Raw genomic sequence first — 459,696 nt, forward strand, 5'->3', positions numbered from 1 at the left:
GAGCGCGCGATTCTCGGCGGCTCGGGGCTCGGCGTCGCGCGCAGCGCATTCGATATCGCGACGGCGCACGCGCAAACGCGCAAATCCTTCGGTCAACCGCTCGGCTGCAAGCAACTCATCTGGGACAAGATCGCGCAGATGAGCTGGCGCATCGACGCATCGGAGCTGATCACCTATCGCGCGACCAAGATGTACGACGCAGGCGCCGACGGCAAGATGCTGATGAAGGAAGCCGCGATGGCCAAGCTCGTCGCGACCGAAACCGCGAACTATTGCGCCGACGAAACCGTGCAGATTCTCGGCGGCGACGGCCTCACGAAGGAATACGGCCGCGCCGAGCAGCTCTATCGCGATGCGCGGGCGCTCACCATCGTCGGCGGCACGTCAGAAGTCGCCAAGTATCTGATCGCGGGTCGCGATCTTCCCGACATCCGGATCACTCTCTAGAGAGCAACACGCATCATGCTCACGATCACGTCGCTTTTCGAAAACACGGTCGCCAAATATCCGGACCGTCCCGCGCTGACCTGCGGCGCCGTTTCACTCACGTATGCGCAATGGAATGCGCGCGTGCGCCGTCTCGCGCAGGCGCTCTTCGATCTGGGCGTGCGCCAGATGGACCGCGTCGCGATTCTGCAAAAGACCTCCGACGCGACGCCCACTGCGTACATGGCGTGCCAGTTGCTCGGCGCGATCGCGGTGCCGATGAACTTCCGTCTCTCCGCCAACGAAGCCGCGTTCATTCTGCGCGATGCGGGCGCGCGGGCTCTGATCTATGACGACTCGATGTTGCCGGTGGTCGCGAAGATCGAGCAGTCGCTGCCGGATCTGCGCACCTATGTGTGCGTGAACAATGGCGCCGACATGCCCGTGCATCATCACGCGTTCGAAGCGTTGATCGCGCGCGTGGAGCAATTCGACGCGCCGCTGCCGCGCCTCAAGCCCGACGATATCTCCGCGCTCGTCTACACGTCCGGCACCACGGGGCGTCCGAAGGGCGCGATCCACACGCACGGCAACGACGTTTCCATCGCGACGAACTGCGTGATGGAGTACAGCCTCACGAGCACGGATGCGGCCCTGCATATCGCGCCGCTCTATCACGTCGGCGGCATGCAGGCGTATTTCGTGCCGCATCTGATGGTCGGCGCGCATAACGTGATCCTGCCGCGTTACGAGCCGTTCGCGACGCTGCAAGCCATCGCGCATTACGGCATCACGACGCTCTTCGCCGTGCCGACGCAGATACAGGACATGCTGTTTCATCCGGACTTCGCATCGATCGATACGCACAGCCTGCGCATGATCACGACCGGCGGCGCGGCGATTCCCGCGAAAACGATGCAGCGCGTGATCGACGAGTTCTGCCCGAGCATCTTCAACGGCTATGGCATGACCGAAGCAAGCCTCACGCTGCTGCTGCATCCGCGCGATGCGCTCACGTATCTCGGCTCGTGCGGCAAGCCCACGCTCATCAGCACATGTCGCGTGATACGCAATGATCCGGAGCGTGTCGTCACGCCGAGCGAAACCGTCGAGGCGGGCGAAGTCGGCCAGTTGATCGTCAAGGGACCGCAGCTCGCATCGGGCTACTGGAATAACCCGGTCGAGACCGACAAGAAATTCAAGTCGGGCTGGCTCTATACAGGCGATCTTTTCAGCATCGACGAAGCCGGTTACTTCCACTTTCAGGGCCGCGCCGACGACATGATCGTGTCGGGCGGCGAGAACATCTATCCGCGCGAGATCGAGGAAGTGCTGTATCACTGCCCCGGCGTACAGGAAGCCGCGGTGATCGGCGTGCCCGACGAAAAGTGGGGGCAAGCGGTGACCGCCTTTATCGTGCGCAGCGTATCGACGCTGACCGAAGACGATGTCGTCGCGTTCTGCAAAACCGGCGACGATCTCGCGCCCTACAAGCGTCCCAAGAAGGTGTTCTTCGTCGATAAGCTGCCGCTGAATCCGAGCGGCAAGGTGCTGCGTCACGAACTCGCCGGACCCGTTTATCAAAGCATGCTTTCAGGAGCCTCGCAATGAGCGAACCCGTACTGTACGAACAGGACGGCCACGTCGTCACGATGACGCTGAACCGCCCCGAAACGCGCAACGCCATCACCGAACAAGAAGTCGTCGATGCAATCATCGCGTGTCTGGAGCGCGCGCAAGGCGACATGTCCGTGCGCGCGATCGTGCTGACGGGTTCGGGTCCGGCGTTCTCGTCGGGCGGCAACATCAAGCATATGCGCGATGAAGTCGGCACGTTTTCGGGAACGTCGGCGCATATTCGTGAGAACTATCGGCGCGGCATTCAGCGCATTCCGCGTGCGTTTCATGAACTCGACGTGCCGTGCATCGCCGCCGTCAACGGTCCCGCGCACGGCGCTGGCTGCGATCTCGCGCTGATGTGCGATATCCGCATCGCGGGCGAAAGCGCGTTGTTCGCCGAGAGCTTCGCGAAGGTCGGCATCATTCCCGGCGATGGCGGCGCGTGGCTGTTGCCGCGTGCGGTCGGACTGTCGCGCGCCAATGAAATGATCTTCACCGGCAAGGCGATCGACGCGAAATGCGCCGAGGCATGGGGACTTGTGTCGCGCGTCGTGCCCGATGCGGAACTGATGGAAACGGCGCTCACGCTCGCACGCGAGATCGCGAGCAATGCGCCCGATATCCTGCGCATGTCGAAGCGCCTCGTGCGCGAAGGTCAACGCATGGACCTGCCGAGCCTGCTGGAAATGTCGGCGGCGTTTCAGGGCATCGCGCATCGCACGGCGGATCATCGCGAGGCGATCGCCGCCACGTTCGAGCGCCGCGCGCCCTCCTATACCGGAGACTGATGGATGGGCACATCCGCCATCGCGGTCATTCATGAACTGACGTTCGATGTCTTGCCTGAACGCGTCATCGAACAGGCAAAACTATGCGTTCTCGATTTGCTCGGCGTCGCGCTTGCCGGCCGAAAGACCGAGTTGTCGCGTATCGCGAGCGATCACGCCTTCGAGTTCTTCGCGCCCGGCGCGCTGCGCTCGCGCATGCTGTTCGATGGCCGCGCCGCCAGCCCGATCGGCGCGGGTCTTGCGGGCGCGATGACCATCGATAGCTGCGACGGGCACGACGGCCACGCGCAGACGAAAGGCCATGTCGGCGTGACCGTGCTGCCCGCGCTGCTCGCGCTCGCGGACATGCGGCCCGGCATGAGCGGCCGCGAGTTTCTCGCATGCGTCGTGCTCGGCTATGAGCTCGGCACGCGCGCGGGCATTGCGCTGCACGCGAGCGCCTGCGATTATCATACGTCGGGTGCATGGAATGCCCTGGCTGCGGCGGCGCTCGCCGCGCGCGTGCTGCCGCTCGACATGCGGCAAACGCGCGAGGCGCTCGGCATCGCGGAGTATCACGGGCCGCGCAGTCAGATGATGCGCTGCATCGATCACCCGACGATGGTGAAGGACGGTTCCGGCTGGGGCTGCATGGCGGGTCTTTCCGCCGCGTTTCTCGCGCAGCGCGGCTTTACCGGCGCGCCGGCGATCACCATCGAGCAGGACGAAACGCGCGGTATATGGAGCGATCTGGGCGAACGCTGGCGCATCATGGAGCAATATTTCAAACCGCAACCCGTCTGCCGATGGGCGCATCCCGCTATCGATGCGGCGCTCGCGCTCAAGTCGGCGCACGGCTTCACGAGCGAGCAGATTCGCGCGGTGAACGTGCGCACGTTCCATCATGCGACGCGGCTCGCGCACGCCGCGCCGGCATCGACTGAAGAGGCGCAGTACAGTCTGCTCTTTCCCGTCGCGGTCGCGTTGAAACATGGCGCAGTGCGCTTCGACGCGCTTCACGGTAATGCCCTTCGCGATCAGCAGGTTCTTCGTCTGAGCCATCTCATTCGCGTCGAGGAAGGCGCGGAGTACACGTCGCGTTTTCCGGCCGAGCGCTTTGCCGAAGTGAGCATCGAACTATTCGATGGCAGGCGTTTCGATTCCGGTGCGACGCAAGCGCTGGGCGATCCCGACTTGCCGCTCGACGCGCACGCGATCCGCGCCAAGTTCCGCGCGTTCGCCGAGCCCGCATGCGGTGCGAACATGGCGCGCGAACTGGAACGCAACGTCGAGGCGCTCGACTCGCATGACTCGCACGATGTGTCGCCCCTTCTCGATCTCGTGCTCGGATCGATTCGCGTCTAGCGCATGAACGCGAACGACATCCCGCCGACCACACGCTCGATCAGGGCCGTGCGCGCGCCTGCGTCCATCGCCGATGGAGAGACGAAAACCCAGCGCATGGGCTTCTTTCTCGTGCCGCACTTCTCGATGATGGCGCTCAGCTCCGTCACCGAGCCATTGCGCGCGGCCAATCGCGTGAGCGGCAAGGCGCTCTATAGCTGGCACCTGATCAGCGCGGACGGCGAGCCGGTCTCATCGAGCTCGGGCTTCGCGCTGCTGCCCGACTTCGCCATCACGTCGTCGCCGGAATTGAGTCATGTGTTCGTCGTCGCGAGTATCGGCGTGTCGAACTATCGCAATGCACAGGTCTTCGATTTCTTGCGCCGCTATGCGGCAAAGGGATCGACGCTCGGCGGCATCAGTCTCGGCACGATGATCCTCGCGCGCGCGGGATTGCTCGACAAGCGCCGTTGCACGATTCACTGGGAAGCACTGAAGGAACTCGCCGACGAATTTCCGACGCTCGACGTGAGCCGCGATCTCTATTGCATCGAAGGCGATCGCATGACATGCAGCGGCGGGACCGCCGCCATCGACATGATGCTCGATCTGATCGCGCGTCAGCATGGGCATCAGCTCGCGGCGGAAGTCGCCGATCAGTTCATCCACACGCGCATGCGCACCGCGCAGGAAAGCCAGAAGATGGCGATTCAATGGCGCTACGGCGTGGAAGATCGCCGCATCGTGCATGCGGTCACGCTGATGGAGCAGAACATCGAGCGTCCCATTCCGATGAAGACGATCGCATCGCTCGCCGGCATCTCGCCGCGCACGTTCGAGCGCATGTGGATCAAGCATTTCAACGTGCGGCCGTCGCAGTTTTATCTGGAGCTTCGGCTCAAGGCCGCGCAAAAGCTGATCCGCGAATCGTCGCTTTCCTTACTCGATGTCGCGATGCAGTGCGGCTTCGCGAGCGCGTCGCATCTCGGGCGCTGCTACAAGCAATGCTTTGCAAAAACGCCTGGACAGGAGCGCGCCGCGAGCTAGACGCGTTGAAAGTTATCGCGAGGTTATCCGGCATCGCCCGCGCTGATCGCCGATTGCATGCTCTTCAATAGCTTCGCGAGATAGCGAAGCAAGCCGACCGTATCGCCGAATTCGATAAAACCGGGCTCGACGCCATCGCTGAAGAGCAGCGTTCCATCGAGCGCGTGATCGACGATCAGGCCGGCATACGCGGCGTGCGGCCTGTATTCGTCGGCGGCGAGGCTGAACGTGTTGCCGTTCGCGACGGCATCGCGCAGACGCATGAGGAATTGCACTTCCGGCGCGCGCGATGCCGACAACCGATGAATATCGAAGTATTCGGCGACCGCGAGAATCGCATTCGTGCACGGCACGGTCAGCGCGAAAGCGACGCGCTTCTCGGCAGTGTCGAACGACGGCCACGACGGCGCGTTTTCCGGCGGCGAGCTTTTCATCGGCGTGCCGTCTTCGCTGTGCGTATGCGCTTCAGGGTGCGAATGTTTGCGCGCGAGTAACGGCTGCGCTTTCGCGAAGTCAGGCGGCGGCGCGCCGCGCTCGATCCAGTCGGACAGCAGGCTCGCATAGGCATGGAGCGTCGTCAGTTGCGCTTCGATGAAAGCGACGCCGATTCTGCAAGCGTCTGGATGGCGGTTTTCCGGCATGGAATCTCCTTTGCGTTTTTTCTTTATATGCAATGACTGCGCCCGATCAAAGTACGCGTCGAGAATTGACAGTTAGTTGCGCGGCGTGTGACCGTAATGTGGGAGAAATGCTACAAATAACGTAACGGAAATTTACCAATCCCTGACGACGCGCTATATTCCCATCGCTATAACGTGAAGCGGCGCTCCGTCGGCTTCATCGCGGTGGGACCTCTTGCCACTTCTCTCGCAAGAAGTGGCTTCAATAACATCACGCACGACTCGACCTTCGCGCGATTACTCGCGAAGCCGGGATGGTCGCGTTCGCGCTTTTAAAGGCGCTGCGCCGTCCCTCGATCGGGCCGCGTCGAGCGGCATCCGCGTCATGCGGACAACACCTGGGAAAAGAAAAATGAAGAAGCACATCGTAGCGGCTGCGGCACTCGGCATGTTCGCCATCGCGGCGCACGCGCAAAGCAGCGTCACGCTGTACGGGATCATCGACGCCGGTATCACGTACGCGAACAAGGTCGCGGTGCCCGGCGGCCACGACAGCCTCGTGAAGTACGGCGACGGCGTCGCGCAAGGCAGCCGCTGGGGCCTGCGCGGCACGGAAGATCTGGGCGGCGGTCTCAAGGCGATCTTCGTGCTCGAAAGCGGCTTCAACAGCGGCGACGGCACGCTCGGCCAGGGCGGCGCGCTGTTCGGCCGTCAGGCGTATGTCGGTCTCGCAAAGAACGAATACGGTTCGCTCACGTTCGGACGTCAATACTCGTTCTCCACCGATTATCTCGGCGGCAGCTACACGATGGGCAGCCAGACGCCCGCCGGCAACTACGCGTATCACATCAACGATCTGGACCAGTTGACGTCGAGCCGCATCAACAACGCGGTCAAGTTCAGCAGCGCCAATTTCTACGGCCTGACGTTCGGCGCGATGTACGGCTTCTCGAACTCGACGAACTTCGCGGGCTCGCCCACGACCGGAACCGGCGCGACCGCGGTGCAAGGCTCGTCGAGCGCGTATAGCTTCGGTTTGAACTACGCGCAAGGGCCGCTCGGCATCGGCGCGGCGTACACCAAGCTGCGCTATCCGAACGCCGCGACGCCGGCGTTCAGCGTGAGCATCGCCAACGTGAACACGCTCGGCCTGCACGACCTCGAAACTTATGGCGTCGGCGCGCGTTACTCGATCGCCGCCGCCGTGATCTGGGCAAACTGGACGCACACGATGTTCCATCAGATCACGACCGGATCGTCGACGCTGAACAACTATGAAATCGGCGGCAAGTACACGTTCACGCCGGCATTGAGCGCGGGCGTCGGCTACACGTTCTCGGACCTGAGCGGCAACTTCGACGGCAAGTGGCATCAGATCAACGGCGTGGTGGATTACGCGCTGTCGAAGCGCACCGATGTCTATGTGATCGGCGCGTATCAGAAGGCGTCGGGCAGCAACCGCGGCGTGCCGGTGCAGGCGGAGATCGGCTCGTCGTCGTCGTTCATCGGCAATGCGGGCGCGAACACGCAGCTCGTGACGCGCGTCGGTCTGCGTCACAAGTTCTGATCGAAGGCTAGTTCGATGAAAGCGCGATGCCGCATCGGCATCGCGCTTTTTTTTCATCCATTCGATAGGCACCGTAGGCGCGCCGGCATTGCCTGACATGCGCCAGTCAGAACGAGTGCCTCACGCCGACGATCGCGCCCAGTTGTCCCATGCCCGCGCCGGGTGTCGTGCCGCCGCCGCCCGCGCTCACCGAATAGCGCGCCTTCGCGCTGTTCCACAAGTAAGCGACGTTGCCGTAGACGGCCGTTCGCTTCGACAGGAAATAGGTGGCGCGCAGGCTTGCCATCGTCGCGCGCGTGTCGTGTTGCTGGACGATCACGCGATAGCCTTCGCCATCGAGCGCGACCGCCGGCGTCACATAGTATTGCGCGCCGAGATAGAAGAGATTGGAACGCACGCTGCCACCGGGCCCGTCCGATTCCACGCGACGCCCGACCCAGCCGCCGCCGAGCTTCACGCCCATCACGTCCACGTAACCGTTCGCCTGCAGGCGCGCGTCCTTGTCGCCGCTCGATACGATCGGAAAGGGCGCCACGCCATCGAAAAAATTCGCTGCGGCATTCGTGCCGCCATGCTGCTCGTCGTAAGCGGTGGCGACGCCGAAGTACGTGCCGTCGTACTTCAACATCGCGCTCCATTCGCGGCATTGGCTCGCATCGCCCGGCACGGGTCCGAAGCATGTGCCCTGCCCCGGCGAGTTGCCCGTGCCCGCGCTGTCGCGACCGAACGAGTACGACGCGCCCACCGTCACGCCGTGGAACTTGCCCTTATAGGCGACGGTGTTGTCGCTACGTCCGTTCGGGATGAACGCATCCAGCGCGCCGATGCCGTAGATGTCCGGCCCGAGGATGTCCGCGTCGAGCATGGCCCAGTAGGTCATCGTGTATTGCCGCCCGAACGACAGCGTGCCCCACGGACCTTCCAGCCCGACGAACGCCTGCCTGCCGAAGAGCCGCCCGCCCTGCCCTGAATCGCCCGCGCGCACGTTGAAACCGCTTTCGAGCACGAATACGGCCTTGAGCTCCGCGCCGAGGTCTTCCACGCCGCGCATCCCCCAGCGCGATGGCACTTCGCCAGTGATGCCCGGCATGCGCACGACATGATCGCCCGTGGCGTTTGCGTGCGACACGTACTCGACGCCCGTGTCCATCACGCCATACAACGTGACGCTGCTTTGCGCGAACGCAGACACACTGAATAACATTGCGATCGATACCGCGATTCGGCCAAATCTCATGAACTCTCCCATGTCTCCATATATTCGTTCGGATGACGAATCTTATGCCGATGAATGAAACCATCGCGGCGAGCTTAGGGATTGAGGCTGATATCGGCAACGGGGCGGACGACGGAAGCGCCGGCGTCGAAAAGTGAAGCGAAGCGTTTTGTTTCTATGAAGCGCTCGACTGCACGCATTCTCTTTTCTTCTGCGACTCGAATCGCAAGAAAAATTGCAGGAATGGCGCTGCGTTCATGGGGATGAAATATGTTCAAGCCCTTCTTGAACGAGACGGATCGATACCGTGTTCATATCGGCGTCGCGCGAGTTGCATGGCATTCATGTTTCACTTGCAACTACTTCGCTTCTGGCGCGCAAGTCGATATGGCATCTTTGACTTCACCTATCGATCTTCAATCAAGCGAAGGAAACGAACCCATGTCCCCGAAGCAAACCAGCAAGGAAGAACTCGTCGCGCGATGCCTGCCCTTTCTCGAAGAGGTCAGAAACATGACGACGGACCCGAACGTCGAGCAATGGCTCAATACGAAATACGGCGTGGATAGCGCGCTCTACAAGGATCTGGCGCGGCTGATCAGGCTCGGCGTCGAAGAAGGATGGGCGGCGGATGTCGAAATCTCCGGACCGCGATATCGACGCGCACGTCTTGTCGCGCCGTGTCCGGAGACGTTCTTTTTCAGCATCACGGCTGTGTTGATGGACAGCACCGGCAACGAGCAGAACAATCCGGAAGACAGCTTCCGTGGCGACTATCACGCGCACCCGTATGGCGAGTTCAACATGGTCGTGCCGCTCGACGAAGGCGCGGCCCTCGCTGGTCCCAACGGATGGTGTCATGGCGGATGGACAGCGCCCGCGCCGGGCAGCCATCACTATCCGGAAGCGAAGGGCGGCGCGGTGATCGCGCTGTTCTTTCTGCCTGCGGGCCGAATCGCTTACGACATCCAAGCGCCCGCGCATTGAAGCACTTGGACATCAAAACGCGCGGTGAGTCGCGTTATTCGGCGGCTTCCGCGGCCTTCGGAGCCGGAGCCGGAGCCGGAGCCGATCGCGCCAGGCGATTCGTCTCCAGATATACGGCGCGTTCCGCATCCGCTGTCGACACTTCACCTGCCTTTTCGCCCGCGAGATCGATTCGCGACGCGCCCTGCACGAGGCAGGTCCAGTAGCGGTTGCCGCGGCACCATACCTTGATCGCGCTGCGCAGTTCCTTCTCGTTGAGCTTGAGCTCCTCCGCGTGCTTCATCAGATCCTCAAAAATACCGACCTTCAAGGGAACCTTGGGCGCGGGATTCTTCGGAAATGCGAGAGGAAAACGCTTTTGCAGCTTTCCGATCGTATGCACGACGGGATCCACCGGTTTCGATGGAACCGCGGGTTTGGCGGATTTGGCCGGTTTGGCCGATTTAGCAGGTTCAGCCGGCTTCGACGCGGCCACCGGCGCGGGACGCCGCACGCGCGGCGCCTTTTTCTTCGCTGCGTTGCTTGCAGCCTGTTTTGCGAGTTGCTCTTTCAGTCCGGCGAGTTGTTCGAAGCCCATCACATCGTGCCCGTAGAAAACGTATCCGGATTTTAACAGCCTCCGGTGACGACCTCGTTGCGGGCGGCGGCGGCCTCATCGGACAGGCATCCAAAACCGAAAAGACCGCCTTGCCGGCGTTGCGCTTACTGTCCGCCCGAATAGATGTTGCAGAAGGGTCGCGGAGCGCAGTTGTTCGACATGCTCCCGGCCCAGTTCGACGTTCTCCCGCTCGCGCTCTGGCCCATTGCCGCGCCGCCATAAGCGGTGTCGCCGGAAGGTGGCGCAGTCTGGGCCTCTTGTTGACGGGGTGCGGGGATGGACTGCAGGGTATCGGTGGGTTCCTGTGCCTGAGTCAGGTTTCCGAGTGAAAACGCGGCCACTAGCGTGGTCGTAACGAGGAAGGTCTTCATGATGTTCTCCTTCAACGAAGACTTACCGCTGCCTGACGAACCAACCGCCAGGTGAACCAGGTGCGCAAGAATCTGCGCACATATCAAACATATACCCAAGCCGACGCGAAGTTAAATCCGATGCTCGTCGCGTCGCATGAACGTTCGGCCGAATCTTGATTCGCGCACTAATGTGCGACCGGCTGCCCATCCGCGACGTCCGCCACGATACGCGGGCTCGCCATCTGCTTGAGCAACAACGCGACGCACGATGCCGCGCCCGCCATCGCCACCACGGTGAAGATGCCCGGCAAGCTCATCCGCTGTCGCGACAGCTCCGCGACGAGAAAGGACCCCGCAATGCCGCCGAAGCGCCCGACGCCGAGCATCCACGCGACACCGGTGCCGCGTCCCGCTGTCGGATAGAACGCGGCGGCGAGTGCGGGCATCGACGCCTGCGCCGTATTCACGAGCAGGCCCGCGACGAAGACCGCGCACACCAGCAGGCCGACATTGCCGATCGCCTGTCCGATCGCAATCACGCTCACCGCGCCGAGCGCGTACGCGGCCGCCACGACGCCGTTCGGATTGAAGCGATCCATCAGCATGCCGCACAGCACCGTGCCCGCGCCGCCGAGCGGAAAGAGCGCGGAAATCAGCGCCGCGCGTTGCGGGCTCAGGCCCGCGTCCTTCAGCAGCACCGGCATCCAGTTGATCAGGCCGTAGAAGATGACGAGGCCCATGAAGTAGCACAGCCACAGCATCAGCGAACCGAAGACATAGCCGCGCGACAGCACGATGCGCGCGCCGCCGCCGTCCGTATCGCGCACGGTGGCTTCGCGCATCACGAACGATTCCGCCGATGCCGCTTCCGGCGCGATGCGCGCCATCACCCTTCGAATGCGCTCGACAGGCTTCTTCTTCGACACCATGTACTGAACCGATTCCGGCAACGCGATCACGAGCACTGCGGTCAACAACAACGGCACCGCGCCGCCGAAGTGCAGCACGCCGCGCCAGCCGAACTGCGGAATCATCCATGCCGCGAGGAATCCGCCGAACGCGGCGCCCAGCGGAAAGCCGCAAAACATCAGATTGACGATGGTCGCGCGGCGGCTGTTCGGAGAGAACTCGCTCATCAACGTGACGGCGTTGGGCATCGCCGCGCCCAGACCGACGCCGGTGACGAAGCGCAGCGCGGTCAGCTCCGTGAGGTTGCTCGCGAAGCCCGAAGCCAGGCACGCGAGGCCGAATATCAGCACGGCCGCGATCAGCACGCCGCGCCTGCCCCAGCGATCCGCCAGCGGCCCCGACGACAGCGCGCCGCATGCGAGCCCGAAGAGCGCGGCGCTCAGCACCGGCGCGAGGGCCGCTCTGCTCAAGTGCCATTCGCCGACGAGCGATGGCGCGATGAACCCGATCGCGGCCGTGTCGAAGCCATCCATCAGTACGATCACGAAGCACATCGCGAACACGAGCCATTGATAGCGTGAAAACGGGTGCGCGTTGACGAGCGCCTGTACATCGATAACCTTTGTCTCTTCCATTGCATCCTCTCTGATCGACGGGCGCCCAGATTAAGAGCGCGCATGCGGGCAAACAACCCGGTGAGTTACGAACGCGGGGCGCGCATCGGCCGCGACTGTCTTTCGACGTCGCGCGCGATGTCACCTTTTCTATTGAAAAAGCCCTTGTTTCAGGGACTTTCGACGATGTTCACGCGTTCGCCTTCAGCGCTGCGAACGCAGTGAATCTTCTGCATGACGAGCTTGAATGCCGCGCATCAGCGGCATCGCACCTGCCGGGATACGTCGATGAGTTGCTGTCTGAGCCATTGCAGCCCAGGATCGAGATCGTTGCGTTCGTGCCAGACGGCGCGCACGGTGACGTCGGGACATGCATAGGGCGTCGGACGCATCGTCAGTTCGCCGTCGCGCGAGAGTTCACGTCCAAGCGACGACGGCACCAGCGCGAGCATGTCGCTATGACGCAGGAGCGCGGGAATCGCGAGCGAGTGCGCCACGGCCATGCGTACGCGCGGCGCCTCGTCGCTGCCGGCGAAACCGCGATCGAGCGCCTCGCGATCGAACATCTCCGATTGCCGCGCAAGCCCGCGCTCGACGATGAAGCCGCTCACCGCGCCCTCTTCCTCACCGCCCTGCGAGACCGCGACGAGCGGATAGTTCAGCAAATCCTCGCGCGCAAGCGGCCGGTCGGTGAGCGGATGCTCGCGATGCAACAGCAACACGTCCGTTTGCTCCCAGAGACTCACCGCGTGAAAGCGGCGCGGCACATCCGCGAAAATGCCGATCGCGACATCGATACGGCCGACATCGATCTGCCCCGCGAGATCGAGCCGTGTCGACGGTCTCACGACGATATCCACGAGCGGCGCTTCCGCGCGCAGGCGCTGACTGAGCCGGCCGAGCAGCAGCGCCGTGATGTAATCGTTCGCGGCCAGCACGAAGGTGCGTCGCGCGATGGCCGGATCGAACTTGTCGACGCCCAGCGCCGCCTTGATCTGCGCGAGCGCGCCGCGCACCTGCGTCGCCATCGCGAGTGCGCGCACGGTCGGTTCCATGCCACGACCGGTGCGCACGAAGAGATCGTCGCCGAGCACGTCGCGCATGCGTCCGAGCGCATGGCTGATCGCCGATTGACTGAGATTCAGGCGCTTGCCCGCGAGCGCAAGATTGCGGTCCTCGAAAATCGCGTCGAATACGCGCAGCAGGTTGAGGTCAATGCGGTCGGCCGACATGACATCAACCTTCGTCGCGCGTCGCGTAGCGCCTGCAACTCGCGCCGAACGATTCGAACAGCGCACGCGAAAGCGCGTCGCTCGTGACCATCGCTTCGGGATGCCATTGCACGCCGAGCGCGAACGGATGTTGATCGAGACGAATCGCTTCGACGAGACCATCCGGCGCGCGCGCCTCGACGGCAAGACGCGACGCAAGCCGCGCCACGCCCTGACGATGCAGCGAGTTCACAAGCACACGCGGCACGCCGCCCGCGAGCGTCGATAACATGCCGCCGTCGGTCAGCGCGATTTCATGTCGATAGCGATAGCGCGCAAGCAGATCCTCGCTCAGGTCCTCGAGATGATCTTCCGAATGCCCCGACGCATGGATATCGGCGTGCAGGGTTCCGCCGAACGCGACGTTCATCTCCTGAAAGCCGCGGCAAATGCCGAGAAACGGCATGCCGCGCGCCGCCGCACCGCGCATCAGCGCGAGCGCGACATGATCACGGTCGGGATCGACGAGCATCGCGGCATCGCTCACACCGCCGTACAGGCGCGATTCGACATTCGATGCGCCGCCGGGAAACAACAATCCGCTCACGCCATCGAGATAGTCCGCGACCGATTCGACATCGCGCGACGCCGGAATCAGCACCGGGCTCACCTGCGCGCACGTCATCAACGCGCGGACATAGCTTTGCTTCGCACTATGCAGATCGTGATCGCCGACGAAAAACCGGTCGCACACGACACCGACGAGCGGCCTCATTGCACCGCTCCTTTCAGATCGAACGCAGGGTCTTCCGCATCGCGCGCCGACAGATGCACGCCGTTCGCGAGCAGCTTGCGCGCAAGCATGTGTTCTTGCGGACGATTGATGCTATCGACCGCGATCAATGCATCGTCCCGGAAGTAGAAGAGGGAGAATTTCCTTTCGTCCACGGCACCGCGCAACGCATGATGCGTGAATCCCGAATGAATGCCCGCCATCTGCAGCTTGAGATCGTATTGATCGGACCAGAACCACGGCACCGTCCGATACGGCTGCGGCCGGCCCGCAATCGCGAGCGCCGCGACTTTCGCCATATCGTTCGCGTTCTGCACCGACTCGATGCGGCACGCGCGTGAATCGCTCGGCGCCCAATGAGGCACGAACGCGGCGCAATCGCCCGCGGCGACGATCGCCGGATCGCTCGTGCGCGCGCATTCATCGACGACGATGCCGCCCGCCACCGTCAGTCCGCATTCCGCCGCCAACTCCGTATTGGGTATCACGCCGATGCCGACCACGACGAGATCGCACGACAGATGGGTGTCATCGTCGAGCACGACGGACACCGCATCCCCGGTTTGCTTCAACTCGATCACCTTGCGCCCGAACTCGAAGGCGACGCCGTTCTGTGCGTGGGCATCCTGCATGAATGCCGACATCCACGGCGATGCGACGCGCGCAAGCAGGCGCGGCTCCGTTTCGACGACCGTTACATCGATGCCCTTTTGACGCAGCGAAGCCGCCGCTTCGAGACCGATATATCCGCCGCCGATCACGACCGCGCGCCGCGCCGTGCTCGCCGTTTGCGCGAGACGCCGCGCGTCGCGCAGATCGCGCAGATAATGCACGGCATCGAGCGTCGCGCCGGGGCAATCGAGTTTGCGCACGCGCGCGCCCGTCGTCAGCGCGAGATGGTCGTATGCGATGCGCGAGCCGTCCTGCAACTCGACTTCACGACGCGCCCGATCGATATGCGTTGCGCGCATCGAGGGCAGCCATTCGATCTTCTCTTCGTCGAAGAAGGCTTGCGAGCGCAACGGCAGGCGCGCTTCGCTGAAGCTTCCGGTGAGAAATCCCTTCGATAGCGGCGGACGCTGATAAGGCGCATCGGCTTCGTCGCCGATGAGCGCGATGCGTCCTTCGAAGCCGGTTTCACGCGCAGCCGCCGCGAGCTGAACACCCGCGTACGAAGCGCCGACGATCACGAGCGTGCTATGCATGGTCTTATCCCTGTGCTTGCGGAATCTGCACGACGAGGCCGTTCATCGCGGCGCTCATCACGAGCTGGCAACTGAGCCGGCTTTCGGGACGCCGCTCCGCTGCGACGCCGTCGAGCAGTTCCAGTTCCGATTCGTCGGGCGATGGAAGATCAGCCGTCGACGATGCATCGATATAAACATGACACGTCGCGCATGACAAGCAGCCGCCGCATTCGGCGTCGATGCCGCGCACGTTGTTGTGGATCGCGGCTTCCATCACGCTCGTGCCGTCGGGCACGTCGATGTCGCGGCGCGCGCCGTCGCGCAGGATATAGGTAACCATAGGCATGACATTTCTCCTCTGTGAGCGCGCCGTCAGAACGCTTCGAAATATTCGCGGTGTTCCCACTCGGTGACTTCGAGATTGAAGCGGTCGATCTCCGCCTGCTTCAGCTTGCAGAAGTAATCGACGAACGCGCTGCCGAAGCCTTCGCGCAGGCATTCGTCGGTGCGCAGCGCATCGAGTGCATCGCTCAAGCTGCGCGGCAGTGCTTCCGCCTGCGTTTCATAAGGCGTATCGGCGGAAGGCGGGAGTTCGAGCTTGCGACGGATGCCGTCGAGACCCGAGATCACCTGCGAGCCGAAATACAGATACGGATTCGCGGTCGGCTCGCCCACGCGATTCTCGATGCGGCTCGCGGGATCGTTCACGCCGCCGAGCACGCGCAGCATCACGCCGCGATTGTCGCGGCCCCAGATCGCGCGATCGGGCGCATTCGAATACGGCCGATAGCGTCGATAACCGTTGATCGTCGGCGTCGACAACGAAGTCGCGCCCTTCGCGTGCGCGAGCAGGCCCGCGAGATAGCGTTGACCGGTGATCGACAAAGGCTCGGATGCATCGGAGGGCATGAAGGCGTTCGTGCCCTCGCCCGCATGCACAAGCGATTGATGCAGATGCCATCCGCTCGACACGACGTTCGGAATGCGCGGGCGGCACATGAACGTCGCGTGATAACCATTGCGCTGACAGATCTGCTTCACCGCGCTGCGAAAGAGGATCATGTCGTCGGCGCTCTTGATGCCTTTTGTCGGCGCGAACGTGAACTCGAACTGGCTCGGGCCGTATTCGACTTCGAGCGAACGCACGTCGAGATCAAGCCCTTCGATATTGCGCCGAAGCATTTCCATCACGTCATCGACGGCGTCGTAGCGCAACTCCGTCAGATACTGATAACCATGCGACAGCAACTCGACATCGGGCGGCAAGCCGGGTTGTCCCGAATGCTCGGGCTTCATGTGAGGGTCCGTCACCTTGAAGACATGAAACTCCACTTCGAGGCCCGACACGAATTCATAACCGTGATTCGACAGTTGATTCAGCGCGCGGCGAAACAGATGCCGCGTGGCGAAGGGCACCGGCGCGCCGTTGGCGAAGTGCACATCGCACAGCACCCATCCCGTATGCGGCGCCCACGGCAGCACGCGAAAGGTTTCGGGATCGGCGATCATCAGCGTGTCGCATGCGCCCTGCATCTCGGGCATGTCGAAGCCGCCGCCCGCCGTGAACACGGGAAACACCGTGCGATGCGATGTGTCTTTGGCGAAGAGCGTCGTCGTCAGCGTGACGCCGCTTTTCATCGCCTTGATCGCTTCATCGACGACGAGCGTCTTGCCACGCAGCAAGCCATGCTGATCGGGAAACGAAAAGCGCACGACCTTCACATTGCTTTGCTTCATCCGCTCGACGAGTTCGGCATACGCAGCGTGCTGCGCGTCCGTCCACAAACCATGAGTCTCTACAAAAGACATGTGCGTTCCGCGCGGCAGCATCATGCGCCGCGCGCTCCATTCAGGTTGCGGGTCGGTGTTTTCAGGCTTTGGGCGCGGGCCACGGCGCGCTTACACGGCGCTTCACGTCGGACTCTTTCCAGTACTCGTCCCAGCGGTCCGCCGGTCCGATTCCGTCGATCGATGCGGGGCCTGTGAAGTTCGCGGCTTCGCTCTCGTCGATCAGCATCAGCGTCTTATCGCCCGCCTGCGTCTTCTCGATCGCATCGACGAGCAAGCGGCGATACGCGATGATGCCCTTGTCGGTCGTGCCAAGATGCTCGCGCGTGCGGTCCTGTATCGCGCCCTGCGATTCCACCGCCCATTGATCGTGCACGTTGATGTCGAAGCCCATGCCCGTGTAGGTTTCGCTCAATTGCTCACGCGGATCGAAGCCGTAGTTGTTGCGCTTGTTCTTGCGTGACGTGTAATCGGGCAGTTCGTACAGTTCGAGCCGCTGCTCGCGCATCTGCGCCTTGTCGGTCGGCGCGCCGAAACTCGTGAAAATCGCATACCAGTAGCAGTTTTCATCATCGACGGGCACGTGCCATTGCGTGATCGTCATCTCCGAGCTCATCGGAATCACGAAGGCTTGCGGGAACACGACATTGGTCACACGCACATGTGTATGCGCGTCGTCGAGCGCGCGTTTCGCAATGAGACGCAGGCCGTAATCCGCCGGGCTCACGAGAATTTCCGGCGATTCGAATTCGCGCAGCACTTTCGTGATCGGCATGTTCGAATCCGCCGACGCGCCGCGAAACTGCTTGCCATAGCTTTCGCTCACGTCCTCATCTTCGAAAAAGCGATGCAGAAACGACGCATGCGCCGGATCGATACCGACTTCGAGCGCCTGTAGCCAGTTGCATTCGAAGAGTCCCTTGAATGCGAACGTGTAGGCATCGGGCGCGGCGAAGCAATCGAAGTTGGGAACGCGGGCGGCTCGTCCTTGCCGATATAGCCGAACAGAACGCCGGCCTTCTCGATGATGGGATACGCCGACTGGCGCACTTTGTTGCAGAGCGTGCTGCCGACGGGTTCGCCCGGGGTCGAGAGGCAACGTCCGCTGGCGTCGAAGAGCCAGCCGTGGAAGGCGCAACGCAGTCCGCCGCCTTCGAGACGCCCGGCCGCGAGATCGGCGCCACGATGCGGGCAATCGCGATCCAGCATGCCGTAGCGGCCTTGCTCGTCCTTGAACACGACGAAGTCCTGCCCCATCAGGCGCACCGCCTTGACGGGGCGTTCGGCGGGCAACTCCTCGACGAGCGCGACGGGCTGCCAGTACCGGCGCAGCAACTGGCCGGCAGGCGTGCCCTTGCCGACGCGGGTAATGGTGTCGTTTTGCTGCGAACTCATCATGGCGGTGTCTCCGGTTCGTTGAATTCAGACGTCGGCCGATTGCATGCAGCGCGACGTGTTCTTGAGACGGAGAATAGCCTTTCGAACTCAAATGTACAAACGATGTATGCAGCACGCTTGTGCGGATCCATTCGCCTGCAATTTGTTAAGCCCGTTTATCTTACTGTTATATATACGTTTTTCTGAATTTATGAGGATTTACCCTTATCGATCCTATTCAGCTATTTTTAGCCTTGTTGCATACATCGAAAAACATCCTACGAAGCGATGTCCGATTTTCGAGCACAGCAAGCAGCCGTTGGCCTAGAATCGCCCACAACGGCAAGCGGAGAAAAACCATGGAATCCCAGCAAGAACGCGTGTTGGTCTATCTACGCGATCTGATCCTGAAAGGCGAATTCGCGCCGGGCGAGCGCCTGGGCGAAGTCGCGCTCGCGGAGCGGCTAAAGGCGTCGCGCACGCCGGTCCGGCTCGCGCTCACGACGCTCGAACAGGAAGGTCTCGTCGAGCCGTCGCCGGCGGGCGGATATGTGATGCGGCGCATCACGGCTGCCGAAATCGCCGATGCCATCGCGGTGCGCGGTCATCTCGAAGGCATGGCCGCGCGTCTCGTCGCGGAGCATGGCGTGCCGCGCCAGTTGTCGAATGCGCTCGCCGAGTGTTTGCGCGCGGGCGACCGTCTGCTCGCGAAGTCCGAGCTCGATCTCGACGACTACGCCGCCTACACCGACATGAACAATCGTTTCCACAAGCTGATCGTCGACGGGTCGGGCAATGCGGCGCTGATGCGCGCCATCGACATGAATAATCGGTTGCCGTTCGCCGCCGCGAGCGCGATGCTGCCGATGCAATCGGCCATCGATGAGGGACGGCAATGGCTCTTCATCGCGCATCAGCAGCATCACAGTCTCGTGGATGCGCTGGAACGCGGCGAAGGCACGCGCGCGCAGGCGCTCGCGACCGAGCACGTGCAGATCGCGCAGAGGAATCTGGCTTATGCGCTGGAGCGCCCCGAGGATTGCGTGAAGCTCGCGCCGGCGTTGCAGCTCGTCGCGGAAGCCGTTCTATGAGCGCTTAGGCGCGACGCGTTCATAGCGCGCGAGGAACATGTCGGCGGCCGCTTCCGCTACTTTTTTCTGTTCGTTCTTCGAAAGCGGCGGCTGGCCCATCGTGACCTGAGGCCAGAACGCGAAACCCTTCACGATGCCATGCAGTTGCTGCCCGGCGAAGACCGGGTCGGCGACTGCGAGACGGCCATCGGCGGCGGCCTTTCTGATCCACGCCGTCACGTCTTCCTCACGCTCGCCGATGCGCGCCACCATGTCCCGCGCGCGATCCGGCGAATGAATGCCCGCCGCGATCGCCACGCGCGCGAGCGATAGAAATGCCTCGTCCGTCATGAGCCGCAGCTTGCGCGTGAGCAGCGCGAGCAGTTGCGCGCGCAGCGGTTCATCGGCGCTATAGACAGGTGCGTCGCCGGTTTCGCTCGCATCCCACAAGCGATGCAGGATCGCGGCAAAAAGCGCTTCCTTGCTCTCGAAGTGGTTATAGACCGTGCGCTTGGACACGCCCGCGCGCGCGGCGATGCGGTCCATGCTGGTCGCGTCGTAGCCCGCCGCAATAAACTCCGCCACCGCTGCATCCACGATCGCGGCGCGCTTGCGGTCGGTCAGCCGCTGGGGAAGGTCGTTCATATCGCTCGAATCCATCCCTATATTTTACACCGTCCGGTTTACTTTTTTCTCAAAATTAAACTACACTGTACAGTCTACTTTCCGCTTCGGGCTCGCGACCCGTCACGCCCTATGACTTCGTTCACCGATCGCATCAGCCGTGCCCTGGGTTTTGCCGCCGCGGAACGCGGCCGCGCGTTGTCGAACGCGTCGCCGCAACATGACGGCGCGCGCTTTCGCAATGTGAAGCCACGTCCGGAAGAAGGACTCGGCAAGACCTTGCGCATCATCTGGAACGTGCTGTTCAACAAGCCGCGCAATACCGTGCCGACGCAGCCGCCCCTCGTCGATACGCTCACGCGCGCGCAACTCGACGCCGCGCCCGATCGCAGTCTCTATCGGCTCGGCCACTCGACGATTCTCTTCAAGCTGCGCGGCGAATACTGGCTGACGGACCCGGTCTTTGGCGAGCGCGCGTCGCCGTTCAGGCGTTTGGGACCGAAGCGTTTTCACGCGCCGCCCATCGCACTCGCCGATCTTCCGCCGTTGCGCGGCGTGATCCTGTCGCACGATCACTACGATCATCTCGACCGCGATACCGTGCTCGCGCTCGCCGCGACGACCGAAGTCTTTCTCACGCCGCTCGGCGTCGGCGACAGGCTGATCGAATGGGGCATCGATGCATCGAAGGTCCGTCAGCTCGACTGGTGGCAAAGCGCGCGAGTCGGCGAGCTTCTCTTTACCGCGACGCCCGCACAGCATTTCTCCGGCCGCAGCCTCTTCGATGGCAACAGCACGTTGTGGGCTTCATGGGTGATCGTCGACGATGAGCTGCGCGTGTTCTTCAGCGGCGACACGGGTTATTTCGACGGCTTCAGGACGATCGGCGAGCGCCTCGGCCCATTCGACGTCACGCTGATCGAAACCGGCGCATACGATGCGCAATGGCCGTATGTCCACATGCAGCCCGAGGAAACGGTGCAGGCGCATATCGATCTGCGCGGACGCTGGCTCGCGCCGATTCACAACGGCACGTTCGATCTCGCGATGCATCCGTGGCAGGAGCCGTTCGAACGCGTGACGGGGCTGGCGCTCGCGCGCGGCGTTGCAGTCGCGACACCGCGTATGGGCGAGCGGCTGGATCTCGAAGCGCCGCAGCGCGGCGAGCGCTGGTGGCGCGAAGTGGCCGATGCACCGAAGGCGGCTTCATCGTGGCGCATGTGCGCATCGCGAGCCGAGAGCGTGGAATAACGCTCCGCTGCGCGATCAAACCTTTCCCTCCTTGAGCCGCGCCCGGTGCGCGGCCACCTTCGCGCGATTCCCGCAGATCGCCATGCTGCACCAGCGCCGCGCATGTCCGCGCGTGTGATCCGCGAAAAGCAGCGTGCATTTCGGGCCTTCGCACGCCTTCACGTAAGTAAAGTCCTCTTCGCAGACGAGCTTCGCGAGCGCCTCGACAATCGGCATCAACAGCGATTCGGCGTTCGGCCAGCGTCGCTGCATGGCGAACGCAAGACCGCTCGCGGCATTCGCATCGGCGACGATCACCGCATGCTGCTCGTCGCGCTGCAACACGCCATTCAGCGGTTCGAGCTCGGCCAGATCCTTCGCCGATAACGGCCGTCCCTTCCTCTTCCGCACGAACGCACGAAACCATTCGCGCAGTCCGCGCGCCTTCGCCGCGACCTCGTCCAGTTCGGCAGGCGCGGTTTGCGAACGCATGTGCGCCAGCACGTCGGCGGGCACCAGTTGCGCCTGTTCCAGCCATGACAGCAAGCCTTCGCCATCGCCGATCCAGTCGACGGGTTCATCGACCGGCGTCGCGATCGAGTTGAGGAAATCGAGGCCGGGCGCGTCGGCCACGAAGATCGCCGGTATCGGGCGGTAGTCCATTTTGCAATCCAGACGTGTTTCTACGATGGCTTCATCGTAACCGCTAAAAAACATCTTGACAAGTTACACGGTCAGTTTGTAACCTGCCTCACATGCTTTTAACGGTTACACAGATTTCCCCCTCAACCAGCGGAGAAACGCCCATGTCCACCATTGCGCATCGTCATATCGACGTCGACGGCTTCAATGTGTTCTATCGCGAAGCCGGTCCGGCCGACGGCCCCAAGCTTCTGTTGCTGCATGGCTTTCCGAGTTCGAGCCACATGTTCCGCGATCTGATTCCGCTGCTCTCCGGGCGATTTCATATCGTCGCGCCCGATCTTCCCGGCTTCGGCCTGTCCGATATGCCGAGCCGCGATGCGTTCTCGTCCACGTTCGAGAACATCGCGAACGTGATCGATCGCTTTACCGAAGTGATCGGCTTCGATCGCTATGCGGTCTATGTCTTCGACTACGGCGCGCCGACCGGCTTTCGACTGGCGCTCAGGCATCCCGAGCGCATCACGGCGATCGTTTCGCAAAACGGCAACGCGTATGAAGAGGGATTGAGCGACGGCTGGAATCCGATCCGCGCGTACTGGCAAGCGCCCACGCAAGCGAACCGCGATGCATTGCGCGCGATGCTCACGAAGGACACGACGAAGTGGCAATACACGCACGGCGTGCCCGACGCATCCGCGATTTCGCCCGATGGCTATACGCTCGACGACTACTACCTGAATCGCCCCGGCGCGCATGACGTGCAGCTCGATCTCTTCGGCGACTACCGCAACAACGTCGCGCTGTACCCGGCGTTTCAGGCGTACTTCCGCGAGCATCAGCCGAAGTTCCTCGCCGTGTGGGGCAAGAACGATCCGTTCTTCCTTCCGCCGGGCGCGGAAGCATTCAAACGCGATATCCCGCATGCGGACGTGCGCTTCTTCGATACAGGCCACTTCGCACTCGAAACGCACGCGACGCAGATCGCGGCGGCCATCACCGAATTCCTCGCTCAATAAAACGCGGACCATCACCGCGCTCATCTATCACAGGAGAAACATCATGCGTGCAATCGTGCTCGACAAGTTCGGCGGTATCGACAGCCTCGTCTATACCGAGATTCCGGAGCCGGAACCGCTGGAGGGACATGTCGTCATCGAGATCAAGGCGTTCGGCATCAACCATGCGGAGATGCATATGCGGCGAGGCGAATGGGCCGAAGCCGCGCGTGTGAGCGGCATCGAATGCGTGGGCATCGTGAAGTCGTGTCCGGGCGGAGAGTTTCCAGGCGGCGCGAAAGTGGCTGCATTGATGGGCGGGCTCGGGCGCACGATCAACGGTAGTTATGCGCAATTCACGCGCGCGCCGGTGTCGAATGTTGCGCTGATCGAATCCGATCTGTCGTGGGCCGAACTGGCGGCCATTCCCGAAACCTATGCGACGGCCTGGACGTGCCTCTTCCGCAATCTCGAGATCGAAGCAGGACAGACGGTCGTCATTCGCGGCGCGACGTCGTCGTTCGGACAGGCAGCGGTGAATCTCGCGGTGAACGCGGGCGCGAAGGTCATCGCGACGACGCGCAATCGCGATCGCTTCGCGAAGCTCGAAGCGTTGGGCGTGTCGCGTGTCGAAGTCGAAGGACCGGACTTGGGCAAGCGCATCGCTGAAGCGAAAGAGATCGATGCGGTGCTCGATCTTGTCGGCAACAGCACGATCCTCGATTCGCTCGCGATGCTGCGTCGCGGCGGCCGCGCGTGTCTCGCGGGCTGGCTCGGCGGCCTCGCCCCGATCGCTGATTTCAATCCCCTGCTGCAGATGCCGAGCGGCGTGAATCTGACCTTCTTCGGCAGCTTCGTTTTCGGCACGTCCGGCTTTCCGCTGTCCGATGTGCCGCTGCAAGCAATCGCCGCCGATATCGCCGCGGGACGTTTCAACGCGAAGCCTTCCCGCGTGTTTTCGTTCGACGACATTCACGAAGCGCATCGCGTGATGGAAGCGAATGAAGCCAACGGAAAGATGGTCGTCGTTCATTGAAACGGGAGACATGACATGTCCACGAAAGTAGCGATCGTCACGGGCGCGAGCCAGGGCATCGGACGTTCCACCGCAATCCGCCTCGCACGCGATTTCGATTCGATCGTGCTCGTTGCACGCAATCGCGCGAATCTCGAAGAAACTGCATCGATGGTCGAGCAAGCCGGCGCAAAAACGCTGACGCTCGATGTCGATCTCTCGCAACCCGACGCCGCGCAAGAGGTCGTCGATGGCGCGCTTGCAGCATTCGGCCGCATCGACGCATTGTTGAATATCGCGGGCGCGGTGCCGCAAATCGATCTGTTCGACATGACCGACGAACAATGGGACGCGGGCCTCGCGCTGAAGCTTCACGGTGCGCGCCGCCTGACGGTCGCAGCGTGGCCTTCGCTCAAAGCGGCATCGGGATCGGTCGTGCTGATGTCGGGCAATTCGGCGCTGTTCCCCAAAGCACCCTACGCGGCGGTCGGCACGATCAACGCTGCGATTGTCGCCCTGGCGAAGGCATTTTCCGATCGCGGCATCGCGGATGGCGTGCAGGTCAACAGCGTGTTGCCCGGTCCTGTGATGACGGGCCGACGGCGCTCGTATCTGGAGCACTGGGCGCCGTTGCACGATATGACCGTGGAGGAAGCGACCGCGCGTTTCCCTGTCGAAGCGGGAATCGCGCGTTACGGCACGCCGGAAGAGATCGCCGAGTTGATGGCGTTCCTCGTGTCGCCCGCCGCCAAATGGATGACGGGCAGCACGCTGAGAATGGATGGAGGCGAAGTCAAGTCGATATGACTTGCCGCGAGCGCAGTCAGTGCCTGTAAAGTATGCTGTGTCCATCGAATGGATCGTCCTGCATGGACTTTCGTGAGGCCACAGATGAAACTCGCATTCAAGGCACTGCTGCTCGTTTCGATCGCAAGTCCCCTCTATTGCGCGGCTCAATCGAAGGGATGCGATGCGAAGCGCAGTTCGATCGAACAGGAAATCGCGTATGCGCGCGCGCATGGCAACGCAAATCGCGTCGATGGACTGGAAACCGCGCTCGCCCGACTGAACGCGAACTGCACGGATGCATCGCTGCGAAGCGAGAGCCAGCGCAAGGTCACGGCGGCGCAAAAGAAGCTTGCCGAGCGCGAGCACGACTTGCAGAAAGCGAAGGACGAAGGCAAGAGCGCGAAGAAGATCGCGGAGCGCCAGCACAAGGTCGATGAAGCCCATGCCGAGCTCGAACGTGCGCAAACGGAAGCGAACGAGTAAGGTGCTGTTTCCCGCTCATTCAAGACACTCCGCACGATGCAGCCAACCGATCCCGACTTCTTCACGCTTCTTGGCGAAAGTTATGCGCGCCTGCTGGGCAAGCCGCTGGTTCCCGATGAAGAACTGCCGCCCGCCGAAGCCGCGCGCTGGCTTTACGAAGACGCGCCCTTCGGCATCCTCGCGCACGATACCCAGGCTGATCCCGTGTTCGTCTACGGCAACCTGCGCGCGCAACGTCTCTTCGGCTATACATGGAACGAGCTGACCGCGTTGCCGTCGCGTTTGTCGGCTGAAGCGCCCGAGCGCAGCGAACGTCAGGCGTTTCTCGAACAGGTGACGCGCGATGGTTATGTCGACGGCTATCGCGGCGTTCGTGTCACGAAATCGGGCGAGCGCTTCTGGATCGAACGCGCGACCGTGTGGCAAATGTTCGATCGGGACGGCGTCTATCGCGGCCAAGCGGCGATGATTCCGGACGTCAGCAACATCGCCTGAAACGTTTCGCTCAACGCGCGACGAGCTTGCGGATCACATCGACGAGCGGCGTCGTGCCTTTGACGATATGTTCGCGTTGCCCTTCGAAGTCGATCCAGCCTTCGTTGAAACCGTCGAGCATTTGAATGCGCGGCGTCGGATGCTTCATGGCCTGACTCACGAACAGCGCTTCCCATGTGTTGCGCGGGACGGCCTGCGCACGCACCGGCTTGCCGAGCACTTGTGCGAATGCGGCGGCAATATCGTCCGGGCTCGTGCGCCGTGGCCCTTCCAGTTCGACGATGCGCACGCCCGGCCAGCGCTCCTGCATGAGCTTCGCCGCGAGTTCACCGATGTCATCGGTGGCGATCATCGGAATCGCGCGATCGAGCGGTTGCAGAAACGATCGCACGATGCCTTCGTTGCGCGCCGAATCGACATCCCATGCGCAATTCTCCATGAACCAGCCCGGACGCAGAAACGTGACCGGGATCGCTTGCTTGCGAAGCGCTTCCTCCAGCAGCGAGCGCTGCGTCAGAAGATTGGTCTGCGTGGCCTGCGCGCCGATTGTCGACAGGCACACGATCCTGCGCGGCTTCGAACGCGCCACGGCCGCGACGATCGTATCGATGACCTCGCGCGCCTCCGGAAAGCCAGGCGCGGGATCGAATTCCGGCGGCGGAAGAATGAAAACGGCTTCGGCGCCTTCGAAAGCGTGCGCGAGCGCATCGGCATCGGTCATGGTGGCGAGGGCGATCTCGCAACCGCGTGCCGCCCACTCCGCGCCCTTCTTCCCGTCACGCACGACGGCGCGAACGGGCTTCCCCGCGTTCAACAGCGCGTTTGCGAGCGCCCCGCCGACTTGTCCTGTGATTCCAGTGATGACATACATGGTCCGACTCCTTGTGCAATTCGTCTGCCTGCGATGGATTGCATGTTAGGGCGCGGACTGTCCGCGACAAATGACTCGCGGGTTATCGGATTGATGACCCGGCGTCATTGATCGCGTCGCACGGGGCGCAATAGGTTCGCCCTATGCCCGGCACATGAAACTGGTATTTCCACTCCACGGAACATTTCCTTAAAGTCTTCCTTATCCAACCAGGATTCGCTGGCCGGTCCAGCAACGGAGACGACACCATGCAAACGGAAAGCGCCGCCGATATCGTCGCGCCCACCTCCGTCGCGGCGCTCGCCGCCACGCTCGATTACGATGCCGCGCCGAACGAAGGCGACGCGCTTCCGCCCTTGTGGCACTGGATATTCTTCAGGCCGATCGCGAGGCAGTCGCTCATCGCGGCGGACGGGCATCCGCAGAAAGGCAGCTTTCTGCCCGACCTCGGCCTGCCGCGACGCATGTGGGCCGGCGGGCGTTTGCGCTTTCCGGCGCCGGTGATCGTCGGTGAACGCATCACGCGCGAATCGACCATTCTCGATGTCAGCGAAAAGCAAGGCCGCACGGGCAAGCTCGGTTTCGTGACGGTCGGGCATCGCATTTGCTGCGGCGATGTCACCGCGATCGAGGAGGAGCACGACATCGTGTATCGCGAACCGGCCGCGCCCGGCGCACCCGCACCGGCCCCGACTCCCGCGCCCCGGGACGCGCAATGGCAACGCGATATCGTGCCCGACGAAACGCTGCTGCTGCGCTATTCGGCGCTGACCTTCAACGCGCATCGCATCCACTACGACAAGCCTTACGTGACGCAGGTCGAAGGCTATCCGGGCCTCGTCGTGCATGGGCCGCTCATCGCGACGCTGCTGATGGATCTGCTGCGCCGCCAGTTGCCCGATGCGACTGTCATCGACTTCTCTTTCAAGGCGCAGCGTCCGTGTTTCGCCGGCAATACGCTGCATCTGTGCGGCCAGCCATCGGCGGACGGCAAGACCGTCGAGCTGTGGTCGAAAGATCACGAAGGCTGGCTCGGCATGACCGCGCGCGCCACGCTCGCCTGACACGTTTGACTCGTTTGACGATACGAACCCAATAGCCAAGCACATCATGATCGAATCCACTCCCGACGCTTATCAGGACATCCGCGAAGCCGTGCGTGATCTTTGCGGCCAGTTCTCCGGTGAATACTTTCGCAAGATCGACGAAGCGCGCGGCTATCCCGAAGCATTCGTCGATGCGCTCACGAAAGCGGGCTGGCTCGCCGCGCTGATTCCGCAAGAGTACGGCGGCTCGGGTCTCGGGCTGACCGAAGCGTCGGTCATCATGGAAGAGATCAATCGCTCGGGCGGCAACTCGGGCGCGTGTCACGGCCAGATGTACAACATGGGCACGCTGCTGCGTCATGGCTCGGCGGAACAGAAGAAGCGCTATCTGCCGAAGATCGCATCGGGCGAATTGCGTCTGCAATCGATGGGCGTGACCGAGCCGACCACCGGCACCGATACGACAAAAATCAAGACGACCGCCGAAAAGAAGGGCGATCGTTATGTGATCAACGGTCAGAAGGTATGGATCTCGCGCGTGCAGCATTCCGACCTCATGATCCTGCTCGCGCGCACCACGCCTGTCGCGGATGTGAAGAAGAAGAGCGAAGGCATGTCGATCTTCATCGTCGATCTGCGCGAAGCGATCGGCCACGGCCTCACCGTGCAGCCGATCCTCAACATGGTGAATCACGAGACCAACGAGTTGTTCTTCGACAACCTCGAGATTCCCGCCGAGAATCTGATCGGCGAGGAAGGCAAGGGCTTCAAGTACATCCTCGACGGCCTGAACGCGGAGCGCACGCTGATCGCGGCAGAGTGCATCGGCGACGGCTACTGGTTCATCGACAAGGTTTCACAGTATGTGAAGGATCGCGTCGTGTTCGGGCGTCCCATCGGCCAGAATCAGGGCGTGCAGTTTCCGATTGCGCGCGCCTATGTCAATGTCGAAGCGGCGAACCTGATGCGCTTCAAGGCGTGCGAGCTCTTCGACGCGCAGAAGCATTGCGGCGCGCAGGCCAACATGGCGAAGCTCCTCGCCGCCGATGCTTCATGGGAAGCGGCCAACGCATGTCTGCAATTTCACGGCGGATTCGGCTTTGCGGCGGAATACGATGTCGAACGCAAGTTCCGCGAGACGCGTCTCTATCAGGTCGCGCCGATCTCGACCAATCTGATTCTCTCGTACGTCGCCGAGCATATCCTCGGCCTGCCGCGCTCGTTCTGAAGGAGGCCGATCATGCGTCCACTGCAAGGCATCAAGGTCGTCACGTTCGAGCATGCGATAGCCGCGCCCTTCTGCACGCGTCAGCTCGCCGATCTGGGCGCGCGCGTGATCAAGATCGAGCGGCCCGGAACAGGCGATTTCGCTCGCAACTATGATGAACGCGTGTCCGGGCTCGCATCGCATTTCGTGTGGACGAACCGTTCGAAGGAAAGCGTGACGCTCGACGTCAAGCATCCTGAAGCGCTCGATGTCGTGCACAAGCTGCTCTCCGATGCCGATGTATTCGTGCAGAATCTCGCACCCGGCGCGACGCAACGGCTCGGGCTCGACTACGACACGTTGAAGGTGCGTTATCCGCGCCTCATCGTGTGCGATATCTCGGGCTACGGTTCGGACGGCCCGATGCGCGACAAGAAAGCCTACGACCTGCTGATTCAAAGCGAATCCGGCTTTCTCAGCATCACGGGCTCGGAAGGCGAACCCGCGAAGGCAGGCTGCTCGATCGCCGATATTGCCGCCGGCACGTACGGCTACACCAACATCCTCGCGGCGCTCATCGAGCGCGGGCAGACGGGGCGCGGCAAGCGAATCGACATCTCCATGCTCGAAAGCATGGTCGAATGGATGAGCTATCCGCTCTACTACGCGATCGACGGGCAGACGCCGCCGCCTCAGGCGGGCGCATCGCACGCGACGATCTTTCCTTATGGCCCGTTCCAGGCAGGAGACGGCAAGACCGTCATGCTCGGTCTGCAAAACGAGCGCGAATGGAAGAAGTTCTGCGAGATCGTGATTCGCCAGCCCGCGCTTCAGGACGACGAACGCTTCTGCGCGAACAGCCGTCGCACGCAGCATCGCGAAGCGTTGACGCACATCATCGTCGATGCGTTCGCTTCGCTGACCGCCGCACAAGTCATCGAGCGGCTGGAGGAAGCGGGCATTGCCAATGCGCGTATGAACGACATGCACGATGTGTGGAAGCACGATCAGCTCGAAGCGCGGCATCGCTGGACACGCGTCGAAACGCCGGCCGGTGCGATTCCCGCGCTCTATCCGCCGGGACTCGGCAGCGCCGATGAACCGCGCATGGACGCCGTGCCCGCGCTCGGCCAGCACACCGTTGCGGTCTTGCGCGAGCTCGGCCTCGACGATAAAGCCATCGAGCGCTTGCGCGCGGCGAACGCGATCTAGGCTTGCGGTCCCCGCTTGCGCATCGTCACGCCTTGCCAGCTATCGTGTTCGATATGCTCCGCGATCAACTCGATAAGCGTCTCGCGCACCGCGACCGTCGCCGAATTCATCGGCGCGCCATTGGGCCAGCAGATGCTGGCTGGCCGCCTGATCGTCGGCTCGACGATTCTTCGCATCTTCGGCAAGAGCGCCTCGTTCCATTGCGCGATTGCCGATGAAGGAAGAATCGTGCAGGCACGGCCCGAATTCGCGATCAGCAAGAGCGCGGGCAACGAGTCGATATCCGCGACGATATTCAATTCGACCTTCTCGCTCGCGAACGTGCGCTCGATCAAAAGACGCAAGCCGTTCGACGCGCCGGGCGCGACGAGCTTGACGCCCGCAAGCTTGGCGAGCGGGCATGTCGATGCGCGCGGCGAGATATCGCCGCCCGGATCGCCCAACAGATAAAGCGTTTCATCGAGCACGGGCAAGGCCGTGATGCCGGGTGTATCCGATTCGCGAAACAGGATGCCGAGATCGAGCCGGCCATTGGCGAGCAGCTCGTTCAGATAGCCGCTCATGCTTTCGAAGAATTGCAGGCGAATGCCGGGGTATTGATCCTGGATGCGCTCGAATAGCGGAACCGCGAGCACGGAGGCCATCGTCGTCGGCAAGCCGACCGCCACCGTGCCGGATTCGGCGCCCGCGCCCTTGGTCACTTCCTGCTTGAGTTGTTCCATCTGGCGCAGCACGAGACGCGCATGGCGATAGAGGGCATCGCCTTCGGCGGTCGGCGTGACGCCATGATTGCTGCGCAGAAGGAGCGTGACGCCGAGTTCTTCTTCGAGCCGCGCCATCTGCTGGCTGAGCGAAGGCTGTGCGACGAATAGCTTTTCCGCCGCCTTGCCGAGACTGCCGTAATCGACGATGCTGACGAAGTAGCGAAGCTGGCGGACGTCCATGTGGAATGGCGAGAGTCGATGACAGGCGCGCGCGTGAATGTCCGGCGCCGGTCGCCTATTCTATAACTCGCGGGTCCACATGAACTATGCGCGTGCGCCTTCGAGTATTGTTTGCGCGCGAAGCACGACTGGCCGGTCCACCATTTTTCCATCGACGGCGATGGCCGCGCCGTTCGCATTCGAGAACGCATCGAGTATGCGCTTTGCCCACGCGAGTTCGGACTCGCTCGGCGCATAACATGCGTTGATCGTTCGAACCTGCTTCGGATGGATGCACAGCTTCCCCGCGAAGCCACGGCGCTTTCCATTGAGCGTTTCGTGCTTCAACGCGTGTTCGTCGTCGATAGCGGGCGTCACGCCGTCGATCGGTGCGCCGATGCCCGCGACCCTCGATATCATCGCGAGATTCGCGCGGAATGGATCGAGAACATCGTCATCGGTGGCCATGTTCATGTCGGCGCAGAAATCGAGCGTGCCGAACATCAACTGATGCACGTACGGTGCTTTCGCGATCTCTAGCGCGTTGAACATGCCCTTCGCGCTTTCGATCAGCGGAAACACGGGCATTCTGCTCTTCGTGCGCGAGACGAGCGCGATGATATCCGCGGCGCTTTCCGCCTTCGGCAACACGATGCCCGCCACGCCGCGCAGCTTGCCCAGTTGCGCATCGCGATCGAACCACGGCGTATCGCGCGCATTCACGCGAATCAGCACGGGACGCTCGGGCGAGAGCCATGCGGCCACGGCATCGCGCGCCTCGTCCTTGCTCGCGGGCGCGACGGCATCTTCCAGATCGATGATGATCGCGTCGGCGCCGCTTTCCAGCGCCTTCGCGAAACGCTCGGGGCGATTGCCCGGCACGAACAGGAACGAACGATATCGATCGGCATGCGACTTGGCGGGCGTTTGCATCACAGTTCGTTGACCAGTTCGGGGACCATCGTGAACAGATCGCCGACGAGACCGTAATCGGCCACGCTGAAGATCGGCGCTTCCGGATCCTTGTTGATCGCGACGATGACCTTCGAGTCCTTCATGCCCGCGAGATGCTGAATCGCGCCCGAGATGCCGACCGCCACGTACAGTTGCGGCGCGACGATCTTGCCGGTTTGACCGACCTGATAGTCGTTCGGGACATAGCCAGCATCGACTGCCGCGCGCGATGCGCCCAGCGCCGCGTTGAGTTTGTCCGCGAGCGGTTCGAGCGTCTTCGTATAGTTCTCGCCGCTGCCGAGGCCACGTCCGCCCGACACGATGATATTTGCGCTCGTCAGCTCCGGACGATCCAGCTTCGTCACTTCACGGCTCACGAACTGCGAGATGCCTGCGTCGGCTGCGGCTTCGATCTTTTCGATCTGAGCGTTACCGCCTTCGGCCGCAACCGGATCGAAACCCGTCGCGCGAACGGTGACGACCTTGATCGGATCGCTCGATTGAACTGTTGCGATGGCGTTGCCCGCGTAGATCGGACGCTCGAACGTGTCTGCGCTATCGACGGCGGTGATATCGCTGATCTGCGCGACATCCAGATGCGCTGCGATGCGTGGCGCGATGTTCTTACCGTAGGCCGTAGCCGGCGCGAAGATATGCGTATAGTCCTTCGCGATGTTCAGCACAATGCCTTCGATGTTTTCAGCCAGGCCGTCGGCGAGTTGAGGCGCATCGGCGAGCAGCACCTTTGCGACGCCCGCGATCTTCGCCGCCGCATCCGCCGCGCCCTGCGCATTCGAACCGGCGATCAGCACATGCACATCGCCACCGATCTTCAACGCAGCCGCAATCGTATTCAACGTCGCTGCCTTGATCGATGCGTTGTCGTGTTCCGCAATAACGAGAGTCGTCATCAGATTACCTTCGCTTCGTTCTTCAGTTTCTCGACCAGCGTCTTCACGTCCGGCACCGTAATGCCCGCGCTGCGCTTCGGTGGCTCGACAACCTTCAGCGTCTTCAGACGCGGCGTAACATCGACGCCCAGATCGGCGGGCTTCACCGTCGTCAGCGTCTTCTTCTTCGCCTTCATGATGTTCGGCAGCGTCACGTAGCGCGGCTCGTTCAGGCGCAGATCAGTGGTGACCACTGCGGGAAGCTTCAAAGAAAGCGTCTCCGCGCCGCCATCGACTTCACGCGAAACAGTCGCCTTGCCATCCGCGACCACGACTTTCGATGCGAACGTCGCCTGCGGCAGGCCTGCCAGCGCCGCAAGCATCTGACCAGTCTGATTCGAATCGTCGTCGATAGCCTGTTTGCCGAGGATGATCAAATCAGCTTTCTCCTGGTCGACCAGCGCCTTCAACAACTTCGCGACGGCCAGAGGCTGCAAGTCCTCCGACGTTTCCACCAGCACAGCGCGATCCGCGCCGATGGCCAGCGCGGTACGCAACGTCTCCTGACACTGCGTCACGCCGCACGACACGGCGATAACTTCCGTTGCAACGCCCGCTTCCCTCAACCGCACCGCTTCTTCGACGGCGATCTCATCGAACGGATTCATCGACATCTTCACGTTGGCGATATCGACGCCCGTGTTATCCGACTTCACTCGGACCTTCACGTTGTAATCGACCACGCGCTTGACTGGGACAAGAATCTTCACTTGCGTCTCCGAATAATGACAAGCTCTCAGAAAGAGGCTTGACCTAACCTCTATTTGAATGCCTGTCCGGAAAGCGCGCAAATATCAGATAACTTTGCCGGTCATAGGCTCAACCTAGGGCCGCTCAATGCCCCGGTCCGTTTTGTTCGACGCAGCTCAGCACGAGCGTGCTGTTCGTGCCCGCTTCGGGGCTGAGCATCGCGGTATGGAATTCGCTGTCCGTGCAGCGCCAGTCGGCCTGAAGATCCTTGCTGCAAGCGCGCGTCGCATCGCCGATGCGCTTTCTGTCCGGCACGTACTGACACGTATCGAGCCCATCGCACTGAAGCGTCAGATCGTGCGTCGCGTTGCCGTTCGCGGCGCCGCAATTCGCGCCATAAGTTCCGGATATGACCTTGATCGTCCTTGCCTCAGCGCCCGAAATGCCCGCTAGCATGACGATTCCCGCTATTGCGCAAGCAGCCGCCCTGTTTATTGTCATCAAACGCCGCCATCGCGTAGTTTCGATAGCACCCGCTCGACAATCCGATCGCACCGCGCGCCGCCGAATTCGAACACGTCGCGTTCGGCGAGATCGAACGACTGCGCCAGCGATTCACGCAACATGCCGCGTGCGCGAAAATGCCGGCTGCGCACCGTCGCCTCGGGAATGTTCAGACACTGCGCCGTCTCTTCGACCGTCATCTCCTCGATCGAACGCAGCACGAACACAATGCGAAATAGCTCCGGCAATGCGTCGAGCTTGCGTTCGAGCAGTGCCCGAACCTGCGAACGCGCGAGCGCATCGTCGGGCGCGGAATTTTCGTGCGAGGTCATTGCTTCAGCCTGTTCGACCCAATCGGGCGCATCCACGATCGGAATCACATTCTGACGCCGCGCCGAACGCCGGATGCGCGCGAAACACTCGTTGAGCACGAGTCGCGATAACCACGTGGAAAGTTGCGCGTCGCCGCGAAACTGGCTCATCGACCGATACGCGTGCAAATAAGCGTCCTGCAATGCGTCCTCGGCTTCGGCATCGTTGCGCAAGGTCGCGCGCGCGAGGCGATACAGACGCCGGTTATGCCGACGCATCAGCAAATCGAACGCCGCGCGATCGCCCGCGACGATGCGCCGTGCAATGCTCAGATCGTCGTCGGCAACGAGGGTTTGTGCGGTGTCGCTCATCGTCGTCTCTATCGAACGTTCAGTGTCGCGTGCATCGTCGGATGCAGCCTGCACGAATACGCATAGCTTCCCGCCTCGCGCGCGACATAACTCCACGACGCATCGGGCGAAATATCGTGCGAATCGAAGACCGCTTTATCGGCGGTCGCGGTGTGCGGAAACAAATCCTTGTTCACCCACACGATGCGATCGCCGGGCGCAACGGTCAACACAGGCGGCTCGAAACGCATTTGCTCGATCACGACGACATACGTCGCGGCGCTCGCCTCGCCACACAAAACGAGCGCGCCTACGCAAAGAAGCCAGCGCATCTCACGCTCCGCTCTTTTTCAGTTCCGCCTGCACATGTCGCGCGTGTTCGAGATGTGCGACGAATGCGGGCCGCACATTGACGAGCAGCGCCTTCAGTTCTTCGTTTTGCGCGCCTGGAATCAAGGTCTTGTCGAGCGCATCGAGCACGCTTTCATGATAGGCGACCTCGTGATCGATGTACGACCGGTCGAAACTTCCGCCCGAAAGCGCTTTGAGCTTCGCGAGATTCGCGTCGCCGCCTTGCTTCAGGCTCTGGCTCGTCGGGTTGTCCTCGGGCGTGACGTTGAGCTTTTTCACGAGATCGGTCGCGGCCTTGTTGACGCCGCTATGGTCCGTGACCATTTGCTGCGCGAACGCCTTCACGTCGTTTGATTTCGTCTTCGATTCAGCGAGCTTGCCCGCGTCGATATCGACCTGATTGGCCGTCACGACGATAGCCGCGATCTGCGGATCGGTCGGTCCGGCATTTTGCGCATGAGCCGCGATGCCTGCGAATGCGACTATCGCGCTCAATGCGGCGTGGATGAGTTTCATGTGACGTCTCCCGGCATTCCGTTGTGGATACCGGCTTGGATGTCACGTCGAAAGACGGCGTTCCCGGATCGCGAAAGACGCGTCAGCCCGGCGAGCGCTTGAGCCGCATCGACACGCAGAAGCGCTCCGCCGGATGCACCGTGACCGACACTTCGAACGTCGCGCCGCTCGCATCGAGATAGCGGCGCACGATCTCCAGCGCCGCCGTGCCCGCCTCCACGCGCAGACGCCTCGCCATTTCCGCCGACACGTTGATGGCCCGCACGTCCTGCTGAATCTCGTCGATACAGCGCCCATAGCGCGCTTCGATCAGCGAGCTGATGAGCGTATCCGGATTCTCCTTCGCGGCTTCGGCGACGTCGTCGTATGCCGGATCGATATACACGTCCGTCCAGCCGACGGGCGGGCTGTCCTTGTCGCCATCAATACGCAGGCTCGATACGCGCAGCCACGGCGTGCCCTGCGCGCAACGCAAGGTCTTCGCGAGTTTCGCCGAGGCCTCGACGTGCTGCGTCGATTGCACGAGACGCAAGTGCTCGGAGCCGAACTGCACAAGATCGTCGACGGACGCGAGCGACGGACGGAAGTCGTTGCGCGGCTGCATCGACTCGACACGCGTGCCCGCATTCTTGCGCCGCGACACGAGGCCCAGTTGCTGCAACTCGTGCAGCGCGGCGCGCACGGTATGCCGGCTCGTCTGATAGTGGTCGCGAAGTTCCAGTTCGGTCGGCAGATAGGAGCCGACAGGAAAGCGGCCCGACGCGATGCCTTCGGTCAACTCGCGCGCGATATCGGCGAAATGCGGTCTGTTCATTGCTGCTTTGGCGGTGATTTTTCGGTGGTCAGGGTAAATCATAGCTTGCCCGATATGTTCGAACATATTAGTCTGAATATGTCCGGACATATAAGTCCGTCCTGCCCCGATCAATTCCGCTTCCGCATGAGGTCAACATGACGAGTTCCGTTTCTCCCCTGGCCAGCACCGTGTTCGATTCCGTGCTGTTTCGCGACGCGTTCGGCACCGCGAAAATGCGCGCGCTGTTCTCGGATCACGCGCTGGTGCAGCGCTATATCGATGTCGAAGTGGCGCTCGCGAAAGCCGAGGCGCGCGCGGGCGTGATTCCGGCCGAAGCCGCCGAAGTGATCGCGCGTGAATCGAAGATCGAGCGCATCGACTTCGATCACATGCGCGAGGAAACGGACATCGTCGGCTATCCGATCCTGCCGCTCGTGCATCAGATGGTCGCCATGTGCGGCGACGCCGGACGTTACGTGCATTGGGGCGCGACGACTCAGGACATCATGGATACCGCCGTCGCGCTGCAAGTGCGCGATGCGCTCGAATCGATCGACGGCGACATACGCGAATTGCGGGCGATTCTCGCGGACCTGGCGAAGAAGCACCGCGATACGCCGATGGCCGGCCGCACGCATTTGCAGCAGGCGCTGCCCGTGACGTTCGGCTACAAGGTCGCGATCTGGCTCGCGATGTTCGATCGCCATCAGGAACGCATCGCGCAGATGCGCGAGCGCGTGGCCGTCGTCGAGTTCGCGGGCGCGGCGGGCACGCTGGCATCGCTCGGCGACAAGGGCTTCGCGGTGCAGAAGGCGCTCGCCGAAGAACTGAAGCTCGGCTTGCCGGCAACCACCTGGCATGTCGCGCGCGACGGCTTCGCCGAAGCGGTCAACCTGCTCGCGCTCGTCACGGGCTCGCTGGGCAAGATCGCAATCGACATCATGATCATGGCGTCGACGGAATTCGCGGAAGTGTACGAGCCCTTCGTGAAAGGACGCGGCGCGAGCAGCACCATGCCGCAAAAGCGCAATCCGATTTCGAGCGAGCTCATGCTGGCCGCGGCAAAAGCAGTGCGGCAGCACGCGGGCCTGATGGTCGACGCGATGATCCAGGACTTCGAGCGCGCCACCGGCCCGTGGCATGCGGAATGGATCGCGATTCCCGAGAGCTTCATTCTCACGTCGGGTGCCCTGCATCAGGCGAAGTTCATGCTCGGCGGCCTGATCGTCGATGAAGCGCGCATGAAGCACAACCTCGGCATCAGCCGCGGCCTGATCGTGGCGGAAGCCGTGATGATGGGCATGGCCCCTTACACCGGACGTCAGCAGGCGCACGACATCGTGTACGACGCATGCCGCACGGTGAACGAACAAGGCGGCACGCTCGCGGAAGCGCTCGCGGCGTTGCCGGAAGTGACGAAGCACTTCGACCGCGCGGCGATCGAGCGCATGACCGATCCCGCGAACTATCTCGGTCTCGCGCCGCAGATGGTGGATCGCGCCATCGCGCTGTCGAGCGAAGTCTGAACGTAAAGAACATGGAGGAGCATGCGATGCATAACGAACCCGCATCACACGACGACACGACCGTCGCACCGCCGAAGAAGCTGCCGTGGTATCGCAAGCTCGGCATGCAGGTGCTTTTGTCGCTCGCGATCGGCATTGCGGTCGGTTTTGTCTTTCCGAAGTTCGGCGCGCAACTGAAGGTGCTCGGCGATATCTTTCTCGCGCTCATCAAGGCCGGCGTCGCGCCGCTCGTGTTTCTCACGATCGTGCATGGCATCGCGTCGGCGGGCGATGTGAAGAGCGCGGGGCGCGTCGGCTGGAGAGCGATCGTCTACTTCGAAGTCGTATCGACGATCGCACTCGCGGTCGGCCTGCTCGCGGGCAATCTGCTGCAAACGGGCAAGGCGATGACTTCCGTCGCTGTCGGCGCCGTGCCCGCGACGGCCGCAAAGGCTGCGCCACAAGGCTTCACCGAGTTCGTGATGCATGTGGTGCCGGACAACTTCATCGGCGCGTTCGCGAAAGGCGAGCTGTTGCAGGTGGTCGTGCTCGCGGTGATGGTCGGCATCGGCATTCTCGCTATTCCCGAGCGCCGCCGCGTGCGCATCAACGAAGGGCTCGATCTCGTTTCCGAGGTGCTGTTCTCGTTCATCAACCTCGTGATGAAGCTCGCGCCGCTCGGCACGTTGGGCGCGGTCGCGTATTCGGTGGGCAGCAACGGCACGGCGGTGCTGGTCGCGCTCGCACAACTCGTGGTGAGCTTCTATGCGGTGGTGGCGCTGTTCATCGTCGTGGTGATGGGCATCATAGCGAAGCTCGCGGGCTTCAGCCTGTGGCGCTTTCTGCGCTATATCAAGGACGAAATCTTCATCGTGCTCGGCACGGCGTCTTCGGAAAGCGCATTGCCGCGTCTCCTGATCAAGCTCGAACGGCTCGGCTGCGCGAAGCAGACCGTCGGGCTCGTGCTGCCTACGGGCTATGCGTTCAATCTCGACGGCACGTCGATCTTCATGTCGATGGGCGTGATGTTCATCGCGCATGCGTACGGCGTGCCGATCACGCTGGACCATCAGATCGGCATTCTGTTGCTGATGCTGCTGACGTCGAAGGGCGCGGCCACGGTCTCGGGCGGATCGTTCGTGGTGTTCGCCGCGACCGTCACATCGACGGGCATCCTTCCGGTCGAAGGCCTCGCGCTGATCTTCGGCGTGTACCGCTTCATGTCGATGGCGATCGCGACCTGCAACACCATCGGCAACAGCCTCGCGACCGTCGTGATCGCCAAATGGTCGCGCACCTTCGATGCCGCCGTCAGCGAACGGCATCTCTATCCGGAGCGTTATCCGGAGATCGCGGAAGCGGACCGGCGGCTCGCGGACGGCAATCTCCTACCAGAAGACATGAACGACGCGAATCCTCATCCGGACGGAATCTCGCTGAGAAGCGCGGGAACGCGATGAAACGGGATCGATGAGTTTTTGCTGCGCGGCAATCGCCGCGCTTTTTTTCACTTCGCTTATCATCGGAAAGCCGCGCATCGAACATATTGGATGGTCATCCGGACCGGAGGTCGCATGCCACCGCTACGCGCAATCCATCTGCTGCAAACCAGGGAAGGCTCTCGCCTGCATGGCGCCGAACTCGACCGGTGGCGACGCTGGGGACCGTATCTGAGCGAGCGTCAATGGGGCACGGTCCGCGAGGATTACAGCGAATGCGGAACCGCCTGGGATTACTTTCCGCACGACCATGCGCGCAGCCGCATGTATCGCTGGGGCGAGGACGGTATCGCCGGATTCGGCAACGACCCGCTCGACTGGTGCGTGTCGCTCGCGCTGTGGAACGGGCGCGATCCGATCATCAAGGAACGGCTCTTCGGCCTCACGAACGAGCAAGGCAATCACGGCGAGGATGTGAAGGAGCTGTACTTCTATCTCGACGGCACGCCGACGCATTCGTACATGAAGATGCTGTACAAGTATCCGCACGACGCGTATCCGTATCAGCAGCTCATCGACGAAAACAGGCGGCGCGGCCCCGAGCTTCCCGAATACGAAGTGCTCGATACCGGCGTGTTCGACAACGATCGATACTTCGATGTCTGCATCGAATATGCGAAGCACACGCCCGATGATGTCGTGATGCGCGTGACCGTCGAAAATCGCGCGGACGAGGCCGCGACGCTTCATGTGCTGCCGCAGTTCTGGGCGCGCAACCGCTGGTCGTGGTCGAGCAAATGGGGCAAGCCTTCGCTGACCCTGGAGCAGGATGCGCGGGAAGGCGCGCGCGTCGTCGCGCACAATCCGTCGCAGGGCGCGATGCTGGTGACGGCCTCGGCAGAGACCCCAATCGAATGGCTCTTCTGCGAGAACGAAACGAACGTTCGTCGCATCTTCGGCATCGAGGGCGCGGGCCCCTTCAAGGACGGCTTCAACGACTATCTCGTCGAAGGCGACGATCACGCTATCCGGCGCGATCATGGCACGCGCAGCGCCGCGCATGCGTGTCTGCAACTCGGACCGCATGAACGCTCCGTGATGTATCTGCGCTGGCGTCCGGCATCGGTTTCGGATGATCCGCCGCTCGACATGGCGCAGCTTTTCGCGCAACGCCTGGCGGAAGCCGACGAGTTCTACGCGACGCTGCAACACGATATCGATGAAGCCGATGCGCGTCTCGTGCAGCGTCAGGCGCTCGCGGGCATGTTATGGACGAAGCAGTATTACCAGTTCGACGTCACGCGCTGGCACGACGGCGATCCGGGCCAGCCCATCCCGCCGAAAGGACGCCGACAGGGCCGCAATGCGGACTGGCGGCATATGTGCAACGGGGACATCGTATCGATGCCCGACAAATGGGAGTACCCGTGGTACGCGTCGTGGGATCTCGCGTTCCATGCGGTCGCGTTCGCGACGATCGATCCGGACTTCGCGAAGAAGCAGTTATCGCTGCTCGTGAAAGAACGCTACATGCATCCGAACGGGCAATTGCCCGCCTACGAATGGGCCTTCGGCGACGCGAATCCGCCCGTTCACGCGTGGGCGACATGGCGAGTGTTCGAACTCGATCGCGAGATGACCGGCATCGGCGATCACGCTTTCCTCGAAGTGATGTTCCACAAGCTGCTGCTCAACTTCGCCTGGTGGGTCAACCGCAAGGACGCCGACGACCGCAACATCTTTCAGGGCGGTTTTCTCGGGCTCGACAACATCGGCATCTTCGACCGCTCGCAGCCGCTGCCGACGGGCGGACGCATCGATCAGGCCGACGGCACCGCGTGGATGGCCTCGTATGCGCTCGACCTCATGCAGATCGGTCTCGAACTCGCGATGGCCAACGAGTCGTATGTCGAGATCGCGGTGAAGTTCTTCGAGCACTTCCTGTATATCGCGGAAGCGGTGAGTTGCGGCGAAGGCTGCAACACGGGCTTGTGGGACCGCAGCGACGAATTCTTCTATGACGTGCTGCATCTGCCGGACGGCACGCGCGTGCCCATGCGCATTCGATCCATCGTCGGGCTGATACCGCTCTTCGCGGTGCATGTGCTCGAAGAGCGCGTGTACGGCGATTTGCCGGGACTGCGCGAAAGGCTCGCGTGGTTTCTCGATCATCGGCCGAATCTCGCGAAGCTCGTCTCGCGCTGGACCGAGCCGGGCAAGGGCAACACCACACTGCTTTCGCTATTGCGCGGACATCGCATGAAAGCGCTCCTGCGGCGCACGCTCGATCAGTGCGAATTCCTTTCCGACTATGGCGTGCGCGCATTGTCTCGCGTGCATTGCGAGAAACCTTATATCTTCGATCACGATGGCGTGAAGGTCTGCATCAGGTACCTACCCGCGGAATCGGATTCGCGTGTATTCGGCGGCAATTCCAATTGGCGTGGACCGATCTGGATGCCGGTCAACTATTTGCTGATCGAATCGCTGTACGAGTTTCATCGCTACTATGGCGATGAATTTCGCGTCGAACATCCGACGGGCTCGGGCAAGATGCATTCGCTGAGCGAGATTGCCGACGACCTCTCGCGGCGCGTCAGCACGCTCTTCCTGAAAGACGCCGAGGGCAAGCGTCCCGTGATGGCCGCGTATCCGATGCTGCAAGCCGATCCGCGCTCGCAGGATCTCATCCTCTTTCACGAGTACTTTCATGGCGACAGCGGGCGCGGTGTCGGCGCTTCGCATCAGACGGGTTGGAGCGGTCTCGTGGCGTTGCTGCTGCAGCCGCGTCTGATGAAGCTGTCGCACGTGGGGCCCGAAGCGCCTGTCATGTCCGTGCGTCTGGACGAGGAGGCTATCGCGGCGATGGGTCGCTAGAACTCGCCTATACTGGAATCGTCGGTTCGACTCTCTCTTTCGTGTCCCCAGAGAACCGGAGGACGTCATCATGTTCAACCATTTGCTGGTTCCCACGGACGGGTCCGCGCTATCGGAGGCGGCGGTGCGCATGGCCGTTGCGCTCGCCAAGGAGAACAGCGCGCGCATCACCGGTCTTTATATGATGCGGCCGTTTCATATGACCGTTTATAGCGCCGAGATGGCGGGCGCGAATCAGGACGAGGTTCAGGCCGCCGATCAGGCGCGCGCTCGCGTCTACCTCGAAAATCTCCGCAATATCGCGGTACAGGCAGGCGTGGAGTGCGATACCGAGGCGCCCACGGGATCGCATCCCTATGAAGTGATCCTCGATACGGCGAAGTCGCGGCACTGCGATCTCATCGTGATGGCCTCGCACGGCCACGGCGGAATTCGCGGCCTATTGCTCGGAAGCGAGACGCAGAAGGTGCTGACGCATAGTCATCTGCCGATTCTGGTGGTGAGGCCGCCGGAGTGATGGCGCAATTCATTCGGCCGACGCCTTTTCATCCGCCACTGCCGACCGCACGCGTGGACGCAACACGTTCACAAAGGTATTCGTGCGCTCCGCTAACCACGCGAAGGCCGCCTTACGCACCTCGGCCTGCTTCAACGGTCCGAATTCGCGACGGTCTCTGATGTAAAGCCGGGAATCCTTGTCGACAATCTCGGCGCTTCCGCCCAACTCGGCCCTCACAGAATCCCAGTCTTCGATGATGGTCTGCGCCGCGCGCTCACCGATGGTATTCCGGCTGAAAGAAAGAAATACGCCGACCGTATGCCGATGCAGATCGCGATACACAGTGATCCACGCGCTTCCATCAGGCACCGGCAGCGTGAAGCCGATATGACCTTGCCGCGCGGGTTTCGGTATCTGCTGCTCAGGATCGTCGAGCTTCAGGACGCCAAGAAACTCCGTCCAGAAGCTCTGCTGTTCTTCCGAAAGTGCCGACCGATCAACGTTGCCCTCGTCCTCGCCCTCCGCGATATCGTCAAGTGTGTGACCTTCAGGCACCATCACGACGGTCCGCGTAATCAAAGTGGTGCGAGCGAGGACACGCGGCACGATCAGCCGTCCGCCGTCAGGCATGACGTAGATGGGCATCTCGACCAGACCAAGCGAAAAATGTAGCCCGGCGTGCGCCTGCAGATACTCTGCGATTGCCTCAACGCCCTCGCGTATGCCGTCGCCGACGATCAAAAGCAGGAACCGTCCACGGCGAAGGTTCCGGGTGAGCGCATCATTGAATTTGATCTCATCGACTTCCGGGTCGACGGTGCGCACCATCTCCAGCAGTGGGTTTCCGTCACGTTTCAGGCACTGCTTTACCGCTCGCTGCAAGTCAGACGAGGACCAGCGGCTGAGCTCTTTCGCGTAATCGAGGATCTGGCCTACGACTTCACGCCGCGCTTCGGGATTGCGCCATAGCTTGCATTCGACCAGCACGGGCAATCCAGAAGGCGTGACCATGAAGACGTCGATGGGTCCGGCGTTCGTATATAGCTCGCGACATATGGACACGGCACCGGAGAAGATCGCGTCGATTTCCTCGATGGGAAGGCAGGCGGGATGCGCGTGCACATACGCCTGGATATCGGCCTCGCTGATTTCTGTCGCGCCTTTGTGCAGAGCGTCGGCCTGCAAGTGGATTGCGGTATTCGAGTTGTGAGGAATCAAAAGAGGAGCAGTGGTCTGTCTGGACATTCTTTTTGCTTTCTTGACTGCGCCACTGCTCGGTTTGAACGGTCGACGCCGGGAGCGGCGATTATAAAGGCCTGCCCAGTCGACACGTCGCGCACGCAGGCGGGCTGAGACCTCAAGGCTCCAGATTCCCAAAACAAACATACTTCGCCTCCAGATACTCCTCCACACCCGACGACGCCCCTTCGCGCCCCATCCCCGATTCCTTGATGCCGCCGAACGGCGCGACCTCGTTGAACACGAGACTGTCGTTCACGCCGACGACACCGCATTCGAGCGCCTCCATCACGCGGAACGCGCGGCTGATATCCGCCGTGTAGAAGTAAGACGCGAGCCCGGTGCGCGTATCGTTCGCGAGCGTGATGACGTCGTCCTCGTCCCGAAACTGGAGCACGCTCGCTATCGGCCCGAGAACTTCGTCGCCGCACACGCCCATCGACGGATCGACGCCCGTCAGAACCGTCGGCCTGAAGAAGTTCGATCCGGGCGCGACACGCGATCCGCCCGCCGCGATCTTCGCGCCGAGCCTCACCGCTTCATCGACGAGACTTTCGATGCGCACCACCGCCGCGTCGTCGATGAGCGGACCGATCTGCGCGCCTTCGTCCAGTCCGTCGCTCACCTTGAGCAACGCGACCTTCGAAACGAGCTTCGCGACGAAGGTCTCGTACACGTCTTCATGCACGAAAAAGCGGTTCGCGCACATCGCCGCCTGACCCGAGTGACGGAAACGCGCATCGAGCGCGCCTTTCACGGCAAGGTCGATGTCGGCGTCGTCGAACACGATGAAAGGGCAGTTTGCGCCCAGTTCGAGCGACATCTTCTTCACGGTGGATGCGCACAAGGTCATCAGCCGCTTGCCTTCGTCGATGGAACCGGTGAAGGACACTTTCCGCACACCGGGGCTCGCGAGCAGCGTGCTTCTTATCGGCTCGCCCTCGCCCGTCAGCACGGACAGCACGCCGCGCGGCAAGCCCGCGTTCTCGCCGAGCGCGCATAGCGCGAGCGCGGAGTACGGCGTCTGCGGATCAGGATGATGAATGACCGTGCAGCCCGCCGCGAGCGCGGCGCCGACGCGTCGTGCGACCATCGACGAGGGAAACGTCCATGACGTGATCGCGCCGCACACGCCTACCGGCTGATGCAGCACGCGGATACGCTGATTGCGGCGCGGCGCGGGAATGTTGTCGCCGTAGATGCGGCGCGCTTCTTCGGCGAACCAGTCGAGATAGTTCGCGGCCTGCGTGATTTCGGAACGCGCTTCGTGCAGCGGCTTGCCTTGCTCGGTGGACAGGATGATGGCGAGATCGTCGCGATGATGTTCGACGAGCCGCGCCCATTCCCTCAGCACCGACGCGCGCTCGCGGCTGCTCCAGTTGCGCCAGTCCTGCAAGGCCGCGTTCGCGCAGTCGATGGCTTCGGTCACCTGCTCCGCCGTGACTTGCGGCACGGTGCCGATGATCTCGCCCGTGGAAGGATTGGTGACGGGCACGCGCGGCAGCGAAGTACTGTCGACCCACGCGCCGCCGATATATGCCGATTGCTCGAAAAGACTGGGGCACTGCAATTCCATGGCTCGCTCCAATGCGTAAGAAGCTTCGTGCATTCAGTTGCATCGAGCTTAACGCATTTTTTACTCGCCATTCGCGACGCGCCCGGCATCTCCGGTATACGAATCGCGCCGGCGGCGGCGCATCGGAGAACGCGCCGCCGTCAGGACTTCAGTGGCTCGCGCCCTCCACCGCGCCGATGCCCGTCTCCGAGCGAACCGTCTGTGCTTCGAAGCCGGCCTTGTCGATGCGCGAACGCGCGGATTTGTCGGTCACCGAGAAGAGCCAGATGCCGATGAAGCCGATCGCCATCGAGAACAGCGCGGGCGATGCATACGGGAACGGCGCGCTCGCGTAGTGGAACACATCGACCCACACGGCCTTCGAGAGCACCGTCATCGCGACCGCCGAGAACAGACCGAGGAAGCCGCCGATCGCCGCGCCGCGCGTCGTGCAGCCGCGCCACAGGACCGACATGAACAGCACCGGGAAGTTGGCCGACGCCGCCACCGCGAACGCGAGCGACACCATGAACGCGATGTTCTGCTTCTCGAACACGATGCCGAGCACCACCGCGACGATGCCGAGCACGATCGTCGTGATACGCGACACCTTCAGTTCGCTCTTGCTCGACGCCTGGCCCTTCTTGAACACGGTTGCATAGAGATCATGCGACACCGCCGACGCGCCCGCGAGCGTCAGCCCCGCGACGACCGCGAGAATGGTTGCAAACGCCACTGCCGAGATGAAGCCGAGGAACACGTTGCCGCCGACCGCGTTCGCCAGATGCACCGCCGCCATGTTCGTGCCGCCGAGCAGCTTGCCGCCCGCATCCTTGAACATCGGATTGGTGCTCACCAGCACGATCGCGCCGAAGCCGATGATGAACGTGAGAATGTAGAAATAGCCGATCCACGTCGTCGCCCAGAACACCGACTTGCGCGCTTCCTTCGCGTTGGGCACGGTGAAGAAGCGCATCAGGATGTGCGGCAGACCGGCCGTGCCGAACATCAGCGCAATGCCGAAGGAGATCGCCGAGATCGGGTCCTTGATGAAGTTGCCCGGACCCATGATCGATTCCTTCTTCTCGTGCACCTCGACTGCCTTCGCAAAGAGCGCCTCGGGGCTGAAGTGGAATTGCCACAGCACCATGAACGCCATGAACGAAGCGCCCGCGAGCAGCAGACACGCCTTGATGATCTGCACCCACGTCGTCGCCGTCATGCCGCCGAAGAGCACGTACACCATCATCAGCGCGCCGACGATCACCACCGCGATCCAGTATTCGAGGCCGAACAACAGCTTGATGAGTTGTCCCGCGCCGACCATCTGCGCGATCAGATAGAACGCCACGACGACGAGCGTGCCCGACGCGGCGAACGCGCGAATCGGCGTCTGCTTGAAGCGGTATGCGGCGACATCGGCGAAGGTGAAGCGGCCGAGATTGCGCAGGCGCTCGGCCATCAGGAACGTGATGATCGGCCAGCCGACGAGAAAGCCGATCGAATAGATGAGGCCGTCGTAACCATTGCTGTAGACCGCCGCCGAAATGCCAAGAAACGAGGCCGCCGACATGAAATCGCCTGCGATCGCAAGCCCGTTCTGAAAGCCCGTGATGCCGCCGCCCGCGGTATAGAACTCGGCGGCCGAGCGCGTCTTCTTCGCGGCCCATTTGGTGATGAAGAGCGTCGCGATCACGAACGCGATGAACATGCAGATCGCGGTCCAGTTGGTCGCCTGCTTCACCGCCTGACCGAGATCGCCGCCTGCGGCGAAGGCGCTGGAGGAAGCCGCGACGAGCGCGCCCGATGCGAAGATATGTTGCGGCTTCATGCGGCCTCCCGCTTGATCTTGTCCGTGAGTTCGTCGTACGTGCTGTTGGCATGGCGCACGTAGAGACCCGTTATCACGACCGTGAAGACGATCACGAACAGGCCGATAGGCATGCCCCAGGTCATCACGCCCGCGCCCATCTTCGCGGCGAGCAGATCCTTGTCGAACGCGATCAGCAACACGTAGCCGTAGTACACGACCAGCACGAGCGCGGTCAGCGTCCAGCCGAGCTTCGAGCGTTTTCGCACCAGTTCGCCGTATGCGGCGCTCGACTTGATTTTTTCTACGATCTTGAGATCCATTTCCGTCTCCTGCATGAATGTCTCTTTTCTGCGTGCGAAAACGCCCGCGTTCGGCGCGGCGCGCGAACGGTCAGCGATGCGTATGAATAAGAACATCCCCGGACGGGGACGTCATGCAATGCCCTCGCGCATACTTTTCAGGCGAGTTTTTGCTTTCGATGCGCTGGAGACTAAGGTAAAAGCGTCCGCTTACCCGTTTCTTACGCGAGGCACTTTCTTTCGACGGGGTTTACGCGAAGCATCGGGTGCGCAGTCATGCGCGCGACAGGCGATCGATCGTTCGCCCGGGCAGCGTTATCGCGCTGTCGTCCTTCAGAAGAACGCCCGTCAGCTTGCGCGAGCGCGCCTCGTTCAGGAGCCACGCGAGCTTGAACGCGGCTGCATCGTAGGGCAGTCCTTCAGGGCGGACGTTCGATATGCAGTTGCGCTCCGCATCGCTGCGACTCGGACGCGGATCGTACGTCACATACACGCCGAGACTCGCCGGAGAACTGAGCCCCGGTCTTTCGCCGATCAGCACGGCAACGATGCGCGCCTTCAGGATCGACCCGATGCAATCGCCGAGCGCCACGCGCGCCTGCGTCGCGATGACGACAGGACCGATGCGCCAGCCGTCGAGCCGCGCGACGGTTCTTTCGATGAGCGCGATCGCGTGCGTCGATGCCGCGTTCGATGAAAGTCCATCGGCGATGACGAACACGAGGTCCGTGTCCTTCGTGTGCGATTCGAGTTGTGTCGCGCTCGTCTCGTTCAGGCGGCGTCCGAGATCGGGACGCCGCAAGTAGACATCGCGCGAGGGCGCGGCGCTGCAAACCGTGGCGCTCTCGAATCCCTTCGACGTCAGTTCGTCCTGCAATGCCGGGACATCGAGCGGCCGATGCACCGCGTCGCGCGCCTGCGCGTGCGCGAGATTGAACGCGAGCAGCGGCGCGGTCGGCACGCTGCTGCCCGCGCGTCCGAGCGCAATGCGCGCATCGGTGAAGCGGCGCAACGCTTCCCACGGATTCGCGCTGACTTTCATCACGCCCTCATCCAGTCGATCAGCGCGGGCCATTGCGTCTGTTCCCTCAGCATGCCGCGCGCATTCGTGATCTGGATCGCCTGCAGCCACGCTTCGAACTCGGGCGCGCGTTTCAGGCCGAGCACATCGCGCACATAGAGCGCGTCATGAAACGAGGTGCTCTGATAGTTCAGCATCACGTCGTCGGCGCCGGGCACGCCCATGATGAAGTTCACGTTGGCCGCGCCGAGCAGCGTGAGCAGCGTGTCCATGTCGTCCTGATCGGCTTCCGCGTGATTCGTGTAGCAGACGTCGCAACCCATCGGCACGCCAAGCAGCTTCGCGCAGAAATGATCTTCGAGGCCCGCGCGAATGATCTGCTTGCCGTCGTAGAGATACTCCGGACCGATGAAGCCCACCACTGTATTCACGAGAAACGGATTGAACCTGCGCGCCACCGCATAGGCGCGCGCTTCGCACGTCTGCTGATCCACGCCGTGATGCGCGTTCGCGGACAGCGCGCTGCCCTGCCCCGTCTCGAAGTACATGAGATTCTCGCCGACGGTCCCGCGCTTCAACGACAATCCCGCTTCATACGCTTCCTGCAGCAACGCGATGGAGATGCCGAACGATGCGTTCGCCTTCTGCGTGCCCGCGATCGACTGAAACACGAGATCGACCGGCGCGCCCTGCTCCATCGCCGCGAGCGTGTTGGTCACGTGGGTCAGCACGCAGGTCTGCGTCGGCACGTCGTAGCGTTCGCGAAACGCGTCCATCATCGCGAGCAGCTTGCCGATCGCCTGCGGCGAATCCGATGCGGGATTGATGCCGATCATCGCGTCGCCGCAGCCGTACATGAGGCCGTCGATCATCGATGCGGCGATGCCCTGCACATCGTCGGTCGGATGATTCGGCTGAAGGCGCACCGACATGTGTCCGGGCAAGCCGACCGTGTTCCTGAAGCGCGTGACGACCGGGCGCTTCTTCGCGGCGAGGATGAGGTCCTGATTGCGCATCAGCTTCGATACCGCCGCGACCATCTCCGGCGTGAGCCCCTGCGACACCGCGACGAGCGCGGCGGTATCGGTCGAATCGGCCAGCAGCCATTCGCGGAACTCGCCGACCGTGAGATGCGACACGGCGGCGAATGCTTCCTTCGAATGTTCGTCGATGATGAGGCGCGTGACTTCGTCGTCTTCGTACGGGATCAACGCTTCTTCGATGAACGCGCGCAGCGGCACCGCCGACAAGGCCAGCTTCGCCGCCGCGCGCTCTTCTTCCGTCGCCGCGGCGATGCCCGCGAGTTCATCGCCGGAACGTCGCGGACTCGCCTTCGCGAGCAGCGTCGCGAGATCGTCGAAACGATACGTGCGAACGCCTACGGTTTCGCTGAAGCTCATACGCCGCTTCCGCCGACTGTCTTCAAACTCTTCCATTGCCCCTGCTCGACCTGAAAGAGCGTATAGGGCGGCTTGATCAGATCGCCGTACGGATCGAACGATATCTTGCCGGTCACGCCCGTCACGTTGACCTTCGCGAGCGCCTCGACGATCTTGCCGCGATCGAGCGAATTCGCATCGTGGATGGCCTTGATCATCGCGAGCGCGGCATCGTAGGCGAAAGGCGCATACAACTCGACATCCTGATTGAAGCGCGCCTTGTAGCGCTTGCCGAACTCCTGCGCGGAAGGCAGCTTGTCGAGCGCGGGACCGGGTTCGAGATCCTGCGTGCCGTTGCCCGACGTGCCCGCTATCTGAAGGAACGCATTGCTCTTCAGCGCGCCCGCGCCGAAGAGTTGCGTCGTCATGCCGAGCGAGCGCATCTGCTTGACGAGCATCGCGCCCTGTTCATCGAGACCGCCGAAGAAGATCAGATCGACGTTCTGGCTCTTCATAGTCGTGAGAATGGCGCGGAAGTCCACGGCCTTGTCGTTGGTGTATTCACGCGCGACGACCTTGCCGTTCGCCTCCTTCACGCCCTTCTCGAACGAATCGGTGAGACCTTGCCCGAACGCGGTGCGATCGTCGATGATGCCGATGCGCTTCGGCTTCATCTGCTCCACGACGAAGCGCCCCGCCACCACGCCGCCCACGCCGTCATGGCCCATCGTGCGAAACACGTTCTTGAAGCCCTGCTTCGTGAGTTGCGGGTTCGTCGAGCCGGGCGTGATCATCGCGACATTCGCCTGATGATAGACCGTCGAGGCCGGAATGCTGCAACCGGAGTTGTAATGCCCGATCACGCCGACGATGCCGCTATCCACCGCTTTCTGCGCGACCTGAATCGCGACGCGCGGATCGGCCTGATCGTCGTACACCTCCAGTTCGAACTTGACGGGCTTGCCGCCGACGGTCGGATGCTTCGCGTTCTCTTCATCGATCGCGAGTTGCGCACCGTACTGCAAATCCTTGCCGACGCGCGCGACCGGCCCCGTCAACGGCCCGACGAAGCCGATCTTCACGACTTCGGGATCGGCGGCCCACGACATCGGCATATGCGCGGCAAGCACGCCTGCGGCAAGGCTCGAAAGCAAAAAGCGGCGGTTCATGTTCGTGCTCCACATGGTTGGACGTCGCGCCAGTTTTCATACGGCCCGCTCGCGGCGCGACACCGCGAACAGGTCTCATGCGAATGCGTGCCGCGCTCAGTGAAAGCGCGACGCGCGATAGCTCGCGAGATCGAGCGGCGGTGCGCGCCGCGCGATCAGATCGGCGACGATGCGTCCGCTCACGCCCGCGAGCGTCAACCCGAGATGCTGATGCCCGAACGCATACACAACACGCTCGCTCGCCTTCGACGCGCCGATCACCGGCACACCATCAGGCAATGTGGGACGAAAGCCGAGCCATTCGCGGTCCGGCGCGCCGAGCGCGGGCAACGCGCGCTTCGACGACACGGTCACGAGATCGAGCAGCGCGCGGTTGCGCGTTTCGCTGAAGCCCGCGAGCTCGACCGTGCCCGCGACGCGGATGCCATCGCTCATCGGCGTCATGTAGAAGCCGCGCTCCGCCCAGCCGCACGGCCGCGATATCAGGTTCGACGCCGATGCATAACGAACGTGATAACCGCGCTCGGTATCGAGCGGAACGTCGTCGCCGCATTGATGCGCGAACTCGCGCGAGCGCGCGCCCGTCGCGACGACGACATGATCGAAGCGGCGCGCATCGCCGTTCACGCGCAATGAAACGCCCTGCGCGTCCGGTTCTATCGCGTCCACCTTCGCGCGCTCAAGTTGCGCACCGCGCGCCGCAAGCCGTTCATACAAGGCCTCCAGAAAACCGGCGGGATCGGTGAAATGCCAGCTATCGCGAAACAGCACGCCGCGCGCGAAGATCGGCGCGAGCTGCGGTTCGAGTTCGCGGATCGCGCCGCTTTCGAGCACGTCGAAGCTCACGCCGAGCCGTTCGCGAAGGCTGAGCGAATCGCGCGATGCATCGAACGATGCGGCGCTCGAATAGAGATACAGACACTCGCGCGGCTTCACGAAACGCGCGAGACCGTCTTCTTCGAGCAAGGGCGCATAGCCTTCCTGCGCACGCGAGAGCAGCGCCGACAACGCCTGCGCGCTCGCTTCGAAGTTCGCGCGCCGCGAGCTCATCAGAAAGCGCGCGAGCCACGGCGCGAGTTGCGGCAGATAGCTCCAGCGCAATCTGAACGGGCTGTCGTTCGATAACAGAAAGCGCGGGATATCGCGGAACACGGACGGATTGTTCACCGGCACGCATCCGTACGGCGCGAAGGTGCCCGCGTTGCCGAACGACGCGCCCTGCGCCACGCCCGACGGATCGAACAGCGTGACGCCGTGACCGTCGCGCATGAGCCAGGCCGCGCTCGCCATGCCGATGAACCCCGCGCCGATGATCGCCACATTCGACATCAGTCACGCCCCTTCCATGCAAGCTCGCCTTCATGCGACAGAAAACCCGTCGCCGATTCGCTCTCTTCCTGACGACGATGATGCTTCGCCGCGAACAGGTACGCCGCCGATGCCACCGCGAGACTTGCGAGGCTCGCCATCAGTTGCGGACGCAGTTCGCGGTCCGCGCCCATCGCCGCGAGCACGCCCACGATCGCGATGACCACCGCATACGATAGCCACGGAAAGAGCCACATCTTGAGCGTGAGACGCTCGGGCGCTTCTTTCTGGATGCGTCGGCGGATGCGGATCTGCGCGAGCGCCGTCGCGAGATAGACGAACAGCATCACCGCGCCCGATGCGTTCACGAGGAACAGGAACACGCCCTGCGGCGACACGATCGCCGCGACAATCGCGACATAGCCGACCACGCTCGACAGCAGCACCGCGAGACGCGGCACCTTCTGCGGCGTGAGCCCGAGCAGCGACTTCGGCGCATCGCCGCGTTCGGCGAGACGGAACAGAATGCGCGACGACACATACAGGCCCGAGTTCAGCGCGGACAACACGGCGACGAGCACGATCGCGTTCATGATGTCGGCGGCGTAGGGAATGCGCATCGTCTCCAGTGCGGCAACGAACGGCGAATGCCCCGTCACGATGCTGCCCCACGGCACGATGCACGCGATCAGGAACAGCGAGCCGACATAGAACGTGATGACGCGCAGGATCACCGAGCGCGTCATGGCGGCGACGCTCTTCGCGGGATCGTCGGATTCGGCAGCGGCGATGGTCGCGATTTCCGCGCCGCCGACCGCGAAGATCACGGTCGGCACGGCGGCGAACACGGACATCGCGCCGAACGGGAGAAAGCCGCGATTGCCGGTGAGATGCGTAACCGCGCTGCCCGTGTGCCCGAAGCCGAGCAGATAGCCCGCGCCGATCGCGATGAACACGATGATCGCCGCGACCTTGATCGACGCGAACCAGAACTCGAATTCGCCGTACGACTTGACCGAGAGCAGGTTGATCACGGTCATCACGGACAAGAGCACGAGGCCGATGACCCAGACCGGCGCCGGTATCCAGCGCTGCAATATCGCGGCGCCCGCAACGGCCTCCACCGCGACCACGATCACCCAGAAGTACCAGTAGAGCCAGCCGCTCGTGAAGCCGGCCCAGTTGCCGAGGCCGATGCGCGCGTATTCGGTGAACGAGCCGACGCCGGGCACGGCGAGCGCCATTTCGCCGAGCATGCGCATGACCATCAGCACGACGATGCCGGCGACGAGATACGACACGCACGCCGCCGGGCCGACTGTCGCGAGCGTCGCGCTGCTGCCGACGAACAGCCCGGCGCCGATGATGCCGCCGAGCGCGATCATCGTGACGTGACGCTGGCGCAACGCCGCGCCGAGCTTGGGTTGAGAGGTTTGAGGCAAGGACATCGGGGAAATCTCCTGCGGACAAAGATCGGATGAATCGGACGCGCGGCTGATGCAAAAACCCAGCGCACACCAGACAAACTCTGATACTAGAATCACACAAGATTTTTTTGTGTGCAATTAAAAACGCTATTGTGTGGTGATGGGATTTTCCCTGAGTGCGGCTGGAGCGGGTCTTGCAGAAGCGCTCCAACGCGCGTTGGCGCTTACGCGGGCATTGCATCGCGGCCACTCTGGGTTAGAATCGCCTGACTTCCGCACAAATCGCGGACAAAGCATCGTTTGTATGGAGACAGAGATTCATGGCTTCCGACAAGGATCAGACGCTGACCGCGAACGGCGAAGGCGACGGCGCGACCAAGCGATCGACCTATATCGAGGTATCCAGCTCCATCGAGAAGGAAATCCGCAGCGGCGTCTATCCGCCCGGCAGCCGTCTGCCGCCGCAACGGCAACTGGCGAGCGACCTGGGCATCAATGTGTCCACGGTGTCGCGCGCGTACAAGGAATTGCAGTTGCGCGGCCTCGTGATCGGCAGCAAGCGGCGCGGCTCGCTCGTGACCGGCGGCGCGATGCCGAGCGTCGAGACGCCGCCCGCGAGTTCGGGCAGCGCGGTCATCGACCTGACGGTGAACCGGCCCGCGACCGGCGAATTCCTCGCCTGCCTCGCGCGCACGCTGGGCGAGTTGCCGCGCGATCCGCGCTTCGCGCAGTTGCAGGAATATCAGCCGCCGCAGGGCCCTTCATGGGCGCGCGCCGCCGGCGCGCGCTGGATGAGCGCGCCGGGCTTCGCGCCCACCGCGGATCAGGTCGTCGTCACGAGCGGCGCGCAGCACGGCCTGTACGCGGTGCTCAACAGCCTGATCGGCACGGATGGCGTGATCCTCGCGGATCAGCTCACGTATTACGGGCTGAAAGCGCTCGCGCCGGTGTTCCAGTTCGAGATCGTGGGCATTCCGAGCGACCGCGACGGCCTGCTCATCGACGAGGTCGAGCGCGTGTGCAGGCGCATGCCGGTGAAGGCGATCTTCACGGTGCCGAATCTGCAGAATCCCACCGTCACGACGATGAGCCTCGAACGGCGCATGGCGCTCGTCGATGTCGCGCGGCGGCATGGCGTGGCGATCATCGAGGACGATGTGTACGGCCCGCTCGTCGCGCAACGCCTGCCGACGCTCGCGAGCCTGTGCCCCGAGCTGACGTTCCACATCTCGGCGACCTCGAAGATACTCGCGCCCGGCTTGCGGCTCGGCTATCTGCTGAGCCCGCAGGACAATTCGGCGCTTTGTGCGGAGGCCGTGCGCACGACGGCATGGATGCCCGCTCCGCTATCGATGCTGATTGCCGCCGTCTGGATGGAGGATGGCACCGCGCAGCACATCATGAACGCGCAGCTCGCCGAGATTCGCGCGCGGCATGATCTCGCGCGCGAGTTGCTGCCGCAGGATCTCCTTCAGTCCGATCCGGCCTGCATGTTCGTCTGGCTGAAGCTGCCGCTGCCGTGGCGCGCCGACGATTTCGCGGCGAACGCGAAGGCGCGCGGCGTGGTGGTGATGCCGTCGTCGGCGTTCGCGGTGGACCGCTCGGAGATCGAGCATGGCGTGCGCATCAATCTCGCGTGCGCCGAAAGCCGCGATCAGCTCGTCAGCGGCCTGAGAATGCTCGCGGGTACGTTGAGGGACCGGCCGCGGGCGCTGTTCGGGCACCTGTGACAAGCAGCACGCCGGCCAAATTCCGGCACGCCCGTTCGACAGACTGCCAAGCAATCCATAGCTTCCCGCCGCAGCCGGCGATCCCGTCGGCCTGCAAACCAAAGCCAGCAGTAATTGCTGCGCGTCCCGATCCGCCGCCTCAGTCGAAATGGCATTAAACGCTATAGCGTTTTCATCCGTATTCGGCTATTAGTAGACACGTCACGCAACACAGTGGCGAAACAATGAGCATCTCTGGCTATAACTCGACCGCCAAAACCGGAGGCAGCTACGACACATCAAAAGCATCAGGCTCGCGCTCGCTGACGTCGCCAAAGATTCCTGTCCCGCGATTTCATCGCACGGCGAAGGCACGCCTTCGCTGAAACGCAACCGCGAGCATGTCGTGGCGAGGCGCCTTCCCGGGCGCGCTCGCTCATCAACGATCGGCCATCCCAAGAGGGAGGCGCCTATGGCGTTCGTGTCGGAACAGATGCTGGACTGCTGCTCGTTCGCTCAACCGTCGCGCCCGATGCGCGCGTTGCGTCTCGTCGCTGTCGCCACGATGGCGTCGCTTGCGCTCGTGGCGTGCAAGAAGCCGCCGCCCGAAGCGCAGAAGCCCGCCGTCGATGTCACTGTCGTGACCGTCGCCGCGCAGTCGACGCCCGTCGAATTCGAATTCACCGCGCAGACGCAGAGTTCGCGCGAGGTCGAGATACGCGCACGCGTCGACGGCTTCCTGGAAAAGCGCATGTACACGGAAGGCTCGCTCGTCCAGGCCGGGCAGGTGATGTTCCTCATGGACAAACGCCCCTTCGAAGCCGCGCTGCAGACCGCGAAGGGTTCGCTCGCGCAGCAGGATGCGCGCCTCCTCGTCACACAGCAGAATCTCTCGCGCGTGAAGCCGCTCGCCGCGATGAACGCGTTGAGCAAGAAAGATCTCGACGACGCAGTCGGCAACGAGAAGAGCGCGCAGGCCGCCGTCATCGCCGCGAAAGGCGAGGTGCAGACCGCGGAGCTCAATCTGAGCTACACGACGATCCGCTCGCCGCTCAAGGGCCTGTCCAGCTTCGCGCACGTGCAGGAAGGCAGCTACGTGACGCCGACGCAATCGGGCCTGCTCACCTCCGTCTATCAGCTCGACCCGATGTGGGTGAACTTCAGCATCTCGGAGAACGAGTTGCTGAAGTATCGCGAGCAGATCAAGACGGGCCAGTTGCACTTTCCGCCTGACAACAAGTTCGATGTGGTCGTCATTCAGGCCGATGGCTCGGTCTTTCCGCAGACCGGCCGCATCGACTTCACGAATCCGGCGTTCAGCACGGAGACGGGCACGTTCCTCGTGCGCGCGGTGTTCGCCAATCCGCAGGGCACGCTGCGGCCCGGGCAGTTCGTGAAGGCGCGCGTTGTGGGCGCGGTGCGGCCCAACGCCATTCTCCTGCCGCAGCGCGCCGTGCTGCAGGGCGCGAAGAGCCACTTCGTGTGGGTGCTCGACGAGCAATCGAAGCCGCACCAGCGTGTGGTCGAAGTCGGCGAATGGCACGGCGACGACTGGTTCATCACGAGCGGCCTGAAGGCGGGCGAGCGCGTCATCGTCGATGGCGCGATCCGGGTCAGCGCGGATTCGCAGATTCGCGTTTCGGCCGCACCCGCGGCGCCGGCGTCGGGCGCGCAGGAGGCGTCGGCCGGGCAAACGAAGAGCGCAGGCGAAAAGTGATTTGATCTGACGTCTATCGGAAGCATGTCGCGCGGAAGAGGCCAATGAACATTTCACATTTCTGCATTGACCGTCCGATTTTCGCGTCGGTCATATCGATCGTCATCACGCTGGGCGGCGCGCTGTGCATGCTTGCGCTGCCCACCGCGCAGTATCCCGACATCACGCCGCCGCAGATCACGATCTCCGCGACCTATCCGGGCGCGAGCGCGGACGTGGTCGCGAACAACGTCGCCGCGCCGATCGAGCAGCAGGTCAACGGCGCGGACAACATGATCTACATGAGCTCGTCGAGTTCGTCGACGGGCAATCTGACGATCAACGCCTACTTCCAGATCGGCACCAACCCGGAGCTCGCGCAGGTCGACGTGCAGAACCGCGTGAATCTCGCGCTGCCGCAACTGCCGCAATCGGTGACCGCGCAGGGCGTGCAGGTGCAGAAGAAGTCGCAGGCTTTCATGATGGTCATCGCCATCTATTCGCCCGACGAACGCTATGACGCGACGTATATCGCGAACTACGCGAACGTGTATGTCCTCGACGCGCTCAAGCGCATTCCCGGCGCGAACCAGACGAGTATCTTCGGCACGCCCGATTACGCGATGCGCATCTGGCTCAAACCCGATCGCATGGCGCAGCTCGGCATCACCGCCGCGGACGTGCAGCGCGCGGTGGCGAACCAGAACCAGCAGTTCGCCGTGGGCCGTCTCGGACAATCGCCGACGGGCGCGGCCGTCGAGCAGTCCTTCGCGGTGACGACGACCGGGCGGCTCACCGAGCCCTCCGAGTTCGAGAACATCATCATCCGTGCGCAATCGGGCGGCGCCGCGATCGTGCGCCTGAAGGACGTGGGCCGCGCCGAGCTCGGGCAGAAAGATTATTCGATCCGCAGCCGCTTCCAGGGCAAATCGGCGACGGTGCTCGCCGTGTATCAGCAGCCGGGCGCGAACGCGCTCGACGTGGCGAAGCAGGTGCGCGCGTCGCTCGCCGAGATGAAGAAGACGTTCCCGCAGGGCATCGACTACGAAGTCGCGATGGACACGACGGAGTTCACGCGCGCGTCCATCTCCGACGTGGTGCATACGTTCTTCGAAGCGGTCGTGCTGGTCGTGATCGTCGTGTTCGTGTTCCTGCAAAGCCTGCGCGCCACGCTGATTCCGGTGATCGCGGTGCCGGTGTCGATCGTCGGCACGTTCATGGGCATGGAGGCGCTCGGCTTCTCCATCAACATGCTGACCTTGTTCGGCATGGTGCTCGCGATCGGGATTGTCGTGGACGATGCGATCGTGGTGATCGAGAACGTCGAGCGCAACATGACCGTGCACAAGCTCGATCCGAAGACCGCCGCCAAGAAAGCGATGGACGAAGTGGCGGGGCCGGTCGTCGCCATCGTGCTCGTGCTGTGCGCGGTGTTCGTGCCGGTGGCGTTCCTCTCCGGCATCACGGGGCAGATGTACAAGCAGTTCGCCATCACGATAGCGATCTCGGTGGTGATCTCGGGCATCGTCGCGCTGACCTTGTCGCCCGCGCTCGCCGCGCTGCTGCTCAAACCCGGGCATCACGAGAAAAAAGGCTTTTTCCGCTGGTTCGATGCCCAGTTCCTGCGCATGACGCACGGCTACACGAGCGTCGTGCGGCTCATCATCAAGCGTTTCGCGATTGCGCTGCTGCTCTTCATCGGCATGATCGCGCTCGCCGTCGTCATGATGCGCGACATACCGACCGCGTTCCTGCCGCCGGAAGATCAGGGCTATCTGCTCGGCGCGGTGATCATGCCCGATGCCGCGTCGCTCGACCGCACCGGCGCGGTGTCCGACCGCGTGACCGAGTACTTCATGAAGCAGCCGGCGGTCGGCAGCATTACGACCGTCGATGGCTTCAGCATTCTCGATAGCCAGAACAAGAACAACTCGTCGACGTTCTTCGTCGGCTTCAAGAGTTTCGAGGAACGCTATAAGTCGGCCAATATCCGTACGCAGAACGCGCGCGCGGTGCTCGTCGATGCGTACAAGCACTTGTCGCAGATCAGGGAAGGCATCGTCGTGCCGCTGAATCCGCCGTCGATTCCGGGTCTCGGCACGACCGGCGGCACCGAGATGTGGATTCAGAGCAAGGGCGATGCGACCATCGGGCAGTTCGCCGCCATCGTGGACGATTTCGTCGCCAAGGCCAAGGCGCGCCCGGAACTGACGGGCGTCACCTCGACCTTCAACGCGTCGTCGCAGCAGATGCTCGCCAATGTCGATCGCGACAAGGCCGAAACGCTCGGCGTACCCGTCGAGGACGTCTATAGCGCGATGCAGACGATGTTCGGCTCGCTCTACGTGTCGCAGTTCAACCGGTCGAGCCGGCTCTGGCAGGTGATCTTGCAGGCGGAGCCGCAGTACCGGCTGAAGCCGGACGATCTCACGCAGATTTTCGTGAAGAGCAAGTCCGGCGAGATGGTGCCGCTCAAGGCGATGGTCACGACGCGCTATGTGACGGGCCCCGATCTCATCACGCGTTTCAACAACTTCCCCGCGGTGAAGATCACGGCGAACGCCGCGCCAGGGTACGCGTCCGGACAGGTCATAGACGCGCTGGAAGATATCGCAAGGGGCTTGCCAACGGACTACGGCGTCGGGTGGAGCGGCGAGGCCTACGAAGCGAAGCAGTCGGGCAGTTCGTCGGCGCTCGTCTTCGTGTTCGGCCTGATCATGGTGTTCCTGATCCTCGCGGCGCAATACGAGAAGTGGAGCCTGCCGTTCGGCGTGCTGATGGCGGTGCCGTTCGCGATCTTCGGCGCGCTGCTCGCGATTCTCCTGCGCGGCCTCAACAACGACGTGTATTTCCAGATCGGGCTGACGATGCTCGTCGCGCTCGCGGCGAAGAACGCGATTCTCATCTTCGAGTTCGCCGTGCTGAACCGCGAGGCGGGCGCGTCCGTCTACGACGCGGCGATGACCGCCGCCGAAGAGCGCCTGCGCCCGATCGTGATGACCTCGCTCGCGTTCATTCTCGGCTGCGTGCCGCTCGCGATCGCGACGGGCGCATCCGCGAACAGCCGGCATTCCATCGGCACGGGCGTGATCGGCGGGATGCTCGGCGCGACCGTCATCGCCGTGTTCTTCATCCCGATGTTCTTCTGGGGACTGGAAACGATGTCCTCGCGCTCGAAGAAAAAGAAAGCCGACGAAGCGCCCGCCGCCACCGATGCGAAGCCGTCCCAGAACGCATCGGGAAGCGGTTCGAATGCCTCGCCGTCCGCCCCGGACAAGGGAGACTGACATGCGGCGCACTTTCGCCAGCTTCGCCGCCGCGCTAGCGCTCTCCGGCTGCCTGCTCGGTCCGAATTATTCGCGTCAGCCGGTCGATACGCCGGCGACGTTTCGCTTCGCCACGGCCGAAGTCGCCGATACCGCGAACACCGAATGGTGGCAGGAGTTCCAGGACCCGGTGCTCAACGAGCTGATCTCGACGGCGCTCGCGAACAACAAGGACGTGAAGATCGCGGCGGCGCGCGTCGATCAGTTCATGGGCCAGTTCGTGACGACCCGCGCCGCGCTGTTCCCGCAGATATCGGCGGGGGCGTCGGCGGCGAGGCAGCGCGCGTCGGCGGCGGGGCCGCAGCCGCTCAACGGCTTCGGGCCGGTCTACAACGACTTCCAGGCGTCGGTGTCGGCGTCGTGGGAACTCGATCTCTTCGGCCGCAACCGGCGGCTTACCGAGGCCGCGCGCGCCAACCTGCTGTCGAGCGAGGAAGGACGGCGCGCGACCATCCTGTCGCTGGTGGCGTCGGTGGCGTCGGCGTATCTGAATCTGCGCAGCTTCGACAAGCAGCTCGAAATCGCCAAGGCGACGACGCAGAGCCGCGCCGAGTCGGTTCATGTGTTCACGTTGCGCTTCGAAGGCGGCGAAGTTTCGCAGATGGAACTCGCGCAAAGCCAGTCCGAATACGAAGCCTCGCTCGCGGTGATTCCGCAACTCGAAACCCAGATCGCGCAGCAGGAAGACGCGCTCTCGGTGCTGCTCGGCGCGAATCCGGGGCCGATCGTGCGCGGCCGGACGCTCAACGAACTCGCGACCCCGGTGATCCCGGCGGGCCTGCCGTCGGACCTGCTGGAGCGGCGTCCCGACCTGCGTCAGGCGGAACAGGATCTGGTCGCGGCCAACGCGCTCATCGGCGCGGCGCGCGCGCTCTACTTCCCGCAGATTTCGCTGACCGGCCTCTTCGGCACCGCGAGCGGCCAGTTCTCGTCGCTCTTCACGGGGCCGGCGCGCGTGTGGGCGTTCGCGGGGCAGATCACGCAGCCGATCTTCACGGCGGGCAATATCTCCGGCCAGGTGCAGTCGGCCGAAGCGCAGCAGCAGGCGGCGTTGCTCACGTATCAGAAGTCGATCCAGGTCGCGTTCCAGGAAGTCGATGACGCGCTGATCGCGTCGCAGAAACTGCACGAGCAGCTCGAAGTGCAGGGCCGCCAGGTCACCGCGCTCGCCACGTATTCGCGGCTTGCGCGGGCGCGCTACGAAGGCGGCTACACGAGCTATATCGAAGTGCTCGACGCCGAGCGCAGCCTCTTCAACGCCGAGCTTTCGCAGGCGCAGACGCAGGCCGCCGCGCTCGTGTCGTTCGTCACGCTCTACAAGGTGATGGGCGGCGGCTGGGTCGTCGCGGCCGACAAGATGACGACGCAGCAACAATCCGCGACGCCATCCGCCGATACGGCCAAGCCGGACCAGCCCGCTTCCCAGACAGTGCAATGAACACGGTCACATCCGACGATCGCGCAGCGCGGCCGCTCATTGCGTGCCACGAATGCGATCTGATGCAGCGCGAAGGCGTCGTGCCGCCCGGCGGCACGCTGCGCTGCTGCCGTTGCCGCGCCGTGCTCTATCGCCGCCGCGGACGCGGCTTCGACCGCGCGCTCGCCTTCGCGCTCGCCGCCTTCGTGCTGTGGCTGATCTCGAACGCGTTTCCGATCGTCGGCCTCGCGGTGAACGGCGATGTCGTCGAGACGACGCTGATCGGCGCGGTGCGCGTGCTCTATCGCGACGGCATGTGGCCGCTCGCCGGCCTCATCTTCATCACGACGATCCTGATGCCCGCGCTGCAGGCGCTCGGCATGGTGTGGCTGCTGCTGCCGCTGTATCTGAACCGCAGGCCGTGGCACGCCGACGCCGTCTTCCGTCTGCTGCGCGTCGCGCGCAACTGGGGCATGACCGAAGTGCTGATGCTCGGCCTGCTGGTCGCGGTCGTGAAGCTCGCGCATATCGCGTCGGTGGTCACGGGGCCGGCGCTGTGGTCGCTCGCGGCGCTGATGCTGCTGCTCGTCGCGGCGACGTCCGCCTTCGACGAGCGCGCGATGTGGATGCGCATCGAAGGCGCGCCGCCCGGCATGCCCGCCGACACGCCGCTTCACGGGCGCACGGCGGCGGCGAGCGGCATCTGCGTCTGTCACGATTGCGGGCTCTCCACGCGCGGCACGCTGCGTCATGACCATCTGTGCTGCCCGCGCTGCGGCGCGCACCTGCATCTGCGCAAGCCCGCGAGCCTGTCGCGCACGTGGGCGTACCTGATTTCCGCGGCGATCCTCTACATCCCCGCGAACCTGCTGCCGGTGATGAACACGAGCTCGCTCTTCGGCGCGCAGAAGGACACGATCATGAGCGGCGTCGCGTATCTGTGGCATTCGGGATCGTGGCCGCTCGCGATCATCGTGTTCATCGCGAGCATCGCCGTGCCGATGCTCAAGATTCTCGCGATCGGCTATCTCGCCGCGACCGCGAATCTGCGCATGTCGCAGCAAGGCCTGCGGCGCGCGCGCATCTACCGCATCGTCGAGCTGGTGGGCCGCTGGTCGATGCTCGATATCTACGTGATCGCCGTGCTCGTCGCGCTCGTGCAGTTCAGCGCGATGGCGACGATCGAGGCCGGTCCGGCGGCGATCGCGTTCGGCGCGGTCGTCGTGCTGACGATGTTCGCGGCGATGTCGTTCGATCCGCGCCTCATCTGGGACTTCGCGCCGCCTCGGGATGAACGACGATGAACACGCCCGGCGATATCCCCGATGCGGAAGTCGCGCCGAAAAAGCGCTGGCGCATTCCCTGGGTATGGGTCGTGCCGGCCATCGCGGTGGTGATCGGCGTCTGGCTCGCCGCGAAAGCCGTGCTCGAACAGGGCCCGACTGTCACGATCACCTTCAAGACGGGCGAAGGCATCGAAGCCGGCAAGACCAAGATCAAGTTCAAGGATGTGGACATCGGCCTCGTGAAATCGGTCGCGCTCTCGAAGGATTACAAGCATGTGGTCGCCACGGCGGAGCTGACGCGCGACGCGACCAACATGCTCGTCGACGACACGCGCTTCTGGGTCGTCCGGCCGCGCGTGGCGGGCGGCTCGGTGTCGGGCATCGGCACGCTGCTGTCGGGCGCGTATATCGGCATGGATATCGGGCACGCGAAGCAGGACCGGCGCGATTACACCGGCCTCGAAACGCCGCCGGTGTTCGCGAGCGATGTGCCCGGACGGCAGTTCGTCCTGAAGGCGACGGACTTAGGCTCGGTCGATGTCGGCACGCCGGTGTATTTCCGCCGCCTGCAGGTCGGCCAGGTGACGGCCTTCGAACTCGACAAGGACGGCAGCGGCGTCACGCTGCATATATTCGTCAATGCGCCCTACGACCGCTACGTGAACGCGGACTCGCGCTTCTGGCAGGCGGGCGGCATCGACGTGACGCTCGGCACCGACGGGCTCAAGGTCAACACGCAATCGCTCGTGTCGATCCTGATCGGCGGGCTCGCGTTCGAGACGCCGGCCGTGTCGCTCAGCTGGTCCGAGGCGCCGCCCGACACGACCTTCAACCTGTTCCCGACGCGCGCCGAAGCGCTGCGCGTGCAGGAGCGCATCGTCGACACCTACGTGTTCAACTTCGAAGGCTCGGTGCGCGGGCTCGCCGTGGGCGCGCCGGTGGAATTCCGCGGCATCCAGATCGGCGAGGTGGCGGCCATCAACACGCGCTTCGATCCGGTCACGAAGCGCATCAGCATACCGGTCGAAATCAGGCTCTATCCGGAGCGCTTCACGTCGCGCTTCGCGGTCGAGCCGAAGAGCGGACGCGTCGTGTCCGACCGGCGCGCGCTCGCGGACGTGCTCGTGTCGCGCGGCCTGCGCGGGCAGTTGCGCACGGGCAGCCTGCTCACCGGCCAGTTGTATGTTTCGCTCGATTTCTTCCCGACCGCGAAGAAGGCGAGCATCGACTGGAACCGCACGCCGCCCGAATTGCCGACGACCCCGAGCGGCCTCGAATCGCTGCAGGATTCGATGAACCGCATCATGACGCGCATCGACAAGCTGCCGATCGAGGAACTCACCGCGAGCGCACGGCAGACGCTCAACAGCACGACCGCGCTGATGCAGGGCCTCAACACGCAAGTCGTGCCGCAAGCCGCGACCACGCTCGCCGCCGCGCGCGCCGCGCTCGATGCGGCGCATTCGACGCTCATGCCGGATTCGGGCCTGCAGCAGGACACGGCCGAAGCGGTTCGCGAACTGACGCGCACGGCGGCCTCGTTCCGCAGTCTCGCGGACTATCTGCAGCAGCATCCGGAAGCATTGCTGCGCGGCAAGCCGGAGGACAAAAAGTGATGCGGCCCGCTCTGCTCTCTCTCTTTCTTACGGCTCTGCTCGCGGCATGCGCTTCGCCGCAAGCGAGCTTCTACCGGCTGAGCGCCGATCCCTCGCTCGCCGCGACGGCCGCGCGCACGAACTCGCGGCCCGTGATCGTCGGGCCGGTGACGGTGCCCGACCTCGTCGACCGGCCGCAGATCGTCACGCGCAACACGAACAACGAAGTCGCGTTCAACGAATACGCGCGCTGGGGTGCGCCGCTCAACAGCGGCATCGCGGATGCCATCGCCGGCGATCTCACGTTGCTGCTCGGCTCCGATCGCGTGGCGCCGGCTTCGCGTGCGCTCGCGGACCCGCAGGCCTTGCGCGTGCGCGTCGATATCCAGCAGTTCGAGTCCGTTCCCGGCGATGCCGTCACGGTCGACGCGCACTGGTCCGTGCGCCGCTTCGGCGACGACAACGCGCTGACCGGCCGCTCGCTCGTGCGCGAGCCCGTCACAGGCGGCGACTGGAATGCGCTCGTGGCCGCGCATAGCCGCGCGCTCGCGAGCGTGAGCCGCGACATCGCGAAGGCGATTCAGGGCGGCATGCCTCAGTAAAGCCGGGGTGTCACAGCACGAAACGCGCGGCCTCGTCGAACGCGGCGCCGGCGGGCGGCACATCGCGCCGCGCGATGCGCACGATCTCGACCGCGCGCGTCTGCGGCGGCTGCGTCGGCAGGCGCGCGAGCATGATCGCGATATCCGCATGAGGTTCGTCGCAGCGCGCGTCCATCAGCAGATTCATCTGGTTCAGGCACAGCTCGCGGTGCGCGATGGAGATGAGCGCAGCCGGATCGGCGAGCAGATCGACGATCGTCTGAAGCTGCGTCTCGATGGAATCGGCGGGCGAGCCCAGCGCGGAGAGTGCGGCTTCGTTTTCCTCGAAATCGCGCTGGAGCCGTGAGGCGTCGCCCGCAACATCGGCGGCGGCGGTCAGGCGGCTCATGCCCGCGCCGCGCCGGCCGAGCATGTGCATGCGCGCGCTCAGCAGCGCGCGATGTTCCTGCAGCGCGTCGCGCCGCGCTTCCTGACCGGCGACGCGCGACATCGCTTCGAGCGCGAACTGCTCGACGATCCGCTGCACGAGTTCCTGCCTGAGCGCTTCGTCGGTGTCGCTGCAAAAGCGCATGCGCTTGTCTTCGAAGCCTACCGCCGTGCGCGCGACGTCCGAGCGCATCGCGCCGTTCTCGACGGCCGAGACGAGCACGCTTCGCTCGACGAGCGTCGCGCCCAGCACCGCGAAGGCGTAGTCGGCGGCGATGTTGCCGTCGAACCAGTCGCGCACGTCGCGGGACTCACCGATGACTTTAGTGATGTCGTCGGGCGTCGCGAACTTCGCGCGCAGATAAGGATCGTCCGCCCATGCGCCGGGCGTCGCATCGCGCGGCGCGGGCAGCGCGCCGACGAGTTCATGCGCATGGTCGAGCGTCTTGCCGATGACCGATTTGATCCGCGACTCGTAGCGATTCGCGAGCTTCACCTGAGGCGCGACCGCGACGATGCGATCGAGCGCCTGCCGGACGTCCTCGCGCGATGTGGTGTCCTCGCGCCTGAACAGCCAGTTGAACATGCTTCATCCCATGATGTGCACGCCGCCGTCCACATAGAGCGTTTCGCCCGACATCCGCCTCGCGAAAGGCGTCGCGAGAAACGCGCAGGTGAAGCCGACGTCCATGATGTCCACCAGTTCGCCGAGCGGCGCGCGCTCCGCGGCTTCGGTCAGCAGCAGGTCGAAGTCCTTCAACCCCGACGCCGCGCGCGTCTTGAGCGGGCCCGGCGAGATCGCATGCACGCGAATGCCCTGCGGACCGAGCTCGTAGGCGAGATAGCGCGCGCACGCTTCGAGCGCGGCCTTCACCGGGCCCATCACGTTGTAATTGGGCACGACCTTGTTCGCGCCGTGATAGCTCATCGTGAACATCGCGCCGCCGTTTTTCATGAGCGGCGCCGCGAGCCGCGCCATGCGCACGAACGAATGGCAGGAGATGTCCATCGCCTTCGCGAAGCCGTCCGCCGAGCAGTTCAGCAAGCCGCCTTGCAAATCGTCCTTCGGCGCCCACGCGATCGAATGCACGAGGATATCGAGCGTGCCCCACTCGCTCGCGATGCGCTCGAACACCGCGTCGAGTTCGGCCTCGCTCGATGCGTTGAGCGGCATGAAGATCGGCGCTTCGAGATCCTTCGCGAGCGGCTCGACATACGGCCGCGCCTTGTCGTCGGCGTAGGTGATGGCGAGATCGGCGCCCAGTTCGCGGAACGCCTTCGCGCAGCCATACGCGATGGAATGCTCGTTGGCGATTCCGGTGACGAGCGCCTTCGCGCCCTTCAGCACGGGCTGTGGCACGGTGAGCGTCATGCGGATGCTCCTTCGATCAACGTCAATGCGTGACGCGCGATCATCAGTTCCTCGTTGGTCGGAATCACCCACGCGCTCACCTTGCTCGACGCCGTGCTGATGCGCGGGCCGCCGCTCTCGTTGGCTTTAGCATCGAGCTCGATGCCCCACCATGCCGCCTGCTCGCACACACGTTGACGTATCTCTTTCGAATGCTCGCCGATGCCCGCCGTGAACACGATGGCATCGAGCCCTTGCAGCGCGGCGCTCATCGAGCCGATCTCGCGAGCGATGCGATACACGTAGAGATCGACGGCGAAACGCGCGCGTTCGTCGCTGCTCGCGAGAAGCGCGCGCATGTCGCCAGAGATGCCCGATACGCCCAGCAAGCCCGAGCGTCGATACAGCAGGTCTTCGATCTCGCGTGCGTTCATGCCGAGCTCGTCGAGCAGATACAGGATCACGCCCGGATCGAGATTGCCGCAGCGCGTGCCCATCATGAGACCGTCGACGGCGGTGAAACCCATCGTGCTCGCGACGCTCTTGCCCGCGTGCATCGCGCACAGGCTCGCGCCGTTGCCCAGATGCGCGACGACCGTGCGTCCGCTCGCCGCCTCGGGCGCGATATCCGGAAGCGCGTTCGCGATGTATTCGTACGAGAGGCCATGAAAGCCATAGCGCCGCACGCCGTTCTTCGTGATCGATTCGGGCAGCGCGAACGCCTGCGCGAGCGGCGCCTGCGTAGCGTGAAACGCCGTATCGAAGCAGGCGACTTGCGGCAGGCCCGGATTGCGCTCGGCGATGATGCGAATCGGCTTGATATTGTGCGGCTGATGCAGCGGCGCGAGCGGCGTGAGCTTGTCGAGTTCGTCGAGCACTTCGGGGCTCGTCAGCACAGGCTTCGTGAAATGCGCGCCGCCATGCACGACGCGATGCCCCACGCCGATCAGATGATGCCCTGCGCCATGCCCGCGCAGGAACGCGCCGAGATGCGCGATGGCTTCGGCATGTTCGAGCCTGACGCCTTCGCCCCATGCATGCTCGCCGGTCTTTTCGCCGTTCGCATCGAACGCGACGAAATGCGGCGAGCTGAAGAGCCCTTCCACTTGTCCGTGCATGACGAGTTCGAGCGCCTTGCCTTCGACATCGAACGCGCTGAACTTGATGCTCGATGAACCCGCGTTGAGAACCAGAATGACGTCGGCCATGATTTACCCCGCCACTTGCGCTTCTTCGCGGCGTTTCGACGCCACGAGCGAGGCGATGGCGCACGACGCGAGCCGCGATTGCAGCGAGTCGGCGCGGCTCGTCAGGATGATCGGCACGCGCGCGCCGAGCACGATGCCCGCCGCATCCGCGCCCGCGAGAAACGAGAGGCTCTTCGCGAGCATGTTGCCCGCTTCGAGATCCGGCACGATCAGCACGTTCGCGCGCCCCGCGACGGGCGAATCGATCTTCTTCGTCTTCGCCGCTTCGAGATCGATCGCGTTGTCGAGCGCGAGCGGACCATCGACGAGCGCGCCGGTGATCTGATGGCGATCCACCATCTTGCAGAGCGCGGCTGCCTCCAGCGTCGACGGCACTTTCGGGTTCACCGTTTCCATCGCCGAGAGGATCGCGACCCGGACCTCTTCGAGACGCAGCGCGTGGCCGAGATCGATCGCGTTCTGCACGATATCGACCTTGTCGGCGAGCGTCGGCGCGATATTGATCGCGGCGTCGCTGATGATGAGCACGTTCTCGTGGCCCGGCACATCCATGATGAAGCAGTGCGACACGCGACGCTGCGTGCGCAGGCCGCCTTCGCGTTTCACGACGGCGGCCATGACTTCGTCGGTGTGCAGGCTGCCTTTCATGAGCGCTTCTGCTTTCGCCTCGCGCACGAGTTCCACCGCCTTTTCCGCGGACGCGTGACTGTGCGGCGCATCGACGATCGGCAAGCCCGCGATGTTCAGCCCGCATTCCTCCGCGACCTCGCGGATGCGCTCGCGCGGTCCGACGAGAAGCGGCGAGATCAGGCCCATCTCGTGCGCCTTGACCGCGCTTTCCAGCGATGTCCGGTCGCACGGATGCACAACCGCCACCACGAGCGGCGGCAGCGTCCTGCAAACCTCGATGAGCCGTTCATACTTCTCGTGCGTATGATTCATACCGCCTCCGTGTGAACGTGCGATGCGCCGGCCAAGCCTCAGTGCGCGGGCGCGGAACGTCTCGGCGCGCGCGCGGCCTTGACGGGCAGCGCCGCGCGAATGCGCGCGAGCATCTCGTGCTGCGCCGCCGTCGGCTCGAAGCCTTGCACGCGGCTATCCGCGTGCAGCTTGTCGAACAGGGTGAGGAGTTTCTTGCGGTCGTCGTTATCGTCGAGCAGATCGGGCAAGGTCGAGAGCGCCTGCTCCGGCTCGTAGCGCACGACGATTTCCTGTTCGCCGCGAATTCGCCGCCATTCATCGCGCGGCATCTGCGGCAGATATTCCGCGTAGTCGGCCGCGAGCGTCTGACGCAGGACCATGCGCGTGAGCGGCAGCGGCTCGTCATGCCGCATCAGCAGACACGCGACGCGCGCGACGGCCTCCGCATATCCGCCGTGCCCGATCGATGCGAGCGCTTCCTGGACGAATGGCAGTTCGCGCGGATCGTCGACATGCTCGCGGGGCTCGTGCTGTTGCGCGGGATGCGCCGAGAACATGTTGCCGTAGACGGAGAAGAACATCGCTTCGGTCGCCGCATCGCGCATCGCCCGATAGAAGTCGAGGCCCGCACTGATCATGTCGGAGCCGCAATGCTCCGCACGGCGCAGCGGTTCGTCTGCGGCGGCGGGCTTGCGCACGGCCCTGACCGCATCCGCCGCGGGGCCGAGCCATGCGAGCCACGGGTTGTAATCCGAGAACATCCAGCGTTGCGCGCGCAATGGATGAAACGCGCGCAGCATGCTCGCGGTGGTGTCGTTGGCCATCGCCTGCACGAAGGGCTGCGCGAACAGTTCATAGGCGCGCTGATTGAAATCCGATACCTGCTTCACCGCTTCGAACGGCAACTCGTCCACGCGCTCGAAGCGGTTGAAGCGCGCCGTCAGGTCTTCCAGGCGGCGCTCGTGAAAGCTCACGTCGTATTCGGTCTTGCCGCCCTCGCCCTTGCGTTCCGCGATCTCCATGCCGTACAGACCCGGCGGAAACGACTCGATCGCCTCCAGCACCGATGCGATCTGCGTGTATTCCTTCTTCGCGACCTTGCCGCTCACGAAGATGCCCAAGTGCCCGATGCTCTTGTGCATCAGCCCGACGATCACCTGTCCGCGCGCCTTGATCTCGTCCGTGCTGCCGTAGATATCCGCGACCCAGTTGAACGCCTGTTGCGGCGGCGTGATGTTGTCGCCCATCGAAGCGAAGAGAATGATCGGCGACTTGATCGCGCGCAAATCGAACGACGCGCCCGACACGCCGCTCACTTCACCCGACCATAGCTTGTTGCCGACGAAGAGATTGCGCGTGATCCATTCGATCTCTTCGCGGTTCATCAGGTAATAGCCGCCCCACCAGCGTTCGAAGTCGAGAAAGCGCGGAGGCTCGGTGTCGATGTTGGCGAACAGCGTGTAGTACTTGTCCCAGAAGCTGTTCGCGGGATTGAGGTTCTCGAAGTTCTCGACGAGATAGGCGCCGTCGAACTTGCCGTTGCCGAGGTCCGCCGTCAGCGACGCGAGCCAGGTGCCGCCCAGCATGCCGCCCGAATAGCGCATCGGGTTGTCGCCCTCGCCTTCGCTCCATGCGCCGCTCCAGTACGACATCGGCGCGCCGTTGATGACGAGCGGGCCGGTATCGTCGGGCTGCGAGCTTGCAAGCATCATCGCGGCCCAGCCGCCCTGACAGTTGCCGACGATAGCGGGCTTCGCGCTGTCGGGATGCAGCTCGCGCACGTGCCTGACGAACTGCTGCTCGGCCGCGCACACGTCGAGCAGCGTCTGGCCGGGCTGCGGGTCGCGGAAGAACGTGACGAAGTACACCGGATGACCCGCGCGCAATGCGACGCCCACCTGCGAATCGTCCTTGAAGCCGCCGATGCCGGGACCGTGCCCCGCGCGCGGATCGATGATGAGATAGGGACGCTTCAGCGGATCGATGATCACGCCCTCGGGCGGCACGATGCGCAAGAGCGCATAGTTCACGGGCCGCGCGAAGGTGCGGCCATCGATCAGCATTTCATGCGCGAAATGCAGCACCGGTTCGAGACCGCGCTTCGTCTGCTCGATGAAATTGTTGCCGCGCTGACGCAGCGTGTCCCAGAAGAGAATCGAGCGCTGCATGAGATCGAGCGCGTAGCCGTAGCCGTTGAAATGATCCGCGTTGCCGTTGCCGACAAGACGCGTGCCGGCATCGTGTGCGCGCTCGCTGAACTGCTGTTGCGCCAGTTCAGCGCGCTTCTGGAACACGCGCGCGACTTTATCCGCGATTTCCTGGCTGCGCGCCAGTTGATCTGCATACGGCATGACGTGACCTCCGCGAAGAGAACGTGCAAGGGATGGCGCTGAAAGCGGATGCATCGGCCGGCAAGATGAAAGCATGGACCGAAGACTTGAATACCATCATTAAAATATATGCGCAATGTGCGACAGGGAAGTGGCAAATAGGGGCGACTCAACGTCGCGCGCCGGCGTTGCCATCGGATGAAGCAATCTCCTGATACTTCATCACGACATGTTCGAGGTTGTAGAACATGCGTGTTTCGCCGAGCCGTTCACCGAGCGGCGAGCGCCGCACCGCCGCGAGCACGCCCGGATTCAGGCCCGCGAGCCACAGCGTGGTGCCGCTCGCGGCGAGGCGCTCGTCCGCTTCGATCATCATCTTGAGCGCGGTGTATTCGACATCGAAGACACGGCTCAGGTCCAGCACGACGATTTTCGCGCCGGACTCGCGCACGAGCGGCCGGATCTTTTCGGCGACGCGTTGCGCATTGGCGAAGAATATCCGTCCCTCGGGACGCAGCAGCAACATGCCGGGAAACGCTTCGTCGTCGGGATGTTTCGACGAATCGCGGCGGAACACGTTCGTGCCCGGCATCCGCCTGAGCGCATACACCGGCGGATTCGACACCTGATGCGCGAGCGCGAAGAGCGACACGACGATCGCGACCACGATGCCTTCCAGCGTGCCCAGCAGCACGACGCCCGCGCATGCCGTCAGCGCCCAGACGAACTCGGTGCGGCGAATCTTCAGGATCGCGCGGAACTCGGCGGGGCTGAAGAGCCCGATGGAATAGAACACGACGACGGCGGCGAGCGTCGCGTGCGGCATCAACGCCATCAGCGGCGCGAACAGCAGCATCACCGCGAGCGCGATCAGCGCCGTCACGAGTCCCGCGAGCTGCGTGCGCGCGCCCGCCTGCCGGTTCACGGCCGTCTGGCTCGTGCCGCCGCCCGCGACCATCGCGCCGAGCAATGCGCCGCCCGCGTTCGCGAGGCCGGTCGCGAGCAGTTCGCGGTTGGCGTCGGGCACCGGCTCGTCGTTGCGCGCGAATGCGCGCGCCGCCGCGATGCTCTCGGTGAAGCTCATCAGCGCGATGCCGAGCGCGTCCGGCCACAGCTTCAGCGCAAGCGCCAGATCCGGCTTTGTCCACGACGGCAAACCCGCGGGCACCGCGCCGACCGTTTCGACGCCATGCGCGCGCAGATCGAGGACGGCCACCGCGATGATCGCCGCCGCAACGACGAACAACGGCGCCGGCGCGCGCGGCACGAAGCGTTCGAGCAGCACCAGCGCGGCGAGCGTCAGCACCGCGAGCGCGAGCGTGCTCGCCGAGAAATGCGGCAGACTCGCGACGAACGCACCCGCGTTATGAAAGAACGAGCCTTTCGGATAGTGGATGCCGAACAGCTTCGGCAACTGATCCATGACAATGACGATCGCCACGCCCGCCTTGAAGCCGACGAGCACCGGCTCGGAAATGAAGTTCGCGACGAAGCCGAGGCGCAGGCACGCCGCCGCGACGAGCATCGCGCCGACGAGCATCGTGAGGGTGGCGCTGGCGACGGCGAGCGCGTGCGCGTCGTCGCTCCCGAGCGTCGTGCTCAGCGCGTTCGCGGCGAGAATCGCGAGCGTGGTCGTCGTGCTGACGGAAAGCGCGCGCGACGATCCGGTGAACGCGTAGACGATCATCGGCACGCATGCCGTATAGAGACCGACCTGAACCGGGAGGCCGGCGATCGTCGCGTAGGCGAGCGCCTTCGGGATGACGACGGCCGCCGCCGTCAGGCCCGCGAGCGTATCGGCGCGCGCCCATCGTTTCTCGTAGTGAAACAGCCATTCCGGAACGATGGACGCGCGTGGCGGCATGTCGATATCCGTGCGCCGGTATCGCGCTCAGAAGCGCTCGGGCACGTAACGCAGCGGCCGGTCGCTCTCGCGATAGCCTTCCGCCTTCTGGCGCTTGGGCAGCTTCACCTTTTCCCGCGGCACCGCCGTGTAGGGAATGCTCGCCAGCAAATGGCTGATCAGATTGAGGCGCGCACGGCGCTTGTCGTCGGAACGCACGACGTACCACGGCGCGAGATCGGTGTCGGTGGCCTCGAACATGTCGTCGCGGGCGCGCGAATAGTCGTACCAGCGGCTGTACGAACGCAGGTCCATCGGCGAAAGCTTCCAGATCTTGCGCTCGTCGTGGATGCGCTCTTCGAGACGCCGCGTCTGTTCGTCCTGGCCGACTTCGAGCCAGTATTTGAGCAGGATGATGCCCGAGTCGATGATCGCGCGCTCCACGAGCGGCACGCCTTTCAGGAAGGTGGTCGCCTGCTCGTCGGTGCAGAAGCCCATCACGCGTTCGACGCCCGCGCGGTTGTACCAGCTCCGGTCGAACAGCGTGATTTCGCCCGCGGCGGGCAGATGCGGCAGATAGCGCTGCACGTACATCTGCGACTTCTCGCGCTCGGTGGGCGCGGGCAGCGCGATCACGCGGAAGATGCGCGGACTCACGCGCTCGGTGATTGCCTTGATCGTGCCGCCTTTGCCCGCGCCGTCGCGCCCTTCGAACACGATACAGACCTTAGCGCCCGTATAGACGGCCCATTCCTGCAGCTTGACGAGCTCGGCGTGCAGACGCGCAAGCTCCTTCTCGTACTGTTTCCGGCTCAGGCGCTCATGCACGCTCGCGCCTTCGCGCACGCCCCGCGTTTCGCTGACAGCCTTGTCTTCTTTCAATGCCGGCTCCCCATGTGGTCCATCAGGTTTCGTTGCGCTCGGGCACGACCTGCACCATGAGCGTGCGATTTTTCCAGAACATGTTGTGGATGCGCGGCTGAAACGTGCGCAGCACGTGCGGCTCGACCTTATCGAAAGTCACGACCGCGGCCGGATGTTCCCCGGTGCCGGGCACGCGCTGAATCGAATCGTACGGAGGAAAGCCGTAATTGCAGAGAAACTGCCGAATTTCGTCGTCGGTCGTGGACTCGTCTACATTGCCTATCCAGAGGTCACCCATTGCAAAGTTCTCCGTTGAGTTCTGTGATGCTTCTATAGCCTAGTACACGAACGGCCGATCAGGTCGATCGATCGCGCTTTCCTGATCTGCGCTGCGCGAGCGGATTCAGCGCGACCACGAAGATCACAATGCCGATGCCGAGCGCCCACATGCCGTAGCGGAATTCGGGCTTGATGTCATACAGCACGCCGTGCATCGTGAAGTAAAGGCCGGCGAGCCAGATGAACACGCCGATCGAGGCAACCACCATGCGCGGCTCGTTCAGTCTCATCGATGTCTCCCGATACATTGCGCGGAATGATTTCAGTTTAGGACGTATGTACGCACGCGTATGCATCGGGCTTGGCGCGCGGCCATCGTTAGACTACATTCTCTGCTTGTGACCGTGGGATCGGTCAACGGCTCCGCGCATGCAATGACGCATCGGCGGAGCGGCCGAATGCAACGTACGACCAACCAGCCGTTCAACGTCCGGGCGCTGCGCACATGCGAAAGCCGATCCTGTCTTCGAGCCGGTTGCGCAACTTTTTGGCGCTCGTCCTGCTCGCCGTCGCGCCTGCCATCGCGCACGCGCAGGCCGCGCCGGAGAGGGCCGTCGTCGGCACCAACGTCAAGAACTACGCGAACGCCGTGCTCGCGATCATGTCGTACACCGCGGTGCCGGACGTCACGACGAGTTCGCTCTCCATCAACAGCGGCGCGAGCGGCAATCCGGGCTTCGGCCAGACGCAGCTCGGCGGCGGCTTTACCCTCAGCCGGTCGTTTCCGCTCTATCTCGAAGGCACCGTCGCGTACAGCCGCTACGATCCGACCTTCATCGCGACCGACGGCAATCAGCAACGCCCGGTGCCGGCGAAATGGAACACGCTGAGCACGACCGTCGGCATCGGCTGGGATTTCCCGATCACCGACGAGCTGCGCCTGCGGCCGATCCTCAACGGCATGGTCGGCCGCGTGGCAAGCGATCTGCGTGTCGCGCAGACCGTGTTCAATCATGTCGCCAACACCAATCTCCAGTTCCTCGAAGACGGCGCGCTCAACGCGTACGGCCTCGGCGGCTCGCTCATGCTCGATCTGGAGCATTACCGCGAGCACTACGAGATCGATGTCGAACTCCGCGCAACCGATATCTATCTGCGCAGTTTCGGCAGCTCGTCCGACGCGGTGCAGGGGTCGGCGACCGCGCAGCAATTCAGCCTGTGGGCGCGCTGGCGTGCGCCCACAGGCTTTGCCGCGCTCGACCGGCCGGTGCGCTACGTGCTCGAAACCGCGTACTCGCATTACTTCGGCGACAGTGCCGGCGTGCTCGGCTTCAACGATCTGACGTCGCTCGGCGTGGGCCTCGAACTCGACAGCAGCAGATATCCCGTCGTCATCACGCGCACACGGGCGATGGTGCGCTACGTGTTCGGCCACAACGTGCACGGCGTGTCGTTCGGCTTCGCCGTCAGCTTCTAGCGCGCCGCGTCACAGCACGTTGCGCTGGCTCGGATCGTATTTCGGGTCCGGCTGCTTCTGCGTCTGCCTGAGGACGCCCTGAGCGTCGAAATAAAAATGAAACAGCATGTGGTCGATGTTGTTCTGCGTGTACCGATACGACCACACCTCCCGATCCATGCGCTTGAAGTACGCCGTCTCGAACGGACGGCCGAATGCGATCAGCACGTCGTTGCGCGTCCATTTGTTGACTTCGGCCCGGTAGAACTCGTTTTCCTGAAGCACTTGCCGAACACTGACCGTATTGCCGGCCGCATCGAGATCCACGGCGGTGGTCGTCGATCCCATCGGCTGCGTGGGCCACATGAGGCGCTTGCCGCCGTTGGGCAGGTCGTAGGTTTCCTTGGGCGGTCCGAGCTTCGCGACGATCGCCTGCTGGTCCATGCCGGGCTGCACGCGCTGTTCGGGCTGCGCGCAGCCGGCGAGCGCGACGGCGACGATGCACACGCCCTGCGTCAACGTAAATGCGACGCGCCTTTTCATTGGGTCTCTCCCGCGTTTGCGCTTATTTCGTCGTGGCGGGCTCCACGGAGATCGCGAGCGCTTCCGTATAGACCGCCTTCACCTGATCGCCCTTTTTCACGCGCTTCAGGCGTTCCGGGTCCTGCACGTGCAAGTCCACGATTTGGCCGCGCGGCCCGCGCAACGTGACGATCTTCGCTTGACGATCGACGGCGATCACATCCGCGATGACCGTCACCTCGCGGCCTAGCTCGCCGCCCGGCTTCGCACCGCGCGGCGCGCGTTCGGCGGTGTCGTTCTCCGAGCGCGACGGCTGTGTTTTCTTGTCGACGAGACTCAGCGTCAGGGATTCGCGATACTGCGTCGTCACGACATCGCCGAGCGCGAGCTGATCGAAGTTGCGCGCCTCGTTCGTCACTTCGAGCTCGATCACCTTGCCCGCCTGCGTTTTCAGCGTGACGGTGCGCGTCGCCGGATCGATGCCGACGATCGTCGCCGTGACCTTCACGACGCCCTGCACCGTCGCGCTGTTCGCATCGCGCGTGACGCTCACGTCGTTTTCGGGCTCGGCGGATAGCGCGCTTGCGGAGATCGCAAGGCACGACAAGACAACGAAGCTCATGCGCTTCATGATCGCGCTCCTTGTTCTAGTTGCGCCGCACGACGTTACTGGATCGAGTAACCGCGTCCCTGCATGCACGCCGCCCACGCACGATAGTACGTGGACATCGCGCCCTGGCTCTGCGCTTGCGCATTCGACTGCTGCGCGCGTTTCTCCTGTCGCGCACGCGCGCCGCCCGCCATCGTGCCCGTCACCGCGCCGATGGCCGCGCCCTTGCCCGCATCGCCCGCGATCGCGCCGATCGCCGCACCGCCCGCCGCACCGCGCGCCGCGCCGCCCACGCGCTGGCCGCCACCCACGGCGGCGCCGCCTTGCGGTGGCGGCGCCGCCGATGCGGTCGCCGGGTCGATGCCGGTGTTGCTCTTCGCCCAGCTATAGCACGCGCCGTCGTCGTTTTGCTGTTGCTGCGCGCTCTGACCTTTGGACGGGTAAGCGATCGGCTTGCTCTGCGCAACGGCGTCGAGCGCCATCACGGCGATCACGATGGCGCAACCCGCACGCAATCTGTTTGCATTCATGGCGACTCCTTGCTTTGGTTCGGGCGATTCGAGAGCATGCGTCGGATCGGATTCGCGAGCGGTTGCGCGGACGCACCGCAATTCTTTTGATACACGACACCGTGGTTGTTCGCAATGAATGTCATCGCGAAAGCGGCTCTCGCATGCTTTCCGTGTTTCGTGAGGATGTGAAATACGCCTGTCGACAGGCTGTGCTGCGGTGTGAATGACTTCGGGATTCGGTGGCGGCGATTCCGGCCTTGGGAACCAATTGACTTCTCGAAGATATGCGAACCTTTCATCGATTGCAAGAATGGTGGCGTAGGTGTTTATTTCGATCATTCGTCGCACACTTCGCGCTATTAACTACCCGCCTAAAGCGATGATCGCCATCGTCAGGAGCACGCCCAGCGCCATCATCGAAAGCCCTGCTTTCCAGCCCTTCCAGCCCGCATAGCCGCCCAGCGCGAAGCCGCAGAAGAACAGCATCGCGAGCGTCAGCACGCGCGATATCAGTAGTGCCGTGGGCACATGCCTGACGAGCACAAAAGGCGCGGCGACAGGAAAAGTCGACAGCACGATGATGATGAAAATGCCCAGCGCCGCGAGAAAGTCTTGGCGCACGAAACGCGCATGCTCGGGCAGGCTGCCGCTTGCGGCGATGCGCTTGCGGATGGATTCGAGATCGGCGTCGGAGACGAACGGGTCGAGCGCCGCGGACAGGCGCTCGCGCAACGCGCGCACGCCCGCCGCCGCATCGGGCTCGCGATGTATGGCGAGCGCGAGCGCATGCCTGCGCGCGCAGTTCGCGATCGTGCGCACGAGATACATGACGGCATCGGCGAGACCCCACGCGAGATTGCAGCCGATGGCCGTGTACAGCATTTTGTGCCCCGCGGCCTCGCCGCCCGTCGCCGCCGATACCGTGCCGACGAACGTCAACGCCATGAACAAGCCGAAGCATAGTTCCGACACGCGATCGACGGTGTCGAGCACGGGCTCGCGCGCGCGTTCTTTCGGCGAATCTCCGGTGGTCATCGGCACGCGCCGCTATTTGACCTTCACCTCGTTTTCCAGAGGCGCGTTCTTTTCGAAAGCCGTAATGCTCTGCAGTGTGGTTTCGCAGATCGTCGTCAATGCTTCGCGGGTCAGGTAAGCCTGATGTCCCGTCACGATGACATTCGGGAACGAGACGAGCCGCTGGAAAATGTCGTCGGTGATGATTTCGCTCGACAGATCGCGGAAGAAGAGATCCGCTTCCTGTTCATAGACATCGATCGCGAGACCGCCGAGCTGGCCGGTCTTCAGCGCCTCGATGACGGCTTCCGTGTCGATCAGCGCGCCGCGGCTCGTGTTGACGAGCAGCGCGCCGCGCTTTGCACGCCTGAGCGACTCGGAATTGATGATGTGATGCGTCTGCGGCGTCAGCGGACAGAACAGCGCGACGATATCCGCGCGCTCGCCGATCTCGCCGGGCGTCGCATAGTGCAGCCCCAGCGCCTCGAATTGCTTCGACGGATACGGATCGTAGCCGATCACATTGCAGCCGAAGCCCTGCATGATCTTCGCGAAGACGCAGCCGATCTTGCCCGTGCCCACGACAGCCACCGTCTTGCCGTACAGATCGAAGCCGATGAGGCCGTCGAGCGAGAAGTTCGAATCGCGCGTGCGGTTGTATGCGCGATGCACCTTGCGATTGATCGCGAGCAAGAGCGCAACCGCGTGCTCCGCCACCGAGTTCGGCGAATAATTGACGACGCGAACGACCCTGATGCCGAGCTTCGCGGCGGCCGCGAGATCGACATTGTTGAAGCCCGTGCAGCGTAGCGCGACCAGACGCGTGCCGCCCTTGTGCAGCGCTTCGAGCACCTCGGCGTCCGCCTTGTCATTGACAAAGATGCAGACGGCGCCATAGCCCGCCGCGAGTTCGACCGTGTCCATATCGAGCGACATGTCGTGGTATCTGAGCTTATGCTTCTCGATCTTGTTTGCTTCGTCGAGATACTCACGCTCGTAGGGCGTCGAGCTGTAGATCGCCACTTCCATGATGCGCTCCTTCAGATTTTGATGGCATGGTGACGCAAGGTCTAACCCGCGGCAAGCGATATGGCAATCTGCACGAAAAGCACTTTGACGATGGTCATCGACGGGAAAATCATCGCGTACATGATGTCGGGCTGATCCGTCGGCGCGACGCGATTGGCGAACGCGAGGATCGCCGGATTGCCGGTCGCGCCGCAGATCACGCCGATCGACGTATCGAAGGGCAGCTTGAAGATCCACAGGCAGCACACCGCCGTGACGCTCACGAGAACCAGCAGCGTGATCACACCGTAGACCAGCAGGATCGGCCCGGCCGTGGCCACGGTCGCGACGAACTTCGGCCCGCAGGAAATGCCCACTTGCGCGAGGAAGATCGTGAGACCGAGGTTGCGCAGCACGAGATTCGCCGACAGCGGCATCACCCAGACGAACGGCCCGTTGCGCCGCGCCTTGCCGAGACACAGCGCGACCAGCAGCAACGCGGCGAGCCCGAGGCTGAACGCGCCGATGCCGGGAACCGGCAGCGGAATCGCGCCGACGAGCAGGCCCAGCGCCGCGCCGATCCCGAGGCAGATGAAGCTCAGATCGGCCGTGCCCTTGATCGAATCGCCGAAGAACGTGCGCATCGTCGCCTGATGCGCACGATTGACGAGCAGGCCGACCCGGTCGCCCGCTTCGAGGATCAGATCGGGCGTCGAGACCATGTCGGCGTCGCCGCGGCGCACGTGCGCGACCGCGCAGTTCACGCCGTCGGGGAAGCGGATATCGCCGAGCGCCATGCCGACGACCGCCGGATTCGACGCGAACACGCGCATGTAGTCGAGGTCTTCGCGATGGCTCGCCATGCGTCCCGGCTGCAATTCGCCGCACAGCGCGGTGGCTTCGTCGAGCAGACGCCGGTCGGTGGCGGTGGCGAGGAGCACGTCGTCGGCGCGCAGCGTGAAGTCGGCCGTGGGCAACTGATTGTGATGCGCGCGCCGCACCGCGGCGATCACCACGCCAGAAGGCAGGCGGCTCGCAAGCTCGGAAAGTTTCAGACCGAAGAGGCTCGCGTTTCTCAGCGCGATCTCCGCCGTTTCGATCAGCTTCGCCGGCGGCTTCTGGATTTTCACCTTCAGCGTGACGTTGAGCAGGTAAATGAAGAGGATCGGACCGGCGACGCCGAACGGATACGAGATGCTGTAGGCCACGGCGGCATCGTTACTTTTCATCGATGCGATCGCAACCTGCAAACTCGCCGTGCTGGTGCCGCTGCCGGCGAACATGCCGAGCGCATCGGCGAGCGAGATGCCGAAGTGAATGAGGCCGCAGGCGACGAGGCCCGAAACGACCACGCCGATGCATGCGGCCAGGTTCGCCTTCACGCCATCGCGGCTGGTGAGCCCGCGAAAGAACTGCGCGCCGTATTGAATGCCGATGCCATAGAGAAACAGCAGCAGCCCGAGTGTGCCGAGCAAGGGCGGCGGCGCGGACTTCGGCGCAAATGCGCCGATCGCGAGCCCCACGAACAGCACCGCGCCGGAACCGAGCGCCACGCCCTTGATATTGATCTCGCCGATCAGATACCCCAGCGCGATCGTCAGGAACAGCGCGAACAGCGACTGATTCTCGAGAAAGGCCCTGACTGCATCCATGCCGCCTCCTGTGGGTGGACAAAGCAACTCAGCAGTACACGAACATTAAAGGCGCTTTACTCCGCGCAGTCCAGCAACACCTTACATCAACGCGATTCGAGCACGACGACGCTGCGCGCGCCGACACGGCATGCACCGCGTTCGATCGATGCCCTTTCGACATCGGCAACGATATCCCCCGGTGCTTGCGCCGCCGTGTCCACGATACGCCGCCAGCTTCCGCTATCGACCACAGGAAGAGCAATATCACGTGCGTCGTCGTTCATGTTGAAGACGATGTGCAGCATCGGCTCGGCCGCCGTCTGACCCGCGAGCGTGAAAGCCACGAGGCGCGCGCCGGGATCGTGCCACGCGGGCGCATCGAGCCGTTCCCCATGCCATGCTACATCGGCGTGCGCCTGCCCGTTCGACGGCTGCCCCGTCAGAAAGCGCCGGCGGCGCAGACTCGCGTGACGCTTGCGCAGCGCGATCATCTCGCGCACGAAGCGCAGCATGTCGAGGGCGTCGCCGGAGACTTGCCAGTCGATCCACGAGAGCGCGTTGTCCTGACAGAAAGCGTTGTTGTTGCCGCGCTGGCTGCGCAGGATTTCGTCGCCAGCGAGCAGCATCGGCACGCCCTGGCTCAGGAGCAGAATCGCCATGAAGTTGCGCGCCTGTCGAAGCCGCATGCCGATGATCGCCGGATCGTCGGTCTCGCCTTCCGCACCGCAATTCCACGACAGATTGTCGTTGCTGCCGTCGCGGTTATCCTCGCCATTCGCCTCGTTATGCTTCGCCTCGTAGCTGACGAGATCGCTCAGCGTGAAGCCATCGTGACAGGTCACGAAGTTGATGCTGTTCGCAGGCAGCCGGCCATCGTTCTGATATAGATCCGCGCTGCCCGCGATGCACGTGCACACCTCGCCCACGATGCCCGGATCGCCGCGCACGAAACGCCGGATCACATCGCGGTAACGCCCGTTCCATTCGGCCCACGTCATGCCCGGAAACGAACCGACGTGATAGAGGCCGCCCGCGTCCCATGCTTCCGCGATCAACGGCACCCGTGCGAGCACCGGCGATGCCTCCATCGCCCACGGCAAAGGTGGCGTGCGCAACAATTCGCCGTGCTCGCCGCGCACGAATACGCTCGCGAGATCGAAGCGGAATCCATCGACATCGAGCTCGCGAACCCAGTATTCGAGGCAGCGCATGATGAACGCCGACACCAGCGGATGATTGCAGTTGAGCGTATTGCCGCAGCCGGTGTAGTCGCGATAAAGCCGCGCATCGTTCGAATCGATCTGATAGAACGCCTCGTTGGCGAAGACCTTGAAATGGATCACCGGTCCGTTCTTGCCCGCCTCGGACGTGTGATTGAACACGACATCGAGCAATACGCGAATGCCCGCCGCGTGCAAGGCATCGACGAATTCGCGGAACTCCTGCGGCGCTCGCGCGGGCTCCACGCAATAGCGCGGATGCGGACTGTAAAAGCTGTGCGTGCTGTAGCCCCAGTAGTTGCTGAGGCCACGGGCCGCGGCGAACGGCGGAATGTCCTGTTCGTCGAAGGCCATCACCGGCAACAGTTCGACGTGCGTGACGCCGAGCGCCTTCAGATAAGGGATTTTCTCGATGAGACCCGCGAACGTGCCGGGATGGCGCACGCCGCTCGACGGATGCCGTGTGAAGCCGCCCACATGCAGCTCGTAGATGATCGCGTCGTCGAGCGTGCGGATTTCGATGTCGTCGTCGGCGCGGTCGAGCGGCGCCGTGACGATGCCCCTGAGCGATGCATGACCGGCCGCGTGCGCATCGGCGGCATGCTGACGGCGATAGAAGCGGTCGCTCACGCCGCGCGCGTGCGGATCGAGCAGTTCCTTGCGGCTCGCGTGCTCGTCGCTCATCTGCGGCACGCCGAGCGGGCCATATGCGCGCCACGTATAGCAGCAGCGCAACGGAAGATCCTCGACGAACACATGCCAGAAGAGATACGTGCGGTTCGCCTCGCTCGTCAGCGCGACGACCTGAAACGGCTCGGCGCTCTCCTCCGATGCGTACAGCAGCAGTTCCACACGCGTCGCGCGCCGGCAGAACGCGCAGAAGTTCACGCCGCCCGGCACGACCGTGGCGCCGAGCGGAAAACGCGAGCCCGGCTGCGTGCGATAGCTTTTCCGGGCGTGCGCGTCAGGACTGAGCAAGATCGATCCTCACGGGACGCGTCTTCCAGATGCGCTCGCAATACTCGCCGATCGCGCGGTCCGACGAGAACTTGCCCGAGCGCGCCGTATTCATGATCGACATGCGCGTCCATTGCCGCGCGTCGCGCCATGCTTCGCTCACGCGGTCCTGACACGCGACGTAATCGGCAAAATCGGGGAGCACGAGGAAAGGATCGTGTTGCAGCAGGTTATCGAGCAGCGGACGGAACATTTCCCTATCGCCGCGCGAGAAGCGGCCTTGCGCGATCTGATCGAGCGCATCGCGCAAGTCGTCGTTCTGTTGCGCGTAATCCGCGGGGCGATATCCGGTGCGCTTCAACTCGTCCACTTGTTGCGCGGTGAGGCCGAAGAGGAAGAAGTTCTCCGCGCCCGCTTCCTCGCGAATCTCGACGTTCGCGCCGTCGAGCGTGCCGATCGTCAGCGCGCCGTTGATCATGAACTTCATGTTGCCGGTGCCCGATGCTTCCTTGCCCGCCGTCGATATCTGCTCGGAGAGGTCCGCGGCGGGATAGATCCAGTGCCCGTTCTTCACGTTGAAGTCGGGATAGAAGACCACTTTCATGCGGCCTTTGATGCTCGCATCGTTGTTCACGACTTCCGCGATGCCGTTGATCAGGCGGATGATGAGTTTCGCCATCGCATAGCCCGGCGCGGCCTTTCCGCCGAAGATGAAGCAGCGCGAGGCCGCATCGGAATCGGGATCACGGCACAGGCGCCTATACAGCGTGATGATGTAAAGCGCATTCAGATGCTGACGCTTGTATTCGTGGATGCGTTTCACCTGGATATCGAAAAGCGCAGCCGGATCGACGTCGATTCCGGTCGAGGTCCGGATGCGCGCCGCGAGCGCGGTCTTGTTGTCGCGCCGTATCGCGCGCCATGCTTCCTGGAAGGCGGCATCGTCGGCGTGGGCCGCGAGCGCATCGAGACGTGCGAGATCGCTGCGCCAGCCATCGCCGATGGTCTTGTCGAGCAGGCGCGCGAGTCCCGAATTGCTCAGCATCAGAAAGCGGCGCGGCGTGACGCCGTTCGTCACGTTAAGGAAATGCTCCGGGAACATGTCGGCGAAATCACGCAGCACGGTTTGCTTCAGCAGGTCCGAATGCAGCGCCGCGACACCGTTGACCGCATGACTGCCGACCGTCGCGAGATTCGCCATGCGCACTTTCTTGTCGCCGGTTTCGTCGATCAGCGACATGCGCTTGACACGCGCATCGTCACCGGGATACTTGCGGCGCACATCGTCGAGAAAGCGGCGATTGATTTCGTAGATGATTTCGAGCGGGCGCGGCAACAGGCTCTGAAAGAGCGGCAAGCCCCATGTTTCGAGCGCTTCGGGCAGGAGCGTGTGATTCGTATAAGCAAGCGTGCGCCGCGTGATGTCCCACGCGGCATCCCATGAAAGTCCACGCTCGTCGATGAGCAGACGCATCAGCTCCGCCACCGCGACGGACGGATGCGTATCGTTGAGTTGCGCGGCGAAAAGGTCCGCGAAGCGGTCGATCGACGTGCCCTTCGCATCCATCATGCGCAGCATGTCCTGAAGCGAGCATGAGACGAAGAAATACTGCTGGGCGAGACGCAGGCGCTTGCCGGCTTCGGGCTCATCGTTCGGATAAAGCACTTTCGAGAGCGTCTCCGAGATGACCTTTTCCTCCACGGCCTCGTAGTATTCGCCCGCGTTGAAGTCCTGAAAGTCGAAGGACTCGACCGCCTCGCTCTTCCACAGGCGCAGGATGTTGCAGGTATCGACGCGATAACCCTGCATCGGCATGTCGCACGCGACGCCCTTTACCTGCCGCCTCGGAATCCAGCGCACGCGCAGCCGGCCATCGGCATCCGTTTCGCTTTCCGTGTGTCCGGCGAAGGAAACGTAGTAGCTGACATCGGGGCGCACGATTTCCCACGGATTGCCCTTTTGCAGCCACTTGTCGGTGGTCTCGGCCTGCCAGCCGTCGCGGATCTCCTGATCGAAGATGCCGAACTCGTAGCGTATGCCGTAGCCGATTGCGGGAATCTGCAGCGTCGCGAGCGAGTCCAGATAGCACGCGGCGAGCCGTCCGAGGCCGCCGTTGCCGAGCCCCGGCTCTTCTTCGATGGCGAGCAGGCTGTCGAGATCGTGGCCGAGCGCGTGCATCGCTTCGCGCGCTTCGGCTTCCATGTCGAGATTGAGCAGGTTATTGCCGAGCTGCGGGCCGATCAGGAATTCCGCCGAAAGATAGCAGGCGACCTTGATGTCCTTCGCCGCATAGGTCTTCATCGATGCGGCCCAGCGCGCGAGCATCCGGTCCCGCACGCTGTAGGCGAGCGCCATGTACCAGTCCTGCTGCGTCGCGATGTCCGGATAGCGCGCCTGACGGCAGATGAGATTCCTCACGACGTCATGCTGGAACGCATAGCCGGGAACGTCGCTCGCGGCGGCTCTGACGTTCGCGCCTGCATCGAATGCGGGTACATCGCTCATGGTCGCTCCCCGGTTCGGGTCATCACACTGAGCAAGAATATGTTAGGCGGCGGGGATTACAAGCGGCGCACGTCCGTTGCATCCACAGGCGTCGAACGTCTCATTGTTTCCATTTGCGCAATCGACGCGCCGCGCAAGCGCTACTGCACGCCTTCGAGCAGCCCGAGCGCGAGCGCGCGACGCACCGCATGCTTGCGCGAACTCGCGTCGAGCTTGCCGAAGAGGTTCTTCAGATGCCACTTGACCGTGCCTTCGCCGACCGCCGCCGCGAGCGCGATTTCCTTGTTGCTCAGGTTGCGCGCGAGCAGTTCGAGAATCTCGCGCTCCTTCGGCGTGAGGATCACGCTCGGCAACGCGCGCGGGCCGCCCTCGCCGGAGCGCGGCGGCACGCGCACGACATGCGGCGGCACGACCGGCCGCTCGCCCGGATTCATGTCGCCGGCTTCGCTCAGGCGGCGCGCCCAGTCGGCGAGCGCCGGGTGCGCGTCGATCAGCACCCGCCCGAGGTGATACGTGCGCGCGAGGTTCAACGCTTCGAGAAAAGGCGCGTGTCCGTCGCCGGTCGCGCGTTCCTGCGCGAACGCGCGCAACGCCATCAGTTCGATGCGCTGGCGGCCGAGCTTCATCGTCGCGGCGATCTGCTCGGCCTGCGCGAGCGGTTCGATCGCGGCCTGCCAGTCCTGACGCGCGAGCGCCGCGCCGCCGTGCGCCATCGACTGGAGCATGTGCATCGAGCGGCGCCAGATCGGTCCGCGCGCGGGCGCATGTTCATCGACGATCGCATCGATGCGCTCGACCAGCGCGTCGCAGGTCTGTGCGCGGTAGCGGCCCGCATGCGCGCTCACCTGCTCGGCAAGGCTCGTCGCGCACAGACGCGGCAGGTTGCGCGCGACGCCCATCGCGTGAAGCATTTCGAGCAGATCGAGCGCGCGATGCTCGTCGCCGCGCAAGGCCGCGATGCGCGCCGCCGTGCGATACGCGAGCATCACCGTCTCCGGCATCGCCGCGTGTTCGAGCACGTCGAGGCGATTGGCGAGCAGCGCGCCGGCCTCGTCGATGCGATCGTCCTCGTAGGCGATCGACGCGCACGTCGCCGCGAACATGCACGTCAGCGGATGACGCCGGCCGAGATCCTCTTCGGCGCTCGCAAGCGCGGGCAGCAGCACGCTTTCGGCGAGCTTCACCTGCCCTTCCTGCAGCCACGTCAGGCCGACCATGTGATCGCCCCAGCGCACGACATAGCCGAGTCCCTTGCCGATCTGCGCGCGCGTCACGGCCTGCTGGAGCCTGCGCGCCTGCGCGGGTTCGCCGAGCAGCATCGCGCGCGCGGCGAGTCGGTTCGCGTGCGCCTGCGAGAGCCACGAATCCTTGGCGGGCGGCCTTTGCGCCCACGGCTCGAAGATCGCCACGAAACGGTCGGGATCGTCGGCGTACCAGGCGGCCGCGCTCGTGATCAGCGCGCATTCGTAGCGCAGGGCATCGTCGGCGCCGGGCGATGCGAGCACGCGCTGCACCTGCCGCTCCGCCTCGCGATGACGTTCGCCCAGCGCGAGCGCCCACGCGACGGCGAGGCACAGGCGCGGGCGCTGTTCCAGCTCGTCTTCCGGCAGGCGCTCCAGCCAGTCGAGCACGGTGCCGAGCTGGCCCTGCTTCACGGCATCGTGCAGCGAGCGCTCCGCGAGTTCGTAGGCGTGCTCGCGCTCGCCCGCCGCATGCGCGTGACGCGCCGCCTGTTCGAGCATGCCGCGCGCGCCGAGCCAGCGCGCCGCGCGCCGGTGCAGCGCCGCGCGCTCGTCGTCCGCGAGCGCGCCGAGCCGTGTCTGAAGCACATCGCGCGCGAGCGGATGCAGACGGCACCAGTCGCTTTCCTCCGCCGTGACGAAGACGGGCGTATCGCGCACGAGGCGCGCGAGGCGCTGCGGCGCATCGGCGGCGTCGGTCAGTTCGGCGCACAGCTCGGGATGCAGCACGTCCACGACGCTGATCTCGACCAGAAAGCGTTCGTCGTCCGATGACAGTTCGCTGAGCAGCGCCGCGACGAGCGGCTCGCGCAGGCCGCGCGGCCCCGCCGCGAGGTTATCGAGCGCCGCGCGCGGGTCCTGCGCGCGCGCCATCGCGGTGAGCGCGAGTTGCAGGCCGAGCGGCCAGCCATCGGTGATTTCGAAGAGGCGCGCGCAGGCATCGGCATCCACGCGCGCGCCGAAACGCTGCGTGACGAGCGCGATGGTGTCGTCGACACGAAAGCGCAGCGCCTCCGGACCGATGAGTTCCGCCTGCCCGTATGCAAGCAATTCCGCCGCCGGTTTGTCGAGCCCCTGCCGCCCCGCCGCCACGATGCGCAGATTCTGCGGCGCGTTGTGCATCACGTAATCGAGCATGCGCGCGCCCGAGGCGGGCAGCCGGTCCGCTTCATCGACGATCAGCACGACATCGAGCGACAACTGCGCGAGCTCGGCGAGCCAGGCGGTCGCGAGATCGAACGGACCGGGCGCACCCGCGCCTTCGGCGATGAGCCGCCCGAAACCGGGACGCGCGCAGCCCGTGCGGATCGCGTGGACGAGCGCGCGCAGAAAGCGTTCGGCGTCGTCGCGATCGTCGGCGAGCAGCCACGCGACGGCCGCGCCGCGCGCCAGAAACTCGCGTCGCCATTGCGCGAGCAGCGAGGTTTTGCCGTACCCCGCGCCCGCCTGCACGAGCACGATCTGGCTGCGGGCGCTTTCCGCGTTCAGGCGCGCGCGCGCGAGCAGGCCCGACGGCGCGCGCGGCGCCATGGTCTTCAATACGAGTTCGGTGGATGGGGAGTCGGTGGGCATCGGATAATTTTTGTGATCAGCCTAGCATGGTTCGGATGGCGCACACGCGTCAAGCCCCCTCCCGACACGGGAGGGGCGCGCGAGCGATGCCCGCACTACGATGCATTCATCAGTGCAACCGCAAGCCGAAGGATTCACCATGTACCGACATCTGCTCGTGCCCATCGAACGCAGCGACGCGTGCGTCGAGGCGATCGGCCATGCGGCCGAGCTCGCGCGATCGCTCGGCGCCCGCATCACGTTCTTTTGCCCGCAGGCGGGCGCAAACGACGATGCGGCGCAGCATCGGCAAGCCGCTTCGCTGCTGGCCCGCGCCGAAGCAGCGGCCCGCGCGCAGGGCGTGCCGGCGTCGGTGCTGGCGGCGCTCGGCGGCGCGACGTCCGAAGGCGGCGGCGGGCAATCTGCACGCGAATACGACCTCGTGTGTATCGCGCACGGCGGCGCGGTACCGCCCGTGCCCGGCGTCGCCGTGCTCGTGTGCCCGCGCGACGCGCGCCCGATGGTCGCGAAAGCGCTCGGCGCATTGCTCGACGTGCATCGCACGCGCTCGGATGCTTACGACGATGCGCTGCGCACGGCGCGGCCCGATGCACGCACCATCGAACGTCTTCGCGAAGCACATGGCGAAGAGCACGCGCTCACGATGGCATTGCGCGAGCGGACATCGTCGCTCGATGCCGAACTGGACGAACTCACACGCCTCGCCGGGCGCGAAGCCGACATGCTCGCGCGCGTCGCGAAATCGGTGATGAACGACGAGCCCGTCGACCACACCCTGCATGCGTGCGCGCAGTTCGCGTGGGAACGCATGGGACGCATCGAAGGCGTCGTGCTGCCCGCTGCGCGCCGTTATCTGCGCGACGAAGACTGGAGCGCGCTCGCAGAAAACGCGCGCTGAAACGCAGCACCACTTTCGTGACCGACAAGGATATTCATCGCATGAACGCATCACCGAACGCGCCGACGATTCTCATGGTTCCTGGCCTGCGCGATCACGTCGAGGATCACTGGCAGACGCATTTCGCGAAGGCGCATCCGAACGTGCGCACCGTGCCGCCGCTGCAACGCGACAAGCTCGATCGCAGCGCGCGCGTCGCCGCGCTCGACGCGGAGCTGTCGCATATCACGGGGCCGGTCGTGCTCGTCGCGCATAGCGCGGGCGTGATGATCACGGTGCACTGGGCGCAGCGCCAGCGCCGCGAGATTCAGGGCGCGCTGCTCGTCACGCCGCCCGATTTCGATGCGCCGCTGCACGAAGGCTATCCGACGCTCGATGAGCTTCGTGCGAACGGATGGCTTCCGAGTCCGCGCGAGCGCCTGCCGTTTCCGTGCGTCGTCGCGGCGAGCCAGGACGATCCTCTTGCGCGTTTCGAGCGCGTCGAGGGCATGGCGCGCGACTGGGGCGCGCGGCTCGTCGATCTCGGCAAGGTCGGGCACATGAACCCGGCGTCGGGATTCGGCGTATGGCGCGATGCCGAGCGGTTCATCGCGGAGATCGGCTGAGGAGGTCCCGCAGAATATCCGCCGCCGCTCTCGCCGCCACTTCGCAGCCGAGCACGATATGCGCCTCGGCCGTATCTTCGATGAAGTCGTGACTGACGCCGCCGATGCTCGGCACGAACAGCATGCACGCCGGCACATGATGCGCGATGACCTGCGCATCGTGTGACGCGCCGCTCGGCATGCGCTCCCACTGGCCCGGCGCGAGCGCTTCGGCCGCGTTCGCGAGATGCGTCTGCAATGCGGTGTCCATCGTCACGGGTTCTTCGGGCGGCTCGCTGTCCGTCATGACGACGCTCGCCCGGCCTTCGGCGTTGAAGTCGCGGATCAGCGCGGCGAGCGCGGCTTCCATCGCGTGCAGACGCGCGGCGCTGGCGTCGCGGAATTGCAGATAGAGATCCGCCGCGCCGGGCACCACGCTGAACGAGCCCGGATCGAGCTCGATGCGCCCGACCGTCCACACGGTATCGGCATCGGCGAGCTGGCGGAACGCTTCGTCCATGCGTGCGATGAACGCGACGAGCGCCGCGCCCGCATCGCGGCGAATCGACATCGGCGTCGTGCCGGCATGATTGCGCTGGCCGGTGAAATGTAGCTTCAGCTCACGTATGCCGACGATCGTCGTCACCACGCCGATCGACTTGCCGTGCGCCTCCAGCCGCCCGCCCTGCTCGATGTGCGGCTCCAGATACGCCTTGTGCCGCGTTTTGTCGATGCGCACGCGCGCGGCTTGCGCGAGTCCCGCCTGCTCGAGCGCATCGCCGAGCAGCAGGCCATCGCGATTGCGCGCGCCGCGCACGGCTTCATCGACGTTTTCGCCGACGAAACTGCGGCTGCCGAGAAAGCCCGAGAACGTGCCTTCCTCGTCGATCCACGATGCGACGTCCACCGCGAAATGGCGCGTCTCGTCACATTCGGCGAGCGCGCGTGCGATCTCCAGACCGTAGACGACGCCGAGCGCGCCGTCGAGCCAGCCGCCCGTCGGCTGCGTGTCGGTGTGCGAGCCGATCAGCAGCGACGGACCCGCGTTGCGCGAGCGGCCGAACACGGTGCCGACGCCATCGATCGATGCGTTGAGGCCCGCGTCGCTCATGCGAGCAGCGAGCCAGCGGCGCGCGGCCATATCGACCGGCGACAGCGACAGGCGCACGACGCCCGGCCCCGTCGCGCCGAACGTGCGCAGATGTTTGAGGTCGCCTAGCAGGCGCTCGGGGTCGATCTTCAACACGGCTTGTCCTCGACGTTGTAGTGCATGAATAAGCGGCGCATCAGCCCTCCGTCCGCGCCTCGCGCCGCACTTCCTGCGGCGGCACGCCGAAGCCGCGCATGAAGGCCTCGCGCATGTGCCGCCGGTCCCTGAAACCCGTTTCCTGCGCGATCGTTTCGAGCGAATGGCGGCTTTTTTCGATCAGAAGGCGCGCCGCTTCCAGCCGCAAGCCCTCGACCGCCTTCGCCGGCGACTGCCCCGTCTCCAGCGCGAACACGCGGCTGAACTGACGCGGGCTCAGATGCGCCTCGCCCGCGAGTTCCTCGACCGTCAATGGCCGGTTGAGGTTCTTGCGGGCGAAGTTCAGCGCGTTCTGGATGCGATCCGACTTCGGCGCGAGATCCAGCATCTCCGAATGCTGCGACTGGCCACCCGCGCGCCGCTGATGCATCACGAGCTTGTGCGCGACCGAGCGCGCGATCTCCGCGCCGAGATCCTTTTCGACCATCGCGAGCGCGAGATCGAGGCCGGCCGTCATGCCCGCCGAGGTCCAGACCGGACCATCGACGATGAAAATGCGGTCTTCTTCCACGCGCACATCCGGAAAACGCTGCTGCATCTCGCGCGCGTAGGCCCAGTGCGTGGTCGCGCGCCGGTTTGCGAGCAGGCCCGCTTCGGCCAGCACGAAGCCGCCCGTACAGATGCCCGCGATGCGCCGCGCGCGCCCGGCCGACCGTCGCAGGAACGCGAGCATGTCGGCGGGCGTCGGCGTGTCGAGCGGATCGTTGACGCCCGCCGCGATCCACGTGTCCACGGCGATGCGCGGGCTGACCGGCCGCGTGTCGATCTTCATGCCGAGCGACGAGCGCACTTCGCCGCCTGTGGTCGAATGATTTTCGATGCGGTAGAACGCTTCGCCCGCGGTGATGTTCGCGTACTCGAACACCGATTGCGACGCGAGCGCCATCACCTGAAAGCCTTCGCTCAACAAATAGCCGACGCGATGCATGTCCGTTTGTCCGTCCGATGTCCTGAATCCGTACCTTATACGTCATTTGCGCCACCGTCAAACAGGCTCAGAATTCACTCACGCAATCTCAACCAGTTTTCTGACGGAGTGAAATCATGACGCAGACACACCTCGGCACGGCGCTCGTCACGGGCGCGTCTTCCGGCATCGGCGCGGTTTATGCGGAGCGCCTCGCGAGGCGCGGCTACGACCTGATTCTGGTCGCCCGCAATCGCGATCGCCTCGCGACGCTCGCCGGGCGAATCACGAACGAGACGCGCCGCAGCGTCGAAATTCTCGATGCCGACCTGAACGACCGCGACGCCCTCGCCGCCGTCGAAGCGAAGCTGAAGGAAGACGCGAGCATCACGCTGCTCGTGAACAACGCGGGCATCGGCACGCATACGCCCTTGCTCGACAGCGACGTCGATGCGATGACGCGCATGATCGATCTGAACGTGACCGCGCTCACGCGCCTCACTTATGCGGCGGTGCCCGGCTTCGTTGCGCGGGGCAAGGGCGCGGTCATCAATATCGCGTCGATCGTCAGCATCGCGCCGGAGATACTCAACGGCGTGTATGGCGGCACCAAGGCGTTCGTGCTCGCGTTCAGCCAGTCGCTGAAGCGCGAACTGGCGGACAAGGGCGTGCATGTTCAGGCGGTGCTGCCGGGCGCGACGGCCACCGACTTCTGGGAAACGGGCGGCCTGCCGCTGGAGAATCTCGACAAGGCGATCGTCATGTCCGCGGGCGATATGGTCGATGCGGCGCTCGTCGGCTTCGATCGCGGCGAGTTCGTGACGATTCCATCGCTGCACGACGGCGCGAAGTGGGATGCATACGAAGCCGCGCGGCAGGCGATGGCGCCCGAGTTGTCCACGGACACGCCGGCTGCGCGTTACGCGGCCTGACGCGTCATTCGGAGCGCGGCGCGAGCACGCACATGACGAGCGGTATCACGGCGATGGCCGCGCCTGCGAAGAACGTCGCCGGCGCGCCGCTGCGATCTCAGAGCCAGCCTGCGACCGCGCTCGACAGCAGCATGCAGACGCCGCTCGCGAGATTGAACACGCCGAATGCGGTGCCGCGCAGCGACGGCGGCGCGGATTCGGCGACCATCGCCGCGAGAATGCCCTGCGTGAAGCCCATGTGAAGCCCCCAGACGGCGACGCCGGCGAACAGCATGAGCATCGATGAGCCCGCGCCGAGCAGCACGTCGGCTGCGATCAGGAGAACGAGGCCGAAGGCGAGCAGCGCGCGCCGGTCCCAGCGGTCCGACAACACGCCGGCGGGATATGCGCTCAGCGAATACGTGAGGCTCATCACCACCATCACACCGGGAATCCAGGCGATGTCGAGTCCGGTTTGCTGGGCGCGCAGCACCAGAAACGCCTCGCTGAACCGCGCGAGCGTGAACGTCGCGCCGATGCCGACGACATACCAGTAGCGCCCGGAAAATTCGCGCATCGACCGCCAGTGCAGCGGCGTGCGGAATGCGCCTTTCACGGGAGTACGTTCGGGCTCCCGAACACCGAACAGAATGATGACGATGGCGATGAACGCCGGCACCGTCGCGAACCACAGCACCGTGCGGATGTGATCGGAGAACGCCAGCATCAGCACGATCGCGGCGAGCGGTCCGGCGAACGCGCCGATGGTGTCCATCGATTGCCGCAGGCCGAAGCACGCGCCGCGAATGGCAGGCGGCGCGATATCCGCGACGAGCGCATCGCGCGGCGCGCCACGGATGCCCTTGCCGAAGCGGTCGATGAGACGCGCCGTCACGACCATCGCGGGGGTATCGGCGAGCGGGAACAGCGGCTTCGTCAATGCGGCGAGACCGTAGCCGAAAAGCAGCAGTTCCTTGCGGCGTCCGAGCCAGTCGCTCAACGATCCGGAAAAGACTTTCACGATCATTGCGGTCGCTTCGGCTGCGCCTTCGAGCGCGCCGAGCGCGGCGACGCTCATCCCCATGCTGGTGACGAGGTAGATCGGCAGCAAAGCGTGCACAAGTTCGGACGACAGATCCATGAACAGGCTGACGAAGCCCAGCGCCCAGATGGTGCGAGGGATGGGGGATGGTCGGGACGAGGTGGGGCGGGATGTCATTGGCTGGATCGGCTCCATCGTGCCATGCGGCGAGATGCATCCTGATTCACGGACAGAGGGAAGCGGCGCAACACTGAATTTCGGATGCATTGCGGCTGTTTACCACACTTACTTCGTGAATATTGCCTAAAATTCGCGGTACCCGGCGCGCGATGTCGCGACTCCAGATCACCCCCGCGACTTGTCAATGTATGAGCGTTCTAGATCGTTTCAATGAACATAGTCGTATGCACTACACACGCTCCGTCGAGGCATACCAGAAGCAAGCGTGGGATTCTGCGATGGCGCACGTGGATGCGTGCCTTTCGCACTGCATCGAAATTGAAGAGCGCAGTCAGGCCTTATTGCTCAAGGGAATCATCGCGCGGGAGATGAAGCGCAACGCGGAAGCGGCGGCATGCTTCGAGGAAGCCACGCAGATCCTCCCAAGTCCCACGTCTTATTCACTCTTGTCCGAAGCACTCAGACGCTGTGGCGAATTCGAACGCGCCGCGACGCAGGCGCGTGCGGGACTCGCATTGTCGACCGGGCAGATATCCCCTGCGGAAGCAACATTGCTGTTCAATAACCTGGGCGATGCGCTGCGACACGATCGAAAATATGAAGAAGCGGCCGAGGCGTATCGGAAGGTGATCAGCTTGATGCCCGGGCATAGCGCCGCGCACCACAACCTTGGATACATCCTGCACTTTCACGATCAGATTGACGCGGCAATCGAACACTATGAGCAAGCGCTGAACCTTAATCCAAATGATCTCATGAAGCGGTCGAATCTGGCCTATGCGTTATTGTCGGCAAGTCGATTCGTAGAAGCGTGGCCTCATTTCGAGCATCGTTGGGTAAGCTTGCTATCCACGTCAAGGCAGCGCATGACATCAAGACCGGCTTTGCCAATTCGACGGTGGGAGGGAACGTTCGACAATACCAGCGATCAGCACTTGCTCGTGGTTGCCGAGCAAGGTCTCGGCGACACATTGCAGTTTTGTCGCTACCTTCCAATGGTATTGGAACGGTTCGCCAAGGTAGGCTTCGTATGCCCGAAGCCATTGCGGCGGTTGCTCGCACACTCGCTGGGTAGACACTGGCCTAACCTGGTCTTGCTCGACGACGAACCGAAGGAATTCTGGGAGTGGGATTCGTATATTCTGCTGATGTCGATGCCCATGGCGTTCCGGACCAACCTGGAAACCATACCCGCGACGCTTCCCTATTTGTCGGCGGAGCCACGCGCCACGCAGCGATTCATACCTCGTTTGAAAAAGCTCGGATGCCCATCGTTGCCTCGGATCGGACTGGTATGGGCGGGCGGACACGCGGGCCTGGGTGTCGATCAATGGAGAAGCATTCCCCCGGACCAACTGAATCCGCTCATCGACTGGCCTCATGCGTGCTGGGTGAGCCTGCAAAAGCCGGAGAACGACGAGAAGCGTCTCAAGCCTGAGCAACGCGCAAAGGTCATCGACTGGATGGACGAGATGAAGGACTTCGCCGACACGGCCGCGCTCATCGCAAGTCTCGATCTCGTCATCTCGGTCGATACCTCCGTCGCTCATCTCGCCGCTGCGATGGGCAAACCGGTGTGGCTGCTAAATCGCTTCGCCGGCTGCTGGCGATGGCTGCGCAACCGCGACGACAGTCCGTGGTATCCGACGATGCGTATTTTCACGCAAAAGGAACGCGGGAACTGGAGTGAGGTGCTTGAGCAAGTCTTAAATGAGTTGAAGCGCCGCGATTTTCGGGGAGATCTCAACCGTTAAATAATAGGAGGTCTCAGCAAGTCGGGCAGTACTTTCTTTCGCCGCGATTCCCCGCCAGATGACGCGGAACCGCGACGAACGGATTTAAAACCGCTGAACTTCTACGTGGAATCCAAAGCGCCGAGGACAGTTCGGACGAGGTGGGGCGGGATGTCATTGGCTGGATCGGCTCCATCGTGCCATGCGGCGAGCTGCATCTTGGTTCACAGACAGGAGGAAGCGGCGCAACACTGAATTTCGGCTGCATTGCGGCTGTTTACCACACTTACTTCGTGAATATTGCCTAAAATTCGCGGTATCCGGCGCGCGATGTCGCGACTCCATATCACCCCCGCGACCTGTCAATGTATGAGCGTTTTAGATTGTTTCAGTGAAGATAGTCGCGACCACTACATGCGGTCTGTTGACGCGGTTCAGAAGAAATCGTGGCAAGTGGCAATGGCGCACATCGACTTGTGCGTCGCACAGTGCATCGGTATCGAGGAGCGCGGCCTCGCACTACTGCTTAAAGGGATGATCGCGCACGAGTTGAAGCGCGACGGAGAAGCCAAGACATGTTTTGAGGAACTCACGCACATCCTCCCCAGTCCCGAGTCTTATATGGCCCTGTCTTTCGCACTCTTAAGCTGCGGCGAATTCGAACGCGCCGCAACGGAGGCGCGCGCGGGGTTTGCTTTGTCGACCGAAGAAACGACGCCGATGACAGTATCGGCGCTGTTCGATTGTCTGGGACAAGCGCTGCAGCACACTGAAGACTACGAAGAAGCGGCGGAAGCGTTTCGGAACGTAATCAGCCTGACGCCCGATCATGGCGCCGCGCACCACAACCTCGGATGCATCCTGCGAAGTCTGGATCAGGTCGACGCGGCAATCGAACATCTTGAACATGCTGTAAGGCTCGATCCAAATATTCCCGCAAGGGGCGCGGTTCTGAGCCTCGCCTTGCTATCTGCGGGCCGCTTAGAAGAGGCGTGGCCTCACTTCGAGCATCGCTGGGCAATCACGGTGTTTCCGTCGGGGGAGTACATGACCTCGAAACCGGCGATACCCATTCGAGAGTGGGAAGGAGCGTTCGAGAATAGCAGCGGTCAGCATCTGCTCGTGACTGCCGAGCAAGGGTTAGGCGACACATTGCAGTTCTGTCGCTACCTTCCGATGGTCCTGGAGCGGTTCGCCAGAGTCGGACTCGTCTGTCCTCGGCCGTTACACCGGTTGATCGCTCAGTCGCTGGGTACGCGCTGGTCAAATCTGGTTCTGTTCGAAGAGGTACCGAAGGACTTCTGGGAATGGGATTGGCACATCCCCCTCATGTCGATGCCGATGGCCTTCCGGACCGCTCTCGAAACGATACCCGCCGTGATTCCCTATTCGTGGGCCGATCGCCGCGCCACGCAGCGATTCGCATCTCGCCTGAAACAGCTCGGAGGCCCATCGTTGCCTCGCATCGGACTCGTATGGGCGGGCGGACACTCGGATTTGCCTTCCGATCGTATGAGAACTATCTTCCCGGACCAACTGAATCCACTCATCGACTGGCCTCATGCGTGCTGGGTGAGCCTGCAAAAGCCGGAGAACGACGAGAAGCGTCTCAAGCCTGAGCAACGCGCAAAGGTCATCGACTGGATGGACGAGATGAAGGACTTTGCCGACACGGCCGCGCTCATCGCAAGTCTCGATCTCGTCATCTCGGTCGACACATCCGTCGTTCATCTCGCCGCTGCGATGGGCAAGCCGGTGTGGCTTCTGAATCGCTTCGCCGGCTGCTGGCGATGGCTGCGCAACCGCGACGACAGTCCGTGGTATCCGAGCGTGCGCATCTTCACGCAGAAGGAACGCGGGAACTGGAATGAGGTTCTTGAGCGCGTTGTAAACGAGCTGGAGCGCATGCGGTGAATCGGCCTCGACGGCACGCCAGGCCGACCATCGCTGCGACGCGTGCTCCGATGATCACGTCACCGGCGCCGGATTGAACAACACGAGCGCGTTATGCAGCTTGAGCGCCTCGGCCTTCGTCTGCTTCTTCCCGCTCGCGACATCCAGCATCAACCGGAACAACTCCCAGCCCACATCGGCGATGGTCGCTTCGCCCGTCGCGATGGTGCCCGCGTTCACGTCCATCAGATCGTGCCAGCGGCGCGCGAGATCCGAACGCGTCGCGACCTTGAGCACCGGCACTTCCGCGAGGCTATAAGGCGTGCCGCGCCCCGTCGTGAACACATGCAGATTGATGCCCGACGCCAGTTGCAGCGTGCCGCAGATGAAATCGCTCGCGGGCGTCGACGCGTAAATCAAACCCTTCTGCTTCACCTTCTCGCCCGGCGACAGCACGCCTGAAATCGCCGAACTGCCCGACTTGACGATCGACCCCATCGCCTTCTCGACGATGTTCGACAGCCCGCCCTTCTTGTTGCCCGGCGTCGTGTTCGCGCTGCGGTCCGCGCCGCCGCGCTTCAGATAATCGTCGTACCACTGCATCTCGCGAATGATCGCCTGCGCCACTTCGCCGTTCGCCGCGCGCGCCGTGAGTTGCGCGACGCCGTCGCGCACTTCCGTGACTTCCGAGAACATCACCGTCCCGCCCGCGCGCACGATGAGGTCCGTCGCGAAGCCGACCGCCGGGTTCGCCGTCAGACCGGAGAATGCATCGCTGCCGCCGCATTGCACGCCGACGACGAGATCCGCCGCCGGACACGTCTCGCGACGGCGATTGTTCAGCCGCCTCAGATGCGTATCGGCCATGCGCATGATGGAATCGATCATCGATCCGAAGCCGACGTGCGCCTCGTCCTGCAGCACGACCGCGCCGCCGTTGTCGTCATGCGTGTTGTCGCCGATATCGGCCACGTCTTCAATCTGCGCCGATGCTGCCGCGATCGGAATGGTGCCCGGCGGCATCAGGCGCTCGGGCTGCAGCTTCTCGCAGCCGAGACTCACCATCATCACTTCGCCGCCGAAGTTCGGATTCAGCGCGATGTTGCGCACGGTGCGGATCGGCACCATCGCGTCGGGGGCGTCGATCGCCACGCCGCAGCCGTACGTGTGGCCGAGGCTCACGACGTCATCGACATTCGGATATTGCGGCAGCAATTCGGCCTTGATGCGCGTGACCGCATGCTGCACGACATCGGCGACGCACTGCACAGTCGTCGTGATCGCGAGAATATTGCGCGTGCCGACCGAGCCGTCCGCGTTGCGATAACCCTCGAACGTGAAGCCTTCCAGCGGCGACTCGTCAGGCGCCTTGATCGTCGCGATGGGCAGGTCGTGCAGTTCGGGCGACGCCGGCATGCGCGTCACGTGCTCGTTCACCCAGCTTCCCTTCGGTAGCGCTTTGGTCGCGTAGCCGATCACCACGTTGTAGCGCATCACCGCGTCGCCTTCCGCGAGATCCTTCAGCGCGACCTTGTGGCCCTGCGGCACGCGCTCGCGCAGCACGAGGCCATCGGAGAAGGCGGCGCCTTCGCCGAGCCCGCCGTCATTGACGACGATCGCGACGTTGTCGTCCGGGTGGACGCGAATATAGAGAGGGGACTGGTTCATTCTGACGAATCCTTGAGCGAACGCACCGCGCGGCTGCGGCTGGAGTTATGTCATCCTACAACATAGCCGGTCACATTTGGCTAGTATTTACCCGTATCCGTTGATTCTATTGGTTTAAAACAGTTGTCCGATGTCATCTCATGTTGTACGATGACCTATAAGCTCGGCAATCGCCGGTCGCTGACCAACGAGACACTCACATCATGACGACACCGCAAGAACTGAAGCAAATCGTTTCCGAAGGCCTGCTCTCCTTCCCCGTGACGGACTTCGACCAGCAAGGCAACTTCCGCGCGGACACCTACGCGGAACGCCTCGAATGGCTCGCTCCGTACGGTGCTTCAGCGTTGTTCGTCGCGGGCGGCACGGGCGAGTTCTTCTCGCTGACGCAACCCGAATATTCGCAGATCGTGAAGACGGCCACCGAAGTGTGCCGCGGCAAGGTGCCGATCCTCGCGGGCGCGGGCGGCCCGACCCGCACGGCCATCGCGTTCGCGCAGGAAGCCGAGAAGCAAGGCGCGCAAGGCGTGCTGCTGATGCCGCACTATCTGACCGAAGCGTCGCAGGACGGCATCCGCGCCCACGCCGAGGAAGTGTGCAAGGCCGTGCCGAACATGGGCGTGATCATCTACAACCGCGCAAACTCGAAGCTCAACGCCGACATGCTGGAGCAACTGGCGGATAGCTGCCCGAACCTGATCGGCTTCAAGGACGGCGTCGGCGAAATCGAAAACATGGTGACGATCCGCCGCCGTCTCGGCGAGCGTTTCTCGTACCTCGGCGGCCTGCCGACGGCCGAAGTCTACGCAGCCGCCTACAAGGCGCTGGGCGTGCCGGTGTACTCGTCGGCGGTGTTCAACTTCATCCCGAAGACGGCGATGGAGTTCTACCGCGCGATCGCCGCCGAAGACCATGCGACCACCGGCCGCCTGATCGACGATTTCTTCCTGCCGTACCTGAAGATCCGTAACCGCAAGGCGGGTTATGCCGTGTCGATCGTCAAGGCGGGCGCGAAGCTCGTCGGCCACGACGCGGGTCCGGTGCGCGCGCCGCTGACCGATCTGACCGAAGAAGAGCTCGAACAGCTCGACGCGCTGATCAAGAAGCTCGGCGCGCAGTAAGCGGCACGCAGGAGACAAGCGAAGCGCGGAAACCGCTTCGCACATGAGGGCCGCACATGCGGCCCTCCGTGCATCGGCACGATCGAAATGAAGGGGAAGTCCATGTCGCTGAGCCGCACCGCGAATCCCGCGGACGTCATGAAGCGCACCCGCGTGCGCTATCTCATTCTGTTGCTGATCTTCGTGATCACGACGTTCAACTACGCGGACCGCGCGACGCTGTCCGTGACCGGCTCGGCGATGCGCGCCGAATTCGGTTTCGATGCGATCCGCATGGGTTACATCTTCTCGGCCTTCAGCTGGGCGTATGTGCTCTCGCAAATGCCCGCGGGCTGGCTGCTCGATCGCTTCGGCGCGCGGCGCGTGTACGCGGCGAGCATCTTCCTGTGGTCGCTTTTCACGTTGCTGCAAAGCTCCATCGGCCTGCTCGGCAGCGCGGCGACCGCCGTGACGGCGCTGTTCGTGCTGCGTTTCGCGATGGGCGCGGCGGAAGCGCCCGCGTTCCCGGCCAATGCGAAGGTCGTCGCGAGCTGGTTCCCGACGAAGGAACGCGGCACGGCATCGGCGATCTTCAATTCCGCGCAGTATTTCGCGGCGGTCATCTTCACGCCGCTGATGGCGTGGCTCACGCACGCGTTCGGCTGGCATCAGGTGTATATCGTGATGGGCATCGCGGGTCTGGTGCTCGCGCTCACGTGGCTCTCCGTGATGAAGAACCCGGCGGACCATCCGCGCGTGAACAGGCAGGAACTGGAGTACATCGAGGAAGGCGGCGGTCTCGTGCGCGGTCACCGGCGCGCGGGCGGTGCATCGACGGCGGCATCGAACAGCGTGGGCTGGCCGGTCGTGAAGCAGTTGCTCACGAACCGCATGCTGCTCGGCGTGTATCTCGCGCAGTACTGCATCAACGTGCTCACGTACTTCTTCCTGACGTGGTTCCCGATCTATCTCGTGCAGGCGCGCCACATGACGATCCTGCAGGCGGGCTTCGTCGCCTCGCTGCCGGCCATCTGCGGTTTCACGGGCGGCGTGCTCGGCGGCGTCATCTCCGATGGCCTCATCCGGCGCGGATGCTCGCTCACGCTGGCGCGCAAGGCGCCGATCGTCGGCGGCATGCTGCTGTCGTCGTGCATCATCGGCTGCAATTATGTCGATACGGACTGGGTCGTGGTCGCGTTGATGTCGCTCGCGTTCTTCGGCAAGGGCATCGGCGCGCTGGGCTGGGCGGTGGTCGCGGATACGTCGCCGAAGGAAGCCATCGGGCTTTCGGGATCGATCTTCAATATGTTCGGCAATGTCGCGGGCATCGTGACGCCGATCGTGATCGGCTATCTCGTCGCGCAGTCGGGTTCGTTCAACGGCGCGCTGGCGTTCGTCGGCATCAATGCGCTGATCACGGTGTTCAGTTATCTCGTGATCGTGAAGGACATCAAGCGCGTCGAGTTGCGCGTCTGATTCGCGTGACGGCCCGTTCCGTCGATGGCGGAACGGGCCTGATTTTTACTTCGCCAGAATCACGTCGATACGCAGCGCTTCGCCGCCATCGGCGACCGCGAGCAGGCGATCGACATTCGGATGCGCGCCCGGACGATTGCGCGCATCGGCGGTATGTTCGGCGAACACGGCGAGACCGTGCTCCGCGGCCTTCGCGTCGAGCGTGCCGAACGTCTGCTTCAGATAGTTGTAGACCGCGAGCGAGCCCTGCTTGCCCGGCTTGTTTTCGATGCTCGCGACCACTTCGCCCTTGCCGTCGACCAGATCGATACGCTCGATGCCATCGATGGCGGGCATCTGGGCCAGGTTGTCCTTGAATACGCTGCTCGGCTGGATCACGGAAAGCACTCCACGTTATGAATTGATGATGCGGGGCGCAGTATCTTAGCCGATCGATCGCAGTCGTCGTCAGTCGGGAATCTCGGGCTCGACGAGCCTTGCCAGTTGCACCAGCGACTCCTGCCAGCCGAGATAGCACATCTCCACCGGAATGACTTCGGGCACGCCCTCCTGCACGATGCTCAGTTCCGTTCCGCACGACACCTGCCGCAACGAGACGGTGACCTGCATCTCTCCGGGCAGGTTCGGGTCATCGAAGCGGTCCGTGTAGCGGATCCTTTCGAAGGGCACCAGTTCGAGATACTCGCCGCCGAACGAATGAGCGTTGCCCGTGCCGAAATTGCGAAACGACATCTTGTGAGTTCCGCCCTGGCGTGCATCCATATGATGGACCTGACAGGTGAAGCCATACGGCGGAAGCCACCTTGCGATCGCATCGGGTTCCAGGAACGCGCGATAGAGGCGTTCGGGCGTCGTGCGCAAGACACGGTGAAGTCGGATGGTGCCGGTAGTCATGTTGGGTTCTCCTTTGACGTGGGAAACTGGATACATCTCTACGACGATGCATCGCAGTGTTAATCGACACGCGCGTGCATCGGGGAAAACCCTCGATGCCTGTCGTCGCGCGGAATGATACTTGCTCGCGGATCACATCTTCCGCTCCGGCGGACTGCCCGCACAAGGAGATATATCCCATGCCCATCATCGATCGCCGTGGCTTTCTCGTGACGAGCGCCGCGGGCGCATTCGCGTCGGCGGCGGCCGGCAACTCTGCGTTTGCGCAGGCGAGCAACGCAGCCGCCTCGCCCGCATCCGGCGGCGGCGCGAACGCGCGGCCACCCAGAGTCACGCGCATCCTCGCGGAATTCATCGTTAAAACCGGTTATCGGGATCTGCCCGCGCCGGTGCGCAAGGAAGGCGTGCGGACCTTGATGAACTGGGTCGGCGTCGCTGTCGGCGGATCGCACGACGAAACCGTGAATCGCGCGGTCGCCGCGCTCACGCCGTTCTCCGGGCCGCCGCAAGCGAATCTGCTGGGCCGCACCGAGCGCTTCGACATCATGAACGCGGCGTTCATCAACGGCGTGAGCAGTCATATCTTCGACTACGACGACACGCATCTGAAGACCATCATTCATCCGGCGGGGCCGGTCGCGTCGGCGATTCTGGCGTACTCGCAATATCGTCCGGTCACGGGAAAGGACTTTCTCAACGCGCTCGTGCTGGGCGTCGAAACGGAACTGCGCATCGGCAACGCGGTGTATCCGAATCATTACGATGTCGGCTGGCATATCACCGGCACATGCGGCGTGTTCGGCTCCGCTGCCGCGACGGGCAAACTGATGGGACTGAGCGTCGAACAGATGGTGTGGGCGCTCGGTCTCGCCGCGTCGCAGCCGGTGGGCCTGCGCGAGTCCTTCGGTTCGATGAACAAGAGCTTCAATCCGGGGCGCGCCGCCGCGAACGGCATCTTCGCGGCGCTGCTCGCAGCCCAGAACTACACGAGCTCGGACGGCATGATCGAAGCGAAACGCGGCTGGGCCAACACGATCAGCACGAAACAGGACTACCGCGAGATCACGGAGGCGCTCGGCTCGCACTGGGAATCGACGCTGAACACGTACAAGCCCTTCGCGTGCGGCATCGTCATTCATCCGTCGATCGATGCGGCGATCCAGCTACGCAATCAGGAGCATCTGAGCGCGGATCAGATCGAGCGCATCGATCTTCGCGTGCATCCGCTCGTCATCGAGTTGACGGGCAAGAAGACGCCGCAGATCGGGCTCGAAGGCAAATTCAGCATCTATCACGCGGTGGCGATCGCCATCATCGACGGCGCCGCCGGCGAGAAGCAGTTCAGCGACGCCAAGGTGCGCGACCCGAAGACCGTCGAACTGCGCGACAAGGTGAATGCGATCGTCGATCCGAACATCAAGCCGGAACAGGTCGACATGACCATCACGTTGAAGGACGGACGCAAGCTGCATAAATACATCGAGCATGCGATCGGCAGCACACAGGTTCCGATGACCGATCAGCAGCTCGAAACGAAGTTCTCGGATCTGGCGGACGGCATTCTCACGCAGCAGCAGACGCGCGCGTTGATCGACAAGTGCTGGCATGTCGAGCAACTGGACAGCGCGAGCGAGATCGCGACAGCCGCGCTGCCGAATCGCTGATTCACACGCTCCGGCTAGAGCGGCCGGTAAGCCGGCGCATACGCGGCCGACTTGATATGCGCGGCGAGATCGGCGGGCCGCTCGACACGCGCGAAGCCGTGATCGAAGATGTACGCCGCCACCGATGCCGCGACGTGCATCGACGCCTCCAGGATGCGGCTTTGCGGCGGATAGATCAGGCCTTTGTCGAGGCTCTCGTCGCTGACCTGCTCGGCCACCGCCTTCGCCGCGACGATGAACATGTCCTCCGTCACGCGCGTGGCCTCCGTGGCGAAGACCGCCATGCCCATCGCGGGAAAGATATAGACGTTGTTGCCCTGCCCCGGCACGAACTGCTGGCCTTCTATCTGCACGGGTTCGAACGGGCTGCCGCTCGCGAAGATCGCGCGGCCGTTGGACCATCGGTACGCCTCTTCCGCCGTGCACTCGGAACGCGATGTCGGATTGGAATAGGGAAAGATGATCGGGCGCTCGTTGATTTCGCTCATCGCTTCGATCACCGCCTGACTGAAGAGCTTCGGCACCGTGCTCACGCCGATGATGCCCGTCGGCTTCAGCGTCCGGACCGCATCGACGAAGCTGTCGATCGGCGCGTGATCGATCGCGAAGACCTTCTGAAAATCGGCGAGGTCGGTGCGTGACTGCACCATCAGCCCGTTGATGTCGAAGAGACTGTTGCGCTTGCGGGCCGAGTCGATATCCTGACCCTCCAGCGCCATGGCCGCGCTGATCAGTTCGGCGATACCCGTCGCCGCCGATCCTCCGCCGAGAAACAGGAAGCGCTGGTCGGTCAGCTTCTGCTTCGAGATGCGCAGCGCGCCGTAAATGCCCGCGAGCGCCACGGCGGCGGTGCCCTGAATATCATCGTTATAGGTGCACACCTTGTCCTTGAAGCGCGCGAGCAGAGGCACCGCGTTGAAGTTGGCGAAGTCTTCCCACTGGATGCAGCACTTCGGATAAAGCGCCTGCACCGCCTCCACGAATTCATCGACGAAAGCGGTGTAGTCGTCGCCGCGCACGCGTTCGTGCCGCAGGCCGAGATAGAGCGGATCGTCGAGCAGGGACGCGTTGTTCGTGCCGACATCCAGCGTGACGGGCAGGCACACCGATGGCGGCACGCCCGCGCAGGCGGTGTACAGCGCGAGTTTGCCGATCGGAATGCCCATGCCGCCGACGCCGAGATCGCCCAGTCCGAGAATGCGCTCGCCGTCCGTCACGACGATGAACCGGACATCCTGTTCCGGCCAGTTGCGCAACAATTCCTTCACGCGGCCGCGCGCGTCGATGGGAACATAAAGACCGCGCGTCGCCCTGAACACATGATCGAACTTCTGGCACGCTTCGCCGACCGTCGGCGTATAGACGATTGGCATGAAAGCCGCCGGGTCGGACATGAGCAGCGCATAGAAGAGCGTCTCGTTGCGCGCCTGCAGGTCGGACAGGAACAGGTATCGTTGCAGGTCGTTGTCGAGATTCGACAGTTGCGCATGCGTGCGCGCGATCTGAATCTCCAGCGAAGTCACGCCGGGCGGCAGCAATCCTTCCAGGCGGTATTTCCGGCGCTCCTCCTGCGAAAATGCGGAACCCTGATTGAGCCGGGGATTGTGCAGAATATCGTAGCCAAAAGCCTGCGTGGACATGATCGTTTCCTTCTTGACGTGAGCTGGGAATGCCACGAAAACGTCGGGAGAGATGCATCGCTAAGCATAGTCGTTCGCGCCGATACCGCAACACGATCCCGGATCTGGGACGTATCGATGATCCGTCGGAAGAAACGGCATGACCGGGAGATGTCGATGATGATTCCGTCCGCACGTTACGCGCTCGCGTTCGTCGTGAACGTGGCATTGCCGGCGCTCGCCTACCGGATCACGATCGGCCGTTACGGCGTGGTGGACGCGCTCATCGCCTCGGCTGTGCCGCTCGTCGTGTGGATGATCATCGACGTCGTGCGCTACCGGCACTTCGATGCGCTGAGCGCTTTGGTGCTGGCGGGCGTCGCCATGTCGCTGATGGTGCTGCTGTCCGGCGCGTCGCGCTGGATGGGCGAAGCGCGCGACCCCGCCGTGAGCGGGATCATCGGCGTGCTGTTTCTGCTTTCGCTCTTTCTGGAGCGGCCGCTCGTGTTCTATCTCGCGCGCTCGACGATGTCGCGCGAAAAGCAGGGCGGCGAGGCGGAATTCGACGCGCGATGGCAATCGCGCCCGGCGCTCGCCAGATCCATCCGGCTGATGACCGTCGTGTGGGGCATCGGGCTCGTCGGGGAGAATCTGGCCCGTCTGTGGATCACGCTCGCGCTGACCGAGCCGGACGCGGGCCGGCTCTCCACCTGGGTCCGGTACGTCGTGTATGGCGGACTGACGGTCTGGACGATCGTCTACCGACGCATATACATCAAACGTCAGCAGCAGTAGACGCCCGCGTATCAGTACGCTTCAGAACACGAGCATGAATATCGCCAGTTCGATGATATAGAGCGCGAGCATGGTGCAGGCGCCGAGCGCTTCGCGACGCCAGCGCCGCGCAGGCGACGGGCGCAGCCACCAGCCCATGCAAAGGACTGCGATCTTCATGAGCGGCCACGACACGAGCGACACGCTGATCGCATTGGCGATGAACGTGGCGATCGCCACATGCCGCCCCGCGAGCAGCGGGCTCAGGAACTTGAGTTCGAGCATCACGACCGGAAACAGCACGAGCAGCACGAGCGCCGACTGTTTCCAGGCCGCCGGCGACCGCTTGCCCGTCTCCGGAAACCAGCCAGCGAAAGGGCTTGCCATCCGGTAGCTTTTCCACTTGGCAATATGCGGTTCGACCTGTTCGAGCAACTGCTTGCGGGCGGGACAGCCGAGCCACGCATCGAGTTGCGCGGGCGTGGAGAAGCGCACGAGCGTCGTCCAGTACTGCATCTCGTCCGATACCGGCGCCTGAACCAGCGTTCCCATGTAGCCGGGGAAGGTCGACTGGTTCGCCTGGATGGTTTCCGCCCACGCCCGAAAAACCCCTTCCTTGCCCGGTTCCACGACGGTCATGATGACTTCCGTGACGCAGGAGAGCGGATCGAGCGAGTGCACGGTTTCGTCGTCGAATGCGGCGGCTGCGGGATCGCGCATCGGTGCGAGCTCGGCAAACAGATGCGCGCGCAGCACGGACGTGCGCCACGCTTCGAGCGCCTCGGGCGAGCGGAATCGCTGGATGATCCGCCAGTCGTATGAACCCGCGAAGGCAGGCGCGATGTCGAGCGCGAGAAATCCCGCTGCCTGCGTGGCCGTATGCGTGAAACGGGATTGCCAGGCGGCGAACGGCTCTTCCATGCCCGCGCGCAACGTGATGTTCGTCGTGATCGCGGTCGCCGGCGGGCGGGTCGAATCGTTCATCGCGTTTTTTTCCATCGAGGGTGACGACTCGTTCGAACGCATGTGCCGCTTTCATGCATCGGCGTGAGGATTTCGCTCACGCGATGCGGCGCTGTTTTCGGACTCGCCCAGGCGGTCCTGACCGAAGGCGCTGGTGACCTTATCCGACGGTCGGGTGAATTGCAAGCGTTGCCGACGCGGCAACTACCCATTCAAGTTCCCCGTGTTTCTGCCGAAATAATCACGGAGGAATCGTCATTCGATGAAGCCTGCATCGACGTAAAACATCGCCCCTGCCCGCTCGTTCACTGCTCATGTCACTCTCCATCCGGCAGAACTTTCTAGCGAATCTCTTTCGCGGAACCAGCGGGCGCGATCCGCACATGCCTCGTCCGACACCGGCTCCCGCTCCGTCGACGAGCACGCTGCGCACGTTCGCCGATCCCGTCGTGCTCGGCATACTCTGCTATCTGCTCGCGCGGCCCGTCGCGCATCTGGAAAGCGCGGGCACGCTCGCCGCGATCGCGTGGCCCGCGCCGGCCATCGCCATCGCGATACTCTGGCCGATGACTCCGCGACGCTGGCCCATCCATCTGCTCGCGGTGTTCATCGCGATCGCTGCGACGGGCGATTTCAGCAGCACGTCATGGCGCAGCGATCTCGGCTTCTGCGTGCTGAACGTGCTCGAAGTGGCGCTGTGCGCGTGGCTCGGCCGGCGTTATGTCGATACCGGCGGCACGATCGTCACCACCACGAGCCTGATGCGCTTCCTGCTGCTGCTTCCGCTCGCGGGCATCGGCGTCACGTCGATGCTCGGCGCGACGCTCGCCAGCGACCTCGGTCACGACGGCTGGTGGCGCGAATGGCGCACGCTCTTCGTCGGCAACGGCGTCGCGGTGCTGGTGCTCGTGCCGGCGGTGCTCGCGTGGCGCGCGCGCTCGCCGGCGGACACGGGCAACGCGCGTCATGCCGAACCGCTCTTCGCGTTCGCGTGCAGCGTCGCGGTCGTCGCGTTGCTGCTCGGCGCGGCGGCGCTGCATGTGTCGGAACAGGTGCAGCGCGCGGTCGTTTCGCTGCTGCTCGCCGGCACCGCCCTCTACGGCGGACTGGCCGCCGCCGCGACGACGCTCGGCACGGCCGCGGTGCTCGGCGTCGGCCTGACGCTGATGAAGCTCGGCCCGTATCACTACGAGAACGCCGAAAGCGCGTGGAATCTGCAGATCGACATGGCCGGGCTCGCGATCCTCACGTTCTTCGTGGCCGTCACCGTGCGCGAACGCAGGCAGCTTGCGCTTCGGCTGGAGCGCGGACGACGGATGGAATCGCTCGGGCTGCTCGCGGGCGGCGTCGCGCACGACTTCAAGAACATCCTCGCGGCCGTCGACGGATACGCGGAAATCGCCCGCGACCGTCTCGCGCACGACTCCGCTGCGCGCAAGCCGCTGCGCGAGGTGCAGGCCGCATCGGCACGCGGCTACGAACTCACCGAGGAAATCCTGCTGGCGGCGCGGCGCGGGGATCGCGTGCGCGAATCGCTCGATCTGATGACGATCGTGCGTGAAAGCGTCACGCTTGCGCGGCCGCTGTGCCGCAACGGTGTCGTCATCGAGTTCGAGGGCGCCGATTCGCGCCTGTTCGTCGCGGCGCACGGCGGCCAGCTCGTGCGCGCCGTGCTGAACCTCGCGAGCAACGCCAGCCTCGCGGCGCGCTCGCGCGTGGTGCTGCGCGTAGGCAGCGCGCTCGCGATGGACGAGCCGCTCGCCATCGGCGATGCGCCGCCGGGCGCGATCGCATGGGTGGACGTCGCAGACGACGGCCCCGGCATTCCCGCCGAACATCTCCAGCATCTCTTCGAACCGTTCTTTTCGGTGCGCGCGAAAGGCGGCGGCTCGGGCCTCGGCCTCGCGATCGTCGCGGGCGTCGCGTGCGAGCATCAGGGCGGCGTCGCCATCGCGACGGGACCGGACGGCACGCGCTTTCGGCTCGTGCTGCCGCTGTTGACGAAAGCGCCCGTGCCCTCGTCCCCGCACGAACGTCACGAAACCCCCGAACCGCTCGGCAATGGCGAACGCGTCATGCTGATCGACGCCGATCCCGGCTCGCGCGAACGCTGCGAGGACTGGCTCGCCGAAATGGGCTTCGAGCCGATCGGTTACGCCGACGCACAGGAAGCGTTCGACGCATCCGCCCACGCCGACGACGACCTCGCGCTCGTGATCGCCGCCGCCGACAGCCTGCCCGCGAACGACATAGCATTCGCCGCGCGTGTCGTCGTCCTGAGCCGGCCCATCGACCGCGACTCGCTCGCACGCGCCGCCGCATCAGCCCTGAAGGACTTCTCATGACTCTGCAGCCGCAACACAGCATCCTCGTCGTCGACGACGATCATTCGATGCGTATCCTGCTGATCGAATATCTCTCCGGACACGGCTACAAGGCCGACGGCGCCGCGAGCGCGCAGGAGGCGATCGGCATGTACGCCGCGAAGCGCTACGACCTCGTGCTGCTCGATCTCGGCCTGCCCGATGGCGACGGCACCGACCTCGCGCGCCGCTGGCGCGAGCAGATGCAAACGCAGGGGCAGGTGCCGATCATGTACATCACGGGCCGCAAGGACGAAGCCGATCTCGTGATGGGACTCGAACTCGGCGCGGACGACTACATCGTGAAGCCGTTTTCGCTGCGCGAAGTGCTCGCACGCATGCGCGCGGTGATGCGTCGCGCGGGCGCGACGACCGCCGCGCCGCTCACGCGCGGCAAGCTGCCGAACGCGTATCGCTTCGCGGGATGGACGCTGAATCTGAACACGCGCCGCCTGAGCGCCTCGGATCAATCGACGGTGCCGCTCACCAATTCCGAGTTCAATCTGCTGGTCACGTTTCTGAACGCGCCGGGCCGCATCATCACGCGCGAAAAGCTGCTCGAAAGCACGCGCGCCTTCGATGACATCTATGATCGCGCCATCGACGTGCAGATTCTGCGGCTGCGGCGCAAGATCGAGACCGATCCGAAGAAGCCGGCGCTGTTGCGCACCGAGCGCGGCGCGGGCTATATCTTCGATACCGATATCGAACATCTGTGGACCTGAGCGCGTCCCTTCAATCTCATCAGCCTGCAAAGAACGCCGTGACCGACTTCAAGAGCCTTGGCTTGCAACCCATCAGCGACGCGCAGCCCTGCGGCGTCGACGTGCGCGACGATCCCGACTTCGATCTGCTGCAAAACGAAATCGCGAAACTGACCAATCCGGCCGCGAGCGGCGCGCCGGACTGGGAACAGGTGGTGAAGTTGTCGTCGGCGCTGCTGGCGGGCAAGGGCAAGGACATTCTCGTCGCGAGCTATCTGACGGGCGCGCTCCTGATCACGCGCGGCTTGCCCGGACTGAACGACGGCGCGCAGATGCTCGAAGCACTGCTCGCCACGCATTGGGAGCAGCTCTATCCGCCGGTCGCGCGGCTGCGCGCGCGGCGCAACGCGATTCAATGGCTGATCGACCGCGTACGCGCGCATGGCGAGGAGCATGACTGGTCGACCTGGCCGCCGCAGGATGCCGCGCTCGTCGATGCTCTGCGCGCGGCGCTCGCGGGCATCGACAGCGTGCTCGCCGACAAGGACGCCGACGCGCCTTCGATGCAGCCGCTGCGGGCGCTGCTCGGCACCGTGCAGGTTGCTGAGCCGGAGCCTGTGGCTGTCGTCGAGCCTGTGGTCGAGCCGGAGCCTGTCGTTGCGGCTTCTGCTCCTGCTCCTGCGCCCCGGCCAGCGCCCGCCGCCGCGCCCGCGATCCAGGCCGATCCGCTCGCGCCGCTCGCCGTCGATTCATCCGACAGCGCCGTCCACGCCACCGACGAAACGCTCGAGCGGCTCGCGGCCATCGGCAACTGGTACGCGCAGAACGAGCCGTCGAGCGCGCTCGGCTTCAGGTTGCGGCGCGTGGGCGTGTGGGCCGGCGTCGAGCACGCGCCGAACGCCCAGGGCTCGGAGACGCGGCTTCCCGGCCCGATCGCACCGTTGCAGGATGCCTTGCGCAATTTGCAGTCGCGTGCGGCGCACATGGATATCGTCGGTTTTGCCGAAACGCAGGTGCTGACGTATCCGTTCTGGCTCGATCTGAACCATGCCGCCGCGATGGCCCTCGCCCAGCTCGGCGATGCGTGGAGTGCCGCGCGCCGCGAAGTCTGCAACGAGACTGCAAAATTCGTCTCGCGGATGGAAGGCATCGAGCGTCTGAAATTCGCCAACGGCGTGCCGTTCGCGAACGCCGACACGGTGCAATGGCTCGGCTCGCTGGCGTCGTCGGGTGGCGATGCGGGCGCGGCCGCCGCGCCGGATCCGCTCGTCGCGGTGCTCTCGCGTGCGCGTGCGCTCGCCGCGGACAATGATCTCGGCGCCGCCGCGCAATGTCTGCAGGACGCCATCGACAAAACCGCCGCGGTCGGCACGCGCCTGCGTCTGCGCACGGTCTTGTGCGATCTGCTGCTGGAGCATCGCCCGGGCGCGCGCCTCGATGCATTCGCGCGCGCGCTCGTGGCGGAAGTGGATCGATACGGCGTCGCGTCGTGGGATCCGGAACTCACCGCCGACGCATTGCGCGCCGCCTTCGCGATCCTGAGCCGCAACGATCAGAACGAAGCGGAGACGGCGGCGCTGCTCGCGCGTATCGCACCGCTGGATGTGGCTATCGCGGTGCGGTTGATTACGTGATCCGCCCCGCGCGCCGCCCTCAAAGCCCCGTCATCATCATCGACGGCGTCTGACCGCGCCAGCACGCGCCGATCGTCGCCGGCAAGCCCAGTTCGGCCAGCGTCACCGGCGTGCTCGCCACCGTCGGCACGATGGCCGGCAGCGGCGGCATGCCGGGACTCATCACCGCGAGCTGATCGACGATGTTCATCTGCTGGCGCTGCGTCTGCGCGTCCTGGATCTGCTGCTTCTGTTGCGCCGTGGTCTTCTGCAAGGTCTCGTAGAGCTCGATCCTGTGCGCGGCATCGGTCACCTGATCGCCGCCCGTCACCGAGAAGCTCACCGTCAACGACTGCACGTTGAGCGCTTTGAGCGCCGACTCGCTCGCCGGAAAATCGGCGGGCGTGAACTGACGCTGGCCATCCGCGAAATCCTTCAGGAACGCCGCGACGCCCAGCGGCCCCGCATAGTTGCGATTCAAGGTCAGATTGCCGATCTTGATCTGCAGACGCGCATCGCCGCATTGTCCCGCCGTCCACGCAAAGCTCGTGCTGACCGGAAAGTTGTAGTTGTTCAGCGTCTGCACGCCCGCCGCGCATTGCACGGTGAGAATCGTCGCGTAGGGCTTCGCCTGCGCATCGGCGTTGACGTTGGTCGGCTGCGCCGTGAGCGTGAGCGGCACCGACAGCGCGCGGGCCGCATCGGCCTGCTGCTTCGCCGTCGCGAGCGTGCGGTCGAGCTGATCGAGCGCCTGTTGCGCGTCCAGTTGCGCCTTCTGCGCCTGAAGCTGCTGCGCCTGCTTGTCGGCAGCGCTGCGCGCGGCGGATTGCTGTTGCGCGAGCTGACGTCCGAACGCGCCATTGAGCATCGGCACGAAGCCCGACGTGAACGGCACGCTGAAACCCTGCGTCTCGACGATGCCGTAGCGGCTCGCATTGCGCGTCAGAAACGGCTTGGCCGCGCCGTCCGCGAACGCCCAGACCGCGCCCTTCGCGCCGAAGAGCTGATCGATCGCGGCGCTCTTGTCGGTCGCGCCCTGCAACGGAAACACCACGCCCGATTCCCAGCCGCGCTGCAATTCGCACGACGCCTGCTGCTCGATATACGCCGCGAGAAAATCGAACGGACCGCGGATCAGACGCCACGTCAGCATGTCTGAGCCATCGCCGGTGCCGATGAGCGTGCGCAACTGCGTGAGCGGCTGCAGCGCGTTCATCATCTCGGACGGCTGCGGCTGTGCGCTCGTCGCCAGTTGAGCGAAGTCCGCCGCGAGCTGATAGCTCTTGCCGCTGCCCGCGCTGCTGTCGATCGCGAGCTTGTTCAGTCCCGACAGATACTGCGTCAGCGCATCGACCGCGCCGAGGTTGTTGGCAACCGCCTGGCTGCCGCGTTGCGGCGCGCCCGCGAGCACGTCATTGATCGCCGATGCCCCGACCGCGTTGATCGCGCCCGCCATCCTGACCGCCTGATTCGCCGCGCCCGTGCGGGTCGCCTGTTCGCGCAACTGCTGGAATTGCCGCGCGAGGACGATCCAGCCGGGCAGCGGCGCATCGGCGCGCTCGCCGTCGAATTCCTCGTTGAGACGCGCGACGAGGCGGAAGTACGGACTCGCCGGACCGCTCACGATGCCGAGCGCGGAGCGCCAGCCCGCTTCGCCGGAATACGGCGTCGCGTTGCTCGTGAATGCCTCGACGAAGTTCTGCCATGCCATCACGCGCTGGGTGCGATACCAGTCGTCGAACGCCGCGCGCTGCCGGTCGAATTGCGCGGGATCGACGAGCGCCGCGCGAATCTGCTTCGCGAGATCGTCGAGCGATTTGCGGCCCGCGACGGTGTACACGGCGGGCACGGTCGCGCCGGTCATGTTCGTGGCGCTCGCACCCGCGCTGGCACCCATCACGCTGCCGTTCGCCGTTTGCATGCTCGTGGTCGCGGATTGCGCGCTGCCGCCCCAGAAATCGGCGGCACGCACGGACGCGACATCGCCGCCGTCCGGCACGAGACCGACGAGCCAGGACATCTGCGGATCGGCGGCGATGGCCTGATCGAGCAGCGCGCGTTGGTCCTTCAGCCGATCGCGCAGATAGCCCGCATCCTTCGGCGACCAGACGAGATACGAGATCGTGAGCGGATTGAGCTGCGCCTTCAGTTGCGCCGGATAGAGCGGCGAGGCGACCGGCTGCGGCATCGCTTCGAGCGTCGCGCGATCCGCGCCGTCGAGCCGCGCGCGCAACAGCGCGATCGAGCGCGCCAGATTCAGCACCTGCCGCGCCGCTTCGACCGGCTGCCCCGCCTGGCCTCCCGATGACGCAAGCGAGGTCTGCTGGCTCTGGTCGGCCGCGGGCTGGATCGCCTGCCGATATTGCTGCACGAACACGTCGTGCAGACGCGCTTCGAGCGCGGCGAGCCCCGCGCCGTTGCCGAGCAGGCCCGACATCCAGCGCCGGTCGTTCTGCGCAACTTGCGTCAGCACGTCGTTGGAATAGGTGAGCGCGGCGGCGTCGTGGAACAGGTTGCCATTGAGCGAAACCTTGTCGGGCCGCGCGCTCTGCACGAGTGAAAGCGTCTGCCTGTTGCCGGCGAAGGACACCGACAGCAGAATGCCGAACATCGCGAGCAAGAGCACCCACGCGACGACGCCCACGCTCTGCGTGACGCGCCGCCAGTGATGCACGAGCAAGGTCGGCTTCGCGGCGTTGCGATCCTGCGGCAGGATGCGGCCGAAGAAGTCGTGCAGGAACACGCCCGCCGTGTCGCCCGCATGCGACGGCGACGCCGGCAACAGCGAGCCCATCAGCGCCGACATCGCGCCGCCTTCCTGCTGGCCGCTGCTGAAGAAGATGCCGCGCAACAGCGGCCGTTCGAGATACGGGCTATCGGCGAGGCAGGTGCCGAGGAACATCGTGAGGCCGTTTCGCAACTGCGCGAGTTCGTTCGGGAACATCAGCAGTTCGGGCGACGCCTGCGCTTCGCGCGATACCAGCGCGAGACGCAGCGCCTGCAGCCGCGCGCCGATCGAATCGAACGCCCGCGCGACGAACGCGCTTTCACCCGATGCGCCCGCCACGCCCGCCTCGCTCTCTTCCGCGAGATAGCCCATCGCCTGATCGAGGGCATCGGCGGGCAGCGTCTTCGCCCATTCCTCGAAGCCGTAGAGACGGTCGCACTTGGTGACCAGCACATACACCGGAAAGCGCTTGCCGAACATGCGTATCAACTGCTCGATGCGCGCCCGCACGATGCGTCCTTCATCGGCGAAGGTATCGGCGTCGGGCGCCATCAGCCGGTCCGCGCTGACCGCGAGCACGAGCCCGTCGAGGCCTTCGCGCGGCCGGTAGCGTCCGAGCAGATCGAGACCGACTTCCCATTCGCGCCGATCCTGCTCGACGTCCTCCGCCTGCACATAACGGCCCGCGCAATCGATCACGACAGCGCGATCGAAATACCACCAGTCGCAATTGGCCGTCTGGCCGATGTTCGCCTGCTGGCTGATCTTCTGGATCGGCGACGAAAGCCGCGCGCGCGTGAGCGCGGTGGTCTTGCCGGTGCCCGATTGCCCCACGACCATGAACCACGGCAGCGCATAGAGCGGATCGCCCTTGCTGCGCAAATTCGACTGACGCAGCGTGGCGACGGCCGTCTTCCACTTGCGCCGCAAGAGCGTTTCCGGCGACGCGGCCGGCGCTTCGACATGGATGGCGGCGCTCTGAGCCGCGAGCCGGCTGCGCGAACGCATCATCACGATCATGCGGCGCGCGAACGCGATGAAGAAGTACAGCGCGAACACGCCGACGAAGATGGCGAGCGCGACCCACAGCGGCCAGCCGAAATAGAGGACGACGCCCCAGCCGACCAGCGCCACGACGATCAGCGTCAACAGCCACAGCAATGCGATGCCCAGCGTTTTCATAGATGGATCTGCGCGAGAAGCGTATCGACGGACTGCGCGACGACGGTGTGATACACGCCATACAGCAGCGCCAGCAGGAAGAGCGGTAACAGGACGGCGGTCACCTTGCCGCGCGTGAGGCGCGTGGCGAAACGCGCGCGCGCGGGCAGCTTGCGCGCCGCGGCGTCATCGCCCGCGACGTGATAGCCGTCCGGAAACAGGAACGCGCGCGCCGATGCGCCGAGCTGTTCGGCGTCGGGCAGCAGCATCGCGAGATTGGTGCGGCGGATATCGGTGAGCGTCTTCTGGTTGCGGTCGTACGCATAGCGCCCGCCGAAGCCGAGCGCGAGACACAGATAGAACACTTCGCGCACCGCCAACTGCGAAGGCGTGAGTTGCGCGAGGCGCTCGTAGAACACCACGCCTGCGTTGCTCACATTCGAGTAACGGCGTTGCAGCAGATGACGCTGCCACTGCGCCGCGCCGTCCCAGCGCGTGGTGAGCAGCAGTTCGTCGGCCCACGCATTGAAGGCGAACAGCGCCTCGTCGATGTCGGCCTGCGGGAAGCCCGCGTCATGCGCGCGCAATCGCGCGGCCGCGATCGCGCCGTCGAGTTGCGCGGTCAGGCTCGCGGCATCGCCGATCGGCGAGCGCGAGAACGCGCGGACCTGCGCGAAAAGGGGAATGAGGGTATCGGCGAGCGTCATGCTATCTCCGCAGCACGACGATTTCGGCGCGCAGATCCTGCGGCGCGTCCGGCCATTGCAGCGCGATGTTCTCGTCGCGCTCGACGGCGTCCCAAAGTTCGCTCACCTGCTCGATCCGGAAGTAGTTCGACGACGCGCGCCGCGGCATGCCCTGCGGCGCGTTCGGCAGATGGATCAGCTCCAGCCCCGGCAGCGCGTGCGCGACGAGCCGCGTGACATCGGCGGCATTGGCGAGACGCGCATCGTAGAGCGCGCCATCGACGACCTGCGCCGCCGCCTGCTCCGTGCGCAGCACGAGATAGAAGCGGTTGCGCCGATCGAAGAACGCGCGCGGCAAATCGCCCGCGAACATGCCGTCGCGATAGTCGAGCACCGCGAGATGCTCCGGTCCGATCGCGATCTCGCCGAGCAGAAAGCCGATCAGCGCCTGCGCGCGCGAGAAGCAGTTGTAGAGATCGGCGTGATCGTAGGCGGGCAGGCCCGGCGTGCCGTCCTGCGCCTCGCCGAGCATGTCGAAGCGCTCGGAAAACGCGCTCAACTCGCCGACGAGATTGCGCAGCTCGCCGTACAGATGCCACGGATGCAGCGTCGGCGTCTGCGTCAGATGCACGAGGTTCGGCGCGGCGCGCGACAGCGTGCGCATCGCGAGCAGCAGCATCATGTAGCCGGGATCGAACTCGGCTTTCTGCAACTCGCGCGGATTCTTGAATTCCTGAAGATGATGCGCGCGGCCGACGACATCGTCGCGAATCTCGCGCACGATGCGCAGCAGCGCGTCGGAGCCGGCAAGCGCGTAGGCGGGCGGGATGAAGCGCTCCGACAGCGTCACCGTATCGCCGATGCGTGCGAGCTGCGCGATCGGAATCAGGTCGTACTGGCCGAGATTGGCGGTCTCGCCCTCGAAGAACACCTTCAGCACGTGCAGCAGCGTATGCACCGGCGCGGCCGGTCCGTTCGAATGCAGGTCGGGCACGTCGGCGGGGCGTTCGAGGCTCGCATAGCGGGTCGGCGCGGCGGCGGCGTCATCGGGCGATGCGCACATCGTCACGTTGTTGCCTTCGGCGGCGAACTTGCGCACGCCGAGATAGACCGTCAGCGCGCGTCCCTCGCCGATCGTGCTCGCGTCGAACGAACGCGGCGCGAGCACCGCGTTGCCGGGAAACTCGACATACGTGCGATCCGGAAAGATCAGCCTGGCCGCCCGCACTTCGATGGTCTGGCTCGCGATAGCGCCCGTCGCGATATCGAGCGCGCCCGCGCCCCAGAAATGCGGCAGACCCGTCTCGACGACCGGCTTGTTGCGGAACTGCTCGTGCAGCGACGCCAGCTGAAAGTGCTGGGGCTGCATGAACATGCCCTGATGCCAGTAGATGCCCTTGTTATGGTCCATGCGATGGGTTCGATGTCTAGTTGCTGAGCTTGCGCAAGGGCGTGTCCTGCGAACTCGCCGCGCCCACGACGCCGGTCGTGGCGCCGGAGCCGTCCTGGCCCGCCGGTTTGTCGCTCAAACGGATTTCCTTGCCGCCGCCTTCGAGCTGCTGCGCGCGCTGAAGCGTCGCGGCATCCGGGCCGCCGGGCTGCACTTCGGCGTTGAGAATGCCTTGCGCGCCGAGATTGAGGCGCACGACGAGCGGCCCCGGCAGCTTGGTATGCGTGCGGAAGATGAAGCCCGAGGTCTTCGTGACAACGGGAACGTCGAACTGGCGCGCCGCGTTGGTCACGCCGAACTGCGCGTAGCCCGCAACGAGGCCGATCGAGCGCGTGCTCTGCGCGCGGTCGAGAATCAGATACGAATGCTGGCCCGGCGCGACCACATAGCGCGAGAACTGCGAGAAGGTCTGCGGCACCTTGCCCGTCGCCATGGTTTCGGCGAGCGCGTTCGGGTCGGCGGAGAGATTGCGGAACGCCTGCGCATCGCCGGTCTCGTAGACGCCCAGCAAGAGCGTGTGCGACTGGCCGTCGTACTGGTTGAGGCCCGGATCGGCGGTGATCTCGAACATCACCGCGTCGGTCGCGTAACTCCAGGTGACGTCGGCGAGCGGGTCTTTCGGCGGCGCGCTGCCGCATCCCGTCAGCGCGAGCACGGCCGCCGCGCATGCCAGCGACGCCATCCGCCGCATTGCGCGCCCGCGATTCCTGCCGCGCGTCGCGGCATCGTTTGTCATTACAGCCACAGCCATTGCCGGTGCCTCTTTCATGTGCCGTCGAGCATTACCCACTGCCACCCATTCTCCGGATATTGCGTCGCGCTCATGCGGCGAAAAAAGGCGGTTTTCCGGCCTTATTCGAAGGCTGCCGGGAAAACGGCGTCAGACGAGCGGCAGGATCGTCGCGCTGACTTCGCTGTCTTCGGTGTACGGCATGAAGAGGATCGATTCGGGCGTGCCCTTCACGCGGGCGTAATAGACATCGTCTGCGCCGAGGCGGTTGCGCACCGCCCACGCCGTGAATTCGCGCTCGCCGACCTGCAGCGTCAGCCCTTCCTGCGCGAACTCCAGCACGGTTTTCTCCGGCAGCTTGCCGCGCGGGCCGACCGCCTGAAAATCGATCGTCGCGCCGCCGCCATGAACGCCGAACACGACGCCCTGCCATTCGCCCTCGCGCGGCCCGATGGCGAACCATTGCCCGAGTTGCTCCTCGCCGACCACCTCGAAGCGGTGATCCTGCGGCTCGCCCGCCTTCGCGAGGTTCGCGCGCGCGACGATCTTCGCCGGCCATGACGGATGGTTCTCGACCAGCACGGTCGCGCCGCCGAGCAGCGCCGGCATGCTCTCGATGCCCGCCGCGCCCGACAGCACCATCGGAAAGCCAGGCCCGCGCGCTTCGCGCAGACTCGCGGCGAACACCGACAGGCCGTAGCGGATCGACGGCTTCGCGAGCACGGCATCGTCGGCGAGGATCAGCCAGAGATCGGCGCGTGCGGCGTTCAGCGCGTCGAGGCCGGCGCGCCATGCGAGCTTCGCGGGTTCATCGACCCAGAAGTGGCCTTGCGTCGCGAGGCCGTAACGTTTGAGCAACTGCGACACGGCAGCGACGCGCGCGGCGTCCTTTTCCTTGTCGAACGCGGTGATCCAGACGGTTTTCATGATGGTTTTTTTCCTCTCGTTCAACTCATGACCATCACGACGGACTGGCTCGGCGCGAGCACCGCGCCGACCATGTTGCCTTCGTTGTGCTGGGTCGGATCGCTGAGCCGCACGGCGGGCGAGCCTTCGAATTTCACCGTGACACTGCCCATCATGAACTGGACCTTGCCCATCATCTTGCCCGACACGACGCCGCCCGCGACGCCCGCCTCGTCGCCCGAGCTCAGCGGAATCTCCGACGACTTGGTGAGCGCCGGCATGCCGCCGACGAGCACCTTGACGGTCGCCGGATTGCCCATCGGCGGCATGCCGATGTTCGGATACGGAATCGGGATCGGCGGCGCGGGAGGCGCGGGCGTCTTGCATACATCGGGCATCGCCATGCACTGGCCGCCCGCTTTGGTGACTGCGAACATGTCGGCTCCTATCCGAGATCGATCTTGTCGGCGTCGATCTTCACCTGGCCTTCGGCCAGAATCGTCGCGTGGCGGGCGGAAACGTGCATGCGCTCCTCGACGTGCATGCGCACGCGGCCGGCGTGCGTCTCGTCGGCGTTGTCGATCCGGCGAACGCTGTCGCGCGCGCGCTGGATCAGGCGTCCGACCGTGCTCGTGATCTGCTGCGCGACCGTGCTTACCGCGCCGAAGCGGCCCTGCAACTGCTGGATCGCCGCCTCCATGCGATGGAACGTGATCTCGCCGCGCACGCCCGTCATCGCGATCTCGGGCGCCTGCATCGTCAGGCTGCGCGCGGCTTTCATGTCGACGCTGTCGGCTTCCACGCGCAGCGCGCCGCGATCCGTGTGCAGCGCGACATCGCCGGGCAGCACGAGCGCCGCGCACGATGGCTGCGCCCGCGCGAGCACCGCGAGCACGTACGAAATCGCGTTCGCGCCGCTCGCGGCGACGAGCACGGTGTCGCCGCACTCCGGTTCGACGAGACAGCTTTCCGCGCGCAACGCGCGCAGCGGCGCGCGCCCGGCGGCGTCGAACAGAAACCAGCGGTCGGCGCGGCCGGTCACGGTCGCGTAGGTGAGCTGGACGGCGGGATCGTCGCCGGGCCGGGCGATCGTGACGAGCGTACGGTTCATGGCCGTGTTTCCTTGAATGAGGTTCATGTCAGACGCGCGGCTGCCATTGCTCGGCGCGCGCGAGCGCGGGATCGGTGCGGCGCGCGCCGTCGAACGACGCGCCGCTCAGTTGCGCGCCCTGATCGACGAGCGCATGCAGATTGGCGCCGCCGAAGTCCGCGCGCGTGCAATCCGCGCCGGACAGGTCCGCGTGCGAGAGATCGCAGTACGCAAAGCGCGCGGCTTTCAGCGATGCCCGCTGCCACACGCTCGCGCTCAGCACCGACTGATTCCAGCGCGAGGCATCGGCGCGCGCGGCGGCGAAGTTCGCCTCGCTCGCGTTGACCATCTCGCAGACCGCGTCGGTGAGATCGGCGCGTTCGAAAACGGCGTTCAGCAGCGCCGCGAAGCTCGCGCGCACGCCGCGTAGCGTCGCGTCCTGCAACTGCGCGCCGACGAAGCTCGTGCGATCGAGCGCGATGCCGGACAGGTCGGCTTTTCGCAGCGACGCGCCGTCGAGGATCGTCATCGTCAGATCGCAGTTGCGCAAATCCTGGCCGCTCAGGTCGGCACCGCGCAGATACGCTTGCGCAAGCGATGCGCCGGTCAGACGCGCGCTCGTGAGGTCCGCGTCCATCGCGGTGAAGCGATGCAGGTTCGCGCCGGTGAAGTCGGTTTGGGCGTAGCGGCAGCCGTGCGCATCGGCGCGCACGAAGCTCGCGCCCGCGAACGATGCGCCGCCGAAGTCGCAGCGGTCGAACGCGGCGAACGCGCAATCCGCGTCGCGCACGCTCGCGCCGCTGAAGTCGGCGTTCTCGAAGCGCGTCTGCTGCGCGCGCAGGCCGTCGAGCCTTGCGCGCGCGAACGACACGTCCTGGAAATCGGCATCGGCGAACACGGCGTTCGTCAGATTGGCTTCCGCGAACGCGACGTTTTGCAGCCTGCATCCGGACAGATCGATGCCCGAAAGATCGGCGCCGGACAGATCGGCGTCGGCGAGCAGACGCTGCGCGGCGAGCGTCGCGCGGGCTTCGTCGGCGCTCATGCGCGCGCGGGTGGCGGGAGTCGTCGTGCTCATATGACAGGCGGCCTGAATTGAAGAATGGTGCGATCGATGTTCGAGCCTTCGAGGCTCGCGAGAGTCGGCTGCGCGCCGTCGAAGTCCACGCCGTACAAATTCGCGTGGCGCAGCAGCGTGCCCTTGAGGTTCGATTTGCGCAGCGAGCCGCCGAACAGGTTGACGGCATCGAGATCGGCACCGCTCAGGTCGGCCTTGTCGAAGCGCGCGCCCTTCGCCGACGACGCGCCGAAGCGTGCCGCCTGCGCCTGCGCACTGCCGAGATCGGCGTGATCGATGACGGCGCGCTCGAAGCTCGCGCGGCGAAGCTGCACGCCGTCCCATGCGGCGCGGATAAGGCGCGTGCGCGTGAAGCGTGCGTCGTCGAAACAGGTCTTCGCGTCGGCGCGCGACTGGCTCAGGTCGGCATCGGTGAAGACGGCTTGCTGCGCCTGCGCGCCGTAGAACTCCGCCTGACGGCACGCCGATGCCGAGAAATCGCAGCCCGCAAGACGGCTGCCGCTGAAGCTTGCCGCGACGAGATCGGCGCCGATGAACTTCGCGCCGCTCAGGTCGGCATCGGTGAAGCTCGCGTGCTGCGCGCGGCACGCCGACAGATCGGTCCCGGCAAGCTTCGATAGATCGAAGATCGCGCCGCGCAGATCGGCTTGGTTCAACTTCGACGCGGAGCAATCCGCGCCCGTGAAATCGGCGTCGGCGAGTTGCGCGCCGCGCAGGTCCGCTTTGGCGAACGTGCTCGCCGCCGCGCTCGATTGCGTGAATCGCGCGCGTTGCAGATCGGTTTCGCTCAGGTCGGCGCCGTGCAGCAGCGCCTGCGTGAAATCGGCGTCGGCGAGACGGCTGCCCGCGAACGAGGTCTTGTCGAGCACCGCGCCGGAGAAATCCGCGCCGGACAGATCGAGCTTCGAGAGATCGACGCCGCTCAGGTCGTAATTCGCGAGGCTCGCGCGCGCAGCGTGCCGCGCGATCACGTCTTCGCGCGTCAATCGGACGACGGCGGGCGCTTCGGCCTCGGGCATGTCGATGGCGGGCATGTCGATGGCGGGCGCGGGCGGCTTCGCGGCCAGCGCGGCGAGCGCGGCGAAATCGGCTGCCGACACGACGCCCGGCGGCGCGAGATGCGGCAGCGTTTCGGCCAGTTCGGGACGGCTCGCCAGTTGACGACGCACATCCGCCTCCGACAACCCGGCGTCGCGCAGGCGCTGCTGCGTTTCAGCCTGAAGCCGCGCGAGCAGGCCGGGCAGATCGGCAGCGCTGGCGTTGGCTTCCGGCTGGTTCAGATAGCGCGCCGCGTCGGTATCTTTCACGCCGTACTTCTGCATCAGCGCGCGGGTTTCCGCGTTCAGTTCGGCGACGCTCGCCTTGACTTCGGCCAGCGTCGGCACGCGTTCCGGCGCGGCGTCCTTCAGATACGGCGCGATATCGGCGTCGGTCTTGCCGAACTTCGCCATCAGCGCGCGGCTCTCGTTGTTCAATGCCGCGGTCTGCGTCTGTACGGCCGACAGCCCGGAGGTGTCGAACGAAATCGCCGCCGCCTGCGGTGCGGCCGCGACGGGCATCGCGACGGGCGCGGCAGCCTCGGCCGGTTCGACGGCAGCCGCCGCGCGCGCGGGAACCGCCACGGCGATCCGCTCGCGGAACACATCGCGGTAATGCTCGAACGGCAGCGGCGCATCGCCCTGACGCTCCCATTCGGCCATCACGTGCGTCACCTGGCTCGCGTCGGTATCGGCGATATTGGCGAGCGCGCGATACAGCACCACGCCGCATTCCAGCTCGGGAAAGAGCCAGAGCGTCTCCGCATGGGCGGCCACTTCGGTCAGCGTATCGTTCGCGTTGACGAAGCAGCGCGCCCGCAAGCGCGGCAGCACGCCCTGAAGCACGCTCGCACGCGGATGCATGTTGACGATCTCGAAACGCTCGTCGCCGGTGAAATAGCCGGGCCGACGCTGATCGGACGGCGCGCTCAGAAAGAACTCGGGCCGTGTGTCCGACGGCAGATGCGGCCACTCACTCTTGAGCCAGCGCTCGTCGCACGCGCCCAGATGCTGCCGGCGCAACGGCGCGTCGCTGCCGAATCCCCAGAAGCCCGCCGGCGCCGCGCGATCGCCACGGCTCGCGATGCGCCGCGTTTCGCTCTCGACGTTCGGCAGCGGCCAGACGCGCGTGCCGTCTGCGTTGTCGATTTCCGCGTAACCCTTGCCGGCCGGATTGTCGGCGCAGCCCGTGCCGCCGAATGCGGTCGCGGGTTCGATCGGCATGCGCGCGTAAGGCGTGGTCGCCGAGATCAGGCCGAGCGCGTTGAACCGGCGCTCGCCGCTGACCACGAGCGACTTGCCGAGCGCGCCGATCCGCGCGCTGACCCGCTGCTGCACGACCTGCGTGCCCGCCGGCGCATGCGCCGCGCCGTGGATGAGATATTCGCCAACGGGCTTCGGATAGCCTTCGTCGAGGATCGCGTTCTTGCCGAGCGCGCCGGCGACAGCGGCCCACATGTCGGGTTCGGGCATCAGTCCATCGAGACCGGCGTCGTCGAAGCGAAAGCCGGCAATCATGCCGATGGAGAGCACGTCGCGCCGCGCGAGCCGCAGGCCGCGATAGACGAGCGCGAGATTGTCGGGCTTGAGGATCTTCATGCCGTCATCCCAACTGGATCAGCGCGCTGTTGAACTTCACCGTCGAGCCGTTGAACTTCACCTGCGAGGCCGTCACGCTGAATGCGTTGGCGGCTTCCACGTTCACGTTCGTGGAGATGGCCGCGACCTTGTCCAGTCCGTCGATGGTCACCTGCGCGCCCTTGATCGATACGTTGCCGGCCGCCTGCGCCGAGAGCGCGCCGGTCGCCTTCAGGCCGAGGTCCGCGCCGGCAGTGGCCGTCAGGTTCGACACCGCCGTCATCTTGATGGTCGCGGCGCGCGTGCCGGCGCCGTCGCCATCGACCCAAGTCGTATTGGCGCCGCCGGCCTTGAGCACCACTTGCAGGCTGTCGACCTCTACGCTCGACGACACGCCCGGCCCGCTCGCCACGGACAGCTCGCTGCCGAACTGCGACATGTTCAGCGTCGAGCCGATGCCGGGCAACGGCAATACAGTCGCCTTGATGCCCGAAATGCCGAGCTCGATGTTGCTGGCGTAGAGCGGCTTGGCCTCGCTCGCGGCGGCGATCGCCTTCGCGCCGTCGAACAGCACCTTGTGCGCGAGGATCGACGTGAGCGCGCCGCCCAATGCGGTCTGCGCCGCCGTGACGCCGTAGCTGCCCGGCGTCCACGGCGCGACCTTGCCCGAGCCGCCGCCGGCGTCGTCGGCCGCGCTGATCGCGAGGCCCGCTTCCGCCGCGATCACCGCGTTCACCGCGAGACTCAGCGCGACGGCTCCCTTGATCGAATCCTTCACGCCATCGACCGTCGTCTTGATGATCGGGTCCTGGCCGCCCGAGATCAGCACCGTTTCCGCGCCCTGCAGCTTGCCGGAGGTCTTGAGCGAAACCGTGTCGGAATCGTCCACGGTGATGCTCTTGCCCTTGTTCCAGCTCACGTTGGTGCTGAGACCGAACGACACGTTCGCGCCGAACGACGCCTTCGTGGTCATCGACGCCGACAGCGAGCCTTCGTAGGACAACGTGAGCGAATTCTTCGTCCCCGCGAACAGCGAGTTGCTGACGCCGACCGTCACGCTTTCCGAGCTGCCCGCCGTGCTGGTCCACAGGCTGCCGCCGCCGTTCACGTCGGTCGAGCCGATGCCGATCGTGCTGTTGTGAAACGGCGAATGCAGCCACACGGCTTCCTTGCCCTTGCTGTCGGTCATGTGCAACTGATTGCCGCCCGCCGTCGCGATGCGGTTCGCCTGCGCGTTCTGCTGCGTGACGACGTTGCTGTTCTCCGAATTCGCCAGGCTACCGACGATCACCGGCTGATCCGGATCGCCGTCGATGAAGGACAGCAGCACTTCCGCATCCTTGTGCAGCGGGAAATGCATGCCGTGGTCCGTGCCCGCGTACGGCGACGCCATGCGCAGCCGCGCGGAACTCTTGTTGGCGTTCTTGTCGGTCTTGTCGAACGGCAGTTGCACCTTGTACTGGCCGTACTCGTCGAGCTCGGCGTACTCGCCGCTGCCTTCGCTGTCGATGGTCGCGTTCATCGTGCCGGCCACGCGCGGCTTGGCCGTCGTGCGCTCGGGGCGGAACTGCGTCGCGGCCGGGATCGCACGGAAGCTGTTGCGGTAGACGATCTCGCCGCCGCGCGCGCCCTCGCTGTACGGGCTCGTCACGCCGTTGAGCAGCGCGCCCGCCTGCGAGCCCTGATGATGCACTTCGGTGACGAGATAGCGGCCGTTGAAGTCGTCGCGATAGTGAAACCCGAGCGTGAAGAAGAAGCCGCTGCGCAAGCCGAGCGCGGTGCCTTCGCCCGAATACACCTTGCCGCCGCAGACGAGCTCCTGCGCGCGCAGCTTCGCGTAGCGGTCGCCTTCCTGCTGGTCGCGGAAGTTCTCGCCGTACAGCATGACTTCGCCGATACCCGCATCCGACACGGTCGCGCGAGCCTTCAACTGCACCGTGGCCTTGCGATAGTTGTAGTCCTGCAAAACCACTTCATGCGGCAGCGGTTTTTGCCGGCACACGAAGTCGCGCACCGAATCGGCGGCGAGGCCGGTGTCGAGCGAATCATCCGGACGATACGCAACGGCGAGCGTGTCCGCCGCGTGCATGATCTTGTCGTCGATCACGACGAGCTTGTCCGCGCCGCCTGCATGGTCGAAGTAGTAGTACACGCCCTCCTTCTCCAGCCAGCGCGACACGAAGTCGAGATACGTCTCCTGATACTGGCAGACGAAGGTGCGCGGCCGGTAGTCGCCGGTGAGCCGGAATTCATAATCGGCGGAATTCAGGCGGCCGGTTTCGAGCACGCCGCGCACGGTATCGGTGATCGGGCGTTCGTCGAGATACACCTCGGAGATGCGAAAGAGCGACAGCCGCCACAGGCGCGGCACCAGCACGGCGCGATAGAACACATAACCGTCCGCGCGATGCAGTTGCTCGAACTCGGCGAGGATGCCGTGATACGGCGCGCGGATGCCGCCTTCCGGGCCGTAGATCACGAACGACGCGCGATGGCTCAGCATCGTGTCGAAATCGATCGATGCATCGTCCGATACCAGCGTGAGGACAAAGCGGAAAGGCTGCGAGATCGCCTCGAAGCCTTCCATTTCGACGACCGCGAACTTGTCCGCGCCGAACGCTTCGGACGTGAAATCGAAGCGCTTGTTGGCGAGAATCCGGTCGGACAGTGCGTTCATGTTTGAATCTCCGTACAGGTGATGCTCGTTATTCTTGCGGCGCTCGGTCACCGCATGATTTCAGCCGCGTTACGTTTGAAACTTCAGGCCGGCGCGCCGGGAAACGTCACGGCGAAATCGCCGCTCTCGTTCACGTCGAGCGCCACTTCCGGCAGCGCGACGCCCTCGCCCATGCGCGTGAGAATTTCCTGCGACATCAGCGGCAGCACCGTGCCGCGCAGAATGAAATCGATGTTGCGCGCGCCCGTTTCGACTTCCGTGCAGCGCGCCGCGATCTGCGCGACCACCGCATCGGTATAGGTGAAACGCATCTTGTTGTTATGCGCGACGCGACGCACGATCTTGCCGAGCTTCAGGCGCACGATGCCCGCGAGTGCGTCGGTGGCGAGCGCGAAGTACGGAATCACGGTCATGCGCGCGAGCAGCGCGGGCTTGAAGTGATTCGACAGGATCGGCCGCACCGCGGAAAGCAGCGTCGCCGCGTCGGGCTTGTCATCGCCCGCGGTCATTTCGGTGATGACATCGGTCGCGAGATTCGACGTGAGGAAGATCACCGTGTTCGAAAAGTCGATCTCCTTGCCCTCGCCGTCCGACAGCATGCCCTTGTCGAACACCTGATAGAACAGGTTCATCACGTCGAGATGCGCCTTTTCCACTTCGTCGAGCAGCACGACCGAATACGGGCGCTGGCGCACCGCTTCGGTCAGCACGCCGCCCTCGCCGTAACCGACATATCCCGGCGGCGAGCCGATCAGCCGGCTCACGTTGTGCTTCTCCTGGAACTCGCTCATGTTGATGACGGTGGTCGATTTTTCGTCGCCGAACATGATGTCCGCCACCGACAGCGCCGTCTCCGTCTTGCCGACTCCCGACGGACCCGCGAGCAGGAACACGCCCATCGGCTGATCCGGGTCCTTCAGGCCCGACTTGGCGGTCTTCAGCACTTCGGCGATCTGCTCCATCGCGTGATCCTGGCCGCGGATGCGCGCCTTCAGCGTGTCGGCCATGCGCATCACGCTCTGCGCCTGATCGCGCAGCATCTTGCCCGCCGGAATGCCGGTCCAGTCCGAGATCACGCGCGCGACCACGTCCGGATCGACGTCGATATGAACCAGCGGCTGATCGCCCTGCGCCGCCTTGAACGCGTCGGCGGCCGAAGCGATGTCGCGCGACAGCGCCTCCAGCGTGTCGGCGGGCGCGCCGGCAGCCTTCGCGTCGTGACGCGCCGCGCGCGCATCGAGCAGCGCGCGGGCGGCGTCGCGTTGGCGTTGCCAGAAGGCGCGGAGTTCTTCGGCTTGCGCGCCGAGCTTCGGCAATTCCTCGTCGATCTCGCGAAGACGCGCGAGGTCGACGGGCTGCTGGTTGTCCGCATCGCGCTCGAGTCCGTTCTTCTCGCGCTGCAATGCCTGGATGCGGCGCTCCATGTTCTCCAGCACGTCGGGCTTCGCGCTTTGCAGCACCTTCACGCGCGCGCAGGCGGTGTCGAGCAGATCGACGGCCTTGTCCGGCAACTGGCGGCCCATGATGTAGCGGCTCGACAACTCGGCCGCCGCGACGATCGCATCGTCGCGCAGCACGACCTTGTGCACGTCCTCGTACTTCTCCTTCAGGCCGCGCAGGATCAGCACGGCGGTATCGAGATCGGGTTCGTCGAGCTTGACGAGCTGGAAGCGCCGCGCGAGCGCCGCGTCCTTTTCGAAGTACTTCTTGTATTCGGCCCACGTCGTCGCGGCGATCGTGCGCAGCTCGCCGCGCGCGAGCGCCGGTTTCAGCAGATTGGCCGCGTCCGAAGTGCCCGCCTGACCGCCCGCGCCGATCAGCGTGTGCGCTTCGTCGATGAAGAGAATGATCGGTTTCGCCGACGCCTTCACTTCGGTGATGACACCCTTCAGGCGATTCTCGAACTCGCCCTTCACGCTCGCGCCCGCTTGCAGCAGGCCCATGTCGAGACCGAGGATCGTCACGTCCTTCAGCGAATCGGGCACGTCGCCTTCGACCACGCGCAGCGCCAGCCCTTCGACGACCGCCGTCTTGCCGACGCCCGGATCGCCGACGCAAATCGGGTTGTTCTTGCGGCGTCGCGCGAGGATATCGACCATCTGGCGAATCTCGGCATCGCGGCCGAACACCGGATCGAGCTTGCCCGCGCGCGCCTTCTCGGTGAAGTTTTCGCAGAAGCGCGCGATCGCGCTGCCGTCGCCGCCGGCGGGCGCGGACGCATCGCTCGCGCTGTCACCGAGCGCCTCGCGCGTGCCCGCTTCGACGGAACCGCCGCACACCGCATCGAACGAACGGATCAGCGTTTCGCGATTCAGCGCGCGCAACGGCGGAGCATAGTCGCCGGTCGCGTAATAGGTCGGGCGCGCGAGGAACGCGAGCAGCACCGCGCCCGAGCGGATGCGCGGCTCCTGCAGGTCCACCGATGCGATCAGCCACGCGTCCTGAAGCAATTCGAGCAGCAGCGGCGAGAACGCGGGACGCCCCGCGTTGCCCGTCCTCATCTGTTCGAGCGACAGGTTGATCGAGCGTTGCACCAGCGCCGCCTCGACGTCGTGCTGGCGCAGCAGGAGCGCGATATCGGCCTGTTGATCGTCGAACAGTTTGACGAGCAGATGCTCGACCGTGATCTCGTAATGACCGCGCGACACGCACAGCCCGACGCCATCTTCGAGCGCCTGTTTGCAAAAGCCGTTGAGGCGGCCCACCAGGGGCTTCAGTTCGACCAGCAGCATGTTAGTTTTCCTCTTAGTCTTTCCAGCAACGGCCAGCAGTGGGTTTAAAGAGCGTAATGAACCCGCGTCGGCAGCTTCGCCTCGCCGGGGTTGAGCCATGTATCGAAACCGAGCCGCGACCACGCGCCGCGACCCGTGCGCGCCGCGCCTGCTTCGTCATGGCGCAGTTGCAGCCCGACTTCGACGTCGAGCGGATCGGTCAGATAGAAACGCGTAAAAAAGCGCAGGCGCGCATGGGCGGTCCCGCCCGGCAGCATCTGTTGGAAAAGCGCTTGCGGCACGTTCGCGAATTCGATGCGGATCGCGCTTTCGTAATCGTCGATCTCCGAGCCGAGCCATGCGTCCTCGCCCAGACAGCTTTGCTGCCGTCCGAGTTGCCAGCGCTGATCGGCGGGAATCGGCACCACGCGCAGCACGCCGCACACCACGTTCACATCGGCGGGGGCGAAGGCATCGGCGAGCAGGGTTTTCAGGCCGAGCGCCGAGCGCGGCCGCTGGTTGAACAGGCCCGCGTAACGCAGCAGTTCGGCGCTGCCCGGCAACAGATCGACGCGCAGATCGGGATCGTGCAGACCGACGAACGCGTACAACTGATTGAGCGACGCCTCGTGCCGATCCTCGACGATGCGCTGCTCGACGCGATACTTCGCCCATCCGTCGAAGAGCAGCGGATACAACGCGTGATGCACGATATCGAGGAAATCGCGCGTGACGTGATGCCCTTCGCGCTCTTCTTCGAAGAGGTCTTCGGTGTAATACGTCGGCAGCGGCGATGCCACGCCGTACAAGCCGAAGAAGTTCGCCGTGATGCGATAGCCGCCTTCGGGCATCGCCTCGATGCGGTCGATATCGTTCTCGGGAAAGCCGAGCCCGAGGCGCGGCCGCACCCGCAGGTTCTCCTGATTCAGGCCCGTGTGACGGTCGTAGAGCCGCAGCAGCCGGATCGCCTGGAAGTAGGAATACTTCTCGCCGTTGGTGAGAAGCAGCGCCTTCACAGCATCGGTTGTTGTCCGAGTCTCGGCGGCCATTTGAAAACTTTCCCTGAGAGCGTGTCTTCGAGCTCGACGCGCGTATAGGAATTGATGCCGGCGTAGTCGCCGAGAAATCGCTCGAGCATGCAACCGAACAGATACAGATCGCCGATCCCGGCGTAATGGTCCTCACGGCAACGGATGCGGATCAACTGGCCGCGCTGCATGCCGCCACGGCCGACGAGCCGCGTCTCGCGCGTGACCGTCACATCGACGATGCCTTCGATGCGACGCCGGTTCGACAGCTCCTGGCCCTGCCGCCCGGCGAACACGTAAAGGCCGAGCAGCTTGCGCAGGTTGTCGGCGCTGGCGAGCGACAGCAGATTCAGCGACACGTGCGACAGCAGGCACCACAGCAGTTCCTCGCCCGCGGGCGGGTCCTGCGCGGGCGTGATCGCGCGGATATTGGTGAAGCTCATCTGATCGGGCGACGAGCTGGTCGGCACGTTGATATCGCCCGGCTTCAGGCCTTCCGGCAACGCGCGGTTCGTGCAGGTGACGCGGATCGACAGCGTCTCCGGCAGCGGCGTCTCCGACGGCGGATAGTTGAGCGACAGATACACGTCGCTGCCGCGCTCGACGTTCGCGCTTTTCAGCGTCGTGCGGTAGCTCAATTGCGCGCCGCGCCCGTCGTGACGAAACATGCTGAACGGCTGATACACGCGCTCCTGCGCGCGGCCCTGCTGATAGCCCAGCACCTGATCGACCGAATACACCTGATAGTGACGGCGATCGCGGCCTTCGGGAATCACGCGATATTCCGTCGCCCGGTGATCGTGCGTGATCGGGTCCGCGACATGCGCGAACACGTTGATCGCCGGGACCACGTTGAGCATGAAGCTTTCGGCGTCGATCTCGGGCATCCAGTCGTGCAGTGCATCGAGCGTCATCACGATGCTGAAGCTCGTGCCGTTCGCGTTCGCGGTCCAGCGCCTGATGCCCGTGATGTCGATGAAGAGAAACTTTTCCGGCTGCGCGAAGAATTCCTGGATCGTGCGATAGCCGCTCGACGCGTGGCCCGGATAAGTCAGCAAGCCCGCGTCGAAGCCGCTCGTGCGCAGGCTTTTCGCGCCGAGCGAAAGGCGCTCGCCGCCGCTTGCGATGCGCACGTCCGTGACGTGGTTCATCAACAGCAAGAGCAGCTTCGAAGCATCGACATGGCCGCCGTTCAGGAAGAGACGAATCGAATCGCCGTTCCATTGCGCGATGCTCGCGCCGCCGTCCATTTCGAAGTCGATCATCAGCACGGGCGCCGCGCCCGCGTGGCTCAGCAGATTGACTTCTGCGATGCGCAACGGCTCGACATCGAGATCCCAGGCGGTGCGAAAGCGGCACGACGTGCCATCCACCGGGACGGACGCGAGCTCGGTGCCCGCTGCCACGCGCGACGCCTGCGTGCGCGGACCTTTGGCCGCAAAGCCGATCAGCGTCGAGGCCGGAACGGGCCGCAGATAATGCGGAAACAGCAGATTGGTGAGTTCCTGAACGAACTCGGGAAACTGGTCGTCGAGCTTCTGGCGCGTGAGGCCCGTGAGAAACGCGACGCCTTCGAGCAGGCGCTCGACATCCGGATCGGCGGACGTGCCCGAGAGCATCGGCGCGATCGCCGGATTCGCGCGGGCGAATTCGGCGGCCAGGCCTTTCAGCTTGTTCAGCTCATCCTGATAGTATCGATTGAACATGCGTGACCGACTCGGCTGAATCCGGATAAGAAAGAGAGTGACGGCGTGAAATCAGTCGATGCTGACGCGCCCATTCGCGCCCACGGTCGTCGAGATGCGCAGCGGAATCTCGCGGTCGTCCACTTCGAGCGAACCTTCGAGCGCGAAGCGGATCGACAGCACATCGGTTTCCTCGCGATTGAGCGTGACGCGCGGCGACTTGATGCGGGGCTCGTAGCGCAGGACCATGCGGCGAATCTCCTCTTCGATCTCGCGCGTGGAGCCCATCGCGGTGGTGCCGGCAAGGTTCGTGAAATCGGGAACGCCGAATTGCGGATCGATCTGCACGCTGCCTTGCCGCGTGTTGAGCAGCCGGCTCAGATGGCCCATCACGGAATCGACAAGCACATCCACCTGGGTCTCGTTGGTGCGCGCTTCACCCGCGCTCCAGCTCGCGATCCGTTCCAGCAGCCGGCGCTCTCTCACCATTGCCCCCGCTCAGAGGCGAATCAGGACTTCGGCGCGAGCCACGAATCTTCGGCTTCGATGCCGTCCGGATCGAAGGTCCACGTGATCTTCTCGTACGTGAACGAGATATCTTCCATGTGACCCATCTGCTTGTTTTCCGGCGACAGGCAGTTCGGCGTCCACGACTTCATGTTCGTCAGAATCGCGTTCGACAGCTTCACGGTGTAGTACTTCTCTTCCGTGCCCTTCGGCGAGATGCGGTAGAACTCCAGCGTGACGTTCTTCATCTGCTCGCCCGAGGTCAGCGCCTGGAACAGCTTCGGCGACGACTTGTCGATTTCCTTCGTGAGCGTCATCGGCAGATGGACGCGCTTGCCGGTCGGCAGGCCCGTTTGCGGGCTCTTCGGAATTTCGATGGTGTGATCGACAGCCTGGACGAGAATCTTTCCTTCATGACCCTGAACCTTGGTCGAGCCTTCGATCTTGCCCTGGTTCTGGCCTTCGAGAGTGAGGTAGCACGGCATCGGCATGATAATTCCCCTGTTGGGTAGCAAACTGTGTTTGGGTTTCGGTTGTTTCGCCGGGCCCTCGCGGCCCCGGCGTTTCGCTCAGCTCTTGTGTGCTGCGCATGTTTCACATGTTGCAGGAGGCCCGTTACCGGTCGGTTTCAGTTCTCCCGCGTTGCGTTACAGATGAAACACGGCGCGCTTTCCGGCGATGCGCCGCTTACTTCTTGTCCAGCTTGCCGACCAGGGACAACGTGAACGACGCGCCCATGTACTTGAAGTGCGGACGCACTTTCAAATCCACGCGATACCAGCCCGGATCGCCTTCGACATCGGCCACGACGATTTCCGCCTGACGCAGCGGACGACGGCTGCGCACGCCTTCGGCGGGGTTGTCCATGTCCGCGACGTACTGGCGAATCCATGTGTTGAGTTCGCTTTCCAGATCGACGCGCTCTTTCCATGTGCCGATGTTCTCGCGCTGGATCACCTTGATGTAATGCGCAAGGCGGCTCACGACGAACATGTACGGCAGTTGCGTGCTCAACTTGTAGTTGAGCTCGGCTTCCTTGCCTTCCTTGGTGTTGCCGAAGAACTTCGGCTTTTGCGCCGAGTTCGCCGAGAAGAACGCGGCGTTGTCGCTGTTCTTGCGCATCGTCAGCGCGATGAAGCCCTGCTCCGCAAGCTCGAACTCGCGGCGCTCGGAGATGAGCACCTCGGTCGGAATCTTGTTCTGCAGCTCGCCCATCGACTCGTACGTGTACACCGGCAGGTCGCCCACCGTGCCGCCGCCCTGCGGTCCGATCACGTTGGCGCACCAGCGGTAATCGGCGAAGCTCGACGTCAGGCGCGAAGCGAATGCGAACGCCGCGTTGCCCCACAGGAACTGGCTGTTGCCGCCCGACACGTCTTCCTTGTAGTTGAACTTCTTGGCCGGCACGGTATCCGCGCCGTACGGCACGCGCAGCAGGAAGTGCGGCAGCGTGAGACCGACGTAACGCGCGTCTTCCGATTCGCGGAACGCGTTCCACTTGACGAATTGCGGGCCTTCGAAAATCGACGAAAGGTCCTTCAGGTTCGGCAACTGATCGTAGGTATCGACGCCGAAGAAATGCGGACCCGCTGCGGCGATGAACGGCGCATGGCTCATCGCCGATACGCTCGCCACGTTCTGCAGCAGCTTCACGTCCTGCGTGCCCGGACCGAACTCGTAGTTCGCGACGATCGCGCCGAACGGCTGGCCGCCGAACTGGCCGTATTCAGCCGTGTAGAGATTCTTGTAGAGACCCGACTTGGTGATGTCCGCCGCGTCCTCGAAGTCTTCGAGCAGCTTGCCCTTGCTTACGCTCAGCAACTGAATCTTGACGTTCTCGCGGAAATTCGTGCGGTCCACGAGGAACTTGAGCGAGCGCCATGCCGATTCCATCTTCTGGAAGTCGGCGTGATGCAGGATCGCATCGACCTGCGCGCACAGCTTCTGGTCGAGGTCGGCGATCATGCTGTCGACCGTCGCCTGCGTGATGCGCTCGACTGCGTTCTGCGGCTCCAGCAACTGCGAGATGAACGCCTGGATGCCCTGACGCGTGATCGAATAGGCTTCGTCGCCCGGCTTGATGCGCGCCGACTCGATCAGCGAGTCGAGCAGCGAGAGACTCGCGTCGGATTCGGGTGCGGCTGTCGCTGTCTGTTGCTTTTCCATGTCGCTCATGTCACTTTTCCTCGATGCCGAGTTCGCTCATCAGACGCGCGCGCACGCCTTCGTCTTCGATCAGTTCCTGAACGCGCTTGCGGAAATCCGGAATGTTGCCGAGCGGGCCCTTCAGCGCCTTGAGCGCGTCGCGCAAGGCGATCATCTGGCGCAACTCGGGGACTTTCTCGACGATCGCATCCGGCGAGAAATCGTCGACGGACTCGAACTTCAGGTTCATCGCGATCTGCGCTTCCGGATCGGCGTTCGCGTCGAGGCGGTTCGGCACCGCGAGATCGAGCGAGAGCTTTTGCCCCTTGAGCACTTCGTTGAAGTTGTCCTTGTCGACGTTGACCGGCTTCATGTCTTCGATCGGCGTGTCGTCGTCGCGCAAAGTGAAGTCGCCGAGCACGAGCAATTTCAGCGGCAGCTCGACTTCCGCCTTGGCATCTCCGGTGGCCGGACGATACACAATATTGACCCGCTCCTTAGGAGCGACTGAACCGTCAGATGCCATGCCTACCCCCTAACCCAATACCAAAAGTGTTGATGAAATATTCAAGCCGCTTTGAACAGCGTCAGCACGATCGTGCGCGAATGCCGTCGCCGCTCATTCATTGCATGCTGCTGGCGACATGGAACGATCTCACGGCGTATAGCGGGTCATTGCCGCAAAGAGAACCGGATTCCGGGCTCTTTTCGCGCATTGGGCGCATGGCCTGCGTGCTACGCTGAACTTCCTGTCGCTCAGGGCATTAACGACCGCGCTTTCGGATTCTTGAAGCTGTTTTTAGTGCGGCCGGAATGCGGCAATGCGCTTCACCGATCCATAAGGTTCTTTTGATTTCTGCCGTTAATGCTTCGAGAACTCCTGAAGCCAGGCGGACAGCGGCATCGCCATTGCGTGAGAGACCATTGTGGCAAACCAGTATGAAGTCCAGGGCGACGTGCTCATCGTGAGCCTCGAAGGCGCGCTGAACAGCACGAACTCGGCGCAGGTCGAGGCCGAAATCCAGCGCCGTCTCGATCAGGGCACCAATCAGGTCTTGTTCGATCTGAGCGCGCTCGGCTATATCTCCAGCGCGGGATTGCGCGTCGTGCTCATCGCCGCGAAGCGCCTCAAACAATCCGCGGGACGGCTCGTCCTGTGCGGCATGCACGACCAGATCCGCGAAGTGTTCGAAGTCAGCGGATTTCTCAACATTCTCAACGTCACCGACACCCGCGCGTCCGCGCTCGGGCGCTTCAACGAGGTGGCGTGAGCCTCATGTTTCGTTTGTAACCTGAGCCCGTTTTTCTGAAACGCGGCCGTAACGGCGCGCGCCGAGAATTCATCCCATGCGCAGAACGAACTGCGCCAAACAACCGGAGAAAAAAATCATGCCGATGCCGTGCTACCTCTCACTCGAAGGCCAGAATCAAGGGAAGATCGAAGGCTCGACCAAGGTTCAGGGTCACGAAGGAAAGATCCTCGTTCAGGCTGTCGATCACACCATCGAAATTCCGAAGAGCCCGCAAACGGGCCTGCCGACCGGCAAGCGCGTGCACCAGGCGATGACGCTCACGAAGGAAATCGACAAGTCCTCGCCGAAGCTGTATCAGGCGCTGACTTCCGGCGAGCAGATGAAGGACGTGTCGCTGGAGTTCTATCGCATTTCGCCGAAGGGCACGGAAGAGAAGTACTACACCGTGAAGCTGTCGAATGCGATTCTGACGAACATGAAGTCGTGGACGCCGAACTGCCTGTCGCCGGACAACAAGCAGATGGGCCACATGGAAGACGTGTCGTTCACGTACGAGAAGATCACGTGGACGTATGAGCCGGACGGCATCGAAGCCGAAGACTCCTGGCTCGCGCCGAAGTCCTGACGCGTTGCGGCGCTCGTCGGCTTATCAAGGAATGAGGCTCCGGATGTAGTTTATCGGCGCATGGTCGGCGAGATCCCTGATCATGACGTTGCCCTTCTTCCACGCATACTCGCGAAGATAAGCGATGCGCGCCGCCTCGCGGTCGGCCTGCACGAACGACGGCTCGGGCGAAGCGTGCAGCGTGCCGTCGGCGTCGATGAACGTCATGGGTCCCGCATGAATGTATCCGCCCAGTTCGGGAGGCAATTCGGTGACGAGGTCGCAGCAATCGACGAATCGCGTGATGGCGGCCTCGGCCAGCGTCGCGGCGAAGTCCGCATTCCCGACTCGCGGCGATCCGAACGTAATGAGTTCATCCGGGCGGCATACGCTCGCGGCCAGCGTCGCAATCGCGGCGCCGAGACTATGGCCCGTGAGCACGAGCCGCTTTCTCGCGTTCTTCGTCTCATCCAGCCATTGCAGCACGGCGGGAAGAATACTTCTCGTCGCGGCAGCGAAGCCATCGTGAACCCGCCCTGCGGTTTCGTTCCAGGGCGTCAGGCTCGCTACGAGATCGACCGCGATATCCGTGAGTTCCGCGGGCTCCGTTCCGCGAAACGACACGACGGCCAGACCGTCTGCTTCGCGGAGCGCTCCGAAACCCTGTGTGTCGGTATCCGGGTTATCGAACAGCTTGGGTTCGCCGAATCGCACCTTCGAGAGTGCCTGCCGTAGCCGGTCGAGTTGAGGTTGGGCGTCTTCGGCGTGCACATAGGCGAGTCGTGCGAATTCCGCGGCGAGCGCCGAAACCTTGTACTCGGCACGATCATCGAAGACCGTGTCATCGTCTTGCGGCGAGTACAGGGCAACACGTCTTGCATCGTAGGCAATCGTCGGCATGTGCATCTCCCGCGGCTTCGGAACGCTTCAGAATAGGTGGCGCTCACACGATACGAAACCAGAACCGGCGAGGTTGTGTGGCATAGCAGACAGAGATCACCGATTGTTTCGGATAGCTTATCGCAATGCAACACCGAATCATCACGCCGCCAGCGCGGCCATCGCGGCGGCGCGATCCGGAAGAATGCGAAACAGCGAATCGAAGCCGATCACCTGAAACACTTCATGAACCTGCGGTAAAAGTCCCGTCAGCACCAGATCATGCCCCGTGCTGCGCGCGCTCTTCGCGGCCTTCAGCAGCACACGCAGGCCGGCCGAACTGACGTATTGCACGTCGCTCATATCGAGCAGCACGCGCGGCGTCGCCTGCACACGTTCGGGCAGCACGTCTTCGAGTTGCCGGGAGGTCGTGCTGTCGATGCGTCCATCCACGGCGATGACCAGTACTTCGCCTTCATGCGTTTCGTTGATATTCATCGGTTTCCTCGGTAGATCCTCAAGCGTCCGGCTTCGCGGCGATGCGCTTGTGAAAGCTCAGGCAGTTCAATTCTTCACGACGCTCATAAGCCACGCGATCCATCATCTTGCGCACGAGATAGACGCCGAGCCCGCCGATCGCGCGATCGTCGAGTTCGCTCGTCACATCGGGATCGGGCAGCTTCAACGGATCGAAGGCCACGCCGTCGTCGATGACTTCGGCATGCACTTCGTCCGCGCCGATCGTCACGTGAACGCGGATCGCGCCGTGCGCCGAACCGTATGCCGCGATGTTCGAGATGACTTCGTCGAAGGCCATCGCGAAGCTCTGAAAGAGCGCGGGCGGCAGGCCGCGCGCATCGAAGAGCGTCTGCAAGCGATTCACCAGCGCATCGATGTCGGGCGCTTTCGGATCCAGTTGCGTGTCGAGCGTGTCGGTCGCGTTCATGCTGTCTTCGACCCGGAAGCCCCGTAGTGAACCGCAAGGCAGGTGATGTCGTCGGATTGCGGCGCGCCATCGGCGAACTGATTGACGCTGTCGAAGAGACGCTTGAGCAGCACTTCGACATCCGCACCGTTGGACCCGGCGAGATGCCGCGCGAGGCGCAGTTCGCCGTATTCCTCGTCGGCGGGATTGAACGCCTCGGTGACGCCGTCGGTATAGAGCAGCAGCGTCGAACCGGCTTCGAGATGCGCGCGCCCTTCCTTGAACGGCGTGCCTTCGATGACGCCCAGCGCCATGCCGCCCGTGCCCGGCAATTGCGACACCTCGCCGTCCGGACCGATCAGATAAGGCGGGTTATGTCCGCCGTTCGCGTATTCGAGTTCGCCTGTCGCCGTATCGAGGATGCCGTAGAAGAGCGTCACGAACATCGTGGCTTCATTGTCCTGCGCTAGCAGATCGTTGGCGAGCGCGAGACACGCGCCCGGGCTCGCGGCGCTCGGCGCGATCGCGCGCAGCAGCGTGCGCGCCACCGCCATGAACAATGCGGCGGGCACGCCCTTGCCCGACACATCGGCGATCACCATGCCGATCTTCTGATCGGACAGCCAGAAGTAATCGTAGAAGTCGCCGCCGACTTCCCGCGCGGGAATCATGCGCGCGAACATCTGCAAGTCGGGCCGCGATGGAAAGCGCGTCGGCACGATCGACTGCTGCATGCGGCGCGCGACGTCGAGTTCCTGCTGGATCGATACGAGCTTCGTATGCGCGTTGAACACGTTCTGGATCGTGAGGAACCACGGACGCCATGCCTGCGGAATATCCGGAATCGACTTGACGGAGCCGCGGTCTTCGTCCTGGATATAACGCACCAGCTTCTGCGCGGGCACGATCGCATCCCGGTACGTCATCCGGCTCGCGATCATGAGCATCAGCGTCAGGCTCAGCACGAGCACCAGCACGCTCGGCACGCCGGTCTCCAGCGCCACGCGCTGAAGGTTCCAGCGCGGCAGCAGCAGCACGAGTCGAAACGGCGCATGTCGGATGCCGACCGCTTCGATGTAATAGCCGTCGCGAATCGAAAGACGCCCGTCCGCATCGTTCAGCACGCTTTGCAGGTCGCTACGCAATGAGGGCGGGAAGGCTTCGTTAGCCGATCGCACCTGCTGTGCGCCGTCGCGCACCAGTTCCGGGTCCGCGAGCAACTGCCCGCGATCATTGACGATGAACATGCGGCCCAGTCCCGGCGGCCAGGTGCGCACGAACTGGTTGAGCCAGCCGAGCGTCAGGTCGAGCGACACCGAGCCGCGAAACTGGCCCGCATCGGACACGCCCGCCGATGCGGTGACCATCACGCCCTTGCCCGCTTCATCGACATAAACGGGCGTCCACACGACGGCGCGATCGGGATCGGCGGCCGTTTGCACTTCCGTGAAAAATTCCTTTTGCTTGAGCGAGTCCGCGTAGAAGAAGTCTTTCGACGCGACCCACGGATAGATATTGATGAAGCGTCGCGCGGACGTGTAGTAGACCCACGTCGCGCCCGGCAGGTTGGCCATGATCGTCTTGAACGTGCCGTTCAGGCTCAGCGCCATCTCGAGCTCGCGATCGAGCGCGGGCGTGCGCGGACCGACGAGGCCCGTGAGATTGCCGGCATCGGCGGCGGTCCACGGTGCAGGCAACGCGTCGAGCTGGATGCTGTCCGGCTCCTTGCCGGGCCGCAGCGCGGCGAGCAACGGCGAATCGGCCGCGCCTTGCGGATGCAGGCGCAACCATGTCTCGCCCTGAATGCGCATCGAGTTGACGGCGTCGGTGCTGCTTCGCACGAGCGCATCGAGCGCGATCGCCTGTTCCTGCATGCGCTGACTGACGCTCGACGTTTGCGCCGCGAGCGTCATCGTGTATTGCAGATAAACGAGCGCGCACGCGACGATGAGCACGCCCACGAACGCGATGCGCATCACACGGTTGTAGCGGGCGAACAGGGCCGCCGTCAGATCGGACATACGCTCTTTCGTTTAACGTTGATGCGGATTGTGGTCATGTCGAATCACCCGCTCAGGCCGCGACGCTGCCCGCGCGTGCCTCGCGCGTGCCGGCGTAGCCGAGCTGTTCAAGGCGCTTTTGCAGCACGCCGGAACTCGTCAACTGAAGGATTTCGGAGAAGACCATGCGGGTCATCGATTTCGGATCGACGATGCGCGCGCCCTGCTCCGCCTTCAATACGCCGATGACCTCGCGGTAATCCTCGATGCCCGCGACCATGATGTCGAACCAGCTCAGCCACGCGGCGGAGATCGTCGGGTTCTGCTGCAGCTCCTTGCACAGCCGTCCGATGCGCGTCGCCTGATCGAGCAGGATCACGTCGATCTCGTGCTCGTCCGAACCGAGGCGTTCACGCAAATCGACGTCCCAGCGAATGCTGATCTCGGGAAGAAAGATATAGCGCAGCCCCTGCACGATGCCGATCCGGCTGTGCACCGACGGGATCATCGTGAAGCCGTCGATAGCCCAGCCTTCGCCGGGAAACTCGACGATCTGGCGCACCAGTTCGACCGTATCCGCGATGCGCCGCGGCTCGCGGAACATCACGGTGAGACCGGGCCGCGCGTTGTCGGTCCATTCGCCGGGCGGCAGCAGGCGGCCGACGAAGGCATCGGTCTGCGCGGCGGCATCGGCGAGCGAAAACACGGCGGCGGCGAGCGCGGCCGCATCGAAGCCGACCGACGCCTTCACTTCGAGACCGACCGACAGTTCCTGGCTCGATCCATAACGCCCGAGCACGGGACGCAGCACGATGTCCCGCACGCGCTCGTCGTCGCTCAGCAACGTCACGAGCGGATGCACGAACGCCTTGAAGCGCGCACCGACCGGATACACGCCCGATGCCGGAATCGTCGTCGCGCCATGACCGCGCAGACGCGCAAGCCCGCCGGCCGAGGCCTGCTCCGTGAGGCCCACGAAGTAATGATCCACAGCGTCGGCCATCGCCGTTCCTTGTTTTTGCTTTGAGTTCGAAATTACGTCGGAAAGTGTATCGATGGCCGGCGCGGACAAAAGCCCGAGAAGAACGCCAAAGAGGCGACTATTCGTGGCTTTGCCGCGACCAACGCGAGCGTGGCCGATCAGCCTTGCAAATGGCCAGCTTTTCGAGGGATCTGGAACGCTGCTGAAATCTCGCGGGAAGGCGCGGGAAAGGTCGGCACGCGATTGCGCGCGACGCATGCATTCGGAAGCTGGGCGGTCGCAGCCCCGTTCAATCCGCGCGTGCTGATTCGTTCTTCCGGATGAGTCTGTCGTTCCGGGTGAGCGCGATGGGTCACGATCTTTACATGAACATCCTGACGGGCATGTTCCTTTTCTGGAACGGCGCTCGCGTGCTGACCTACGTTCCCACGATCGTCAGACTCGTCTGCGCGCCGACCGACGCGCGAAGTCATAGCCTTCTGACCTGGCTATGCTGGGTGCTGAGCAACGGGACATTCGCGCTGATGCTGCTCGAACGAAACGACGGCGTACCTGAAGCGATGTTCTGGCTCAACGCGCTTTTCTACATGTAAACCCTCTCGCACATCACCCCGTGCACGAGTGATTCGATGCGCCCGGCGAGTCGAAGAGCATTGACGGCGCGTTAATGCGCCCGAATACTGCCGACTGGAGGGCGTCGCTTGCAGCGATGCGTATTCGTCAGGAGACTTTAACGCACCCGGTCTTCATCAAACCCACCCGATACAAGGAACGTAGAATGAAGAATGCCTTGTCCGTACGCTTCGTCATGAAGGCTGCCGCCGCCGTGTCCGCGGTCACGTTCGCCATGTCCGCGCATTCCGCGGACCCGCTCAAGATCACGCTGACCAACTGGGCCGATACCCAGGCGGTCGTCTACACCGCGAAGTACGTTCTGGAAACCAAGCTGCAACAGCCCGTTACGCTGGTCAACGCGGATATCGGCATTCAGTTTCAGGGCCTCGCCCGCGGCGATGTGGATCTGATGCTGGGCGCCTGGCTGCCAGTCACGCACGCGGCTTACTTCGCTCGCTACAAGAACGACATCGAGGATCTGGGCACCATCTACTCGGGGGCGAAGATCGGATGGGCGGTTCCCGACTACGTGCCCGAGAGCGAGGTGGCCTCGATCGCCGATCTCAACAAGCCCGACGTCAAGACGAAGCTGAACAGCACGATTCAGGGCATCGAGCCGGGTGCGGGCGAGATGGTCGCCTCGGAGAAAGCGCTCAAGGAGTACGACCTCGCCGGTTATAACCTGGTCAGGGCGAGCGAGGCCGGCATGCTGACGGCTGTGTCGCGTGCTTATCCGGCGAAGAACTGGATCGTCGCGACGGTCTGGAGCCCGCACTGGCTGTGGCAGAAGTACAAGATGCGCTATCTGAAGGATCCCAAAGGCGTACTCGGCGGCGACGAGCAGATTCACGGTTTCGGGTCGAAGCAGTTCGCGCAGAAATTCCCTCGCGCCAACGTCTTCGTCCGGCACTTCAAGCTGACGCTCGCGGACGTCGAAGCGATCGAACTCGACGGCAATGCTACGAACGACTGGAACGTGGCGGCGAAGAAGTTCGTCGATGCGCATCCCGAGAAAGTGCAGGCGTGGCTCCAGCAGTGAACCGTCTGGCCGCGCCGACGATGGCGCGGCTGACCGATTACCTAGGTAATTGACACGTATGGACCTAAGTAATTTGAGCGCTTACGCTCTTTTTCAACTCGGAAGGAATCCGACAAGAGAAAGGGGTCAAGCGCCATGCCGAATCAAGCAGCCCAAGAGGTCGATACCAGAACGCTCAGACGCGTCATAGCCGCGGCTTCCATCGGCAACTTCGTCGAATGGTTCGACTTCGCCGCGTATGGATTTCTCGCGACCATCCTGACTCGCGAGTTCTTTCCGAGCGGCGACCCGACGGTCGGGCTTCTGAAGACGTTCGCGGTGTTTGCGGTTGCCTTCGCGTTCCGGCCGCTGGGCGGCCTCTTCTTCGGCGTCGTCGGGGACCGGATCGGCCGCAAGCGAACCCTCGCTTTCACCATCCTGATGATGGCGGGCGCCACGACGCTGATCGGGCTGCTGCCGACTTACGCGAGCATCGGCTACTGGGCGCCGCTGCTGCTCACGATCATCCGCTGCGTGCAAGGCTTCTCCGCCGGCGGCGAGTATGCGGGCGCGTGCGCCTATGTGATGGAACATGCGCCGCGCCGCCGGCGCGCGTTCTTCGGCAGCTTCGTTCCGGTTTCGACGTTCTCGTCGTTCGCGTGCGCGGCGGTCGTCGCTTATGCGCTCGAATCTTCGCTGTCGCCCGCGGCGATGGTCGACTGGGGCTGGCGCATCCCGTTTCTGATCGCGGCTCCGGTCGGTCTCATCGGCGTCTATCTGCGCGTGAATCTGCATGAGACGCCCGCATTCAAGGCGCTCGAAGGCAACAAGGAAGTCGCTCATGCGCCCTTGATGGAAACGCTGCATTCGCAGTCCGGGAACATCCTGAGACTCGGCGCGTTCGTCTCGGTGACGGCGCTGTCCTTCTATACGTTCACCACGTATTTCGCGACCTATATGCAGGTGGCGGGGCACTTGTCTCGCGGAACCTCGCTGCTCGTGACCGTGCTCGCACTCTTCTTCGCCGCCGCTCTGTGCCCGCTGGCCGGTCTTTTCTCCGACCGCGTCGGCCGCCGCGCGACCATCGCGAGCACCTGCGTCTTCATCATCGTCTCGGTCTATCCCGCCTTCACGCTCGGCGGATCGGGCGAACTGTCGCGCTCACTCGTCGGCGTCGCGCTGCTCGCCGTGGGCGCCGTGCTCTCGGGCGTCGTGACGGCCCCGCTGCTGTCGGAAGTATTCGCCACCAAGACTCGATACACCGCATCGGCCATCACCTACAACCTCGCGTACACGATCTTCGGCGGCACCGCGCCGCTCGTCGCGACGTGGCTGATCTCCGCGACGGGAACGAACCTCTCGCCGGCGTATTACCTGATCGCCGTGTCGATCTTCGCGATGATCGGCGGCCTCTCGTTGCGCGAGACATCGAAGACCGCGCTCGAGGAAGCAGGCCATGCAAGCGCAGGCGCAAGCACTGCGGCACGCTCAACCACGATACCGAAAGGATCGACGCAATGAGTAGCCTTCACGATTCGAGCATCATCATCGACGGACTGAACATCTCGAAGTTCGAGCGCTCCGTATTCGAGGACATGAGAAAGGGCGGCGTCACGGCGGTCAACTGCACCGTGTCGGTGTGGGACGACTTTCAGAAGACCATCGATAACATCGCGGAAATGAAGCAGCAGATCCGCGAGTACAGCGAGATTCTGACGCTCGTGCGCACGACCGACGACATCCTGCGCGCAAAGAAAGAGAACAAGACCGGCATCATCTTCGGCTTTCAGAACTCGTATGCGTTCGAGGATAACCTGGGTTATATCGAGGTATTCAAGGAACTCGGCGTCAACGTGGTTCAGCTTTGCTACAACACGCAGAATCTCGTGGGCACTGGCTCTTATGAACCCGATGGCGGCTTGTCGGGATATGGCCGCGAAGTGATTCAGGAGATGAATCGCGTCGGCATCATGGTGGATCTTTCGCATGTCGGCGCGAAGACTTCCTCCGATGCGATCGCCTGCTCGAAGAAGCCTGTCACTTACTCGCACTGCTGCCCTTCAGGTTTGAAAGAGCATCCGCGCAACAAGACGGACGAGCAATTGAAAGAGATTGCCGATGCGAACGGCTTCGTCGGCGTGACGATGTTCATGCCGTTCCTGAGAAGAGGCGCGGACGCCACCGTCGAGGATTATCTCGAAGCGATCGAGTACACGATCGATCTGATCGGCGAAGACAAGGTCGGCATCGGCACGGACTTCACGCAAGGCTATAGCACCGAATTCTTCGACTGGATCACGCACGACAAGGGCCGCTATCGCCGTCTGACGGACTTCGGCAAGGTCGTGAATCCGGAAGGCATCCGCACGATCGGCGAATTCCCGAATCTCACCGCCGCGATGGAGAAGGCGGGCTGGAGCGAATCGCGCATCAGGAAGGTGATGGGCGAAAACTGGCTGCGCGTATTCGGCGAAGTGTGGAACGTCTGATTCGCGTCGGCGTCGACAGTGCGAAAAGTTATCGGACCTCAGTGTTACGATAACTTTTCGCCAGACGCGGCAAGCTTCCCGACATGACCGACTCGACGCCAAAACTCGACTACGAGGATTTGTTCAGGCATTTGCCCGTTGCCGTCATCGTTGCGAGAGAGCGGGTCATGGTGGATTGCAATTCGAGAGCGCTGGAGCTCTTCAGGGCGACACGCGACGACATCATCGATCAATCGTTCTCGAAGCTCTATCCGCAGCGCAAGGACTTTTCCACCACCGGCCGCCGTCTCGCGCCGCTGCTCGCCAAGCACGAGTTCTTCAGCGACGACCGCATCATGCGGCGCATCGACGGCACGCATTTCTGGGTCACCGTCTGCGGCTTCGGATATAACCCCAAGCGGCCTTTCGAACTGGCGGTCTGGACTTTCACGGACTTGTCGCAGGGCACGAAGCAATCCGATAACGCAAGCATGTTGACCGAACGCGAGCGCGACGTCGCCGCACTGCTCGTTCACGGCATGACGAGCAAGGAGATCGGCAAGGAGCTGAACATCAGTCCGCGCACGGTCGATATCCATCGCGCGAGCCTGCTGCGCAAATACGGCGCGCGAGCGACGCAAGACCTGATCGCGCGGCTGCTGGCGTAAATGGATGGCCTGGTCGAAAGATCGTTTCTTGGCCCTTCAGCCTGGGTCATCGCGCGGATATCGTAGGTGTCATGCAACGTGGAGAACACGCATGGACACCTCGCTCGCCTTTCGGCATCTCGACACGCCCGACGACTGGACGCGCGCCTTCGACGTCATGAAGGAACTGCGCCCGCATCTCACCGACGCGCACGCGTTCGCCGCGCAAATGCGCCGTCAACGCGAGGAAAGTTATCGCCTGCTCGCCGCGTGCGACGAAGATGGCACGATCCTCGGTCTCGCGGGCTATCGAACGCAAACGAACACGCTGTATGGGCGTTTCGTCTATCTCGACGATCTCGTCGTCACGGCGCGGCTGCAACGCAGCGGCATCGGCGAGCAATTGCTCGGCAAAGTGCGCGAGATCGCGCTTCATTCGCGCTGCGCGCATTTCGTGCTCGATACCGGCCTGCACATGGCGCTCGCGCAGCGCTTCTACTATCGCAACGGCCTGCTCGCGAAGGGCATGCATTTCGTCGAGACGCTCGCCGGCAATGCCAAGGAGGCCGCGCGATGAAAGTGCTATTCGTCAACGCAAGCCCGCACAGCGATGCGAGCAACGGCTACCGGCTCGCGCTGGAGATGATCGAGATGTTGCAGAAGACCGCGCGGCTGGAAGTCGTCGAACGCGATCTCGCCGCGAAGCCGTTGCCACCCATCACGCGGGACTATGCGCGCGCGGTCACGTCGCGTCATCCGGATACGAGCGCGTTCGACATATCCGAGCAACTGGTCCGCGAGATCGAAACCACGGATGCCCTCATCATCAACACGCCGATGCACAACTTCACCGTGCCCGCCGCGCTGAAGCTGTGGATCGACTACGTGCTGCGCATTCACCGCACATTCGCGGCCACGCCCGAAGGCAAGGTCGGCCTGATGCGCGACCGGCCCGCGTTCGTGATCGTCGGATCGGGCGGCTTTCATAGCGGCGAGCACGCGCGCCAGCCGGATTTCCTCACGCCGTATCTGCGTTACGCGCTCGGCTCGATCGGCTTGCGAAGCCTGCACTTTCTCCTGCTGCAAGGACTCGTGCGCGGCGATGAAGCCGTGGCCGAAGCGCTGCAATGCGCGCGCGATGAGATCGCGCGGCACGCGCTTTTTGCTTCTGACGGCGCCATCACGCTCTAACCGTCGTAGGCCCGTCGAAGCATGCGCGCGAGCCGCGTTGCTTCGGCGGCATCGGCGACATTCGCAAAGCCGACGACGATCCCGCGCAACGTATGCTTCGTGCGCCCGTTCAGATACCACGCCGACAGCGCCAGCACCGCGAGTCCGGCTTCGCGCGCGCGTGCGGCCATCGCCAAGTCGTCGATGGGACCAGCGCGACCCTTGCGGAAGAGCGCGACGAGATGCATGCCGCCGGTCGGCAGGTCGATGGTCACGTCATCGCCGAACGCCTTCAGAATCGCATTCGCGAGCAGCATGCGCCGCTCGGCGTACAGCGCGCGCATGCGCTTCAGATGCCGCGCGAAATGCCCTTGCGCGATGAAGTCCGCCACCGCCGCCTGCAACAGATAAGGCGATCCCGCATTCATGCTCTTCGTGAGCTGCCCGAAGCGCGCGACGGCCCGCTCGGGCGCCACCACATAAGAGAGACGCAGGCCCGGAAACAGCACCTTGCTGAACGTGCCGCAATAGATCACGCGATCGTCGCGATCGAGGCTTTTCAGCGCGGGCAGCGGACGGCCGACATAGCGAAACTCGCTGTCGTAATCGTCCTCGACGATCCAGCTTCCCGCACGGCTCGCCCAGTCGAGCAGCTTCATGCGTCGGGAAAGGGCCAGCGTGACCCCGAGCGGACTGTGATGCGATGGCGTGACGAACGCGAAGCGCGCATCGGCATCGAGCGCGATGCCTGCATCGACGTCGAGCCCTTCGTGATCGATCGGCACCGGCACGAGCCGCACGCCCGCTTCGACGAGGAAGTTACGCGCGAGCAGATAGCCCGGCTCTTCGAACCACGCGCGGTCCTCGGGCTTCGCGAGACTGCGCAGAATGAGTTCGAGCGTCGAGCGATAGCCGTTCGTCACGAACACCTGCTCCGGCACGCACTCCACGCCGCGCGACAGGCCGAGATACGTCGCGATGCGCTCGCGCAACGGGCGATAACCGGAAGGGTCGGGATACGTGAGTGCGGCGAGATCCCCGCTGCGCGCCCGGTACGCGACGAGCCGGCTCCATACCTTGCGCGGAAACGCATCGAGCGCGGGCAGGCCGGGGCGCAAGGGCTTCGCATCGTTGCCGATGTCGGCGGCGGGCTCGACGCGTCTCGCGCGCGGCGCATCCGCGCGATCGCGGCTCTTGCGCGTGGCGGACCGCGTAACCGCGCCCGGCAGTGACGACGACACGAACGTGCCCGCCGCGCCGCGCATCTGCAAGTAGCCTTCATCGACGAGAATGTTATAGGCCATCTCGATCGTGCCGCGCGCCGTATTCAGTTGCGTCGCGAGGCCGCGCAACGCGGGCACCCGATCTCCCGGCTTCAGATGACCCGCCGCGATAGCGGCCTTGAAGCGCTCGCAAATCTGCAGATAAATCGGCGATGCTTCCTGCCGGTCGATTGCTATCGTCAGTGCATTTCTGGTTTGCGGCATGGACTAGTCCAATCGATGATTCTTGTCCCTTTCTGCTAAGCCATCATTGTCACACAATGACTTCACTTTCACTTGACCGAGAGGTGCATCATGAAGATCGTCGTCATTGGCGGTTCGGGTTTGATCGGCGCGAAAACCGTCGCGATTCTGCGTGCGAAGGGTCACGAGGCGATCGCCGCGTCGCCGCGCAACGGCGTGGATTCGGTGACCGGCGCAGGATTGAATGAAGCGCTTCGCGGCGCGCAAGTCGTGATCGATGTATCCAACGCGCCTTCATGGGCGCCCGACGACGTGATGGCGTTCTTCCGCACGTCCACCACGAATCTCGTGAAGGCCGAAGCCGCAGCGGGCGTGCAGCATCATGTCGCGCTGTCGGTCGTCGGCACGGACCGCATGCCGGACAACGGCTATTTCCGCGCGAAGGTCGCACAGGAGCAGTTGATCGCGGAATCGGGCGTGCCGTATTCCATCATTCGCGCGACGCAGTTCATGGAGTTCCTCGGCGGCATCGCCGATGCGGGCACGCAGGACGGCCGCGTGCATCTCTCGACAGGACAGTTCCAGCCGATCGCGGCGGATGACGTCGCGGCCGTCGTCGCCGATGTCGCGCTCGCTGCGCCGTCGAATGGCATCGTCGATATCGCGGGGCCGGAGCGTGCGCCGCTGCATCGGATCGTCGGCCAGTATCTGAAGGCGCGGGGCGATGCGCGCGAGATCGTCGTCGATCCGAAAGCGACGTACTTCGGCGGCACGATCGTCGAGGACTCGCTCGTGCCGACCGGCGTTGCGCGCCGTGGCAGCATCGCGCTCGCGGACTGGCTGAAGCAGGCGCGGGCGTAATCGGCGCAATGTGCTTCAAAAGACGTGCATCATCCCGATGTACGCGCCTGTCTGCGACTCGCCTGCTATCGGACTCGTACTGGGTTCGGCGTCGCGCGGCGTCGCGAAGACCGAGAACGTGCCGTTCGCGCTGTTGCGCACGTATGCCACCGTGCCGTACAGGAAGGTGCGCTTGCTGAAGTTGTAGGTCGTGCCGAGCGCGTAGAGCATCGCGTGGCTCGCGGGATCGTGCGCCGCATCGCCCGCGCCCTGCCCCACGTGAATATAGAAGCCCGCCGCGGTGACGGCCCAGGCGGGCGTGGCCTGATACGTCGCGCCGAGCCAGTAGTGATCGGCGCTGTCGGCCACGCCCGCGGGAGAATCCGGCGCGGCGTAATGCGTGTAGGCGGCCTGCACCTTCCACTTGTCCACCTTCAGGTTCGCGCCGACGAAGTACTCGCGCGACGCCTGAAAAATGTTGTCGAGCTTGCCGTCCTGGCTGCGCAGTTCGTCGTAGATGCCGCGCACGTCGAGCACCGGCGAATGATAAGTCAGCATGATGCCTTCTGAGCGGCCGAACTCGCCCTGCGCGCCCGAATTGAACGCGCCCGCCTGATTGCCGAACGCATATTGACCCTGCACGTCGAAGCCATGAAACACGGGGCTGTGGTACTCGACGTTATTGCTCGTCTGCTGCCAGTTGCGCCCGCGCACGAGCGACGCCGACGACACCGCCTGCTGCACGAAGGGATCGAATTCCCACACGCCGTCGCTGTCGATGAAGAGGTTGCGGCCCGCCTGCAACTGGCCCCACGTCTTCGAGTTCAGTCCGACATAGGCGCGGCGCGACCACAGGCGTCCGCCGCCGGTGGTGCCGTTCATGATCTGGATGGCCGTTTCGAGATCGAAGACCGCGCTCAGGCCCGCGCCGAGATCTTCGTTGCCCTTGAGGCCCCACATGCTGGTGCCCCAGTCGCCGCCCTCGGCGCTCCATCGCGAGGCGCTGCCGCCCGTGCCGTTCGCGATGTGATTCAGATATTCGATGCCGCCATCGATGCGCCCGTACATCGTGACGGTCGTTTGCGCCCATGCGCCCGAGGTGACGAGAAGAAGGCCTGCCGCTTTCCAGAGACGAACTTTCATGGCCGACTGAACTCCATGTTGGCCCTGCCCGGTTGAGAGAAAACGATTGGCTGCACCTTAGCACCATCCGATGAAGTCGGCAAAAATCAGTGCCGCATCGGTTGTCGAAATGGCTTAAGGGCGAACACCAAGTATCGGCATTTTCATTCGGATGCCTAATATTCGAACGATGTCATACGACATCGATGATTCGATCGCTTTCAAGAGGCTGACTAATTGAACAAGAACCCCGCTCTTTCCGCGCTGGCCCGGGCCGGCGTCGCCTGGCTCACCGCCGCTTCGATCGCGTTGACGCTCAACGCTTGCGGCGACGGCACCGATGCATCACCCGCCTCGGTACAGAAGTCCGAAGCGCCCTCGGGATTTCCGGTCGGTACGACGACCTACGATCCCGCGTTGCCGCCCGAACCTGCGCTGCCGCTCGCGCCGCAGATCTGCGCGACCTTGCCCGCCGCGCTGACCGCGCAGGCGAACGGCCTTCTGCCCGATAGCGCCGACGCCGCCGACACGGCCCCGGACACCGCGCGCATCCAGACGGCGCTCGACGCGTGCAGGAACCCATCGAGCACCGGTCTCGCGACCAACAAGGCCGTGCGGCTCGTGACCGGCCCGAACGGCGCGAACGCGTTCATCGCCGGAGCGCTGAATCTGCCCGGCGGCGTGACGCTCTGGATCGACACGGGCGTCACGCTGTTCGCCTCGCGCGATCCGCGCCAGTACGACAAGGTCAAGGGCACCGCGAGTTGCGGCATCATCACGCTGAGCGACAACGGCTGTCTCGCGCTCATCAACGCAAGCAAGATCGCGAACGGCGCGGTGGTCGGCGATGGCGTCATCGATGGACGCGGCGGCAGTCCGCTGATCAGCAGCGTCGCCAACGATCCGAATCTGATGAAGCGCCCCGACGGCAACGGCACGATGAGCTGGTGGGATATCGGCTGGATGGCGAACAAGGTGCTGAACCAGGCGCAGAACAATCCGCGCCTCATCCAGATCAGCAATGGCCGCAATTTCACGCTGTATCGCGTGACGCTGCAGAACGCGCCCAAGTTTCACGTCGTGCCGAGCGGCGTCGAAGGTTTCACGGCGTGGGGCGTCAAGATCTACACGCCGACCGCCGCCTATGAAGCGATGACAAACTATCTCGGCATGCCCTATAGCCCGGAGACGGCGAAGAACACCGACGGCATCGATCCCGGCAGCTCCGGCCCGATCACGAGCAATCCCGGCAATCCGGGCAAGCTGACGGGCGATGCGAGCAACATGCTGATCGCGTACACGTCTATCCGCACCGGCGACGACAACATGGCGATCAAGGGCGGCACCGGCACGACAAACGGCCGCACGTACGACATCACCGTCGCGCATAGCCGCTTCTATTCCGGGCACGGCATGTCGATCGGCAGCGAGACGGCGGGCACGGACAACGGCGCGGCGAATCCGGACGTCACGCCGGTGAACGGCGTCCTGCCGAGCCTGAGCAATGTCAACGTCTACGATCTCGTGATCGATGGCGCCGACAACGGTCTTCGCATCAAGTCGGACTGGAGCCGCGGCGGGCTGGTGTCGAACATCCGTTATTCGAACGTGTGCATCCGCATGCCGCAGTCGTCGTCGGACGGTGCGCCGCAAGCGCTGATCTTCTCGCCGTACTACAGCGCGACGAAGAACGGCGCGCTTTATCCGAGCTTCCAGAATATCGCGCTCGATGGCGTGCGCATCGTCGATGCGTCCGGTTATACGTTTCAGGGCTTCAATTCCGCGAGTCCGGTTTTGCAGGGTGCGGCCGGCGGGCCGAATCCGCCCGTCGTCAATCCGTTGACGATCTCGCTGAATAACGTCGTCGCCGATGTCGCGCCGTCGAGCTTCACGGTCGCGGATGCGCTCGTCAGCATCGGCGATGGCGGCACGTCGCTGCCCTTCGCGCCGGGCGGCGGCGTGAGCGTCACGCGCGCCGCCGCGGGCCCGGCGAGCGCCGCGCCGGTCGATTGCGGCCGGGCGTTCGCGCCGTTCCCCGGACAACAGGTCAGCGGTTCGAGGCCTTCCTCCAGCGAGTCTTGAACGCTCCCCGTAAAGAAACGTTTACCCGTGCCGATAACCTGTAACAGAAGGTGCCGGACGATCGTTCGGGCCTTTCGACATTTAAGACGAGTATCCCGCAGCCGCACTGCGCGGGCCGACAACATCGGGCAGAGAGAGAATGGTCTTCAGCTACAGGGACATGATGGTCACGCCGGCAGCGGTTCGGCAGGGCAATGTGTTTGCCGCGACGGCGCGCATCCAGGATTTGAACGGAATGGAGCGTTCCGTGCGCCTGCCGGGCGAGTTTCCCAACGTGGAAGAAGCGATCCGCTTCGCGATCGCGGCGGGCTTCGAATATATCGACTGCGATCAGCGCTGCTGATTTCACGCGAAGCGCGCGCCCGCGCGCTTTCGCTCGGCCAAAACGACGCCGCGATCACCGATCGCGGCGTTTGCTTTTTATCAGCTCAGCTTGATCGACGCCGGATCGGCGGTCAGATAACCGACCGCCGCGCCGAAGCGATCCTTGTAGTTCGCGCGGATAAGCGGATCGAGCGTCGCCTGAACCTTGCCGTGCAGCGCCGCTTCCCAGTCGCCCGCATGCTGGAAGTTGCTCATGATGTAGGTCCAGCCGTTGATCTCGTCGACCGCGTGCAGGCCCGTCGATTCCGCTCCCGAAGGCGCGGACAGAATCCGCGACAGCGTTTTCGTATCGACGTTGTACGCCCATAGGAAATTGTTGACGTGCGCGCCGCTGTCTTCGCCGATGAAAAGCGTGCGCAGCTTCTCCGAGAACTTGACGTTGTCCGGATTCGCGACGCGCTCCGGGTTCGCGAGATTGCCGAGCGTATCGGACGAAATATCCTCGCCGACGAGCGCAGCGGGCGCGGCCATATCGACCGGCACCCATTCGCTGTCGATGGCGGCGCCGCCGAGATCGCGCTGGGCGCCCTTCAGGTTGAACGCGTAGACGGCGCCGGCGGTGATGGCGCGATCGACGGCGATGTCCGTCGAATGTGCGTCGCCCTTCACCATCGACTTGACGATCTGCGACATCGCCGAATAGACGATCTTGTCCTTCGCGTTGACCGTCGTGCCTTCGAGCTTCGTGAAGCACATGCTCGCGCCGCGCAGCGCGGCGTAGCGGTGCGTCTCCAGGAACGCGGCCGCCTTTTCCATGCCAGGCTTGATGCGAATCCAGTTGAACTTGCCGCCGAAGTGGATGCGCGTGTAGCTCGCGTCCAGCGTCGGGCCGACCTTTTCGTCGTTGACGACGTCCATGATGTCGGTGATGGTCAGCGTGTTGGCGAGATTCTCGATCTCGTCGCTCGTTGCGTGACCGAGGTTGAGCCAGGTGAGCGTGGCCGAACCCGCGCCCGCCGACGACGTCTGCGCGCACTTCGCGACGTACAGCGTGCCCGCGGAAAGATCGGCCTCCTTGTCGGCGACGAACATGAAGACGCCGCCGTTGGTGGCGTCGTCGCCCATCATCACGGTGCGCTTGTCGGGGAGCACCTGAATCAGTTCGTGCGAGATGCGGCCGAGGCAATAGTGCTTCCTGATCGTGCCGGTGCCGTCGGGATGCACGGTCACTTCCGGCACATGGCCGTAGTGATACGGACGCGCTTTCGTTTCGTCGCCGTAGAGGTTCTTGCTATAGGCCTTGAGCTGCGCATCCGTCGATGAAATCGCCGCATCCGGCTCGTACTCTTCGCTCGACAGATGCGTGTTCCACGGCGACAGGCTCGCGCCGCACGTGATCCACAGGCCGTTCGCCTTCGACGTATCGACGTTCGCGTAGCTCACGAGCGAGAGCTTGCCGGTTGCCGGCTCCTGATCGAGCGTGAGCACGGCGATCGGCGACGGCAGGCGGCCGTACATGCTGGCCGCGCTCTGATCGCGCGTCGTGTATTCGAACTGCACGACCGCGAACACGGCGTTGCCCTTCACGCCCTTCACCGTCGGATTGTCGATTTTGATGAGCGACGTGCCGTCCGGGCAATCCGAGAAGAACTGGCGTTCCTTGCCCGGCGTCGAGCGGTCGATGATCGGCTGATTGGCGATATCGAAGTAGCCGCCCGCGACGATCGTCCCGCCGGTCGTGTTCGGCACGACATCGCCCGTCATGAAGAACGGCTGATACGCGAGCTTGTACGCGCGGTTGCTGCCGTCGCTGAAGTTCACGGTCATCGTCGAGGCAACCGTGGTCTTTGCCATCGCGCTGGGATCGGCGAGCGTCGGCGCGGCCATGCCGGTGAACGTCGCCGTGGTGAAGGCGGCTGTCGGCGCGGGTGCGGTCGCGGGCGTGGCTGCGTTGCTGTCGCTGCCGCCGCATGCGGTGGCGAGCAGCGAAGCGGTGGCCGCGCCGCCGAGCGGCAGCATCGGCGCGCCGGCGAGAATCTTGAGGGCTTTGCGGCGGGAAAGGTCGAGTCGCTGCGCCATGGGTGGTTTCAAGTCCTTGATTGTGGGTTGTGTACCGGCGATGAAAGTCCCTGCTTCAGGCCATTGCGGCCTGATGCGCCGGTTGACGCGCTACTTTAGGAAATGAATGTGAAATGCGTTTGACAGGCTGATGTAATTGTTTGGTTTATTGCCTGAAAGCGTGAGAGGGTTCGATTCGAGGTCGCGGCGGGCGCGCCGCGCCCGCCCGCACAGTCAGAAGCGCGCCGCCGCGCTCACATCCGGTCGGCTTCGATCACCGCATCCGCGAAAGCCTTGGGCGCTTCCTGCGGCAGATTGTGGCCGATGCCGCCCGCGACATTCCGATGCTTGTACTTGCCGGTGAACTTCTTCGCATACGCCGACGGATCGGGATGCGGTGCGCCGTTGGCGTCGCCTTCCATCGTGATCGTCGGCACGCCGATGGTCGGCGCGGTCGCGAGACGCTGCTCCAGCGCGTCGTATTGCGCCTCGCCCTGCACGAGCCCGAGACGCCAGCGATAGTTGTGAATCACCACCGCGACGTGATCGGGATTCTCGAACGATTTCGCCGAGCGGTCATAGGTCGCGTCATCGAATTTCCATTTCGGCGATGCGAGTTGCCAGATGAGCTTGTTGAAATCGTGACGGTTCGCTTCGTAACCCGCCTGGCCGCGCTCCGTCGCGAAGTAGAACTGATACCACCACGCGAACTCGGCCTTCGGCGGCAGCGGCGCGCGATTCGCCTGCTGACTGCCGATCAGATAACCGCTCACGGAGACCATCGCCTTGACGCGCTCGGGCCACAGCGCCGCGATGATATTCGCGGTGCGCGCGCCCCAGTCGAACGCGCCGAACGTCGCCTGCTGGATCTTCAGCGCGTCCATCAGCGCAATGATGTCCACCGCGATCACCGCTTGCTGGCCGTTGCGCGGCGTGTCGGCGGAGAGAAAACGCGTCGATCCGTAGCCGCGCAGATACGGCACGATCACGCGATAACCCTGCGCGGCGAGCAACTGCGTGACGTCGGCGAAGCTGTAGGTGTCGTACGGCCAGCCGTGCACGAGGATCACCACGGGACCGTTCGCCGGGCCCGCTTCCGCATAGCCGACGTTGAGCGCGCCCGCATCGATCTGGCGGATCTGGGCAAAGCCGGCAGCCGGCTTCGCGGGTGCGGCGGTCTGGGCATGAACGAGGTCGCTCAACCCGAGCTGCATGACGCCGACGCTCGCGATCGTCGTGCCGAGAAAACGGCGGCGCCATGTGTTGATCTGATCATCCGGCATGATGGGATTCTCCTTTCTTCGACGTACTCAATGAGCGGAAATGAGCGCGATCGATCATGCGGCCGATGCGCGCAACGCGGCAAGCGTCGGTCCGAGCGGGCGCACGCGCATGCGCGCATCGAGATTGCGCCACGGCAGATCGGCGGGATCGGCGGCCATCGGACCGGGCGACTTCGCGACGAGTATGCGCGCCGCGATCGGTTCGAAATCGGCGCGAAAATGCACCGAGCTCTTGTTCACCAGAATCTTCATGCGTTCCGGCTCGATGCCCGCGACGCGAAAGAGATTGCGGTCGAACACCTGCATCTTGATGCTGCTCACCGCGATGCGCACGCCGCCGATGCGCAGGCACGCGGTCGGGCCGAGTTCGCCCGACATGCCGTTGAGCATCGGGCCATCGAAGCGAAAGCGCCCATCCGACAGATACTCGACTTCGAACTCGCCTTCAAGCGGCGCGTCGCCCGGCACGTTCGAGCCGCCGCCGAGCGCGAGCGCGATACGCGCGCCGACGCCCGCGCGATGCGCAGCCCGTGCGGCGTGCTCGTCCCAGATCACGCCAACAGCCGCGTCGCGCGCGTCGTTGCGCAACAGCGCGCGGACCATGCCCATCGTGTTCGAGTCGCCGCCGACGCCGGGGTTGTCCTGCGTATCCGCGATGATCACGGGCTTCGTCGCGTCGCGGCTCGCATCGATCGCTTCGCGCGCGGCTTCGTCGGGCGAAAGAAACGGCACGTCCCAGCGGGCTTCGTCGTTCACGAGCGTCGTGTAGAGCGTATCGACGGCTGCGTCGGCGGCTTGCTGATCGAGCGCGTAGCCCCAGAACACCGGGCCGCATTCGTCGAAGTCCGACGCGGGAAAGCCCGGCGCGAACGAGAGCGACACGACATCATCCTTTTCGAGCGATTCGAGCGTGCCGTACATGCCGCGCGCCGGCTCGACGAGCGTGCACATGCCGTTCACCGGAATCAGAAACGGGACGCGACGCATCGCGCGCTTGAACGGCCCGGCATGTCCGATTCGCTTTGCCAGGAGATGCGCCGCGCGCAGGCCGGTTTCCGCCATATCGACGTGCGGATACGTGCGATACGCGACGAGCGCATCCGCGAGTTCGACCATGCGCGCGGTGACGTTCGCATGAAGATCGAGCGACACGACGAGCGGCATGTCATCGCCGACGATGCCGCGCACGCGCGCCAGCAACTCGCCTTCGCCGTCGTCGAGATGCTCGGTGACCATCGCGCCGTGCAGATCGAGATAGATCGCATCGAAGCCGCCCGCGCGAATACGATCGACGATCGCGCCCGCGATGCGCTCGTACGCATCTTCCGTCACATGCGCCGATGCGCTCGCGCCCGCCCAGATCACCGGAATCAGTTCGTGCCCCTCTGCCTCGGCCCACTGAATGAAACCGCCGATCGGCACGTTCACGTCGCGCAGCTTCAGTACATCGTCGCCGTGGGCCATCGGCGGAAATCCTTCACCTTGGATGAAGCTCTGATAGCTCGCCTTCGTCGGCGCAAAGGTGTTCGTTTCGTGCTGGAATCCTGCGATCAAAATCTTCATGATCGTTGTCCTTGAGAGTGTCGGTTGATGTTCAGGCGGTGCGCGCCTCGGCCGCTGCGACCGTGCGCCTGTTCGAGAGAATCAGCACGCATGAGAGCGCCGCCATGCACGCCATCACGACGAGGCCGCCGTTCGTGCTGCCGGTCGCCGACTTCACCCAGCCGATCATCGCCGGGCCCCAGAAGCCGCCCGACAGGCCGATCGTGTTGATGAGCGCGATGCCGCCCGCCGCGGCCGGGCCGGAAATCGTTTCGGACGGAATCGCCCAGAAGACCGTGTAGGCCATCCACATACAGGCCGTGGCGAGCGTGAGCAGCGTGAGCGTGACCACAAGATTGCCCGATGCATACGGCGTCATCACCAGCAGCGCGGCGGCGGCGAGCGCGGGCAGCGCGCTGTGATAGCGGCGCTCGCCGACCTTGTCGGAGCGTCGTGCTGCCGCATACATCGCGATCGCGGCGGCGACATAGGGAATCGCGGCATACCAGCCGAGATGCATCGTGTCGCTCACGCCTTGCTCCTTGATGAGCGTCGGCAGCCAGAAGCTGATCGCGTAGATCGGGAAGATGATGCAGAAGTACGCGATCGCCAGCAGATAGATGCGCGGATTCTTCGCGATTTCCCTGAACGAATCGATACGATGCGACGCGCCGCCATGACCGCCGACTTCCGCCTCGACGAGACGCCGCTCGTCTTGCGTGAGCCAGCGCGCATCGGCGGGACGATTGGCGAGCACGCGCCACACGAGCGCACCCAGCGCGATGCACGGCAGGCCTTCGACGAGAAACATCCACTGCCAGCCGGCCAGTCCGCCGACGCCCGCCAGCGACGAGATCAGCCACGCCGAGAGCGGCCCGCCGACGACGCCGCCGAGCGGCCCCGCGACGAACACGAGCGCGATCGCGCGCGCCATGCGCTTCGGTCCGTACCAGCACGAGAGGTAATAGATCATGCCCGGCGCGAAGCCCGCTTCGAAGACGCCGAGCAGGAAGCGCATCGCGTAGAACGCGGGCACGTTGCGCACGAAGAGCATGCACGCCGAGGTGATGCCCCACAGCACGAGAATGCGGCTGAACGTGCGGCGCGCGCCGATCTTCGGCAGCATCAGGTTGCTCGGAATTTCGAACAGCACGTAGCCGATGAAAAAGATCCCGGCGCCGACGCCGTACGCTGCATCGGAGAAGCCGAGATCGCTTTGCATCTGAAGTTTCGCGAAGCCCACGTTCACGCGGTCCAGATACGCGAACATGTAGCACGCGATGAGCAGCGGCAGGAGCCGCCAGTTGATTCTGCTGTAGAGCGCCGAAACGGCATCGCCGCCTCGCAGGGTCTGTATCGTCGACATCCGCGTCTCCTGGTTTGTCTCCCCCATCGGGTAAGGCGATGTTGAGCGCGTGCGACTGTGCTGGCAAGAGCAACTAAGTTCACGTATCGTTGCTCTGTGAGCAACACGGAGCCGATGACGATGCGCGAGATCAATCAACAGCGCCTGCGTTACTTTCATGAAGTGCTGTCGCACGGCACGATTCGCGGGGCGGCGGATCATCTGAATACGTCGCCGTCGGTGATCGCGCGGCAAATCAAATTGCTCGAAGACGAACTCGAAACGAGGCTCTTCGAGCGCGAGCCGCGCGGCGTGCGGCCGACCGAGGCGGCGTTTCATCTGCTCGAATTCTGGCGTGGCTATCGCTCGCAGCAGGAGAAGCTCGAAGACCAGTTGCACGCGTTGAAGGGATTGCAGCAAGGCCAGATCCGGCTCGCGGTGAGCGAGGGTTATGTCGATACGCTCGTCGACGACGTGCTCGCGCCGTTCTGCGCGCGTTATCCGCGCCTCGAAATCGACATGCAGATGCTCGCCGTCGACGATCTGCTGGAGGAAGTCGTGCAAAGCCGCGCGCATATCGGCCTGGCGTACAATCCGCCGCCGCACGAGCGCATCGAGAGTCGCGCGAGCTCGCCGCAGCCGGTCGTGCTGCTCGCGCGCCGCGATCATCCGCTCGCGCAGCGCGGCGGCGTCGCGCGCATTCGCGATCTGCTCGACTATCCGCTCGCGCTGATGCCGCCCAGTTTCGGCATCGGCCATGTCGTGAAGATGCTGGAGACGACCGACAACCTCGCGATCCGCCCGACGCTCACGACGAACTCGCTCGGCGCGCTGAAGCGCTTCGTCGCCGCGGAGAATTTCATGACGCTGATCGGCGAGTTCGCCGCGTATCGGGAACTGGCGAGCGGCGAGCTGACGACGATCCCGATCGCGCATCCGCTATTCGAAAGCGCGCAGGCGAAGCTGCTCGTGAAGACCGGCCGTCCGCTCGCGGCGGGACCGCAGGAACTGCTCGACTGGATTCTCAGGCGGATGCCGATGTTCGCTCATCCGCCCACGGCGGGCGTCAGACGAGCGCGCCCTCGGGCACTTCGGAAAGACGCGCCGCCGGCGAAACCGCGATGATCCACGCCTGCACGACGAAGCCCGCCGCCGCCGCGACGAGGCACGGCCCCATGCCGAAGCGCGCGCTGATCGCCGCGCCGAGCAGCGCGCCCAGCGGACGCGCGCCGTAAGTCGCCGTGCTGTTGAGCGCCGAGACGCGGCCCATCATGTTCGCGGGCGTGATGGCCTGGCGCAGCGTCGTCGAGCCGACCGTCCACAAAATCGGCCCCGCGCCCAGCAGGAAGAAGCTCGATGCCGCGAGCCAGAACGACGGCACCGCGAGCGTTCCGACCATCACGAGCGATGCGGCCAGCCCGCAAAACGGCCCGACGAGCAGCATGCGCCCGAACGCAATGCGCCGCGCCACGGCCGGCGCCGCGAGCGCGCCGCACACCATGCCGACGCCATACGCGCCGAGCGTCACGCCCACCGCCGACGCGCTCAGGCCGAGCCGCTGCACCGCATACGGCACATAAACCGATTGCAACGTGAAGAAGCCGATGTTGAAGAACACGGCGGTGGCGAGCATCGGGCGCAGCAGCGCATCGCGGCCGACGAAACGCGCGCCTTCGCGCAATTCGATCAGGAAATGACGCGCGGCGGCGTTGTGGCGCGGCGGTTCGCGCAATCCCGCGAGCAGCATCGCCGCCGCCGCCGACAAGCCCGCCGCGCAACCATAGGCCCAGCCCGCGCCGACCCATCCGACGATCAGCCCGCCCAGCGCCGGCCCCGCCGAATACGCGACGCTGCGCGCCAGCTCGATACGCCCGTTCGCGGCGGGCAGCGCGGCGCGCTCGACCAGCGCCGGTACGAGCGCGGGCGCGGCGACGTTGTAGGCGACCGTGCCCGTCGCGCCGAGAAAGCCCAGCAGCGCGAGCAGCGGCAGCGTCAATGCGTGCGTGAACACGAGCAGCAGCACGCACGCCATCGCGAGCGCGCGGGCGCATTCGGCCGTCGCCATCAACGTGCGGCGCGAGCGGCGATCCGCGATCACGCCGAGTGGAATCGACAGCAGCAGAAACGGCAGCGTCTGCGCACTCTGCAACAGACCGATATCGACCGCCGACGCGCCGAGCGCGAACACGGCGGCGAGCGGCGCGGCGGCAAGGCCGATCTGCTCCGCCGATTGCGCGAGCAGGTTCGACCAGGCGAGGCGTTGGAAGGAAGCGGGGAAGCGCATCGACGTGGCTCCGTGACGGGATGAGATAGCTCATCGTCACGGATGCGGCGCGCGCCGGCACTCCAGTTCTTGCGCTGTGATTCGCGTTACTGCGGCGTGGCGTCGAGCTTCGCCTTCTCCGTCGCGATCTGATCCGCGATCTTTGCCGCGAGATCGTCGAGCGAGGAGATGGATTCGGCCGTGTTGATCACGAAGCGCGCCGCCGCGCCGTAGGGCTTGGGCGCCGCCGCCGATTTCTGCCCCTTCAGCTCGCTGCTCGTATCGATCTGCGTGAGCGGCGCATCCGGGCTCGCGGCGAGATTGGCGAGCTGCACGGTGACATGCGTGTTGGGCTTCTTGTCCGACGAACCCATCGACGGCAGCGCGGAGCCGAATCCAGACGTCAGCGTTTCGTCGAATTCGCCGGTCACGAGCCAGCCCGAAGTCGGCGGCGGCGAATCCGCCGTCATGTGACACGCGCCGATGCCCTTCGCGGCGAGCTTGCTGACGATGCCTTCGGCCAGCGCCGATGCGTTCTGATCCACCTTCATCGTGTTGCGCGCGGAACGCAGCCGCGAGCCGAGAAAACGCGACGAGCCGCCTTCCTTGCTGACCGGCGTGAAATCGCGAACCTGAACCAGCTTGCCTGCGTTCGCGTCGTTCGCGCCCGGACACGGCGGCGCGGCATCGGCGAGCGCGAGCGTGCTGATCGAAAAGCCGAGCACGGCCAGCGAAACGCGTAAGGATGAAGTGTTCATCGGTGGTCTCCGGCTCGCATGCGCGAGTGTCGCGATGATAACGCCGGTGTCAGCGCAGCGCCGCGGCTTCTTCCGCGCCGGCCTGCGCCATCAGATTCGCGAGCGGCACGGGACGGCTGAGCAGGAAGCCCTGCACCTTGTCGCAGTTCATTTCGCGCAGCGTATCGAGTTGCTCCTGTGTCTCGACGCCTTCCGCGACCACCGTCACGCCGAGCTTGTGCGCGAGATCGATCACGCCTTCGACGACCGTGCGCACCATCGCGTCCGTCGCGATGTTGTCGACGAAGGATTTGTCGAGCTTCAGCACGTCCGGCCGGAAGCGCGCGAAGTAGCTGAGGCTCGAATAGCCCGTGCCGAAATCGTCGATGGCGATGCGCACGCCCATCGCGCGCACGTTCGAAAGCACTTCCTGCGCGTCGTCCACGTTGTCGATCAGCGCGGATTCGGTGATCTCCAGCGTGATGCGGTTCGAATCGATGCAGCCGCGCCGGATCGCGTGCCTGAGCACGGAGACGAGGCGCGGATCGCGGAACTGTTTCGGCGACACGTTGAGCGCCACCGAACACGCTTGCGGCAGCGCGAGCGCGAGTTGCGACGCGGCCAGCACGGCCTCGCGGATGACCCAGTGCCCCGCTTCGACGATGAGCGCGCTCTCTTCCAGCACCGGCACGAACGCGCCGGGCGCGAGCAGCCCGAGTTGCGGATGATCCCAGCGCAAGAGCGCCTCGACCCCGACGAGCTCGCCCGAATCCACGCGATACTGCGGCTGATAATGCAGCACGAACTGATTTTCGCGGATCGCGCCGTGCAGTTCGGCTTCGAGATGCGCGCGCGCGAGATCGTCCTTCTCGCGATCGCCGAACACGCGGAACGTGTTGCGGCCCGCGCGCTTCGCGGCGTACATCGCCATGTCGGCGCTGATGAAGAGCGCTTCGGGCGTGCGTCCGTGCTCCGGATAGAGCGCGACGCCGATCGAGCAGGTCATCGTCAGGCTCTTGCATTCGATCTTGATCGGACGATGGCAGGCGAGCGAGAGCTTGCGGCACGCGCGCGCGATGCTTTCCTGTTCGAAGACGCCCGGCAGGATCACCGTGAACTCGTCGCCGCCCGGTCGCGCGGCCACGGCGCCCTCGGGCAGCGTCTCCTGGATGCGCCGCGCGATCGTGCGCAACACGGCATCGCCGGCGATATGGCCCGCCGTGTCGTTGATCGACTTGAAGCGATCGATATCGATGAAGAGATACGCGAACGGCGCGCCCGCTTCGCAGCGTTTCAGGAGCGCGTCCATCATCGCGTTGCGGTTGGCGAGGCCGGTGAGGCTGTCGGTGTTCGCGAGCCGATGCAGTTCCTGCAGACGCTGGCGCTCGTCGGTGGCATCGACGCACACGCTCACGACGCGCGACACCACGCCGTCCTCGGTCACCGGATAGATATCCGCGCGAACCCAGCGCGTGCGGTCGTGCGGCAGGCACAGACGGAAATAGCTCTGCGTCGCGGCGCCCGTGTTCAGCGCCGTGCGCATTTCGTCGCGCAGCGCGGGCAGATCGTCGGGATGCACGCGCTGCGACCACGCGGTCTGATCGGCTTCGAGCGCGGACATCGGCATTTCCCACATGCGTTCGAACGCGGAACTCACGTGCAGCAGCTCGCGGAAATCGCGCGTCGCGGTCCAGAAGACGGCATCGACGTGATCTTCCATGTCCTTCTGCACCCGCGCGTTGCCGCGCAGTTCGTCGATGAGATTCACTTCCGCGGTGATGTCGCGCGATTTGCACAGCACGGCCGTGACCTTGCCATGCTCGCCGTAGACCGGCGCAAACGTCGATGTCCACCATTTCAGCTTGCCGGTCATCGTGCGGCAGGTGCCGGAAAACGACGTCGATTCACCCGCTTTCGCGCGCTCGAAGGCCTGCCGCGCATCGGGACCGTCCCAGAGCGCGAGCCAGTCGATGCCGACGAGCTCTTCGGCGCAATCCGCTTCGATGAGACGCCTGCCGACATCGGAAATGCACATGATGCGGCCTTCGAGCGAGAGCAGCTTGAGGCAGTCCTCGGCGATGGAAAGCAGCCCATGCGCGACTTGCCGCGCGACGAAGATCTGACGATTCGTCGCCTGCATGCGATGCACGATGATCGTCGCGGCGAAGACGAGCGCGGCGAGCAGCACGTTCCACGGCAGCGGCACGAAGAACGTGCCGCATGCCGCGATGAGCACGCCGAGCGGAGCGAGACCGAGCCCATCGAAACGGCGTGCATGTTCGATGTACGGCAGGTTCCTGGCGACGTTCTCGCCGATGGTCCCGAGGAAATCGTTGGCGCCTCTCTGCACCTTTCTGGCCCTGTTCTGATGATGGCTTTGATCGGTGTTTATCGGCGTGAGGGAGGAAGTCTTTAGTAAGGAACGCGGCGGCGGAGATCGCCGCGCCGTGTCGCAACATCGGACGAAAGCCGTGTTCAGCCGCGCTTCGGTTTGCGCACGGCCCGCACCTTGCCCGTGCGCCCGCCGCCGCAGAAAAAGCGCTCATGTCCGTCCGATTCCAGCCCGGACACGCCCATGCCTTCGGGCATCTCCAGCCGCTCGATGACCTCGCCCGATTGCGGATCGATATGGCGCAGCTCGCTCTCGTCGCCTTCCCAGGTAGCGTGCCAGAGTTCGCCGTCGATCCACGTCACGCCCGTCACGAAGCGATTCGACTCGATGGTGCGCAGGATCGCGCCGTTGTCCGGATCGATCTGATGGATCTTGCGTTCGTTGTATTGCCCGACCCAGAGCGTGCCCTCGGCCCACGCGAGGCCGGAGTCCGCGCCGCCGCCCGGCGCGGGAATCGTCGACAGTACGCGTCCTGTCTTCGGATCGATCTTCTGGATGCGGTCCTCGGCGATCTGAAACAGATGCTCGCCATCGAAGGCCGTGCCCGCATGCGCCGCGATGTTCAGCGAGCGCTCTTTCCTGCCGCTGTCCGGATCGAAGGCATTGAGCGTGTCGCCCGCCGCGAACCACACGCGCTCGCCGTCCCAGGTGACGCCGTGCACCCCTTCGACATCCGGAAAAGGCCCGTATTCGCGGATGATTTCAGCCTTTGCGCGTTTCATTTCGCCGTCCTCCTGATGATTGATCGTGCGTTCATGCTAATCACTCGCGAGCCCGACGGGGAGTAACAAGGTCGTCGTGAATCCGGGCATCGGCGGCGTGGTCCAGCGGCGCGCGCGACCGCGTCCGAACGATTGCACCTTGCCGCTCGCGGCGAGCGCATCGAGCGAGCGCTGCACCGTGCGCTGGCTCGCACCGAGCGCGATCGCGAGCGCCGAGCTCGACCACGATTCGCCATCGGCGAGAAACGCGAGCAGCGGCGCGTACTCGTCCTCGACGGGCAGCGCGAGCACGGCCACCTCGCGCGCTTGACGCGGCTTCAGCAAGAAGCCGCGCGAAGTGGCATCGATGCCCGCGTGCGCGCGCAGCATCGTGCGCAGCCTGCCCATCTCGACGCGCAACCGCGCGCGATGCGTCTCGTCCGCTTCCCTGATGCGAAACGCCCGCAGAATCAGCGCATCGCGCGGCGCGTCGTGGGGCCATGCCTGCGCGAGCATGCGCGCCAGCGTGAAAAGCACGGGACGCGTCGCGAGCGATATCGACGTGTTGTTCTCGCGCACGCACAGACGGCATGCATCGACGACGAAGGTATTCGATGCAAACAGCGCCTCGACCTCTTCGAGCCGGAGCAGCCGCTCGTTTTCGTGTGCGATGAGACGCGCGACCGGCGTGCTGAGGATGCGCCAGGCGCTCTCGACTTCGGCGGCGAGTGCCGGAATGCCCGCTTGCCGCGTGGCTTGTGTCGCGCGTTCGAGCGCGGCGTGCGCCGCTTGCGTGTGAAGACGCCGCATCGCGATGCCCGCCGCGATAAGCTCATGCGCGGCCCGCGACGCGGCCGGAAGCGATGCGGGATTCAACCCGGCGAGCATGCGCTCGGCATCATCGGTCCGTCCGATGAGCAGCGCGCGGCGCACTTCCAGATAGCGCGCATGGGCGGCGTTCACGTGGTCGCCGTGCGCCTCGAGAATCGCGCGGGCGTGATCGAGCGTCTTGGCGGGCCACGTGAGATCGCGCGATGCCAACGCGATTTCCGCTTCCGCGACGATGCAGCGCGAACGCGCCAGCGCCTCTTTCGTACCGAACGCACGCGCCGCGCTTTTCACGAGCGCGCGCGCGCGCACGAAGTCGCCGAGCTGCGCCATCGCGATGCCGCGCAACGCGAGCGCACTCGCATCCTCGCGCAGCGCGATCCGGTTCAGCGCGCCGAGCGGATCACCCGCCGCGAGCGCGCGCGCCGCCGCCGTGATCAGTGAATCCATGCGAATCCCGACACACTTGTCACTCCTTTGCCGTGCATGCCCGCGACTAATCTAACACCGTACTCGACGCGCACCGGACGAACGCAAGGGGATGACATCATGAACGTGCTGACCGCGATCATCGAACGAGAGAGCATGTGCGTTTCGCGCCGCCGGATTGTGGTCGTGGCCGCGCTGGTCTTGCTGGCGGGCGTGATCGTGACCTGCGCGATGCACGCGCCGATATCATCGATGAGCGAGTTGCCGATGCCCGGCGGCTCGATGCTCTTGCCTGCGTTCGCGCCGATGTGCGGGCGCACGTGGCTGCGCGCGGCGGCGGGGTTCGTCGGCATGTGGATCGCGACGATGCTGCCGTCGTTCGCAATAAGCAACTATCAACGCGACAAGCGCCGCGCCACGGCATGTGCGCCGAACACGCACACAATGCCGATCACGCCGCCCGCGAGCACGTGCGTGAGCCGCTCGAACGCATCGGCGGCGGACTGGTTCGCCAGCATGATCGCGAGCGCCACGAACACGCATCGGAAGAAATATCCGACGACGTAGCGCTGAAACGCGACGAGCGTGAGGAAGGCCGCGAGCGTCGCGAGCGTGACGGCGATGTCCGAATGCGGTACGACGAACCGTCCGAGCACGATGCCGATCGGCACGCCCACGATCACGCCGAACGCGCGGTTCGCGAGCTTCGTGCGCGCCGTATCGACCGAACCCGTCACGATGCTGGCCGCGCCCCAGATCACCCATTGCGCACGGTCCATGTGCCAGAGCACCACCATCACCGCCGCAATGCCCACGCTCGCGAGCATAGCCCCGAGATCTTCGCCGAAGGGCGCGCGCTCGCCGAAATCGTCGAGATTGGACCAGCGCGCGGCGGGCTTGCCGCGCGAGCGGATATGCGCCGACACCAGCGCCGGAACGAGCGCGACGAGCAGATAAGGCAATGAGGCGGGCACTTCGCGCAACAGCGCATCGATGCTGCGGCCGCCCTGAAGTTCGTTCGCGAGAATGAGCACGGGAACGAAGGTCCAGTTGCCGAGCGCGCGCAATTCCTTGCCGCGCGACACGAGCAGGATCACGCCCGCCGCGAGCAACATGCACGCGACGACGAAGAACACCGGAACCCGTTCGGCAAGCAGCAGAAGATACGTTCCGGCGATGATCGCGAGCCCATGCGCGAGGACACCGAGCGGCCTCAGCGCGAGCCTGTCCTCCCCGATCACGGTGCCGATCGCGAGCAGCGAGGCCTTCATCCACAAGTCGTTGCCGGTTGCGAGCGCGAGCACGACGAACGGCAACAGCGCGATGGTCGCGCGCAGGAGCGGCCAGACCTTGATTTCGTCGGCGAGACGAAGATGCGGTGCGTCGGCGGACATGCTCGGCGATTCCCCTCGTGAGCCCGCATGAAGTTTAGGACGGTTTTCGGGCGGCGGTTGCCTCGCGGTTACCTAAGCGCGCACTAAGTATCGGCGCACACAGTTCGCGATGACGACGCGCGGTGTTCGCGCGCTCGCACCGACACGAGGAGGCGACACATGCCCGCGATGCTCAACAAGGTACCCGAAGTCACGCTCGCATTCTGGATCATCAAGATCATGTCGACGACGGTCGGCGAAACGGGTGCCGACTATCTCGCGGTGAACGCGGGACTCGGCGTCATCGTGACCGATGCGATCACGGCCGCGCTGCTCGCCACAGTCCTATTCATGCAGATGCGCACGCGTCGCATGGTGCCGTGGCTCTACTGGCTCACAGTGGTGCTGATCAGCATCGCGGGAACGCAGATCACCGATGCGCTGACCGACAGCGCGGGCGTGAGTCTCTACGCGAGCACCGCGTGCTTCGCCGTGCTGCTCGCCTTCATCTTCGCGATCTGGCATCGCACCGAGCATTCGCTCTCCATACGTTCGATCGACACGCGGCGGCGCGAACTCTTCTACTGGTGCGCGATTCTCTGCACCTTCGCTCTCGGCACCGCGGCAGGCGATCTCGCCACCGAAGCGCTCGGTCTCGGCTTCCCGCTCGGCGTGCTGATCTTCGCCGCACTCATTGCGATCACGGGCGCGGCGGCGTTTCTCGGCATGAATCGCGTCGCCGCGTTCTGGATCGCGTACATCCTGACGCGCCCGCTCGGCGCATCGCTCGGCGATCTCATGTCGCAGCCGCGTACTTACGGCGGCATGGGATTCGGCACGATCTACACCAGCGCCCTCTTTCTCGCGATCATCGTCGCGCTCGTCGCCTATGTGACCTATCTCGATCACACGAGCCAGGCACGGCGCCGGCGCGGCGGTTCGCATCCTGCCTGACCTCATCCAAGGAGAAGACCATGAAATCCCGTCATATCGCGGGCGCGGCGCTTTGCGCGGCCGTCGCCATCAGCGCCTTCACAGGCTCGATCACGTCGGCCGGATTCGAACCGATCGGCACGGCGCACGCTGCATCGAAGCTCGGGGACCTGAGGCCGTTTCGCACGATCGCCGCCGATACCGCGACGCTCGTCGACAAGGGCGATCTCGCCGGCGCGAAGGCGCGCATCAAGGACCTCGAAGTCTCGTGGGACGAAGCGGAGCCGTCGCTCAAGCCGCGTGCCGCGAGCGACTGGCATGTCGTAGACAAGGCGATCGATCGTGCGCTGGAAGCGCTGCGCGCGAAGACGCCGCAGCAAGCAGCCTGTAAACAATCACTCGCCGATTTGCTGACGACATTCGACCGGATCGGCGGCAAACCCTGACCCACAGCGAAAAGGCCCTGTAAACAGGGCTTTTTCTGCGTAAGCGTTTTGAAAAACGTTTTACTTGCTCACTAAATGCTCACTAAAGGACCTTGTCCTGCTGTCGTTATACAGGCCAGCCGATGGATTCCAGCGGCCGCGCAGCAGGCGAAGCATCGCCGCCCGCACGCTTGCGCCTTCGCGATGCAGCCACCTTGAGAGAGCTATGTTTTCGACAATCAAAGGCCGACTGGCCTTGGCCATGACGCTTCTGAGCGCGCTGCTGATCGCGATCGGCATGGTCGGAGTGATCGGCATGAGCCGGTCCAACGCGGTCACGTATGACCTCTTCACGAATGAAATGCCGAGCGCGGTGTCGGTCGGCGAGGCGGAAATGTTCATGGCGCGCGAGCGCCTCTCGTTCGATCGCGCGGCGCTGAATGTCGGCACGCCCGCTGCGGAAGATGCGATCGGACGCGGTTCGCTGATGCGCAAAACCTCCGACGACGCATGGACGAAGTATTCCGGCCTGCCGCAAGGCCCCGAAGAAAAGGCGCTCGCCGACAAGTTCAACGAGCAGCGTCTCGCGCTGCAAAAGCTGATCGACGCGGGCTATGCCGATGTCCGCGCGAAAGATCAGGCGAAGATCGTCGACGACGCGAGCGCGATGCAGGCCGCCTTCACCGAATTCGCGAAGACGGGCGTGCTGCTGCGCAAGCTGCAATTCGAACAGGCGAAGGCTTCGTATGATCACGGCCAGGAAGTCTTCGGCACGTTTCGCCTCGGCTGCATCGTTGCGATTCTGCTCGGCGTCGCCGCGGCCTTCTATACATGGATCTCGCTGCGCCGCCGTATTTCGCGTCCGCTCGATGCCGCACTCGCGCAATTCGATGCGATCGCAACCGGCGATCTGCGCCGCAGCGTGACGGTGACATCGAACGACGAAATGGGCCAGTTGTTGCGCGGACTTGCGACGATGCAGTCGAGCCTCATCGATACGGTTCGCACGGTGCGCGGCGGCAGCGAATCGATTGCATCCGCGACCAAACAGATCGCGGCGGGCAACGTGGATCTTTCCTCGCGCACGGAACAGCAGGCGTCGGCGCTTCAGGAAACGGCGTCGAGCATGGATGAGCTGACGGGCACGGTCAAGCAGAACGCCGACAACGCGCGTCAGGCGAGCGTGCTCGCGGCGAACGCGTCGGAGATCGCGGGCAAGGGCAGCCATGTCGTGTCGCAGGTCGTGACGACGATGGGCGAGATCAACCAGAGCTCCTCGAAGATCGCGGACATCATCACGATCATCGAAGGCATTGCGTTCCAGACGAACATTCTTGCGTTGAACGCGGCTGTCGAAGCGGCGCGCGCCGGCGAGGAAGGACGCGGCTTCGCGGTCGTGGCGGGCGAAGTGCGCTCGCTCGCGCAGCGTTCGTCGGCGGCGGCAAAGGAGATCAAGGAACTGATCGACAACTCGGTCGAGCGCGTGCAATCGGGCACTGCGCTCGTCGACGAAGCGGGCCGCACGATGACCGAGATCAGCACGGCGGTGCAGCGCGTGACGGACATCATGGGCGAGATCGCGGCGGCTTCGGAAGAGCAAAGCAGCGGTATCGAGCAGGTGGCGCGCGCCGTCACGCAGATGGACGAGGTGACGCAACAGAACGCGGCGCTCGTCGAGGAAGCGGCGGCGGCGGCGCAGTCGCTGGAAGATCAGGCGGGCGCGTTGCGCACGGCGGTGGAGACCTTCCGTCTTCACGACGAAGGCATGCGCGCGGCGGCCTGAAGCAGCTTCGCGGTTGGACGATGCGCGGCTCGCGATCCTTCGGGACGCGAGCCGCGTGCTTTTGCGCGAGCCATAACCGCCGGTAATCACCTCATGAGGCGAATTCAATAGACGGCTATCGCTGTTTTCGCGAGACTGCGATGCGTCGGATCGACATGCGGTCCGTCCTCGAACAAGAGCGCAACAAGCCTCGGAGGAGACACAAGAGATGCTGCATCGCCCCAGAGTCACACGTTCCGTTCTCGCGCTGATGTGCGCGATGTCGTTCATCATGTATCTCGATCGCGTCAACCTGTCCGCTGCGGCGGGCCTGATACGCGACGATCTTCATCTCACCAATACCGACATCGGTCTCGTGTTCGGCGCTTTCGCTTACACGTATGCGATCTGCCAGGTCATCGGCGGATGGTTCAGCGATCGCTTCGGCGCGAAGACGACGCTCGTGCTGTGCGCATCCATCTGGATCGTCGCGACGATCGCAACGGGATTCGCGGGCGGCGTCGTGTCGCTGTTCTGTGCGCGCATGTTGCTCGGTGTCGGCGAAGGCGCGGCGCTGCCTGCGCAGGCGCGCGCGCTCGTCAACTGGTATCCGGCGAGCAAACGCGGCTTCGTGCAAGGTCTCACGCATTCGTTCTCGCGACTCGGCAATGCACTCACGCCGCCTTTGATCGCGTTGCTCGTCGCGTTCGCTTCGTGGCGTGCGTCGTTCGTGCTGGTCGGCGCGCTGACGGCCGTGTGGGTGGTCGTTTATGCGTGGTACTTCGCGGATAACCCGCGCAAGCATCGGCATATGACGGCCGAGGAAGAGGCCGAGTTGCCGCCTGAAGACAAGGTCGCCGTCGACAAGACGCGCGAGCCGACGCCCTGGGGCCGCCTGCTCAAGCGGATTTCGCCGACGATGATCGTCTACTTCTGCTATGGCTGGACGGGCTGGCTGTTCTTCACGTGGCTGCCGACGTTCTTCATGCACGGACGCGGGCTCGATCTGAAGAGTTCGGCGCTCTTTTCGGCGGGTGTGTTTCTGTCGGGCGTCGTGGGCAATACGGCGGGCGGGGTGATTTCGGATCGCATTCTGAAGCGTACCGGCAGTGTGGTTTCGGCGCGTCGCAATATGATCATCGTCGCGTTTCTCGGTGCGCTCGTGTTTCTCGCGCCGGTGATGGTGGTGAAGTCGCTGCCGGTCATGGCGGCGTCGTTGAGCTTGTCGTTCTTCTTTCTGGAGATGACGATCGGGCCGATCTGGGCCGTGCCGATGGACATTACGCCGAAGCACGTCGGGATCGCGAGTGGGCTCGTGAATGCGGGATCTGCTATCGCAGGGATTTTTTCGCCGATCGTGTTCGGGTTTGTCGTCGATCGGACGGGGAGTTGGACGTTGCCTTTTGCCGGGTCGCTTGGGTTGCTCGCTGTCGGGATCGTGATGACGTTTTTTATGCGGCCGGATATCGCGTTGGATCGGGGGGTGGGTTCTGCTTCGGATGATGATGCTGCGCGGGAGGAGTTGGAGTTTGGGAGGTAGGGGTTCTTCGCGTTGGGTGCCGGATCCCGGGTTCGTGTCGGTTTATTGGCACTGCCCCTCCCCGGGGCGGGGGTCACTTTCTTTGCTGCTGCAAAGAAAGTAACCAAAGAAAGCAGCTTCTCATCGCCCGCGGTCACACGCACGTTAGCCATGCTTGCCAGCCGTCGATGGCACTCGCCTAAGTGTCGTCCTCGAAGGACTTACCGGGCTTGGCTCGCGCACGGTCTGACGCGCTAGCCGTTATAGCGCGCTGGTTCAGCACGAAAAAGCTTCGGCACAGCGCTACGCGCTGCCGCTGGGTATGCGAGAGACACCTTCGAAGAAGGAGCGCGCGCAAACCCGATTGACCCATCGGCCGCGAAGCGGGCCGGAGCTATTGGTGCTGAACCAGTCTGTTATGTGGTGCGATGGGTCGGACCGTGCGCGGTCCAAGCCCTTATCTGCTTGCGGGGGCACTCGCTACTGCCGGGCCATTAGGCCAATCGTCTGTGCCGCGGCCGGTGTGAAGTGCTTAGGCTGGGGATAGCTGTTTCTTTGGTTACTTTCTTTGCAGCAGCAAAGAAAGTGACTGCCGCCCCGCACAGGGGCAGTGCTAATAAACCGACACGAAATCAGGATTCCACAAAAACAAAAAAACAAAACCACCCATCAAGCCCTCCGAATCGCCTCAATCACCAACTGCGTCGCCGGACTAATCCGCCTGTTCTTCCTGAGAATCAACCCATATGGCGCGAGCCGCCCCCTCAACCCCGTAGGCAATGAAGCAATCGTATCCAAAGCGGAATAATAGTCCGCGACTGAACTCGGCAGCACCGCCAGCATGTCCGAGTCCCGCAACAACGACAAGGTAGTAAGAATCGAAGAAGTCTCGACGGTGCTAACCGGCGGCGCAACCCGCGATTCGCGAAACGTCTGATCGATGATCTGCCGCATCGGACTCGGATGAGGCTGCACGATCCACGGATACTTCGCCAGATCGGCGAGCTTCGGCTTCGCCGCCATCCCGACAGCCGGATGCTCCGGCCGCGCGACGATCGTCAGCGCCTCCTCCGACAAGGTCTCGAACGTCAAATCGAGCGCGGAGAAGCCGTAAGGAATGCGCCCCACCACAACATCAAGCTGATCCTGCTGCAAAGCCTGCACGAGCACATCGCTGGTATCGATCTGCACGCTGATCTGCAAGCGCGGATGCGCTTCCTTAAGCTGCACGATCACCTTCGTCAGCAGATCGGGCGCCGGCGCCATCACCGCGCCGATGCGCACCTTGCCAATATCGCCCGCCTCGATCGCCGCCAGTTCCTCGCGCAATTCGTCGAGATCCTCGAAGACGACCCGCGCGTATCGCATCACCGCTTCGCCGTAAATCGTCGGCTCCATGCCCCGCGCATGGCGCACGAACAGCGTCGCGCCGATCGTGTCCTCCAGTTCCTTCAGCGCCTTGGTCGCGGCGGGCTGCGTCATCGCGAGTTCGTCGGCGGCGCTTCTGAGCGATTCGGTCTCCGAGAGCGCCATCATCAATTGCAGATGACGCAGACGCAGGCGTTTGCGTATGGTCGTGGCGGGCGCGATCATGCGAGCGATAACTCCAGGAAATAGCCTGATGCAAATAATTCAATGGTCAGTTATCGCGGAGTTTCGCACACTAGCGCTACCCGATACAGCCGCGCAAACCCTCGTTTCAGCGGCCCCACCCGAATAGACCGGAGACACCGAAGATGAAGATCAAGCATGTCCGCGCACGCGTTTTCGAATGGAAAGGCAAGGTCGTGCCGCCGCAATCGCACTTCTGCACGAACGCCGTCGATGTTCTCTACGAACGCGGCGACGCAATGGGCTCGTTCCGCTTTCACGGCTGGCTCGTGGTGGAGATCGAATGCGACGACGGCACCGTCGGCATCGGCAATTGCGCGCTCGCGCCGCGCGTCGCGAAACAGATCGTCGATGAATATCTCGCGCCGATCGCTATCGGCGAAGATCCGTTCGATCACGAATACATCTGGCAGAAGATGTATCGGCGCACGCTCGCATGGGGCCGCAAGGGCATCGGCATGGCGGCTATCTCCGCCGTGGATATCGCGCTGTGGGACATCATGGGCAAAGCCGTGAAAAAGCCCGTCTTCAAGCTGCTCGGCGGCCGCACGAAAGAGAAGATCTGGTGCTATGCGTCGAAGCTCTATAACAACGACGACCGCGATGCATTCCTCGCGGAAGCGCAAGGCTATCTCGATCAGGGCTTCACCGCGATGAAGATGCGCTTCGGCTATGGGCCGAAAGACGGCCCGAAAGGTATGGCCAAGAATCTGGAACAGGTGCGCCTGTTGCGCGAACTCGCAGGCGACGATGTCGACATCATGCTCGAATGCTATATGGGCTGGACGCTGGAATACGCGCGCCGCATGCTGCCACGTCTCGCCGAATTCAATCCGCGCTGGCTCGAAGAGCCCGTGATCGGCGACGACGTCGAAGGTTATCAGGAGCTTAAAAAGATGAACATCGTGCCGATATCCGGCGGCGAGCACGAGTTCACGAGCTATGGCTTCAAGGACCTGCTGGAACGTCGCGCCGTCGATGTCATTCAGTACGACACGAATCGCGTGGGCGGCATCACCGCCGCGCGCAAGATCAACGCAATGGCCGAAGCGTGGTCCGTTCCCGTGATTCCGCACGCGGGCCAGATGCACAACTATCACCTGACGATGTCGAGCACCGCGAGCCCGATGTCCGAGTTCTTCCCCGTGTTCGACGTCGAAGTGGGCAACGAGCTCTTCTACTACATCTTCGACGGCGAGCCGCAGCCGGAGAACGGCTATCTGCAACTCTCCGATGAAACGCCGGGCCTCGGCATCACGCTGTCCGACAAGCATCTGAGCGACTTCAACATCATCGAATGACGCAATGATGCAGGGCCAATGAAGCCCGACACTATCCGGAGACAGACATGGAGAGCAGGATCGAATCACACGCGGCGCGCGACGCCGCCTCGTCCGAACACGCGACGAGCGTACGCTGGCGCATCTTCGGCGTGGTATTTCTCATCACGCTGATCAACCTCGTGGACCGCATCTCTCTTTCCATCGCGATGCCCACCATCGCGAAAGAATTCGCGCTCTCGCCCGCGATGCAGGGGCTCGTGCTGTCGAGCTTCTTCTGGTCGTATGCGCTCCTGCAGATTCCGGGCGGCTGGCTCATCGACAAACTGGGGCCGCGCAAGGTCGTGGCAGGCGCGACTGTCTTGTGGGGAATCTTTCAGACGTTGATGGGCGCAGCCACCGGCGGCCTGTCGATGCTGTTTCTGCGCGTCGGTCTCGGCGGCGCGGAAGCCCCGCTCTTTCCCGCGGGCAGCAAGCTCAACGCGCTCTGGCTGTCGCGCACCGAACGCGCGCGCGGCGCGGTGCTGATGGATGCGGGTTCACCGCTCGGCGCGGCGATCGGCGGCCTCGCGATCTCCAATCTGATCCTCGTGTTCGGCTCGTGGCGCACAGCGTTCGTCGTCGCGGGACTTGCGACCATCGCATGCGGCTGGCTCGCATGGCGCTATCTGCGCGACGATCCCGCGAAACATCCGGGCGTGAACGGCGCGGAACTCGCGCATATCCGCGACGGCGCGCCAGCCGTGTCCAGCGCGGGGCGCGCAAGCCAGGACGATGCGCCGCTGCCGCTGCGCTCGACCATCGCGATGTGCGTCGGCCGCATGAGCTGGGCGATGATCTTCTTCGGCCTGCTCACGTGGGGCCCGAGCTATCTCACACAGGCGCGCGGTTTGAGCCTGTCGCAGATCGGCGCGGCGACCTTCTTCATCTTCCTCGCAGGCGCACTCGGCTCGCTGTCGGGCGGCTTTCTGTGCGATGCGCTGTGCGCGATGAATTTCTCGCGCGGCAAGGTCGTGAAGAGCATGATCGCCGTGTCGGGGCTCGTCACGCTCGCCGTGTTCGCCTCGTTGCCGACCATCACGTCGCCCGTCGTCGCGGTCGCGGTGCTGTGCGGCGCATCGTTCCTGCTGATGTGGGGCAGCCTCTACTGGAGCCTGCCCTCGTTGCTCGCAAGCCCCGGACGCGTCGGCCTGCTCGGCGCGTGCATGAACTGCGCGGGCAGCGTCGGCGGGATTTCGATTCCGCTCATCACGGGCTTCATTCTTCAGCGCACCGGTTCCTTCGATGCGGTGCTGCATTTTTACGGCGCGTGCGCGCTGGTGTATATCTTCGGTTCGATCGCCATCGATCTGCGCCGCACCCGCTAACAACGATCACGAGACCCTACACACATGAAACCTCTCATCGCAGTGCTTCTCGGCGACCCCGCCGGCATCGGTCCCGAACTGATCGCGCGCCTCGTCGCGAAGCCGGAGAATCGCGCACGCGCCGATCTCGTCATCATCGGCGACAAGCGCGAACTGGATCACGGCATGGAGATCGCGCAGCAACGTTTCGACTATCAATTGGTCGATAGCGTAGATGCCGCCGCGCGCGATACCGACGTGCCCTCGCTCATCGACTTCCGCCTGCCCGACGACGCGCCCTACGAGCGCGCCGTATCGACCGAACGCGGCGGCCGCTACAGCCTCGAAGCCTTCAAACAGGCGCTCGCGGTGACGCGCGCAAACCGCACGCAGGCGATGCTCTTCGCGCCCGTCAACAAGACCTCGCTGCACATGGCCGGCATGGAGACGAACGACGAAATGGAATGGTTCGCGCGCCAGCTCGATTTCAGCGGCGCATTCTGCGAGTTCAACGTGCTCGACGAGCTGTGGACCTCGCGCGTGACCTCGCATATCGCGCTGAAGGACGTGAGCGCGAAGCTCACGCAGGAGCGCATCGTCGGCGCGGTGCAACTGATTCACGATGGCCTCAAGCGCGCGGGCATCGAAGAGCCGCGCATCGCGGTCTGCGGCTTCAATCCGCATAACGGCGATAACGGCGCGTTCGGCCGCGAGGAAATCGACGTGATCGCGCCCGCCGTCGAACACGCGCGCGCGCAAGGTTACGACGCGCAAGGCCCCTTCCCCGCCGACACCATCTTCGTGCGCGCACGCGATCAGAGAGTCTTCGACGGCGTCGTCACGATGTACCACGACCAAGGTCAGATCGCGATGAAGCTGATGGGCTTCTGGCGCGGCGTCACCGTGCACGGCGGCCTGCCCGTGCCGATCGCGACGCCCGCGCACGGCACCGCGTTCGATATCCACGGCCAGGGCCGTGCCGATGTCGGCGCAACGCAAAAAGCGTTCGACATCATCGTGCGCATGGCGCAAGACCGTGTGAGCTGACGCCATGATGCAAGAGCGCATCGAAGCCTTGCGCGAGCGCTTCCTGGAAAGCGGCGACGACGCGGACCTGCCCATCGTCGACGCACATCATCACTTCTGGGACGTGGCGCGCAACTATCATCCGTGGCTGCGCGATCTGCCGCGCATTCCGTTTCGCTATGGCGATTACGTCGCGATCTGCAGGAACTTCCTGCCCGACGATTACTTCGCGCAGGCGGGCAATCATCGCATCGTGAAGACGGTGATGATGGAAGGCGAATGGGACCCGCGCGACGTGCTCGGCGAAGCGCGCTGGGCCACCGCATTGCACGAGCGCACCGGCTTGCCGAACGCGATGGCCGCGCAAATCTGGCTCGATCGCGACGATGCCGCCGATGTGATCGCCGCCTATCGCGAGATGCCGCTCGTGCGCAGCGTGCGTCACAAGCCGAAGACCGTTCCGCGCGCGGAGCATCGCGCGGATTTTGCTGCGCCCGGCTCGATGCGTTGCGCGCGCTGGCGACGCGGTTATGCATTGCTCGCGCAAAGCGGCCTGATGTTCGGATTGCAGGCGCCGTGGTGGCATTTCAACGAAGCGGCGGAACTGGCGCGCGATTTTCCGCACATGAAAATCATCGTGAACCATACGGGGCTGCCCGCGGATCGCAGCGAAGAAGCGCTCGCCGCGTGGCGCGCCGCGCTCGATGCGCTCGCGCAGTGGCCGAACGTATGGCTCAAGATATCGGGCATCGGCGAAGCTGGCGTAAGCTGGAGCGTCGGGCGCAACGGACGCATCGTGCGCGATGCGATCGAAAGCTTCGGCGTCGGCCGCTGCATGTTCGCGAGTAACTTTCCGGTCGACAGTCTCGTCGTCACGCTCGATGATCTTTTCGCGGGCTTCAAGACCATCGTCGCGGATCGCACGCGGGAAGAACGCCTCGCGCTATTCTTCGACAATGCGAGCGCGCTGTATCGCATCTAGACCCATCACAGGAGACACACTTCAATGGCTGCACCTGCTTATCGCGGCGTATTTCCCGTCGCCCCGACCATCTTCGACGATCAGGGCCGTCTCGATCTCGAAGGCCAGAAGCGCGCGATCGATTTCATGATCGACGCCGGTTCGAACGGCGTCTGCATACTCGCGAACTTCTCCGAGCAGTTCGCGCTGTCCGATGCCGAGCGCGATACCGTTCAGCGCACCGTGCTCGAACATGTCGCGGGCCGCGTGCCCGTGATCGTCACGACGACGCATTTCAGTTCGCGCGTCTGTGCCGAGCGCAGCCGCGCCGCGCAGGACGCGGGCGCCGCGATGGTCATGATCATGCCGCCGTATCACGGCGCGACGATCCGCGTCGGCGAGCGCGGCATTCACGAGTTCTATCGCGAAGTGTCGAATGCGATCGACATTCCGATCATGATTCAGGACGCGCCCGTGGCGGGCACGCCCCTTTCCGCATCGTTCCTTGCGAAGCTCGCGCGCGATGTCGAGCATGTGTCGTACTTCAAGATCGAAACGGCGCAGGCCGCATCGAAGCTGCGCGAACTGATCGAGCTCGGCGGCGATGCGATCGTCGGTCCGTGGGACGGCGAAGAAGCCATCACGCTGATCCCCGACTTCGACGCGGGCGCGACCGGCGCGATGACGGGCGGCGGCTATCCGGACGGCATTCGCAAGATCGTCGACGCCTACTTCGCCGGCGACATCGACAAAGCCGCCGATCTGTATCAGCAATGGCTTCCGCTCATCAACTACGAAAACCGGCAATGCGGTCTCGCCGCGTGCAAGACCTTGATGAAGGAAGGCGGCGTGATTCGCTCCGATGCGGTGCGTCATCCGCTCGCGCCGATGTCGCCCGCCGTGCGCGAAGGGTTGCTCAAGGTCGCGCGCAAGCTCGATCCGCTCGTGCTGCGCTGGGGGCATTGACTAGCGGCGGCGCTTCCTTTTCGTATCGGCCATCATCGCGGGAACGCCGACACGTTCCCGCAAATACTCCACGGTCCGCGCGCAACGCGCGGGCAGCGGCCATTCCGCGCGACGAATGAGCCACAGCGTATCGACGACAGGCGCGCCGCACTCCACGACGCCTATCGCTTCCGGCTTGCCGAACGCGATGCGCGCATAACGCGGTATCACCGTGAAGCCGAGCCCGCGCGCGACGAACTCCAGGATGAGGCTGATCTGATTGCAGAAGCCTTGCCTTCGCAGACTGCCGACGCCCGGATTGCCCGGAAAGCGCCGGCTCAGCAAGCGGCTCGCCATCATATGCCCGTCCGGATAATCGATGAAACCGAGCCTTTCCAGATCGCTCCATTCATGCACATCCGCATTCACGGGCACGACGAGTTCGAGCGGCTCTTCGATGAACTTGCTCGCGGCAAGGCGAGGATCGTCGGGCTTCAACGTGACGATGCCCAGATCGTAGCGGCTCTGCAATACGGCTTCGAGCACTTCCGAATCCGGCCCGAAGCGATGACGCATCTTCCATTCGGGACGCTGCTGCTGCAAATCCAGCAGTAGCGGAAACAAAACGAGCCCGATGCTGCCCGGCGTGATGAGGCCGATCTCGCCGGCTTCGTCTTCGCTATCCGAAAGACGCGACGCGAGACGCTTGCCCGCCAGTTCCATCTCTTCGCAATAGTCGATCAACGCCCTGCCCGCCGGCGTCAGTTCGATGCCGCGCGGACGGCGTATCACGAGCAGGCCGAGCGCGTCTTCGAGATGACGAAGGTGCTGGCTCACGGCCGCCTGCGTCAAATCGAGCCGTTCGGCGGCGCGCGTGAAGTTGCCGAGATCGACGAGCGCAAGAAAGGTGCGCAGCCATTGCGGATTGAGTATCACAAAATTTTATCGAATCGATAATCCCCAGATAGTTTTCATTATGGCACTGAGCGGTTAAATTGCAGGCCTCAACTCAATTCGAGAAAACCCGCATGTCAGCACTTTTCACTCCGTTCAAACTGAAAGACGTCACGTTGCGCAACCGCATCGCCATTCCGCCGATGTGTCAGTACAGCGCCATCGACGGCTTCGTCAACGACTGGCACGTCAGCCATTACGCGAGCCTCGCGCGCGGCGGCGCGGGCCTCGTGATCGTCGAAGCGACGGGCGTGTCGCCGGAAGGCCGCATCACGCCCGGCTGCACGGGCCTCTGGGACGATGCGCACATCGAAGGCATGAAGAAGATCGCCACGGCGATCAAGGCGGCGGGCGCGGTGCCCGGCATCCAGATCGCGCACGCGGGCCGCAAGGCGAGCGCGAACCGTCCGTGGGAAGGCGACGATCACATTTCCCCCGACGACGCACGCGGCTGGGACACGCTCGCGCCTTCGGCCGTCGCGTTCGGCGCGGGGCTGCCGAAGATGCCCAAGGCCATGACGCTCGAAGACATCGAACGCGTGAAGGCGGACTTCGCGGCGGCCACGCGTCGTGCGCGCGAAGCGGGCTTCGAATGGCTGGAACTGCACTTCGCGCACGGTTATCTTGCGCAGAGCTTCTTCTCGGTGGATGCGAATCAGCGCGACGATCAGTACGGCGGCGATCTCGCGGGGCGCAGCCGTTTCATCGTCGAGACCTTCGATGCGGTGCGTGAAGTGTGGCCGGAGAATTTGCCGCTGACGGCGCGCTTCGGTGTCATCGAATACGATGGCCGCGATGAAGTCACGCTGAACGAATCCATCGAACTGACGAAGACGCTGCGTCGCAAGGGACTCGATCTGATGAGCGTGAGCGTCGGCTTCTCGACGCCCGATGTGCGCATTCCGTGGGGACCGGCGTTCCTCGGCCCGATCGCGGAGCGTGTGCGCCGGGAAGCGGAGATTCCGGTTGCATCGGCATGGGGATTCGATTCGCCGCCGAACGCGGAACGCGCCGTCGAGTCGGGTCAGCTCGATCTCGTGATGGTCGGCCGCGCGCATCTTTCGAATCCGCACTGGCCGTATCACGCCGCGAAGCAGTTGAAGGTGGAGAAGCCGTCGTGGGCGTTGCCCGCGCCGTATGCGCACTGGCTCGAACGTTATGCCGTGGCCGAATGATGGCTCGATGTGACTAGCAAGGCTCCATGCCGTGGCGCACTTTGGCGCCGTCGGCATCGGGCGAAGCGAGAAACGCAAGGAACACGCGCGCGAGTTGCGGCGCGTTCGCGTTCGCACAGATCGCGCCCTCGAACACCGTCAGCGTTTGAATCCGCGGCGGCAACATGCCGAGCACATCGATGCCTTCGACGCCGATCATCTCGCTCATCTGCTGGAAGCCCAGTTCCACTTCGCCACGCGCGATGAGCGTGCCCACCGCGACACCCGGCGGCGCCTGCACGATGCGCGAAGCGATGCGTTCCGCGATGCCCCAGCGCTCGAACAGACGCGTCAGATAAACACCGCTCGGTCCCGTCGAATAACCGATGCTGCGTGCCGCGAGCACGGCCTCGCGCACGGCGGCTTCATCGTCGATGGCGGGACGCGGTGCGCCCTTCGCCACCGCGATCGCCACGCCCGAGCGCGCGATCCGCACGCGGCTCGCTGCATCGATGCGCGCCGACGCCGCAAGCCGGTCGATCGCGTCCGAAGCGAGCACGACGATATCGAACTCCTCGCCTTCTTCGATCCGCTTCAGCGCCGCGACGCCGCCCACCGATTCGATCGCGACACGCTCGCCCGACTTCGCTTCGAAAGCGGACGCGAGATCGTTGAGCACCTGGCGCGTGGCCATCGAAGAAATGCCGTTCATGCTCATGCGCATCAGTCGATATAACGCAAGCCCGCTTTTTCCAGCGGCTCGCGCATCTTGTACATGTCGAGGCCGAGCACGCCGCTTGCGAGCTTCGCGCGCTTCTCTTCTTCGAACGCTTCGCGCGCCACGGCCTTGTCGAGCACCTGTTGCGCCGATGCGGACGGCACGACGACGACGCCATCGTCATCCGCGACGATCACATCGCCGGGCGTGACCCATGCGCCCGCGCACACGACGGGAATGTTCACCGAACCGAGCGTCGCCTTCACCGTGCCTTTCGCCGAAATCGCGCGGCTCCAGACCGGGAAATTCATCTCCGTCAATATGCGCACATCGCGCACGCCGCCATCGATGATGAGCGCCCGCGCGCCGCGCGCCTTGAAGCTCGTCGCGAGAAGATCGCCGAAGAAGCCATCGGTGTTGTCGGTCGTGCACGCGGCCACGACGATATCGCCCGGACGAATCTGCTCGGCCGCGACGTGCATCATCCAGTTGTCGCCCGGTTGCAGCAGCACGGTGACAGCCGTGCCGCTCGCCTGCGCGCCCGTGTAGATCGGCCGCATGTAGTTCTTCATCAGGCCGACACGGCCCATCGCTTCGTGCACGGTCGCCGAGCCGAGCGCGCCGAGCTTGTCGGCCGCATCCGCGTTCGCGCGATCGATGTTGCGATACACCACTCCCAGTTCGTACATATCAACGTCCCTTTGCTTTGAGCGCCGCATCGAGGCGCGGATACACGCGGCGCGCGTTGCCTTCGTAAATCTTGTAGCGCGCTTCGGGCTCGATCTGCGCGGCCTCGACATAGCGCTTCGTGTCGTCGAAATAATGCCCGGTTTCAGGATCGATGCCGCGCACCGCGCCGATCATCTCGCTTGCGAACAGAATGTTGTCGACGGGAATCACGCGCGTCAGCAAGTCGATGCCCGGCTGGTGATAGACGCAGGTATCGAAGAACACGTTGTTGAGCAAATGATCCTTCAGCAAGGGCTTTTTCAGCTCCTGCGCGAGACCGCGAAAGCGTCCCCAGTGATAGGGCACCGCGCCGCCGCCGTGCGGAATCACGAACTTGAGCGTCGGAAAATCACGGAACAGATCGGACGTGAGGCACTGCATGAAGGCGGTCGTGTCCGCGTTGAGATAGTGCGCGCCCGTCGTATGGAAGCACGCATTGCAGCTCGTGCTTACGTGGATCATCGCGGGGAGATCGTACTCGACCATCTTCTCGTAGATCGGATACCAGTAGCGGTCCGAGAGCGGCGGGCTCGTCCAGTGCCCGCCTGAAGGGTCCGGATTCAGGTTGATCGCGACATTGCCGTATTGCTCGACGCACTTCACGAGCTCGGGAATGCACGTCGAGACATCGACGCCCGGACTCTGCGGCAGCATCGCCGCGGGAATGAAGCTGTCGGGAAAGAGCTCGCTCACGCGATAACACAGCTCGTTGCAGATCGCGGCCCACGTGCTCGACACTTCGAAGTCGCCGATGTGATGCGCCATGAAGCTCGCGCGCGGGCTGAACACGGTGAGATCGAGGCCGCGCTCGCGCATCAGTCGAAGCTGGTTCGCTTCGATCGACTCGCGCAGTTCATCGTCGCCGATATGCAGCTCCGATGCGCTCGGCATCTCCGATGGATTCTTGATGGCGGCGATCTGCCGGTTGCGCCACGCTTCCAGCGCCTTCGGCGCGGTCGTGTAGTGGCCGTGAATGTCGATGATCATCCTTTACTCCAGGTACTAATGTGCTGCGGTCGTTTGTGCGTGCGCTTCGTCGGCACGCGTGCGTTGCGCGACGAGAATCGAGATCGCGGCGAGCGTTGCGGGCACGGCGAGCATCGCAAGGATCGCGCCGAACTCCCAGCCGAGACCGAGCAGCGCGCCGCCGAACGCGGAACCGAAAATGCTGCCGAAGCGGCCCATGCCGAGCATCCAGCTCACGCCGGTTGCACGCGCGACCGTCGGGTAGCGGCTCGGTGCGAACGCGTTGAGGCCCGTTTGCGCGCCGCTCATGCAGAAGCCCGCTGCGAACACGAGCACGGCAAGCGACGACGACAACGCGCCGATCCACGCCAGCCCGAGCACGCAGACCGCGCCGCCGAGATACGCCGCGCTGATGACGGGCGCCGGGCGCACCTTGTCCATGATCCAGCCGACGATGATCGCGCCGATCGTGCCGCCGATCTGGAACATCGCCGTGATGTTCGCCGCCGACGACACCGTGAGACCCGCGTCCTTCATCAGCGTCGGCAGCCAGCCGGTGAGCAGATAAATCACGAGCAGGCCCATGAAATACGTGATCCACAGCGCCGCCGTCATCAGGCCGTAGCCCTGCGAGAACAATACGCCGATGGGCTTTTTCGTGGGCAGCGGCGGCTCGTTCGATACGAACGTTTCATTGCCGTCGAAGCGCGCGCCGCACACGCGGCCAAGCACCTTGCCGATCCGCGCCGAGGTCGCGCCGCGCACCGCGAGCAGACGCGCCGATTCGGGCAGCAGCCAGATTTGCAGCGGAATCAGCAGGAGCGGCAGCGCGCCGCCGCAGATCAATACAGAGCGCCAGCCGTGCACCGGAATCAAACCGCCCGCGAGGAAGCCGATCAGCGCCGAGCCGAGATTGAAGCCCGTGAACATGATCGTGATGAGCAGCGCGCGCTTGCGTTGCGGCGCGTATTCGGAGAGGAGCGTCGTCGTATTGGGCATGGCCGCGCCGAGACCGATGCCGGTCAGCACGCGCAGCAATGCCATGCTCGAAGGCGAATTCGTGAACGCGGTCGCGATCGTGAACACGCCGAAGAGAAACACCGAGGTAATCAGCACCCACTTGCGTCCGATGCGATCCGATGCCGGTCCCGCCGCAAGCGCGCCGATCACGAGACCGATCGGGGCGGCGCTCATCACGAGGCCGAACGCGGGGCGCGAGATATGCCAGTCCGCGATGATCGAAGGCGCGATGAAGCCCATGATCGCGACGTCCATGCCGTCGGCCGTCACGATCAGAAAGCACAGCGCCACCAGCAACCACTGGTAGGCGGAAATCGGGCGTTCGTCGATGAAGCCCTTGATGTCGATGGTTTTACCGATAGCCATGTTTGTCTCCTGTCTCCTCTTTTATTCAGTTCTTCGCCTTGTCCCAGTCGAGCTTGCCCGCGCCCTTGCCCGCGACCGAGTACAGCGCGCCGGGCGCGTTGCGTGTCTTCTGAAATTCTTCGAGCGTTTCACCGCGCATCGCGGCGTAGATATGCAGGTTCGATACGCCCGTCACCGCGCCGAGCTTCTCCAGCATGAAGAAGATCACGCCGTAATGAAGCAGGCCGCGCCAGTCGCGTCGGCGAATGAGATCGCGCTCCTGTTCTGAGAGACCGGCCGACTCGAAGCTCGCTTCCTCGTTCTCCTTGAACGCCTCGCGATGCGCAGGCTCGACCATGCGATGCAGATACTCGTTGATGCGATACGCGCGCACGGCGGTTTCGATGGAGAACGGATAGGTGCCTTCCAGCTTCTCGACATCGGTGAGCTGCACGGCCATCTTCTGACGATGACGCTCGACGATCGCCGGCTTCGTCTCGCTGTCCTCGCCTTCGTAGATCGCGGTCGCGATGCCCGCCATCGACGGCAGGTAATAGCTGCGATGCTTGCACACGACATTCGACGACAACGCGCCGCGCATCGTGAGCCACATGATCACTTCCGCGCCTTCGTAGCCGCCGAGCGCCGCATATTCGGCGATGGTCATATCCGCGAGCTGTTCAGGATCGCGCTCGAAGAGATCGAGGAAACGCGCATCCCATTCCGTGTTGTTGAAGCCCGCGCGTTCGCCATGTACCTGATGCGAGAGACCGCCCGTGGCGAGAATCGCGACCTTGATGTCCTCCGGATAGCTTTCGATCGCGCGGCGCAGCGCCTGACCCAGCTTGTAGAAACGGCGCGCGCTCGGCACGGGCAACTGCAGCACGCCCATTTGCAGCGGCACGAGCTTGACCGGCCATTCGGGCTTGTGCGGGCAGAGCATCGAGAGCGGCGAGAAGCAGCCGTGATCGAGCGCCTTGTTCTGGAAGAACGACATGTCGAATTCGTCGGACATCAGCGACGTGCCGATGTGCGCGGCAAACGCCGGATGACCCTTGATCGGCGGCAGATCGCGCGCGCCGCCGCCTTCGTCCGCGACGCGCCATTCCGGGCCTACGCCGAGCGAGAACGCGGAATAGTGATCGAAGAAGAACGACGTGACGTGATCGTTGTAGATCGTGACGATCACATCGGGCTGCTTTTCCGCGAGCCAGTTCGCGAGCGGCGCGAAATTCTCGAAGATCGGCGCCCAGACGGGATCGTCGCGCTTGTTCTTGTCGAACGCGAAACCGATAGTCGGTGTGTGCGAGGCGGCAATGCCTCCGATGATCCGTGCCATGTGCGCTACTCCTTCTGAATGCGTGGCCGAGCGGGCTTGCTTTAGTGAAACTGAAGCCCGAAGGGTAGCGAGGAAGGCAGCGGCGCTGGTACTACGCGTTAACCAGTAATTTGCTTATGTGCATGGGGTTTCGGCGTGCGGGAAGCCCGCCGGGACGGGCGCGGCGAGGTGTGCGCCGGGTTCGCGCCATCGATATGCCGATAAGCAAAACTGATGGCGCGTGAAGCAGGACGCAAGAATGGCCGTTTTGCCGGCCTGCGCGGTCAGGCCAGCTTGCCGCGAACGAACTGCAGCGAGCGGCGAGCGCGCTCGTCCATCTGCTCATCCGTCGCACCATTCGACATGTCGCGCCAGACACCGACGGCCCGGCTTACGGAGCCGCCCTTGCGCATAAAGGGTTCCATCACGATGGTCCCGTCGTAGTCGATTTCCTTCAGTGCGCCGAAGATTTCGTCCCACGGGAGACGGCCCTCTCCGGGCGGCAGCCGGTTCGCTTCGCCGAGATGGAAGTGTCCGAGCTTGCCTTTGCACGCGAGGATCGCATCGCGGAAGGAATGCTCCTCGATGTTCATGTGGAAGGTGTCGAGCTGCACCTTGCAAGCCGGGCTGTCCACTGCGTCGACGAAGGCAAGTGCTTCCTTGGCGTCGTTGCATAGCCATTGCTCGAAGCGGTTCACCACTTCCAGCGCATAGATGATGCCGTAATCTTCGGCGACCTCGATGACGCGGCGCACGCTGTCGATCGCATGGTCGACGTAAGGCCGCTTGTCCTTCATGCCGGGCGGCGGCGACTGCGGCCACGCGCAGAACGTGAGGCCGGCGAACACCGGTGCGCCGAGCATGTGGCAATCGTCGAGCAGACGCTTCACATATTCGGTGCCGGCGTCGCGCACGCTCTGCTCCGGCGATGCGAAGTCGTACTCGGGCTTCAGCCCGATGCAGCACATCACCGTGAGGCCCAGATCGTCGGCGACCGCTTTCAGCTCGCGCTTCTTCGCATCCGGAAGGTTGTGGAATTCGCCGAGCGAGATTTCCATCATGTCGAAGCCGAGCCCGGCGATGCGCTTTGCCGTCGCGGGAAAATCGACCATCCACTCGGTCGACCAGTAGGTGTAGAACATGCCAACCTTGTTCACGGCGAAACTCCTCTATGAGAGCGTCTCGAAGTCAGCTCAGGAAACGAATCCGGTCGGCTTGACCTCCGGATGCGCGGGATCGGCGTGTTCGAGCGCGGCCAGGGACATGATCCGTTCCTCCGACGCTTCATCGAAGCCGACTTCGCCCACCAGTTGCCCCGCACGCATGACCAGAATACGGTCCGAGATGGTGAGAATCTCGGGCAGGTCGCTCGAAATCACGAGAATCGCCAGGCCTTCGTGAGCGAGCTCCCGCATCAGCGCATAGATTTCCGCTTTCGTCGTGACATCGACGCCTCGCGTCGGCTCATCCACGATGAGCACGCGCGGTCTCGATGCCAGCCACTTCGCCAGCACGACCTTTTGCTGGTTGCCGCCGCTCAGGAGCCGCACCAGTTGCTCGACCGTCGGCGTCTTGATCTTGAATCGTCCGACGTAGGTGTCGATCAGCCGCGCCTCCTGCATGGGCCGCACGACCGGTCCTTTCGACAGCCGGCCGAGTCCGAGCGCAGCGAGCGAAAGATTGCTTCCGACCGACATGCCCAGAACCAGTCCCTGATCCTTGCGGTCTTCGGGGGCGAGCGCAATGCCGAGCCGCATCGCATCGCGCGGCCGGGAAATCCTGACTGGCTTGCCCGCGATGGAGACGGTCCCGTGTTTCGGCGGAGGCGCGCCGAAGATCCCCATCGCCACTTCCGAGCGACCCGCGCCGATCAGACCCGCAAGGCCGACGATTTCGCCCTGTCGAAGCGAGAACGAGACGTCGCGATAACGATGGTCATCGCCCAGGCCTTCCACCGAAAGCACCACAGGCTTGCCGGCGTGCTCCGGTCGAACGCGCTTCACCTCTGCAAGGTCGCGGCCGACCATGAGGCGGACCACCTCGTCCGGCGAGGTATCGGCAAGCCGCGCGGTGCGCACGTGCTTGCCGTCGCGCAAGACGGTTACGGCGTCGCAGTTGTCGAACACCTCGCGCATCCGATGGGAGATGTACAAGATGGTCACGCCCCGGTCCCGCAACTCGTGAACGACCTTGAAGAGCGTGAGCGAATCGGCTTCGGACAAGCTCGATGTCGGCTCGTCGAGGATGAGCAGGCGCGGCTCGTGAATCAACGCCTTGCAGATTTCGATGAGCTGTTGCTGGGCGATGGTCAGATCGCCCAGACGCGTGTGGGGATCGAGCGAGATGCCCAGACGCAGCATGGCGGCCTTCGCCTTTTCCAGCAGCGTGCCGCGGTCGACCAGCACGCGCGCCATGCGCGGCTCCGTGCCGAGGAATATGTTCTCGGCGATCGTCATGTTCGGAGCCAGCATGAGCTCCTGGAACACGATGGAAATGCCCTTCTTCGCCGCGTCGCGCGTGCCGGTGAACTCGACTTCCTGTCCGTCGAATATGAGCCTCCCGGAAGTCGGCGAATGCGCCCCGGCGATGACCTGCATCAACGTCGACTTGCCTGCGCCGTTCTCGCCCATGATCGCGTGCACGGTCGCCGCCTCGACGCTGAAGGAGACCTCTTGCAGCGCCTTGACACCCGGATAGGTCTTGGTGATCTGCTCAACGCTCAATAGAACGGTCATGGCGGGACTCTTCGCAAGGAAAGCATGGGACCGTCGGCATCCCGGTCCCGGGCGGATGGATTACTTGCCGCCGACGAACTTGTCCACGTTGGACGAATTCACGATGTCGACACCGGTATCCGTGATCGGCGGAATCTTGCCGCCCTTGGACAGTTCATTGAGCTGTTTCACCGACTCGATGCCCATCGCGAGCGGTCGCTGGCCGATCAGCGTGGTCGCGTAGCCTTCCTTGAGCAGCTTGACTTGCGACGGCAACGTGTCGAACGAGACGATCACGAACTTGCCGGACTTGATGTCGGCTGCCTTGTTCTTGACCGCGCGGATGTAGGCCTCAGGCGCGAACATCGGCCAGCCGCCTGCGAAGAAGATGCCGTCGAGATTCGGATTCTTGGCGAGAATGTCCTGAATCAGTTGCACCGCCGTGCTGGAGTCGTCGTTGCACGCAAAGGGCGAACCCGACACTTCCTTGAAGCTGCCGCCGAGCTTGGACTTGAAGCCCTTGATCCGCTCGTTCAGATTCGCCGCCGACAAGCCGCCCGTCAGAATCGCGTACGTGCCGCCCTTCGGAAGCGCTTTCGCGAACGCTTCCCCGGCGGCCTCGCCGCCAGCCTCGTTGTTCGTGCCGATGAACGCGGCCCGCTTGGACTTCGGCGCATCGGAGTCGAACGTGACGATCGGGATATTCTTCGCGACAGCCGCACTGATGACGTTACCGATGGAGTCGGCGTTATTCGGCGCAATCGCGATACCGGCGACCTTCTTCGTGATCAGATCCCTGACGATGCGGCCCTGCTCGGCGTCATCGAGTTGCGCCGGGCCCGTGAACAGGCACTCGGCGCCGAGTTTCGCCGCCTCTTCCTTGCAGCCTTTCTCCGCATCGGCGTAGAACGCGACGCCGAGCGCCTTCGGCACGACGGCGAAAACCTTCTTGTCGGCTGCGTGCGATTGCGCGACGCCGAGCCCGAACAGGACGGCGGCTGCTACTGCGCTGATCATGGTGCGTGTCATGTCTTCTCCAAGGGTTGTTATGGTTACAGCGCTCATCGACGTCGCCAGACGCCTTTTCTGAGTTGGTCGATAAAGACGGCAAGCACGATGACGGAACCAACGAACACCCCTTGCCAATAAGCGTCCGTTCCGAGCAAGACGAGACCATTGCGCAGCACTTCGAGGATGACCGTGCCGACGAACACGCCGATCACGGTGCCTTCGCCGCCGGACAGGGCCGTGCCGCCGATGACCGCCGCTGCGATGACGCTCAGTTCCTTGCCGAGGCCCTGATTCGAAATCGCGGACGAAAGGTAGCTCACTTCGATGATGCCCGCGACACCCGCCAGAACAGAGGACATGATGTAGACGCTCATCTTGAGCCGGTCCACATTCAGGCCGGTGAGCATCGCCGCGCGTTCGTTGCCGCCGACCGCATACAACTGGCGGCCGTAGACCGTTCTCTTGAGCACGATCGCGGAGATGATCGCCAGCACCACGAAAATGATGAAGGGAACCGGCAGGTCGAGGAAGTCGCCGCCACCGAGCGAGAAGAACGCGTCGCCGTCGGGCCGGAAGCCGTCGATTGCCTTGCCGCGTGTGATGATGAGCGCGAGCGCACGCGCGATGCTCATGGTGGCGAGCGTCGGCACGAACGGCAGCATGCGCAGCTTCGTCACGCAGAAGCCATTGAAGAAGCCGACGGCGGCGCAGATGAGAAGCGTGAGCGCACACGCCGGAACGACACCCATGCCCGACTGCATCATCGCGGCGGACGCCACCGCCGCAAGGCCCCACACGCTGCCGACCGAAAGGTCGATGCCGCCGGTGATCATCACCGCAGCCTGACCGAGCACCACGATGCCGATGAACGACAGATTGCGCGCGTCGTTGAGCAGATTGCCCTTGCTGGCGAAGTCAGGCGCGAAAATCGATAGCAGCACGATCATGATGGCCAGCGCACCCACGATGCCGGTCTCGCGCGAGTGCATTATTTGAGACGCGAAACCCTTGCGAGGCTTAGGCTGCTCGTTGTTGACCGGGGTCACCTTGCTCATATGTCGCCTCCAGTACGCCTCGGCGCTCGCCATGGAATGGCGAGCCGCTTTTACCGTGAAAAATTCTAGTTTCGAGTCGAAAGCCCAACAAAGCGGGTTTTCCCTGCACAGGTAAGAAAGACGCCTTACTTTCTACAGGCGGCCGCATACATGCCGATGACTTCCCGGACCTTACCGAAGATCAGGCTCATCGGCGAACCGTCGATCAGACCGCGCCGGCGTGGCCAGTACTGGTTCGGGAGGTATCGGCTGATAAGGTTTTCGCTTATGTCGACGCGTTCCAGATTGGACACCAGCTTTCGCGTTGCGGCGCCGACCGCCGGATCGGCCCAGTAGTAGCGAATCCGGTCGCTGTAGCTGAACGTGCGCAAGAGGCGCTTTTCCTGTTCGCTGCCGTGGTAGTACTTCTCCCAATTCGTGGGTTTCTCCAGCATCACGCGCTCGACCACGGCTCGCAGATCGGAGCGCGCATCCGCTGCGACCAGTTCGTCTTCGATGTCCGCGAGCGCATAGAGCGCTTCCCGCAACGCGAAGGTCGCGCCGGGCCCGACTTTCAGAATGGCGAAGCCATCGCGAACCAGCGCCGAAAGCGCTTCGGGCTTCTGATAGTCCGTGGAATGGGCTTCGAAGACCATGTCAGGCAGGTCTTCGAGGATATGCGACAGTTCGCGAGCGGACGACGCGTCGTAGTCCACGACCTTCGTATGGTCGAATTCCACGCCCGGCTGAACGACCAGACCCACGACGCGCTGCCACGCCGCGTCCAGGCCACATGCTTGCCATGCCGCACGATGCACCGCGACGGTATCGAGCGCCGCACGCGGACTCGTCGCCTCGACCGCAGAGAGCGCTTCGGATGCGCCCCCGGGCACGGGCACTTCCGTACCGACGATGTAGACCGGGCGTTCGCGCAGTCCCGCGCGCCCGGCTGCCTGCTCCGCGACCGCGCACAATCGAGCCGCACGCCGGGCGACGATTTCGTCGGAAAGACGCGGCGGGTCATCGGCGCAACGCATGCTCGTGTCGAGGTGAAGCTTTCGAAATCCTGCCGTGGCGTACGCATCGATCAGGGCGTCCGCGCGTGCCATCGCTTCATCGGCCGGACGATTGCTCCAGGCATTCGGGCCGAGATGGTCGCCGCCGAGAAGCAAGCTTGCCCGAGGAAAACCGACGCTGTCGGCGATGCCGTGCACGAATCGCACGAAGTCGGCCGGCTGCATACCGGTGTAGCCGCCATACTGGTTCACCTGATTCGAGGTCGACTCGAGCAGCAACGGCGTGCCGTCATCGAGCGCCTGCCTCATGCTCGCCTCGATCACCCACGGATGAGCCGAGCAGACCGAGTAGATCCCCCTCAGCCGGGACGCAAATCGTGCGTCGCCCGTGAGTCGCGTGACGATTTCAGTCATGGCTCGCCTCGGATCTCTCCTGGATGAACGCATCCAGTTCTGCGAGCGTTGCGGTGCCTTCCATGGGTCCGCGATACGTCACGGCGCGCGCGCCCGCGGCGCTGGCGTACGTCAACGCGCGTTCGACAGCAAATCCCTGTGCGCGACAGGCGATATACGTACCGCCGAAGCAATCCCCGGCGCCCGTCGGATCGACTTCGGTCACCGGCAACGCCCGCACGTGCCGCTCGTCTTTTCCGTCGTAATAGCTGCAACCATCCTTGCCGCGTTTCACCACGACCTCGCGCACGCCTCTGCCCAGCAGTTCATCGATCGCCGCCTTCTCGGTGCTCGCGCTCGCGAGCAACATCACTTCATGGCCGCTCGGAAGGAACACGTCGGTGTAGTCGAGGATGAAGTCGAGCGCCTCGCGCATTTCCGGAATGCGCAACATCTCCTTGCGGATGTTCGGGTCGAAACTGACCGTGCCACCGTTAGCCTTCACCGTTTCGATGACGCTCTTCATCGCCTCGATGATGCGGAACGAGAAGAGCGAGGAGCCCATCACATGGAAATGCCTGCAATCCTTCAGCAAGTGTTCGCGAATCTCGCTGACAGAGAGATGTCCCGACGCGCTGTTGACGATGTTGTAGATGAAGTCTCTGTCGCCGTCCTTGCGATAGGTGACGAACGCGCTGCCGGTCGTCGCGGCCTTGATGACGGATATGCCGGAGACATCGACGCCGTCCTCGCGCAGGCGTTCGACATTGAGCACGCCGAAATCGTCATCGCCGACACATCCGATGATCGCGCACGGACTACCGCATTTCGCGACCTGATCGATAAAAATTGCCGGAGCGCCGCTCGCGAACGGTCCGATCAGCGTTCCTGCCCGCCGGAACGACTGCCCGATTTCCGTAGCGAGAATCTCGACGAGAATCTCGCCCATCGTGAGGATGCAGCCGGGACGAGCGTCCGGTTTCGCTTCAGATTTCGCCATGTCGGTTTTCATTAGGATAACGATGCACGAGGCGCCAGAAAGCGCGCGCACTTCGGTTCTTCTACTTCTCAATACGTCCTGTCAGGAAGCGCGAAACTCCAGAATTCCAGTGTCTCGCCTTTGTAGCTGAAGACCTTTGCGCATGACCGTCTCCATCGTCGGCGGGTCGATTCCATCGTCGATAAGAAGCGTGTCGATCTCTTGCGCGCTTGCAAACACTTCGCCGCTGCGTTCGTCGAGCGCCGGCTGAAACGCGACGACGATCGTGCGCCTGGCAGCCCGGCGCGCTGCCTGCGCCACACGCGCCAGGGCCAGGTTCGCCGTCAGCAGGTTGCCGTCACGATCGACACCGGATGCTTGCAGGACGCACAGATCGATCGCGCGCCGCCCGACGGAAGCTTCGGCGTCAGGGCCGGTCATCACGGTCGAGCCGTGTTCCAGTTGCCCGCCAGTCAAAAGCACCTCGCAGTGCAGAAACCGCTGAACCGTCTGCGCAACCGTAACGTCCTGCACCAGCAACGAAAGGTTTGCACGGTCTGCGAGGAATGGAATCATCTTATGAACGATCTCGCCCGCGCCCAACATGACCGCTTCGCTATCCGCGACCCGCTCTGCCGCGAATCGGGCAAGAAGCGTTTCGGAGGCCTTGCGTGCAGCGGCGTCGGACGCTGGCACGAGTATGTCGTCTCCGGCCTTCTGCGCGACATAGCGGGCTTTGCCAAACGAGCGCAGCAGATAGCGCTGCTGCTCCAGGTAAGTCAGATCACTGCGGATGGTGACGCTCGAAACTTCGAAAGCCTGACTGAGCTCATCGACGGAAACCTCGCCTCGCTTGCGAACGAGCTCGACGATTTGAAGGCGTCGCTTCAATGAACTCTTGTTGGTGAGCATCGGGCCGCTTTCATCCGCTCTTTCGTCACGGAAGAGTCTAGTTTCGAAACGAAAGAAGTTCAAAGCGAATCTCGTCATGGTTTTCCCGTGAGAGAACGCTGGATGAGCAAGGGAACTGGAGCGCGTCGCGCTGTGAGAGGATGCACGGATCGTCGACTCTTGCAGAGCGTATCCGATGCTTTCAGAAATTTATCGCGGCTATATTGCCTGTCTGAACGCACAAGACTGGTTAAATCTCGGCACGTTCGTTCATGACGCGCTGCACTACAACGGCCGCGCGCTGACGCTCGACGATTATCGCGAGATGCTGATAAAGGACTTTCGCGAGATACCCGATCTCTTTTTCGACATTCAAATGCTGATCGAGGAACCGCCGCGCATCGCGTGCCGATTGCGGTTCGAGTGCGCGCCGAAAGGGGTTTTCATGGGACTGCGCGTGGACGGAAAACGCGTCGTGTTCTGCGAGAACGTGTTCTATGAGTTCCGCGAAGGGAAGATCGACAACGTCTGGTCCGTCATCGACAAAGCCGCGATCGAGGCGCAGCTTTAGGCGGCTTCCGTGAAGAACGTATCGACGATATCGTCCCGCAAGCGCGCGACTTCGCGATGTCCCACCTTGCGCGGCCTCGGCAAACTGACGTCGATCACTTCGCCAATCCGCCCGGGCCGCGCCTGCATCACCACGATCCGGTCCGAAAGCAGCACGGCCTCTTCCACATCGTGCGTGACGAGCACCATCGTGATCCGCTCGCGCTCCCATATACGCTGCAATTCGAGTTGCAAACGACTGCGCGTAAGCGCGTCGAGCGCGCCGAACGGCTCGTCGAGCAGCAGCAACCGCGGCCGATTGACGAGCCCGCGCGCGATCGCCACGCGCTGCGCCATCCCGCCCGACAACTGATGCGGATAATGCCGCTCGTATCCCGTAAGCCCGACAAGCTCGATATGCTCCGCCACCGCCCGCGCCTTTGCCGCTTTCGAGAGCGGCGCATTGCGTAACGCGACGGCCACGTTCTGCTCGACATCGAGCCACGGAAACAGCCGATGATCCTGGAACACGATGCCGCGCGACAGATCGGTCGTCACGATACGCTTGCCGTCGAACTCGATCTCGCCTTCGTGATTGCCATCGAGTCCCGCCACGAGCCGCAGCAACGTCGACTTGCCGCATCCGCTCGCCCCGACGATGCTCACGAACTCGCCACTCGTAATCGACAAGTCGATGCGATCCAGTACCGGAGGCGCCGCATCGTCGTTGAAGCGCTTGCTCACATGCCGCAGCGTCAGACCGCTGTCTTGCTCGATTACAGTCGTCATTCCTGGATTCTCCTCAAGCCGCGCGCGACGTATCGAACCAGCGCCGCTGCACGCCGCGCGCGAGGGCATTCAGCGCCCACCCCGTCAAACCGACCACGATCACGCCGAACACGACGAGATCCATGCGAAACTGCTCGCTGCCATCCACGAGCGTATTGCCGATCCCGCTGCCCGCGACGAGCAGATACTCCGCCCCGAGCGTCGCGAGCCACGAATAGATGAGCGCGAGATACACGCCCGTGAAGATCGACGGCAACGCCGCAGGCAGCACCACATACGCCAGCGTCTGCAACTTGCCATAGCGATAGGCGCGCGCCACATCGAGCAAGTCGGCGGGCACGGCGCGAATGCCGTCGTTCGTGTGCATCACGACGGGCACGAGCGCCGCGAGCGACAGGAACACGACCTTCGCGACATCGCCCAGACCGAACCAGACGGAAATCAGCGGAATCCACGCGAACAGCGACACTTGCTTGAACGTGTTGAAGCTCGGCGCGATCGCACGATTCGCCAGCTTCGAGATGCCGAGCAACGCGCCGAGCGCGAGGCCGAGGCTCGTGCCGATCGCAAATCCCGTCAGTTCGCGCGCAAGCGATGCGGAAAGCGCACGCACGAGCGCGCCGCTTCGAACCTGCTCCACGGCGGTGGCCCAGACCTGCGCAGGCGATACCATCACGCCGTGCCCGAGTTGCGCGCCGCGCGACACGAACCACCACACCCCGAGCGCGGCGATCGGCAGCACGAGGCCGCGCCACGATCCTTTGACCGATCCTGCTTCCCAATCCAGAGTCGACATCTGTTGATCCTCAAACGGAACGGCCGCGCTGAAGCTTGCGCTCGAAAACATTGAGCAGACGATCGGCCACATAACCGATAGCCCCGACGATCAGCACCGCAGCCAGCACGAGATCGAGTTGAAAGAGTTGCCGTCCATACACGATCAGATACCCCAGCCCTTCCGACGACGCGACGAGTTCGACGACCACCAGCGTGAGCCACGCCTTCGTGAACGCGAGCCGCACGCCGGTGCCGATGACGGGAATCGCCGAAGGCAAAGTCACGCGGGTAATCACCTGCCAGCGCGAATAGCGATACACCGCCGCGACTTCCTGCAATGCGCGCGGCGTGCCGCGAAAGCCCTGCAACGTCGAAAGCGTCACGGGAACGAGCGCCGCATGTCCGATCAGCAGATACTTCAACGGCTCACCGATACCGACGACGATCATCAGAAACGGCAGCCAGCCGAGCACGGGCACCTGCACGATCGCATTGAAGCTCGGCAGTACGTAGGCCTCCAGCGTGCGTGACAGGCCCAGCAAACCGCCCAGCACGATACCGAGCGCCACGCCGCCGCCGAAGCCCACGGCAGCACGCGTCATGCTCGCGGAGACATGCATCCACAACTCGCCGCTTTTCAGGAGCGCGCCGAGCGTTTCGAACACGAGCGCGGGCGGCGGCAGCACCTGCGCGGAGATCCAGCCGTATCGCGAACCGAGCATCCACAGCAAGGCCATAGCGATGGGCACGAGCCACGGCAACGCGGTCCAGCCGATCGTGCGCAACGTATCGCTCGACCACGTCCCGCGCGCGCGATACGCGGGCAGAAATACACGCGTCAGGGCATTGGCCATCTATCGATTCTCCGCGAGACGTTCGCCGACGGCCTTGCCCGATGCATCGAAACGCGGCCAGTACGCCTCGAGCTTCAGCGACTTCAAAGCCTGATCGAGATACTTCGGCTCGAACCATCCGTTCACGCTGACGGGCTGGCGGATCAGGTTCAGGCGCAGAGCGTCATCGGCGACGGCCTGATAGCGCGCGACGAGAAACGGATCGATGAGCGGCGAATTGCGATCCTTCAACGGCTGGTTCGCATACTCCGAGGCCCACGATTCGGTCGGAACGCCGCTCTTCGACCACAGCGTGAAGAGCGCGTTGCGGTTCGCTTCATCGGACGACCAGTACGCCGCCTGAACGACCGCGGTCACGACCTTCTGCACGGTATCGGGATGCGCGCTTTCGAAGTCGTCGAGCGCGAGCAGATGCGCCTGTCGCGTGAGCTGCAAGCCGTCGTCGCGCGATGCATAGACGATCTTCGCGAGCCCCTGACGCTGCAGCTTGAAGAGCGAGTAGTCGAGGAACACAGCATCGACGCCCTTCGATGCAAGTGCGGCCTGTGCAGCGGCGGTATCGAGATTGATCACGCGCAGATCGCGCTCGGTGAGGCCGTTTTGCTTGAGCACGTTATCGGCGACGAGTTGCAGATTCGTCCCGCGAAAGATGCCCACGCGCTTGCCCTTGAGATCCTTCACGCTCTTGATATCGGAGTCGGGCGGCACGGCGACATAGACGCCCGCGCGCACGTTCGACGCCACCAGCAAATGCGTCTTCAACCCGTTCGCGCGGCCGATCACGGCAGGCAGATCGCCCTGATACGCGAAATCGATCTGCTTGTTGGCGAGCGCTTCGTTCACGGCCGGGCCCGCGCCCTTGAAGAAGATCCATTCGACCTTGACCTGCGCGGGCCGTAATGCATCCTCGACACGATGCTGCAACTGCGCGGTCGCGGCCGGCGAGCCGCCGAACGTCGGCGGATCGCCGCTGCCCTGCTGCGCGACGCCGATGCGCACCACGGCCGGATCGGCGGCATGCGCGGGACCGATGAGCGCGGCGAACAACGTCGCGGCGCCGACGAGGAGCTTGAATCGTAGTGTCATCGTGCAATCGAGAAAGAGTGAAGAGCAAAAGCGAAGCGTGTCAGGCGCTGCGCGTTTCCTGCCTGACGATGCGGCTCCTGCGTCCGTCGATGCCCGTGGGCACGTCGCCATGCACGGTCGCGCGGCGCACGACGCGATGCGCGTCGCCGTAATCGGCCACGGCGTAGTGCTGGGTCGCGCGGTTGTCCCAGATCGCGACGTCGCCTTGCGTCCAGCGCCAGCGCACTGTGTTCTCCAGCCGCGTGACATGGTCGTGGAAGAGTTCGATCAGGCGATCCGAATCGCGCTGCGACAAGCCGATGAAGCGCTGCACGAAGTGCCCGAGCACGAGCGTGCGCTCACCCGTTTCCGGATGCACGCGCACGACCGGATGCTCCGTTTCGTAGAGCGTCGAGGTGAACTGCTTGCGATACTCGCGCTCGGTTTCGGTGTCGGGCGCATGACGTGTCGCTGCATAGTCGTAGGTGTTCGAATGCAGCGCCCACAGCTTGTCGGCGAGATCGCGCAGGGCGTCGGGCAGATTCGCGTATGCGGCGGCGGTGTTGGCCCACACCGTGTCGCCGCCTGCGGGCGGAATCACCACGCCGCGCAGAATCGATATCTTCGGATAGGCATCGACGAACGTGACGTCCGTATGCCAGGAGTTCGCACGCGTGCCGTGCTTCGAATCGAGTTCGAGCAGGCGGCTTCCGCTCGACAGCGACGGCACCGTCGGATGCGCGACGGTCTCGCCGAAGCGCGCGGCGAAGGCTTCCTGCGCGGCGTCGTCGAGATGCGACTGGCCACGGAAGAACAGCACTTTATGTTCGAGCAGCGCCTGATTGATCGCGGCGATCGCGGCGTCGTCGAGATCGGCGGAAAGCGTCACGCCGCGCACTTCCGCACCGATGCGACCGCCTATCGGGCGCACCTGGAACGGTTCGTTCGACGTGACGGGGGCAAGCGTGGAATCGGCGGCGAGCGTGGGGATATCGGACATCGAAAATCTCCGTTGGTATGCGTTTGTCGGATGCAGGCCGCAGTGAATGCGACGGAATCATTGAAGCATCGACAGGACGCCCGACCAACGAAGCGTTTCGACTAAGCTTTATAGCGATCAGCGAGATATGTATTGCTGCAGGCCCGCGATGCTTTGCTGCAGTTCCGCTTCCAGCCGCGCCATCAGCTCGGCTGCGGGCAATTCGCGCACGAGCGCGGCCGCCTGTCCTGCCCATTGCGCGCCGTAACCGAATTCGCCTTTCGCTTTGGCGGCGGCATGCAGCGACTTGCCCGCATCGTAGGTGATGGGATAGGCGGGAATCGCGGGCGCCTCTCCGCCACGCCCCAGTTCGGTGAACTTGTTGACGAGGCCGCGCGCGCTGCGGCCCGAGATTGCCGCGGTGAATGTGGTGTGGTTCGCCGCGTCGCCGAGAATGGCGCGACGATATCCTTCGTCGATCGAAGTCTCCGTGCACGGCACGAACGCCGTGCCGAGTTGCGCGGCCTGCGCGCCGAGCGCCAGCGCCGCCGCGATGCCCGCGCCGTCCATGATGCCGCCCGCCGCGATCACCGGCACATCGAATTTGCTTGCAAGCAGGCGCGTGAGCGCGAAGGTGCCGAGGTTGTCATCGTCGGCTTGCGGGTCGAAGATGCCGCGATGCCCGCCCGCTTCGATGCCCTGCGCGACGATCGCATCCATGCCCGCCGCCACGAGTTGCTCCGCCTCACGCACGTTAGTTGCAGATGCAATCAGCTTGATGCCGGCCCCACGCAACGCATCGATATATTCCTTCGACGGCAGGCCGAAGTGAAAGCTCACGATGGCCGGCTTCTCGTCGATGAACACGTCGAGCATGGCCTTATCGACGACGAAGCTCGTGTAAATCTCGCTCAGTTTCGCGGGCGGCGTCGCGCCGTATTGCGCGAATACGGGCGCGAGCCATTCGGTCCACGCCTTCTCGATGGTAGCGTCGGCGCTGGCGGGCGCATGACAGAACACGTTGATGTTGAACGGCTTGCCGGTGAGCTCGCGCGTCTCGCGGATCACCTTGCGCGCGCCCTGCGCGTTCATCGCGCCGACGCCGAGCGAGCCGAGGCCGCCCGCATTCGATACGGCCGCCGCGAGCGCGGGCGTGCTCACGCCGGCCATCGGCGCCTGAATGATCGGCGTCTCGATGCCGAGTAACGAGGTCAATGCGTTCTTGCTCATGGATATGCATCCTTTAAACATTGCGTGATTCAACGCTTCGCGAGCTTCTCGACGACGAAGTCGACGAAAGCCCGCACGCGCGACGACAAATGCCTGCCATGCGGATACAGCAGGATGAACGGTCTGCTGCAGCCGCCGAACTCGCGCAGCACTTCGGTGAGCGTGCCCGCGCGCAATTCGTTTTCGACGGTGAATCGATAGGTCTGAAAAAGGCCCGCGCCGTGACACGCGAGCGGAATGCCCGCGAGCGCATCGCCGGACGTGCCGTAGCCGCCTTGCGTGGTGATCTCCACAGGCTCGCCGTTCTGCATGAACAGCCACGGCACGGGGCGTCCGGTGCTCGGCATCTCGAACTGAATACACTCGTGTTCGAGCAGGTCTTCGATGCTTTTCGGCGTGCCCGCGCGCTTCAGATACGCCGGTGTGCCCACGACGACCAGCTCCGCGTCCTCCAGCTTGCGCGCGATCAGTCCGGAATCGCGCGGCGCGCGGCCGCGTATCGCCAGATCGAATCCTTCATCGGCGAAGTCGATGTTGCGGTTGCTCAGATGCGCTTCGACGGTCACATCGGGATAACGCGTTCGGAACTCCGCGAGGATCGGCAACATGCGATAGTGGCCGTAAGGCGTCGGCATGCTGATGCGCAGCACGCCCTTCGGCGTCGTCTGCTGGCCGGTGGCTTCGCGTTCCGCTTCCGCAAGACGATTGAGCGCGTCGCGGCATTGCTCGAAGTAGCGGCGGCCCGCATCGGTCAGTCGAATCTGGCGCGTCGTGCGCACGAAAAGCCGCACGTCCAGGCGTTTTTCGAGCCGCGCGACGGAGCGGCTCACCGCCGCAGGCGTGACGCTCGCCGCGGTTGCCGCCAGCGTGAAGCTGCCCAGCTCCGCCGCGAGGCAAAAGAGTTCGATGCTGCCGAGAAGAAGATCGTCGAATTGCCGCTGCATGTCGAATGGCTTCGCGTCGTTTTCGGTGCATCTTCCGCGCTTGCGGACGCACGGTCAACCGACGCCATTTCATTTGAGTTGTGACGCACGGGAACAGATCGATCGCGATGGCCCCAAAAACAATCGCCCGCTTCTTCCACACGGGAAAAAGCGGGCGATATTCATGCGCTTGTGTATGCCTTACTTCGCGGTCGGCATCGCGAATTCCGCGCCCTTCTCCGTGCTTTCGGGCCAGCGCTGCATGATCGACTTCTGCTTCGTGTAGAAGCGCACGCCTTCCTCGCCGTATGCATGCATGTCGCCGAAGAGACTGCGCTTCCAGCCGCCGAAGCCGTGCCATGCCATCGGCACCGGGATCGGCACGTTGATGCCGACCATGCCCACTTCGATGCGTCGGCCGAATTCGCGGGCGATGTGACCATCGCTCGTATAGCAGGCGACGCCGTTGCCGAACTCGTGTTCGTTGACGAGCTCGACCGCTTCGCCGAAGTCCTTCACGCGCACGCACGCGAGCACCGGGCCGAAGATCTCTTCCTTGTAGATGCGCATTTCCGGCGTGACGTGATCGAACAGCGTGCCGCCCGTGAAGAAGCCGTCTTCATGGCCCGGCACCTTGTAGCCGCGTCCATCGACGACGAGCTTCGCGCCTTCGTCGACACCCAGCGCGATGTAGCCTTCGATGCGCTCCAGAGCCTGGCGCGTGACGATCGGACCCATCTCCGCGTCGGACTCCATGCCGTTCCTGATCTTCAGCTGCTGCGCACGCTCGGCGAGCATCGGCACGATCTTGTCGGCGACATCGCCCACGAGCACCGCAACCGAGATCGCCATGCAGCGCTCGCCCGCCGAACCGTAGCCCGCGCCGATCAAGGCATCGACGGCCTGCTCGATATCCGCGTCGGGCATCACGACCATGTGATTCTTCGCGCCGCCGAGCGCCTGCACGCGCTTGCCGTGCTTCGCGCCCGTCTCGTAGATGTAGTTCGCGATCGGCGTCGAGCCGACGAAGCTGATCGCCTTCACTTGCGGATGCGTGAGCAGCGCATCGACGACGACCTTGTCGCCCTGCACGACGTTGAAGATGCCATCGGGCAGACCGGCCTGCTTCAGCAGATCGGCCATGAACAACGACGCCGACGGATCGCGCTCGCTCGGCTTCAGGATGAACGCGTTGCCCGCCGCGATCGCGACCGGGAACATCCAGCACGGCACCATGCACGGGAAGTTGAACGGCGTGATGCCCGCGACGATGCCGAGCGGCTGGCGCGTCGTCCAGTTGTCCATGCCGGTCGAAACCTGTTCGGTGTAATCGCCCTTCAGCAGTTGCGGAATGCCGCACGCGAATTCGATCACGTCGATGCCGCGCGACACCTCGCCCTGCGCATCGGAAAACACCTTGCCGTGCTCGGCTGTGATGATCGCGGCGAGTTCGTCGCGATGCTTGTTCATGAGTTCGAGGAACTTGAGCATGACGCGCGCGCGGCGGATCGGCGGCATGTCGCGCCAGGCCGGGAACGCGGCTTTCGCGCTCGCGACGGCTGCATCGACATCGGCGGCTTCGCCCAGCACGAGCTTGCGCGGACGCTCGCCCGTCGCCGGATTGAACACCGGCTGCGTGCGCGTGGCCGAACCGTGCGTGCGCTCACCGTGAATGTAATGAACCACGTCGGCCGTATCGTTGAACGCTTGCATCTCGACTCCTCTCACTGATTGTTTGGCGATGGACACAGTGTAGGAACGGTCGCGCTCCGTGCAAAGGCGCTATGATTGAACTCATTGTTTATATCGGCAAACAATCGGCTGATGGACGAGCAAAAGATCGAAGGTCTCTGGACCCATTTGCACTGGCTGACCGTGCTCGCCGAGCAAGGCAGCTACACGGCGGCGGCGGCGCGCCTGAACGTATCGAAAGCGGCGATGAGCCAGCGCATCGCGGAGCTGGAGCGCGCGGCGGGCGTGCCGCTCGTCACGCGCACGACGCGCAGCGTGCGTTTCACGGAGGCGGGCCGCAGGCTCGTCGACGATACGCGCGGGCAGTACGAGCGCATCGCGTCGAGTTTCCTGAGCGTGAAGGAAATGGCGGGCGTGGCGCGCGGTTTGATCCGCGTGACCGCGCCGATGGCCTTTTCGCGGCAGCAACTCGTGCCGCGCATGTCGGGATTCCTGCATGCGCATCCCGATGTGCGGGTGCAACTGGAGGCGTCGGACAAACTGAGTTCGATCGCGACGGAAGGCTTCGATCTCGCGGTTCGGCACAGCGCGCAAGTGCCGGATACGCATGTCGCGTGGAAGTTGTGCGATACCTATTCGGTGATCGTCGCGACGCGCGCGTATCTGAAGCGGCGCGGCACGCCCGCGACGCCCAACGATCTCGCCACGCACGATTGCCTCGTCTATCCGCGCCCGCAGGCGTCGAGCATCTGGTCGTTTCAGCGAAAGGGCGGGCGCAAGAGTTCCACCGGGCCTTATACGCTCGCGGTGAACGGGCCGTTCGCGGCGAACAACAGCGAGGTCTTGCGCGATGCCGCGCTCGACGATCTCGGCATCGCGCTGCTGCCTGATTTCACTGCGCAGGCCGCCGTGCAGGCGGGCAAGCTCGTCGTGCTGTTGCCGGACTGGCGTCCGGTCGGCGCATTCGCCGATCAGCTATTCGTGGTGCGGCCTTATGCGCCGCATGTGCCGCGTGCGGTCGCGCTTTTCATCGGATATTTGCGCGAGACCTTTGCGGGCGGGTTTCCGCTTTAGAGCGGACTTCCGTAAACGGCAAAACGCGCCCGCTTGCATGCGGGCGCGTTCCGTTAGACCCCTTGCTACTTAGTGATGCGCGAACGTCGGGAACACGTCGGCTTGAATCGGATTCACGCGCGCGCCCGATTGCGCCGAACCTTCCGTCGCGCCGCCGAACGCGGTTTGTGTCGCGCCGTTTTGCGCTGCGACGCGTGCTTCGGCGGCCTGGATGTCGGACGGATACTTCGAGTCGCTGATCACGCCGGGGTTATAGCCGGCCTTTTCCAGTTGCACGATTTGCTCGCGAACTTCCGCGCGCGTCAAAGGTTGATTCGATTGCGCGAAAGATGCGACCGGAGCGGCAAAAGCGAGAGCGACCGCTGCGATACCGATGAGCTTGTTCATGATGCTTTCCTCCGTACAGAAGTTTTTGAATTGCCGCTTACGTTGCTGTGTTTTGCTCGTTCGCGACCGTTGAAGAGAGTTTAGGTATCGCACGATCTAGGGTAAATACCTAAACGGCGAAATCACTTTTGGCGAAAAGTGGACTAATCCGGGCGAATACGATGGGAACCAATGCCTTGCGAATCGCCTATAACCAAGAACAGAGCGGCCGCTTTAACCGACTCATAGCACGAACGATCGTTTATTCAGGGGAATGACCTTGAACCAGATCCTTGTGATCGGCGCAGGCTTCGCCGGTCTGTGGAGCGCGCTGTCGGCGGCGCGCAAGCTCGACGAGCTCGGTCGCACCGATGAAGCCGAAGTCGCCATCGTCAATCCGGTGCCCTTTCACAGCGTCCGTGTGCGCAATTACGAGCAGCCGCTCGACCCGACGCTCGTGCAGCTCGACACCGTGCTCGGGCCGGCGGGCGTGCGGCTGATCCAGGCGAAGGCGACCGATATCGACAGCGCGAAACGTCGCGTGACGATCGAGCGCGACGGCGCGTCCGAATCGCTCGATTACGACCGGCTGATTCTCGCGGCGGGCAGCGTGCTCGTGCGCCCGCCGATTCCCGGCCTCGACCACTTCTCGTTCGATGTCGATACCTACGCGGGCGCGTGCAAGCTGCAGGCGCATCTGCTGACGCTACCCGCGCTGCCCGATACGCCGGGCCGCTATACGGCGGTCGTCGTCGGCGCGGGGTTGACGGGCATCGAACTCGCGGCGGAACTGCCCGCGCGGCTGCGCGAGATCGTCGCGGAAGGCGATCGCGGCAAGGTGCGCGTCGTGCTCGCGGATCGTTCGGCGAAGATCGGGCAATCGATGGGCGGCGCGCAGCATGTCATCGAAGGCGCGTTGCAGACGCTCGATGTCGAGACGCGGGCCGGCGTATCGCTGGAATCGCTCGACGGCCAGGGCGTGACGCTCCACGACGGCGCGACGAGCGAGCGCATCGAAGCCGCGACGGTCGTCTGGTGCGGCGGCATGCATGCGAACGCGCTCGCGGCGCAATTGCCGGTCACGCTCGATCCGCTCGGACGCGTGCCGGTCGATGCGTTCCTGCGCGCGGAAGGCGTGCCGGGCGTGTTCGCGGCGGGCGATTGCGCGCGCGTGCTGATCGACGGCACGCGGCCATCGGTGATGTCGTGCCAGCATGGCCGGCCGATGGGACGTTACGCGGGCAACAACGCCGTCTGCGATCTCTTCGGAATGGAGATGCTGCCGCTATCGATCGACTGGTACACGACCATCTGCGATCTCGGGCCGTGGGGCGCGGTGTACACGGAAGGATGGGACAGGAAGCTCGTCGCCGAAGGCGAGACGGCGAAGGCGACGAAGCGCACGATCAACGGCGAGCGCATCTATCCGCCGAAAAGCGGCACGCGCGAGGATCTCTTTCGGGCGGCGGCGCCTGTCGTGCAGACGCCGCCGCCAACCGAACGCGGATAAGCGCCGAAGAATCAGGCCTTCTTGACGGACGCGTTGTAGATTTCGTCGATCGACTGTTCGAGCGTCTTGTCGAACTCGCTGTCGCTCATCGACTTCTTCAGCTCGTTGATGAGCGCGCGCGAGAAGCTCGCGATCATGCCGTGGTTCTGCTCCAGCTTCTTGCACGCGTCGCTGCGCGTATAGCCGCCCGACAGCGCGACGACACGCACGACACGCGGATGCTCGATCAGCGGACGATAGAAATCCGCCTCGTCGGGGATGGTCAGCTTGATCATCACCTTGCTCGATTCCGGCAGCGCGTCGAGGCCCTTGAGCAATTCGTCGCGCAGAATTTTTTCCGCACCCTTCTTGTCCGGGCTCTTGATCGAGACTTCGGGTTCGAGAATCGGCACGAGGCCATGCTTGATGATCTGCGCGCCCACTTCGAACTGCTGCTTCGCCACCGCCGCGATGCCCTTTTCATCGGCCTGATGAATCACCGAGCGCATCTTCGTGCCGAACACGCCGAGCTTCACGGCGCGCGCGAGCAGATCGTCGAGGCCGGAGATCGGCTTCATCACCTGCACGCCGTCGGCTTCCGTTTCGAGGCCCTTGTCGACCTTCAGGAACGGCACGATGCCACGGTCTTCCCACAGGAACGTGGGGACCGGTTTGCCTTCCGCTTCGCCGTCCATAGTGCGCTCGAATAGAATTGCACCGATCACCTTGTCTCCCGTGAACGAAGGCGCGGTCATGATGCGCACGCGCATTTCATGCATCAGCTTGAACATTTCGGCGTCGCCGTTGTAGGCGTCATCCGGAATTCCGTATTGCCTTAGCGCGCCGGGCGTCGAACCACCGCTCTGATCCAGAGCAGCAATGAAACCATCCTTCTCAGCCATTTGCGCGAGCATCTTTTCGTTAGCCACGAACATTTCCTCCTCGAAGTTCAAACTCCGGACCTGCGCGCATGCATAGTCCGGGCTTATGGTTCAGCTTCCTCAAGTGTAATGGTTTTGGCGGGCGCTCAAGTCGTGCAAATCCGCCATTCGTGCGCAAAGGGGGCGCGAATGAGTTCGGGCCGTGCGTTGACGCACGGCCTGCGATAGAAAAGCTCAGGAAGCGGCGGAATTGAGATCGCCCGCGTTGCCGGATCGCCAGATGAAGTTCAGGGCGCGACGAAGAACCGATGGCGCGCGTGCGAAGTCTTCGGGCTGCGGCATTTGCGCATGATCGTTCGATGATTCCGCTATCGCTTCGCCGACCGGCGAAGGTTCCGCTTCGATCACTTCAGGCTCGGGAAGCGGAGCGTGCTTTTCGAGCTTTTCACGCGCATCGGCACAACGCTGATTGAGCACGCGGCGCATCTCGGGGTCGTCGATGAGCGCTTGCGCGGTCGCCATGCCGCGCTCGAACTGCAACGCATAAGCGATGTCGGTGAAGTCCTCATGGCGGCCGCTATCGGCCAGTTCGAACGCCAGCTCAAGCGTGCGCCGGCGTTTCCATGCATCGAGATCGTCTTGGCCCATGCTCACGGATGTCCTCTTCTTCGCGATGAGGTGCCGAAGATGTTAGCCCGCGCCAAACGTTTTTCCGTTGTCGCGTCACAACAAGCAGATCAAAAGCGCGCATGAAATCGTACAAAAAGCGCTTGCCTAAAGCACTGGATTCGCGATAGTCCTCGCTTGACAAGGCCCACGCAAGGTATTTAATTCACTCAGCCGCCGCTTTGAAGAATGGTGGACGGCCGCCGACATCTCCTGTCTGCGCTGTGAAGCAGTCCCGACGTATTGGATGTTCGCTCCAGGTGGAGCGCGATGTGCCTTTATCGGAGCCGCGTCATGTACCCGCTTTCAGGAAGTCCGGCACGCGTTGCCGCTCTCGCGCTCTCGTGCGCGCTCGCCGCATCCGTCGCCGCGTGCGGCGGGTCGGATTCTAACAATACGTCCGTCCCCGACGCCATCACCCAGATCATGAAGAAGCCCATGTATCAGGGCTCGACGTGGGCGCTGCGCGTCGTCGACCTGAACTCGGGCGATCTCATCTACGACATGAATTCGAACGCACAGGTGTATGTCGCATCGGTGCGCAAGGTGTTTTCGCTCGGCGCGGCACTCGATCAATACGGCGCGGATCATCAGTTCCAGACGCCGGTTTATCGACTCGGCACCGTGGATGCGACCGGCACGCTCAACGGCAATCTCGTGCTCGTCGCGAGCGGCGATCTCGCGATGGGCGGCCGCACGAATCCCGACGGCACGCTTGCCTGGACGAACTTCGATCACAACGAGGCAAACAGTCTGGGCAACGCGCAGATCACCGCGCCCGATCCGCTCGCGGGCTACAACTCGCTCGCGGCGCAGGTGGCGGCGTCGGGCATCAAGAAGATCAACGGCGAGGTCGTGATCGACGATCGCCTTTTCGATCCCTTCGATTTCCGCGACGAGTTCGACCTGCGGCCGATCTTCGTGAACGACGATGTGGTCGACACGATCATCGGTCAGGGCAGCGCGGGTTCGGCGTCGCCGGTGGATTACCGGCCGAAGTCATCGGCGTTCACCGTTCAGTCCACGCTGACGACGGGCGCGGCGGGCACGCCCGCGACGATCACCGTCACGCCCACGGACCCGACCTGCTTCGGCACGTTGCCCTGCGGCGGCGTGCTGAGCGGCTCGATTCCAGCGGATTACGTGCCGCCGATCGTCCCCAGCTTCCCGGTGATCCGCACGTTTCGCATCACGCAGCCGTCGAACTATGCGCGCACGGTGCTCATCGAGGCGCTCGCGCGCGCGGGCGTCACGGTGACGGCAACAGCCGTCGAGAGCAACCCGGTGCAACTGCTGCCCGCGAAGAACTCGTATTCCGCCGATACGCGCGTCGCGCAACTCACGTCGCAACCGTACGGCGAATATTCGAAGTGGATTTTGAAGGTCAGCTACAACATCGGCGCGGACACGAGCCTGATGCTCTTCGGCGTCGCGAACAACGGTTCGACCACGCTGAACGCGGCGCTCGCCGCGGAGAGCGCGAAGCTGTCGGCCGCGCCGTTCAGTGTGCCGATGACCCAGACGCATTTCATCGACGGCAGCGGCGGCGGCGAAACCACGGCGACGCCGCTCGCGGTCATCGCGATGCTGCGCGCGATGAATGGCCGTCCGGCCTTCCCGGCGTATGTGGATTCGATGCCGTTCCTCGGCGTCGACGGCTCGCTCGCGAGCACGACCGACTTCGAAAACGATCCGACGCTCGCGGGCGCGAAAGGCAAGGTCTACGCGAAAACGGGCACTTACGCGACCGGCACCGAGCTGCCGAACGGTCAGGTGCAGACGACGCTCAAGGGACAGGCGCTCGCGGGCTATATCGACGCGAAGAGCGGACGGCGCCTCGCGTTTGCGCTGATGGTGAACAACGTGCCGATCGCCAACGTGCCCGACATCCTCAACGTGTTCAACGACCAGGGCACGATCGCGGCGAATATCTGGAAGCTGCAATAAACCGCGTTCGCTTCACCACGCGCCGGCGAACGCCAGCACCGCGCGATTGAACGCGCCGGGGCTGGCAGCGTTCATCCCGTGCGATGCGCCCGCGATCGTCTGACGCTCGGCGAACTCGATCCACTCCTCCAGCTTCTCGACGTTGTTGCGGAACATGCGCGGACTCTTCTGCCCGTCGATGAGCAGCGTGCGGCACTTGATGTCGCGCGCCGCCTCGCGCGTGTAGGCGGGCAAGGGATCGCGGAATTGCCTGGGCAGCGTGAGCGCGTTGTCGAGCGCCATGCGCCGGAAGCTTTCCGTGCTCTTCTTCCAGAAGCCCGGCATGCTGACCGAATCCACGAACAGTTCCAGCCCACGATCGAACTCGCCCTCTTCGATCAGTTCGGCCACGCGTGCGCGCAACGCGTTGGTCGCGGGCGGCAGCGTGGCGGGCACGGGCTGCGGCGTCGTTTGCAGCGGGCCGCCCGGATCGGCGAGCGTGAGCGTCTTCACGAGCCGCGGATACTCGCGCGCCAGATGAAACGCGATACAGCCGCCGCGCGAATGCCCGACGAGATGCACCGGCGCGAGATCGAGCGATACGATGAACTCGGCCATTTCCGCGACGTGCGTTTCCCAGCCGAATTCGCCTTGCACGAAGGCATCGACGGCGGGCCAGTAATGCGACAGGCTCGGCGCGATGCAACGAAACTGCTTCGCAAGCGGCAGAATCTGCGCGTTCCAGTAGCGGTAGTCGCAGAGCGATCCATGCACGAACACGAGCGGCTCGCCCTCGCCGCACTCGATATACGGCACCGAAACCCCCGACGCCGTCGTGGCGAACGACGGTTCGGGCAGGCCTTGCACGGCGGTGAGGACGGAAAGATCGGTTCGCGCGTTCATGAATAAGCTCCTTGGATGCGACTATGCGCCGCGCCGAAGCAAAAGAAAAACGCATAATTTTGATAGAATCGTTCAGATTTTCTGATACCAAACGGTCGTTCACCCATGAAAGCGCTGGATCTGGATGTCCTTTCGATGATCGTCGCCGTCGCGGATACGGGCAACATCAGCCGCGCGGCGGAGCTGGTGCATCGCTCGCAATCGGCGGTGAGCATGCAGATCAAGACGCTGGAAACCGCGCTCGGCAAGCCGCTTTTCGTGCGCAAGCCGCGCAGCGTGGTGCCGACGCAGGACGGTGAGGTGCTGCTCACCTACGCGCGCCGCATGATCGCGCTGCGCGACGAGGCGTGGGCGGCGGTCGTGCGGCCGGATGTGACGGGGCGCGTGGTGATCGGCGTGCCGGACGATTACGCGTCGTCGCTGTTTCCGCCGATCCTCAAGAAATTCTCGGCGACGTATCCGAAGGTCGAGATTCAGGTGGTCGGTCTGCCGAGCCTTGCGCTCGCGCCGATGGTGAAGGACGGCTCGGTCGATCTCGTCTGCGCGACGCGCGTGAAGGGCTTATCGGGCGAATTTCTGCGTCACGAGCCGATGGTCTGGGCCGCCGCGCCCGGCGAAACCGAAATCTGGAAGGAGCGGCCCTTGCCGATCGCGGTGTTTCTGCCGGGCAGCGTCGCCCGCGAGAACGCGATCCGCAGTCTCGAACGCGCGCGTATCGGCTATCGCACGTCGTATGAAAGCCCGAGCCTGCTCGGTCTCTTGACGATGGCCGAAGCGGGCCTCGCTGTGACGCCGCTCGCGAAATGCGCGGTGCCCTCCCACTTCACGCTGCTCGGGCCGGCGCAAGGTCTGCCGGATATCGGCACGCTCGAAGTGGTGCTCGCGCGCAGCGCGGCGTCGAAACGGCCGCCTTGCGACTTTCTCGCCGAGCGCATCATGGCCGAATTGCGGCGCTGATTTCCGCCTCGATCGCGCGGATGCCTCGCGAGGTCCACGCGCGCAGCATGCCGTTCGACGCGACCATCGGCAACGATGCGGCGATGATCCGATACACGTCGTTGCGCCGGACCTTCGAGATTTTGTCGGGATCGAGCCATGCATCGTTACGCGCGAGCAGCACGAGCGTGTCGAGGCCGATCATGATCGGCCAGAGACAGGCGAGTCGCAGACGGATGGCGCCCGATGGAATCGCGAGCGTGTAATCGACCGCATCCCGAAACAGCGCGAGCGACGTGCGCAGCAATTCGAAGAGCACGGGCCGCGCGCGCGCCGACGATTCCGGCCGCAATAAATCCTGCGGCGTGAGACCGTGACGCCCGAGTATCGATTCGGGCAGATAGCAGCGGCCGATGCGCAAATCGCGCGCGCAATCGCGCAGCACGTTGGTCATCTGCAGCGCCTTGCCGAAGCGCACGCCGAGCGCGAGCATCGTATCGGGCGCGGCCTTTAGCGTGCCGGGCATATGCGCGTACGTCATCTTCGTCCAGAACTCGCCGACGCAGCCCGCGACGAGATACGTGTAGCGATCGAGCTCGTCGAATTCCTTCAGTGCGACGATCTCGCCCGATGTCTCGTCGGGGAACGTGCGCAGATCGAACTCCATGCCGGTGCTGAGCGTCGTGACGATATCGCGAACCGCGGCCTGATCCTGCGCGCCCAGTTGCGGCAGGATCGCGAGCGCGTCGCGCAGGCTTTCGAGCAACGCGCGCTCGTCGGGCTGCGCCTGCTGCCCCGCGACTTCACCCGCGATGCGCGCGAGCGCGCCGTCATCGGGTGCGCCGTTGATTTGCGCACGCAGCGAAAGCAATAGTTCCAGACGACGTTGCGGTGAGATCAGCGATGTATCCGCGATCGTATCGGCCGCGCGCGCCAGCAGATACGCGAGCCCGATGGGATCGCGCATGCCCGTCGGCAGAATGCGCAGCGTGAGGTAGAACGACCGCGACACGCGCTTGAGAAGCGGGCCCAGCAAAAAGGCCCGGGGCGAATTGTTCATGACTTGGCGGATGGCTTCGGCTTGAGGCGCGATGATCGCGCGCCGCAGCATTGTATCCGTCCAGCGTCAATGACGATGCGTGTGCTTCTTGTGGTGTCGCGGATGAGGCGCGATGCGCAGCATGATGCGTTCGGGCGCGCGTGACGTCGACGCGAGCGCGATGGGTCGATCGACCGGTTCGAGGATCACCTGGGCGCTTCCCGATCGTTGCAGACCGAGCTCGACAGCCGCCGCGAACGACACATCGATCATGCGGCCCTTCGTGAACGGACCGCGATCGTTGATGCGCACGACGACCGACCTCGTCTTCGCGAGATTGCTGACCCGCACATACGAGCCGAGCGGCAACGTGCGATGCGCCGCCGTGAACGCGTGCATGTCGTAGCGTTCACCGCTGGCTGTTTTGCGCCCCTGAAATTTCTTGCTGTAATACGACGCCCAGCCGATCTTCGGAACGGTCTTCATCGTGGCGTCGCGGTAGTCGAGCGGCTGGGCATCGAGGGAGCGACTTTCGTGAGTGCGCATCGAATCGGCGATGTGCGCGCCTTCGGTCAGCACCGATGGCGTACCCGCCTCCTTCGGCGCGTCGTGCGGATGAACGGCGCATCCGCCGAGCGTCGCGCACGCGCCGGAAGCCGCGATGGCGGCCACGCCGGCCGCCTGCCACTGGATGATGGGTCCGTTGTCCTGCATAAGCGAGTCTCTCCATGAAATGCCGACGCATTCCATCGACTCGCACACAACGTCTGCCTCGGTTCGAAGTTGACCTGTGCGGCGAAGATATGACTCATCTTTACAGACGAGACGTGCATTACGGAGGTTTCGGTTCGTAAGCCTTCGCGATTACCTTACCGTGTGGAGCGTTGACATGTGCGTTGCTCGAATCCCGGGACGATACATCACGCGATCACATGCGGAGCGCCATGTCCCGTCTTCCGGTTCAAGCTTCGCGCGTCTCCGACGACTACTACTTCAACCCGCAGGCCGGTCATTTGTTGCGGCATGCGTATCGGCGTCATATCGCGATCTTCCGGCACGCGATTACCGATTTTCAGCTGACCACCGCGCAGTTCGTCACGCTCTGCGCGGTGCGCGATCAGCAGGACGCGTCGATCAATGACAGCGCAAAGATCACGGCGAACAATCAGCAACAGTAGGCAGCGTGATCGAGCGTTTGCAAATGCGCGGTTTCATCGTCGTGGCACGCGATGCGAACGATGACGGCCAAGTCACGGTGACGGACGACGAAGGAAGGCAACGCGCATGTCGAGCGTACGGTGCCGTTCGCGCACGACATCGCGAAGCCGACCTTCGGACCGTTGAACCCGGTCAAGCATGTCGCGAAAAGTGTCTGCTCATGAAAACGATCGACGCATTCTAAGCCACGCGGTCGTCGTCATGCTGTGGGCGATGCGCTCAGCTTGCGCAACGGCATGAGCGCCGCGACGCGCTCGACTTCGTTCGGATCGGTCATCGAGGATGGGCTGATGCGCATGCTCGCGCTCAAGACGGCGTATGGCACAGCCATGAGTTGCGGATCACCGATGGTCCGGCTGAAGATGTCTCCGAGGTTGACGAGGGATCGTGATCGATGCCTTCGACACGGCATGGACAGTCTGACGCGAATGATCAATGCAACACACGCTCCGCGCTTGGGACGCCAGGTATCTGAAACCTGAAAACCTTAGCGAACGGATCGGCGTGGGTCTTTAGCCGCTCGAACTGAGACAGGTCATGCCCGAACCAAATCTTCTTCTCGCCCTAGGGCGATCGTGAGCGCGGTGGGCCTTTTCCAAGATCTCCTACTCCTACTCGCTCAAGCCACTTGCGCACAATCCGCGAACTTTCTTACGAGGCCGCTGGTTGCCAAGCAGCGCCTACGCGGCATCCGACAACTGCACGCCCGTCTAAGTCGCTGCCGGGCTTCAGCACGATCGCAACTTGACCGACCATGCGCGCTTTGCTTCGCCTGACTTGCCGCGGACAATGCCTCGGACGTGACGCTCGCGGCCTGCGCAGGCGCGACTGCAACCGAAGCGCGCTGCTCTCGTCGCCTGCCGTCTGCACCGACCATTCAACCTTGTGCACGTAGCTCGAAGCCACCCACGGATCGTGGTTTGTCGGTGCCGAACGTCACGATAGCAGCCCCCAGGGCATCCTCGACCTTGTAGCTCGATGGCCCCATGCCAGGTCCTGCAAATGTGAAGCGGTTCGAGCGTGCCGTCGCGCGGCTTCGGACTATCGGGAAACACCGCCGCCTGGGCTCATCAAGAGTGCTGAACGTCAACCCCGCCGCGTGCACCGTGTGAAGCGCCTAAGCTCCCGTACGTGATATCGCGCCCGTGTATTGCATGATGCTGCAACCGCCGCTGAGGATCAGCTTTTTCTAGGCGAAGCTGCTGATCCACTTAGCCACCAGATGACTTAACGTATCCCCAGTGACGCGAATGATCCGGCATTCTTGAATTTGTTTTATATTAATTAGCACTGGCCCGATCGAACGAACAATGAGCGCCGCACTTACGCATATGGTGTGCAGATTTGAATAAATCAAACATGATCTTGAAAATACTATCGCCCCTCGTTCAGCATTAACTTCAAATTCGCTGGTCCGTCACACATATCGCCATCGCTATTTGGCGAACTAATCAAATCCCTGCATTTTAGATGGAACGACTTTGTCTTTTCGTTTGATTCAAAGTTATATCTATTTCGCATTACTATATCGCGAAGCGAACGATTTGTCGCATCACGGAATTTCCAATTGATTTCATATCCATTTGCGTCCCGTTTTACTGTAGGCCAAGGCTTGACGAATGGTCCTGGTATCGAGTTATCTCCAGTAGCGGAAAACCACAAAGCCAAAATCGTCGCCGTTTTCACGTCGTACAGATAGTATTCTTCGGATGTTGAATTTTTTCCGGAAGGATCGGTAAAAGGCTGACAATATTTTACAAATACCGCACTCGATGACGATGCGGTAAGAACTTGTATTCCATAGTTTGGACACAATTCCTGCTTTGCCCAGATATCGGACGCCCGTGCAGGCGCGGCAATCGCGAATGCCTGATGCAATCCGCCTTTTTTGAAATGAAGCAATCCGGCCCTTGGCTCCAGCCGCATTGAAAAGCCTTCAGATTTCACCAAACTGAGGCTTAGATCTTTCGGACCTCTGCTGTCACTGAATAGAATAAAAGATTTCCACCGATCCTCGTCACTGCCATTTTTTCGCACGCTGTCGGCTATTTTTCTCCCATCTCGTTCGGCGGTCGCGCCCTCTGTCTTGGATTCGTCCAATGCAACGCGATTACATTCGAAGTCTTGACACTCAGCTGATTGGACAGACCTGATCGTTGCGGCCCTCGCGACCGTCATTACTCCGCTATGAAGCAAGAACGTCGCGGCGCCTGCAGCCACGAACATTTTTTCTATGGTTAGGCGAAGATTCATCTGAGTAGAAATTTATCGATTTACGCAATTAACTATGAACGGCAAAGGATCCACCCGATTGGCCAGACCCGTGCATCTTTTTTTTGCATCTTGCCGGACTTCAAAGTGGAGGTGTGCTCCAAGAGGAATATTGTTCATACCCTTCGCATTGCCTGTACACCCAGTTTTTCCAATGAAATCTCCGGCGTGAACAGTTACAGGTAAAACATTTCCCTTAGAATCCTTCCGAATAGGAAACTGGTATTCACTAAGATGCGCATAGAAAAATCCAATCGTTTCACGTCCCGGATTGACCTTTCTGAATCTCGCTGCCTGTAATGGCGGCAGATCGTTTATCCCGACCTCTAAAACAAGAGTATTTCCGTATGCGTAATCGGAATGTGCGGCAACGGGAGCCATATAGATAATTCCATTTGCGACTGCCCGAATAGGTGTCCCAGGTTCCGCGGCCAGATCGATCCCCTGATGGGCTCGTTTGCCCTGGTTGCGGGTCATACCGAATTCCGCGGCAACCTTGCTCGCCAAATGCGCAGTGCGGAGCGTACAGATCTCAAGTGGGTCAAACCAAGAGGAGCTGTTAGCTGTCGCCGCCCGGGTTGGCGTGATCGAACTGTTCGCCGATTGATCATTGTGGGTCGCGGGTTCCGGTCGTGACTGCGGGAGCGCAACTCGAGTTCTTCCGCTAAGGCCCGCGACAATTTCCGCCATGGTCCGCGGCGGATTCGCGAAATGTTGCTCATCTTTAATGGTATAAAAATTGACGTCGATCTTCTTGTCGACATAGCCAAAGAACCAGCTCTTATAGGCTTCCACAGCACTTCCGTGATGCTGTGCTACGAGTTGATTTGCTTTCTCGGCGGAGTTAAGTTGCTTCGTCAAGCGATTGGTTGCTCCCTCGGCCGTATAGGAATCGGGGATTCCGAGCAACAATCTCGTCGCACCCGTTGCCCCTTCGTGATGCAACATATAGGCAAGCTTAGCCTTTTCCTCTGGGGCCAGGCTGCCCACATTCCAACCGCTTACAGAGGCAAAATTTCGCAGATTGGATGCAGCGTACGCTGCCGCGCCATCGACTGCATACTTTGCTTCAAGGCGTTTGCTCATCCATTGCGCCCTACTCATTGACTTACAGTCTTGACACAGGAGCGAAGTCGGGTAATTGAAGACCTCGGTCCACGCGTCAGGGAAAAACTGTGCAAGACCTTGCGCCTTGTCCGGATGGTCGACATTTGAATCCGCCCGCCACATACCCTCCCGATTAGCTGATGCCTCGGCACCAATCAGCGCTGCAATGGATTGCGGGGTAAGGTTGTATTTCGGAGCGGCAGCGATAATCATCGCTCGATAATTCTCATTACCTGGCGCCAGACGCAGATTGCCCTCTGTGTAGATCGTCGCTACCGCATGAACGGGCTCACCGTTCTCAATGCGCGCCTGCTGCTGCGCGGTATTTCCGCCCGCACGCTGGGCTTGCGCAGTCGTTTCCTTTCGCACGTTTTCGTTTGTGGTTTGTGCCACACCTTTTTCACGCAAGAGATTACCCTTGAGCCTGACCTTTCGTGAATCAATAGGAACATTCCACTTTCCAATCGGCAAATGTGAGCACTCGAAGGTCTTGACCATTTTCTTTTCCAGATTTTCAATCCAGACTTTTAGGCCAAGTGAGTGATCGTGAATGCTCAAGGGCAGTGTTTTATCTCCGGCCATCTCATAGGTATGCGCCTTTCCGTCGTGCTCTACCTTGATTTTCTGAGGAGTAAATATACGGAAATCCAGACCACGAAATATCAAGGTAAGAAGACTATCCGGATCGGCTCGACTCGACCCGGGGAGCTTTAGCTTCTGACCGATCCTGAGCGCGTGGATACTCCTTCCCTTGAGGCCATTTAAATGCACTAGCGTTTCGACAGTCGTCGATTTATTTTTGGCGATCTTCCACAAGCTGTCGCCTTCTTTCACTATGTATTCCCGCAAAATTCCTTCCCTTTACAAAATCTCAAGATTCCGGTCTTCGTCGAGTTCGCCAGGATCGAACGTGTCACCCGCGTCTTCGTCTTTTACCTCTTCGAAATGTCCGCTCCAACCTTCGTATCCGATCAGGGCGTCATAGCGTCGATTACTTTCGCTTCGAACCGCTGTGGTACTTCCGTCGCTGTCTAGCACGGTGTGTAGTACGCGTTTTGCTTCTTTCGCATCGAACAGCGACAGCGAAGCGCCCGCGAGCCCCCTCCCCTCTGCAGCCAATGCAAGAAAAGTAATTGCGTGTTGGCCATCCTGTTGAACATCCGTGACCGGAATTGAAGCTGCAATGCATTTTGGCCCGACCAAACTCCTTCCGGCCGAGTGGACGGTCCATGTGCCAGCCGTGCCTATCTCGACGCCGGAACTGTTGTACCTCGTATAACTTCCACCACCGTTGATGAGCAGTTCCTCTTTTGCGGTGATCGTTATACGGTTGGCTGTTTGAGTAATGTTTAGCTTCGCGAGGATGTTGACGCTATCTTGCAACGCCTGCAGATCGATATCGCCGCCGGCGGCAATCAGCTTCATTCCAGCTTTCTGGCAAAACAGTCGGACACCGCTCTTGACGCTGGCCAGCAGGCGACCGCCAGTCGACAGACTCAAATGCTGGCCACTTGTCAAAGCGATGTGTTCATCACTCGCTACGTGCGTGGATCTCGCGGAGGTGGTCTCAAGTCCAGAAGAACTCGAGAGAATCAAATGCGGCTCGCTCAGTTCAGGGAAAGTGCCGCCCGCGCTCTTTCCGGCCAGTCCACGGACTTCCTCGTTTTGGGCCTTGATGGCTTTGGTCACATCGCGTTGGTCAGCGCCGTGATCCTGCGCCTGATTCACTTGCGCGAGTTCAGCAAGGTTTTCGTGCAGTTCGAGCGCTTGCGTAAGGCGCTGGGTCGTCTCGCCCATTTCTTTCGCAGGTGAGTTCGCACCACTGCGCGTCTCGGTCGTAATAAGCATGCCCCGATTCGCCCGAAGCACACCCCACGCGTCCGTCGCGAGTTCCCACCCCAGCCCACGCGCCTGCTGACGACCCGCGCGATACTCGATCCGCGTGTTGTACCCCAGCACCAGCCGCGAATTGGCCTGGTCGCTCGCCACCTGAACCTGCTGCTGGCCGGGCGTGTCATCGGTGACCACATAGTTGTGGCCTTGCCCTTCCAATGCGTGACTCACCAGCCCCGTGAGCGCCATGTTCCTCGGCAACTCGAACGGCGGCGGATTGAACTGATTGACCTTGCTGGCCATGATGAACGGCTTGTCCGGATCGCCCTCGTGATAGCCGATCGTCACCTCGTCCCCGATGCGCGGCACCGCGATGAAGCTGTGCGGCCCGCCATGCCACGGTTGCGACACCCGTACCCAGCAACTCGAATTCTGGTCAAGCTTGCCCAGCCTGTCCCATTTGAATTGAACCCGCGTGCGCGCGTAGCCATCGAGCCAGATCGGCTGGTTCTCCGGCCCCACCACCACCGCGGTCTCCGGATGCGCACGCGGCTTCTCCCGAGGCATCGTCTTGAAGAACGTATCGTCCGGCTGCAGCACGAAATCTGTCTTGCAGTGATACTGCGCGTCGCTGCCTGCCGTGACGGTCAGTTCGTCCGGATTGCTCACATCGATCGTGGTCGAGACCACCAGATATCGCGTGTTGAGCTCTTTCTGCGGATGGCCTTCGAGACGAAACTTCCTGCCCGTGGTCAGCCCGCGCAGGTTGCCTGTGCCGTGCAGACGCAAGCCCTCGCAGCGCAGTGCCTCCACGCGCACGCGCGCCAGATAATCGCCCTCATTACGCAGATCGTTGGGCTTGCCGTCCAGCCCCATCGCACCCGCCATCGGCTGCGTGTAATTGCCCCAGTGATACTGCGCGGCGTTGTCGAAGGACGCCTCGCTGTAACGGCTCTGATTCATATCGAAGCGGCCGTTCGAGCGCGTGTAGTCGTAGTCGTTGAGCGTGATCTCGCCCGCGGTGATCTTGCGCGAGACACTCAGCGCGTAAATATGCTCCTCGTCGATGCGCTTGCCTTCGGGCGCGTGATACAGCACGGTATCGTAGGCATTGGCGTGCTTTTTGTGCGAGCCGGGCGAGTCGCACAGCACCAGCGTCATGCCATCGAAGTGATAATAGATGCCCCACTCGCTCCAGATCTGGCTCAGAAATTCAAAGTCGCTCTGCCAGAACTGCCGGATGAAGTCGCGCGGCGGAAAGACGTTGTTGTACAGCGAGACCGCCGCCAGGCGCATCTGCCACGGGAACTTGTAGTTTCCGCTCTTGAGCACCGCCTCGGTGACTTGCAGGACATTCATATCCTGGAACACCCGGCTATCTCGATTCTTCGAAGCAAGCCAGAGCCAAGGTCTCACCGTGAACTGGTAATACGCGCGCCGCTCGTCGCTGCCGGTCTGCCGGACTTCGGTGATGATGCCGTTGATGGTGCGCACGCCCGCACCGACATTGCCCGCTCCCAGATTGCCAGGCAGTCCTGGAATGAAGGCACCCTTGCCCTCGAATTCAATCGAAATTTCGATCGTTTTGCCGATCAATTCATCGGGCTTGATCAGCTCGCGCGCCTTGTAGATGCGAAACGTGGGACTGTCCAGCGTGGCAAACTCCACCGTGTATTTGAAGAGTTTGCCGAGCGCCTCGACGCCGCTCACGCGCTGCGCGATCAGCACATCCGCGCCGCCCCAAGTGGGCAACGCCTTGCACGCCACGTTCAGTGTGCGGCTTTGCAGCGGATTGAACATCTGATTCTTCTTCCTGATTTTTTGTTTGAATTCACGATGTGGGCGGAAGGATTTGAGCCGTCGCGTCAAATCGCTCCACGCGCGCCCGCTCGGGGCGGCCATTCGGCGATCCGGCCGCGCCGGGTCGACTGCAGCAGCGTCCTGGTGTACGAGTGGCCGGACACATGCCGGGCCAGGTAATGCTCCAGTACCAGCCCCAGCGCATAAGGGCTCACGCCGTCGAAGCCGTCTTCGTCGAAGGTGAGCGCACATTCGAGCGCGCGTACCACGGGCGGCACGCTGCCTGCCATCACGCAATTGAGCGGCGTAAGCGTGGCAGCCGTCAGGCTTTCGACTTGACGCGCGAGGGCAGCCCGATCCTCGGGCGCGTAAAGCCGCAGCAAGCTGCGCAAGCCCTCGCCCGGATTCGGCTCGTCGTAGGGATCGTCGAAGTGCGCATATTCGATGTTCAACTGGGCATACATCTGCCACGCCTTGCGCCCCGCGGCGAGCGGCGGCATCGATCGACTGGGAACACGCACCAATCCCACGCTGGAGAACGGCGCCGATTCCGGCAGACTCAGATCGTTCACGCCGTTGCACTGCAGGCGCCCCGGAAGATCCCGGTTGGTCAGCCACGCATCGAGCGACAGATAGTTGATCCGGCCATCCTCGCCGTTATGGCTGGATGCATCCGGCGCGTAGGGCAGTCCGTCACGGCCGACCAGCGACAGGTACGAATCGGTGCTGATGTACGGCGCGCGCGTATCGTAGGAACGCCCCTTTGCCGTGCTGAGGTGCTGCTCGCGACGCACCGTGAAATAGCGCCCATGCCCTGCTTCGTCGCGCAACTGCGCATCATGAAGCGGATAGAAGGGCAGTTCCTCCGAGTCCTCTTCGATATCAGCCTGACCAATGGCCACTTCCACCGAATGAACTTCGTAATCCAGCGGCTTGTTCTCGACCGGCACGAGCCGCACTTGGCCGTCACCCTGCTTAAGCTTCGCGGGCGCGGTGCGGACCTTGAACAGATTCACCACAGGAACGCAGAACAAGGCGAACGTCGAGGCATCCACGTACGGCGCCAGTTCACTCGTGGCGCGGTCCAGCAGCACGATGATCTCGGCCTCGTCCCCGTCAATGCGCGCGAGTCCGGCTTCGAGCCCCGTCAGCGTGAAAAAGTAGAATCTGGCCGGACAGGCGAAGTATTCCTGCACGAGGTTATGTCCCAGGAACTTGCGCGCCACCAGCGGCAACACGGCCTGATCTGGCCCAAGCCCGTCCTGGACGACCGCGCCCGCTTTCACGACGTGCGGCGTATAGCCGGCTTCGCTGAAGCGCCCCGGCTCGCCGATCACCGACACCACCGCGCCGGTGTGAATCAGTTCATGCAGATGCGAGGCGATGCGCTCATCGCCCGCCAGATAGACCTGCAGTCGATCCAGCCCGCGCAGCGCCGAGAACGGTACGCGCTCGATCGTGCGCAAGCGCAGCCGCAAAGCACCGCGTACCTGCCGATCAGGCGGCACGTAACGGCTCTGCCCCTGGAGGTCGGGCGGGACATGCGTGAGGCGTCCATCGTGCATGACGACCGGATAAAACGAGACATCCTGCGTCGTACGAAATGTGCACGCTGTCGTTTCACCACTGGGCAGATTCAGGGAACTCAACTCGGTGCCGCGTTCGAGCCTATAGCCTGTCGCGAAGCCGCCCGCCTTGCCTCCCGGATAAAGCCTCGCGATGGCGATCGAAGGCGTGGAAGACAGATAACCCGGATACGCTGACGACAGCAGCGCTTGTGTAAATAGCGTGAATTCGTCATCGAAACGCAATTGCATGCGCGCGTTGACGAAGGCGGACGATTCGAGCAGACGATTGACGTAGGGATCGCCGATGCTTCCCGCGACCATGCCCAGGCGCGCCGCGATCTTGGGATGATCGCGGGCAAACTCCTCGGCCAGCGCTTGGTTGAAACGCAGTTCGCTGAGGTAAGCGTCGAGCAGGCGCGGGTCCATCAGACTGCCCCGCGCTTATAGCAGCCACTAGCGCGTCGGAAGTCGACATCATCAACGTCATCTGATTCGCATAACTCAATGATCATGACCGGCAATGAATGAAGACATGGCTCTGTCACGTCTGAAAATGTCGTACGTAACGACGACGGACAGGCTGATCGTTACCCAAAGGACTCTAACCTCTCCCTGATTATCAAATGTTTGCTAACGTTTAGATAGACAAGAGAATTCTGAAAATCTGGTAGCGAAGCTCATCGGGTCGTGACGGCGCTTCACTTCAACATAAGAAGATATCGATAGACGAGCAATCACCCGCCGGCGGCACGTTCGATGCCTATCTTGGATGTCGTGATGCCTCTCCTACTCTTGCTGTGGTGAAGTGAATGAATTGCGAGGCGACCGGAATCTCGTTGCGGCTGCTGTCCTGCGCGAATCGGACCGTCACCGGCGGCAGGGCTGTCAGTCAAACGCATAATGCTTTCTTCGCGTTCATCGGCTTACCAGATCACGGACTTCGCGTCGGCCACATTCGTCGCCTTGACAACTTGGCGATCTTCCAGCGATGAGCCTTTGCTCGCGCTTCTCCTGACCGGCGCGATGCCTGCCGAGGCACGCGTCTTTGAGATGGGCGATCGCAGGGCCCCGTGCCGTACACCTTTTCGCATACTCGCCTCGTGTGCGACGACCTCGCGCCGCTGGGGCGTTCGTAGTGGCTGCGTGGCGTGTCCGCGCCGCCGGACTCGTTCACGCAAGATGCGTTCATCGACGAGCTTGCCGTCGACGCGCGCGGGCCCGCTCGAATTCCGGCTGCGTCATCTCGCCGATGGCCGCGTGAGGGCTTTGTTGCAGGCCACGGCCGCGCGCGAAGGATAACAGCCGCGCGACGAGCCGCCCCGTCTGGAACAGGCGCATAAGCGGCGCGAACGCGGCATCGCGCGAATGCCCTCTACGTGTACATCCGCTTTCCGGGTACGGCTCGGCGTGGGCGGCATGGATCGCCGATCTGAAGTGGACCGCGTGACGGACGAGCTTCGCATCGAGCGCGTGGCGGCCGGGCAGGACGCCAGCACGATGGTCAATCCCGATGGCGTGCGCCACCCAAATTCACAGCGATGTCGTGCAAACCGTGAGCCGCACGCTGAAGAAAGGCGTGCGGATCGGCGACGGCCTGGCCGCGTCGCGCGATTGAGGCAGTTAGCCAATGATCATGTGCGTGGAACTGCCCGCCACCGACGGCCTCGGTGCCGGAGTCCAGTGGCAATCGCAAGCGTGCCGTTCGATGCGACCGTGATGCCCTTCCTTGCACCACCTTTCACGCCGGATGAAGTGCGCACCCGGCTCGAAGCACACGCGAAACACGCGACGGCATAGCGCTGACTTCACCTAACCCCTCGGCCCGTAATCCAGCTTCGGATACCAGTCCGTCCCCCGCCCTTCGGGCGTCATGTCGAGCACGGTCCAGAGCGGCATCAGATCGGGCGCGCCGCGCGGGTCTTCACCGGGATCGGCGGTACCGAAATCCATCTCGCCGCTCCAGAAATGCCGGATCACGCCGTCGCGCCGGGTGAAAACGTTGAGCGCGGGATCGTCGCCGCCTTCCTTCGATATCGCGTGATAGTCGCGGCTGAACGCGCCGTTCGTATCGGAAAAGAGCCTGAGATCGCGCCAGCCTCGCTCCGTCTTGAATGCCAGAAGCTTCGCGAGCGGCGAGCGCGCGATCACCGCGAGCGCCACGCGCTGCTCGATGTCGCGCGCCTCGCCTTCCCACGCCGACAAAAGCGACGTGCACATCGGGCACGGCCGTTCGCGCTGCGGCCCGAACATGTAGCTATAGGTGACGAGCGTGTCCCTGTCGCCGAAAAGACCCGCGAAATCGACCGCGCCGCGCTCGCCTTCGAATCGATAATCGCCCTTCACTTCGCCGCCGGGCGGCAGCGCGCGACGCATCTGCGCGACGCGCTCGATATGCCGGCGCAATTCGATTTCCTCCGCGAGCAACGCGGTGCGCGCCTGCCGATATTCGGCGCTTTCGTTGGGAAACCTCATCGTCGCGCGCTTCGCGAGTTCATCGGCGGGAACGTAGTTCGTGGTCGTGCTCATATCCGATCTCCTTTGGCTCAGGTAGCTCAATCGCGGTCCGGCGCGCCGAGCGGAAACAGCGCCCGATATGGCCGCGCCTCATCGACCGCGCGTGCGAACGACGGCCGCGCGAGCAGGCGCTTGCGATACGCGATCACGTTCGGATACGCGTCACCGATTCGATGACACCAGTCCGCATAGAACAGGAACGGCGCGGCGCCACAATCGGCAAGGCTGAAGGTGTCGCCCGCCGCCCATTCGCGCGTGGCCATCTTGCGATCGAGAAAGGCGTAGGACGTGTCGAGCATCGCGCGGGCATCGGCGACGCCGCGCGCATCGCGTTCGTTCGGATCGCGCATCGCGTCGAACACGATCTTCTGCTGCGGCGTCGACAGATAGTTGTCGAAGAATCGATCCATCCAGCGCGTTTCGAGCGCGGCGCGCGGATCGTCGGGAACGAGGCGCACCGGGCCAGGATGAAACAGCCCCAGATGTTCGATGATCACCGTCGATTCGATCACCGGCCGGCCGTCATCGACGAGCACGGGAAAGCGCTTCATCGGCCAGATTTCGGTGAGTTCGGCCATCGATTGCGGCGTTTCGGGCGTGAGCGCGCGCCATTCGAAAGGCGTGCCGTTCTCGTACAGCGCGACCAAAACCTTCTGGCAATACGAGGAAAACGGGTGTGCGTAGAGTTGCAAGCTCATCTGACAGCCTCCAGGTCGTCGAGCAGTTCAGAATGCGGCGCGATGCGCAGACGACGATTGCAGCGCCGGATACCTGAACGACGAGCGAGGACGCGGCCAATCGACAACGAATCGATATATTTTGTTGTGCGGCGCAGCGTGACAGTGACGATTTGCTAACGTGCGCGGCTCCAAGCAACCGAAGCACGGCCAACGGATCCATTGTCCGTCGAGCCGGCCGAAGAGAATGAAGCGCAAAGACAAAATTAGTATCGTCGTTGCAGACGATCGCCCCGTCGTTCTATATGGGCTGCAAAGCTGGTTCGAGGCACACGAACGGTTTCGGGTGACGGCATGCGTCAGAAACGCCGATCAACTGCTCGCGAGGCTCACGGCCGCCAGCTACGACGTGATCGTTCTGGGCTGCGGTCTGGAAGGTTCCCGTGCGGACGATTTCGCGCTTCTGCGCGAATTGCGCCGGTCGTTTCCGGAGACGCCCGTGGTCGTCTTCACCGACGAAACCGACTCGCACACGCTCTTCGACATGCAGCATGCGGGCGCGTCGGGCCTCGTGAGTCCGCGCGAAGAAGCGCGCGCGTTCGAACGCGTGTGCGAGCGCGTGCTTTCCGGCGCGGAGAAGATCGTCTCGCCGCGTATCGCGAACTGCTGCAATGCCGCCGCTTCCACGGTTTCCTTCGATGCATCGCCCGATTATGACCGCATGCGCGTGAGCGTCCGGCAGTTCATTGCGGTCCCCTGAACGGGCGAAAATCCGATCCCGCTTTCACACCAGCGACATCCGCCGGTGAGATGCTTTTCGGTTTATGTCCAGAAAAGGCATCGCCTTTAGCCGATGAGCGTCGATTTCGCCTTGCGTCTCTTCGCCGCGTTCGCGTGCGGCGTCGCCATTGGTCTCGAACGGCAGTTGCGCCAGCGCACGGCGGGATTGCGCACGATCACGCTCGTCGCGAGCGGCGCGTGCCTCTTCGTCACGCTCGGCATGCTGACGGGTAACGGCGTCGCGGGCGTTACGCAGATCGCCGCGTATGTCGTGTCCGGCGTCGGCTTCCTGGGCGGCGGCGTGATCATGCGCGACAAGGGCTCGATTCAGGGCATCAACACGGCGGCGACGCTGTGGTGCTCGGCGGCCGTCGGCGTGCTGTGCGGCACCGGGCATTACGGCCCGGCGATCGCGGGCACGGGCGTCGTGCTCGCGACCAACACGCTCCTGCGCGAAGTGAGCCGCGCGATCAACGCGACGCCCGTATCGAGCGCGGACATCGTGCGTGAATACGTGCTGACCGTGATCGGACGGCAGGAGGACGAGATTCACATCCGCACGCTGCTTTCGAACGCGATGGACGCGCAGCCGCTTTCGTTTCAGAGCCTCACGAGCGAGGACGTCGACAGCGAGCCGCCGCGCATCAAGGTCACGGCGACCGTGCGCATGCATCCGAAAGATCAGGCGAAGCTCGAACGCATGGCGAGCCGCATGAGCATGGAGCGCGGCGTGTCGAGCATCAGCTGGGCGGGCAAGGATGTGGAGACGGCGCCGGAGTGAGACTCACGGCGCCGCGCTTTGTCCCATGCGCTCGCGCATCGCGCCGCAATGCGCGACCAGATTGCCCTGCGTGGCCACGAAGCGTTTGAGCGGCGTATCGATGTCGTAAAACCAGATACTCGCGACGAACCCGTACAACGCGCAATCGATGCTCGCGGGCGCATCGCCGAACATGAACGGCTTGTCGCCCAGCAGATTCGCCAGCGCCTGAAGACTCGCGATGCCGCGCGCATACGCGGCGTCCGGCTCGTATCGTCCGATACCCTGATACCGATAGCGCTCGAAGTTGTATTGTCGCGCGCCTTCCAGCGCTTCCCCGCCGATATCCGGATGCTGCCGCATGAGCGCGTCGCGGAACTGCGGCCAGTAGCGGTCGTCGCGCCAGCGCGAATACGACATCACCCAGTAGAGATCGTCGAGCGTGCGGCGGATCAGCAGATCGAGATCGCGTTGCGCGCCGGCGAGCGCGTCGTCGAGCGTCAGCGCGTATTTGCGTTTCAGATGCGCGATGATCGCATCGCTGTCGCCGATGGTTTCATCGTCATCGACGAGATACGGAAGCTGGCCGCGCGGCGCAGCGCTCGTGTCGAGCACATGGCGATGCTCGAACGGCAGACCCGTTAGCTTTAGAAACGCGAACACTTTCAATCCGAACGGATTGTTGTCTTCGAGGCCGAACAACTGAGGATACGAATAGAGCGTGATCATCGACGTCTCCGGGCGTCGCCCTGCAAGGACGCGCCAACTTCGCTACGATTCCCGATTGGCCTTGCACCTTCCCGTCACGCGACGCGCATTCCGGCATTCGCCCGGCACGCGCCGCCACACACGAAAAATACTATGCCCACGCCGCCTCATGCCATCGGTTTTACGCTCGATCCGCTCGATCGCGTGTCGGAAAAGCGCGACGACGATGCGTTCGTCGCCAGCCTGCGCGACGATCCGTCCACGCGTTTTCTGCTGTTCGTGAACAATGTGCCGCTGTTCAAGCGCGCCGACGGTCACGATCCGCTGTTCAGCAGGCACGAAGCGGCGGCGCACGGCGCGCCCTTGCAAACGGTGTTTCTCGGCCGCGACGCCGACGAGCGCGCGCTCTTCGCATCCTCTTTCGACGACAACCCGGAAAGCCTTCGCGAAGTGGAAGCGATCGAACTTCGCCCCATCGCGATGCAAGGGCTCGTCGCGCCGCCGCTCGTCAGCGCGCTCGGCGAAGCGCGCTCGATGCTCGACTGGCATCGCCGTCACCGCTTCTGCGCGAACTGCGGCCAGCCGACCGATTCCGCCGGCGCGGGCTGGCGGCGCATCTGCCCGAATTGCAAGGCGCAGCATTTTCCGCGCGTCGATCCGGTCGTGATCATGCTCGTCACCGATGGCGAGCGGTGTCTGCTCGGCCGTCAGCCGCAATTCGTGCCGGGCATGTATTCGGCGCTGGCGGGCTTCATCGAGCCGGGCGAGACTTTCGAGCACGCGGTGTATCGCGAGGTGCTGGAGGAAGCGGGCATCCGCTGCACGGACGTGCGCTATTACGCGTCGCAGCCGTGGCCGTTTCCGTCGTCGCTGATGATCGGCTGTTTCGCGCGCGCGGCCACGACCGAACTCACCGTCGACAAGAACGAACTCGAAGACGCGCGGTGGTTCACGCGCCGCGAAGTCGCCGCGATGCTCGACGGCACGCACGAACAGGAACTGTCGGCGCCGAAGCCGTTCGCGATCGCGCATCATCTGCTGAAGGCGTTCGCGACCGGCGAACTGGACTGAACGGCAGCTTCCTGGCGCGACTTCGGCGATCGGCGCAAAATTCGAGGCTCTGACACGCGGGCGCGCAACCGCATTCCTCAGACACCGGGTGAACGACATGAACATGAAAGGCGGCGTCCATATCTGGCTGATCCGGCATGGCGAAACCGAATGGAGCAAGTCGGGCCAGCACACCGGCACGACCGACATCCCGCTCACCGACGAAGGCCGCAAGCAGGCAACCGCGCTCGCGCCGGTTCTCGCGTCCCAGTCTTTCGATCTCGTGCTGACGAGCCCGATGAACCGCGCGATCGAAACCTGCCGCCTCGCGGGTCTCTCCGAACACGCGCAGGTCGAGCCGGAACTGCACGAGTGGAATTACGGCATCTACGAAGGCCGCAAAACGCAGGATATCCGCGAGGAAGTGCCGGACTGGTCGGTATGGACGTCGCCGATTCCCGAAGGCGAGAATCTCGCCGATGTCGGCAGGCGCGCGCAGGCGCTCATCGACAAGCTGCTCGCCACGAACGCGACGCACATCGCGCTCTTTTCGCACGCGCATTTCTCGCGCGTGTTCGGCGCGCAATGGGCGACGGGCTCGCCGTCGCTCGGCGCGCATCTCGCGATGGACACCGCCGCGATGAGCGTGCTCGGCTTCGAGCGCGACGTGCGCGCGATCATCAAGTGGAATCTTCTGCCGTAATCAAAGCGTCTCGCGCTCGACCATTTCGAAGCCCACATCGACGAGCGTTTTCTCCGTCGCGCCGCCGAGCCTGTCGATGAGGCAGCGCGCCGCCGTCGCGCCGATGCGCTTGCCGTCCACGCGCACGGTCGTGAGCGCGGGGATCGCGTCGGCGGTGAATTCGAGATCGCCGAAGCCGCACACGGCGATGCGCCCGGGAATGTCGATCGCGAGCCGGCGCGCCTCGGACACGACGCCGAGCGCGAGCAGATCGGAACTGCAGAAGATCGCATCGACGCCCGCGCGCATGTCGAGCACGCGCCGCAAGCCTTCCTTGCCGAGCGCGATCGAACTGGGCGGCGGCATCAGCATTTCGGTGACATCGTTCACGCCGTGCTTCGCGAGCGTCTCCACGAAGCCTCGCCGCCGCGCGAGCGCACGCTGGTCGTTCGCGGATACGAGCGCAGGGCGGCGCGTGCCGCGCGCGAGAAAGCGCTCGGCCACCATCACGCCGATGCGGTAATGCGAGAAGCCGACGAGCATGTCGATGGGATCGTCGCTCATGTCCCACGTCTCGACGATCGGAATGCCGATCTTGCGCAGGCGCTCTCGCAGCGTCGGCGTGTGCGCGACGCCGGTGAGGAATACGCCTTCGGGTCGGCGGCTCAGCACGGCGTCGAGCAACGGGGCTTCGTCTTCGTCGCTGTAACCGGACAGGCCGAGCAGCACCTGATAGCCGGCGCGCGACATCGTATCGCTGAAAACCTGCACGGTTTCGGAGAAGAGCGAATGTGCGACGGTCGGCACGATCGCCGCGATCAGACGCGACTTCGCCGACGACAACCCGCCCGCCAGCCGGTTCGGCACGTAGCCCAGTTCCGCGACAGCATGGCGCACGCGGGCGAGCGTTTCGGGCGCGACGGTGTCGGGCGCGTTGAACACGCGCGAGACCGTGATGGGCGAGACGCCTGCGATGGCCGCGACGTCGGTGATTCGCACGCCTTTGGCGCCCGAGCGCGCGCGGCGCGTGGGTGCCGGATCGACGGATTTCGAGGCCGCCATGATGCTAGGCCCGGGACTCGAGCGCCGCGACATCGGCTCGCGCAGCCGCCTCGCGCCGCATCAGAATCATCGTCACGACGGCAAAGATCAGCAGGCAGGCGGCGGGAATGAGCATCGGCGCCTTGACGGAACCGCTCGTCTGTCGAACCCAGGGCACGAGATTCTGCGCGATGAATCCGCCGACATTACCGAGCGAATTGATCGCCGCAATGCCCGCCGCCGCGCGCGCGCCGGTGAGAAACTTCGGCGGTATCGTCCAGAAGCACGGCAACAGCAGATACATGCACGGCGCGCCCAGACACAGCGCAACGAAGCGCAACGTATTGGTCGGCAAAAACACGCTGCCGAGAAAGAACACGACGCCGATCAGCGCGGCCGCCAGCATCGCGGCCGTCGTGCGATCGCCCTTGCGCAGCTTCGACGGAAGCCAGGCGAGCACGATCGTCGCGGCGAGCCACGGCACGATGTTCAGCAGGCCGTTGACCGTGTTCGTCACGCCGAAGCCCTTCACGAGCGTCGGCAGCCAGTAGCTCACGCCGTAGACCGACATCGACAGCATCATGTAGTAAAGCGCCATGCCGATCACGCGCGGTTCCGCGAGCACGCGCAGCACATGCGAGCCGCTCTTCTCGACTTTCGCGGCCTGAAGGCGCTCGGTTTCGAGCGTATCGCCGAGCCACTTTTTTTCGTCATCGGAAAGGAACGCGGCCTTCAGCGGCGATGCCGGCAGCCATAAAAGCACGACCACGGTCAGCAGGACCGAAGGCAGGCCCGTCACGATGAACACGAGCTGCCAGCCCTGAAGATCGAACCAGTTCTTGTCGAGCAGATAGCCGCAGATCGGCGCGCCGACCATGTTGCCGATGCTGCTGCCGAGCGTGAAGTACCCGAGCATGCGCACGCGATGCCGCTGCGGAAACCACAGCGTCAGGTAATAGATCACGCCGGGATAAAGCCCCGCCTCGGACGCGCCGAGCAGAAAACGCAGCACGTAGAACATCGTCGCGTTCTTCGTGAATGCGAGAAGAATGGTGACGATGCCCCACGTCAGCATGATGCGCGCGATCCAGCGCGGCGCGCCGTACTTGTGCAGCATCACGTTGCTCGGAATCTCGAAGATCAGATAGCCGATGAAAAACAGCGACGCGCCGAGCCCATACGCGACTTCGGACATGCCGAGACTGCCGAGCATCTGCAGCTTGGCGAAGCCGATATTCGAGCGGTCGATATACGCGACGAGATACAGCAAGCCGACGAGCGGCATCAGCCGCCATGCGAGGCGGTTGATGAGGCGTTGCTCATCGACATTGGCGTGCGTTGGGGAATGCGTATTCACGGCGTCTCCTCGCTCAGCGCTGCTTGCGCCATTCCTTGTACGCCGCGAGCGTTTCCTCGTTCGGCGGATACGTGCCGCGCAGCATCGCGCCGCCTTCCACGCGCGACGACAGAAATTCCTCCATGACTTCCTGCTCGGTCGCGTCCTGCGCGACTTCGCTGGCCATGTAACGCGGCACGATCACGACGCCATCCACATCGCCGACGACGATATCGCCGGGATACACCGCCACGCCGCCGCATGCGATCGGCACGTTCATATCGACCGCGTGATGCTTCGCGAGATTGAGCGGCGCGCTCGCGCCCGCGCAGAAAAGCGGCAGGCCGATATCGCCGATCGTGCCCGAATCGCGCACGCAGCCGTCCGACACCATGCCCGCGACGCCGCGAATCTTGAGACGCGTCGTGAGGATCGAACCCGTCGACGCGACGCTGCGATCGCCGCGGCAATCCTGCACGAGCACGCTGCCCGGCGGCGCGCTTTCGACGGCCTTGCGCTGCGGATGATCCGGGTTCTGAAACACGCCGACGTGATCGATATCCTCGCGCGCCGGAATATTGCGCAGCGTGAACGCCGGTCCGACCATGTTCGGCGCGCCTTTCACGGGCTTCACGAGCGGCGCGACGCCTTGCAGGAACACGTTGCGCAGGCCGCGCTTGAAGAGTTGCGTCGTGAGCGTCGCGGTGCTGACGTGGCGCAGCAGCTCGATCGTTTCGTCGGAAATGGCGATGTCTTGTGTCGTCATGATCTTGCGCGTCTCAGTGAATGTCAGGCTCGCCGCCGGTCGCGGTCTTTTCTTCGAGGAAATCGAAATCGCAGCCCTTGTCGGCCTGCGTCACGTGCAGTTGATGCATCACGCCGAAGCCGCGCTCGAACGGACGCTTCGGCGGTTTCCATGCGGCCTTGCGCGCGGCGAGCTCGTCATCGGTGATGTCGAGATGCAGGCGGCGCGCGGGCACGTCCAGCTCGACGATATCGCCGTCCTTCACCAACGCGAGCGGCCCGCCGACGAACGATTCCGGCGCCACATGCAGCACGCACGCGCCGTAGCTCGTGCCGCTCATGCGCGCATCGGAGATGCGGACCATGTCGCGCACGCCCTCTTTCAAAAGCTTCTGCGGAATCGGCAACTGGCCCCACTCCGGCATGCCCGGCGCGCCGACCGGGCCCGCGTGCTGAAGCACGATCACCGAATCGGCGGTGACGTCGAGCGCTTCGTCGTCGATGCGCGCGGCCATGTCGGCGTAATCGCTGAACACGACCGCCGGCCCGCGATGCCTGAGCAGATGCGCTTCCATCGCCGCCGGCTTGATCACGGCGCCGTCCGGCGCGAGGTTGCCCGTCAGCACGGCGAGGCCGTCGTTCGGCACCAGCGGATTGGCGCGGCGGCGAATCACGTCGTCGTTGAAAATTTCCGCGCCCGCGATGTTCTCGCCAAGCGTCGCGCCATTGACGGTCAATTGCGAGCCATCAATCAGATCGCCCAACTCCGCGAGCAGCGCGCGCAAACCGCCCGCGTAGAAAAAGTCTTCCATCAGATACTTGCCCGCCGGACGGATGTTGCCGAGCACCGGTGTCACGCGCGCGAGCGCATCGAATCGCGCGGTGGTGATCGGCACGCCCGCGCGCCGCGCGACCGCCACGAGATGCACGATCGCGTTGGTCGAGCCGGACAGCGCGAGCACTGTCGTCACCGCGTTGTCGAAGGATTTCGGCGTGAGAATGTCGGATGGCTTCAGGTCCGTCCACACCATTTCGACGATGCGCTGTCCCGTCAGCGACGCGTGCTGCGCGTGCCGCGAATCCACCGCGGGAATCGACGCGAAGCCCGGCAGCGTCATGCCGAGCGCTTCGGCGGCGCTCGTCATCGTCGATGCGGTGCCCATCGTCATGCAATGGCCCGGCGAGCGCGCGATGCCGCTTTCCACGCCCTTCCACTCGGCCTCGGTGATCTTGCCCGCGCGCAGTTCCGCCCAGTACTTCCACGTATCGGAGCCGCTGCCGAGCGTGCGGCCGTTCCAGTCGCCGCGCAGCATCGGGCCGGCGGGCAGATAGATCGCGGGCAGGTTCATGCTGATCGCGCCCATCAGAAGGCCGGGCGTGGTCTTGTCGCAACCGCCCATCAGCACGCAGCCATCGAACGGATACGAGCGCAGCACTTCCTCGACTTCCATCGCGAGGAAATTGCGGTAGAGCATGGTCGTCGGCTTCTGAAACGGCTCGGCGAGCGTCATCACCGGCATTTCGACGGGAAAGCCGCCCGCCTGCCAGATGCCGCGCTTCACTTCCTCGACGCGCTGCTTGAAGTGCGTGTGGCACGAATTGATTTCGCTCCACGTGTTGAGCACGGCGATGACCGGCTTGCCCATGTAATCGGACGCGTGGTAGCCCATCTGCGCCGTGCGCGAGCGATGGCCGAACGAGCGCAGATCGTTCACGCCGTACCAGCGGTGACTGCGCAGTTCTTCCGGCTTCTTGCGAATCAGAGTCAAGCAGCGTCTCCTTGATGGTAGCGTTACCATTCGATGCCGACAGATGGTAGCGCTGTCATCCGCGAGCGTCGCTTGGGGTTTGTCCGGGGAATTGCGCTACTTGATGGTGAGATGAATCGACGCGATCAGCTCGGACAGCCCGAGCCAGAGTATCTCCACGCCGATGCAGAAGATGACGAAGGCGAAGAGTCGCATCGCGACCTGCGTGCCGGCGGTGCCGAGCAGGCGTTCGAGATGCCCGGCGAAGCGCACGCACACATAGATGCTCGCGCACAGAATCGCCAGCGCGACGGCCACGCCCGCGAGATGCACCGGCTGCAGGCCATGACGCGGCGAGCCGGTGCCGAGCGCGATGGCGACCGCGATCGCGCCCGGCCCGACGGTGATCGGCAGCGTCAGCGGATAGAAGGCCTTCGCGCGCAGTGATGCGCCGCTTCGCGGTTTGGGCGCGGTTTCGGTGGCGTCGTCGTCATCGGGCGCCTGGAGCAGATTCCAGCCCGCCATCGCGACGACCAGGCCGCCCGCCACGCGCAACACCGGAATCGAAATGCCGAAGAACGTCAGCACGTAAGCGCCGATCGAAAGCGACGCCAGCAGGATCGCGAAACTGTTGATGCAGATGCGCCGCGCGAGTTCGGCGCGATCGTCGTCGCCGATATGCGGCAGCATGCTCAGCACGACGAGCGCGGTCGCCGGCGGATTGATGATGGGAAACAACCCGGCGACGATCACGAGAACCGTCTTGGCGAATTCGTTGAGCATGCGCGTCGTTGTCCGTTCGTCTTGGGCGTGCTGCAAGCCCGGACATTGTGCACGCGAAGTCGAAGCGCGTGCGCGGCAATCGACGGTTCAGGCGAATGGCGCGGCGAGAATCAGCGCGCATTCGGTGATGAACGACCCGAGCCCGACGCCGATCAACACGCGCGCGATGACGGTCCACACGCGGCGATCGACATTGCCCGCGCAGCGCCACGCAAGCGTGCACCACAGCAGGTACAGCACCGAGCAGATGGCGAATACGCCCAGCATGCCGGGCCAGAACCAGACGGTGAGCAGCAGAAATGATTCGGGAGCGACGCCGCTCGTCCAGAGGTCGAGATAGACGAACCACCATGCAAGGTGAATCGGCACGCCCAACAGCCACCAGACTTTCCAGAAGCGTTCTTCTCCGCGCCAGGCCTTGCGAAACATGCGTCGTCGTGCAGTGGAAGGAGGCACGCATTCTACTCCACGCGTGTCCCGCATCGGCGCGCGGCTCACGCCGACAGGCTGCGGCGCTTCGCCTCCATGCGCGTGATGAGCCGCTGTAGCACGTTCTCCGCCGCGCCCGAAAGCTGCACGAAGCGGAACCCGACGACATTGCGCACATCGCCGCGCGGCGTGGTCACGGTGCGCGGCGACACGAGTTCGAGATCGACGGGCAACGCCGCGCCCGGGCCGAGATGCAGCACGACATCGTGAAACACGGTGCCGAGCTCCGTTTCCGCGAGACGCGACGTGTCCATGCGCAGCGCGATGCCGCCGAGCGACAGGTCATGCACTTCGTAGCGGAACGCATCGCCGTCGGCGAAAGCGCCCTTCGCGTAGAACGGATCGAGAATCGGCGTCGGCACGCGGAAATATTCGCGGCGCTGGAATTGATACAGCTTCTCGGGAAAGGAGACCTCGAATGCCTGGCGTCCCTCGTGGGTCACGGCACGTGCGGCCAGCGTCGTGAATTCGACGCGCACGCCGTCCGGCGCGCCCTTGAAATACAGCTGACGCGCCTCGAGCAGCGCGCGGTTATCCGACTCCACGCCGCCCCAGTCGAACACGATGCGCGCGCCGCGCACGTCGACTTCCAGCAATTGCGTGACGATCTGCCCTTTGCCGCTCGTGACCGTCAGCATGTCGCGGCGCTGCACGAGATTGCGCAGAACGATGGATATTTCGGATGGCGTGTGTCGCGCGAAGCGCTCGTGGTCTTCCGCGAATTTTTCGATGTCGGATGTGTGCGGCAAGGGTTCGGCGAGCATGATGGTCCAATCTAGTTATCAGTTTGGGACAGCGAACGACGACTACCTGATTTCTCATATGTTGCCCGAAAAGCAAGCACTTCAGTACGTCAGTAACGACTAGGTTTTCACGCCAATTCAGCGTTTTGCAAAGCAGCAAACGCTTTTTGCTTACGAATCGCCTTCAAAAACGACAGAGGCCGGGCGCTGCCGCCCGGCCTCTCGTGCTTCAGACTGAACGCGTCAAGCGAGCGCGTCGAACTCGCTTGTGAGCGCGCGGCGTCGCATCGGCGCGAGCGCGGCTCCGAGGCGCTCGCCCTGCGCCTCGCTGATCAGACTCGTCAGGATCTCGCCGAAGCGCGCTTCATCGACGCCCGAGATGATGTACTGCCAGCGGTACGCATCGATCAGCCCCGCATGCACGCGCGCCTCTTCCTCTTCTGACAGCGCGCGGTCCAGCAGCGTGACGAAATAGTGAGCATCGGCGGCGGCTTGGGCCTGCATCATGCCGTCGATCGCAGCGACCAGATCGATCAGATCGATGATCGCGGCATCGCGCGCGTCGTCGTCGATACGCGCGTCCTCGCGCATCCATTCCAGTTCGTCGATGATCGCGTGCTGCGACTCCTCCTTCCAGTGAAACAGGAAGATGTCCTTGAATAGCGGCGAGAGCGTCGCGTCGCTTTCCATGCTCTGCCGGTAATGCACCTGCGTGACGATTTCGACGCAACACGTCAGCGCGAGAATCGACCACGTGGACTTGCCGAGCACGAACGCGGCGACTTCGTCGGCTTGCGGCACGAAGCGGTAGCCGGAAGGAAGCGCTTCGGCCGCCAGCGCCTCGACGCGGCGAAACAGTTCCTGATGCTTCAGCTCTTCATCCGTGAAACGAACGATCGCTTCGAGCGCGGTCTGATCGCCGAGCGCGTGATCGCGGCCGACTTCCAGCATCTTCGCGCCGACGAAACGCTCGATCATGCCGAACATGTTGGCGTAAGTGCGGCCCTGAATCTGCGACATGAGCCGGCGTTCGCGCGTGTCCAGAAACGGCAGGCGGTTCACCTGGGTGAGCCCGTCGGGCATGAACTTGTGCGCGGGATCGAAATGGCGTCCGCGCAATACGTCGCGGTCGATATCCCAGCGGATGCGGCGGGACACTTCGATGCACTTCGCATAGCGTTGTTGCGTGCTGATCTTGCTGGACTGTTGCTGAACGGCTCTCATGTAGAAACTCCGGGATGACTCTGCGTCGGTGACTGCGATGAAATGTGCGCCGCACGGGCGGCGCTGCGTCGAACAGGTCGGCGCAGGTTGATTCGTCGCGTCACCGTTCTGCGAGCCATTCTCGGGAGAGCCGCGCTTTCGCACATGAGGCGCATGTCCCGGTCGCGAACCGGGACATCGTGTTTTGGCGGCAAAGAAGGGGGACGTGTGTCCCGAAGGGATCAGGCGGGCGCGTCGAAGCCCGCGCGACGCGCAAGCACGATCGCCTGCGCGCGATTTTCGACTTCGAGCTTCGCGAAGATGCTGGTGATGTGATTGCGCACGGTCTTCTCGCTCAGCGCGAGGCGCGCGGCGATCTGCGCGTTGTCGCGGCCGCCCGCGATCAATTCGACGATATCGCGCTCACGCGGCGTCAGCGCGGAAAACGCGGGATCGGCCACGTGCGCCGACGGCAGGAACGCCCGCACTTCCTCGCGCCAGCGTTGCCAGGCGGCGTCGAATTCGAGCGTGAGATGGTTCTCGCTTTCGAGCGGCACGAAGCGCGCGCCGGGAATCTGCCCGGCGAGCAGGCGGCTTTCGTCGAAGGGCACGCGCGCGTCGCCGCTCGCGTGCAGCACGAGTGTCGGGCATTGCACGCGCGGCAGCAGATCGACCACGTCGATTTCGTTGAAGACGCGCATGATGCGCGCGGCATTGCCCGGCGTGGTCGTGAGGCGTTCGAGCTCGTTGAACCAGTGATGCTGCTCGGGCGTGCCGCCGGGGATGAATTGCGTCGTGAAGAACTGCCGGAACGCCGGATTCTGCTTGCCCCAGCCGAGTTCGGCGAGCTTCACGAGCATTTCGGCTTCCTCGCGCATCGCCGGATCGCAGGTGCGCTTGAGCCGGCCGCGCGCGTAGCCGCCGTGCAGCACGAGATGCGTGACGCGCTCCGGATGCGCGACCGCATACGCGATGGCGATCGACGCGCCCTGCGATATCCCGAGCAGCGGAAAGCGTTCGAGGCCGCTCGCATCGACGACGGTTTCGAGATCGCGCAGCCAGGCGTCGAAGGAAATGTCGGCGACATCGTGGTCGGAGAGGCCGCAGCCGCGCTGATCGTAGCGAATCAGCGTGTGGCGGCCGCACAACTCGAGCATCAGATGGCTCCAGACCGGGCTCGTGAAGTCCAGTTCCAGATGACTGAGCCAGTTCGCCGCCTTGATGAGTGGCGGCCCGGAGCCGCAAGTCGCGTACGCGATGCGCACGCCGTCGCTCGCCGGACAAAGGCGGATCTGTTGCCGTGGCATGGACGGGCGCGGCATCATCGGCGTGAGATGTAAGTATGTACTACGTACAAAGGCGATGCCCGCGCGGCAGCCCCGCGCGATTGCTCATGCTCGCGCGTAATGGATTAGAAAGTCAAGGACGGCGCGCGCCGCGCATCTGGCTCGTTACGTCGCCGTGACGCACCGCGAGCGCGCGCAACGGCGGCCACATATGTGGGCCGAGATCGTTTCACGCAGCGCGCCTCGATCGCGCGTTCAGCGTTTCGCGCGCAGCGGCAGCGTGTCGATGAACTGATCGATCGCCGCGAAGAGCGCCGCGCGGCGCACGCCGTCCTGCGCCTGAATCGACAAACCCGCGAACAGCGTCATGCACAACGCGGCGAGCGCCTGAACATCGGTGCGCGCGTCGAGCTCGCCATTTTCGACGCCTTGCGCGAGCCGTTGCGCGACGATCGACGCCACCTTGCGCCTGCGCTTCTGCATCTCGCTGCGCAACTGCGCGTGCTCCGCGCCGACGGACATCGCGCCCAAAAAGATCATGCAGCCGCGTGGATTCTGCGTGCCGGTAAAAAGCTCGATGCTCGCGCGAAACATCGCGCGCAGGCCATCGCACACGGATTCGTGCGCCTGCAACTGCCTGAGCGCCACGCCGCCTTCCGCATCCGTATAGAGCGCGATCGCCTCACGGTACAAGTCTTCCTTGCTGCCGAACGCGGCGTAGAGGCTCGGTGAGTTGATGCCCATTGCCTCGACGAGATCGGCCATCGAGCAGTTGTCGAAGCCCTTGGCCCAGAACACTTCCATCGCGCATCGCAAGGCCGCTTCGCGATCGAATGCGCGCGGCCGCCCGCGCGTCTTGTGCTGCGTCTCCCGCACTTCCGGCGACATGTCTCGCTCCTTGCGCGTGCCAGCGATTGTCATGCGCATTGAAATTCTGAATTATGTGCCGATCGTAACAAAATAACTGGACGCCGTCATCCGGCGATGTTTAAATATCTGTATCGATCGTTACATAAATATCGGAACCTTCTTGGGAGTGTCGTCATGAAATCGACTTTGTCCGCGCTTGCCGCTGCTTTGCTGTTGATGAGCCCGCTGATGTCGTTCGCGCAAACCACGGCGACGGCGGCATCGCCCGCGCCGTATTCGGTGTTCGTCGATCAGCCTACCGGCTTCACGTTCGTGAAGATGCCGTCGGGATGGAAGTTCGTCGGCGCGGTGTCGAAGGAAGAGGCGCAGCATGTGCCGGCCAGCGTGCTGACGTCGGTGTTGCCTGGTGACTCGGCGCGTGCAATCGATACCGCGTCGGTCAAGTAAGCGTCACGCTTCGATGGGCCGCTAATGCCGTCGATAGGCATCGAGCAGCCCTTGCACGATGTCCGCCGAAACGTAATGCGGCCCATCGAAGAGATAGGTTTTGTAACCCCGGTATGCATCGATCTGCGGCTTTAGTTCGTCCACGGTCGCCGATCGAAATCCGCCGCCCACTTGCGGCCGGAACGCTTCCGCGATGATCCGCACGCGACGCCGCCCGAGCTTCGCCGCAATCTGGTCCGCATACTCCCGCGCGACGCGTGGCTCGCGCGCATACACGCCGCAGCCGTCCTGCAGCAACACGCCCACATCGCGCGGCAGCCACTGATCGAGCCATTCCGCGAGCGCCGCGCCACCCACGTTCGCGCGATCATAAACGCTGATCCACAACGGTCGCGGCAACGCATCGAGCATCGTGCGCAACGCGCCCGCGTTCTGCCAGGTCGGATCGATCTCGACGGGAAAGTAGTAGCCCGTCACATGCACGGGCGGATGCGCCTCCGCGAGCCGCATCGATTCGACGACCAGTTGCGCCACGTTCGCGCGCGCCGCCGCTTCGTCGAAACGGCCCGCGAGTCCGACGATCACGTTGCGCGCCCACGGCTCCTGCCCGATGCGATCCCAGTCCGGCATCTTCGGCGCCGCGCTCAACCCGGCGCCGGGCACGAACGCGATGCCATCCACCGCCGTCCATTGCACGATGAGTTCATGCGCGCCGAGCCGGTCCCAGTCGCCGCGCGGATCGGCGTGCGCATTGTCGGGCTGCCAGACGATGCCGTCGACGAGACGCATGCGCGCGGCATCGGCATGAGCGGAAGCCGGACCGAGCGCGAGGCAGCACGCAATGACGAGGACGGAGAATAGGGAGGGCATCAGTACGAGAATACCGCGCCGAAAAACACGCCTTTCGCGCGATCGTCGCCCGCAACGCGGAAGCGATACTGCACCGCCACATCCACGAACGAGCGTGGCGCGTCATACGGCCCGCCACGGAACCAGTAGCGCGCCGCCACGCCCGCGCCGATGCCCACCGGCACGCTGTGATCGATCGCCGAATCGTAGTCCATGCCGACGACCGCATGCGGAAACACCGTGAGGCGCGGGCTCACCGAATCGACGCGATACGTGCGGCCGAGACGCGCGTTCGCGGTCGCGTAGGTCGAATCGTTCTGGATGTAATGGCCCGCCTCGCCGTAGACCGTGCCCGTCCACCAGCTTGGCACGTCGAGCCTGCGCGTGTCGCCGAAACCGTTCGAATACGCGGCGCGCGCGAGCCAGTCGGAGCGCACGTCCGAGCCGATCGGCAGAATCTTCTCGATCGCGAAAATCGCATTCGCCGATGCGAACGGCTTCACGCGCACGCCGACCGCCGCCTGCAACGTCGATGCCCCCGACGGACCGCCGCCCTTCACGCCGAAGTTCTCGTAGCCGCGCGCGTACACCTCGAACATGCGGTCGCCGAGACTGCCGAACGGACGCCAGTACGCCTCCGCGCCCGCCTGCCAGTTGTTCGACACGCCCGGCGTCGGTGCGAACGCGAAACCTTGCTGCGCACCGCTGCCGCGATAGTTCACCGACGCGCTGAAGCCCCAGTTGCGCGTCGCTTCGGCGTGCGCCGCGCGCGCGTCGTTCAGCGCTTCGGGCGTGAGCGCCTCGCCGGCGGGCGCATCCGCGCTATGGTCGATCGCGCGTTCCAGATACCTCACGCCTTCCTCGTTGCGACGCAGGTTGAGCGCCGCGTAGCCGGCGTCCGCTTCCGCCGATGCGGGCAGCTTGCCCTCACGATCGGCACGCGCGAAGTAATCCAGTGCGAGCGCGCTGTCGCCCGCGCGCTGCGCGATGAACGCGGCCTGCGTGTCGGTCATGGAATCGAGCAGGTTCGCATCGATCAGGGCCCGCGCTTCGTTCGAAGCCTCGCGCGTGCGGCCCGTCGCCGCGAGCGCATCGATCAGCGCAATGCGCGGCTGCGGATCGTCGGGCACTTCGGCAATCGCCGTGCGCCAGAAACCGATGGCCGCGCCGCGATCGCCGCGACGTTCGGCAAGACGCGCTCCGCGTGTCGCGGCGAGCGCGGGATCGTGCGCGTAGACATCGCACGATGCGCCGAACTGGTCTTCGCGGCACTCGAATGTCGGACGCGCGCGCGGATCGATTTGCGCTGTCTGCGTCGCGGCCAACCGCAACATCGTTTGCGCGCGATGGCGGCGCAACGTGATCGCGGCGTCGGCGTCGTCGGGCGTTTGGGTCGCGACCGGCGGCAGCGCATCGAGCGCCGCCTGCGCGTTGCCTTGCGCGAGCCGCACGTCCGCGACGATCGTGCGCGCGACGCGGACATCGCGGTTCTTTCGCCCGTCGTTCGCCTCGATCGAAAGCGCGTGCGCGAAGTCGGCGTCCGCATCGCCGCCACGCGCCGCGCGGGCATAACCGTGCAGCGCCCAGGCAAGCGCATCGTCACGATCGATCGCGATTGCATCGCTCGTCGCAGCCTCCACGCCCGCGAGATCGCCGCGCGCGAACAATATCTCGATGAGCTGCATGCGGAAATCCATCCGCGCGGGCGCATACATGACCGCCTTGCGCGCGAATCCTCGCGCCGCGTCGAGATCGCCGCGCCCGCGCGCCGCATACGCGGACTTCGATGCATCCGGCGCGAGCCGGTCGCCGATGAAGCGCCGCCGCTCGCGCAACGCGTCGCTGTCGCCGAAGCGCGTCGATGCATCGACGGCGGCGTCGTAGGCGGCGGCATCGTCGCCGGATGCGGCGAGCGAGTCGATCAGCAGATAGCGCAGACGCTCGGCCTGCGGCGCGAGGCGCACGGCTTCGCGGCTTTCGGCCGCCGCCGACGCGTAATCCTTCTTCGCATAATCGCGATACGCCGCGCGCGCCGCCTTCAGCGCCGGCTCCGGCAAATCGCTAGGCACGCCGCCCGCACCGCCCGACGCAATCAGAATATCGATCTGTCTGCGCCGCGCGCTCAGCGAAGGCGACGGACCGAGCTGCGCGATGGCTTCGCTGAGCACACGGCTCGCCTCTTTCAGACGCCCGCGCGCCGCGAGCGAATTCGCAAGCAGCAGACGCAGTTCCGCGACATCGGGCCGCTGGCGAATCGCCTCGCGCGCCCCGGCGATGGCATCGGCGTAACGATGCTCGCCGTACGCCGCGAACGCCTCGCGCGCCACGCGATACGCCGCGCCGCTCAAAGGCAGCGGCAAGGTTTCGTCCGCACGCGACGCAGCCGCGGCGCACAACGCGAGCGCGGCGCACAACGCAACGCGAACACGCGAGCTCATCGAATGCCGGCCCGCGCGAGATAGCGGCGGCGCTGCTCCGCGACCGCGGCGGTGAGCGCATCGGAGGTGATGATCCGCTCCGCCACCATGTAATCGCCGATGCGTCCGTGCCGCTCCGGCCGATAGTCCCGCAACGCGGCCTCGAACGCGCTGCGCGTGACGAGCCCCATTTCGATCATGATGTCGCCGAGCAAAGGCACGCCGCTCGCGGCCGTGGCATCAGAAAGCGCGGGCGACGCATCGTCTTCGGCATCGCCCGTATGGACCGGCATGCCGACCGCGCGCAGCATCCGCAGCCCCGCCGCGATCTCGCTCTCGCGCACGATATGCAGCGCGACCGGGCAGCCCGCCGTCGCGCGCAATTCGGCGAGCGACTCATCGTCGAGCAGGCTCGCGCAGACGAACACGGCGTGCCCGTTCGCATCGATGTCCTGCGGCAGCGCGCGCAGCCGCACGAGCGTCTCGGGCGTCGCGATGCGCGTCAGGTCCATGCGCGCCGCATCGAACCGGCCGCGCGGCAGGTCCGCCTGGAACGCGATCGCTTCCGCGAGGGTTTCCTCGTCGAGCCAGCCGCGCGTGATGAGCACACGGCCGATCGGCGCTTCGCGCGCGTGATCGGTCTGCCGCGCTTCTTCGAGCCGTTCGGGCGCGATCGCCTGCCACGAAACGAGCAGTTCGCCCAGATCCTGCCGCGTGTCGCGCAGGCCCTCGTTGCTGGGGAAATCGTGCATCGTCTTGTCCCACGCGAGCCGCCGCCCCGTCACCATATGCACGATGAAAAGCCGCCACGCGCGCGCCACCGCCATGAAATTGATGATGTTGCTGATGACCATGCGCGGCACCGACAGCACACCGTGCTCCCAGCCGTAGAGCCGCGTCGTGAAGATGATGCGCTGCGTGACGCGCAACACGAGCGCGACGGAGTTCGCGGCGAGCAGCGCCTGCAGCCAGACCGAATCGATGAACGGCGACGGGAAAAAATCGCGCGCGAGACCGAAATACGAAGCCGTGGCGAACAGCATGAACTGTACGGCGAGCAGATACGCGAACATGCCGACGAACGCCGTCACCACGCCCTTGCGGTCGCGCATCAGCAGATAGCGGTTCGCGAGCGATCCGCTCCAGCCCGTCAGCGCCCAGCCCTGCAAGCCGATGCCGAGCGTCCAGCGCGCGCGCTGCCGGTAGGCGGTGCGAAACGTGTCGGGGAAAAATTCGCGCACGCACAGCGGCATCGTCAGTCTGATTTCGCGCTCGGGGCCGAGGCCGAACCAGCCCTTGCGCCGCGTCGTGAACTCGACGGGAAAGAGCGGAAAGATCGACTGCATGCCGAGCCGCGTGATGCGCGTGCCGATGTCGTAATCTTCGGTGAGGCTTTCGGTGTTGAACGGCTGCTGCTCCGTCTCTTCGACGAGCGTAAGAATCGCGCGGCGCGAGAAACACGTGCCTACGCCCGCCGACGGCACCGCGCCCGCAAGGCTCTCGCGCACGACGAGATCCTTCGCGTGCCATTCCGCGAACTCGTCCATGTACGTGCCCGCGACCAGTTCGAACCAGTGCCGTTCGAGCGACGCCACCGGCAACTGGATCATGTCCTTGCGCGGCAGGAGATAGTTGAAGAACTTCAGTTCGACGGGATGCAGCACGTCTTCGCTGTCGTGCATCACGATGCCCGCGAACTCCATCCCCGCTTCGAACTCGTGATGTAGGATCGCCTGCACGAGCCAGTTGAGGCAGTCGGCCTTGCACGTCGGGCCGTCGTGCGGCACTTCCACGCGATGCAGATGCTTGTAGCGATGCCGCATGCGCTCCACTTCGGCGATCGTCGCGGCATCGTTCTGATACGTGCCGACGAACACCGTGTACGCGCGATAGTCGAGCACGCGCACGAGATCCTCGATCATCGCGGCGATCACGTCGTCCTCTTGCCACGCGGGCACCATGATCGCGATGGGCTGCTCCTCGCGCGCGTAGAGCTGCTCGACGGTGAGCGGCGCATAGCGGCGCTCGACCGTCACGCGCCGCCAGAGCTTGCGCGTCCAGTACCAGATGTCGATGAAGAGATCGTCCAGGCTCGAAAGCAGGATGATCGCCGCGACCGTCGCGGCCACGTATTCGAGTCCCTGGTAGTACTCGGCGAGCAGGAGCTCGCCGTACCACCTGAGCGCCTCCAGCATCACGCGCGATCCTCGTCGTCGCCGGCGCGCGCGTTGCGATGTCTGCGGCGCGCGTGGCCCGCGAGCGCGATCAGTGCGAGCAGCAGCACCACGAGCACGGCCGGAATGCCCCAGCGCGCCCAATGCCGCGTGACCCAGTCGGCGCTCGACGCGGGCTCGTCGGTCATCTCTTCCGGATTGACCGTGTCGAACTGTTTGAGCACGCCGCTGCCGTCGACCACGGCGATATTGCCGCGCGAAAGCTGCAGCTTGTCGGTCAGCACCGGCGCCGCGCCCGCCGATCGATACACGAGGCCGCTCTCGCCGCCCGCGCTCGCGACGCTCACCACCGCGACGCGCGAGAGCCCGGACATGTCGAGCAGCGTGTCGCCCGCGGGCGATGTCAGCGAAAGACGCTCGGCCGAATAGACGGCGGGATTCTTCTCGTCGGCGAGTTTGACGTCGGCGGCGAGGAACGGGCCGTCGGGCTGCGCCGCCGCGTCTCCCGCGCTTACCGCGAATTTCGCCGAGACCGGCGCGATGCCCGCCGCGCCGGTCAGCACGGCGAGGCGCGGCACGCTGTTCAGGGCATCGTCGAGATAGGCGCGCGGCACGTACACCGTCGCCGACGACGCATAGCGCGCCGCCATGCCCGCGAAGGTGTTGTCGGGCGTCCCTTTCGCGAGACGCAGATGGCTCGACGGCAGCACGGCGACGGGATACGTCTGGCGCGCCTGGCAGCCGCCGTCGGGCTGGCGGCGGAAGGTCACGCGCAGATCGTTGGTGCGCGCGAGCGCGTAACGCGGAATCGGCGCGACGAGACGCTGACGCGCGCCATCGACGTTGATGAGTTTCGCGCCGATCATCACGTCGTTGAAGTACACGGTCGCGGTCGCGCCGCCGTTCGAAAGCGTCGGCGACGCCGCGAGATCGAGCACGACCTGCTCCGGCAAGCGGCCGTTGCCGGACGCCGCGGCGAGATCGAAGCGCGCATCCCAGGACGCGGCCGTCTGCACGTCGACGCTGCGCGGATCGCCGCCGAGATCGGACAGCGCGATGGTGTCGCCGCGCGTTTGCTGCGCCACGTCGATGCGATGCACGACCACGCGATTCGATACGTCGATGGGACGCCAGCCGTGCGCGAGCGCGCCGATGCCGCGCGTGTCGCCGACGACGATCATCGCGCGGCCGCCCACATGCGCGACGCGCACTTCGCCCGGCGCGAGCGGCGACGTCAATTGGGACGCGGTCTGCCTGCGCCATGCGTCGAAGGCGGCGAGCGCATCGCCCGATGTGCTCGCGACCTGCGCGCGCAATGCGTCGAGCGCGCGGTCGATGGCTTTGCGCATCGTTTCGTCGGTGACGACCACGTCCGGGCCGAACGCCGAGCGCGCGCCGAGCGCGACGAGCGCGCCGAGTTCCGCGTCGTCGGCGATCGCGTGCTTGCCGCCCGCCGCCAGCGCAGCGAACGCGGCAACACTACGCAGCGGCGCGGGCACGTCGAGGCCGGTGAGATCGACCATATCGCCCACGGATGGAAGCGCCTGCATCACGGGGCGTTTTCCATCGCGTTGCAGCAGCGCATCGGTGCGCCAGGCGGTGTCGAATGCGTTCGTCGAAAGCTTGCGCCCCGAGACCGCGAGCACCGGCGCATACGGCAGCGCGCTCCATGCGGTGCGCAGGTCCTGCACGTCGGCGGGATTGAAGCGGAACGTGAGACGCGTCGTAGGATCGACACGCAGCACGTTGCCGATAGCCGTTTGATCCGCGCACTCGCCCTGACTGACCACCGACGCGAAGCCGAGGCCCATGCGCACGAAACCGGTGGAACGCGCCGCGCCATCGACGCCGAGATTGACCGACACGCCGCCCGCATCCTGCGTGAACGCGCGCGCGAGCACGGGCGAGCCATCGAGCGAAACGAGCATCGTCACGCGACCGCCGTCGCCGCGCACATAGCCGCCGTCGAATTGCAGTGCGGCATCGGTGATCGGCACGCCGGCGGGCACCGGCAGGAAGAACTCGCGGCGCGTGTCGGGCGCGTTGAGCGTCACGCTTTCGATGAGGCCGAGCTGTCGCAAGGTCACGGTGCGCGTTTCCGGCACGTCGGCGCCGAGCCGTCCGAGCGCGCCGGCGATGCCGGTGTCCGTCGTGGCCGCGCCGAAGGCTGCGTGCTGCAGACCCGCAAACAGCGCGATTGAAGCCAGAACGGCACGCAGGCCGCGCCGCTTGAAGATGTGGTTGACCAAGTTGATGACTCGAAGTTGACGCAACGTGCCGGGATGGCCGCGAAGGCACATGCACGTCGCGCGACAGGCTATGCGTGTGCAGCCGAAGGACTACGCGAATGCCTCGCGCGTGACACGCACCGCGTCTTTCGTTGCGCGCGGCGTGACGGGTCGGAATTCCTCGAAGGGGCGGCCCGCGAGCGCCGCGACGATGCGCGCCGAGGCTCGTCCATCGCCGTACGGATTGACGTTGCGGGAGAACGCCGCGCGGGCGTCCGTATCGTCGAGAAGCAGATGCACCGTCGCGGCGATGGCGTCGCTGTCCGTGCCGACGAGCACGGCGGTGCCCGCGTCGATGGCCTCGGGACGCTCGGTGACCTCGCGCATCACGAGCACGGGCTTGCCGAGCGCGGGCGCTTCTTCCTGCACGCCGCCGGAATCGGTCAGCACGAGCGTCGCGCGCTGCAGGAGCCGCACGAAGCCGAGATAGTCCTGAGGCTCGATGAGATGCACATTGGGCGCGCCGCCGAGCGCGCTGATCACCGTTGCACGTACGTTCGGATTCAGATGGACCGGATAGACGATCTGCACGTCGCGACGCTTCGCGAGGCGCACCAGCGCCGCGCAGATATCGCGCAGGCCGCGGCCGAAACTCTCGCGCCGATGACCGGTGACGAGAATCAGATGCTTCGATGGATCGAGAAACGGAAAGCGCGCATCGAGCGAGCGGCGCAATGCGTCCTGCGAATCGATGCGCTTCGTGACGGAGTGCAGCGCATCGATCACCGTGTTGCCGGTGACGAACGCGCGCCCGTGCAGCGTTTCCTTCACGAGATTCGCATGCGAACGCGACGTCGGGACGAACATCATGTCGCTCACGACATCGACGAAGCGCCGGTTCATTTCTTCCGGCCACGGGCTGCTCATGTCGCCGGTGCGCAAGCCCGCTTCGACGTGCGCGACAGGCACCTGCCGGTGAAACGCGGCGAGCGCGCCCGCCGTCGCGGTGGTCGTGTCGCCATGCACGAGCACGCGATCCGGCCGCTCCTTCGTGATGACGTCATCGATCGACGCAATGAGGCGCGAAGCCAGCCCGTTCAGGGTCTGGTTCTCCGACATGACCGCGAGATCGTGATGCGGCGTGATGTCGAACAGATCCAGCACTTGCTTCAGCATCGAGCGATGCTGGCCGGTCACACACACGACGGAACGAATACCGGGTTCCGCTTCCAGCGCCTTTACGAGGGGCGCCATCTTGATGGCTTCGGGCCGCGTTCCAAAAATGGAAAGTATCGTTTTTCGCTTCGTGTTCATTAGGTCCCGGCGATTGCACAATCTTTAACAATTTCGATTGTATTCAGGCGCTTAGAACCTAAAGACAACTAAAATGTAAAAAAGTCTAACGAGAACGTCATGCTAGCAGTTGGCGAGTTTTTGTCCATAGTTGAACGGCGTTTTTTACCTAAACAGTTAGCTTTCCCAACATCTGAAGTAGCGGCAGGTCGTGTATTTCTTCCTACGAAATATCGCCTGCTTTCGTATCGATTTCGATATCGAGTAGCGCCGAACTCATCGACTTGCCGTGCGCGTCGAGCGCGAGCGAACGCGTGACGCCGCCGCCGAGCGCATGACCGAGCACGAAGTTGAACGCGCCGAGATGCGGCAGTTCGTGGCGCACGACATCGCCTTTCACGACATCGGCGAGATGGGCCTTCACGCGCTCGGGCGTGAGTGCTGCGCGCAGATGCGCGTAGTGCTTCGCGTCGAAGCAGATCACCGACACGTTCAGCGTGTTGCCTTTATCGCCGGTGCGGCCGTGCGCCAGTTCACGCAGTTTCATCGCTTGCCTCCACGAATTCGAAAACGGGTTTCACATGCTCGCGCGCGAGCAGCACGGACTGCACGGCGATGACTTCGCGCGTCGCCTTCGTCACGCCGCCGCCGCCCGCCGGGCCGTTGGTGTAGAGCGTTTCGACCTCGTTGCCGATGCGCGCCGCTTCCTTCGCGTTCGATGCGCGGCCCGCGACGCGCGCACGCACTTCGTACGGTTCGTCGTGCTGAGAAGCGAGCGTGTCGCCATACAGCGCGTTCACGCCGATCAGGTCGAAGCGAAGCTCGCTCGTATCGACGCCCGTGATCGCGAGCCGCTCGCGCACGATATCGAGCGCGAGCCGCGCGCGTGTCACCGCGCCCGGACCGCCGTAGGAAATCTGGCCTTCGCCGATGTAGCCGTCGGCATAGGCGACGGAGACCTTGAGCGTATCGGTGCGCGGCTTTCCGCATCCCCCCGTCACACGCACACGGTCGTGCGATTCCTGCATCACGCGAACTTGCGTGAAATCCGCGACCACGTCCGGCTGAAAGTAACGGCCCGGATCGTGAATCTCATAGAGCAGTTGCTCCTTGCACGTCGCATCGGTCACACAGCCGCCCGCGTGCGGCACTTTCGTCACGACAACCGCGCCGTCCGCGCTCACTTCGCCGATCGGAAAGCCGAGACGCGCCAGATTGCCGACGTCCTTGTAGCCGGGATCGGCAAAGTAGCCGCCCGTCACCTGCCCCGCGCATTCGAGCAAATGACCGACGACGGTCGCCTGCCCGAGCGTGTTCCAGTCGTCCATCGACCAGCCGAACGCGTGGATGAGCGGCGCCGTGAACAGCGATGGATCGGCGACACGTCCCGTCAGCACGATATCCGCGCCCGCTGCGAGCGCATCGACGATCGGCGCCGCGCCGAGATACGCGTTCGCCGAGACAATGCGGTCGGCATACGCGCTCACATCGTCGCCGGATTCCTCGAAACGCAGCCGCGATTCGAGGACGGCATCGAGGACGTCGTCGCCGGTCACCGCGGCGATCTTCAGTCCATGCAAGCCGAGCTCGCGCGCGATCTGCGCGGTCTTTCTCGCCGCCGCGTGCGGATTGGCCGCGCCCATGTTCGAGACGATGCGCACGCCGTTCTTCACCGCGACCGGCAGCACCGCGCGCATACGCGCTTCGAGCAGCGGGTCGTAGCCGAGTTCGGGATCGTTGCGGCGCGCCTGCTGCGCGATCGCGATCGTGCGTTCGGCGAGGCACTCGAACACGAGATAGTCGAGCGCGCCGTGCTCCGCGAGTTCGACGGCGGGCTCGATGCGGTCGCCCGAATAGCCCGCGCCCGCGCCTATTCTGATGGTGTCTTTCATGACGTCGTCCGGTATGGATTAAAGCGGAAACACGCCCAGCACGACGCACGCGATCGTCATGACGATCGACGCGCCGAACAGCAGCGGGAACGTGAACTTCTGATGATCCGCGAGATCGATGCCGCACAAGCCGACGACCAGAAACGTCGCGGGCGTGAGCGGACTCACGGGGAAGCCGGTCGTCATCTGGCCGAGCAGCGCGGCCTGGCCGACATGCACGGCCGGCACGCCGAGTTGCGACGCCACTTCGGCGATCACCGGCAGCACGCCGAAATAGAACGAATCGGGATCGAAGAGCATCGAGAGCGGCATCGACAAGAGGCCGAGCACGACCGGAATGTGTCCGGCCATCGCGGGCGGCACGAAGCCGACAGCCGCCTGCGCCATCGCCTTCAGCATGCCGCTGCCCTGCATGATGCCGGTGAACACGCCCGCCGCGAGCAGAATGCCCGCCATCATCAGCGCGGCGCGCGCGTGGGCATCGACGCGCTTTCTTTGCATGTCGACGTTCGGGTAATTCACCATCAGCGCGATGCACAGCCCGACCATGAACATGATCGCGGGCGGAATCTTCTCGCCCATCACGACCATCGTGCCGAGCACGACGATCGTCAGAACGATGTTGAACCAGAAATTCTTCGGGCGGCGCAGCGCCTGTTCCTCGGGCGTGAGTTCGCGCTTCGGCAGCGGGATCGAACCGCTGGCGCTCGAATAACCAAGGCGCTTTTCCTCGCGGCGTCCGAGCCACCGCGCCATGCCGAACACGAACACGAGACCGATGATCTGCACCGGAATCAGCGGATTGAACAGTGCGGAAATCGGCAGATGCAGCGAGGCGGACGCGCGGATCATCGGCCCGGTCCACGGCAGGAAGTTGATGCCCGCCGCCATCGATACGGCCGCCGCCAGCACGCGCTTGTCCATGTTCAGGCGCTCGTAGAGCGGCAGCATCGCGGGAATGGTGACGAGAAAGCACACGGCGCCGGAGCCGTCGAGATGGATCAGGAGCGCGAGCAGCGTCGTGCCCATCACGATGCGCGTCGGTTTCGTGCCGACCGCGCGCAGGATGCGGTCGATGATCGGATCGAGCGTGCCCGCGTCCGTGATCGTGCCGAAGTAGAGAATCGCGAACACGAACATGCCGACGACGGGCGCGAGGCTCTTCAGTCCGTCGATGACGAACTTGCTCGTCGATAGGCCGAAGCCGCCGATCAGCGAAGCCGCGATCGGCACGATGATGAGCGCGACGAGCGGCGACATGCGCTTCGAGAGAATCGCCCCGAGCAGGACGACGATGGTGGCGAGGCCGAGCAACGGCAGCATGAACTTGTCTCCGAATATTGTCTTTTGATGGAGTCGAGAGTAAGTTCGAAGCGGCGATAACACAATTGAAATGATTTGATCGCAGCTATCAAAAACCATAATGGATCTGAATCTTCGCGATATCCGCGCGCTCGTCGCCGTGGCCGAGGCGGGCAGCTTCACGCGGGCAGCGGAACGGCTGCATCTGTCGCAGCCCGCGCTCACCGTGCAGATACGCCGGCTGGAAGACGCGGTCGGCGCGCGGCTCTTCGATCGCAATAGCCGCAATGTCGCGCTGACGCCGACCGGGCGCGAGCTGCTGCCGCTCCTGCGCAAGTCGTTACGCGACATGGAGAACGTGTTGCGCGATGCGCGCGCGATGGGCGAGGGAGAAAGCGGCACGATCCGCATCGCGTGCCTGCCTACCTTTGCGGCGAGCGTGTTGCCGGAACTGATCATCGGCATGAAGCGCGAAGTGCCGCGCGTCGTGTTTCAGATTCGCGATGTGGTGGCGAGCACCGTGAATGCGCTCGTGCGCAACGAGGAGGCGGATATCGGGCTGACCGGCGGCGATGTGCTCGACCCGATGCTCGAAGTGCTGCACGCGGGCGTGGATCGGCTCGTCGTGGTGTGTCCGAAGGCGCATGCGCTCGCGAAGAAGCGGCGCATCGGCCTCGCCGATCTCACCGGCTCCGCGCTCGTGCTCACCGCGCCGGGCACGAGCGTGCGCGCGGTCGTCGATGCGGCGCTCAGCGAAACGCGCGAAGCGCTCGATATCGCGTGCGAGCCGACCTACATGATGACCGCCGTCGCGATGGTGCGCGGCGGTCTGGGTGTGACGATCCTGCCGGAAACCGCGCGCGAGGTGCGCGCCGAGCCGGGGCTCGTGGTGAAGGCGATCGACCATCCGGCGTTCGTGCGGCCGATCGCCATCGTGAAGAAGCGCGGCAGGACCTTGCCCGCCGTGACGGAGCGCTTCGTCGAACGCATGCGCGCGACGATGAACGCGCCCCGCTGAACCGCGCGCTTACTTTTCCATCGTCGCCATATCGATCACGAAGCGGTACTTCACATCGCTCTTCAACATGCGCTCGTACGCCTTGTTGATCTCGTCCATGCGAATCATCTCGATGTCCGACGTGATGCCGTGCTTGCCGCAGAAATCGAGCATCTCCTGCGTCTCCGCGATGCCGCCGATGAGCGAGCCCGCGAGCGAGCGGCGCTTGAAAATCATGTTCATCACCGAAGGCGACGGATGCGGATGCTCCGGCGCGCCGACGAGCGTCATCGTGCCGTCGCGCTTGAGCAGCGCCATGAACTGATCGAGATCGTGCGAAGCGGCCACCGTGTTCAGAATGAAGTCGAAGCTGTTCGCGTGCGCCGCCATCTGATCCGCGTCTTTCGAGATCACGACTTCATGCGCGCCCAGACGCTTCGCGTCCTCGATCTTGCCCGGCGATGTGGTGAAGAGCACGACATGCGCGCCCATCGCGGCGGCGATCTTCACGCCCATGTGACCGAGGCCGCCGAGACCCACGATACCGACTTTCTGCCCCTTCTGAACGTTCCAGTGGCGCAGCGGCGAGTAGGTCGTGATGCCCGCGCACAGCAACGGTGCGACGGCCGCGAGTTCGAGGTTTTCGGGGATGCTCAGCGTGAACGCCTCGTCGACCACGATGCTCGTCGAATAGCCGCCCGCCGTGAAGCCGCCCGACTTCTTGTCCGGCGAGTTATAGGTTTGCGTGAAGCTATCGGGGCCGTCGCAGAACTGCTCCAGTCCTTCCTGGCAGGACGCGCACACGCGACATGAATCCACCATGCAGCCGACGCCGGCGAGATCGCCGACCTTAAACTTCGACACATCCGAACCGACTTGCGCGACGCGTCCGACGATTTCATGTCCCGGCACGACCGGATAGTTCGAGCCGCCCCATTCGTTTCTCACCATGTGCAGATCGGAGTGACACACGCCGCAGAACAGAATGTCGATGCGCACGTCGTTCGGACCGACATCGCGACGTTGAATTTCGAGCGGGCCGAGTGGCTTGTCGGCTGCGGCGGCTGCATAGGAATACGCTTTCAGCATGATTGTGCTTCCCTCTTTGGTTTGAATCTTTCGTGAACGAGCCGGCCCCGGCGCGATGCAAAAAGGCCGGCTGATGAGACGTGTCAGGAGATCGTTTTGTGCGGCAGCGAACAGTCGCCGTCATGCACCGCACGCGTTGCGGGCGACTTGCCGATTGCGCCGATATTTCGGCGGCGAAACGCAACGCCGATACTGTATGCCTATAAGAAGATCTCTGCCGAAATGGCCGCGCGATTATGCCTTTCGAAAGGACTGCGCAATTGCGTTGCTGGAGAATTTGACAATCGTGCGCCCTTCTTTCGACTCCCTGCTTAATGGGGCTAGCCGATCGGAGATGAGCGTCATAAGGTTATCCCGCGCTTGAAGACGATAAAACCTTGCGCGCGGCGCCGGAACTTTGAGAGAGCGAGACCATGAAGGTGAAGGCAATCACGGCAAGCATCGGCATGCCGGGCGGCGCGGTCAGCGCCGAGTTTCATATCGATACGGGGCGCCTCAGGATCTTCGAACGCGGCATGTTGCGCGTCGAATTGTTTCCGCCGCAGTCATGGTTCACGGTGGCGTCGGTAGCGGGAAACAGCCGCTGGGGTACGCGGCCGCGCGAAGCAGATATCCGGCTGGTCGTCGAGAGTTTCATCCTTCAGCGCTTCGGCATGACGGCCTACCGGAGCGAGCTTTCCTGCGTGCAGTGATGCGCGCTGTCAGCGCGCACGCGCGCGCCGCGTGCGCTGATAGAAACTGTCCGGCTTGGTCTTCACCCATTCGACGAAGCTATGCACCGCTTCGTGCGCGAGCAGTGCATCGACGGTCGAATAGCGCTGCGCCAGTTCCTTTTCGGTGAAGAGCGCATGCAATTGCCGATGACAGATGCGATGCAGCACCGCCGTCTGCCTGCCGCCTTGCGACTTCGGCACGAGATGATGCAGATCGCGTTCCGATGGCGGCACCGCGCGCCCGCACAGCGCGCAGATTTCCTCCTGCGGCGGGTGATACCACGGCTCCGGTGTGCGCTTCGCCATCGCGGTCCTCGTTCGTTCTTTTCGAGTGTACAACTCGTCTTTCGACGGCGCATCGGACCGCTTGTCTGCTCAACAATCCTCAACGTCTTCATCGAAAGCACGCCGCGACGATAGAATGTCTGCGTGAACGCGCGCATCGGAGACACGCCATGACAGGTCCGGCGAGCAACCTCTACGAGAACTGGCAGGAGCAGATCCAGCAGGATCTGAATACGCGCGTGAGGGCACATCAGCACGAAGTGCGGCAGGCGAAAGCGCTGCAAGCGCGTCAGGCCGGCGCGCCCGCGCCGCTCAATCTCATCGGCGACGGCGATTCCTGGTTCGACTATCCGCTGCCGGACCCGCTTCACGCCACGGATGTGTTGCAAGCGCTCAAGGACACCGGCAATCCCGCGCCAATGATCCTCAAGCTCGCGCACTACAGCGACGCGACCACCACACTCCTCGGCGTGAACAAGCGCAACCGCCTCATCGCCCAGTTGCAGGACAAGGCCAATGGACATATCGATGCGCTGCTTTTTTCCGGCGGCGGCAACGATGTCGTCGGCGACCAGTTCCGCTTCTGGCTCCACGATGCGAGCGCGGTCGGCAACGATCCCGCGCGAGGCGTCGATAACCAGCGGCTCGCGGATATCTTCGGCGTGGTCGAGAGCGCCTATCTCGATCTGATCCGCACCCGCGACCGGTTCGCGCCGCACGCGCCCATCTTCGTGCACGCCTACGACTTCGCGATTCCCAACGGCATCTCGGCCTGCCATCTCGCCGGACCGTGGCTTCGTCCATCGCTTGTGGATCGCGGCTGGCCGGACCTCGCGCCCGGCACGCTGATCGTGAGGACGATCCTCGTCCAGTTCCGCGCGATGCTTCAGCGGCTCGCCAGCGATCCCGCCAACGACATGGTGCTGGTCGAGACGCAAGGCACGCTCGCGCCCGATGACTGGGCCAACGAACTGCATCCCACCGGCGCGGGTTTCGGCAAGATCGCCGCCCGTTTCAGGGCCGCGCTCGCCGCGCGCTTTGCGAATCGCATATGAGAGCCGCGCGCGACGGCGGCCACACACGGAAACCGACATGACCGATGAACGGCTCGACGAGCGCGTCCGCGCGCTCGCAAGCGACGCGGACTTCTACTCCGTGCGCTTCGTCGATGAACGCACGGACGATCATCAGGTGCGCAACGACGTGGCCCAGCCTTTGCGCCGCGTGCGCGACCGAGGTGCGATGCTCACCGCATGGCGCGGCGCGGGCGCGGGGTATGCGGCGACGCCGGACTTGTCCGCGACGGGCTTGCAGGCGGCCCTCGACATCGCCACACGCCGCGCCGAGGCGAGCGCGCGGCTTTCGCTCGTCGATCATCGGCGCGTCGCGCGTCCGTCGCGAAGCGGCGCGTATGAATCGCCGCATATGGCGACTGCGCTTCCGACGCCGCGCGAATGGCTCGCAAGGCTCGCGCACGAGTGCGCGGCGGCGCGCATCGACGCACGCATCGTCGAGCGCGTCGCGTCGGTGCAGGTCATCGAGAGCGAGCAGATCTTCTTCACGAGCGACGGCGTGCGCATCGAGCAGCGCTTCAGATTCGTGATGCCACAGTTCTCGGTCGCCGCGCATGCCGACGGCGATACGCAGGTCCGCACGCTCGGCGGCGACTACGGAACCATCGCGCAAGGCGGCGTCGCGATACTCGATCACTTCGGGTTCGATGGCGCGGGCGAGCGGCTCGCGCGCGAGGCGCTTGCGCTGCTCGCCGCGCCGAACTGTCCGAGCGGCGTGCGCGACCTGCTCCTCATGCCCGATCAGATGGCGCTGCAGATTCACGAGTCGATCGGGCATCCGCTCGAACTCGACCGCATTCTCGGCGACGAACGCAACTTCGCCGGATCGAGCTTCGTGAAACCGGCGTTTTTCGGCAATTATCGATACGGCTCGCCGCTGCTGAATGTCACGTTCGATCCAGCGTTGCCCGGCGAGGCCGCGGCCTACGCGTTCGACGACGACGGCGCCGCCGCCGACAAACACTATCTGATCCGCAACGGCGTGCTCGAACGCGCGCTCGGCGGCGCGCTCTCGCAACAGCGCGCGGGCATCGCGGGCGTCGCCAATTCGCGGGCATCGAGCTGGAACCGTCCGCCTATCGACCGCATGGCGAATCTCAACATCGAACCGGGAACGAGTTCGCTCGACGAGATGATCGCCGGCATCGGGCGCGGCATTCTCATGCGCACCAATACGTCGTGGTCCATCGACGATCATCGCAACAAGTTCCAGTTCGGCTGCGAGTTCGGGCAACTGATCGAGAACGGCGAGCTCACGCAAGTGGTGCGGCAGCCGGGGTATCGAGGCATATCGGCGAGTTTCTGGCGGAGTCTTGCCGCCGTTGGCAACGAGGAGACGCGCGGCGTCTACGGCACGGCGCTGTGCGGCAAGGGCGAGCCGATGCAGATCGCGCGCGTGGGCCACGCATCGCCCGCGTGCGTGTTCCGCGATGTCGATGTGTTCGGAGGCACGCGATGAACGCCGCGACGATGGACTGGCAACGCCATTTCCTGATGCTCGCCGACGTCATCGAAGAGCGGCTCGCGCCGGGCGAAATGTCATTGACAACGCTTGCCGCCGAGGAATCGGACTTCGTGCGCTTCAATGCGGGCAAGGTGCGTCAGATCGGCCATGTGTCGCAGGGCACGCTGACTGTGCGGCTCATCGAGGACGAGCGTCAGGCCTATTCGACGCTCACGATATGCGGCGATTCGAACGTGGATCGCGACGCCGTCGCCGGCGCGCTCGACGGACTGCGCGAGGCGCTTCGGGATGCGAGCCCCGATCCTCATCTGCTCGTCGATACTTCGACCTGGACGCAGACCACGCAGCGACGCGGCGCGCTGCCGGAGATCGCAACGCTCCTGAGCGTGGTCGAACGATGCGCAGCCGGGCTCGACTTCGTCGGCTTCTATGCGGGCGGCGCGTTGGTGCGCGGCTTCGCGTCGTCGGGCGGCAGTCGCGGCTGGCACGAAGTCGAAAACTTCAATTTCAGCTGGTCTCTCTACGATGCGAGCGGGCGCGCGATCAAGACGACGTACGCGAGCGAGCAATGGAGCGACGAGACGTTCGCGAGAAAGATCGAGGAGGCCGCGGCACGCATGCCGGTGCTCGCCCGCGCGCCGCGCACGCTGAAGCCGGGCTTGTATCGCGCGTGGCTGGCGCCGAGTGCGCTCGCCGAACTGATCGGCACAGCGTCTTTCACGGCGTTCTCGGCCCGGCAGCAGGCGACGGCGCGCAGCGAACTCTATCGGCTCAATCGCGGCGACGTCGCGCTGGACGAGCGCGTCACGCTGATCGAGGATCTCGATCTCGGCATCGCGCCGCGCTTCAACGAGGACGGCTATCGGCGCGAGACGGTGCCGCTCATCGAGGCGGGACGCGGCGCGCAGCAACTCACGAGCGCGCGGACGGCCCGCGAATATGGCCTGCGTCCCAACGGAGCGCTCGCGAACGAGATGCCGGTTTCGCTCTCGATGCAGGCAGGCGATCTCGCCGATACCGACGTGCTCGCCGCGATCGGCACGGGCCTGTATATCGGCAACCTGTGGTACGTGAATTTTTCCGACCGGATGGATTGCCGGCTGACCGGCATGACGCGCTTCGCCACGTTCTGGGTGGAAGACGGCGAGATCGTCGCGCCCATCGATGCGATGCGCTTCGACGACAGTCTTTATCGCTTGCTCGGCAGCGAGCTGGAGCGGCTCGGCGCGACGCCGGAACTGCTCCTGAACGACTCGACATGGAGCGAACGCTCGACCGGCGGCTTGCGGCTGCCGGGACTGCTCGCGCGCAGCTTCAGACTGACGCTTTGAGGTGCGAGCCGGCGTCGATACCGGCTCGCTATCTCCCGATCAGCCCTGCACGAATGCGAGCAGGTCGGCGTTGAGAACGTCCGCGTTGACCGTGAGCATGCCGTGCGGATAGCCGGGATACGTCTTCAGCGTACCGTTCTTCAGCAGCTTGATGGACTTCAGCGCAGCGTCGCCGATAGGCACGATCTGGTCGTCGTCACCATGCAGGACGAGCGTCGGCACGGAAATCGACTTCAGGTCTTCCGTCTGGTCCGTCTCCGAGAACGCCTTGATGCCCTCGTAATGCGCCTTCGCGCTGCCCATCATGCCCTGACGCCACCAGTTCTGGATGACGCCCTGATGAACCGTCGCGCCCGGTCGATTGAATCCGTAGAAAGGACCGGCGGGAACATCGACGAAGAACTGCGCGCGGTTGTCGGCGAGCGCCTTGCGAAAGCCATCGAAGACTTCGACGGGCAGGCCTTCCGGATTGGCTTCGGTCTTCAGCATCAGCGGCGGCACCGCGCTGACGAGCACGGCCTTCGCGACGCGTCCCGCCGGTTCGCCGTGCTTCGCGACATATCGGGCGACTTCGCCGCCGCCCGTCGAGTGTCCGATGTGCACGGCATTCTTCAGGTCCAGCGCCTCGACGACCGCGAAGGCGTCGGCGGCGTAGTGGTCCATGTCGTGACCCTCGGAGACCTGCGACGAGCGGCCGTGCCCGCGCCGGTCGTGCGCGACCACGCGATAGCCCTTCTGCACGAAGAACAGCAACTGCGCGTCCCAGTCGTCGGAGGAAAGCGGCCAGCCATGATGAAAGACGATGGGTTGCGCGTCTTTCGGCCCCCAGTCTTTATAGAAAATTTCGACGTTATCTTTAGTCGTGACGAACGGCATGATTAATCCTCACTCGTGAGAAGGTGTGGAGCAGGATGCCGGGCCGGGTTTGTGACCCGGCGCCGGCTTCGACGTTCTTGCAGGCGAGACAACGATGACGGACAGTCTATCGATGCGACGGCTCGAACTTTCGAGTTCGCATCATCGTCCGAGTAGAACAGTACACGCTTACCGGCATCATTGGACGATTGCCCGCAAGTAAGTGGGGTTGCAAGTGTTTGAGCCTGGGCGCGTGGCACCAAATCGGTGAACGCGGCTCACGCAATCACGCACGCTGTTGGGCCGCGCTGGCGTCGCGCTCGGAAGACAGCATCGCGAGCACGCCGCTCAGCGCGCCATCGAGAATCTGATTGGACAGCTCCGGGTCCGATACGGCCCGCGACAGCGTCACCGCACCCACGCACGCGCTCAATATGTGGAACGCCTCCGCGCGCTTCGTTGCGTCGAGCAGCGCGGGCGATGCCTGAGCAATCAGCCCCACGATTTTCTCGACCCGAAGCGAGTACACCTCGCGCGTCGCGCCCGCGCAGCGGCTCATGTCATTGACCAGCGCCGAAACCGGACAGGCGCGTTCGATGTTGTCCCTGTGCGACCCGGACAGATACGCGCGCATTGCCCGTTGCGGATCGGTCGGGATGGATGCCTGCCACGACTCGATGTCTCGCAGCGCGTGCTCGAACGCTTCTCGCACGAGTTCATCGCGAGAAGCGAAGTGCTTGTAAAAACCGCCTACGGTGAGTCCGGCCTCCTTCATGAGGTCGGCGATGCTCGCGCCATCGACGCCGCGCTCACGCAATCGCCTTGCCGCCACTTCAACGATGCGTTGACGTGTCTCGACCTTCTGTGCCTGCGAATGACCCATTTGCATCTCCACACTGCATTGGCGGGCAAGTGTAATCCCGCTACCTGTTTTCCATTGGTGCGCGTCTGGCAATTCTGAGTTGAGTCACGAAAAGTTGCTTCGTTTCTGGATTATGACTAACATCCAGATCAGTGCAGTATCGATCGAAAGCGTAGTGGCAGCAAATCTCTGCGCTCAGAATAGTGCATATGCACTTTTAGAGAATTCATCGAACATCCAAACGGAGATTCATCATGGAACAACACAAGATTCTGGTCACGGCCGCTGCCGGCAAGACAGGCGTTCACACGGTGCGGAATCTTCTCGACAGTGGTCACGCAGTGCGCGCGCTCGTTCGCAAGGAGGACGATCGCAGCGAGGCGCTTAGGCAAGCCGGCGCTGAAATCATGACCGGCGACCTTCTCTCGCACGATGACGCGATCCGCGCGACCGATGGAATGGACGCGGCGTATCTCTGTTATCCCGTTCGTCCCGGTTTCATCCAGGCGACCGCCTATTTCGCCGATGCGGCGCGCCGCGCGGGATTGAAAGCGGTGGTGAACATGTCGCAGATCTCGGCGCGCGAAAACGCGAAAAGCCACGCGGCGCGGGACCACTGGATTGCCGAGCGCGTGCTCGACTGGGCGGGCGTGCCGACCGTGCACATCAGGCCGACGTTCTTCTCCGAGTGGCTGGTCTTTCCGTGGGTTCGGGACACGATCGTTCGCGACGGCGAGATCGCGTTGCCGTTCGGCGATGGCCGGCATGCGCCCATCGCGGCGGACGATCAGGCGCGCTTTATCGCCACCGTGCTTGCCAATCCCGATGACCACGTCGGCAAGACCTACGAGCTGTGCGGCCCGGTTCAAGTGAATCAGGCGGAGATCGCCGCCGTGATGAGCGACGTGCTGGGCAGGAAAATCGTCTACCGCCCGGCGACGCTCGACGGCTATCGCGAGCATCTGAGCCACTACGACCTGCCGGATTTCACCATCCAGCATTTCGTCGAGGTGGCTGTCGATTATCAGAACGGCGTCTTCGAGGGCACTGACGGCATCATCGAGCGCGTGACGGGAACCGCCCCGCAGACCGTCGAGGCATTCGTGACGGCGAATCGCGCGGTCTTCGGCTGAAGCAGTCCGGGTTCGTCGCGGGTAGTATGAGGGCGAATTGCTCGATCAACGCGAGCACTCGAAGAGAGATCGAATGAGCTTCAGACATGCATTCGCGCTCGTGAGTCTGCTACTCGCCTGCACTTCGTCGATGGCCGCGACGCTCGCGATCAACGTCGGCGGCGAGCGCTCGCTCACGACCGAGCAGTTGCTCGCGCGTCCCGATGTCGCGACGATCCGCGTGCCGAACGATGTCACGTTTCACCGCACGATGACGTATCGCGCGGTCCCGTTGCGCGCGCTGCTCGGCATCACGGAATTGCCCGCCGGCAAGGAGCTTCAGGTCACCGCGAGCGACGGCTTCGTCACGCACTTTTCCGCGAAGTTGCTCTTCGGCGATGCGAAGAAGCGCGCCGAGCCGTGGCTTGCGATCGAGTCACCCGACGAACCCTGGCCGCGATTGCCGGACGGCGGCGATATCGGTCCTTTCTATGTCGTGTGGATCGATCCGGCCGCGTCGGGCGTGTCGAGCGAGCAATGGCCCTTCAAGGTCGACGCGATCCGCATCGCGCCGACGCTCGCCGCGCGCTTCCCGCAAATCGCCGTCGACAAGAGCGTGCCGCCGAATTCACCAATTCGTCGCGGTCAGGCCGTCTTCGCGACGCAATGCATGGTGTGCCACAAGCTGAACGGCGCGGGCGATGCATCGATGGGTCCGGACCTGAACCTCCCGCGCAATCCGACCGAATATTTCCAGCCGTGGGCGCTCAAATCGTTCATCCGCGACCCGAAGTCGATCCGCGCCTGGTCCGACATGAAAATGCCCGCCTTCGACAAGAACGCGATCAGCGACAGCGATCTCGATGCGGTCATCGCCTATCTCGGCTACATGGCGAAGCGCAGGAAGTAAGCGGACACTGCGGGAAATCCCCACGTTTCAACGCGCCAACATTGCATACAATAGTCTCGTCGATTGCTGGAAACGAGGCCGAAGTGGCGCAGACTCAACCCGCTTTGCATACAATCCCGCCCGAACCGTCGCGTTCGGCCGATGACGTGTACGTCGCCATCAAAGAGGCGCTCGCGGACGGCCAGTACGGCGCGGGTCAATATCTGCGCGAGGAACAGCTCGCCAAAAGCCTCGGCGTGAGCCGCACGCCGGTGCGCGAAGCATTGCGCCGGCTCGATGCCGAAGGCTGGGTCGAAACGCGCGCGAACTTCGGCGTGCGCGTGAAAGCGTGGACGGTGCAGGACGCGCGCGAGATTTTCGAGGCGCGTCTTCTGATCGAGCCTTATCTCGCCGGGCGCGCGGCGCTCGCGATCGGCGCATCGGACATCGCGCGCCTGAAAGCGCTCGCCGAAGCGATGCTCGACATCACGCGACGTCCATCGACATCCGAATCCTGCGAAGCGTGGTTCACCGCGAACGGCGAATTTCACGCGATCATCACGGCCGCCGCGAACAACGCGCGCCTCGATCGCTCGCTCAAGTCGATGAAGGAAACGCCGCTCATCAAGTGGACCTTCGACACCTATAGCGACGAAGACCGCGAGCGCAGCGCGCGCCAGCATGTCGAAATCGTTCTGGCGCTCGAACAGCGCAACGCCGCGTGGGCGGAAGCCATCACGCGCTGCCATATTCTCGCCGCCGAAAAGGCGGTGCTCGACCGTCACGACCGGGAACATTCCGCGTCCTGAGCCTGAAGCGCTCCGGGTCGAAACAGCATTACGAACCGTCGTTGAATAGTCGCGCGAGCGACATGGGAGACACGACATGCTGAGCACCGATGGCACGACCATAAGCACCGTGAGCGCCGGTCCGCGTCTGGACCGATTACCGATCTCCGGCTTTCACAAACGCGTGCTGTGGCTGATCGGCGCGGGCATGTTCCTCGATTCGTTCGACATCTATCTCGCGGGCGGCGTGCTCGGCGCATTGGCCAAGACCGGCTGGTCGACGATGCAGCTCAACGCCGCGTTCCTCTCGTCGACATTCGTCGGCATGCTGATCGGCGCGTTCACGGCGGGCGTGCTCGGCGACGCGAAAGGCCGCAAGTTCACCTATCAGTTCAATCTCGCGGTGTTCGGCCTCGCCTCGATCGCCGGCGCGTTCGCACCGAACATGACGTGGCTCATCGTGTGCCGCTTCTTCATGGGGCTCGGATTGGGCGCGGAGATCGTCGTCGGTTACGGCTCGGTCGGCGAGTTCATGCCGCCCGCCGTGCGCGGCAAGTGGTCGGCGTATCTGTCGCTCATCACGAATTCGGCGCTCTTTTTCTCGACGTTTCTCGGCTATCTGATCATTCCGACGATCGGCTGGCGCGCGATGTTCGCGATCGTCGGCATCGGCGCAATGATCGTGTGGGTCATTCGAAAGAAGATGCCCGAATCGCCGCGCTGGCTCGAATCGAAAGGCCGCTACGACGAAGCCGAAGCGATCCTGCGCGCCGCCGAGGAAGAATCGTCGCGCCGCGCGCCGCTGCCGCCCATCGACGACGCGCCGCGCACCGTGACGAAGAAGACCACGCTGATCGAGCTGTTCTCGCCGTCGCTGATTCGCCGCACATTCGTGTCGATCGTCGTGCAGATCGCGGTGAACATGGTCATCTACGGCTTCATCGTGTGGGTGCCGACGTTCCTGATGAAGCAGGGCATCGGCATGGCGTCGTCGCTCGGCTATACCACGTTGATGTCGCTGGGCGGCCCCGCGGGCGCGCTCGTCGGCGTGCTGATCGCCGATCGCGTCGGGCGCAAGAACGGCCTGATCGCGGTATCGGTGCTTGCGGCGGTCATCGGCTGGCTCTACGGACACTCCACCGGCGTCGCGATGGCCACGCTGCTCGGCTTCCTGCTTTTCACGCTGACCTATCTGATGGTCGCGCTCGGCATCGCGACGTACATTCCCGAACTCTTCGCGACCGAAAACCGCATGCGCGCGAACGGCGTCGCGGGTTGCGCGGGACGCGTCACGGGCATCCTCGCGCCGCAACTCGTCGTCGTGATGTACACGGCGGGCGGCGTGAAGGACGTGCTGTCGATGATCATCGGCGCGCTCGTCGTGATGGCCGTCGTGCTGGCGGTGTTCGACATCGAGACGAACCGCCGCTCGCTGGAAGAAATCGCGCCTTCGCCCGACACCGACGGCACGCTCGCGGCGTCGGCGCTGTCGCGCGAATCGCATCGTTGAACCTTTCTGAGGAAACCGTCATGAGCGTCACGCATGAAAGCAAGCGTCAGGCATTGAAAGCGCGTTTTGCGCGCAAGGAAATCGTCACCGCGCCCGGCATCTTCGACATGATCTCCGCGAAAATGGCCGATTCGATGGGCTTCGAATGCCTCTACATGACGGGCTTCGGCACGGTCGCGTCCTACCTCGGCTTGCCCGACGCGGGGCTCGCGACTTACACCGACATGGTGAATCGCGTCGCGGCGTTTTGCGGCGGCACGAATACGCCGATGATCTGCGACGGCGACACGGGTTATGGCGGCCTGCTCAATGTCGCGCACACGGTGCGGGGTTACGAGCAGGCGGGCGCTGCGGGCATCCAGCTCGAAGATCAGGAATTCCCGAAGAAGTGCGGGCATACGCCGGGACGGCGTGTCATCGCGATGGAAGACATGGTCCGCAAGATCAAGGTCGCCGCGGAAAGTCGTAGCGATGGCAACTTTCAGATCGTCGCACGAACCGATGCCCGCACATCGCTCGGGCTCGATGAAGCGCTGCGTCGCGGCGACGCGTATGCGAAGGCGGGCGCGGACGTGTTGTTCATCGAATCGCCGGAGACGGTGGAAGAACTGGAGAAAATCGGGCGCACGTTCGATATGCCGCTGCTCGTGAATGTCGTCGAAGGCGGACGCACGCCGCAACTCGCGCCCGAGGAGTTGCAGAAGCTCGGATTCTCGCTCGCGATTTATCCGGCGTCCGGGTTTCTGTCCGTCGCGAAGGCGCTCAAGGATGTCTACGGCGAAATCCTCGCGCGCAAAGGCACGCAAGGCGCTGTCGGCGCGATGTATCCGTTCTCCGAGATGTGCGAGCTGATGGGCTTTCCGGAAGTCTGGGCGTTCGATCGGGCGCACGCGGACTGACGATATCGACGATACCGGCGCTCAGGCCATCGCCGCCACGCAATCGATCTCGATGTCGAAGCCTCCCGGCCACGCCGGCACGTTGACGAAGATGCGTGCCGGCGGGTTCGGTCCGAAGAAACGCGCATAGACCGCGTTGACGACGGGAAACGCATCGACGGACGTGCAGTAGACATTGCACTTCAGCACCTGATCGAGCGACGAACCTGCCGCCTCGACGCACAGCTTCAACTGCTGCAACACGAGTTCGGTCTGACGCTCGATGGTTGCATTCGCCACGACCTCGCCGGTCTGCGGATCGAACGGCGGAAAGCCCGACACGTAGACCGTGTCGCCGTGGCGCGTGACGGCGGACGTCGGCGCCTTGAATCGTTCGAGCCAGGTCGAAAGCGGTTCGACACGGATGATTTCGCGAGCCATTTCATCGTCTCCTTTACGGTGAAGAACTACGCGCGACCCTCGAAAATTCCATTCAGATCGTTGCCCGCCGCCGCATCCTTGAAGCCATCGAAACGGCCATCGGCGAGCCCTTGCGCGGCGCGCATGAATCCGCCCCAAGCGGCGCGCGCAAGCCCTCCGCCGACGCTCACGCGCCGCACGCCGAGCGCCGCGACATCGCTCAACGTGAATTCCGACACACCGCCGATCAGCAGATTCACAGGCTTCGATCCGACCGCCTTCACGACCGCCTCGATCTGCTCGCGCGTCTTGATGCCGGGCGCATAGAGGCAATCCGCGCCGGCATCGGAATACGCTGTGAGACGCGCGATCGCATCGTCGATATCGGGCCTGCCCGCGAAGAAATTCTCCGCGCGGCCGACGAGCAAGGTGTCGCCGCCGGTTTCGTCGATCGCGCGCCGCGCTGCTTTCATGCGCGCCACGGCGACATCGACCGGAAACAGCGGCGACGATGCATCGCCCGTCGAATCTTCGATGGACAAGCCCGCGACGCCCGTTGCCACCGCGAGCTTCACGCTATGCGCGACATCGTCCGGCGTCGCGCCGAACCCGCTTTCGAAGTCCGCGTTCACGGGCAGATCGGTCGCTTCGACGATCTCGCGCAAATGAGCGAGCACCGCGTCGCGCGTTACGTGATTGTCCGCGCGGCCCTTCGACCATGCGAAGCCCGAACTGGTCGTCGCGAGCGCCTTGAAGCCGAGCGTCTCCAGATAGCGCGCGGAACCGATGTCCCAGGGATTCGGCAACATGAAGCATCCGGATTCGTGCAGTGCGCGAAAGGCTGCGCGTTTCTCGGCGACGGTGCGGGGCATGGCGTGTCTCCTGTGGAAAATCGCGTCGGAACGTAGACGATACGCGATCGACCGAAAGCGTGCTCGTCACTAAGTCTCTCTTAAGCAAGCACCCACTACGCTTGAGCCTTTCCAAACCATGAGAGACGACATGGACCACGCAAAACATGCGCTCGCCAAGGTTCCGGAACTGACCCTGGCATTCTGGATCATCAAGATCGCGGCGACGACGCTCGGCGAAACCGGCGGCGACGCCCTTTCGATGTCGATGAATCTCGGCTATCTGATGAGCACGTTCATCTTCGCGGCCGTGTTCGCCGTCGCGGTGATTGCTCAGATCAAAGCGGACCGGTTCCAGCCCGCGCTCTACTGGATCACGATCATCGCGACGACGACGGTCGGCACCACGCTCGCCGACTTCGCCGACCGCTCGCTCGGCATCGGCTATGCGGGCGGAAGCGCGATCCTGCTCGCGCTGCTGCTGACATCGCTCGCGGTGTGGTATCGCGCGATGGGCTCGGTCTCGGTATCGACGATCGCATCGCCGAAAGCCGAAGCGTTCTACTGGCTGACGATCATGTTCTCGCAGACGCTCGGCACCGCGCTCGGCGACTGGACCGCCGACAGCGCGGGCTTCGGCTATACGGGCGCGGCGATGATTTTCGGCGGCTTGCTGCTGGTGATCGTGCTTTTGTATTACTTCACGGCGGTGTCGCGCACGGTGCTGTTCTGGGGCGCGTTCATTCTGACGCGGCCGCTCGGCGCGGTGGTCGGCGATTTCCTCGACAAGCCGGTCGCGCATGGCGGACTCGCGATGAGCCGCTACGGCGCGTCGATCGCGCTCGTGATGTTCATCGTCGTGTGCGGATTTCTGTTCAAGCAGCGGCCCGCGCGCGTGGCGCATTGAAATCGCAGACAAAAAAACGGCGGTCCCGAAGGACCGCCGCTTGCGCTGATGCTGCTGCTGCTTACTTCTTCAGATCGAAGCGATCGAGATTCATCACCTTCGTCCAGGCCGCGACGAAGTCATCGACGAATTTCTCCTGACCGTCGCTGCTCGCATAGACCTCGGCGAGCGCGCGCAACACCGAATGCGAACCGAAGATCAGATCGACGCGGCTGCCGGTCCACTTGCGCTGACCCGTCTTGCGATCGCGCCCTTCGAACACATCGCGGGCCGACGACATCGGTTGCCACTCCGTGTCCATGTCGAGCAGGTTGACGAAGAAGTCGTTGGTGAGCGTTTCGGGCTTGTCGGTGAAGACGCCGTGCGCGCTCTTTCCGCTCGACACGTTCAGCGCGCGCAAACCGCCGATCAGCGCCGTCATCTCCGGCGCGGTCAGCGTCAGCAATTGCGCCTTGTCGATCAGCAGCGACTCGACGGGCACGCGCACGTTGGACTTGACGTAGTTGCGAAAGCCATCGGCGACCGGTTCGAGCGCCGAGACCGACTGCACGTCCGTCTTGTCCTGCGTGGCGTCCATGCGGCCCGGCGTGAACGGCACCGTGACCTTCTTGCCGGCCTTCTCCGCTGCCTTTTCGATCGCCGCGCCACCCGCCAGCACGATCAGATCGGCGAGCGAAATCTTCTTGCCGCCGGATTGCGCGCCGTTGAACTCCTTCTGGATGCCTTCGAGCGCCGTCAGCACCTTGCCGAGTTGTTCTGGATCGTTCGCTGCCCAGTCTTTCTGCGGTGCCAGGCGGACGCGCGCGCCGTTCGCGCCGCCGCGCTTGTCGGAGCCGCGGAACGTCGATGCCGATGCCCACGCCGCCGATGCCAGCTCGGAAATCGACAACCCCGACGCCAGCACTTTCTGCTTGAGCGCCGCGACGTCGTCATCCCCGACGAGCGGATGATCGACTGCGGGAATCGGGTCCTGCCACAGCAGTTCTTCCTGCGGCACTTCCGGTCCGAGATAGCGCGCCTTCGGCCCCATGTCGCGGTGCGTCAGCTTGAACCACGCACGGGCGAAGGCGTCGGCGAACTGGTCGGGGTTCTCCCAGAAACGCTTCGAAATCTTCGCGTATTCCGGATCGAACCGTAGCGACAGGTCCGTCGTCAGCATGGTCGGCTTGATCTTCTTCGACGGATCGTACGCGTGCGGAACGGTTTCGGTCGAGTCCTTCGCGACCCACTGATTCGCGCCCGCCGGGCTCTTGGTCAGTTCCCATTCGTAGCCGAACAGGTTCTCCCAGAACCCCTGGCCCCACTTCGTCGGGGTCGTGGTCCAGGTTACTTCGAGGCCGCTTGTGATCGTGTCCGCGCCCTTGCCGGAGCCGAAGCTGTTCTTCCAGCCGAGGCCCATGTTTTCCACATCCGCCGATTCCGGTTCGGGACCGACGTTATCCGCCGGACCTGCGCCGTGCGTCTTGCCGAAGGTGTGGCCGCCCGCGATCAGCGCGACGGTTTCCTCGTCGTTCATCGCCATGCGCGCGAACGTCTCGCGGATGTCGTGCGCCGCCGCGAGCGGATCGGGGTTGCCGTCCGGACCTTCCGGATTGACATAGATCAGGCCCATCTGCACCGCGCCGAGCGGATTCTCCAGATTGCGGCCGCCGTCGGTGCGACTGACTTCCTCGCCGTGCTTCTCCACGTCGGCGGTAATCACGCCCTGATCCTGGTCGTTGCCGGCCGCGCCCTTGCCGTAGCGGACATCGCCGCCGAGCCAGGTCTTCTCATTGCCCCAGTAGACGTCCTGATCCGGCTCCCATGTGTCCTCGCGTCCGCCCGCGAAGCCGAAGGTCTTGAAGCCCATCGTCTCCAGCGCGACATTGCCGGACAGAATGATCAGATCGGCCCAGGAGAGTTTCTGGCCGTACTTCTGCTTCACCGGCCAAAGCAGCCGGCGCGCCTTGTCGAGGCTGACGTTGTCCGGCCAGCTGTTGAGCGGCGCAAAACGTTGCTGGCCGCGGCCACCGCCTCCCCTGCCGTCGCCGATACGGTAGGTGCCCGCGCTGTGCCACGCCATGCGGATGAATAGCGGACCGTAATGCCCGAAGTCGGCGGGCCACCAGTCCTTCGAATCGGTCATGACTTCCGCGAGGTCCTTCTTGACCGCGGCGAGATCGAGGCTTTTGAAAGCTTCGGCGTAGTCGAAGCCCGATTCGAGCGGATTCGACTTGCCGGAATGCTGATTCAACAGATCCACCCGTAGTTGCCGCGGCCACCAGTCACGGTTCGTCGTTCCGGTGCCGGCAGCATGCGTAAACGGGCACTTCGATTCGTTCGACATGCGTTATCTCCTTGCGAGGACGTACCCACTAGTTCTTTTACTACTCACCATCAAGGCTTCAGGTTCATGTCTTGCCGTGCTGCACAAACCTGATCCGTAAGGGATTTCGTGGCCTGCATCGGGCGTGCGCGACGCGTCCGGCCGCCCTCCTCAACTTAGAAAATACGTGAGAGCGACGCTCAATAGAATGCGATTTTTGCAATGCCGCCGATAGGGGCCGGCTATAGAGAGACGGTGCTTCTGCGATGCGCCAGCGCATGTTGCAGTGCATGATCGTAGGATGCGCGCAGTTCGCGCTATTCGGCACGGATGTTCAGTCTAGCAGCGTCTCGCGAGCTCGGCAGGCGACGAGCGCGCGAGGTCGTCGATCTGACGCGCCGATTCTCCCGTACACCTTAGCATCTCGATCGGGAAGCCGGCCTCAGCTCCAGTCGTCCATGTCGTGCTTGATGCTATGACGATTCGCGATGAGTTCCTCCACGCTCGGCTCGTTGCTCATCGCGCGTTGAATGGCGAGTTTCGTCGCCTCGTAGTTCGTACGATACATGTCCTTCTTGTCGAGATTCGCATCCGTTGCGCAACGCGGATCGATCCACACGAGGCTGATGATGCACAACTCATTGGCCTGATCTTTCGGCAGGATGCCTTCGATCAAACAATCGACCACGGCGTCCGCGGTCGCGGACTGCACGACGCCGCCGAAGAGGTCGATGTTCGCCATGTCCTTCAGCGTGACCTTCGGGACGATCATGGTCGCGGGGCGGACCATCTGGTTGCAGGCGCGAATCGCGAACATCGCCGTATGTCCTTTCGACTGCGCCATCATGTTGGCGAACGCGTGGCCGACAGGTCCATCGACACGGCCGATCAGGATTTCCGGCATCGCATCGGTCGCCTGTCCCGCTGCGGCCAGCACGGTTGCTTCGCCTGCACGAAACGTCAGATCGAGACTCATGAGCACTCTCCTTTAAAAGCTGAACGATGGTTCGCAAGACCGAGGGGACACGCACATGCAAGGAGGATGCCATCACCGTGGAGACAACCGCGGCGGCACGCGCGGCGACAGCCTGCTCAGGTCGGCTGACACACTGTGTTCAATTGACCGCCTCGTGCGGGAAGCCGGTCAATATCGGCGAAAAAAAGGATGCCTTAAGTATTAAGTACAGGGCGAAGACCATTTTGATCAGAAAATACTCCTGAATAACTCCAATATCGCACTGGCAATAGTCAATGACCCTAATACCGACGTGAGATTTAGGACGTAGTATCCTTGTGCCACTTATCGTTCTCCTCAAAAATCCCGGAGAGGGGATACCTATACATGCACGCATCGCCCAAAATTAGTGTTCTACTTCCTGTGTACAAAGTTGAGCCGTACATCGAAGAATGCCTCGACTCGCTCTTGTCACAAACATCCACCGACTTCGAGATAATCGCCGTTGACGACAGCAGTCCTGATCGATCTGGTGAAATGACTTCCCGCATTCTGGAGAAGCAAAGCAGAATTCAGTGGAAGTTTATTAAGAATCTCGAGAACAAAGGTCTCGCCGAAACCCGCAAGATCGCCGCACTGGCGGCCCGCGGCGAATACGTACTTTGCGTGGACAGCGATGATCACGTTCATCACGATCTCATCCGCAGAGTGATCGACGAAGTCGAAACGAGCAAAGCGGACGCCGTGGTGTTCGCCGCCGAAAACATCGCGCCCGACGGCAAGATCAATTACCGCGTGGAAGCGGGAGACGCCACCATCACCGGCGTGCAGGCCGTCGAGAGAATCCTCGATCTTTCCCTGCAGGCCTATTGCTTCAACAAGCTCGTGCGCCGCTCGATCTTCCTCGCGGTCGAACATCCGACCGGACTGATTTACGAAGATATCTGCGTGTCGGTCCAGACACTCGGTAAATCGAACACGGTGCGCCTCATTCCTGACACCTTGTATGCATACATGTATCGGGAATCGGGAATTTCGACACGCTTCAATCCAAAGATCGTGGATCTTTTTGCCATTATCGATCGGGTTGAGAAAAGCACGGCCTCGATGCCGATACCCAATTACCGGCGTCTGCTCTTTAGGCTGAAGTATATCTACGCCTATCGAACGATCGCGTTTCAGGCGGCCATCAAGGCGCCGACATATCGGCTGGCGAAACCGATCCTGCTCAGCGTTTCGGAGCGGCTTCGTTTCGCGCATCTGCTCGGCATGTGTTCGGATCACCGGCCGAAGCTGTCGATCGTGATGGCGATGCTGAAAATCCATCCGTGGATTTTCTATTGCTTCGTGCGCCGGTTCGGAGGAAGGTAGTCCGCACAGCATCGAGCCGATCCGTTATCCTGCGCTGTCATTTCTCAGCGCTGCATGATCGGTCCGATGCTCACTCTCTCCCCACGCGACACCGAAATGCTCGAAGGCGATCTCGGCGATGGCCTCGCGCTCGCGATGCGCATCGTCGCGGCGACGGCGCGCGTCATGGACGCCGATACGCTCATCGACATCTCGTCCGCCCATATCGACGGCTGCCTCTATCACGGCGCGGCGAGCCTCGACTTCGTCGAGCGCTTCGTCGCGAGCGGCGCGAAGGTCGCCGTGCCGACCACGCTCAACGTAGGCTCGCTCGATCTCATCCATCCCGAGCTGTTTCATGGCGATGCGCATATCGCGAGCGCGGGCAAGCGGCTCATGGAGGCGCACATCGAACTCGGCTGTGAAGCGAGCTTCACGTGCGCGCCTTATCAGTTGAAGCATCGTCCGAAGCTGGGCGATCAGATCGCGTGGGCCGAATCGAACGCGATCGTCTTCGCCAACTCTGTGCTCGGCGCGCGCACGAGCCGCTACGGCGATTTCCTCGATCTCGCCGCCGCGATCACCGGCCGCGTGCCCAACGCGGGCCTGCATGTCACGGCGAATCGCGCGGCGCGCATCGTGATCGCGGCGCCCGAATTGCGCACGTCGCCGCATCGCGATGCCGATTTCGCCGCGCTCGGCTTCCTGCTCGGCAGCGAGGTCGGCGCGACGGTCGCCGCCATCACCGGCCTGCCCGGCGACACCACCGAAGACGAACTGAAGGCGCTCGGCGCGGCGGCGGCATCGAGCGGATCGGTGGCGCTCTTTCATGCGGTCGGCATCACGCCGGAAGCCGCGACGCTCGATGCCGCGCTTCAAGGGCAAGCGCCCGAGCGCACGATCGCGGTCAGCGCATCGGACCTGCATGCCGTGCGCCAGCGCTGGAGCCATGCGAAGCCCGGCGATGCGCTCGCCGCCGTCGCGCTCGGCACGCCGCACTTTTCCGTCGATGAATTCCGCACGCTCGCGTCGCTCTTCGATCGTCACGGAGGCGCGCCGCGTTGCGATGTCTATGTGAACACGAGCCGCTTCGTGCTCTGGCAACTCGAAGAGGAAGGCATCGCGAAGACGCTGGCCGAGCGCGGCGTACAGATCGTCGTGGATACCTGCACGTACATCACGCCGGTGATGAAGCAGGTCAGCGGCCTCGTGATGACCAACTCGGGCAAATGGGCGCATTACGCGCCGGCGAACATCGGCGTGACGGTCGCGTTCGGCAGCATGAGCGAATGCGTGCGATCGGCGTTCGAAGGAAAGGTGTGCATCGATGAAAACGTTTGAAGCCGTCACGCTCGTTCCGGGCCGCGCGCGCGCCGCAGTCATCGCGTTGCCGCCGCTCAGTTTCTGGGGCGGTTACGATGCGGAACGCGGCGTGATCGTCGATGCCACGCACGCCGGTCATGGCAAGAGCCTCGTGTCGCGCATTCTCGTGATGCCGCGTGCGCGCGGATCGAGTTCGAGCAGCAGCGTGCTCGCCGAGGCCTTACGCAACGGCACGGGCCCGGCGGGCATCGTGCTCACGGAGCGCGATCTGATCCTGTCGATAGGCGCGATCGTCGCGAACGAGCTGTATGCGTCCGACGTGCCGGTCGTGATGGTCGATGAAGCCGCGTTCGCGCAAATCGCAACCGCCGATGCTCACATCGAAATCGATGCCCGCGATACCGCGCTTCCCGCGAAGGTGCGCCTCATCGCGCCATGATCGTCCCGACCACCGAGATGATCTGCTGCCCCGCCGTCTTGACGTGCTGTTCGAGCAGCTTCGCGCCGAGCTTCGCGTCGCGCTTTCTGCATGCGTCGATCAGGCTCATGTGCTCTTCGTGCGACTGCTCGCGGATCGGCACCTGCACGACCTGAAAGCGGAAATAGCGGTCGCTGCGATCGTGCAGTCCGCGCAGCATCTGCAACGTGATGTCGCGCCGCGCGGGCAGATAAAGCGTTTCGTGCAGACGCCAGTTCAGTTGACCCCACACGCCCGAATCCGCGTGATCCATTTCACCGACGAGCTTCTCGGCTTTCGCGATTTCGGCATCGGTGATATGCGGGATCGCCTCTGAAAAGAGCCAGGGCTCCAGCCGCAAGCGAATCTCGAACGTCTCCTGCACTTCTTCTATCGACAACTCCGCGACATACGCGCCCTTGTGCGGCACCTTAGTCAGCAAGCCTTCGCCGGTGAGCCGCGTGATCGCCTCGCGGATCGGCACGCGGCTTACGCCGAGTTCGTCGGCGAGCGCTTCCTGACGCAGCACTTCGCCGGGCGCGAGATCGCCGGAGAGAATGCGCTGCCGGATCGCCGTGGTGACGAGTTCGACCGTCGTCGTGCGCACGATCCTGTGCGTCGAATCGGTTGTGCCTTGTTTTATGGCGACCGGAGGCATGTGCTTCATTTGATGCTTATGTGTATTGTTGCGGCATCGTAGCATGCCCCGAAGGGAGCCCCTGCAAGGGGCGAACCGTAGGAAATTCCCTTGGGGGATGCAGGTTCAGCGCAACGTCTCCCGCACCCACGCGCCATTCTTCATCACGCCCGCGATGCGCTCGCCCTGCCCCGTGAGCACGCGAATATCCTTCAGCGGATCGCCATCGACGACGAGCAAATCCGCGTACGCACCCGCCGCGACGACGCCGAGTTTGCCCTTCATGTTCACGATCTCCGCGCCGAACGCCGTCGCCTGACGAATCGCCTCGAATGCGCCGACGATATCCGCGCGTATCGCAAGCTCATCGCTTTGATATTGATGCATGTCGCCGAGCAGATCCGTGCCGAGGCCGATCTTCACGCCGCGCGCGTGCAGCATCGCGAGCGCTTCGAGTCCGCGCTTGCGCACCGACTCGTTCTTGTCGAGCGTGTCTTTCGCGAGGCCCATCTGCGCGCCGACTTTCGACATCGCGTCATACGTGACGAGCGTCGGCACCGCGTATGCGCCGTGCTCGGCCATCACGCGCGCGGTGTCGTCGTCGATCAAATTGCCGTGCTCGATCGTGCGCACGCCGAGCTTCACGACACGCGCAATCGCCTTCGCCGTGTAGGCGTGCGCCATCACATAGGTCTGATGCGATTCCGCTTCCTCGACGGCGGCCTTCACCTCATCGACGGAAAATTGCAGGTTGCCGATAGGATCGGTCGGCGAAGCCACGCCGCCCGACGCCATGATCTTGATGTGATTCGCGCCCGCACGCATTTCCTCGCGCACAGCCTTGCGCATTTCATCGACGCCATCGACCACGCGCCCGATCGCGCCCATGTTGCGATTGCAGCCGCACGGGTCCGGGTCCGAATTGTCGAAGCGCTCGCGAAAATCGCCGTGTCCGCCGGTCTGCGAAAGCGCCTTGCCCGCGACGAACAAACGCGGTCCCGCGATCACGCCGTCTTCGATTGCCCGCGAGAGCGCGTAATCCGCGCCGCCCGCATCGCGCACGGTCGTGAAGCCGCGATTCAACATGCCCGCGAGAATCGGCACGGCGCGCAGCACGGCGAACGTATTGGGCAATCGGCTGTTGTTGCCGAGATGCGCGACCGATGCGATCACATGCACATGGCAATCGATCATGCCTGGCATCACCGTCTTGCCGCCGACATCGATCACCTGCGCGCCGCTCGCCTCCACCGGCTCGCGCGTGACTTCGCGAATCGTGTCGCCATCGATGACGATGGAATAGCGGCCGTCGTCGCGCTCGTGATCGGTGTCGAGCACGCGGGCGTTTTTCAGAATCAGCATGGCTTGATCTCTCCCGGTTATTTCAGCAGGAATCCGTGCGCGAGCGGATCGCGGTCGTCGACGAAAATCGTGTTGTGGCCGGTCACGCGCGCCCAGCCTTCTATGCCCGGCACGATCGCATCGAAATCGCCGACGCGCGCCGCTTCCATCGGCACGCCCTCGAACAAGGTGCCGATGATGCTTTCGTGCACGAAGCGCTCGCCGATCTTCAACTGGCCCTTCGCGACGCGCTGCGCCATGCGCGCCGACGTGCCCGTGCCGCACGGCGAACGATCGATGGCCTTGTCGCCGTAAAACACGGCGTTGCGCGCGCTCGCGCCTTCGACCGTCGGCTCGCCCGTCCACATGACGTGACTGAGGCCGCGTATCGCGTCGCTTTCCGGATGCACGAACGTGTACTTTTCGTTCGCCTTCTGGCGCAGCGCGGGACTCAGGCGCTGAATATCGGAAGGCTTCAGCGCGTGCAGTCCTTCATAGTTGCGCTGCGGTTCGACGATCGCATAGAAGTTGCCGCCGTACGCGACATCGAAACGAATCTCGCCGAGTCCTTCGACTTCGACGGACAAGTCGCGCGAATGCAGAAACGACGGCACGTTGACGAGCTGCACGGAATCCACATGCTCGCCGTTCATCCGATAACGCGCGACGACGACACCCGCGGGCGTATCGAGCCGCAACACGCCCGGCTCGCGCGGCCGCACGAGTCCGTGTTCGATGGCGGTGGTCACCGTGCCGATGGTGCCGTGCCCGCACATCGGCAGGCAGCCGCTCACTTCGATGAAGAGAATCGCGAGATCGCAATCGGGGCGCGTCGGCGGATAGAGGATGCTGCCGGACATCACCTCGTGACCGCGCGGCTCGAACATGAGCGCGGTGCGAATCCAGTCGAACTCGCGCAGGAAGTGCGCGCGGCGCTCGATCATGTTCGCGCCTTCGAGCACCGGCGCGCCGCCCGCGACGACGCGCACCGGATTGCCGCACGTGTGTCCGTCGATGCAGAAGAACGTGGATTTCATCGCGCGAGCGCCTGCACGTTCGCGATCGCCTTCTCGACGATCTCGATGGTTCGCCGCCGCTCTTCGCCTTCGAGCATCAGGCGCGGCGCTTTCACGTATTCCGGATAGCCCGCCGTGATGTTTTCCGCGAGCTTGATGTATTGCACGAGCTTCACATGCGTGTCGAGATGGAACAGGTCGATCAACGCGCGATACAGCGCGCGCGCCTTGTCGTATTCGCCATCGACCGCGTAGTTCAGCAGGTCGACGGATTCCTTGGGCATCGCGTTCGCCATGCCCGAGACCCAGCCCTTCACGCCGAGCGCGACGGATTCCACGATCAGATCGTCGACGCCGCAGAACACGACGAAACGCTCGCCGAAGCGCGCGTAAAGATCGGTGACGCGCGTCGTGTCGTAGGTCTCTTCCTTGATCGCGACGACGTTCGGTTCATCGGCGAGTTGCGCGAGCAGGTCGGGACGCATGTCTACGCCGTAGCCGCGCGGATTGTTGTAGATCATCAGGCCGAGCTTCGTCGAGCGCGCGATCGACCGATAGTATTCGACGGTCTCGCGATCGTCCGAGCGATACGTGAGACCCGGAAACACCATCAGGCCTTGCACGCCGATCGCTTCCGCATCTTTCGCGAATTGCATCGCGTTGGCCGTGTTCAGCTCCGCGAGACCGGAGATGACAGGCACGCGTCCGTTCACGGTTTCGACCGCGATCTTCAGCACGGTGCGCTTTTCCTCGGGCGTGAGCTGCGCGTTCTCTCCGACCATGCCCATCATCACGACACCGCCGACGCCGTTATCGATCAGACGGTTCAGGCCGCTCACGATGGCATCGCGGTCGAGCGAGCCGTCTTGCTTGAGCTTCGTCGTGACAGCGGGAAATACGCCCTTCCAGTTCACTTGCATGGTTGCTCCTCCAATTTAGAAACGCGCGATCGAATACGGACCGAGCGGCACTCGTGGCGTGCGGCCCGCGAGCACATCGGCGACGAGCGCGGCGGTCGTCGCCGATTGCGTCAGGCCGAGATGCCCGTGACCGAATGCATAGACGACCGACGGCATGCGCGGCGATGCGCCGATCACCGGCAGCGAATCGGGCGTCGCGGGACGATGGCCCATCCATTTCACGGCGCCCGTGTCGTCGATGCCGGGAATGAAGCGCTTGCCGAGCGTGAGCAACGCATCGCTGCGGCGATAGTTCGGCGGCGCATCGAGTCCCGCGAACTCCGCCGCGCCACCGATGCGCAAGCCCACATCGAGCGGCGTCGCGACGAACTTGCGCTCCGCGAAGATCACTTCGCGCGTCAGCGCGACGCCGTGCTTCGGCAGCGTCGCGTTATAGCCGCGCTCGCTTTCGAGCAATACGCTATCGCCGATGGATTTCGCCAGCGCCGCCGACCACGCGCCCGCCGCGATCACGATGCGTCGTCCTTTCACGCGGTTGCCGTCCGCCAGCAAGACCGCATCCGATGACTCGATCGCACGCGCGCTGCCGGTCACGAAGCGCGCGCCGAGCGTACGCACGCGCTCGCGCAAAAGCATGACGATGCGGCGCGGATCGCCGATATGCGACCAGTCGTCGAGAAACACGCCATGCCTGAACACCGGCGCGAGCGACGGCTCGCATTCGCGCACCTGCTGCGCATTCAGCGCATGCCAGCGCGCGCCGAGCTCGCGCTTAAACGCCCATTCGGGCTGATCGGCGGCGAAGGCTTCGTCGGTTTCATAGACCGTCAGCGCGCCACGCCGATAATGCATCGCGCTCGCGCCGATATCGTCGAACATCGGCAGGATGTCGTCGTAGACGCGGTTGTTCAGCAACGCGAGCGCATGCGATATCGCCTGATATCGATCCGGCTCGCTCGCGCGACGAAACGCCATCAGCCACGGCAGCGCCTTCGGCAGATGCTTCCAGTCGAGCGCGAGCGGCCCGAGCGGGTCCATCAGCCATTTGGCGACCTTCGTGAACATGCCGTGCACGGCAATAGGCGTGCTCTCAGTCACCGCGATGCCGCCCGCGTTGCCATGCGAGGCGCGATCGCCTTCGAAATCGCGATCGATCACGATCACGCGCGCGCCGTCGCGCAGCGCGGCCCATGCAACAGCCAGTCCCACGATGCCCGCTCCGATCACGACGACGTCCGCCATTTCTTCATCCGCCACGCTCATGAGCCGGCACGCGACTTGATGAGCTTGTCGTCGACGGCTTCGCACCACGTATCCGCGAGCGTGAAGCCGGTCTGAAAGCGATCGGTCGGATCGACGCCGACCTGCGAAATCGCGGTGATCCACGCCTGACCCGCAACGACCGGCACGACCGCGGGAACGTCGCCCAGACGCGTGACCGAATCGATACGGCTTTCGAACACGGAGCCAATGATCGACTCGTGCAGGAAGGTCTCGCCCACGTCGATCAGCCCTTTCGCATGCATCACCGCGAGCCGCGCGGACGTGCCCGTGCCGCACGGCGAACGGTCGCAGCGGCCCGGCGACACGATCACCGTGTTGCGCGACTTCAGCACGCCGTTTTCGCGCGACAGCGGCCCGACGAACTCGGTCATCGTGATGCCCTTGATGAGCGGATTCAACGGATGCGGCGAAGGCAACTGCGCCGCCGCCGCGGCCTTGATGACCTGCCCGAGTTCGCACAGCTCGCGCGCTTCGTCGGGCGTGATGCGAAAGCCGAGCTTTTCGGCATCTACGATCACATACGTCATGCCGCCATAGCCGACATCGACGCTCAGGCTGCCGACGCCTTCGACCTCGATCGTTCTGTCGAGATGATTGGCGAACGCGGGCTGATTCGTGAACTCGACCTTCGTGACCTTGCCGTTCGCGCACGCGCAGCGCAGATGGATCAGCCCTGCCGGCGCTTCGAGCACGAGTTCGGTGACGGGCTCGACCATCGGCAGGATGCCGGTTTCGAGCAGCACGGTGGCGACGCACATCGTGTTCGAGCCGGACATCGCCGGATACTCGGTCGATTCCGCGATCACGTAACCCATTTGCGCGCGCGGATCGGTCGCGGGCAGGAGGAAGTTCACGGTCTGATTCGCCGAGCCGCGCGGCTCGAAAATGCAGATGCGGCGCAGGTCGTCGCGCACTTCTTCCAGATGCATCATCTTGTCGAACATGGTTGCGCCGGGCACGTCGAAAACGCCGCCCGTCACCACGTTGCCGACTTCGCCTTCGGCGTGGCAGTTCACTACTGTGAGCGTTCGATTCCAGCGCATGTCTATTGCAGCGGCGCGTGCGCCGTCTCCTTGATGGTGAAGACCGTGATCGTGGAAAGCAGCGCGGCGAGCATCACGAAGTACGCGGGCGAGAGCGGCGAGCCCGTCGCCTTGATGAGCGCGATGGAGATCATCGGTGCGAAACCGCCGAACACCGCGTTGGCGATGCCGTAGCCAATCGACATCCACGTCGTGCGGATTTTCGTCGGAAAGAGTTCGGACAGCACGGCCGGCCCGACGCCCGAGAAAATGCCGATGATCACGCCGCCCAGCACCTGCACCGCGCCGACGATCGCCGCCGATTTGTATTCGAGCATCAGATGGAAGATCGGGTACGGCAGCACGAGAAACGCGATGCAACCGATCGTATAGATGGGCTTGCGGCCGAACCGGTCCGAAGCCGCGCCCCAGAACGGAATCGATGCCGTCATCACGATGAGGCCCGCCGTGTTGAGCCACAGCGCCGTCGACGAATGGATGCCGACGTATTTCGTCGTGAACGACGGCAGGTAGTTGAGCAGCACGTAGAGCGAGACCGTCCACACGATCACGAGCCCGCACGCCTGCAGGCCGAGCAGCGCGGGCGCGCGGCCCTTCGCCTTGGGCGCTTCGTCGCTTGCGCTCTGATAGACCGGCGTCTCTTCGCTGCGCTTGCGGATGATCCAGCCGATCGGCCCGATCACGATCGCACCGACGATGAACGGCACGCGCCAGCCCCAGTCGAGCAGCGCTTCCTGGCTGAGCAGTGTCGTCATGAGCGCGGCCGCGCCGGAGCCGAGCAGCATGCCGCCGAGCGTGCTGCATTGCTGGAAGCTGCCGTAGAAACCGCGCTTGTTGGGCGGCGCCCATTCGACGAGAAACGCGACCGCGTTGCCCAGTTCGCCGCCGACGGAAATGCCCTGCAACATGCGCGCCGCGACGAGCAGGATCGGCGCCATGATGCCGATGGACGCATACGTCGGCAGCAGCGCCATGAAAAGCGTGGCGGCGGCCATCAGCGGCATGACGAAGGTGAGCGTCCACTTGCGGCCTTTCTTGTCGCCGAGCCAGCCGAAGATGATCGCGCCGAGCGGACGCGCGGCGAAGCCGAGGCCGAACGCGCCGAAGGTGCCGAGCATCGCGGCGAAGTCGTCGCCTGTCGGGAACATCACTTTGGCGATGACGGTGGCGAGGAACGCGTAGGTGCCGAAATCGAACCACTCGAGAATGTTGCCGACGACGGCGGCGGTGACCGCGCGGCTGGATTTCGATGATGTCTTCGGTGACTCGCTGGAAACGTAGGGGTTCGCAACAGCGTTGGCGCGGTCGGTCATGGGTGCTCCCTCGGTCGCATGGAGTGCGGTTCCGGGGGATTGTGCGCCGATATCAAAATTGAATCAAGGATTTTGGATCCAAAATTGGAAACCAAAGCTGCGCTGTAGCTACCGCAGCAATCGGCTCACCGTGGCCCGTAAAACATCTGCGCCATCACGATATCCGTCGTGCTCAACTGGCCATTGCCGTTCCAGTCGGGATTGCAGTAGTTCATGATCGATGCCAGATCCCACGCGCCGATCAGCGTGTCGCCATAAGTGCCCTGCGCGGGCTCATTGCAGCTCGACGGCGTGTCCGGCCGATTCTGCTCGTGCGCGAAACCCATCGCGTGGCCGAACTCGTGCGCGGCGATATTGCGGATGCAATACTCTTCACGACCGACGCAACTCGGACTCCAGTTCCTGAAAGTGAAGTTGAGCACCATTCCGCCGACGACGTTGTTCAGCATCGTTCCGAGACCTTGAGTGTGCGGCCCGGTCGCGGCGCTGTCTTCGACCGAAATCCGTATGCCGTAGTAGTTCGGGGCATTCGTGCATTGCTGCCAGCCCGTGAACGTGATGCCGGAATGCGCCTCCCAACTCGCCTCGACCGCGAGCCGGCTCCAGTCGCGCTGCGTGGCGTAAAGCACGAAGTCGGCATTGCTCAGATCCCAGCACACGCCGATCGGAAGCTGCTTCCAGATGACGGTGGACAACGCGAATCCCTTGGCCGTGGCTTTGTCCTGCGCGTTCGATTGCTCGGTCGAGCTTCTGGTTGCGGAATTTGCGGCGTCGGAACTATCGCCTGCGCCGCACCCACTCACCAGTATTCCTAACAATAATGCAAATAGCCACGCGCTGAATCGTCTCATCTTCTTCTCCGTGATTGCAGGAGAAGTATATTTTCTAATGCGCGTTCAAATTCGAATGCTCATTTCATAGTATTCGCGAAAATCGTCGATTTTCCGCGCGATAGCATTCGAGCGCTGCTGAAACAAAAAACCCCACGTTCTCGCGTGGGGTTTCTCGACTCTGGCTTTCAGCGAAGCCCGACTTCCTTGGCCCGCTTCACATTGCATGCCGCGTGTTCCGTATAAACGACGCGGTGCTGATTGTTGTAATAGACCGACCATCGATCGGCGCCATGATCCTTGAAGGCATATTCGGTGCACTGCGAATGCCACGGCCCCCAGTTGCCATCGGGCGGCCCGAGATTGTCTTCGACGTCCTCCCGCGTCATGCCGACTTTCACGCGGCCCATATACTCCCGCGGATCAGGGTCCTTGCTGAAAACCGAACATCCGCTCAGGCCGGTCAGGATCAGAACCAGTCCCACTACACCACACGCTTTCGATTCGAGCATCGCTTCAGTCCTCGCAAAAGGTCTGAAGCTATCGGCATCGCGGGGACGGGACAATCGAACTAATCCGAAAGTGCACGCGATCGCCGCCGCGCCAGTTCCGCCACGCCGATGCACGCCGCGAGCCACGCGCCGCCCGACGCGAAACCGCCGATCACATCGCCGGGAAAATGCACGCCGATCACGACGCGGCTCGTTCCGATCGCCAGCACGATGAAGCACGCCAGCGCGACGATGAGCGGATCGCGGCGCGTCGGCGCAAGGCGCAGCAGCACGTACGCGCACATGCCGTAGCAGACGATCGATCCGAACGTGTGCCCGCTCGGAAACGCGAAGCTTTCGGGCAAGGGCATTGTCGAGCCGGTGGGACGGTCGCGGCGCATCATCGCCTTGAGCGCCTGATTGAGCAGGCCGCCCGCGCTCGTGACCGCGGCAAAATACACGGCGAGGCCGAAGCGGCGCATGAGGATCAGCGCGGCGCACATGAGCGCGCACACGAGCGTGAGAAACCAGGGATCGCCGAGATGCGTGAGATTCGCGAACCATCGCGCGGCGAGTGCGGGTGTGCCGTCGCGCACGGCGTCGAGCAAACGCTGATCCGCCGATGAAAACGCCGTGCCCTGTGCAATTCGCGTCGCAATGGCGATGAACACCGTCGCGCCGAGCGCGACCGTCACCAGCGCCGACACCGCGACGGCCCGCCCCGACGCCCGTGTTTCGCGCGCGGCCCACGCCCACCCGCAAGCCGCAACGGCAGGAACGACGAAGAGCACAATCGCGATGATCTCGACCGCATGCCGTTGCGCGAGCGTCGTGTATTCCATGATGTCCTGTTTCTCCCCAATTGCCCGCCGCCCGCGCGGGCTCAGGACGCTGCCGCGCTGGCCTCCGCTTCGAACGGTCTGTCCCACCCGAACGCCTGCACACGCGCGACGGACTTCTCCACGACGAGCACGCCGCAGATTTCGCCGGGCATCGGCAGCGTGAGGGCGTGCCAGCCGGCCGGCGCGGTGTCGTCGCTTGCTTCGCCGTGTGCCGCGCGCGTTCTGCCGATCCGCGCGGCTTCGTCCCACATGAGCTTTCTGGCGGCCGCATCGCGGGCGCCCGCCGTCTCGACGGTCAGTCCAAGCCCTATTCTCGTCGATGCCACCGCGATCACGATCCAGATGCCCGAGTACGCAACATCGACATATATCGCGCCACCGGCGGACGGATGCGTGACGACGACGCGTTCGCCGGGCCCGTCGTCCACGCCCACTTCATGCGGTTCGCAACCGAGCATGTGCGAGAGCACGAGGCGCAGCGTCGCGCGTGCGACGCCGAAACGCCGCCCGAGCGCCGAATTTGGATGCAGCCGCGTGCGCTTGCGCTCGGCCAGGCTGAGCCAGCTCCCGATATTCGATGCCGACGCAAAGCGAAATTCACTCGGCACGAGCCAAAGACAGACCTCGCCGGGCGCGGGTGGTTCGTGGATCTGCACGCGCGACTTGGCGAGATCGTAGTAGCGCCACGGAACCTCCGCGGCATGAAGCTCGGGGATGCGAACGGTGGAAGGCATGGGCGCCGGCGGAAACGGGCGGCGCGTGCGACGCGCCGGAACGATCCGCATTCAGGGAGAAACCAATATTTTCGGCGCTCGTACCTTATGGGATGCTTAACCGGCGACACCGAGCACCGTATCGAAACTCCCTAAGCATTTCCTAAGCTTCTCTCCACTACGCTTGCGGCTTCCCTGAACGCGAAGACCCGCCAGATGAAGCCAGCGCCATCCGCCACCGTCACGCGTCGTCGAAAGCCATGACCGCCCGGAGACACGCCATGAGGGTATTGCTCGTCGAAGACGACCGCATGATCGGTGAATCCGTGCGGGACGAACTGCGCGAAAGCAGCTACGCCGTCGACTGGGTGCGCGACGGCAAGCTCGCGCTGACGAGCCTCACCACGCACGTCTACGATGCGATCCTGCTCGACCTCGGCCTCCCCGGCGCCGACGGCATCGACGTGCTGCGCGCCGTGCGCCGCGGGGCACATCACGTGCCGCTCATCATCATCACTGCGCGGGATTCCGTCGAAGAGCGCATTCGCGGTCTCGACGAAGGCGCCGACGACTACCTCATCAAGCCCTTCGACGTCTCCGAGCTGAAAGCGCGCATGCGCGCGGTGATCCGCCGCCGTGGCGGACAGGCCGCGCCGCTCATGACGAACGGCGTGCTCACGCTCGATCCCGCGACGCGCGAAGCCACGTCCGGCGAGATCGCGACGCGCCTGTCCAGCCGCGAATTCGCGCTGCTGCAGTCGCTCATGATCCGCCCCGGCGCGATCCTCTCGCGCGCGGAGCTCGAAGACCGCATCTACGGCTGGAACGAGGAAGTGGAAAGCAACGCAGTCGAATTTCTGATCCATTCGCTGCGCAAGAAGCTCGGCGCCACCGCGATCAAGAATGTGCGCGGCGTGGGCTGGATGGTTTCGAAGCAGCCATGACGCGTTCGCTTCAGTTCAGGCTGTCGGCCTGGCTTTCGGCGCTGATCGTCGTGATCGCGGCGGCGGGCGGCGTCATCGCCTTCAAGACGGCGTTCCACGAGGCCAACGAGTTGCAGGACGGCCAGTTGAAGCAGATCGCCGCGCTCGTGACGCCGCGCACGCTCGCCGTGATGGAGCGCGAGGCGCTCGCGGACGTCGGCGGCGCGGACCCGGAATCGAAGCTCATCATTCAGACGATCGCCGAGCGTAAGCCGCTTTCGCTCGCGCCCGGCTTGCCCGACGGCCTGCAAAACACGATCGTCGATGGCACGCCGTGGCGTCTCGCCATCAACACGCTCGACGACGGCACCCGCGTCGTGATCGGCCAGAAGACGGCGGGCCGGGACGAAATCGCTCGCAACGGCGCGCTCGCCACCGTGATGCCCTTCGCCGCGCTCGCGCTCGTGCTGCTCGCGGCGCTGCACCTGATCGTGCGCCGCATGTTCCGGCCGCTCGCGGCGCTGTCCGCCGGTCTCGACACGCGCCCCGAGCACGATCTCTCCGCACTCTCCGGCGACGCGCTGCCGAGCGAAATCGCGCCCTTCGTCGTCGCGATCAACCGGCTGCTCGCGCGCGTGGAGGCGTCGGTGGCGCTGCAACGCCGCTTCGTCGCCGATGCCGCGCACGAACTTCGCTCGCCGCTGACCGCGCTGTCGTTGCAGGCCGAGCGGCTGAGCGCATCCGACTTGCCGGACTCCGCGCGCGCGAAGCTCGATGCGCTCAGGCGCGGGCTCGCGCGCACGCGTTCGCTGCTGCATCAACTGCTGACGCTCGCGCGCCTGCAGCAACGCACCGACGCCGACACGGCGCAGCTGCGCGTGCAGGAAGTCTTCCGCAACGTGCTGGAAGATCTGATGCCGCTCGCGGAGGCGAAGGACATCGATATCGGCGTGTCGAGCGCCGACGACGTGTTCATCCACGCGCCGCAGGCCGATCTCACGATCCTGGTGAAGAATCTCGTCGACAACGCAATTCGCTACACGCCGCCGGGCGGCCGCGTGGATCTCGCGACGGGCGTCGCGAACAAGCGTCCGTGGATTCGCATCGAGGACAGCGGCCCCGGCATCGCGCCCGAGGAACGCGCGCGCGTCTTCGATCCGTTCTATCGCGTGCTCGGCAGCGACGTGGACGGCTCGGGCCTCGGGCTTTCGATCGTCGGCACGATCGCGGCGCGCATGGGCGCGAAGGTCGAGCTCGCCGATGCCGCGCCGCGCGGGCTCGTCGTGACCGTCACGGTCTGAACGCTTGCGTTCGGCTGTTCGATCGCACGGCAAATGCAGGCCGCGTAAGGACATACGCGAGCCGCATGCCGGGCGCGCGTGGGGCATGCTATCGTCGATGCGTGATTCCGATGGGTCATTTCGATGCCGCCATCATGAGCCAAGTGCGCTTTCCCCTCGGACCCGATGACCGGGTGCATCTGATGTGCTGGCTCACGTGCGGACTGCTCGGCGCGTATTACATCGAAGGCGACTGGCCCGATACGTCGTTTCAGGTGCGCACCGCGCACCGCTGGCTCGACCGGCATCATCGCGCGGCGGAATGGATCGAGACCGCGCGGCTCTCGGCGGCGGCGCAGGCGCTCGCCGCGCGCTTCTCGACGACGCTCGACGCCGACGCCTCGCGCGGCGACATCGAGCGCATTCTCGAAGGCGAGGATCTCGACTACGAAAGCGCGCTCGTGCAGCGCATCTATCACGAGTGCTGGATCGAGTTGACCAGCCGGCGCAGACCTTCGCACTAGCAATCAATTTTCATGCCGCATCAGGCATGTGCCCCGAAGCTTCTCGCATTCGGGCACGCACATTTTTTCGACCGGCACGAATGTGCGGAACCCCACATTGACGCTCATGGCGCGGCGCTAACATCGGCGCGCCTGCTCGCACGTCGATGTTCGCGCCCCCGGCCGTGACTGATTCGCCGGGCTGAAAAGCGGCTACACCGTCAGCGGCCAAGGACGATGTGAACAATCGAAACTGACCGGAGGTCGCCATGCAGCGCAGCATTCGTCCGCTCCTTCCTCAATTCCCGATTCGTCGCGCGCGGTTGCGGCCGCTCGCGATGCTCGTGCCGCTCGTCGCGGGCCTGACGTGCGCAATTCCCGCCGATGCCGCGCCGCCCTTGCCGGCGGGTGGCCAGTTCGTCGCGGGCAGCGGCGCGATCGGCGGCACCGACCAGTCGCTCACGATCAACCAGACATCGACGCGCGGCGTCATCACCTGGAACAGCTTCTCGATCGGCGGCGGACGACAGGTCACGTTCAACAACGGCACCGGAGCGACGCTCAATCGCGTGACGGGCGGCGATGCATCGGTGATTCTCGGGCAGCTCAACGCGACGGGCAGCGTGTATCTCGTCAATCCGCAGGGCGTGCTCGTCGGGCCGGGCGGAGTCGTCGCGACGGGCGGGCGCTTCGTCGCGTCCGCACTGGATATCGGCAACGACGCGTTCATGCAGGGCGGCCCGCTCACGCTCTCGGGCGGCGGCGACGGCATGGTCATCAATCTCGGCAAGATCGGATCGAGCGGCGGCGACGTGTTCCTCGTGTCGCGCACGGCGGCGGTGAACGGCGGCAGCATCAGCGCGCCGCAGGGCACGGCCGAAATCGCGGCGGGCAATCAGGTGCTGTTGCAGGACGCGTCGGGCGGACAACAGGTTTTCGTGCAGGCGGGCAGCGGCGGCACGGCGATGAACGGCGGCATGATCCAGGCGGCGCAGGCCAGCCTCCAGGCCGCCGACGGCAACGTGTACGCGCTCGCGGGCAACAACACCGCGATCCGCGCGACCGGCACCGCGACGCGCGACGGCCACGTCTGGCTGGTCGCGGACCGGGGCGCCGTGCACGCGAACGGCGCGATCGCGGCGACGAACGCCGACGGCGGCGGCGGCACGGTCGAAACGCGCGCGAACACGCTCGACGTCGCGGGCGCGAACGTGCAGGCGCGCACATGGAAGCTCGGCGCGCCGACATTCACGGTCGATCAGGCGAACGCGGACTCGCTCGCGCGCAGCTTGAGCAACGGCACATCGGTCGATGTCGAAGCCAGCGGCGGCGATCTGACCGTGGGCGGCAACGTCCAGTGGAACGGCAATGCGTCGCTCACGCTCGGCGCGGCGCATGGCGTGTCGGTCGGTCCGGGCGCGGCCATCGGCAACACGGGCAACGGCAATCTCACGCTGCGCGCGGATGCGGGCGGCATCGACAACGGCGGCAGCGTGACGAACCGCGGCACGATCGACTGGTCGAAGAGCGGCGGGATCGTCAGCGCGCTCTACGACATGAACGGCAGCTACGCGCCGGGCACGCTGCTGACCAACAGCGGATGGACCGCCGCGCCGTATAGCGGCGTCGTCACGCAAATCACGGCGTACAAGCTCGTGAACACGCTCGCCGATCTGTCCGGCGTGTCGAAAGACCTCGCGGGCGTCTATGCGCTCGGCAAGGACATCGATGCGAGCGCGACCGCCTATCCGAACTTCTTCACGGCGATCGGCGCAACGCAGACGCCGTTCACCGGCCAGTTCGACGGCTTCGGCCACACGATCGACAAGCTCGCGACGGTGGCGAACCTCAACGACGACCGCTACGGCATGTTCGGCGTGATCGGCGCAAGCGGCGTCGTGCGCAATCTGAATCTCACCAACGCCAGCACGGGCGACTATTCGTCGGGTGCGTTCGGCTTGCTCGCGGGCCAGAACAACGGCCTCGTCACCTACGTCAACACGACGGGCGGCGTCGGGCAGAACGGCTTCGGCGGAGCGGGCGCGGGCGGGCTCGTCGGCGTGAACAACGGGATCATCGAACGATCGTCGAGCACCGCGGATGTCGGTTATCAGATTCCCGCGGGCGGACTCGTGGGCGTGAACAACGGCACCATCGCGCAATCGTTCGCGACCGGCGCGACTCAGGCCGGGACGCACGGCGAAACGGGCGGGCTCGTCGCCTTCAACAACGGACTGATCACGCAGTCGTACGCGACGGGCAGCGTGGGCGGCTTCGGCGGCGGCGGACTCGTGTATGTGAACGGCACCAACGGCGTGATCAACGAATCGTTCGCGGTGGGGCAAGTCGGCGGCGGCGGGCCTCCGGGCGATCCGGAAGGCGGCATCGCGGCATACAACCAGGGCGCGATTCACAACAACGTCTACTGGAACAAGGACACGACGATTCGCACCAGCGCGGCCGGATCGAATTCGGGAACCGTTCCGCCCGATTCGAACGGTCTCACCACCGCGCAGATGAGCAACGCGTCGAATTATCTCGACTGGAACATTCCGGCGGGCGGCGTCTGGGCGATGCCGGCGGGGGCGACGCATCCCGTCTTGCAGTGGCAGCAGGCGCAGCCCTGAAGCGCGCGCAACTGGACGGCGCGCTGCCGCGCCGTCCAGCGCGCTAACTTCCGATCACGAGAAAGATCTCTCCGACCGGCGCCTTCGATCCATTCGGCACCACGGCCTTCAGCGGAAATCCATACGTGCCGCGAAAGCTCACGAAGCGCCCGACCTGCACGCGAATCCCCGCCCCGACGCTCGCCAGCGACGCATCGTTGACTTCGCCGAATTCGGCGATGCGATTCCACACGTGGCCCGCATCGAAGAACACGAACGGCTGCATCGCCGCAATGCCCGCCGATATCGCCGGCGCGCGCAGTTCCGTCTGCAGGTTCCATCCGCGATCGCCCTGCGCCGCGTACGGCTCATAGCCGCGCACGGTGGCATCGCCGCCCAGACCGAGCTCCTCGCTCGGCAACAGCGTGCTGCCTGTCCACTGAAAAAGCCCGCGCGCCGACACCGAGAAGCCCGACGTGCCGAGCGGCATGTCGCGCTGCGCCGACAACTGCATGTACTGATAGCGCGGCTTCGCGCCGAGGCGCGCGGCATCGTAGGCTTCGTCGTTGCTGTTGCTGTCGAAATAACCCGGACTCACGAAGAGCGATGCATTCAGATGCGTATCGCCGGAAGCGTCGCTCTTCGAAAGATCGTAGGCGACGACGAACTGATGTATATGGGTGTTCGCATTGAACACCTGAAAGCCGCCGAATTCGAGGTCGTTGTTCGAGCGCTTGAAGTCATAGCCGAGCTGCACTTGCTGCTGCCACGCGCCCGCGTGATCGAGCGGCGGCAAGCGCCAGTCGTATCGAAAGCTGATTTGGGAGCTGAGACCGGTTTGCCCGTAACTGTCCGGCAAACGCGGCGTGCTTTCCGCGAACACGCCGAACAACTCGACGCGATCGAGCCACGGCAAGGGCGCCACCACATTGAACGCATGCGCGATATAGCGCGGACGATCGGGCCGCCCTTCGAGATCCGGATTGCCGCTCAGAAGATCGTTACTCGCAGTCATCTGATAGCCGATGCGCGCATCGATGCCGAACAGATTGCCGTAATCGAATCCCGCGAGAATGCGATCGCGGCCGAGATCGCGCACGCCGTCGTTGTTATAGCCGCCGTAGATGCGAAACGGAAAGCGATCCTCGGTTTGCAACACGACATCGGTCGTATCGTGCGCGGCGCCCGGCGCATAGATCACGTCCACGCGCCGGTACGGATTCGCGTTGAGCAGCGCGAGCCCCGAAGCGATATCGCTTTCGCGGATCGGCTCGCCGCTCGCGAGCGGCATCTCGCGCATGAGAAGCGCATCGGAGAAATAGCGATTGCCTTGGGGTATCACACGCCCCGCGCGAAACTCGGCGATGACGATCTTCACGACGCCATCGCTCACGTCCTGCTCGGGCACGTACACATCGACGAGCGGCTGGCCCGCGGCGCGATATCGCTGCACGACCGCGCGCCGTATCCCGGCGAGACGCGCAAAAGTCAGAGGCTTGTGGAGATCGGCCGAGAAGCCGTCGAGAAATTCGCGCGAGAGCAATGGCGCGCCCGTCGCGGTGATCGCGTTGTCCGCAGCCGATTGCGTCGTCGGCTCCGCGGCATCCGCGCGCACGAACGCGATGCCGCGCAGATCGCGGATAGCGACGTCCTGCGAGTCATCGCGAGGTTCGGGCCGCGATGGCGACGCGCGCGGCCGTTCCTCGGCGGGCGGCGCAATCGGCGCGACATCGCGATACGACTGCGCGGCGGCATCGCGTGCAGGAACGATGCAGACGATCGCTGCCGACACGGCCGTCGCGGCGACGCGTGCGCGTGTCAATCGATTAGTCGCGCGCGGCGATCATGAAGCATGTATCCTCCGGCGTTCGTCGCGTGGGTCGGCTTCGCATGGTATCAGCGATGTCGCGGAACGTTTCGTGCAGTAAGCGTATCCATCGCGGTTCACGTAGAAATGACGCCGGGCGAATCATTCGACATGTAGAAATCACCGCGTCACGCGCGGCGCATGTGTCGAACGCACAACCCATCTATGATTCGAAGACGATCGGCCTAATAGACAGCCGAAGCCGCATGACCAGGACAGGGATGGACAAAACCTCCACCGCAGATATCGACGCGCAATGCGCGCGCGAGCCGATCCACATTCCCGGCGGCATCCAGCCTCACGGCGTGCTCTTCAGCGTCGATGCGCACTGCCACATCCTTCAGGTGAGCGCCAACGTCGCGCAGTTCGCGCACATCGCGCCCGACGCGTGCCTCGGGCTCGCGCTGTCGGCTGTGCTGGGCGAGCCCGCAGCCGAACGCGCGAGCGCGGGCCTCAGGCAACTCACGCGCGATGGCGCGACGATCCACGCCGGCAACGTGGTGCTCGACGGCTGGACGCTGCGCGGGCCGGTCGCGATCGTCGTGCATCGGCATGACGGGCTGCTGTTCGTCGAAGTCGAGCCGGCGCAGGACACCGCCGATGTGTTCTCGACCATTTACCCGCTCGTGCGCTCCTTCGTCACCGAAGTGCAATCGATGCGCACCATCGAGCAGCTCTGCCAGTTCGCCGCGGATGAAATCGCGCGCATCACCGGATTCGGGCGCACGCTCGTGTATCGGTTCGATGAAGAAGGCAACGGCAACGTGCTCGCCGAAGCCGTCGAGCCGGGCTATCCGTCGTATCTGAACCAGCACTTTCCGGCGTCGGACATTCCGGCGCAGGCGCGCGAGCTGTATCGCAGGAATCGCATTCGCCTCATCTCGAACGCCGACTACGAAGCCGCGCCGCTCGTGCCCGCGCTGCATCCGGCGACGGGCCGCCCGACCGATCTCACCTACGCGTCCTTGCGCAGCGTGTCGCCCGTGCATCTGCAATACATGCGCAACATGGGCACGCTCGCCTCCATGTCGATGTCGATTCTCGTCGACGACAAGCTATGGGGCCTGATTTCCTGCCATCACGCGACGCCGCGCCTGCCGCCGTTCGAAGTGCGCACCGCATGCGAGCATGTCGCGCAGATCGTCTCGTTGCAGATCGAGGCGCGCGAGTCGCAGGGCGAGGCGCATTACCGGCTCGAACTGCGCCGCATGCTGTCGAAGCTGCTTTCGTCAATGGCCAATACCGACAGCTTCGTCGACGCGCTCGTCAACGACGCAGCCGATCTGCTCGGCTTCACGCGCTCGTCGGGCGCGGCGGTGATCTTCGAAGGACGCACGTCGCTCATCGGCGTGACGCCGGGCGAGCATGGCGTGACAGCGCTCGTCGACTGGCTCGACGATCAGAGCGAGGATGTCGTGATGTCGGATCGCGCCTCGCAGGAATGCCCCGCGCTCGCGGATTCGTCCGACGTGGCCGGTTTTCTCGCGGTATCGATCTCGAAGATTTACCGCAACTACGTGATCTGGTTCCGCCGCGAAGTCGTGCAGACGATCGAATGGGCCGGCGACCCGCGCGCGAAGCTCACGGGCCTCGCGGACTCGTTGTCGCCGCGCGTGAGCTTCGATACGTGGACCGATGTCGTGCGTCATCGCTCCTTGCCGTGGCGTCCGGCCGAGCGCGAGATCGCGCTGGAATTCCGCGCGGCGGTGCTCGGCATCGTACTGCGGCGCGCGGAGGAGATCGCGCAACTCGCGACCGAACTGGGTCGCGCGAATCACGAGCTCGAAGGCTTTTCGTACACGGTGTCGCACGATCTGCGCGCGCCGCTCAGGCATATCGTGAGCTTCGCGGACCTGCTCGGGCAGATCGACGGCGAGAAGCTGTCGGAGCGCGGGCGCGGCTATCTGGAGCGCATCGTGACGTCGGCGCGTTTCGGCGGCCGTCTCGTCGACGATCTGCTTTCGTTCGCGCAACTCGGCCGCGCGGCGCTGCGTCCGCACAAGGTCGACGTCCACGCGCTCATCCATACGGTGATCCAGAACGATATCGAAGAACACGCGTCGGCGCGCGTGCACTGGAAGGTGGACGCGCTGCCGTCCATCGAGGCGGATCTCGTCTTTCTGCACGTGGCGTTCGCGAACATCATGTCCAACGCGGTGAAGTTCAGCGCGCAGCGCGATCAGCCGACGATCGAGATCGGCGCACACGATGGCGCCGGCGAACTGGCCGGCCACGTCGTGTATTTCGTGCGCGACAACGGCGTGGGCTTCGACATGCGCTACGTCGACAAGCTCTTCGGCGTGTTCCAGCGCCTGCACGTGAACGAAAAGTTCGACGGCACCGGCATCGGCTTGGCGAACGTGCGGCGCATCATCGAGCGGCATGGCGGCAAGGCCTGGGCCGAGGGCACGCCCGATCGGGGCGCGACTTTCCATCTGGCGCTGCCGAAGCAGTTTCGCCCCGAGAGCGGCGTGCGGCGCGACACGGCCGCGTCAGCGCTGGCGCGGCTCGCGGCGGGCACGGGCGGCGCGGGGCATGACATCGGCCAGCTCGTCAGGCGTTCGGAGCAGGAGAAAAAGTAACGCGCAAAGTAAAACGGCCGCGATCTCATCGATCGCGGCCGTTGCGCTTTGATGCTGCTCCATTGCGCTTAGAAGCGGTGACGCAGACCCACGGTCGCCGCAACCTGATTCTGCGTCGACGACGGCGACAGCGTGTTGATCATCGCGACGTTCGCGCCTGCATTGCCCAGATCGCCCGATGCGTGCTGATACACGCCTTCGACGTACACATCGGTGCGCTTCGAGAGCGCGTAATCGGCTTGCAGCGATGCGGTATGCCACTTCGGATCGCCCGAACCGTTCGCGCCCGTCACCTTGCCGTCCGTGAACGTGTACGACGCGTTCAGGCTCAACGCCGGCGTCAGCGCGTAGCGGCCGTTCAGCTCGAAGTTGTTCAGATGCAGATTCGTGTTGCCCGGCAGCGCGACCGTCGTGCCGCCTTGCGACGCGGCGAGCAGGTTGTCGTAGTGGGTGTTGGTCCACACGAAGGCGACTGTCGCGGGGCCGTACGTGTAGTTCACGCCCGCGCCGAACGTGCGCTGCAATTCGGCCGTCAGATTGGCGTTATTGCCCTGACCTGCCGAAACCGCGCCGCCCGCATTCGCGTTGCCGCGCGAGTTGTTCGTCTGCAAATAGGCGGCCGCGAAGTTCAGCGGGCCGTTGCCATACGAAGCGCCCGCGCTCCACGCACGGTTGTTCGCGAACTGGCCGGCGTCGTTCGAGAAGCCGTACAGACCGCCGAACTTGAAGCCCGCGTAGCTCGCGCTCTGATACTTGACCGAGTTCTTGATCGAGAACGAGTGATCGAGGTTGTCGTTATCGAACGGGTGCGCGGCCAGGTTGTTGCCGTAGCCCGCGCCGGATTCCGCGAACGGCGACAGATAATCGACCATCGAATCATATTGACGGCCGAGCGTGACCGTGCCGAATTGATCGTGTTGCAGGCCGACGTATGCCTGGCGATTGAACATCGTGTTGCTTTCGTTGAAGCGGCCGTTATTGAGGTTGAAGCCGCTCTCCAACTTGAAGAGCGCGTGCAACCCGCCGCCCAGATCTTCGCTGCCTTTCAGGCCGAAGTAAGTATCGGAAACTGCGCCGCTGCCTTGTTGCCAGTTGCTATGGCCGCCGGAGTTGTTCGTATAGACGAGGCCTGCGTCAAGCGTGCCGTACAAAGTAACGCTGCTCTGCGCGTGGGCTGCTACTGCGAACGTGCCGAGAATGCCCGCGATGAGAAGGGTTTTTTTCATGGTTCTCTAGTGTCCTGTTTAAAGCGAAAGCTTCCGGGGTTGACGAACCATATCGATGGCCGTTTGCCCTCGTGAAACTGGGACACACTTTATTCGACTGACAACTGAAGTGGCCGCGTATCGCGCGCAATAATCATTTGCCGATTCTGCAACCGGGGCGCAAAATCCTTCATATTCGTTTAAGGTCAAGCGCTTAGCCCCGCCAGCCGGCCTCCCACGACGATTCTTCTGTTGCACATCGACGACGTTATTGGTGCGGATTCTGGAGAACTCCATTTCGCCGAATGTCGTTTATAACGATCAGCGATATTTGCTAGACTCGTTGGTGTCTACAGGTCTCCGAAGCAGATATTCTGAGGACACGGGGCGGTTTCGCGAGAGGAAATCGCCCCGTTTTAATTCGCCTTTTTCGGATTCGACTTCCGTTACTCAATCGCGCGTATATCACACTTCAATGGGAGCGTTTTAGCCTCGCTCATAATCCCGATTCATCGCAAATAATCAGGTACCCGAACCATTCGGTGGATTGCGCCGATTTTCTTTCATTTGTCTATCGAAACGACTTTCATTCGCATCGATATCGTCGATATGTTTTTGCGAATATCTCGATGTCTTGAAAATTTTGCGCAGCTGTCCGCCGATTCGAGGCGACGAAATTACAGCCGTCGCCTCCCCGTTCGGCAATTAGAGGGAAACTTCTTAAAAAATGTAACTGGTCGCCAAACGTTTGCCGTGACATGCGGCGGTCATCGGACATCTGGAGTTTCATTTCGAAACAAATTGAATAGCCTTGAATCGCCTCTCCGGAACATTGATTGCTTAAATAGAGGTCTCTGCAAATCCAGCCGGAATCAGCAACATGAAAAGAAGCGCCGATGCAACAACCGTCCCAGCCTTTCGACAGCGACGCCCAGCGCAACTCGCGGAGGGCGAACTAAAACACCTGGAAAGGATACTGGCGAGTTTCGTCGAAGGCAGCACGTCCTCGGATCGTCTGCCCGCCAGATACTGGAACATGCGCATTTCGCAACTGGATGAGGATTACGATCTCGTCCCGTCGCAGAGTCATCGTGTGGCTTCGCTTCAACGCAAGCTCGCGTTGCTCGACAAGGCACTCGATACGGCCGCCGACGCTCAGGACGGTCAGCAAAGCCGGCGCGTCGCCGCCTGACTTCGCTCCACATCGCACGACGGCATCACGAGGCCGCTCGCACCCACTCATCGACGAATGTGCGTGCCGCCGTATGCGCGCTCATCAGCGCATCTTCAGCCGACGTGAAACTCGAATAGCGCGTGCTCTCGATGCACAGCGGCGAAAACGCCGTGACCGGTCTTCCCGAACGACTGATGGTTACGATCGCCAGATAGTGCGCCGCGCCGGGAGAAGGCACGAGCCTGTGACTGGTTTCGATCGCGACTTCGAGCACGAAGCCTTTGTGGTTGTACGACCGGATCATCGGAGCACCCCGTCACGCTGAAACGACGCAAAGCCGCGCACCGCAACGATGCACGGCGTCTGATCGTGCACTCAGCACGAGACGTTCCTGTGCACGGACCTGACGTGTGGCGTTTATCTGGCGCGGCGCATCGCCGTGCGGGCGACGTCGGCGGCGAGATCGGCGCGCAGTTCGGCCCATTTGCCGAGCAGCGTGGCGTCGTCGGTCAGGAAGTACGGCGTGTGCGCCCACTGCTCGACCTTGCCGCCCGCAACGACGAGTTCGAAGATGCGCATGTCCTCGTCGTCGCTGACGCCCATGCGCACGAGTTCGCGGAGCGAGAGGATATCGTGCAGCGCGACCGTCTGAATGCCGACGCCATGCAGCACCGCCATCACCGTTTTGCCGATACGCCATGCCGCCTCGCGGCTGTCCGCCAGAACGAACGCGACGCTCTCAAGCGGCGCCTCGAATTTCAAGCGGTACAGGCGAGACTTACATTGTTCACTCAGTTGCGTGTCCATATTGCTCAAGCCTGCGCTCATCGCCGGAGGCTGAAAATACGGCGTCTCATGCGATGGAGAGCGGTGTCGTCGAAGTGGATGTGAAGATTGATCGCGGCCTGGTTCGCCTGCGTCGCTCGCTTGGAGCCATGCATTGCAGGAGTTGTTCCCGCACTAGCATAGGATGCCGCACGCGCAAGCGTATGTCCGATTGCACTGCCCTTCGACATACGCTCGCGCATGGGTTCGTGAAGGCCCGATGGCCGAGGCGCTACCCGCTCAGTGATTCAGTTCCTCCAGACGCAATCCGTTGGTTTTCGGTCCGAACAGCCCGATCGCCAGCGCGACCAGCAACATGCACACCGTGATGCCGATGAACACGCCCGGCACGCCGAAGTCCTTCAGCAGTGACGCGATGATGAAGCCCGACATCATCGCGCCCGCGCGGCTCGCCGAGTACACGATGCCGCTCGCACGGCAGCGCACGGCCGTCGGAAAGAGTTCCGTCTGATACGCGTGATAGCAGACCGAGATGGTTTGCCCCGCGAGCGAAATCAGCACACCGAGCGCGATGAGCGCGGCGGGCGATTTCATCTGTCCGAACGCGAGACCGCTCGCGATCACGACGAGCGCGCCCCCGACGATCAGATACTTCCGCTGAATGCGGTCGGCGTAAAGCATCGCGAGTAGCGGTCCGACAGGCAGCGCGAACGCGATAACGAACGAATACAGCAGACTCTTCGTCACGGTGACGCCCTGGCCAATGAGCAGCGTCGGCACCCAGTTCGCGAAGCCGTAATACCCGATCGCCTGACAGAAATTGAAGACGACGAGCATGATGAGACGCGAGCGATACGGCGCATCGAACAACTCGCGAAGCGACGCGCGCCGATGCGCCGGCTGCTCGACGACCGGCGCGGGCGGCGGCAACGCGGTGCCCGATTCGCGCTCGACCACGCGCTCGATCTCGCTCACGACGCGTTCGCCTTCCTCGTCGCGGCCATTCATCGCGAGCCAGCGCGGACTTTCCGGCACTGCGCGCCGGATGAACCACACGACCACCGCGCCGGCGGATCCCGCGAGCACGACGATGCGCCATCCATCGAGGCCGAACACGGTTTTCGGCACCAGCCAGTAGGACAGGAGCGCGGCGACGGGCGCGGCTGCGAACATCACCATCTGATTGAAGGCCATCGCCCGGCCGCGCATGTGCTGCGGCACGAGTTCGGTCACGTAACTGTCGATGGTGATGATCTCGATGCCCACGCCGATGCCCGTCACGAAGCGCCAGAAGATCACGCCTTCGGGCGTGGTCTGGAACGCCATGATCGCGGAGCCGACCGAATACCACAGCAGCGAGAACGTGAACACGCTGCGCCGCCCGTAGCGGTCCGGCAGCCAGCCGAAGAAGAACGTGCCGATGAAAAGCCCCGCGAACGTCGCCGCGATGAAACCCGCGATGCCCGTGAAGCCGAAAAACGCGTGCGTGGTGGTTTGCAAGAGGCCGCTCTTCGCCATGCCCGGCGCGATATAGCCTGTAAAGATCAGATCGTAGATTTCGAAGAAGCCGCCGAGCGAGATGAGAAACACGAGCATCCACAGATGCCGCGTGATCGGCAGCCGATCCATGCGCGCGGAGATCTGCGCGCCGGGCGTCGAGGCGACGCGAACATCGGGCGATGCGAGCGGCTCGGCGATCGCGCTGAAGGTTGGTTGCATTGCTTTGTCTCCTGAGTGGGCGACGGCGCCGGTTTTTATATGCGCTCGCCGCGATGCTTCACGCCGTGACGTTCTTCCTGAGCTGCCCCAGCACTTCGTCCGTATGCTCGCCGACGCGCGCGAGCGGCTGCCGCACGCCGGGGCGGCGTCCGCCCATCGTGAGCGGCAGCAATACGACGTCGGTGGTGCCACCGTCGTCGGTCTGCATCGGCACGAGTCCGCCGCTCGCTTTCAGATGCGGATCGTCGAGCAACTGTTCGGGGCGCATGATCGGCGCGTACGGAATGCCGGCCACTTCGAGCTTCGGCGCGAGTTCGTCCGCGCGATGATTCGCGAGAATCTCGCCGAGCCGCGCGAGCAGATGCGGCCGCACCGCGACGCGCATCGCATTGGTAGCGAAGCCGGGTTCGTGCGCGAGATCGGGGCGTTCGAGCACGTCGCAGAGCGTCACGAACTGCTTGTCGCTCACCGCGCCGATGAAAAGCTGCTCGCCTTCGGCCAGCGTGAACACGTCATACACGCTCCACGCGGATACGCGCGATGGCATCGGCGGCGGCGCTTCGTGTGTCATCGCGTACTGTTGCATGTGTTGCGCGGAAAGAAACACGCAGTTCTCGAAGAGCGCGCTCTGCACTTCCTGGCCGCGTCCCGTGAGATCGCGCTCGCGCAGCGCGGCGAGCACGCCGATCGCGCCGAACATGCCGCCCATGATGTCGTTCACCGACGTCCCCGCACGCAGCGGGCGGCCCGCCGGACCGGTCATGTACGCGAGGCCGCCCATCATCTGCACGACTTCATCGAGCGCGAGACGCTTTTCATACGGACCCGGCAGAAAGCCCTTGTGCGACACGTAGATGAGCTTCGGATGCGCCTTCGAGAGCGTGTCGTAGTCGAGCCCGAACTTCGCCATCATTCCGGGGCGAAAGTTTTCGAGCAGCACGTCGCATTGGCCGATCAGATCGATTGCGGCTTCGCGCCCCTCTTCCGTGTTGATGTCGACGACGACGCTTTTCTTGTTGCGATTGAACGAGCGAAAGAAGCCGATGCCGAGGCCCGGCAGATTGCGCGTCTTGTCGCCGCCGGGCGGTTCGATCTTGATGACTTCCGCGCCGAGATCCGCGAGGATCATGCCGCAGGTCGGGCCCATCACCATATGCGTGAACTCGATCACGCGCACGCCTTCGAGCGGCAGGGTTGAATGACTCATATCGTCCTCAGGCTTCGATTGCAGCGGTTGATTCGTACGTGACCGGCAAGCCCGCGAGCGCGAGCGCGCCGCGCAGGGTTTCGCCGTCGAGCCAGAGCGCGAGCTTCGCGCGCAGATTGAGCAACGCGGGAATGTCGATGCCGCTATCGATGCCCATATCGGCGAGCATGAACGCGAGGTCTTCGCTCGACGCATTGCCGCTCGCGCCCGGCGCATGCGGACATCCGCCGATGCCCGCGAGCGTCGCATCGAAGCGCGCGACGCCGGTTTCGAGCGCGGCGTAGACGTTGGCGAGCGCGAGGCCGCGCGTGTCGTGGAAATGGCCGCACCAGAAGCGCTCGCCCGCGATGACACGCGCCTTCTCGAAGAGATCGCGCACCGCGGAAGGGCCGGCATAACCGACCGTATCGGCGATGGAGACGCGGTCCGCGCCCGCATCGAGCAGCGCCTGCATGCAGCGCAGCACATCGGCCGAATCGACGCGGCCCTGAATCGTGCAGCCGAACGCCGTGCCGATACCGCCTTCGATCATCGTCTTCGAACCCGATGCATCGCGCGCCGCCCGCATGCGCGCCACGTCGGCGACGACTTCCTCCGGCGTCTTGCGCAGGTTCGCGAGGCTGTGCGCGCGGCTCGCGGAGAGCGGCACGAGCATCAGATCGGCTTGCGTTTCGATGGCGCGCTCGGCGCCCTTGAGATTCGGCACGAGCACGGAGACGAAAAGCCCCGGCAACGTCCTGGCGTACGCGACGAGTTCGGCGGTATCGGCGAGTTGCGGCAGGAGGCGCGCGGGCACGAACGAACCGACTTCGATTTCGCGCTGACCGGCGGCATAGGCATCGCGGATCCATTCGAACTTGCGTTCGGTCGGCACGATCGTTCGAATGCTTTGCAGGCCGTCGCGCAGAGCAACCTCACGGATCACGGCGCGCTGTGGGAACGCGGGCATGGCTTTGTCTCCGAGTCTTTTGTGTGTATGGTCTCGACTTTAGAGATTCCGCAAACGCCATTAAAGCGGTAATTTGGAAGGCTCATGCTTCCCGTTCGGAACGTCAGAGGAGTGGCCCGCCCATGCGCGACATCGACCTGAAAACGCTGCGCCTGTTCGTGACGGTCTGCGAGCACCAGAACATCGCGCGCGCGGCGCAGGAATCGCATATCGAGCCTTCGGCGATCAGCAAGCGCATCGCGCAACTGGAGACGTCGCTCGGCGTGCCGCTGCTATCGCGCTCGCGACGCGGCGTCGAGCCGACGCCCGCGGGCATCGCGCTGCTGGAGCATGCGCGCAGCGTGCTCTTCACGATGGAGCGCATCGCGAACGATGTCGCCGCGTTCGGCGGCGGTCTGATGGGGCGCGTGAGCATTTGCGCGTCGGCATCGGCGATTGCGGAAGCGTTGCTCGACGATATCGCGTCGTTCATGCGCGAGCCCGCGAATCAGAACATCAAGGTCGATGTGGAAGAGCGCCTGTCGCACGATCTCGTGCGGCAACTGCGCGAAGGCGTCGCGTCGGTCGGCGTGTGCTGGGACAGCGTCGATCTGCGCGGCTTGCAGCATCGGGCGTATCGGCATGACCGGCTCGCGCTCGCGGTGCCCGCCGATCATCCGTTCGCGGGGCGACCTTCGGTGAGCTTCGAGGAATCGCTGGACTTCGAGCATGTCGGTCTGCCGCCCGCGACGGCCGTTCATACGATGCTGCAGCGCGCGGCCGCGCAGGCGGGCAAGACGATGTCGTATCGCGTGATCGTGTCGAGCTTCGACGCGGCGTTTCGCGTCGTCGCGGCGGGACTCGGCATCAGCGTCGTGCCGATGGAAGTCGCGGGAACGTATCGGCAGGCGCTCGGCGTCGAGGCCGTTCCGCTTTCCGATGCGTTCGCGAAGCGGCGCTTCGTCGTGTGCTTCAGGGATTTCGAAGCGTTGCAGCCGGCGGCGCGACGCCTCGTCGAACATCTGGAAACGCGGGCCGCGCGCTAACGCGGCGCGTCGCAGAACACGGTTTGCGCGTCCTTCTTCTCGAATGTCAGATTGACGGATCGCGCGCCGCCCGGCCGCGTGCAATGCGGCTTGCCCGCGGGCACGGTGAGCAATTGCCCCGCGCGCAGTTCGACGGCGCCTTCCTCGAATTCGATGACGAGCGTGCCTTCGACGGCGACGAAAGTCTCGTCCGAATTCGGATGAAAGTGCCATCGATAAGGCGCGTCCATCACGCTGATGTGGACATCGTGATCGTTGACGCTCGAGATGACGCGGTTCATGTAGCCGTCGCGGGCGGCATCGGCGATGGCTGCGTAGTCGATGGTGTCAGTCATTCGTTCAGGCTAACGCGGTGGGTCCGGCGTTACAAACGAATCTTTTTAGCGTGGATGTGAGCGGGATTGGCCATTCAAACACCGCCCTGAAGTCCCGCAGCATCCCCCCGCCCCATGATCGCCGCAATATTGCCGATGGCCGGCTCCGCGTAACGCACCGGCCGCGCGTCGAGCGGCAGCGGCGCGGGGCCCGAATCCGTCGCGCGCTGATAGACCGGCAGCGGCGGCGCGCTCTGCGCGCTCGATGCGACCGGGAACACCGGCCCGCCCACGATCCCCACGCCGATGAACGGATGCGCCTGCGCCACCGTCACAAGGCCGAAAGTCAGTTGGGCGGCCACCATCGCGTATTTGATCGCTCTCATTTCCCGTCTCCTGGACTGCAGTTGTTTGTCGATGGAAGCATTCTGCCCAACGAAAATGAGCGAAAAATGAGCGTGCGAATGCCACGAATCATCCGAGGGTTCGGTGTCGTCTACACTGAAAAATCGGCGCTCACTGACGATCCCTCCCCATGCATAGCCGATTCACCGCGATCCTCACCGCACTCGCCGCCGCCGCGCTCTTCGGCGCGACCACGCCGATCGCCAAGGCGCTGCTCGGCCCGATGCCGCCGTTCATGGTCGCCGGCCTGTTCTATCTCGGCAGCGGCGTCGGCTTCGGCGCGATCCTGCTTGGCCGCGCGTTCATGCGCGCGACAAACGAAGGCCTGCGCGCGCGGGAAATCGCGTGGCTCTTCGGCGCGATCGCGTTCGGCGGCGTCGCCGGGCCGGCGCTATTGATGCTCGGACTCACGAGCACGCCGGCCGCAACGAGTTCGCTTCTGCTCAATCTGGAAGGCGTGCTGACGGCGGCGATCGCGTGGATCGTGTTTCGGGAGAACGTCGATTTTTCCGTGTTTCTCGGCATGGCCGCGATCGTCGCGGGCGGCGTCGTGCTCGCCTGGCAGCCGGGCGCGGCGCACGCTACGACAGGCGCGCTGTTGATCGCGCTGGCGTGCCTGTGCTGGGCCATCGACAACAACCTGACGCGCAGAATCTCGACCGCCGACGCGATGCTGATCGCCTGCGCGAAGGGCCTCGTCGCGGGCGCGGTGAATCTCGCCATCGCGCTCGCGATGGGCGCCCATCTGCCCGCGCTGCACATCGTCGCCGGCGCGATGACGACCGGCTTCGGCGGCTACGGCGTAAGTCTCGTGTTGTTCGTGATCGCGCTGCGCGGTCTCGGAACGGCGCGCACGGGCGCGTACTTTTCGGTCGCGCCGGTCTTCGGCGTCGCGCTCTCGCTCGCGATGTGGCCGCAGACGCCGGGCGCGTCCTTCTGGATCGCCGCCGCGCTGATGACGCTCGGCGTATGGCTGCACGTGCGCGAGCGCCACGAACACATGCACACGCACGAGCGGCTCGAACATACGCATCGGCATGTGCATGACGAGCATCATCGGCATGTGCACGACTTTCCGTATTCCGGCGACGAGCCGCATACGCATCCGCACGTGCATCTGCCGATCACGCATTCACACGCGCATTTCCCCGACATTCATCACCGGCACGCGCACAAGCACGGCTAGAACACCTTGCCCGGATTGAGCAGCCCGTGCGGATCGAGCGATGCCTTGATCGCGCGCATCGACGCGATATCGGTTGCGCGGCGCGCGAGGTGAAGATAGTCGCGCTTCTTTATGCCGATGCCGTGCTCCGCCGATATCGAGCCTTCGAACTCGCGCGTGACGTCGTAGATGACGGCATCGATGTCGTCGTGATCCTGCTTTCCTCGGCCGGGAAGGTCCACGACGATATGGATATTGCCGTCGCCCAGATGGCCGTACGTCATCACGATCGCATCGGGCCAGCGCGCGCGCAGACGCGCTTCGCATTGCGCGGCCGCGTCGCCGACCTGCGCGATCGAGAAGCTCACGTCGTACGCCGCGTAGTTCGGGATGAAGAGATCGTATTCGCCGGGCGCGTCGCGGATCGCCCAGAAATCGCGCGCGTGCGCTTCGTTCGACGCGATCGCCGCATCGGTGACGGTGCCCGCTTCGAGCATGGCGCCGAGAAATTCCTCGAAGGCTTCGCCGTGCCGGACGGGATCGGTGCCGACGCTTTCCAGCAGCACGTAGAACGGATGCGCATCGGCGAGCGGCGCGCGCAGATTCCTGAGATTGGCGATGACCGTATCGTGGTAGTCGGCCCACATCACCTCGAACGCGGAAACGCCCGGCGCGAGACTCGCCTGCGCGCGCGTGAGCAGCGTGGTGACGGCGTCGAAATCCGGCAGCCCGCACCATGCGGTGGCGGTCGCCGTGGGCTTCGGACGCAGACGCAATACGACGCGCGTGATCACCGCGAGCGTGCCTTCACTGCCGATCAACAGGTGCCGCAAGTCGTAGCCGCTGTTGTTCTTGATCATCTTGTTCAAGCCGCCGACGATCTCGCCGCTCGCCAGCACGGCTTCGACGCCGAGCACCTGATCGCGCATCATGCCGTACTTGATGACGCGGTTGCCGCCCGCGTTCGTCGCGAGATTGCCGCCGATGGAGCAACTGCCGCGCGCGCCGAGATCGAGCGGAAAGTAGAAGCCCGCCGCGCTCGCCGCTTCCTGAACCACTTGCAGCGGCGTGCCGGCCTCGACGGTCATCGTCGCGGAGATGTCATCGATCTCGATGATGCGGTTCATGCGATCGAGACTCAGCGCCACTTCGCCGCCAAGCAGATTCGCACCGCCGACGAGTCCCGTGAGACCGCCTTGCGTGACGACCGGCTGCTTGTGCTTCGCGCAGATGGCGAGCGCCTGCGCGACTTCATCGGTGGAGCGCGGCCGGATGATCGCGAGCGGCGTCGCGCCGGGCAAGCCGCTCCAGTCCGCGACGCGCCTGTCGCCGAATTCGTCGGGCAACGCCACGACCTGCGCGCCCAACGCTTCACGCAATGCCATTACTGCTTCGCTTGCCACCATGCGTCGTCTCCGTTCGTTGTTTCGCGTCGATGTCAGATACGACAGTTTGAACCAAAACGCGCGAGAATTACCGGCAATCATCCGGGAGAAACGCGACGATGGAACGTGCAGACTATGAAAGCGCGCTGGCTCAACTGACGGGCGCGGCGGAACTGGTCGCGGCGGGCGTGAGCGGAGATCAACGCGCTCAGGCGTTCGAGATGCTGGCGTTTTTCCGGCTGCGTCAGGCACGCGCCGGTGAATCGCGTGCGCCGCGCACATCCGACGACGAGCTCTTCAGGGACACCGCGATCGCCGCACTCACGATGGCCGGCCGGAAGGAATTTCTCGCCGCGGCCGCGTTGCTCGAACAGGCGCGCGGACTGGCTCGGGGTTAGGTGCCGGTTGGAACTAGAACAACTCGGTGTCCAGCGGCAGCAGGTTGATCCACTTGACTGCCGTGCGCCGCTCGACGCCATCGTCGTGGATGGACCGTATCATCACGCGCTGGCCGCGCGCCTCCCCGAGCACTTCAACGATCCTGTTGTGATATCGCGCAAGCGAGCCGCGTAACGGCTTGCGCTTCCTGCTGTTGCGGGGAGAAACTGCGGGCATTGGACGTGACAGCGATTTATGACGGCCACATCATAACGATGCTCACGCCCGCACTCAAATATTCAACCTCATTATTGTGAACCGCCACACCATGCGTCGAATCACTGTCCGGACTTCGCCCGTTCATGGCCGGGGCGTTTTCGCTCTCGCCGATCTGCCCATCGGCGCGCTGCTGCTCGAATACAAAGGCCAGCGTCTGTCGTGGAAGGAAGCGCAGCGCATGCACGCGAAATCGACTGCGGAAGACGGCCACACCTTCCTCTTCGGCCTCGATGACGGCAGCGTCATCGACGGCGCGCGCGGCGGCAATTCCGCGCGCTGGCTGAATCACAGTTGCGCGCCCAACTGCGAAGCGGAGCAGGACGGCGAGCGCGTGTTCATCCGCGCGATCCGGCCGATCGTGAAGGGGCAAGAGTTGTTCATCGACTATTGCCTGACCGTCGATGGCCGCCGCACGGCCGCGTTGAAGCGGATGTATGCCTGCCGATGTCTCGCGTCGAGCTGCCGCGGAACGATGCTGTCGTCGCGCAAGTAGCGCTCGCGCTGCATCTCCGCGGGCTCGCGGTCCGTATCGTCGAACGAGGCGACATGGATCGCGAGACCATCGGCATAGTCATGAATACGGGAACTGAATCGCGAGGCGCAATGCTATATTGCGCGACATACCCAGCCCGAAGCGCAGCCCGGCTCATTCTGCCCATGACGGACAACACCTCAGGCGGCACCGAGAACTTCGCCCCGGATTCCTCCGACGACGCCGGCCGGCTGCGTCGCGAGCACGCCAACGCGATGCTCGCGAACGTGGCGAAGGGCGACGAGCGCGCGTTCGCCGAGTTGTATCGCGCGACATCGCCGCGCGTCTTCGGCGTCATCGTGCGCATGATCCACGATCGCGGCGAAGCGGAAGACATTCTTCAGGAAGTTTTCGCCACCGCATGGCGCCGCGCGGATACCTTCGATCCGGCGCGCGGCAGTGCGGTCACATGGCTCGTCACGCTCGGGCGCAATCGTACGATCGACCGCATGCGGCAGCATCGCGAGGAACTGCTCGGCGAGAACGACACGGCCGAGATCGCCGACGAATCTCCAACGCCCGCCGTCGCCGCCGAATCCAGCAGGAGCGGCTGCGGCTCGAACATTGTCTCGACAGGCTCGAACCGCAGCAGAAGAGCGCGATCCGCGAGGCCTTCTTCACCGGCGCGACGTATAGCGAACTGGCGCAACGGCTCGCCGTGCCGCTCGGCACGATGAAAAGCTGGATTCGCCGCAGCCTGATGCAACTCAAGACCTGCCTCGAACAATGAACACGCCCGCCCGCGACGACGACGACGATCAGCGCTGCGCCGAATACGCGCTCGGCGTGCTCGATGCGCAGGAACGTGCCGCGCTCGAAGCGGATGTGTCACGCGATCCGGCATTGCAGCGCGCGCTCGACGACTGGCACCAACGGTTCGCGCCGCTCGCGGAAGACATCCGTGCGATCGCGCCGCCGGAGCGCGTATGGACGCGCATCCGCCGCGATCTGGGGTTCATGGCGCCGCAAAGCGCGCCGGAGCATAAGCGCTGGTGGGACAGCCTGAACGTCTGGCGCTGGCTCACGATCGGCGCGAGCGTCGCCGCGCTGGTGCTGCTCGGCGTGACCTTCAACTTGCTGCGCCAGCCGCCGCAAGCGCCGCCGACGACCGCGGCCGTGCCGAACGAATATCTCGTCGCGACGATCGCGCGCAAGGACGGCCTCGTGCACTGGACCGCGACCGTCGACTTGCGGCGCGCGCGCATGGTCCTCGTGCCCGCGTCGCGTGCGGCGGTGCCCGCGAATCGCACGACGGAACTCTGGCTCATCCCGCCGAACGCGAAGCCGATCGCGCTCGGCGTCTTTCCTGCCGATCAGCCCGCGACGATGACACTGCCGCCGGAGATCGTCGCGCAGATGAATGCGCAGGCCGTGCTCGCGGTATCGGACGAGCCACCGGGCGGATCGCCGACCGGCGCGCCGACCGGCACGGTGCTCGCGACCGGCCAGATGCATTCGACCTGACGATTGCTGTCCTTGTGCGCCGACTGCTGTCGGCGCATGTCCACTTTTCGTTCGTCTCCATCACGCTGCATCCGCTCGCGTGCGGCATCCGTATTGCTCTGTGAACGCATGTTTGCGGAGCCGTCATGCCCGTCATCGTCACCATTCTTGTTGTTGTCATCGGCTTCGTGCTGGTGTTTTCCGTCGTGTGGCTCTGGCAGTTGCGCACGGAAAACGCCGGCATGGTCGATCCGGTCTGGGCCGCCTCGCTCGGCGCGGCCGCGCTATTCATCGCCGCTTGCGGAACCGGCGCGATGGTCAATCGCGTGTGCGTCGCGGCAGGCGGCGCGGTCTGGGGCGCAAGACTCGCGCAGCATCTGTGGCGGCGCAATCACGGCAAGCCCGAAGACCCGCGCTATCGCGCGTTTCGTGAGCGCTGGGGCGCGCAGGCCGCGCTCAACATGTTCGGCTTCTTCCAGTTGCAGGCATTCATTTCGATGCTGCTCGCCATCGCGTTCTTCGTGCCCGCCTACGCGGACGATGCGGCGAGTCCGCTGGGCGTCGCGGGTTTCGTCGCGGTCTGGATCATCGCCGTCGCGGGCGAAGCCGCCGCCGACCGTCAACTGAAGCGCTTCGTCGCCGATCCCGCGCATCGCGGGAAAGTGTGCCGCGAAGGATGGTGGCGCTATTCGCGTCATCCGAACTACTTCTTCGAGTGCGTGCACTGGCTCGCCTACGCCGTGCTGTCGATCGAACTGCCGTGGGGCTGGGCCACGCTCGCGCCGCCCGTGCTGATGGCGTGGCTGCTGCTGAAGGTATCGGGCATTCCGATTCTGGAAGCGCGTCTGGCCGAAACGCGCGACGGTTATCGCGACTACATGCGCACGACGAGCGCGCTGATTCCGTGGCCGCGCAAACGCGTGTGAACAGAGGAACGATATGCCGATAAACATCACCGCCCACGAGACGCCCGCAACGCCGGCCGACATGCCCGCGCACGACGAGAGCCGGATCATTCGCGCGTGCGAGCGCGGCTTCGTGCCCGATGCGCTCGTGCGCGCCGGCATGCGCATGCTGATCCGCCAACGTCTCACCGACGAACACGCAAACGACAACGTGCTGCGCATGGAGGCGTTCGAACGCCTGCTCGCCGAACTGCGCGCGAGCCCGATCGCGATCGATACGCAAGCCGCCAACGCCCAGCACTATGAATTGCCGGACGCATTCTTCGAGGCGCATCTCGGACCGCGTCTGAAGTATTCGTGCGGCTTCTATCCGCTCGGCGACGAGTCATTGGCGCAGGCCGAACTCGCGATGCTCGAACGCTATGCGGAGCGCGCGCAACTCGCCGATGGCCAGCGCATTCTGGATCTCGGCTGCGGCTGGGGTTCGTTTGCGCTGTGGGCGGCGCAGCGTTATCCGCGCGCGCAGATCGTCGCGCTGTCGAATTCGCACGGGCAGCGCGCGTTTATCGAAGCGCGGGCGCGGCAGCGCGGGCTCGGCAATGTGCGCGTCGTGACGGGCGATATCGTCGATTTCGAATTCGCGCGTGCGGAAGCGCCGTTCGATCGAATCGTCTCGATCGAGATGTTCGAGCACATGAAACACTACGGCCTGCTGCTCGCGAAGATCGCGCGCTGGCTCGCCGATGACGGACGACTTTTTGTCCACCACTTCGCGCACAAGAAGCTTGCGTATCACTTCACGTCGCGCGACGGCGGCGACTGGATGTCGCGCTATTTCTTCACCGGCGGCACGATGCCTTCGGCCTCCTTGCTGCTGCATTTCCAGGACGATCTGCGCGCGACGCGTCAGTGGTGGATGAACGGCACGCACTATGCGCGTACTGCGAATCAATGGCTCGCGGCACTCGATGCCGCACGCGATACCGTCATGCCGATGCTCCGCGACGTCTACGGCGATGCGGCCGCGATCTGGTTCCAGCGCTGGCGCATGTTCTACATGGCGGTCGCCGAACTCTTCGGCTACGCGCGCGGCGGCGAATGGGGCGTCGCGCATTTTCTGTTCGAGAAGCGTCCGATGAAGGTAACGATATGAAAAATGTACATCGCGTGCTGGTCGTTGCGCTCGTGGCGGCGGGCGTCGTCGCGGCGCTGGCGAGTTGTTCGAGCCCGCCTAATCCGAATCCGCGCGCGGGCGAGCCGCTTCAGACCGTGCCCGTCGATGTGCCGCGTTACATGGGGCGCTGGTATGTCATCGCGAACATTCCGTACTTCGCAGAACGTGACTTCGTCGGCACGCACGTCGAATGGTCGCTGCGCCCCGACGGCAAGATCGACGACGTCTTTCACGGCCGCAAGAACGGCTTCGAACAAGCGGAAACGACGCATCATTTCGTCGACACCGTGAAGCCCGGCAGCGATGGCGGCGAATGGAGCGTGCAACCGTTCTGGCCGGTCCACGTGACGCAACTCACGCTCTACGTCGATCCGGATTATCGCTACACGATCCTCGGCTATCCGAACAAGAAACTCGGCTGGATCTTCTCGCGCGAGCCGTCGATGAGCGACGACGTCTATCGCTCGCTACTGGCGCGCCTCGACGCGATGGGCTACGACATCGCACGTTTCCGTCGCGTGCCGCAATCGCCCGAACAGATCGGACAGCCCGGATTCCAGAGCCCCGGTCAGCGCGAGTGACGCGACGTCACAACGTCACGACACGCGCATGCATCCGCGCGCGCGTCCTTCTCGTATCTCTTGAAAACAGCCACGTCCATGTGGCGCGAGGAGACCTTCTGGCGCGAGGAGACCGCCCGGCATGAATGCATCGACAAAAGGAAGACAGCAGCGTATCGCGGTGATCGGCGCGGGGATCGCCGGTCTCGCGAGCGCGTATCTGCTCTCGCGCGCGCATCGCGTGACGCTCTTCGAAGCAGCCGATTATCTCGGCGGACACACGCATACCGTCGATGTCGCGCTCGACGGCATGCAGCATCCCGTCGATACGGGCTTTCTCGTGTTCAATGACCGCACGTATCCGAACCTCATCGCGCTCTTCGACGAGCTCGGCGTGCTCGCGCATCGGAGCGAGATGACGTTTTCCGTTTCGCTCGACGGCGGACGCTTCGAATGGGCGGGCACGAATCTCAACACGGTGTTCGCGCAGCGGCGCAATCTGTTCTCGCCTTCGTTTCTCGGCATGCTGCGCGATATCCTGCGTTTCAATGCATCGGCGCACGCGCATCTGGAGCGCGTGAGCGTGAATCGCTGCTCGGTCGGCGAACTGCTCGTCGAAGGCGGTTACGGTGCGCCGTTTCAACGTCATTATCTTTTGCCGATGGCCGCGGCGATCTGGTCGAGCGCGGCGCACGACATCCTGCGCTTTCCCGCGGCGACGTTCCTGCGCTTCTGCCTGAATCACGCGCTCTTGCAGGTGAACCATCGGCCGCCGTGGAAGACGGTCGCGGGCGGGGCGCGCGAGTATGTGCGGCGCATCGCGGCGACGCTCGACGACGTGCGCACGCATACGCCCGTGCGAGGCGTTCGCCGCGACGACGAAGGCGTCACCGTGATGACCGACGATGCCGGTCCGGAGCGCTTCGATGCCGTCGTGTTCGCCACGCACGCACCGACGAGCCTTCGCCTGCTCGACGACGCATCCGCCGAAGAACGCGCATTGCTCGGCGCCGTGCGCTATCAGGGCAATCGCGCGGTGCTGCATACGGACCGCGCGCTGCTGCCGCGCAACCGCCGGGTGTGGTCGGCTTGGAACTATATCGGCGCGCGTGCGGGGCTCGTGCGGGAAGCGGTCGAGCCGGTCTGCGTGAGCTATCTGCTCAACCAGCTTCAACCCTTGCCTTTCAGGACGCCCGTGGTCCTGACGCTCAATCCCGTCGATGAACCCGCGCCCGGCACGGAAATCGGCCGCTACGAATACGAACATCCGCTCTTCGATCTTGCCGCCATCGACGCTCAGACGCGTCTGCCACGCATTCAGGGCGCGCGCCGCACGTGGTACGCGGGCGCATGGACCGGCTATGGCTTTCACGAGGACGGACTGAAGTCGGCATTGCGCGTCGCGCGCGATTTCGGCGTGCAGCCGGCATGGGCGAAACCATGAGAACGGCGCAATGGCTGACGGGCCGCGTGATGCACGAACGGCTGCGCCCGACGCGGCATCGCTTCGAATATCCGGTGAGCTACGTCTATTGCGACGTCGCGCAACTCGATGCGCTTCGACGCGCATGGTTCGGCATCGACCGCATTCGGCCGCTTGCTCTTTTCAGGCGCGATTACGGTCCGCGCGACGACTGCGATCTCGATCTCTGGATGCGCTCTTGCCTGGCGCAAGCGCGCATTCCCGCCGATGGCGAAATCCACCTGCTGACGATCCCGCGCGTGTTCGGCTACGCGTTCAATCCCGTGAGCTTCTGGTTCTGTTACGACCGCGCGGGCGCACTGCGTGCGCTTTACGCCGATGTGCGCAACACGTTCGGCGAGCATCGCGGCTACTTGCTGAGCGCGAAGGATCACGCACCGATCGCCGATGACACCGTGCTCGTCTGCCGCAAGACGCTGCATGTTTCGCCCTTTTGCGAGGTCGCGGGCGATTACGCGTTTCGCGTGCGGCGGCACGGCGATCGTCTGTCCGTCTCGATCGATTATCGCGATGGTGACGGCCTTTTGATTCGCACCGCGATCGGTCTCGCCGCGCGGCCGCTCACCGGCGCGCTCGTCTGGCGCGCGATGCTGCGCGCGCCGTTTTTCGCCGCGAGCGTCATCGTTCGCATTCACTGGCAGGCGCTGCGGCTATGGATGAAGCGCGTGCCCTTTCACGGCAAGCATCCACCGAATCCCGCCAAATCCCGACCATGAACCTGTTGCGGTCCTTCTACGCATCATCGTCCATGCCGCTGTCGGCACGGATCTTTCTCGGCCTTCTGCGTCGCGTCCGCATCGGACATCTGGTGCTCGTGACGCCGGACGGCGGCCGCTGCGTGTTCGGCGATCCGCTCATGCAGCCGGCCGCGCATCTTTCCATACACGACTGGCGCGCCTGCCGCGCGATCCTGCGCGCGGGAGACATCGGTTTTGCGGAGGCGTATCGCGATGGATGGATCGATACGCCCGATCCTTGCGCCCTGCTGCGGCTCGCGATCCGCAACGAGCCGGCGATCGGGCGTACCGTCGCGGGCGGATTTTTCGCGCAGTGCTGGCACAACGTGCGGCATCGGTTGCGGATGAACACGCGCGCGGGAAGCCGACGCAACATTCACGCGCACTACGACATCGGCAATGCGTTCTATGCGCTCTGGCTCGATCCGACGTGGACGTATTCGAGCGCCTGGTTCGACGGCGACGCCGATCTTTCGCTCGAAGCCGCGCAGCATCGGAAGTATCAGCGCATCGTCGATACGCTCGGGCTGACGGCGGGCATGCGCGTGCTGGAGATCGGCTGCGGCTGGGGCGGTTTTGCGCGGCATGCGGCGCGTCTCGGGATTCGCGTTCACGGGGTCACGATCTCGTCGGAACAGCATGCGTTCGCCGTCGAGCGCATCGCGCGTGAAGGACTGGACGGGCTCGTCGATATCGAGTTGCGCGATTATCGCGATCTTCGCGGTCAGTACGATGCGGTGGTGTCGATCGAAATGTTCGAGGCGGTTGGGGAGCGGTTCTGGCCGACGTATTTCCGCACGCTGCGCCGGTGTCTGGCGCCGGGCGCGAAGGCGCTCGTGCAGTCGATCACGATCGACGATGCGCGATTTTCGGCTTATCGCGCGTCGAGTGATTTCATTCGGGAGACGATCTTTCCGGGGGGAATGCTGCCGAGTCCGGAGCGGTTCGTGCGTGCGGCGCGGCGGGCGGGGATGGGGGCTTGTGTGGCGCTGTCGTTTGGGGCGGATTATGCGCGGACGTTGCGATGTTGGCGTGGTGCTTTTGAAGCGCGTGTCGATGCGGTTCGTGCACTGGGGCTTGATGAGAGGTTTTTGCGGACCTGGGGGCTGTATCTGGCTTATTGTGAAGCGGCGTTTGAGGAAGGGCGGACGGGGGTTGTGCACTTCGTGGTGGGGCGGGAGATCAACTGAGGGCTCGACTCATTTCGTTCAGCGGCATATGTGTGATGCCGTCCAGGAGCCGAATCTCGCCAGCACTGGGTTCAGCAATAATGTTGACCTCTTCACGCGCTCTCTCAATGGCGCCGGGCAGTTCGGCCAGCGTCTTCTCGAGGTCCTTTTTTGCGCCCGACGCACGGATTCCGAGTTCTTCAGCGAACGCAAGCACGTTCGCGCGCGACACCTCATCGAACCGCCTCGCGTTGCCAATGGGCATGGAAAGCTCCACGTGGGGCCAAGGCTCGCTGTGTTCATTGTAAGAAGGCGTGTTGTAGACCACCGTGCTCACAAGGTCATAGAAAGGCGCAAGAGCGAAGCCGCTCGCACGGGAGAAGAAAGAAACGTTCTTCAGATGGGCATCCGCATTACCGATGAGGATGTTGAACACAGTCCACCGGAAAAGTGCGAGTCGGGCAAGCGCCTTCGTGCTGAGCAGGGCCACGCACTCGGCAAGGGCCTTGGCGTTGGCGTTGTTGTACTTGAATGCCTTGTCCTTGTTGAGCAGCTGCGTCGCATCGAGCATGTGAACTCGTGACGCTGGCGTGCTCGCGGTGTCACGGTCAAATCGGTCGATGACGTAACAGGCCGAAGGCGCGCGCAGGAAATGCGTATGGGGCACGTTCAAGCCCAACTGGCGCGCCAGCCGCGCGCAGAAGAACTCGTTGATTGCCGAATGAGGATAGCCGGTCGTACGCATATCCGGCTTGAGCAAATGCATGGACGGCTCGGCGCCCACGGGCTCGAACAACTCGTGTTTGGGGTGCTTCCCCGTCAGGATGACGAGCAGCTTCTGTTGAGCGCCCGCGGCCGACATGCGCTTCGGCGAAGTCGCACTCAGCGCCAGTGTCGGCATTGCCTGAATGCGCTTTTCGAGTTCGTTGAGCGGCAGCGGAACCCGGTCACCTTTGGGCTCGATTTCGCCCTCAGCCATCAGCGAAAGCGCGCCCGCGGTTTCACGTCCGTAATAGGCGAGCAATCCCCATGCGTCGCTGGCGTCCATGGACGCTTCCTTCGCAAGCGCGTCACGCATAGCTTCTTCTGGAAGCAGGTTGTCGAAGAACCACTGCACGGGACGCTCTGACGAGCCATCGACGACGCGGACACTGTTCAGCGGAAAAGCCGGCGACAAGGGAAAGGCATCCTTTGCTGCGACCCAGTCGGGATCGTAGCCGAAGCTCCAAATACCGTTCTCATCAATCAGCGTACCGACGCGTCGCCCGTTGGAGTATGCAATCAAAGTTCGGGACGCCATGACTAGGTTGCCTCAGGTGGAGTGGTTCGGCGCGACCGGCGCCGCTTCATTGCGGCGTTGAGGCTTTCTTTCGTAAAAGTCGTGCCGGGCGTCTCCACATAGAAACGCATGCCGAGTTCGTTGAGCAACTGCAACACCTTCCCGACCTGAGCCGTTGATTTTCCTGACTCCACGTGAGTGATGAATTTGGGCGACAGGCCAGTCGCTGTTGCCAGCTCATCCCGCTTGAAGCCTTGTGCGATGCGCACGGCGCGCACAAGCGCACCCAATGCAACAACGTCGGTTATCTGGTCTCGATGGTCGGTCATCTCACTCTCCGTTCCCGCTCGGGAATATTATGCCACGACGCAAGCCATAGAAGCCCGTTTGGTATCCGCTCGGGAACGGGGATATGATTCTACGCAAGAAAATTGAGCTTCGTATCCGTTCGGAAACGAGGCAACTCGCGAGGCGCGTGCTAAGAATCCATCGTTCCCGCTCGGTAACCACGCCGCCTCCTCCTCCTCTCGACATTCGAAAAGTCCAAAACCCCGCGCCCGCATCGTCACCCTTCAGAATCCTCCGCCCCTGCCGTTAACACACCCATCCGCCACCCCAGCCTCCCGTTCCCCCCACAATGAATCGCGCCCCCTCCGCAACCCCGCTCAAGGCCGCATTCCTGCGCCACGAAGACACCCTCGCGCCACCCGACCGCGCACTCGGCGAGGACGATCACGCCGTCTATCGCACGCTGCTGGAATCGACCAAGGCGATTCCCTGGAAGATCGACTGGGCGACGATGAAATTTGCCTACATCGGGCCGCAGATCGAGTCGCTGCTCGGCTGGGCCCCGTCATCGTGGAAAACGGTCCACGACTGGGCCGAGCGCATGCATCCGGACGACCGCGAAGCCGTCGTCACCTTCTGCGTTTCGCAATCCAAAGCCGGCACGGATCACGAGGCCGATTACCGCGCGCTCACCCGCGACGGCGGCTACGTGTGGCTGCGCGACGTCGTGCACGTCGAACGCAACGAGAAAGGCGAGGTCGAGGCGCTGATCGGCTTCATGTTCGATATCAGCGAACGCAAGCGCACCGAGGAAAAGCTCGCGCAATTGCAGCAGGAACTGGAGCGCCTGTCGTTCAGCGACAGCCTGACGGGCGTCGGCAATCGCCGCCGTTTCGACGACGTGATGGCGCGCGAATGGAATGCCGCGAAGGAATCGGGCACGCCGCTGTCGCTCGTCATGATCGATATCGACTTCTTCAAGTCGTACAACGACTATTACGGCCACGTTCAGGGCGACGAATGCCTGAAGCGCATCGCCGGCGTGCTCGGCGAAGCGGCCGGTCCGCAACACTTCCTCGGTCGCTTCGGCGGCGAGGAATTCGCGCTGATCCTCGCCGATACCGACGCCGAAGCCGCGATGCGCATCGCGGAGCGTTGCCGCGCGCTGATCGCCGAGAAAGCGATCCCGCACGTGCGCTCGCCGCACGATCAGCAAGTGACGGCGAGCTTCGGCGTGGGTACCGTCGTGCCCGGCGAACGCATGGACGTCACGGCGTTCATCAATCTCACCGACGCGCAGTTGTATCAGGCGAAGGACAACGGCCGCAATCGCATCGCGGCCGTGGATCGCGCGGGCATGCGGGGTGAAACGTTCAAGGCGCAGACCCGCTGAGCGTCAGACGCGTCCCGTCACCGGAATCGCCGCGCCCGTGATGCATTGCGCATCGGGCGAAAGCAGGAACGCGATCACCGCGCCGAGTTCCTCCGGCTTCACCCAGCGGGCGAAATCCGCGTCGGGCATGTCGCGGCGATTCGGCGCGGTATCGATGATCGACGGCAACACCGCGTTCACCGTGACGCCCTTGTCCTTAAGCTCCTCCGCGAGCGCTTCGGTCAGCCGCAGCAGCGCGGCCTTCGATGCCGCGTAGGCGCCCATGCCCATGCCCGCTTTCATCGCCGCGAGCGCGCCGATATTGACGATGCGCCCGCCCTCCTTCGCGCTCAATTGCACGAGCGCCGCCTTCGATGCGTTGAGCGCAGTCTTCACGTTGACGTCGAACATCGATTGCCAGGTGTCGGCGCTGCCATCCGCGATCGTTTCCCAGCTGAACGCGCCCGCCACGTTCACGAGCGCGTACAGGCCGCCCGTCTGCTGAACGATGGTGTCGATGGCCTTCTGCGCCGACTTCGCATCCGTCAGATCGATGCCGGTGACGACACACGCATCGGCGAGCGGCGCGGGCAATGCGTCCGATGGTCCTCCGTGGCCGATCAACGCGACGCGCGCACCGCGCTCGGCGAGCACGCGCGCCGTCGCGAGCCCCAGACTGCCGAAGCCGCCCGTGACGGCGACGATTTTTCCTTCCAGGCTGTTCATTGCGTGATCACTCCGTTCAATGGCGCCAGAAGAAGGATAGGACGGAACGTGGCGTGCGGCGAGCCGTTCAGCTCGCGTCATTCGGCCAGCGCCGATCCCGTCGCGCCGCCCTCGACAGTCGCACGGCCCGCGAGCAGCCAGACCGCCGCCGCGATCGTCAGCGCGCAAACGCCCGCCACGCCGAGCGATGCCGCGAAGCCGCTCGCGAAACTCTCCCGCGCGATCCGCATGATCGCCACGCCCTGCGGCCCGGCGAGGCTTCCGCCCGCATGCGCGAGATCGCCGGCGAGCAGGCGCGAGAGGAACGTGGCATCGAGCACGCGTTGCGGATCGGCGAGGCTCGACGCGTGGGTATCGAGCGCGGCGTGCGTGCGCGTCGCGAGCACGGCGCCCAGCACGCCCACCGACGTTACGATCGCGGTGAAGCGCGTCGTCGTGCTGATGCCTGAAGCCATGCCCGTGCGGTTCGGCGGCACGCAGGCCATGATCGCCTTCTGCGTATCGCCGTTGAGCACGCCCGCGCCGAGACCCGTGACGATCATGCCGACCGCGATCATCGCGTAACTCGACATGCCCGCGAAAAGCGCCGTCAGGAGATTGCCCGCGCCGATGGTCGCGAGGCCGAGCGTCAGAAGCATCATCGGAGGGACACGCCTGCTCAGCGACGCGCCGATATGCGGACCGACGACCATCGCGATCGCGAAGGGCAGCATTCCGAGGCCCGCGCGCACCGCCGGCAAGCCGAACGCGTTCTGCAAGTAGAGCGGCAGGAAGGTCATCATCACTTGCGCGCACGCCGCGTAGCCGAACATCGCGAGCACGGCGGCGACGAAGCGCGGCTGGCGGAACAGCGCGAGGTCGATCATCGCGTGTGCGCGCGAACGCTGCACCCGCACGAAAAAGATGAAGAGCACCACGCACGCGGCGAGGCGCGCCACAGTGCGCCAGTCCGTCCAGCCGTCGGCCTGCGCGTCGATCAGCGCCCAGATGCCGAGCGCGAGCGCGGCGGCAAAGAGCGCGCTGCCGGCGAGATCGAGCGATCCCGCATGTGGATTGCGCGATTCGCGCATGCCGCGCCAGGCGCATGTCGCGAGCACCGCGCAGATCGGCAGATTCATCAGGAAGATCCAGCGCCAGCCCGCCCATTGCGTGATGACGCCGCCGACGAGCGGCGCGATGGTCGTCGATACGCCCATGCACGTGCCCCACACCGCCCACGCGCGGGCGCGCGCCGCGCCTTCGTGAAACGTGTTCGCGATGATCGCGAGCGCGGACGTCAGCAGCATCGCTGCGCCGAGGCCCTTCGCCGCGCGCGCGAGGTTCAGCGCCAGCGCGGATGGCGCGAGGCCGCAACCGAGCGACGCCAGAGAGAACACGGCGAGGCCCGCGATCAGCATTTTCTTGCGGCCGATGCGGTCGGCGAGCGCGCCCGCGGGCAGCAGGCACGCGGCGAACGCGACCATGTACGCGCTGACGACCCATTCGACATCGGCGAAACCGGCGTGAAAATCGCGTGCGATGGACGGCAGCGCCACCGCGACGACGTTCGTGTCGAGCGTGATCAGCGCACACGTCGCGGACGCGGTGAGCAGGACGAAGCGGTTCCCGGATGTGTTCGACATGGCGTGCACGATGAAAGCGAAAGAGTCTTCCGATGCTAGTGGCGTCCGTCTTTCCTGTCATTGGCATAGAATCGTCGAATAATTATCGAATTCGTGAATACGGACATGCCTGTCGAGTTGCGTCATGTGCGCTGTTTTCTCAGCGTCGCCCGGCATCTGCATTTCGCGCGCGCGGCGGACGAGCTCGGCATCGCGCCGCCCGCGCTCACCAAGCAGATTCAGGAAGCCGAACGGCTGCTCGGCGTGCGGCTTTTTCATCGGACGAAGCGATCGGTCGCGCTGACGGCGGCCGGCGAGGCCTATCTCGGCGAGGCCGTCAGCGCACTCGATCATCTCGCGCGCGGTGCCGAACGCGCGGCGCTGGCGGAGCGCGGAGAACTGGGGAAGATCGTCATCGGCTATGTCGGGTCGGCGGTTTATTCGGGTGTGCTGCAGGCTACCGTGCGCGGTTTTCGGGCGCGTTATCCGCTCGTCGAGATTGGCATCGAGGAAATCGTGATGCGCGAGGCCGGCGCGCTGTTGATGGAAGGGCGCATCGATATCGCCTATGTGCGGCCACCGGTGCCGTACCCGGAAGGCGTCGAGGCGCGCACCGTGCATCGCGATGCGTTCATCGTCGCATTGCCGGCCGATTCGCCGCTGGCGGCGTCGAGCGTCATCACGCCGGCGCAACTGTGCGATCAGTCGTTCGTGGTGCCCGAGCAGGAATCCGGCACGCTCGAAGTGGCGCGGCGCGGGCGCTTCACGGCGCGGGTCGTCGCGCAGCCGGGCACGCTCGCGGACGTGCTCGCGCATGTGTCGCTGGGCGGCGATGTCGCTGTCGTGCCGCGCTCGCTCGCGCAGTGCGTGACGGTGCCGGGCGTGGAGTATCGGGAAATCGCAGGGAAAGCGGTGCCGTCGGAAGTGGCGATGGTCTACCGCCGCTTCGAGCGCGCGGCGGCGGTCAGGGCGTATCTGGATTTCGCGGCTTCATGACCGAAGCGCACACTGCGCGATAGGTTCGAATCCCGCGCGATACGCCTTCGCCAGCGACGATGCCTTGTCACGAAGCGTCGCGCGATCCATCGCCAGTGCGTCGCGCATCGCCGCATACAGGTCTGTGATCGGCACGACGCCCGGCGCGTCCGCGATCTCCCACGTCGACACATACGCGCGCTGCTTAGCGGCATCCGCGTGCTCGAAATTCACGCGCGGCAAGCCGTACGTCATCGCGACGATCCGGCCGTGCAGGCTGCTGCCCGCGAAACCATCGCTGTTCGCGATCAGCGCGCAGATGTCCCAGACGTTCAGCGACTCGAAGATCGTCACGTCCGCGTGGCGCATGCGTGCGGCGAGGCGCGCGTAGACCGCGATGTCGTCGTGCCACGGCGCCGCGCCCGTACGAAACAGCACGATGCCGAGCCCCGTCGTTTTGCCGAGCACATCCAGTTGATGCGCGATCTGCGCGAGCGTCGCGTCATCGCCGAAATCCGCGCTGAACTGAACCGCCAGATAGCCGCGGCGTGCGTCCGAATGTGTCCGGATGCGCGCATCGAAAAGCTCGGCGACCATCGATGCCGGGTCCGGCACGAGTTGCGCATCGATGCCCGCGCGCTTCAACGCGGCTTGCGTTTGCGCGTCCCGCACGCTGATCTGGTCAGCCGATCGAAGCTTGGTCAGCACTTCCTCGCGCAACGCGGCTTCGCGAGCGTCGAGCGTCGCGCCGCCGATCGCGTTGAAGCAGATCGCCGCGGCCTGCCCGAACGTCTCCCGGCCGATGACATAGGGCGCGAGCGCATCCGTTCCGAGTTCGGCGCGCGTCCATGCGTCGCGGTCTACCGCGCGCGAACCGTATCGGGCGATGCGGGTTTGCGCTTCTTCGGGCGTCTGTAGCATCACGGCCGCTTCCCATGCGTCGCACGTTAGCAGTTCGCCGCCCGCGTGAATCAGCGCGATGGGTTCGTCGCAGCAGCGCTTTGCCAGTTGCGAAAGCGCGGCGACGTCGTGACCGCCGCGCGCGCGCAAGTCGCGCCGCCCGCATCCGGCGAATATCGGTTCGACATCCGGACGACGCTCCGCAAGCAGATGCGCGACGACGTGCGCGAACAGCATGTCGCCGAAGTTGTGGCGATCGAATGCGCCGAAGATGACGATGCGCGGCTTCGACACGGAGCGAGCGTTTGCCAGATGGCCTCCTTTCGGGCAGCGGGAAAGACGCGGAGACGCGCCCTCACGATCGTCTAATTCTCCCCGATCAAACTTCCTCTCACACGCTGCATGACAGGAGGGAGAGATGAAGATCGAACCGACGCCCATCGTGGCCGCATCGCTGATCGCGGGGGACGGCGAGCGCGATGCATCGTCCGAAGACACGCGCGCCGACGCAATCGCCTCGCCCGAGCCGATGCGCTACGAAGACCTCCTGCCCTATCTGCTTTTGCCGATGGCCGGCGCGTATTGAATCCGAACCGCTGGAGCACCCGATGTTCATCCGAAACGGCGTCACGTATGAGTTCCATCACATGGGCATCCCGACGCGCGAGCCGCGCGAAGGCGAACGCTACAGCGCGCAGTTCCGCATGCATACGAGCGACGCCGATTGCGAACTCACGCGCGTGCAATATCACCGTTTCGAAGAAAGCAGCATGCTGCCCGAATTGATGCGTACCGTACCGCATGCCGCGTTCAAGGTCAGCGATCTGACGAAAGCGATCGAAGGCAAGCTCGTGCTGCTCGGCCCTTACGAACCGATCGACGGCTTTCGCGTCGCGGTGATTCGAGACGGCGAAGCGCCCGTCGAGCTGATCGAAACGACACTCACCGACGAGCAGATCTGGGATCGCGTGAAGAGCGGCACGCGGGCATCGATTTATCGTTGAAGCCAGGCGGCAGACACACGCACGAAAATTCAAGAGGCCGCTTCGATGAGCGGCCTCTTCTCGCGTTTCTAGGAGCCTTCGTGCGACGCAACCGGCCAGAGCCGGTTCGTCGTGGTGTACAGCGTCAGGCCGTCACGCGCGTGATGCCGCCGCTCGACAGGAGCCGCACGCGCTGGCCGGCATAGAACATCTGGCCATCGGCGGCCTGGGTGATCGCGCGCAGGTCGCCGTTGTCGAGCCGCACCGTGATCTCGAGTCCCTTCTGCCGTTCGAGATGGTCCTGCACCTGATCGCCCGCCACCGCGCCGGCCAGTCCACCGATCACGCCCGCGAGCAACGAGCCGTGTCCGCCCCCGACCGCGCTGCCCGCGACCGCGCCGAGCAGGCCGCCGCCGAGCGCACCGAGCGGGCTCGACTGGCCGTCGTTGTTTTCGATCGTCACGCCGCGCACGCTTTCGACGGTCGCCATGCGCACGGTTTCTTCGTGCTGCGTCTGCATGCTGTTGTACACGTCGGCGGAACTGCCCATCGACGCACAACCGCTCATCCCCACCGTGCAGGCGACGGCGAGCGCGCATACCGCGATAGTCGATTTGTTCATTTTTTGCTCCTCAGATCGGACGATGTCTTTGTTGGGTTCGGCTCGCGCTGCGTGTGTCGCGTTGCCATGGAATGCATCGTAAAGAGGCTGAATGAGCGCTGAATGATGGCGCGCGGCGCGCTTGACCTTCATGATTGAAGCGCTTATACAGAACTCTCACCGCTCGCGACCGGAGTCCTGAATGACAAGAAACGCGATTCCCCTGGTGGTTTGCGCCGTCGCTCTCGCTGCGTGTTCCACCGGCGGCTCCAACACGCCACCACCGCCCGGCACCACGACGACCACGCTGCCCTCAGGCGGCATCTACAAAGGCACGCTCAAAGGCAGCACCGCCGAAGCCACCCTGCTCATGCTCTTCGACGGCACCGCGTATCTCTTCTACGGCGGCGCGGGCGGCACGGGACTCGCAGGAGTCGCGGTCGCGAAGAACGGCGCGCAGTCGGGCAACGGGCGCTTCGCCAGCGACTCCGCATTCGACTACCGCATCGGCCGGGGGAGCGCATCGCCGGCCGTGTTCAACGCGGACTTCGCGCACGCGCCGGCTGTCGACGGAACCGTCGCGAACAAGGACGGCAGCGCGGGGCTTGCGTTCTCCGCCAGCGCCGCGACGATACTCGATATCGCGCCGACCCGCGCCAACCTCGGCGGACTGTATAGCGGGCGCGGCATGGCGCTCGGCGGCACGACGCAGACACGCATCACGATCGCGGGCGACGGCTATCTGGCCGGCACGACGACATCCGGCTGCATCTTCAAGGGCACGGCCGCGCCGCACGAAGGAGCGAACGCATACGACGTCTCGGTGACGTTCGGCCCCGCGCCCTGCCCGCTTCCCGATGCGACCGTGACCGGTAACGCGGTGCTCGACAGCGCGCGCCTCATTGTGGCGCTGCCGAGCCCGAATCGCTCCGACGTGTTTCTTTTCGACGGCCGGAAATAGATGCCGCATGGATCGCTGCGCGGCCCCGAAAATTAGTCATCCAATGCTTACATAAGCGTTTTCTATCCTAAGATTGTTTCACTGCAGGCAGCGTCGCGGCGTTCGCGTCCGGTCGTTTCCGGCCGCGCGCTTCGGCGATCGTAGTCGTATGTCGTTCAGTGCAATTTCCCAAGGAGTCTTGCTTTGCATGGAACCGGTCCACGGCGTCGAAGCGCCCGAACCGGTCGAAAACAACAGGAGACAAACCAGATGAATGCAACGCTGAAGCTTTTGCCGCTGGCCGTCGGTGCAATGTTCGCCTGCCTGCCGTATGCGAACGCCGCGCAGGACAACGTCAACACGCTTTCGAACTTCCGTCAGACCGGCAACGCCACGCCGGCGGAAACCGTCCCGCAAGCCGGCCAGACCGCCGACGCGCTGCGCAAGAATCTCGAACAGATCAAGCTGCCGCCGGGCTTCAAGATCGAGCTGTACGCGGTGGTGCCGGAAGCCCGCGCGATGGCGATCGAGCCTTCGACGGGCGTGGTGTTCGTCGGCACGCGCAAGAATCGCGTGTGGCAGGTGACCGATCGGACCAAGCAGCGCGTCGCGAGCGATGTGGTGCAGTTCGCGTCGTCGGTGACGTTCAAGGTGCCCAATGGCGTGTGCTTCTCGCCGGACGGCGTGCTCTACGTGGTCGAGCAGAATCGCGTGCTGGGCTTCCCGGCCGCGCAGTTCTTCGGCGAAGGCGGACCGGATGTCGCGGCGGCGGTCGTCGTCCCGCAGGGCAAGCTGATTCCGACGCAGTTCGAAAGCTTCAATCACGGCGCGCGCTACTGCCGCATCGGGCCGGACAAGAAGCTGTACGTCGCGCTCGGCCAGCCGTGGAACGTGCCGCCGAAGGACAAGCTCACGGAGCTCGATCGCAACGGGCTCGCCGGCATCATCCGTCTGGATCAGGACGGCAAGAACCGCGAAGTGTATGCGCATGGCGTGCGCAATTCGGTCGGCCTCGATTTCAATCCGAAGGACAAGACGCTCTGGTTCACCGATAACCAGGTCGACGGCATGGGCGACGACATCCCGCCCGGCGAGCTGAACCACGCGACCAAGGGCGGCGAGAATTTCGGCTTCCCGTGGTACGGCGGCGGCAAGGTGCGCACGGTCGAGTACAAGGATCAGAATCCGCCGGCGGGCGTCGTTTTCCCGCAGGTCGAGTTCGCCGCGCACGCCGCCGATCTCGGCATGTCGTTCTATAACGGCAAGATGTTCCCGCAGAAGTATCAGGGCGGCGTCTTCGATGCGGAGCACGGCTCCTGGAACCGCACCAAGCCGATCGGCGCGCGCCTCATGTTCATCCCGATCAAGGACGACGGCACCGCCGGCGAAGCGGAAGTCTTCGCGGAAGGCTGGCTCACGTCGACCGGCGAGTACATGGGCCGCCCCGTCGACGTGCAGATGCTGCAGGACGGCTCGCTGCTCGTCTCCGACGATTACGCGGGCGCGATCTATCGCATCTCGTATACGGGGGCCAAATGAGGAGCGCGTTGACGGCGGCAATGCTGGCGAGCGTGCTCGCGGCGGTGTCGCACGCCGCGTTCGCCGCCGGCGATGTCAAAGCCGGGCGTGCGAAAGCGACGGCATGCGCGGCGTGTCACGGCATCGACGGCATGTCGAAACTGCCGGAAGCGCCCAATCTCGCCGGGCAGACGGAGGAATATCTCGTGAAGGCGCTCAACGATTTCCGCTCGGGCGAGCGCAAGAACGAGATGATGTCGATGATGGCGAAAACCTTGTCGGACGCGGATGTCGCCAATCTGGCGGCGTACTACCACAGCCTCGGCAAGCAGTGAACGGCGACAAAGTGTTGCAAATTTGCTGCGGTACAAATCCGATTGCGATTTTTTTTGTTTTAGGTGTTGACTCGGAGGCTTAAGGGTTTATACTTACACCTGTCTCCTCCATGTCTCAACCGATGTGGATTCAAGCCCGCTCAACTGAAGCGGGCTTTTTTTTGGCCTTTTTTCCCACTCTCTGCGCTAGCGCTCGTCCGGCATTTCACCGCGCAATTCGGCCTCGATCCGGTCTATCGACGGCAGCGTGGTCTCCAGCGACGCCGGAACTTCCCGAAGCAGTTGATATTCGGCCACGCCTATCGGGTTAGCGACGCCTCGCAGCGCATATTCGGCGACGAGCCGGTTCTTCTCCTTGCACAGCAAAAGCCCGATCGTCGGCTGATCGTCGGGCGCTTTGAGTTGCGCATCGACGGCGGACAGGTAGAAATTGAGCTGGCCCGCGTATTCCGGTTTGAACGGCGTCGTTTTCAGTTCGACGACCACGTAGCAGCGCAGCTTCAGGTGGTAGAAGAGCAGATCGATGAAAAACTCGTCGCCGCCCACGTCGAGCCGGTATTGCCGGCCGACAAAAGCAAAACCCGCCCCCAGTTCCAGCAGAAACCGCGTGATGTGACGCGTGAGCGCCTGTTCGATATCGCGTTCCTGCGCGTTCTCGGTCAATCCGAGGAAATCGAAGATATACGGATCTTTCAGCGCGTCGCGCGCCAGATCGGATTGCGGCGGCGGCAGCCGCTCGCCAAAATTCGTGACGGCGCTACCGTTGCGCGCGTGCGCGAGAGTCTCGATCTGCATCACGAGAACCTGACGCGACCAGCCGTGCTCGAGCGCCTTTGCCGCGTACCAGCTCCGGTCGTCAGGGTTCTTCAGCTTGTCCAGCAGTGTGCAGAGATGGAACCACGGCAATTGTGCAGCAGGCTGCTGCACGAATTCCTCGTCCGGCCACGCCTGCGCCAGTGCGCGCATGTACTTGAGATTACGCACCGAGAAGCCGCGCATGTCGGGAAACGCGGATTTCAGGTCACGCGCGAGCTGATCGATGACGCCGGCACCCCAGCCTTGTCGTCGCTGGCGATCCAGAATGTCGCGACCAATTTGCCAATACAACGTGACGAGTTCGCGGTTCGCGCTGGCTGCGGCACGCTGGCGCGCCCGCTCGACGCGTAGTTTCAGATCGGCGAGCCAACGCCGGTAATCGTCGCCCCAGACGGTGGAAAGATTGGCGGTCATGCAGTTCTGGTTCGACGCCGGCTGTTCTGGAGCGGTCATTATCGACGGATTCGACCGGTCGGAACATGTCGCCCACGCAACCGCGCCTCTCCCCGGCGAGGCGCGGCTGCGATTCTGGCGATCGCGTATTGCTGCGTCTGTGGTGGTCTCCCGACGCGCCCCTCGCGCAAGGCTTGGGGTTACCTTCCCAGGCTCTTAGGCCTCGATGCTTTATGTTGTCCACAGTTTTCGTGCACAAGCCTGTGGATATCGTTCTGGGTTTTGCTGCAACGCATTGATTCGACAACGCTTACACCCACCGCCCAGCGACGCGCCCCGTTCGCGCCCGCCGGCTTAGTCGGCGTTCGGCATGCAGGACGCGAGGATCGCGTCGATGCGATTCATCTCGATGCTGAAAATCGACTGCGGCGCGGTGGCGTTCAGTTCGTCCGCGGCGGAGCGCGGCAGCGCCATCGCAATAGTGGCCGTCGCGAGCAGCGCAACAACCACCGACAGGAACCAGGAAATAAAGGCCATCGCCAACCTCGTCAAGAAAAGTCTCTCTGAATCGGCGCGCGTGAACGTCAGCGCGTGATGTGAAGAGTACGGCCGCGCGATGCTTCGCACAGCCCTCCGGACGGGGGGACTTGAAGGAGGGTAACTACGGACGCAAGCGCGGCGAGGGCGTGGTCGAAACGTCTTGCGCGAGCGCCGCGGCTTCCTGCGCGCGTATCGCGCGGAGAAAGCCTTCGCGTTCGCGCAGGCGGCGCCAGTACGCGGCAATCGATGGCGCGAAGCCTTCGCTCAAATCGAGAAACTCCGCGAGCATCAGCGCATAGCCGACGGAAATGTCCGCCGCCGTGAAGCGCCCCGCGCACAGATAATCTTGCGCGTCGAGAAGCGGCGCGAGCGTGCGCAGGCGTGCGTGGAACCAGCGCGCGTAGTCATCGACGATTTGCGGCTGCAAGCGCTCCGGCGGCTCCAGATGCGCATAGCGCAGAACGAGCGTCTGCGGAAAGGTGAGCGTCGCCTCGCCGAAATGCAGGAAGTTGAGATAGCGGCCGAAATCCGCCTCGTGCGGCGCGACATCGAGCGCGCCCGGCGAATAGCGCGCCGCCAGATACTGGCAAATCGCCGACGATTCGGTCATGAAGAGCGCGCCGTCCTCGAACGCGGGAATCGTGCCGAGCGGATTCACGTCCTTGAAATCGCGAGCGAACACACGCGGCGGAAACGGCAACATCTTCAGTTCATAGGGCACGCCGATCTCTTCCAGCGCCCACAGCGGCCGGAACGAGCGCGCGCTCACGCAGTGATGCAGCGTAATCACGTCGATATGCTCCGCTCAGCCGAGCCAGGAAGGCTTGCGCTTTTCGAGGAAACTGCGCACGCCTTCGCGACCTTCGTCCGATGCGCGAATCCGCGCGATGCGTTCGGCGGTCTCCCCGATCAATGCTTCGTCGATATTCTTGTCCGCGAAATCCGCGACGAGTCGCTTGCATTCGCGCACGCCGTTCGGGCTGTTCGCGGCGATGCTCGCGGCGATCGCATCGACGCAGGCATCGAGTTGATCGGCGGCGACGGCTTCATGTACAAAGCCCAGTCGCAGCGCTTCGGCGGCATCGAAGCGTTCCGCCGTCACGAAGTACCGATGCGCCGCGCGCGCGCCCATGGCGCGGATCACGTAGGGCGCGATTGTCGCGGGCATCAGGCCGAGCTTCGCTTCGGAGAGACAGAAGTGCGCCGTATCCGCCGCAACCGCGATGTCGCACACCGCGACGAGCCCCATGCCGCCCGCATAGGCGTCGCCCTGCACGCGCGCGATCACGGGCTTGCTGCATGCGTAGATCGTGTTGAGCATGGTCGCGAGGCCGAGCGCATCGGCGCGGTTCTCCGCTTCCGAATAGCCCGCCATGCGCTTCATCCAGTTGAGATCGGCGCCCGCGCAGAACGCCGGGCCGCTCGCGGCGAGCACGATGACGCGCACGTTGGCGTCGTCGTCGAGCGCGCGGAAGGCGGCGGTCAGTTCGACGATGGTCGCGTCGTCGAAGGCGTTGCGCACGTCGGGGCGATCGAGCGTCACGCGTGCGACGTGCCCTTCGATGCCGAGCTTCAGGCGTTGCAGATTCGATGCGTCGGTCACGGTGTCGTCTCCCTGATGTACTCGACTTGAGCGTTACTCAATTTATATAGGCAGCCTGTCGGCGTTGATCGTTTAGTGTCTTCGAAAAACGCGCAAAACGTCAACTCAATTCTTTGAGCCTCACTCACAATTCGGCGATGCGACAATCATCCGACGAGACTCATACCCAACATGTCATAAAGCGAGCATGCGCCGACGTAATATAGTCGTATATATTACGGTGCTCGCGGAACCGTACTGCCGCACGCTCGCGGCCTCCAACGTGCCGTCCAAGATCGATCCATAAACAGAATTTCAACTCGATTCCAAGGAGTTTTACGTGAAGACTCGTATTTTGCGCGCTCTGCTTTCCGCCTTCGTTCCGTTGGCCGTCGGCGTCAACGCGGGCATCGCCGCCACGCCGGCGCTTGCGGGCGAAGTGCAGGTCGCGGTCGCCGCCAACTTCACGGCGCCCGTGCAGGCAATCGCCGCCGACTTCGAGAAGGATACGGGCAACAAGGTCGTCGCATCCTTCGGCGCGACGGGTCAGTTCTACGCGCAAATCAAGAACGGCGCACCGTTCGAAGTGTTCCTCGCCGCCGACGATTCCACGCCCGCCAAGCTCGACAGCGAAGGCGCGACGGTGCCCGGCAGCCGCTTCACCTATGCGACGGGCGCGCTCGCGCTGTGGTCCGCGAAAGACGGTTACGTCGACGACAAGGGCGAAGTGCTGAAGAAGAACGACTTCCGGCATATCGCGATCGCCAATCCGAAGGCCGCGCCTTACGGCCTCGCGGGCTATCAGACGCTCGACAAGCTCGGACTAACCGCCGAGATCAAGCCGAAGGTCGTCGAAGGTCAGAACATCTCGCAGACGCAGCAGTTCGTCGCGACGGGCAATGCGGAACTCGGCTTCGTCGCGCTGTCGCAGATCTACAAAGACGGCAAGATCACGAGCGGCTCGGCGTGGATCGTCCCGTCCGATCTGCATGAGCCGATCAAGCAGGACGCCGTGATCCTGAACAAGGGTAAGGACAATCCGGTCGCGAAGCAGTTCATCGATTATCTGAAGGGCCCGAAAGCCGCCGCGGTGATCAAGTCCTACGGCTATCAACTGTAATTCCGCCGATGCCGCTCGATAGCGCCGATCTCCAGGCCATCACGCTGACGCTCGAACTGGCGTCGCTGACGACGGTGCTTCTGCTCCTCGTCGGCACGCCGATCGCGTGGTGGCTCACGCATACGCGCTCGAAGGTGAAAGGCATCGTCGGCGCGGTGGTGGCGTTGCCGCTCGTGCTGCCGCCGACCGTCATCGGCTTCTATCTGCTCGTGCTGATGGGACCGAACGGTTATGTCGGCAAGCTGACGCAGGCGCTCGGCATCGGCCTGTTGCCGTTCACGTTCACCGGGCTCGTGGTCGGCTCGGTGATCTATTCGTTGCCCTTCGTCGTGCAGCCGTTGCAGAACGCGTTCGAAGCAATCGGCCGCCGTCCGCTCGAAGCCGCCGCGACGCTGCGCGCCGGTCCGTGGGACACGTTCTTCGCGGTGGCGCTGCCGCTCGCGCGGCCGGGCATCGTCACGGCGACGATTCTCGGCTTCGCCCATACCGTCGGCGAATTCGGCGTCGTGCTGATGATCGGCGGCAATATTCCGGGGCGCACGCGCGTCGTGTCCGTGCAGATTTTCGATCACGTCGAGGCGCTCGAATACGCCCAGGCGCACTGGCTCGCCGGCGGCATGGTGGTATTCTCGTTCGTCGTTCTTCTCATGCTCTACTCCAGCCGACGTTCCGTTGCGGCTCATGTCTGAACTCACTTCCTCCCGTCTGACGCTCGGCCGCGCGCACACCCGTTCCGACGGAGCCATCGCGGCGCGCTTTCTCGTCGAACACAAGGGCTTCACGTTCGATCTCGATCTCACGCTGCCCGGGCGCGGCGTCACCGCGATCTTCGGCCATTCCGGTTCCGGCAAGACCACGCTCCTGCGATGTCTCGCGGGGCTCGCTCGGCCGCGCGTCGGGCGGCTCGTCGTCAATGGCGAAGTGTGGCTCGATACCGATCGCAACATCTTTCTGCCGACGCACAAGCGGCCGCTCGGCTATGTCTTTCAGGAAGCAAGCCTCTTTCCGCATCTGAGCGTGAAGAAGAACCTGCGCTTCGGGCTCGATCGCGTTCAGGCGACGGAGCGGCGCGTGGATCTGTCGCAGGCGGCGGAACTGCTCGGCATCGGGCATTTGCTGGAGCGCATGCCCGCCGGTTTGTCGGGCGGCGAGCGGCAGCGCGTGGGCATCGCGCGGGCGCTCCTGACGAGCCCGCGTCTACTCCTGCTCGACGAACCGCTCGCGTCGCTCGATCAGAAGCGCAAGCTCGAAATCCTTCCGTATCTGGAACGCCTGCACGACGAGCTGGATATCCCCGTGCTCTACGTGAGCCACGCGCCGGAAGAAGTCGCGCGCCTCGCGGATCATCTCGTGCTGCTCGAAGGCGGCCGCGCACTCGCGAGCGGCCCGATCGCCGATACGCTCGCACGCCTCGACCTGCCGCTCGCGGTCGCCGACGATGCATCGGTCGTGTTCGAAGGCATCGTCGATGGATACGACAGCGCCTACGGCCTGCTCACGCTCGCGTTGCCGGGTTCGCGCGCGAAGCTCGCCGTCGTGCATGCGCCCGTTGCAGAAGGCAAATCGATGCGCGTGGCCGTGAAGGCGCGCGACGTGAGTCTCATCACGGGCACGCACGAACATGAACGCAGCAGCGTGCTCAATGTGCTGCCCGCGACGGTCGTCGGCATTGCGAACGACGCCAATCCGTCGCAAGCCGTGGTGCGTCTCGATGTCGATGGCTCGCCGCTGCTCGCGCGCGTCACGCGCTATTCGATGGACCGGCTCGCGATCGTCGAAGGCATGCGCTTGTGGGCGCAGGTCAAGGCGGTGTCACTACTCGCCTGAGCGCGCTTTCAGCGCGGCGTATTGCAGGAGCATGATCGTCTTGCCGTCCATGATCTCGCCGCGCTCGATCATCTGCATGGCGGTTTGCAGCGGCACTTCGATCGTCTCGATCTCCTCGCCCTCTTCCTCGACGCCGCCGCCCGCCGACACGCGCATCGAGCCGTCGTAATCGCCGATATAGAAGTAGAGCTTCTCCGTCACCGATCCGGGACTCATGAACGCCTCGAAGATCTTTTCGACGTGATGCACCCGGTAGCCCGTTTCCTCTTCCACTTCAACGCGGATGCGCTCTTCCGGCGTTGCGTCGTCGAGCAGGCCGCCGGGCGTTTCGATCAGCATGCCGTCGTGTCCATTGACGAACGCGGGCATGCGGAACTGGCGCGTCAGCAGCACGTTGCCGGTCTTGCGGTCGCGCAGCAGGATGGTCGCGCCGTTGCCACGGTCATAGGTTTCGCGGCTTTGACGCTGCCATGCGCCGTCGCGACGCTGGAAATCGAAGGTCACTTTCCTGAGGACGTACCAGTCGTCAGACAGCACTTCGGTTTTGAGGATGCGCACGCGCTCTTTCGTTTCCATCGGATCACCTGTTCGACAACTCGTTGGACTCATGGTAACGTGCATTTTCGTGCAACATCAAGATAATTCGTGCAATCACATGTTGACCAGCCAACGCAAGAAAGCGATCCTCGACGCCCTGAAGCGCGACGGCCAGGTGCTCGCGACGGAACTGAGCGCGCGTTTCGGCGTTTCCGAGGACACCGTGCGGCGCGACCTGCGCGAGCTCGCCGCGGAAGGGCTGCTGCAGCGCGTACATGGCGGCGCACTGCCCGCTTCGCCGGCGGTCGCGCCGTTCGCGCGGCGCGAGGAAATGGAATCGGACGCGAAACGACGCATCGCGAGGAAAGCGGCGGAAATGATCGCGCCGGGACAGGTCGTGATTGTGGATGGCGGCACGACCTCCGCATTGCTCGTGCGTCAACTGCCGGAGAATCTGCGTGCGACGATCGTCACGCATAGCCCGAGCGTCGCGGTTGCGCTGGCGGAGCATGCATCGGTGGAAGTCGTGCTGATCGGCGGCAAGCTCTACAAGCATTCGATCGTTACCGTGGGCGCGGCCGCCGTCGAAGCCATGTCGCACATCCATGCCGATATCTATTTCATGGGCGTGACCGGCGTGCATCCGACGGCCGGACTCACCACCGGTGATTTCGAGGAAGCGCACATCAAGCGCGCGCTCGCGGCGCGCGCGGCGGAAACCGTCGTGCTCGCGTCGGCGGCGAAGCTCAATGCGGCGTCGGCTTACAAGATCGGCGGGATCGAGCTCGCGCAGACGATCATCGTCGAAGAAGCAGCCGACACGAAGCTGACGGAGCCGATCGAACAGGCCGGAATTACCGTGCTGCGCGCCTGAATCCGCGACAATTTCTTACCGGGTAACGCGCCGAAAAATACCGGACCGCTCGTGTAATTGAATTTCTCCGGCAAGTGGAATAGCGTTGAAAGATGCGCCATGTCCAGTCAACAGCGGAGGTCGGTTTTCTGTTATAGGCATCGACACCGCAAACAATTTTTCTGGAGAAGGTCGTGAATCGCCTGAAGGCTTTTATCGCGCTATCGCTGATCGCGAGCGCCGGCGTGACCGCCAACGCGTACGCATGGGCGCGCGTCGGCGTGTGGGTCGGCGGACCCGTGTATTACCCGTACCCCGTCGCACCCGTCCCGTACTACTACTATCCGCCGCCGCCCGTGGTCGTCCAGCCGTCAGCGCCGGTCCAGTATGTCGAGCAGGGCCAGGCCGCCGCCGATTCGGGCGCGCCCGCCCAGCAAGCCGGCATGTGGTACTACTGCGACTCCGCGAGGGCCTACTACCCGTACGTGAAGCAATGTTCCGACGCGTGGCGTCCGGTTCCGGCTACGCCGCCGCCGTCGAACTGATGCCTTTTCTGCGCCCCGAAACAGACAACGAAGCGAATTCGCAAGACTCCATGAACTACTCAAGGCTTGCCCTGCTCCTCACGGCAATCGGCCTTTCGGCCTGCACCGTGATGCCTACCGGCCCGAGCGTGATGGCGCTGCCCGGCAGCACCAAAACGTTCGACCAGTTCCGCGCCGACGATTCCTCATGCCGCCAGTTCGCCCTCAATCAGGTCGGCGGCGTCGATGCCAATCAGGCGGCAACCAATAGCGCGGTCGGCAGCGCGGTCGTCGGCACGGCGCTCGGCGCGGCGGCGGGCGCGGCGTTCGGCGGCGGCTCGGGCGCGGCCATCGGCGCGGGAGCGGGCTTGCTGACCGGCAGCGCGTTCGGCGTCGGCGCATCGCAGGCATCGGGATACAACGTGCAGCAGCGCTACGATTACGCCTATCTGCAATGCATGTACGCCGCCGGCGACAAGGTGCCGGTGCGCGGCGCGACGCGCACCGTCCAGCCTTCCGGCGCTTACAGCACCACGCCACCGCCGCCGCCTCCGCCGCCGGGCTGGCAGCCGCCGCCCGGAACGTACTGACGGATTCGTCAGCGCCGCACGCGCCGGTCGTCGTCGACGGCGTTCAGCGGCGCGCCGGGCACGAACGCCGGTGCGACGAGCAGGCCCGTCACCCAGCCGATGTAAAACCGCAAGTCGCTCCAGAATTCCGATCGTTCATAAACGCGAAACGCCTCCACGTGCGCGAGCCATAGCACGAGTTGCAGCGCGCCGGTCAGCACGAGCCAGGCGAGCGCGATCACACCGGTCGCGCGGGCGCAGCGCCTGAACGTCGACGCATCCCATTGTTCCCGCACGATGATGCATCCCGCGATCAGCACGCCGGTCGCCGGAATCACGCTCGTCACGAGCACGTGCGCGCTCCATCCGAATATCACGCCCGCCACGAAGCTGACGATCACCGCGAGCGCCGCCACGGACCACGCGATCCACGACGGCGCGCGCGCCGCCATCCACGCCAGCGTGATGAAAAACGGTATGAGCGCCCATTGCAGCGCCTGCCCGACGGCTTTCGCGAGGTTTTCGCCCGCGTGCTCGTTCGAATGGCTCGCCGCGACGTACACGGTGATCGCTTCGTGCACGCACACGGCGACGATCGCGAAGCTCAGCGCCTCGCACGCGGCGAACGCGGGCGATTTCTCCGCGTGCTCGGGCGCATCGCCAAGACCGCGCACGCGTTCCAGCACCGGTTCGACGAAGAACGCCAGAATCGCGCCGATCAGCAGCGCGGCGGCAGCATCGGTCAGAGAGAAATGGCCAAAGACGGAAAAGAGACCCTGCCACAGAAATTCGGGCGCGGCCGCGCACACGGCCACCCACAGCGCGAAGAAGAACCCGTTCGAAGCACTTCTGAGCGGCATGGCCACCTCGATGCGTTTTTATTGTTCCGGCAGCGGCGCTTCCTTCACGCGGTCGATCAACGCCGTGCGCACGCGCTCGCGCAAGTCGGCGGGCATCGAAAAACATTCGTAGGCGAGCGCCTGCGCGACGGTCACGATGCGCATTTCCTCGTAGCGCCGCCCGCTTTCGATCATCGCTTCGAACGCGTTGGCGCGCTCGTTGATTTCGATCGGATCGGCATCGACGAGCAAAACGGCATGCGCGAGCACCGCGTAAAGCGGCTGATCCTTGTCGCCGTGCGGCACGCGCCGCCAGTACTGCGCCGTGCCCGCGACCTTGCGCGCGTCGTCGCCGGGGCCCCACGCGAGATTGAAGCGGCCGTCGCAGAAAGAGCCTTCGACGGCCTGCCAGTGCGTCAGCACGCCGAGCGAGTTGAGCGCATCCGCGAGAATCCTGCACAGATGCACGTAGACGGATTCGGTGCGCGTGCCCATCGGCGCGCGCACCGGATACGCGAGGCTCAGATTGAGAATGCCCGGACCTTGCGGCACGAGGCCGCCGCCCGACAGACGCAGCCACACGGGACAGCCGCGCTGCGCAAAAGCCTCGCGCGCATCGGAGAGCGCAGCGTAACGCTGATAGCTGCGCGGCACGACCAGCGAAACAGGTGCTTCCCAGACGTGCGCGACGGCCTCGCCGGCGGCCGCGCGTGAGAGAAGCGCTTCCTCGGCGTCGAGCGGATCGCCGGAAAGGGAAGCGGGATCGATCAGTTGGAAGGGCATGGCATCGATGTCCGGGCGCGTCGCGGGCGACGCCATCCAAGCATGGTAGCGAATAACCGCGACAAACGAGCGCGCCCCGTCGGCGGCGTTCTCCGGCGGGGCGCGCGCGCGGCTCGGGCGCGGTCAGCCTGACTTCGCCACGTGCTCCTTCAGCAACGCATTGACTTCGTTCGCTTTCTCCATCTGGCTCATGTGGCCGGCATCGTCGAAGATGCGCACGGTCGCGCCTTCCGGCGCGTGCTTCGCGTGCGCGGCGGGAATGATCTGGTCCTTTTCGCCCCAGATCACGAGCACCGGCTTGCCCGTCGCGGCCAGCTTGTCGCCCGGCTGCGCGCTTTGCCTGCCGCCCGCGAACAATCCGCCATTGAGCGATGTCAGCGCGTCGCTGACGCCATCGAGCCGCTTGTACTTCAGCAGATCGTCGAGCATCTGACGGCTCACCAGATCGGGATTCGCGAACAGCAGTTCGACGACCGGCTTCAGCTCGCGCCGCGATTCCGCCGTTACGAAGCCTTCGGTGTACGCGTTGTTCACTTCATCGCCGAAACCGGCAGGCGAAATCAGCGACACCGATTGCACGCGCGACGGCTGATCGACGGCCATCTGCGCCGCGATGCCGCCGCCCATCGAGTGCCCGACGAGATGCGCGCGATCGATCGATACCGCGTCCATGAACTTGCCGACGAAGCCCGCGAGGTCCGCCAGCGTCGTTCCCGGCACTTTCGGCGTCGATTGCCCGTGGCCCGGCAAATCCAGCGCGAACACGCGATTTTTCTCCGCGAGCGCGTCGAGATTGAAGAGCCAGTTGTCGAGATCGCCGCCGAAGCCGTGGATGAACAGCACGGCCGAACGGTTCGCATCGTCGCCGCCGCGCGATGCGTAGCGCACGCGGATGCCATCGACATCGACGAAGTGATACGCCGCCGCTTCCTCGCCCTCTTCTTCATCCTCGGCGGGCGTCACGTACGAGGAGACGTACGCGTCGATATCGGCGTCGCTCACTTCGGAAGCCGCGAGCACGCCGAGCAGCGCCTTCACCGGCAACGTATCGCCCGCCGCCGCCACCTTGCGCCGCAGCAAGCCCGCGTCGGGCGCTTCGACGGCATTGGCGATCTTGTCGGTTTCGACATCGAGAATCGGCATGCCGACAGTGATCTCCGTGCCCTCCTCCACGAGCCACTCGTTGACCGTGCCTTCCTTCATCGACAAGCCCCACTTGGGCATCACGATCGGTGTGATTGCGGACATCAGTGCTTTCCTCCCTTCATGGTTTTTCGTGCGGCGTCGGCGATCTGCGCGGCGCTCGGAATGTACAGATCTTCGAGCGTCGGCGAGAACGGCACCGGCGTATGCGGCGCGCAGACCATCTGGATGCCGGATTTCAGCGCGCCGAACGCCTGTTGCGCGACCTGCGCGGAAATATCGGTGGCGATATTGCAGCGCGGATTCGCTTCATCGACGACGACGAGCCGCCCCGTGTTCTCGACGGTTTCGAGCACCGTGTCGAGATCGAGCGGCGACAGCGTGCGCAAATCGACGACTTCCGCTTCGATGCCCTCCTTCGCGAGCGTCGATGCCGCTTCGAGCGCGCGATGCACCATCAGTCCATACGTGACGATCGACACATCCTTGCCGTCGCGCACGACGTTCGCCTCGCCGAACGGAATCGCGTACGAGTTCTCGGGCACTTCGCCTTCGAAGCCGTAGAGATTCTTGTGCTCGCAGAAGATGACGGGGTCGTTGTCGCGGATCGCCTGGATCAACAAGCCCTTGGTGTCGTAAGGCGTGCTCGGGCAGACGACTTTCAGACCCGGGATGTGCGTGAACAAGGAAGTCAGCATCTGACTGTGCTGAGCCGCCGCGCGAAAGCCCGCGCCGACCATCGCGCGAATCACGACGGGCGTCTCCGCCTTGCCGCCGAACATGTAGCGGAACTTGGCGGCCTGATTGAAGATCTGGTCGAAGCACACGCCCATGAAGTCGATGAACATCAGCTCCGCGACCGGGCGCATGCCGCACGCCGCCGCGCCGATCGCCGCGCCGACATACGCGGATTCCGAGAGCGGCGTGTCGAGCAACCGGTCGCCGTGTTTCGCGTAGAGTCCCTTCGTCACGCCGAGCACGCCGCCCCACGCGTCTTTCTCGCCGTCCGCGCCTGCGCCGCCGACGATGTCCTCACCCAGCACGATCACGCTCGGATCGCGCGTCATTTCCTGATCGATGGCTTCGTTGATCGCCATCTTCATGCTCAGTTTGCGGGCCATGGTGGTTATCTCCTCGATTTAGTATTTGACGTAGACATCGGTGAGCAGATCGGCGGCAGTGGGCAAAGGCGCGTCCTTCGCTTCCTGCACCGCGCGGTCGATCAGCGCGGCGACTTCCTTGTCGATCGCGTCGAGTTCGGCGGGGGAAATCACATCGGCTTGCGTGACGGCGGCCGCAAACTTCTTCAGGCAATCCTTGTTCGAGCGGATATCGTCGAGTTCGCCCGGCGCGCGATAAGTCTGCGCATCGCCTTCGAAGTGGCCGTAGAAACGGATCATCTTGCATTCGAGCAGCGCCGGGCCGCCGCCTTCGCGCGCGCGCTTGATCACTTCGCCCGCCGCCTCGTGAACCGCGAAGAAATCGGTGCCGTCGACGGTCACGCCCGGAATGCCGAAGCCCGCCGCGCGATCGACGTAACTATCGACCGCCGTGCCGTAATCGCGCGCCGTCGATTCCGCATAGCCGTTGTTCTCGATCACGAAGATCACCGGCAGATTCCACACGGCCGCGAGGTTCAGGCTTTCGAGGAACGTGCCCTGGTTCGACGCGCCGTCGCCCGCGAAGGTGATGCCCACTTCGCCCTTGCCGCGAAACTTCGCCGCCAGCGCCGCGCCGCAAATCAGGGGCGCGCCCGCGCCGAGGATACCGTTCGCGCCCATCATTCCTTTCGACAGATCGGCGATATGCATCGAGCCGCCCTTGCCGTTGCACGAGCCGCCCTTCTTGCCGTAGATCTCCTTCATCATCGCGACCGGATCGACGCCCTTCGCGATGCAGTGTCCGTGTCCGCGATGCGTGCTCGCGATGCGGTCGCCATCGGTCAGATGACTCATGATGCCGACGCCCGCCGCTTCCTCGCCCGCGTACAGGTGCACGAAACCGGGGATGTCGCCGCGTCCGAAATCGACGTGCAGACGCTCCTCGAAATCGCGAATCGTGCGCATCTTGCGATACGCGCCCAGCAGTTCTTCCTTCGAGAGCGGCAAGCCGCCCGCATGCTGTTGCGACGCTGTCATGTCTGTCTCCTTGGTGGATTAACGAAGCTCGAGCTGACGCATCAGCCCGGACGTGGCCGCGTAACGCATGCACGCGGCCACGTCGATACTGCGAAAGGCGTTTTCCTTCAGCGTGATCGTGACTTCATCGTCGGGGCCGAAGGCGAGCTCGCGTTCGCCGTCGAGCGCGACGATGCCCGAGCGCTGCTTCACGCGATGCGGCACGCCATCGGACAAGCGCGTCCAGTTCGCGATCGGCACGGCTTCGATGAGACCCGGCGCGATCGGCGCGTGCAGATCGAATTCGCCCTGGCCCCGCGCGGCAAGCTCGATTGCAATGCCGCCCGGATCGTGACGCCCAAGCGGTTCGAGCAGGCCCGCGATCGCGGACATGCCGATCGCCTGCGGATCGGCGTAGGAGACGTAGACGGCGGCGAGCGTATCGATCTTCCACAGCGCCCGCGCGCCGATGAAATGCTCGTGCGAGATGACGGCATCGACGAGCGCGATGTCGCGGCGCACGTTGCCTTTCGAATCGCATATCTCGATGTCGAGCCGCTTGTTCGACGCGAGCGCTTCGCTCGACGGCACGCGGCCGGTCGCATAAAGCCCCGCCGCCAGTCCCGAGATCGTCGGCTCACGCATTTCCGGATACGCGTTGTTGGTGCCCGTCGAAAGACCCGCGATCGGCACTTGTCCGCACTCGCGCACGACCGCGCGATGCGTGCCGTCGCCGCCGAGCACGATGAGCGCATCGACGCCGGCCTCGCGCATCATGCGCGCGGCGCGGAACGTGTCGTCGACACGCGCGGTCACGGGCATGTCGAGGAATTCGACTTTGGCGAGCCCGGCATCCGGACCGTGCTTGCGCGCGAGATGGCGCTGGAGCATGACCTTCAGGCCTTCGCGATCCGGCATCATCAACACGCGCCCGACGCCGCACGATGCCAGCGACGAAAGCAGCCGCAACACGATATTCACGCGATCCGCGAGTTGCAGGCTGTTCGCGTTCGCGATGACGCGCCGGATGTCGCGCGCCGAAACAGGATTGGCGATGATGCCGACGAGCGGCGCCGCGTTTTCACGCATGCCTGTGTCTCCGTTTTGCGTTTTGTGCGGCGGATAAAGGCAAGCGCCATGCCAATCGGAACGGCGCGTTCGGACGCGAAAAAGCGAGGGATTACCCGTGGAAAACGGGCGCTTCGGAGGGCGTACGGGACGCCGCCGTGACAGGTGTCACAGCGGCAGGTGTATCGGCGGGGTACAGGCGTATCGGTGCTCAGTGCCCGTTCGCGTCGCGCTGATTCGGCGAGCGGATGCCATAGCGCGCCATGCGCCGATACAGCGTCATGCGGCTCACGCCGATCTGCCGCGCGACCGCGCTCAGGTTCCAGCTCGCGGCGCGCAGGTACTGCATCAGCAGCATGCCTTCCGGCGGCAGGCGATGCGAGTCGAACTCCTCGATGGCGCGCGGTGGCGGCTCGACCGGCTCGACTGGCGCGGCCACGCCTGCGAATCCTTCGGGCAAGTCGTCGACTTCGATCAGACCGTTCGAGCACACCGCGCGCGCATAACGCAGCACGTTGCAAAGCTCGCGCAGATTCCCCGGCCATTCATGTCGATGCAGGCGCTCGCGCGCCGCAGGCGACAGCGTGACCGCGCCTTCGAGGAGTTTGTCGACGAGCCAGTCGAGATCGCTTCGTTCGCGCAGCGGCGGCAACGTAAAGCGCGCGCCGTTCAAGCGGTAGTACAGGTCTTCGCGGAAACGTCCGTCCTGCATGAGCGCGTCGAGCGAATGATGCGTCGCGGAAATCACGCGCACATCGACCGATACGGGCCGCGACGCGCCGATCGCGAGCACTTCGCCTTCGGCCAGCACGCGCAGAAGTCGCGATTGCAGTTCGCGCGGCATGTCGCCGATTTCATCGAGAAAGAGCGTGCCGCCGTCGGCTTCCTGAATCAGCCCGCGCTTGCCCTTCGCGCCCGCGCCCGAAAAGCTGTTCGGCAGATGCCCGAACAACTCGCTTTCGATGAGCGTCTCCGGAATCGCCGCGCAATTCACCGCGACGAACGGCCCCGCGCGCCGCGCGCTCGCGCGATGCAGCGCCTTCGCGAAGAACTCCTTGCCGCTGCCGGTTTCGCCATTGACGAGCAGATTGATCGGCGAATCGACGAGCTTCGCGGCGCGTTGCAGTTGACGCATGAGCGCGGCATCGCCGCCGCAGAGCGCGGCCAGCGGCGCGGGCACTTCGACGCTACGCTGTGAAGCCGCGTTCGTGGCCGGCGCGAAGCACGGCGCGGGCGGCATCACGCTCAGGTAAAGCAGCGCGCCCGATTTCGCGAGCGGCACCGCGCGCAACTCGCTCGGCCGCGAATACACGAAGCGGCCCAGTTCGTCGATGCGTGTATCGAAGAGCGTGTCGAACGGCACGCCGATCAGCGACGCCGCCGCTTCGCCAGGCGCGATCGGCCGGCCGATTTCCGCCGCGAGCATCGCGTGCGCGCGGCGATTGTGTCCGACGATGCGCCCGCTCGCATCGAGCGCGATCAGAAATTCCGGATTGACATCGACGAATTCGGGCGATGTGTTCAGCTTCAGAATCCAGTCCTGCCGATGCGTGCGCAGGAAGTTCGCGTTCTCGATGTGTCCCGCGTAGATGCGCACGAGCTGCAGCGCGAGATTCTGGCTGTCGCGCGCTTGCGGCGACGTGAGCGCGGAGATATCGAGGATCGCGGCAAGCGCGCCGCGCGAATCGTAGAGCGGCGCGGCGGTGCAAGTCAGCGGGATATGCGTCGCGTCGAAATGATCGATCTGATGCACGGTGAGCGCCTGGCCCGTCGTGAGCGCGGTGCCGACCGCGCACGTGCCCGCGCCGGCTTCGCTCCACTGCGCGCCGAGATACAGGCCCGCGCGGCGCAGCGCGAAATCCGTGTTCGAATCGCCGATGTAATCGACGGTCACGCCGAGCGCATCGGTCAGCAGCACGACGTAGCCCATGCCCGCGACCTGCTCGTAGAGCGTCTCCAGGCCGTGACGTGCGATGCGCGCGAAATCGTCGATACGCTGCTGATGCTCGCGCAGGCGCGTCTGCGGCAGGATGCGCACTTCCTGCATGCGCGACGGATCGAGCCCGTACTGATGCACGCAACGCCGCCACGAAGACTCGATGATGCTCTCGTGCGTGCGCAGCGGCGCGGGCGCGGAAACGACCGGTTCCGCCCGCGTCGTCGCCGCGACGACTGCCTCGATGTGCTCGCGTTGCCGCATGTCCATCGTGCTCTCCTTGTCTCCTTGAGTGAGGCACTTATCGGCGCCTGGCAGCGCACTTTTGTTTTGATCGCCTCCCGCAATGCTTTCGTTCTTCGCCGCGGGCGAACGCGGGATATACCGATTCGCACGAGCGTGTGTCAGGCCATATGATGCTCGAATCGGCAGAACGCGTCATGCGGCGATAGCGCTGCGCCGCAACATAAACGCGTGCCGATATCCCGGCGCATCAAAACGAAAAGACAGGAGACAGCGGATGGCAAAGATCGCTTACGAAGACTTCGAGCGACAGGTTCTGCAGCATCACATCATCAAGGGCAATGTCTACGAGAACGGCGCGGCGCTCGTCGAGCGCGCAAACAGATGGATCGCGGAGAACGGAATCGACGTGCTGAACGTCGAGAGCCTCTCGACGTTCGGCGCCGGCGACGATACCAGCGTCAGCCACTGGTACTCGGGCATTCGCGTCTGGTATCGGACTGCGTAGGAAAGACTCAGCCGCGGCCGACGAACGGCATCTTGGTCGCCATCACCGTGTGGAACAGCACGTTGGCTTCGAGCGGCAGATTCGCCATGTACAGCACCGACTGGCCGACGAACTTCACGTCCATCATCGGTTCGACGGCGATCTCGCCGTTCGCCTGCGGCACGCCGCGCGACATGCGCTCGGACAGCTCGGTGAAAGCGTTGCCGACATCGATTTGCCCGACCGCGATGTCGTACTTCCGGCCATCGAGCGATGCGGTTTTCGTGAGGCCCTGCACCGCGTGCTTCGTCGCGGTGTAGGCCGCCGAGTTCGGGCGCGGCGCGCTCGCGGAAATCGAGCCGTTGTTGATGATGCGCCCGCCCATCGGCGTTTGCGCCTTCATCGTGCGGAACGCCTGCTGCAGGCAATAAAACATGCCGTTCAGATTGATATCGACGACATTGCGCCATTGCTCGGGCGTCCAGTCCTCGAACGGTCCGGGCGGATTCGATACCCCAGCGTTGTTGAACAGCAGATCGACGCGGCCGAAGCGCTCGACCGCTGCCTTGAAGAGCTTTTCGACCGATTGCGGATCGGAAACATCGGTCGGCACGGCGAGCGCGCGTTGCGCCGCGTTCGATTCGCCGATCACCGCTTCGAGCGGCGCGGGACGCCTTCCCGCCAGCACGACCGACCAGCCGTCGCCGAGCAACGCGAGCGCGGCCGCGCGCCCGATGCCGCTGCCCGCTCCGGTGACGATGGCGATTCGTTGAGACTGGTTGGCTGCGTCGGACATGTCTGCGTTCTCCTGTTGTTGACGCGCGACACATGCGCGCGCAAATCGGGAGAACATTATCGCGATGAATCAGCGATTACGCGATGCTTCCGTCGTGACCGCGCCCGCCGTCGTCGTGTTGTGGACGCCGCTGCCATCGCAGAAGACGGCGGTCATCACCATCGGCACGACCTGTTTTACGACTGCCGTGCTGCCCGATTCGCGCACCTTCGCCTCCACCGTTTCCGACGCGGCGAGCACCACGACGCCGTACGCGGAATCGTTGATCGGCTGGCCGCTGCCGCGCTTGAACATGTCGTCGCCCTGCTCGTAGCCCAGCACGGCAAAGACGCGAAAGCCGTAGGCGGTGAGATCGCTGCCGTGCGTCGGCTTGAAGGCATTCACGGAGTTCGCCTCGACGCGCATGGGACGCGCGTCGATGGACTTGTCGGCGACAAGGGGCGCGATGAACCTGTGCGCACTGGATTTGCAGTCGAGCTGGCTTTCGAGAGGCGTCGCGGCGCACAAGCTGGGCAGTAGTCCCCCGACCACGGCAGCGAATGCGGTGAGCGTTGCGAGAGGAGCGGTTTTCATGGCAGCGGTAACCAACGGTTCGTAAAGTCCGACACGGATTCTCGGCATCCGCATCGATGCAATAAGCGAGCCAGCGATCCGGCCCGTACTTCGCGCACGCGCTGCATTGTTCCCGCAAGGGCTTGGTTTGTTCTTTGTTCGTTGACTTTTTGACCGAAGGCGTTACGCGCAATCCTCGTGTGTGTACAGCGATTCCTACAATCGTCTTTGTATTAGAGATATAGACAGACTCCGCGCTTCGACAGGCCGCGTCTGTACGAGATCCCTCAATCTTTCCCTATCGATGCGTCCACCCGATGACACGCCGTGCTGCCGCCATGCGGAACACGAATTCGGCGAAATGGTTATATTCGCGGTTCGACTAAAAAGGACCTTTCATGACCGCGCTCTCCGATTTTCCCATCACTCGCAAATGGCCCGCTCAGCATCCGGAGCGCATCCAGCTCTACTCGCTGCCGACGCCGAACGGCGTGAAAGTCTCGATCATGCTGGAGGAAACCGGCCTGCCCTACGAGCCGCATCTCGTGCGCTTCGACAAGAACGACCAGTTGTCGGAGGAGTTTTTATCGCTCAATCCGAACAACAAGATTCCCGCGATCATTGATCCGAACGGCCCGAACGGCGAGCCGATGCCGCTGTTCGAATCCGGCGCGATTCTCATCTATCTCGCGGCGAAAAGCGGCCAGTTGATGCCCGACGACGTGGCGAAACGCTACGAAGCGCTGCAGTGGCTGATGTTCCAGATGGGCGGCATCGGCCCGATGTTCGGGCAAGTCGGCTTCTTTCATAAATTCGCGGGCAAGGAATACGAGGACAAGCGGCCGCGCGCGCGTTACGTCGCCGAATCGAAGCGGCTGCTTGCCGTGCTCGACCAACGGCTCGACGGCCGCGACTGGATCATGGGCGACGAATTCAGCATCGCGGATATTTCGACATTTCCGTGGGTGCGCAATCTGATCGGCTTTTACGAGGCGCGGGAACTCGTCGATTTCCATGAATTCAAAAACGTCGAACGCGTGCTCGAAGCTTTTCTGGCGCGGCCCGCCGTGAAGCGCGGACTGGAAATCCCGAAACGCGATTGATACGTGTGCGAAAGACGGTTGTCACACGACCGTCTTGAACGACCGGTAGAGTGCGCTCTTTCGAAAATGTCTGAAGATTGACCATCGCGCTGCGCAACGCCGCGCCCGGGCCCGGACTTCCTCGCGCACTTCCCTCCTCTACCGAACATGTCAAAGCTCACCGTCAAGGCGCGCCTCGCGATTGTCACGGGCGCGGTCACCGCCGTGCTCGTCGTTGTCGGCGGCGCCGGATTATTCGGCGTCCAGCAAGGCAATGCCACGCTGCGTCACGTCTTCGAAGGCCGCGCGCAGGCGCTGCAAACCATCTCGACCATCGACGAACTCATCACGCAAAGCCAGTTCGCGATCAGCGACGCGGTGCTCGATCCGTCGGCGCAAAAAACGCAAGCCGTGGTCGCGTCGACGCAGCAGCGCATCGCGAATGTCGATGCCCTGCTCGGCCGATATCTGCGCTATCCGCTTGATGCGACCGAAGCGCCGCAAGCCAAACGGCTCGCCGCCGATTGGGCGACGCTGCGCGACAAGGGTTTTCGTCCGACGGCCAATCTGCTCGCCGCCAACAATTTGTCCGAAGCGCAGTGGATCGTGACGCAGCAGATCGAGCCGCAGGCGAAGCGCGTCAAGCAGGAAAGCAGCGTACTGCGCGCGTTCCAGCTCACCGCCGCGCAGCGGGAATACGACGACGCGCAGCGCGTGAGCCGCATCGTGCAGTGGACGGTCGGCGCGTGCATCGCCGCGGGCGTGGCGCTCGTCGGCGGGCTGTGCTTTTCGATGGCGCGCTCGCTCGTGCGTCAACTCGGGGGCGAGCCGGAGCTTGCGGCGAGCGTCGCACGGCGCGTGTCGAAAGGCGACTTGCTGACCGACGTGCCCGTCGCGCCCGGCGACACGCAAAGCCTTATGCACGCGATGAGCCTGATGCGCAGCCAGCTTGCGGCGATGGTCGGCGACATCAAACGATCGACGGACACCATCGGCATCGCGGCGGCGGACATCACCGAAGGCAATCACGCGCTGTCGGCGCGCACGGAAGAACACGCGGCGAGCTTGCAGCAGACGTCGGCGAGCATGGAGCAGATCGCGGCGACGGTGCGCACCAACGCCGATCACGCGAACCGCGCGCGCGAACTCGCGAAGGAAGCATCGGAACGGGCAAAGGACGGCGAGCGCGCCGTCGCCGATGCGATCGCGCGCATGACCGATCTGTCCTCACGTTCGGCGCAAATCGAGCAGATCACGAGCGTCATCGAATCGATCGCGTTTCAGACCAATTTGCTCGCGCTGAATGCCGCGGTGGAAGCGGCGCGCGCCGGATCGCTGGGGCGCGGCTTCGCGGTGGTCGCCGAGGAAGTGCGCGCGCTGTCGCGGCGCTCGTCGGGTGCGGCGAAGGAAATCTCGCAACTGACGCGCGAGGTGAACGAGCACGTTGAATCGAGCGGCGCGACGGTGAGACGCGCAGGCACAACGCTCACCGATCTGCTCGATTCCGTCGACGGCGTGTCCGCGCTAATCGAAGCGATCGCCATGGCGTCGAGCGAGCAAAGCAGCGGCATCGACGAAGTGAACGACGCGGTGTCGCAAATGGATCGGCTCATGCAGAAAAATGCGGCTTTGGTGAACGAAGCGTCGGCCTCGGCGTTGTCGCTCGACGCCCAGGCGCGCGAGCTCAGGCAGACTGTCCGGGCGTTTCAGGTCTAGCCATTTTTTTTCGCATCGACACGATTTTTTCAACCGGTTCAGAATGGGAGGCGAAGCAGCGCGCGAATTTCGTTCGCCGGTTGAAAAGTGTTACGCATCAAGAGCTTGATCCGGCGATGCTCAGGATATCCACATGCTTGTGCACGGTATCTGTGGACAAGCATGTGCGTTCCCAGCCGACACGAATTCGCCGAACGTTCACGTTCTTCGATGCGATATCTGACGGTGGTGACGCCCATGGATAGCCCCTTCCGCTCTTTTTCTCCCCGCGCCTTTCCTTTCCGTTCCGCTCGATCGCGACGATTTCCCGCCATCGCCGCGATCGGAATGATTTGCGTCGCGGCTCATGCGCAGACGCAATGTCCCGGCTACGTCGAAACCGACGCCGGCAGCGCCTTCGACGTCGCTTCGATCATCCGCGACACGGGCTCGCCGCAATCCGCGCTGGACAAGGTGCGCAGCGCCGTGGCGCGGATCAATGCGGGCGGCGGATGCTCGATCTTCCGCGACCGGCTCGCCTGCGAAGAAACGATGACGCTCGCCGACAAGGCGATCGCCGCGCTACAGGCGTGCGCGAACGCCAAGATGCCCAAAGGCACCGCTCACGGTTGATGCGACCGGGAAATAAAAAAGCACGTGCCGCCTGAATCGGCGGCACGCGCTTTCGAGTTCGTCCGAACGTAGTCCGGACGGCCCGTAGATCAGCGGTCCAGGAAAGGACGCAGCTTGTCGGCGCGGCTCGGATGCATGAGCTTGCGCATCGCCTTGCTTTCAATCTGACGAATACGCTCGCGCGTCACGTCGAATTGCTTGCCCAGCTCTTCGAGCGTGTAGTCAGAAGCCGTGTCGATGCCAAAGCGCATACGCAGCACCTTCGCCTCGCGCGGCGACAGCGCATTGAGCGCATCGTCGATTGCGGCGCGCATGTTCGCGTGCACGGCGGCATCGGCCGGCGACGCGGCGCCCTGATCCTCGATCATGTCGCCGAGCGTCGCATCGGCATCTTCACCGACCGGCGTTTCCAGCGACACCGGCTGCTTGGCGATCTTGAGAATGCCGCGGATCTTCTCTTCCGGCATTTCCATACGCTCGGCGAGCACGGACGGATGCGCTTCCTGACCCGTTTGCTGCAGGATCTCGCGCGAAATGCGGTTCAGCTTGTTGATCGTTTCGATCATGTGGACCGGCACACGAATCGTGCGCGCCTGATCCGCGAGCGAACGCGTCACAGCCTGACGAACCCACCACGTCGCATACGTCGAGAACTTCCAACCGCGGCGATATTCGAACTTGTCCACCGCCTTCATCAGACCGATGTTGCCTTCCTGAATCAGATCCAGGAACTGCATGCCGCGATTCACATACTTCTTCGCGATCGAAATCACGAGACGCAGGTTCGCTTCGATCATCTCGCGCTTGGCCTGACGCATCTTCAACTCGGCAGCCGTCATCTGACGGTTGATCTGCTTGAGTTGCTTGAGCGGCATTTCGACCACGCCTTCGACGTCGATGAGCTTTTGCTGCTCGGCCTGAATCGCCGGCAAGCTGCGCTCTAGCGACGCGCCGTAATGCTTCGAGCCCGCAGCCGCGCGCGACGTCCATTCGAGATCGGTCTCGTGACCGACGAACGATTCGACGAATTTTTCGCGCGGCATGCCGCAACGATCCACCGCGATCTGCAAAACGCGACGTTCGATATCACGCACCTGCGCCACGCGCTGCTGAACGTCGACACACAGGCGGTCGATGGTCTTCGCCGTGAAGCGGATCGAGCCGAGCTCGCGCTGGATTTCGGCGCGCGCTTTTTCGACTGCCTTCGTTGCGACCGCGCCCGAACCCTTAGGATTGCTCGCTTGTTCGGCGAGCTCGCGCACGCGTGCGAAGATTTCGAGACAATCGGCCTTCAATTGCTTCAGGCGCGCTTCATTGGATGCGCCAGCGTCGCCGCCGTCCAGATCGTCGTCGTCGTCTTCGTCGCTATCGGAGTCATCGGTATCGGTGTCGATGTCGGCGGAGTCGTTTGTTTCGGGTGCCGAAATATCTTCCTCTGCTGTGTCCTCTTCCTTCAGGCCGTCGACCAGATCGTCGATCTTGAGCTCACCCGATTCGACTTGCGCCGCATCCGCGAGAATGGTCGCGACGGTCGACGGGCATGCCGCGATCGCCTGGATCATCTCGTGCAGGCCGTCTTCGATGCGCTTCGCAATGGCGATCTCGCCGGCACGCGTGAGCAGCTCGGTTGCGCCCATTTCGCGCATGTACATGCGAACCGGATCGGTCGTGCGCCCGAACTCGGAATCGACCGTCGATAGCGCGTTTTCCGCTTCTTCGTCCGATTGCTCGTCGGTGACCACGCTCGGGGCGCTATCGCTCAGCAGCAGCGTTTCGGCATCCGGAGCCTGCTCGTAGACAGCGACACCCATGTCGTGGAACGTGCTGACGATGGTTTCCATCGCAGCCGTTTCCGCGAAATTGTCCGGCAGGTGGTCGTTGATCTCGGCGTGCGTGAGATATCCGCGATCCTTGCCCAACTGGATGAGCGCGCGCATCTGACGTTGCCGTTCTTCATTCTGCTCCGCGGTCATCGCGACATCGGGCTGTATCGTGCCGGCCTGGCCCTTCCCTTTGTTCGCCCGCCGGCCTGGTGCCTTGCGCGCCGGCGCGACGATATCCAGCTCCGAATCTTCCCGATCAAAACTTGCCATACTTTCTCCTCGACAGGTTTGCTCGGCGACGACAGATCCCCGGGAGCGAGCGTGACGGCTCGCGATGATTTCGATGACAGCTTCGACCACGGACGGCTTGCTGAAAATCGCATCGAGCAAAACACGCAAACCGCATCCAGACGCGGTACTTGCGTTTTCCAATCGCCCATTAAGGCGCAACCTTAGAGTATATCAGCATTTGCTGCGTCGCAGCAGCCTGATTTAAAAAACTTTTCCTGATGTTGCCATTGCGCGGTATTCGTCTGATCTAAGCCTGCCTGCTGTTTGTCGCGAAGATTGCTCACGACTTCAACCCAGGTATCTCGCGAAGTCTCGTCGATGACGCGACACGCGAAATCGTCTGTAAGAGCGAACTTAAAGGGAGTGAAGTCGACTGGCCGTAACTCGACGGCCTCGCCGCCTCCCTTGACTTCATAGTGGGGGCGGGGTTGGCTCTCTTCAAGCGTAGGAGCGCTTTGAGATCGTTAAGGTGCGCCTCTGACGGACGCTCGATTTCGGAGGCGGGTGTCGAAGCAGCTCGATCGGAATCCGCCTGCATGCCACTAGGGGCGTCGGGGTTGAGGAAGACGATATGCCCTGCTTCAAGCGCGGCGAGGAAATCGGGTGCCCACGCACCTGCATGCACGCGCGGCTGAGCCTCGTCACGATGATGAATGACGATAGATCGGGCGTCATCGGAAACGCGATAACGCCGGAGTCCGTCGCGGCTTACAAAAGATTGACCCACGATTTCCGCAATGGCTGTATCGACTTGTTTGGCGCGCGTGCGCTGGTTCTGCTTTTCGGCTTGCGCGTGTCGATGGCTCCGGACGCGGTAGGCGAAATCGACCGGGGCCCGCAGGAGGGTGCGGAGATAGCTGATCGGGTGCTTGGCGCGCCGGAGATGATTCCAACTGGCTTCGACGACATCCGACAGAAGTTTCTCGTGAAGCCTCGCCTCGCGCATCAATTTGAAGATCAGAAATTCACGAAATCCCAGAGACAGCAAGCGCTGGAGATCCGCGGGCAGGCGTCCTGATTGTCTCTTTTGAGTAGTAGGGATTAGATCCTTATATATAGCGCCGTCTGCCACGGTGACAGACGGCGGCGCCAAAGAAACGGCGCGTTCGGTTTTGACGGCATCTTCCCTACTAGGAACGGACGGTTTCTGCCCTTCGCTTGGATGTTCGACGAGGCCGAGCAGAGCGGCGGCTTTCGGCGTCAAATGAATGTAGGCGCGACCGAACAAACCAGCCGCGCCGTAGCGTGTCTGGGGCGGCCGAGTGATGAAGCCGGTGGTTTCGAGATCGTCCATGCTGCGATAGAACGTGCGCATGGATTGTTGTGCGCGTCCGGTAAGCAGTTCGCGCCGGGCAAAGATCGGCGCGAACGGGCGAGACGCATCGACGGTGCGGGCGAGAGCTGCGAGCAACGCTCTCGCTCTCGCGGGGAGCGCAGTCGTGTGGGTAGCGCGATGCGCCGCGCGAAAGATCACCCAAGGAAGGTTCGATCGATCGCAGGCGTATTCATCGAGAGCGAGTTGGTCCGCTACCGCGGAGCCTGATTCTGAGTTTTGGAGGCGAGATTCAACCTCGCCTGCAACGGAACGTTGCGCGATACGCATGTCAAGTACGTCCATTTCGGAAAATGGAGGACAAACGCTTGACTGCCCATCGCGTTCCGCTAAACTTCGAGGTGTGTACTCGTGACCCGATTGGCGTCGGGAAGCGGAACGGGCGACATGCAGTTAAGCCCGATATTCAAAAGCCTTCGGTTGGCGCCGAAGGCTTTTGTCTTTTTACAGCTTGCTCGTTACATAGCAGTCTCGTCAGTACTGAATCATCAAGTTATTGATTTCTAAGGAAGTTCTACTAGGTTCATCGCCCAAAACTTCGCTTAGTTCGTTAAGTTGTTGATTTAAAACGGAAACCTAGTAGGTTCATTGATCCTGTTCCGATTCGCTCAACGTCTTGTTGATGAAGTCGGCGATCCGCTGCCCCCACATCTCTGCGTCAGTCGCTTCCTTCTCAAAGAAGCGGACGCCGACGACGCCGTTTCTCGTAGACACCTCGCAAACTTTTCTTCGGCCCGAGCGAACAACGGTTGAGCTTGGCGCAGCCGCGCGCGGTTTCTCCGTTGCGAGCGCGACGGCCTTGTCCTGAGTGAAGTTTTCGTCCTCGATAAGCCGGCGAATCGCTTCCACTACCTTTTCCGATTTCCCTGCTTCGGTCAGCGCGGCAAGTTTCTGCGCCGCATTGCTTCCAAGACGTTCAGGTTTTTCAGCGAGTGCTAATTTGGCCGCTTCCGGCAGCGCGTCGAACGAAAAGATTCGCGTCACGTGGCTCTTGCTCAATCCCGCGCTCTCGGAAATCTCGGCGCGCGACAGCCCGCTCAGTTCCTGCAATCGTTTGAAGTTCCAGTATTTCTCGAAGTCGGTTAGCGACGGCGATAGCAGGTTCGAAAAGAACGCCGCAAACTCGATTTCGCCATCCTCGATCGATGCGACGTTCGCGCGAATCGTCGAGCGTCCGAGTTCTCTATAAGCCGCAACCCGGTTATGTCCGGCGACGATTTCAAAGCGACCTTCCGGCAATGCGCGCACCAAAATTGGCGTGGCGAGCGCGTGCTGGGCAAGGTTGTTTTTCAACTCCTGAAACTGCTCGGTCGTAAGCTTGCGACGCCGCCCATGCACTTCGATGAGCGCATCGAGTTGCACTTCCAGCGCAGCACGCTCCTCGAGTTGCGACTCGAGTTCCTTGATTCGAGACTGCGCGCTATTTATGCGATTCTGCGCGTCCATCAATCGCCCTGGCGACGTGCGCGGCTCTGTGCTGACCGGACGCGGTTGCGCCGCTTCCGTCGGCTTGCTGCCGATGTTCGCTGTCTTGGCGAGGAGTCTGTCCCCGATGCCCATTTATTCCTCCTTCTGATTCCACGCGCGAACGAACTGCGCGTCGAGATGCTCGGCGAGTCGGTCGAGCGGCTCTTTGAACCGGTTGTAAGCGGCCGTGCTGCCATCCGGTTTCGACAGGTCATAGACCGTCGACAGTTGCGCCGACGCGCCCTTGGGCACCGTCGACTCCGGAATTTCGAAGGGCAGCACGCGATCGCCGTAAGCCTTCTGCAGCCATCCACGCACGACACGCGACACATCATCCGACTTCGCTTTCGTCATGATCACGTTCACGAAATCGAACCGCTTCTGCTCGAGCACCCCCGGCAGCTTCTTCGCGATATCGGCGAAAAGGTGCCAGAACTGCGTCGAACTTGCGAAGTCGAGCGCCTCGGGCGGGCAGGGGAGCAGGATTGCGTCCGACGCAAGCAACGCGTTGATCGTCAGATAGCTGAGCGCCGGAGGCGTGTCGATGACGATCGCGTCGTACTCGTTTGCAAGCGGCATCAGGCCCTTGCGCACGATCTCCCAGAATTCGAACGTACTATCGTTCAAAACCTTGGCGGGAATCTCGAACTCGGCATCGAAAAGCGATGACGATGCCGGGATGAGGTCCAGGTTGTGCCAGTACGTTTCCTGCACGGCGTAGTGGAGGGTCTGTCGATCGCCGTAAATGAGCGGAAGAAGGGTCTGATCGTCCGAGATTTCGGCGTCGGGCGCCCATCCGCACAACTGGGTGGTCGTGCCCTGCGGATCGCAGTCGATGACGAGCACCTTGCGTCCGAGCAGCGTCAACGCCTGTGCGGCCGACACGGCGGTCGTCGTTTTCGCGACGCCGCCCTTGAAGTTCGCGACGGTCACGATTCGTCCGCGCCTGCTTTCCGGCCGACGCGTGCGTTCCTTCGTTGCGCGAATCCAGGTCAGCGCCTCTTCGAGTGTGAACTCCTTGCTACGGCCAGCGCCCTTGGACGTTCCCGCAGGCAAATCGCCTTTCGTGGTCAGGTATTGAAACCGCTGCTTATCGACGCCGCATAGCGATGCGACCTGCGCGCTCGTGAATGTCGGCGCGCTTTTGCGCGGGTACGGCTCCAACATCGCATCGCGGATCTGATTGAGAATGTCAGTGGCTTGGGCCGCCACCCCCAAGAGCGTTTCGATCGAAACGGATTGATCGACTTCGGGAAGCCGAGCGCTTAGCATGGAATTCGCAGTCACTGGCGGGCCTGGGTAAGCAAATAATTCTTCGGTTGGTGGAAAACAAGCTGCAAACCGAAGAATAAACGGCGAACCGGTAAACCTCAAGTAAACTCTGAAGTACTTGAGCACCCGCACCGGGCATTTTTACAACGCCCAGCGCTCGTGTAAACGCGAAATTAGGAGGGGTCTGAGGATTTCGGGGCTATGGACGCGCTTCGAATCAGTCTTTCGACCCCAAGGAAGCGGCCTATGTCCTCGTTTCTGAGATAGAGCGTGGTCGTCGAGAGATCGGCATGGCCGAGGCCGGCGCTGACTTCGCGCAACTCTGCGCCGTGCCCGAGCGCATGCGTCGAGTGGGTGTGACGCAGCCAGTGCGTGCTGGCTCGCTTCAAATCTTGGCCGCCGCCGGGCGCGCGCGATTCTATGAACGCGGCGGCGTTGGTGAAAATGCTCTTGAAGATCTTCCCGATACCGTCGGGCGTGATGGCTTGCCCGCCGCGCGCCTGAGCGATGATCGGTGTGCCTTCAGCGCAATCCAGCGGCTCTTGCAGGCCGCGCATCGCGAGATTGTCCGTTAACGTTTCGACGACCACTGGCGGCAAAAGCACCGTGCGCGGCGCGCCACGGCCTTGATCGACCGAGAGACGCCAGACTGCGCCAGCCACGCCGGGCAAGCGTCCCAAACTGAGCGCGTCGGTCGTTGCAGCGGCGAGTTCGGCGCGGCGCAGGCCGGTCGCGTAGGCGAGAAGCAGCGCCAATCTGTCGCGGTGCTCCGAAAACGAATAAACATCACGCTCAACCGACTGCAGGACGCATTTCCACTGCGCGAGATCGAGCGTGCGCGTGGCCGATTCAAACACGGGCGGCGCCGCGACGCGCGCCAATCCCGCGAAGGGATTCACCGCCAGATAGCCCTCTCCGACGAGCCATTCGCACATCGCGCTCACTATTGAGCGAGCCGTTTCGCGGCTGCGGTCGGAGAGAGGTCCGGCAAAAGGCCGCCATCCGCCGAAAGATCGTTCGCCACGATGAGCCGCGATCCAGCGCGCCGCCGGTTGCGGATTCGCCAGAAACGTGTCGATGTATTCGCTGCATTCGCCGCGATCGAGCGACGACAAGGGTTTGCCCCGTTCCACCAGAGCCCACAAGAGCAAGCGCTCGGCTTCGCGCCGATACGCACGCCGCGTGTGCGCGCTGCCCGATCGGGCGTCGAGCCAGGCGAAAATCGCGCGGACATCCGTGCCGAACGGCGCGCCGACGCCCGACCGATTCGACCCTTTCGACCCGTCGAGCGCCGGCGGGACGCGCAGTGCCTCGATGGGCGCGATGATTTTGCTGGTTTCCGAAGGTTGCGCCACCGCGCCGTCGCCCACTTGCCACTGCCGCCTCGGCACGAGCGTGACCGGTGAAAGTGTGTGCCGAAGCGCCTGGGCATGAAGCTGGAGCCAGTCGACCACGCGCTGTGCGCCCTTCGGACCGAGCCGCGGCACGACTGTGTACCACCGATGCCGTCGACCTTCGATCAGTTCGATGACATCCGCAAGCGTCGTCAGTCCCGCCGCCGTAAGTCGCGCGGTGATCGCAGGCTCGAACCAGCCGTCGATGGGATGATCCGGACTCGGATCCTGCGCAAGCGATGCCTCCATGCGCCCGAGCGCGTCCGCCTGCCGGCGCCGCAACCGCACATTGCGCGCGGCGCGCCGGTCCAGGGCAGGGGAGGTGTCCGGCGGATAAGCCTCCTCATACAGCGCCAGCAACTCGGATTCGCTGTAAACGCCACCCGGATCGGTCTTCTCGCGGAAGTCATCGAGCGTGGGGGCTGTAGCGGCCGGCTTGGGCTCGAATAGCGGAATGCTGCCGGGGCGAAGCCGCAACAAATGCGCGGCTTCCGTATCGCGGGCGCGCCGGGCGAGGACCGACAGCGTATCCCGGAGCGCGTCGATCAGGCGTCGCGTGGTCCGGACATCGGTGCTGGCGTCGCCATACGATGCGTGCAACTGCGCCTCCGACACACCATCGAGATAGCCGCGATACAGCGCGAAGTGCTGGCGTGTGAGCCGGTTCGGCGCGCGCAGTCGGACCCTGTCCGGCGTTGATTCCACCGCGCTTTCCGCCAAGCCGCGTCCAGAGCGTGCTGCGTTGCGAGCCATTTATGCTTTCTTTTCAGTGAGTTGGCGCGAGATTATCAACCAGCTTCGAATTTGACAAGAAAAATCGCTACATCTGATAAGTCGAATTATCAGCATCTGCACGTGCGACCCGAGTGGCCGTATACGCCGTCAGTCCTGCGCGCTTGAATCTTCATCCGGCGCGGCGCATATTTTCAGGAAATCATTAGCTGCTACACGCAGGAGAAACGAGCCGATGCTTGATCCTGTACGCCCCACCTCTAAACCGCCCGAGCAGGACGACGCGTTCCGCCCGAGCCTGCCGGAGGTGTACGCGTCAGTTCACGTACCGGCCGGCGGTCGATGGATCCGCCGCTTCCTCGCGTTCGCCGGTCCTGGCTACATGATTTCCGTCGGCTACATGGACCCGGGCAATTGGGCGACGGACATCGCCGGTGGCTCGCGCTTCGGTTACACGCTGCTGACCGTCATCCTGTTGTCGAACCTGATGGCGATTCTGCTACAGGCGCTCGCGGTCCGTCTCGGCGTCGCGACCGGACGCGATCTCGCGCAGGCATGCCGCGATCACTATTCGAAGCCGGTGAATTTCGCACTCTGGTTCGCGTGCGAGGCGGCGATCGTCGCATGCGATCTGGCCGAAGTGATCGGCACCGCCATCGCGCTGCAACTGCTCTTCGGCATTCCGCTGATCGCGGGCGCGCTCCTGACCGCGCTCGATGCCTTTCTTTTGCTGCTGCTGATCAACAAAGGCTTTCGCTTGCTGGAAGCCTTCGTCATCGCGCTGCTGGTCGTGATCGCGAGTTGCTTCGCGTTGCAGCTTGCGGCCGCCGCGCCGCCGTTCGCCGATGTCCTGCGCGGATTCATCCCTTCGCCGCGTATCGTCGCGGATCGCGAAATGCTTTACGTGGCGATCGGCATTCTCGGGGCGACGGTCATGCCGCACAACCTGTATCTGCACTCGTCGATCGTGCAGACGCGCGCCTACGGCAAATCTGTATCGGCCCGGCGCTCCGCGATTCGCTGGGCGACCATCGACAGCACCATTGCGCTGACGCTCGCGCTTTTCATCAACGCCGCGATCCTGATCGTCGCCGCCGCCGTGTTCCATGCGAGCGGTCACAACGAGGTCGCGGAGATCGGCGACGCGTTCCACTTGTTGTCGCCGCTGCTCGGCCTGAGCATTGCATCGACGCTCTTCGCGGTCGCGTTGCTCGCGTCGGGCCTGAATTCGACCGTCACCGCGACGCTCGCCGGCCAGATCGTAATGGAAGGTTTTTTGCGCCTGCACATTCCGAACTGGGCGCGGCGTCTGATCACGCGCGGGATCGCGATCGTTCCCGTGATCGTCGTCACCGCGATCTACGGCGAAAAGGGCACCGGGCAGTTGCTCGTGCTGAGCCAGGTGATTCTCTCGATGCAACTGCCGTTCGCCGTGATCCCGCTGGTGCGTTTCGTGTCGGACCGCCGCAAAATGGGCGTCTTCGCCGTCTCGCGCTGGACGAGCGGGCTGGCGTGGCTCGTCGCGGGCGTGATCGTTGTGCTCAACGTCAAGCTGCTCACCGACACGTTGCTGCCCTAACCGGACATCGCGCGCGGAAAAAACACCCTCTATATAGAAGGAGACACGAACAATGAGCGGCGCGTTCATCGACATCACTCTGCGCGACGGCACGATCATTCCCGCCTACGTGACGCAGCCCGCGAAGGGATCGGGACCGGGCATCGTCCTGCTTCACGACACGGCGGGCCTCGACGACTTCGTCACGCGCACAGCCGACCTTTATGCCGAAGAAGGCTATGTCGTGCTCGCGCCGCGACTGCCCGAGTACGAGCCGAAGCCCGGCGGGATCGCGGCGGAAAACTTCGCGTCGCTCGTCGATGCCCTTCGCGCGTTGCCGCAGCATGCGGGCAAGGTCGGCGTGGTCGGTTACGGGCGCGGCGGGCGGTTCGCGACGCGCATCGCCGCGCAGGCCGACGTCGATTGCGCCGCCTGCTATTACCCCGACGATTTCGCCGCCTGCCTCGCCGATATCCCGACGATCCGCTGCCCGATGGTCTTCCACTTCCCCGAACACGGCGCGCACGACCCGCGCGAAGTCGAGGCCGCGCTCGCGGACAAACCGAACATCGAACGCTATGCCTATCCGGGCACATCGACGGGCTTCATCGCGCCCGGCAGCGAGCACTACGACAAACCCGCCGCGCTGATGGCGTACTCGCGCACGCTATCGATGCTGCGCAAGGTGCTCGGCCCGCTCTTCGATCTGAATCATTTGTGGGAGCAGCACTGCTATTTCGAGTTCGCCACGCGCGATGTCGACGCCGTGATGCCGACGATGGTCGCCGAGCCCTACGTGAATCACGTACCGACGATGACGGGCGGCGTCGGTCACGATCAGTTGAAGCGCTTCTACAAGTATCACTTCGTCCATTCGAACCCGGCCGATACGAAGCTGATACCGGTGTCGCGCACGATCGGCGCGGATCGCGTCGTCGACGAGTTCGTGTTCTGTGCGACGCACGACCGCGAAATCGACTGGCTGCTGCCCGGGCTTCCGCCGACGGGCCGATACTTCGAAATCCCGATGCTCGCCGTGATCCGCTTTCGCGGCGACAAGCTCTACAACGAGCATATCTACTGGGATCAGGCGTCGGTGCTGGTGCAGATCGGCGTGCTCGATCCGGACGGGCTGCCGATCGCGGGACGGCAGGCCGCGAAGAAGCTCATCGACGAAACCTTGGCGAGCAATGAGTTGATGCCCAACTGGTCGTCGAGCGAGGGCAAGCCGATCTGAGCCGTTGCATACTACGGTCACACTATTAGAACCATCCGGAGACAGGCATGACCGACGTGGCAGGCGCGCACTCCGCGCCCCAATGTCCCTTTCACGACGAATCGCGCGCGCCGAATGGCTGCCCGGTGAGCGCGCGCGCAGCCGAATTCGATCCCTTCGGCGACGGCTATCAGCAAGACCCGCCCGACTACGTGCGCTGGGCGCGCGAACAGGAACCCGTGTTCTTCAGCCCGAAACTCGGCTACTGGGTCGTCACGCGCTACGACGACATCAAGGCGATCTTCCGCGACAACATCACGTTCAGTCCTTCGATCGCGCTGGAGAAGATCACGCCGACCGGCCCCGAAGCGAACGCGGTGCTCGCATCGTACGGCTTCGCGCTCAACCGCACGCTCGTCAACGAGGACGAACCTGCGCACATGCCGCGCCGCCGCGCATTGATGGACCCGTTCACGCCCGAAGCGCTCGCGCATCATGAACCGATGGTGCGCGCGCTCGCACGCGAATACGTCGACCGTTTCATCGACGACGGGCGCGCCGATCTCGTCGATCAGATGTTGTGGGAAGTGCCGCTCACCGTCGCGCTGCATTTTCTCGGCGTGCCGGAAGAGGACATGGACACGCTGCGCCGCTATTCGATCGCGCACACGGTCAACACGTGGGGACGACCGAAGCCCGAAGAGCAGGTCGAGGTCGCGCACGCCGTCGGCAAGTTCTGGCAATACGCGGGCAAGGTGCTCGACAAGATGCGCGAGGATCCGTCCGGTCCCGGCTGGATGCAATACGGCATCCGCAAACAGAAGGAATTGCCGGAAGTCGTCACCGACTCGTATCTGCATTCGATGATGATGGCGGGCATCGTCGCCGCGCACGAGACCACGGCGAACGCCACCGCGAATGCGTTGAAGCTTCTGCTGCAACATCCGCAGGCGTGGCGCGACATCTGCGACGACCCGAGCCTGATTCCGAACGCGGTGGAAGAGTGCCTGCGTCATAACGGCTCGGTCGCGGCGTGGCGGCGGCTTGCGACGAAGGACGTGAAGATCGGCGGCATCGATATTCCCGCGGGCTCGAAGCTTTTGATCGTCACGTCGTCGGCGAATCACGATCAACATCAGTTCGCCGATGCCGATCTTTTCGACATCCGCCGCGAGAACGCCAGCGATCAGTTGACCTTCGGCTACGGCGCGCATCAGTGCATGGGCAAGAACCTCGCGCGCATGGAGATGCAGATTTTCCTCGACGAGCTCACGCGACGCCTGCCGCACATGCGCCTCGCCGAACAGCGTTTTACCTATGTGCCGAACACGTCGTTTCGCGGGCCGGAGCATCTGTATGTCGAATGGGACCCGGCGATGAATCCCGAGCGCACCGACCCGAACGTGCGCGAGGCGCGCGCGGTGGTGCGCATCGGCGAGCCATCGTCGCATGCGGTGAGCCGCGCGGTGATCGTCGATTCGGTTCAGGCTTGCGCGGATCGTGTCGTGCGCGTGCGGCTCGTATCGGCGGACGGGCGCGATCTGCCGCGCTGGACGGCGGGCTCTCATATCGATGTCGTCTGCGGCGACACCGGCCTGTCGCGCCAGTATTCGCTATGCGGAGATCCGGGCGACGCCGGAGCATTCGAAATCGCGGTGTTGCGCGAGACGGAAAGCCGGGGAGGCTCGGCGTGGGTTCACGAGAACGTGAAGCGCGGCGCGCACTGGCGTATTCGCGGCCCGCGCAATCACTTCCGTCTCGGCGAGCGCGCGAAAAAGCTCGTGCTGATCGCGGGCGGCATCGGCATCACGCCGATCAGCGCGATGGCGCGGCGCGCGCGCTCGCTCGGCATCGACTACGAGGTGCATTACAGCGGACGCTCGCGCGCATCGATGGCCTTGCTCGACGAGATGCGCGCGCTGCACGGCGCACGCCTTCGCGAGTACGTCTCGGAAGAAGGCACGCGCAACGATTTCGCGGCGCTCGCGGTGGACGAGGGCACGCTCGTCTACGCGTGCGGCCCGGCGCGCATGCTCGATGCACTCGGCGAGGCGAGTGCGTCCTGGCCCGAAGAGACGCTCAAGATCGAGCATTTCGAATCGAAGCTGGGCACGCTGGATCCGGAGCACGAGCGCGCATTCGAGGTCGAACTGAAAGATTCGGGTCTCGTGCTGACCGTTCCGGCCGATCAGACCTTACTCACGACGCTCAGACGCGCGAACGTCGATGTGCAGAGCGACTGCGAAGAAGGTCTGTGCGGATCATGCGAAGTGCGCGTGCTCCAAGGCGAAATCGATCATCGCGACGTGGTGCTGACAAAAGGCGAACGGCAATCGAACGATCGGATGATGGCGTGCTGCTCGCGCGCGAAGGGCAGAAAGCTCGTTTTAGCGCTTTGACAAATCAGCGATTTCGAGTGACTTTCGCCGGCCACTTGAAGTCGTTACTTTCACTGACAGATGTCAAAATGTCGCGGTTATAGACAATCGATTAACTGCGCTTATTTTCATCGCGTCGTCATGTCTCAGCGTTAGGAGAGAACGCGTTTGTTCCTGATAAAGACGAGTTGGTTATACCCAGTAGTTAATTCTTATATAAGGAATAACGCTCGCGCGGGATTCTCCGCGTCCAGGACAGATAGCTCGTACGGTCCGACACAGTTCGACATGCGCCGCGCTAACCGCTTACGCATTTACCCAAACGGGCGAATTGATCATACAACCTGCGCAATTTTCGCCGTCATATAGGATGATTATTGAACGTGCGTTCGAACATTCCTGCGATAAGCAGCAAGTTAATTAAGGGTGTTTTTACTCAAACTAGGGTTTATACCTACTAATATGAAATTTTTTGCGCATGATTTCCGTTTAGAATTGTTACTAATTTGGTGCGTCGCACAAGCGCCCAAAACCGAATAACTTCCATATGCCCTGCTGCAAAAGCGCGAGAATGTTCGCGCGGATGGATCACGCTCGCGCGATTCACGGCGGCAAGGCGAAAGAGAAGGCCGGTGCTTAACCTGAGAGATTTTATTAAAGGCCCATATAAATGGACCAAGCAATTGGCTGCACGTTTGCCGCATCCCGTTCGGGATTTTTTCTGCGGAGCGAACCTTGTCCCACGGGCGAGGTCATTCCGTAGTCGGCGCGACGCCTCTTGAAGTCGCTCGCTCATGCATCGGTCGGTCGGACATCGCTCCGCACGCGACGCTGCGCATCAATCTGCCCTGAGTTCGAATCGAACTCACCCGTCCGTTCGTACCGGACGCGTTTTCGCGTCGCGTGAAATGTCACGCGCACGGAAATTCCGCTCACGTTTTCGCTGTTTGATGAGGATAGAAAATGACTGACGTAGTGATCGTATCGGCCGCGCGTACGGCGGTAGGCAAGTTCGGCGGCTCGCTCGCGAAGATCGCGGCGCCGGAGCTGGGCGCGACGGTAATCAGGGCGGTTCTGGAGCGCGCGGGCGTAAAGCCGGACCAGGTAAGCGAAGTGATTCTGGGCCAGGTGCTCGCGGCCGGCTCGGGCCAAAACCCGGCGCGCCAGTCGCTCATCAAGGCTGGCTTGCCCGACATGGTTCCGGGCATGACGATCAACAAGGTCTGCGGCTCGGGCCTGAAGGCGGTGATGCTGGCGGCCAACGCGATCATCGCGGGCGATGCGGAGATCGTCATCGCGGGCGGTCAGGAAAACATGAGCGCCGCGCCGCACGTGCTGCCGGGCTCGCGCGACGGCTTCCGCATGGGCGATGCGAAGCTGATCGACACGATGATCGTCGATGGCCTGTGGGACGTCTATAACAACTATCACATGGGCACGACGGCTGAGAACGTCGCGAAGGAATTCGGCATCACGCGCGAGGATCAGGACAAGTTCGCGGCGCTGTCGCAGAACAAGGCGGAAGCCGCGCAGAAGTCGGGCCGTTTCAACGACGAGATCGTGCCGGTCTCGATCCCGCAACGCAAAGGCGAGCCGCTGCAGTTCGCCACCGACGAATTCGTGCGCCACGGCGTGACGGCCGAAGCGCTTGCGGGCCTGAAGCCCGCGTTCTCGAAGGAAGGCACGGTGACGGCGGCGAACGCGTCGGGCCTCAATGACGGCGCGGCGGCGGTCGTCGTGATGTCAGCGAAGAAGGCCGAGGCGCTGGGTCTGACGCCGCTCGCGCGCATCAAGGCGTACGCGAACGCGGGCGTCGATCCGAAGATCATGGGCATGGGTCCGGTGCCGGCATCCAAGCGCTGTCTGGAGCGCGCGGGCTGGTCGGTGAACGATCTGGACCTGATGGAAATCAACGAGGCGTTCGCGGCGCAGGCGCTGGCGGTGCACAAGCAGATGGGCTGGGATCAGTCGAAGATCAACGTGAACGGCGGCGCGATTGCGATCGGTCACCCGATCGGCGCATCGGGCTGCCGGATTCTCGTCACGCTGCTGCACGAAATGCAGAAGCGCGATGCGAAGAAGGGTCTGGCGTCGCTGTGCATCGGCGGCGGCATGGGTGTCGCGCTGGCGCTCGAACGTCCGTAACGAAAGCAACAGACCGGCGCGGCAAGCACGCGGCCCGACGCGATGTCCAAACAATAAAAGCGTCGAGGCGACATGGCAGCGCCGGTGTCATTCCGAGTTTCATTAACCTGAGAGAAATTGACGAGGAGTATCAGCATGACTAAGCGTATCGCAGTGGTGACGGGCGGCATGGGCGGCCTCGGCGAAGCCATCAGCATGAAGCTGCACGACGCCGGTTTCGCGGTCGTCGTGACGCATTCGCCGGGCAACGCGAAGGTCGGCGAATGGCTCGCGAACATGGATCGCCAGGGCTACAACTTCCGCGCGTACGGCGTGGACGTGGCCGACTACGATTCCGCCCAGCATTGTGTGGCGAAGATCCAGGCCGAAGTCGGCCCGATCGATATCCTCGTGAACAACGCCGGCATCACCCAGGACACGACCTTCAAGAAGATGACGAAGGTGAACTGGGACGCCGTGCTGCGCACCAATCTCGATTCCGTCTTCAACATGACCAAGCCGGTCTGCGAAGAGATGGTGTCGCGCGGCTTTGGCCGCATCATCAACATTTCGTCGGTGAACGGCTCGAAAGGCCAGATCGGCCAGACGAACTATGCGGCCGCGAAGGCGGGCATGCACGGCTTCACGAAGTCGCTCGCGCTCGAAGTCGCGAAGAAGGGCGTCACGGTGAACACGATTTCGCCGGGCTATCTCGCGACCAAGATGGTGACCGCGATTCCGCAGGAGATTCTCGATACGAAGATCATCCCGCAGATTCCGGCAGGCCGTCTGGGCCGGCCCGAGGAAGTCGCCGCGCTCGTCGCGTTCCTGTGCTCCGATGACGCCGGCTTCGTCACCGGTTCGAACATCGCGATCAACGGCGGCCAGCACATGAACTGATGTACGCACGCGGCGCGCGATGACTCGTGCGCCGCCTTTCGTGTGCATCGATACAGGTCAGTTTTGCGCGTCGCACGTCCTTCACGAAGGCGCGCATCGATTCAATCTTCACCGGCAATTCCGCTCTTCCGACAGACCGCGCCATGAACAACATCAGCGCACGCAGACCGCTCTATAGCGTCGGTCATCTCGATTCGGCGATCGAACACCTCGAGCAAGTGCTGAGCCTCGAAGGTGCGAATTCGCTTTTCTCCAAGACATACTGGCGCGGCCGCGTCGTGCAGGCGATCGCCACGCCGGGGCTCGCGCCGTGTCAGCATTCGCGCCTGCAACGCCTGCTGGATCGTATCGCTCAGGCTTGAAGGGAACAACGGATCGCGCACGCGGTCGATCGTGAATACCGGAGTACAGCGCATCTGCCCTGCGATTTGTGAAGAAAATTGCAGACGCTTGTACCATTCGGATCGATCTCAAAATTCGCGATCCACAAGCATGTTCTCTTACCTAATATCAATACGTTCGATGCCGCGCGCGTTCGCGGCGCTCGCGCTTGCCTGTCTGCTCGCCGCATGCGGCACGACGAACGGCGTCACGGCCGGCGCGCATCCCGACACCTACACGGTCACCGGCAAGGCGACCGGCACGCGCATGTCATGGGTGACCGCGCGCAACGCGGCAATGGACGCCGCCAGCGATTACTGCAAGCAGCGTTCGCAGCGGGTCGCGATCAGATCGGAAGCGACGAGCGGCGTGCGCTCGCTGGAAGAGCAGACGTCGACAGTCTCCTTCACTTGCGTGCCGGAGAACGACGCGCGCGGCTAAGCAATTCTTCCGACGACATTACCGCCGCATACTTTTGCGCCATGTCGAAGAGACTGGCGTCGTGCGGACCGGACGCGCGATCGCCGACACAATCGGACAGCACCACCGGACGAAAGCCGTACTGCATCGCATCGACGACGCTCGCGCGCACGCAGCCGCTCGTCACCGCGCCCGCGACGACGAGCGTGCGCACGCCGCGCATCGTGAGCCAGCTTCCGAGCGACGTGCCGAAGAACGCCGACGGCACGTTCTTGCGCACGACGAGCTCGCCGGATTCGGGCGATAGCTGCGGCACGATCGCGCTGTCGTGCGCATGCTCCTTCAGCGTCAGCATGCCGGGAACCTTGAGCGAGAAGACGTTCGCATCGGAGTCGTCGTCGGCATAGACGATGCGGCTGTGCGCCACCGGCCAGCGCAGATCGCGCGCCGCGTGCAGAAGCGGCACGGTGCGCTCGATCGCCTCGGCGATATTGCCGCCGCCGAACACGGCGGGGTCCGCGAAGCCATTCACGAAATCAACGATCAGCAGTCCGAACGGTCCGTCGATGTCGAAGTCATTGCCGAAGCCCTGACGCGCATAGATTGCTTCCTTCATCGTGTTTCCTCGATGGTCTTGCCTTCGCGAACCACGTCAACGCCGTCGAGCGAGACAGTGCAGCGGCGCAAGGGAATGTCGATATGGCATGCGGTGGTGCGTGTGCCGCCGCCTTCGTTGTTTGGTCCGAGCGAGAACAGGAAGTTGCCGTCGAACGCGCGCGCGTCCATGCCGAGCGTTGCTTCGCGATCGTAGAGTCCGAGCGTCGACCAGTGCGCGCGCTTTTGCAGGCCCCAGCCGATATGCGAGATCGCGAAGGCTTCGGGATCGTCGAAGGAGAGCATGTATTCGCGCAGGAGATCCGCATCCACGCCGCCTTCGATCCTGCGCGCATAGCCGCCTTCGACCGTCAGCGTGATCGGCTCCGAGCAATAGCTTTTTTGCGGCAGAAGAATGTCGCCGCGATCGATCACGATGCGCCCGTTCGCGCCGCCTTCGTTCGGAAACGTGAGCGCGAAGCCGCTCGGCCAATGATCCCAGCGGCCGGGTTCATCGACGAAACCGTACTCCGCGATCGCGGGAAACTCGCCGAGCGGACAGCGCAGATCGGTGCCCGCTTTCGATGTGACGCGCATCTCGCGCGCATGTCCGATGCGCATTGCAGCGGCGAGCACGCGCTCCTTGTCGGCGAGCGTCGGCGTCATGCGCACGAGCACTTCCGGCGGTTCGACGGCGAGCAAAATCTTCGTGCCCGACGCGAGAATCTCGTGCTGCTCGGGGGAAAAGAGCAGGGTCATCAGATCGAGCACGAGATCGCTCGCCTTCAACGTGGCGATGGCCGCGCGGTTGCCGGTGAGCGGCGTTTCGCCGAGATAGGCGAGGGCGTCGCGGCTCAGCGCCTTTTCGCCGTTGACGGGCGGAAGATCGAGCCGGTTGACGATCGCGCCCATCGATTGCGTCGCGATCAATGCGCACGCGAGCGTTTGCGGATGCGTCGCCGCGCCGGTAAGGATGGTCACCGTCTGCCCCGGTTCGAGACGCGACAGCGTGAGGACCGTTTTCCACGCTTCTATCAATTGATAATCGCTGATTGGCATGATGTGTCGCCTCAGATGAGCGGTGCGCCGAAGAACGAACCGAGCGCGCGATAAAAGCCTGCTTCGTCATCCCACGGAATCATGTGGCCCGCGTCCGGCACGTTGACGACTTCGAGTTGCGGCATCAGCTCGCGCATTTCGGCGATGTCCTCGTCACGGATCACGTCGCCTTTTCCCGCTGTCATCAGCAGCGCGGGTTGTCGGACGTGGGGCATTTCGGCGTGAATGTCGTCGGCGTGAAAGCCTTCGAAGCTCGCGCGAATCGCGCGTTCGTCGCAGGTGTGCAGCCACTGCGCGCGCAAACGCAATTGCTCGTCCGTCCAGCTCGGGCAGAACGCGCGCATGCCTTCCGCGTCGATGCCCTTGCGTGCGAGCGCGATCGAATCGATGTACCACGCAAGCTGCGCGGGATACGCGCGTCGGCCGGGGCCGGACACGGGCGGATCGATGAGCGCGAGCCGCGCGATCGATTTCGCCTGTCGCGCGGCGCGCAGGGCAATACGCGCGCCCATCGAATGGCCGAGCACGCTCGCGCGCTTCAGGCCAATTCCTTCGATGAACGCGATGAGATCGCTGGCCTGCGCGTCGAGGCTGTAATCGAGCGTCGATGACGCTTCCGACAGGCCGCGGCCGCGCACGTCGAGCACGTACGTATCGAACTGACGGCCGAGCGTTTCCGCGACGAAGCCCCATGTCACCGCCGGACTCGTGATGCCGGGAACGAGCACGATCGCATCGCGCCCTTCCCGTGCGCCGCCATAGCGCAGATAGTGCTGACGAATGCCGTTCGCGTGGACGCTCGCGCCGTAGAGAAAGGTCGATTCCATCGCTCAGTACGCCCCGGACAGCAACGCGCCCGCGCCCGGCACGATCGCCCTGAGATCCAGTTCGCGCAGCATCGCGTAGGTCGTGGCGATCGCAGCCGTTACGACGGGCTTGCCGGTCGATGCTTCGACCATCGGCACGACAGGCAGCGAAGGCATCTGCACGCACGCGGAGAGAACGATCGCATCGGCGTCCTGGTAGTTCATCGATTGCACGATGCCGGGCAGATTGCGCGGATCGTGACGCGCGACATCGAGATTGTCGGGAATTTCCAGCGCACGATAGTCGATCACTTCGAAGCCTTCGTTGCGGATGTAATCAACGACGAGCTCGGTCAGCGGTTTCATATAGGGCGCTACGACCACGACGCGCTTCGCCTTCATCACCTTGAGCGCATCGATCAGCGCGCCCGCGCTCGTGATGACCGGCGCCGCGCCGCCATTCTCTGCCGTGTGTTTCGTCAAACGCGCCTGCGATACGCGGTGATACCCGCGCCCCATCGCCATGATCGCGACGAGACACGCATAGCCGAGCACATCGACGCGCGCATCGGAAAGCTCGACGGCGCAGCGGTCCGATTCGGCATCCATCGCGGCGAGCTCTTCTTTCACGACCTTTTTCATGCGCATGCGACTCGAATGAAACGTGAAGCGCTCCGGCTCGATCGATTGGCGCGCCATCAGCATCGCAGGGATTTCGGTTTCCATCGTCGTGTTCGAGCTCGGGACGATCTGCCCGATGCGATAAGTCCTGATCGACATATCAGACCTCCAGGGGAACATTGGACACAGCTGCGCGTGGCGCGAAGTCGGTTGCGTTGTACGCGTAGACCCAGTTCGCCTGAATGCCCGACGCCTGCGGATTCAAATACGACTTGAACTTGTAGATCAGATCGCGCTTTCTCTGCGCGAATGCGCTCGGCAGGTGATACGTGCGGCCGCGCTCGCGCGATTCGAGCTGCACGCGGCTCGTGCGTGGCAGCCGCTCGGCTTCGTATTCGCGCAATGCGCCGCCGATGTCCTTGCCGTGCGCCGCGAGCGATTGCGCGAGCACGTAGCCGTCTTCGATCGCCATCGCCGCGCCTTGCGAGAGGAAGGGCAGCATCGGATGCGCGGCGTCGCCGAGCAGCGTGACGTTGCCGCGCGACCAGGTGCGCATCGGATCGCGATCGAACAAGCCCCATTTGAAGACCGATTCCGCGCGCTCGAACAGACGCTGCAGGTTCGGATGCCAGCCTTCGAACGTGGCGAGCAATTCGTCGCGGCTCGATTTCGCGTTCCACGATTCCTCGACCCAGCTTTGCGTCTCAGCCACCGCGACGATGTTCACCGCCGCGCCGCCGCGCACGTAATACGTGACGACGTGCGCATGCGGCCCGAGCCAGAACGACGAATCCGGGCTGACGAAGGACGGCGCTTCATCGAACGGCACGACCGCGCGGAAGCACATGTTGCCGGTGAAGCGCGGCGCTTCCTCGCCGAACAGTGTCGAACGCACGATCGAGCGCACGCCGTCCGCGCCGACGATCAGATCCGCTTCGAACTCGCTGCCGTCTTCGAACACGGCGACGGCGGCGTCTTTTTCCTGCCGCACGCCGATGCAGCTCGTCGACAGACGCGCGGCATCGGCGGGCACGAGCGTCGTCAGAATGCGATGCAGGTCCGCGCGATGCACGTGATAGAAGGGCGCGCCATACAGCTCCGGACACGCCGATGCGAGCGGGATGCGGAAATTCTCCCGCGCCGTCTCCCAGTTGCGGCCGACGATCGCTTGCGGCACGAACGCGACGTCGCGCAGCGCATCGCCGATACCGAGCGCCTGCAGCACCTTCACCGCGTTGGGCGTCATCTGAATGCCCGCGCCGACGTCGCCGAAAACGCTCGCGCGCTCGAAAAGCCGCACCTCGATTCCCTGCTGCGCGAGTGCGCCCGTCAGGGCCACGCCGCCGATTCCCCCGCCGATCACGCCGACGCGAAGTGTTCTGCTCATGATCTCGTCCTTCCGAAAGTGAAGTCGTGTGAATTCACAGCAGATATTATATGGCCGTATAAATAAATGCAACACGCAGCGCGATGAGGGCCATGCGTGCAGCGACTACGCCGTGATAGGCTGCGCGCTGAACGCACCCGAACGACAAGGAAGATTCAAGCTTTGATCAAAGCCATTTTGTGGGACATGGACGGCACGCTCGCGGAAAGCGAGTCGCTGCATTTGCGCACGCTGATCGCGGCGCTCGCGCGTCATGGTGTGGAGGCGGGCGAGGAGATGCATCCGCTCATCTTCGGAAAGACGGGACGCGAAGTGCACGCGCTCTGTTGCGAGCGCTTCGGCTTGTCGGTGGATTACGCGGATTGGTCGGCGTTTCGCGCGCGCGCCTATCTCGACGGTGCGCCCGCGCTCGTGCCTCGACCGGGCGCGCTGGAGGTGTATCGCGCGGCGAAGGCCGCGGGCATCACGCAGGCGATCGTGTCGAATGCATCGCGCATGCTGCTCGAAGCGAATCTGCGGGCGCTCGGCATCGAGGAGCCATCGCTCGTGACCATCAGCGTCAACGATGTGCGCAACGGCAAGCCGAACCCCGAGCCATACGAGCGCGCGGCGTGGCTGTTGCGTCTCGCGCCCGAAGAGGTGATCGCCGTGGAAGACAGCCCGACCGGCGCGCACGCGGCCATCGCCGCGCATATGCGTGTTCTGGCATGGCCTTTCGACGATGAAGGCGCCGCGCTCTTTCCCGCGCAAGCACAGGTCGTGCGATCGCCGCGCGAACTGGCGCAGGCGCTGGGCCTCGATCCGGCGCGGCTCGCTGACTAGGCGGTGTGGTCGTCGAGAACGATCTTGTGGATGTTGGCCGCATACACCCAGTCGCGTGCGTGACGCTCGACCAGATCCGTGAACGCGGGCGGGCCGCTGCAGTAAATCTGCGTGCTCGCGTGAGTCGGACTCATCGCGAAGGCGCTTTTCTGCGCGGACAGATCATCCGGCAGGTCGAAATGATGATAGACCTTGCCGTGACTGCGAAGCGCGTCGAATGCTTCCAGCAGCACGGTGCGCTCGGCCGATCGCGCGAAGGTATGCACCTCGAACTTGCGCCCCGCCGAAGCAAGCCGCCTCGCGATTCCCGCGATCGACGCGGCGCCCGTTCCGCGGCAATAAAGAATGGATCGCACGCGATCGTGCTGGGCACGGTGAGGCATGCCGACGAATGGCTCGTCTCGTTCGATGACGGATTGCAGGTTGCCGCGCATATCTTCTCCAATAGGACCTGCGTCTTCCGCAACGGGAAGAACAGGCGGTGTATGGATCGATGAAAATGGCCGGCCCGGCAACGATCCGAAGGGCTGGCTCTCATGCAGGTTAGGGCGGACGGCAATCGCCGGCAAGGCGCTGCGACTGAATACCAGTCATATCGTCGCGCCGATAAGCGCGGAACGGTCGGATCGGGGAAAGTGCCTATTTTCAAGGCCCAAAACGCCACGAGCGACCACAATGGGTCGCTCGAGAAGACATGCCGGAAGCGGGGGAGACGAAACCCCCGCGCAACTTACATCGGGTGGCCGGCCACGAAGTTCTTGTACGCCCAGTAAGCGGCCTTCGTCGTCTGACCGTCCGACTTCATCAGACCGAAGTTGCCTTCGACGTCGTCATAGAGTTCGAACGCCTGGATCGACTGGATGTTGTACTTCGATGCAACGCTCTGGAACTGCGCCATCATCATATTGCCGGCCATGTAATTCGCGATCTGCTGATCGGTGCCGTAGTTCGGACGCACGCCGAATTCGTTGATCCACACCGGCTTGCCGAACGAATGGAGGATGCCCAGCATGTCGTAGCAGCCCGTGCCGCCGCATGCATGCGTCATGTCGTTCTGATTCGAATACCAGTGCCATGCGGTGATGTCCCAGTTCACGGTCGGGTGGCCGCGCGTGCCGTCGGGCTGCGAGCCGTCCATCAGCATCTGGAAGAACGCGTAGTGCAGCCAGGTGCCGTTCACGACGATCTTCGCCGAGCCGTCCACCGACTTCACGCCCGCGATCAGACCGCGAATCACGCCGCGCGCGAGGACGTAGGGCTGGTTCTTGTAGTGCGTCCAGCTCGTGCCGTCGACGTTGCCGTTGAGCGCGCCTGCCTCGAGCTCGTTGCCGACCTCGTAATACTTGTACTTGTAGGTTCCCGCGACCTGCTGACCGAGCGTGTAGGCCGCGTTGTAAGCGTCCTGCTCGTTGTTGAACCCGGTGCCCAGCAGGATCACGGGGTACACGGTCACGCCGCTCGCTGCCATCGTCTGCGCCATCTTTGCGATGACCTTCGCCGAGCTCAGGCTGTACACGTCGTTACGATAGATCGTCGCACCGATGTCCTTCAACTGCGCGAGCTGCGTCGCCACGGGCGTCGCGTCGTACCCGCCACCATTCGTGTTCCGGCCGTTCGCGCCGTAGAAGATGGACGTGCTGGTCGCGGCCTTCGCGGTCGACTCGGGCGCGGCGCTCTTGGCGGTCGCGTCGCCCAGGGCGCTGTCATCGCCGCCTCCGCAGGCGGCGAGCAGCACGCTCGTGAGAAGCGCTGTCGCGATCGCCGCGGCCTTGCGCGCCGAGAAAATGTTGAAGTTGCGATGAGTGGTGAGATTTCGATTCGTCATTGCAGTTAGTAGTGCAAATTGATTAGCGTAAGGCTCGTAAAATCCGAAACGCTTCCGGACCTGCTCAGTAATTCACGATGCGTATCGCGGCAAACCATGCTGTCGTCGGAATGACACTAATTAGTCATCCAAACTACATGATCAATGCAAGTCCGCTTGCCCGACGCCGGAATTGGGGCGTGGAGGGGCAAACTCAACAGCGCGGAGTCACTGATCGGTCCGGTGCGCAAAACAGCGAGCGCTCCGGATGGCGGAGTCGAGCAAACGATTGCGCTTGCTCGCATGGGCCTTACGAAATGACAAACCAGCTCAGTTCGAAGGCAGCGTCGGTCTGGAATCAGGCAACATCTTCGCAATTTCGGTCGAAAATACCGAATATTTCAAAGTACTTTCGTAACATTCGGCAACGCTTGCCGAAACCTGACTGACGGCAGCAAGGTTATCGTCTTATGAGATGAATGTAAATCCCTGTCACAGTAAAAAAATCTTTCGTTGCACAGCGGTCGCAGAAAAACTTACTTCATACGAGTCAGACCCATTGTCTGGCGGTCTACGCGGAGGGCTCGGCCTTGGAAAGCACGGGTCGGGAAAATGTACTGCAGCGGGATCTGTTGTATCGTTCAAGGCGTCGTGCCGGACCAGACCCATAAGCGGACGCCGCTGGCGTCATCGCTCATATCCAGAACTCTGCTGTCTTCCCGGAAGGAGATGAACGTGCGAGCTGCCGACATCATGACGACGCGGATCGTTTCCGCCACCCCCGACATGTCCGTGCGACAAGCGGCCGGAACGATGGTTTTCGCGGGCATCAGCGGGATGCCCGTGATCGACGAGGACGGCAAGCTGCTCGGCATCGTCACGGAGGGCGATCTGATGCATCGCGCGGAGATCGGGACCGGCGTCAAGCACCGCGCGTGGTGGCTCGAACTGGTTGCATCGACGCGTGAACTGGCGAGCCAGTATGTCAAGGAGCATGCGCGCAAGGTCGGGGATGTGATGAGCACCGACGTCACGACCGTGACCGAAACGTGTCCGGTTGCCGACATTGCGGAGTTGCTCGAACGCAAGCGGATCAAGCGCGTGCCCGTGGTGCGCGATGGCAAGGTCGTCGGCGTCGTGAGTCGCGCCAATCTGATTCGCGCCCTCGTGACGATGGCGCCCGAACTGCCCGTCGATGCCGACATCAGCGATCACTCGATCCGCGAAGCGGTCCTTGCGGCGATGGCGGATCATCCCTGGGCGCTTGCCCGGGAGAACGTGATCGTGGAGAACGGGACCGTGCATTTATGGACCCGTGTCGCAAGCGAGGACGAAGTCAACGCCATTCGCGTAGCCGCCGAAAACGCGCCGGGGGTCAAGGGAGTCGTGACGCACATCGGGCCACCGGCCGCCGTTGCGCCGCTGGACTAGCAACGCGCTCCGTTCAGGGGCGCGGTCCGTGTGAAAGAAGGTTCGATGCCCAGCGCCTCTGCTTTCCTGACGAGATCGGGATGGCAGCGCGAAGCCATCTTTCTCATGACCTGTCCGCGTCCGCCAGGGCCGCCTCGGATGCACATCGAGGATCAGGCTCTGCAAGGTGAAGCGGATCGACTCGTCATCGTCGACGACATACACCACGGGCGTCTCGTTCTCGGTGTTCGCCTTGTTTGAAGTGGATTGCACGCTCCGGACCATGTTTCCTCCTGTCCAGCAGGCAACGCAGGGCAATGATCTGTAGAAAAGCTGAATGGATGAGCGCGGAACACGCTTGCATCGACCTTTTCTTCGCTTGCCGATTGGCGGCGCACGTCGCTTGAGGAGCGGACTCGTTTCGTCATGGCAATGACGGCCCGCTCTAGCAGAAATCGACCGCAAAAACTTTCCGAGTTGTGGCGCCTGACCGTAGCGATTGCCGATGCAATTTCGTATGGACAGCATAAATGTGCTGTGCGCATCCGTCCCGATCGCAGTAGTGCGAATCATCAGCCGGCGACGGCGTATAGAACCCTATACCTTGGTATGGTCTCACCGCGCGGAGCGCCGATTCGCGACCTATAGTGCTTTCACCACGAGACAGCGTGGCAACTGCGACCTTTTTTCGAGGCAGGTGCGACCATGAAAATTTTGATGGTGATGACTTCGCATGACCAGCTCGGCAACACCGGCAGGAAAACCGGCTTCTGGCTGGAGGAATTCGCGGCGCCATACTTCACATTTCTCGATGCGGGCGTCGACATTACGGTGTGCTCGCCGAAGGGCGGCCAGCCGCCCGTCGATCCGAAGAGCGATACGCCGGAAGGCAAGACCGAGCTGACCGAGCGATTCAAGGGCGATGCCGCCGCGCAGCGCGTGCTCGCCAACACCGCGCTTCTCTCCGAGATGAACGCCGACGACTACGACACCGTGTTCTATCCGGGCGGCCACGGACCGATGTGGGATCTCGCGGAGGACCCGCGATCCATCGCGCTGATCGAGCGCTTCTACGACAGCGGCAAGCCCGTTGCATTCGTGTGTCACGCGCCGGGCGTATTGCGTCACGTCAAAGCGAACGGCGAGCCGCTCGTCAAGGGCAAGCGCGTCACCGGCTTCACCAATTCGGAGGAAGAGGCGGTGCAACTCACGAACGTGGTGCCGTTTCTCGTGGAGGACGAACTGAAGCGCCTCGGCGGACGCTTTGAAAAAGTCGATGACTGGCAGCCGTTCTCGATCATCGATGGCCGTCTCGTCACGGGACAGAATCCGGCCTCGTCGAAAAGCGCGGCACAGGACCTTCTGAAGGTGCTGCGCGGCTAGCGCGCATGGACCGATTACTGCTTGCATGGAGAGCGACATGACCCAGGTTAGTGCGAACGCGCAAATCAGGATCGAACCTTCGAGCGCGTCATACTGGCGCGTGATCATCGACAATCCGCCCTTCAATATCTTCGGGCCGGATACGATGCCGCAGCTCGCGCAGGTCGTTGACGCGCTGGAGAGCGATCCGCACGTCAAGGTGGTGGTCTTCGAAAGCGCGGTGCCCGGCTTCTTCCTCACTCACTACGATTTCGTGCCGCCGCTGGAGGTGACCACGAGCATGCCGCCCGGACCGACGGGCATGCCGCCATTGCCGGATATGCTGGTGCGCATCGGGCGCTTGTCGGTGATTTCGATCGCGAAGATTCGCGGACGCGCATCCGGCGTCGGCAGCGAACTGGCGCTGGCGAGCGACATGCGCTTCGCGAGCAATGAGAAGGCGTTGCTGTCGCAATGGGAAATCGGCGCCGCGCTCGTTCCCGGCGGCGGACCGATGACGCGGCTGTCGCGGCTCATCGGCCGCGGGCGCGCGCTCGAAGTGCTGACGAGCGGAAACGACTTCGACGGCGGCCTCGCCGAGCGCTACGGTTACGTCAACCGCTCGATGCCGGACAATGAACTGGACGATTTCGTCGATGGCCTCGCGACACGCATCAGCCTGTTCGACAAGCAATCGCTCGCGGCGATCAAGCAGCACGTCAATGCGCAGACCTTGCCGCCGGATGCATCGGTGGCGCCGGAGTGGGACGCCTTCATCGCGTCGGTCGGCCGTCCCGCGGCGCAGGAAAAAATCGCCCAGTTGATGGAACTCGGCCTGCAGAAGAATGCGGATGTGGAAACCCGGCTCGCGCACTACACGGGCTCGCTCTGGCGTACCCGAAGCTGATTCACAAGGGCGGACACTTCGCGGCGTGGGAACAGCCGCAACGCTTCGCGCAGGAGATTCGCGCGAGCTTCCAGTCCGTGCGCTGATCAGATGAAACTCGCGCCGCCGTTGACGGGAATCGTCTGCCCGGTGATGAATGCATTGCCGATGACCATCATCACGACGTCCGCGACTTCGCTCGCTTCTCCCAGCCGGCCGACGGGCAGCCTCTCCGCGACATTCGATGCCTTGAGCGGCCCGGCCATTTCGGTGTCGATCGGTCCCGGCGCGACGGCGTTGACGGTGATGCCGTCGCGCGCGAGCCTGGCCGCATAGCCGCGCGTCAGGCCTTCGAGGCCGGCTTTCGATGCGTTGTAGTGAATGCCCACCAGACCCGGCCCGCGCGCCGCCGCCGACGACAGATTGACGACGCGGCCCCAGCGCCGCGAGCGCATTCCCGGCAGCACGGCCTGCGTGCACAGAAATGCCGACTTCAGATTGACGGCGAGCGTCTGGTCGAATTCGGCCTCGGTGAGATCGTCGATGTCGATCATCGTGGCGGTGCCCGCGTTGTTCACGAGTATGTCGACGGGGCCGAGGCGCTGTTCGATGTCGCCGATCATCGTGGTGACGTCGCTGCCGAGCGAGACGTCGGCGCGTACCACGAGCGCGCGGCCGCCGAGGGGTTCGATCTCCGCGACGACATCGGCGGCCTGGTTCTCGCGCTGCCGATAGTTGACCGCCACCGATGCGCCGCAAGACGCGAGGGCAAGCGATATCGCGCGGCCGATGCCGCGTGAGCCGCCGGTCACCAGGGCGACGCGACCGTTCAGATCGAGGATGCGGGCGGGCATGGCGGGGTCCTTTCTCTCGGGTGAAAGGGGCTAGTTTGCGCGCGTCGCGATGATCCCGCCGATTGTCGTGGGGATGAGGATCGGCCTGCGATCCGGCGCCTCGAAGAAAAAAAACCGATGCCCCGGGAGGGACATCGGTTCTTCCTTGCACTGCGCTGCTTGATTAACGGCCGCCGTGACCGCCGCCACCGCCGCCGTTGCCGCCACCGCCGTGACCACCGCCATGGCCGCCGCCGTTGCCGCCAGCGCCGTTGCCGTTGCCGTTGCCGCCGCCGTTGCCGCCAGCGCCGTTGCCGTTGCCGCCGCCGTTACCACCGCCGTTGCCGCCGCCGTTGCCGCCACCGCCGTGACCACCGCCGCCGTTGCCGCCTGCGCCGCCGCCGTTGCCACCGCCGTTGCCACCGCCGCCGTGACCACCGCTGCCGTTGCCGCCAGCGCCGTTGCCGTTGCCACCGCCGTTGCCGTTGCCGCCGCCGCCGTTGCCGCCGCCGCCGTTGCCGCCGCCGCCGTTGCCGCCGCCGCCGTTGCCGCCACCACCGTTGCCGCCACCGCCGTTGCCACCACCGCCGTTGCCACCACCGCCGTTGCCACCACCATGGCCGCCACCGCCATGGCCGCCACCGCCGTTACCGCCGCCGCCATTGCCACCGCCGTTGCCGCCGCCGCCATTGCCGCCACCGCCGTTGCCGCCGCCACCATGGCCGCCACCGCCACCGCCACCGCCGCCGCCGTTGCCGCCACCACCATGGCCGCCACCGCCGTTACCGCCACCGCCATTACCGCCACCGCCGTTACCGCCACCACCATGGCCGCCGCCGTTACCGCCGCCGCCATTGCCGCCACCGCCATGGCCACCACCGCCGTTGCCACCGCCGCTACCACCACCACCGTTGCCGCCACCGCCGTTGCCGCCACCGCCGTTACCGCCGTTACCGCCACCGCCGTTGCCGCCGCCATTGCCGCCACCACCGTTACCGCCACCACCATGGCCGCCGCCGTTACCGCCGCCGCCATTGCCGCCACCGCCATGGCCACCACCGCCGTTGCCACCGCCGTTACCACCACCACCGTTGCCGCCACCGCCGTTGCCGCCGCCACCGCCGTTGCCGCCGTTGCCGCCGCCATTGCCGCCACCGCCGTGGCCACTACCTGAGCCGCTGCCGCCGCCATGACCGCCAGGCGAGCCGTTGCCGTGACCGCCATCGCCGTGACCACCGTCGCCATGGCCAGCACCACCGTGTCCGTGTCCGCCGTCACCATCGCCATGGCCGATGCCGCCGTGTCCGTGTCCGCCGTCTCCGTCGCCATGACCGTGGCCATCGCCGTGACCGTCGCCGTGACCGTCGCCGTGGCCAACACCATGACCGTCGCCGTGGCCATCGCCATGACCGTCGCCGTGACCGTCGCCGTGGCCATCGCCATGACCATCGCCATGACCATCGCCATGACCGTCGCCATGACCGTCGCCGTGGCCATCGCCGTGGCCATCGCCATGACCGTCGCCGTGGCCGACACCATGACCATCGCCATGACCATCGCCATGACCGTCGCCGTGGCCATCGCCGTGACCGTCGCCGTGACCGTCGCCGTGGCCATCGCCGTGACCGTCGCCGTGACCGTCGCCGTGACCGTCGCCGTGACCGTCGCCGTGGCCATCACCGTGACCGTGGCCATGACCATGCCCGTGACCATCGCCATCACCGTCGCCATCGCCGTGACCGTGGCCATGTCCGTGACCATCGCCATCACCGTCGCCATCGCCATGACCGTGGCCATGACCATGTCCGTGACCATCGCCGTCACCGTCACCATCGCCATGACCGTGGCCATGTCCGTGACCATGGCCATGTCCGTCGCCACCGGTGTCGCCGCCCGAATCTCCACCCGAATCCCCGCCGGAATTGCCACCGCCCGGCCCCGAGCTGCCGTTTCCACTTCCCGTCGATCCCGTACCCTTGCCGCCGCCCGAGTTCGTGCCGCCAGCACCCGCCGTCGAGCCCGGTCCGCTACTCGCCGAACCCTGGCCCGAGCCGGTGCCCGAGCCGGATCCGGTCCCCGAACCAGAGCCGCTCGAATTGCCGCCGCCCGAGCTCACCCCGGCCGATCCCTCGCCGCCGCGCCCGCCCTGGAGCAAGGGCACGACCGCCGACACCGTGTCGACCGTCGGTTCCGTCGACGGCGATACGCTCGTCGACGAATCCATCGCTGCAACCGTCATCACGGCGCTCGGGCCGACCGGCACACACCCCTCGGAAGTCTGGTTGCCGCAAGGATTTCCCGCCGTTTGCGCCGACGCGAAATTCGACATGGCCGCCGCGATCACGATCACACTCAGCTTGATCGCGGTATTCAATTTGAATTTTTTAGGATTACTCATGTGTGCCCCTTGTAATGTTTCTTCGCCACGCGTCCACCTGGAGAGTCAAACGCGATGTGGGGCAAGAATGACAGGCTGTACGCAGCCTTCTGTGCGGTACTGAACCGGAGACGAGGGCGTCGTCGTTTCGCGCCGTGCGCGAGCGCGCAGAGAACGTTTGCGGACGATCAGGAGAGCCGGAATGGTTGCGCCCGTCGCGGCTTCGCTCGCCGAAGTCATGGCCGGGAATGACGGCCATCGCGACCGTGCGCGTCGAACATCGAAGAAGCGGCGTGCGCCGAAGCCCCGCATGCGAGGCGCTTCTTGTGGGCTTGTTTCGAAAGCTGGATGTAGGCTATCTGTATGGAAGGAGTGTCGTCAAGCGCACTCTGTGCGATGAACCGCAATTCTCGATGAGGCCACAAATCACCGCCCCTATCCGCTGATCAAATAGGCGAGATCGAGGTTAGCGAAAATTTGAACTAGAGTTATTTATTGTTCGCTTTCCTGATCGTATTGCGCGGCGCGCCCGAATTCGTCGAAGTTAAGCGCGTGCCGGAGCCGGGCTTTCTTCGTTCGAAACGAGACGATGACGACCCGCATGCATCCGATGAATCAGACCACGAACGTCGCACTGATTGCCGGCAAAGTGATGTTCATAAGAATTAGGAATACAAAACAACTGAAGATCGATGTTCATCCGACACATCGTATCCATCAACCGGAGGGTGTCATGCAAAGATCGAAAAGAGTCGCCTGCGTGGAGGCGACGGCGGTAGTCGCACTGGCGTTAGCGAGCGCCAACGTCGCACATGCGGACGATGAAGTCATCGTGAATACGAATCCGGCGGCATCGCGCGACGCAGCGCCGGATATATCGAGTCTCAAGCCGGTCGTCAATGTGCTTCTGCCGCCGGATACATCCACGATCGTCCCGAACACCGGCCCGGAGCCATATCCCGCGGGCGTGAACACGCAGACCGGCATCGTGAGCAATGCGCAGACGAGAGCGTATGGCGACTTCGGCATCCCCTATACGACCGGCCGCGTGCAGGACGGCAACCAGAGCGCGTCCGGTACCACGAGCGCGAATTACCTCAGCACGACCTATCCGTATCGGGCGATCGGCAAACTCACGTTCTCGGCCGGATACTGCACCGCGAGCCTGATTCGCAGAAGCGTGATCGTCACGGCGGCGCACTGCATTCAGGCGTTCGGCAGCGGCAATACGCTGTACTCGGGCTGGCAGTTCAGACCCGGACATTACGGCGCTTCCGGAGCCACCGCCGCCCAGATCGCGCCTTATGGCACATGGACCTGGGCCGGGCTCGTCCGGCCATCGACGTGGGCGAACGGCACCGACACCGGATCAGGCTCGGCGCGCAACAACGATATCGCGGTCATCGTGATAGCGAAGAACGCATCGAATCAGTTCATCGGCGACATCACCGGTTATCTGAACTATGGCTATAACAACTATTCCTTCATATCGACGGCAAAGACCGGCAATCTTCAGACCGCTGCCGTGACGACCTTCGGCTATCCCGCATTGATCGATGGCGGCGCGATCATGCAGCGCACCGATGGCCCGACCTATACGACGACGGTCAGCGGCGCATCGCAACTCTGGCAGGGCAGCAATCTCACGGGCGGCGCGAGTGGCGGTCCGTGGATCGTCAACTTCCGGGCGCGCGATGCGGTCCTGTCCGGCGGCGCGGCGGTGGGCAATTCATCGACGCTCGCGATCGTCGGCGTGACCTCGTGGGGATCGGCGGATCCGAACGCGAACAAGGACAACTACGCGTCGCAGTTTCGTCAGAACACGCAGTATCCAAACGCGACTTATGGCAACTACGGATCGGGCAACATCGCATCGCTGTTGAATACGCTGTGCAGCGGCGCGGCGCCGGGCGGCGGTACGTTCGGATCGCAGGGATATTGCAACTAGCGCAGGCTTCGGTGGCCCGGCCGGTCGAACGGACAATGGGCCACCGTCGCTCGTATCGGACGAGATCGAACGCGTCACATCGACGCCGCCAGCAGCCACACGATTAAAAAAACGACTCGAGAACCAGCGCTTCAGACGAATTCGCTGGAGCATGCCTGAAACGCCCGTAAAATAGGAAGCGATCCGGGCCGCGAGCGGGACGCGGCTTCTCACTTCATCGGCAGCACCGCCCAGGCATGACGAAAGACGACACCACTCACGTCCGCGCACATGGCGCGTCGAGCAAGCGCAAACGGCTCGGCCGCCCGACGGGCAACATCAATCAGCGCGAGAACATCCTCGATGCAGCCGAGGTGGATTTCTCGCAGCGCGGCTACGCGGGCACGTCGCTCAAGGAAGTGGCCGCGTCGTGCGGTGTCACGCAGGCGCTCATCACGTACTACTTCGGCACGAAGCAGCAGCTTTTCGAGCAGGTGTTCCTGCGCCGCGCGATGCTCATCTCCGAGGAGCGCGTGACGCTCCTGCATGAACTGTCCGAAGGAAAGGATGCGAGTGTGCGCGACATCGTGCGCGCGTTTCTGCTGCCGCTCGTCGCGCTGCGCAAGACCGACGGCGGGCGTGCGTTCATTCGCCTGCAAGCGCGGCTGCATACGGAGCCGCCCGAAATTTCGTATAGCCTGCGCAGCACCGCATATGGCGATTCAACCGATGCCTACGTCGAAGCCCTGCGCGCCGCGCTGCCCGGCCTCCCCGCGAAAGATCTCTACTGGCGCGTGACGATGATGATCGGCGCATATCTCTACGCGTTCTCCGACACCCATCGTCTCGACGTGCTCGCCAAGGGCGCGTGCGATCCGTGGGATGCGAACGAGACGCTCGAACAGTTGACGAACTTTATCGTCGGCGGTCTGGAGGCGCAGGCGAGCGCGCCATCGGCGAGTGCGAAGAAGGCCCGGCCGAAGACGGCCCGCACCGCGCGCGCCGCCTGAAAAACGTCAGCGTCGCAGGCCGATTTCCATCGATTCGATGACCTGCGCGATGGTCGAATGCATCGATGCGAGCGTTGCTCCGGGCAAGTCCGACGACGCGGTTTCGCCGATCATCTCGCGCAGCGTCTCCTGCACATCCGCCGATGCCTGTTGCGGCAACGCCGCCGCGATCACGCTGATCGCCGCGGTCAGACCATGCAGCTTGCCGGTCAACGATTCCAGTTCCTGAGTCATGGGTGCTTCCTGTCGTTACGGTAAATGAAGCGGGCCGCCCGTCATGCGGCGGCCCGCGGAAAATCAGGCGTGTTCCGTTTCCGGATGCGCCTTGAGCTTGACGAAGAGCGCGATGCCGGCGATCACCGATGGCACCGCGAGCAGCGCGAAGACGGCGGGCAGGCCGAGCTTCCATTGCGCGAAGAGACCGCCGAGCGCGACGCCCGTGATGCCGCCGAAGCGCCCAACGCCGTACATCCACGAGACGCCGGTTGCGCGGCTTTGCGTCGGGTAGAACATTGCGGCGAGCGAGGGCATCGACGATTGCGCGCCGTTCATCGTCGTGCCCGCGAGAAAGATCACGGCGCTCACGAGACCGATGCTGCCGATCGCCTGACCTACCACGAAGATGAACACGGCGGTCAGCAGATAACCGAGCATCACGACGACGTTCGCGTTGCAGCGATCCATCAGCCATCCCGACGCGATCGTGCCGATGCCGCCGCCGAGCGGGAAAAGCGCGGTGAGCAGGGCGGCGCGCTCCGGCGTGAAGCCGGCTTCGTTCATGAGCAGCGGCATCCAGCTCATCAGCAGATAGAAGATGACGAGGCCCATGAAATACACGAGCCACAGCATCAGCGTGCCGACGACATAGTTGCGCGACAGGATCGCGCCGACCGACGATTTCGCGTGCGTCTGCGCGCGCTCGGACAGGCGAAACGAATCGATGCGCGCGAGATCGAGCGGCGCGATCTTCGAGAGCGGCTTCCAGATCTTCTCCTTCGGCGCGCCGCGTCCGACGAGATAGCGCACCGATTCCGGCACGAGCATCACGACGAAGCATGCGAGCACGAGCGGCAGCACGCCGCCTACGACGAAGAGGCTATGCCAGCCGAACGCGGGTATCAGCCACGAGGAGATGAAACCGCCGAGCGCCGCGCCGACCGTGAAGCCGCAATACGTCGTGTTGACGATGATCGCGCGGCTTTTCGCGGGCGCGTATTCGGAGACGAGCGTGATGGCGTTGGGAATCGCCGCGCCCAGGCCGATGCCCGTCAGGAACCGCAGCGTGACGAGCGATTCGATCGAGCCGCTGAACGCGGTCGCGAGACTCATCGCGCCGAAGAAAGCCGTCGCGGCGATGAGCACGGCGCGCCGCCCGAAGCGGTCCGCCGCCGGGCCGGAGATGACCGCGCCGGCCGCGAGCCCGAAGAGGGCGGCGCTCAGTACGGGCGCGAGCGCGCCCTTCGTGATGCCCCAGCCTTTGACGAGCGCCGGCGCGATATAGCCGATGGCCGCCGTGTCCATGCCGTCGATCAGCACGATCAGGAAGCACACGCCCATCAACGTCCATTGGAAGCGCGAGAAGCGGTGCGCGTCGATGAACTCCTCGACGGGCACGTTCCCGCTCCACGCATCGCCACGGTCGGATGCCGTCGAATGCCCGGCGCGCGGCGGAAATGCCGGGCCAGTGTGAAGCTCTGCTTGCGACATGTACAACTCCTCGTTGCCGACGGCTCGCGCCGTCCATCAATGCCACTGGGCCGGCGACATGCCGGTGTTCACGCGAAGCGGGGGCCCGCCGGTTTCGACGCTGGTTTATTATATGTATCTATAATTAATAAACGCAATTGGGAAAAAATAAGTCGCCGCGCGTGGGAGGCGCGGGATTCGAAGGAGGGGAAGGAGGGGAAGGAGGGGAAGGAGGGGAACTGCGGAGGAGAGAAAAACACCGCCCCGATCGCTCACGACCGAAGCGGCTTCAAACAACAACCTACTGACTAGCACCCACGCCGATACCCGCCTTCTTCTGCGCGTTCTGAATGTCCTGCGGATAACTCGCGTCGTCGTTCTTCGCGGGGTTGTAGCCCGCATCTTCCAGCTTCTTCAGCTCCGCGTTTTTCTTCGCGCGTGCCTGCTTGCGAGCGGCCTTCTTGTCCGCCTTCGTGGCCGGCGCGGCCTGCGTCGTGCCGGTAGCGGTCGTCGCGCTGTCCTGCGCGCTCGCGAGCGGCGCGGCCGTCACGCCGAAAGCGGCCACTATCAACGAGACGGCGAGTTTGCTGCCAAACGTTGCTTTCATATCCTCTCCACAGATCGGTTGATCAACAAGCAACCAGCAATCACTTCCCGGGCCGATGATGCCTTGCTCGTGGCCGCGGCGGCATGCATATCGAATGTCGCGGATTCATTGTAAGGCGGGCCGCTCAAACGTTCAGCAGCATGAAAGCATCCGAACGAACGTGCCGAAAAGCGCTACAGTGCTACCTTTCACGAACATGCCCGAAGCCCGCCACGGCGCGGAACCGAACCGGGTATGATGCGCAGCGGCTGAAACAATAACTACAACTTTCGCGATTGTCGCCGTCATAAGGGCTGTTCGAGACATCGGCCCGGCGCGCGACGTTCACGCTTATTCGGAGCTGTCTATGCCATTGCGGTCCGGTGTCGACGAGGCCAGTTTTCGTCGCATTCTCTTTCGCAACATCGCACTGCCGCTCGGAACGGGCCTCGTCACGGCGATCGCGTTCGTCGTGCTCGTGCTGTATCTGCTGTCGGGCATCAACTGGGTCGAGCATTCGGAACGCGTGATCGGCAACGCGCAGGAACTCGGGCGGCTCGTCAGCGAAAAGGAAAGTGCGATTCGCGGCTATCTGATCACGGGCGACGAAGCGTTTCTCGCGCCTTATGAAACCGCGAAACCGAAGCTCGGCGCCGATATCGACACGCTCGCCGATCTCGTCTCCGATAACGCGCCGCAAGTCGATCGCCTGATCCGCATTCGTGCGTTGCAGGCGCAATGGGACAAGGTCGCCGACGGCTTGATCGACGCCCGCCGTCACGCCCAGGATTCCGTCGCGCTCGTGCGCGCGGGACGCGGCTCGGCCGAACGCGCGGAAACCGAGCGCGAGCTCGCCGCGTTTCTCAACATCGAGCAGACCTTGCGGCTGCAGCGCGTGGAATCGGCGAAGCAGCTCACGACCATCACCGTCGCCGTGTTTCTGTTTTTGAGCCTGACGCTGTCCGTGATTCTCGCGATCTTCGGCAGGCGCGAGCTGATGCAGCTTTCCAGTGCCTTCGGCGCCGCGATCGGCGAACAGGAGCGTCAGACGCGCGCGCTGCAAGAGCAGGCGTGGCTGAACGAAGGGCAGACGCAGCTCGCGGAAAAGGTGATCGGCCAGCAATCGCTCGATCAGCTTTGCCGGACGATTCTCGATTTCCTCGCGGACTATCTGAAAGTGTCGATCGGCGCGTTCTACGTCCGCGAAAACGATGGCGCATTGAAGCGTACCGCGAGCTTCGGCTTCGATCCCGACAGCGCGCCGGTTCCCGATTCGCTCGCGGGCGTGAAGAGCCTCGTCGGACAGGCGGTGCACGCGCGCAAGCTGACGAGCATGAACGACGTGCCCGCCGGCTACTGGAAGGTGACGTCGGCGCTTGGCGCGAGCGTGCCCGCGAGCCTCGTCATCGTGCCGATCGAAAACGAAGGCCAGGCGAACGGCGCGATCGAACTCGGCGCGATGCACAGGCTGACCGAGCGCGACCAGCAGTTCCTGAAGACGATCGCGGGCAATATCGGCGATTACGTGGAGGCGGCGCAGTATCGCGAGCGTCTGCAGCACGTGCTCGAAGAAACGCAGCAGCTAAACGAAGAACTTCAGATGCAGCAGGAAGAACTGCGCACGACCAACGAGGAACTCGAACAGCAGACGACGGCGCTTTCGCAGGCGCAGGTCTATCTCGCGAATCAGAAGGCGGAGCTGGAGCAGACCAACGATCAGCTCGCCGAGCAGGCGCGCGTGCTCGACGAACGCAACGTCGCGCTCAACGCCGCGCAGGGCGAACTGGAAACGCGCGCCGAAGCGCTGCAACGCGCGAGCCGCTACAAGTCCGAGTTTCTCGCGAACATGTCGCACGAACTGCGCACGCCGCTCAACAGCTCGCTGATTCTCGCGAAGCTGCTCTCCGAGAACAAGGCCGGCAATCTCACGAACGACCAGATCAAGTACGCGCAGACCATCTATTCCGCGGGCAACGATCTGCTCAATCTCATCAACGATATTCTCGATCTCTCGAAGGTCGAGGCGGGCAAGCTCGATCTGCATATCGAGGACGTGCCCTTGCAGCGCATCATGGATACGCTCTCGCGCACGTTCGAGCCGCTCGCACGGCAGAAGAAGCTCAGGCTCGAACTGCGCAACGATATCGACGACTATCCGACGCTCACGACCGATTTCCGGCGTCTCGAACAGATCCTGAGAAACCTGCTGTCGAACGCGGTGAAGTTCACGGACGCGGGCGCGGTGTCGCTCGTGCTCAGGCGCGCGGGCGAGGGCGCGGTGCAGTTCGTCGTGACGGATACCGGCATCGGCATTGCGCCGGACCAGCTCGAAGCGATCTTCGAAGCGTTCCAGCAAGCCGACGGCACCACGAGCCGTCATTACGGCGGCACAGGCCTCGGCCTGTCGATTTCGCGCAGCCTCGCGCATCTGCTCGGCGGCGATATCGCGGTGCGCAGCGCGCAGGGCACGGGCAGCACGTTCACGCTGACGATGCCCATCGCTTACGGCGCGGCCGCGTTGCCGGGAACGGTCGAGCAGGCGCCGGCGTCCGTCGCCATCGAAGAAAAGCTGCCGGCCGAGCAGCCGATCGAAGTGATCCACGTCATCGACGACGATCGCGCCGACGCCGCACCTGGCCGCCGTCTCGTCCTGGTCGTGGAGGACGAACCGGACTTCGCGCAAGTGCTGCTCGATCTCGCGCACGAACTGGGTTATCGCTGCATCGTGAGCGGGACGGCGGGCGAGGCGCTCAAGCTCGCGCAGGACAGCGCGCCGAACGCGATCCTGCTCGACATCGGGCTGCCGGATCGCTCGGGGCTCGTGGTCTTGCAGGAACTGAAAGCGAATCCGAAGACGCGGCATATTCCGGTGCATGTCGTGTCGGCATCGGACAGAAGCGAGGCCGCGCTGCATCTCGGCGCGATCGGCTACGCCGTGAAGCCGACCACGCGCGAGCAACTGACGGCGATCTTCCAGCGGCTCGAAGAGAAGAGCAGCCAGAAGATCAAGCGCGTGCTGCTCGTCGAGGACGATGCGCGGCAGCGTCAGAGCATCGTCGAGCTGATCAGCGATGCGGACGTGGAAATCACGCCGGTCGAGTTCGGCCGCGACGCGCTCGAACTGCTGAAGACGACGATCTTCGACTGCATGATCATCGACCTGAAGCTGCCCGACATGCAGGGCGGCGACCTGCTGCGGCAGATGGCCGGCATCGACGCGTATTCGTTCCCGCCGGTGATCGTCTACACGGGCCGCAATCTCACGCACGACGAGGAAGCGGAACTCATGCGCTACTCGCAGTCGATCATCATCAAGGGCGCGCGTTCGCCGGAGCGCCTGCTCGATGAAGTGACGCTGTTCCTGCACAAGGTCGAAACGGATCTGTCGGCGGATCGCCAGGCGATGCTGCACGTCTCGCGCTCGCGCGATCGCGTGCTGGATGGCCGCCGCGTGCTGCTCGTCGATGACGATATCCGCAACATCTTCTCGCTATCGAGCGCGCTGGAGCATCAGGGGCTGAAGGTGGATATCGGCCGTAACGGTTTCGAGGCGATCGAAGCGCTCGACAGGCATCCGGACATCGACGTCATCTTGATGGACGTGATGATGCCCGGCATGGACGGACTCGAAGCGACGCGGCGCATCCGCGAGGACGCGCGTTTCAGGAAGCTGCCGATCATCGCGATCACGGCGAAGGCGATGAAGGACGATCAGGAGCAATGTCTCGCGGCGGGCGCGAGCGATTATCTGGCAAAGCCGATCGACGTCGACCGGCTTTACTCGCTGCTGCGCGTGTGGATGCCGAGGCGCGTTTAAATATTCAGCGCGCGCTTGTCCACCGCCAGCGCCGCCTCGCGCATCACTTCCGACAACGACGGATGCGGATGGCAAATGCGTCCGATATCCTCGCTCGCCGCCTTGAACTCCATCGCCACGACCGCTTCGGCAATCAGATCCGACGCATTCGCGGAAATGATGTGCACGCCGAGAATCTCGTCGGTTGTCGCATCCGCGATGATCTTGATGAAGCCGTCCGTTTCGCCGATGCCCATTGCGCGGCCGTTCGCGAGCATCGGGAACTGGCCGGCCTTGATCGCGCGGCCTTCGGCCTTCAGCGCCTGCTCCGTCTGCCCGACCCACGCGATTTCCGGATGCGTGTAGATCACCCACGGAATGCAGTTGTAGTCGATGTGCGGCTTCTGCCCGTCGATGATCTCCGCCACCAGCACGCCTTCGTCTTCGGCCTTGTGCGCGAGCATCGGGCCGCGCACGACATCGCCGATCGCGTAGACGTTGGGGACTTTCGTCGCGCAATGGCCATCGACGGGAATGAAGCCGCGCTCATCCGCTGACAGGCCGATGGAATCGAGGCCGAGATCGTCCGTGTTCGGCACGCGGCCGATCGACACGATCAGGCGATCCGCCTCCAGCGTCTGCGCGTTGCCGTCCTTGTCCTGGTACGAAATGGAGACGCTCGAATCCGTCGTCTGCACGCCGTCGATTTTCACGCCGAGGTGAATCGTCAGGCCCTGCTTCTTGAAGAGCTTCGCGGCTTCCTTTTGCAGCGCGGTATCGGTCGTGCCGAGGAATTCGGGCAGCGCTTCGAGGATCGTCACTTCCGCGCCGAGCCTGCGCCACACGGAGCCAAGCTCCAGCCCGATCACGCCCGCGCCGATCACGGCGAGCTTCTTCGGCACGGAGGTGAAGGCGAGCGCGCCTTCGTTGTCGGAGACGATCTTGTTGTCGACCGGCACGTTCGGCAGATGACGCGCCTTCGAACCCGTCGCGATGATCACATGCTGCGCGGTATGGCTTTCGCTCTTGCCGTCGCCGCTCACGTCGATCTTGAAGTTGGCGCCGTCCTTGCCCGCGAGCTTGCCGTGACCCTTCAGCCACGTGATCTTGTTCTTGCGGAACAGGAATTCGACGCCGCCCGTGATCTTTTCGACGATCGCTTCCTTGCGCCCGACCATCTTGTCGACATCGACGGCAAGGTTGTCCATCGTGATTCCGAGATCGCCGAAATGCAGTTGCGCCTTCTCGAATTGCTCGCTCGATGCAAGCAGCGCCTTCGACGGAATGCAGCCGACATTGAGGCACGTTCCGCCGAGCTTAGGCTTCCCGGCGTGGTTGATCCATTCCTCGACGCACGCGACCTTGCGGCCCAGTTGCGCGGCGCGGATCGCGGCGATATAGCCGCCGGGACCGGAGCCGATGACGATGACATCGAAGTCGGCCTTCTGGCCTGAAGCGGCGGCGGGCGTGGACGCGGGTGCGGGTGCGGCTGGCTGCGCCGGTTGAGCGGGTTGCGCGGCGGGTTTTTCCGGAGCGGGAGCGGGAGCGGGCGCGGCGGCGGAAGCCTTCGCTTCCGTATCGATGATCGCGAGCAGTTCGTCCGCGTGCACGATGTCGCCTTCCTTCTTCACCACTTCCGCGAGCGTGCCGGCGGCGGGCGCGGGCACTTCGAGCACCACCTTGTCCGTTTCCAGTTCGACGAGGATTTCGTCTTGCGCCACGGCGTCGCCCGCTTTCTTCTTCCACGGCAACATCGTCGCTTCGGTGACGGATTCGGAAAGCTGCGGAACCTTGACTTCAACCCTGGCCATTCAGATTCTCCTTGTGAGCGATTTCTCGCGATTGGAAACGTCAGGCGTCGCATGCCTCGCGGATGCGGCCTTCGCAGGCCGGGCCGGCGCGCCGAAGTCGTAGGATACGCCCTGTCCGCACGGTGCGCGCGGGATATGGCCCGCGTTCGGTGCGCCGCTCCGTCTTTTTGCCGTCGCTATATTCAGTGGTATATTACGAGGCACGTCAGGCCAGCCGATCGAGCACGAGGTGATCATGCAGACCCCTCCGTTTCAACTTGCCCGCACGAGCGCGCTCGGCGCACGCGACGCATGCTGTCAGCCGACCGAGGCCGATCTGCGCACGTCCCGCCGTCGCGCGCGTCTCGCGGAACTGGATTCGCATCTGCATTGCTCGGTTATCGGCACCTGTCTTTCGACGGGCGAACTGCGCAAGCTCGTGCCGAAATTCACCGACCTCGACCGCCATCACGCAAGCGATCTCGAGATTCATCATGCGGCCGTCGAACTCGCGATCGCGGGCGGCGCGGGCGCGAAGGCGCTGAACAAGGCGCTCGACGAACGTTACGCCGGCGCGATCCGCCGTTTCGACGCCGCGCGCGATCCGCAGGCGCTGCTCGACCTTTGGAACGACGCGCTGAAATCCGGCGATATTCCGCCCGCGTACTGGGCGCTGATGTCTCATCCGCACGCGAGCATCGAAGTGCGGCAGTCGGCGTTCGGCGAGCTGCACATGCTGTCGCATTTGGTCGGCGCGGCGAATCGCGCGGATATCCGGCGGCTCGTCGCGCTGGAATCGCAGAATCAGGAACTCAGGGAAAAGATCGAGCGCCAGCAGGCGCGTCTGCTCGAATTGAGCGCGGAACGCGATGCGTCCGTCAGGCAATCGAACGAGCACGCGCTGCAGCTCGCCGCGCTCGGGCAACGCAAGGCGGACAGGTCGGCCACCGATATCGAAACGGAAGTCGAGCGTCTGCGCGAAAAGGTCGAGGACGGCGAGCGTCGCCTCGCGCTGCACACGAGCCGCCGCGAGGCCGCCGAGCAGCGCGCGCTGTCCGAAGAGGAACAGACGCGTGCGTTGCGCAACAAGCTGGGCGAAGCGCAGGCGCTGTTGAAGGTGGTGCAGGCCGAATGCGCGGCGCTGGAACGCGCGACGCTCGAAGCCGACGATCAACCCGCGCGCGCCGGCGCGGCATCGATTGGGTGAGTGGGAAGCGCGTCGTCTATGTCGGTGGAAGGCCGAATTCGAACGCGGTGCTGAAGGCGCTGGTCGACGCGGCGGGCGGTGAGCTGATCGTCCACGACGGCGGCATCGAGGATCGCAAGGGGCTACTCGCGGCCGCGCTGCCTAACGCGGATGTGGTGCTCTTTCCCGTCGACTGCATCGATCATGATTCGATGAGCATGCTGAAGCGCGTCTGCGAGCGGCATGGCGTCGAGTATTCGCCGCTGCGCACGGCGAGCGTCGCGAGCTTCGTGGAATTTGTCGCGCGGCTGACCGCGAGCGCGCAGAACACGCACGCGAGCGCGCCGCCGCCCTCCGCATTCTGCCTGCGTCACGGTTAAGGCTTGAGCAACTGCGTGAGCGATTCGATCTGCCCGGCGCAGGCCGCTTGCGCCTGCGCTTCGACATCGCGATAAAGCCGGACGATGCTCTCGCCGACCGGCGTCAGCACGCAGCCGCCGCCGCTTTGGCCGCCTTGTTCGGAAATGGTCGCGGGCGATTTGAGCGCGCGATTGAGCTCGTCGATGAGCAGCCACGCACGCCGGTACGACATGTCGAGACTGCGCGCCGCCGCCGATATCGAGCCGTGCTTGCGCACCGCTTCCAGCAGCGAAACCTTGCCCGGACCGATCGCGATGGTTTCGCCTTTCATGATGCGTATGCGAAAGCGCACTTCGGCGGGCTGGTTCGCCGTGTCAGTGACCTTTGCGCTTGCGGTGGTTTTCTGGGTCGTCGCCATGCCCGAGAGAATACACGAAGGAAATCGGACGGGCGTTTCACGGAGGAGCCGTCGGCGTTATCGGTTGTCCGGATAGCAGAAAGCGTAATCCTCGCATCCGGGACAGCCCGGCGCGCAGGTCGGCGCTTCACCTCGCGCGTGCGCGACTTCCTGCGCGAGAAACTTCTTCCAGCGCAAATTCGCGACATTGCGCGCGATGAGATCGGGATAGTGACGCCCGAGCATGTCGGTGACGTCGTCGCGTCCGGCGAGGCCGAGATCGCGCCACAGATGATCGGGCCGCAGCGACGCGGCGGATATGATCGCCGCGAGACACACGGCGTCTTCCCGATGCCGCGCCGCCGTGCGGTCGTGCCACATCAGGAGGCCGCGCAGATCGCGCACGAACGGCCAGTGCGCCGACCAGAGCATCGCCCCCGGCGGACGATCGATCTTCGCGCCGGGAAAATGCCGGCCGATGAGCCGCAAGAGCGCGCCGGCGTCGAGGCCGAGCAGAAGCAGATCGCCCGATTCCACGCGCGCGCCGATGAGCCGCGCGAACAGCACGGAATCGGGCGCATCGGGATGGGCGGCGTGCGCGAGCAGCGCACGCGCTGATTCGTTCATCGATGCGACGCGCCGAGCACGTGCGCATCAACGCGCACGAGGCGCTTCATGTGGCGCGGCGCGTGCACCGTGTCCGCGCCCGACACGAGCACCGGCAGGCCATCCTCGATGCCGAGTTCGCGATCCGCGCACTCATACGCGATGATCACCTGCGCGCCGATCGGCGTATTGAACAGCTCGTGCCACGAAAACGTCACGGCATAGCCGTCGTGCGCGTGCGCGAGAAACACGGTGCGCTTGAAATCCGTGTTGTCCGGCCGGCGCACGCCCGCCGCGTCGAGCAGCGCGCGCAACTGCACGCCGCGATAGCTTCCCATCGGACGGATGTAGCGGCCCGTCGAAAAGCACACGAGATCGAACGGCTCGATGCTCGCGCACGCGAATTCGCGCAATGCGGCAAGATCGAGCGTGAGCGGCCTTTGCACCGCGCCGCCGATCTCGACGACAACGGGTTGAGCGGCGATCGACGGCGAAGGAATCGAGTATGCGAGGTCCATGAATGTGGCCTTGAGCAGCGTTATGTCTCCGAATATATTACGACGTCCGGCGCGATGCCATGTTTCTCGCGGCATATCAGACATGATCTTCGGCTTATCGACGGGAGAAGCGCATGAATCGACGCCTGATGGCGGCAATCGCGGTATCGGTTTTCCTCGCGGCGTGCGGCTCGGTCGCGCCCGGCACGACCGCGCAGAAAGTGCCGCTCGCGGGCACGCCGAACGGCGTCGCGGTGCGCGATTCGGACGGCGCGGTGTTCGTCACCGATGACAGGACCAACGGCATCGTGATGACCACGCATATCGGCGAAGGTGACGCGCCCGCGTTCTCGGTCTACGCGCGCATTCCGGCGGCCGCGGGCGAGCGCACCGGCTTGAGTCAGATCGCGTTCGCGCCGAACGGACATCTGCTCGTCGAGCAATTCGGCTTCGGCACGGCGGCCGCGGTCTTCGATGTCGCGCCGAGCGGCCAGGTCGCGCTCGCGTCGGACACGAATTCCGCGCGGCGGCGTCTCGGCCTGCTCGTGCTCGACAGCGGCACGTTTCTGTCGAGCTGGTTCGTGAAGGAAGGCAGCGCACCACCCGAAGGCGGCGTCAGCGTGATCACGCGCGGCACGGCGCCCCGGCAGATGATCGAGCGCGACATCGTTACCGGATTGGAGAAGCCCGTCGGGCTCGCGGCGGTCGGCGACATGCTCTACGTCAGCGATCAGGCCGCGAATCGCATCTACAAAGTGGATTTGCAGGCGGCGCGCGCGGCGAGCGCGCCCGTGCCCGCGAGCGATGTCTTCGCGACCGTCGATGCGCCCGACCTGATGGCCGCGTCACCCGACGGCACGCTCTACACGAAGTGCGGCGCGCATTCCGTGTGCAGCTTCTCGAAGCGCGGCCGTGCCACCGTGGTCGCCGACGGCTTCGAAGCGCCGCGCGGCGTCGCGGTGGATGTCGCGCGCAAACGGCTGATCGCGGTGGACCGGTCGAGCGCGCCGGACAAGCCGAGCGCGCTGCGCATAGTGCCGATCAAATGACGACGCTTCAGCGCGGCGACGACCAGCCCTTGTAGCTGCCGACGTTTTCCCGCGTGACGAGCGTCGACGGCAGCAGGATCGTCGTGCTGCTCGGCTTCTTGCCGTTCATCAGGTCATAGCCGACGCTCACCGCCTGTTGCGCCATTGCCCACGGATCCTGGCTCGCCGATGCCTGGACCATCGTGTCGGACTTGAGCGCCGTTTCGATATCGGGCGCGCCATCGACCGACGTGATCACGATGTTGTTCCGATGCAGCTGCTTCGCCGCGAGGTCCGTGCCGATCGCTTGCGGATCGTTGATCGCGAACACGCCGTCGAGTTTCGGGAAGCGCGTGAGATAACCCTGCATCGCGTTCATGCCGCCTTCTCGCGAGCCTTTCGCGTCCTGATCGTCGGACAGGATCTTGATGCCCGGATTCTTCGCGAGCACGGTCTTGCAGCCGTTCACGCGATCGATCACCGCCGATACCTGCGGCCCGTTCTCGATCACGACATTGCCCTTGCCGTTGAGCTTCTTCGCCAGAAAATCGCAGGAGATCTCGCCGGCCTGCACGTTGTTGGTCTGCACGGTCGCGTCCGCGCCCGCCGCCGCGACATCGACCGCGATCACGACGATGCCCGCCTTCTGCGCTTTCTTCACGGCCGGCTCGATCGCTTTCGGATCGACGGCGTTGAGCAGAATGAGATCGACGTGCGCCGAGATGAAGTTGTCGATCTGCGTGAACTGCTTGTTCATGTCGTAGTCCGACGACACCGCCTGCACCTTGGCGTTCGGGTTGATCGACTTGGCCTTCGCTTCCGCGCCCCGCGAGATGGTGACGAAGTACGGGTTGCCGAGCGAGCCGACCGTGATGCCGACGGACTTCAACTGCTTGTCGGCGGCGTGCGCGGACAGCGACAGGGTGAATCCGAGAGCGAGTGCGACGCTGGCGAAAAGCTTATTGTGTTTGCGCATGTTGTTGTCTCCAGTTGGTCCTTTTTTCGAGAGCGGGCGCACGCGGACCGAGTGCGCCCGGATAGCGGGAATCAGGTGCGAGCCGAGCCGCGCTGACGGTAACGATCGAGCGCCACCGCGCCGATGATCACGAGGCCCTTGATGATGTACTGCCAGATATCCGACACGCCGAGCAGCACGAGACCGTTCGTCAGCACCGCGATGATGAGCGCGCCGACCAGCGTGCCGACGATCGAACCTACGCCGCCGACGAAGCTCGTGCCGCCGAGAATGACCGCGGCGATCGCATCGAGTTCGTACGACTGGCCGAGTTGCAAGCCGTTCGCGGCATAGAGACGCGCGGCGGACATCACCGCGCCGAGACCCGCGAGCAAGCCCGAGATCGCGTAGACGAAGAGCTGGATGCCCCACACCTTGATACCCGAAAGACGCGCCGCCTCCGGATTGCCACCGACCGAGTAGATGCGCAGGCCGAGCACCGTGCGGCGCAGGACGAACCACGACACGATCACGACCGCAATCGCGATGATCACGAGCCAGGGCACGCCGAAGAGCGTGTCGTTGCCGATGAACGCGAACGACAGTTGCGGATTGAAGATGGTCGTGTCGTGGCCGATCAGCCGCGCGATGCCGCGCACCGCGGTGAGCGAGCCGAGCGTCACGATGAACGGCGGCAGTCTCAGGAGCGCGATCAGGAGGCCGTTGACGACGCCGAAGCCGAGGCCGACTGCGAGCGCGGCCGGAATGCCGAGCCATCCCCAGCCCGGAATATTCGACGCGAGCAGCGCGGTGACCGCCGCCGCCGACAGCACCGAACCGACCGACAGGTCGATGCCGCCCGTGAGAATCACGAAGGTCATGCCCGCTGCGAGCACGATGTTGATCGAAGCCTGCTGCGTGACGATCGACAGGTTCTGGAAGCTGAAGAAGCCGTCCGTCACGACGCCGAAGCCGATGCACAGCAGGATCAGGACGGGCAGCATGCCCGCGGTTCGCATCAGCACCTGCATGCGCTCGCGATGTTCGATGCGGTTCTGTCGTTGCGATGTGCTTTCCGCCTTCGCAACCGGCGTGGTGCCCGTGTCGTGGTGTTTCGTCGTGTTAGCCATGTCTCTCTCCAGATTCCTTGGTGTCTTACGCCGCCTGATCGAGCGCGACCTTCGAGCCCGTCGCCAGTTCGATGATCCCTTCCTGCGAAATCGGCTTGCCGGAATGGCCGCCGAGTTCGCCCGCGATTTCGCCTTCGCGCATCACGAGCACGCGGTCCGCCACGCCGATGACTTCCGGCAGCTCGCTCGAGATGACGATCACGCCGACGCCCGAGCGCGCGAGATCGTTGATGATTCGATAAATCTCCGACTTCGCGCCGATATCGACGCCGCGTGTCGGCTCGTCGAGGATCAGCACCTCGGGCTTCGTTTCGAGCAGACGCGACAGCAGCACCTTCTGCTGATTGCCGCCCGACAGCGCGCCCACGTTCACGCGCATGTTCGGCACGCGGATGGTGAGCGCGGCGATCGCGTCCTTCGCACGCGTGTTGCCGCGCGGCAGATCCATCACGCCCGCTTTCGCATCGCGGCCGGCGACCGTGATGTTGATGTTGTCGCGCACGCTCATGTCGAGGAAGAGGCCCTGGCCCTTGCGGTCTTCGGTGAGATAGACGAGGCCCGCGTCGATCGCGTCGCGCGGCGTGCGCAGCTTCACCGGCTTGCCGTGCATCGACACTTCGCCGCGCGCCTTTTCCTCCGCGCCGAAGATGAGGCGCGCGAGTTCCGTGCGTCCCGCGCCGACCAGTCCCGCGATGCCCAGCACTTCGCCCTTGTGCAGGTCGAGGCTGCATCCTTTCACGCGATTGTTGTCGGCGATATCGCGCACGGACAGCACGACGTTGCCCGGATCGTAAGGCGCGTGCTGCTTCTTGTAGAAGCCGGAGATGTCGCGGCCGACCATCATCTTCACGAGGCTGTCGGCGGACAGTTCCTCGCGCATCAGCGTGCCGACGTACGATCCGTCGCGCAGCACCGAGACGCGATCCGACAGCTCATAGATCTCCGCCATCCGGTGGCTGATGTAGATGATCGCGATGCCCTCCGCGCGCAGCGTGCGCACGAGCTCGAAGAGACGATCGGTTTCGCGCGAGGAAAGCGGCGTGGTCGGCTCGTCCATCACGAGGATGCGTGCATGCGCATGCACGGCGCGCGCGATTTCGACGAGTTGCCGCTCCGCGATCGACAGATCGCCGACGAGCGTATGCGGCTTGAAGCTCGCGCCGAGGCGTTTCAACACATCCTCGCAGCCGCGCTCCATGCCTTTGCGATCGACAAGCCTGTTGCGCCGCAGCTCGCGTCCCGCGTGGATGTTCTCCGCGACGGAAAGATTCGGCGCGAGGCTCAGTTCCTGATAGATCACCGCGACGCCGAGCGCGCGCGCGGCGAGCGGCCCGTCGATGGTGACCGGCTTGCCGTCGATGAGAATCTGGCCGCCCGCGTCGGCCTGATACGCGCCCGACAGGATCTTCATCAGCGTGGACTTGCCCGCGCCGTTTTCGCCCATCAACGAATGCACTTCGCCGGGATAGACGGACAGGCGCACGTCGTTGAGCGCGCGCACGCCGGGAAAGGTCTTGCTGATGCCGCGCATTTCCAGAAGCGGCGTTCGGGTGGAAGGGTCATGCGGCATGGTTCACCTCTTGGGTTTTGATGCCCGCGTGGCGAATCGCCGCGCGCGGTGAGAAGTTGAAGAACATCGGCAACGTGGCCGCGCCGATCGCGCCCGCATCCGGGCCGAAGGAGCCGCGCACGAGCGTCGGGGTGCCGCGCGCTTCGGGCGCGTTGGCGGTAAGCGTCGTCGAGAGGCGCTTGACGAGCTGATCGAGCAGGCCGCCGTCGATATCGGCATCGATCACGACCATCGGCACGTCGAGCACGCAGAGCGTCGCGCGCAGGGCGGGCGCGAGCGCCTCGATGCAGTCGTCGATCCATTCGTCTACAGCCGGAAGACGCTGCTCGATGCACGCCTGCAGGTCGATGCGGTTGTCCGCCGCCGCGCCGCAGTAGTGGAGATGCCGCACGAGCGCGTTCAGCGATGCACGCGACAGCAGGATGTCCCACGGTCCCGCGGGTTGCGGCGCGGACGGCAGGCGGCTCGGCGGCACGGGAATCACGCCGATGTCGCCCGCATTGCCCGACGCGCCGCGCAGACAGTCGCCGTTGATCGCGATGCCGCCGCCGATCGCCGAGCCGAGAAAGAGATAGACGAAGTCGTCGCAGCGGCGGCCGTGACCGTAGAAGAGCTCGGCGGTCGCGGCGGCGTTGCCGTCGTTTTCGCTGAAGACGGGCAGCGACAGCGCGCGGCCGAGTTCATCGGCGAAATCGGTTTCGTCCCAGGCGCGGAAGGTTTCGGCGGGCAGGCCGAGTTCGCGCAGCCAGCTGCCGAGATTGAACGGCTGCGCGATGCCGACGCCCGCCAGCCGCTCGCGCTCCGGGGCCGAGAGCAGGCCGAGCATCTTCGCGATGTCGCGCCGCACGATCTCCAGCGCCTCGGCCGGATGCGGCAGCACAGCATCGAGTGCGCTGCGCGCGAGCACGTCGCCGGCGAAATTCACGAGCACCGTCTCGATGCCGGTGCGATCCAGCCGCACGCCGATACCGAACGCGCCGCGCGGATCGAGCCGGATCAGCGACGCCGGCTGGCCGCGCTGGCCTTCGAGACGGCGGCCGGTGTATTCGATCAGTCCCGCATTTTCCAGCGACTCGACGATGCTGCCGACCGCCGTGCTCGTCAGATTCGCGTGACGCGCGAGTTCGGCTTTCGATGCCGGCTCGGCGCGCCGCAGCGCCTGCAACAGCAGACGTTCGTTGTACCGGCGCACGGTTGCGGAGTTGCTTCCTCTGCCGCTTGGGGATTTCACGCGCTGTCTCCGAAGGACGGCCATCGAGTCGCGGCCATTAATTAAATCAAGTTGATTTATTTAAGACTGACGGCGCGTCGAAGTAAAGGAGGGAAATCCCGGAGCTGCTTTTTAAGTATGTTTTGAAGAGGCGATCGCATGAGGCGCGATGCTCTGAGGACGCAAATCGCGGACCCGGTGCGCTTCCACACTAGGCGATGCAACCGGCAGTGCCAAGCCGCGCGCCGATGCTTTCCGGCGAGCTTACGGACGGCGATAAACCAGCTTTCGACGGGCGGCGCGCGGCGAAGCGCCCGGCGAATCGATGTGCTATCGTCGGCGACACTTTTCGACACTTCCTTCGCCGTTTCATGTTCTCGATTTCCCAAGCCACGCACGCCAGCAAGGCCGCGCAATACGACGACCTGCTGCAGCAAGCCCGCGCGCTCATCGCCGATGAAAGCGACTTCATCGCCAATGCCGCGAATTTTTCGTCGCTCGTCTATCACTCGCTGCCCGATCTCAACTGGGCCGGCTTCTATCTCTTCGATGGCACGGAGCTCGTCGTCGGGCCGTTTCAGGGCAAGCCGGCGTGCGTGCGCATCGCGCTCGGACGCGGCGTCTGCGGCACGGCGGCGCGTGAGCGGCGCACGCAGGTCGTGCCGGATGTGCATGCGTTTCCCGGGCATATCGCGTGCGATTCGGCGTCGCGTTCGGAGATCGTCGTGCCGCTCGTCGCGAGCGATGGCACGCTGATCGGCGTATGGGATGTGGATAGCCCCGTGCCGAACCGCTTCGACGATGAAGACGCGCTCGGCATGGAAGCGCTGTGCACGGCTTTCGTCGCGCTCGCGTGGGGCAAGCAAACGGAGCGTTGATATGTCCACCGGGCCGACCGATAACGGCGTCGTCACGATTGCGAGCGCGCACGACGCCATCGCCACCGCCGACAAACTCGAAGCGCTGATCCGCGCGCGCGGACTGATGCTCTTCGCGCGCATCGACTTCAGCGGCGACGCCGCCCGCGCCGGCCTCACGATGCCGCCGAGCCAGTTGCTCGTGTTCGGCAATCCGCAGGCGGGTACGCCGCTGATGCAGGCCGTGCCGACCGCCGCGCTCGATTTGCCGCTCAAGATTCTGTCGTGGGAAGACGCGGACGGACGCGCGTGGCTCTCCTATAACGCGACGGAATACTTGCGCGCGCGTCACGGGCTCGACGCCGACGCGATGAAGCCCGTCAGCGGCGTGGCCGCGCTCGTGGAGGCGGCGGCGCGCTGACAATTTGGCGTCATCGGCGGCCGTACGCCTGCGTCTACAATGAGACGTTTTCCTTCCGTCTCAATATTCCATGACGAGCCTTGTCCGCCGACGCCTGCTTGCCGCCTGCGCCCTGAGCGCTTGCGCGTTCGTGCGTGCGCGCGACGTGCGCGCGGCGTCCGACAAGGCCACCGTCGCGCTCGTCATGAAGTCGCTGAACGATCCGTTCGTCACGTCGATGATCGAAGGCGCGCGCAATTACCAGCGGCACTACGCGTCGCAACTCGATCTCGCGACGAACGGCACGCTCGCGGACAACGACGTGGCCGGGCAGATCCACATCGTCGAAACGCTGATCGATGCGAAAGTCAACGCGATCGTCATCGCGCCCGCGGATTCGAAGGCGCTGCTGCCCGTGGCCGCGAAGGCGATCGGGGCGGGCATCATCGTGATCGCGATCGACAATCCATTCGACGAAGCCGCGCAGGACGCGGCGAACATCACGATTCCGTTCGTCGGGCCGGACAGCCGGCGCGGGGCGAAGCTCGTCGGCGCGTATCTCGGCTCGAAGCTGAAGGCGGGCGACGAGATCGGCATCATCGAGGGTCCGCCGAACGATCTCAACGCGCAGCAGCGCACGCTCGGCTTCAAGGATGCGATGAACGCGGCGGGACTGCGCATCGCCGATGCCGACAGCGGCGACTGGACTGCGGCGAGCGGCAAGTCGATCGCGTTGCAGATGCTTTACGCGCATCCGGATGTGCGCGGCCTGCTCTGCGCGAACGACAACATCGCGATGGGCGCGATCGACGCGATCCGTATCGCCGGCAAGAAGGGCCGCGTGCTGGTGACGGGCTACAACAACATCGACGCCGTGCAGCCGATGCTCGACGACGGCCGCCTGCTCGCGACGGTCGAGCAGTTCGGCGCGCGGCAGGCGGTGTTCGGCGTGGATGTCGCCGTGAAGGCGCTGCTCGAAAAGCGGCGGCAAAGGGATTTGTCGCCGTATATGGAGACGCCGGTTCAGCTGGTGACGAAGGGGCAGGCGAAGGGGTTTCGGTTCGGGGGGTCGTGAGAGGGCTTTAGGAATGATCGTGTAGGGCGTCTCGTCGAATTCGCATATGTTGTGCAGCTAAGGGTGCGACTTCGACGAGGAAACTATTGCATGACGACCCAACACGCTCATCACCACCGCCAGTTCAAGCAGCCGAACACAGCGTGGAAAGCTATTCCCACCGACGTCGTGCCGCTCTACGTTCGGTCTGCGCTCAGAGACGCCATTCGCCTCGAGGCTGTTTCCGAGGCGGACTACGACCATTTGCTCTGGATTCTGGCCCAGGAGTCGAGCGGCATCGTGAATAGCCGCAATCACGAATCAAGCGCGCGAGGCTTGTTTCAGCTTTTGCACGCGCAATACGACCTGAACCCCCACGGGGAAAAGTCGTTTGGCAATGCCGTGGAGGAATGTCAGGGCGGGATTCGCTATATCTACGGTCGCTACCATTCCGCAAGAGCGGCAAGAGATTTCTGGGAAAGACATCACTGGTACTGACCCGTGCGAAAACACTTGCTCGCCCTCTGCCTGCTCATCGCAGCGCCCATTCCGGGTTTCGCTCATGACGCCGAGCCGAATTTCGCGGACTATCCAACAACGGTCGAAGAGGCGCACGGGCCCGTCAAGCTACGGTTGACGACGCGAGAAAGCCGCCGCTACGTCACGCAACTCACCGTAGCGGCAAGCGCTCCCGTCAACTTCGCCGGGCACTTCATCATGACCGAATGGGGCTGCGGAGCCGGCTGCGTCACGGCCGCCGCGATCGACGCACAGACGGGAAAGGTCGTGATGCTTCCCTTCACCGTCTCCGACTGGCCACTCGACATCACCGAGCCTCTTACTTACCGGAAGGACAGTTCGTTGCTGATGGTTCGCGGAAGCAGAAACGAACGAGGCCGCGGCACTTACTACTATCGATTCGACGGCGCCGCGTTCCGATTGATCGAAGCGCTACCCGCAACACAGCGCCAACGACCTTAACTCATCGCCTTCCCCAACAACCCCCGCGCCGCAAGACTCCGATACAACGCCCTCACCCCAAACGTCCAGGGCTCGATCTCCGTCGACAACCTCACCGTATTGACCAGCGCCCCGAGGCTGGGCGTCGAGATCGTCACGACATCGCCGAGATGATGCGTGAACCCGCCGCCCGGGGTATCGCGATCCTTGATCGGCGAGAACATCGTGCCGAGGAACAGCATGAAGCCGTCCGGATACTGATGATGCGCGCCATGCGTCTGCGTGACGAGATCGGCCGGATCGCGGCTGATTTCGCTCATGTGGCTCACGCCGTCGAGCACGAAGCCATCGTCCGCGCCTTCGATGCGCAGCGACAGGCTCGAAGCGCGCACCGAATCCAGCGTGAAGCGTCCATCGAACAGCCGCACGAAGGGGCCGATCGCGCACGACGCGTTGTTGTCCTTCGCCTTGCCGAGCAACAGCGCGCTGCGGCCTTCGATATCGCGCAGATTAACGTCGTTGCCGAGCGTCGCGCCCACGATCTCGCCGCGCGCATTCACCGCGAGCACGATCTCCGGTTCCGGGTTGTTCCATTGCGATGTCGGATACAGGCCGACGTCCGCGCCGAATCCGACCGACGACATCGGCTGCGACTTCGAAAACACCTCCGCGTCCGGCCCGATGCCGACTTCCATGTACTGCGACCACGCGCCACGCCGCTCGAGTTCGGCCTTCAGCTTCGCTGCGCTTTCCGAACCCGGCTTGATCTTCGACAGATCCGCGCCGATCAGCTTGTTGATCGTGTCGCGCACTTCCTGCGCGCGGCTCGCGTCGCCGCCGGCCTGCTCCTCGATCACCCGTTCCAGCAGACTCACCGCGAACGTGACGCCGCACGCCTTCACGGCCTGCACGTCGCAGGGCGCGAGCAGGCGCAAGGCATCGGCGGAACCGTCGAGCGTCGCTTGCAGCAGATCCTGAACGTTGCCGAGATGCTCGCCTTCGGCATTGCGGGCGATGTCGAGCGCATCGGCGCTGTCGAAGAGATCGGCGGTCGTCGGCGCAGCGCGCGTGATGTCGAACACCTCACCGCGACGCACCGCGACGACGGCGGGACCGTTCACGGGCGCGGGACGCCACACACGGCCGATCAGCACGGCGTCGGCGAAATCTTCGGGCAGAAAGGAGGAGACGTTGACGGTTTGCATGGATGCGAATGACGGGCGGGAAGGGAAAACCGATCGTAGCCCGCGTGCGTGGCAGTGTCCATCGGGTTGATTGTTTATCCAACCTGTTGGAATATTCGCACATGGAAAAAACCTACGACGTCCCCGCACTGCGCCGCGCGAGCGACATTCTCGAAGCCCTCGCCGCCGCCGCGAAACCGGTGCGCGCCGCGTCGCTCGCCGAAGAGACCGGCCTCTCGCGCAGCACGCTTTATCTGATGCTCGAAACGCTCGCGCGCATGCAATGGATCGAAAAGCACGACGACGGCTACATGATCGGCGTCGGCCTTTTCGAGCTCGGCAACGCGTACGTGCGTCACGACAAGCTGCAGGCCGCGTTTCGCGAGGGCGCGGGCGCGTTCATCAACAAGCACAACGAGGTCGTGCAGCTCGCGGTGCTCGACGGCGTGCAGGTGGTCTATATCGCGCGGGAGGATGCGCATCGGCCGGTGCGGCTCGTGTCCGATCTCGGCTCGCGTCTGCCCGCGCACTGCTGCGCGCTCGGCAAGGCGCTGCTGGCCGGAATGACCGATGAAACCGTGATCGAACGCCTTCCCGAGCGTCTCGAAGCGGTGACGCCGCGCACCATCACGCGGCGCGCGGCGTTGTTACGCGAACTCGCGTCGATCCGCGCGAGCGGGCTCGCCGTCGAACGCGAGGAAGTCGCCGAAGGTCTTGCGTGCTTCGCGGCCTACGTCGGGAGGACGCCGGCGGGCAAGCGCGTCGCGGTATCGACGAGCGTGCCCATCGGACGGCTCGATCCGAAGCGTGAAAAGCAGATTTCGATCGGCATCGTGCAACTCGCGTCTCACTTGCGCGCGTCGCTCTGACGATGCGACGCGCGCGCGTCCACACGGCCCGCCGACGTGGCGAAGCGCGCCTCGATCGATGCAATTTCCTTCTCCGCATGCAACGGCGCCGCAGCGTGCGCCGCGATCAGCACATCGCAGCGCGCGTGTGAGCAGACCACGTCGCGCAGACGCGCTTCGCCGTGACGCCAGCCGGTATCCGCTTCGCCGCCGAGCACGATGAGATCCGCGCCCGCCGCTTTCGCCTCCTTCGCGATCAGTTCGCCGACGCTCGTGCCGTCGAGCGGCTGCGTGATGCTGCGCGCGACGCCATCGATGCCCGCGCTGTCGATCAGGCGCGCCGCATAGCGTGTCACGGCCCGCGCGTGATCGTCGATGACATCGAGCGTGTCGCCCGGATTGCTGTCGGCGGTGACGATGGCCCACCACGGCATCTGATCGACGATATGCAGCGCCGTGAGCCGCGCATTGCAGGCGCGGGCGCGCGTGATGGCGGTGGTCAGGGCGCTTTCGCTGAGGCTCGTGCCGACCGCGACGAGAATGTGCTTGTACATGATGGGTCTCCGGTGTGGTTCGCTGAGACCGGATGATCGGCGCGCAAAGTTAGCTGCAAATGAGCGCGAGCCTGCATCTTTTACAAAGGAACTTAACAATCGCGCGACCGGGCTTCGGCGCGCGCCGGCCGCGCTCTTCGCGCCAGCCCGCACACACGTTCGGTTTCGACCGCATCGCGCTGCCTGGGGAACGGTGTTTGCTTCCCGTCGCCCGAATGCCTTTGCACGAGCGGCATTCGCGCATTCCACGCAAGTTCAGCCTGCGGTTCCGCCCGGCGTTCGTCCGGGAACCACCCGAAAGTGAGCGGCGATGTCAGATCGAGACGACTCCGATACCCAAGACGATGCGCGCGAAGACGACCGTGAGCGCGCGTCTTCGCACGGCGATGCAGCCGATAAAGACAAAGATGCGAAGGACGACAAAAAGAAAGACGACGGCGACGACGAAAAGAAGCCCGCCAAAAAACCCGGCAAGAAGCCGCTCATCATTCTGGGCATCGTGGTCGTCGTGCTGGCGATCGGCGCTTTCGTCTGGTGGTTCCTGACGCGCAATCAGGTCAGCACCGACGACGCTTACACCGACGGCGACGCCGTCACGATCGCGCCGAAGGTGTCGGGCTATGTCGTGACGATGAACATCGACGACAACCGCTTCGTGCATCAGGGCGATCTGCTCATCAAGATCGATCCGCGCGATTATCAGGCGCAACTCGATCAGGCCAGCGCGCAACTCGGACTCGCGCAGGCGCAACTGCATGCATCGGAAACGCAGCTCGAAGTCGCGCGCGTTCAGTATCCCGCGCAGCTCGCGCAGGCTCAGGCGCAGGAACTCACCGCGCGCGCCAATCTCGTTCAGGCGAGCGCGGCTTACGAGCGTCAGCATTCCGTCGATATTCGCGCGACCTCGCAACAGAACATCGACACCGCCGACGCGCAGCAGAAAAGCGCGCAGGCGAACGTCGCGCAGGCACGCGCGCAGGTGCGCACGGCGAGCCTCGTGCCGCAGCAGATCGCGCAGGTGCTCGCGACGGTCGAGGAGCGGCGTCAGCAGGTGCGTCAGGCACAGGCGCAGGTCGAGGCGGCGCAACTGAATCTCTCGTACACGGAACTGCGCGCACCGGCCGATGGCTGGATCACGAAGCGCAACGTGCAATTCGGCACGTTTCTGCAGGCGGGCACGTCGATTCTCACGCTCGTCACGACGCGCGTGTGGGTCACCGCGAACTTCAAGGAATCGCAACTGGATCGGATGCAGCCGGGCGACAAGGTCGATATCGATGTCGATGCGTATCCCGCGATGAAGCTGCACGGTCATGTCGACAGCGTGCAGCTCGGCAGCGGCTCGCGCTTCTCCGCGTTCCCCGCCGAAAACGCGACGGGCAACTTCGTGAAGATCGTGCAGCGCGTGCCGGTGAAGATTCTCATCGACGATGGACTGAAGCCGGGCACGTCGCTGCCGCTCGGACTGTCCGTCGTGCCGACCGTCATGCTGCGGCATTGAACCCATGAGCGATACCACCGCGCAACACGATCACAGCGGCTGGAAGCCGAGCGCGAATCCGTGGCTGATCGCCGTGGTCGTGACGCTCGCGGCGTTCATGGAAGTGCTCGACACGACCATCGTGAACGTCGCGCTGCCGCATATCTCCGGCACCATGTCCGCGAGCTACGACGAAGCGACGTGGACGCTCACGTCCTATCTCGTCGCGAACGGCATCGTGCTGCCGCTGTCCGCGTACTTCTCGAAGATTCTCGGACGCAAGCGCTACTTCCTCATCTGCATCGCGGCGTTCACCGTCTGCTCCTTCATGTGCGGCATCGCGACGAATCTCGGGCAACTCATCATCTTTCGTATCCTGCAGGGCTTCTTCGGCGGCGGCCTGCAGCCGAGCCAGCAGTCGATCATTCTCGATACCTTTCCGCCCGAGCAACGCGGCCGCGCGTTCTCGATCTCGGCGGTCGCGATCGTCGTCGCGCCCGTGCTCGGCCCGACGCTCGGCGGCTGGATCACCGATAACTTCACGTGGCGCTGGGTCTTTCTCATCAACGTGCCGGTGGGCGTGCTGACGACCATCGCGGTGACGCAGTTCGTCGAAGACCCGCCGTGGGAAAAGCGGCAGAACCCGAAGAAGGTGGGCATCGACGTGGTCGGCATCGGGCTGATCGCGCTGGGGCTCGGCTGTCTGCAAGTGTTTCTCGATCGCGGCGAAGACGACGACTGGTTCTCGTCGAACTTCATCGTGACGTTCGCGGTGCTCGCGGCGGTGGGTATCGTCGGCGCGACGGTGTGGCTCCTGTACGCGAAGAAACCCGTGGTCGATCTGCGCGTGCTGAAGGACCGCAACTTCGCGCTCGGCTCGGCGGCGATCGTCGGCTTCGCGTCGGTGCTTTATGGCAGCGCCGTATTGATACCGCAACTCGCGCAACAGCAACTCGGCTACACCGCGACGCTCGCCGGCCTCGTGCTGTCGCCCGGCGCGATATGCATCGTGTTTCTGATCCCCATCGTCAGCAAGTTGATGAATGTGATCCAGACGCGCTTTCTCGTGGCGTTCGGCTTCTTTCTGATGGGATGCGCGTTGCTGTATTCGCATCATCTCGTGCCCAACATCGACTATGTGACGCTGACGAAGATGCGCAGCGCGCAGTCCATCGGCATCGGCTTTCTGTTCGTGCCGGTGACGACGCTCGCGTATCTGTCCCTGCCGAAATCGATGAACAACGACGCGTCCGCGCTCTTCACGATGTTCCGCAACGTCGCCGGTTCGATCGGCATATCGCTCGCGACCGCGATGATCCGCGAGCGCACGCAGGCGAACATGGCGCATATGGTCGAGCATCTGACGCCGCTCAATCAGCCCTACAACGAAGCGGTGCAGCGCATCGCGCGCACGCTGATGGACTCCGGCCAGACGATGACGCAGGCGATGTCCGCGGCGACCGGCCAGATGTACAAGACGCTCGTTTCGCAGGCGACGATCCTCGCGTATCTCGACGTGTTCGCCGCGTGCGCGATCTTCGCGTTCCTGTTCATTCCGCTGACGTTCTTCTTTTCGCCCGTGAAGGCGTCGGGTCAGGCGGGAGGGCATTGAGATGAAATTACGTCACGGTATGCCGATGCTCGCGCTCGCGTTGAGCGCCTGCGCGGTCGGCCCCGACTACGCGCCGCCGAAAGCCGATGTCCCCGCCGACTGGAGCGACACGCAGCGCGCGCAGAACGCGCCGGACGATCCACGCGTGCCGCATGCGGATTCGCCATCGACGGCGCAGACTTCGGCGGATCCCGATCCGCGCTGGTGGAAGCAGTTCAACGATCCGACGCTGGATTCGCTGATCGATCGCGCGGTCGCGGGCAATCTCGATTTGCAGAGCGCGGTGCTGCGCATCGCGGCGGCGCGTGAAGAAAGCGTGTCGGCGGCGGCGCAGGGCTTGCCACAAGTAAGTGCGAGCGCGAGTGTGAAGCGTCAGCAACTGGGCGTGAAAGGCCTGCTCGAATCGCAGGGCGTGTATGACCGGCTCGACAGCCTCGGCGCGAACGGCGCGCAGATACGTCAGGGCATCGACTCGGCGACGGGGCCGGTCACGCTCTTTCAGGACGGCTTCGATGCATCGTGGGAACTGGATCTCTTCGGTCGTGTGCGGCGCTCGGTCGAATCGGCGAATGCGCAGACGCAGGCCGAGATCGAAAGCCGCAACGATGCGCTCGTGTCGCTCGAATCCGAAGTCGCACGTACGTACGCACAGTTGCGCGGCGCGCAGACAATCAAGCAGATCACGCTCGCCGAAATCGACGCCGAGCAGCAGATTCTCGACCTCACGCGCGAGCAGGCGCGCGTCGGCCTGACGAGTCAGCAGGACGTGCAAAGCGCGAGCGCGCAAGTCGGATCGTTGCAGGCGCAACTGCCGACGCTCGATGCGCAGATCGCGCAGGCGCTGAACGGCCTCGCCGTGCTGACCGGCAGCGCGCCGGGCACGCTCGACGCGGAACTGTCGGATGCGCGCGCCGTGCCGCCCGTGCCGCCGACGGTGCCGGTCGGCCTGCCATCGACGCTCGCGCGCCGGTGTCCCGATATCCGTCGGGCCGAAGCGCAACTGCATTCGGCGTCGGCGGAAGTGGGCGTCGCGGTCGCGCAGATGTATCCGGATATCTCACTAACTGGACAAGTGGGCACGCGTGCGACGAAGGCGCGTTATCTCGCGCATTGGTCGAGTTTGTTCTGGTCGATCGGGCCGAGCATTTCGCTGCCGATCTTCGAGGGCGGCGCGTTGCGTGCGAACGTACGTGTGGCGAAGGCGCAGGCGGGGCAAGCGGCGTTGCAGTATCGGCAAACCGTGCTCAATGCGTTGCAGGAAGTGGATAACGCACTCGTGTCGTATCGCACGGAGCAGGACCGGCGCGCGGCGCTCACGCGCACCGTCGAAGCGAACCGCGTCAGCCTGCAACTCGCGACGGAAAGCTATCGCAAGGGCATCACGCCCTTCGTGACCGTGCTCGATGCCGAGCGCCAGCTTGCGCAGACGCGCGAGCAACTCGCGCAATCGACGGTCAACGTGACGACCGATCTCATCGCCGTCTACAAATCGCTCGGCGGCGGATGGCAGGACGATAAATCCGCGACCGCGCAAAATTAACGGCGGCGCTTTTTCCAGTCGTAATCGGCGGGCGGATCGGCGACGCCCGGCTTGCCGACCGCATGCGGGTTTTCACTGCATAGCGTGACGAAGCCGATGTCGTCGCCATCGGCCTGGCGCTTGCGCAGCGCTTCCGCAAAGCGCAGCGCGTCGGCGAGCGCGTTTTCATCGAATCTCCTGAAGCGTGCCGCGCCCTCGATATCAGGGTTGCCGCCGAGCCAATACACGACGAACATCGTTTAGCCTCTCGTTTGGGGATGTGTGCACCATCGTCACGCACGGCGATGAAGATCCTGCACGGCGCGCGTGCATCGGCGCGCCGCGACAGCCACCGGGTAATCCCGAAGTGTAACGTCGGCGAGCCGCATGCCGCTTGACGATGACTTCCGAACGCTCGCGAGGGAATGATCGTTGCTGTCATCTCCATCCATTCCGAGGCCCAAACGATGCAACGACACGACCGTGTTCCTTCGCAAGCGCTGTGGCAGATTCCGCCGTGCGCGACGCGCCACGACGAGCCGCGCGTGCTCATCGCCGATGACGATCTGGAGGCGACCCGCGCGATCTGTCTTGCGCTGGAAGACGCCGAGTTCACCGTGCGCGCGGTGCACACGGGGCTCGACGCGGTGTCGATCGCGCGCAAATGGCGGCCGGGCGTCGTGCTGCTCGACCTGATGATGCCGCTCGGCGATGGCTGGGAAGCCGCCGAAGCGATCCGCGCGATCGATATTTCGATGCTGCTGATCGCGCATACGAGCCGCACGGACCCCGAAGACCTGACGCGCGCGCAGCGCACCGGCTTCAACGGCTACTTCGTCAAGCCGACGGAACTCGACGGAATGATCGCGGTGTTGCGCGGCTATTTTTCGACGCGGGAAGGCGAAGGCGATCACGCATCCGTGCGCGTGCGCTGAATGACGTCGAGCTTCAGCACGAGATGGTTGATATCGCGCTGAGCGTGCTCTTTCAGCATGTCTTCCCAGTACTGGCAATAACCGGCCCAGAACGGCATCTGCGTATGCGCGGATGCGGCTGTCGGCAGAGGATCGGGCAGCATCCTGCTCAGACGGTCGATTTCCTTGTGCTTCCATTGCAGCAGCGCGCGGCGATATCCGCGTCGCGGCGGGCACATTTCGTTCATTCTCGCGACGGCGATCGAAAACCCTTCGGCTGGCCGCGATGCCATCTTCGTGAGAACCGCTGTCTGCGGGCGCGGGCCGCGTTCATGGCAGATGATCGCGCCGATCTGCCCAAGGATGTACATCGCTTTCGCCATCGGCGGCTCGGAATGGTCTTGCATGGCGCCTCTCGATTTATCGTTATGAGTCTTCTTGCACAGGCGCTCGAAGTTGCCTCGGACTTGATGTTGATACGCTGTACTTTGCGTATTTATAAGATACCGTATTAGGACTGTTCTGAATTGTGCATCGACAAAAAGATACAGTGATGAACAATTCGCTGCGCTGAAAACGGATCCCGAACTGAATCGGAAATCGAAACGCCCGAGACGAAATGCATCTACGAAGGATGCCGAAACAAACGGCGATCCACGTGCACGCCCGGCCGAATCGTGTTACACATTGACCAATCCGGATGCCATGCACGACGGCATTTCAGCCTTTCAGCGGTTTCCAACTCACTTTCAGCGAGCCTGAATTTGTTCGTCCGACGACTCGCGACGCTCTGGCGACTTGGCCGCGCGTTCGTGCATGAAAGCCATCAGACGCATCTGACCGACGACGGCGCGGCGATGACGCGCGTCGCGCGCTTCTTCGCGACGCATGGCGCGCGTGCCGCGCCGCTCGGCGCTGGCGTGCCCGCGCTCTCGCAGCTTTCGCGCGTGCTGGAGAACGCATCCGGCGCGCTCGCGCGTCATCCCGCGCTTGCGGAAACGGCGGTGCGCGTCGCGCTTTCCGAACTCGACGGACTCTTTACGCCCTACGATGCGGAACGCTTTCGCACGGCTTGCAAAGCGGCGTTTCCCGCCACGCTGTCCTTCGAACTCACGGCGCTGAGCGACGTGCCGCTACGCTCGGGCGTCGCGGAGCAGACGCACGTCGCGCGCATCGGCGCGTTCCCCGTGCGCGTCACGCTGCTGCGCGCGGACACGCGTGCCGAACTCGAAGACGATCTGGATCTCGCGCTCGCGGCGGCGCGTTTCGCGGAGCGACGCTCGACGAAGGCGCGCGACATGCATCCGGTGGAATGGGTTCGTCGCGCGCGAGAGAGCGTCGACGCAATGATCGACTTGCGTCAGCGCGCCGCCGATCAGAGCTACTTGCGCTTCCGTCTGCGCGAGGACAACCGCCTCGCCGTGCCCGAAGTGCTCTGGGACTATTGCAACGACGCCGTGCTGACCACGCGCGCGATCGAAACGGCGGCGTTATCGGATGCGGAAACGCTCGCATCGTGCGGGCTCGATCAGGCCGACGTCCTCGCGACGCTCATCGAAGCGTTCTTCGAAATGGCGCTGGGCGTCGGGCTGTATCACGCGGGACTGGATGCGGCGGGCGCACGCGTGAGCATCGAGCCGGACACGCGCGGCCAGATCGTGCTCGAAGCCGATAACCCGATGATGATCTTCGCCGCTCACGAGCGCGATTTTCTCGTCGGCGTGTCGCATGCGCTCATGGAGGGCGATCACAAGGCGGCGGCCCGCGCGCATCTGGAGCACGGCCGGCCCGGCGCGAACGTGACGCATCACGAGGTGCGCGTCGAAGCGACGTATCGGCGGGAGGCGGAGCGTTTCGCGTCGCCGCATGCAAGGCACGGCGCGGGTGTCGCGCATCTGTTCGGCGCGATCGGCAAGGCGCCCGCCGAACATATGTTCAGCGCGGCGCACGGGCGCATCGCGTCGCGGGCGGTGTTGCTGTCGAGAGCGGCGGAAAGGATCGAGCGTGTCGCGCAGGACATCGCGCCTGATGTCGATGTGTGGAAGATCGCGCGCAAGGTCATCGTGCGGCTCGCCGCGGATCAGTTGAGCTTCAGGAGCCTGGCGGCGCGCTTGGCGCATGAAGCGACGCACTGGCCGCATACGCTGCCGCGTTTGCCGTCGCTCATCGCGCACTACGCGGCGGCGACGCAACGCACGCGCGGCACGGTGTTTCGTTAGCGCGTGCCGGGGCTCATGCGTTCCGCGATCGCGCGGCACGCTTCCCTGAGCGGCGTGATGTAGGTTTCGAGCGGCGTCGCGCTCTTTCTGAACAGCGGAATGCTGACGCTCACGCAGCCGAGCGTCGCGCCGTTCGCGCCGACGATCGCGCTGCCGTAGCAGAAAATCTGCGCCTCGTTTTCCTCGCGGTCTTCGGCGTAGCCGCGCGTGTGCGTCGCGTCGAGTTCGGCGTCGAGCGCTTTACGATCGACGATCGTGTTCGGCGTGAAGCGCGCGAACGCGATGCCTTGCAGGAGCGCGTCGCGTTCGGCGGGCGATTGCGTCGACAGATACGCCTTGCCGACGGAACTCGAATAAAGCGTCACGCGCGTGCCGATGCGCGAAGCCATGCGCACCGCGTGCGGACTTTCGAGCTTTTCGACATACACCATCTCCGAGCCGCTGCGCACCGCCAGGTGCACCGTTTCCTGCGTTGCGTCGCGCAACGTCTGCAAGGCATCAGCAGCGGCGATGCGCAGGTCCGAGCGCTCCCAGCTTCGGCTCGCGAGCGACATCAGGCGCGGGCCGAGCGCGTAGCATCCGCCACGCGCGCTTTCGACCACCAGCCCTTCCGCGAGCAACGCGCCGACGATGCGATACACCGTCGGGCGCGGATAGCCGCTCGCGGCCGTGAGACGCGCGATGGTCGGCGGTTCGTCGGCATCGGCGATGAGTTGCAGCACCGCCATGAACTTCGAGAAGGCAGCGGTGCCGGAGGCCTTGGCGGCGTCGAGGGAAGTGATGTCTGAAGGCATGATGCGTGAATCATGCCACGAGATAACCGCCATCGACGGGCACGATCGCGCCCGTCATGAACGACGCCGCCGGCGACGCGAGAAACGCCGTGACCCGCGCGACGTCTTCCGGTAATCCCCAGCGCTTCATCGGCGTGCGTTCGAGGATCGCTTGCGAGCGGCCGTCGTCTTCCTGCAGCGCCTGCGTGAGCGGCGTCGCGATCCAGCCGGGCGCGACCGCATTCACGCGGATGCCGTCGGCGGCGTAGGCGATCGCGAGCGACTTCGTCAATTGCGCGACGCCGCCCTTGCTCGCGCTGTACGCGGGCACGAGACCGCCGCCGAAGAACGTCAGCATCGACGCCGTGTTGACGATCGAGCCGCAGCTCTTCGCGAGCAAGGGGCGCGCGGCCGCACACATGCGCATCGTGCCGTTGAGATTCACGGCGATGACGCGCTCGAACGTTTCGATGTCGTGCTCGTCGCCGCGACGGATCATCCCGGCGCAATTGACGAGCACGTCGAGCGTGTCGAGCGTTGCGAACAGCGCGGCGGTGCTGGCGGCATCGGCGACATCGAGCGCGGCGAGTTCGATGCCTTGGCCTATGGCGTCGCGCTGGTCATCGGTCGGTGCGAGCCCCGCTGCGACGACACGCGCGCCGAGCGCCGCGAACTGCTGCGCGATGCCCGCGCCGATGCCCTGCGTGCCGCCGGTCACGACGACGGTCTTGCCCTTGAAGAGATCAGCTTGAAAAGTCATAACGGTGTGATTTATACGGCGGGAACGGGCGCGGCCTGCTGCTCGGCGTCTTCGATCGGCGAACGCACGACGAACATGTAGACGAGCGCGGCGGCGAACGCGACGCCCGCGCTGATCAGGAACGCGTTCACGAACGAGTGCGTCTTGTCGACCACAAGACCGGTGATGAACGGCGCGAACGAGCCGCCGAAATAGCCGCCGAAGTTCTGGATGCTGCCGAGCGACGCGACCATGTGGCGCGGCGCCGCGACGGAAACGAGCGCCCAGGCCGCGCCGCTCGCCATGTTGACGAAGAACATCGCGGCCGAGAGATAGACGATCGCGAGCGTGAGGTTCGGCGTGAACGCGGCCGGCACCGTGAAGAGCGCGCCGCCGATGAGGCCCGAGCAGATCGGCCACTTGCGGCTGCGGATCGGGGCGACGCCTCGCGCCATCAGGCCATCGGCGATAAAGCCCGACGACAGCATGCCGAGCGTGCCCGCGAGATACGGAATCGTCACGACCCAGCCGGTCTTCGCGATCGTCAGATGACGCTCGTGTTCGAGATACGCGGGCAGCCACGTGAGGTACAGCCACACCATGTAGATCACGCCCATGAAGCCGAAGATCATGCCCCACGTGGTCGCCTTGCCGAAGAGGCCGCGCCATTCCGCGAAGGTCATGTTGCGTTCCGCGCGCTGCGCCGGCTCGCCTTCGGTCAGATGCGCGAGCTCATGCGCTTCGAGCTTCACGTCGCGGCGATTGCGATAGACGATGTACCAGCCGATCGACACCGCAATGCCGAGCGCGCCCATGATGACAAACATGTTGCGCCAGCCGAAGTTGAGCAGGAGCACGGTGAGGATCGGTGGCGCGAGCGCGGGTCCGATCGTCGACGACGTGACGAAAATGCCCGTCGGCTTGCCGCGCTCGCGTTGCGCGAACCATTCCGACACGACCTTCGCGCCCGCCGGAAACTGCGGCGCCTCGCCGATACCGAGCGCGATGCGCGCCGCGAGGAACTGATGCAGATTCGTGACTAGCCCGCCGAACAACTGCGCGACCGACCAGACGAACATGCCGAGGCCGAGCATGATGCGCGCGCCGAAGCGGTCGAGCATCACGCCGATGGGCAACTGCGAAAACGCATAGGCGAACGAGAACGCGGAGAGCAGCAGGCCCATCTGCGAAGCTGAGAGGCCGAGCTCCTGCGTGACGGAATGATTGGCGATGGATAGCGTGCTTCGATCGAGATAGTTCACGATGCCCGCGAGCATCAGAAACGCAATCGCGACGATCTGAACGCGCTTCAGGCGCGGTGATTTTTCCAGCATGGTGTCTCCTCCGAATGCTCTTTTGAGTCTGCTAGAGGTGGTTTGGGAAATTAACGAATGAACTGATCGACGAAATCCGCGCCGAGACCAACCGACTCGTAGTGCTTGCGGCACATATCGACCTTGGTGAACACGTCCTCGTAGCCGGTGTAGTTGCCGTACGGGTCGCAATAGAACATCACGCCGTTCACCTGAAAGTAGGTGATCATTTCTTCGACATCTTCCGGCACGTAGAGCGTGTGCGTTTCGCCGGGCGGCTCGAAGACGTAGCTGCCTTCGGTCGCTTCCCAGTCATGCTCCAGGTAGCGCCAGCGGCCTTTCAGCACCATGCCGTGGACGGCCTGCGGATGACGATGGCGCGACAGCACGCCGGATTTGCGCACGCGCAAAAGGTTCATCCAGTACCCGGTCGATACATTCAGGCACAGCGGGCGGAACCAGACGTTTTCGGCTTGCGGAACCCATTCGCGCTCGTCGACAGGAATCGCGGCAGGGACGACGATTTCCTTTTGCGCTTCTTTCGGGAAGGGAAGTTGATACGGCGTCATGGCGTCCGCCGCGGGCTTTGGCGCGCTCATCGCGTCTCCTTGTCCATATTGTGGATGATGAATTCAAATTATGGACAAATATTCTGCCTCGTTCGGAGAATTGTCAAGATTCTTCATCGGATGCCGAATTCGTGCAGAACGCAGCCAGATTCGCGGACGAAAAAAAGGCGGACCCGCACGCGGGCCCGCCTTTCGATTCGCTCGATGAAGCTGAGCGAGTTATCGCGCCATCATCAGCATGTGCACGTTATGCATCACCCAGACCGTGCCGACGATCAGAATCAGCGACATGAGAATGGTGTACGCGAACGACATCGCATGCCAGCGCTGTCCCTTCGACGCGTTCACGTGCAGGAAGAACACCACATGCACGATGACCTGCACCGCGGCGAGCACCGCAAGCGCGACGATTGCGCTTTCGCCCCTGAACGCGCCCGATGTCGCTGCCCAGAACGACGCCACGGTCAGCACCACGGCCAGCACGAAGCCGATGAGATATCCGCGCACGGTGACGTGCGGCAGGTCGCTCGAATTGATATGAGCATGTGCCATCAGACGACGCTCCCGAGATAGACGAAGGAAAACACGCAAATCCAGACGATGTCGAGGAAGTGCCAGAAGAGGCTCAGGCAGGCGAGGCGACGCAGTTCGCGCTCGTTCATCCCGGGATTGCTCGCGATCTGCACCGCCAGCACGACCAGCCAGATCAGGCCGATGGTGACGTGCAGGCCGTGCGTGCCGACCAGCGTGAAGAACGACGACCAGAACGCGCTGCGTTGCGGACCCGCGCCTTCGGCGATCAGACGCGCGAACTCGTGCACTTCCAGCCACAGGAAGCCCGCGCCCAGCACGAACGTGACGAAGAGCCACGCGAGCGCCGCGCCCGACTTCCGGCGCGTTGCCGAGATCATCGCGAAACCGAAGGTCAGGCTGCTCGTGAGAAGCAGCGCCGTTTCGTACGCGACGTCGGTCAGGTTGAACAGATCCTTGCCCGTGGGACCGCCTGCTGTCTGCATCGCGTACATCGCGAAGGCCGCGAAGAGCGACGCGAACAGCACGCAATCGGTCATCAGGTAGGCCCAGAAGCCGAACACCGAATGCGGCTGATGCTCGTGCTCGTGGTCGTGCGCGTGCTGCGCGGAAAGTGTCGATTGCGACATTACATTGCCTCCAGTTCGAGTTCGCGCTCCGTAGCGGCCTTCACAGGCGACTTCGGCGGACGATTGCGCTCTTCGGTCGACTTCACGGTCGCAGCCGGGATGATGAAGCCGGCGTTCTCACGGAAGCTGTAGCCGATCACCGTCGCGGCGATGCCGACGAGACCCGCGACCGCCAGCCACCAGATGTGCCAGATCGCGGCAAAGCCGAATGCGAGCGCGAACAGACCGATCAGGAGACCCGCGCTCGTATTCGACGGCATGTGGATGTCGCGATACGGACGCGCATCGATGCGGCCGTGTTCCTTGGCATCGGCGAAATCGTCGAGTGCACGCACGGCCGGGATATTCGCGAAGTTGTAGACGGGCGGCGGCGAGCTCATCGTCCACTCGAGCGTGCGGCCGTTCCACGGATCGCCGCTGATGTCGCGATACGCGGGCTGATTGCGGCGGATGATGCTCACGACGATCTGCAGGACCTGGAACACGACGCCCAGCGCGATGATGCCCACGCCGACAGCGGCGGCGATGAAGAAGGGCTGCCATGCCGGGTTGTCGTAGTGATTCAGGCGGCGCGTCGCACCCATGAAGCCGAGAATGTAGATCGGCACGAACGCGACGAAGAAGCCCACGAACCAGCAGATGAACGCGTTGCGGCCGAGCTTTTCGTCGAGCTTGAAGCCGAACACCTTCGGCCACCAGTACTGCACGCCCGCGAAGTAACCGAACACCACGCCGCCGATGATCGCGTTATGGAAGTGCGCGATCAGGAAGAGCGAGTTGTGCAGCACGAAGTCCGCGCCCGGGATCGCCAGCATCACGCCGGTCATGCCGCCGAGCGTGAAGGTGATGACGAAGCCGATGGTCCACAGCACGGGCGTCGTGAACTGCACGCGGCCGCGATACATCGTGAAGAGCCAGTTGAAGATCTTCACGCCGGTCGGGATGGAAATGATCATCGTCATAATGCCGAAGAAGGCATTGACGTTCGCGCCCGAACCCATCGTGAAGAAGTGGTGCAGCCACACGAGGAACGACAGCACCATGATGCAGCACGTCGCCCAGACCATCGTCTTGTAGCCGAAGAGCGGCTTCTTCGAGAACGTCGCGACCACTTCCGAATAGATGCCGAACGCGGGCAGAACCAGGATGTAGACCTCGGGGTGACCCCAGGCCCAGATCAGGTTCAGGTAGACCATCGGGTTGCCGCCGCCGTCGTTCGTGAAGAAGTGCATGCCCATGTAGCGGTCCAGCGCCAGCAGCGCGAGCGCCACGGTCAGGATCGGGAACGTGGCCATGATCAGCACGTTCGAGCAGAACGCCGTCCACGTGAAGACGGGCAGCTTCATCCACGTCATGCCGGGCGCGCGCATCTTCACGATCGTGACGAAGAAGTTCACCGCCGTCAGCAGCGTGCCGATGCCGGACAACTGCAACGCCCAGATGTAGTAGTCCACGCCGACGCCCGGACTGAACTGCGTCTCGGAGAGCGGCGGATACGCGAGCCAGCCTGTCGAAGAGAACTCGCCGATGAAAAGCGACAGGTTGATCAGGATGGCGGCCACGGCCGTCATCCAGAACGACAGCGAGTTGATGAACGGGAAGGCCACGTCACGCGCGCCGATCTGCAGGGGCACGACGAGGTTGAAGAACGCGACCAGCAGCGCCATGGCCATGAAGAAGATCATGATGGTGCCGTGGGCCGAGAAAATCTGGTCGAAGTGATGCGCCGGCAGATAGCCCGGCGAATCGAGCGCGATGGCCTGCTGAATGCGCATCATGACGGCGTCGGCGAAGCCGCGCACGAGCATCAGCCCGGCGACGACGAGATACATGACGCCGATGCGCTTGTGATCGACCGAAGTCAGATACTCGCGCCAGAGCCAGCCCCATTTGCCGAGTTTGGTGAGAAGGGCGACCGTACCGAGTGCGAGGATCGCCATGAAGACGGTCGCCCCCATGATGATGGGCTCGTGGTACGGGATCGCCTCAAGCGTTAATTTGCCGAACATGGCTTACCCCTTTGTTACACAATTTGCGCCTACGACCGAGTTGCCGTAGTTGTACTTCGCGACGATGTTGCTGAAGAGCTTCGGATCGACGGTCGAGAAGTAGCGCACGGCAACCTTCTCGCTCGGGCGCGCGACGCCGGTGTAGACGTCCATGCTCAATGCTTCGGGCGCGTTTCTGACTTGCTTGAGCCACGCGTCGAAGTCGGCGTTGGACATGGCCAGCGCGCGGAACTTCATGTCGGAGAAGCCTTTGCCGCTGTAGTTCGCCGAAATGCCCGCGTAGTCACCCGCGTGATCGGTCAGGAGGTGCAGCTTCGTCTGCATGCCGGCCATTGCGTAGATCTGGCCACCGAGTTCCGGGATGAAAAACGAGTTCATCACCGAATCCGACGTGATGCGGAAGTTCACCGGCGTGCCCACCGGAAACGCGAGCTGATTCACCGACGCCACGCCCAGATCCGGATAGATGAACAACCACTTCCAGTCGAGCGCCACGACTTCGACGTTGATCGGCTTGACGCTGGATTCCAGCGGCTTGTACGGATCGAGTTCGTGCGTGGATTTCCACGTGAGGATGCCGAGGTACAGGATGATGATCGCGGGGATGATCCAGACCACGACTTCGATGGCCGTGGAGTGCGCCCACTTCGGCGCGTAGGTGGCGTTCCTGTTGGACGCCCGATAGCGCCATGCGATGAACAGGGTGAGCAGAATCACCGGAACCACGACCAGAAGCATGGTGTAAGTCGCGGTGGCGATCAGCGAGGATTCCGCTGCGCCAACCACGCCTTTCGACTCCAAAACCTCCAGCTTGCATCCCGAAAGACCGACACTGGCTATCAGCCCCGATAACAATGGCACTGCTAAACGTTGGGTATTTTCATTCATTGCATTCGCTGGTTTCTATGATCGAAGCGTCCCGGGGAGAACGCCACTGCACGGCTTTGCGCCGCGTCAAGATCATGCCACGCGCGATTTTTCGCGATGGCCCGAATGTTTGGAAAATTGTTTCAGATCAAGCTGATGCGACAGGGTGTCGCGCGCGATATGACTCTTCCGGAGTGGTCCGAAAGGGTAGGAGAGTCTACAACGAATGGTTGACGTCGCGGGTGTCATAAAAGGTGGCTGGGCGCGGGTCCATCCGCCTCACAAGGCGTCGGTCGCTGCATCGCGCGGGCTTCGCAAACGACGTGAAGCGCGAACGCGCTAGCCCATCCGAACTACGCCGCACTGACTAGCGGCACGACGTCGCCGCATCCGCATGGCGGATAGGCGACTCGCGCGACGTTCCTTACCCTTGTCGATAAAGCAGCAACGACAAGGGAAGGACGATGAGCGTCGTCGACACACACTTCGAATCCAAAGCATCGACCGACATGCGCGCCTGGCGCGTGCTCGGCGCCAGCACGTTCGCATTCACGATCTGCTTCGCCGTCTGGATGGTCTTCGCCATCCTCGGCATTCCCCTCAAGAAGCAGTTGCATCTCACCGATACCGAGTTCGGCCTCATCGCCGCGACGCCCGTGCTCACCGGCTCGCTGTTGCGCGTGCCGCTCGGCATCTGGACCGACCGCTTCGGCGGCCGCCCCGTGTTCTTCTGCACGATGGCCGTCACCGTCATACCGATCTGGCTGATCGGCTACGCCACCGAACTGTGGCAATTCCTCGTGCTCGGTTTGTTCGTCGGCATCGCGGGGGCGTCGTTTTCCGTGGGCACGCCGTATGTCGCGCGCTGGTTCCCCAAGTCGCGCCAAGGCTTCGCGATGGGCATCTTCGGCGCGGGCAACTCGGGCGCGGCGCTCACCAAGTTCGTCGCGCCCGCGCTGATTCTAGCGGCGGGCACGTGGACCATCGTGCCGAAGGTCTATTCCATCGCGATGCTCGTCACCGCGCTGATCTTCTGGTTCGTGTCGACGTCGAACCCCGCGCATCGCAGCGCCGGCGCGCCCGGCCTCGCCGCGCAGATGGCCGTGTTGAAAGACCGTCGCGTGCTGCGTTACGCGCAGTACTACTCGGTCGTGTTCGGCGGCTATGTCGGCCTCGCGTTGTGGATGCCGCAGTACTACGTGAATCAGTACGGCTTCGGCATCGAACATGCCGCGTTTCTCGCCGCCTGCTTCTCGCTTCCAGGCGGCATGCTGCGCGCGCTCGGCGGCTGGATGTCCGACCGCTTCGGCGCGTATCGCACCACATGGATCGTCATGTGGATCGCGCTCGCGTGCTTCTTCCTGCTGAGCTATCCAGTCACGGACTTCGTCGTCCACGCGAAGGACGGTCCGCGCACGTTCCACATCGAGACGGGACCGGTCGCGTACACCGCGCTGATGTTCGTCGTCGGCGTTGCGATGGCAATCGGCAAGGCGTCGGTGTTCAAGTTCGTCTCGGACGAGTTTTCCGCGAACATCGGCGCGGTGTCGGGCGTCGTCGGACTCGCGGGCGGTCTCGCCGGCTTCCTGTTGCCGATTCTTTTCGGCGCGCTCGTCGATCTCACCGGCGTGCGCACCACCTGTTTCATGCTGATGTTCGGCGCGACTGCCGTCAGTCTCATCTGCATGCACTTCACGTTTCAACCCAAACACTAGTCATGTCATCAAGATACTTGCTCACTCGATGGGAGCCCGAGAACGCCGCCTTCTGGCGCGAAACGGGAGAATCGGTTGCCCGCCGCAACCTCTGGATTTCGATTCCCGCACTGGCGCTGGCCTTTACGGTGTGGTCGCTGTGGAGCGTGGTGGTCGTCAGTCTCGACAAGGGCGGCTTTCACTTCACGAAGGACCAGTTGTTCTGGCTCACCGCGCTGCCCGCGCTATCGGGCGCGACGCTGCGCATTTTCTATTCGTTCCTCGTGCCGATCTTCGGCGGCCGGCGCTTCACGGCGTTCTCCACAGCAAGTCTCCTGATTCCGGCGATCGGCATGGGCGTCGCGCTACGCGACCCCTCGACCGGCTATTCGACGCTGCTCGTGCTCGCGCTTTTGTGCGGCCTCGGCGGCGCGAACTTCAGTTCGTCGATGGCGAACATCAGCTTCTTCTTTCCCAAAGCGAAGAAGGGCTTCGCGACTGGCATGAACGCGGGTATCGGCAATCTCGGTGTGTCGGTCGTGCAGTTCGTGACGCCGCTCGTCATTTCCGCAAGCGTGTTCGGCACGCTCGCAGGGGAGAATCAGACGTACGTCTTGAAGGGTGTCGAGCACAGCATCTGGCTGCAGAACGCGGGTTTCATCTGGGTGCCGTTCATCGTGATCTCGGCGTTCGCGGCGTGGTTCGGGATGAACGATATCGCGGACGCGAAGGCATCGTTCGCGGAACAGGCCGTCATCTTCAGGCGCAAGCACAACTGGCTCATGTGCCTGCTCTATATCGGCACGTTCGGCTCGTTCATCGGCTTCTCGGCGGGCCTCGCGCTGCTGACGAAAGCGGAGTTTCCGTCGATCAACCCGACGGCCTACGCGTTTCTCGGGCCGCTCGCGGGCGCGCTGACACGTCCTGTCGGCGGCTGGATTTCCGACCGCCTTGGCGGCGCGCGCGTCACATTGTGGACCTTCATCGCGATGATCGCCGCGGTCTTCGGCGTGATGGCGTTTCTCCCGCATGACGGGTCGGACGGCAGCTTCGCGGGCTTCCTCGCCATGTTCATAGCACTGTTCGCGCTGACGGGAATCGGCAACGGCTCGACGTTCCGCATGATCCCCGTGATCTTCCTCACGCAGAAGCAGCGCGAAGCCGAAGGCAAGACCGAAGCAATCAGGAAGCAGGCGCTGCACGAAGCGGGCAAGGAATCGGCAGCGGTGCTGGGATTCGCGGGCGCGATCGGCGCGTATGGCGGCTTTTTCATCCCGCGCAGCTTCGGCACGTCGATGAGCATGACCGGCTCGCCCGACGCCGCGCTCTGGTGCTTCATCGCGTTCTACGCGGTGTGCGCGGTGGTGACGTGGGTCTGCTATGCGCGCCGAAACGCGGACATGCCGTGCTGAGCTAGTCCGAAAGGCGTAGACGCGCTAGTCCTCATGACGCGCGTCGATCGCTCCTTTCGGGGAATGGGCGCGCGGGCATCGCGTCTCTACCCTCGAATCAATGTATTCGTGGCGGCGCATGGCCGCTACGCCCGGAGAAACGGATGAGTCACTTTCTGGATCGGCTGAAGTTCATGTCGCGCGTCAAGTCCACGTTCGCGAACGGACATGGCGCGGTCGTGAACGAAGATCGCAAGTGGGAAAACGCCTACCGCAGCCGCTGGCAGCACGACAAGATCGTGCGCTCCACGCACGGCGTGAACTGCACGGGCTCCTGCTCGTGGAAGGTCTATGTCAAGAACGGTCTGATCACGTGGGAAACGCAGCAGACGGACTATCCGCGCACGCGTCCCGATCTTCCCAATCACGAACCGCGCGGCTGTCCGCGCGGCGCATCGTACAGCTGGTACGTGTATTCCGCGCAGCGCGTGAAGCATCCGATGATTCGCGGCCGTCTCATCGAGATGTGGCGCGAGGAGCGCAAGACGCTGGATCCAGTGGCGGCGTGGGCATCGATCTGCGAAAACCCGGAGAAGGCGAAGCGCTACAAGAGCGTGCGCGGCCTCGGCGGCTTCGTGCGCGCGGACTGGGACACGGCGAGCGAGATCATCGCGGCGGCGAACGCCTACACGATTGGCAAGTACGGACCGGATCGCGTGATTGGTTTTTCGCCGATTCCCGCGATGTCGATGGTTTCCTACGCCGCCGGTGCACGCTATCTGAGCCTGATCGGCGGCGCGTGCCTGTCCTTCTATGACTGGTATTGCGACTTGCCGCCGGCATCGCCGCAAATCTGGGGCGAGCAGACCGACGTGCCCGAATCCGCCGACTGGTACAACTCCACGTACCTGATGGTGTGGGGCTCCAACGTGCCGCAAACGCGCACGCCGGACGCGCACTTTTACACGGAGGTGCGCTACAAGGGCACGAAGACGGTCGCGGTGTCGTCGGATTACGGCGAAATGGTGAAGTTCGGCGACATCTGGCTCGCGCCGAAGCAGGGCACCGACGCCGCGCTCGCCATGGCGATGGGCCATGTCGTGCTGAAGGAGTTTCACGCTACAGCCAAGTCCGCGTACTTCCGCGATTACGTGAAGCGCTATACCGACATGCCGATGCTCGTCGTGCTGCGCGAACACGAAGGCACGCTCGTGCCCGATCATTTTCTGCGCGCATCGCAACTGCAGAACGATCTCGACGAGGCGAACAATCCGCAATGGAAGACACTCGTCATCGATGAGACGAACGGCAGGATCGTCGCGCCGAATGGAACAATCGGCTTTCGCTGGGGCGAGTCGAATCACAACGACGGCGCGAAGGTCGGGCGCTGGAATCTCGAACAGAAGGACGGCGGCTCGGGCCGCGCTATCGATCCGCGCTTGTCGCTCGTCGGCGCGCACGACGAAGTGGCGGATGTGAGTTTCCCGTACTTCGGCGCGGAACATGACGCGTTGCTGGCGCGCCGCGTGCCCGTGAAGCGCATCATGCTCGCGGATGGCGCGAGCGCTCGCGTCGCGACCGTGTACGACTTGCAGTTGGCGAACTACGGCGTGGATCAGGGTCTTGATGGCGCGAACGTCGCCACGTCCTACGATGACGACGTTCCCTACACGCCCGCATGGCAGGAGAAGCACACCACCGTGCCGCGTCATCTCGTGATTCAGGTGGCACGCGAGTTCGCGGATAACGCGGACCGCACGCAGGGCAAGAGCATGGTGATCGTCGGCGCGGCGCTGAATCACTGGTATCACAACGACATGATCTATCGCGGCATCATCAATCTGTTGATGATGTGCGGGTGTATCGGCAAGAGCGGCGGCGGCTGGGCGCATTACGTGGGCCAGGAAAAGCTGCGTCCGCAATTCGGCTGGGCGCCGCTCGCGTTCGCGCTCGACTGGTCGCGCCCGCCGCGCCAGATGAACGGCACGTCGTTCTTCTATAACCATACGAGCCAGTGGCGTCACGAGAAAGTGGCCGTGGACGAGATTCTCGGGCCGACCGCCGACAAGTCGCGCTACGAGAACCTCTCGATGCTCGACATGAATGCGAAGTCGGAACGCATGGGCTGGCTGCCGTCGGCGCCGCAGCTCGACGCGAATCCGCTCGATATCGTCGATGCCGCGAAGCGCGCGGGCCGCGATCCGATCGAATACACGGTGGAGCAACTGAAGTCGGGCGCGCTCGGCTTCGCTTGCGACGATCCCGACAGTCCGGCGAACTTTCCGCGCAACATGTTCGTGTGGCGTTCGAACATTCTCGGCAGTTCGGGCAAAGGGCACGAATACTTCCTGAAGTATCTCCTCGGCACGCAGAACGCGTTGTTCGCCGATGAAGCCGATGCAATCAAGCCCGGCGAAGTGAACATGCGCGACGCCGCCGAAGGCAAGCTCGATCTACTGACCGTGTTCGACTTCCGTATGAGCACGACGTGCCTGTATGGCGACATCGTGTTGCCGAGCGCGACGTTCTACGAGAAGAACGACCTGAACACGTCGGACATGCATCCGTTCATTCATCCGTTGTCGGAGGCGGTGCAGCCGTTGTGGGAAAGCAAGAGCGACTGGGAAATCTACAAGGCGATCGCGAAGAAGTTCGCGGAGATCGGCGGCAAGCATATCGGCACGCGCACCGATCTCGTGTGCACGCCGCTCATGCACGACACGCCGGGTGAACTCGGGCAGGCGTTCGAGCCGAAGGATTGGCGTCATGGCGAATGCGATCTGATTCCCGGCAAGACCGCGCCGTCGATGACGCTCGTCGAACGCGATTACAACGCGATCTACGACAAGTTCACGTCGGTCGGACCGTTGCTCGCGAAGCTCGGCAACGGCGGCAAGGGCATCAACTGGAATACGGCGCATGAGGTGAACGAGCTCGCGTCGCTGTCCGGCGAGAAAGAAGGGCGTCCGCGTCTCGACACCGCAATCGATGCCGCCGAGATGATCCTCACGTTCGCGCCCGAAACGAACGGCCATGTCGCGGTGAAGGCGTGGGAAGCGCTTTCGAAGATCACCGGACGCGATCACTCGCACCTCGCGCTCGGCCGCGAGCACGACAAGATCCGCTTTCGTGACGTCCAGGCCCAGCCGCGCAAGATCATTTCGGCACCGACCTGGTCCGGGCTCGAATCGGAGGAAGTCAGCTACAACGCAGGCTACACGAACGTGCACGAGCTGATCCCTTGGCGCACGCTTACCGGCCGGCAGCAGTTTTATCAGGATCATCGCTGGATGCTGGATTTCGGCGAAGGTTCGTGCGTCTACAAACCCGCGATCGATACGAAGACCATTTCGCCGATGCTCGGTGCGAAGCCCAACGGCGAACATGAACTCGTGCTGAACTGGATCACGCCGCACCAGAAGTGGGGCATCCACTCGACGTACACGGACAACCTGCGCATGCTCACGCTGTCGCGCGGCGGTCCGCACGTGTGGGTGTCGGAAGCCGAAGCGAAGGAAGCCGCGTTGACGGACAACGACTGGGTCGAAGTGTTCAACGTGAACGGCACGCTGACGGCGCGCGTCGTCGTGAGCCAGCGCGTGCCGCGCGGCATGTGCCTCATGTATCACGCGCAGGAGAAGATCATCAACGTGCCGGGCGCGGAGACGAGCGGCATGCGCGGCGGCATCCATAACTCGGTGACGCGCACGGTGCTCAAACCGACACACATGATCGGCGGATACGCGCAGCAGGCCTACGGCTTCAACTACTACGGCACCGTGGGCAGCAATCGCGACGAATACGTGATCGTGCGCAAGATGAAGAATGTCGACTGGCTCGAAGGCCCGCTCATGGAAGGAGCAGCATCATGAAGATCCGCGCGCAGGTCGCGATGGTCCTGAATCTGGACAAGTGCATCGGCTGCCATACGTGCTCGGTCACATGCAAGAACGTGTGGACATCGCGCGATGGCGTCGAGTATGCGTGGTTCAACAACGTCGAGACGAAGCCGGGCATCGGTTATCCGAAGCAGTGGGAGCGCCAGGAGAAATGGAACGGCGGCTGGATTCGCAAGAGCGATGGCCGCATCGAACTGCGTCAGGGTCCGAAGCTGAAAGTGCTCGCGAACCTTTTTGCGAACCCGAATCTCCCGGCTATCGACGACTACTACGAGCCGTTCACCTACGACTACGAGCGTCTGCAGAACGCGCCGCTTTCCCGGACGCCGCCCACGGCGCGCCCCGTGTCCGCGATCACCGGCAAGAAGATGGACAAGATCCATTGGGGGCCGAACTGGGAGGACGATCTCGGCGGCGAATTCGAATCGCGCGGCCGCGATGCGCTTTTCGAAAACGTGCAGAAGGAGATGTACTCGACGTTCGAGAACACCTTCATGATGTATCTGCCGCGTCTGTGCGAGCACTGTCTGAATCCGGCGTGCGTGGCGTCGTGTCCGTCGGGTTCGGTGTACAAGCGCGAGGACGACGGCATCGTGCTCGTGGATCAGGACAAATGCCGTGGCTGGCGAATGTGCGTGTCTGGCTGTCCGTACAAGAAGATGTACTTCAACTGGAAGTCGGGCAAGGCGGAGAAGTGCGTGTTCTGCTATCCGCGCATCGAAGCGGGCGAGCCGACCGTGTGCTCGGAAACGTGCGTGGGACGCATCCGCTATCTCGGCGTGATGCTGTACGACGCCGACCGTATCGCCGAAGCGGCATCGGTTCAGGAGACGACGGATCTCTATCAGTCGCAACTCGACCTCTTCCTCGATCCGCACGATCCGCAAGTCCAGGCCGAAGCGGCGCGCCAGGGTATCGCGCAAAGCTGGCTCGACGCGGCGAAGCGCTCGCCGGTTTATCGCATGGCGTGCGAGTGGAAGGTGGCGTTCCCGCTGCATCCCGAGTACCGCACCTTGCCGATGGTCTGGTACGTGCCTCCGCTTTCGCCGATTCAATCCGCGGCCGACGCGGGCCACATGGGCATGAACGGCGTGATTCCCGATGTAAAAAGCCTGCGCATTCCGATGCGTTATCTGGTGAACCTGCTCACCGCGGGCGATGAAGCGCCGATCGTCGCCGCGCTCGATCGTATGCTCGCGATGCGCGTCTACAAACGGGCGCAGAACGTGAACAACGTGAGCGATGACGCCGTGCTGAGCGATGTAGGCCTCACGGCATCGCAAGTGGAAGAGATGTACCAGTTGATGGCGATCGCCAATTACGAGGACCGTTTTGTGGTGCCGTCGTCGCACAAGGAAATGGCGCAGGACAGCTTCGACGAAAAAGGCAGTTGCGGCTTTTCATTCGGCAATTGCGGCTCGCCGGGCGCGTCTGACGGATCGCTCTTCGGATCGCGAACGCATGGCGAAGTGAGCTACGCGGCGTTGCCGAAATCCCGCAGGAAGGCGCTGGCGGACGGTTGACCAAGGAACACACGATGTCGCTCTATCCCATTCTTTCCGCGCTGCTCGATTATCCCGAGCCCGCGCTTCTGGACGCACTGCCGGAGATCGAAGCCGCGCTGCACGACTGGCCGCAGGCGCAGGCGCGCCTCGCGCCGCTCATCGCGTCGCTGAAGCTTCCGCTCATCGAAGTGCAGCAGAACTACGTCGCTACGTTCGATCGCAATCCGTCGCATTCGCTGCATCTCTTCGAGCATGTGCACGGCGAAAGCCGCGATCGCGGTCAGGCGATGGTCGATCTGCTCGAGGAGTATCGCGGTCTCGGCCTCGATGTCGCATCGAACGAGTTGCCCGATTACGTGCCGCTCTTCCTCGAAGTGCTCGGCGCGATCGAACCGGCTCGCGCACAGTCGTTGCTCGATGACGCGATTCATGTACTCGACGCGGTCGGGGAGCGTCTCACACGCGATCGAAGCCCTTATGGGGCGGTGTTCGCCGTCTTGCGCGAGCTTGCCACTATCGAGCCGCGCCCGCTCGCGCAGCCGCCCGTGCGCGACATGGACGAGATGCTCGAAACCTTCGGGCCGGGTCCGGACGGCGTCGAGCCGCTGCTCGCACCGCACACGCGACAGGACACGCAAACCATTCGCTTTCATCCGCGCGGCGCAACGATGGCCGGCGCGGGTGCACCCATCGCAAAGGACACACGATGAACATGTTCAACGCCTTCGTGTTCGGCATCTATCCGTACATTGCCGCCAGCATCTTCCTGTTCGGCAGCCTCGTGCGCTTCGAGCGCGAGCAATACACGTGGAAGGCGGACAGCACGCAGTTCGTCGAACGCGGCAACCTCAGGCTCGGCAATATTCTGTTTCACATTGGTATTCTCGGGCTGTTCTTCGGTCACCTCGTCGGCTTGCTCACGCCGGTCGCGGTGTGGGATGCGCTCGGCATCGAGCACAGCGTCAAGCAGATGGTCGCGATGGTCGCCGGCGGCGTGATGGGCACGATGTGTCTTGCCGGGCTGCTGATCCTGCTGCATCGCCGCCTCGCGAGCGCGCGCCTTTCGGCAATCACGAAGATCGGCGACCGCGTGCTGCTGCTCTGGATTCTGGTCACGCTGCTGCTCGGGCTTTCGACGATCGGTGTGTCGGCCGGTCACATGGATGGCTCGATGATGGTGCGCCTCATGACCTGGGCGCAGCATATCGTCACGTTCAGAGCCGATGCCGCGCGCTATGTCGCAGATGCGCCGCTGCTCTTCCGCGTACATTTGTTCATGGGCATGAGCCTGTTCGTGATCTTCCCGTTCACGCGGCTCGTGCACGTGTGGAGCGGCTTCGCTTCGCTCGGCTATCTCGGACGGGCGTGGCAACTGGTCCGCAGCCGCTGATTCCGTCACTGGAGAAGCATGTCCCTGCCGTCGTTTCGCGAACGTCTGACCACACGCATCGTCACGCTATCGATGGTGTCGCTCGTCCTCGTGCTCGCGATGATCGGCGGGACGCTCTGGCTATGGTGGCAACTGCAGGGCGCGGGCGCTGCGATCAACGACGCGGGCAGCCTGCGCATGCGTGCAAACGCCTTGGCGATTGCGCTGCTAAAGCGCCCGGAGACTTCGCAGGTGATGTTGCAGTTCCAGATCGAACAGATGAACTCGACGTTCGATCGCCTGCGCAAAGGTGATCCGGAGCGCCCGCTCTTTCTTCCCGACGACGCCGACGTGCGCCGCCAGTTCGATCATGTCGCGAATGTGTGGCGCACGCAGCTCGAACCCGATGTGCGCAAAGGCATGGCTGCCGAACCACAGGCGGTGTCGCGCTATCTGCTTGAATTGCGTGCTTTTGTCACGGGCGCGGACGAACTCGTCGGCCTGATCGAGCGGGAGAATGCGCGCAAGACCGCGTGGCTGCGCACGTCGCAGAGGGCGCTCGCAGCAATGGCGTGCCTGGGCACCGCGGCGATCGCTTACCTGCTCTATCTATGGATCGTCGTGCCCGTGCAGCGCTTGCAGGAGGGGCTCGCGCGCATCGAAGGACGCGAGTTCGACGCGCGTTTGCCCGTCGAAACGCAAGACGAGTTCGGGCATCTTGCGGCAGGCTTCAACCGTATGGCCGCGGAATTGCAGATGCTCTATCGCGATCTCGCGGGCCGCGTCGACGCGAAGACCGCCGAACTCGCCGCGCAGAACCGCGAGTTGACGGCGCTCTATGAAATGGCGGCATTCCTGAATCAGTCGAATGACGTCGATGCGCTGTGCCGGGGCTTTCTCGCGCGCCTAACGCGCCAGTTCGAGGCGGACGGCGCGGCGGTTCGCCTTGTCACCGAGGACGGTCAGGTGCGGTTGATCGGTTCGGAGGGGCTGCCCGACGCGTTGCTCGAGGATGAGCGCTGCCTCGCCGCCGATGGCTGCGTCTGCGAAGAACAGCCTTGCCGGCGCGCGGGCTTTGCGAGCGTGGCGGCGTTCAACATCGTGTCGCAAGGCGAAAAGCTCGGTGCCTTCTCGTTGCATTTCCGTGGCGAGCGGATCATCCCGGCGTCGGAAGCTCAATTGCTCGAAACGCTCGGCGCACACTTTGGGACGGCGCTCAAGAGCAGGCGGATCGCGGCGCTCGCGCGGCAGCTCGCGGTGTCGGAGGAGCGCAATCTGGTCGCGCAAGGCTTGCACGACAGCATCGCGCAGAGCCTCAACTTTCTGAAGATGCAGGTGCATCTGCTCGACGCGGCAACGCGCGAAGCACGCATGGACGAGATTCGCGAGATCGTGCCCTTGCTCGCGGGCGGTGTTGCCGAAAGCTACGTCGACGTGCGCGAGCTTCTGATGAATTTCCGCACGAAGCTCGGCAGCGGTGAACTCAGGCGAGCGGTGGATGAATCGATCGAACGTTTCGGCGTGCAGACGGGCATCGTGCCATTACTCGACTACCGCGAGCAAGGCGGTTTGCCCTTGCCGCCGGATCAGCAACTGCAGGTGCTTTTCATTCTGCAGGAAGCGCTCTCCAACATTCGCAAACACGCGGAGGCGCGACACGTTAGCGTGACAATCGTCAATGCTTGCGACTTCAGCCTCCTTGTCGAGGATGATGGTCAGGGCTACGATCCAGAAGAGATGGCCGTCCTGGGCGAGACGCATGTCGGCTTTCACATCATGCGCGAGCGTGCGCAAAGGCTCGGCGCCACGCTTCGGTTGGCTAGCGCGCCTGGACACGGCGCACGCGTCGAACTCGTCTTGCCGGTTCCGGCGCGTCAGACCGCCTGAACAGGGTCTCGCGCGCTGGTTTCGAGAGCTGCTTCGAGTTGTGTCATGACCATCCGCATTCTGTTGATCGACGACCACACGCTGTTTCGCTCAGGCGTTCACGCCATCTTGCAGCGGCAATCCGATTTCAAAGTCGTCGGCGAAGCAGCCGATGGGCTCGAAGGCCTGAAGCGCGCCAAGCAGTTTCTTCCGGACGTGATTCTGCTCGATCTCCACATGCCCGGACTCTCGGGGCTCGAAACCCTGAAGCTGCTTGTTCAGGACGTGCCGCAAACCGCGGTCGTCATCCTGACCGTTTCAGAGGATCTCGATGAACTCGCGCTCGCATTGCGCGATGGCGCGTGCGGCTATCTGCTCAAGAGCATCGAAACCGAGACGCTCGCCAGCGCGATCCGCAAGGCGGCGGCGGGTCATCCGGTCATCGCCGACGACATGACGGCGAAACTCGTCGCCAGCATGCGCGCACCGAAGAACGCGCCGGTTCCGCCGCCTGTCGCCACGGCCGATCCACTCACCACACGCGAGCGCGACATCATGCGCGAACTGGCCCGCGGTGCGAGCAACAAGGAAATTGCACGTTCGCTGATGCTCGCGGAGAGCACGGTGAAGATCCACGTGCGCAACATCCTGCGCAAGCTGAATTTGACGAGCCGCGTGCAGGTCGCGATCTACGCGGTCGGGCAGGATGCGGCGCCGGCGACGGAAGCCGCCTGAATCTTCACCGACATGTACCGAAGCGCGCATCACATCGAGCCGTACAACATGAATTCTTACCGAACCGAGTTGCCCATGACCTCTCACGCTCACCCTTTCGCGCCGCTCACGATTCGCGGCCGCAATCTGTTGCCGATCGTGCAGGGCGGTATGGGCGTCGGCATTTCCGCGCATCGGCTGGCGGGCAGCGTGGCGCGTGAAGGCGCGCTCGGCACCATCGCGAGCATCGACTTGCGTCATCATCACGAGGACTTGCTCGCGATGTGCCGTGAAGACCAGACACGTCCGACACTCGAACGCGCGAATCTGATCGCGCTCGCACGCGAGATCAAGGCGGCGCGCGCGTTGTCGGAAGGGCGCGGCATGATCGCCGTCAACGTGATGAAGGCCGTGAGCGCGCATGCGGACTACGTGCGCGTCGCGTGCGATGAGGGCGCCGATGCGATCGTAATGGGCGCGGGCCTTCCGCTCGACTTGCCGGACCTCACGCAGGGCTGCGATATCGCGCTGGTCCCGATCCTCTCGGACAGCCGCGGCGTGACGCTCGTTCTCAAGAAGTGGATGAAGAAAGGCCGCTTGCCCGACGCCATCGTGATCGAGCATCCGGCGCATGCCGGCGGGCATCTCGGCGTCAGCGACGTCGCGGACATGCACGACGAGCGCTTCGGTTTCGAGCGCGTGCTGAGGGAACTCGACGCGTCGTTCGCATCGCTCGGGCTGAAGCGCGAGGACGTGCCGGTGATCGTCGCGGGCGGCATCAACAGTCATGAAGCCGTTCGCAAGTGGCTCGCGGCCGGCGCGAACGGTGTGCAGATCGGCACGCCGTTCGCCGTCACCGAAGAGGGCGACGCGCATCCCGAGTTCAAGCGCGTGCTGGTCGAGGCGACGCCGGACGATATCGTCGAATTCGTGAGTGTGACCGGCCTGCCCGCGCGCGCGGTGAAGACGCCGTGGCTCATGCGCTATCTGCGCAACGAGGAACGGATCCGTACGAAGATCGGCGCGCGCAAGCAGACGTGTCCGTCGGCGCTCGAATGCCTGAGCGCGTGCGGGCTGCGCGACGGCATCGAGAAGTTCGGTCACTTCTGCATCGATACGCGCCTTGCCGCGGCATTGCGCGGCGATGTCGGCAACGGCCTGTTCTTCCGGGGACGCGAAAAACTGCCCTTCGGCGCGGCGATCCGGAGCGTGCGCGATCTGATCGAACTGCTGTTGACGGGCGCGACGAAAGTTGCGCCGGCGGCATGTTGAATACCGAAGGGCCGTGATCGAAGGAGCATCAACGCGATGTCGAAGCGCTTTCCACTCAACCCGCAACATCCCGAGCGCAATTGCTGGGGCTGCGATCACTATTGCGCGACGGACGCGCTGCGCTGCGGTAACGGTTCGGGCCGCACGCAGCATCCGGCGGAACTGCTCGGCGAAGACTGGTACGAGCACGGCGAGTGGAATCTCGATGTCGCGGAAAACGCCAGGTCGATTCAACCGGGCGCCGCGCGGTCGAAGTAAGTGGCGGGCGCATGCGTGCGCCACCGCTCGCTTATAACGGAATGCGCGCGGTGAAGCGTGTTCCGTCTGTGATAGACGAGCACACTTCGAGCGTCCCGCCATGTGCTTTGACGATCTGTTGGCAGATGTAGAGACCCAAACCCAGTCCTCCGCCCGGAGCGCTGGTCTTGGGCCGCCAGTAAGGTTCGAATACCCTCGGCAGCAACTGCGGTGGAATCGGCTCGCCAGCATTGGATACCGAGAGTACGAGCATCCCTTCTTCGACGATGGCGCGCACGAGGACCGGTGCGTCCGGCGACCCGTGCGTCAGGGCGTTCGCGAGCAGATTGGACATGAGCTGCTGAAGACGAGCGATGTCGCATCGAGCCGGCCCGCTCAAGGAGATGGAGCAATCCACCACTCTCGACGGATACGCCATGCAAAGTTCGTCGACGACCGCTCGCAGATGGACACCAAGCTCGCTTTCGTCGTTCAATGCGATCGCCATTCCGGAGCCCATGCGACCGCGCGCAAAGTCCATCACGTCATCGATGAGCCGCGCCATTCTCGATGCCGTGCGCTTCAAACGATGTCCCATCGCTGCAATGTCGGGTTCCGCTTCACGGCGGCTCAATAGCTCGGCCGTTGCGCTGACGGCCGACAGCGGGTTGCGCAAGTCGTGACCCAGCACCGCAATGAATTGCTCGCGCAACGTGGCGGTTTCCCGTTCCCGAAGCAGTTGCGACTCTGTCGACCACTGCCGCTGCTCGCTGTCCAGCTGCATGCCGATAAGATTGGCGAAGACCTCGAACATGCGAACGATCTTCGGGTCTGAAACGGCCGCCGGGCTCGCATCGATCGCACACAGATTTCCGAAATACTCGCCGTCTGGCAGGACGATCGGGACGGAGATATAGCTCCTCAGACCGTAAATCGCCGGCGTATGGTGATCGCGATACTTCTCGCTCTCGCTGAAGTCGTCGATGACGATCGCCAGTCGTGCCGCGCGGGATTCGAAGCAAAGCGTGGTGTGAAGTTGTAGCTGCCCGCCCGGCTTGAGGCCGAATCCCACTTTGTCGAGGACCGCGCAGGCCGTCCAGGTTGCATCGGTCACGCGCGCGACGGCGGCAAAGCCCATCCCGGTCTCTTCGCAAATCATCTTCAGCATCGAAGGGACAGCGCCGATACGGGCTACCGCGCCGATATCTCGCGCGAGTGCCTCACCTGAATCCACTGCGTTGACTATGTTTTGCATGGTGCTGCACACGCGTCCAGGTTGGGGCATCGACAAAATCAGTCGGAAATCCGGGGCCTTGGGCCGACGCCCGCAAAATACTCCCGATCTTCGCGACGCGATCAGCGTACTACATCAAATAACGGCATGGTTCCTGCTATCGAAGTTTAAAGGCGGAAATGCCACTTGTACGGTGCCGATGGAGGGAGACAAGAATGAAAAAAGTAAAAATCGACCTCTTGCGTCCCACTCAGGTGACGCACGGTTTGCGAGAGATACTCGACAAAACGAAAACCTACGAGTCGCTGACGGGTCACGACCTGGACATGGCCATCGCTGAAAAGCCGGTTCCTGTCGTGCTCGGTCCGGACGGCGCCCCGTTCGCAATCGACCATCACCACGTTGCAAGCGCATTGTGGCGCGCCGGAATAAAGAGCGTTCCGTTCGTTCTGGTCTGTGATTTGTCGTCGCTCACCAGGGCCGATTTCTGGTTGACCATGGAGAATAATCGTTGGGCTTATCCCTACGACGCGCAGGGCCGGCGCGTCGCGTTCGCCGACTTTCGGGACCATGTATGGGAACTGATCGACGATGATTTTCGGAGTCTGTCGGCGGCTGTGCGCGACGCGGGCGGATATGAAAAGACGACGGTTCCGCTCGAAGAATTCCGCTGGTCCGATTTCCTGCGACGCCATTTGCCCCCGCCCGAAAGCGACGCCGAATACGATGCGCTGGTCAAAAAAGGAGTGAAACTCGCGAAGACGAAAGTCGCGCTCGGACTTCCGGGATATCTCGGCCCGGCAGACTGAGCGACCCTTCTATGGCGACTGCCGCAACCCGGTCACGCTCGCATTATTGGAGGACCCGATGAACATCCTCATCGCGATATTCGGAGAAGGCAGGGATCTCGATGCCTTCCAGATGGCTGCCAGGACAGTCGTCGTCTTTTTCGCGGCGCTCGTTTTCATTCGTATCTCGGGCCGACGCTCCTTCGGACAACGCTCTCCCTTCGATTACGTGGTCGCGATACTCCTCGGCGCCACGTTGAGTCGCGTTATTGTCGGCGCTTCGCCAGCGGTGCCTACGATGCTTGCGTCGTTAGTCATGGTGCTGATACATCGGGCGCTCGCGTGGGCTTGCCTGCGTTCGCCCCGGCTGGAGTCGCTCGTGGTCGGCGTGGAAAGGGAAGTCTTTAAGGATGGCCGGTTCAACGAAGACCAGATGTCGGCGGCACTCATCACAAGAACCGATGTATTCGAGACCGCGCGACAGGAACTTCACACGCTCGATCTCGACGACGTGCATTCGGCCATACTCGAACGCAACGGGCAGGTTAGTCTCGTCCGCAAGAAGATGAAGCGCGACCAATAATCGGGCTGCTTAAGTCGGCGCAAACACCACAGCGCCGGCTTCGTCGATGTATGTAAAACTTCGAAAAAAACGGTACTTCTGATCGCCGACGGTTATCCAGTTCAAACCCACGTGAGTCGTCGATTCGAGCAGTTCTTCCGCCATCGCCGTCGAGATCGTGCCGTGGGGAGTCAATCTGGCGTCCTCGTCGCCCGGATTACCAATGTAGACCGCAAAAAGCTCCGGACCGCGGCGCATCATGACCACGCATTTGCCCTTTTCCAGAGAGACTTCCAGATACGCGGCCAGCGTTTTCAATGACTCGGGCGTATGGCCGGCCGGGCCGGACGCCAGTTCTGAAGCGGTGTCCATTTCGCTGTCTCCATCAAAAGATGTGGGTCCGGCATAGAAAGCTTACTCCTCCGCAGCCTCGAATCGACAGGCTTATCGCGCGGAGCGTATCGGATTGTTCGGCTGCGTCGGCTTGTCTGTTCAGGCCGCAATACTTTTTCCCGCGCGGAGGCCCGCTTAAAGTGGTCGGCTTCTTCCAGGGTTTCTCATCATGCAAATCGATACACCTGCAACTTCAGCGTCGTTGCATGGAGGTAGCACATCGTTGCGCCAATGGCTGTCCGTGGTCGCTGTCGCCGTGAGCGCATTCGCCTTCGTCACGGCCGAGTTCCTGCCGGTCGGACTGTTGAGCCAGATTGCGCACGACCTCGGCGTCAAACCCGGCGTTGCCGGCCTGATGGTCACGACGCCGGGGATCATGGCCGCGATATTCGCACCAGCGTTGATTGCCGGTGCCGGACGTATGGACCGCCGTTTTGTATTTCTGTTGCTGACGGCTGTACTTCTGGTTTCCAACGTGTTGTGCGCAATTGCGACGAGTTTCCCGGTCCTGCTCGCCGGACGCGCGTTGCTCGGCGCCGCGCTGGGCGGATTCTGGACGCTCGCGACGGCCGCCGCACCGCGACTCGTCGAACCGAAGGACGCCGCGAAGGCCACGGCGACCATTCTGACTGGCGTCACCTTCGCGACGGTTATCGGCGTGCCGCTCGGTACGTTCATCGCATCGTTCGCATCCTGGCGGGCGTCGTTTGCCGCCACGGCAGGGCTCGTGGCGCTCGCTCTCGTCGCACAGGCGCTTCTCGTGCCCTCGCTGCCGTCGGCGTCGGCGCTGCGCATCGGCGATTTCAGGACGCTGCTTCGCCGCCCCGAGACCCGGTGGAGTCTGTTGATGGTCGCGCTCGTCTTCGGCGCGCATTTCTCGACATACACGTATATCGCGCCGCTCCTGGAGCAGGACTTCTCCATCAGCGCGATCACGTTGCTGCTGTTCGGATTCGGGCTGGTCGGATTCTTTTCGAACGCGCTGATGTCGATGGCGGTCGCGAAGCATCTGAAAAAGTCCGTCGCCGCGATGATCGTGCTCCTGCTCGCCGCGATCGCGTCGATGCTTCTGCTCGACCATTCGATCATCGGCGAAGCAGCCGGGATGCTGCTTTGGGGCGTCGCCTTCGGCGCGCTGCCGCTATGCTTCAGCGTATGGATTCAGCGCGGCACGGCGGACCTGCCTGAAGCGGGCTCGGCAATGTTCGTCAGCATCATTCAGGTCGCGATTGCCGTGGGTTCCGCGCTCGGCGGTTCGATTGTCGATCATGCCGGGGTGCGCGCCGACTTCACATTGGGATGCGGGCTCGCGGTGCTCGGACTGATGACATTGAGTCGCCTTGCCGCGCTGGAACGGCCGGCTCGCGGATCGGATTTCGTCGGCGAGTGCGAACCATCGGCGGATTGACGTATGGCGTCGGCTTTGCCGGCGTCAGAGTCGACGAGCGCCGCCGCTGCTTCCTTGCGGCCGCGTCATGACTACGATTCCCAGGCCGGAGACGATCGTTCCGACGAGCATCGGCCAGGAAAGCGGCTCTCCGAACAGTGCCCACGCCCATACGAAAGTGACTGAAGGGCTCAAAAACAGCACGCTCGATACGCGCGCGGGCGACGAACGCCGCAAACATACCCAGTACAGGCCGTAACCGCCGATCGTCGAGATGGCCGCCGTCCAGCCGACGCTGGCTGCGAAACCGATTGTCGCGATCGGTTTCACGCTGCCTTGCGACATCTGCAGGCAGGCGAACACGAGACACGATACGACGCAGTGTATCCAGAGGGTCGGCAAGAGGCTCAGCGAGCCTGCGCGAGACGCGCTCCGTTGTTGCCAGATGCTGGCCACGGCGAGCGACATCATGCCCGCGACCGGCAACGCGTACGCCCAAAGCGGAGCGGAGCCCAGCGTCAACGCGTCGCGACTGACCATGAGTACGCCGGCCATCCCGAGCGCCATGCCGGCCCACGTCCGGCCCGAGATCCGCTCCCTGAGAAATATGGACGAAATGGCGACCGTTCCGACCGGAAGAAGATTTGCGATCAGAGCGGAAAGTCCAGCCGATACGCCGAGTTCGATTCCCTTCGCAACGCCCGCGATATAGCCAGTCAACGCAAACAAGCCAATTGCGGCCTGTCGCAGCAATACGCCTGCGGGCGCGTTGACGATCTCGCGCGCCACGAACGGAAGCAGGCAGACTGAAAGCACCGCGCAACGCCACAGCACTACGAGAAAGACCGGTGCGTAGTCCGTGGAAAATCGCATCCCGACGAAACCCGAACTCCACGCGATAACCATCAGCGCTTCCAGCGCAGGCAAAGGCACGCGCAGCGCCTCGATGGCGGGCGGACGAGCGGCGAGGCAAGGTCGAGAAGCTTTTGTCATGCACCCAGCCTAATACCCGTGCGACGATTCGAAAATCAAAATATATTGATGAGGTCGTTCAATTTGGCTGAACCACCATGGAATCCATCCTCGATATCGAACTCCTGCGCACCTTTCATGCGGTGGCGCGGCTCGGCAAGTTTCGTTCGGCGGCCGAGCATGTTCACAGAAGCCCGGCTGCGGTCAGCATCCATATCCAGCGTCTCGAAGCGATCGCTGGCGGAAGGCTGCTCGAACGGGACAATCAGTCCGTCACGCTGACGGCGCTCGGCAAAAGGCTGCTCGCGGGCACGAGCGAGCTGTTGAGCGCGCATGACCGCGTGCTGCAGGATATTCAGGGAAAAACGCTCGCGGGACGCGTCGTTCTGGGCGTGCCGGACGAGTACGCGACGCACGTCGTCCGGGATATTCTGCCGGGCTTCGCGGCAAGCTGGCCCAATGTGGTGCTGGAAGTGAAAACCGCACCGAGCCTCAAGCTTCGGGACTGGGTGACGCGCGGCAAGCTCGACGTGGCGTTACTGGTTCAGCCCGTCAAGGCGAGCAGACCGGCGGATGTCCTGACCCTGACCACGCCGGTCTGGGTCGGAAGCTCGACCTTCGTTGTGAACGAGGACCGTCCGCTTCCGCTGGCGTTGTACGGCGAGCCTTGCCCCTATCGCGTGGCGATGACAAACGCGCTCGAACGTGCCGGGCGCAAATGGCGTGTCGTGCTCGATAGCGCGTCGAGCCAGGTCATCAAGGCTTGCGTCGAGTCGGGGCTTGCGGTCACGCTACTCGACCGCGCACGCGTCAGCAACGATATGAGCGTGCTGGACACGCTCCCGCGAATCGGCGATCACGAAGTCGTCCTCATGCGTGACGGCGCCGGTCGCGGAAGCGAAGCGATGGACGTGCTTATCGCCGCCATCAAGGCAAACTTCAGGCTGTAAGGCGCGCTGCTTTCCAGCCCAGTCGGTCACCCGGCGGCAAGCGCCGCGCGTATGCGCCGAGCCAGCGCCTCCAGTTGAGAATCGTCGGCGCGCTCGCGTCCATGAGCTTTGAGCGGAACGTCGCCCCAGCGCGGAATGATATGAACGTGGATGTGCTCCACCGTCTGGCCCGCCGCCGCGCCGTTGAACTGCGCGATCAACATTCCGTCGGGGTTCAATGCTTCACGCACCGCCGCGGCCACGCGTTTGACGGTGCGCATGCAGGCGGCGAGTCCTTCATCGGAAACGTCGTGGATGTCGGCGGCCGGCTCTTTCGGAATCACGAGCACATGCCCCTCGGATTGCGGCATGACGTCCATGAACGCAAGCGTGTGCTCCGTCTCGCATACCTTGATGCACGGCGCGTCGCCCCGCAAAATCCGGGCGAAGATGTTCTCCGGGTCATAGCTCATGGTCGTTTCCCTGTGATGTGATCAACGCGACGCATCTCATGATACTTCGTGATGGCGTTCGCTCTCGCGTGCGGCATCGATATGAGCGGCATCGCTTTCCAGAATCCGCGGCACGACCTCCTTGATGAACTCGACGAACGTCTTGACCTTCGCATTCAGATACTGCCGCGACGGATAGAGCGCGTGAAGCGTGAGCGCCTGCAACCGGTACTCGGGCAGCACGCGCACGAGCGCGCCGCTTGCGAGCAATTTGCTCGCGGTCGACATCGGCAGCGCGCCGATGCCCATGCCCTCGCGCAGCGCCACCGCCAGCGCGCCCGCGACATTCACGCCGAAGTTCGTCTTCGCAAGCGCGAAGGTCTCGGTGCCGTTCGGGCCTTCGAAGGTCCAGACATCGCGCGGAAAGATCGGCGAGACGAGCTGATGACACGGATGGCGCGACAGCTCCGCGAGCGTGCGCGGCGCGCCATGTTCGCGCAGATAAGCAGGCGACGCGCACAGCACGCTATGCACCGTGCCGAGCCGTTGCGCGACGAGGCTCGAATCCGGCAATTCGGCGATGCTCGCCTGCACGGTGAGATCGTAGCCTTCGTCGATGATATCGGGCATGTGCTGCGACAGCGTCAGATCGATGGACACGGCCGGGTGACGTTCCCGATACCGCACGATGGCGGGCACGACATACGACTGCCCGAGGCTCGTCGATGCATGGATGCGCAAGTGCCCGGAAGGGCGCAACTGCGCATCGGCGGCTTCGGCTTCGGCCACGTCGACGCACGCGAGAATCTGCTCGCAGCGCTGCAGGTAGCGCCGGCCCGCTTCGGTGAGGATCACGCGCCGCGTGCTGCGATGAAGAAGCCGCGTGTTCAGACGCGCTTCCAGCGTGGCGATGGCGCGCGAGGTCGCGGCCGTCGATATGTTCATGCGCTGCGCGGCGGCGGTGAAACTGCCTTCTTCGGCGACGCGGGCAAACATCCGCATGCTGCTGAGTGTGTCCACTTTCTTTTGCTCTGAGACGAATCAATCGATTTGCTTCTGCCATGCCGCGATCGCACTCGCGCACAGAGCGATACCGATGATGTAGTAGAAGCCATCCATCGAACTGAGGAAGTTCGCCTGTTGCGTGACGATCCGGCCGATCTCGACGAGCGCGAGGCTCTTCGCTTCGGACGCGCCGTGGCCCATCCGCTCGAACGCGCCGAGCAGGCTCTGATACACGCTCTGAAACGTCGGGTCATACACGTTGACGGTTTCGACGAGCCGCGTCTGATGCAGCGCGACGCGATGCTGTTCGAGAATGATGATCGTCGCCGTCGAGAACGAATACGTCAGTTGCTTGACGATATTCTTGAAGCGATAGCCGTGGCTGTACTCGTCGATCGCGAACACACGGAATGTCAGGTTCGCGACCGGCAGCGCGATGAAGAGCAGCAGCAATCCGCGCAGGACCATCGGCGCGATGAGCCACGGCATGCTGACATCGGGCGGCATGTTGATCATCCATGTGCCGATGAACGCGGCCATCAGAAAGCCGGTCATGATCAGCCACTTCTTGTGCCTGATGCGCGACGAGAAGCGGAAGTAGACGACGGCCATCGCGAGCGAAACCATCGACGTGAAGCCGACGAGCCGCCCCGCGTTTTCGACCGGATAGCCGAGCCCGCCTTCGAGCAGGCGCGAGACGAGAAAGCTCATCGCGTTGTTGATGTAATAGAACGCGATGTACAGCACGATGCCCACCTGAAACGTCTTCTCGCGCAGCGCATGCAGCCGCAACAGCGGCTTCGGATGATGCCACTGATGCCACACGAACCAGCCGAGCGACAGCAGCCCGGCGACGGTCAGCACGATCAGCTCGGGCGACGTGCTGAAAAGCTCGAATCGCACTTGCTGCATGACGATCTGCAGCGCGCCCTGCGCGAACGCGAAGATGATGTACGGCCAGAAGTGCGCCTCGCCGCGCTCCTCCGGATGCACGCGGCCCGTCGATGGCACGGCGACGAACGCCAGCACGCCGAGCGCGACGCCCGCGAACGCGGTGCACGAGAACAGCGCGCGCCAGCCGAGCGACGCGACCAGATAGCCGCCGCACAATGGAGCGAGCGCGGAGCCGAGCAGGATCATGTTGAGAAAGCGGCGCGTCGCGGCGGGGCGTGTCTGCGGCGTAAAGCGCGTCTGAATGAGGATGCGCGCGGCGCTCATCATCGGGCCGATGAAGTAGCCCTGAAAGCCGCGCGCGAACGCCAGTTCGATGGCCGATTCGGATAAGGTCGCCGCCACCGCGCCCGCCGCGAACAGAAACAGGCATCCCGCGATATAGCGCCGGTTGCCGAGGCGCTCGATCCACCATTGCTGCTGCAGGATGCCGAGCACGGACGCCACCGCATACGCGCTCGATGCCCAGACGAGCTCATCGGACGATGCGTTGATGCCGCCCGCGATATAGCTCGTGAAGAACGCGAAGACGGAGTTGTCGAAGTAATCGAGGCCTGTTGCGAGCGCGATGGCCCACGGAAACAGATCGCCGAGCACGCGCTCCGCGATCGGCTTCGGATGCCGATATGCCGCTTCGGTCATTCGTCGGCGTCCCCGGCGCTCTGCGCCTTGCGCGGCTTGCGTGCGGCCAGGCGTTCCCGCAGCAGCACTTCCTTGCTTTCGCCCGCGATTCTGCGCCGCAAATAATCGAGGTCGCTGGCGAGTTCGCTGCGCACCGCCTGCGCTTCCTTCAATTCGCGGCGCACGGCGGCGATGCGCGCATCGACCGATTCGATCTGCTGCGACAGCGCCTGTTCGATCTCCCGCAACGACGAAGCCGAATAGCCGCTGCCGCCTTCGCTTTGCGTTTCCATCGGACGCTTCAGCATCTCGACGATACCCTGCAGCGAGAACCCGAGCGAACGCAGCCGCAGGATGCGCGCGAACAGTTCCAGGTCCTGCTCGCTGTAGAGCCGGTAACGGCCTTCGCTGCGAGACGGCGTGACGAGGCCGCGCTCCTCGTAGTACTTGAGCGTGCGCGGCGTGACCTGCAGGCGCTCGGCGGCGTCGCGGATGGTGAGGAACGCAGGCTTGGTTTCGGACATGACGGCATCGAAAGTTGGGGGTGTCGATGCCGCGCATTATAACGCAAACCTGTACGTTCGCGTACAGGTTTGCCGGGCATGCGAGGTGCTGATGTGCGGAGTGCTGATGAAAGAGGGCGCGATGATAGACTGAAAGCCTCGCGGCGCCGGCCATCGGCGCTGCCCGAACGTGACGAAAGCAGAAACGAATGAAAAAACGATTCTCGATGATCCGCGATTTCCACCTGGCCGACTGGTTCACGCTGGGTAACGCGGTGTGCGGCACGGGCGCGCTGTTCTCGTCGATGTCCTATCTCGACGATTCCGACGTGCTGCATATCTATCTCGCCTGCGCGCTCGTGTTCGCCGCGCTCGTGTTCGACGTGCTCGACGGCCGCATCGCGCGCTGGCGTCAGAAGGCATCGCTTCTCGGCAAGGAACTGGATTCGCTCGCCGACGTGATTTCGTTCGGTGTCGCGCCGGCGATCATCGGCTATGGATTCGGCATGCGCGGACTATATGACCGCGTGGTGCTGGCGTACTTCGTCGCGTGCGGCGTGTCGCGTCTCGCGCGCTATAACGTGACGACCGAAGAGATGTCGGGCAGCGGCGGCAAGGTCACGCATTTTGAAGGCACGCCGATTCCCACATCCTTCGTCATCGTGCTGCTGCTGACGGTCGGCGCATGGTCTGGCGCGATCGGCGAAAGCATGTGGCTCGGCACCTGGCGTGTCGGCGGCTTCACGCTGCATCCGCTCGTGCTGATCTACGCGATTTCCGGATCGCTGATGATCAGCCGCATCCGCATTCCTAAGCCATGACTTCCTGAGCCATGTCATGCGGCGCGCTTTCCAGCGGCGCCGCATCGAACGCGTTCTTCAGCGACGTCGACAGACAATCCACGAAAGTCCGGATCTTCGCATCGACATGCTGGCGCGACGGATAGACCGCGTACACATTTGCGCCCAGCAGCGGATAGTCCGGAAAGAGACGCACGAGCCGGCCGGCCTTGATGTCGTCGGCGACGAAGTAATGCGGCATCGCGCAAACGCCCGCGCCCGCCAGCAGCGCGACGCGGATCGCCGCGGCGTCGTTGACCACGATTTGATCGAGGCTGCCGGTCACGCCGGATGCAAGTTCCGCGTGCCAGTCGCACGGATGCGCGAACGGCGCGCTGATGCGCGTGAGCGCGTGCATCGGCAGATCGGAGACGGATTCCACCGCATGGCGTCGCAGATACGCGGGCGCGGCGACCAGCACGCGCTGAAAGCGCCCGACGATCCGGTACGCGTTGCCCGAATCGGGCAGCGAGGCCGCCGACAGCACCGACACATCGAACTGTTCCTGCACGAGATCCGGCATGCCCGGCGAGAGCTTCAGCTCGACCGTCACCTGCGGATGCGCGCGCCGGTATTCGACGATGGTCGACATCAACTGCGTGAGGCCCAGATCGGGCATCGCGTGCACGCGCAGCCGGCCGCGCGGGATCGTGGCGGCAGCACTCGCTTCGGCGTCAGCGGCATCGATTTCGGCGAGGATCGTCTTGCACTTGCGGTAGTAACGCTCGCCGCTGTCGGTGAGCGACACGCGGCGCGTCGTGCGCTGCAACAGCCGCGTGCGCAGGCCGTCTTCGAGCGAGACGACCGCCCGCGACACGATGCCCACGCTGCAATCCATGTCTTTCGCGACGCCGCTGAAACTGCCGGTTTCGGCGACGCGCGAGAACACGCGCATGCTGAAGAGCTTGTCCATATCCGCTTCGCCTCCCGATTTCATCGTGTCATCGATGGAATCAAGATACGTTCGCGAAACGCTTCACGCCATCAGCCGTGGATACAGGCCGACTATCCTTGCGTATAGGTTCGGGCGGAGTGACGGCGGCCGATCAGGATGAAATGCGCCAGCGCGACGAGCGGAAACACCGTGGCGACGGTCGCGACGAGCGTCCAGCCGCCGCGCTCGTACAGCGGGCTCGCCAGCGCCGAGCCGAACGCGCCGCCGACGAAGATGCTCGTCATGTACACGGCGTTCAGCCGGTTGCGGCTCGCGGCATGCAGCGCGTAGATTTCGCGCTGACCGAGCACCATGTTCATCTGCACGGCGAAATCGAGCACGACACCCGTCACCACGAGCGCGCCGACGCCCCACGCCGGATGCATCACGACCGGCAGATACGCGAGCGCCGCGAGAATCAGCGCGATGAACGTCGCGCGCACGGTATGGCCCGCGTCCGCGAGACGCCCGGCGATCGGCGCGGATGTCGCGCCCGTCGCACCGATGAGCGCGAAGATGCCGATAGCCGTCTGCGAGAGTCCGTAATGGCGCGTCAGCTCGACGGGAATGCCGGTCCAGAAGAGGCTGAACGACGCGAACATCAGCCCTTGATACAGCGAGCGATGACGCAGCACCGGCATCGTGCGCACGAGGTGGCCGAGCGAGCCGATCAATTCGAAGTACGTCGCCTGATGGCTCGGCTGGCGGCGCGGAATCGTGAGCGCCAGCACGGTCGTGATGCCGATCATCAGCACGGCGGCGACGCCGAACATCGCGCGCCAGCCGAAGTGGCCCGCGACGAGGCTCGATATCGGACGCGACAGCAAAATGCCGAGCAACAGTCCGCTCATGATCGTGCCGACCACCTTGCCGCGCGATTCGTCCGGCGCGAGATGCGCCGCGAGCGGAATCAGAATCTGCACGGCCACCGACGAAAAACCGATCAGAAGCGAGATCACGAGAAACCAGCCGGGCGTGTGCGTGAACGTGGCGGCGGTGAGGCTCGCGATCGACACGAGCGCGGTCGCGATCATGAGCTTGCGGTTTTCGAGCAGATCGCCGAGCGGCACGATGAAAAACAGGCCGAGCGCGTAGCCGATCTGCGTGAGCGACACGATCAGGCTCGCCGTGCCGCCCGCCATGTGCAGATCGGGCGCGATGAGCTCGATGATCGGCTGCGCGTAGTACAGGTTCGCGACGATCGCGCCGCAGCAGAACGCGAAAAGCGCGATCAGTCCGCGCGTGAGCTCGACATGCTTGCCGCCGTCGAGCGCGGTCGATGTTGGAGTCGACATGTGGTTTTCCCGGAGTGGCAGAACGGGACTATACGGTTTTGGCGCGCAACGCGCTCGACACGCCCGTCCGCGCTGCTTTGTCGGACGAATGCTGGAATGAAAGCGAACGCTTCAAACCTATACGTACATATGATTTCGCGGCCATCGCCGCGTGCGTAAGATGAGTTCCATCCAAGCGGTGGACCAGTCCCATGCCCGCCGAAATTCACGCACGGTCCAGGACAACGCCCTTGCAATCGCCTTCCAGAGTCTCCGTGATCGACGATGACGAATCCGTCCGCGTCGCCTCCTCCAGCCTGTTGCGCTCGCTCGGCTGGGAGGTCAGCCTGTATCCGTCGGCGGAGTCGTTTCTCGACGCCGATCCGCTCGACGGCCTCGCGTGCATCATCACCGATCTCAACATGCCCGGCATGTCCGGCCTGCAACTTCAACAGCGCCTGCACGAACTGAAGCCGGACGTGCCGGTCATGTTCATCACCGCGTTCGCATCGGACGCTGCACGCCGTCAGGCGCTCGACGGCGGCGCGGTGTGTTTTCTCAGCAAGCCCGTCGATGGAACCGCCGTCGCCGATTGCCTGGAACGCATCAGGCAAGGCTTTTGGAAGGATTAGAATTCATTGCATCATCCGGCCGGCGCGCGCGGGCCGCGATATTTCCAACGAACGCTTTTTCGAACGCTCAATGACCATGCCGCCTGTTTCGTTCGTCGTTCGTTTCCATTCGCCGGCGTCCGTCCGGCCGTGATGGAGACATTCCAGAGCGCGCCGCGCGCGGTGCGTCACGATGTGCGCATCGTGTGGATGCTCGCGGCGGCCATCGCGCTCGTCGTGTTCCTGATCGATGCGCTCACGCCGCTCGATATCGCCATCGCGGTGCTGTATGTGATCGTCGTGCTGCTCGTCGCGTCGACCGGCAATCGCACCGCGACCATCACGACGGCGTGGGGCTGCGTGGTGCTCACGCTCATCGGCTTCATCCTCTCGCACGACGAAAACGTGTCGGGCGGGGCGCTCGCGCGCTGTGCCGTGAGCCTGCTCGCGATCGGCACGACCGGCATCCTCTCGCTGCGCAATCAGTCCACGACGACCAAGATGCAGGAGCAGCTCGAACTGCTCAATCTCGCGCACGATGCGATCGTCGCGCACGACATGAACGATCGCATCACGTTCTGGAATCGCGGCGCCGAAGCGCTCTACGGCTATTCGGCGCAAGAGGCGATCGGTCAGCCGATTCATCGCATGACGCAGTCGAACTCGCCCGTGCCGCACGCGCAGATTCGAACGGAACTGTTGCGCTCGGGGCGCTGGGACGGCGAGATCACGCGCGTGCGGCATGACGGCGGCGAGATCGTGATCGCGAGCCGCGCCGCGTTGCTGCGCGACGCGAACGGCCTGCCGCGCGCCGTGCTCGCGACCAGCAACGACATCACGCAGCGCAAGCGCATGGAAGCGGAATTGCAGCGCCAGCGCGATGCGCTCAAGCGCAGCGAGGCGTTTCTGCTCGACGCGCAGCGCCTCTCGCGCACCGGCAGCATCGCGACGCGCCTGCCCGCCGGCACGATGTGGTGGTCCGACGAGGCGTACCGCATCTTCGATTACCCGCGCGATGTCGAGCCGTCCATCGACGCGATTCTGGCGCGCACGCATCCCGACGACATCGGCATCGTGCGCGGCGCGCATGAATCGGCGATCGGCGGCGCGTGCGACATCGACGTGGAGCATCGGCTTCTGTTGCCGGACGGCTCGGTGAAGCATGTGCATTTCGTCGCGCATCGCGCATCGACGGAAGCCGACGGCGACGAATACGTCGGCGCGCTGATGGACGTCACCGACACCAAGCTCGCGCAGGAAGCGCTCGCGCGCTCGACCGCCGAACTGGCTCACGTGACGCGCGTCACGATGCTGGGCGAACTCGCGGCATCGATCGCGCATGAAGTCACGCAGCCGATGGCCGCGATCGTCACGAACGGCGACGCCGGCTTGCGCTGGCTCAACCGCGCGCAGCCGGAAATCGCGGAAGCGCAGCAATCGATCACGCAGATGATTCGCGACGCCAAGCGCGCGAGCGAGGTCATCGCACGTATTCGCGCGATGGCGCGAAAGCGCGACAGCCAGCCCGCGACGCTCGACGTGAACGAGATCGTCGGCGAGACCATCGAGCTCGTGCGGCGCGAACTCGGACGTCATCGCGTGGACGTGCGCACGGAACTCGCGACGCCGTCGCCTACCGTGCAGTGCGATCGCGTGCAGTTGCAGCAGGTGCTCATCAACTTGTTCATGAACGCCGCGCAGGCGATGTCCGGCGTGAACGGGCCGCGCGTGTTGCGCATCGCGACGGGCGCGAGTGCGAGCGACGACGGCTACGCGCAGATCACCGTGCAGGATTCCGGCACGGGCATCAGCGTGGACAACGCGCGCCGTCTTTTCGACGCGTTCTTCACGACGAAGGCCGAAGGCATGGGCATGGGTTTGTCGATTTGCCGTTCGATCATCGAGGCGCACGGCGGCAGGATATGGGCGGAATCGCCCGAAGAAGGCGGCGCGCGCTTGCGCTTCGTGCTGCCCGAAAACCAGGGGGGAGACGATGAGCATTGACAAGGACGCGGACACGAAGACGAACGCCGCGATGGTCTACGTGGTCGACGACGACGAATCGATGCGCGACGCGCTGCGCTCGCTGCTGCGTTCCGTCGACCTGAACGTGACGACGTTCGCGTCCGCCCACGAATTCCTTGCGTACGACATGCCGGAGGTGCCCAGTTGCCTGATCCTCGACGTGCGGCTGAAAGGGCAGAGCGGCCTCGCCGTGCAGGAGCAGATGGCCGCGAGCCAGTTGGGCTTGCCGATCGTCTTCATGACGGCGCACGGCGACATCGCGATGACCGTGAAGGCGATGAAGGCGGGCGCCAGGGATTTTCTCGCGAAGCCGTTCCGCGATCAGGACATGCTCGATGCCGTCGCGCAGGCGCTGGAGGCCGACGAGGAACGGCGCGCGGCGAGCCGCTCGGTCGCGGATTTGCGGCGCTCGTATGAATCGCTGACGCCGCGCGAGCGCGAGGTGATGGCGTTCGTCGTGTCGGGCCTGATGAACAAGCAGATCGCGGCGGAAATGAATCTGAGCGAGATCACGGTGAAGATTCATCGCGGCCAGGCGATGAAGAAGATGGCGGCGCGCTCGCTCGCCGATCTCGTGCTGAAGGCGGAGGCGCTCGGCGTGAAGATGCCGCAGGGCGCATCGACGCCGACGCGCGCGCAGCGGCCGTAGGGCGCGTTTATCGGTGCGGCGTTCTGACGGACGATGCCGCTTCTTCGTCGAGCGCGATCCGCTCCAGCGGCAGTTCGGTGTCGTAGCCCGCGCGATGGAGCGCGCTCCAGTCATGCGGCGCGCTGACCGAATACCAGGTTCCGAACGCCAGCACGGCGGCGCAACCCGATAACAACACGCGTGTCGATGTATCGCCCATGATGCGCTCCCAATGCGTGACCATGACGTCAGCTTAGAGAAGCGCACGCGCGCCGACCATTCTACGAACGGCTCGGCGCGCTCATACCAACGTGTGATGCGCTACCACGCGCGGCCGCGTTCGCCCAGTGCGGCGACGGCCTGCTCGTCGTTCGTGAGCGCGTCGCCGTCGCGATCGGAAAACCGATAGCTGCCGCGCTCTTCCGATTTCGCTTCATAGAGCGCCGCGTCGGCACGCTTCAACGCGCTTTCGAACACTTCGCCCGGATGCGCGAGCGCGATGCCGACGCTCACGCCCACGCGCACCGTCTGTCCGCACGCGAGCGTGTAGGGCGCGGACAGTTCGCGGATGATCTTGCGCGCGAACACGGCGTTCGACGCATCCGCGATATACGTCGCGACGATCGCGAATTCGTCGCCACCGAGACGCGCGGCCAGTTCGCCGCGTCGCATCGCGTTGCGCAGGCGGTCGGCGACGAGCTTCAGCAAATCGTCGCCTGCGTTGTGGCCGTGCGTGTCGTTGACGCGCTTGAAGCCGTCGAGATCGACATACATCACCATCACTTTTTCGCGGCCGGCGCCGCCCGCCATCAGACGCCCGGCGTGATCGCCGAGATAGCGCCGGTTCGGCAAGCCCGTGAGCGAATCGTGATGCGCCCAGTGCAGAATCTTCGCCTCGGCCTTGCGGCGCTCCGTCACGTCCTCGATGATGATCACCGCGCTGCCGTCCGGCACCGGGTTGCGGCTCAGTTCGAGATGGCGGCCGTCACGCAGCGGCAGATCGAGCGGCAGATTGCCCGCCTCGAGCCATTGCGCGCAACGCTCGGAGAACTGCGCACGCAGCGTCTCGCCGAACTTCGACAGCCCGACATAGCCGATGAATTCCGGCAAGGACACGTTCAGCCGCAGCGTCTCGACGGTCGCGCCGAACAGTTCCGCCGCCTTGCGATTCGCGATCACCACCTTGCCCGACGCATCGACGGTGCAGAGACCGTGCGGCATGTGGGCGAGCGCCGCGTCGAAGCGCGCGGCGATTTCGGCGTGGCCCTGCTCGGCGGTCATCAGCGCGACGAGCCCGCGATAGTGGCGCTGCACGACCGCGCACATCGCGCCGATATAGAGAAAGAGCGGCGGCACGAGAATCCAGTAGCCCGCCGGCCCGAACAGCCCGCCGACGCCGATCGGCAGTGCGCCGAGGCACACCTGCGCGATCGCCAGATGCGGCGTGCCCGCGTTGCGCGACGCGATGCCGCCGAGGAGGCCCGCCGTCACCATGATCGCCAGCGACGCGAGGACGGCATCGCCGGAAATCACGCAGGCCATCGTGCCGAGGCCGGACACGAGACACGTCAGGAGCGCGAACGGCGCGTAGCGCTCGGCCCACGGTCCGGGATGCGGTGCGCTCGGGCGGCTCAGCGCGCGATAGCGGCACACGATCGAGAGACGCACGGCGAGCAGGAGCAGGTCGGCGGCGACCCAGAGCATTGCCCAGAGCGCCTGCTGACGCCCGAGCGCGATCATCGCGACGAACGCGCTGGAAATGCCGGACAGCAGGAGCGGGTGCAGGTCCTCGACGAGCGTCGACAGCAACGATGCGCGAATCGCGGCCGTGATGCGCCCGTTCTCTGTCGCCGGCGTGGCCAGAATCGAATCGATCAAGGACGGATTGCCTGACATACGGAAGACCGGGGCCAGCGAGAGGACGAAAACACGGCGACGGCGATGCCGTCACCGCCGGTACTCGTGTATACGGCCGCGGCTGCCCATACTTTAGGCACGACCCTGATTCCGTTGAGGCCGGCCGCCGCCCGATTATTCTCTCCGAGCGCATTCTGACTTTCCTCCGCGCCGAATTATGCTTTTCCGCCGACATAGTAATCTTGCGCTCACACCGTTCAGCCAGAAGCCGGCGCGCGGGTTTTGCCTCATCGAAAGCTTTCGATTCAGGGGCGATCATGAAGAGATGTCCTGCGCGCGACCCGGCGCGGACGTCGTCGGCGAAGAACGAAAAAGCAGTATCGTCGTAAAGATGGCCACAGAAACCGTCGTGCGAACATAAATGGAGACGTCATGGACACGAACTCTCTCTCGGGTGCAAACGGCGAGTCGCACGCCGAGCACCGGAAGCAGACGAAGAAAGCCACCGCGAGCGGCTGGATAGGCTCCGCACTCGAGTACTACGACTTTTTCATCTACGCGCAGGCCGCTGCGCTCATCTTTCCGCAGCTTTTCTTTCCATCGGGCAATCCCAAAGTGGCGATCGTCGCGTCGCTCGCGACCTACGGCGTCGGCTATGTCGCGCGGCCGATCGGCGCGTTCGTGCTCGGCCATCTCGGCGACACGCACGGCCGCAAGAACGTGCTCGTGCTGTGCATGTTCCTGATGGGCTTTTCGACGATGGCCGTCGGCCTGTTGCCGACCTATCACAGCGTCGGCATGCTCGCGCCGGCGCTGCTCGTGATCCTGCGGCTGGTGCAGGGTTTCGCGGTCGCGGGCGAAATCTCGGGCGCCAGTTCGATGATTCTCGAACACTCGCCATTCGGACGGCGCGGCTACTTCGCGAGCTTCACGCTGCAAGGCGTGCAGGCCGGACAGATTCTCGCCGCCGCCGTGTTCCTGCCGCTCGCCTACTACATGCCCGAGGATTCGTTCAACTCGTGGGGCTGGCGCATTCCGTTCCTGCTTTCGGCGTTCGTGCTGGTCGCGGGCTACATCATCCGCCGCGAAGTGCATGAGACGCCCGCGTTCGAGAAGGAAGGCGAGAGGGGCGCCGTGCCGCGCTCGCCGATCGTCGATGCCTTCAAGTACAACCTCGGCGACATGTTCCGCGTCGTCTGCATGGCGCTGATGAACGTGATTCCCGTGGTCGCGACGATCTTCGGCGCGGCGTACGCGGTGCAGGCCGCCTACGGCGTCGGTTTTCACAAGAGCGTGTATCTGTGGATTCCGGTCGTCGGCAACATACTCGCCGTGGTCGTGATTCCGCTCGTCGGCAATCTCTCCGACAAGATCGGGCGCAAGCCGCCGATCATCGTCGGGGCGATTGCATCGGGGCTGCTGTCGTATCTGTATCTCTACGCGATCAGCATTCATAGCGTCGGCATGGCGATCGTCGCGTCGCTGCTGATGTGGGGCGTCGTCTATCAGGGCTATAACGCGATCTTCCCGAGCTTCTATCCCGAGCTCTTTCCGACGCGCACGCGCGTGTCCGCGATGGCGATCTCGCAGAACGTCGGCACGACGATCACCGCGCTCCTGCCCGCGCTCTTCGCGACCGTCGCGCCGCCGGGATCGACGAACATTCCGCTCACGATCGGCTCGATCACGCTCGCCGTCACGATCATCTCCGCCATCGCGGCCTGGAGCGCGCGGGAGACGTATCGCATTCCGCTCAGCCAGCTCGGCGAGCAGGACGCGCGGCCGGTCGAGAAGTCCGAGTACGAGCGCCTGCGCGCGGAATCGGTCGCGAACGCGCGCGCTTCCTAGGCTTCATCTTTCCCATTGTTGTCCTCACGGCGGCGCGTGGTCCGCGCCGTCCGCGTGCCTTCGCGCGCGCACTTTTTATCGATCTGGTGAATTCAAGTGAATACTGACTCAGGCAAGACACGTATCGCGGTGGCGGGCGCGGGCTATATCGGCCAGGCGCACATGGGCGTCGCGCAGGCGAGTGCGACATGCACGCTCTCCGCTATCGTCGATCCCGCGCCGGCGGCGACGGCCATCGCGGAGAAAGCGGGCGTGCCGCTCTACAGGACGCTCGACGAACTGCTCGCGAAGGATCGGCCGGACGGCATCGTGCTCGCGACGCCGAACCAGTTGCATGTGGAGCACGCGCGCATCTGTCTCGCGGCCGGCGTGCCGATGCTGCTGGAAAAGCCGATTGCGCCGAGCGTCGATGAAGCGCTGGCGCTCGTCGACGAAACCGAACGTTCGGGCGTCAAGGTGCTGATCGGCCATCATCGCGCGCATAGCCCGATCATGGCGCGCGCGAAGCAGGTGATCGACGAAGGGCGGCTCGGCAAGCTCGTCGCGGTGATGGGCAGCGCGGTGTTCTTCAAGCCCGACGAGTATTACGCGAGCGCGCCCTGGCGGCGCGAACCGGGCGGCGGCCCGATCCTGCTCAACATGATTCACGAGGTGCATAACCTGCGCATGCTGTGCGGCGATATCGTCGCGGTGCAGGCGTTCGCTTCGCATGCGACGCGCGGCTTTCCCGTCGAGGACACTGTCGCCATCAATCTGCGCTTCGCGAGCGGCGCACTCGGCACGTTCATGCTCTCCGACACGGCCGCGTCCCCGCGCAGCTGGGAGCAGACCTCGCAGGAGAACAAGGCGTATTCGACTTATCCCGACGAAGACTGCTACGTGATCGCGGGCACCTTCGGCTCGCTTTCCGTCCCGACGATGCGTCTCAAGTCCTACGGCCGGGCGGAAGACCGGTCATGGTGGAAGCCCTTCGAGGAAAGCATCGTGCCGATGCAGCGCGACGATCCGCTCGCGCATCAGATGGAACATTTCGGACGCGTGGCGCGCGGCGAGGCCGAGCCTATTGTCAGCGCGCGCGACGGGCTGCAGAATCTGCGGATCACCGAGGCCATCGTGCTCGCCGCCACGAGCGGCAAGATCGTCGAGACCGCCTGAATCTTTTCAATTCCCCATCCCGTTCAAGGAAATCACATGGCAAAGATCCTGACGCTGCACGGCGTCAACCTCAACATGTTCGGCAAGCGCGACCCGAAGCAGTACGGCACGGCGACGCTCGCGCAAATCGACGAGCAAATGACCGCGCTGGGCAAGGAGCTGGGCGTGGAGGTGGAGTGCTACCAGACGAATATCGAAGGCGAGATGTGCTCGCGCATTCATCGCGCGTTCGAGGAAAAGATCGATGCGATCGTGATCAACGCCGGCGCGTGGACGCATTACAGCTACGCGATCCGCGACGCGCTCGCCATTCTGACGGCGCCGGTCATCGAAGTGCATATGTCGCACGTTCACGCGCGGGAAGAGTTCCGCCACAAGTCGGTATTCGCGGAAATCGCCAAGGGGCAGATTTCGGGCTTCGGCGTGGATAGCTATCTGCTGGGCTTGCGCGCGGCGGTCGCTGCGATCAACGCGGGCAAGTAAGGCGCAAAGGCACTGCGTTGTGAGGCTTTTCCGGCGAGGCGCGTGGGCGCCTCGCCGATAACACCGGGTCAGACCGAACGACCGAAATCCTTTGATGCATGCCGCACCGGTTCGTGGTCGCGCTGCACGCGCAACGGTTCCGGATTGCGCTGCGCCGCGCCGCGGATGAACAGCACCGCGCAGACCGCGCAAATGCCCCAGACCGCGGCGATGATCGTCAAGTAGCTCATTTCCTTCTCCCCGATGCTCCGGGCGCGGGCGGCTCGTGCCGTCACCGCTGCCCGCCTTCCGTTAGCCCTGTTGGTCCGTTACGCCTGCGACGCGGGCAGCGCCAGCAAACGTCCGATCAGCTCTTGCGCGAGCGCATGCTGCTCGGTGATGGTCTCGGCATCGTCGGCGGTGGCATCGCGCTCGCCGCGCAGCTTGCCCGCGAGGCGCATGATGTTGTCCGACGCCGACTGCAGCGCTTGCAGCAATTCAGCTTGCGTCGCTGCCGCGCCGACCTGCGATCCTTCGATGAAACACTCTGCCGTGCGATGCGGCCTGGCGTTTCCTTCCATCGTCTGATACATGGCGACCCCGTTTGTGAGTGGATGATGCGATTCTCCCGCCGACGCGCCCTTGTCAATCCTCCGAACAACACCTGATTCCAGCCTCAAATCGATTGTTGTGCGGTTCTGAAGATCGGACGCGTACTGCGGTAGGTCCGCCCATCAAGGCTTCTCGGGTCGCCGGGCGGTAAAATCGCAGATCCGTGCACAGATAATCGGCCTTTTTTGCAGCGCCCTGTGGGGTCGTCCGCACGAAAAAACAACAGTTTTCATTTCAAGAAACGCGTTAAAAGTCGGACGAAACGACCCGGTCGATCGTTCGGTCATACGAAAGCGGTAATTTTTGCGGTCCAGGCAGGCATCGACATGGTTTCAGGCAAGACGAACGACGCACCCCAAAGCGAAACACTCAAGCGCGGACTCAAGAGCCGGCATATCCAGCTAATCGCGCTCGGCGGCGCGATCGGCACCGGGCTATTTCTCGGCGTCGCGCAGACGATCAAGCTCGCCGGGCCGTCCGTGCTGCTCGGCTACGCGATCGCCGGCCTGATGGCGT

The 459,696-nt window shown here is 63.8% G+C and carries 419 protein-coding genes and 4 pseudogenes (2 of these 423 running past the window's edge); 174 read left to right on the plus strand and 249 right to left on the minus strand.

Annotation, left to right across the window (positions count from 1 at the left end):
* The 5 genes in view from ACEN42_RS28505 to ACEN42_RS28525 are tightly spaced (at most 15 nt apart) and all read left to right on the plus strand, a layout consistent with a single transcriptional unit that may run on beyond the window.
* Window positions 1–447: the final stretch of an acyl-CoA dehydrogenase family protein gene (locus ACEN42_RS28505; protein WP_371883844.1), read on the plus strand. The gene continues 726 nt to the left of window position 1, outside the view; the window shows 447 of its 1,173 coding nt (coding positions 727–1,173); the start codon falls outside the window, past its left edge; the stop codon is at window positions 445–447.
* A gap of 15 nt (window positions 448–462) precedes the next feature.
* Window positions 463–2,037: a class I adenylate-forming enzyme family protein gene (locus ACEN42_RS28510; protein ID WP_371883845.1), complete on the plus strand. Its 1,575-nt coding sequence runs from the start codon at window positions 463–465 to the stop codon at window positions 2,035–2,037.
* The gene (locus ACEN42_RS28515; RefSeq protein WP_371883846.1) at window positions 2,034–2,834 is read left to right on the plus strand and encodes a crotonase/enoyl-CoA hydratase family protein; all 801 of its coding nucleotides are present in this window, start codon (window positions 2,034–2,036) and stop codon (window positions 2,832–2,834) included. Before ACEN42_RS28510 ends, ACEN42_RS28515 begins: the two co-directional genes overlap by 4 nt.
* A 3-nt stretch (window positions 2,835–2,837) precedes the next feature.
* Window positions 2,838–4,178, plus strand: coding sequence for an MmgE/PrpD family protein (locus ACEN42_RS28520; RefSeq protein WP_371883847.1), 1,341 nt, complete (start codon window positions 2,838–2,840; stop codon window positions 4,176–4,178).
* A 3-nt stretch (window positions 4,179–4,181) separates the two neighbouring features.
* Entirely contained in the window at window positions 4,182–5,204 is a 1,023-nt protein-coding gene (locus ACEN42_RS28525; RefSeq protein ID WP_250485498.1) for a GlxA family transcriptional regulator, read from the plus strand.
* 23 nt (window positions 5,205–5,227) lie between these two features.
* On the opposite strand, the gene ACEN42_RS28530 is transcribed toward ACEN42_RS28525, so the two are convergent.
* The gene (locus ACEN42_RS28530) at window positions 5,228–5,845 is read right to left on the minus strand and encodes a hypothetical protein (protein ID WP_371883848.1); all 618 of its coding nucleotides are present in this window, start codon (window positions 5,843–5,845) and stop codon (window positions 5,228–5,230) included.
* A 391-nt stretch (window positions 5,846–6,236) separates the two neighbouring features.
* Here ACEN42_RS28530 and ACEN42_RS28535 point away from each other — a divergent pair, with 391 nt between their 5' ends.
* Window positions 6,237–7,391, plus strand: coding sequence for a porin (locus tag ACEN42_RS28535; RefSeq protein WP_371883849.1), 1,155 nt, complete (start codon window positions 6,237–6,239; stop codon window positions 7,389–7,391).
* Window positions 7,392–7,497: 106 nt separating this feature from the next.
* Here the strand turns inward: ACEN42_RS28535 and ACEN42_RS28540 are convergent, their stop codons facing one another.
* Window positions 7,498–8,628: a porin gene (locus tag ACEN42_RS28540; RefSeq protein ID WP_371883850.1), complete on the minus strand. Its 1,131-nt coding sequence runs from the start codon at window positions 8,626–8,628 to the stop codon at window positions 7,498–7,500.
* Between the two features lie 74 nt (window positions 8,629–8,702).
* Window positions 8,703–8,885 carry a hypothetical protein gene (locus tag ACEN42_RS28545; protein WP_371883851.1) on the minus strand — a complete coding sequence of 61 codons (183 nt, stop codon included), beginning with the start codon at window positions 8,883–8,885 and terminating at the stop codon, window positions 8,703–8,705.
* Between the two features lie 163 nt (window positions 8,886–9,048).
* Between ACEN42_RS28545 and ACEN42_RS28550 the strand changes: the two genes are divergently transcribed.
* Entirely contained in the window at window positions 9,049–9,594 is a 546-nt protein-coding gene (locus ACEN42_RS28550; protein WP_238288784.1) for a DUF4863 family protein, read from the plus strand.
* A 34-nt stretch (window positions 9,595–9,628) separates the two neighbouring features.
* On the opposite strand, the gene ACEN42_RS28555 is transcribed toward ACEN42_RS28550, so the two are convergent.
* The 9 genes and pseudogenes from ACEN42_RS28555 to ACEN42_RS28595 all read right to left on the minus strand — a co-directional run bounded on the left by ACEN42_RS28555 (window position 9,629) and on the right by ACEN42_RS28595 (window position 18,445).
* Window positions 9,629–10,171: a ProQ/FinO family protein gene (locus tag ACEN42_RS28555; protein WP_371883852.1), complete on the minus strand. Its 543-nt coding sequence runs from the start codon at window positions 10,169–10,171 to the stop codon at window positions 9,629–9,631.
* A 125-nt stretch (window positions 10,172–10,296) separates the two neighbouring features.
* Entirely contained in the window at window positions 10,297–10,563 is a 267-nt protein-coding gene (locus ACEN42_RS28560; protein WP_187604048.1) for a hypothetical protein, read from the minus strand.
* Window positions 10,564–10,730: 167 nt separating this feature from the next.
* Complete coding sequence (locus ACEN42_RS28565; RefSeq protein WP_371883853.1) at window positions 10,731–12,089, minus strand: MFS transporter; 1,359 nt, start codon at window positions 12,087–12,089, stop codon at window positions 10,731–10,733.
* A 236-nt stretch (window positions 12,090–12,325) separates the two neighbouring features.
* Window positions 12,326–13,300, minus strand: a complete 975-nt coding sequence (locus tag ACEN42_RS28570; protein ID WP_371883854.1) for a LysR substrate-binding domain-containing protein — start codon at window positions 13,298–13,300, stop codon at window positions 12,326–12,328.
* Window positions 13,301–13,304: 4 nt separating this feature from the next.
* A complete protein-coding gene (locus tag ACEN42_RS28575) occupies window positions 13,305–14,054 on the minus strand; it encodes a gamma-glutamyl-gamma-aminobutyrate hydrolase family protein (protein ID WP_371883855.1) in 750 nt (249 codons plus the stop codon).
* Entirely contained in the window at window positions 14,051–15,277 is a 1,227-nt protein-coding gene (locus ACEN42_RS28580) for an NAD(P)/FAD-dependent oxidoreductase (protein WP_371883856.1), read from the minus strand. The genes ACEN42_RS28575 and ACEN42_RS28580 overlap by 4 nt, the downstream gene beginning before the upstream one ends.
* 4 nt (window positions 15,278–15,281) lie before the next feature.
* Window positions 15,282–15,605, minus strand: coding sequence for a 2Fe-2S iron-sulfur cluster-binding protein (locus ACEN42_RS28585; protein WP_187604043.1), 324 nt, complete (start codon window positions 15,603–15,605; stop codon window positions 15,282–15,284).
* Between the two features lie 26 nt (window positions 15,606–15,631).
* A complete protein-coding gene (locus ACEN42_RS28590; protein WP_371883857.1) occupies window positions 15,632–17,068 on the minus strand; it encodes a glutamine synthetase family protein in 1,437 nt (478 codons plus the stop codon).
* A 61-nt stretch (window positions 17,069–17,129) separates the two neighbouring features.
* Window positions 17,130–18,445, minus strand: a pseudogene (locus ACEN42_RS28595) (Rieske 2Fe-2S domain-containing protein).
* Between the two features lie 338 nt (window positions 18,446–18,783).
* On the opposite strand from ACEN42_RS28595, the gene ACEN42_RS28600 reads away from it, so the two are divergent.
* Window positions 18,784–19,515: a GntR family transcriptional regulator gene (locus ACEN42_RS28600; RefSeq protein ID WP_035505778.1), complete on the plus strand. Its 732-nt coding sequence runs from the start codon at window positions 18,784–18,786 to the stop codon at window positions 19,513–19,515.
* Here the strand turns inward: ACEN42_RS28600 and ACEN42_RS28605 are convergent.
* Window positions 19,510–20,154, minus strand: a complete 645-nt coding sequence (locus ACEN42_RS28605) for a TetR/AcrR family transcriptional regulator (protein ID WP_371883858.1) — start codon at window positions 20,152–20,154, stop codon at window positions 19,510–19,512. The genes ACEN42_RS28600 and ACEN42_RS28605 overlap by 6 nt on opposite strands.
* Window positions 20,155–20,250: 96 nt before the next feature.
* On the opposite strand from ACEN42_RS28605, the gene ACEN42_RS28610 reads away from it, so the two are divergent.
* Window positions 20,251–21,369, plus strand: coding sequence for an MBL fold metallo-hydrolase (locus tag ACEN42_RS28610; protein ID WP_371883859.1), 1,119 nt, complete (start codon window positions 20,251–20,253; stop codon window positions 21,367–21,369).
* A gap of 15 nt (window positions 21,370–21,384) precedes the next feature.
* On the opposite strand, the gene ACEN42_RS28615 is transcribed toward ACEN42_RS28610, so the two are convergent.
* Window positions 21,385–22,011 (minus strand): CGNR zinc finger domain-containing protein, encoded by a 627-nt coding sequence (locus ACEN42_RS28615; RefSeq protein WP_035505775.1) that lies wholly within the window; start codon window positions 22,009–22,011, stop codon window positions 21,385–21,387.
* A gap of 143 nt (window positions 22,012–22,154) precedes the next feature.
* Between ACEN42_RS28615 and ACEN42_RS28620 the strand changes: the two genes are divergently transcribed.
* The 5 genes from ACEN42_RS28620 to ACEN42_RS28640 all read left to right on the plus strand — a co-directional run bounded on the left by ACEN42_RS28620 (window position 22,155) and on the right by ACEN42_RS28640 (window position 25,770).
* Window positions 22,155–23,009 carry an alpha/beta fold hydrolase gene (locus ACEN42_RS28620; protein ID WP_371883860.1) on the plus strand — a complete coding sequence of 285 codons (855 nt, stop codon included), beginning with the start codon at window positions 22,155–22,157 and terminating at the stop codon, window positions 23,007–23,009.
* Between the two features lie 43 nt (window positions 23,010–23,052).
* On the plus strand, window positions 23,053–24,024 hold the full coding sequence (locus ACEN42_RS28625; protein ID WP_371883861.1) for a zinc-binding alcohol dehydrogenase family protein: 972 nt from the start codon (window positions 23,053–23,055) through the stop codon (window positions 24,022–24,024).
* A 15-nt stretch (window positions 24,025–24,039) separates the two neighbouring features.
* On the plus strand, window positions 24,040–24,810 hold the full coding sequence (locus tag ACEN42_RS28630) for an SDR family oxidoreductase (RefSeq protein ID WP_371883862.1): 771 nt from the start codon (window positions 24,040–24,042) through the stop codon (window positions 24,808–24,810).
* A gap of 84 nt (window positions 24,811–24,894) precedes the next feature.
* Window positions 24,895–25,275 carry a DUF1090 domain-containing protein gene (locus ACEN42_RS28635; protein WP_250485516.1) on the plus strand — a complete coding sequence of 127 codons (381 nt, stop codon included), beginning with the start codon at window positions 24,895–24,897 and terminating at the stop codon, window positions 25,273–25,275.
* A gap of 36 nt (window positions 25,276–25,311) precedes the next feature.
* Window positions 25,312–25,770 (plus strand): MEKHLA domain-containing protein, encoded by a 459-nt coding sequence (locus ACEN42_RS28640; RefSeq protein ID WP_371883863.1) that lies wholly within the window; start codon window positions 25,312–25,314, stop codon window positions 25,768–25,770.
* A 10-nt stretch (window positions 25,771–25,780) separates the two neighbouring features.
* Here ACEN42_RS28640 and ACEN42_RS28645 read toward each other — a convergent pair whose 3' ends face one another.
* Window positions 25,781–26,641 carry an NmrA family NAD(P)-binding protein gene (locus ACEN42_RS28645; protein WP_371883864.1) on the minus strand — a complete coding sequence of 287 codons (861 nt, stop codon included), beginning with the start codon at window positions 26,639–26,641 and terminating at the stop codon, window positions 25,781–25,783.
* 248 nt (window positions 26,642–26,889) lie between these two features.
* Here ACEN42_RS28645 and ACEN42_RS28650 point away from each other — a divergent pair, with 248 nt between their 5' ends.
* Genes ACEN42_RS28650 through ACEN42_RS28660 form a run of 3 tightly spaced genes read left to right on the plus strand, consistent with a single transcriptional unit; the run spans window position 26,890 to window position 30,106 of the window.
* Complete coding sequence (locus ACEN42_RS28650; RefSeq protein WP_371883865.1) at window positions 26,890–27,705, plus strand: MaoC family dehydratase N-terminal domain-containing protein; 816 nt, start codon at window positions 26,890–26,892, stop codon at window positions 27,703–27,705.
* Window positions 27,706–27,751: 46 nt separating this feature from the next.
* Window positions 27,752–28,915, plus strand: coding sequence for an acyl-CoA dehydrogenase family protein (locus ACEN42_RS28655; protein WP_371883866.1), 1,164 nt, complete (start codon window positions 27,752–27,754; stop codon window positions 28,913–28,915).
* A gap of 12 nt (window positions 28,916–28,927) precedes the next feature.
* Window positions 28,928–30,106: a CaiB/BaiF CoA transferase family protein gene (locus ACEN42_RS28660; RefSeq protein ID WP_371883867.1), complete on the plus strand. Its 1,179-nt coding sequence runs from the start codon at window positions 28,928–28,930 to the stop codon at window positions 30,104–30,106.
* Here ACEN42_RS28660 and ACEN42_RS28665 read toward each other — a convergent pair.
* From ACEN42_RS28665 to ACEN42_RS28705, 9 genes are all read right to left on the minus strand, one after another.
* Window positions 30,103–31,050, minus strand: coding sequence for a LysR substrate-binding domain-containing protein (locus ACEN42_RS28665; protein WP_238211146.1), 948 nt, complete (start codon window positions 31,048–31,050; stop codon window positions 30,103–30,105). The two genes, ACEN42_RS28660 and ACEN42_RS28665, sit on opposite strands and share 4 nt — an antisense overlap.
* Window positions 31,051–31,134: 84 nt before the next feature.
* Window positions 31,135–31,962: a CoA ester lyase gene (locus ACEN42_RS28670; protein ID WP_371883868.1), complete on the minus strand. Its 828-nt coding sequence runs from the start codon at window positions 31,960–31,962 to the stop codon at window positions 31,135–31,137.
* Window positions 31,962–32,894, minus strand: a complete 933-nt coding sequence (locus ACEN42_RS28675) for an electron transfer flavoprotein subunit alpha/FixB family protein (protein ID WP_371883869.1) — start codon at window positions 32,892–32,894, stop codon at window positions 31,962–31,964. Before ACEN42_RS28675 ends, ACEN42_RS28670 begins: the two co-directional genes overlap by 1 nt.
* Entirely contained in the window at window positions 32,894–33,643 is a 750-nt protein-coding gene (locus ACEN42_RS28680; protein WP_371883870.1) for an electron transfer flavoprotein subunit beta/FixA family protein, read from the minus strand. Before ACEN42_RS28680 ends, ACEN42_RS28675 begins: the two co-directional genes overlap by 1 nt.
* A 124-nt stretch (window positions 33,644–33,767) precedes the next feature.
* On the minus strand, window positions 33,768–34,079 hold the full coding sequence (locus tag ACEN42_RS28685; protein WP_371883871.1) for a hypothetical protein: 312 nt from the start codon (window positions 34,077–34,079) through the stop codon (window positions 33,768–33,770).
* A gap of 44 nt (window positions 34,080–34,123) precedes the next feature.
* Window positions 34,124–34,810 (minus strand): RNA polymerase sigma factor, encoded by a 687-nt coding sequence (locus ACEN42_RS28690; RefSeq protein ID WP_371883872.1) that lies wholly within the window; start codon window positions 34,808–34,810, stop codon window positions 34,124–34,126.
* An 8-nt stretch (window positions 34,811–34,818) separates the two neighbouring features.
* Window positions 34,819–35,121 carry a cupredoxin family copper-binding protein gene (locus ACEN42_RS28695; protein ID WP_371883873.1) on the minus strand — a complete coding sequence of 101 codons (303 nt, stop codon included), beginning with the start codon at window positions 35,119–35,121 and terminating at the stop codon, window positions 34,819–34,821.
* A 1-nt stretch (window position 35,122) separates the two neighbouring features.
* Entirely contained in the window at window positions 35,123–35,656 is a 534-nt protein-coding gene (locus ACEN42_RS28700; protein ID WP_371883874.1) for a DUF4142 domain-containing protein, read from the minus strand.
* A gap of 82 nt (window positions 35,657–35,738) precedes the next feature.
* Window positions 35,739–36,470, minus strand: a complete 732-nt coding sequence (locus ACEN42_RS28705; protein ID WP_371883875.1) for a GntR family transcriptional regulator — start codon at window positions 36,468–36,470, stop codon at window positions 35,739–35,741.
* Window positions 36,471–36,607: 137 nt separating this feature from the next.
* On the opposite strand from ACEN42_RS28705, the gene ACEN42_RS28710 reads away from it, so the two are divergent.
* The 4 genes from ACEN42_RS28710 to ACEN42_RS28725 all read left to right on the plus strand — a co-directional run bounded on the left by ACEN42_RS28710 (window position 36,608) and on the right by ACEN42_RS28725 (window position 42,790).
* Window positions 36,608–37,978 carry an adenylosuccinate lyase family protein gene (locus ACEN42_RS28710; protein ID WP_371883876.1) on the plus strand — a complete coding sequence of 457 codons (1,371 nt, stop codon included), beginning with the start codon at window positions 36,608–36,610 and terminating at the stop codon, window positions 37,976–37,978.
* Window positions 37,979–38,004: 26 nt separating this feature from the next.
* Entirely contained in the window at window positions 38,005–39,417 is a 1,413-nt protein-coding gene (locus tag ACEN42_RS28715) for a cation:dicarboxylate symporter family transporter (protein WP_371883877.1), read from the plus strand.
* Window positions 39,418–39,531: 114 nt separating this feature from the next.
* Window positions 39,532–42,273: an MGH1-like glycoside hydrolase domain-containing protein gene (locus ACEN42_RS28720; RefSeq protein WP_371883878.1), complete on the plus strand. Its 2,742-nt coding sequence runs from the start codon at window positions 39,532–39,534 to the stop codon at window positions 42,271–42,273.
* Window positions 42,274–42,343: 70 nt separating this feature from the next.
* Window positions 42,344–42,790 carry a universal stress protein gene (locus tag ACEN42_RS28725; RefSeq protein ID WP_035501348.1) on the plus strand — a complete coding sequence of 149 codons (447 nt, stop codon included), beginning with the start codon at window positions 42,344–42,346 and terminating at the stop codon, window positions 42,788–42,790.
* Between the two features lie 9 nt (window positions 42,791–42,799).
* Here the strand turns inward: ACEN42_RS28725 and ACEN42_RS28730 are convergent, their stop codons facing one another.
* The 9 genes from ACEN42_RS28730 to ACEN42_RS28770 all read right to left on the minus strand — a co-directional run bounded on the left by ACEN42_RS28730 (window position 42,800) and on the right by ACEN42_RS28770 (window position 54,003).
* A complete protein-coding gene (locus ACEN42_RS28730) occupies window positions 42,800–44,017 on the minus strand; it encodes a hypothetical protein (RefSeq protein ID WP_371883879.1) in 1,218 nt (405 codons plus the stop codon).
* 112 nt (window positions 44,018–44,129) lie between these two features.
* Window positions 44,130–45,587, minus strand: a complete 1,458-nt coding sequence (locus ACEN42_RS28735; protein ID WP_371883880.1) for an NAD-dependent succinate-semialdehyde dehydrogenase — start codon at window positions 45,585–45,587, stop codon at window positions 44,130–44,132.
* A gap of 148 nt (window positions 45,588–45,735) precedes the next feature.
* Window positions 45,736–47,397, minus strand: a complete 1,662-nt coding sequence (locus tag ACEN42_RS28740; protein WP_371883881.1) for a cation acetate symporter — start codon at window positions 47,395–47,397, stop codon at window positions 45,736–45,738.
* Complete coding sequence (locus ACEN42_RS28745; RefSeq protein WP_035501389.1) at window positions 47,394–47,699, minus strand: DUF485 domain-containing protein; 306 nt, start codon at window positions 47,697–47,699, stop codon at window positions 47,394–47,396. The genes ACEN42_RS28740 and ACEN42_RS28745 overlap by 4 nt, the downstream gene beginning before the upstream one ends.
* Window positions 47,700–47,952: 253 nt before the next feature.
* Entirely contained in the window at window positions 47,953–48,720 is a 768-nt protein-coding gene (eutC, locus tag ACEN42_RS28750) for an ethanolamine ammonia-lyase subunit EutC (RefSeq protein ID WP_371883975.1), read from the minus strand.
* Complete coding sequence (locus tag ACEN42_RS28755) at window positions 48,720–50,099, minus strand: ethanolamine ammonia-lyase subunit EutB (RefSeq protein ID WP_238288738.1); 1,380 nt, start codon at window positions 50,097–50,099, stop codon at window positions 48,720–48,722. Before ACEN42_RS28755 ends, eutC begins: the two co-directional genes overlap by 1 nt.
* Entirely contained in the window at window positions 50,096–51,247 is a 1,152-nt protein-coding gene (locus ACEN42_RS28760) for a branched-chain amino acid ABC transporter substrate-binding protein (protein ID WP_371883882.1), read from the minus strand. Before ACEN42_RS28760 ends, ACEN42_RS28755 begins: the two co-directional genes overlap by 4 nt.
* Window positions 51,248–51,343: 96 nt before the next feature.
* Complete coding sequence (locus tag ACEN42_RS28765) at window positions 51,344–52,576, minus strand: NAD(P)/FAD-dependent oxidoreductase (RefSeq protein WP_371883883.1); 1,233 nt, start codon at window positions 52,574–52,576, stop codon at window positions 51,344–51,346.
* On the minus strand, window positions 52,576–54,003 hold the full coding sequence (locus tag ACEN42_RS28770; protein ID WP_371883884.1) for an amino acid permease: 1,428 nt from the start codon (window positions 54,001–54,003) through the stop codon (window positions 52,576–52,578). Before ACEN42_RS28770 ends, ACEN42_RS28765 begins: the two co-directional genes overlap by 1 nt.
* A gap of 299 nt (window positions 54,004–54,302) precedes the next feature.
* On the opposite strand from ACEN42_RS28770, the gene ACEN42_RS28775 reads away from it, so the two are divergent.
* The 7 genes from ACEN42_RS28775 (at window position 54,303) to ACEN42_RS28805 (ending at window position 65,613) form a co-directional block, all read left to right on the plus strand.
* Window positions 54,303–55,712: a PLP-dependent aminotransferase family protein gene (locus tag ACEN42_RS28775; RefSeq protein ID WP_371883885.1), complete on the plus strand. Its 1,410-nt coding sequence runs from the start codon at window positions 54,303–54,305 to the stop codon at window positions 55,710–55,712.
* 451 nt (window positions 55,713–56,163) lie between these two features.
* The gene (locus ACEN42_RS28780; protein ID WP_238211102.1) at window positions 56,164–57,408 is read left to right on the plus strand and encodes an efflux RND transporter periplasmic adaptor subunit; all 1,245 of its coding nucleotides are present in this window, start codon (window positions 56,164–56,166) and stop codon (window positions 57,406–57,408) included.
* A 44-nt stretch (window positions 57,409–57,452) separates the two neighbouring features.
* Window positions 57,453–60,674 (plus strand): efflux RND transporter permease subunit, encoded by a 3,222-nt coding sequence (locus ACEN42_RS28785; protein ID WP_187604007.1) that lies wholly within the window; start codon window positions 57,453–57,455, stop codon window positions 60,672–60,674.
* A gap of 1 nt (window position 60,675) precedes the next feature.
* Window positions 60,676–62,151 (plus strand): efflux transporter outer membrane subunit, encoded by a 1,476-nt coding sequence (locus ACEN42_RS28790; RefSeq protein WP_187604006.1) that lies wholly within the window; start codon window positions 60,676–60,678, stop codon window positions 62,149–62,151.
* A complete protein-coding gene (locus ACEN42_RS28795; RefSeq protein WP_371883886.1) occupies window positions 62,148–63,434 on the plus strand; it encodes a paraquat-inducible protein A in 1,287 nt (428 codons plus the stop codon). Before ACEN42_RS28790 ends, ACEN42_RS28795 begins: the two co-directional genes overlap by 4 nt.
* Window positions 63,431–65,032 (plus strand): intermembrane transport protein PqiB, encoded by a 1,602-nt coding sequence (locus ACEN42_RS28800; protein ID WP_187604004.1) that lies wholly within the window; start codon window positions 63,431–63,433, stop codon window positions 65,030–65,032. The genes ACEN42_RS28795 and ACEN42_RS28800 overlap by 4 nt, the downstream gene beginning before the upstream one ends.
* Window positions 65,032–65,613, plus strand: coding sequence for a membrane integrity-associated transporter subunit PqiC (locus ACEN42_RS28805; RefSeq protein WP_371883976.1), 582 nt, complete (start codon window positions 65,032–65,034; stop codon window positions 65,611–65,613). The genes ACEN42_RS28800 and ACEN42_RS28805 overlap by 1 nt, the downstream gene beginning before the upstream one ends.
* A gap of 10 nt (window positions 65,614–65,623) precedes the next feature.
* Here the strand turns inward: ACEN42_RS28805 and ACEN42_RS28810 are convergent, their stop codons facing one another.
* From ACEN42_RS28810 to ACEN42_RS28850, 9 genes are all read right to left on the minus strand, one after another.
* Complete coding sequence (locus tag ACEN42_RS28810) at window positions 65,624–66,625, minus strand: hypothetical protein (RefSeq protein ID WP_371883887.1); 1,002 nt, start codon at window positions 66,623–66,625, stop codon at window positions 65,624–65,626.
* A 3-nt stretch (window positions 66,626–66,628) separates the two neighbouring features.
* Window positions 66,629–67,411 carry an enoyl-ACP reductase FabI gene (gene fabI / locus ACEN42_RS28815; RefSeq protein WP_035501325.1) on the minus strand — a complete coding sequence of 261 codons (783 nt, stop codon included), beginning with the start codon at window positions 67,409–67,411 and terminating at the stop codon, window positions 66,629–66,631.
* Complete coding sequence (locus ACEN42_RS28820; protein WP_371883888.1) at window positions 67,408–68,598, minus strand: acetate/propionate family kinase; 1,191 nt, start codon at window positions 68,596–68,598, stop codon at window positions 67,408–67,410. Before ACEN42_RS28820 ends, fabI begins: the two co-directional genes overlap by 4 nt.
* Before the next feature lie 3 nt (window positions 68,599–68,601).
* Complete coding sequence (locus ACEN42_RS28825; protein WP_187604001.1) at window positions 68,602–69,540, minus strand: phosphate acetyltransferase; 939 nt, start codon at window positions 69,538–69,540, stop codon at window positions 68,602–68,604.
* 38 nt (window positions 69,541–69,578) lie between these two features.
* A complete protein-coding gene (locus ACEN42_RS28830; protein ID WP_371883889.1) occupies window positions 69,579–71,870 on the minus strand; it encodes a DUF3141 domain-containing protein in 2,292 nt (763 codons plus the stop codon).
* A gap of 148 nt (window positions 71,871–72,018) precedes the next feature.
* Window positions 72,019–73,713: a SulP family inorganic anion transporter gene (locus ACEN42_RS28835; protein ID WP_371883890.1), complete on the minus strand. Its 1,695-nt coding sequence runs from the start codon at window positions 73,711–73,713 to the stop codon at window positions 72,019–72,021.
* Between the two features lie 27 nt (window positions 73,714–73,740).
* Window positions 73,741–74,574, minus strand: a complete 834-nt coding sequence (ppk2, locus tag ACEN42_RS28840; protein WP_371883891.1) for a polyphosphate kinase 2 — start codon at window positions 74,572–74,574, stop codon at window positions 73,741–73,743.
* 22 nt (window positions 74,575–74,596) lie between these two features.
* The gene (locus ACEN42_RS28845) at window positions 74,597–74,854 is read right to left on the minus strand and encodes an RNA-binding protein (RefSeq protein WP_187603997.1); all 258 of its coding nucleotides are present in this window, start codon (window positions 74,852–74,854) and stop codon (window positions 74,597–74,599) included.
* Window positions 74,855–74,912: 58 nt separating this feature from the next.
* Entirely contained in the window at window positions 74,913–75,125 is a 213-nt protein-coding gene (locus tag ACEN42_RS28850) for a DUF2964 family protein (protein ID WP_035501314.1), read from the minus strand.
* 215 nt (window positions 75,126–75,340) lie between these two features.
* On the opposite strand from ACEN42_RS28850, the gene ACEN42_RS28855 reads away from it, so the two are divergent.
* Window positions 75,341–76,312 carry a hypothetical protein gene (locus ACEN42_RS28855; RefSeq protein WP_371883892.1) on the plus strand — a complete coding sequence of 324 codons (972 nt, stop codon included), beginning with the start codon at window positions 75,341–75,343 and terminating at the stop codon, window positions 76,310–76,312.
* Between the two features lie 9 nt (window positions 76,313–76,321).
* Here ACEN42_RS28855 and ACEN42_RS28860 read toward each other — a convergent pair whose 3' ends face one another.
* The 9 genes from ACEN42_RS28860 to ACEN42_RS28900 all read right to left on the minus strand — a co-directional run bounded on the left by ACEN42_RS28860 (window position 76,322) and on the right by ACEN42_RS28900 (window position 89,087).
* On the minus strand, window positions 76,322–76,834 hold the full coding sequence (locus ACEN42_RS28860; RefSeq protein WP_187603995.1) for a hypothetical protein: 513 nt from the start codon (window positions 76,832–76,834) through the stop codon (window positions 76,322–76,324).
* A 22-nt stretch (window positions 76,835–76,856) separates the two neighbouring features.
* Entirely contained in the window at window positions 76,857–77,444 is a 588-nt protein-coding gene (locus ACEN42_RS28865) for a hypothetical protein (RefSeq protein ID WP_238288726.1), read from the minus strand.
* Between the two features lie 35 nt (window positions 77,445–77,479).
* Window positions 77,480–77,953, minus strand: coding sequence for a glycine zipper family protein (locus ACEN42_RS28870; RefSeq protein ID WP_187603993.1), 474 nt, complete (start codon window positions 77,951–77,953; stop codon window positions 77,480–77,482).
* Window positions 77,954–78,298: 345 nt separating this feature from the next.
* Window positions 78,299–78,970: a hypothetical protein gene (locus tag ACEN42_RS28875; protein ID WP_371883893.1), complete on the minus strand. Its 672-nt coding sequence runs from the start codon at window positions 78,968–78,970 to the stop codon at window positions 78,299–78,301.
* 12 nt (window positions 78,971–78,982) lie between these two features.
* The gene (locus tag ACEN42_RS28880; protein WP_035501306.1) at window positions 78,983–79,978 is read right to left on the minus strand and encodes a 2-hydroxyacid dehydrogenase; all 996 of its coding nucleotides are present in this window, start codon (window positions 79,976–79,978) and stop codon (window positions 78,983–78,985) included.
* Between the two features lie 41 nt (window positions 79,979–80,019).
* Entirely contained in the window at window positions 80,020–81,609 is a 1,590-nt protein-coding gene (locus ACEN42_RS28885) for an aspartate:alanine exchanger family transporter (RefSeq protein ID WP_238211087.1), read from the minus strand.
* 86 nt (window positions 81,610–81,695) lie between these two features.
* The gene (glgX, locus tag ACEN42_RS28890) at window positions 81,696–83,792 is read right to left on the minus strand and encodes a glycogen debranching protein GlgX (protein WP_371883977.1); all 2,097 of its coding nucleotides are present in this window, start codon (window positions 83,790–83,792) and stop codon (window positions 81,696–81,698) included.
* Entirely contained in the window at window positions 83,776–86,274 is a 2,499-nt protein-coding gene (locus ACEN42_RS28895) for a glycogen/starch/alpha-glucan phosphorylase (protein ID WP_371883894.1), read from the minus strand. Before ACEN42_RS28895 ends, glgX begins: the two co-directional genes overlap by 17 nt.
* 140 nt (window positions 86,275–86,414) lie before the next feature.
* Window positions 86,415–89,087, minus strand: coding sequence for a LuxR C-terminal-related transcriptional regulator (locus tag ACEN42_RS28900; protein ID WP_371883895.1), 2,673 nt, complete (start codon window positions 89,085–89,087; stop codon window positions 86,415–86,417).
* A 139-nt stretch (window positions 89,088–89,226) separates the two neighbouring features.
* Between ACEN42_RS28900 and ACEN42_RS28905 the strand changes: the two genes are divergently transcribed.
* Window positions 89,227–89,985 (plus strand): universal stress protein, encoded by a 759-nt coding sequence (locus ACEN42_RS28905; RefSeq protein WP_371883896.1) that lies wholly within the window; start codon window positions 89,227–89,229, stop codon window positions 89,983–89,985.
* A 41-nt stretch (window positions 89,986–90,026) separates the two neighbouring features.
* The gene (locus tag ACEN42_RS28910) at window positions 90,027–90,590 is read left to right on the plus strand and encodes an RBBP9/YdeN family alpha/beta hydrolase (protein WP_371883897.1); all 564 of its coding nucleotides are present in this window, start codon (window positions 90,027–90,029) and stop codon (window positions 90,588–90,590) included.
* Here ACEN42_RS28910 and ACEN42_RS28915 read toward each other — a convergent pair.
* Entirely contained in the window at window positions 90,571–91,815 is a 1,245-nt protein-coding gene (locus ACEN42_RS28915) for a Zn-dependent hydrolase (RefSeq protein ID WP_371883898.1), read from the minus strand. The genes ACEN42_RS28910 and ACEN42_RS28915 overlap by 20 nt on opposite strands.
* Window positions 91,816–91,855: 40 nt before the next feature.
* Window positions 91,856–92,803, minus strand: coding sequence for a GlxA family transcriptional regulator (locus ACEN42_RS28920; protein WP_371883899.1), 948 nt, complete (start codon window positions 92,801–92,803; stop codon window positions 91,856–91,858).
* A gap of 116 nt (window positions 92,804–92,919) precedes the next feature.
* Between ACEN42_RS28920 and ACEN42_RS28925 the strand changes: the two genes are divergently transcribed.
* Entirely contained in the window at window positions 92,920–93,714 is a 795-nt protein-coding gene (locus ACEN42_RS28925; RefSeq protein WP_238211075.1) for an SDR family oxidoreductase, read from the plus strand.
* 4 nt (window positions 93,715–93,718) lie between these two features.
* Here ACEN42_RS28925 and ACEN42_RS28930 read toward each other — a convergent pair.
* Window positions 93,719–94,912, minus strand: a pseudogene (locus ACEN42_RS28930) (MFS transporter).
* Window positions 94,913–95,193: 281 nt separating this feature from the next.
* Here ACEN42_RS28930 and ACEN42_RS28935 point away from each other — a divergent pair.
* The gene (locus tag ACEN42_RS28935; protein WP_371883900.1) at window positions 95,194–96,669 is read left to right on the plus strand and encodes a tetratricopeptide repeat protein; all 1,476 of its coding nucleotides are present in this window, start codon (window positions 95,194–95,196) and stop codon (window positions 96,667–96,669) included.
* Window positions 96,670–97,107: 438 nt separating this feature from the next.
* The gene (locus tag ACEN42_RS28940; protein WP_371883901.1) at window positions 97,108–98,562 is read left to right on the plus strand and encodes a tetratricopeptide repeat protein; all 1,455 of its coding nucleotides are present in this window, start codon (window positions 97,108–97,110) and stop codon (window positions 98,560–98,562) included.
* 54 nt (window positions 98,563–98,616) lie between these two features.
* Here ACEN42_RS28940 and garD read toward each other — a convergent pair whose 3' ends face one another.
* Window positions 98,617–100,209, minus strand: a complete 1,593-nt coding sequence (gene garD, locus ACEN42_RS28945) for a galactarate dehydratase (protein ID WP_371883902.1) — start codon at window positions 100,207–100,209, stop codon at window positions 98,617–98,619.
* Between the two features lie 203 nt (window positions 100,210–100,412).
* Here garD and kdgD point away from each other — a divergent pair, with 203 nt between their 5' ends.
* Window positions 100,413–101,330 carry a 5-dehydro-4-deoxyglucarate dehydratase gene (kdgD, locus tag ACEN42_RS28950; protein ID WP_250485564.1) on the plus strand — a complete coding sequence of 306 codons (918 nt, stop codon included), beginning with the start codon at window positions 100,413–100,415 and terminating at the stop codon, window positions 101,328–101,330.
* A gap of 102 nt (window positions 101,331–101,432) precedes the next feature.
* Window positions 101,433–102,785, plus strand: a complete 1,353-nt coding sequence (locus ACEN42_RS28955; RefSeq protein ID WP_035501289.1) for an MFS transporter — start codon at window positions 101,433–101,435, stop codon at window positions 102,783–102,785.
* A gap of 45 nt (window positions 102,786–102,830) precedes the next feature.
* Here ACEN42_RS28955 and ACEN42_RS28960 read toward each other — a convergent pair whose 3' ends face one another.
* Together ACEN42_RS28960 and ACEN42_RS28965 are read right to left on the minus strand one after the other, a co-directional pair.
* Window positions 102,831–103,163: a DUF2322 family protein gene (locus tag ACEN42_RS28960; RefSeq protein ID WP_371883903.1), complete on the minus strand. Its 333-nt coding sequence runs from the start codon at window positions 103,161–103,163 to the stop codon at window positions 102,831–102,833.
* 69 nt (window positions 103,164–103,232) lie between these two features.
* Window positions 103,233–103,679 (minus strand): SRPBCC family protein, encoded by a 447-nt coding sequence (locus ACEN42_RS28965; RefSeq protein ID WP_187603976.1) that lies wholly within the window; start codon window positions 103,677–103,679, stop codon window positions 103,233–103,235.
* 179 nt (window positions 103,680–103,858) lie between these two features.
* Here ACEN42_RS28965 and ACEN42_RS28970 point away from each other — a divergent pair, with 179 nt between their 5' ends.
* A complete protein-coding gene (locus ACEN42_RS28970; protein ID WP_371883904.1) occupies window positions 103,859–105,343 on the plus strand; it encodes an MmgE/PrpD family protein in 1,485 nt (494 codons plus the stop codon).
* A 14-nt stretch (window positions 105,344–105,357) separates the two neighbouring features.
* Here the strand turns inward: ACEN42_RS28970 and ACEN42_RS28975 are convergent, their stop codons facing one another.
* Window positions 105,358–106,983 carry an NAD-dependent malic enzyme gene (locus ACEN42_RS28975; RefSeq protein WP_371883905.1) on the minus strand — a complete coding sequence of 542 codons (1,626 nt, stop codon included), beginning with the start codon at window positions 106,981–106,983 and terminating at the stop codon, window positions 105,358–105,360.
* 156 nt (window positions 106,984–107,139) lie between these two features.
* Here ACEN42_RS28975 and ACEN42_RS28980 point away from each other — a divergent pair, with 156 nt between their 5' ends.
* Window positions 107,140–107,757 (plus strand): VC0807 family protein, encoded by a 618-nt coding sequence (locus ACEN42_RS28980; protein ID WP_371883906.1) that lies wholly within the window; start codon window positions 107,140–107,142, stop codon window positions 107,755–107,757.
* A gap of 21 nt (window positions 107,758–107,778) precedes the next feature.
* On the opposite strand, the gene ACEN42_RS28985 is transcribed toward ACEN42_RS28980, so the two are convergent.
* A complete protein-coding gene (locus ACEN42_RS28985) occupies window positions 107,779–108,720 on the minus strand; it encodes a hypothetical protein (RefSeq protein WP_371883907.1) in 942 nt (313 codons plus the stop codon).
* A gap of 362 nt (window positions 108,721–109,082) precedes the next feature.
* Between ACEN42_RS28985 and ACEN42_RS28990 the strand changes: the two genes are divergently transcribed.
* From ACEN42_RS28990 to tssA, 3 genes are read left to right on the plus strand one after another with little or no spacing between them, the layout of a single operon-like run.
* Window positions 109,083–111,044, plus strand: coding sequence for an ATP-binding protein (locus tag ACEN42_RS28990; RefSeq protein WP_371883908.1), 1,962 nt, complete (start codon window positions 109,083–109,085; stop codon window positions 111,042–111,044).
* Entirely contained in the window at window positions 111,041–111,787 is a 747-nt protein-coding gene (locus ACEN42_RS28995) for a response regulator transcription factor (RefSeq protein ID WP_187603971.1), read from the plus strand. Before ACEN42_RS28990 ends, ACEN42_RS28995 begins: the two co-directional genes overlap by 4 nt.
* A 38-nt stretch (window positions 111,788–111,825) precedes the next feature.
* A complete protein-coding gene (gene tssA / locus ACEN42_RS29000) occupies window positions 111,826–113,400 on the plus strand; it encodes a type VI secretion system protein TssA (RefSeq protein WP_371883909.1) in 1,575 nt (524 codons plus the stop codon).
* 19 nt (window positions 113,401–113,419) lie between these two features.
* Here the strand turns inward: tssA and ACEN42_RS29005 are convergent, their stop codons facing one another.
* The 17 genes from ACEN42_RS29005 to tssB all read right to left on the minus strand — a co-directional run bounded on the left by ACEN42_RS29005 (window position 113,420) and on the right by tssB (window position 137,102).
* Window positions 113,420–117,289 carry a type VI secretion protein IcmF/TssM N-terminal domain-containing protein gene (locus ACEN42_RS29005; protein WP_371883910.1) on the minus strand — a complete coding sequence of 1,290 codons (3,870 nt, stop codon included), beginning with the start codon at window positions 117,287–117,289 and terminating at the stop codon, window positions 113,420–113,422.
* Complete coding sequence (locus ACEN42_RS29010) at window positions 117,286–117,975, minus strand: DotU family type IV/VI secretion system protein (RefSeq protein ID WP_371883911.1); 690 nt, start codon at window positions 117,973–117,975, stop codon at window positions 117,286–117,288. Before ACEN42_RS29010 ends, ACEN42_RS29005 begins: the two co-directional genes overlap by 4 nt.
* A gap of 1 nt (window position 117,976) precedes the next feature.
* Window positions 117,977–119,365 (minus strand): type VI secretion system baseplate subunit TssK, encoded by a 1,389-nt coding sequence (tssK, locus tag ACEN42_RS29015; RefSeq protein ID WP_371883912.1) that lies wholly within the window; start codon window positions 119,363–119,365, stop codon window positions 117,977–117,979.
* Between the two features lie 16 nt (window positions 119,366–119,381).
* Window positions 119,382–120,155 carry a type VI secretion system lipoprotein TssJ gene (gene tssJ / locus ACEN42_RS29020; protein ID WP_371883913.1) on the minus strand — a complete coding sequence of 258 codons (774 nt, stop codon included), beginning with the start codon at window positions 120,153–120,155 and terminating at the stop codon, window positions 119,382–119,384.
* Between the two features lie 129 nt (window positions 120,156–120,284).
* Window positions 120,285–121,061, minus strand: coding sequence for a hypothetical protein (locus ACEN42_RS29025; protein WP_371883914.1), 777 nt, complete (start codon window positions 121,059–121,061; stop codon window positions 120,285–120,287).
* Window positions 121,062–121,081: 20 nt separating this feature from the next.
* Entirely contained in the window at window positions 121,082–121,477 is a 396-nt protein-coding gene (locus tag ACEN42_RS29030; protein ID WP_035501275.1) for a DUF4150 domain-containing protein, read from the minus strand.
* 8 nt (window positions 121,478–121,485) lie between these two features.
* On the minus strand, window positions 121,486–122,151 hold the full coding sequence (locus tag ACEN42_RS29035) for a DUF3540 domain-containing protein (RefSeq protein WP_371883915.1): 666 nt from the start codon (window positions 122,149–122,151) through the stop codon (window positions 121,486–121,488).
* Window positions 122,152–122,179: 28 nt separating this feature from the next.
* Complete coding sequence (locus tag ACEN42_RS29040; protein ID WP_371883916.1) at window positions 122,180–123,208, minus strand: pentapeptide repeat-containing protein; 1,029 nt, start codon at window positions 123,206–123,208, stop codon at window positions 122,180–122,182.
* The gene (locus ACEN42_RS29045; RefSeq protein WP_371883917.1) at window positions 123,205–125,844 is read right to left on the minus strand and encodes a DUF2169 domain-containing protein; all 2,640 of its coding nucleotides are present in this window, start codon (window positions 125,842–125,844) and stop codon (window positions 123,205–123,207) included. Before ACEN42_RS29045 ends, ACEN42_RS29040 begins: the two co-directional genes overlap by 4 nt.
* Window positions 125,845–125,848: 4 nt before the next feature.
* Entirely contained in the window at window positions 125,849–128,500 is a 2,652-nt protein-coding gene (locus ACEN42_RS29050; protein WP_371883918.1) for a type VI secretion system Vgr family protein, read from the minus strand.
* Between the two features lie 83 nt (window positions 128,501–128,583).
* On the minus strand, window positions 128,584–131,331 hold the full coding sequence (gene tssH / locus ACEN42_RS29055) for a type VI secretion system ATPase TssH (RefSeq protein WP_371883919.1): 2,748 nt from the start codon (window positions 131,329–131,331) through the stop codon (window positions 128,584–128,586).
* The gene (gene tssG / locus ACEN42_RS29060; RefSeq protein ID WP_371883920.1) at window positions 131,277–132,260 is read right to left on the minus strand and encodes a type VI secretion system baseplate subunit TssG; all 984 of its coding nucleotides are present in this window, start codon (window positions 132,258–132,260) and stop codon (window positions 131,277–131,279) included. The genes tssH and tssG overlap by 55 nt, the downstream gene beginning before the upstream one ends.
* On the minus strand, window positions 132,224–133,945 hold the full coding sequence (gene tssF, locus ACEN42_RS29065) for a type VI secretion system baseplate subunit TssF (protein WP_035501267.1): 1,722 nt from the start codon (window positions 133,943–133,945) through the stop codon (window positions 132,224–132,226). The genes tssG and tssF (ACEN42_RS29065) overlap by 37 nt, the downstream gene beginning before the upstream one ends.
* A gap of 51 nt (window positions 133,946–133,996) precedes the next feature.
* The gene (tssE, locus tag ACEN42_RS29070; protein WP_051626816.1) at window positions 133,997–134,413 is read right to left on the minus strand and encodes a type VI secretion system baseplate subunit TssE; all 417 of its coding nucleotides are present in this window, start codon (window positions 134,411–134,413) and stop codon (window positions 133,997–133,999) included.
* A 20-nt stretch (window positions 134,414–134,433) separates the two neighbouring features.
* Window positions 134,434–134,922 (minus strand): Hcp family type VI secretion system effector, encoded by a 489-nt coding sequence (locus ACEN42_RS29075; protein ID WP_014192977.1) that lies wholly within the window; start codon window positions 134,920–134,922, stop codon window positions 134,434–134,436.
* Between the two features lie 196 nt (window positions 134,923–135,118).
* Complete coding sequence (gene tssC / locus ACEN42_RS29080; RefSeq protein WP_035501264.1) at window positions 135,119–136,606, minus strand: type VI secretion system contractile sheath large subunit; 1,488 nt, start codon at window positions 136,604–136,606, stop codon at window positions 135,119–135,121.
* A 1-nt stretch (window position 136,607) separates the two neighbouring features.
* A complete protein-coding gene (gene tssB / locus ACEN42_RS29085) occupies window positions 136,608–137,102 on the minus strand; it encodes a type VI secretion system contractile sheath small subunit (protein WP_035501262.1) in 495 nt (164 codons plus the stop codon).
* 400 nt (window positions 137,103–137,502) lie between these two features.
* Here tssB and ACEN42_RS29090 point away from each other — a divergent pair, with 400 nt between their 5' ends.
* Window positions 137,503–137,847, plus strand: coding sequence for an STAS domain-containing protein (locus tag ACEN42_RS29090; protein WP_035501261.1), 345 nt, complete (start codon window positions 137,503–137,505; stop codon window positions 137,845–137,847).
* A gap of 118 nt (window positions 137,848–137,965) precedes the next feature.
* Window positions 137,966–138,454: an Hcp family type VI secretion system effector gene (locus ACEN42_RS29095; protein WP_035501372.1), complete on the plus strand. Its 489-nt coding sequence runs from the start codon at window positions 137,966–137,968 to the stop codon at window positions 138,452–138,454.
* 24 nt (window positions 138,455–138,478) lie between these two features.
* Here the strand turns inward: ACEN42_RS29095 and ACEN42_RS29100 are convergent, their stop codons facing one another.
* The 5 genes from ACEN42_RS29100 to ACEN42_RS29120 all read right to left on the minus strand — a co-directional run bounded on the left by ACEN42_RS29100 (window position 138,479) and on the right by ACEN42_RS29120 (window position 143,240).
* On the minus strand, window positions 138,479–139,333 hold the full coding sequence (locus ACEN42_RS29100) for a lipase family protein (RefSeq protein WP_371883921.1): 855 nt from the start codon (window positions 139,331–139,333) through the stop codon (window positions 138,479–138,481).
* Between the two features lie 141 nt (window positions 139,334–139,474).
* On the minus strand, window positions 139,475–139,810 hold the full coding sequence (locus tag ACEN42_RS29105; protein ID WP_238211029.1) for an STAS domain-containing protein: 336 nt from the start codon (window positions 139,808–139,810) through the stop codon (window positions 139,475–139,477).
* 19 nt (window positions 139,811–139,829) lie between these two features.
* A complete protein-coding gene (locus ACEN42_RS29110; RefSeq protein ID WP_371883922.1) occupies window positions 139,830–140,258 on the minus strand; it encodes an ATP-binding protein in 429 nt (142 codons plus the stop codon).
* On the minus strand, window positions 140,255–142,258 hold the full coding sequence (locus ACEN42_RS29115) for a SpoIIE family protein phosphatase (RefSeq protein ID WP_371883923.1): 2,004 nt from the start codon (window positions 142,256–142,258) through the stop codon (window positions 140,255–140,257). Before ACEN42_RS29115 ends, ACEN42_RS29110 begins: the two co-directional genes overlap by 4 nt.
* 52 nt (window positions 142,259–142,310) lie before the next feature.
* The gene (locus tag ACEN42_RS29120) at window positions 142,311–143,240 is read right to left on the minus strand and encodes a hypothetical protein (protein WP_371883924.1); all 930 of its coding nucleotides are present in this window, start codon (window positions 143,238–143,240) and stop codon (window positions 142,311–142,313) included.
* A gap of 326 nt (window positions 143,241–143,566) precedes the next feature.
* Here ACEN42_RS29120 and ACEN42_RS29125 point away from each other — a divergent pair, with 326 nt between their 5' ends.
* The 7 genes from ACEN42_RS29125 (at window position 143,567) to ACEN42_RS29155 (ending at window position 149,158) form a co-directional block, all read left to right on the plus strand.
* The gene (locus ACEN42_RS29125) at window positions 143,567–143,812 is read left to right on the plus strand and encodes a hypothetical protein (protein ID WP_374191222.1); all 246 of its coding nucleotides are present in this window, start codon (window positions 143,567–143,569) and stop codon (window positions 143,810–143,812) included.
* 185 nt (window positions 143,813–143,997) lie between these two features.
* A complete protein-coding gene (locus tag ACEN42_RS29130; protein WP_187603951.1) occupies window positions 143,998–144,873 on the plus strand; it encodes a glycine betaine ABC transporter substrate-binding protein in 876 nt (291 codons plus the stop codon).
* A 135-nt stretch (window positions 144,874–145,008) separates the two neighbouring features.
* A complete protein-coding gene (locus ACEN42_RS29135) occupies window positions 145,009–146,373 on the plus strand; it encodes an MFS transporter (RefSeq protein ID WP_371883926.1) in 1,365 nt (454 codons plus the stop codon).
* On the plus strand, window positions 146,370–147,341 hold the full coding sequence (locus tag ACEN42_RS29140; protein WP_371883927.1) for a dipeptidase: 972 nt from the start codon (window positions 146,370–146,372) through the stop codon (window positions 147,339–147,341). The genes ACEN42_RS29135 and ACEN42_RS29140 overlap by 4 nt, the downstream gene beginning before the upstream one ends.
* 83 nt (window positions 147,342–147,424) lie before the next feature.
* A complete protein-coding gene (locus ACEN42_RS29145; RefSeq protein ID WP_371883928.1) occupies window positions 147,425–147,988 on the plus strand; it encodes a LuxR C-terminal-related transcriptional regulator in 564 nt (187 codons plus the stop codon).
* A 91-nt stretch (window positions 147,989–148,079) separates the two neighbouring features.
* Window positions 148,080–148,544: a GNAT family N-acetyltransferase gene (locus tag ACEN42_RS29150; protein WP_371883929.1), complete on the plus strand. Its 465-nt coding sequence runs from the start codon at window positions 148,080–148,082 to the stop codon at window positions 148,542–148,544.
* On the plus strand, window positions 148,541–149,158 hold the full coding sequence (locus ACEN42_RS29155) for an FMN-dependent NADH-azoreductase (RefSeq protein WP_371883930.1): 618 nt from the start codon (window positions 148,541–148,543) through the stop codon (window positions 149,156–149,158). Before ACEN42_RS29150 ends, ACEN42_RS29155 begins: the two co-directional genes overlap by 4 nt.
* On the opposite strand, the gene ACEN42_RS29160 is transcribed toward ACEN42_RS29155, so the two are convergent.
* On the minus strand, window positions 149,155–150,624 hold the full coding sequence (locus ACEN42_RS29160; protein ID WP_371883931.1) for a PLP-dependent aminotransferase family protein: 1,470 nt from the start codon (window positions 150,622–150,624) through the stop codon (window positions 149,155–149,157). The genes ACEN42_RS29155 and ACEN42_RS29160 overlap by 4 nt on opposite strands.
* Before the next feature lie 90 nt (window positions 150,625–150,714).
* Between ACEN42_RS29160 and ACEN42_RS29165 the strand changes: the two genes are divergently transcribed.
* Window positions 150,715–151,464: an SDR family oxidoreductase gene (locus tag ACEN42_RS29165; protein ID WP_371883932.1), complete on the plus strand. Its 750-nt coding sequence runs from the start codon at window positions 150,715–150,717 to the stop codon at window positions 151,462–151,464.
* Between the two features lie 15 nt (window positions 151,465–151,479).
* Here ACEN42_RS29165 and ACEN42_RS29170 read toward each other — a convergent pair whose 3' ends face one another.
* On the minus strand, window positions 151,480–152,586 hold the full coding sequence (locus ACEN42_RS29170) for a porin (protein WP_238288667.1): 1,107 nt from the start codon (window positions 152,584–152,586) through the stop codon (window positions 151,480–151,482).
* 216 nt (window positions 152,587–152,802) lie between these two features.
* On the opposite strand from ACEN42_RS29170, the gene ACEN42_RS29175 reads away from it, so the two are divergent.
* Window positions 152,803–154,647 (plus strand): glycoside hydrolase family 28 protein, encoded by a 1,845-nt coding sequence (locus ACEN42_RS29175; protein WP_371883933.1) that lies wholly within the window; start codon window positions 152,803–152,805, stop codon window positions 154,645–154,647.
* Between the two features lie 139 nt (window positions 154,648–154,786).
* A complete protein-coding gene (locus ACEN42_RS29180) occupies window positions 154,787–154,990 on the plus strand; it encodes a hypothetical protein (protein ID WP_035501235.1) in 204 nt (67 codons plus the stop codon).
* Between the two features lie 80 nt (window positions 154,991–155,070).
* Here ACEN42_RS29180 and ACEN42_RS29185 read toward each other — a convergent pair whose 3' ends face one another.
* The 4 genes from ACEN42_RS29185 to ACEN42_RS29200 form a co-directional block, all read right to left on the minus strand.
* Window positions 155,071–157,050 (minus strand): PhoX family phosphatase, encoded by a 1,980-nt coding sequence (locus ACEN42_RS29185; protein WP_371883934.1) that lies wholly within the window; start codon window positions 157,048–157,050, stop codon window positions 155,071–155,073.
* A 233-nt stretch (window positions 157,051–157,283) separates the two neighbouring features.
* Window positions 157,284–158,312: an alpha/beta fold hydrolase gene (locus ACEN42_RS29190; RefSeq protein WP_371883935.1), complete on the minus strand. Its 1,029-nt coding sequence runs from the start codon at window positions 158,310–158,312 to the stop codon at window positions 157,284–157,286.
* A gap of 54 nt (window positions 158,313–158,366) precedes the next feature.
* Window positions 158,367–159,875 carry a M81 family metallopeptidase gene (locus ACEN42_RS29195; protein WP_371883936.1) on the minus strand — a complete coding sequence of 503 codons (1,509 nt, stop codon included), beginning with the start codon at window positions 159,873–159,875 and terminating at the stop codon, window positions 158,367–158,369.
* Between the two features lie 31 nt (window positions 159,876–159,906).
* Entirely contained in the window at window positions 159,907–161,220 is a 1,314-nt protein-coding gene (locus ACEN42_RS29200; protein ID WP_371883937.1) for an MFS transporter, read from the minus strand.
* 120 nt (window positions 161,221–161,340) lie between these two features.
* Here ACEN42_RS29200 and ACEN42_RS29205 point away from each other — a divergent pair, with 120 nt between their 5' ends.
* Window positions 161,341–162,324, plus strand: a complete 984-nt coding sequence (locus tag ACEN42_RS29205; RefSeq protein WP_371883938.1) for a LysR family transcriptional regulator — start codon at window positions 161,341–161,343, stop codon at window positions 162,322–162,324.
* Here the strand turns inward: ACEN42_RS29205 and ACEN42_RS29210 are convergent.
* The 7 genes from ACEN42_RS29210 to ACEN42_RS29240 all read right to left on the minus strand — a co-directional run bounded on the left by ACEN42_RS29210 (window position 162,266) and on the right by ACEN42_RS29240 (window position 169,943).
* Window positions 162,266–163,483 carry an MFS transporter gene (locus ACEN42_RS29210; protein WP_371883939.1) on the minus strand — a complete coding sequence of 406 codons (1,218 nt, stop codon included), beginning with the start codon at window positions 163,481–163,483 and terminating at the stop codon, window positions 162,266–162,268. The genes ACEN42_RS29205 and ACEN42_RS29210 overlap by 59 nt on opposite strands.
* A gap of 86 nt (window positions 163,484–163,569) precedes the next feature.
* Window positions 163,570–164,220 carry a hypothetical protein gene (locus ACEN42_RS29215; protein WP_238288659.1) on the minus strand — a complete coding sequence of 217 codons (651 nt, stop codon included), beginning with the start codon at window positions 164,218–164,220 and terminating at the stop codon, window positions 163,570–163,572.
* Between the two features lie 49 nt (window positions 164,221–164,269).
* The gene (locus tag ACEN42_RS29220; RefSeq protein WP_371883940.1) at window positions 164,270–166,549 is read right to left on the minus strand and encodes an EAL domain-containing protein; all 2,280 of its coding nucleotides are present in this window, start codon (window positions 166,547–166,549) and stop codon (window positions 164,270–164,272) included.
* 125 nt (window positions 166,550–166,674) lie between these two features.
* The gene (locus tag ACEN42_RS29225) at window positions 166,675–167,313 is read right to left on the minus strand and encodes a DUF5074 domain-containing protein (protein WP_187603934.1); all 639 of its coding nucleotides are present in this window, start codon (window positions 167,311–167,313) and stop codon (window positions 166,675–166,677) included.
* Between the two features lie 36 nt (window positions 167,314–167,349).
* On the minus strand, window positions 167,350–168,570 hold the full coding sequence (locus ACEN42_RS29230; RefSeq protein WP_371883941.1) for a helix-turn-helix domain-containing protein: 1,221 nt from the start codon (window positions 168,568–168,570) through the stop codon (window positions 167,350–167,352).
* Window positions 168,558–168,902: a hypothetical protein gene (locus ACEN42_RS29235; RefSeq protein ID WP_371883942.1), complete on the minus strand. Its 345-nt coding sequence runs from the start codon at window positions 168,900–168,902 to the stop codon at window positions 168,558–168,560. Before ACEN42_RS29235 ends, ACEN42_RS29230 begins: the two co-directional genes overlap by 13 nt.
* 42 nt (window positions 168,903–168,944) lie before the next feature.
* On the minus strand, window positions 168,945–169,943 hold the full coding sequence (locus tag ACEN42_RS29240; RefSeq protein ID WP_371883943.1) for an FUSC family protein: 999 nt from the start codon (window positions 169,941–169,943) through the stop codon (window positions 168,945–168,947).
* A gap of 168 nt (window positions 169,944–170,111) precedes the next feature.
* Here ACEN42_RS29240 and ACEN42_RS29245 point away from each other — a divergent pair, with 168 nt between their 5' ends.
* The 4 genes from ACEN42_RS29245 to ACEN42_RS29260 all read left to right on the plus strand — a co-directional run bounded on the left by ACEN42_RS29245 (window position 170,112) and on the right by ACEN42_RS29260 (window position 174,582).
* Window positions 170,112–170,876, plus strand: coding sequence for a membrane protein (locus ACEN42_RS29245; protein ID WP_035501367.1), 765 nt, complete (start codon window positions 170,112–170,114; stop codon window positions 170,874–170,876).
* A 20-nt stretch (window positions 170,877–170,896) separates the two neighbouring features.
* Window positions 170,897–171,301 carry a histidine kinase gene (locus ACEN42_RS29250; RefSeq protein WP_371883944.1) on the plus strand — a complete coding sequence of 135 codons (405 nt, stop codon included), beginning with the start codon at window positions 170,897–170,899 and terminating at the stop codon, window positions 171,299–171,301.
* 241 nt (window positions 171,302–171,542) lie between these two features.
* Window positions 171,543–173,063 (plus strand): methyl-accepting chemotaxis protein, encoded by a 1,521-nt coding sequence (locus ACEN42_RS29255; protein ID WP_371883945.1) that lies wholly within the window; start codon window positions 171,543–171,545, stop codon window positions 173,061–173,063.
* A gap of 208 nt (window positions 173,064–173,271) precedes the next feature.
* Complete coding sequence (locus ACEN42_RS29260) at window positions 173,272–174,582, plus strand: MFS transporter (RefSeq protein ID WP_238210989.1); 1,311 nt, start codon at window positions 173,272–173,274, stop codon at window positions 174,580–174,582.
* A gap of 648 nt (window positions 174,583–175,230) precedes the next feature.
* Here ACEN42_RS29260 and ACEN42_RS29265 read toward each other — a convergent pair.
* Window positions 175,231–176,154: a LysR family transcriptional regulator gene (locus tag ACEN42_RS29265; RefSeq protein ID WP_250485608.1), complete on the minus strand. Its 924-nt coding sequence runs from the start codon at window positions 176,152–176,154 to the stop codon at window positions 175,231–175,233.
* A 143-nt stretch (window positions 176,155–176,297) separates the two neighbouring features.
* Here ACEN42_RS29265 and ACEN42_RS29270 point away from each other — a divergent pair, with 143 nt between their 5' ends.
* From ACEN42_RS29270 to ACEN42_RS29290, 5 genes are read left to right on the plus strand one after another with little or no spacing between them, the layout of a single operon-like run.
* Window positions 176,298–177,473, plus strand: a complete 1,176-nt coding sequence (locus ACEN42_RS29270) for an L-rhamnonate dehydratase (protein ID WP_371883946.1) — start codon at window positions 176,298–176,300, stop codon at window positions 177,471–177,473.
* Between the two features lie 47 nt (window positions 177,474–177,520).
* Entirely contained in the window at window positions 177,521–178,819 is a 1,299-nt protein-coding gene (locus ACEN42_RS29275; protein ID WP_371883947.1) for an MFS transporter, read from the plus strand.
* Between the two features lie 24 nt (window positions 178,820–178,843).
* The gene (locus tag ACEN42_RS29280; protein WP_371883948.1) at window positions 178,844–179,845 is read left to right on the plus strand and encodes a 4-hydroxythreonine-4-phosphate dehydrogenase PdxA; all 1,002 of its coding nucleotides are present in this window, start codon (window positions 178,844–178,846) and stop codon (window positions 179,843–179,845) included.
* A 4-nt stretch (window positions 179,846–179,849) separates the two neighbouring features.
* On the plus strand, window positions 179,850–180,806 hold the full coding sequence (locus ACEN42_RS29285; RefSeq protein ID WP_371883949.1) for an amidohydrolase: 957 nt from the start codon (window positions 179,850–179,852) through the stop codon (window positions 180,804–180,806).
* 24 nt (window positions 180,807–180,830) lie between these two features.
* Entirely contained in the window at window positions 180,831–181,751 is a 921-nt protein-coding gene (locus tag ACEN42_RS29290; RefSeq protein WP_371883950.1) for a dihydrodipicolinate synthase family protein, read from the plus strand.
* On the opposite strand, the gene ACEN42_RS29295 is transcribed toward ACEN42_RS29290, so the two are convergent.
* Complete coding sequence (locus tag ACEN42_RS29295) at window positions 181,752–182,663, minus strand: LysR family transcriptional regulator (RefSeq protein ID WP_371883978.1); 912 nt, start codon at window positions 182,661–182,663, stop codon at window positions 181,752–181,754.
* 95 nt (window positions 182,664–182,758) lie between these two features.
* Between ACEN42_RS29295 and ACEN42_RS29300 the strand changes: the two genes are divergently transcribed.
* Window positions 182,759–183,859: an NADH:flavin oxidoreductase/NADH oxidase gene (locus ACEN42_RS29300; protein WP_238210972.1), complete on the plus strand. Its 1,101-nt coding sequence runs from the start codon at window positions 182,759–182,761 to the stop codon at window positions 183,857–183,859.
* A 13-nt stretch (window positions 183,860–183,872) separates the two neighbouring features.
* On the opposite strand, the gene ACEN42_RS29305 is transcribed toward ACEN42_RS29300, so the two are convergent.
* From ACEN42_RS29305 to ACEN42_RS29360, 12 genes are all read right to left on the minus strand, one after another.
* The gene (locus tag ACEN42_RS29305; protein WP_371883951.1) at window positions 183,873–184,556 is read right to left on the minus strand and encodes a substrate-binding domain-containing protein; all 684 of its coding nucleotides are present in this window, start codon (window positions 184,554–184,556) and stop codon (window positions 183,873–183,875) included.
* 5 nt (window positions 184,557–184,561) lie between these two features.
* Entirely contained in the window at window positions 184,562–185,245 is a 684-nt protein-coding gene (ligK, locus tag ACEN42_RS29310; RefSeq protein WP_309883630.1) for a 4-carboxy-4-hydroxy-2-oxoadipate aldolase/oxaloacetate decarboxylase, read from the minus strand.
* 1 nt (window position 185,246) lies between these two features.
* Window positions 185,247–186,272 (minus strand): amidohydrolase family protein, encoded by a 1,026-nt coding sequence (locus tag ACEN42_RS29315; RefSeq protein WP_371883952.1) that lies wholly within the window; start codon window positions 186,270–186,272, stop codon window positions 185,247–185,249.
* A gap of 15 nt (window positions 186,273–186,287) precedes the next feature.
* Window positions 186,288–187,637, minus strand: coding sequence for an aromatic acid/H+ symport family MFS transporter (locus tag ACEN42_RS29320; RefSeq protein WP_238210966.1), 1,350 nt, complete (start codon window positions 187,635–187,637; stop codon window positions 186,288–186,290).
* Between the two features lie 25 nt (window positions 187,638–187,662).
* A complete protein-coding gene (locus ACEN42_RS29325; protein ID WP_250485617.1) occupies window positions 187,663–188,955 on the minus strand; it encodes a gallate dioxygenase in 1,293 nt (430 codons plus the stop codon).
* Window positions 188,956–189,218: 263 nt separating this feature from the next.
* Window positions 189,219–190,091: a sugar phosphate isomerase/epimerase gene (locus tag ACEN42_RS29330; RefSeq protein ID WP_250485618.1), complete on the minus strand. Its 873-nt coding sequence runs from the start codon at window positions 190,089–190,091 to the stop codon at window positions 189,219–189,221.
* A 36-nt stretch (window positions 190,092–190,127) separates the two neighbouring features.
* Window positions 190,128–191,669, minus strand: a complete 1,542-nt coding sequence (locus tag ACEN42_RS29335; RefSeq protein ID WP_371883246.1) for a sugar ABC transporter ATP-binding protein — start codon at window positions 191,667–191,669, stop codon at window positions 190,128–190,130.
* A 60-nt stretch (window positions 191,670–191,729) separates the two neighbouring features.
* A complete protein-coding gene (locus ACEN42_RS29340; protein ID WP_371883247.1) occupies window positions 191,730–192,677 on the minus strand; it encodes a sugar-binding protein in 948 nt (315 codons plus the stop codon).
* Between the two features lie 32 nt (window positions 192,678–192,709).
* Entirely contained in the window at window positions 192,710–193,714 is a 1,005-nt protein-coding gene (locus ACEN42_RS29345; protein WP_238210958.1) for an ABC transporter permease, read from the minus strand.
* Window positions 193,715–193,839: 125 nt separating this feature from the next.
* Complete coding sequence (locus ACEN42_RS29350) at window positions 193,840–195,123, minus strand: D-tagatose-bisphosphate aldolase, class II, non-catalytic subunit (protein WP_371883248.1); 1,284 nt, start codon at window positions 195,121–195,123, stop codon at window positions 193,840–193,842.
* On the minus strand, window positions 195,116–196,102 hold the full coding sequence (locus ACEN42_RS29355) for a sugar kinase (RefSeq protein ID WP_371883249.1): 987 nt from the start codon (window positions 196,100–196,102) through the stop codon (window positions 195,116–195,118). The genes ACEN42_RS29350 and ACEN42_RS29355 overlap by 8 nt, the downstream gene beginning before the upstream one ends.
* 81 nt (window positions 196,103–196,183) lie before the next feature.
* Window positions 196,184–197,056, minus strand: coding sequence for a DeoR/GlpR family DNA-binding transcription regulator (locus ACEN42_RS29360; protein ID WP_371883250.1), 873 nt, complete (start codon window positions 197,054–197,056; stop codon window positions 196,184–196,186).
* 112 nt (window positions 197,057–197,168) lie between these two features.
* Here ACEN42_RS29360 and ACEN42_RS29365 point away from each other — a divergent pair, with 112 nt between their 5' ends.
* Entirely contained in the window at window positions 197,169–197,543 is a 375-nt protein-coding gene (locus ACEN42_RS29365) for an ester cyclase (RefSeq protein ID WP_238288631.1), read from the plus strand.
* Here the strand turns inward: ACEN42_RS29365 and ACEN42_RS29370 are convergent.
* From ACEN42_RS29370 to ACEN42_RS29405, 8 genes are all read right to left on the minus strand, one after another.
* Window positions 197,540–198,310, minus strand: coding sequence for an ABC transporter ATP-binding protein (locus ACEN42_RS29370; RefSeq protein ID WP_187603895.1), 771 nt, complete (start codon window positions 198,308–198,310; stop codon window positions 197,540–197,542). The two genes, ACEN42_RS29365 and ACEN42_RS29370, sit on opposite strands and share 4 nt — an antisense overlap.
* A gap of 13 nt (window positions 198,311–198,323) precedes the next feature.
* Window positions 198,324–199,106: an ABC transporter permease gene (locus tag ACEN42_RS29375; RefSeq protein WP_238210948.1), complete on the minus strand. Its 783-nt coding sequence runs from the start codon at window positions 199,104–199,106 to the stop codon at window positions 198,324–198,326.
* 10 nt (window positions 199,107–199,116) lie between these two features.
* Entirely contained in the window at window positions 199,117–199,941 is an 825-nt protein-coding gene (locus ACEN42_RS29380) for an ABC transporter permease (RefSeq protein ID WP_371883251.1), read from the minus strand.
* On the minus strand, window positions 199,942–201,027 hold the full coding sequence (locus ACEN42_RS29385) for an ABC transporter substrate-binding protein (protein WP_371883252.1): 1,086 nt from the start codon (window positions 201,025–201,027) through the stop codon (window positions 199,942–199,944). It abuts the gene before it with no gap.
* A 40-nt stretch (window positions 201,028–201,067) separates the two neighbouring features.
* Window positions 201,068–202,006 carry a TauD/TfdA family dioxygenase gene (locus ACEN42_RS29390; protein WP_371883253.1) on the minus strand — a complete coding sequence of 313 codons (939 nt, stop codon included), beginning with the start codon at window positions 202,004–202,006 and terminating at the stop codon, window positions 201,068–201,070.
* Between the two features lie 117 nt (window positions 202,007–202,123).
* On the minus strand, window positions 202,124–203,215 hold the full coding sequence (locus ACEN42_RS29395; protein WP_371883254.1) for an NAD(P)H-dependent flavin oxidoreductase: 1,092 nt from the start codon (window positions 203,213–203,215) through the stop codon (window positions 202,124–202,126).
* Window positions 203,216–203,244: 29 nt separating this feature from the next.
* Complete coding sequence (locus ACEN42_RS29400) at window positions 203,245–204,159, minus strand: LysR family transcriptional regulator (RefSeq protein WP_371883255.1); 915 nt, start codon at window positions 204,157–204,159, stop codon at window positions 203,245–203,247.
* 180 nt (window positions 204,160–204,339) lie between these two features.
* On the minus strand, window positions 204,340–205,851 hold the full coding sequence (locus tag ACEN42_RS29405) for a CoA-acylating methylmalonate-semialdehyde dehydrogenase (RefSeq protein ID WP_187603888.1): 1,512 nt from the start codon (window positions 205,849–205,851) through the stop codon (window positions 204,340–204,342).
* Window positions 205,852–205,962: 111 nt separating this feature from the next.
* On the opposite strand from ACEN42_RS29405, the gene ACEN42_RS29410 reads away from it, so the two are divergent.
* Window positions 205,963–206,904 carry a LysR family transcriptional regulator gene (locus ACEN42_RS29410; RefSeq protein ID WP_187603887.1) on the plus strand — a complete coding sequence of 314 codons (942 nt, stop codon included), beginning with the start codon at window positions 205,963–205,965 and terminating at the stop codon, window positions 206,902–206,904.
* Between the two features lie 69 nt (window positions 206,905–206,973).
* Here the strand turns inward: ACEN42_RS29410 and ACEN42_RS29415 are convergent, their stop codons facing one another.
* Window positions 206,974–207,291 carry a DUF4148 domain-containing protein gene (locus ACEN42_RS29415; protein ID WP_371883256.1) on the minus strand — a complete coding sequence of 106 codons (318 nt, stop codon included), beginning with the start codon at window positions 207,289–207,291 and terminating at the stop codon, window positions 206,974–206,976.
* Window positions 207,292–207,550: 259 nt separating this feature from the next.
* Here ACEN42_RS29415 and ACEN42_RS29420 point away from each other — a divergent pair, with 259 nt between their 5' ends.
* Window positions 207,551–208,780 (plus strand): NAD(P)/FAD-dependent oxidoreductase, encoded by a 1,230-nt coding sequence (locus tag ACEN42_RS29420; RefSeq protein WP_371883257.1) that lies wholly within the window; start codon window positions 207,551–207,553, stop codon window positions 208,778–208,780.
* Window positions 208,781–208,791: 11 nt separating this feature from the next.
* Here ACEN42_RS29420 and ACEN42_RS29425 read toward each other — a convergent pair whose 3' ends face one another.
* Both ACEN42_RS29425 and ACEN42_RS29430 read right to left on the minus strand, forming a co-directional pair.
* Window positions 208,792–209,688: a fructose bisphosphate aldolase gene (locus ACEN42_RS29425; RefSeq protein ID WP_035504521.1), complete on the minus strand. Its 897-nt coding sequence runs from the start codon at window positions 209,686–209,688 to the stop codon at window positions 208,792–208,794.
* Between the two features lie 186 nt (window positions 209,689–209,874).
* A complete protein-coding gene (locus ACEN42_RS29430; RefSeq protein ID WP_371883258.1) occupies window positions 209,875–210,288 on the minus strand; it encodes a hypothetical protein in 414 nt (137 codons plus the stop codon).
* Between the two features lie 312 nt (window positions 210,289–210,600).
* On the opposite strand from ACEN42_RS29430, the gene ACEN42_RS29435 reads away from it, so the two are divergent.
* Window positions 210,601–212,253, plus strand: a complete 1,653-nt coding sequence (locus ACEN42_RS29435) for a D-alanyl-D-alanine carboxypeptidase/D-alanyl-D-alanine-endopeptidase (RefSeq protein WP_371883259.1) — start codon at window positions 210,601–210,603, stop codon at window positions 212,251–212,253.
* A 12-nt stretch (window positions 212,254–212,265) separates the two neighbouring features.
* Here the strand turns inward: ACEN42_RS29435 and ACEN42_RS29440 are convergent, their stop codons facing one another.
* Window positions 212,266–213,135 carry an alpha/beta fold hydrolase gene (locus ACEN42_RS29440; protein WP_238288622.1) on the minus strand — a complete coding sequence of 290 codons (870 nt, stop codon included), beginning with the start codon at window positions 213,133–213,135 and terminating at the stop codon, window positions 212,266–212,268.
* 105 nt (window positions 213,136–213,240) lie between these two features.
* On the opposite strand from ACEN42_RS29440, the gene ACEN42_RS29445 reads away from it, so the two are divergent.
* Window positions 213,241–214,092, plus strand: coding sequence for a LysR substrate-binding domain-containing protein (locus tag ACEN42_RS29445; RefSeq protein WP_035504475.1), 852 nt, complete (start codon window positions 213,241–213,243; stop codon window positions 214,090–214,092).
* Here the strand turns inward: ACEN42_RS29445 and ACEN42_RS29450 are convergent.
* Together ACEN42_RS29450 and ACEN42_RS29455 are read right to left on the minus strand one after the other, a co-directional pair.
* Complete coding sequence (locus ACEN42_RS29450) at window positions 214,070–215,131, minus strand: phytoene/squalene synthase family protein (RefSeq protein ID WP_371883260.1); 1,062 nt, start codon at window positions 215,129–215,131, stop codon at window positions 214,070–214,072. The two genes, ACEN42_RS29445 and ACEN42_RS29450, sit on opposite strands and share 23 nt — an antisense overlap.
* A gap of 66 nt (window positions 215,132–215,197) precedes the next feature.
* Window positions 215,198–215,824: a septal ring lytic transglycosylase RlpA family protein gene (locus ACEN42_RS29455; protein ID WP_371883261.1), complete on the minus strand. Its 627-nt coding sequence runs from the start codon at window positions 215,822–215,824 to the stop codon at window positions 215,198–215,200.
* A gap of 230 nt (window positions 215,825–216,054) precedes the next feature.
* Between ACEN42_RS29455 and ACEN42_RS29460 the strand changes: the two genes are divergently transcribed.
* The gene (locus tag ACEN42_RS29460) at window positions 216,055–216,288 is read left to right on the plus strand and encodes a hypothetical protein (protein WP_371883262.1); all 234 of its coding nucleotides are present in this window, start codon (window positions 216,055–216,057) and stop codon (window positions 216,286–216,288) included.
* A 239-nt stretch (window positions 216,289–216,527) separates the two neighbouring features.
* On the opposite strand, the gene ACEN42_RS29465 is transcribed toward ACEN42_RS29460, so the two are convergent.
* The 8 genes from ACEN42_RS29465 to ACEN42_RS29500 all read right to left on the minus strand — a co-directional run bounded on the left by ACEN42_RS29465 (window position 216,528) and on the right by ACEN42_RS29500 (window position 228,119).
* On the minus strand, window positions 216,528–216,659 hold the full coding sequence (locus ACEN42_RS29465; RefSeq protein ID WP_371883263.1) for a hypothetical protein: 132 nt from the start codon (window positions 216,657–216,659) through the stop codon (window positions 216,528–216,530).
* A gap of 1,043 nt (window positions 216,660–217,702) precedes the next feature.
* The gene (locus tag ACEN42_RS29470; RefSeq protein WP_371883264.1) at window positions 217,703–218,428 is read right to left on the minus strand and encodes a hypothetical protein; all 726 of its coding nucleotides are present in this window, start codon (window positions 218,426–218,428) and stop codon (window positions 217,703–217,705) included.
* 165 nt (window positions 218,429–218,593) lie between these two features.
* Window positions 218,594–220,540 carry a LysM peptidoglycan-binding domain-containing protein gene (locus tag ACEN42_RS29475; RefSeq protein WP_371883265.1) on the minus strand — a complete coding sequence of 649 codons (1,947 nt, stop codon included), beginning with the start codon at window positions 220,538–220,540 and terminating at the stop codon, window positions 218,594–218,596.
* A gap of 27 nt (window positions 220,541–220,567) precedes the next feature.
* Window positions 220,568–223,441: a type VI secretion system Vgr family protein gene (locus tag ACEN42_RS29480; protein WP_371883266.1), complete on the minus strand. Its 2,874-nt coding sequence runs from the start codon at window positions 223,439–223,441 to the stop codon at window positions 220,568–220,570.
* On the minus strand, window positions 223,405–225,333 hold the full coding sequence (tssF, locus tag ACEN42_RS29485; RefSeq protein WP_371883267.1) for a type VI secretion system baseplate subunit TssF: 1,929 nt from the start codon (window positions 225,331–225,333) through the stop codon (window positions 223,405–223,407). Before tssF (ACEN42_RS29485) ends, ACEN42_RS29480 begins: the two co-directional genes overlap by 37 nt.
* 759 nt (window positions 225,334–226,092) lie before the next feature.
* Entirely contained in the window at window positions 226,093–226,431 is a 339-nt protein-coding gene (locus ACEN42_RS29490; protein ID WP_371883268.1) for a hypothetical protein, read from the minus strand.
* Between the two features lie 285 nt (window positions 226,432–226,716).
* Window positions 226,717–227,433 (minus strand): DUF899 family protein, encoded by a 717-nt coding sequence (locus ACEN42_RS29495; RefSeq protein ID WP_371883269.1) that lies wholly within the window; start codon window positions 227,431–227,433, stop codon window positions 226,717–226,719.
* Window positions 227,434–227,459: 26 nt separating this feature from the next.
* On the minus strand, window positions 227,460–228,119 hold the full coding sequence (locus ACEN42_RS29500) for a glutathione S-transferase family protein (protein ID WP_371883270.1): 660 nt from the start codon (window positions 228,117–228,119) through the stop codon (window positions 227,460–227,462).
* A 226-nt stretch (window positions 228,120–228,345) separates the two neighbouring features.
* Here ACEN42_RS29500 and ACEN42_RS29505 point away from each other — a divergent pair, with 226 nt between their 5' ends.
* Window positions 228,346–228,858, plus strand: a complete 513-nt coding sequence (locus ACEN42_RS29505) for a response regulator (protein WP_371883271.1) — start codon at window positions 228,346–228,348, stop codon at window positions 228,856–228,858.
* 93 nt (window positions 228,859–228,951) lie between these two features.
* The gene (locus ACEN42_RS29510; protein WP_187603875.1) at window positions 228,952–229,659 is read left to right on the plus strand and encodes an MgtC/SapB family protein; all 708 of its coding nucleotides are present in this window, start codon (window positions 228,952–228,954) and stop codon (window positions 229,657–229,659) included.
* A gap of 3 nt (window positions 229,660–229,662) precedes the next feature.
* On the opposite strand, the gene ACEN42_RS29515 is transcribed toward ACEN42_RS29510, so the two are convergent.
* The gene (locus tag ACEN42_RS29515) at window positions 229,663–230,367 is read right to left on the minus strand and encodes a glutathione S-transferase family protein (RefSeq protein ID WP_371883272.1); all 705 of its coding nucleotides are present in this window, start codon (window positions 230,365–230,367) and stop codon (window positions 229,663–229,665) included.
* Between the two features lie 132 nt (window positions 230,368–230,499).
* On the opposite strand from ACEN42_RS29515, the gene nudC reads away from it, so the two are divergent.
* Window positions 230,500–231,417, plus strand: coding sequence for an NAD(+) diphosphatase (gene nudC, locus ACEN42_RS29520; protein ID WP_371883273.1), 918 nt, complete (start codon window positions 230,500–230,502; stop codon window positions 231,415–231,417).
* A gap of 97 nt (window positions 231,418–231,514) precedes the next feature.
* Entirely contained in the window at window positions 231,515–232,099 is a 585-nt protein-coding gene (locus ACEN42_RS29525) for a histidine phosphatase family protein (RefSeq protein WP_371883274.1), read from the plus strand.
* On the opposite strand, the gene ACEN42_RS29530 is transcribed toward ACEN42_RS29525, so the two are convergent.
* The 10 genes from ACEN42_RS29530 to ACEN42_RS29575 all read right to left on the minus strand — a co-directional run bounded on the left by ACEN42_RS29530 (window position 232,100) and on the right by ACEN42_RS29575 (window position 242,339).
* Window positions 232,100–233,140, minus strand: a complete 1,041-nt coding sequence (locus tag ACEN42_RS29530; RefSeq protein WP_371883275.1) for a LacI family DNA-binding transcriptional regulator — start codon at window positions 233,138–233,140, stop codon at window positions 232,100–232,102.
* A 4-nt stretch (window positions 233,141–233,144) separates the two neighbouring features.
* Window positions 233,145–234,404 carry an MFS transporter gene (locus ACEN42_RS29535; protein WP_371883979.1) on the minus strand — a complete coding sequence of 420 codons (1,260 nt, stop codon included), beginning with the start codon at window positions 234,402–234,404 and terminating at the stop codon, window positions 233,145–233,147.
* A gap of 85 nt (window positions 234,405–234,489) precedes the next feature.
* On the minus strand, window positions 234,490–235,221 hold the full coding sequence (locus tag ACEN42_RS29540) for a ribonuclease activity regulator RraA (RefSeq protein WP_371883276.1): 732 nt from the start codon (window positions 235,219–235,221) through the stop codon (window positions 234,490–234,492).
* A 13-nt stretch (window positions 235,222–235,234) separates the two neighbouring features.
* Window positions 235,235–236,968, minus strand: a complete 1,734-nt coding sequence (gene araD / locus ACEN42_RS29545) for an L-arabinonate dehydratase (RefSeq protein WP_371883277.1) — start codon at window positions 236,966–236,968, stop codon at window positions 235,235–235,237.
* Between the two features lie 96 nt (window positions 236,969–237,064).
* The gene (locus ACEN42_RS29550; RefSeq protein ID WP_238210913.1) at window positions 237,065–237,730 is read right to left on the minus strand and encodes a MarC family protein; all 666 of its coding nucleotides are present in this window, start codon (window positions 237,728–237,730) and stop codon (window positions 237,065–237,067) included.
* A gap of 87 nt (window positions 237,731–237,817) precedes the next feature.
* Window positions 237,818–238,159: a hypothetical protein gene (locus tag ACEN42_RS29555; RefSeq protein WP_187603868.1), complete on the minus strand. Its 342-nt coding sequence runs from the start codon at window positions 238,157–238,159 to the stop codon at window positions 237,818–237,820.
* A 65-nt stretch (window positions 238,160–238,224) separates the two neighbouring features.
* On the minus strand, window positions 238,225–238,983 hold the full coding sequence (locus tag ACEN42_RS29560; RefSeq protein WP_371883278.1) for a flagellar brake protein: 759 nt from the start codon (window positions 238,981–238,983) through the stop codon (window positions 238,225–238,227).
* Between the two features lie 222 nt (window positions 238,984–239,205).
* On the minus strand, window positions 239,206–240,186 hold the full coding sequence (locus ACEN42_RS29565) for a hypothetical protein (RefSeq protein WP_250485650.1): 981 nt from the start codon (window positions 240,184–240,186) through the stop codon (window positions 239,206–239,208).
* A 221-nt stretch (window positions 240,187–240,407) separates the two neighbouring features.
* Window positions 240,408–241,490: an alpha/beta fold hydrolase gene (locus ACEN42_RS29570; protein WP_238294540.1), complete on the minus strand. Its 1,083-nt coding sequence runs from the start codon at window positions 241,488–241,490 to the stop codon at window positions 240,408–240,410.
* Window positions 241,491–241,706: 216 nt separating this feature from the next.
* Window positions 241,707–242,339: a TetR/AcrR family transcriptional regulator gene (locus ACEN42_RS29575; protein WP_371883279.1), complete on the minus strand. Its 633-nt coding sequence runs from the start codon at window positions 242,337–242,339 to the stop codon at window positions 241,707–241,709.
* A 156-nt stretch (window positions 242,340–242,495) separates the two neighbouring features.
* Between ACEN42_RS29575 and ACEN42_RS29580 the strand changes: the two genes are divergently transcribed.
* Window positions 242,496–242,768, plus strand: a complete 273-nt coding sequence (locus tag ACEN42_RS29580; protein ID WP_238294538.1) for a hypothetical protein — start codon at window positions 242,496–242,498, stop codon at window positions 242,766–242,768.
* 21 nt (window positions 242,769–242,789) lie between these two features.
* Here ACEN42_RS29580 and ACEN42_RS29585 read toward each other — a convergent pair whose 3' ends face one another.
* The 8 genes from ACEN42_RS29585 to ACEN42_RS29620 form a co-directional block, all read right to left on the minus strand.
* Window positions 242,790–243,638, minus strand: a complete 849-nt coding sequence (locus tag ACEN42_RS29585; protein ID WP_371883280.1) for a hypothetical protein — start codon at window positions 243,636–243,638, stop codon at window positions 242,790–242,792.
* Window positions 243,638–246,055, minus strand: coding sequence for an NfrA family protein (locus ACEN42_RS29590; RefSeq protein WP_371883281.1), 2,418 nt, complete (start codon window positions 246,053–246,055; stop codon window positions 243,638–243,640). Before ACEN42_RS29590 ends, ACEN42_RS29585 begins: the two co-directional genes overlap by 1 nt.
* The gene (locus tag ACEN42_RS29595) at window positions 246,052–248,229 is read right to left on the minus strand and encodes a glycosyl transferase family protein (protein WP_371883980.1); all 2,178 of its coding nucleotides are present in this window, start codon (window positions 248,227–248,229) and stop codon (window positions 246,052–246,054) included. The genes ACEN42_RS29590 and ACEN42_RS29595 overlap by 4 nt, the downstream gene beginning before the upstream one ends.
* Complete coding sequence (locus ACEN42_RS29600) at window positions 248,229–250,457, minus strand: cellulose synthase (protein WP_371883282.1); 2,229 nt, start codon at window positions 250,455–250,457, stop codon at window positions 248,229–248,231. Before ACEN42_RS29600 ends, ACEN42_RS29595 begins: the two co-directional genes overlap by 1 nt.
* Before the next feature lie 90 nt (window positions 250,458–250,547).
* The gene (gene wecB, locus ACEN42_RS29605; RefSeq protein WP_371883283.1) at window positions 250,548–251,750 is read right to left on the minus strand and encodes a non-hydrolyzing UDP-N-acetylglucosamine 2-epimerase; all 1,203 of its coding nucleotides are present in this window, start codon (window positions 251,748–251,750) and stop codon (window positions 250,548–250,550) included.
* A 202-nt stretch (window positions 251,751–251,952) separates the two neighbouring features.
* Window positions 251,953–252,276, minus strand: coding sequence for a hypothetical protein (locus ACEN42_RS29610; RefSeq protein ID WP_371883284.1), 324 nt, complete (start codon window positions 252,274–252,276; stop codon window positions 251,953–251,955).
* Window positions 252,263–253,621 carry an acyclic terpene utilization AtuA family protein gene (locus tag ACEN42_RS29615; protein ID WP_371883285.1) on the minus strand — a complete coding sequence of 453 codons (1,359 nt, stop codon included), beginning with the start codon at window positions 253,619–253,621 and terminating at the stop codon, window positions 252,263–252,265. Before ACEN42_RS29615 ends, ACEN42_RS29610 begins: the two co-directional genes overlap by 14 nt.
* An 18-nt stretch (window positions 253,622–253,639) precedes the next feature.
* Window positions 253,640–254,944: a CitMHS family transporter gene (locus ACEN42_RS29620; protein ID WP_371883286.1), complete on the minus strand. Its 1,305-nt coding sequence runs from the start codon at window positions 254,942–254,944 to the stop codon at window positions 253,640–253,642.
* A 100-nt stretch (window positions 254,945–255,044) separates the two neighbouring features.
* On the opposite strand from ACEN42_RS29620, the gene ACEN42_RS29625 reads away from it, so the two are divergent.
* On the plus strand, window positions 255,045–255,941 hold the full coding sequence (locus ACEN42_RS29625) for a LysR family transcriptional regulator (protein WP_371883287.1): 897 nt from the start codon (window positions 255,045–255,047) through the stop codon (window positions 255,939–255,941).
* Window positions 255,942–255,950: 9 nt separating this feature from the next.
* Here ACEN42_RS29625 and ACEN42_RS29630 read toward each other — a convergent pair whose 3' ends face one another.
* Entirely contained in the window at window positions 255,951–257,009 is a 1,059-nt protein-coding gene (locus ACEN42_RS29630; protein WP_371883288.1) for an NAD(P)-dependent alcohol dehydrogenase, read from the minus strand.
* A 413-nt stretch (window positions 257,010–257,422) separates the two neighbouring features.
* Between ACEN42_RS29630 and ACEN42_RS29635 the strand changes: the two genes are divergently transcribed.
* Window positions 257,423–257,701: a hypothetical protein gene (locus tag ACEN42_RS29635; protein WP_187603853.1), complete on the plus strand. Its 279-nt coding sequence runs from the start codon at window positions 257,423–257,425 to the stop codon at window positions 257,699–257,701.
* A gap of 9 nt (window positions 257,702–257,710) precedes the next feature.
* Here the strand turns inward: ACEN42_RS29635 and ACEN42_RS29640 are convergent, their stop codons facing one another.
* Window positions 257,711–258,028, minus strand: a complete 318-nt coding sequence (locus tag ACEN42_RS29640; protein ID WP_371883289.1) for an HNH endonuclease — start codon at window positions 258,026–258,028, stop codon at window positions 257,711–257,713.
* Window positions 258,029–258,177: 149 nt separating this feature from the next.
* Between ACEN42_RS29640 and ACEN42_RS29645 the strand changes: the two genes are divergently transcribed.
* Genes ACEN42_RS29645 through ACEN42_RS29655 form a run of 3 tightly spaced genes read left to right on the plus strand, consistent with a single transcriptional unit; the run spans window position 258,178 to window position 261,876 of the window.
* Entirely contained in the window at window positions 258,178–259,062 is an 885-nt protein-coding gene (locus ACEN42_RS29645) for an SGNH/GDSL hydrolase family protein (protein WP_371883290.1), read from the plus strand.
* Window positions 259,063–259,099: 37 nt separating this feature from the next.
* Window positions 259,100–260,539, plus strand: a complete 1,440-nt coding sequence (locus tag ACEN42_RS29650) for a TldD/PmbA family protein (protein ID WP_371883291.1) — start codon at window positions 259,100–259,102, stop codon at window positions 260,537–260,539.
* On the plus strand, window positions 260,536–261,876 hold the full coding sequence (locus ACEN42_RS29655) for a TldD/PmbA family protein (RefSeq protein ID WP_371883292.1): 1,341 nt from the start codon (window positions 260,536–260,538) through the stop codon (window positions 261,874–261,876). The genes ACEN42_RS29650 and ACEN42_RS29655 overlap by 4 nt, the downstream gene beginning before the upstream one ends.
* Before the next feature lie 39 nt (window positions 261,877–261,915).
* Here the strand turns inward: ACEN42_RS29655 and ACEN42_RS29660 are convergent, their stop codons facing one another.
* Both ACEN42_RS29660 and ACEN42_RS29665 read right to left on the minus strand, forming a co-directional pair.
* Entirely contained in the window at window positions 261,916–262,752 is an 837-nt protein-coding gene (locus ACEN42_RS29660; RefSeq protein WP_187603848.1) for an alpha/beta fold hydrolase, read from the minus strand.
* 265 nt (window positions 262,753–263,017) lie between these two features.
* A complete protein-coding gene (locus ACEN42_RS29665; RefSeq protein WP_371883293.1) occupies window positions 263,018–263,614 on the minus strand; it encodes a TetR/AcrR family transcriptional regulator in 597 nt (198 codons plus the stop codon).
* A 233-nt stretch (window positions 263,615–263,847) separates the two neighbouring features.
* Between ACEN42_RS29665 and ACEN42_RS29670 the strand changes: the two genes are divergently transcribed.
* The 5 genes from ACEN42_RS29670 to ACEN42_RS29690 all read left to right on the plus strand — a co-directional run bounded on the left by ACEN42_RS29670 (window position 263,848) and on the right by ACEN42_RS29690 (window position 268,791).
* Entirely contained in the window at window positions 263,848–264,726 is an 879-nt protein-coding gene (locus tag ACEN42_RS29670) for an NAD(P)H-binding protein (protein ID WP_371883294.1), read from the plus strand.
* Window positions 264,727–264,799: 73 nt separating this feature from the next.
* Window positions 264,800–265,615 carry a cytochrome c gene (locus tag ACEN42_RS29675; protein ID WP_371883295.1) on the plus strand — a complete coding sequence of 272 codons (816 nt, stop codon included), beginning with the start codon at window positions 264,800–264,802 and terminating at the stop codon, window positions 265,613–265,615.
* Between the two features lie 83 nt (window positions 265,616–265,698).
* Entirely contained in the window at window positions 265,699–266,403 is a 705-nt protein-coding gene (locus ACEN42_RS29680; RefSeq protein WP_250485667.1) for a GntR family transcriptional regulator, read from the plus strand.
* A 76-nt stretch (window positions 266,404–266,479) separates the two neighbouring features.
* Complete coding sequence (locus ACEN42_RS29685) at window positions 266,480–267,892, plus strand: MFS transporter (protein ID WP_371883296.1); 1,413 nt, start codon at window positions 266,480–266,482, stop codon at window positions 267,890–267,892.
* 20 nt (window positions 267,893–267,912) lie between these two features.
* Window positions 267,913–268,791 carry an oxaloacetate decarboxylase gene (locus ACEN42_RS29690; RefSeq protein ID WP_371883297.1) on the plus strand — a complete coding sequence of 293 codons (879 nt, stop codon included), beginning with the start codon at window positions 267,913–267,915 and terminating at the stop codon, window positions 268,789–268,791.
* A 21-nt stretch (window positions 268,792–268,812) separates the two neighbouring features.
* On the opposite strand, the gene ACEN42_RS29695 is transcribed toward ACEN42_RS29690, so the two are convergent.
* The gene (locus tag ACEN42_RS29695; RefSeq protein WP_238210879.1) at window positions 268,813–269,211 is read right to left on the minus strand and encodes a RidA family protein; all 399 of its coding nucleotides are present in this window, start codon (window positions 269,209–269,211) and stop codon (window positions 268,813–268,815) included.
* Between the two features lie 26 nt (window positions 269,212–269,237).
* Window positions 269,238–270,062, minus strand: a complete 825-nt coding sequence (locus tag ACEN42_RS29700) for an oxaloacetate decarboxylase (RefSeq protein WP_371883298.1) — start codon at window positions 270,060–270,062, stop codon at window positions 269,238–269,240.
* Between the two features lie 130 nt (window positions 270,063–270,192).
* On the opposite strand from ACEN42_RS29700, the gene ACEN42_RS29705 reads away from it, so the two are divergent.
* Complete coding sequence (locus tag ACEN42_RS29705) at window positions 270,193–270,948, plus strand: hypothetical protein (RefSeq protein WP_238210877.1); 756 nt, start codon at window positions 270,193–270,195, stop codon at window positions 270,946–270,948.
* 61 nt (window positions 270,949–271,009) lie between these two features.
* Here ACEN42_RS29705 and katG read toward each other — a convergent pair whose 3' ends face one another.
* Both katG and fae read right to left on the minus strand, forming a co-directional pair.
* Window positions 271,010–273,274, minus strand: a complete 2,265-nt coding sequence (gene katG / locus ACEN42_RS29710) for a catalase/peroxidase HPI (RefSeq protein ID WP_238210875.1) — start codon at window positions 273,272–273,274, stop codon at window positions 271,010–271,012.
* A gap of 421 nt (window positions 273,275–273,695) precedes the next feature.
* Window positions 273,696–274,229, minus strand: a complete 534-nt coding sequence (gene fae / locus ACEN42_RS29715; RefSeq protein WP_187603837.1) for a formaldehyde-activating enzyme — start codon at window positions 274,227–274,229, stop codon at window positions 273,696–273,698.
* Window positions 274,230–274,595: 366 nt separating this feature from the next.
* Between fae and ACEN42_RS29720 the strand changes: the two genes are divergently transcribed.
* The 3 genes from ACEN42_RS29720 to ACEN42_RS29730 all read left to right on the plus strand — a co-directional run bounded on the left by ACEN42_RS29720 (window position 274,596) and on the right by ACEN42_RS29730 (window position 277,320).
* Complete coding sequence (locus ACEN42_RS29720; protein ID WP_187603836.1) at window positions 274,596–275,579, plus strand: glycosyltransferase family 2 protein; 984 nt, start codon at window positions 274,596–274,598, stop codon at window positions 275,577–275,579.
* Window positions 275,580–275,645: 66 nt separating this feature from the next.
* Window positions 275,646–276,899, plus strand: a complete 1,254-nt coding sequence (locus tag ACEN42_RS29725; RefSeq protein WP_371883299.1) for an aconitase X — start codon at window positions 275,646–275,648, stop codon at window positions 276,897–276,899.
* On the plus strand, window positions 276,886–277,320 hold the full coding sequence (locus ACEN42_RS29730) for an aconitase X swivel domain-containing protein (protein WP_371883300.1): 435 nt from the start codon (window positions 276,886–276,888) through the stop codon (window positions 277,318–277,320). The genes ACEN42_RS29725 and ACEN42_RS29730 overlap by 14 nt, the downstream gene beginning before the upstream one ends.
* Here ACEN42_RS29730 and ACEN42_RS29735 read toward each other — a convergent pair.
* From ACEN42_RS29735 to ACEN42_RS29785, 11 genes are all read right to left on the minus strand, one after another.
* On the minus strand, window positions 277,307–277,996 hold the full coding sequence (locus ACEN42_RS29735) for a GntR family transcriptional regulator (RefSeq protein ID WP_238211444.1): 690 nt from the start codon (window positions 277,994–277,996) through the stop codon (window positions 277,307–277,309). The two genes, ACEN42_RS29730 and ACEN42_RS29735, sit on opposite strands and share 14 nt — an antisense overlap.
* 105 nt (window positions 277,997–278,101) lie before the next feature.
* Window positions 278,102–279,337: an amidohydrolase family protein gene (locus ACEN42_RS29740; protein WP_371883301.1), complete on the minus strand. Its 1,236-nt coding sequence runs from the start codon at window positions 279,335–279,337 to the stop codon at window positions 278,102–278,104.
* Window positions 279,338–279,354: 17 nt separating this feature from the next.
* On the minus strand, window positions 279,355–280,353 hold the full coding sequence (locus ACEN42_RS29745; protein ID WP_371883302.1) for a 4-hydroxyproline epimerase: 999 nt from the start codon (window positions 280,351–280,353) through the stop codon (window positions 279,355–279,357).
* Complete coding sequence (locus ACEN42_RS29750) at window positions 280,350–281,252, minus strand: dihydrodipicolinate synthase family protein (protein WP_371883303.1); 903 nt, start codon at window positions 281,250–281,252, stop codon at window positions 280,350–280,352. Before ACEN42_RS29750 ends, ACEN42_RS29745 begins: the two co-directional genes overlap by 4 nt.
* Before the next feature lie 15 nt (window positions 281,253–281,267).
* A complete protein-coding gene (locus tag ACEN42_RS29755; protein ID WP_374191219.1) occupies window positions 281,268–282,494 on the minus strand; it encodes an NAD(P)/FAD-dependent oxidoreductase in 1,227 nt (408 codons plus the stop codon).
* Window positions 282,495–282,511: 17 nt separating this feature from the next.
* Window positions 282,512–283,579: a proline racemase family protein gene (locus ACEN42_RS29760; protein ID WP_187603830.1), complete on the minus strand. Its 1,068-nt coding sequence runs from the start codon at window positions 283,577–283,579 to the stop codon at window positions 282,512–282,514.
* 2 nt (window positions 283,580–283,581) lie between these two features.
* A complete protein-coding gene (locus ACEN42_RS29765) occupies window positions 283,582–284,892 on the minus strand; it encodes an MFS transporter (protein ID WP_238210860.1) in 1,311 nt (436 codons plus the stop codon).
* Between the two features lie 125 nt (window positions 284,893–285,017).
* The gene (locus ACEN42_RS29770; protein WP_371883305.1) at window positions 285,018–285,587 is read right to left on the minus strand and encodes a M12 family metallopeptidase; all 570 of its coding nucleotides are present in this window, start codon (window positions 285,585–285,587) and stop codon (window positions 285,018–285,020) included.
* 323 nt (window positions 285,588–285,910) lie between these two features.
* On the minus strand, window positions 285,911–286,234 hold the full coding sequence (locus tag ACEN42_RS29775) for a hypothetical protein (protein WP_371883306.1): 324 nt from the start codon (window positions 286,232–286,234) through the stop codon (window positions 285,911–285,913).
* A 59-nt stretch (window positions 286,235–286,293) separates the two neighbouring features.
* On the minus strand, window positions 286,294–287,055 hold the full coding sequence (locus ACEN42_RS29780) for a phosphatase PAP2 family protein (protein ID WP_371883307.1): 762 nt from the start codon (window positions 287,053–287,055) through the stop codon (window positions 286,294–286,296).
* Window positions 287,056–287,096: 41 nt separating this feature from the next.
* Window positions 287,097–287,789 carry a hypothetical protein gene (locus ACEN42_RS29785; RefSeq protein WP_371883308.1) on the minus strand — a complete coding sequence of 231 codons (693 nt, stop codon included), beginning with the start codon at window positions 287,787–287,789 and terminating at the stop codon, window positions 287,097–287,099.
* Between the two features lie 260 nt (window positions 287,790–288,049).
* Here ACEN42_RS29785 and ACEN42_RS29790 point away from each other — a divergent pair, with 260 nt between their 5' ends.
* The 4 genes from ACEN42_RS29790 (at window position 288,050) to ACEN42_RS29805 (ending at window position 293,101) form a co-directional block, all read left to right on the plus strand.
* Window positions 288,050–288,712, plus strand: coding sequence for a response regulator (locus ACEN42_RS29790; protein WP_371883309.1), 663 nt, complete (start codon window positions 288,050–288,052; stop codon window positions 288,710–288,712).
* On the plus strand, window positions 288,709–289,992 hold the full coding sequence (locus tag ACEN42_RS29795) for an ATP-binding protein (RefSeq protein ID WP_187603823.1): 1,284 nt from the start codon (window positions 288,709–288,711) through the stop codon (window positions 289,990–289,992). Before ACEN42_RS29790 ends, ACEN42_RS29795 begins: the two co-directional genes overlap by 4 nt.
* Window positions 289,993–290,126: 134 nt before the next feature.
* A complete protein-coding gene (locus ACEN42_RS29800) occupies window positions 290,127–290,495 on the plus strand; it encodes a hypothetical protein (RefSeq protein WP_309243921.1) in 369 nt (122 codons plus the stop codon).
* Window positions 290,496–290,743: 248 nt separating this feature from the next.
* Window positions 290,744–293,101, plus strand: coding sequence for a beta strand repeat-containing protein (locus ACEN42_RS29805; RefSeq protein WP_371883310.1), 2,358 nt, complete (start codon window positions 290,744–290,746; stop codon window positions 293,099–293,101).
* A 43-nt stretch (window positions 293,102–293,144) separates the two neighbouring features.
* Here ACEN42_RS29805 and ACEN42_RS29810 read toward each other — a convergent pair whose 3' ends face one another.
* Complete coding sequence (locus ACEN42_RS29810; RefSeq protein WP_371883311.1) at window positions 293,145–294,902, minus strand: ShlB/FhaC/HecB family hemolysin secretion/activation protein; 1,758 nt, start codon at window positions 294,900–294,902, stop codon at window positions 293,145–293,147.
* Between the two features lie 266 nt (window positions 294,903–295,168).
* On the opposite strand from ACEN42_RS29810, the gene ACEN42_RS29815 reads away from it, so the two are divergent.
* Window positions 295,169–297,529, plus strand: coding sequence for an ATP-binding protein (locus ACEN42_RS29815; RefSeq protein WP_371883312.1), 2,361 nt, complete (start codon window positions 295,169–295,171; stop codon window positions 297,527–297,529).
* A 68-nt stretch (window positions 297,530–297,597) separates the two neighbouring features.
* On the opposite strand, the gene ACEN42_RS29820 is transcribed toward ACEN42_RS29815, so the two are convergent.
* A complete protein-coding gene (locus tag ACEN42_RS29820) occupies window positions 297,598–298,755 on the minus strand; it encodes a porin (RefSeq protein ID WP_238210843.1) in 1,158 nt (385 codons plus the stop codon).
* 859 nt (window positions 298,756–299,614) lie between these two features.
* Between ACEN42_RS29820 and ACEN42_RS29825 the strand changes: the two genes are divergently transcribed.
* Window positions 299,615–299,926: a hypothetical protein gene (locus ACEN42_RS29825; RefSeq protein ID WP_187603817.1), complete on the plus strand. Its 312-nt coding sequence runs from the start codon at window positions 299,615–299,617 to the stop codon at window positions 299,924–299,926.
* Window positions 299,927–299,951: 25 nt separating this feature from the next.
* Here ACEN42_RS29825 and ACEN42_RS29830 read toward each other — a convergent pair whose 3' ends face one another.
* From ACEN42_RS29830 to ACEN42_RS29850, 5 genes are all read right to left on the minus strand, one after another.
* Window positions 299,952–300,212: a hypothetical protein gene (locus ACEN42_RS29830; protein WP_187603816.1), complete on the minus strand. Its 261-nt coding sequence runs from the start codon at window positions 300,210–300,212 to the stop codon at window positions 299,952–299,954.
* 113 nt (window positions 300,213–300,325) lie between these two features.
* Entirely contained in the window at window positions 300,326–300,670 is a 345-nt protein-coding gene (locus tag ACEN42_RS29835; protein ID WP_250485686.1) for a hypothetical protein, read from the minus strand.
* 303 nt (window positions 300,671–300,973) lie between these two features.
* The gene (locus ACEN42_RS29840) at window positions 300,974–302,413 is read right to left on the minus strand and encodes an MFS transporter (protein ID WP_371883313.1); all 1,440 of its coding nucleotides are present in this window, start codon (window positions 302,411–302,413) and stop codon (window positions 300,974–300,976) included.
* A 58-nt stretch (window positions 302,414–302,471) separates the two neighbouring features.
* On the minus strand, window positions 302,472–303,620 hold the full coding sequence (locus ACEN42_RS29845) for a CaiB/BaiF CoA transferase family protein (protein ID WP_371883314.1): 1,149 nt from the start codon (window positions 303,618–303,620) through the stop codon (window positions 302,472–302,474).
* 7 nt (window positions 303,621–303,627) lie between these two features.
* Window positions 303,628–304,569 (minus strand): hydroxymethylglutaryl-CoA lyase, encoded by a 942-nt coding sequence (locus ACEN42_RS29850; RefSeq protein ID WP_371883315.1) that lies wholly within the window; start codon window positions 304,567–304,569, stop codon window positions 303,628–303,630.
* A gap of 122 nt (window positions 304,570–304,691) precedes the next feature.
* Here ACEN42_RS29850 and ACEN42_RS29855 point away from each other — a divergent pair, with 122 nt between their 5' ends.
* On the plus strand, window positions 304,692–305,594 hold the full coding sequence (locus ACEN42_RS29855) for a LysR family transcriptional regulator (RefSeq protein ID WP_238210836.1): 903 nt from the start codon (window positions 304,692–304,694) through the stop codon (window positions 305,592–305,594).
* Here the strand turns inward: ACEN42_RS29855 and ACEN42_RS29860 are convergent.
* Together ACEN42_RS29860 and ACEN42_RS29865 are read right to left on the minus strand one after the other, a co-directional pair.
* Window positions 305,591–305,929 carry a cupin domain-containing protein gene (locus ACEN42_RS29860; protein WP_371883316.1) on the minus strand — a complete coding sequence of 113 codons (339 nt, stop codon included), beginning with the start codon at window positions 305,927–305,929 and terminating at the stop codon, window positions 305,591–305,593. The two genes, ACEN42_RS29855 and ACEN42_RS29860, sit on opposite strands and share 4 nt — an antisense overlap.
* 74 nt (window positions 305,930–306,003) lie before the next feature.
* Complete coding sequence (locus tag ACEN42_RS29865) at window positions 306,004–306,294, minus strand: hypothetical protein (RefSeq protein WP_238210834.1); 291 nt, start codon at window positions 306,292–306,294, stop codon at window positions 306,004–306,006.
* A 149-nt stretch (window positions 306,295–306,443) separates the two neighbouring features.
* Between ACEN42_RS29865 and ACEN42_RS29870 the strand changes: the two genes are divergently transcribed.
* Complete coding sequence (locus ACEN42_RS29870) at window positions 306,444–307,499, plus strand: EamA family transporter (RefSeq protein WP_371883317.1); 1,056 nt, start codon at window positions 306,444–306,446, stop codon at window positions 307,497–307,499.
* Here the strand turns inward: ACEN42_RS29870 and ACEN42_RS29875 are convergent.
* On the minus strand, window positions 307,496–308,884 hold the full coding sequence (locus ACEN42_RS29875; RefSeq protein ID WP_371883318.1) for an FAD-binding oxidoreductase: 1,389 nt from the start codon (window positions 308,882–308,884) through the stop codon (window positions 307,496–307,498). The two genes, ACEN42_RS29870 and ACEN42_RS29875, sit on opposite strands and share 4 nt — an antisense overlap.
* A 98-nt stretch (window positions 308,885–308,982) precedes the next feature.
* Here ACEN42_RS29875 and ACEN42_RS29880 point away from each other — a divergent pair, with 98 nt between their 5' ends.
* Window positions 308,983–309,261: a hypothetical protein gene (locus tag ACEN42_RS29880; protein WP_238294492.1), complete on the plus strand. Its 279-nt coding sequence runs from the start codon at window positions 308,983–308,985 to the stop codon at window positions 309,259–309,261.
* A gap of 13 nt (window positions 309,262–309,274) precedes the next feature.
* On the opposite strand, the gene ACEN42_RS29885 is transcribed toward ACEN42_RS29880, so the two are convergent.
* Window positions 309,275–309,478, minus strand: a complete 204-nt coding sequence (locus tag ACEN42_RS29885) for a hypothetical protein (protein WP_035507028.1) — start codon at window positions 309,476–309,478, stop codon at window positions 309,275–309,277.
* 91 nt (window positions 309,479–309,569) lie between these two features.
* On the opposite strand from ACEN42_RS29885, the gene ACEN42_RS29890 reads away from it, so the two are divergent.
* The 9 genes and pseudogenes from ACEN42_RS29890 (at window position 309,570) to ACEN42_RS29930 (ending at window position 317,544) form a co-directional block, all read left to right on the plus strand.
* A complete protein-coding gene (locus ACEN42_RS29890) occupies window positions 309,570–310,013 on the plus strand; it encodes an SET domain-containing protein (protein WP_371883319.1) in 444 nt (147 codons plus the stop codon).
* A 164-nt stretch (window positions 310,014–310,177) separates the two neighbouring features.
* Window positions 310,178–310,782: pseudogene (locus ACEN42_RS29895) on the plus strand (sigma-70 family RNA polymerase sigma factor).
* Complete coding sequence (locus ACEN42_RS29900; protein ID WP_371883320.1) at window positions 310,779–311,516, plus strand: anti-sigma factor domain-containing protein; 738 nt, start codon at window positions 310,779–310,781, stop codon at window positions 311,514–311,516. The pseudogene ACEN42_RS29895 and the gene ACEN42_RS29900 overlap by 4 nt, the downstream one beginning before the upstream one ends.
* A 125-nt stretch (window positions 311,517–311,641) precedes the next feature.
* Complete coding sequence (locus ACEN42_RS29905; protein WP_187603803.1) at window positions 311,642–312,421, plus strand: DUF1295 domain-containing protein; 780 nt, start codon at window positions 311,642–311,644, stop codon at window positions 312,419–312,421.
* 61 nt (window positions 312,422–312,482) lie between these two features.
* Window positions 312,483–313,553, plus strand: a complete 1,071-nt coding sequence (locus tag ACEN42_RS29910) for a cyclopropane-fatty-acyl-phospholipid synthase family protein (protein WP_371883981.1) — start codon at window positions 312,483–312,485, stop codon at window positions 313,551–313,553.
* The gene (locus tag ACEN42_RS29915; RefSeq protein WP_371883321.1) at window positions 313,550–314,155 is read left to right on the plus strand and encodes a lipocalin family protein; all 606 of its coding nucleotides are present in this window, start codon (window positions 313,550–313,552) and stop codon (window positions 314,153–314,155) included. The genes ACEN42_RS29910 and ACEN42_RS29915 overlap by 4 nt, the downstream gene beginning before the upstream one ends.
* A 121-nt stretch (window positions 314,156–314,276) precedes the next feature.
* A complete protein-coding gene (locus tag ACEN42_RS29920; RefSeq protein WP_371883322.1) occupies window positions 314,277–315,578 on the plus strand; it encodes an NAD(P)/FAD-dependent oxidoreductase in 1,302 nt (433 codons plus the stop codon).
* The gene (locus ACEN42_RS29925) at window positions 315,563–316,333 is read left to right on the plus strand and encodes a DUF1365 domain-containing protein (RefSeq protein WP_371883323.1); all 771 of its coding nucleotides are present in this window, start codon (window positions 315,563–315,565) and stop codon (window positions 316,331–316,333) included. The genes ACEN42_RS29920 and ACEN42_RS29925 overlap by 16 nt, the downstream gene beginning before the upstream one ends.
* Window positions 316,330–317,544 (plus strand): class I SAM-dependent methyltransferase, encoded by a 1,215-nt coding sequence (locus ACEN42_RS29930; protein ID WP_371883324.1) that lies wholly within the window; start codon window positions 316,330–316,332, stop codon window positions 317,542–317,544. Before ACEN42_RS29925 ends, ACEN42_RS29930 begins: the two co-directional genes overlap by 4 nt.
* On the opposite strand, the gene ACEN42_RS29935 is transcribed toward ACEN42_RS29930, so the two are convergent.
* Together ACEN42_RS29935 and ACEN42_RS29940 are read right to left on the minus strand one after the other, a co-directional pair.
* Window positions 317,537–318,823: a HipA domain-containing protein gene (locus ACEN42_RS29935; protein ID WP_238294484.1), complete on the minus strand. Its 1,287-nt coding sequence runs from the start codon at window positions 318,821–318,823 to the stop codon at window positions 317,537–317,539. The two genes, ACEN42_RS29930 and ACEN42_RS29935, sit on opposite strands and share 8 nt — an antisense overlap.
* A 2-nt stretch (window positions 318,824–318,825) precedes the next feature.
* Window positions 318,826–319,131 (minus strand): helix-turn-helix domain-containing protein, encoded by a 306-nt coding sequence (locus ACEN42_RS29940; protein WP_187603796.1) that lies wholly within the window; start codon window positions 319,129–319,131, stop codon window positions 318,826–318,828.
* A 308-nt stretch (window positions 319,132–319,439) separates the two neighbouring features.
* On the opposite strand from ACEN42_RS29940, the gene ACEN42_RS29945 reads away from it, so the two are divergent.
* Window positions 319,440–320,483 carry a diguanylate cyclase domain-containing protein gene (locus ACEN42_RS29945; RefSeq protein WP_371883325.1) on the plus strand — a complete coding sequence of 348 codons (1,044 nt, stop codon included), beginning with the start codon at window positions 319,440–319,442 and terminating at the stop codon, window positions 320,481–320,483.
* 3 nt (window positions 320,484–320,486) lie between these two features.
* Here the strand turns inward: ACEN42_RS29945 and ACEN42_RS29950 are convergent, their stop codons facing one another.
* Together ACEN42_RS29950 and ACEN42_RS29955 are read right to left on the minus strand one after the other, a co-directional pair.
* The gene (locus tag ACEN42_RS29950) at window positions 320,487–321,188 is read right to left on the minus strand and encodes an SDR family NAD(P)-dependent oxidoreductase (protein ID WP_371883326.1); all 702 of its coding nucleotides are present in this window, start codon (window positions 321,186–321,188) and stop codon (window positions 320,487–320,489) included.
* A 77-nt stretch (window positions 321,189–321,265) separates the two neighbouring features.
* Window positions 321,266–322,810, minus strand: a complete 1,545-nt coding sequence (locus ACEN42_RS29955) for an MFS transporter (RefSeq protein ID WP_371883327.1) — start codon at window positions 322,808–322,810, stop codon at window positions 321,266–321,268.
* A 105-nt stretch (window positions 322,811–322,915) separates the two neighbouring features.
* Here ACEN42_RS29955 and ACEN42_RS29960 point away from each other — a divergent pair, with 105 nt between their 5' ends.
* Window positions 322,916–323,785 carry a LysR family transcriptional regulator gene (locus ACEN42_RS29960; RefSeq protein ID WP_238294557.1) on the plus strand — a complete coding sequence of 290 codons (870 nt, stop codon included), beginning with the start codon at window positions 322,916–322,918 and terminating at the stop codon, window positions 323,783–323,785.
* Here the strand turns inward: ACEN42_RS29960 and ACEN42_RS29965 are convergent.
* Window positions 323,780–324,958, minus strand: a complete 1,179-nt coding sequence (locus tag ACEN42_RS29965; protein WP_371883328.1) for a polysaccharide pyruvyl transferase family protein — start codon at window positions 324,956–324,958, stop codon at window positions 323,780–323,782. The two genes, ACEN42_RS29960 and ACEN42_RS29965, sit on opposite strands and share 6 nt — an antisense overlap.
* Before the next feature lie 124 nt (window positions 324,959–325,082).
* On the opposite strand from ACEN42_RS29965, the gene ACEN42_RS29970 reads away from it, so the two are divergent.
* Both ACEN42_RS29970 and ACEN42_RS29975 read left to right on the plus strand, forming a co-directional pair.
* Window positions 325,083–325,250, plus strand: coding sequence for a hypothetical protein (locus ACEN42_RS29970; protein WP_371883329.1), 168 nt, complete (start codon window positions 325,083–325,085; stop codon window positions 325,248–325,250).
* Window positions 325,251–325,272: 22 nt separating this feature from the next.
* A complete protein-coding gene (locus ACEN42_RS29975; RefSeq protein WP_371883330.1) occupies window positions 325,273–325,668 on the plus strand; it encodes a hypothetical protein in 396 nt (131 codons plus the stop codon).
* 124 nt (window positions 325,669–325,792) lie between these two features.
* Here ACEN42_RS29975 and ACEN42_RS29980 read toward each other — a convergent pair whose 3' ends face one another.
* Window positions 325,793–326,269 (minus strand): glycine zipper 2TM domain-containing protein, encoded by a 477-nt coding sequence (locus tag ACEN42_RS29980; RefSeq protein ID WP_238294478.1) that lies wholly within the window; start codon window positions 326,267–326,269, stop codon window positions 325,793–325,795.
* A 181-nt stretch (window positions 326,270–326,450) separates the two neighbouring features.
* On the opposite strand from ACEN42_RS29980, the gene ACEN42_RS29985 reads away from it, so the two are divergent.
* The 3 genes from ACEN42_RS29985 (at window position 326,451) to ACEN42_RS29995 (ending at window position 329,041) form a co-directional block, all read left to right on the plus strand.
* Complete coding sequence (locus ACEN42_RS29985; protein ID WP_371883331.1) at window positions 326,451–327,209, plus strand: hypothetical protein; 759 nt, start codon at window positions 326,451–326,453, stop codon at window positions 327,207–327,209.
* A gap of 249 nt (window positions 327,210–327,458) precedes the next feature.
* Window positions 327,459–328,727, plus strand: coding sequence for a sorbosone dehydrogenase family protein (locus tag ACEN42_RS29990; RefSeq protein WP_371883332.1), 1,269 nt, complete (start codon window positions 327,459–327,461; stop codon window positions 328,725–328,727).
* Window positions 328,724–329,041 carry a cytochrome c gene (locus ACEN42_RS29995; RefSeq protein WP_371883333.1) on the plus strand — a complete coding sequence of 106 codons (318 nt, stop codon included), beginning with the start codon at window positions 328,724–328,726 and terminating at the stop codon, window positions 329,039–329,041. Before ACEN42_RS29990 ends, ACEN42_RS29995 begins: the two co-directional genes overlap by 4 nt.
* A gap of 186 nt (window positions 329,042–329,227) precedes the next feature.
* Here ACEN42_RS29995 and ACEN42_RS30000 read toward each other — a convergent pair whose 3' ends face one another.
* The 4 genes from ACEN42_RS30000 to ACEN42_RS30015 form a co-directional block, all read right to left on the minus strand.
* Window positions 329,228–330,271: a YhcG family protein gene (locus ACEN42_RS30000; protein WP_371883982.1), complete on the minus strand. Its 1,044-nt coding sequence runs from the start codon at window positions 330,269–330,271 to the stop codon at window positions 329,228–329,230.
* Window positions 330,272–330,604: 333 nt separating this feature from the next.
* Window positions 330,605–330,787, minus strand: a complete 183-nt coding sequence (locus ACEN42_RS30005) for a hypothetical protein (RefSeq protein WP_035507079.1) — start codon at window positions 330,785–330,787, stop codon at window positions 330,605–330,607.
* 124 nt (window positions 330,788–330,911) lie between these two features.
* Window positions 330,912–331,580, minus strand: coding sequence for a glutathione S-transferase family protein (locus tag ACEN42_RS30010; RefSeq protein WP_371883334.1), 669 nt, complete (start codon window positions 331,578–331,580; stop codon window positions 330,912–330,914).
* A gap of 15 nt (window positions 331,581–331,595) precedes the next feature.
* On the minus strand, window positions 331,596–332,393 hold the full coding sequence (locus tag ACEN42_RS30015) for an enoyl-CoA hydratase/isomerase family protein (protein ID WP_371883335.1): 798 nt from the start codon (window positions 332,391–332,393) through the stop codon (window positions 331,596–331,598).
* 343 nt (window positions 332,394–332,736) lie between these two features.
* On the opposite strand from ACEN42_RS30015, the gene modA reads away from it, so the two are divergent.
* The 3 genes from modA to modC are packed head-to-tail and all read left to right on the plus strand — an operon-like array spanning window position 332,737 to window position 335,319.
* Window positions 332,737–333,492: a molybdate ABC transporter substrate-binding protein gene (gene modA, locus ACEN42_RS30020; protein WP_371883983.1), complete on the plus strand. Its 756-nt coding sequence runs from the start codon at window positions 332,737–332,739 to the stop codon at window positions 333,490–333,492.
* Window positions 333,493–333,500: 8 nt separating this feature from the next.
* The gene (gene modB / locus ACEN42_RS30025) at window positions 333,501–334,181 is read left to right on the plus strand and encodes a molybdate ABC transporter permease subunit (protein ID WP_035507089.1); all 681 of its coding nucleotides are present in this window, start codon (window positions 333,501–333,503) and stop codon (window positions 334,179–334,181) included.
* Window positions 334,174–335,319, plus strand: a complete 1,146-nt coding sequence (gene modC, locus ACEN42_RS30030) for a molybdenum ABC transporter ATP-binding protein (RefSeq protein ID WP_371883336.1) — start codon at window positions 334,174–334,176, stop codon at window positions 335,317–335,319. The genes modB and modC overlap by 8 nt, the downstream gene beginning before the upstream one ends.
* Here modC and ACEN42_RS30035 read toward each other — a convergent pair.
* The gene (locus ACEN42_RS30035) at window positions 335,308–335,895 is read right to left on the minus strand and encodes an NUDIX domain-containing protein (RefSeq protein ID WP_238210795.1); all 588 of its coding nucleotides are present in this window, start codon (window positions 335,893–335,895) and stop codon (window positions 335,308–335,310) included. The two genes, modC and ACEN42_RS30035, sit on opposite strands and share 12 nt — an antisense overlap.
* A gap of 31 nt (window positions 335,896–335,926) precedes the next feature.
* Between ACEN42_RS30035 and ACEN42_RS30040 the strand changes: the two genes are divergently transcribed.
* From ACEN42_RS30040 to ACEN42_RS30050, 3 genes are all read left to right on the plus strand, one after another.
* A complete protein-coding gene (locus ACEN42_RS30040) occupies window positions 335,927–336,730 on the plus strand; it encodes a DeoR/GlpR family DNA-binding transcription regulator (protein ID WP_371883337.1) in 804 nt (267 codons plus the stop codon).
* 173 nt (window positions 336,731–336,903) lie between these two features.
* The gene (locus ACEN42_RS30045) at window positions 336,904–337,254 is read left to right on the plus strand and encodes a hypothetical protein (protein ID WP_371883338.1); all 351 of its coding nucleotides are present in this window, start codon (window positions 336,904–336,906) and stop codon (window positions 337,252–337,254) included.
* Window positions 337,255–337,304: 50 nt separating this feature from the next.
* Complete coding sequence (locus ACEN42_RS30050) at window positions 337,305–337,823, plus strand: YMGG-like glycine zipper-containing protein (protein ID WP_371883984.1); 519 nt, start codon at window positions 337,305–337,307, stop codon at window positions 337,821–337,823.
* An 8-nt stretch (window positions 337,824–337,831) separates the two neighbouring features.
* Here the strand turns inward: ACEN42_RS30050 and ACEN42_RS30055 are convergent, their stop codons facing one another.
* From ACEN42_RS30055 to ACEN42_RS30085, 7 genes are all read right to left on the minus strand, one after another.
* Window positions 337,832–338,662 (minus strand): hypothetical protein, encoded by an 831-nt coding sequence (locus ACEN42_RS30055; protein WP_371883339.1) that lies wholly within the window; start codon window positions 338,660–338,662, stop codon window positions 337,832–337,834.
* An 18-nt stretch (window positions 338,663–338,680) separates the two neighbouring features.
* Window positions 338,681–339,424 (minus strand): lipoyl protein ligase domain-containing protein, encoded by a 744-nt coding sequence (locus tag ACEN42_RS30060; RefSeq protein ID WP_371883340.1) that lies wholly within the window; start codon window positions 339,422–339,424, stop codon window positions 338,681–338,683.
* 123 nt (window positions 339,425–339,547) lie between these two features.
* A complete protein-coding gene (locus ACEN42_RS30065; RefSeq protein WP_371883341.1) occupies window positions 339,548–340,672 on the minus strand; it encodes an acetoin dehydrogenase dihydrolipoyllysine-residue acetyltransferase subunit in 1,125 nt (374 codons plus the stop codon).
* A complete protein-coding gene (locus tag ACEN42_RS30070) occupies window positions 340,672–341,688 on the minus strand; it encodes an alpha-ketoacid dehydrogenase subunit beta (RefSeq protein ID WP_035507110.1) in 1,017 nt (338 codons plus the stop codon). Before ACEN42_RS30070 ends, ACEN42_RS30065 begins: the two co-directional genes overlap by 1 nt.
* A gap of 18 nt (window positions 341,689–341,706) precedes the next feature.
* Window positions 341,707–342,705 (minus strand): thiamine pyrophosphate-dependent dehydrogenase E1 component subunit alpha, encoded by a 999-nt coding sequence (locus tag ACEN42_RS30075; RefSeq protein ID WP_035507112.1) that lies wholly within the window; start codon window positions 342,703–342,705, stop codon window positions 341,707–341,709.
* An 18-nt stretch (window positions 342,706–342,723) separates the two neighbouring features.
* On the minus strand, window positions 342,724–343,773 hold the full coding sequence (locus ACEN42_RS30080; RefSeq protein WP_371883342.1) for an ATP-NAD kinase family protein: 1,050 nt from the start codon (window positions 343,771–343,773) through the stop codon (window positions 342,724–342,726).
* Window positions 343,774–343,963: 190 nt separating this feature from the next.
* Window positions 343,964–345,958, minus strand: coding sequence for a sigma-54-dependent Fis family transcriptional regulator (locus ACEN42_RS30085; protein WP_371883343.1), 1,995 nt, complete (start codon window positions 345,956–345,958; stop codon window positions 343,964–343,966).
* Between the two features lie 250 nt (window positions 345,959–346,208).
* On the opposite strand from ACEN42_RS30085, the gene ACEN42_RS30090 reads away from it, so the two are divergent.
* Window positions 346,209–346,439, plus strand: a complete 231-nt coding sequence (locus ACEN42_RS30090; protein ID WP_187603771.1) for a hypothetical protein — start codon at window positions 346,209–346,211, stop codon at window positions 346,437–346,439.
* Between the two features lie 7 nt (window positions 346,440–346,446).
* On the opposite strand, the gene ACEN42_RS30095 is transcribed toward ACEN42_RS30090, so the two are convergent.
* Window positions 346,447–347,214, minus strand: a complete 768-nt coding sequence (locus ACEN42_RS30095; protein ID WP_238210786.1) for an SDR family oxidoreductase — start codon at window positions 347,212–347,214, stop codon at window positions 346,447–346,449.
* A gap of 69 nt (window positions 347,215–347,283) precedes the next feature.
* The gene (locus ACEN42_RS30100; protein WP_238294463.1) at window positions 347,284–347,787 is read right to left on the minus strand and encodes a hypothetical protein; all 504 of its coding nucleotides are present in this window, start codon (window positions 347,785–347,787) and stop codon (window positions 347,284–347,286) included.
* 377 nt (window positions 347,788–348,164) lie between these two features.
* Here ACEN42_RS30100 and ACEN42_RS30105 point away from each other — a divergent pair, with 377 nt between their 5' ends.
* The 3 genes from ACEN42_RS30105 (at window position 348,165) to ACEN42_RS30115 (ending at window position 351,176) form a co-directional block, all read left to right on the plus strand.
* On the plus strand, window positions 348,165–348,869 hold the full coding sequence (locus ACEN42_RS30105) for a glutathione S-transferase N-terminal domain-containing protein (protein ID WP_371883344.1): 705 nt from the start codon (window positions 348,165–348,167) through the stop codon (window positions 348,867–348,869).
* A gap of 147 nt (window positions 348,870–349,016) precedes the next feature.
* On the plus strand, window positions 349,017–350,564 hold the full coding sequence (locus tag ACEN42_RS30110; RefSeq protein ID WP_371883345.1) for a methyl-accepting chemotaxis protein: 1,548 nt from the start codon (window positions 349,017–349,019) through the stop codon (window positions 350,562–350,564).
* A gap of 327 nt (window positions 350,565–350,891) precedes the next feature.
* On the plus strand, window positions 350,892–351,176 hold the full coding sequence (locus ACEN42_RS30115) for a hypothetical protein (protein WP_238210780.1): 285 nt from the start codon (window positions 350,892–350,894) through the stop codon (window positions 351,174–351,176).
* A gap of 89 nt (window positions 351,177–351,265) precedes the next feature.
* Here ACEN42_RS30115 and rpoD read toward each other — a convergent pair whose 3' ends face one another.
* The 5 genes from rpoD to ACEN42_RS30140 all read right to left on the minus strand — a co-directional run bounded on the left by rpoD (window position 351,266) and on the right by ACEN42_RS30140 (window position 359,461).
* Window positions 351,266–353,269 (minus strand): RNA polymerase sigma factor RpoD, encoded by a 2,004-nt coding sequence (gene rpoD / locus ACEN42_RS30120; protein WP_371883346.1) that lies wholly within the window; start codon window positions 353,267–353,269, stop codon window positions 351,266–351,268.
* A 301-nt stretch (window positions 353,270–353,570) separates the two neighbouring features.
* The gene (locus ACEN42_RS30125) at window positions 353,571–354,908 is read right to left on the minus strand and encodes a replication protein O (protein WP_371883347.1); all 1,338 of its coding nucleotides are present in this window, start codon (window positions 354,906–354,908) and stop codon (window positions 353,571–353,573) included.
* A 300-nt stretch (window positions 354,909–355,208) separates the two neighbouring features.
* Entirely contained in the window at window positions 355,209–356,183 is a 975-nt protein-coding gene (locus ACEN42_RS30130) for a ParB/RepB/Spo0J family partition protein (RefSeq protein WP_371883348.1), read from the minus strand.
* Entirely contained in the window at window positions 356,184–357,362 is a 1,179-nt protein-coding gene (locus ACEN42_RS30135; protein WP_238294457.1) for a ParA family protein, read from the minus strand. It abuts the gene before it with no gap.
* Window positions 357,363–357,535: 173 nt separating this feature from the next.
* The gene (locus ACEN42_RS30140; RefSeq protein ID WP_371883349.1) at window positions 357,536–359,461 is read right to left on the minus strand and encodes a phage integrase family protein; all 1,926 of its coding nucleotides are present in this window, start codon (window positions 359,459–359,461) and stop codon (window positions 357,536–357,538) included.
* Window positions 359,462–359,723: 262 nt separating this feature from the next.
* Between ACEN42_RS30140 and ACEN42_RS30145 the strand changes: the two genes are divergently transcribed.
* The 7 genes from ACEN42_RS30145 to ACEN42_RS30175 all read left to right on the plus strand — a co-directional run bounded on the left by ACEN42_RS30145 (window position 359,724) and on the right by ACEN42_RS30175 (window position 368,486).
* Window positions 359,724–361,067: an Nramp family divalent metal transporter gene (locus tag ACEN42_RS30145; protein WP_371883350.1), complete on the plus strand. Its 1,344-nt coding sequence runs from the start codon at window positions 359,724–359,726 to the stop codon at window positions 361,065–361,067.
* A gap of 52 nt (window positions 361,068–361,119) precedes the next feature.
* The gene (locus ACEN42_RS30150; protein WP_371883351.1) at window positions 361,120–362,283 is read left to right on the plus strand and encodes a dienelactone hydrolase family protein; all 1,164 of its coding nucleotides are present in this window, start codon (window positions 361,120–361,122) and stop codon (window positions 362,281–362,283) included.
* 47 nt (window positions 362,284–362,330) lie between these two features.
* Window positions 362,331–364,661: a cytochrome P450/oxidoreductase gene (locus tag ACEN42_RS30155; protein WP_371883352.1), complete on the plus strand. Its 2,331-nt coding sequence runs from the start codon at window positions 362,331–362,333 to the stop codon at window positions 364,659–364,661.
* 942 nt (window positions 364,662–365,603) lie between these two features.
* Window positions 365,604–366,785: an acetyl-CoA C-acetyltransferase gene (locus ACEN42_RS30160; RefSeq protein WP_187603757.1), complete on the plus strand. Its 1,182-nt coding sequence runs from the start codon at window positions 365,604–365,606 to the stop codon at window positions 366,783–366,785.
* 135 nt (window positions 366,786–366,920) lie between these two features.
* A complete protein-coding gene (phbB, locus tag ACEN42_RS30165; RefSeq protein ID WP_238210767.1) occupies window positions 366,921–367,664 on the plus strand; it encodes an acetoacetyl-CoA reductase in 744 nt (247 codons plus the stop codon).
* A gap of 143 nt (window positions 367,665–367,807) precedes the next feature.
* A complete protein-coding gene (locus ACEN42_RS30170) occupies window positions 367,808–368,026 on the plus strand; it encodes a hypothetical protein (protein ID WP_035507213.1) in 219 nt (72 codons plus the stop codon).
* Window positions 368,027–368,186: 160 nt separating this feature from the next.
* Window positions 368,187–368,486: a hypothetical protein gene (locus ACEN42_RS30175; RefSeq protein ID WP_371883353.1), complete on the plus strand. Its 300-nt coding sequence runs from the start codon at window positions 368,187–368,189 to the stop codon at window positions 368,484–368,486.
* Here ACEN42_RS30175 and ACEN42_RS30180 read toward each other — a convergent pair.
* From ACEN42_RS30180 to ACEN42_RS30200, 5 genes are read right to left on the minus strand one after another with little or no spacing between them, the layout of a single operon-like run.
* A complete protein-coding gene (locus ACEN42_RS30180; protein WP_371883354.1) occupies window positions 368,452–369,081 on the minus strand; it encodes an isochorismatase family protein in 630 nt (209 codons plus the stop codon). The genes ACEN42_RS30175 and ACEN42_RS30180 overlap by 35 nt on opposite strands.
* A complete protein-coding gene (locus tag ACEN42_RS30185; protein WP_371883355.1) occupies window positions 369,078–370,118 on the minus strand; it encodes a 2,5-dihydroxypyridine 5,6-dioxygenase in 1,041 nt (346 codons plus the stop codon). The genes ACEN42_RS30180 and ACEN42_RS30185 overlap by 4 nt, the downstream gene beginning before the upstream one ends.
* Window positions 370,119–370,129: 11 nt before the next feature.
* The gene (locus tag ACEN42_RS30190; RefSeq protein ID WP_371883356.1) at window positions 370,130–370,945 is read right to left on the minus strand and encodes an alpha/beta fold hydrolase; all 816 of its coding nucleotides are present in this window, start codon (window positions 370,943–370,945) and stop codon (window positions 370,130–370,132) included.
* 3 nt (window positions 370,946–370,948) lie between these two features.
* Window positions 370,949–371,704, minus strand: a complete 756-nt coding sequence (locus tag ACEN42_RS30195) for an Asp/Glu racemase (RefSeq protein WP_371883357.1) — start codon at window positions 371,702–371,704, stop codon at window positions 370,949–370,951.
* A 1-nt stretch (window position 371,705) separates the two neighbouring features.
* A complete protein-coding gene (locus tag ACEN42_RS30200; RefSeq protein WP_371883358.1) occupies window positions 371,706–372,932 on the minus strand; it encodes an FAD-dependent monooxygenase in 1,227 nt (408 codons plus the stop codon).
* A gap of 162 nt (window positions 372,933–373,094) precedes the next feature.
* Between ACEN42_RS30200 and ACEN42_RS30205 the strand changes: the two genes are divergently transcribed.
* A complete protein-coding gene (locus ACEN42_RS30205) occupies window positions 373,095–373,754 on the plus strand; it encodes an HAD family phosphatase (protein ID WP_371883359.1) in 660 nt (219 codons plus the stop codon).
* Here the strand turns inward: ACEN42_RS30205 and ACEN42_RS30210 are convergent.
* Together ACEN42_RS30210 and ACEN42_RS30215 are read right to left on the minus strand one after the other, a co-directional pair.
* A complete protein-coding gene (locus ACEN42_RS30210; RefSeq protein ID WP_238210758.1) occupies window positions 373,751–374,188 on the minus strand; it encodes a hypothetical protein in 438 nt (145 codons plus the stop codon). The two genes, ACEN42_RS30205 and ACEN42_RS30210, sit on opposite strands and share 4 nt — an antisense overlap.
* A gap of 296 nt (window positions 374,189–374,484) precedes the next feature.
* Window positions 374,485–375,579, minus strand: a complete 1,095-nt coding sequence (locus tag ACEN42_RS30215; protein ID WP_371883360.1) for a glycosyl hydrolase — start codon at window positions 375,577–375,579, stop codon at window positions 374,485–374,487.
* A gap of 714 nt (window positions 375,580–376,293) precedes the next feature.
* Here ACEN42_RS30215 and ACEN42_RS30220 point away from each other — a divergent pair.
* The 3 genes from ACEN42_RS30220 (at window position 376,294) to ACEN42_RS30230 (ending at window position 379,237) form a co-directional block, all read left to right on the plus strand.
* Entirely contained in the window at window positions 376,294–376,989 is a 696-nt protein-coding gene (locus ACEN42_RS30220) for a CBS domain-containing protein (protein ID WP_371883361.1), read from the plus strand.
* Between the two features lie 684 nt (window positions 376,990–377,673).
* Entirely contained in the window at window positions 377,674–378,351 is a 678-nt protein-coding gene (locus tag ACEN42_RS30225) for a type 1 glutamine amidotransferase domain-containing protein (RefSeq protein ID WP_371883362.1), read from the plus strand.
* Window positions 378,352–378,388: 37 nt separating this feature from the next.
* Window positions 378,389–379,237 (plus strand): enoyl-CoA hydratase/isomerase family protein, encoded by an 849-nt coding sequence (locus ACEN42_RS30230; RefSeq protein ID WP_371883363.1) that lies wholly within the window; start codon window positions 378,389–378,391, stop codon window positions 379,235–379,237.
* A gap of 86 nt (window positions 379,238–379,323) precedes the next feature.
* On the opposite strand, the gene ACEN42_RS30235 is transcribed toward ACEN42_RS30230, so the two are convergent.
* Window positions 379,324–380,070, minus strand: a complete 747-nt coding sequence (locus ACEN42_RS30235; protein ID WP_371883364.1) for an SDR family NAD(P)-dependent oxidoreductase — start codon at window positions 380,068–380,070, stop codon at window positions 379,324–379,326.
* A 30-nt stretch (window positions 380,071–380,100) separates the two neighbouring features.
* The gene (locus tag ACEN42_RS30240) at window positions 380,101–381,918 is read right to left on the minus strand and encodes a hypothetical protein (protein ID WP_371883365.1); all 1,818 of its coding nucleotides are present in this window, start codon (window positions 381,916–381,918) and stop codon (window positions 380,101–380,103) included.
* Window positions 381,919–382,025: 107 nt separating this feature from the next.
* Here ACEN42_RS30240 and ACEN42_RS30245 point away from each other — a divergent pair, with 107 nt between their 5' ends.
* The 3 genes from ACEN42_RS30245 to ACEN42_RS30255 all read left to right on the plus strand — a co-directional run bounded on the left by ACEN42_RS30245 (window position 382,026) and on the right by ACEN42_RS30255 (window position 385,363).
* Entirely contained in the window at window positions 382,026–382,550 is a 525-nt protein-coding gene (locus ACEN42_RS30245; RefSeq protein ID WP_371883366.1) for a hypothetical protein, read from the plus strand.
* 609 nt (window positions 382,551–383,159) lie between these two features.
* On the plus strand, window positions 383,160–384,374 hold the full coding sequence (locus ACEN42_RS30250) for a serine protease (protein WP_371883367.1): 1,215 nt from the start codon (window positions 383,160–383,162) through the stop codon (window positions 384,372–384,374).
* Between the two features lie 236 nt (window positions 384,375–384,610).
* Window positions 384,611–385,363: a TetR/AcrR family transcriptional regulator gene (locus ACEN42_RS30255; protein WP_371883368.1), complete on the plus strand. Its 753-nt coding sequence runs from the start codon at window positions 384,611–384,613 to the stop codon at window positions 385,361–385,363.
* A gap of 6 nt (window positions 385,364–385,369) precedes the next feature.
* Here the strand turns inward: ACEN42_RS30255 and ACEN42_RS30260 are convergent, their stop codons facing one another.
* The 3 genes from ACEN42_RS30260 to ACEN42_RS30270 all read right to left on the minus strand — a co-directional run bounded on the left by ACEN42_RS30260 (window position 385,370) and on the right by ACEN42_RS30270 (window position 387,656).
* Window positions 385,370–385,597: a hypothetical protein gene (locus ACEN42_RS30260; protein WP_238210749.1), complete on the minus strand. Its 228-nt coding sequence runs from the start codon at window positions 385,595–385,597 to the stop codon at window positions 385,370–385,372.
* 63 nt (window positions 385,598–385,660) lie between these two features.
* Window positions 385,661–387,070 (minus strand): MFS transporter, encoded by a 1,410-nt coding sequence (locus ACEN42_RS30265; RefSeq protein WP_371883369.1) that lies wholly within the window; start codon window positions 387,068–387,070, stop codon window positions 385,661–385,663.
* A 280-nt stretch (window positions 387,071–387,350) separates the two neighbouring features.
* Window positions 387,351–387,656 carry a DUF4148 domain-containing protein gene (locus ACEN42_RS30270; RefSeq protein ID WP_187608490.1) on the minus strand — a complete coding sequence of 102 codons (306 nt, stop codon included), beginning with the start codon at window positions 387,654–387,656 and terminating at the stop codon, window positions 387,351–387,353.
* Window positions 387,657–388,002: 346 nt separating this feature from the next.
* Here ACEN42_RS30270 and ACEN42_RS30275 point away from each other — a divergent pair, with 346 nt between their 5' ends.
* Complete coding sequence (locus tag ACEN42_RS30275) at window positions 388,003–391,452, plus strand: response regulator (protein ID WP_371883370.1); 3,450 nt, start codon at window positions 388,003–388,005, stop codon at window positions 391,450–391,452.
* On the opposite strand, the gene lpdA is transcribed toward ACEN42_RS30275, so the two are convergent.
* Window positions 391,449–393,242, minus strand: coding sequence for a dihydrolipoyl dehydrogenase (gene lpdA / locus ACEN42_RS30280; protein WP_371883371.1), 1,794 nt, complete (start codon window positions 393,240–393,242; stop codon window positions 391,449–391,451). The two genes, ACEN42_RS30275 and lpdA, sit on opposite strands and share 4 nt — an antisense overlap.
* Before the next feature lie 235 nt (window positions 393,243–393,477).
* Here lpdA and ACEN42_RS30285 point away from each other — a divergent pair.
* Window positions 393,478–394,787, plus strand: a pseudogene (locus ACEN42_RS30285) (DUF2325 domain-containing protein).
* On the opposite strand, the gene ACEN42_RS30290 reads toward ACEN42_RS30285, so the two are convergent.
* From ACEN42_RS30290 to ACEN42_RS30300, 3 genes are read right to left on the minus strand one after another with little or no spacing between them, the layout of a single operon-like run.
* On the minus strand, window positions 394,784–395,185 hold the full coding sequence (locus ACEN42_RS30290) for a winged helix-turn-helix domain-containing protein (protein WP_187608486.1): 402 nt from the start codon (window positions 395,183–395,185) through the stop codon (window positions 394,784–394,786). The pseudogene ACEN42_RS30285 and the gene ACEN42_RS30290 sit on opposite strands and share 4 nt — an antisense overlap.
* Before the next feature lie 57 nt (window positions 395,186–395,242).
* The gene (locus ACEN42_RS30295) at window positions 395,243–395,791 is read right to left on the minus strand and encodes a nitrogen fixation protein NifQ (RefSeq protein ID WP_371883372.1); all 549 of its coding nucleotides are present in this window, start codon (window positions 395,789–395,791) and stop codon (window positions 395,243–395,245) included.
* The gene (locus tag ACEN42_RS30300; protein WP_250485755.1) at window positions 395,788–396,288 is read right to left on the minus strand and encodes a molybdopterin-dependent oxidoreductase; all 501 of its coding nucleotides are present in this window, start codon (window positions 396,286–396,288) and stop codon (window positions 395,788–395,790) included. The genes ACEN42_RS30295 and ACEN42_RS30300 overlap by 4 nt, the downstream gene beginning before the upstream one ends.
* Window positions 396,289–396,401: 113 nt before the next feature.
* Between ACEN42_RS30300 and ACEN42_RS30305 the strand changes: the two genes are divergently transcribed.
* Complete coding sequence (locus ACEN42_RS30305; RefSeq protein ID WP_371883373.1) at window positions 396,402–397,316, plus strand: hypothetical protein; 915 nt, start codon at window positions 396,402–396,404, stop codon at window positions 397,314–397,316.
* Between the two features lie 7 nt (window positions 397,317–397,323).
* Here ACEN42_RS30305 and ACEN42_RS30310 read toward each other — a convergent pair whose 3' ends face one another.
* The 4 genes from ACEN42_RS30310 to ACEN42_RS30325 all read right to left on the minus strand — a co-directional run bounded on the left by ACEN42_RS30310 (window position 397,324) and on the right by ACEN42_RS30325 (window position 402,181).
* Window positions 397,324–398,271 (minus strand): ABC transporter substrate-binding protein, encoded by a 948-nt coding sequence (locus ACEN42_RS30310; RefSeq protein ID WP_187608482.1) that lies wholly within the window; start codon window positions 398,269–398,271, stop codon window positions 397,324–397,326.
* Between the two features lie 71 nt (window positions 398,272–398,342).
* A complete protein-coding gene (locus ACEN42_RS30315; RefSeq protein WP_371883985.1) occupies window positions 398,343–399,299 on the minus strand; it encodes an ABC transporter permease subunit in 957 nt (318 codons plus the stop codon).
* 106 nt (window positions 399,300–399,405) lie between these two features.
* Window positions 399,406–400,950: a sugar ABC transporter ATP-binding protein gene (locus ACEN42_RS30320; RefSeq protein ID WP_238289649.1), complete on the minus strand. Its 1,545-nt coding sequence runs from the start codon at window positions 400,948–400,950 to the stop codon at window positions 399,406–399,408.
* Window positions 400,940–402,181 (minus strand): ROK family protein, encoded by a 1,242-nt coding sequence (locus ACEN42_RS30325; protein ID WP_371883374.1) that lies wholly within the window; start codon window positions 402,179–402,181, stop codon window positions 400,940–400,942. The genes ACEN42_RS30320 and ACEN42_RS30325 overlap by 11 nt, the downstream gene beginning before the upstream one ends.
* Before the next feature lie 350 nt (window positions 402,182–402,531).
* Here ACEN42_RS30325 and ACEN42_RS30330 point away from each other — a divergent pair, with 350 nt between their 5' ends.
* The 5 genes from ACEN42_RS30330 to ACEN42_RS30350 all read left to right on the plus strand — a co-directional run bounded on the left by ACEN42_RS30330 (window position 402,532) and on the right by ACEN42_RS30350 (window position 405,452).
* A complete protein-coding gene (locus ACEN42_RS30330; protein ID WP_187608478.1) occupies window positions 402,532–403,038 on the plus strand; it encodes a GAF domain-containing protein in 507 nt (168 codons plus the stop codon).
* Window position 403,039: 1 nt separating this feature from the next.
* Window positions 403,040–403,438 (plus strand): DUF302 domain-containing protein, encoded by a 399-nt coding sequence (locus ACEN42_RS30335; protein WP_371883375.1) that lies wholly within the window; start codon window positions 403,040–403,042, stop codon window positions 403,436–403,438.
* A 70-nt stretch (window positions 403,439–403,508) separates the two neighbouring features.
* Window positions 403,509–404,492: a substrate-binding domain-containing protein gene (locus ACEN42_RS30340; protein WP_371883376.1), complete on the plus strand. Its 984-nt coding sequence runs from the start codon at window positions 403,509–403,511 to the stop codon at window positions 404,490–404,492.
* 90 nt (window positions 404,493–404,582) lie between these two features.
* The gene (locus tag ACEN42_RS30345) at window positions 404,583–404,969 is read left to right on the plus strand and encodes a hypothetical protein (protein WP_238289658.1); all 387 of its coding nucleotides are present in this window, start codon (window positions 404,583–404,585) and stop codon (window positions 404,967–404,969) included.
* Window positions 404,970–404,984: 15 nt separating this feature from the next.
* Window positions 404,985–405,452: a hypothetical protein gene (locus ACEN42_RS30350; protein WP_371883377.1), complete on the plus strand. Its 468-nt coding sequence runs from the start codon at window positions 404,985–404,987 to the stop codon at window positions 405,450–405,452.
* On the opposite strand, the gene ACEN42_RS30355 is transcribed toward ACEN42_RS30350, so the two are convergent.
* Complete coding sequence (locus tag ACEN42_RS30355) at window positions 405,449–406,636, minus strand: fumarylacetoacetate hydrolase family protein (RefSeq protein WP_371883378.1); 1,188 nt, start codon at window positions 406,634–406,636, stop codon at window positions 405,449–405,451. The genes ACEN42_RS30350 and ACEN42_RS30355 overlap by 4 nt on opposite strands.
* 101 nt (window positions 406,637–406,737) lie before the next feature.
* Here ACEN42_RS30355 and ACEN42_RS30360 point away from each other — a divergent pair, with 101 nt between their 5' ends.
* Window positions 406,738–407,484, plus strand: a complete 747-nt coding sequence (locus ACEN42_RS30360) for an IclR family transcriptional regulator (RefSeq protein WP_238289664.1) — start codon at window positions 406,738–406,740, stop codon at window positions 407,482–407,484.
* On the opposite strand, the gene ACEN42_RS30365 is transcribed toward ACEN42_RS30360, so the two are convergent.
* Window positions 407,463–408,017 carry a universal stress protein gene (locus tag ACEN42_RS30365; RefSeq protein WP_371883379.1) on the minus strand — a complete coding sequence of 185 codons (555 nt, stop codon included), beginning with the start codon at window positions 408,015–408,017 and terminating at the stop codon, window positions 407,463–407,465. The two genes, ACEN42_RS30360 and ACEN42_RS30365, sit on opposite strands and share 22 nt — an antisense overlap.
* 310 nt (window positions 408,018–408,327) lie before the next feature.
* On the opposite strand from ACEN42_RS30365, the gene ACEN42_RS30370 reads away from it, so the two are divergent.
* The 3 genes from ACEN42_RS30370 to ACEN42_RS30380 are packed head-to-tail and all read left to right on the plus strand — an operon-like array spanning window position 408,328 to window position 412,649.
* Window positions 408,328–409,518: an HlyD family secretion protein gene (locus ACEN42_RS30370; protein WP_371883380.1), complete on the plus strand. Its 1,191-nt coding sequence runs from the start codon at window positions 408,328–408,330 to the stop codon at window positions 409,516–409,518.
* 4 nt (window positions 409,519–409,522) lie between these two features.
* Window positions 409,523–411,109: a DHA2 family efflux MFS transporter permease subunit gene (locus tag ACEN42_RS30375; RefSeq protein ID WP_371883381.1), complete on the plus strand. Its 1,587-nt coding sequence runs from the start codon at window positions 409,523–409,525 to the stop codon at window positions 411,107–411,109.
* A 1-nt stretch (window position 411,110) separates the two neighbouring features.
* On the plus strand, window positions 411,111–412,649 hold the full coding sequence (locus ACEN42_RS30380; RefSeq protein ID WP_371883382.1) for an efflux transporter outer membrane subunit: 1,539 nt from the start codon (window positions 411,111–411,113) through the stop codon (window positions 412,647–412,649).
* On the opposite strand, the gene ACEN42_RS30385 is transcribed toward ACEN42_RS30380, so the two are convergent.
* Window positions 412,646–412,885 carry a hypothetical protein gene (locus ACEN42_RS30385; protein WP_371883383.1) on the minus strand — a complete coding sequence of 80 codons (240 nt, stop codon included), beginning with the start codon at window positions 412,883–412,885 and terminating at the stop codon, window positions 412,646–412,648. The genes ACEN42_RS30380 and ACEN42_RS30385 overlap by 4 nt on opposite strands.
* A gap of 210 nt (window positions 412,886–413,095) precedes the next feature.
* On the opposite strand from ACEN42_RS30385, the gene ACEN42_RS30390 reads away from it, so the two are divergent.
* Window positions 413,096–413,563 (plus strand): response regulator, encoded by a 468-nt coding sequence (locus ACEN42_RS30390; RefSeq protein WP_238210716.1) that lies wholly within the window; start codon window positions 413,096–413,098, stop codon window positions 413,561–413,563.
* On the opposite strand, the gene ACEN42_RS30395 is transcribed toward ACEN42_RS30390, so the two are convergent.
* A complete protein-coding gene (locus ACEN42_RS30395; RefSeq protein ID WP_238289674.1) occupies window positions 413,539–413,949 on the minus strand; it encodes a hypothetical protein in 411 nt (136 codons plus the stop codon). The genes ACEN42_RS30390 and ACEN42_RS30395 overlap by 25 nt on opposite strands.
* A 357-nt stretch (window positions 413,950–414,306) precedes the next feature.
* On the opposite strand from ACEN42_RS30395, the gene ACEN42_RS30400 reads away from it, so the two are divergent.
* Window positions 414,307–415,761, plus strand: a complete 1,455-nt coding sequence (locus ACEN42_RS30400) for an AarF/UbiB family protein (protein WP_371883384.1) — start codon at window positions 414,307–414,309, stop codon at window positions 415,759–415,761.
* Here ACEN42_RS30400 and ACEN42_RS30405 read toward each other — a convergent pair.
* From ACEN42_RS30405 to cyoA, 8 genes are all read right to left on the minus strand, one after another.
* Window positions 415,758–416,555, minus strand: coding sequence for an IclR family transcriptional regulator (locus ACEN42_RS30405; RefSeq protein ID WP_371883385.1), 798 nt, complete (start codon window positions 416,553–416,555; stop codon window positions 415,758–415,760). The two genes, ACEN42_RS30400 and ACEN42_RS30405, sit on opposite strands and share 4 nt — an antisense overlap.
* 10 nt (window positions 416,556–416,565) lie before the next feature.
* A complete protein-coding gene (locus ACEN42_RS30410; protein WP_371883386.1) occupies window positions 416,566–417,294 on the minus strand; it encodes an SDR family NAD(P)-dependent oxidoreductase in 729 nt (242 codons plus the stop codon).
* Window positions 417,295–417,305: 11 nt separating this feature from the next.
* A complete protein-coding gene (locus ACEN42_RS30415; RefSeq protein WP_238210711.1) occupies window positions 417,306–418,607 on the minus strand; it encodes an MFS transporter in 1,302 nt (433 codons plus the stop codon).
* 50 nt (window positions 418,608–418,657) lie between these two features.
* Window positions 418,658–419,185, minus strand: coding sequence for a 2,4'-dihydroxyacetophenone dioxygenase family protein (locus ACEN42_RS30420; protein WP_187608464.1), 528 nt, complete (start codon window positions 419,183–419,185; stop codon window positions 418,658–418,660).
* A gap of 189 nt (window positions 419,186–419,374) precedes the next feature.
* A complete protein-coding gene (gene cyoD / locus ACEN42_RS30425) occupies window positions 419,375–419,707 on the minus strand; it encodes a cytochrome o ubiquinol oxidase subunit IV (RefSeq protein ID WP_371883387.1) in 333 nt (110 codons plus the stop codon).
* A complete protein-coding gene (gene cyoC, locus ACEN42_RS30430) occupies window positions 419,707–420,315 on the minus strand; it encodes a cytochrome o ubiquinol oxidase subunit III (RefSeq protein WP_371883388.1) in 609 nt (202 codons plus the stop codon). Before cyoC ends, cyoD begins: the two co-directional genes overlap by 1 nt.
* On the minus strand, window positions 420,315–422,324 hold the full coding sequence (cyoB, locus tag ACEN42_RS30435; protein ID WP_371883389.1) for a cytochrome o ubiquinol oxidase subunit I: 2,010 nt from the start codon (window positions 422,322–422,324) through the stop codon (window positions 420,315–420,317). Before cyoB ends, cyoC begins: the two co-directional genes overlap by 1 nt.
* A 3-nt stretch (window positions 422,325–422,327) precedes the next feature.
* Entirely contained in the window at window positions 422,328–423,212 is an 885-nt protein-coding gene (cyoA, locus tag ACEN42_RS30440; RefSeq protein ID WP_371883390.1) for a ubiquinol oxidase subunit II, read from the minus strand.
* 443 nt (window positions 423,213–423,655) lie between these two features.
* Here cyoA and ACEN42_RS30445 point away from each other — a divergent pair, with 443 nt between their 5' ends.
* The 10 genes from ACEN42_RS30445 (at window position 423,656) to ACEN42_RS30490 (ending at window position 437,159) form a co-directional block, all read left to right on the plus strand.
* Window positions 423,656–424,906 carry a nitrate/nitrite transporter gene (locus tag ACEN42_RS30445; protein ID WP_371883391.1) on the plus strand — a complete coding sequence of 417 codons (1,251 nt, stop codon included), beginning with the start codon at window positions 423,656–423,658 and terminating at the stop codon, window positions 424,904–424,906.
* Window positions 424,907–424,908: 2 nt separating this feature from the next.
* Window positions 424,909–426,297 (plus strand): NarK family nitrate/nitrite MFS transporter, encoded by a 1,389-nt coding sequence (locus tag ACEN42_RS30450; RefSeq protein ID WP_371883392.1) that lies wholly within the window; start codon window positions 424,909–424,911, stop codon window positions 426,295–426,297.
* A gap of 143 nt (window positions 426,298–426,440) precedes the next feature.
* A complete protein-coding gene (locus tag ACEN42_RS30455) occupies window positions 426,441–430,148 on the plus strand; it encodes a nitrate reductase subunit alpha (RefSeq protein WP_371883393.1) in 3,708 nt (1,235 codons plus the stop codon).
* Complete coding sequence (gene narH / locus ACEN42_RS30460; RefSeq protein WP_371883394.1) at window positions 430,145–431,698, plus strand: nitrate reductase subunit beta; 1,554 nt, start codon at window positions 430,145–430,147, stop codon at window positions 431,696–431,698. The genes ACEN42_RS30455 and narH overlap by 4 nt, the downstream gene beginning before the upstream one ends.
* A 14-nt stretch (window positions 431,699–431,712) precedes the next feature.
* Window positions 431,713–432,390, plus strand: a complete 678-nt coding sequence (gene narJ, locus ACEN42_RS30465) for a nitrate reductase molybdenum cofactor assembly chaperone (RefSeq protein WP_371883395.1) — start codon at window positions 431,713–431,715, stop codon at window positions 432,388–432,390.
* Complete coding sequence (narI, locus tag ACEN42_RS30470; protein WP_371883396.1) at window positions 432,387–433,070, plus strand: respiratory nitrate reductase subunit gamma; 684 nt, start codon at window positions 432,387–432,389, stop codon at window positions 433,068–433,070. Before narJ ends, narI begins: the two co-directional genes overlap by 4 nt.
* Before the next feature lie 18 nt (window positions 433,071–433,088).
* Window positions 433,089–434,936, plus strand: a complete 1,848-nt coding sequence (locus tag ACEN42_RS30475) for a type IV pili methyl-accepting chemotaxis transducer N-terminal domain-containing protein (RefSeq protein WP_371883397.1) — start codon at window positions 433,089–433,091, stop codon at window positions 434,934–434,936.
* Between the two features lie 45 nt (window positions 434,937–434,981).
* Window positions 434,982–435,650: a response regulator gene (locus ACEN42_RS30480; RefSeq protein WP_371883398.1), complete on the plus strand. Its 669-nt coding sequence runs from the start codon at window positions 434,982–434,984 to the stop codon at window positions 435,648–435,650.
* Window positions 435,651–435,725: 75 nt separating this feature from the next.
* Window positions 435,726–436,901: an NAD(P)H-dependent flavin oxidoreductase gene (locus ACEN42_RS30485; protein ID WP_371883399.1), complete on the plus strand. Its 1,176-nt coding sequence runs from the start codon at window positions 435,726–435,728 to the stop codon at window positions 436,899–436,901.
* A 36-nt stretch (window positions 436,902–436,937) separates the two neighbouring features.
* On the plus strand, window positions 436,938–437,159 hold the full coding sequence (locus ACEN42_RS30490; RefSeq protein ID WP_238289707.1) for a DUF3079 domain-containing protein: 222 nt from the start codon (window positions 436,938–436,940) through the stop codon (window positions 437,157–437,159).
* A 31-nt stretch (window positions 437,160–437,190) separates the two neighbouring features.
* On the opposite strand, the gene ACEN42_RS30495 is transcribed toward ACEN42_RS30490, so the two are convergent.
* Window positions 437,191–438,306 (minus strand): ATP-binding protein, encoded by a 1,116-nt coding sequence (locus tag ACEN42_RS30495; RefSeq protein WP_371883400.1) that lies wholly within the window; start codon window positions 438,304–438,306, stop codon window positions 437,191–437,193.
* Between the two features lie 281 nt (window positions 438,307–438,587).
* On the opposite strand from ACEN42_RS30495, the gene ACEN42_RS30500 reads away from it, so the two are divergent.
* Both ACEN42_RS30500 and ACEN42_RS30505 read left to right on the plus strand, forming a co-directional pair.
* Window positions 438,588–439,181 (plus strand): ParB-like protein, encoded by a 594-nt coding sequence (locus ACEN42_RS30500; protein ID WP_187608448.1) that lies wholly within the window; start codon window positions 438,588–438,590, stop codon window positions 439,179–439,181.
* A gap of 58 nt (window positions 439,182–439,239) precedes the next feature.
* Window positions 439,240–439,743: a DUF421 domain-containing protein gene (locus ACEN42_RS30505; protein WP_371883401.1), complete on the plus strand. Its 504-nt coding sequence runs from the start codon at window positions 439,240–439,242 to the stop codon at window positions 439,741–439,743.
* Between the two features lie 9 nt (window positions 439,744–439,752).
* On the opposite strand, the gene ACEN42_RS30510 is transcribed toward ACEN42_RS30505, so the two are convergent.
* Entirely contained in the window at window positions 439,753–440,094 is a 342-nt protein-coding gene (locus tag ACEN42_RS30510) for a hypothetical protein (protein ID WP_238289713.1), read from the minus strand.
* Window positions 440,095–440,284: 190 nt separating this feature from the next.
* Here ACEN42_RS30510 and ACEN42_RS30515 point away from each other — a divergent pair, with 190 nt between their 5' ends.
* Window positions 440,285–441,523 carry an MFS transporter gene (locus ACEN42_RS30515; protein ID WP_371883402.1) on the plus strand — a complete coding sequence of 413 codons (1,239 nt, stop codon included), beginning with the start codon at window positions 440,285–440,287 and terminating at the stop codon, window positions 441,521–441,523.
* A 24-nt stretch (window positions 441,524–441,547) separates the two neighbouring features.
* Here ACEN42_RS30515 and ACEN42_RS30520 read toward each other — a convergent pair whose 3' ends face one another.
* The gene (locus ACEN42_RS30520) at window positions 441,548–442,495 is read right to left on the minus strand and encodes a DMT family transporter (RefSeq protein WP_371883403.1); all 948 of its coding nucleotides are present in this window, start codon (window positions 442,493–442,495) and stop codon (window positions 441,548–441,550) included.
* A 77-nt stretch (window positions 442,496–442,572) separates the two neighbouring features.
* Between ACEN42_RS30520 and ACEN42_RS30525 the strand changes: the two genes are divergently transcribed.
* Window positions 442,573–443,424 carry a LysR family transcriptional regulator gene (locus tag ACEN42_RS30525; RefSeq protein ID WP_371883404.1) on the plus strand — a complete coding sequence of 284 codons (852 nt, stop codon included), beginning with the start codon at window positions 442,573–442,575 and terminating at the stop codon, window positions 443,422–443,424.
* 26 nt (window positions 443,425–443,450) lie between these two features.
* Here ACEN42_RS30525 and ACEN42_RS30530 read toward each other — a convergent pair whose 3' ends face one another.
* Genes ACEN42_RS30530 through ACEN42_RS30545 form a run of 4 tightly spaced genes read right to left on the minus strand, consistent with a single transcriptional unit; the run spans window position 443,451 to window position 446,956 of the window.
* Window positions 443,451–443,876, minus strand: a complete 426-nt coding sequence (locus ACEN42_RS30530; protein ID WP_371883405.1) for an HIT family protein — start codon at window positions 443,874–443,876, stop codon at window positions 443,451–443,453.
* Window positions 443,877–443,912: 36 nt separating this feature from the next.
* On the minus strand, window positions 443,913–444,875 hold the full coding sequence (locus ACEN42_RS30535; RefSeq protein WP_238289724.1) for a LysR family transcriptional regulator: 963 nt from the start codon (window positions 444,873–444,875) through the stop codon (window positions 443,913–443,915).
* Window positions 444,876–444,896: 21 nt separating this feature from the next.
* Window positions 444,897–446,453 (minus strand): MFS transporter, encoded by a 1,557-nt coding sequence (locus ACEN42_RS30540; protein ID WP_371883406.1) that lies wholly within the window; start codon window positions 446,451–446,453, stop codon window positions 444,897–444,899.
* Window positions 446,450–446,956, minus strand: a complete 507-nt coding sequence (locus ACEN42_RS30545; RefSeq protein WP_250485787.1) for a MerR family transcriptional regulator — start codon at window positions 446,954–446,956, stop codon at window positions 446,450–446,452. The genes ACEN42_RS30540 and ACEN42_RS30545 overlap by 4 nt, the downstream gene beginning before the upstream one ends.
* A gap of 188 nt (window positions 446,957–447,144) precedes the next feature.
* On the opposite strand from ACEN42_RS30545, the gene pssA reads away from it, so the two are divergent.
* Window positions 447,145–447,756 carry a CDP-diacylglycerol--serine O-phosphatidyltransferase gene (pssA, locus tag ACEN42_RS30550; RefSeq protein ID WP_238210680.1) on the plus strand — a complete coding sequence of 204 codons (612 nt, stop codon included), beginning with the start codon at window positions 447,145–447,147 and terminating at the stop codon, window positions 447,754–447,756.
* Here pssA and ACEN42_RS30555 read toward each other — a convergent pair.
* Both ACEN42_RS30555 and ACEN42_RS30560 read right to left on the minus strand, forming a co-directional pair.
* A complete protein-coding gene (locus ACEN42_RS30555; protein WP_371883407.1) occupies window positions 447,746–448,711 on the minus strand; it encodes a LysR family transcriptional regulator in 966 nt (321 codons plus the stop codon). The two genes, pssA and ACEN42_RS30555, sit on opposite strands and share 11 nt — an antisense overlap.
* A gap of 68 nt (window positions 448,712–448,779) precedes the next feature.
* Window positions 448,780–450,003 (minus strand): MFS transporter, encoded by a 1,224-nt coding sequence (locus ACEN42_RS30560; RefSeq protein ID WP_371883408.1) that lies wholly within the window; start codon window positions 450,001–450,003, stop codon window positions 448,780–448,782.
* 230 nt (window positions 450,004–450,233) lie between these two features.
* On the opposite strand from ACEN42_RS30560, the gene ACEN42_RS30565 reads away from it, so the two are divergent.
* The 3 genes from ACEN42_RS30565 to ACEN42_RS30575 all read left to right on the plus strand — a co-directional run bounded on the left by ACEN42_RS30565 (window position 450,234) and on the right by ACEN42_RS30575 (window position 453,267).
* Window positions 450,234–450,614: a response regulator transcription factor gene (locus tag ACEN42_RS30565; RefSeq protein ID WP_222946744.1), complete on the plus strand. Its 381-nt coding sequence runs from the start codon at window positions 450,234–450,236 to the stop codon at window positions 450,612–450,614.
* A 132-nt stretch (window positions 450,615–450,746) separates the two neighbouring features.
* Window positions 450,747–452,597, plus strand: coding sequence for an ATP-binding protein (locus tag ACEN42_RS30570; protein WP_371883986.1), 1,851 nt, complete (start codon window positions 450,747–450,749; stop codon window positions 452,595–452,597).
* The gene (locus ACEN42_RS30575) at window positions 452,587–453,267 is read left to right on the plus strand and encodes a response regulator transcription factor (protein ID WP_187608438.1); all 681 of its coding nucleotides are present in this window, start codon (window positions 452,587–452,589) and stop codon (window positions 453,265–453,267) included. Before ACEN42_RS30570 ends, ACEN42_RS30575 begins: the two co-directional genes overlap by 11 nt.
* Window positions 453,268–453,274: 7 nt before the next feature.
* Here ACEN42_RS30575 and ACEN42_RS30580 read toward each other — a convergent pair whose 3' ends face one another.
* Together ACEN42_RS30580 and ACEN42_RS30585 are read right to left on the minus strand one after the other, a co-directional pair.
* Window positions 453,275–453,490: a hypothetical protein gene (locus ACEN42_RS30580; protein ID WP_187608437.1), complete on the minus strand. Its 216-nt coding sequence runs from the start codon at window positions 453,488–453,490 to the stop codon at window positions 453,275–453,277.
* A gap of 77 nt (window positions 453,491–453,567) precedes the next feature.
* Window positions 453,568–455,142 carry a sensor domain-containing diguanylate cyclase gene (locus tag ACEN42_RS30585; RefSeq protein ID WP_187608436.1) on the minus strand — a complete coding sequence of 525 codons (1,575 nt, stop codon included), beginning with the start codon at window positions 455,140–455,142 and terminating at the stop codon, window positions 453,568–453,570.
* A 393-nt stretch (window positions 455,143–455,535) separates the two neighbouring features.
* On the opposite strand from ACEN42_RS30585, the gene ACEN42_RS30590 reads away from it, so the two are divergent.
* The 3 genes from ACEN42_RS30590 (at window position 455,536) to aroQ (ending at window position 458,589) form a co-directional block, all read left to right on the plus strand.
* On the plus strand, window positions 455,536–456,951 hold the full coding sequence (locus tag ACEN42_RS30590; RefSeq protein ID WP_187608433.1) for an MFS transporter: 1,416 nt from the start codon (window positions 455,536–455,538) through the stop codon (window positions 456,949–456,951).
* A gap of 162 nt (window positions 456,952–457,113) precedes the next feature.
* Window positions 457,114–458,106: a Gfo/Idh/MocA family protein gene (locus tag ACEN42_RS30595; protein ID WP_371883987.1), complete on the plus strand. Its 993-nt coding sequence runs from the start codon at window positions 457,114–457,116 to the stop codon at window positions 458,104–458,106.
* A 36-nt stretch (window positions 458,107–458,142) separates the two neighbouring features.
* Complete coding sequence (gene aroQ, locus ACEN42_RS30600) at window positions 458,143–458,589, plus strand: type II 3-dehydroquinate dehydratase (RefSeq protein ID WP_035502129.1); 447 nt, start codon at window positions 458,143–458,145, stop codon at window positions 458,587–458,589.
* Window positions 458,590–458,657: 68 nt separating this feature from the next.
* Here the strand turns inward: aroQ and ACEN42_RS30605 are convergent, their stop codons facing one another.
* Window positions 458,658–458,810 carry a hypothetical protein gene (locus ACEN42_RS30605; RefSeq protein WP_187608508.1) on the minus strand — a complete coding sequence of 51 codons (153 nt, stop codon included), beginning with the start codon at window positions 458,808–458,810 and terminating at the stop codon, window positions 458,658–458,660.
* Window positions 458,811–458,897: 87 nt separating this feature from the next.
* The gene (locus tag ACEN42_RS30610) at window positions 458,898–459,161 is read right to left on the minus strand and encodes a hypothetical protein (RefSeq protein ID WP_187608432.1); all 264 of its coding nucleotides are present in this window, start codon (window positions 459,159–459,161) and stop codon (window positions 458,898–458,900) included.
* Between the two features lie 345 nt (window positions 459,162–459,506).
* Between ACEN42_RS30610 and ACEN42_RS30615 the strand changes: the two genes are divergently transcribed.
* Window positions 459,507–459,696: the beginning of an amino acid permease gene (locus ACEN42_RS30615; RefSeq protein WP_371883409.1), read on the plus strand. Its footprint extends 1,211 nt past the window's final position; the window shows 190 of its 1,401 coding nt (coding positions 1–190); the start codon lies at window positions 459,507–459,509; its stop codon lies beyond the right edge, outside the window.

The sequence above is a fragment of the Caballeronia sp. S22 genome (genome assembly GCF_964261745.1).
GTDB classification, from domain to species: domain Bacteria; phylum Pseudomonadota; class Gammaproteobacteria; order Burkholderiales; family Burkholderiaceae; genus Caballeronia; species Caballeronia jiangsuensis.

Coding starts and splice junctions, on each gene's coding strand:
- ACEN42_RS28510 (WP_371883845.1), top strand. CDS start 463: ATGCTCACGATCACGTCGCTTTTCGAAAACACGGTCGCCAAATATCCG.
- ACEN42_RS28515 (WP_371883846.1), top strand. CDS start 2,034: ATGAGCGAACCCGTACTGTACGAACAGGACGGCCACGTCGTCACGATG.
- ACEN42_RS28520 (WP_371883847.1), top strand. CDS start 2,838: ATGGGCACATCCGCCATCGCGGTCATTCATGAACTGACGTTCGATGTC.
- ACEN42_RS28525 (WP_250485498.1), top strand. CDS start 4,182: ATGAACGCGAACGACATCCCGCCGACCACACGCTCGATCAGGGCCGTG.
- ACEN42_RS28530 (WP_371883848.1), bottom strand. CDS start 5,845: ATGCCGGAAAACCGCCATCCAGACGCTTGCAGAATCGGCGTCGCTTTC.
- ACEN42_RS28535 (WP_371883849.1), top strand. CDS start 6,237: ATGAAGAAGCACATCGTAGCGGCTGCGGCACTCGGCATGTTCGCCATC.
- ACEN42_RS28540 (WP_371883850.1), bottom strand. CDS start 8,628: ATGAGATTTGGCCGAATCGCGGTATCGATCGCAATGTTATTCAGTGTG.
- ACEN42_RS28550 (WP_238288784.1), top strand. CDS start 9,049: ATGTCCCCGAAGCAAACCAGCAAGGAAGAACTCGTCGCGCGATGCCTG.
- ACEN42_RS28555 (WP_371883852.1), bottom strand. CDS start 10,171: ATGGGCTTCGAACAACTCGCCGGACTGAAAGAGCAACTCGCAAAACAG.
- ACEN42_RS28560 (WP_187604048.1), bottom strand. CDS start 10,563: ATGAAGACCTTCCTCGTTACGACCACGCTAGTGGCCGCGTTTTCACTC.
- ACEN42_RS28565 (WP_371883853.1), bottom strand. CDS start 12,089: ATGGAAGAGACAAAGGTTATCGATGTACAGGCGCTCGTCAACGCGCAC.
- ACEN42_RS28570 (WP_371883854.1), bottom strand. CDS start 13,300: ATGTCGGCCGACCGCATTGACCTCAACCTGCTGCGCGTATTCGACGCG.
- ACEN42_RS28575 (WP_371883855.1), bottom strand. CDS start 14,054: ATGAGGCCGCTCGTCGGTGTCGTGTGCGACCGGTTTTTCGTCGGCGAT.
- ACEN42_RS28580 (WP_371883856.1), bottom strand. CDS start 15,277: ATGCATAGCACGCTCGTGATCGTCGGCGCTTCGTACGCGGGTGTTCAG.
- ACEN42_RS28585 (WP_187604043.1), bottom strand. CDS start 15,605: ATGCCTATGGTTACCTATATCCTGCGCGACGGCGCGCGCCGCGACATC.
- ACEN42_RS28590 (WP_371883857.1), bottom strand. CDS start 17,068: ATGTCTTTTGTAGAGACTCATGGTTTGTGGACGGACGCGCAGCACGCT.
- ACEN42_RS28600 (WP_035505778.1), top strand. CDS start 18,784: ATGGAATCCCAGCAAGAACGCGTGTTGGTCTATCTACGCGATCTGATC.
- ACEN42_RS28605 (WP_371883858.1), bottom strand. CDS start 20,154: ATGGATTCGAGCGATATGAACGACCTTCCCCAGCGGCTGACCGACCGC.
- ACEN42_RS28610 (WP_371883859.1), top strand. CDS start 20,251: ATGACTTCGTTCACCGATCGCATCAGCCGTGCCCTGGGTTTTGCCGCC.
- ACEN42_RS28615 (WP_035505775.1), bottom strand. CDS start 22,011: ATGGACTACCGCCCGATACCGGCGATCTTCGTGGCCGACGCGCCCGGC.
- ACEN42_RS28620 (WP_371883860.1), top strand. CDS start 22,155: ATGTCCACCATTGCGCATCGTCATATCGACGTCGACGGCTTCAATGTG.
- ACEN42_RS28625 (WP_371883861.1), top strand. CDS start 23,053: ATGCGTGCAATCGTGCTCGACAAGTTCGGCGGTATCGACAGCCTCGTC.
- ACEN42_RS28630 (WP_371883862.1), top strand. CDS start 24,040: ATGTCCACGAAAGTAGCGATCGTCACGGGCGCGAGCCAGGGCATCGGA.
- ACEN42_RS28635 (WP_250485516.1), top strand. CDS start 24,895: ATGAAACTCGCATTCAAGGCACTGCTGCTCGTTTCGATCGCAAGTCCC.
- ACEN42_RS28640 (WP_371883863.1), top strand. CDS start 25,312: ATGCAGCCAACCGATCCCGACTTCTTCACGCTTCTTGGCGAAAGTTAT.
- ACEN42_RS28645 (WP_371883864.1), bottom strand. CDS start 26,641: ATGTATGTCATCACTGGAATCACAGGACAAGTCGGCGGGGCGCTCGCA.
- ACEN42_RS28650 (WP_371883865.1), top strand. CDS start 26,890: ATGCAAACGGAAAGCGCCGCCGATATCGTCGCGCCCACCTCCGTCGCG.
- ACEN42_RS28655 (WP_371883866.1), top strand. CDS start 27,752: ATGATCGAATCCACTCCCGACGCTTATCAGGACATCCGCGAAGCCGTG.
- ACEN42_RS28660 (WP_371883867.1), top strand. CDS start 28,928: ATGCGTCCACTGCAAGGCATCAAGGTCGTCACGTTCGAGCATGCGATA.
- ACEN42_RS28665 (WP_238211146.1), bottom strand. CDS start 31,050: ATGGACGTCCGCCAGCTTCGCTACTTCGTCAGCATCGTCGATTACGGC.
- ACEN42_RS28670 (WP_371883868.1), bottom strand. CDS start 31,962: ATGCAAACGCCCGCCAAGTCGCATGCCGATCGATATCGTTCGTTCCTG.
- ACEN42_RS28675 (WP_371883869.1), bottom strand. CDS start 32,894: ATGACGACTCTCGTTATTGCGGAACACGACAACGCATCGATCAAGGCA.
- ACEN42_RS28685 (WP_371883871.1), bottom strand. CDS start 34,079: ATGCTAGCGGGCATTTCGGGCGCTGAGGCAAGGACGATCAAGGTCATA.
- ACEN42_RS28690 (WP_371883872.1), bottom strand. CDS start 34,810: ATGAGCGACACCGCACAAACCCTCGTTGCCGACGACGATCTGAGCATT.
- ACEN42_RS28695 (WP_371883873.1), bottom strand. CDS start 35,121: ATGCGCTGGCTTCTTTGCGTAGGCGCGCTCGTTTTGTGTGGCGAGGCG.
- ACEN42_RS28700 (WP_371883874.1), bottom strand. CDS start 35,656: ATGAAACTCATCCACGCCGCATTGAGCGCGATAGTCGCATTCGCAGGC.
- ACEN42_RS28705 (WP_371883875.1), bottom strand. CDS start 36,470: ATGAACAGACCGCATTTCGCCGATATCGCGCGCGAGTTGACCGAAGGC.
- ACEN42_RS28710 (WP_371883876.1), top strand. CDS start 36,608: ATGACGAGTTCCGTTTCTCCCCTGGCCAGCACCGTGTTCGATTCCGTG.
- ACEN42_RS28715 (WP_371883877.1), top strand. CDS start 38,005: ATGCATAACGAACCCGCATCACACGACGACACGACCGTCGCACCGCCG.
- ACEN42_RS28720 (WP_371883878.1), top strand. CDS start 39,532: ATGCCACCGCTACGCGCAATCCATCTGCTGCAAACCAGGGAAGGCTCT.
- ACEN42_RS28725 (WP_035501348.1), top strand. CDS start 42,344: ATGTTCAACCATTTGCTGGTTCCCACGGACGGGTCCGCGCTATCGGAG.
- ACEN42_RS28730 (WP_371883879.1), bottom strand. CDS start 44,017: ATGTCCAGACAGACCACTGCTCCTCTTTTGATTCCTCACAACTCGAAT.
- ACEN42_RS28735 (WP_371883880.1), bottom strand. CDS start 45,587: ATGGAATTGCAGTGCCCCAGTCTTTTCGAGCAATCGGCATATATCGGC.
- ACEN42_RS28740 (WP_371883881.1), bottom strand. CDS start 47,397: ATGAAGCCGCAACATATCTTCGCATCGGGCGCGCTCGTCGCGGCTTCC.
- ACEN42_RS28745 (WP_035501389.1), bottom strand. CDS start 47,699: ATGGATCTCAAGATCGTAGAAAAAATCAAGTCGAGCGCCGCATACGGC.
- eutC (WP_371883975.1), bottom strand. CDS start 48,720: ATGAAAGTCAGCGCGAATCCGTGGGAAGCGTTGCGCCGCTTCACCGAT.
- ACEN42_RS28755 (WP_238288738.1), bottom strand. CDS start 50,099: ATGAGCTTCAGCGAAACCGTAGGCGTTCGCACGTATCGTTTCGACGAT.
- ACEN42_RS28760 (WP_371883882.1), bottom strand. CDS start 51,247: ATGAACCGCCGCTTTTTGCTTTCGAGCCTTGCCGCAGGCGTGCTTGCC.
- ACEN42_RS28765 (WP_371883883.1), bottom strand. CDS start 52,576: ATGTCGAATGTGGCGATCATCGGCGCGGGGTTCATCGGCATGGCGAGC.
- ACEN42_RS28770 (WP_371883884.1), bottom strand. CDS start 54,003: ATGTCCTTGCCTCAAACCTCTCAACCCAAGCTCGGCGCGGCGTTGCGC.
- ACEN42_RS28775 (WP_371883885.1), top strand. CDS start 54,303: ATGGCTTCCGACAAGGATCAGACGCTGACCGCGAACGGCGAAGGCGAC.
- ACEN42_RS28780 (WP_238211102.1), top strand. CDS start 56,164: ATGGCGTTCGTGTCGGAACAGATGCTGGACTGCTGCTCGTTCGCTCAA.
- ACEN42_RS28785 (WP_187604007.1), top strand. CDS start 57,453: ATGAACATTTCACATTTCTGCATTGACCGTCCGATTTTCGCGTCGGTC.
- ACEN42_RS28790 (WP_187604006.1), top strand. CDS start 60,676: ATGCGGCGCACTTTCGCCAGCTTCGCCGCCGCGCTAGCGCTCTCCGGC.
- ACEN42_RS28795 (WP_371883886.1), top strand. CDS start 62,148: ATGAACACGGTCACATCCGACGATCGCGCAGCGCGGCCGCTCATTGCG.
- ACEN42_RS28800 (WP_187604004.1), top strand. CDS start 63,431: ATGAACACGCCCGGCGATATCCCCGATGCGGAAGTCGCGCCGAAAAAG.
- ACEN42_RS28805 (WP_371883976.1), top strand. CDS start 65,032: ATGCGGCCCGCTCTGCTCTCTCTCTTTCTTACGGCTCTGCTCGCGGCA.
- ACEN42_RS28810 (WP_371883887.1), bottom strand. CDS start 66,625: ATGTTCAACTGGCTGTTCAGGCGCGAGGACACCACATCGCGCGAGGAC.
- fabI (WP_035501325.1), bottom strand. CDS start 67,411: ATGACGCTCACCGTGCCACAGCCCGTGCTGAAGGGCGCGAAGGCGCTC.
- ACEN42_RS28820 (WP_371883888.1), bottom strand. CDS start 68,598: ATGGCCGACGTCATTCTGGTTCTCAACGCGGGTTCATCGAGCATCAAG.
- ACEN42_RS28825 (WP_187604001.1), bottom strand. CDS start 69,540: ATGAATCATACGCACGAGAAGTATGAACGGCTCATCGAGGTTTGCAGG.
- ACEN42_RS28830 (WP_371883889.1), bottom strand. CDS start 71,870: ATGCCGTATGCAGATCAACTGGCGCGCAGCCAGGAAATCGCGGATAAA.
- ACEN42_RS28835 (WP_371883890.1), bottom strand. CDS start 73,713: ATGCCGCCACGCGCGTCCATCGTTCCGGAATGGCTGTTTCACTACGAG.
- ACEN42_RS28845 (WP_187603997.1), bottom strand. CDS start 74,854: ATGGGTGACCTCTGGATAGGCAATGTAGACGAGTCCACGACCGACGAC.
- ACEN42_RS28850 (WP_035501314.1), bottom strand. CDS start 75,125: ATGAGACTGAACGAGCCGCGCATGGTGGTTGCCTCGATCGGCGTGTTC.
- ACEN42_RS28855 (WP_371883892.1), top strand. CDS start 75,341: ATGCGAAAGCCGATCCTGTCTTCGAGCCGGTTGCGCAACTTTTTGGCG.
- ACEN42_RS28860 (WP_187603995.1), bottom strand. CDS start 76,834: ATGAAAAGGCGCGTCGCATTTACGTTGACGCAGGGCGTGTGCATCGTC.
- ACEN42_RS28865 (WP_238288726.1), bottom strand. CDS start 77,444: ATGAAGCGCATGAGCTTCGTTGTCTTGTCGTGCCTTGCGATCTCCGCA.
- ACEN42_RS28870 (WP_187603993.1), bottom strand. CDS start 77,953: ATGAATGCAAACAGATTGCGTGCGGGTTGCGCCATCGTGATCGCCGTG.
- ACEN42_RS28875 (WP_371883893.1), bottom strand. CDS start 78,970: ATGACCACCGGAGATTCGCCGAAAGAACGCGCGCGCGAGCCCGTGCTC.
- ACEN42_RS28880 (WP_035501306.1), bottom strand. CDS start 79,978: ATGGAAGTGGCGATCTACAGCTCGACGCCCTACGAGCGTGAGTATCTC.
- ACEN42_RS28885 (WP_238211087.1), bottom strand. CDS start 81,609: ATGGATGCAGTCAGGGCCTTTCTCGAGAATCAGTCGCTGTTCGCGCTG.
- ACEN42_RS28895 (WP_371883894.1), bottom strand. CDS start 86,274: ATGAGCGATGTACCCGCATTCGATGCAGGCGCGAACGTCAGAGCCGCC.
- ACEN42_RS28900 (WP_371883895.1), bottom strand. CDS start 89,087: ATGCCCACCGACTCCCCATCCACCGAACTCGTATTGAAGACCATGGCG.
- ACEN42_RS28905 (WP_371883896.1), top strand. CDS start 89,227: ATGTACCGACATCTGCTCGTGCCCATCGAACGCAGCGACGCGTGCGTC.
- ACEN42_RS28910 (WP_371883897.1), top strand. CDS start 90,027: ATGAACGCATCACCGAACGCGCCGACGATTCTCATGGTTCCTGGCCTG.
- ACEN42_RS28920 (WP_371883899.1), bottom strand. CDS start 92,803: ATGCATCGCGTCGGCTATTTGTTGAGCGAAGGCTTTCAGGTGATGGCG.
- ACEN42_RS28925 (WP_238211075.1), top strand. CDS start 92,920: ATGACGCAGACACACCTCGGCACGGCGCTCGTCACGGGCGCGTCTTCC.
- ACEN42_RS28935 (WP_371883900.1), top strand. CDS start 95,194: ATGGCGCACGTGGATGCGTGCCTTTCGCACTGCATCGAAATTGAAGAG.
- ACEN42_RS28940 (WP_371883901.1), top strand. CDS start 97,108: ATGGCGCACATCGACTTGTGCGTCGCACAGTGCATCGGTATCGAGGAG.
- garD (WP_371883902.1), bottom strand. CDS start 100,209: ATGAACCAGTCCCCTCTCTATATTCGCGTCCACCCGGACGACAACGTC.
- kdgD (WP_250485564.1), top strand. CDS start 100,413: ATGACGACACCGCAAGAACTGAAGCAAATCGTTTCCGAAGGCCTGCTC.
- ACEN42_RS28955 (WP_035501289.1), top strand. CDS start 101,433: ATGTCGCTGAGCCGCACCGCGAATCCCGCGGACGTCATGAAGCGCACC.
- ACEN42_RS28965 (WP_187603976.1), bottom strand. CDS start 103,679: ATGACTACCGGCACCATCCGACTTCACCGTGTCTTGCGCACGACGCCC.
- ACEN42_RS28970 (WP_371883904.1), top strand. CDS start 103,859: ATGCCCATCATCGATCGCCGTGGCTTTCTCGTGACGAGCGCCGCGGGC.
- ACEN42_RS28975 (WP_371883905.1), bottom strand. CDS start 106,983: ATGTCCACGCAGGCTTTTGGCTACGATATTCTGCACAATCCCCGGCTC.
- ACEN42_RS28980 (WP_371883906.1), top strand. CDS start 107,140: ATGATGATTCCGTCCGCACGTTACGCGCTCGCGTTCGTCGTGAACGTG.
- ACEN42_RS28985 (WP_371883907.1), bottom strand. CDS start 108,720: ATGAACGATTCGACCCGCCCGCCGGCGACCGCGATCACGACGAACATC.
- ACEN42_RS28990 (WP_371883908.1), top strand. CDS start 109,083: ATGCCTCGTCCGACACCGGCTCCCGCTCCGTCGACGAGCACGCTGCGC.
- ACEN42_RS28995 (WP_187603971.1), top strand. CDS start 111,041: ATGACTCTGCAGCCGCAACACAGCATCCTCGTCGTCGACGACGATCAT.
- ACEN42_RS29005 (WP_371883910.1), bottom strand. CDS start 117,289: ATGAAAACGCTGGGCATCGCATTGCTGTGGCTGTTGACGCTGATCGTC.
- ACEN42_RS29010 (WP_371883911.1), bottom strand. CDS start 117,975: ATGACGCTCGCCGATACCCTCATTCCCCTTTTCGCGCAGGTCCGCGCG.
- tssK (WP_371883912.1), bottom strand. CDS start 119,365: ATGGACCATAACAAGGGCATCTACTGGCATCAGGGCATGTTCATGCAG.
- tssJ (WP_371883913.1), bottom strand. CDS start 120,155: ATGGCTGTGGCTGTAATGACAAACGATGCCGCGACGCGCGGCAGGAAT.
- ACEN42_RS29025 (WP_371883914.1), bottom strand. CDS start 121,061: ATGAAAACCGTCTGGATCACCGCGTTCGACAAGGAAAAGGACGCCGCG.
- ACEN42_RS29030 (WP_035501275.1), bottom strand. CDS start 121,477: ATGTTCGCAGTCACCAAAGCGGGCGGCCAGTGCATGGCGATGCCCGAT.
- ACEN42_RS29035 (WP_371883915.1), bottom strand. CDS start 122,151: ATGAACCGTACGCTCGTCACGATCGCCCGGCCCGGCGACGATCCCGCC.
- ACEN42_RS29040 (WP_371883916.1), bottom strand. CDS start 123,208: ATGAGCACGACGACTCCCGCCACCCGCGCGCGCATGAGCGCCGACGAA.
- ACEN42_RS29045 (WP_371883917.1), bottom strand. CDS start 125,844: ATGAAGATCCTCAAGCCCGACAATCTCGCGCTCGTCTATCGCGGCCTG.
- ACEN42_RS29050 (WP_371883918.1), bottom strand. CDS start 128,500: ATGAACGCACTGTCCGACCGGATTCTCGCCAACAAGCGCTTCGATTTC.
- tssH (WP_371883919.1), bottom strand. CDS start 131,331: ATGGCTCAACCCCGGCGAGGCGAAGCTGCCGACGCGGGTTCATTACGC.
- tssG (WP_371883920.1), bottom strand. CDS start 132,260: ATGGCCGCCGAGACTCGGACAACAACCGATGCTGTGAAGGCGCTGCTT.
- tssF (WP_035501267.1), bottom strand. CDS start 133,945: ATGTTCAATCGATACTATCAGGATGAGCTGAACAAGCTGAAAGGCCTG.
- tssE (WP_051626816.1), bottom strand. CDS start 134,413: ATGGTGAGAGAGCGCCGGCTGCTGGAACGGATCGCGAGCTGGAGCGCG.
- ACEN42_RS29075 (WP_014192977.1), bottom strand. CDS start 134,922: ATGCCGATGCCGTGCTACCTCACTCTCGAAGGCCAGAACCAGGGCAAG.
- tssC (WP_035501264.1), bottom strand. CDS start 136,606: ATGAGCGACATGGAAAAGCAACAGACAGCGACAGCCGCACCCGAATCC.
- tssB (WP_035501262.1), bottom strand. CDS start 137,102: ATGGCATCTGACGGTTCAGTCGCTCCTAAGGAGCGGGTCAATATTGTG.
- ACEN42_RS29095 (WP_035501372.1), top strand. CDS start 137,966: ATGCCGATGCCGTGCTACCTCTCACTCGAAGGCCAGAATCAAGGGAAG.
- ACEN42_RS29100 (WP_371883921.1), bottom strand. CDS start 139,333: ATGCCGACGATTGCCTACGATGCAAGACGTGTTGCCCTGTACTCGCCG.
- ACEN42_RS29105 (WP_238211029.1), bottom strand. CDS start 139,810: ATGAATATCAACGAAACGCATGAAGGCGAAGTACTGGTCATCGCCGTG.
- ACEN42_RS29110 (WP_371883922.1), bottom strand. CDS start 140,258: ATGAACGCGACCGACACGCTCGACACGCAACTGGATCCGAAAGCGCCC.
- ACEN42_RS29115 (WP_371883923.1), bottom strand. CDS start 142,258: ATGTCCGATCTGACGGCGGCCCTGTTCGCCCGCTACAACCGTGTGATG.
- ACEN42_RS29120 (WP_371883924.1), bottom strand. CDS start 143,240: ATGGCCGACGCTGTGGATCATTACTTCGTGGGCCTCACGGAGCAGGCC.
- ACEN42_RS29125 (WP_374191222.1), top strand. CDS start 143,567: ATGGGTCACGATCTTTACATGAACATCCTGACGGGCATGTTCCTTTTC.
- ACEN42_RS29130 (WP_187603951.1), top strand. CDS start 143,998: ATGAAGAATGCCTTGTCCGTACGCTTCGTCATGAAGGCTGCCGCCGCC.
- ACEN42_RS29135 (WP_371883926.1), top strand. CDS start 145,009: ATGCCGAATCAAGCAGCCCAAGAGGTCGATACCAGAACGCTCAGACGC.
- ACEN42_RS29140 (WP_371883927.1), top strand. CDS start 146,370: ATGAGTAGCCTTCACGATTCGAGCATCATCATCGACGGACTGAACATC.
- ACEN42_RS29145 (WP_371883928.1), top strand. CDS start 147,425: ATGACCGACTCGACGCCAAAACTCGACTACGAGGATTTGTTCAGGCAT.
- ACEN42_RS29150 (WP_371883929.1), top strand. CDS start 148,080: ATGGACACCTCGCTCGCCTTTCGGCATCTCGACACGCCCGACGACTGG.
- ACEN42_RS29155 (WP_371883930.1), top strand. CDS start 148,541: ATGAAAGTGCTATTCGTCAACGCAAGCCCGCACAGCGATGCGAGCAAC.
- ACEN42_RS29160 (WP_371883931.1), bottom strand. CDS start 150,624: ATGCCGCAAACCAGAAATGCACTGACGATAGCAATCGACCGGCAGGAA.
- ACEN42_RS29165 (WP_371883932.1), top strand. CDS start 150,715: ATGAAGATCGTCGTCATTGGCGGTTCGGGTTTGATCGGCGCGAAAACC.
- ACEN42_RS29170 (WP_238288667.1), bottom strand. CDS start 152,586: ATGAAAGTTCGTCTCTGGAAAGCGGCAGGCCTTCTTCTCGTCACCTCG.
- ACEN42_RS29180 (WP_035501235.1), top strand. CDS start 154,787: ATGGTCTTCAGCTACAGGGACATGATGGTCACGCCGGCAGCGGTTCGG.
- ACEN42_RS29185 (WP_371883934.1), bottom strand. CDS start 157,050: ATGGCGCAGCGACTCGACCTTTCCCGCCGCAAAGCCCTCAAGATTCTC.
- ACEN42_RS29190 (WP_371883935.1), bottom strand. CDS start 158,312: ATGCCGGATGATCAGATCAACACATGGCGCCGCCGTTTTCTCGGCACG.
- ACEN42_RS29195 (WP_371883936.1), bottom strand. CDS start 159,875: ATGAAGATTTTGATCGCAGGATTCCAGCACGAAACGAACACCTTTGCG.
- ACEN42_RS29200 (WP_371883937.1), bottom strand. CDS start 161,220: ATGTCGACGATACAGACCCTGCGAGGCGGCGATGCCGTTTCGGCGCTC.
- ACEN42_RS29205 (WP_371883938.1), top strand. CDS start 161,341: ATGCGCGAGATCAATCAACAGCGCCTGCGTTACTTTCATGAAGTGCTG.
- ACEN42_RS29210 (WP_371883939.1), bottom strand. CDS start 163,483: ATGCGCTTCCCCGCTTCCTTCCAACGCCTCGCCTGGTCGAACCTGCTC.
- ACEN42_RS29215 (WP_238288659.1), bottom strand. CDS start 164,220: ATGAACACTTCATCCTTACGCGTTTCGCTGGCCGTGCTCGGCTTTTCG.
- ACEN42_RS29225 (WP_187603934.1), bottom strand. CDS start 167,313: ATGAAACGCGCAAAGGCTGAAATCATCCGCGAATACGGGCCTTTTCCG.
- ACEN42_RS29230 (WP_371883941.1), bottom strand. CDS start 168,570: ATGGATTCACTGATCACGGCGGCGGCGCGCGCGCTCGCGGCGGGTGAT.
- ACEN42_RS29235 (WP_371883942.1), bottom strand. CDS start 168,902: ATGCCGACGAACCCCGCCGCCGCGCGCAGCCACGTGCGCCCGCACATC.
- ACEN42_RS29240 (WP_371883943.1), bottom strand. CDS start 169,943: ATGTCCGCCGACGCACCGCATCTTCGTCTCGCCGACGAAATCAAGGTC.
- ACEN42_RS29245 (WP_035501367.1), top strand. CDS start 170,112: ATGCTCAACAAGGTACCCGAAGTCACGCTCGCATTCTGGATCATCAAG.
- ACEN42_RS29250 (WP_371883944.1), top strand. CDS start 170,897: ATGAAATCCCGTCATATCGCGGGCGCGGCGCTTTGCGCGGCCGTCGCC.
- ACEN42_RS29255 (WP_371883945.1), top strand. CDS start 171,543: ATGACGCTTCTGAGCGCGCTGCTGATCGCGATCGGCATGGTCGGAGTG.
- ACEN42_RS29260 (WP_238210989.1), top strand. CDS start 173,272: ATGCTGCATCGCCCCAGAGTCACACGTTCCGTTCTCGCGCTGATGTGC.
- ACEN42_RS29265 (WP_250485608.1), bottom strand. CDS start 176,154: ATGATCGCGCCCGCCACGACCATACGCAAACGCCTGCGTCTGCGTCAT.
- ACEN42_RS29270 (WP_371883946.1), top strand. CDS start 176,298: ATGAAGATCAAGCATGTCCGCGCACGCGTTTTCGAATGGAAAGGCAAG.
- ACEN42_RS29275 (WP_371883947.1), top strand. CDS start 177,521: ATGGAGAGCAGGATCGAATCACACGCGGCGCGCGACGCCGCCTCGTCC.
- ACEN42_RS29280 (WP_371883948.1), top strand. CDS start 178,844: ATGAAACCTCTCATCGCAGTGCTTCTCGGCGACCCCGCCGGCATCGGT.
- ACEN42_RS29285 (WP_371883949.1), top strand. CDS start 179,850: ATGATGCAAGAGCGCATCGAAGCCTTGCGCGAGCGCTTCCTGGAAAGC.
- ACEN42_RS29290 (WP_371883950.1), top strand. CDS start 180,831: ATGGCTGCACCTGCTTATCGCGGCGTATTTCCCGTCGCCCCGACCATC.
- ACEN42_RS29300 (WP_238210972.1), top strand. CDS start 182,759: ATGTCAGCACTTTTCACTCCGTTCAAACTGAAAGACGTCACGTTGCGC.
- ACEN42_RS29305 (WP_371883951.1), bottom strand. CDS start 184,556: ATGAGCATGAACGGCATTTCTTCGATGGCCACGCGCCAGGTGCTCAAC.
- ligK (WP_309883630.1), bottom strand. CDS start 185,245: ATGTACGAACTGGGAGTGGTGTATCGCAACATCGATCGCGCGAACGCG.
- ACEN42_RS29315 (WP_371883952.1), bottom strand. CDS start 186,272: ATGATCATCGACATTCACGGCCACTACACGACCGCGCCGAAGGCGCTG.
- ACEN42_RS29320 (WP_238210966.1), bottom strand. CDS start 187,637: ATGGCTATCGGTAAAACCATCGACATCAAGGGCTTCATCGACGAACGC.
- ACEN42_RS29325 (WP_250485617.1), bottom strand. CDS start 188,955: ATGGCACGGATCATCGGAGGCATTGCCGCCTCGCACACACCGACTATC.
- ACEN42_RS29335 (WP_371883246.1), bottom strand. CDS start 191,669: ATGACCGTTCTATTGAGCGTTGAGCAGATCACCAAGACCTATCCGGGT.
- ACEN42_RS29340 (WP_371883247.1), bottom strand. CDS start 192,677: ATGACACGCACCATGATCAGCGCAGTAGCAGCCGCCGTCCTGTTCGGG.
- ACEN42_RS29345 (WP_238210958.1), bottom strand. CDS start 193,714: ATGAGCAAGGTGACCCCGGTCAACAACGAGCAGCCTAAGCCTCGCAAG.
- ACEN42_RS29350 (WP_371883248.1), bottom strand. CDS start 195,123: ATGACTGAAATCGTCACGCGACTCACGGGCGACGCACGATTTGCGTCC.
- ACEN42_RS29355 (WP_371883249.1), bottom strand. CDS start 196,102: ATGGCGAAATCTGAAGCGAAACCGGACGCTCGTCCCGGCTGCATCCTC.
- ACEN42_RS29365 (WP_238288631.1), top strand. CDS start 197,169: ATGCTTTCAGAAATTTATCGCGGCTATATTGCCTGTCTGAACGCACAA.
- ACEN42_RS29370 (WP_187603895.1), bottom strand. CDS start 198,310: ATGACGACTGTAATCGAGCAAGACAGCGGTCTGACGCTGCGGCATGTG.
- ACEN42_RS29375 (WP_238210948.1), bottom strand. CDS start 199,106: ATGTCGACTCTGGATTGGGAAGCAGGATCGGTCAAAGGATCGTGGCGC.
- ACEN42_RS29380 (WP_371883251.1), bottom strand. CDS start 199,941: ATGGCCAATGCCCTGACGCGTGTATTTCTGCCCGCGTATCGCGCGCGC.
- ACEN42_RS29385 (WP_371883252.1), bottom strand. CDS start 201,027: ATGACACTACGATTCAAGCTCCTCGTCGGCGCCGCGACGTTGTTCGCC.
- ACEN42_RS29390 (WP_371883253.1), bottom strand. CDS start 202,006: ATGTCCGATATCCCCACGCTCGCCGCCGATTCCACGCTTGCCCCCGTC.
- ACEN42_RS29395 (WP_371883254.1), bottom strand. CDS start 203,215: ATGAGCAAGAACGCATTGACCTCGTTACTCGGCATCGAGACGCCGATC.
- ACEN42_RS29400 (WP_371883255.1), bottom strand. CDS start 204,159: ATGCAGCGGCAATTCGACGATCTTCTTCTCGGCAGCATCGAACTCTTT.
- ACEN42_RS29405 (WP_187603888.1), bottom strand. CDS start 205,851: ATGCAAGCGTTCAACGATACGGCCGACGTGGTTCATTACATTCACGGT.
- ACEN42_RS29410 (WP_187603887.1), top strand. CDS start 205,963: ATGGACGAGCAAAAGATCGAAGGTCTCTGGACCCATTTGCACTGGCTG.
- ACEN42_RS29415 (WP_371883256.1), bottom strand. CDS start 207,291: ATGAACAAGCTCATCGGTATCGCAGCGGTCGCTCTCGCTTTTGCCGCT.
- ACEN42_RS29430 (WP_371883258.1), bottom strand. CDS start 210,288: ATGGGCCAAGACGATCTCGATGCATGGAAACGCCGGCGCACGCTTGAG.
- ACEN42_RS29435 (WP_371883259.1), top strand. CDS start 210,601: ATGTACCCGCTTTCAGGAAGTCCGGCACGCGTTGCCGCTCTCGCGCTC.
- ACEN42_RS29440 (WP_238288622.1), bottom strand. CDS start 213,135: ATGAACGCGCGAACCGATCTTTCCGTCCTCACCGCCGTGCAAGGCCTG.
- ACEN42_RS29445 (WP_035504475.1), top strand. CDS start 213,241: ATGAAAGCGCTGGATCTGGATGTCCTTTCGATGATCGTCGCCGTCGCG.
- ACEN42_RS29450 (WP_371883260.1), bottom strand. CDS start 215,131: ATGAACAATTCGCCCCGGGCCTTTTTGCTGGGCCCGCTTCTCAAGCGC.
- ACEN42_RS29455 (WP_371883261.1), bottom strand. CDS start 215,824: ATGCAGGACAACGGACCCATCATCCAGTGGCAGGCGGCCGGCGTGGCC.
- ACEN42_RS29460 (WP_371883262.1), top strand. CDS start 216,055: ATGTCCCGTCTTCCGGTTCAAGCTTCGCGCGTCTCCGACGACTACTAC.
- ACEN42_RS29465 (WP_371883263.1), bottom strand. CDS start 216,659: ATGGCTGTGCCATACGCCGTCTTGAGCGCGAGCATGCGCATCAGCCCA.
- ACEN42_RS29480 (WP_371883266.1), bottom strand. CDS start 223,441: ATGGCCGCCCCGAGCGGGCGCGCGTGGAGCGATTTGACGCGACGGCTC.
- tssF (WP_371883267.1), bottom strand. CDS start 225,333: ATGGACCCGCGCCTGCTCGACGCTTACCTCAGCGAACTGCGTTTCAAC.
- ACEN42_RS29495 (WP_371883269.1), bottom strand. CDS start 227,433: ATGAGCACGACCACGAACTACGTTCCCGCCGATGAACTCGCGAAGCGC.
- ACEN42_RS29500 (WP_371883270.1), bottom strand. CDS start 228,119: ATGAGCTTGCAACTCTACGCACACCCGTTTTCCTCGTATTGCCAGAAG.
- ACEN42_RS29505 (WP_371883271.1), top strand. CDS start 228,346: ATGAAGCGCAAAGACAAAATTAGTATCGTCGTTGCAGACGATCGCCCC.
- ACEN42_RS29510 (WP_187603875.1), top strand. CDS start 228,952: ATGAGCGTCGATTTCGCCTTGCGTCTCTTCGCCGCGTTCGCGTGCGGC.
- ACEN42_RS29515 (WP_371883272.1), bottom strand. CDS start 230,367: ATGATCACGCTCTATTCGTATCCTCAGTTGTTCGGCCTCGAAGACAAC.
- nudC (WP_371883273.1), top strand. CDS start 230,500: ATGCCCACGCCGCCTCATGCCATCGGTTTTACGCTCGATCCGCTCGAT.
- ACEN42_RS29525 (WP_371883274.1), top strand. CDS start 231,515: ATGAACATGAAAGGCGGCGTCCATATCTGGCTGATCCGGCATGGCGAA.
- ACEN42_RS29530 (WP_371883275.1), bottom strand. CDS start 233,140: ATGGCGGCCTCGAAATCCGTCGATCCGGCACCCACGCGCCGCGCGCGC.
- ACEN42_RS29535 (WP_371883979.1), bottom strand. CDS start 234,404: ATGCCGCTCGTCGGCTTGCTGTATCTCGTCGCGTATATCGACCGCTCG.
- ACEN42_RS29540 (WP_371883276.1), bottom strand. CDS start 235,221: ATGACGACACAAGACATCGCCATTTCCGACGAAACGATCGAGCTGCTG.
- ACEN42_RS29550 (WP_238210913.1), bottom strand. CDS start 237,730: ATGCTCAACGAATTCGCCAAGACGGTTCTCGTGATCGTCGCCGGGTTG.
- ACEN42_RS29555 (WP_187603868.1), bottom strand. CDS start 238,159: ATGTTTCGCAAGGCCTGGCGCGGAGAAGAACGCTTCTGGAAAGTCTGG.
- ACEN42_RS29560 (WP_371883278.1), bottom strand. CDS start 238,983: ATGCTCGCCGAACCCTTGCCGCACACATCCGACATCGAAAAATTCGCG.
- ACEN42_RS29565 (WP_250485650.1), bottom strand. CDS start 240,186: ATGAGAGCCGTTCAGCAACAGTCCAGCAAGATCAGCACGCAACAACGC.
- ACEN42_RS29570 (WP_238294540.1), bottom strand. CDS start 241,490: ATGATGCCGCGCCCGTCCATGCCACGGCAACAGATCCGCCTTTGTCCG.
- ACEN42_RS29575 (WP_371883279.1), bottom strand. CDS start 242,339: ATGTCGCCGGAAGTGCGGGAGACGCAGCACAAGACGCGCGGGCGGCCG.
- ACEN42_RS29580 (WP_238294538.1), top strand. CDS start 242,496: ATGAAATCGACTTTGTCCGCGCTTGCCGCTGCTTTGCTGTTGATGAGC.
- ACEN42_RS29585 (WP_371883280.1), bottom strand. CDS start 243,638: ATGCCCTCCCTATTCTCCGTCCTCGTCATTGCGTGCTGCCTCGCGCTC.
- ACEN42_RS29590 (WP_371883281.1), bottom strand. CDS start 246,055: ATGAGCTCGCGTGTTCGCGTTGCGTTGTGCGCCGCGCTCGCGTTGTGC.
- ACEN42_RS29595 (WP_371883980.1), bottom strand. CDS start 248,229: ATGCTGGAGGCGCTCAGGTGGTACGGCGAGCTCCTGCTCGCCGAGTAC.
- wecB (WP_371883283.1), bottom strand. CDS start 251,750: ATGAACACGAAGCGAAAAACGATACTTTCCATTTTTGGAACGCGGCCC.
- ACEN42_RS29610 (WP_371883284.1), bottom strand. CDS start 252,276: ATGAAACTGCGTGAACTGGCGCACGGCCGCACCGGCGATAAAGGCAAC.
- ACEN42_RS29615 (WP_371883285.1), bottom strand. CDS start 253,621: ATGAAAGACACCATCAGAATAGGCGCGGGCGCGGGCTATTCGGGCGAC.
- ACEN42_RS29620 (WP_371883286.1), bottom strand. CDS start 254,944: ATGCTGCCGTTGCTCGGCCTCGCCACCATCGTCGTCCTGCTCGGGGCG.
- ACEN42_RS29625 (WP_371883287.1), top strand. CDS start 255,045: ATGGATCTGAATCTTCGCGATATCCGCGCGCTCGTCGCCGTGGCCGAG.
- ACEN42_RS29630 (WP_371883288.1), bottom strand. CDS start 257,009: ATGCTGAAAGCGTATTCCTATGCAGCCGCCGCAGCCGACAAGCCACTC.
- ACEN42_RS29635 (WP_187603853.1), top strand. CDS start 257,423: ATGAAGGTGAAGGCAATCACGGCAAGCATCGGCATGCCGGGCGGCGCG.
- ACEN42_RS29640 (WP_371883289.1), bottom strand. CDS start 258,028: ATGGCGAAGCGCACACCGGAGCCGTGGTATCACCCGCCGCAGGAGGAA.
- ACEN42_RS29645 (WP_371883290.1), top strand. CDS start 258,178: ATGACAGGTCCGGCGAGCAACCTCTACGAGAACTGGCAGGAGCAGATC.
- ACEN42_RS29650 (WP_371883291.1), top strand. CDS start 259,100: ATGACCGATGAACGGCTCGACGAGCGCGTCCGCGCGCTCGCAAGCGAC.
- ACEN42_RS29655 (WP_371883292.1), top strand. CDS start 260,536: ATGAACGCCGCGACGATGGACTGGCAACGCCATTTCCTGATGCTCGCC.
- ACEN42_RS29660 (WP_187603848.1), bottom strand. CDS start 262,752: ATGCCGTTCGTCACGACTAAAGATAACGTCGAAATTTTCTATAAAGAC.
- ACEN42_RS29665 (WP_371883293.1), bottom strand. CDS start 263,614: ATGGGTCATTCGCAGGCACAGAAGGTCGAGACACGTCAACGCATCGTT.
- ACEN42_RS29670 (WP_371883294.1), top strand. CDS start 263,848: ATGGAACAACACAAGATTCTGGTCACGGCCGCTGCCGGCAAGACAGGC.
- ACEN42_RS29675 (WP_371883295.1), top strand. CDS start 264,800: ATGAGCTTCAGACATGCATTCGCGCTCGTGAGTCTGCTACTCGCCTGC.
- ACEN42_RS29685 (WP_371883296.1), top strand. CDS start 266,480: ATGCTGAGCACCGATGGCACGACCATAAGCACCGTGAGCGCCGGTCCG.
- ACEN42_RS29690 (WP_371883297.1), top strand. CDS start 267,913: ATGAGCGTCACGCATGAAAGCAAGCGTCAGGCATTGAAAGCGCGTTTT.
- ACEN42_RS29695 (WP_238210879.1), bottom strand. CDS start 269,211: ATGGCTCGCGAAATCATCCGTGTCGAACCGCTTTCGACCTGGCTCGAA.
- ACEN42_RS29700 (WP_371883298.1), bottom strand. CDS start 270,062: ATGCCCCGCACCGTCGCCGAGAAACGCGCAGCCTTTCGCGCACTGCAC.
- ACEN42_RS29705 (WP_238210877.1), top strand. CDS start 270,193: ATGGACCACGCAAAACATGCGCTCGCCAAGGTTCCGGAACTGACCCTG.
- katG (WP_238210875.1), bottom strand. CDS start 273,274: ATGTCGAACGAATCGAAGTGCCCGTTTACGCATGCTGCCGGCACCGGA.
- fae (WP_187603837.1), bottom strand. CDS start 274,229: ATGAGTCTCGATCTGACGTTTCGTGCAGGCGAAGCAACCGTGCTGGCC.
- ACEN42_RS29720 (WP_187603836.1), top strand. CDS start 274,596: ATGCACGCATCGCCCAAAATTAGTGTTCTACTTCCTGTGTACAAAGTT.
- ACEN42_RS29725 (WP_371883299.1), top strand. CDS start 275,646: ATGCTCACTCTCTCCCCACGCGACACCGAAATGCTCGAAGGCGATCTC.
- ACEN42_RS29730 (WP_371883300.1), top strand. CDS start 276,886: ATGAAAACGTTTGAAGCCGTCACGCTCGTTCCGGGCCGCGCGCGCGCC.
- ACEN42_RS29735 (WP_238211444.1), bottom strand. CDS start 277,996: ATGCCTCCGGTCGCCATAAAACAAGGCACAACCGATTCGACGCACAGG.
- ACEN42_RS29740 (WP_371883301.1), bottom strand. CDS start 279,337: ATGCTGATTCTGAAAAACGCCCGCGTGCTCGACACCGATCACGAGCGC.
- ACEN42_RS29745 (WP_371883302.1), bottom strand. CDS start 280,353: ATGAAATCCACGTTCTTCTGCATCGACGGACACACGTGCGGCAATCCG.
- ACEN42_RS29750 (WP_371883303.1), bottom strand. CDS start 281,252: ATGCAAGTGAACTGGAAGGGCGTATTTCCCGCTGTCACGACGAAGCTC.
- ACEN42_RS29755 (WP_374191219.1), bottom strand. CDS start 282,494: ATGGCGGACGTCGTCGTGATCGGAGCGGGCATCGTGGGACTGGCTGTT.
- ACEN42_RS29760 (WP_187603830.1), bottom strand. CDS start 283,579: ATGCGCTGGAATCGAACGCTCACAGTAGTGAACTGCCACGCCGAAGGC.
- ACEN42_RS29765 (WP_238210860.1), bottom strand. CDS start 284,892: ATGACCGACCGCGCCAACGCTGTTGCGAACCCCTACGTTTCCAGCGAG.
- ACEN42_RS29775 (WP_371883306.1), bottom strand. CDS start 286,234: ATGCTCGAATCGAAAGCGTGTGGTGTAGTGGGACTGGTTCTGATCCTG.
- ACEN42_RS29780 (WP_371883307.1), bottom strand. CDS start 287,055: ATGGAATACACGACGCTCGCGCAACGGCATGCGGTCGAGATCATCGCG.
- ACEN42_RS29785 (WP_371883308.1), bottom strand. CDS start 287,789: ATGCCTTCCACCGTTCGCATCCCCGAGCTTCATGCCGCGGAGGTTCCG.
- ACEN42_RS29790 (WP_371883309.1), top strand. CDS start 288,050: ATGAGGGTATTGCTCGTCGAAGACGACCGCATGATCGGTGAATCCGTG.
- ACEN42_RS29795 (WP_187603823.1), top strand. CDS start 288,709: ATGACGCGTTCGCTTCAGTTCAGGCTGTCGGCCTGGCTTTCGGCGCTG.
- ACEN42_RS29800 (WP_309243921.1), top strand. CDS start 290,127: ATGAGCCAAGTGCGCTTTCCCCTCGGACCCGATGACCGGGTGCATCTG.
- ACEN42_RS29805 (WP_371883310.1), top strand. CDS start 290,744: ATGCAGCGCAGCATTCGTCCGCTCCTTCCTCAATTCCCGATTCGTCGC.
- ACEN42_RS29815 (WP_371883312.1), top strand. CDS start 295,169: ATGGACAAAACCTCCACCGCAGATATCGACGCGCAATGCGCGCGCGAG.
- ACEN42_RS29820 (WP_238210843.1), bottom strand. CDS start 298,755: ATGAAAAAAACCCTTCTCATCGCGGGCATTCTCGGCACGTTCGCAGTA.
- ACEN42_RS29825 (WP_187603817.1), top strand. CDS start 299,615: ATGAAAAGAAGCGCCGATGCAACAACCGTCCCAGCCTTTCGACAGCGA.
- ACEN42_RS29830 (WP_187603816.1), bottom strand. CDS start 300,212: ATGATCCGGTCGTACAACCACAAAGGCTTCGTGCTCGAAGTCGCGATC.
- ACEN42_RS29840 (WP_371883313.1), bottom strand. CDS start 302,413: ATGCAACCAACCTTCAGCGCGATCGCCGAGCCGCTCGCATCGCCCGAT.
- ACEN42_RS29845 (WP_371883314.1), bottom strand. CDS start 303,620: ATGAGTCATTCAACCCTGCCGCTCGAAGGCGTGCGCGTGATCGAGTTC.
- ACEN42_RS29850 (WP_371883315.1), bottom strand. CDS start 304,569: ATGCCCGCGTTCCCACAGCGCGCCGTGATCCGTGAGGTTGCTCTGCGC.
- ACEN42_RS29855 (WP_238210836.1), top strand. CDS start 304,692: ATGCGCGACATCGACCTGAAAACGCTGCGCCTGTTCGTGACGGTCTGC.
- ACEN42_RS29860 (WP_371883316.1), bottom strand. CDS start 305,929: ATGACTGACACCATCGACTACGCAGCCATCGCCGATGCCGCCCGCGAC.
- ACEN42_RS29865 (WP_238210834.1), bottom strand. CDS start 306,294: ATGAGAGCGATCAAATACGCGATGGTGGCCGCCCAACTGACTTTCGGC.
- ACEN42_RS29870 (WP_371883317.1), top strand. CDS start 306,444: ATGCATAGCCGATTCACCGCGATCCTCACCGCACTCGCCGCCGCCGCG.
- ACEN42_RS29875 (WP_371883318.1), bottom strand. CDS start 308,884: ATGGTGGCAAGCGAAGCAGTAATGGCATTGCGTGAAGCGTTGGGCGCG.
- ACEN42_RS29880 (WP_238294492.1), top strand. CDS start 308,983: ATGGAACGTGCAGACTATGAAAGCGCGCTGGCTCAACTGACGGGCGCG.
- ACEN42_RS29885 (WP_035507028.1), bottom strand. CDS start 309,478: ATGCCCGCAGTTTCTCCCCGCAACAGCAGGAAGCGCAAGCCGTTACGC.
- ACEN42_RS29890 (WP_371883319.1), top strand. CDS start 309,570: ATGCGTCGAATCACTGTCCGGACTTCGCCCGTTCATGGCCGGGGCGTT.
- ACEN42_RS29900 (WP_371883320.1), top strand. CDS start 310,779: ATGAACACGCCCGCCCGCGACGACGACGACGATCAGCGCTGCGCCGAA.
- ACEN42_RS29905 (WP_187603803.1), top strand. CDS start 311,642: ATGCCCGTCATCGTCACCATTCTTGTTGTTGTCATCGGCTTCGTGCTG.
- ACEN42_RS29910 (WP_371883981.1), top strand. CDS start 312,483: ATGCCCGCGCACGACGAGAGCCGGATCATTCGCGCGTGCGAGCGCGGC.
- ACEN42_RS29915 (WP_371883321.1), top strand. CDS start 313,550: ATGAAAAATGTACATCGCGTGCTGGTCGTTGCGCTCGTGGCGGCGGGC.
- ACEN42_RS29920 (WP_371883322.1), top strand. CDS start 314,277: ATGAATGCATCGACAAAAGGAAGACAGCAGCGTATCGCGGTGATCGGC.
- ACEN42_RS29925 (WP_371883323.1), top strand. CDS start 315,563: ATGGGCGAAACCATGAGAACGGCGCAATGGCTGACGGGCCGCGTGATG.
- ACEN42_RS29930 (WP_371883324.1), top strand. CDS start 316,330: ATGAACCTGTTGCGGTCCTTCTACGCATCATCGTCCATGCCGCTGTCG.
- ACEN42_RS29935 (WP_238294484.1), bottom strand. CDS start 318,823: ATGGCGTCCCGAACTTTGATTGCATACTCCAACGGGCGACGCGTCGGT.
- ACEN42_RS29940 (WP_187603796.1), bottom strand. CDS start 319,131: ATGACCGACCATCGAGACCAGATAACCGACGTTGTTGCATTGGGTGCG.
- ACEN42_RS29945 (WP_371883325.1), top strand. CDS start 319,440: ATGAATCGCGCCCCCTCCGCAACCCCGCTCAAGGCCGCATTCCTGCGC.
- ACEN42_RS29950 (WP_371883326.1), bottom strand. CDS start 321,188: ATGAACAGCCTGGAAGGAAAAATCGTCGCCGTCACGGGCGGCTTCGGC.
- ACEN42_RS29955 (WP_371883327.1), bottom strand. CDS start 322,810: ATGTCGAACACATCCGGGAACCGCTTCGTCCTGCTCACCGCGTCCGCG.
- ACEN42_RS29960 (WP_238294557.1), top strand. CDS start 322,916: ATGCCTGTCGAGTTGCGTCATGTGCGCTGTTTTCTCAGCGTCGCCCGG.
- ACEN42_RS29970 (WP_371883329.1), top strand. CDS start 325,083: ATGAAGATCGAACCGACGCCCATCGTGGCCGCATCGCTGATCGCGGGG.
- ACEN42_RS29975 (WP_371883330.1), top strand. CDS start 325,273: ATGTTCATCCGAAACGGCGTCACGTATGAGTTCCATCACATGGGCATC.
- ACEN42_RS29980 (WP_238294478.1), bottom strand. CDS start 326,269: ATGAACAAATCGACTATCGCGGTATGCGCGCTCGCCGTCGCCTGCACG.
- ACEN42_RS29985 (WP_371883331.1), top strand. CDS start 326,451: ATGACAAGAAACGCGATTCCCCTGGTGGTTTGCGCCGTCGCTCTCGCT.
- ACEN42_RS29990 (WP_371883332.1), top strand. CDS start 327,459: ATGAATGCAACGCTGAAGCTTTTGCCGCTGGCCGTCGGTGCAATGTTC.
- ACEN42_RS29995 (WP_371883333.1), top strand. CDS start 328,724: ATGAGGAGCGCGTTGACGGCGGCAATGCTGGCGAGCGTGCTCGCGGCG.
- ACEN42_RS30000 (WP_371883982.1), bottom strand. CDS start 330,271: ATGACCGCCAATCTTTCCACCGTCTGGGGCGACGATTACCGGCGTTGG.
- ACEN42_RS30005 (WP_035507079.1), bottom strand. CDS start 330,787: ATGGCCTTTATTTCCTGGTTCCTGTCGGTGGTTGTTGCGCTGCTCGCG.
- modB (WP_035507089.1), top strand. CDS start 333,501: ATGCCGCTCGATAGCGCCGATCTCCAGGCCATCACGCTGACGCTCGAA.
- modC (WP_371883336.1), top strand. CDS start 334,174: ATGTCTGAACTCACTTCCTCCCGTCTGACGCTCGGCCGCGCGCACACC.
- ACEN42_RS30035 (WP_238210795.1), bottom strand. CDS start 335,895: ATGGAAACGAAAGAGCGCGTGCGCATCCTCAAAACCGAAGTGCTGTCT.
- ACEN42_RS30040 (WP_371883337.1), top strand. CDS start 335,927: ATGGTAACGTGCATTTTCGTGCAACATCAAGATAATTCGTGCAATCAC.
- ACEN42_RS30050 (WP_371883984.1), top strand. CDS start 337,305: ATGAACTACTCAAGGCTTGCCCTGCTCCTCACGGCAATCGGCCTTTCG.
- ACEN42_RS30055 (WP_371883339.1), bottom strand. CDS start 338,662: ATGCCGCTCAGAAGTGCTTCGAACGGGTTCTTCTTCGCGCTGTGGGTG.
- ACEN42_RS30060 (WP_371883340.1), bottom strand. CDS start 339,424: ATGCCCTTCCAACTGATCGATCCCGCTTCCCTTTCCGGCGATCCGCTC.
- ACEN42_RS30065 (WP_371883341.1), bottom strand. CDS start 340,672: ATGTCCGCAATCACACCGATCGTGATGCCCAAGTGGGGCTTGTCGATG.
- ACEN42_RS30070 (WP_035507110.1), bottom strand. CDS start 341,688: ATGGCCCGCAAACTGAGCATGAAGATGGCGATCAACGAAGCCATCGAT.
- ACEN42_RS30075 (WP_035507112.1), bottom strand. CDS start 342,705: ATGACAGCGTCGCAACAGCATGCGGGCGGCTTGCCGCTCTCGAAGGAA.
- ACEN42_RS30080 (WP_371883342.1), bottom strand. CDS start 343,773: ATGCGTGAAAACGCGGCGCCGCTCGTCGGCATCATCGCCAATCCTGTT.
- ACEN42_RS30085 (WP_371883343.1), bottom strand. CDS start 345,958: ATGGACATGCGGCAACGCGAGCACATCGAGGCAGTCGTCGCGGCGACG.
- ACEN42_RS30090 (WP_187603771.1), top strand. CDS start 346,209: ATGGCAAAGATCGCTTACGAAGACTTCGAGCGACAGGTTCTGCAGCAT.
- ACEN42_RS30095 (WP_238210786.1), bottom strand. CDS start 347,214: ATGTCCGACGCAGCCAACCAGTCTCAACGAATCGCCATCGTCACCGGA.
- ACEN42_RS30100 (WP_238294463.1), bottom strand. CDS start 347,787: ATGAAAACCGCTCCTCTCGCAACGCTCACCGCATTCGCTGCCGTGGTC.
- ACEN42_RS30105 (WP_371883344.1), top strand. CDS start 348,165: ATGACCGCGCTCTCCGATTTTCCCATCACTCGCAAATGGCCCGCTCAG.
- ACEN42_RS30110 (WP_371883345.1), top strand. CDS start 349,017: ATGTCAAAGCTCACCGTCAAGGCGCGCCTCGCGATTGTCACGGGCGCG.
- ACEN42_RS30115 (WP_238210780.1), top strand. CDS start 350,892: ATGATTTGCGTCGCGGCTCATGCGCAGACGCAATGTCCCGGCTACGTC.
- rpoD (WP_371883346.1), bottom strand. CDS start 353,269: ATGGCAAGTTTTGATCGGGAAGATTCGGAGCTGGATATCGTCGCGCCG.
- ACEN42_RS30125 (WP_371883347.1), bottom strand. CDS start 354,908: ATGGACGTACTTGACATGCGTATCGCGCAACGTTCCGTTGCAGGCGAG.
- ACEN42_RS30130 (WP_371883348.1), bottom strand. CDS start 356,183: ATGGGCATCGGGGACAGACTCCTCGCCAAGACAGCGAACATCGGCAGC.
- ACEN42_RS30135 (WP_238294457.1), bottom strand. CDS start 357,362: ATGCTAAGCGCTCGGCTTCCCGAAGTCGATCAATCCGTTTCGATCGAA.
- ACEN42_RS30145 (WP_371883350.1), top strand. CDS start 359,724: ATGCTTGATCCTGTACGCCCCACCTCTAAACCGCCCGAGCAGGACGAC.
- ACEN42_RS30150 (WP_371883351.1), top strand. CDS start 361,120: ATGAGCGGCGCGTTCATCGACATCACTCTGCGCGACGGCACGATCATT.
- ACEN42_RS30155 (WP_371883352.1), top strand. CDS start 362,331: ATGACCGACGTGGCAGGCGCGCACTCCGCGCCCCAATGTCCCTTTCAC.
- ACEN42_RS30160 (WP_187603757.1), top strand. CDS start 365,604: ATGACTGACGTAGTGATCGTATCGGCCGCGCGTACGGCGGTAGGCAAG.
- phbB (WP_238210767.1), top strand. CDS start 366,921: ATGACTAAGCGTATCGCAGTGGTGACGGGCGGCATGGGCGGCCTCGGC.
- ACEN42_RS30170 (WP_035507213.1), top strand. CDS start 367,808: ATGAACAACATCAGCGCACGCAGACCGCTCTATAGCGTCGGTCATCTC.
- ACEN42_RS30175 (WP_371883353.1), top strand. CDS start 368,187: ATGCCGCGCGCGTTCGCGGCGCTCGCGCTTGCCTGTCTGCTCGCCGCA.
- ACEN42_RS30180 (WP_371883354.1), bottom strand. CDS start 369,081: ATGAAGGAAGCAATCTATGCGCGTCAGGGCTTCGGCAATGACTTCGAC.
- ACEN42_RS30185 (WP_371883355.1), bottom strand. CDS start 370,118: ATGCCAATCAGCGATTATCAATTGATAGAAGCGTGGAAAACGGTCCTC.
- ACEN42_RS30190 (WP_371883356.1), bottom strand. CDS start 370,945: ATGGAATCGACCTTTCTCTACGGCGCGAGCGTCCACGCGAACGGCATT.
- ACEN42_RS30195 (WP_371883357.1), bottom strand. CDS start 371,704: ATGTCGATCAGGACTTATCGCATCGGGCAGATCGTCCCGAGCTCGAAC.
- ACEN42_RS30200 (WP_371883358.1), bottom strand. CDS start 372,932: ATGAGCAGAACACTTCGCGTCGGCGTGATCGGCGGGGGAATCGGCGGC.
- ACEN42_RS30210 (WP_238210758.1), bottom strand. CDS start 374,188: ATGCGCGGCAACCTGCAATCCGTCATCGAACGAGACGAGCCATTCGTC.
- ACEN42_RS30215 (WP_371883360.1), bottom strand. CDS start 375,579: ATGACGAATCGAAATCTCACCACTCATCGCAACTTCAACATTTTCTCG.
- ACEN42_RS30225 (WP_371883362.1), top strand. CDS start 377,674: ATGAAAATTTTGATGGTGATGACTTCGCATGACCAGCTCGGCAACACC.
- ACEN42_RS30230 (WP_371883363.1), top strand. CDS start 378,389: ATGACCCAGGTTAGTGCGAACGCGCAAATCAGGATCGAACCTTCGAGC.
- ACEN42_RS30235 (WP_371883364.1), bottom strand. CDS start 380,070: ATGCCCGCCCGCATCCTCGATCTGAACGGTCGCGTCGCCCTGGTGACC.
- ACEN42_RS30240 (WP_371883365.1), bottom strand. CDS start 381,918: ATGGCCATGGTCACGGACATGGCCACGGTCATGGCGATGGTGACGGTG.
- ACEN42_RS30250 (WP_371883367.1), top strand. CDS start 383,160: ATGCAAAGATCGAAAAGAGTCGCCTGCGTGGAGGCGACGGCGGTAGTC.
- ACEN42_RS30255 (WP_371883368.1), top strand. CDS start 384,611: ATGACGAAAGACGACACCACTCACGTCCGCGCACATGGCGCGTCGAGC.
- ACEN42_RS30260 (WP_238210749.1), bottom strand. CDS start 385,597: ATGACTCAGGAACTGGAATCGTTGACCGGCAAGCTGCATGGTCTGACC.
- ACEN42_RS30265 (WP_371883369.1), bottom strand. CDS start 387,070: ATGTCGCAAGCAGAGCTTCACACTGGCCCGGCATTTCCGCCGCGCGCC.
- ACEN42_RS30270 (WP_187608490.1), bottom strand. CDS start 387,656: ATGAAAGCAACGTTTGGCAGCAAACTCGCCGTCTCGTTGATAGTGGCC.
- ACEN42_RS30275 (WP_371883370.1), top strand. CDS start 388,003: ATGCCATTGCGGTCCGGTGTCGACGAGGCCAGTTTTCGTCGCATTCTC.
- lpdA (WP_371883371.1), bottom strand. CDS start 393,242: ATGGCCAGGGTTGAAGTCAAGGTTCCGCAGCTTTCCGAATCCGTCACC.
- ACEN42_RS30290 (WP_187608486.1), bottom strand. CDS start 395,185: ATGGCGACGACCCAGAAAACCACCGCAAGCGCAAAGGTCACTGACACG.
- ACEN42_RS30295 (WP_371883372.1), bottom strand. CDS start 395,791: ATGAACGAATCAGCGCGTGCGCTGCTCGCGCACGCCGCCCATCCCGAT.
- ACEN42_RS30300 (WP_250485755.1), bottom strand. CDS start 396,288: ATGGACCTCGCATACTCGATTCCTTCGCCGTCGATCGCCGCTCAACCC.
- ACEN42_RS30305 (WP_371883373.1), top strand. CDS start 396,402: ATGAATCGACGCCTGATGGCGGCAATCGCGGTATCGGTTTTCCTCGCG.
- ACEN42_RS30310 (WP_187608482.1), bottom strand. CDS start 398,271: ATGCGCAAACACAATAAGCTTTTCGCCAGCGTCGCACTCGCTCTCGGA.
- ACEN42_RS30320 (WP_238289649.1), bottom strand. CDS start 400,950: ATGCCGCATGACCCTTCCACCCGAACGCCGCTTCTGGAAATGCGCGGC.
- ACEN42_RS30330 (WP_187608478.1), top strand. CDS start 402,532: ATGTTCTCGATTTCCCAAGCCACGCACGCCAGCAAGGCCGCGCAATAC.
- ACEN42_RS30335 (WP_371883375.1), top strand. CDS start 403,040: ATGTCCACCGGGCCGACCGATAACGGCGTCGTCACGATTGCGAGCGCG.
- ACEN42_RS30340 (WP_371883376.1), top strand. CDS start 403,509: ATGACGAGCCTTGTCCGCCGACGCCTGCTTGCCGCCTGCGCCCTGAGC.
- ACEN42_RS30345 (WP_238289658.1), top strand. CDS start 404,583: ATGACGACCCAACACGCTCATCACCACCGCCAGTTCAAGCAGCCGAAC.
- ACEN42_RS30355 (WP_371883378.1), bottom strand. CDS start 406,636: ATGCAAACCGTCAACGTCTCCTCCTTTCTGCCCGAAGATTTCGCCGAC.
- ACEN42_RS30360 (WP_238289664.1), top strand. CDS start 406,738: ATGGAAAAAACCTACGACGTCCCCGCACTGCGCCGCGCGAGCGACATT.
- ACEN42_RS30365 (WP_371883379.1), bottom strand. CDS start 408,017: ATGTACAAGCACATTCTCGTCGCGGTCGGCACGAGCCTCAGCGAAAGC.
- ACEN42_RS30370 (WP_371883380.1), top strand. CDS start 408,328: ATGTCAGATCGAGACGACTCCGATACCCAAGACGATGCGCGCGAAGAC.
- ACEN42_RS30375 (WP_371883381.1), top strand. CDS start 409,523: ATGAGCGATACCACCGCGCAACACGATCACAGCGGCTGGAAGCCGAGC.
- ACEN42_RS30380 (WP_371883382.1), top strand. CDS start 411,111: ATGAAATTACGTCACGGTATGCCGATGCTCGCGCTCGCGTTGAGCGCC.
- ACEN42_RS30385 (WP_371883383.1), bottom strand. CDS start 412,885: ATGTTCGTCGTGTATTGGCTCGGCGGCAACCCTGATATCGAGGGCGCG.
- ACEN42_RS30390 (WP_238210716.1), top strand. CDS start 413,096: ATGCAACGACACGACCGTGTTCCTTCGCAAGCGCTGTGGCAGATTCCG.
- ACEN42_RS30395 (WP_238289674.1), bottom strand. CDS start 413,949: ATGCAAGACCATTCCGAGCCGCCGATGGCGAAAGCGATGTACATCCTT.
- ACEN42_RS30405 (WP_371883385.1), bottom strand. CDS start 416,555: ATGCCTTCAGACATCACTTCCCTCGACGCCGCCAAGGCCTCCGGCACC.
- ACEN42_RS30410 (WP_371883386.1), bottom strand. CDS start 417,294: ATGACTTTTCAAGCTGATCTCTTCAAGGGCAAGACCGTCGTCGTGACC.
- ACEN42_RS30415 (WP_238210711.1), bottom strand. CDS start 418,607: ATGCTGGAAAAATCACCGCGCCTGAAGCGCGTTCAGATCGTCGCGATT.
- ACEN42_RS30420 (WP_187608464.1), bottom strand. CDS start 419,185: ATGAGCGCGCCAAAGCCCGCGGCGGACGCCATGACGCCGTATCAACTT.
- cyoD (WP_371883387.1), bottom strand. CDS start 419,707: ATGGCACATGCTCATATCAATTCGAGCGACCTGCCGCACGTCACCGTG.
- cyoC (WP_371883388.1), bottom strand. CDS start 420,315: ATGTCGCAATCGACACTTTCCGCGCAGCACGCGCACGACCACGAGCAC.
- cyoB (WP_371883389.1), bottom strand. CDS start 422,324: ATGTTCGGCAAATTAACGCTTGAGGCGATCCCGTACCACGAGCCCATC.
- cyoA (WP_371883390.1), bottom strand. CDS start 423,212: ATGAATGAAAATACCCAACGTTTAGCAGTGCCATTGTTATCGGGGCTG.
- ACEN42_RS30445 (WP_371883391.1), top strand. CDS start 423,656: ATGAGCGTCGTCGACACACACTTCGAATCCAAAGCATCGACCGACATG.
- ACEN42_RS30450 (WP_371883392.1), top strand. CDS start 424,909: ATGTCATCAAGATACTTGCTCACTCGATGGGAGCCCGAGAACGCCGCC.
- ACEN42_RS30455 (WP_371883393.1), top strand. CDS start 426,441: ATGAGTCACTTTCTGGATCGGCTGAAGTTCATGTCGCGCGTCAAGTCC.
- narH (WP_371883394.1), top strand. CDS start 430,145: ATGAAGATCCGCGCGCAGGTCGCGATGGTCCTGAATCTGGACAAGTGC.
- narJ (WP_371883395.1), top strand. CDS start 431,713: ATGTCGCTCTATCCCATTCTTTCCGCGCTGCTCGATTATCCCGAGCCC.
- narI (WP_371883396.1), top strand. CDS start 432,387: ATGAACATGTTCAACGCCTTCGTGTTCGGCATCTATCCGTACATTGCC.
- ACEN42_RS30475 (WP_371883397.1), top strand. CDS start 433,089: ATGTCCCTGCCGTCGTTTCGCGAACGTCTGACCACACGCATCGTCACG.
- ACEN42_RS30480 (WP_371883398.1), top strand. CDS start 434,982: ATGACCATCCGCATTCTGTTGATCGACGACCACACGCTGTTTCGCTCA.
- ACEN42_RS30485 (WP_371883399.1), top strand. CDS start 435,726: ATGACCTCTCACGCTCACCCTTTCGCGCCGCTCACGATTCGCGGCCGC.
- ACEN42_RS30490 (WP_238289707.1), top strand. CDS start 436,938: ATGTCGAAGCGCTTTCCACTCAACCCGCAACATCCCGAGCGCAATTGC.
- ACEN42_RS30495 (WP_371883400.1), bottom strand. CDS start 438,306: ATGCTGAAGATGATTTGCGAAGAGACCGGGATGGGCTTTGCCGCCGTC.
- ACEN42_RS30500 (WP_187608448.1), top strand. CDS start 438,588: ATGAAAAAAGTAAAAATCGACCTCTTGCGTCCCACTCAGGTGACGCAC.
- ACEN42_RS30505 (WP_371883401.1), top strand. CDS start 439,240: ATGAACATCCTCATCGCGATATTCGGAGAAGGCAGGGATCTCGATGCC.
- ACEN42_RS30510 (WP_238289713.1), bottom strand. CDS start 440,094: ATGGACACCGCTTCAGAACTGGCGTCCGGCCCGGCCGGCCATACGCCC.
- ACEN42_RS30515 (WP_371883402.1), top strand. CDS start 440,285: ATGCAAATCGATACACCTGCAACTTCAGCGTCGTTGCATGGAGGTAGC.
- ACEN42_RS30520 (WP_371883403.1), bottom strand. CDS start 442,495: ATGACAAAAGCTTCTCGACCTTGCCTCGCCGCTCGTCCGCCCGCCATC.
- ACEN42_RS30525 (WP_371883404.1), top strand. CDS start 442,573: ATGGAATCCATCCTCGATATCGAACTCCTGCGCACCTTTCATGCGGTG.
- ACEN42_RS30530 (WP_371883405.1), bottom strand. CDS start 443,876: ATGAGCTATGACCCGGAGAACATCTTCGCCCGGATTTTGCGGGGCGAC.
- ACEN42_RS30540 (WP_371883406.1), bottom strand. CDS start 446,453: ATGACCGAAGCGGCATATCGGCATCCGAAGCCGATCGCGGAGCGCGTG.
- ACEN42_RS30545 (WP_250485787.1), bottom strand. CDS start 446,956: ATGTCCGAAACCAAGCCTGCGTTCCTCACCATCCGCGACGCCGCCGAG.
- pssA (WP_238210680.1), top strand. CDS start 447,145: ATGAAAAAACGATTCTCGATGATCCGCGATTTCCACCTGGCCGACTGG.
- ACEN42_RS30555 (WP_371883407.1), bottom strand. CDS start 448,711: ATGAAATCGGGAGGCGAAGCGGATATGGACAAGCTCTTCAGCATGCGC.
- ACEN42_RS30560 (WP_371883408.1), bottom strand. CDS start 450,003: ATGTCGACTCCAACATCGACCGCGCTCGACGGCGGCAAGCATGTCGAG.
- ACEN42_RS30570 (WP_371883986.1), top strand. CDS start 450,747: ATGGAGACATTCCAGAGCGCGCCGCGCGCGGTGCGTCACGATGTGCGC.
- ACEN42_RS30575 (WP_187608438.1), top strand. CDS start 452,587: ATGAGCATTGACAAGGACGCGGACACGAAGACGAACGCCGCGATGGTC.
- ACEN42_RS30580 (WP_187608437.1), bottom strand. CDS start 453,490: ATGGTCACGCATTGGGAGCGCATCATGGGCGATACATCGACACGCGTG.
- ACEN42_RS30585 (WP_187608436.1), bottom strand. CDS start 455,142: ATGTCAGGCAATCCGTCCTTGATCGATTCGATTCTGGCCACGCCGGCG.
- ACEN42_RS30590 (WP_187608433.1), top strand. CDS start 455,536: ATGGACACGAACTCTCTCTCGGGTGCAAACGGCGAGTCGCACGCCGAG.
- ACEN42_RS30595 (WP_371883987.1), top strand. CDS start 457,114: ATGGGCGTCGCGCAGGCGAGTGCGACATGCACGCTCTCCGCTATCGTC.
- aroQ (WP_035502129.1), top strand. CDS start 458,143: ATGGCAAAGATCCTGACGCTGCACGGCGTCAACCTCAACATGTTCGGC.
- ACEN42_RS30610 (WP_187608432.1), bottom strand. CDS start 459,161: ATGTATCAGACGATGGAAGGAAACGCCAGGCCGCATCGCACGGCAGAG.